Raw genomic sequence first — 461,373 nt, forward strand, 5'->3', positions numbered from 1 at the left:
ATATATTTTAATTTTGCATGACGGCATCTAATAAAACATCAGCACCAAAGCGGACGACATCAGTGCAGGGTAAACCAGTTTCTGCTATTGTGTGAGCGATCGCCTCTTTTGCTGCATACTCATCTAAGTGGGCAGTATTCAAAGCTATACCTACCACAGGCACAGTCCCAAACGCCCCGCCGCCACTGGCTACAGTTTCATACAGCCGAATTACTTCTGGTAAGGGCGGAATTGGTACATGAGGATTATTGCCGTTGTGAGTCTGTCCGGCGCGGTGTACCAATACTAGTTGGGTGGGTTGGGAACCACGAATCAGAGGTAAGGTAGCGGTAGAACCAGGATGTAGTAAGGAACCTTGCCCTTCAATGTGCAAAATATCGTAGTTTTTGCCATAGCGCATCACCATCTGTTCCACTGCACCAGCAGCAAAGTCTACCCGTACCGCATCCAAGGCGACACCATCCCCTTCCAACATCACACCAGTCTGCCCAGTAGCCAAAAACTTAGAACGCCAACCCCGCAATTTTGCCGCCCAATGTAGTTCTAAACTAGTGGACATTTTCCCGATTGCCATATCCGTTCCCACTGTCAGCACCCGCCGACAGGGTAAAGTCCGCGCTGCACCACTAGCCACATCTAAATTAGCTGGTTCTTTGCGGACATCCCAAATTAATTGTCCTGGTTGGAGGAGGGCATTTAAATCGGGGATATTTGCCAAGGGGGTGTGTAAGCCATTTACCAATGACATCCCCGCTTGCAGGGCAGTTTTCAGTTCTATCCAGTAATCATCTGGTATACCACCACCCTTGGGGGCAATACCAATCACTAAGACTTGGGGTTTATACTCTAAAGCTGCTTCTACCGACTTGACAATCGGGACATCTCGCTTAATCCCTGTGATTTCTCTCAAGGATTGGCCTGCACAGTTGCGGTCAATGACTGCGACAATAGGGGCTTCACTGTAGCGTAAAAGTGCTAGCCCTGTTTTGCCAATAGTTCCCGTAGTTCCTTCATGTAGCAGAATTGCTACTCGTTGATTAAGTGGCAGACGCACTATATTTTACCCCCAAGCCTGGTAAATCGTTTGGTAATACTCGCCCTTCTTTTAACAATGCACCTGTAAAAGGATCATCGCTTAAGTTGAGGTGACTGTCTAAGTCTAAATAATCAGCTAATGGCGCTAATTGTGCCGCCGCCGTATTGGATAATGTACTGTCAGAATAACAGCCAAACATGACTTGTAACCCACAAGCTTTGGCTGTGTGTACCATCCTTAGTGCCTCAGTTAAACCCCCAGATTTCATCAATTTAATATTGATGCCATCTACATAACTAGCTAAACGGGGAATATCTTTACTGTTAAAGCAACTTTCATCCACAAAAATCGGTAGGGGGGATTTTTCCTTGAGTTTGATTAAATCCTCTTCTCGTCCTCTAACTAGTGGCTGTTCAATATATTTGATCCCCAAATCAGCCAGCCAATTGCACATTTCCACCGCATCTGACAAACTCCAACCACCGTTGGCATCCACAAAAAACTCTTGTGCTGGTGCTTCTTGCTGCACAGCTAAAAGCATCTTCTTATCTGCTTCTATACCCTGCGGACTGCCCAACTTCACTTTCAACAAGCGAACATCTGTAAAATCTAACCAGTCTCTTGTCCGTATCCTGGCGGCTTCCGGTGTATCAATACCAATGGTAACAGAAGTTGGTACTATAGCCTGGCGATCGAGTCCCCAGATTTGCCACAAAGGTAAACCCACAGATTTACCCAGCCAGTCGTGCATCGCCATATCTAAAGCTGCCCTGACTGCGGAAGGAACCTGATATTTGATAAAGACTTGCTCTATTTCCTGTCGCTGCAACGGGCTAAATGGTTCTAAGAATGGCACAATTTGCTGCAAGTAGTCTTTGATGACATTAGTTGATTGTCCATAATTACCTACACCAAACGGTGAAGCCTCTCCCCAACCTTCGATGTCATTGTGTACAATCTTCACCCAGACATTTGTAGTCTTTGCCGTAGTGCCACGACTAATGGTCAAAGGAAATCTTTTATTGACCGTAAACAAAATGACTTCTACCTGCATAACAACGCTCAATCTTTGCTGAGAGCAAAAACAGTGTAAATACAAAGTCTAGCTTATTTGAGGTATCTGTTATACTTTTTTACATTCATTAGGGAACACCAAAAAATAAATTATTCCAAATTGATGGTTAGTAGGGTGCGTCAGTAGGAATTATTTCTTGGTACAGCTAGGTTCTGTTGCACTGACGCACCCTACATTTTGGATATCTTTTATCTGGAAATTCCTTAATGAGTGGATGTAAATTTAAATATTAATTCGTAAATAAATGAATCTATGAGTAAATTACAAGAATGGCAAATATTAAACTCCAAAATGGTTTTAGATCATCCCTGGTGTCAAGTCAGGCAAGATGAAGTTAAATTACCAAGCGGTACAATAATAGATGATTATTTTGTCAATGTCAGACCAGATATTGTCCTAGTTTTGCCGATTACCGATAATAGAGAAGTTATATTTGTACGTCAATACAGACATGGGGTGGGAGATTTCTTTTTAGAACTGCCAGCCGGGAGATTTGATCCAACACAAGAAAGTGCTGAAGATGCAGGGTTGAGAGAATTGCAAGAAGAAACTGGTTATATTGCTCAACAATTAATCAAAATTGCCATACTATACGATAATCCCAGCAAAGACACTAATCAAATACATTTATTTCTAGCAGAAAATGTGGTTAAAGTTGGGGAGCAAAATTTAGATATTACAGAGGAAATAGAAATTATTTTAATTCCTCTTGAATCAGTCTTAGAAAAAATTACTCAAGGTGAAATTTCGGTAGCGGGAACTATTGCAGCTTTATTTCTAGGGTTGAATTTTATTACTGATAAGTAATTAACGTAATACCAATTAAAAAATACGACAGATATATACGACTAGTATTTGATTTTTAAAATATAAGTAGGGTGGGCAATTCCCACCACAAACATGATAAGGTGGGCATTGCCCACCCTACAGATAATTAGAGAAATTTAATAATCAAATCTGATTCCTAAAGCTGATGAAAATACGATTATTTCACATACAAGATGCGGAACAGATAGCACTTTTATTCCACCAAACAGTACGTGAGGTTAATATCAGGGACTACTCGAATAATCAAGTAATAGCATGGGCCCCAGATAATATTCATTTTAGGGACTGGGCAAAAATTTGTTCAGAACGATTTACTTACGTTGCTGATGATCAAGGAGTGATTGCAGGTTTTGGCGAGTTAGAGTTAAACGGACATATAGACTGCTTCTACTGCCATAAAAATTATCTGGGTATGGGCGTAGGCAGGAAAATTTATTCGGCAATTGAGACTAAAGCTGATGAATTAGGAATTAGTCGCTTGTACACCGAAGCCAGCATTACTGCCAAGTCGTTTTTCCTGCGTATGGGTTTTTCCATTATCAGAGAACAGCAGGTGGAACGCAGAAGAGAATATTTTATAAATTTCGCAATGGAGAAGTTTTTAATCTCTAGCTGATTAACTAGTTATTCTTCCACCTCTTTACTAAAACTATAAATTTTCTGTGTTTCCAAATCGCTACCTACGGAGGAAGGTAATTTATCAGGTGAAATTGTTTGCCGGTCTAATTGGACTTGCAAGTTACTGAGGGGATCGCTACCGGAAGAAATCAGAAATTCAAGTTTCTGGACGTAAGGTAGGGTTGCGAGGTTATCGAGAATTGGCAAAATTGCTTGTAGGTAAGGATGACCGCTTTGGCTATACCAATCACAACTAGCGACTTTTTCTTGGTCGAAACCTAAGTGTACTATCAAGGATGGCTTATCGAAAAGAGCGATCGCCAATGGTCGGGCTTCTTCCTGTAACAATAAATCATAGCTTCTGACTAAATGCCGCAGTTTCTCTAAACGTTCATAGCGTTTTGTTACCAATTGTGGGTCATCTTGCCAGTGAATAGCTACAGTTACGAGGTAAGTCTGCAACAGCATATGACCGAGTTTTTTCGCCTTGGTCGCCAAGTAGTAAGAATTATAATCGTTGGCTTCAATGAGTAATGGCACGCGGTCAACTACTTCCAAGCCGTATCCCTTAACCCCGGCAATTTTCCGGGGATTGTTGGTAATCAGGCGGATCTTTTTCACACCCAAATCCATGAGCATTTGCGCTCCCATACCATAGTCACGCAAGTCTGCGGGGAAACCCAAGCGCTCGTTAGCTTCCACTGTATCCAGTCCCATATCCTGTAAGGAGTAGGCTTTGAGTTTGTTAATTAACCCAATCCCCCGTCCTTCTTGCCGTAGGTAGACAACCACACCTTGACCCGCAGTTTCAATCATTTTCAAGGCAGCTTGTAACTGCATCCGACAATCGCAGCGCAAAGAACCCAAAGCATCACCTGTTAAACATTCTGAGTGCATCCGCACCATCACAGGTTCATCTCGAAAATTTTCTGGATTGCCCTTGACGATAGCAACGTGTTCTGTATTGTCGAGGGTGTGACGATAGGCGTAGATGTCAAATTGACCGAATTGACTGGGTAGTTTGGTAATTACTTCACGATATACCAGGCGATCGTGTTGTAGGCGATAACTAATTAAATCGGCAATACTAATAATTTTCAGATCGTGGTGTTTGGCATATTCAATTAACTGCTGTAACCTTGCCATTGAACCATCGGGGTTTTGAATTTCACAAATCACCCCAGCCGGGTATAGTCCAGCCAAGCGAGATAAATCAACAGCAGCCTCTGTATGTCCAGCACGTTTCAGTACCCCGCCAGCTTTAGCCCGTAAAGGAAAAATATGACCAGGACGACGCAAATCTGAAGGTTTGGTGGCTGGGTTGAGTGTGATTTGAATTGTCCGCGCCCGGTCTTCGGCTGATATACCAGTAGATACGCCCAGATGGGGGCTAGCATCAACACTGACAGTAAAAGCTGTCTGGTTGGGGTCGGTGATATTTGTCACCATCAATGGTAGGTCGAGTTCATCGAGGCGATCGCCTGTCATTGCTAAACAAATCAACCCTCTTGCTTCCACTGCCATAAAATTAATCATGTCAGGTGTGGCGAATTGAGCAGCACAAATCAAATCGCCTTCATTTTCTCGATTTTCATCATCTACCACTACAATGGCACGACCGGCTTTTAAATCTGATAAGGCAGCATCAATAGAATCAAACATAAACTTTTCGGTTGAAGAGGCAAATATCTGAGGAACAACACCCGTGCCAAGGTTCTCCCCATTTAGGGGATGAGCGGAGGACTGCTGTGTATTTTTAGGTTGTGACACAGAGGATTTTGAGCCAGGGATAGTAAATTTTCTTAACAATTTCTTATTCTAAATTGTAGCTCGTTTATACGGCGGAGATATAGACTAGCAATGTTTTGATAACAAGGAGAAATTTCTGTCGCTAAAATGCCCTTGGTTTAACTTGTATATCTTTTCGTGTTGGCTGTTCACAGTTGACGGTTAACTGTGAACAAACCATACTTACTAGAGTCCCTGAGTGCTGAGTTCCGAGGGCAACACTAAAGATTAGAGGTTATGATTTTTGGCTCAAAACTCAAAATTCTGCACATGGCTCAACCTCAGCTACTGCTAACGGAACTCAGTATACATAACTCATCACTCACCATAAGTTCTATAGTTAATAGCTGATCACAGATTCACCAAAAGCGGATAAGGATTTGATAACATGGGCAATTTTGGGCGCGTACCCGTTGGGATTGTTGGCGCGTCAGGCTATGGTGGGGTACAGTTAGTCCGATTACTGATGGATCATCCAGAAGTTGAACTAGTTTATTTAGGTGGTGAGAGTAGTGTAGGTAAATCTTTTGCATCTCTCTACCCCCATTTAGCTCATGCAGTTAAATTATCAATTGAAGAAGTAGACCCAGAAGTTATTGCGCGTCGCTGCGAAGTGGTATTTCTCTCGATGCCGAATGGTCTAGCTTGTCAAATTGTGCCAACATTGTTGGAAAAAGGCTGTAAAGTACTGGATTTGAGTGCAGACTATCGATTCCGTAACTTGACAACTTACACCACTTGGTATGGTGTGGAAAGGAGCGATCGCCCGACAGCTGACACCGCCGTATATGGTTTACCGGAACTGTACCGCGATCGCATCTCTGAAGCCCAGTTAGTCGGTTGTCCCGGTTCCTACCCCACCGCTAGCCTCTTAGCATTATCACCACTGTTAAAACAAGGGTTAATCGTTCCGGAAACCGCTATTGTTGACGCTAAATCCGGCACATCTGGCGGCGGGAGGGAAGCCAAAACTTATTTATTACTAGCGGAAGCAGATAATTCTCTTGCCCCTTATAGTGTCGTTCGTCATCGTCACACACCAGAAATCGAGCAAATTTGTAGCGATTTGGCAGGACACGAAGTTACAGTCCAATTTACGCCACATCTGATCCCCATAGTGCGTGGAACCTTAGCAACTGTATACGCTACCCTCCGCGACCCCGGTTTAGTAGGAGATGATTTAACTACTATTTATACAGCATTTTACCGTAATTCCCCTTGGATAAAAGTCTGTGAAAGTGGCATTTATCCCCAAACCAAATGGGCTGCGGGCAGTAATCTTTGTTATATCGGTGTAGAAGTTGACCCGCGTACTGGCCGGGTAATTGTCATGTCAGCCATTGACAACCTGATTAAAGGCCAAGCGGGTCAAGCAATTCAGTGTCTCAACATTATGATGGGTTGGGATGAGACATTGGGTTTACCAAAGATGGGGTTTTATCCGTGATTGGGTATTGGGTATTGGGTATTGGGTAATGAAAGAGGATTTAATTTGTCCCCAGTCCCCAGTCCCCAGTCCCCAGTCCCCAGTCCCTATTTCGGCCCTAAACCCACAGCCCCAGCATAAACAGCGCGATCGCCTAATTCATCTTCGATACGTAGCAAGCGGTTGTATTTGGCTACCCGTTCACTACGACAGAGGGAACCAGTTTTGATTTGACCTGCACGGGTAGCAACGGCTAAATCAGCAATGGTGGTGTCTTCTGTTTCACCAGAACGATGGCTAATGACTGAACGGAAACCGTTACGAGTTCCTAAGTCGATGGTTTCTAGGGTTTCAGTCAAGGAACCAATTTGATTGAGTTTAATCAAAATGGCGTTACCTGCTTTTTCTTGGATGCCTTTTTGTAAGCGGGTAGCGTTTGTTACAAACAAGTCATCGCCCACTAACTGCACCCGTGAACCGACTTTTTGGGTGAGTAATTGCCAATTTTGCCAATCTTCTTCGTGTAAGCCATCTTCAATGGACACAATTGGGTATTGATCAACCAACTGCCCTAAGTAATCGATAAACTCGGTTGGTGCATGGGGTCTACCATCATAGACATACTGCCCTTCCTTATAAAATTCACTAGCCGCCACATCTAACGCTAGGGCTACTTGTTCCCCTGGCTTGTATCCTGCTTTTTCAATGGCTGCAACTAGCAATTCCAAGGCTACCTGATTGGATTCCAAGTTAGGTGCAAAACCACCTTCATCGCCTACACCTGTCAGCAAGCCCTTATCATGCAGCACTTCACTGAGGGTAGCAAATACCTCAGCACCCCAACGCAGGGCTTCCCGGAAGGAAGTTGCACCAACGGGAACGATCATAAATTCTTGGAAATCCACGTTATTAGCAGCGTGCGCCCCGCCGTTAATCACGTTCATCAAAGGCACAGGCAACAAATTCGCCAAAGGGCCGCCTAAGTAACGATATAGGGGAATCCCCAAAGATGCCGCCCCGGCTCTAGCAGCTGCCAAAGAAACGGCTAAAATCGCATTTGCACCCAAATTTGATTTGTTACCAGAACCATCAAGGGCAATCATCGTCCGGTCGATGAGTTCTTGGTTAATAGCATCCAAATCAATTAACTTTGGGGCTAGTACTTCATTCACGTTGTGTACAGCCTTGAGTACCCCTTTACCGCCGTAACGGCTTTTATCTTTGTCCCTGAGTTCATGGGCTTCAAATGTGCCTGTGGAAGCGCCGCTAGGAACTTGTGCCAAGCCGACAGCACCGCTTAATAAATGTACTTCCGCTTCTATTGTTGGTCTACCGCGTGAGTCGAGAATTTCGCGGGCGACAATTGCCTCAATGGCTGTATCGACAATATTACTCATTGATCTATTCGTCTCCTTCTTACCGTTGATCGCACACAATCGAATGCTTCAACCCCATCGCTAGCATAGGCGCTGAGGCGACTTATTGGCTGAGATTAAATGAAGATTTCCAAAGATTGGGTAAGTCTATGCCCAATGCACGGACTTTGGATTTTGAATTATTTTTTGGCCAATAGTCAATAGCCAACAGTTAATAGTCAATTTTTTTACTGGAGATAATTATTGCAGCGAGTAAAATCGATTACAGTCAAATGAGGAATACTCATGAAATTTACTTTAAAAGCGATCGCCTTTTTTACTGGTCTGGCTATGTTCGGGGAAGCGGCAAATGCTGTCCAATTACGTCTACCCCAGCAGCCTCTTAATCATGCCACCAGCATTAGTCAAGCTACAGAACCGTTAGATTTATCTTTGCTGGCGAAAAGTGTTACCAATCTCTTACAAAGCGATCGCCATCAAACTGATTCTCAGATAGAATTTAAAGTCGGTAGTAAAGGTACTGAGACGACAATTTACTTGCAAAGTAGAATGATTACCCAGTCAGGGAAAAAGTTTCGGGCTGAAGTTGCTTATACAAAGCCAGGAGAAGCTGCCAAAACTGGTAACTTAGTTATTTCTGACGGTAAACAAGTGTGGATTTATCGCTCCGATTTGCGACAATATTCCGTTACTTCCTATCAAGATTTTAAAGACTCTAGCGACTGGGTTTTAATTGGTATCTCCTCTTTTGTTTTTCTAGATTTCCCAGAGGAAGATAGAAAAGTTGTTGTTGATGGTAACTTATCAGACAAAAATGTTTTGACATACCTTGGCTTGGTTAGTAACGGCGAACTCAAGGGAGAAACACGTAAATTTGATGGTCAAACAGCTTACGTGTATGACTACAAAGACCCAAAAGACGGATTTACATTAAGCGCCTTCGTCAATCTGGAAACAGCTATTCTCCAGCAAGTACAATTAGCCGGCAAATCAGACGATTTAGATATTCTCTTAACCGAAAAAATCTTAAGTAAAACAGTAAATCCTACTATCAATGCCAATACTTTCCGATTTGTACCGCCTAAAGGTACTCAAAGAGTGAAAACCCTCTCTATTAGCCCTTTGTGAGATGACTGGGGATTGGGGATTGGGGACTGGGGACTGGGGATTAGGGACTGGGGACGAAATTTACTCCCTACACCCATATACCCCTACACCCCTACACCCCTTACCCATCATTTTGTAACAACTGAAAGAAATGCCCTACTGGCCCTTGTCCTTGCCCAATATTGAGGGAGTAAGTGAGTGCAGTAGTGACATATTCCTTTGCTTGAGTTACAGCTTGGTGCAAATTTTGACCCTTTGCTAGATTGGAGGCGATCGCAGCTGATAAAGTACAACCAGTACCGTGAGTATTTTTGGTATCTACCTGCTTTGTTGTCAGGGTTTCTAGATGTTGTCCATCAAACCAAATATCCACACCACGGGCATTTCCCTGCATCCCTCCACCCTTGACTAACACAGCCTTTGCTTTTAAATTGCGGTGAATTACTTGAGCTGCTGCCCTCATATCATCTAGGGTATTTATCGGTAAACCGCTTAAAATTTGGGCTTCGTACCTGTTGGGTGTAATTATCGCCGCCAGAGGGATTAGTTGCTGGCGCAGAGTCTTGATAGCATTATCATCAATTAATTGCGCCCCAGTCCGTGAAACCATTACCGGGTCAACTACTAAGTTATTTATTCCTAAAGTTTCCACTTGCTGGGCAACAGTAGCGATAATTCCTTGATTGAGCAACATACCAGTTTTCGCTGCCTGTACACCAATATCCTCCACAACGGCTTGTATTTGGGCTGCAACTGCCTCCGGCGACATAGCGTCAACTCTGGCTACTCCCAAGGTATTTTGTGCCGTGACGCAGGTTATAGCGCTAGTACCGTGGACACAATGAAAGGCAAAGGTGCGTAAATCAGCTTGAATTCCTGCACCGCCGCCACTATCGGAACCGGCAATGGTTAATGCAACAGGAACCCTGGATATTGTTTCAGCATTCATAAGCGAAGATTACTGACGAGATGGTAGTTGCTTGGCTACTGCTGCCAAAGGGTTTGGTTGAGGGTTTTGGGGTCTAGTTTGGGATATAACCGTGAGATAGGGTTTGAGTGCAGTATCATCTACCCAACCAGAGTAATATTTTACCTTGGTAGATTTTGTAGACAAATCGAGTAATTCTAAATCACCGCGCATTGTATTCCAATTGATGGGAACCTCCGGTTGCAGTTGACCAGAACCAATACCCCTTGGGCCGCCACCAGATAAATTCAGAGAAACTTCATCAAAACCGCGTACAAAACGTTCTCCATTCCAATTCCACTCAACACCAGGCCAATCAACGGATATTTTTCCTGGTGATAGAGAACGCGGAAACTGATAAGTACTCGCACCTTCTTCTAACTCCACAGTGAAGCCTGGGGAATATCTCACTTCATAACGTCCCTTTTGAGTCTGATAGTTGACGGGACTCCACCATAAAACCTCAATATCATCCCCGCTAGATAAAGAAGCGACTGGTGTTTTATTGGTTAGGGCGCTGTAGATTGGTAGTTGCTGGGGTAGTTTAGTCATTGTGGCAAATCGCCAACAATTCCAACTTTCAGGATTATCAGCAGTTTCCCACTTAACTTGACAAACACCGTTGGCAGTACTAACCCAAAGTTTGTCATTTTCTAATCTGAGTTTGTCAGGAATTGCCCCGACAATTGGGCTGTTATTGACAGTGTAAGCAGTTAAAGAACCTCTATTAGGATTTTGTGAATCTGGGCGATAAGCCACCAGTCCTTGAGATGGAATGTAGAGATTTCCTTCGCCACTAATATTAGTACCCACCCAAAATGTAGGGTTATTAGGGTTGCCAGTGATGGCTAAATCAGTAATTTGAGTAAACCACAGTGCTTCTGGTTGAATGATGTTAAATTTATCAGTTTTTGGGTCATAACTGATGATGGTAGCAATGCCGTTATTGCCTTCGCCTTGTTCAAAAGCCACTGACCACCAAACACGGTCATTGTAAACACTAGCAGATGTAATTTGAGGGAAGCCTAATTGATTTCCTGCCGCAGAATATCCCGCCTTGACTGCTATTTCTTGTAAATCTTTTAGTGTATATAAAGTTTGTCTTTGAGTATTTTGATTGTTGGGGTTAATTAACTCAAAAACAACTGCATCTTTCGCGGGGTCTGTTACATCCGGTCGAGAAATATTATTGTTTTCCCCCAAGGTGAACTGTGGTTGTCTAGCAACTCGATACTGATATGTTTTACCTTGGAAATCAATATTTTTAAATTTTGGATTTACCAATTCTTGTGCAAAGGTGGCGTAATTATTTTCTGGTTGCAGTTCCTTGGGTAAAGTCCCAGATTGGACTGTCCAATTATTATTACCACGACAGAAAACAAAATCCTGTTTTAAAGTCTGAAACTTAACTGTGTCACCATCAGCGACAATATTGCGGATGTGAAAATCAAACCTATCGTAGAAACCTTCATCTTTGTTGGGTGCGGGTAAGGAAACTACTTGTGCCTGGGGACAGTTTTCTATTTTAGCGTTAATATTATTTGCTGCTTGAGAGTTACTGTCAATATTAGTAGTGCAACCACTCAGAAAGAAAATAATACCAAAACCCAGAATATTGGCTCGCATAAATTATTACCCTGCAATTATATATCATTGCCGTGAATGAGCTTTAATATTAACTACGCGATCGCCTGATGATTTTTCTGAATTATGCTCAATGATTACTGATAAATTAGACCACAAAGATAGAAATATAAAAACTTATAATTTTCCCATTACATTCATGACTATATAATGATTAATTTTGTTCCTCTGGTAATTTTTGTAAGACCCCCCGCAAAAACTTACCCCATTCTGCGGCTAAAGGAATTTCTGTAAATGGAACTAATACCGAACTAGCAGACTCAGCAAAATTAAACTTGAGTTCGATAGAACGACCCTTCTCTGGTGGTGCATCTAAATTTACGACTTCATTATTTACCACAAGTTGAATTTCTTGTACATCAAGTAGAGAAAAAGTTTGCACTTCAATTAAACCCTTTGCTGTAGGTTTACCCCAGGTAATGTCGTTACCTTTTTGACCCAATACGGCGTAGATATCATATTTAGCCCGATCAAATTGCTCTGCCCAAATACGATAAGCTTCAACTTTTTGATATTCTTTTGAGCCTTGCCAAGCTAACCAGAAAAAAATGATTAACAGTGGCAACCAGAAAAGACCACGTTCCATTGTTTAAATATTCCTATGTGCAAGATTTAACTAAAAACATTTAAGTAGATGACAAAGTACACCAATCAGGGACGCAGATAGGTTATCGTAGTGAGCAATAACTGGCAAAAAGCGTGATGAATTGATATGAGAAGACTTATATTATTGTGCTTGTTTGTCATCGGGCTGATATCTGCTGTATTTGGTTTCCTGAGTTTTCAGGGACTAGCAGCTAAAGGCGAATTCGAGACAATTTTGTTAGATTTTCGAGAAGATATTCCAGCCGAGGTGATCAAACAGGATTTACAAGCGATCGCTCAACAATACAACGTTACACCCCAATTAGATAATAAATTTTCCGAGCAGGATCATGTTTATATTATCAAAGGCGATCGCCAGCGACTCAAAGCGTTACAAAAATCGTCCTTTGCTAAAGCCACAGAAATTATCGAGCCGAATTATATCTATAAGCTAACTCCACCAGCCAAACCAGTTTGGTTAGGAGAAATCTTAGGAAAAGAACAAAGGCAAGAGTTTAACTCCTCCTTAATTGGCCCCAACGATGAATATTACAGCAAACAGTGGAATCTCCACAAAATTGGTATAGAAGGTGCATGGACTCAAACCAAAGGTAGCGGCGTAACTGTAGCAGTCATCGACACTGGTGTTACCCAGGTACGTGACTTAAAAGAAACCAAATTTGTTCAAGGTTACGATTTCGTCAACGATAGAGTAGAAGCCACAGATGACAACGGACACGGTACTCACGTCGCCGGTACAGTCGCCCAAGCTACCAACAATAAATATGGGGTAGCTGGAGTTGCTTACGAAGCCAGCCTCATGCCCTTAAAAGTCCTGAGTGCTTACGGTGGCGGAACCGTTGCTGATATTGCCGAAGCCATTAAATTTGCTGCTGACAAAGGCGCAGATGTGATTAATATGAGCTTGGGTGGCGGTGGTGAAAGCCAATTACTCAAAGACGCTATCAACTATGCCCATAATAAAGGCGTAGTTATTATCGCGGCTGCGGGTAATGAAAACGATAGTTCCGCCTCCTACCCCGCCCGTTATCCCCATGTAATTGGTGTTTCCGCCTTTGGCCCCGATGGCGAAAAAGCCCCCTATTCTAACTTTGGTGCTGGCGTTGATATTTCTGCCCCTGGTGGAAGTGATGCAGGTGCAATTCTGCAAGAAACCATCAACGAAGAAGGCGAAGGCGTGTTCCTGGGACTCCAAGGAACAAGCATGGCTGCACCCCACGTTGCTGGTGTCGCTGCTTTAATTAAAGCTAGTGGCGTAAAAGAACCAGACGCAATTTTAGAAGTACTCAAACAGTCGGCGCGGGTAATTCAAGACGATGGCTTGAACTACTACGGTGCGGGACAACTCAACGCCGAAGCCGCAGTTAAATTAGCAGCCCAAGGACAAATCAGTTTCCAAGATTTCTTCCGTTGGTTGCGAGATAACGGCTATCTCAACCCCCGTTTCTGGTTTGATGGCGGTGCTGTAGCCCTATTACCCAAAATCTTAATGGTGGTTGGTTCTTACCTATTAGCTTGGTTTTTACGGGTTTACCTCCCCTTCCCTTGGAGTTGGTCTTTATCCAGTGGCTTGATTTTTGGTAGCTCTGGTCTATTCTTCCTCAAAGGAATCTATATTTTTGACCTACCCCAATGGCCATTCCGAGTTTTGGGTAGTTCCATTCCCGAATTGGGTAACACTTTACAGGGAAGCAATGCTTTAAACCCCGTGTTTGCCAGTGTGTTGATTCCGATTTTGTTAATAGCATTGCTATTAGGTCATCCCAGTTGGAAATGGTTTGCCATCGGTTCAACTTTAGGCGTAGCGGCTTGTTTAACCGTCAGTGCGGTTTTAGACCCAGCAGTTTGGGGACTAAATGATGTGAACTTAGCTCGTATATTCCTAATTATCAATGCTCTACTGTGTTATGCACTAGCTCGTTTAGCATTGAAAAACGAAGAGAAAACAGCGTAGAAGTGAGTGGGGTAAGAAAGTAGACAAGTATTATCTCTTCTCACCCTCCTCATTTCCCCTATTCCCCAATCCCCAACTTTTATGAGTATCACAGTCACAGGCAAAATCGAACGCCGTAATCTTGGCACTGGCGCATGGGCGTTAGTCTCAGATGACGGCGTTACTTACGAAATTCTCAGAGGCGCAGACAAAGAATTACTCAAGGCTGGACAAAAAGCCAAGGTAAAAGGACAGGTACGCGAAGATGTGATGACTATCGCCATGATTGGCCCTGTCCTAGAGGTAAAATCTTTTGAAGTTCTGAGTGATGAGTCATGAGTGCTGAGTAAATTATCTCCCTCACCCCTCTCATTTCCCCTACACCCTTACCCCCCTACACCCCTAATTACTACTAGAATCAAGAACCTGCTGTAAGCGAGTTCTGAATTCACCTTTGGGATGACCTCCTTTAACTTCACCAATAATATTGAATTCTCCTTCGGGAGACTCGCAGATAATATAAGTAGGCCATCCCATTTCGGATTTATCGGGATACTGAGTCAGCAAAATCTTGCGATACTTACGATAAGCCGCCGTATCCTGCATTTTGACATCAATAAATTGTAAACCCAGTTCTTCAGCCACTTTTTGGTCATAGAAAGCCATTTTGTGGCAGATGCCGCACTCTTCGGAGGAAAACTTAATGACAGCTAAACTCATGTAGCTCTGTGTCTCTTGTTGATCTAGCCAATATTATTCAGCATAGCGCTTAGGCTACAGACATTAAACTGTTACAGGTGTAAAAGTAAAATTTCTAGAGAAAAATTAAAATTTTGAGAGAATCTAGACATGAGTGCTGAGATATGCTCTCTCTGCACAAAAATCATCACTACTTGTGAACTAATATATAGAAATCAACTGGATTGATGGTAGAGTATACCAACGCATCACTCAAATAGGGTATTTTCTATCAAATTCCAGAGCGATCGCAGTCGCAAAATAAGTAATCAAAAGGGTAGCATTTTTTTAGATTACTTATTTAATTTAAAAATAACGAAAGTAAGTTATAATTCCTAAGACTCAAGAAATTCTAGTCAAAAGATGGTGACATTCATCGCAATAGTACTCCATCCGCGCTAGAATATAACTCCGATCTTGAGCTAAACTGTAGCCCTAAGCAACTACCAATCCATAGGGCAAGCAACCTAAAGGTTGATGAAAAAAGCTCCTACCTACTATTAACCAAACAGGGGAGTTAGTTATCAAGGTGCATCTACCAATCACCAGTTAGTATTAACCAAACTAGGGAGTTAGTTATTGAGGTGCATCTACCAATTAATTGTTCTATTTTGAATTACAGTCTTCCGGATAAATTGCATCAAAGGTGTGCTGTAGTTCATTTCCAATAAAAAACCCCTAGTGGTGGCAGCCAGCTAGGGGAGTTAGTTATCAGGGTGCATCTACCAATTAATTGTTCTCTGATTCAACAGGATGTTCCGGATGAAATTGTCACAAATGAAGTTGCTTTTTTTCACAAAAAAAGCCCTTACAAGTGGCAGCCACTGGGGAGAGTTATTTATTAGGGTACGTTCATCAAAATAATCGGTTTTGCATCAGCAATCAGTATATTTTCAACAATCTTATGATCAATGAAGTTACTGATTGCTACACATAAAAAAAGCCCCCAGTCGGTGTTAGCCAGCTAGGGGAGTTAGTTATCAGGGTGCATCTACCAATTAATTGTTCTACCCATATTCAACTAATTCCGGATGAATCTGCACAATGATGCTGGTTATTTATGAACATAAAAAAAGCCCCCAGTCGGTGTTAGCCAGCTAGGGGAGTTAGTTATCAGGGTGCATCTACCAATTAATTGTTCTACCCATATTCAACTAATTCCGGATGAATCTGCACAATGATGCTGGTTATTTATGAACATAAAAAAAGCCCCCAGTCGGTGTTAGCCAGCTAGGGGAGTTAGTTATCAGGGTGCATCTACCAATTGATTGTTCTACCCATATTCAACTAATTCCGGATGAATCTGCACAATGATGCTGGTTATTTATGAACATAAAAAAAGCCCCCAGTCGGTGTTAGCCAGCTAGGGGAGTTAGTTATCAGGGTGCATCTACCAATTAATTGTTCTACCCATATTCAGCTAATTCCGGATGAATCTGCACAATGATGCTGGCTATTTATGAACATAAAAAAAGCCCCCAGTCGGTGTTAGCCAGCTAGGGAGTTAGTTATCAGGGTGCACAATTAATTGTTCTACCCATATTCAACTAATTCCGGATGAATCTGCACAATGATGCTGGTTATTTATGAACATAAAAAAAGCCCCCAGTCGGTGTTAGCCAGCTAGGGGAGTTAGTTATCAGGGTGCATCTACCAATTAATTGTTCTACCCATATTCAACTAATTCCGGATGAATCTGCACAATGATGCTGGTTATTTATGAACATAAAAAAAGCCCCCAGTCGGTGTTAGCCAGCTAGGGGAGTTAGTTATCAGGGTGCATCTACCAATTAATTGTTCTACCCATATTCAACTAATTCCGGATGAATCTGCACAATGATGATTGTTACTGGGTAAATATCAAAGATGGCTATTCCATGTTTGCCAACTGGGAAATTAATGATGAAACTTTTTTAAAAGTTAGACAAAATACTTATTCGTTAAGGTCTGTCTTTGAGAATTGGTAAATTTTCCCTGCCTAAGACAGTAGAATAATCTAAGTATATGCTAGTTATAGAAAAAACCCCCAGTGGCTATCAACCAACTAGGGGAGTTAAAGATCAAGGTGCATCTACCGTTAAAGTGTTCTGGGCAGATGCTAACCAATCCGGATAAAGTTGTAGATGTAGAACCAGCAAAACCTTTGAGTGGAGAAACATTCAATGGCTTGCTGCATCTAGATTTACAGGAAAAGAAGGAAATCGAATTGAAACTTTGGCGTTTCAAACTAGATTTAGGAGGCAGATAGGAGAAGTTGTGTCCCAGGAATTTCACATTTCTGTAACCCCAGTAGGGCAGAATGACTACTTGGTGCGGACGGAAGAAGTCGCGCCTGGGGTACCTTTGGCAGAAGAACTGGTGACATGGCCTGTAGCTGATTGGTTGGCGGCGGCTGGGCATTTGATGAATGACCCATTGAAATCAGTTTTGCAGGGAGATGCGTTTCTTTCTATGGGGCGGGAAAGTGCGATCGCCCGCAACTCTGTTAATTTAGTAGCATTAGGTCAACAATTATATAACGCACTGTTTCAAGGTACTCTCAGAGATAGCTTGATTACAGCCCAAGGTATTGCTCAAAACCACCAACAAGTACTACGTTTACGGTTGGGTCTCAAGGATACTAGGTTAGCACGTCTGCCGTGGGAAGTGATGCACGCAGGCGATCGCCCCCTAGCCACAGGCCCTTATATTGCTTTCTCTCGCTACCAAAGTGGTATTTCCCCAACTTCCCGTGTACCTTCAGCCAACAGACTCAAGCTACCAGAAGATGGGGTTGTGAGAGTTTTAATGATCCTTGCATCACCCACAGATCAAGCGAGTTTGGATCTGCTGAAACAAGAATCTATTCGACTGCAAGCGGAACTACATCGTCAGCTACCGAGATCAATTGAAGGTGGTAATTATCTCCCAGAAATTGATCTCACCCTACTCAACCAGCCAGGGAGGGAAGAAGTAACCCAGGCTTTAGAACAAGGCAGATATCATGTTTTACACTACTCCGGTCATAGTAACTTGGGGCCGAATGGTGGGGAAATTTATTTGGTTAGTAGCCGGACTGGCTTAACAGAAACCCTATGTGGCGACGATTTAGCGGGTTTGTTGGTTAATAATAATATCCAAATGGCGGTGTTTAACTCCTGTTGGGGTACCTACACCGCTAGCTTTGATAATAGTGGCGACACAGGAGAACGCAACCTTACAGATAGTTTAGTTAAGCGGGGTATTCAAAGCGTCTTGGCCATGTCGGAACGTATTCCTGATGAAGTGGCGCTGACTCTCACGCAATTGTTTTATCGAAACTTGAGTCAAGGATATCCTGTAGATTTATGTGTGAGTCGGGTACGTCAGGGATTAATTTCTGCCTATGGTTCACACCAGCTTTACTGGGCATTACCAATTTTATATCTCCAACCGGAATTTGACGGTTTCCTTAGCCCCAAACTCTCTGCGGCTACAAGTGTTGGTTCCCTGGATGAATATAGTTCATCTTTAGCAGCAAATACCGCATCCACTTACTCTGGTGTGCTGGATGATGGGGAAATGTCTTTACCAATTGAGGATATGATGCCCTCTGGTTTAGTGCATGACTCTTCAGGAGTTGACTGGTTAGGGGAAGAAACTTGGGGTGATCTCGTGGATGAGATTGAGTATGATGACCCAAGTTATGCCGAAGATTCGGCTTTTGTTTCCGATATATTTCGCCAACTAGACCAGCAAATTATAGGGGATGAAGAAACTGAAGTACCTCCAGAAGTTAGACAACCTTTACCAGATAGTCATCTAGAACGACCGATTGCAACTGCACCCAGGGAAGATTTCTCCAGAATTGTACCTCCGGCAACTCATCATACTGCTCAAAACCTGAACCAAGACTTAGAAAATTTCCGCCTCCTGGCATCGAGAAATCGTGTCCGTCGCCAGCGTTGGCAGATTTTCGGGATGATTGGGGTGGGTGCGATCGCCATTATACTGATCTTTAGTTGGTGGCAAAGTCGCCAGACATCAGTAGTACGCGACATACCCCCCATTCCCACCCCATCTTTACCAGTTGAGACTCAGCCCCCAACGGATTTACGCCAAATGCCTACGGGAATGGTGACAGCCATTGCCACAGAAAAATTGAATCAAGGTGATTTGGAACCAGGATTGGCAGCTGTAGAAGAATTACTCAATCGCAACGCACTACAACCCGCCCAAACGGCATTACAATTAATTCCTGCCAACCAAGAAAAACAGGCATCAGTTAACTTCCTCAGAGGAAGATTAGCTTGGCAGTCTATCCAAACAGGAGATAAAAAATACAGTATTGATGATGCCCGTCGTTATTGGGAAAGAGCGGTGAAAGCTAACCCAAAATCGCTTTCATATATCAATGCTTTAGGATTTGCCTATTATGCTGAGGGTAATATCAATCGAGCCAATAACTCTTGGTTTCAAGCAATAAGTTTAGGACTTAAACAAGTGAATACTGCTGATGCTGCCGAAGTTTCCCCTAAAGCAGATGTACCGATTGAGGCTTTACCTGCCTATGCTGGTTTAGCATTGGGGATGTATAAAAATGCCCGTAACCGTAATTTCCCTCCCGATAAACAGGCGCAATATATAAATGAAGCCCTCAAATTACGACAAACAGTTTTAGAAAAAGATCCCATCAATTTTCAGCTAGACGAATTGAGCAAAAATTGGCTATGGACAGAAAATAGTCTCCGAGACTGGCGATCGCTTCTGCAACAAAAAAGCCCCAAGCAAAGTAGGGGAAGATGAGGAAATGGGGAGTAGGGACTAACTGACCGAACAAAAAAAGGATACAAGCCCCCGGATTTATCCGTGAGGTCTTTAATTTTGAATTTTGAATTTTGAATTTTGAATTTTGAATTGGAGCGTAAAGCCTGCGGCATAGCTTCGCTTAACGCGTAGCGTCTCGTAGAGAAGCGACTTGACGCATATAAAGATTTTGTGAAGTGCAGGCTAGATAGTCGCTATTGTGAAAATTTGTAAAAGTACTTTGGGAAAAATAAATATGGGGATACTGCTTTTTTAGTAATTGGCTGAACTGTAATTGTTCGGAGTGAAAAGTAGCAAAAATACTTAAGGCCCAAAGGAACAAAATTATGCTCGCCAGTCAAAGCGTAAAAAATGGTCATGATTTGAGCCTGAGATTAGATTCTACGTTACAAGAATTACCTGTGTGGGATGTTGAGGTGGAAATTCATCTTCCAGGTAACAAATTGATTAGATGTTTTGAGCATGAGCCTTTATTGCCAGGAGTTATCTTAACTGATCATCAACAAGTTGTAGGGATGATTTCACGACAGAGTTTTTTTGAGTGTATGAGTCGTCCTTATAGTTTTGGCTTGTTTTCGATGCGCCCGATTGAAAGTCTCTACAATTTTCTCAAACCACAGGTTTTTATCTTTCCTGCACATCAGTTAGTTACAGAAGCTACTCAGGAAGCATTGCAGCGATCGCCTAGACTTGTCTATGAACCAATTTTAGTGAAAAGTTCATCGGGAAAGTATAAGGTACTTGATTTTCATCAGTTGCTTTTAGCTAACTCCCAAATTCATGCTCTCACCCTAGAAAAACTACAACACGTCAAAAAACAATCACGAATAGCTAAGGCAGGATTTCGTGACCTGCAAAATAACTATACTCAACTATTGCAAAATGAGAAAATGGCGGCTTTAGGTCAGTTAGTCGCGGGTATTGCTCATGAAGTTAATAATCCCATCAACTTTATTGCTGGTAATCTTGTTCACACTATTGACTATACCCAGCAATTACTCAACCTCATCAATTTATACCAAAATAATTATCCCCATCCTGTGGAGGAAATTGCAACTGCGATCGCTGAAAGTGAACTGGGCTTCATTACCCATGATTTACCTAATCTACTAACTTCTATGCGGAGTGGGTGCGATCGGATCGTACAAATTATTCGCTCTTTACGCAATTTCTCTCGTCTGGATGAATCTGATAGAAAATTGGTGGATATTCATGAAGGTATTGATAGTACTCTGCTAATTTTACAAAGTCGGCTCAAAAACCCAAACATTACTCACCCTATTAACGTTATCAAAGAATATGAGAACCTGCCTCTAGTTGATTGCTATGCTGGTTTACTCAATCAAGTATTTATGAATCTTCTCAGCAATGCCATTGATGCTTTAGAAGAATCCACAGTCAAATATCCGGGAATGGTAACTAAGCCACAAATTATCATTCGGACAGAAATTATAGGTGATCAGCAAGTAGTAATTCGCATTGCTGACAATGGGATAGGAATTCCAGAAGAGGCAAAACAGCGATTGTTTGACCCGTTTTTCACTACTAAACCTGTAGGTAAAGGTACTGGCTTAGGGTTATCTATTTGCCATCAGATTATCGTTGAGAAACATGGTGGACAGATGGATTGTGTATCTAGTTTAGGACAAGGAGCCGAGTTCATTATTAAAATTCCGCTCAAATTTCAAGGAGTCGGCAAATGAATCAATATTTTTATACAAAATACTTGCGTATATTGACTGAATCGTGTCAGGATCAATCTGCATAAACCAATAAATTAATATCTTATGAGCAAAAAATGGGCATTTAGCCTCATACTGCTGACAACTTTGGGAAATTTAACGTCCTCAGGGAGTGCTAGGGCTAATTTTAATGGCAAGCTGACTGTAGAAATTGATGGGTTAAAAAACAAACAAGGACAAGTCTGCGTCAGCATATTTACTAGTAGCCAAGGATTCCCCGGCGATCGCAAACGGGTGTTTGATAGGCAGTGTACTCAGATTAACGAAACACCCTTGAAACTTACTTTTAACAACTTAAAAGCAGGAACTTACGCTGTAGCTGCTATTCAAGATTTGAATGGTGATGGTACTCTCAATCGCAATGACTTAGGTATGCCTGTGGAACCCTTTGGGTTTTCCCGTAACCCGGAAGTTCGCACCAGCGCCCCCAAGTTTGGAGATGCGGCTTTTATTTTGGCAGGCAGCAACACTACTATTCAAGTACAGATGAAAAAGTTATAATTAGCCTCTTATCAGTGACTAAATCCCCATCTTTTTGTGAGTCCAAAATGTAGGGTGCGTCAGTATGAATAATTTCTTGGTACAGCTAGGTTTTTTGCACTGACGCACCCTACTAACCGTCAATTTGGAATAATTTGTTTTTTGGTCTTCCCTAACTTTTTAGCGAGAATCTTCTGGAGTATTGTCTGCTAGGCTTGTTTTATCTACGTTCCGCATTCTATTCATCTGAGTTAGGGCATACCTTGCTGTTGCCTGGACTTCAGCATCAGGATCATCTAGGGCATGAGCTAACATCTGACTCATCTGAGCCATCATGTCATAGACGCGGGTCAAATCACGAATGGCGTTTTGTCTGACTTGTGGGCTTTCGTCCTGCATGGAGACGGCAAAAGCCTTGTTGATTGGTTTGAGTGAACGGACGTTAATTTCTGATAAAGCAGCCAAAATTAAATTACGTTGTTGTGAATCGGCATCAATCAACATATTAACGAGTGGTTGAATTGCGCGTGAATCGCCCTGCTGTCCTAAATCCCAAATAGCTTTGTGTCGTTTTTTAGGGTCGGTACTGCGTAAATCTTGAACTAACTCATCAACAATGTTGAGTTTAGCAAGACGGGAAGTTGTTTCAACAGGCATCACTGTTGCGGGGAATGATGCTGGCGCTGTTTGGGAAACGCTGGCTTGAGCAGTAGTTTCCTGATAATTAGATGTATGTGCTAACTCTTGTAAAACTGGGGCAATGGGATCTTGTTGATTGGCACTTAAAGCTTTTTGTGGTGCTGTTTTGAGTTGCTTTTGTGGTTTGTTGGGGTCGAACCGCCGTAATAAATATAGGATTGCGCCAATAGTTCCTAAAGTTCCTAAGCCCAATATTGACCACCAAAGAAAATCTCTAAAGGCTGAATTAGAGTTATTGGTAGTTGTGACGGGAGCTTCAGAAGATGAGGCGACAGCCAGTTTATTCTGATTATCTATCAAGGCTGTTTGTAAAACCCTTTTAGTGGCTAGATCCGCCACCCCATCAACTCTACTAAACACTTTAGCTTGCTGAAATTTTGCTACAGCCTGTTTTGTACTGTCACCGTATTTTCCATCAGTAATGCCACTGTAGTATCCTAGCTGCTTTAATTGCATTTGTAGTGTTTGCACATCCGGCCCTTGACTACCTGGCTTAAGAGCAACTTGCCCAGTCGCTGAAGTGGAACTGACTTGTGCGACTTCTAATTTTTTAGGTGCGAAGTTGGTTGTAGCTGTGCTGGCTTGAGTTGAGTAAAAACCCACACAAGAAACACAGGTAAGTATGACAATTGAGGGGTAGTTTAGCCTCATATTAAAAGTTAGAGCCTGAATGTGTTTTTAAAGTTATCGGGAAATTGATAACCTAAATCTATGTAAGTACTAATTTTTATTTTGACGCAAAAATCTAACCTTAGTTGCTAGTAATATACCTTATTTTGTCTAATTATTTTATTTTTTCTTCTGATTCAGGTAATCTCAAAACTCAGATTCTTGCGACTGTACTGGCTCTGCACACTCAGGGATTGATTATAGGACTTACGCACTCAGATTTTCTGTTGAGACCGGGTGTAAGGGTTTCAAACATTGATGGATAAGCCTTGATGATTTTTTATTGGCAAGTGTCTTATACCAATTCTCTCTGAAGTTGCGCCAAATAAATGATGTACAGACTTTGCGTGCAACGTCTCTACAGTACAGAATAAAGTGCATCTTTATCAAGAAACGGTATTAGGGTAGAGTTTCTGGCTCAGATTCTCTGACTTTTACAGCTAAGGGGTTGAGCTTTTTCGTAGTTGCTTCTGCGAGCATTGGTTGGGATTTTGCAGATATTTCTTCCATGACAGACTTTTTGTTTTGTCCTGCCAGGTTATCACGCTGATTTATGAGGTAGATGCTGATTAAAGTGAGGAATACTCCTACCCATTGCAAGGTAGAGAGAACTTCTGAAAGTAAGAGATGACCGAATAACAGAGCAAATATGGGAGTAAGGAAGGTGAGGGAACTGAGACTGGTAAGACTACCACTAGAAGCGAAGTAGAAAAATAATCCGTAGGCGATCGCACTGCCAAAGACGGTAGCATAAGCTAAAGCTAGCCATTCCGAACCTACCAGATTTTCCCATTGTTGAGATTCTACGACTGCGGAAATTCCCCACAATGGCAAACCACCGATAATCATGTGCCAGCCTGTAGCCGTTACAGGGTCTACATACCGCGTCACAAATCTAATTAACACCGTTCCTACGGCCATTGACAACGCCGCCAACAACATTAACCATTCACCACTGGCAAACAGGTTTTGCCAGTTGCCAATCGTCACCTCTGCACCTGTACCTAGTAAACTGAAAATCCACTCATCAGGTAAGCCAATTAAACTAATTCCTGTGACTCCCAGACCTAATCCCAGCCATCCCCATAAACCAATCCGTTCTTGAAATAGCCACAACGACAGCAACGCCACCGCTAAAGGTTGGGAGTCAATCATGACTGAACCTAACCCCGCACTGGTACGGACTAACCCCTCAGCTAAGAACCCTTGAAATAAGGTTCCATCCACTAGCCCAAATAAGGCAATCCACAACCACCCTTGCCAACTATTAGGCTGGGGTCTACCTGACAGTGCGGCGGCAATTAAAATTAACACTCCCGCCGGTAGCAGCCGCACTCCCGCCATGAAAAACGGTGTGGTGTGGGGTATGACTCCTTTCATTGCTACCATTGCCGTCCCCCATAGGAAAAATGGCGCAATTAACAGTAGAGGGGCTATGGGAAATTTGGATGCACTGAGTTTCAGTTGCATGGTGTTGGTGATGCCTTTGGTTTACGGGTGCAGAGATTACTTTAACCAATTCTACCCAATTGTGTCTTTTTGTGAAGGAAATAATACTTAGGGGCTTTGGTCATGGGTAACGGGTAATTGGTAATTGGGAGAAGATTTTTAGCTATTACCTATGACCAGTTACCTATTATCACTCCTGAATTGATCACCAGCAACGTAGATTGTTTAGGAGAAATTAGGAAGTAGATTTTTTTCTAAATGGGTGAGTAATTTCACGCCAAATTCTGCTTCAAAGACTGCTTTTTTGTAGTCTAAACTCCATAGTTCTAAAGCGCAATCGTCATCGGGTCGAGATGGATAGATGAGTAAGTTAAACTGCTGGAAGTGGTGATAATAATCACATTTGATTTGAGCGATCGCCCCAATTTGTCGCCTATCTAATGCTACTGCCAATCTTAACAGCGCACTTAATTGGCTCACGATTTGCCGATGCTCTTTACTCAATAGGTTTCGGTAATTTTCATGCTTTTTCTTGGGCGGTGATTTGCGGTGATAACGGGCTAAATTGGCAATGATTTCGATCTCGGTTTCGTTGTAACCGAGTAGTTCACTATTGCGAATGAGATAGTAGGAATGTTTGTGGTGGGATGAATGGCTGACATGATGGCCGCAGTTGTGTAAAATTGCTGCCGCCCAAAGTAATCGCCGTTCGTTGCTGCCCCAGTGGTGTAGTAGTCCTTGGGTTTGGTCAAATAAACTCAGGGCAAATGTGGCTACGCGATCGCTATACTCTAAGTTAACTTGATACTTGCTGGCCTGTTTGAGGACACTACGCTGGCGAATCGAACTTTGAAACCGCAATCTGTCTTCAATTAAGCCGTGGCTTAACATCCAGTCAACAATTACCCCTTCCCGTAATGCGCGACCACAAGCGGTTAATGACTCCACACCCAACAGGGTCATAGCTTCTTGCAAGATGACAGCGCCGGCGAGTATGACTTCAGAACGCTTTTCAGGCATTCCAGGGATAGCGGCTCTTTCGGCATTTGTCATTCTCCGCAGGCGATTTACCCACTCTCGCAAGTCTTTGAGGGTGAATTGATAGCCATTGAGGGTAGAAGGGACTGTACCCGTTTTTTCCCGCGCATGAATCATGGCAATGGTTTCAATTGTGCCGGAAGTGCCAATTAAACGGGGAGATTCGCCAGGATTCAGGTTAGCTAGCACTTCTTCCACAGAACGTTCTAACATCCCCCTGGCGTAGGCTTGCAGGTATTGAAACTCGATATTGCTGATGGGGTCTGTGGTGATTAACTCGCTCGTGAGTCGTACAGCACCAACTTTTGTGCTGGTGAGGGTGCGAGGTTCTTGAGTGTCGCCTAAAATCAATTCTGTAGAACCACCACCAATATCAATAATCAGGTGCGGTTGGTTATGAAATTCCATCCCCGACAAAACACCCAGGTAAATGCGTCGTGCTTCTTCTTGCCCAGAAATCAAGTCAACGCTTAAACCCAATTCTGTTTCGATCTGGTGTAAAAAATCTTTACCATTGGGAGCTTCTCGCACTGCACTAGTCGCTACAGCAATTAATGCTTCCGCGTTAGCAGTTTTAGCTGCTTCTTGAAAGCGCTTCAACGTAGCAATCGCTTTTGCCATAACCTGTGGTTTTAACTCCCCAGTGGTAATATTGCGATCGCCCAGTCGCACTGTTTCTTTTTCTCTGGAAACAATACTAAAAGCTGGTAGTGTCGGGTCAATCTTTACCACTACCATGTGCAGAGAATTGGTTCCCATGTCAATGGCAGCAATAATCCGGTGTTGCTGAACTGGTTGAGTGTTGACACTCTCCCAGCTAGATGAAACTAAATTCACCATCTAGTCTTCTCTCTGTATTCAGGATGGATGGTAATGAATGATGTGTCGGGGTAGTTGGCACTGATATTATGTTGCAACACACTTAATTTTCAGGTTGAGCGTAGTTGGAACTACCTGAACTTAAGTATATTCACCCTGCTACTGACAATTTTCGTGACTATTTAATTAAATTTAGTTAAAGTTGCCACTGAAGATTATGTCTTTACAAATATCAAATAACGCTATTCTATAGATGTAAAGATGTGTGAAGTAGGGACTGGGGACTGGGGACTAGGGACTGGGAAGAGTAGAAAGAAACAGGATAGTCATAGGTAATCTACATCGATACCCAATACCCAATCCCCAATACCCAATCCCCCATACCCGATCCCCAATCCCCATGCTAGAAACTAACCAAGAACCCATTTGGCTAACGATTTTCCGTCTTTTGCGGTGGCACAAACCAGAAGGACGATTGATTTTGATGATTCCGGCACTTTGGGCTGTGTTTTTGGCGGCGGCAGGCAAACCCCCTTTGCCTTTGGTGGGGGTAATTGTCTTGGGTACTCTGGCTACCAGTGCGGCTGGATGCGTGGTTAATGATTTATGGGATCGGGATATTGATCCAGAAGTGGAGAGAACACGCGATCGCCCCTTAGCATCTCGGACGCTTTCTATAAAAGTTGGTATTGCAGTTGGTATTATATCTTTATTTTGTGCAGCAATTCTCGCCTACTACCTTAACCCCTTGAGCTTTTGGTTATCTGTGGCTGCCGTGCCTGTAATTTTGCTTTATCCGGGTGCAAAGCGAGTGTTTCCTGTCCCGCAGTTGGTTTTGTCCATTGCTTGGGGTTTTGCGGTGTTAATTAGCTGGAGTGCGGTAACACAAAACATTTCTCAAGCAACGTGGTTACTGTGGGGGGCCACCTTACTCTGGACATTGGGATTTGATACAGTTTACGCCATGAGCGATCGCGAAGATGATCGACGCATTGGAGTTAATTCCAGTGCCTTATTTTTTGGTGATTATGCTCCTTTAGCTATTGGCATTTTCTTTTTAGGCACAATTATTTGCCTAACTTGGTTGGGTGTTGCCATCCACCTACATCTAGCATTCTGGATTACCTTAGGAATCGCTTCAGTTGGTTGGATTTGGCAGGTTTTACTTTTAAGACAGCCACAATTGCCTAATCCGGCTTACGGTGAGATGTTCCGGCAAAATGTCTGGATTGGTTTTATTGTACTGGCTGGGATGATATTCGGTTCTTTGTAAGGAAGGGTATAGGGGTGTAAGGGTGTAAGGCGTTTAAAATTGACATCCCCACTTAATACCTTGCACCGCTCTCTTATTGCGAAAATAACAAGGTAAAAGGCTAATTATTTCGTAGGGTGGGCAATGCCCACCACTTGCTGATTGAGAAGCTGCAAGATGTTAGCCTCACCCTTGTCCAAACCCTTGATTTTTCATTTTCATCCGTAAGTCCTAATAAATTCACACTCAGAGGGACAAAGCAATGCTGTGTCCTTATTTTTCTACGTATTCCTACTGAACAATCTTTACCTGAATTTTATAAAAAAGCAGTATTTTCCGTACTTTTAAAAAGTTTTTATCAAAATATCTGCGATCACCTCCGAAATATTACGAATATAGTTTAGTAGTTGGGTATATAGCTATAGAAGTTAGACTCACCCAACTCTATGAAGCGATCACTTATATTGGGTCAGAACCCATCGCACCTAGTCAAAATCACCATGATAGTTTTATTGTCTCTTGGCAGCGTTGGTGTTGTTGGGGGAAGTTTCTTTCTAAGAAAAGCTTTTATCACTAGTAGCCAGTCGGAAATAGTCACAGATACATCACGCTACAAAGAAATACGCCATCAACTTTGGTCTACTCAGGACGAAATTAAACACTTTCCTTCAGAAATACCTGCTGGAGTCGAAAATGAGCGTCTAGCCTATGCACCAGGAAGTTCACAAACTGGTAGTTACTTTCAAGTAAGGCTGAGAAAGTCACCAGAACAAATTCAACAATTACTCAACCAGTACCGCAAACTGGCTAAACATCAATACAGAGGCGGTGACACAAACGTTCACGCCAATTTACCTAATGGTGTACCGACTACGTTTTTCTACACCAGTGAATCTGCTGCCGAGTCTTTTCCACCTTCTTATGAAATACTTGTTTTAAATGCAAAGGATAAAGGTAGACCTGGTTTTAAGTGGAATCACGGTGATAGCTATGGCGTGGCCATTGATAGTTCAGCTTCAGAAATTATTTATTGGGCTGAAAAATGGTAATTGGTAGTTTAACTCATAAGATATGTAGTCATTATTCATTTGCTCCATTGGCTAATCATGGAAATTATTTGGGTTTAAATCAACAGGAAAAACAAAAAATTCTTTGTTTGCTTCAATTAGTGTTTTGTAATGAAGGTCAATTGCCTTTGATAAATTGCAATATTTAATCGGTACCCATAGTCCATCGCTGAAAAAATATATGACAACCCGATGATTTAGGTATTGATCCAACGGAAGTGGAATTTGCCAGTTTGAATTCAACATCTAATTCTTAAGGATTATATAACACATTATTCGCTTTATTCTTTCTCATACTATTGGTATACAACTAAGGCGTTAGACTATCTGTAGTTAGGTTACTTAGTATGACAAAAGTTAGAAATTTAGTTGATTAGGTTAAATATTTAGTGGTTATCTATCTATATCGGCAAATCATGATAAAAAACTAATTTTATGGTGGGCATTGCCCACCCTACGACTACGAGGATAAAAAATAATTATAAAAGTTTGGCGTAAAGTCTTCAGTAAACAAGTTTATGGAATAACTCAAGAAAAAACACTGTGACGATTCAATAACTTGATGGAAGTGCAGTTATATATTTTATTGGCACAAATTTCACTATAATTACTTTCTATGGTTCGCTGAGTCTTGACAACAATCGGCGACAACAGCAAAAGCCAAGAAAATAGTGTTTGTAGTCAGCACTTCAGTGCTGAGAGAAATTAGAAATAAAGTGCTGACTACAAACTAAAACATTTCTAGAATATTACTAAACAGAACAACTTAACTCACCAGCTTTTTGTGTAAAGCGGCGATTTTCTCGGTAATCTACAGGGCAATCAATCACGGCTGGTACATCTTGTGCTAGGGCTTCTTTGAGTACGGGAATTAAATCTAAAGCTGATTCAACTCTGTAACCTTTTAAGCCCATACTTTCGGCTAATTTGACAAAATCTGGATTACCGAAATGCACAAAAGATGATTGTCCTTTACCAAATTGATTTTCTTGTTTCCATTCAATTAAACCGTAGCCGCCATCATTGAAAATTAGAGTGACAAATGGTGTACCAACTCGTAAAGCTGTTTCTAATTCCTGGCAATTCATCATAAAACCACCGTCACCAGTAGCGGCGACAACTTTACGGTTAGGATAAACGAGTTTTGCAGCCAAAGCGCCAGGAATAGCAATACCCATTGCGGCAAAGCCATTAGAAATAATACAGGTATTAGGGCTATGGCAATGATAATGACGGGCTATCCACATTTTATGAGCGCCAACATCAGAAATTACGATATCATCAGGCCCCATTACTTGCCGTAAGTCATAGATCAACTTTTGTGGCTTAATCGGATAACCATCATCATTGGCATATTGTTCGTAATCTTCCCGAATATTGCCTCTTAAGCTGATAGCATAAGGATTAGGTTTACCTTGTCTATCTGCTACTTTTAATATTTCCACCAGAGAATCAGAAATATCACCAATAACGGATACATTGGGAATATAACTGCTGTCAATTTCCGCCGAATCTGCACCAATATGGACAATAGGAATTTTGCCTTCTGGGTTCCATTTTTTGGGTGAAAATTCGATCAAATCGTAACCAATAGCAATTACTAAATCTGTATTATCAAAGCCGCAAGTAATGAAATCTCTTTGTTGCAATCCTACCGACCATAGGGCTAAGGGATGAGTGTAAGGAATTACACCTTTACCCATGAAAGTATTAGCAACAGGGATATTCATTTGGGTAGCAAATTGGGTGACAGCATCACTAGCTTTAGCCCTAATTGCACCATTTCCTACTAATATTAAAGGATTAACGGCTTGAGAAATAGCGGCGGCGGCGGCACGAATACTGGCGAAAGATGCGTATGTTTTTTCGATATTGTCTTTCTGCAAAGGTTTGCCCTCTACGGGCATAGCGGCAATATTTTCTGGTAAATCTATGTGAACTGCGCCTGGTTTTTCGCTTTGCGATCGCTTGAAGGCTTTACGCACAACTTCGGGTGTAATACTCGGTCGGACAATCTGTTTATTCCACTTAGTTACAGGGGCAAACATCGCTACCAAATCTAAATATTGATGGGATTCGATGTGCATTCTATCGGTTCCCACTTGTCCAGTAATCGCCACCAAAGGCGCACCATCTAGGTTGGCATCAGCCACCCCAGTCATGAGATTTGTTGCCCCCGGCCCTAAGGTAGAAAGACATACGCCGGCTTTTCCTGTCAAACGTCCATAAACATCTGCCATGAAAGCTGCACCTTGTTCATGACGGGTTGTAATAAATTGAATCGAGGAATGTTTAAGTGCTTCTAAAACGTGTAAATTTTCTTCACCAGGAAGTCCAAAAACATATTGCACTCCTTCATTTTCTAAACACTGTACTAACAGTTCTGCTGTATTCATTTTGAATTAATTCCTTATTTGCGAAAGAGTCAATAGTCAGTTGTCAGTGGCAAAGAATAAACAACTAACAACTGACAAAAACAACTTATTTCACCCAAACGGTTTTAACATTAACGAACTCGTGTATGCCTTGAATGCTTAATTCTCGGCCATACCCAGAACGTTTTATGCCCCCAAATGGTAGTCTGGGGTCGGATTTTACTAAACCATTAATAAATACTGCGCCTGCTTCAATTTCGGAAATCAGGCGATCGCGTTCTTGGTCGTTATTTGTCCAAGCACTTGCACCTAAACCAAAGGGTGTAGCATTGGCCAGTTGAATTGCCGTATCGATATCTGGGACACGAAATAACAACGCCACTGGGCCAAAAAATTCTTCTTGGGCAATGGGCTGATCAACTGGGATATCTATGATAATTGTGGCCGGGTAAAAGTTGCCAGGACGATCGGCTAAAGGATAGCCACCGGTCAAGACTTTACCGCCACTTTTGACGGCAGTTTGTACTTGTTGGTCTAAATCTTGGAGAATATCGGGGGTTGCTAGTGGCCCTAAGTCTGTATCTGGATGTAAAGGGTCGCCAATTTTTAGCGCTGTGAATTTTTCTAACAGCAACTTTTCAAATTGATCGGCGATCGCTTCTGCCACAATGAAGCGTTTCGCGGCAATACAAGATTGTCCGTTATTTAACATCCGTGCTGATGTAGCTGTAGCGGCGGCTGCTTCTACATCAGCACTTTCTAACACAATAAATGGGTCACTTCCCCCCAATTCCAAGACTGTTTTTTTAATTTGTTTTCCCGCCGCCGCCGCTAGAGATGCGCCGGCTGGTTCGCTTCCGGTTAAGGTAGCAGCTTTTACTCGCTCATCAGCCATTAAATCGGCAACTTTCGCCGCACCGATTAACAGAGTTTGAAATACACCTCCAGGAAAACCTGCCCGATGGATAATATCTTCGATGGCTAAAGCGCACTGTGGTACATTCGATGCGTGTTTGAGTAAGCCGACATTACCTGCCATGAGTGCAGGTGCAGCAAAGCGGAACACTTGCCAGAAGGGGAAATTCCACGGCATGACTGCCAAAATTATCCCCAAGGGTTGGTAGCGGACAAAGCTATGACTGGCATCAGTTTTGACACTGACATCAGCCAGAAAATCGGCGGCATTTTCCGCATAGTAGCGGCAAACAGCAGCACATTTTTCGACTTCGGCAATGGCTGCTTTGTAAGGCTTGCCCATTTCCAAGGTCATTAACTTAGCAAAGTCAGCTTTTTCTTGCTCCAGTATATTGGCGGCTGCTTGCAAAGCTTGCGATCGCTCTGCAAAACTCGTATGTCGGTACTTTTCAAAAGCCTGGTCTGCCAAATCTAATTTAGCGGCAATTTCTGCATCGTTGAGTGGCTCAAAGGTTTTGAGCGTTTCCCCAGTGGCGGGATTGATGGTGGCGATCGCCATTGCCTAACCTCCCGTTTAAAAATAGCTTGAGGTAGCTTCTTAGTGTTACACATATTTTCCCAAGGAGGCTACCACCCAAATTTTAATCTTTTGGACAAAATTTAGTTCCTATATTTAAAAGCTTGCTCAACGAGTGATAATCGGTAAGGTGATGACAAATTCAGTCCCTGCACCGAGTTGAGAATTTACAAATAGTGAACCATTGTGTTTTTCTACGACAATTTGACGGGCGATCGCTAGTCCTAGACCTGTACCTTTACCAACGGCTTTCGTAGTAAATAAGTGGTCAAAGATTTTTTGTTTCACTTGTTCATCCATCCCAATGCCATTATCAGCAATGATAATTTTCACTTGGTCATTATTAACTGTAGTAGTAATTGTAATTTGGTGAGGATGAGCTTTTATTTCCTCAAGAGTTTGTCCTTTATTTGTTGCTTCTAATGCGTCAATAGCATTGGCTAGAATATTCATAAACACCTGGTTTAATTGCCCAGGAAAACATTCAATTTGAGGTAAATTACCATAATCAGTTATCACCTCAATGGCGGGACGTTGTTCATTAGCTTTGAGCCGATGCTTGAGAATAAGAATGGTACTGTCTATACCTTCGTGGACATTAAAGCTTACTTTATGGTCTGTATCGGCACGGGAGAAAGTTCTTAAGCTGGTGCTGATATTTTTTAGTCTGTCGCTAGCCATCACCATTGCATCTATCATCTTTGGCAAATCTTCTAAGCTATAATCTAAGTCAATTTCTTCAGCATGGTTAATAATTTCTGCACTTTTGTTGGGGAAATTTGCTTGGTATAATCTTAGATGTTCAGCAATATCGGCAATTGTGGGTTTAGCTTGTTTTAAAGTCGCGGTAATAAAACCCAAAGGATTATTCATTTCATGGGCTACTCCAGCCACTAAATTACCCAAGGCAGACATTTTCTCACTTTGGATAATTTGTAATTGGGCTGCTTGTAAATCTTGTAATGCTTGTTGAGCTTTTTGATACAGGCAAGCATTTTCTAGAGATATAGCTGCTTGAGAGGAAAGCAAGTTAATTACTTGCAAGCGTTCTAGGGTAAATACTCCAGAGGTAATTTGATTCTCCAAATATAAAATGCCTAATAAATTGCTTTGTTTAATAATTGGCTGACATAATACACTTTTCGGTTGATGTTTGAGGAGATATTGATCTATTAGCCCAGGAATATCTATTTGATAATTATCGATTACCAGAGTTTCCAGGGTGTTTTTAACATAATTAATGATTGTTCCAGGGATATGTTTACAAGTATCAATTGGTTGTAGAAGTAGAATGTTTTGAATTTTTCCTTCTGGTTTGTTTTCATAACTAATAAAAGTAATTGCTCGAACATACCAAGCATTGTCTTGGGGAAGGATTAAAACAATCTTTTTAGCTCCAGAAATTTCGAGGATAATTTTTGTCAAATTGACAATTAATTCTTCTAATTCGATGGTGCTGGATATTGCTTGAGCAGCTTTGAGAACAGAAGTAAAATCCAGGATATCAGAAATACTAGTGCTACTTGTGCCAGCAGTGTCAGTTGGGACGGCGATGGTGTTGCGGTTAATCGGTGCAATAGTTTCTAAGGGATTAAGGTTGAGTTGTCGCCGTTGCAAGATGGGTTTAAGCAGTTGAGGGTAGAGTTTTTCTAAGTTATCAATTTTAGCTTTTGCGCCCCAACGTGCGTAACAATAATATGCCTCCTGCATATATATCTGGGCAACTTTGTCTTTGCCCCAGTCCAAGTAAAATTTAGCTGCTAGCTCATTGCTGAGTGCTTCTTCTTGAATGTATTGGGATTTTTTGGCTCCGGAGATAGCGTGATCGTAATATTCAATTGCTGAGGTTTTTTCACCCAAAACTCGATATCTTTCTGCTGCCACTAAATCAAGTTTATGCTGGTGATTCATGGGGGCATATTGCGCCCATCGTTGTAACTTGGCTTGGTTTTCTGCAACGTACTGTAATGTGGCTGATACTTCTTCTGAATTTTGTCTTAACTGTGCTAAAGCAATCAGAGAATCATAGAGATAAAATATTGGTTCACAGAAAAGTCCAGCAGCAGCCATTAAATGATCTTTAATCTTAATAGTAATGCTTTTCGCTGTCTCAATTTCGCCAAACAAGTAGCACAGCATCAGCTTGTACAAATAGAAAATATACAACCCATACCCATCATTGGCAGCTATTAACAGAGGGATAAATTCTTGTTCTTGCAAGGCTTCCCCAGACAAGATGGTGGGATGGACAGCAAAACCAAGTAAATTTAGTGTAGATTGCCAATAAATGCGGACATAATTGGCTGTTGTTATTTGATTGAGTTGCTCCAACTCATTGCTGTAGGCGCGAGCATCTTCTTGTAAAGTGGCAAGGTGCTGACCACACCAAAAAGAATGGCTACAAAAATTGTGGGCATGATGACCGGCAAACTCTAGGTTGCCCACTTCTAGAGCGATCGCATAGCCTTTTTGCAAGAGTGGTAAAATCTCTTGGACATGAGATTTGCGTTGTAAAATATACAATGCCAAAACTAGCAAAACTTGGGGTTGAGTCGCCTTAGCGTCCACTTTTGACACTATTTGCAGTGCTAATTGACCAAACTCGGTTGCTGTATCCACATCTTGCAAAACATTACACAGCAGCACACCATAAGTACTATAGATATACCCTGTAGCTGGTGTATTTCCGTACTGGATGGATATTTTGACTAACAGCAAAGTGATTAATGGAAACAGGGGAGAGCCGGAGAGGTAAGCCACTGTCATGATGCTACTGGCAATCTGGACAATGGCAACTTTCTCCTCATCTGTGATGATGGGTAGGTGAACTAAATCTGCAATTGCTCTGTCACCAATCAGTTCCCTAATCTCTTGGATTTCCTGTTGAATAACTGCTGGTGTGGTTGCTTCAGCAAAGGTTACCCCCAACTGTTGTAAGATTTTTTGGGCGATGGCAATTGCTTCGGCAAATTTATTCTGGGAAATATAAGCTTGAATCCTAATACGGTAAACGTTAACCTGTTCAATTAAAGTGTGCGCTTGGGCGGTGACGATATTAATAAACTGTTCCATCTGTGCAAAGTCACCACGCAGAGAAGCGACTTCCGCCGCAAATTCATGTAGATGCAAGGTGATTTCATACTGGTGCTGCCAAGCTTTCTCGCCCAACAATAACAACCCCACGGTAATATATTCATGAGCCGCTTGATAAGCTGTGGCACTCCTGGCTTTACGACAGGCAGTGAGATTGAGTTGGGCTAATTCATCTCGTTCTGTTTGTTGGGTAATTAAAGCAACTCCGTAATTGAGTTGATTGACCAGTTCAAAAATTCGCTCTTCTCTAGCGACTGGAGAAATCTGTTTTAACAGCAGTTGTCCGATTTGGTAATGAGTCGCTTGTTTTTGGTCTTGGGGAATCAAAGAATAAGCAGCTTGTTGGACGCGATCGTGTAAAAATCGATATTCCACATTTTGGCTATTGTTAACATGGGCATCTTGGCGATCATGATCCAAATAAAATTTGTAGACTTCGCTTTGAGGCAGAATTAATCCTTCCTGTAAAGCTTTCCATAAAGCATCTGCCGTATCTGCTGCTGATTTTTCTAAAACAATTGCTAAGGTATTTAAATCAAAAGAGTTACCAATACAAGCTGCTAACTTGAGTACATCTTGTGTTTTACTAGGAAATTTCTGCAACTTTTGTGCCATAAACTTCACCACATCATCAGTGAGGGATAGTTCATTGATTTGGGTAATATCACATTCCCAATAACCTTGATGGCGATTAAAAGTAATCAGCTGATCTTCGTGTAACGCCTTGAGAAACTGGGTGATAAAAAAGGGATTACCTTTGGTTTTACGCTCAATTAATTCTGTCAGGGGATGCGATCGCTCTGCTTGACAATGCAGGGTATCAGCAACTAAATGATTCGTATCACACAAGGTCAGGGAGGCGAGAGTAATTTTATTAACAGTTTTTCCCGCTTTTTTCAATTCTTCTACTGTCAAAATCAACGGGTGGGCGGTGTGGACTTCATTATCTCGATAAGCCCCCAACAACAGGAGATAACTCTGATCCTCCATCAGCAGTTTGATCAACTGTAGGGAACCCGTATCTGCCCACTGTAAGTCATCTAAAAACATCACCAAGGGATGTTTTGGGGTGCTAAAAATTGCAATAAACTTTTGGAACAATAAGTTAAAGCGATTCTGGGCGGCTATTCCCGACAGTTCCGGCGCAGGGTGTTGTTTACCGATGATGATTTCTAGTTCGGGAATCACCTCAATTAGCACTTGTCCGTTATTGCCTACAGTATCTAGGATCTTGGTGCGCCACTTAGATAATTGCGAGTCTGATTCTGATAACAATTGCCCCATTAAATCTCGCAGGGCTTGCACAAAGGCTGATAAGGGAAGATTGCGATTGAACTGATCAAATTTACCTTTGATGAAATACCCTTGTTGACGGGTAATAGGCTTGTGAACTTCGTTAACGACGGCGGTTTTACCAATACCCGAAAATCCTGCCACTAACATCATTTCTGATTTGCCTTTGGTGACACGCTCAAAAGCTTGCAGTAAGACTTTAACTTCCGTTTCTCGCCCATAAAGCTTTTCGGGAATGAGAAAGCGATCGCACATATCCCGTTTACCAATTTCAAAAGCTGTAATTTTGCCGTTATTTTTGCATTGGTACAAACAAGTTTCTAAATCATGCTTTAATCCCAAAGCACTCTGATACCTATCTTCGGCATTTTTCGCCATCAGCTTCATGATGATATCAGATAACACTAGGGGAATATGTTGTTGGTGTCCCAAGGCGATCGGTGTTTTCGCTATGTGACAATACACCAACTCCATCGGATCATCAGAACTAAATGGTAACTCTCCCATCAATAGTTCATAAAGTGTTACACCCAATGAATAAAAATCGCTCCGGTAGTCGATTCCTCTGTTCATTCTGCCGGTTTGTTCGGGGGAAATATAAGCGAGAGTTCCTTCTAAAACATTGGGACTTCTGATTTCTTGCGTTTCTTTAGGTAATAATGAAGCGATGCTAAAGTCGATCAGGTGAACTTGTTTTGTTTGGGGATGAATCAGGATGTTTGCGGGTTTGATATCTTTGTGAATTACACGATTGAGGTGTAGTTCTTGCAGAATACTGGTTATTTGGATAGCGATCGCCAAAAATTCTACTAGGGGAAGGGGAGCAGTTTTGATGTATTCTCGTAAAGCAATACCTCCTGTGTCTTCCATCACCAAAATATAACCGTTACCATAGGTTTCTAATGATAAGGGGCGAATGATCCCAGTAACGTTGAGATTTTTGCTAATAGTGTATTGATTGCGAAACTGTAGTAATTCTTGGAAATTGGGATAATCGGAAGCTAGAACTTTAATGACTACTGGGAGCTGGTCTTGCTCGCGGATAGCTCGATATACTCTTGTTTTGGAACCGGCATATAGTTGAGAACTAATTTGATATCCGGTGATGATGGGGTTGGAATATTGTTGAGTTGCCATTTATACATACCTCATAATGCAAACTTGTGTTTACTTCTCTAGCCTTAAGTCGCAATTCGCTGACGAAAAGCCTCACAAATTGCATACACACTTCGTTATTATTCCCATCAACTAGATGTTGACTAACAATGATCAGTAATAATTGATGAGTAATTGGTACTGATTACTGAGTGATCAGTGATATTAGCACTGGTAGGGCGTGTAGCTGGTACTGAGTCAGATATTTTCCCTCTGCTCCCTCCCTTATCAAATCATAGCTAGGACTTACGCATGAAAACGAAAGATCAAGGTTTTGGACAAGGGTGTAGGGGTGTAGGGGTATAAGGGTATAAATGCTTGAAACCCTTACACCCCTGTACCCTTAAACCCTTACACCCGGACTCAACAGATAACCTGTTTGCGTCAGTCCTAATAAAAACACCTAAAGAACAATAATTATCCACATACTTATACCCAAAATAATAGCTGAGAGGTGTTGCCAAAGTAATGTTCTCAATGGTTGTCTGGCAATTTTTTGCGTCAATACTATCGTCAACAGCACGGAAAAAATGAGAGTTGCACCTTGTAAAAAGGCAATCACGGCTGGGTGCGCTACTAATATTGGTAATTGCTCACCACTCAGACCAAAGGTGGCAAAAGTAACGGGGAGAATCTTGCCACTTTCACCTAAACCTAAACGTAGATAGTGAGCGAAATTTCCCCCTAAAACTAATGGCAAATAACCATAAGCAAGTTCAATAAAGCGTCGAGGTTTACGGCGAGTATTGAAGATTTTAATTAAACCGTAGGTGGATAAAATAATAGCAGATGGCATTAATAATGCCAAAATTGATATTCCCAAATGTAGCCAAAATTGAGTTAAATCAAGTTGTAAACCTAGCCAATCTAACAACTCTGGTAAACGATGGAGATATATTCCCCCTAATAGCAAAAATAACAAAGCCACTTCATAATTGTGGGGTACATGAGTTGTCCAAAGTTCAATGCCAGGGGGACGCAAGTTAAACTCTACAGAGCGATGGGGACAAGCTTTAAGACAAGTCATACAAAGTACACAATCTCGGTTATCTTCCAACTGGGCTGGATGAGAATATAAAGGACAACCATCTGTTTCCATCCCTTCGCCTTTTTCGGGGCCGCCTTTATAACATTGATAGGTATTACAGGTAGCAGAACAAATACCTTGCTGCGCTCTTAGTTCAGTCATGGAAAGTTTAGCAAACAAACCATTCATTCCCCCGATGGGACAAAGATAGCGACACCAAAAACGTCGCTCAAACAGGGCAGAAAAAATCATTGCCCCAGAGGTAATTAATAATAGTAGACAAGCGGAAAGATAGGCTGTATTTTCTAAATGCCAAAGTTCTTCCCACAGGAAAATTAAGGTAAATAAACCAAATAGAAACCATCCACCCCATTTTTCTGCTTGTTCTCGCGGCCAGCGCTTGAGTTGGCGGGGGAATAGCCACAGAGAGAGTTTTTGGGTGATTTCGCCGTAAATCATGAAGGGACAGACAGCACACCACACACGCCCGAAGAAGGGAAAAATCAAGAGGATGAGAGGCCACCACCAAGCCCAAAATAAATTTAAAGCAAAATTGCGATCGCGTGTTTGCGGGCCGAGAAACAGAACGCATACAATAAATGCAAACGCTACAACTGTAAAACCATAGTTAATCTTGTCAGGCCACCAAGAACTGCGTAAGAACCGTCGCAATCCTGGATAAAGATTTAAAAGATTGACCCGAAATTGTTTTTTCTTAGGTTCAGCCGCCCAAAATATTTCTTCTGTTAATTCCCTGCGTTCCCCTGCTTGGACAATTGCCCTTTCTACAAGGTTTTTTAGCTCCTTGAGATTACCGGGGAAATCGTAAGATTGTAGGCGGCGTAAAGCTTCTGGGGTAATATGGGGTTTCTTCACTCCACGCGATCGCACATACAAACTAGTATAATATTCTACCTGGGCTTTAATATCAGCTTTCCTTACCCGTAGCGGTGGTACTTTAATAATATGTCCCACACAACGCTCAATCTTAGACTCGGTTTTTTCCGACACAAGTAGAATCCGGGCTTTACTGGTACGGGGTGTAGCAGCTGGTTCTCCTGGTCGAGAAACGGGAGTATATGTATTTGTTTGCAGTAACTGCGCTACAGGCTGTAATAACTCTGGGGGTAATTCTTGGATATTGTTGAGAATTAAACTACCTTCCCCCAACCACTCCAAAAGTCCAGGTTTACCGCCAGCGCGACCAAATAAATCTGCACCGCTTGTCTGCAAAATCCCACAATTGATTTTAATAATCGGTTCCCGTCGCTTGGGGGAACTAAAGTGAATGAGAGTAGCGATATTATCTTTTTCTAAACCTGGTTCGCCAAAGATTTCTACAGATTTGCGGTCAGCCGCCGCACCGCGAATTTGCTCTCGCAGACGCACAGCGTAGCGACTCGTACCCACAATTCCCCGTTGTGCTTTGGTAACTAAATAGGGACGCAACGCTACAGAACGTTCTTGTTCATAGGTTAACGCAGATGTCACCTGGGCTAATTCCTGGGCTAATTGTCGAGAAAAAGCCTGATTAATCTCCGGGTATTGGCTAATTAATTCCCGAAATTTAGCCGTAGGTATGGCCCACACATGAGATTCTGTCAAGGTGACAATTTTACATGGTGTTAATTCATCCAAAAGTAATTCTTGCAGATTGATGACTGCTCCAGGTAGAAACCCACGAGCTAAAACGGAACTATTTTGATTAGTAGTTTCACTTTCTAGTTGACCATCTTGGACAATATACAGTGCTTCTGGGTGAGTGGCTTCTAAAACTAGAGTACTGTTGGCTGGTACAACTTGCTCTTCTAGAGTTTGGGCGATCGCATCCAACACCATCGATGAGAGAATACCTAAAGTTGTCCGTTCTCGTAGCCATATAACTGTGTTTGGAGATGTCATCCTGGGTTCTCCGTGCAGGCTGCTTGCTGTATAAAAGGAATTATCCCTGAAAATAGCTATCTGATGAGTTTATCTGATTTACCTAATCTTGGTGTTCCTTTGGCGCTTTTGGGTTTGATTGTGCTGGCGGCGGTGTTTTTTAGTCGCAGCCGTTAATTTACAAAGCATTACATTTGTAATTTGTCACGAGAAATCCAGAGTAAATTTCCTTGCATAAGTTTTCAAGTTTCAGCTGATGTGTTAACAGAGATATTTTCTGCTCACAAAGCTAATCCTGAAAAACATATACAAGTAAACTGATATGCGCTTAAATTTTATAGATAGCAAACAAGCAATTTCTGTAAATTCTGCCGTTTCCAAATTTGCCAGAGGTACATTAAATTTAACTCTTGCAGCCGGACTCGCTTCTCTTCCTAGCATCAGTAATGCTCAGACAGTAGTACCTAATCAACTACAGGGCGAATGGTCTTATGGTCGGATTTCATCTATCCAATACCAAGACCGCTATACAGGACAGTCAGCACAACCAAATGGTTCTAGCGATCGCTTTAAGGTAGCACCTAATGGTAATTATGAGCGTGCTAGATTACTCCAAATTAACACTTATGGTTGCGCTTCGTACCTATTTATTCAAGAAAAGGGCAAAGTCAAAATAGATGGTCAACAATTGACTTTCAAGCCAAGTGAAAGTCTGGTCAAAGGTCAGCAATGTAGTGCATCAAACACCTATCAACGACGCAATACAGCCAAGACAGAAACCTATAGCTGGTCTTTAGAGAGAAACGAATATGGACAAGAAGTTATGGTACTTGAAACCCTGGATGGCAAGGGTAAAGCTCATTACGGCCGTCCCCAGTAGCATCATAAGGTCTGATTGGTAATTATTTTCCCAATTACCAATTACCAAACCCCACAGAAATTATAACCACACAAACATACTAAATATAATCTTCACCAAATAAGTGCTTTATTAACTCAAATAATTAAATTGGTGTCAACCAATAGCTAATGCCCCTAACAACTTTATTTTTTAAACCCAAGTTTGGCATATCATCTACATTAACACCAAGATAAGTCCAGTGTGGTATGTCATTTTCTACGGTTTGAAACCAACCATTATCATAAAGAGCTTGTCTTTGTTGAGCATTAGATACTCGTAAATCAATTGCTAAACCCCAAAGATGCTGTGATGCTCCTGGTGGTGCAACTACGCCAAGAATTGCTGTTTCTTTGCCTTCCCGGACTTTATCTAAAGTATATTTGTTAGCATATTTTCTCCAGAATCTTAAATTTGTGGCATAGTTACGAGTACAATCACTAGCACCATAGCCAGATTTGAGAGGAATATTTTGTTGAGAACGTGCTTTATTTAAAGCTGATGCGGCTGATTGTTGTAAGTAACAATTGCTAGTGCCTGTGATTTTCTCCATCGTTAAATTAGTTTGGAAGATTTGCGTCTCCCTCTCGTTGTTAAAAACTACCGTAGAAGGAAATTTAACTGTTGGGTCTGGGTCTACAAAAGCTGCACCATAAGCACGAAGCAATATATATTCATAGCTATTTGGCTGAGGAATTTCTGGTAAATTAGTAGCGATCACCGATAAAAAACGTTCTTGTTCAGTTTGCGGAATATTAGGAAGAGGTGTTGGTAATATCGGTTTTTTATATATTTCCAAACAAGATGTGGAATTATTGATTACACAGGCATTTAATGTTTGGTTTTCCTGGGAAATTTTGAAATGACTAATTTCATTACTAGCGACTAGTGTAAGCACCATAAAAGCGGTGACAAAAACAAATTTTAACCTTTTAATGAATCGCCGCATAAAATTACCAATAGTAGATAAATATAAAAAATCATATAATTATAGGACTTACGCAGTGTGACTAATTTTCTGGCTTTTTTGTCAATAGTCCATAGTCAATAGTATCTGTAGGGTGGGCATTGCCCACCATATCTGGGTTTTGCTGGGCAATGCTCACCCTATATATAATTCATAAATCAAATATTAGTCCTATAGATTAGGTTAGAATCAGGAATAAATCTCAGCTTGTTAATCCTGTACGTATGACCATGCACAATTCAGTGGAATTTCAAGACGCTTTTGATGTCATTGTCGTCGGTGCAGGTCACTCCGGTTGCGAAGCGGCGCTTGCTACTGCCCGCCTCGGCTGTCGTACCTTGTTACTGACGCTCAATTTGGATAAAATTGCGTGGCAACCCTGTAATCCGGCTGTGGGTGGGCCTGCTAAATCCCAGTTGACCCATGAGGTAGATGCTTTGGGCGGGGAAATTGGCAAGATGGCAGACCGCACATATCTACAAAAGCGCATCCTCAACTCTTCACGAGGGCCTGCGGTGTGGGCATTACGCGCCCAAACTGACAAGCGGGAATATGCGGCTATCATGAAAAATATTGTGGAGAATCAAGAGAACTTGAGCATCCGCGAGAGTATGGTGACGGACTTGGTTCTGGGTGCTAATGATGAAGTGATAGGTGTGGAAACCTACTTTGGCGTAGCTTTCCAGTGTAAAGCCGTAATTTTAACCACAGGTACATTTCTAGGTGGAAAAATTTGGGTAGGTAACAAATCCATGCCAGCCGGACGTGCTGGGGAGTTTGCGGCTGAGGGATTAACCGAAACCCTAAATCGTTTGGGATTTGAAACTGGTAGGTTAAAGACTGGTACACCCGCACGGGTAGATAAGCGGTCAGTAGATTACAGTAAGATGCAGCTCCAGCCAGGGGATGAGGAAGTGCGTTGGTTTAGTTTTGACCCGGATGTGTGGGTAGAACGGGAACAGCTACCTTGTCACATGACCCGCACCACCCCCGAAACTCATCGCCTGATTCGAGAAAACTTGCACCTATCACCTGTGTATGGTGGTTGGGTAGAAGCCAAAGGCCCTCGTTATTGCCCCAGTATTGAAGATAAGATTGTCCGCTTTGTGGATAAAGAAAGTCATCAAATCTTTATTGAGCCGGAGGGACGGGATATTCCTGAATTATATATCCAAGGGTTTTCTACAGGGTTGCCCGAAAATTTGCAACTACAGATGCTACGTAGTCTCCCTGGGTTGGAAAATTGCGTTATGTTACGTCCAGCTTATGCTGTGGAATATGACTACTTACCTGCAACTCAGTGTTACCCCACACTGATGACGAAGAAGGTTGCTGGCTTGTTTTGTGCGGGACAGGTGAATGGTACAACCGGTTATGAAGAAGCCGCAGCCCAAGGTATTGTAGCCGGAATTAATGCGGCGCGGTTTGTCCGGGATCAGGAAATGATAGTTTTTCCCCGTGAGCAAAGCTATTTAGGCACTTTAGTTGATGACCTATGTACAAAAGACCTCCGGGAACCTTATCGGATGCTTACCAGCCGTTCCGAATATCGCTTGCTGCTACGTTCTGATAACTCTGACCAGCGCCTAACTCCTCTAGGAAGGGAAATTGGCTTAATTGATGACCGTCGTTGGCAACTGTTTACCCGCAAACAGGAGCAGATTACAGGTGAGAAAGAACGGCTGTATGCTACCAGAGTAAAAGAAAATGATGAAGTAGGCAAAGCGATCGCCTCTAATACCCAACAAGCCATTAAAGGTTCAATCACCTTGGCTGACTTACTGCGTCGCCCTGGCTTCCATTATGTAGACCTCGATAGATACGGGTTAGGAAACCCCGAACTTACCCCAGCCGAAAGAGAAGGGGCAGAAATTGACATCAAATACTCTGGCTATCTTGCCAGACAACAAAGCCAAATCGAACAGATTGCCCGTCAAGCACAGCGCCAATTACCAAGGGATTTGGATTACACAACTGTGGAAACCCTCTCCAAAGAAGCGCGGGAAAAACTGAATAAGGTCAAACCCATGACCATTGGTCAAGCAGCCCGAATCGGTGGAGTCAATCCAGCCGACATTAACGCCTTATTAATTTATTTAGAATTGCGTCAAACCAAGCACCAGACAGGATTAGCCGCTTTACCTTAACTTCATCTTTATCAAGGGTGAGTATAGTAGAGGGAGGGATGGGTATGATAGATGACAAGAATTCAGAACTGGCATCATCAATTGATCCCCGCTTTTGAGTTGGATTTAATACAATTAGGGTTTTTGTATGAGAACAAAAATCAACTATTTGGAAAAGGGGTGCAGGGGTATAGGGGTATGGTGATTCCAAGTTTTTACACCTTCATACCCTCACACCCCACCAAAGCCAAGAGTCTCATTGCTTAAGTCCTCACATATTTTAAAAATCCTGATTCCCAGGCAGTAGGGGCGGTGTTGCCCCATCCTGGCAGCTACTACCCTAAAATGCTTATGTTACAAGAAGTTAGCACCCATCTCATTATTCCAGAACCCTCAGAAGACCTGATCGTTAACGAGCCTTGGTCGATAGAATTTTATGCTGATGGCTTGATGGATGAACTTTTTGCTGATATCGACGAGATTCTTGATGTGAACTTGCCGCACCTGACTAACACAAGAGGTAGACAAATGCGCCAAGCATCTCCAGTCAGTAGGATGAATGAAACTGCCGCCAGTGATTGGTTCCATAGTTCCAGCAACCCTTCCCATCATCAAACTTTAGAATATGAACATTTGCAAACCCTAGATGTGCCGCAAATTGTTTTACCCAACTCACTCAATCGAGGCGTACAGAGTGTATCTTCTGTCATTAGTAGACAGGGAGGGAAGGTTGTAGTTGAGTCTCAATCTGTCAAACAGATGACGAGAATCCGTCAGCAAACTCAACTAACTTTGGGCAAAATGCTGATTGTGGGGACAACCCTTGGTGTGGCGATCGCTGGTGTACTATATATATTGCAATCGGGTGTGTTAGTTCTACTCACTGCCAAACTCACCCAGCCAAATCTTAATGTACGACAAGCACAACTACTTCCTCAGCCAGATGTGCAGGGAGAGTTAGCTAACTATATGCTAGGAGCGCTGGCAGTTATCGATAAATCAGATATCCAAAATCGGCAACCAGCTACTTCGGAAATTGGCAGCAGGATGACTTATAGTCCCACAGCCTCAGCTTTCAACAACAGTCAGCCGCCACCAGGTAATCTACCATCCCCCCTCATTGCCAATAATACATCGCCAGCACCTAGCCGTTCTAACGTTGTTGAGCGCATTTACATTCCTGTTTATCAAGCGCCCTTACCGATGCGCTACGCACCACCAGTAATTCCTGGCTCACCTTTACCACCAGTTGCGAATAATTCGGCTACGGGTCAACCAAACATAGTGAAAAATACCTTAACTCAAGTGCAACCAGCAGGCAAACCTGCAAACGTTAATATATTAGCCTCGGCTGTGCGTTCAGAACTGAAGCCAGTAGCTGTACGTAACGCACCAATTAACATCCAACCAGCACCTAAATTACTCCCAAACCTGCCTGTCGTTCCATTCGGTGCGAGTCTACCGAAACAGCCTAACACTGGTGGGGAAGCAGTACCTGTGGCATCACTCACCGTGAATGCTCCTGCACCAGCCCCTATCCATACCCTAGAAGGCTTATTAGAATTGGGAAATAAATCTGTCGCCTTATTTCAAGTTAATGGTACTAGCCGCCGTGTTAGCATTGGTGAAACTATTGGTGCTAGTGGTTGGACTTTAGTTGATGTCAATAATGGTGAAGCTATAGTCCGGCGTAATGGTGAGGTGCGATCAATATATGCTGGGCAGAAACTATAATTGGTTAACCTGATTTGATGTCATGGGCAACGTAAACCAGAATGTAGCCCCTTTCTCTAAACCACTTTTTACCCCAATTTCACCGCCGTGAGCATTAATGATTTGCTTACATAGGTATAAACCCAAGCCTAAACCCAAGGAATTGCGAATACTACCACCCCGAAAATAAAGGTCAAATAACCGATCGCTCTGTTGTTGACTAATCCCTACACCGTTATCATTGACAGTGCAGTAAATCTCGTCATCTTGGGGAATAGCATTGATTGTTACGTGTAATCCAGGGGGATTATGCTTGATGGCATTGACGATTAAGTTGGAAAACACTCGCCATACTTGCGTAGGATCGGCATTTACTAATGGTAAATCTGCGGTGACTAAATTTATCAAAGTGGCTTGATTATCTACCAACATGGGTTCTAAATCTGCGATCGCTGCTTCTACCACCATCTGTAATTGTACAGGCTGACATTGCAAGCTCAAACCCTGCACCTCACCAATATGGGCTTCTAATAAAGAGTTAATCAGATTGAGTTGGCGATCGCTACTTTGCACCATCCGTTCTAAAATTGAGCGAGGTAAGGGGATTGGGGATTGGGTATTGGGGACTGGGAACTGGGGACTGGGGACTGGGGACTGGGGACTGGGTATTGGGGATTGGGGATTGGGGACTGGGGACTGGGGACTGGGCGAAAATCTTGCAGTCAGTTCTCCCCCTGCCTCCCCTGCTTCCCCTGCCCCCTGCCCCCTGCTCCCTGCCCCCTGCTCCCCTGCCTCATCATTAAGTAAATTCCTCAACACCATCAAAGTCCCTAAAACTGGGTTACGTAAGTCATGGGACACAGCATGGAAAAAGACTCTCAGTGATTCTTGGGCTTGTTTGCGTTGGGTAATATCTTCAACTAACCCTTCGTAGTAAAGGAGATTTCCTTGCTCGTCACGAACGGCGTAGGCTTTTTCGGAAATCCAGACAACGCTGCCATCTTGACGATAAATCTGTGACTCAAATTCCGGAGCTAATCCAGACTCTTCCATCAATCGGACAAATTCGGCTCGGCGTTTAGGGTCAACGTATAATTGATGCTCAATATCTGTAAAATTTTCTGTTACTTCTTCGGGAGAAGTGTAACCATAAATACGTGCTAACGCGGGGTTTGCCGTAATGTAACGTCCATCAGGGCTACTTTGAAAAATACCTTCAATGGCATTTTCAAAGATGCTGCGATATTTAGCTTCTGCTAGCCGTAATTTATTGTTGGCTGACTCTAGTTCTTTGCGGGCGTAAAATTCTGAGCGTTGCAGGCGATCGTATAAGTAAACCCCCAAATCACATATAATACAAAACCAAAAGATATAGAGAATAAACGTAACATTATATATTTCTGGATGGTACGGTGCAGGAGTACTGAGCCTCAAAGCTGTGTTCACACCAAAATAGTAAACTAAAATCCCTACCTGACAAACTAAATGCAGAGTCCAGCGCACAGGCATGAGTGTAGCTTGACTTAAAAATAGCAACGACCAGCCAAGGGTATCGGGTAAGGCAAAACCTTTGAGGGTGGCAAATAACTGTGATGCTAAACTCAGCGACCAAGATGAGCCTAAAAATAAGACACCTGGATGGCGATGACCGAACCGGGTTTTATGCAGAGTAAAACAAATTAGCAGGCTCAACAACATAGCTGCATTGATCATTAGCCCTTGAGTTCTCAAAACCTGGGGTAGTGCCTTCAACTCCCGGAGGGGAAAAAATAGGTCGTATACATTCCTGAGGGTAAATGTCAATAGACAACCTAGTACTAGCCATAACCACAGATGTAGCCTCTGCCATAGAAAACGTTGCCTATTTACCAGCCATTCCTGTTGTTGAGAGCGATTTTGGTAAACAGTGGTGATTTCATCTAACGTGAGTGCAGACAGAGTCTTTCTCCACAATCTCTGCAATTTGATCAAAAAGGTAGTCATGAGAGTCTTACCAACTTCACCTATACGATTGTAGGTGTTTCCTCTTTGCAGACTGTCATAATACCAATTCTGCTTTTAAGTTGAACAATTCATCGTGAGGGCTGTTGACAGTTGACAGTTGACAGTTAACCACTTGAAGGCAGTGTAAACCAGAAGGTTAGCCCTTGCCGAGGATTACTCATGGCACCAATGTTTCCGCCATGTGCTTGAATAAATTGCTGACACAGGTACATTTTTAAGCAAATTGCTGTGGAACAGGGGGCTTGGGGATCACGGATTTGTAGATCGAAAAGGCGATCGCACTCTGACTTACTCATTGTGATACCGTTATCTTGAATCAGAGTCCGAATCATGCCATCTTCTACTGTGGTTTTGACCGTAAATTCCAGCCCTGGGGGATTGTGTTGCAAACTATAACTAAACAAACTCATCACAACTTTCTCAAACCGGACTTGATCAACCATCACCAAAGGTAAGTCCTTAGGAAGTAAGTTCTTGCAAGTTGCCTGATTTTCTCTTAACAGTGGTTGTAAGTCTGTAATGATTTTTTCCAGTAGTCCGCCAAATGGAACAAGTTCCCGATGCAGGGTTAGTTCTTTTTCCTCACAGGAGTGGATTTCTAGCAACGAGTCTAGCATTCCCAATTGCCGATTATTACCTTGAATCATGCGATCGATAGTAGAACGTGGCACGGAAATGAGGGGTTGGGGATTGGGGATTGGGGATTGGGTACTGGGGACTGGGGATTGGGGATTGGGGACTGGGGATTGGGGATTGGGAATTGTACTTTCTTCTAGTTCATGTTCGCTGTTTCCCCTATTTTCCCTACTTCCTACGTTCCACTCGCCACTCCCCATTCCCAAATTCTCTAACACCATCAAATTACCAATCACCGAAGTACGTAAATCATGGGCTACGGTATGCAATACAACATTTTTGATGCGTTGAATTTCTTCTAGTTCCCGCATTTTCTGTTGTAATTCGGCGGTGCGTTCTTCTACCTGATGTTCTAAATTGGTGTTGAGGTCTGCGAGTTCTTGATATGTCAGCAGTAACTTGGCTTCTGTTTGTTTCCGTTCTGTGATATCTCGAACAATAGCTAAGACTTCATCCGTCCCACTCACTACCAAACGTGCCTCATAATCTCGTATTTCTAGAGGTGTTGGTAACTGATATTCGCAAGTCTGCAAAGTTCCTGTATCCAAAGTTTTAGTAATGATTCCTTGAATCATCGTGGCAATATCAGTTGGTAAGACATTTTGGATATTTTTACCAGTGAACTCTTCCCCAGGGCAAGGGAGATTTGCAACTTCTCCGTTCAAAGATAAAAAATTACCATCACGGCTGAGGCGAAAGATAAAATCAGGAATAGCGTTTAATATAGCTTGATATTGTGCTTCAGTAGCCTGCAAGCGATTAATTAGCTGTTGTTGATCTTGTTGATGTCGTGCTTTTACAGTTTCATCCACTCTCTGTGCCTTTGATGTACCAGCAAACGAATTACAGTTAACAATGATCATAGCTACTTTCACGGTTTTTGCAGAGTTTGGATGCCCTGGATCTGATTTTTAATCGCACTTTGGCTGCTTCTTACTTCAGGTTAATTCCTACTGGAGCGATCGCATTCACCCAATCGGGTGAACCATTGATTCTTCTGTCAATATTTTATTAAGTAATGTAGTACTTGTAAAACAATGTCTTATAATATAGCAGTCTTGATGAATTTAAATGCTAGATTTTCAAAAAAACTCAGCATTAAAACCGATTAAATCAAATGAAATAAAATGCTATTTCAATGCTAAATAATCAATTTAATTCTCTTCATCAACAAAAATATAGGAATCTGCTTTGATTATTGTTGGCATAGCCTGAGCTTGTGCATAAAAATCTAAGCATCTGTAGGGTGGGCATTGCCCACCAAAGTACCCATTATACCTATAATTCATAAATCAAATATTAGTCCTATATGAGATAATTTTATTTGTGTAAATTTGCTGTTTATAAGTAAGCGGAAGATAAAATAATGGCTCAAAAATTGCCTATTGATTCAAATATCAACTCTCCTAATCAAGTTTCTATATTTCGTACAGCCAAGCCTAGTTCTGAGTTCTACACAGTTTTTTCAGAAGCAGAAGTTTTAGGTATAGTTCAAGCCCTAGAATCCAGGTGGGAAATACCTCTGAAGTATTCATACAAAGGACAAGGTGCAAAAATATGGGATAGTTTTTATCTAAAATATATCGTCCCTACATGGTATCGAACATCAAATGTAGAGATTGATTTATTAAAAAGTAATTTTGCATATTTAAATGGTGATTATCAGCAGTGCGAGAAAGTTAATATTATAGATGTGGGTGCAGGTAACTCATATCCAGTGAAAGCATTTATTAGTAGACTTCAGAAAATAGATAAAATTGATAAATATATCGCCTTAGATATTAGTGATGAATTACTCAAGGTCTCTAGTAAGAATTTTAAAAAATGGTTTCCCTTAATTGACTATACAAATTATGCAATCGATATAGAAAATAATAAAATTCCAGAAAATATATTCAAAAATCAACTCGAAAATACAGCTAATATATTTTTACATCTAGGTGTCACAATCGCCAACCATCACGACAGACATCAAGTATTCCAAAATTTTCGAGACAGTATGGCACAAAATGATTTACTGGTCTTTACAAATGAGATTGGTTCTAATTCTCAATGGGATGGCATAGCTAGAGGTGGTTGTAAATATCATGCAGATCAAGTGTATGGATGGCTGACAAACAACCTGGGGATGGAAGCAGAAGATTGTGAACTGGTAAGAAGATATGATCCAGCAAAAGACAGTATAGTTGCTAACCTAAAATTACGGCAAAATTACACAATTAATTTTAGTTATTTAGGAATAGATAAGAGTTTAGAAATATCTGCGGGTGAGGAAATTACTATTTGGCGACATCATAAGTTTGAAATACCCACCCTCATACAAGAAATCGAACAAGCTGGGCTAAAACTCGTACATTACAGTACTAATAAATATTCATCACATCTCATGGTAATTTGTGAGACAGCCAGTAAATAACAATTCAAAATTCAAAAACAGGAATAAATAATACCAATTAACCATTTGTAGAGACGCGATGAATCGCGTCTTCTTCACTAAACCACCGCTTGTTTTGAAGATTTAGTTAAATCACAAGGAGCAAAAGCACCATTCTCAGTGATGATGGCTGTAATTAACTCGGCTGGGGTGACATCAAATGCAGGATTGTAGAATTCTACGCCTGGAGGTGTCAAAGTAGTATCGCCGACTTGATAAATTTCTACTGGGTTGCGTTCTTCAATGGGAATTTGACTACCATCAGTTAATTCAAAATCAATTGTAGAAACAGGCGCAGCCACAAAGAAAGGAACATTATGTGCTTTGGCTACTATAGCTAAACTATAAGTGCCGATTTTATTGGCAGCATCACCATTAGCCGCAATTCGATCCGCACCCACAACAACAGCATCAATTAAACCCTGCTTCATACAATGGGCTGCCATATTATCGGTAATTAGCGTTACGGGAATACCTTCTTGTACACATTCCCAGGTGGTGAGTTTTGCACCTTGCAGACGCGGACGGGTTTCATCAGCAAACAACCTTTCTAAACGCCCTTCTCGCCAAGCTGAACGGACAACCCCCAAGGCTGTACCATAACCAGCAGTAGCTAAAGCACCAGCATTACAATGGGTGAGCAATGTCAGCTTTGTTGGGGTTTTGGGTAAGATAGCCAAGCCATTGTCACCGATCACCTGACAAGTTTGCAAGTCTTCTGCATTGATGGCTTGGGCAGTTTGTAAGAGATTTTCTTTAATTTGGGCGACTGTTCCTAAAGTCTCATAGGCAGTTTTCAGCATCCGACTAATTGCCCAAAATAAATTTACCGCCGTAGGACGGGTAGCCCGTAATAACTGTGCCACTTTTTCTAATTTTTGCAGAAACTCCTGGCGTTCGCTTGTCTCAATTTCCCTCGCCCCCAAATACATCCCATAAGCCGCCGCCACACCAATCGCAGGCGCACCCCGAACAATCATAGTTTGAATTGCCCGCGCCATCTCTTCACTACGGTGAATCTCTACAACTGCATACTCATTGGGTAAACGAGTTTGGTCAATTAGTAAGACACAATTATTTTGCCAGATAACGGGGTAAATCATAGATGGGGACTGGGGATTGGGGACTGGGAATATAATATACCTTATCTCTCCTATCTCCCCAGTCCCTAGTTTCTACTGTGGAAAGTAGGCGATAATCATGGCTACTTTGGGATGATTACGGGCGATCGCTTCTGGTGCATTACCAAATAGGGCAAATAGTTGAGTTTTGTTCTCCACAGTCCCATTCAGTAGTAGTAAATCGTTGGTTTTGAGTAACCGAGAAACTTGGCGGACAAAGTTACCTCTTACTTTCTGAATTGGTGTGTCGGCTGGTAGTCCAGTATCAGCTATCTCAATGGCTTCTCCTCGCAGTGCTACTACTTGTAAAAGTTGGAGAGAGGCTTTCAATTCTGTGGCTAAAGCCTTGGCTAATTCAATGCTTTGTCCAAAGGTGCTGGCTTGGGCTTGTTGGGTGGTAAAAGCTAAAAATACTCGATTTGTGTGTTCAATTGGTAATGGGAAGCGGGATACTAAAACGGGGATAAAACTACGCTGAACAATTTTATCAATGACACCACCAAATAGATTTTCTTGATAGGTAGAGTAGCCTTTCCAACCGCAGATAATCGCACTCGCTTGCTTTTCTTCGGCTACACGGGCAATACCTTTGTCAATGGATTCGTCAATCCTGCCGATGGGGGTAACATTCACAACCGCCGCATGGGCGATCATTTCTGCGGTGGATAGGAGTTGGCTTTGTTTGGCTTTGGCATCTGGGGAAATGGGGTTATTTTCCTCTAGTAAAATATGGAGTGGTAACAAAGTACCAGAGGCAGATTTAGTCAGGATAATTGCCAACTGGAGTAGATTATCTTCGGTGTTGGGGTTAGCCACTGGGACTAAAACGCGATCGCCTATACTACCACCCGGACGCGTTTGGATACTATCGGCTTCTGGTTTGAGATTTCTACCCCATTTCGCTGTTACCCAAGGAGAAGCAATGCAGGTAACTAAAATCATGGCGATCGTGCCATTAACTGTTAATTGGTCTACGAGCTTGATATTATAAGCCACTGTGATGGCTGCTAAAGTTGAGGCAGCTTGCGCCACTGATAACCCAAACATCACCATGATGTTGTTAAAGTTCATGCCAAATAACTTACCAGAACCCCAAGCGGGAAGAAATTTGGCAACAATAGCCACAGACACCATCACAGCAGATACTACCAGCGATCGCGGTTCTTGCACCAAAATCAAAGGATTCACCAGCATCCCCACAGAAATGAGAAAGAAAGGGACAAACAGGGTATTACCGATAAATTGAATCCGGTTCATCAACGGGCTAAGTTGGGGTATCAGTTGAGTAATTGCCACTCCTGCCAAAAAAGCCCCAATAATTGGCTCAATTTGGACTAATTCTGCCCCATAAGAAACTACAAACAGGGTAGCCAAAACAAATGTAAACTCTGCCCCTTCATCATGTCCAAACCTTTGAAAAAACCAGCGTCCGATATGTGGCACACCCCACAAAGTAAGAAAGGTGTAAATAATTAACGCCGGAATCAGGAATAACCAAAAACTAAGAGTTAAATTCCCTTGATGCGCCCTGACTACCACCGCTAAAACCAAAAGCGCCAAAATATTTGTAATGAGCGTACCACCGAGAGTCGTCGTCAAAACTTGAGAACGCATAATGCCCAATTTGCTGGCAATGGGTAAGGCGAGTAAAGTATGAGAAGCGAAACAAGAAGCTACCAGAATTGCAGGTAAAAAAGTATAGCCAATTGCCATCATGGCTCCAGTTCCCAAAGCCATTGGGATTGCAAAGGTAGCTAGTCCAAAAATGACTGCCTTATCTGCGTTATATTTCAGATCATCCAGGCTAGTTTCCAGCCCAGCCATAAACATCAAAAATAGTAAACCCACAGTGCCTAAAAGCACAATAGTATTATCTCGTGCTAATAATCCCAATCCATTAGGGCCGACTACTACCCCTGCGAGAATTAATCCCACAATCCCAGGTAGACGAATCTTCTCAAATAGTAGGGGAGCGACTAACATAATCCCCAAAATCATCAAGAAAACTGGTACTGGGTCTTTAATAGGTGTGGATAATACGGAAGCTAATGAATAATTAATTACACTTTGCCAAGAAATAGCGATCGCATCTAATATCATGGATGTTTTTACAGCACTATATTTGCATTGACTCAAATATTAGTACCTTCTCAAAACTCCCATCAAATTGGCACTATTGTTAGATATAGATTTTCCTGCTTTGGTGAAATTACTCGGAAATTTCTTTAAAAAACCGGTAAAACCAAACCTTCACAAGCTAGTGAAGCGTTAGAAAAGGTAGACTGAACTTCCTTTTCCACCTGATCAAGAAAATCATCATGATCGTCTGGGTGATGGTGGGAGATAATTAACTTGCGTACCCCTGCCTTCTGAGCCATTTCTACAGCCGCTTGCCAGAGTAACTCAGCCGACTCATGTTCATGAGATGTTGGCGGCGTATAGGTAGCGTTAGCAATCAGCAAATCAACATCTTGAATAATTTGCAAAACTTGTTCTCTTTCACCTTGTTCAGCACTCATATTTAAATCCGTGACATAGGCGACGCTATATTCTTGCCATGTAACGCGATAGCCAATTGAACGCTGGGTTTGATTAATTAATGCTGTTCTAATAGTGACATCATCTAACTTCAATTCACTATCAGGAGTCAAGTGGTAAAACTGCAACTCCGACTGCATTACCTGTAACGGATAAGGAAAATGTGGTTGGAGCATTTGATCACACAAGGATTGTTTAATCGAAGCCCCATTAGATGCAGCCCCACCGTAAATGTGAAAGCAATTTCCGGCAATAAATGCAGGAGCAAAGAAGGGAAACCCTTGGATACGGTTTGATTGAGAATTGGTAAAAAATAAATGGGCTTCTAGCGGCTGTTGTAAGTGCTGCCAAGCTTTACCCAATATCCGTAAACCCGTACCACCATCAAAAATTAGGCGTTTACCAGCCACCTGCATTTCTACACAAGCAGTATTACCCCCATAACGGCTAGTATTACTGCTTGGGGTGGGAATTAATCCCCTAACCCCCCAGAACTGCACGATAAATTTACCAGCGAGACTACTTAGGTTAGCAGTAGACTCATCATTTAGGTAGCTTTGGGAACCTGACAGCTCAAGATTTGTCATTTTATTTGAATTTAGACCTGACTGAGCAGGTCATCGTAGCGCCGCACTTCTAAAGGTCGGTTTTTTTCATCTACAATGACTACCGTTGGAGTGTAACTTTTTAACTCCTCAGATGTAAACTGCCCGTAAGTCATTATAATCACGCGATCGCCTATAATGCCTAGACGGGCGGCAGCCCCATTTAATTCAATAATTCCCGAATGCGCTGGAGCCGGGATCGCATAAGTAATGAAGCGTTGTCCATTTGCATTATTCACTACTTGCACTTGTTCATAAGGCAAGATGCCAGATTTGTCCAATAAGATTTGATCGATGCTAATACTACCCACATAATTGATGTTCGCCCCAGTGAGGGTGCAATTATGAATTTTTGCCAAAAGGAGGGTACGTTGCATTTTGGTTAAAATTTCTCCAGCAATTGTTGCACTTAGTTAATTGAGTAGTAAGGGGTAGGAGAAGCAGCAGGGGGGCAGAGGGCAGGGGGAAAGCAGAAAAATCTTTAAGTAAGTTCTCGCCTCTGCTCCCTACTTCCTGCCCCAATTCCTAACTTTTCCCACACCCCACACCCCATTATTACTTGTAAGCTTTAATGGATTTGTCAACTAGAGCTTTCACTTGATCAACATCTTGCCAACCGAGGATTTGAGTTACTTTTTTTTCTAAATTTTTGTAACTACGGAAAAACTCAGCTATTTCATCCAAGCGATGTGGGGCTACGTCATTCAAAGATTTTACGTGAGCGTAGCGGGGGTCTTTGTCAGGTACTGCCAAAATTTTCTCATCGCGATCGCCACCGTCAATCATTTCCAAAAAGCCAATTGGTCTGGCCGCGATGACACAACCAGGAAAGGTTGGCTCATCAATAATTACCATACCATCCAGGGGATCGCCATCATCAGCTAAGGTATTTGGGACAAAGCCATAATCATAAGGATACTTAACCGAAGAATACAATACTCGGTCTAGAGCAAAGGCTTCCAAGTCTTTATCAAATTCGTATTTATTTTGACTACCACCAGCAATTTCAATCAGAATATTGATGACTCCTGGTTTGGGTTGTGCTGGAATACGGGATAAGTCCACAAAAAACTCCTGTCTTAACTATTAAGTGCATTGGGGACATACTCCCCGTGTAGAATTTTATGGCCAAGATGGACTTCTTCTCAAAGTATTTATCTAAGTGCTGAGTCAGATATTCTTCCCCCTGCCTCCTATGAAAAAAAGCGCTGTGGAAAAATATCACAACGCTGCTAGAGTTATTAAGGATATTTCTATCCACTGAAAAGAAGCTTTTCCTTAAATTTGAGTAATACATACTCAAATTTAAGCTTAGATCGCAGATTTGCTACAATCGGGCGGATGATACCCAAATTTGCGGCTCTTTGCTGATGAAACCTCATTATGCAGCAGTATCTAATCCTCCCCTTGTTGGGATTGATAAGTCATGGGTTGCTGATTATTTGAGACATCACCTGAATAGTGTCCAATCACGAACACAGGTAGGGTTAGAGTTACTAAAGCGATTATTGTTCCCACAATATCTGCCAAACGATGGGAGTACGTGTCGGAAGGACTGGCAGACTGGCTATCTGAATTCATACAAAGTTTAAAGTCAATCAAATTTCTGGTAAGTTTGCTCTCTTGGTGAGAGTTTCTATACTATTTTAGCTATTTTCTACTGTCAAATGTGTAGCTTTTGAAAACATGAGCTAATTTGGCAGGTATCATAATTGTCATTTTTAACTTGCTGATTTTGTTACAAAGTTGATAGTAAAGATTTTCCATTTATTCTAGTCGTTGATTTGTTATGGTTCCTAGATATAATTGGTTGTCATTGGTTAACTTCGGGTTAAGAGGCAAGTATTGAAAAATTTTTTTGACATCTATACATACTAATTATTAACCGCAATAATCTAAATTCGTCAATAATGTAACATCTTGAAATACTTTATTTAAGGTTTTTCTGGCAATTTATTCTGTTGGAAATAGCTATTAAAAATACGAAATATTACTGAAGATATAAATACATTTTTACCCACTGAATAAATACAAAGCTAAAGATATAAGAAAATCTAAGCAATTAGATGGATCATAATTTTGATTGCCAAAATTACATCCCGAAAAAATACACATAAATTGTGAATGTGCTGAGTGTGTCAGTTATTTTTTATTTTCATTACCTTTACTATAGGCACTCATTCTAATCAATATGACCTTAGATTCGTCAATCTATATATAGGTAGATATAAGGGACTTCCAGATAAAAAAATATCCAAAATGCAGGGTGAGTCAGTGCGAGAAAACCTAGCTGCACCAAGAAAATATTCATACTGACGCACCCTACTAACTTACACTGACCATGATGGTGTAACAAATGATCGCATAATACCAACGCCACCATCACTTCCATCATTGGAACTGCACGGGGTAAAACATAAGGATCACGTCTTCCCTTCGCCGCTAATAATGTTTCTTCACCCTCACGCGTCACCGTTTTTTGCTCTTTCCTAATGGTATCTGTAGGCTTAAATGCAACGCGCAAAATAATATTTTCCCCTGAAACAACCGATAACTTCAACATTCGCAACTTGACGGAGAATTTTTTTAGCGATCGCACCTGCTGCTACTATCCCTATGTTTCAGTCAAAATTAATTGCCAATAGTCTAAAAGAACGAATATCTCATATACATACAGTGATCATTTTGTAAATTGTAAAAATACTGATTATAATAGTTTATGTAACTTTATTAAAATAATTATGCCTACCCCTACCCCTGGTCTAAATTACTGGTATAACTCAGCACGAGATTTATTTGGTAAAGTATACCGAGACAAAGATAAATTGCATGAATCTGTTAACAGCCAAGATCATGAGAGAATAGCTGATGCCATATTCAATTTTGTAGTAACCGCGTATCATGTAAGAGATTGGTTAAAGCAGGAAGCGATAACAAGTTTTACTCCTCAAGATGTTGACAACTATGTGAATCATAATAAGGTTCTAAGTATCTGTGCTGACCTATGTAATGGTAGTAAACATCGAATTTTAACCAAAAGTCTAAAATCAACGGCAACCGGTACTAGAAATTCTCCACTAAAGGTAAGTATGACAAGCATTACTTGTTCTAGTAGTATTGCTGTGACAGGGTTTACACCTGTAATTGATACATTAGAAGGAAATCAATATGACATTTTAAGCTGGGCAGATCAGGTCGTATCAACATGGGAAGATTTCTTTACGAGACACGGTATCTAACCAACTACGGCTTCTCATAAAATAAAGAAAGCATCTTTTTTTTCAGAAGATGCTTTTTTATTACTTTAAATGAAGATTAATCAGAATGAGACTTATTTTGTTGATTGCCTATCGGATGCAGTCGAGGCAATAGTTATTTACAATATTTTATTCAGGTAAAGCATCTAAATCAGAGAACTTAGACTGCCAATTTGCTTGCTCAATCTTTTCTAAATACTCTTTGATTAATTTAAATTCTTCATAGCTAAAATTGACGTTATCTATGTAGCGGTTATCGTGATTAAATAATTCAGAATCACATTCTTCATTAACTATTGTTTCTTCTGGTTCTGAGCCTTTTTTTATACTTAAGTAATAACTATCTTTAGTGAAAGCAATCACTCCGAAATTTACGGTAAAATCTCCACTAGAAGCCGTTCCTTTTAGATTATAAAAATCAGAGCAATCTGTCCATTCCAACTCACCTTGGAATTTCCAAGTCTTTCTAATCACTCCATTGTGAATTTTTTCTAAAAGTTTTCGTATATATTCTATACGAGTGATTTTTCGCTCTGTTATAGTAAAAGTAATTTCTTCTGACATATTTTCTCTTGATTTATTATTTTTCAAGTTTAAAACGCTCTGTTTAGCTTGTGCCAAAATATCTTGGTTATTTATCTCAGCCAGTTTTGCCATTTCTAATGATTCTAATTTTTGAACCAAATAACTATAGAGTTCTAAACTTTTTTTATAATTCTCAGGCTGATTTAAAATATCATCACAAGCCTTCAAAGTATCAAAAGCAAATTGATAATTTCCCTGCTCACAATGATGATAAAAAGCCTCAATATAATCTGCTAAATCTTCTTCCCAATCCCAATTTTCTAGCCAATCACCTTCTATATCATCAACATAAAGATGAATATAATCAGCACCATAATTTTGTTTATCTAGCTGCAATTGTTGGGATGCTTCCAGATAATTACCATCTACCTCTGAACTGGATTGATTATAAATCTTTACATCTTTAGTCATAATGCTATCCAGGGAAGGTTATAATATCAAAAAAATTGGCAGGGCGATCGCTACTTTCTTTAAGCATAACATCTGCTAACTTGAGTAGATTGTCTGGAGTGTTCACTTGGGCATCATGAGCCACCAGTAAAGCCCGTTTAATATTCCAACATGATAAAGTATTACTCCATCGCTGCTGCTTATTCAAAAAGTCAGGGTTAAGCTGTCCATCCCGCAAGTTAGAAATACCTGTAAGCTGAACAAACACAGGCTCAAGTTTAGTCGGAAAATGACTAACCAGTAAATCTGTAGCCATAGATAAATCTAGAATGTAACGTTCTGAAGCACTACCGTCAGTTCTAGCATTAATGGTTTGAGTTATGGCTAAAATTAAATCTTCATCGCTGCCAATATACTCTTCTTGTATAAGCTTTTCCATCCAGTAAGAAAATTTTGGGTCTTCTTGACTCAACCAATTAGGGAATATGACAGTGTACCAGTAATACTCAGTTACGGATAGTTTCTTTTGCTGACAAAACTTTTCTATTTCTGCTTCAGAGAAATTTACAATTGGTTTAATCTCATATATATAAGCTTGAATATCGTAATAAAATTCATTGAGAAACTCTATTAAAAATCGTTTTTTATCAAGAAGCTCATTTTTATATTTAGATAGTGTAATTCCAATTTCTTTAATCCTAGATGCCAACTTAGGTTCTATCAATAAAGCTTTCTTTTTTAGAACTTGCAACCTGGGTTTAATCTCACTAGCCTGTAGTCGAGTCCTCTTTGCCGTCAAGAAACATCTCCATTAGGGTTGATTTCGTTAATTCTATACCATCTTCCATCTCAACTATCTCCTTGAACCAAACAAAAATACCCCCCATCTCTGGAGGGTATTTTTTATTTAACTAAGTTTATTAAACCTAGTTGAAAATTAACCGTTGATAGCAGGAGCGGTTAAAGCAACAGGAGCAACTTCACCAGCAGCCAAGTCTAAGGGGAAGTTGTGAGCGTTACGCTCGTGCATTACTTCCATACCCAAGTTAGCGCGGTTGATGATGTCAGCCCAGGTATTGATTACACGACCTTGTGAGTCGATGATGGATTGGTTGAAGTTGAAGCCGTTCAAGTTGAACGCCATTGTGCTTACACCCAACGCGGTAAACCAAATACCGATTACAGGCCATGCAGCTAGGAAGAAGTGCAATTGACGGCTGTTGTTGAAGGAAGCGTATTGGAAGATCAAGCGACCGAAGTAACCGTGTGCTGCAACGATGTTGTAGGTTTCTTCTTCTTGACCGAATTTGTAACCGTAGTTTTGTGATTCGTTCTCAGTTGTTTCACGAACTAAGGAGGAAGTTACCAAGGAACCGTGCATTGCGGAGAACAAGCTACCACCGAATACACCTGCTACACCTAACATATGGAAGGGGTGCATCAAGATGTTGTGTTCTGCTTGGAACACGATCATGAAGTTGAAGGTGCCGGAGATACCCAAGGGCATACCGTCGGAGAAGGAACCTTGTCCGATTGGGTAGATCAAGAATACTGCTGTTGCTGCTGCTACGGGAGCGGAGAATGCTAAGCAGATCCAAGGACGCATTCCTAAGCGGTAGGATAGTTCCCATTCACGACCGAGGTAGCAGAATACGCCGGTCAAGAAGTGGAAGATTACCAATTGGTAAGGACCACCGTTGTACAACCACTCGTCAAGAGATGCTGCTTCCCAAATTGGGTAGAAGTGCAAACCGATGGCGTTGGAGGAGGGAACAACTGCACCTGAGATGATGTTGTTTCCGTAGATTAAGGAACCTGCTACTGGTTCACGGATGCCGTCGATGTCTACTGGAGGTGCGGCGATGAAGGCGATGATGAAGCAGGTGGTTGCAGCTAGCAAGGTGGGGATCATTAGTACGCCGAACCAACCGATGTATAGGCGGTTGTTGGTGCTGGTAATCCACTCGCAGAACTGTTCCCATACGTTGGCGCTTTTGCGCTGTTGTAAGGTTGCGGTCATGTCTTTATGATTACGTTGGTTTTATGAATTAGGCAGGTGTTTTTTGCCTGTAACAATACTTTACACTGCTTTACAAAAATTGGGTGATTAATTAATATCAGTAAAATATATATGCTTTATAAGTTTTAATTATATAAAAAGGTAATACCAACTTGAAAACAGATGTACAGCCCCAAAAGCTTGTTCTTTCTTGATTTTGAATTTTGAATTGGTATTGTTAGCGATCGCCAGTAGTGTTAGGACATCAATAGATGATGCAACCTAGACAGAAAAAGACTTATGAATCTTCCATTCCCTTCAACATCTGTTACATTACGTTACAGACAGTGAAAGCTGTACAACGCAATACATTGGAGTTTTGTTTATGTCTGGTTTCAAAAATCCTAAGTCTACTGTTTCCGAAAGTCCTAATGCTGTGCGTTTTGGTTTCACTACTGAGAGTGAAAGCTGGAATGGTCGCTTTGCAATGATTGGGTTTCTATCTATCGTGTTGATTGAAGCTTTCTCAGGCCAAGGCTTTCTCCATTTTTGGGGCATTTTGTAAGTTGACATAAGCAAGCTCTGTTCCAAGCTTAGTAGGGTGCGTCAGTGTGAATAATTTCTAAGTATATTTAGGTTCTATCGCACTGACGCACCTTATTGGACTGAACAGCCTAAAAATGATTAACTTGAGCTTTTGAGTAAATACAACTGCAAATCCTGCTACAGCAACATCTTGATGAGCAGAATAGGCTAGATATTACCCTCCGATTGCTTAACCAGACCGCCCTAATCTAGTGGCGGTTTTTTTGGTTACTGTTTACCATAGGCACTCATGGGTTCTTTGATAAAGCGGATATAGAAGTGTTTAAAAGTGGACTTAATAACACGGGGCATAGCAAAATCAATGGGCATCAACTTATCGGGAAGTTGCCAATCATAAATTTTTAATAAATCAGGATGTAAGTTGGGAAACTCAACATCAGCAAGTTCTGGGCAAACCCTTAGCCTTTGGGATGCGGCAACGGTAGGCACTTGATGGGGTGGAACGTTCAGAATTTCTACCATTGCTCTATCTAGGGCAAATATATCTGATGCGGCTGCCAATATACCCAAGGCACGAGGTTCGCCGCCACTGGGGCCATTGCCTTCATGACCGATAATGCCGTCTAAAATAGTTAAATCTGGGTTAATTGCCCTGGCAGTTTCTACCAACATTTCCCCAAATCGGTCAGCATCCTTCCCAGCTTCCATGTGCCACCATGCTTTCATTTTGCCGGGAACACAACCAAAGAGGTTTTTTACGCCCAAAGTTAAAGTTAATTGAGCATGGGATTTGACTTTTGGTAAGTTAATCACCACATCTGCTTCTATGACTTCTTTACTCAGTAGCAAGTGATTAAAGTTTTCACTAACAGTTTCGTAACGTTTGCCATGAAAATCGATGATTGGCAGATTGAGTTCTTGAATAAGTGGCTGATAACCGTTGGCGATCGCTACACCCTTAGCACTACCAAAAGCTGGACTATCCCCCAGAAAGGGCTTACCACCTGCGGCGATTACCATTTGGGCAACAGCATACACTAGTTCGGCGCGGGTGGTACATTCTTTAGTGGGACGCGCACCCGTGAGTAAATTAGGTTTCAGTAAAACCCGTTGTCCTGGTTTAACAAAAGCAGCCATCCCCCCAAAAGGTTCTAGCAAGGTGACAAGAGAGTTCTTTAACGCTTCCCGTTCGTAGGAAGTAGCCCGGATCAGGCTGACAGATGGTTTTTGGTTCTGCATAGATGATTTTGTAAGTATGGCTATTGACTGTTGACTGTTGACTGTTGACTGTTGACAGTCCTTTTTAGTAGTTATGTAATTTATACACGTATTAGCTTAAAGACAAATCAATCCCCAGTCCCCAGTCCCCAGTCCCTTAATTACTCTGCCTGGAGTGGCAATATACTACTCATTTCTTCTAGATTTAGCACAGTGGCTAACTCTGCTTCGCTCATCAGTCCTTTTTCTAACACAATCTGCCGTAGAGATTTTCCTGTGTTTAAAGATTCTTTGGCAACATCTGCGGCATTTAAATAACCAATATGAGTGTTGAGGGCAGTAACTAAAGCTAAACTGCCTTCGGCGTAGGCTAAACACCGTTCTTTGTTGGCGGTAATTCCTTGAATACAGCGTTCTGTGAGGGCGGCGATAGTTGACCCCAGAATTTCGATGCTGTGAATTAAATCATAGGCAATCAACGGCATCATCACGTTTAATTCTAATTGTCCGGCTTGGGCTGCAAGAGCGATCGCCTGATCGTAACCCATCACCTGGAAACACACCATCGATGTCATCTCTGCCATGACGGGGTTATATTTGCCTGGCATGATTGAGGAACCGGGTTGTACTGGGGGTAATTGAATTTCTTTCAAGCCAGTTTTTGGCCCGGAGTCCATCAGCCGTAAATCGTGAGAGATTTTTGCTAAATCCTGGGCTAGGTTGCGTATTGCCCCGGAAACGTTCACAAATGGGGACATACTCTGCATAGCAGCCATGAGATGGGGTGCGGGTTGGAGTGGTAAGTTGAGTAGTTCTGCCAATACTTCAACCACACGGGCGCGGTATTGGGGATGGGTGTTTAAGCCTGTTCCCGCCGCACTACCACCTAAACCGAGTACCATCAAGTCTCCAGAGGCGGTGTAAATGCGGTTTTGATGTTCTGAGAGGATATGCGCCCAAGCGGCGAAATTATCACCCAAGCGGACGGGAACGGCATCCTGTAAATGGGTTCTGCCGGATTTGACAATATCTTGAAATTCTACAGCTTTGTGTTCTAAAGCAGCGATCGCTTTTTCTAATGCTGGCTGTAATGTTTTGGTCAGTGCCAATAAGCCGCCGATGCGAATTGCAGTAGGAATAACATCGTTGGTAGACTGCCCATAGTTCACATGATCATTAGGGCTAACTCGTTTGTAATTACCTTTTTCTTCACCCAGAATTTCCAAAGCCCGATTTGCTAAGACTTCGTTAATATTCATGTGGTGGGATGTCCCTGCACCGGCTTGATAAACATCCACGACAAACTGATCCCTTAACTTCCCTGCCAGAATTTCATCGGTTGCTTGCACAATCGCTTGGCTAATATCTTGGGGAATACAGCCTAGTTCTCCATTGACAATTGCTGTAGCTTTTTTAATTAGAAGACCAGCATCTACGTAAGTAGGTAAGGGCTTAAGACCGCTAATGGGGAAATTTTCAATGGCTCGGAGAGTTTGAATACCGTAATAAACATCACTAGCAATTTGGCGATCGCCCATCGAATCGCGTTCAATACGAAAATCTGTATTTGTAGTCATCTGATTGTGGAGATAATCTCAAAATACAGATCATGCCATGCAAACAGACTAAAAAGCTATTTGCCAATGATTCAGTCCAGGGGGTCGAACTTATTGACGATAAGTGCTACGGGAATCATGGGTAAACCAACAAGTAGGCAAGTTAACCATTGAGTTAAGTTCAATGGAGCAGTAGCAAACAACTGATTCATCAAGTTCCATTGACTGAAAATTATCTGCAAAATTATTGTAGTTACAATGCCGATAGCTATGGCTGATATATCGCTAAGTTTCTGCCTAACTCCTCGCAGGAAATTAATGGCAGCAATTCCTAATTGACTAATACTTAAAAGATAAACAATTCTTCCAGATACTAAAGCCTGAATTGCCATTGTTCTGGCTAAATCTATATTGCCTGTAGATTGTTTAATCCATTCAAATACACCAAAAATTAATATCCAGTTAAAGATAGAAATTGTGAAGATGCGCTTGACTAAACTTTTGGAGAGTAATGGTTCACGGGGGCTACGGGGTGGTAATTGCATTACCCGTGGGGACTTTGGTTCAAAGGCTAAGGGTACCGTCATAGCGATGGAATTAACCATATTTAACCAGAGGACTTGTAAAGATAAAATTGGTAATTCTCTGGCGAGTAATACACTAATTAAAATCGTCATGGATTCGCCGCCATTCACAGGTAAGATAAAGGCGATCGCTTTTAATAAATTGCGGTAAACAGTTCGTCCTTCCTCCACCGCCGCTTCTATGGAAGCAAAGTTATCATCAGTCAAAATCATGTCGGCGGCTTCTTTGGCTACTTCTGTACCCGCACCCCCCATTGCAATGCCAATATCTGCTTGTCTCAAGGCTGGTGCATCGTTCACACCATCTCCCGTCATCGCTACAACTTCGCCCTTTGATTGCAAGGCTTCTACGAGGCGGAGTTTCTGTTCTGGGGCAACACGGGCAAATACAGCCCCATCTTCTATAGCAGTAGCCAGTTGTGTTTGTGACATTTGGGCTAGTTGCGCGCCAGTAAAGGCGAGAACTTCCCCATTTTGATTAAAGCCCATGCGTTGAGCGATCGCTTGTGCTGTGGCAGCGTGGTCGCCTGTGATCATTTTGACTTGAATCCCCGCATTTTGACAGGCAGCTACGGCGGCGATCGCTTCTGCTCTTGGGGGATCGATCATTCCTTGCAATCCCAAGAAAACCAAATCTTTGTCGATATCTGCATGATCCAGGGAATCTTGACTAATAGATACAGATTTCCGTGCAAACGCCAACACCCGCAAACCCTGATGAGCCATTGCCTCAACTTCTTGATGTAGAGTCTGGGCATCCACGGAAACAAGATTACCTCCAGCGTCTAACATCTGCTGACAACGTTGCACAATTGCCTCAACGGAACCCTTTACATATATAGTCCTGACTTTTGTAGAATTTTCTCCACTCCCCCCTTCATGCAAAGTTGCCATGTATTGAAACTCAGACTCAAAGGGGATAACATCCAGCCTGGGCATTTCTGCTTCTAAGTTATTACTAGTCAGCCCCACTTTATTTGCCACAACTATCAACGCTCCTTCAGTAGGATCGCCGATAACTTGCCATTCTCCTTCCTTCTGCTCTAAGTGGGAGTCATTACATAACAATCCGGCTTGCAGACATTCTGCCAATACGGGAGAACTATGCCAATCTACTGGCTGTTCATCAAATAAGATTTCACCTCCGGGAATATAACCCGTCCCTGTAACTGTATAGTATTCACCACCTGCATAAATCGCCTGTACAGTCATCTGGTTTTCGGTAAGTGTACCCGTTTTATCCGAGCAGATAACTGTAGCACCGCCGAGGGTTTCCACGGCTGGTAATTTCCGGACGATCGCGTGTCGCTTCGCCATCCGGGAAACACCTATTGCCAATGTTACCGTCACTACAGCAGGTAATCCTTCAGGAATGGCACTAACAGCAAAAGCCACTGCCGCTTCAAACATACCTGCCCAGGAATTACCGTATCCCAGTCCGACGGCAAAGGTTAGGGCAGCGATGCCCAGAATTATGTATAGTAATGTGCGGCTAAATTTATCAAATTTCCGTGTTAGGGGAGTTTTGAGGCTTGTACCTTGCTCCATCAGTTGGGATATCCGCCCGGTTTCCGTAGCTTCCCCAATGGCTACAACAATCCCCTTACCAGTGCCAAAGGTCACAAAACTGCCAGCATAAGCCATGTTGCTGCGTTCTGCTAAAACTGCATCTGCATCCACAGGTTCGGTATTTTTCTCAATAGCAACTGACTCGCCAGTGAGGGCAGATTCATTCACTTGTAAATTGCGGGACTGAATCAGACGCAAATCGGCGGGTACTTTATCACCAGAAGTCAGTAGTACTAAATCCCCTGGGACTAACTCCTTTGAAGGAACTTGTACCTTTTGACCGTTGCGAAAGATAGTTGCATTAGTTTGGACTGAAGAAGCTAAAGCTGCGATCGCACTTTCAGCTTTTGATTCTTGCACAAAACCAATAATGGCATTAATTAAGGTGACACCCCAAATCACCCAAGCGTTTACCCACTGCCCAATTAAGGCTTTGATGGCACCCGCAATCAGCAAAATGTACAGCAACGGTTGATTAAATTGTAGAAGAAATCTGACTATGGGACTGCTTCCCTGTTTGCCTTTGAGTTCATTCGCACCAAAGCTTTCCTGCCGTTTTGCCACCTGATTTGATGTCAAACCTGTGTCTAGGTTTGCATCTAAATATTGAGCTACTTTTGATACAGATAAATTGTGCCATTGGTGTGACTGGATAATTTCTTTAACTGTTGCTGTCATTTTGTTGCCTCAATATTTCCCATAGGCAGGCTAAACGTAGAGCATTAGCTGTCTGGTCTTGGGCTAATCATGACAACTATGAAGAATAAATGTGATGGAAAAGTGATAGTAAATTAAGAAGGGTCAAGGGTTTTGCTTTCAAATTAAAATTTATTATGACAAAATCGGTCGATACAAAAAATATAACCAGTTCCAAATCACGTAATTTTAGGTAGCTTATGACGCAGAAATGGCTATCTATTATCGGTATTGGTGAAGATGGACTATCGGGGTTAAGTGCGATCGCTCTTTCTCTACTCAATCAAGCAGAAATCGTTGTAGGAGGCGATCGCCATTTAGCAATGTTACCTCCAAACGACCCACGCGAAAAAATTCTTTGGACTTCTCCTATTACTACCGCAGTAGCAGAAATTATCCAGCGTCGGGGTAAATCTGTATGTGTGTTAGCTAGTGGTGACCCCATGTATTACGGTATTGGTGTCACCTTGGCGCGACAAGTTCCCATATCGGAAATGACGATTATCCCTGCACCTTCATCTTTCAGCCTCGCTTGCGCCCGATTAGGATGGTCTTTAACAGAGGTAGAAACCTTAAGTTTATGCGGTCGTCCCTCTGCTTTGCTGCAATCTTATATATATCCTGGTGCGCGGTTATTAATTTTAAGTGAGGGGAAAAATACACCGAGCATTGTTGCCGAAATTCTTACACAGGGAGGTTTTGGGAATAGCCAACTCACAGTCTTGGAACGGATGGGTGGCATTCATGAAAGGATATTAACAGGGACAGCCGCAACCTGGCAGGAAACGAAACTGGCAGACTTAAATGCGATCGCCCTACATTGTATCGCTGATGCTGGTGTTGTTACCTTACCCAGATTACCAGGATTGCCAGATAACGCCTATCACCACGATGGACAACTTACCAAACGGGAAGTTAGAGCTGTTACCCTATCAACTTTAGCACCTACACCAGGACAGTTACTTTGGGATGTGGGGGCGGGTTGTGGTTCCATATCGATAGAATGGATGCGGACTAATCCCAGATGTCAGGCGATCGCTATTGAACAAAACTCATCTAGACTACAATACATTGCAGATAATGCGGCTGCTTTAGGTACTCCCAACCTGAAAATCATTGCGGGAAAAGCACCTCATGTCCTCCAAGATTTACCCACACCCGATGCCATTTTTATCGGTGGTGGAGTTACAGCCCCAGGATTATTTGATATTTGTTGGCAAGCATTACGCCCAGGCGGCAGGTTAATTGCTAATGTAGTCACCATAGAAGGCGAGCAGACCTTATTTCAATGGTACGAAAAAGTGGGTGGCAGTTTTACCCGTATTGCCATTCAACGAGCCGAACCAATTGGTAAATTTTTGGGTTGGCGAGCAATGGCTCCTGTAACACAATGGGTAGGGGTGAAAGATTAAAGAAGACAAGGACTTAGGCAACTTTAGACCGGGTGTAAGGGTGTAGGGGTGTGAGGGAAGAATTTAGTTTTACGCTTTCCCTTAAACCCCAATTACGGTTCAGTTAAGGAATTTCTTGGTTAAGCCAACATGAGTTCGATAAATTCGGAAGAACCCCTCTCCATAGCTTGCTTCCCGCAGGGTACCTCTCCCCGACGCGGGGAGAGGCTTAAAACCCTGATTATTTGGTACTCAGTTATAGATTTTCAGCCCCTTCCCTTGTAGGGAAGGGGTTGGGGTTAGGTTCCGTCGAATTCATGTTAAGCCAGGGTAAGACAAGAATTTTCAAAATAATCCTCTTTCTTCCCGTGCTTCCCCTGCTTATCTGAATTTTATTCCCCTACACCCCCATACCCCTAAAACCCTATCGTCATTTAGCAGAAAACTTGTAACATCCGCTAGACTCTCCACCTAACTAGAGAGATTAGGATAGTTCCAGGCAATTGCCTCAGTTGTCAAGCTGAGTCCTGATAGTTTCTTTTATTCACACCGTAAATCTATGACAATCCAACTCACAGTTCCCAACATGGCTTGTTCTGCTTGTGCAAACAACATTACCAATGCAGTAAAGACAGTTGATGTTGATGCGATCGTTCAGGCTGATCCACAGACTAAGCTGGTGAACGTAGAAACGCAAGCTTCAGAAACTTCCATTAAAGATGCTTTAGCTGCTGCTGGCTATCCGGCTGCATAAATTTCTGGAACCACGGGATACCTGAATGTATAGAAAAGTCGGGTATCCCGTATTCTTTCCACTCAACAGCATTAAGACTTACGCACCTAGATTTTCTTTTGAGACCGGGTGTAAGGGTGTAAGGGTATAGGGGTGTAAGGGTTTCAAACATTTATACCGCTACACCTCCAAACCCTTGATCTTTCCTTTTCATGCGTAAGTCCTAAGCATTACAGTACCAAACATTCTTAATTACGAATTACTCTTAAAATCTAATACCCAATTGCCCGTTAATCCCACGGACAGAATTATATCCAGCACCCACGAAAACATTATCAGTCGCACCAACCTGCACACCACCAGAAAAAGCTACGCCTTTATCCTCTGAATAATATCCCAACCCTACATAAGGTGAAATTACTGGTAAGCTGATAAACTTCAACACATCTACGCCAGTAGCGCCATCAGTTCCCACGCCTAACTCCACCCCCAAATTTAACGCTCTAGCCCCTACAGCATAAGTTACATCACCATCTTTGCCGCCCACAGAAACCCAAGGTTGTGGTATCAATTGTGCAGAGGCTTGAGTTGGGGTTAATAAAGCTAAAAATCCTAATGATGTTATGAGTGTTTTTGCGATCGTTCTTTTCTTCACGCTTTTCTCCTACACTACCTAAAAATGCTGAGTTCACTGTAACTGAGTTATAACCTTGAGTAATTCTGGCGAAAGAAATCTATTTCGTTCTAAAAAATCTACGTCTAGGGTTAGATTCACTTACTACAGAGGAATCACTCTAGAAATATCCATGACGGTTAACTGAACGAAAATGTTGCAACTGTTGTAGCTATTGCACTTAAGTCAAATTAGATATTCAGAGAATATTTCTCCCGCTTGCAGAGGGTAACAAGATTTATAGTTTCTACAGTGAGATTAGCTGACTATATTTTAAGGTTAAAATAATCAAGCCTTTGAGAATATCCAACACTCAACAGCCGCATTCCGCCTGTGACAGATAACATTTATATATGAACGCTACACAAGAACAACTAAAGGTAAAACTTGAGCAGGCTTTGATTGCTGCTTTTGGTGATGAGTACGCCGGAGTAGACCCGATTTTGGTTACTGCTAGCAATCCTAAGTTTGGTGATTATCAAGCCAACGTTGCTTTGTCGCTGAGTAAAAAGTTAGGACAGCCACCGCGAGCGATCGCCTCTGCTATTGTAGAAAAACTAGATGTATCAGAAATCTGCGAAACTCCAGAAATCGCTGGCCCTGGTTTTATTAACCTGAAGTTGAAAACCGCTTACCTAGAAGCGCAACTAAACGCTATTCAAGCAGATTCTAGACTAGGCGTTCCTACAGCCAAACACCCACAACGGGAAATCGTCGATTTTTCTAGTCCGAATATTGCCAAAGAGATGCACGTCGGACACCTACGTTCTACCATCATCGGTGATTCCATCGCCCGGATTCTCGAATTTCGCGGTCATGATGTATTGCGGTTAAATCATGTAGGTGATTGGGGAACGCAATTTGGGATGTTAATCACTTACCTACGGGAAGTTTCCCCAGAAGCCTTAACTACTGCAAATGCTTTAGATATCGGTGATTTAGTAAGTTTTTATCGCCAAGCCAAGCAACGGTTTGATGCTGATGAAGCCTTCCAAGAAACAGCACGCCAAGAAGTTGTGAGATTACAAGCAGGTGCAACAGATACCCTCCATGCTTGGAAGTTGTTGTGTGAACAATCACGCCAAGAGTTTCAGGTAATTTATGATTTACTTGATGTCAAATTAACTGAACGAGGCGAATCTTTTTATAACCCCTTACTCCCAACAGTTGTAGAAGGTTTAGAAGCATCCGGTTTATTGGTAGAAAACCAAGGTGCGAAATGTGTTTTCTTGGATGGCTTTACTAATAGAGAAGGTGAACCTCTACCCTTGATTGTGCAGAAATCTGATGGTGGTTATAACTACGCCACAACAGATTTAGCTGCGTTACGTTACCGGATTCAAAAAGATGAAGCCAAACGCATAGTTTATGTAACAGATGCAGGACAAGCCAACCACTTTGCCCAATTCTTCCAAGTAGCACGTAAAGCTGGATGGATTCCTAATGATGTGGAATTGGTTCATGTTCCCTTTGGTTTGGTGTTGGGTGAAGATGGTAAAAAATTCAAAACTCGTTCTGGCGATACTGTGCGGTTACGAGATTTATTAGATGAAGCAGTTTCTCGCGCCCATGCAGATTTAGAAGAGAGATTAAAAGCAGAAGAACGGGAAGAAACTCCAGAATTCATTGATAAAGTTGCGGAAGTAGTTGGTATTAGTGCAGTTAAGTACGCCGATTTAAGTCAAAATCGCACAAGTAACTACATTTTCAGCTATGACAAAATGCTGGATTTGAAAGGCAATACAGCACCATATATGTTGTATGCTTATGCCCGGATTCAAGGGATTAGCCGTAAGGGTGGAATTAACTTTGCAGATTTGGGAGATAATGCCAAAGTCATCTTGCAGCATGACACAGAATTTGCACTGGCTAAATATCTACTGCAATTAGGCGAAGTGATTAGTACTGTAGAAGCAGACTTATTACCTAATCGTTTATGTGAATATCTTTACGAATTAAGTAAGAAGTTTAATACGTTTTATGACCGTAATCAAGGGGTACAGGTTTTGAGTGCAGAAGAACCTCTGCGGACATCACGTTTAGTTCTGTGTGATTTGACAGCGAGAACTTTAAAACTCGGCTTATCTTTGTTGGGGATTCAGGTGTTAGAGAGAATGTAACTATCAACCTACCATTCTTAACAATATCTTTAAGGGAGGTAAATTCATGGTAATGAAACTGATCACAGCAAAAATTGAAAATTTTAAAAGCTTAGGCAATGTTGAACTAAGTTTTAGAAACCTAACGATTATAGTAGGTTCTAATTCTAGTGGTAAATCTAATTCGTTAGAGTCATTAAATTTTTTCAAAGAACTGCTTGTATCAGATTCATTATCAGCAGAAAGAATGCAGAGATTATTAAGATTTGGAAATCAGAATATCTGCTCTACTATTGTTGTGGAAGATGATGGACAAAAAGCAGAATATAGTGTATCAATAACATCAAATAAAAAACATATCCAGATTGCCAGTGAAAATCTCAAGGTTAATGGTAATGAAGTAATCAAAATTATCAATGGTGAGGGAGAGGTACGTGATGAAGATGGGCAAAATCCCCAAAAATATACATCTAATCCTGAAAGTATAGAAGATTTAGCATTAACTTCTGCTGGCAATTTCGGTAATAAACCTGTTACTAAAAAATTAGCGAGCTATATTAGAGAATGGAAATTCTATGATATAAATCCTAAAGATATCAAGAAATACTCAACATTTCTTGAAATGGTAAAAATTGTAAGAAATACAGCAGATAATGATATTGTTCCGAGTCTTGATAATGATGCTAGTGAAGTTCAAGAAATTCTAAATTATTGGGCTAAAAATGAAATAAATAAATTACGAGATGTCAGCGAAGAACTCAGTAATTGTCTTAATATCAGTTTAGATATAGGGGTAGAAAAAGATCCAATTGTAAAAGTTTTAGAAGGTGATGGTAAAAAAATGCCCCTGTCAAGTATGTCAGATGGTACTCTGCGCTTGATAGCTTATTTGATACTATTGTATCAATCAGAATCAGAGATGCCTACACTTATTGGTATTGAAGAACCTGAGCGTAATTTCCATCCGGGGATTCTTAAAGATGTGGCTTCTATAATGAAAAGACTATCTAAAAAAACACAAGTAGTTTTTACAACTCATAGTTCTCAATTACTAGATTGCTTTTCTCCAGAAGAAATTACATCTGATATATCGGTAATACTTTTGAGTAATAAGGGTGAGTTAGGAACGAAAGCTTGTTTACTTGATAAACTGGCGGAAAACCGCGATGACCTTTTAGAGTGGATGACTGATTTTGGATTAGGTAGCGCAATTTATCATAGTCACTTAATTGAAGAAATTTTAGCTATTTAATATGCCTAGTGTTCGCCTTTGGACTCCAGAGTCCGACTATGATAGGGATGCGGTCTGCTGTATTGCCAAAAAAATAGTTAATTTTTACAGCTATGATTTAACAATTGAATATGCAACTAAGCAAGCTTATAATGATGCTGCACGCAAGCCTGGTGGTTTAAAGAAAGCAGTTGATATTTACCTTAAGCATAACGACTTAGTAATTTTTCTCATAGATGCAGATGGTATACAATCACAAGCACAAAGGCTTAAGGAAAGAAATTCTCTATTTAACAAAATTCAAGAAGTAGTCAACATATCTAATGGCAAAGCTAAATTAATTCTCATACTTCAAGAAATTGAAGCATGGTTATTAGTAGATTGTTTAGGTATCTGTTGCTACTTTACCAAAAACCCTCAAAATAGAAATCATCAAGAGTGGATGAGTTTTGCTCATCGTAAACAACTTGGTAAAACCAATCTTATTACAGAAGCTACACCCGGAGGAAGAAATGCAAAAGAACACCTTGAGGAACTTTCAGAAGACATATTAATCAAAAATAATCCCAAATTGAGAAATAAACCGCAAAATTTGAAAGAGCTTAAATATCAGGAAGACCAAGCAGCTAAGATTGCTGAATTTATAGAAATTAATAATCAAACAATTAAGAGAAATGACTCTTTAGAAGAATTAGCGCAGCATCTAAAATTATTGTCCGAAAATAAGCTTTTTGATACATAAAATAACAAACTAAAGCCTTGAATGCTCAAGAAGAAAGCATATTTCAAGCGCAACTTGCTACTATTGAACCAAGGCAGGAGGAAAGAGTTATGCAAATTGTTACTAGTTGGATGAGACAAGGTGTGCAGCAGGGAGAATTGACGCTAATTCTACGTCAACTTAACCGCCGTTTCGGTGAAATTAATCCGCAATTGCAAGAACGGATTCAAGGTTTGTCAACTGCTGAGTTGGAAGATTTAGGTGAGGCTTTACTGGATTTTACAAGCAGTGCTGATTTAGAGGCTTGGTTTGCAAGTAGATAGTTTTCTATCAAGATACCCGACTTCTTTGAGAAGTCGGGTATCTGTAGTCGGGTATCTGTAGGGTTAAATTATTAATTGGGTGGATCTAAACGATTTACCAATGTCGCCCATAAAATCATCGGAGAACCGACACCCAAACAGAATAACCATTGTTGTAAGCTTAAGGGTGCTGTTTCAAATACATCATTAATCAATGGCACATGAGCAAAGACAATTTGTAGGAGAATTGCACCCAAAATACCAAATCCAATGGCGGGAATATCTACATTCTCTTTCATTGTGCCGTCCATTTTGGCAATGAGATTGGGGATTAATTGGCTAATACTCAACAGATAAAATATTCGTCCTGCAATCAGAGAGTTAATCGCCATTGTTCTGGCTAAATCTATATTGCCTGTGGTTTGGCGGATGTATTCAAAAACCCCGAAGATAACAATCCAGTTAAACAGAGAAATTGCGAGAATTCGTTGTATGCGACTACCTGATAGTAAGGGTTCGTTGGGGTGACGGGGTGCTTGCTGCATCACATTTTGTCCTTTGGGTTCAAATGCCAAAGGTACTGTCATGGTGATGGAGTTCAACATATTTAACCAGAGGACTTGTAGAGATAAAATTGGTAAGTCTCTAGCCAATAATGTACTAATTAAAATTGTCATTGATTCCCCACCGTTGACAGGGAGAATAAAGCAGATTGCTTTCAAGAGGTTTTTATAAACTGCTCGTCCTTCTTCTACAGCTGCTTCAATGGAGGCAAAATTATCATCGGTGAGTAGCATATCTGAGGCTTCTTTGGCGACTTCTGTACCTGCGCCACCCATTGCAATTCCGATGTCTGCTTGTTTTAAGGCGGGTGCATCGTTAACACCATCCCCAGTCATGGCGACGACTTCGCCTTTTGATTGTAAGGCTTCGACTAGACGCAGTTTTTGTTCTGGTGCAACGCGGGCAAAGACTACACCTTCTTCCGCGACTTGAGCGAGTTCGGTTTTATCCATTTTGGCGAGTTCTGCACCTGTGAAAGCGAGAACTGAGCCGTTTTTGTTGATGCCCATACGACGAGCGATCGCCTGGGCTGTGATAGCATGATCTCCTGTGATCATCTTCACCTGAATTCCGGCGGTTTGACAGGCTTGCACCGCTTTGATTGCACTCTCACGGGGAGGATCAATCATCCCCTGTAAGCCAATGAAAATTAACCCATCAGCGATATCTGCATGATCTACGTCATTTTGCTCATTTCCTACAAGCTTTTTGGCTAAGGCTAACACCCGTAAGCCTTGGCGCGCCATGATGTTGACTTCCCGTTCAATGGTGGTTTGTTTTAAGGTTTCTACACAATCCAAGGGACGGGGTTGTCCATCGGTATTTAACATCAGGCTACAGCGTTGGAGAATCGCTTCTACAGAACCTTTGACATAAATCACCTTGCCGGTGGGTGTGTTGTGCAAGGTTGCCATGTATTGATAATCTGATTCAAAGGGAATCCCATCTAGCCTGGGCATTTGCTTGAGTAAGGTGGGCTGGCTAAAATTGGCTTTATTCGCTGATGCAATTAACGCCCCTTCTGTGGGATCTCCCAGCACTACCCACCTACCATTTTTCGTTTCTAAGTGGGAATCGTTACAAAGTAATCCAGCTATTAAACATTCTTGTAGTCCCTTCTCTCTATTTAAATCTACAGGTTGCTCATCTCTGAGGATTTCCCCATCGGGCGCATAACCCACACCACTAACTGTATATTGATGTCCTCCCGCATAGATGGCTTGGACTGTCATCTGGTTTTCTGTCAATGTCCCGGTTTTATCGGAACAAATCACAGTTGCACTACCCAAGGTTTCCACCGCCGGTAATTTGCGAATAATGGCATTCCTTTTAGCCATGCGGGAAACACCAATCGCTAAAGTAACAGTTACTACTGCTGGTAATCCTTCCGGTATGGCGCTGACTGTTAAAGTTACGGCTGCTTCTAAGGCTTCGTTAAAGCCCCGAAAGCTTAACCCGACAACAAAGCAGAGTGTAGCTAGCCCTAAGACCATGTATAGCCAATTCTGGCTAAATTTGTTAAATTTCCGCGTTAATGGTGTGGAAATATCTGTATGCTGCTCCATTAACTGGGAAATCTTCCCTGTTTCCGTGTTATTTCCTGTAGCAACAACTACACCAGTCCCTTGTCCGAAGGTGACAAAGCCCCCTGCATAGGCCATGTTTTTCCGTTCGCCTAATCCTGTATCTGGCGTTAAAACCTGTGTATGTTTTTCTACCGCCACAGATTCCCCAGTCAAGCCAGACTCATCAATTTGCAAGTTCCGCACTTGAATGAGGCGTAAGTCGGCGGGGACTTTATCGCCGGAAGTCAACAGCACCACATCACCAGGAACTAATTCCCGTGAGGGGATGCGGATTTTCTGCCCATCGCGGATGATGGTGGCTTCTGTGGTGATGGCTTTGGCTAAAGCTGCGATCGCACTTTCGGCTTTTGCTTCTTGAATAAATCCGATAATGGCGTTGGTGGTGGTAACTCCCCAAATTACCCCAGCGTTGACAAGGCTACCACTCAACGCTTTGACCAAACCTGCACACAACAAAATAATTAATAGCGGCTGGTTAAATTGCAACAGAAACTTCAACCACCAAGGCTTACCTTTTTTTCCCGTTAGTTCATTCGCACCGCCACTAGTTAATAGGTGTTGTGCTTGGTTGCTACTTAAACCTATCTCTGCATCAGTTTGCAAACGGGCGATCGCTTCGGATATCTCTAAGGAATGCCAAACAGTAGGCTGTTTCTCTCCTGGTGCAACGGTAGCTACAGCTTGAACCATAATTATTAATTTCTTGTAAAAAGTGTTATGCTTAATTTAGCACGAATAATTAGTGCTAAAAAGTATTTATCACTAGTAAATTTTGATATTAACCATTATTTACCCCAATGGGTGACAAAAAATCGAGTATGCTTTCCCTTAGAGGTTGTTTGAAAAGTATTATTTTAAACATCAAAATCTTAATAACCTAACCCCCCTAGCCCCCCTTCCCTACAAGGGAATGGGGGTTTCAAAGCCTCTCTCCGCTTCGGGGAGAGGTTTGGAGAGGGGTCTTTATTATCATTCATAACTTTTCAAACATCCTCTTAGAGTTAGGATTAAACCTGAAGGTGTAAAACTTGTGAGTCTGGATTTGTCTACTCCATTGCAATTAATTGGGCGTTCAGTGGAGTTTCAGCGCGTTGTAGAAGTGCTGGCCCAGGATGGTGACTTGTTAATTACGGGAGTACCGGGTAGTGGTAGGCGTACTCTAGTGCGGTGGGGCGTGACAGAAGTGAGAGCGATCGCTCTAGATATTGACTGCATCCGCGCCACAGATGGAGAGCGATTTTTACAGTTACTCACAGAAGCAATTAACCAAAATTGGCAAGCAGAAAAAATCCAAAGTTGGTTAGATAAAAATGCCAAGGAATTTTTTACATTTCATCCAGAAACTAAACTTAAGCTATTACGTTCTCTCAGCCAAAAACAAATTTGGCAAGCCTTTGAACTATTGTTGGAATTGCCGCAAATTATGGCAGTAGATTTAAACAAACGTTTAGTCTTAATTCTGCAAAGTTTCCCCCACATTCGCTCTTGGGATCGTAACGGTTTATGGGAAATATCATTCCGGCGGAAAATCAAAGAACACACTCATGTAAGTTATGTGCTGATTGCCACGATCGCCGAGACGGGAAATTATTCAGACGAAAATAATTATCCTTTAGAAACCATCCAATTACCTCCCTTGAACCGAGATGTATTGGCAGTATGGGCGAGGGAAATATTACATGGTTCAAAACTCACATTTGATTCCCGTTCTAAAGCATTACAACTATTTTTAGATGCCGTACAAGGTCATATTGGCGATGCGATGGCAATAATTCGCCGTCTACAAACTTTATGTGTTCCTGATAGCTTAGTTACAGAAAATGATGTCCAGCAAGCCATTGAAGGATTACTCAAAGATTTATCAATGACCTATGAATCTTTATTGATGTTGCTACCAGCCAATCAGGTACATCTTTTGGAATGTTTAGCTTTAGACCCCACAGAAAAACCCCAAAGCAAAGACTATATTCAAAAACACGGTCTTTCTAGGGGTGGTAGTCTCCAAGGTGCGCTGACAGGGTTACATCACAAGGGTTTAATTTATGGTGCAGAACAAGGTTATTTATTAGCAATGCCATTGTTAGCTTTGTGGTTGCGCCAAAGATTGAGTTAGTGATTCCCAGATTAAGCTGATTGTAAACTCAAGGCCTCGAACTGTTGCCAACACAGATACAAAGCACGGGGTACATGAAAACATCCCTTCCATTTACCACCTTTGAGATTTAACAGCACTTCCCCACGGCGATTTAAGTAGCCAAACCACTCACCATATTCTGGGTCAGCAAAATGCTGCCAGGAATAATCGTGCATTTTTTGATACCATTCCCAACAGACTTCACGACCTGTCAAACGATAACCCATCGCCAAAGCCACCAAAGATTCTAAATGCACCCACCACAATTTTTGATCCCATTCCAATTGTTGTGGAGGATGACCTGCTGCATCCATAAAGTAATACAAGCCACCATACTCGTTATCCCAGGCGAAATTGAGGATATTTAACACCACATCAACTGCTTGGTTAATAGTCTTGCTGTCGTTTTTCCGTCGGGCGATGTCCATAATAAACCACATCGCTTCAATACCGTGACCGGGGTTAATCAGCCGACCTTCAAAACAATCAATGTGGGAACCATCGGGGGCAACATTTTCATACATCAATCCTCGTTCTTGGTCGAGAAAGTCACCCATAACTTCCTGAACGGTTGCAGCCAAGACATTTTCTAGAGTCTCCTGGGGAAGCAACCATTCCATTTCTAGAGTGAGGTTGGCTAAAATCATCGGCACAGCTAAAGCTTTCATGGGGCGTGTGCCGGGATAGGTTTTGGTATATTTGCCTTTGGGGTTATCTTTACGACGCAAAACATTATTATATGCTTGCATTGCCACATCTTTTGACCACTCTTCACCAGAGGCGAGAGCATATTGGCTAAAGGCCATCGCCGCAAAGCAATCAGAAAAAATATTGTAAGGCTGTACTAATGGTTCACCTCCACGGGTGAGGGCAAAATACCAGTTACCCTCGTCATCTCTACCATGTTGGGCAAGAAATTTAGCGCCGTTCCTCGCAATTTTGAGCCAGTTTTCCCGTTTTTCTAGCTGGTTACACAGCATAGAAAAAGTCCAGACTTGGCGATTTTGCAACCAAATAAATTTATCTGTGTCATACACCTTACCTTGGCGATCAAGACAAGTAAAGTAACCGCCTTCACTATCGAGGGAGTAGTTTTCCCAAAACGGGAGTACGTCGTTGAGGAGGGCATTTTTGTAAAGTTGCGCCAATGCTTGCAAGTTTTTCCCCATAATGCAATCCCCTGTTCAAAAACATCAGGGTCAATTATCGCCTTGTTGTGGATTGACTACAAGTATTCTGTTATTTGTTAGTTGTCAGTTGCTAATAGTTTTCCCCAGATCCCGATACCGTTGGCAAAATATTAATTAACAAAAAAACGGCGAATTTTTCGTGTATTACATGGATAGCAAGATACAGAGACAGGAAACTTTAAGCCTCAAAGGTGCAGTTTTGGACTTTGGAAAAAAAAGTCCAATAGATTTTATAGTTCTACCCCATTTACCCAGTCGGTTTTGTTGAAAGAGTAATGATTTTGAGCAATTACTCAAAAGCCAAACACAAAAATTAGACGATAATCATTGCAAAAGCGAAGCATTGGCAACAAATGTTCATCATAAAACTCAAGTATTTCCTCGCGGCTCACTCTACCGCGTGGTACAAAATCAGCTTCATTATATAAGCTGTCTCGCCATTCGGTAAAAGCAGCAAGATGTTGCTCTAATCCCCCTACCCAAAAGTCTTTTAAAGGGGTAACGCAAAAGTCTTCTAACTTGATTCGGGAGTATAGTAGTTGTTGTGTAGCCTCTGTTGACTGTACTCGTTTACCAAATCCAGGTATCAAGATGTCCGCAATTGGATCTGGCATTTTAGAGCAATATTCATACGGCGCATAATCTACTGTTTCCACGTTTTGAATGGCGGTGAGAATTGGGAGAGCAATTCTATCGGGTAGCTCACCCCCACTATTAATACTAGATGCAATTACAGTAGGTCTGTCAGTAGGTTCTGCTCTAGTGTACAAATCTACACCAGGTTTCATAAGAACTTCACGAATTTGTACATCATCAGCTAGCTCCGATTCCAGTTTATCAACGAGGCAATTGAGGATTTCGTCTGGATAATAGTCATCGTATTCCTTGGGAATAAGTTGCATAATACCGATGCCAAACCAAAAAGTCATAAGAGGATGTTTGAAAAGTTTTGAACGGTCAAATTTTAGGCTAATCGCCTTACCATAATACGGATCATGGCAAGATAGACAAAAGTCTCGGAGCTTCCTGTCTAACTGTAGCGAAGCAGCAAATTGGCATTGACGCAGAAACAGTGAGTATAAAACTGCTCAGAAGGTTCTCAATCAGTTCATTACTGAACTAATCGGTTCAGTTTAGCTGTTTGGGGAATTCGCCAACGGTATCGATCCCTTGCCCCCCTGCTTCTTTCCTCTGGCTACTTGCTGACTAAAACTTCCCGTGGTTGCATTATGGGTTTAAAGTTGTATTGTGGAACTAATTCATGGTAGACCGCTAGTGTTTCTTCGTTGACTCTAGTAGCACTAAATCTTTCTATATTTTGTTTGGCACGGCATTGCCACTTATATAGTTGTATGGGATCTTTGAGCAATTGAGTTAAAGCCTCTGCCAATGTGTGACTATCTTTTGGTGGTACTAATAGCCCAGCTTGACGATTATCTAAGGTTTCGGGGATACCATCCACATCACTGGCAACGATCGCACAACCGGCTTCTCGTGCTTCTGTGAGGACTAAACCGAAGGATTCACAATGGGAAGGGAGGACAAAAATATCGGTTGCTAGCATATACCGTTGCGGTTCTGCCTGGAAACCTTCAAAATGTATCCGTTCATTAAAAGGCGTATTTCTGGCCATAGCCTCGAAAATTGATTTATCTGGCCCGTTCCCTACCAAATATAGATGTGCTTGAGGAAAGTCCTGGGCAATTTTGCTAAAAGCTGCAATTAACTCAGCAATTCCTTTACGGGAATACATCCCCGCAACAGTAGTAATTGCAGGACGCTGTAAGGGTAATGGTTGGTAATCTTGAATTTGACGATGACGGGGGCTTCCTAATGTGCCATTGGATACCACTCGCAGTTTGTTGCGGGGAATACCACGCCGCACCATCGAAGTAGCTACCGCATGACTAACAGCGATGACTCTATCTGCTAATCCCATGAGTACTGCGCTACGCTGGAACTCATTGTGTACTGTAGACACTAAACTATAATCACAACTTGTTTTTAATATGCCTGCCAGTACAACTCCCGTCATCATATGTGCATGAACTATATCTGGCTGAAATTTTTGGATAATCTGCCGAAAACGCCAAATAGCTTGAATCATATTTAGCGGTTGTCTAGACTGATCTAAATGAAAGTGTCTAACACCATAACTACCAAGTAATGGTTCGTATCCTCCACCAGCAGACGCTACAGCCACTTGATGACCGTCTTTGGCTTGTAAGCAGGCTAAATCTACTGCAACATTGACTATTCCATTACCAATTTCTTGTACATGATTGGTAATATGTAATATTTTCATTTAAAACTTCTCCATATTATTTATTATTTTTTAATTTTGGATGAAAAACAAAATATGAATTTATTTAGTTATCCAAAATCATCAATACAGTGTGAATTGTCAGGATTTAAACCTATTTACAGTTCACTTTTAAAGAAAATTTCGTGAGAATTTAGGAATTGCTTGATAAATCCTCTAGGTAAATTTTCAATCTGAGAAGAATATGAGGCGATCGCTCTCTTTTTCTTATCTTGTACTGAAGTAATAGAAAAACGATAAGCAGCAGCAATATCCTGTATTTTCAATAGGATAAATAGCGGCGCTCTCCAAAATAACCATACAGGATATTGGAACACTTCCACAGGAATATTGGCTTCACGAATTACTGTTTTAACTAAGTTATAAGTAGCCTCATGATCCCTATGACAGTCTTTCCTATGTGGCACATAAATTTCCTCAGGCTGATAATGCTGAATTAGTTCAGATATCTCTCGAATTGTCTGCTGATGTTCTTCATTACTTAATTCTGGTAAACACCCATCTGGCTTAGATAAAAAGTGAATATGTGATGACTCTACACCCAATATTCCTAATGCACTAATTGCTTCTTGTTTCCGAGTTTGGACTATCTGATTTTGGCAATCTAGGTCGAGACTTCTTGAACCTTTCCCATCGGTGATAAATACTACTACCACTGGTATGCCATGCTCTCGTTTGTAAGCAATCATCCCGCCACAGCCAAAAGTTTCATCATCTTGATGTGGAGAAAATATCATGGCTGATTTTTGGTTAGATAACAATGGCTTGCTATTACAAAACAAAAGCCATTTTAATAGTAACCAAGAATGTATATACTGCACTTTCTCAAGCCATACAATAGGAATTAGTTTTCCTAGTTCTTTTAAATAGATTTTATGCGACAATTTTGGCTCCATCTTTATCAATAAAAATAAATGCTCATCATTTAAAATATCAATAATTAATCTGTATAACTATTTCGCCCTATGAGCATAAATCACATGATAAGCCACTCATAACAGATTAGGATAAAGATTGTGTATGAAAAGTGCTAGTTTTTTCTGGATTTTATGAAAAGAGTCATCAGGGGAATTTTATTAATTTGAAATATAAAATTATGGTCAGTCAAAGTTTGACTATAAAGTGCGTGACATTTGTTATAAAGTGTTTATTAAAACACTGATAATATGTATGGGAATGAGTAATTAATATAGGAATCCGATTTGATAATTGAAAATATCTAAATATTTGTAGGGTGGGCATTGCCCACCAAAACTATGATACGGTGGGCAATGCCCAACGCCACTTACTCCAAGCCGGGAAACCCATCCAACGCAGTGGCTCCCCTACGTATATTTCAGAAATCAAATACTAGTCCCATAGTTGTTTATTAGTAATAGGAAAACATAATTAGCATTCAGGTTTTCCTAAGAGGATGTTTTAAAAGTCTTATTGTTGGTAGCCAAAAGTTTTAGCTCCCCCTAAGAGGTTGTTTGAAAAGTGATTGGCTGTGATTTTAAGCACTCATTGATCCCCCCTAACCCCCCTTTTTAAGGGGGGAAATGAATCAAAGTCCCCCTTTTTAAGGGGGATTTAGGGGGATCTAAAATGTTTTGCTACCAAGCATAGGACTTTTCAAACATTCTCTAAGAGGTTATTTATAAAGCAAAATTGAATTTGAAGAATACATCCGTCAGAATACAATCAGTGGGGGATACCCTACGGGAAGCAAGCTACAGACCCGCCACTGATTGTAGCCTGTGGCAACCCGAAGGGTAGACCACCAAATTTTCAATTTGGCTCCGTGCTTAAACCCATTTATTCATCCACCCTACGGGTTCGGCAGTCGCACCCTTACGGGAAGGCTTACGCCAACATGGGGGAAACCCCCAAGACCGCGCTGCCTCACCAGTCGCCAGAATTCAGTATGAATTCTGGCGACTGACGCATGTATTCTGTTCGATAAATGGTCTTTAAATCATCTTTTTCAAGGGGAATTTTAAGAGGGGATTTTAATCTGGGACTGAGTGCGTAGACGCAGTAATAATTTCACGTTTACGGATGGTGTCGTTAGGAACTACAATTCGCCAACGGAGAATACGATTATCTTGACTCCAATTGTCAAAACGGGCAATTTCAGAGCCTGCGGCTAGGGGATCTACAAAGGTTGCTGGATTTTTAACTGTAAAGCCGGACAGATACATGGTGTCACTTTCAGGAAAGTATTTGATTCGCCGTAAATCTGTAAAAATGCGGGGAGTTGTTTCTTTTTGCATGGAACTATAGGTATAGATGGGATTACCGTTAGTGTCTAGTCCTTGCAAGAAATAATGGCGAATACCTTGTCGATCGCCCAGAGTTGTCCACACATCGCCTTTACTATCCACCCACCATCCTGTAACAGAGGAAGAATCTTCACTATGATCATATTCTTCTTTATCGAAAGCGCCGTTACCGTTGCGATCGCGCCAAATCCATTTTCCTGTTTTTGGTTGCTGAGGTGGCCAAGTCCCTGAGATTGCTGATTTACCTTCGTTATTTTTACCAACAAACATCCCTGCTGGAATAGCTATATTCCCATCTTTGCTGGGATTAAATCGATAAATCTCTAAGGCGTTACTGTACGGATCTAAGAGAAACAAAAATCTTTCACCATTGATTCGACGTACAAAGGTAGCATCGGGGGATATATGCAGTCGTGGATCTTGAGGATATTTAAAACCGTTTAAGGTGTAAGCTTTATAAGTCAATTGTTGACCCTTAGGCTTGCTACTATCTATCAAAAAGTGTTCATACTTGGTAAAAACTTCTCGTCCATCTGTAGTGGGGTCAACGTCGGCATTTTCGACTAAGGATAATCCTAATAATCGCCATAGTTGCTTTCCTGATGGCGAAAATTTTCTTAAATCTGTGCCGGAATTATTGAACCCATTATTATTGATATACAAATTCCCCTGAGTATCTGCGCCGACTCCTGTGAGTCCATAAAACTTTAAATCTTGGACTTCACCAGGAACACCTCCATAAATCCCCCCTGTGTGGCCAAAAGTGCCGACCTGGACTGGTTGATCCTGAATGTTATAAATCAATACTTGCTGAAGTGTCCCATTTTCCGCTACTAACAGTCTGCCTTGATTATCAAGTGCGATCGCTCCGGGTAAAACAACATTAGTTATTTTTTGCGGTAATTGTTTTCCTGATGAAGAATAACGCAAAATTTTAGCAGGATTATTGGCATCTTGCTTTTGAATAATCCACAAATTCCCCTGCTTATCAATAGTTATATCCCCTGGTCTCAGGAAACTAAAGTTGCGTAATTCTTTCATTGTCTCAGTGTTATGGACGCGAATTTTATTATTCGCTGCATCACTGACATATAAATTCTTATCTTTCGTTGCTAATCCAGTCACCTCACTTTTAGTATTGACGATTAACATACTCTTATCCCAACCACGTCCATTAGCAAAGGGCGCTGGTTTACCAGATAAGTTATAACGTCTCACACAATACCAAGTTGTTCCCTCTGGTGGATAATCTTTGTCTATTTTGCCGACAAATCCTTGGCTCATAGCAATGTAAATATACTTACTATTTGCTGTGACAGCTTTACCACCATGACGACTCCAACCATGAAGATCATTGAGAACCCCAATTACATTACCATCTTTATATATTGATGCTTCGGCTCCTGCTTTATCCTCATGACTATTTGTATAAACTGTGCCATTAGGCGCAACATACATTCCCTCAATATAGTTTTGTATAGATTTCTGACTGCCAGCAAAAATATCACTGATCAAATCTCTTTTATAGGTATCCTCTGGAACTTGACTGAATGTTAAATCTGTTGAAACAATAGTAATAAATAGAAATGAGATAGTAGCAATAAATAAATAAATCCATGATTTGAAAAATTTATAATTTAAATACTTAAATGTTTTATTGAATCGTCTTTTTATCCTCAATTGTAACTTTTGGATATCATCTGGTATTGCGTACTTCATTACACCAATAATTCATTTAATAGTTAGTTTTTTGTACTTCGAGATAATTCTTGACAGTGATTTTTAATATTACTCAGCGATATTGAATTAACAGGAAAACTGCAATTATTGAGTTATATATGTTTCTAAACACCATTCAGTAGAATGATTCAGAGAAACATTATTATCAAAAAAATATATGCCTATTTGAAAGTATGTTTATTCTGAATTACAAGAATTGAAAGACTCTTATTGTGAGGGTTTTACTTTGGTTTGATGTCCTAATCTATCTAGCTGTAGTTATAGTATGTAGAAGTCCTTCGTATTATCTTTAATTACGTAAGTGATAATACATAAATAGCAAATTAACGGACTTAAGAAATTAGTGTTTATCGAATATTCATCAAAAAAATATAACTTTCTATTTTTTTAAATTAGTTGTAAAAATATGAATTTAGTATATTGGTATACTCTTTTTCCCAGAAAATTATTCATTAACCTATTACCAATTACCAGATTCCTCATCTCCTTGTGGGTGAGGAATTGTAACCTCAATCTTATGAGTTATAAACAATACATTAACTACCGAAGCACGCTACATCACGAAAGAAATGTCTTTATAAAAGCTTAAATTAGACCAATCATATTTATTTAAAGATTTGGTAAATAAAAAAGCTCAAACGTAGGTAAATTTAAATAAAATCTATATTGAGTCAGATGGAATATTTACTGATAACTCCGAAAATTAGAGAAGATAAACAATAAGTAGTATGTCATTAACTGTATAGAATAAAACACATGAATAAAATCCCGCCTGTTTCTTTATCTCCTCCTGTATCTTCCTGATAATCTTGACAATCTTGCTAAATATATAAACGGAGTGATACTTCATATCGAAGCAAATCTCCTCAAGCTCCACACAGTACTAGGAGATAAGAGTGGAATATAAAAAAGAAAACTTCAATTTACTACCTGCTTCTATTCTGACCTTAGGTTCTGGTTGGTTTCCTACAAATCCTGGGGGTTTGGAAAGATATATTTATGAGTTGACTTATCAATTAGCAGCTAATCAAGATAGAGTAGAGTTATGTGGAGTTGGCTTACCAACTAATGAATTTCATTTGCCAATTAAATTAACTAATTTAGCATCTCCAGATAGTAAAATTTGGCAAAGATTTTGGTCTATTCGGACTAATTTCCAGAAAACAAGAATAAGCAAACCGGACGCAATCAATTTACATTTTGCTTTATATAGTTTTCCTATTTTAGATATTTTGCCTCAGGGTGTACCCATTACTTTTAATTTTCATGGGCCTTGGGCATCAGAAAGTAAACAGGAATTAGTAAAGAATAAAATCAGTATTTTTTTAAAGCGTCGGCTGATAGAACAAACCACATATAATCGTTGCGATCGCTTTATTGTTCTGAGTAAAGCATTCGGCAATATATTACACCAACAATATCAAATTCCTTGGCAAAAAATACATATTATTCCTGGTGGTGTGAACATTGATAAATTTCAGCCAAATTTATCGCGTCAACAAGCTCGCCAGCAGCTAAATTGGCCTGAAAGTCGTCCTATTTTATTTACATCCAGACGTTTAGTTCACCGTGTGGGAGTAGACAAACTATTACAAGCATTAGCCATCATTAAACCAAGAGTACCCGATATTTGGCTAGCGATCGCCGGTCGGGGACATCTGCAAGGGACATTGGCAAAACAAGCTCAAGAGTTGGGTTTAGAGAACAACGTAAAGTTTTTAGGTTTTCTCCCAGATGAGCAGTTACCTATCGCTTACCAAGCTGCTAATTTAACTGTTATGCCCAGTCAATCTTTTGAAGGTTTTGGGTTAGCAATTACTGAATCTTTGGCTTGTGGTACTCCTGTTTTATGCACTCCTATTGGAGGTATGCCAGAAATTTTAACTCCATTTTCACCAGAATTAATTACTACATCTGCGGAAGCTACTGCTATTGCGGAGAAAATAGTACATATATTGCTAGAACAAATACCAACACCTTCACGAGAAGAATGTCGCCAATATGCTGTAACTAACTTTGATTGGCAGAAAATTGCTCAACAAGTACGGCGAGTTATTTTAGCTTAAAAAAATTAAGAGAGTAGTTGACTAATGAAAATATTATTTTTAGACCAGAGTGGTAAACCCGGTGGTGCAGAGTTGTGTTTAATTGATATTGCGAAACCTTACAGCGATCGCGCCTTGGTTGGTTTATTTGCGGATGGAGCATTTAAAACCTTACTAGAGCAACATCATATCCCGGTTGAAGTATTCACCAATCAGCCAATTCAAGTCCGCAAGCAAAGTAATTTATTGCAAGCATTTAGTAGCTTGGGACAACTTGCGCCTCTGGTGGCTAAAGTTGTAGAGAAAGCCCGTGAATATGATGTAATCTACGCCAATACGCAAAAAGCCTTAGTTGTGGGGGCGATCGCTAGCTTTATCGCTCGTCGTCCTTTGGTTTATCATTTACATGACATTCTCTCCCCAGAACACTTTAGCCAAACTAACCTGCGGGTTGCAGTTAACTTAGCTAATCGTTTCGCCTCATTGGTAATCGCCAATTCCCAAGCCAGTCAAACAGCATTTATCCAAGCTGGAGGACGCGCAGAGCTAACGACAGTCATCTACAACGGTTTTGATATAAATTTATATCAAACTGCTGCATCAGATATTAGTAAATTACGGCAATATTTAGGCATAGCAAATAATTTTGTAGTTGGACATTTCAGCCGTCTTTCACCTTGGAAGGGACAACATATTCTAATTGATGCACTAGCTCAATGTCCGCCACAAGTAACGGCAATTTTGGTCGGTGATGCCCTATTTGGTGAGCAAGAATATGTCAAAGAATTACATCAACAAATTACCAGATTAGGGCTAGAAAACCGCGTTAGATTTTTAGGATTCCGGGCGGATATTCCTCAATTAATGGCGGCTTGTGATTTAGTGGCTCATACTTCCACAGCCCCAGAACCCTTTGGTAGAGTAATTGTTGAAGCCATGCTTTGTGGCAAACCTGTAGTTGCAGCCAAAGCCGGTGGTGCAATGGAATTAGTCGAACATGGAGTTAATGGCTTTTTAACCACACCAGGAGAATCCCAAGAACTAGCCGATATTATTAATACCTGTTTCCAAGAAAAACACACCACTGCAACTATTGCTAGTAATGCTAAAGCTATTGCTAGTCAGCGTTTTAGTGTCCAAAATATCAATCAACAGATTGCCCAAGTCTTACACACAATTTAAGTAAAAGCTTTTTCTCCCTACCTAATCTTTATTTAACTTTCTCGTCATCACCTAACATTTTTAATAGCTTCCTCCCTACTAAAACACTAACAATTCCGGCACCAACCACCTCCACTGCTTGTACAACTTTTTTACCTACATCGTGAGGGTCTAGGTGGTGATGAAAAATCTCTTCATCCACCCATTCCGTTGTGGCTTGAAAGTCATGAATTGGTGTTGGTAATAGTGTTAAATAAGTGCCTTGACGGATTAAGTGTGCGGGTTCGCCTACAACTTCAAAAACATTGAATAAGTTAGCAGCAGCATCATTTAACCCCAACTTCAATAGAGTTCCTCGAATGTTCACCTTAGCAGGTTCGAGTTCTTCTCCTAGTGCAAGTGCTTTCAAATTATGAGCTATATTTGCTCCTTGTTGATAAGCGACTTGGGCTGTAGGCGGTAGGAAACTATCCTGAACTGCTGCACAATCACCACCTGCAAAAACTTCTGGAAAATCGAGAAATTGCATAGTGGAAGTGACTAGGGGACGGCTGTGATGATCTCGATGTTCTTGGGGAATTGGTAACTCTTGAATTAGGGGATGGATAGAAGTACCAGCAGTCCAGATTGTGGTATGTGTTGTCAGTGTCTTAATTTCACCATGACTTTTATATTCAACTGCATTTGGATGCACAGCAGTAGCTTCTGCTTCTGTAATAATTTCTATTGCTACGCTACGTTTTTGTAATTCTTTTTCAGCAATTGGACGCAAAGGATCGTTAATATCGCCATCAAGAATTTTTTGACCATGATTGAGTAGAATCACACGGATTTCCTCAGAGTTACCACCCAAAGCAGCATACCAATGTGGGAGAAAATCAGCTAAAGTTGCTGCCATTTCCACACCAGAAGCGCCACCACCAACTACAACTACTGTTAATAGTTGGCGGCGTTGTTTTATATCTTCAGTTTGGATGGCTTTTTGTAAACAGTCACGTAAATGTCTGTCAAGTGCGATCGCATCTGCTTGCGTCCAGAAAGGAAAAGCATTAATATTCGCACCTTCAATATGATGATAGCCAGTAACACTACCTAAAGCTAATACTAAGTTGCTGTAACTGTAGGAATTACCCGACGCTAATTTAACTTCCCGTTGATGTAAGTCTATCGTCTGTACAGTATCTTGCACAAAGATGACACCACTACCTTTAAGCAATTCCGAAAAACGCGGTACTACTTGAAAGCTATCCATTTCGTTATCGAAATATTCATATAGTAGCGGCTTAAAGCAAAAGCGCTCATTTCTATCAATCAAAATCACAGAACGAGGATAATGTTCATGTGCTAGGTGTAACGCTGTAAATAGTCCGGTAAAACCACCGCCGACAATCACAGTTTGATATATTGGGCTGTTCATAAAAAAGTAGTAGGGAGTGTAAATAAATAAAAGTTAGGAGAGAACCGTTGACTAAATTTATCTTGGAGGTGTTAATTATTGTGATGAAAATTTCATAAAATTACTCCTGATTTATAAATACTTTTATGCCTGCCAAAGATAGAGAAGTGAGAATAAAAATACCCAAACTATATCAACAAAATGCCAAAACAATGTGGTAGCACTTACACCGAAGTGACCTTGATCATAGTTGCCTTGCCGGAAAGAAAAAACAAGCATGGTTATTTGCAAAATCACACCACTGAGAACGTGCAGGCCATGAAAACCTGTTAATACATAAAATGTAGAACCAACTAATCCTGTGCTTAACCTAAAATCAAGCTTACTCCACTCAATTCCTTGACCGATTAAGAAATAAGTTCCCATACAAATCGTCATCAACCATAGCCAACGGAATTTATTTAGCTGATGATGCTTGAGAGCATTTTCGGCTGGTTGAATAACGAAGCTACTAGACAGCAATACCACCGTATTAATAATCACAAGAGTAGACAATTCTGGGCCCGAAACACCAGGTGGAAGCCAATTTCCTAAGTGCGTTAACCGCAAAGCAATATATGTAAAGATAAAGCTCAAAAAAACTATGCTTTCCGACAACAGGAACACGGTAAACCCGAAAATTGCTTTGCCATGATGGTCTTCAGCACGTCCGCCACGAACTGGTAGGAAACGCTTTAGCCAATTGGGTAGGTATCGCCACCATCGTTCTAAAGGGATAGGACTTTCATCTACATGAATTACGCCACGGTTCATAGACTAAATTCCTAGTACAAGATTCCACAAGTTAGTTACGAATTAATTCAAACTTTTACTTAAGGGACGGACTTCCAGATAGAAAAATATCCCAAATGTAGGGTGCGTCAGTGCGAGAAAACTTAGCTGTACCAAAAAATTATTCATACTGACGCACCCTACTAACCGTCAATTTGGAATAATTTATTTTTTGGTGTTCCCTAATTTTCAGACTGATGATAATCGGGAGGTTCGATGACTGAGTATTTGGGATCACCATAGTCATATGGAGGTCTTTTGACGACTGGAATCTCTTTAAAGTTATCTCGCGGTGGTGGTGAGGTAGTTGTCCATTCCAGTCCAGTAGCGAGCCAGGGATTATCAGTTGCCTTCTGTCCATAAAGCAATGAACCCACCATATTGGCAATAAAAGGTAGTACAGATACCCCCAGCAAGAATCCTCCTAGACTGGCGACGATATTCCATCCTTGATAGCGTGGGTCGTAAGAGGAAATTCGGCGCACCATTCCCTGTAAACCCAATGGGAGCATAGGGAAGAAAGTCAGGTTAGCACCAAGAAAAGTTAACCAAAAATGCACCTTACCCCAGCCTTCAGCGTACATCCGCCCGGTGATCTTCGGAAACCAAAAGTAGATGGCAGCAAAAATTGCCATTGTGATGGTATTAAAGACAATGTAGTGGAAGTGTCCCACTATAAAATAAGTATTGTGGACGTGGATATCAAACGGTACTGCTGCCAGCATCACCCCAGTCACACCTCCGAGCAAAAACATAGTTGCGCCTCCCATAGCGAACAGCATGGGTGTCTCTAGGTGCAGTTTGCTCTTCCAAATTGTGGCAGTCCAACCAAATGCTTTGACACCAGTAGGTACGGCAACCAACATCGATGTCACCATAAATAACATCCGCATCCAGCCAGGGGTAGCACTGGTGAACATATGATGTACCCAGACAAAGATGCTGACTACAGCAATGCCTAAAGAAGCAATAGCCAGTGACCGATAGCCAAACAAGGGGTTACGGGAAAAGGCAGGCAGAACCTCAGCAAAAATACCGAAGGCTGGTAGCGCCATGATATAAACTGCGGGGTGGGAATAGAACCAAAATAAATGCTGGTAGATAATCGGGTCGCCATTCTCTAAGGGTTTGAAGAATTGCGTTCCCAAACTGAGATCAAATAATAGTAATATCAATGCACCTGTTAAGGAAGGCAAATTCACCAGCTGCAACAACTGGGCGCTGAGAACTGACCAAACAAACACAGGCATTCGGAAAAATGTCATTCCTGGGGCGCGCATCCAAAAAATAGTAGTCACAAAGTTCACAGCCCCCATAATGGAAGAGATGCCAATCAGGACTAGACTGACAATCCAAATAAATTCACCGTTAATTGGTTGACCTGGAGGAATTTGCAGACTAATTGGCGGATAAGACCACCAGCCAGACTGCGCCGTCCCATTGGGCAGCAAGAAGCTAGATATTAATAAAATCCCGCTTGGTGGAATCATCCAGAAAGAGATGGCGTTGAGTAGGGGAAACGCCATATCCCGTGCGCCAATCATTAGCGGTACTAAGTAGTTAGAGATACCTGCATTGAACGGGATAATCCACAGAAAAATCATAATTGTCCCGTGCAAAGTAAATAAGCCGTTGTACAGAGGGCGATCAACTACATTTGATGCTGGCGTAATCAGTTCGGCACGGATGAGCATCGCCAATAGTCCGCCAATCAAGAAGAAAATGAAAGTCATCACCATGTACTGAACGCCGATCACCTTATGGTCGGTGCTAAAGCTGAGGTATTGTCGCCAGTTATTCTCAGGCTCATTTTGAGATGTTGCATCTAGAGAATCATGTGTCATTCATTACTTTCCTTTCGTTGGCGTTAGCCCTTTGGGCGGCTCCGAAACAGCAATCTGGTGCGACAGTGTACCAGCCACTCTTAAACAAAGTTTTTGGCGGTTGGCTATACTCAGCAACAGCCTGATTTTTGATACTCATTGATTCGTGTTTTGCTTGGGTAAGCCACTGGTTATATTGCTCAAGGGATTCAACGTGTACATTGGCATCCATCAAAGCAAAGTAAGTACCGCTAAATAAAGAATCTTTGAGCTTGTATTTGCCCATGCGAATGGGTGTAACCACAAGGTCAATGTTGCGTCCTGGGACAATATACTGCTGTAAGCGAAACTCAGGGACGTAAAAACTGTGGAGTACGTCCTTAGCGTGCATATTCAGGCGAGTACGAAGATTTACAGGCAGGTGCAATTCCTGACTAGTAACATTATTGGGATAGCGGAAAGACCAGTCCCACTGCTGGACAAAAACCTCAATAGTTTCATCAGCTGGTTTAGGGATATCGCTGATTGATGCGGCATAGACTGGTTCTTCTACAGGTGTATGCAAATGTACAACTTGTTGCAAACCTAAAACATCTAATTGCTGATATATATTGAAGCCCTGCCAAGCAACCCACAAAACTAGTAAGGTTGGAGTTGCCGTCCATAAAATTTCTAGTCTTATATCGCCTCTAGATGGGTGTCCCTCGCTGTAGTCATTTTTGGGTGCGCGGAAGAAAAGTACCGAGTACACCATCATGCCTACAAGCCCAAGAATAATAAATGCACCCATTGAAACTAAAAAGCTAAATAAATCATCAACCTTTTGCGCTTCTGCTGTGGCTTCCAGAGGCATCCAAGAATAAGCTACCTGCCCCATCCCATGACTAACAACGAGTAGCACTGCTATACAACCGACTATTAATAAATATTCTAAAAATCTCAGCATAAACTCAGAGTGCTTGTCGTTTATTTGGGTAGTAAGTTTGAGTTTGCGCCTTCTGGGAGTAACTTAGCAGCAGTAACATGAATGCCAAATTCTGATCCCATTTGCCCTCCTAAAGTTCCGTGAACAAACAAGATGCCCAGCATTGCGATACCTGCTAACAAGTAATTCCACTGCACTTGTCTGGAAGCATCTTTGCGCCAGTAGTAGCGTTGTAAACCTCTCCACACAGTCATGGCAACAATCAGCCCCAACAAAAGAACACCACCCAAACCATGCAAAAGCATTGTCCAAGAGGCGTTTAACCCCCAATCACTCTTTTGATTAATTGGTGGGTTTGCCAGTAGTAGCTCGAAAAAACCAAATGCGACTGTGAAAAAAGTCACAGCAGCTGCGCCTAGCAGGTTGTACCAACCAACATCAAAGAAGTTGGCACGAATAGCAGTCAGTCCCAAGAATTTAAAGATGGATCTTTCTAGAGGAAAAATAGCTCCTGCTATGTCAAACAAGATGGCAATAATAAATAAGCCTAATGTTAGATGCACCAGTATTGGGTGCATAGGGATTTCGTAGGGCAGTCCGTTAACACCTAATTTCAATCTTAATTGGTCAATGAGTTGGGAGTTCATGGCGATATCCTCTGGTTCATCGCTTCAACAACTGGCTCAACGTGCAATCCGTATACCCAAAACAGCTTGCTTCCCAAGTACACTTGCAAGAACACTAAACAAATCAAAAATGTTGCCACACCAAGGTAAGCAGATGGAACTTTGAGGGGGTGGCGATTGCGAATCACCCAACGCCAAGCTGTAATAGCGGCAACGATCGCCCCAAGTGACCAACCCATGATTGTATGAAAGTTAAGTGTGGACTGGACTGCTGGATAAACTTGTGCCAAGCCTGCTTCAAACTGCCCAAAAATGATCGCGACAAAAATGGCGATCGCCGCAACAAACATATTCCAAAAACCGACCTCAAACAAACGTGGATTGCGGGTAAAATAGCCGACCACATCGCAAAAGAATGAGAAAAACACCATTGCAATCACGAAATGCACAACAATTGGGTGTATGGGGTCGGGGTAGGGGAGATTTTGGCTATTAAGAAGCAGAGCGAACATCGCTTTCTCCTGGCTATCTCCAGACGCTGTAATATCAGTTAACTCTGAGCAGCTGGAAAAATTGCTCTCCACCAAACCACTCTTAGTAACTCTTATCTAACAAATGGAATCAAGAATACTATCGGAAGGGTGATTTAGAAGCAAAACTATTAATTCACTTTTTTTACTGCACTGATAAATATTAAAAAATAAATATAAATCTTCGGAAATCTATCTTCTATTGGAAAAAACTAGGTACCCTACGGGTACTCTGCGAGAACGCCTTTGGCGAACGCGGTAGCGTTCCGCAGGAAAGGCTGCGCCGACAAAACCGTACTTCGTCCCGCTACGCTTGAATTTTGTAGCTTTAGCTTCCCGCAGGGTATTTTAAATTGATTCATTTCTCAACTGGTTGGAGGCGCTCGCTACTGCAAACTTTTAAATTAATATCAGGATCAGAACAAGAATTATCAAAGTACTAGATAGCTAATAGATGATTTTTGAGTCTGAAAGTGCGATCGCCTCCAAGTTATTAGCAGAAGAAATTATTTGTATCAAAATCTGCCGCTTGTTGCTATCTGAGTCAGGCAAAATTATAGTTATTGCGGTGTTTTAACAGGTTTTAAATTCCTAGCTTTATAGAATGTTTCTAGGCTATTGCGATCGCCTACAAAACGCCAGTGCCAAGGTTCATAACTTACTCCTTGAGAATTGTCCTTGGGAAAAGACATCTCAAAGCCAAAGCGAGCTGCATTAGCCTCTAACCATTTAAAAGCTCTGGTATTTTCAAAAATAGCTTGTAAATTGGTTGTGGGTGCTGCACCGTCCCCAATATCCACAGCGTAACCTGTGTGGTGTTCACTATGACCAGGAGGAGCGCTGAGAGCTGCTCTTTGGGCTGGGGTTTGATTACGTTGAGCGCCGATAGCAAAAAATAATTGCTCTTGCTCTTTTACAGAACGAAAACCCGAAATAGGCAATAGAATTACACCCGCACTCCGCGCTGCCTGTGCCATTTCTTGGAACCGTTGAGCAGCAGTTCTACGCATTCGGATGCGTCCATCCCTGCTGATTGGCACTAATTCTGACTCTGGAGCCTCTGGGTAAGCCAAATGACCTAATACAGCTTGCAGATCAGCCGGGTTGCTGGCTGTAGGTATTGGTGTAGCATCAGCAATAGCTGGCGAAGGCTGAGACTCAGTAGTTTTTCTAGGCGTGGTGATAAAAAAAACAAAACCACTAACAATCGCCAGTATCACAAACGCGCCTACTGCACCCATCACGAAAATCAGGCGTTGTAAGCGTTGTTTAGGTGTGATACCAGGAGTGTCGCGTAAGGCTACTGGGATATCATCACTAAGTTCATCAAATGGGTCGTGTGGCTCTCCAGAAAACCCAGCTTTATTCACAGGTCAACTCCTGGCTTTGTGGAACTCTCATAAAAATTGTAGACTTGATAAGAATAAGCTTATTGGGTAGCATTTTACATCTATAATTCTTAGGCGCAACATTGATAAATCTCCTAGAACTATACGTCAAACTTGTCAGCTTAGTCTTAGTAGGTTTTATTCTGGGACGCAAGCTACCTAGTACAGTTCCTACCCGTCTGGGTCAGTTTCTTTTCTGGGTGGGAGTACCGATAAGTATAGTATCTTTTCTCCGACAAACTGACTTATCAGGACAAATCTGGATTGCTCCGGCGATCGCATACTTGGCTATTCTACTAGGTGCGTTCTTCGCTTGGCTAGCAATCAAAGGACAGACATACTTCAGTAATACAACACCGGAAAAACCTACCCAGGGAAGCTTGTTACTAGCAGCCATGATAGGTAACACAGGTTACTTAGGCTTTCCCATTACCTTAGCAATGGTAGGTAAAGAATACTTTGCTTGGGCATTATTTTACGATTTACTGGGGTCTTTTCCTGGTGCTTATGCCTTGGGCGTAGCATTAGGCGCTCATTTCGGTACTAACTTACACAATCACAACCAATTTACGCAAGTAACAAGAGCTATTATTATTAATCCGGCTCTATGGAGTTTCGGATTTGGCTTACTATTTCGCCAAATAGCCATTCCTGAAATTTTGGAATATGGCTTAGATAAATTTGCCTGGAGTATGGTGGCTTTATCTCTAGTATTAATTGGAATGCGCTTAAGCAAACTAAATTCCTTAGCTAACCTACCGCAGGTAGGTATCAGCTTAGGAATCAAAATGCTGATAGTTCCCCTAATTTTAGGCTACACCTTACCGCTTTTTGGATTAACCGGGCCAGCCGCCAAAGTGATTATCCTGCAAACGGCCATGCCCCCAGCCTTTGCCTGTCTAGTAATCGCCGAAACTTTCAATTTAGACCACAACCTCGCAGTCACCACAATAGCCGTGGGAGCTATGTTACTACTCCTAACGCTCCCCATGTGGCTATGGTTGTTTTGAATTGGTTCAGTTGTCAGTTGCCAATGCTTTTCCTCTACCCCTTCTCATCTTCCCCATCAACAATACTGACCCACCCTAGCCGCCAAATCTGCGGGATTGATATGCTCATAATGTTCAAAGGGCTGATGAATCCAAGGATTGTCAGGTAAGTAATCGACGTAGTAATTAGGTGCTATTGCTGAACAAGCTTTATACCAAACTACAGCTGTGCGGATTTCCTCAATCGGGGAATCACTATATTGTTTTAGCCAAGGGATGGTTTCTTGGAGCGTGATTCCAGAGTCTACTAAGTCATCGATTAGGAGAATGTGTGAGCCTAAACTTTCGGTTGTCATTGTCAGATGACGAGAAACAGTTAAATAACCTCTTTCTTGCTTACCTGCGCCACTATAAGAAGATGTAGCTAAAATTGCTAGGGGTTTGTGATAGATACGGGAAATGATATCTCCCACTCGTAGTCCACCCCTGGCTAAACAGACAATCTGATTGAATTCCCAGCCAGATTGATAAATATGAGCAGCCAGTTGCTCAATTTTATAGTGATACTCTGACCAAGAAACGTAAAGGTCTGGCATAAGGTAAGTAGGTTTTAGGTGATACTAAAGGCGATCGCAATATTTTAATATGAGCGCAAGCCATTATGAAAAATAGTCAAAAATTAGATTTGAAAACCAAGCTGGCTTACGGTGCCGGTGATTTAGGCCCAGCAATTACCGCTAATATTTCTATATTCTTTCTATTAATTTTTTTTACCAACGTTGCTGGTATTCCGGCTGGTTTGGCGGGCAGTGTTTTAATGATTGGTAAAATCTGGGACGCTGTTAACGATCCTTTTGTGGGGGTATTGACGGATAAAACTAAGTCTCGGCGCTGGGGTCGTCGTTTGCCCTGGATGCTTTATGGGGCAATTCCCTTTGGAATTTTCTTTTTCTTACAGTGGATTGTACCGCGATTTAGTAGCGACCAGGGTAGTAATGTCTGGGCGTTGTTTTGGTATTACGTAGTGATTGGGTTGATTTCCCAGGTGTTTTACACCGTTGTAAATCTGCCTTATACAGCCCTGACTCCAGAACTTACCCAAGATTATGACGAACGCACTAGCCTCAATAGTTTTCGCTTCGCCTTTTCTATTGGTGGCAGCATTTTATCTTTAATTTTATCTAAAGTTGTTTTGTCGTTGATTAGCGATCGCCAACAACAGTATATAGTTTTAGCGGCAATTTGCACCGTCATCTCGGTTATATCATTATATTGGTGCGTGTTTGGGGTGCGCGATCGCGTATTGGCATTTGAAGCAAAACGTATTCAAATTGAGGACTCTGACTCTATTCCCTTTTTTGAGCAATTAAAAATTGTTTTCAGCAATCGCCCTTTTCTATTTGTGATTGGCATATATTTGTTTTCTTGGTTAGGAGTACAAATCACAGCCAGCATTATTCCCTACTTTGTGATCAATTGTATGTCTTTGCCTGAATCAGATATACCCACAACGATGATTGCAGTGCAAGGGACTGCTTTATTGATGTTATTTGTCTGGACAGCTTTAAGTAAAAAAATTGGGAAAAAACTTGTTTATTTCTTGGGAATGAGTCTGTGGATTATTGCAGCTGCTGGACTCTTTTTCTTACAACCCGGTCAAATCAGTTTAATGTATGTCATGGCTATCATGGCGGGTGTGGGTGTATCCACAGCTTACTTAGTCCCCTGGTCAATGATTCCCGATGTCATTGAATTGGACGAACTGCAAACTGGACAACGGCGAGAAGGGATTTTTTACGGCTTCATGGTTTTATTGCAGAAATTTGGTTTAGCGTTCGGCTTATTTCTGGTGGGTAACGCCTTGCAAGCATCTGGTTTTAAAGAAGCTGTTGCTGGACAAACTACTCTACCAATACAACCAGAATCGGCTCTTTTCGCTATCCGTATTGCCGTTGGGCCTTTACCCACCATCTGTTTAATTTTTGGCTTAGTCTTAACCTATTTCTACCCCATTACCCGTGAAATGCACGCGGAAATTCTGCTAAAACTCCAAGAACGTCAAAAGCAAAGAGAAACACATCCAGAGTGATAAGTATAGGACTTACCCATGAAAACGAAAGATCAAGGGTTTGGAGAAGGGTATAGGGGTTTAGGGGTTTAGGGGTATATAAGTAATTATTTTATTCCCATTACCCATTATCCATTCCCGATGATTTTTATAATCAATACAACCTTTTGAACATCTATTGAGCATAATAAAAATAGTACGTGGGGACTGACGAAATATGCTCAAAACCAGCAAATCAGCCATTGTGAAAAATTCTTGAGTGTCGAACATGAATTAGAGATTAAAAGCCTTGGTATACCGTTCTTCTGGGGTTCACTGCATAAATCCTGACTGTCAACGTCCCTACCCCCAGCCCTGGGGTAACAAATTTTGTAACAGCTGTGGCGCGGTGCTACAGTTGTTAGATCGTTATGTGCCACTACAGACCTTGGGTGCGGGGGGTTTTGCACAAATTTATACCGTTTGGGATGAAAAGACCCAAACGGAAAAAGTGCTAAAGGTGTTGATAGAAGATTCCCCAAAGGCGTTGGAATTATTTACGCAAGAGGCAGAAGTTTTAGTCAGGTTACGCCATCCTGGTGTCCCCAAAGTTGAGGCTGATGGTCATTTTCAAGTTAATTTATCCAATCCCAAGCCGCGCCAACTACCTTGTTTGGTAATGGAAAAAATTAACGGGCCGACTTTGGAGGAAATGTTGAACAAATATCCCCAGGGATGCCCAGAAAATTTGGTATTAAACTGGTTAACTCAAGGGATCAAGATTTTACAAGAATTACATAAGCATCAAATCATACATCGTGATATCAAACCTTCTAATTTGATGTTACGTACTCCCTCGCCCAGTGTCATCTCTCAAGGGGGAACAGGATGGGAACAATTAGTTTTAATTGATTTCGGTGGGGCAAAACAATTTAATACAGGAAGACAGCGCCAAGAATCTAGTTCCACAAGGTTATTTTCTTCGGGTTACAGTCCACCAGAACAAGTGACGGGTGGGCATATCGGGCCGAGTGTTGATTTTTATGCCCTCGGTCGTACGATGATTGAATTACTCACAGGTAAGTATCCACCAGAGTTGGAAGATCCCCAGACGGGGGTTTTGCATTGGCGTAATAGAGTTACTATCAGACCTGAGTTGGCAGATTTACTAGATGAGATGGTGCATGAGGATGTGCGATCGCGCCCGGCGAATGCTGCTATGATTCAAAAGCGGTTAACAAAAATTAACCAGCCCGCTTCAGGACAGAACAATTTTCAACAGTGGTTAACACAGCTTGCCAATCAACTAGCACTATTAAATCAATCTACAGAGCAAGTTTTCAGCAACTTGGGACAAACCTTAGGCAAAATCCTGCGGTGGATTGCACAGACAATAGTGAAAATCATCACAGCTTGTTTTTCCACCATTTGGGCAATGTTGTTAACTGGTCTTGGTGCGAGTGTAGGAACGATCGCTGGATTTATTTTGGCATATCGCACAAACTTAGGCGATCGCTTAATAGAATTTATTGCCAGTCAATTACCCGAATTAATACCTAACCCTGAATCAGGATTTGGTGCAGAAATCATCGTATTTGCGGCCGCAGGCTTAGGTACAGCCTGGGGACTGACAGCATCCGGATGTTTTGCCCAAAGACGGCGGTTTTTAGTCGCCTCATTCATGGGGATAATCAGCTACGCCTTTGGCTGGTTATTGTGGCAAATCATCACATCAACCGCAGATAGCGGTGAAGGTTTAGTAGGCGCAACCTCCATAGCCGTATTTTTACTAGCTCTAAGTATGAGTTTCCGTAGCCATCACATAGTTTATGCCATGATTGGCTCATTTGGAACAGCGATCGTTGTGGCAATTTTGATAGTTTTAGGTTTTCCCACTACCGTTTTACAATTTTCTAATCGTCACCTCTGGTCAGAATTATCCTTACCTATCATCTTCTTTAGCTCTATCGGTATTTTGATGAGCTTTTGGTTAGGCGTAAGCTACTACCTCATTGTGCCAGGATTGCGGTTTTTGGGTTGGCGTTGATTGTTAGGGGTTTAGAGGTTTAGGGGTGTAGGGGGAAATTTGACAACCGAAAATTGTACAGATGCGATTAATCGCGTCTCTAACAAACACAAATTAAGACCCCCTGACTGGTTATTTATATCTAGTCAGGGGGCTAATATAGGTGATAGACTATAATTGGTTCTGTATAGTTACTTACGACTCGATTCTAGAACCTTAATACATATTTGACTACTGTAATTCCTCCTATTAATAGTATTTTCATAGGTTCTTCATCGCCACTTCATTCTCGTTGATTTACCTAGACAAACACATAAATAAGGTAAGGCAGTCAGCTAAATCCTAAATTGTCATCCCCAACAACACCTAATACTAACTATTTCTCCCCAATCCCCAATCCAAGGCAAAAGTCAAAAGTCAAAAGTCAAAAGAAAAAATCTTTTACCTTTTTACTTTTTCGTCCCCAGTCCCCAGTCCCCAGTCCCCAGTCCCCAATCCCCAATCCCCAATCCCCAATCCCCTAACTTATGTTGCAATCCAGAACAGAAGTAACGCTCCTGGCCGTAGACTGACATCTAGATTGCATTCTCAAATAGAATATGTCACTTACTTCCATTCCCTCGCTACGTGAGCAACAACATCCCCTCATTCGCCAACTAGCTGACTGTATTGAAGAAGTTTGGCATCAGCACTTGGATTTGTCGCCTTACCATTTGCCTGCTGAGTTGGGGTATGTGGAAGGGAGACTAGAGGGTGAGAAACTGACGATTGAAAACCGTTGCTATCAAACACCCCAGTTTCGGAAGATGCACTTGGAATTAGCCAAGGTAGGAAATATGCTCGACATCCTGCACTGTGTGATGTTTCCCCGTCCAGAGTATGACCTACCGATGTTTGGCTGTGACTTGGTTGGGGGTAGGGGTCAAATTAGTGCAGCGATCGCTGACCTTTCTCCTGTACACTTAGACCGCACCCTACCTGCATCCTATAATTCGGCGCTGACAAATCTCGACACACTAAATTTCTCTCAACCCAGAGAATTGCCAGAATGGGGAAATATCTTCTCTGATTTCTGCATTTTTGTGCGTCCGAGTTCGCCAGAAGAAGAGGCGATGTTTTTAGGACGAGTGCGGGAGTTTTTGCAAGTTCATTGTCAAGGTGCGATCGCCGCTAGTCCTGTTTCAGCAGAACAAAAACAGCACATTTTGGCTGGACAACACAATTACTGTAGCAAACAGCAACAAAACGATAAAACTCGCCGGGTGCTAGAAAAAGCTTTTGGTACAGATTGGGCAGAAAATTACATGACCACAGTGTTGTTTGACCTCCCAGAATAACCTGACAAGTCATAGATCACCGACTTTTTTGAAACAGTCGGTGATCTGAACACCTGCAAAACTCTTCCGGTCAGCGATCGCCCCTCATTTGTACAGTCTGTTACCTTTACCTGAAACAGATGAATGTAGAATTTACAAAATAAGTATTTGAGGGAGTAAATAACAAAGTTTAGATAATAAAATACGTAGGTACAATTCTAGCCACAGACTATTAGGAATCACTAATTAGAAATTACGAATTAGTCTTGGAGAAATGTTATGTTATCGCACAAAATTTAACTGCATAAATCAGTTTTTGTGAAACTTTTGATAGAACCTCTTCAAAAAAACAAATAAAGTCATCTAAGTTGCAGAAAATCTTTAAAAGATTTGCCATAATGAAATCTATCTGCATACTCAGACTGACTAAATTCAGGAGTTATACCAATTCAAAATTAAGAAATCTGGATTTGGCAAGGGTTTCTAGGTTTAGATATGTTTCAAGATTTTGGTGAATTGGTATTCCCTACGGTGGGCGGAATGCCATTTCTATTTAGAAAAGCTACTGAGATAAATATTTATCAGGTATTCAAATTTAGTTAATACTTAACGTCAAGCCGATGTCGTTTTTCTTGAGAAACTATTACATTGTGGTGGAAAAATCTTTAATCGGCAAAGACTACAAAGTTTAACAGAAAAACTTTTATTTGCTTCTACCTCCTAACTTATTGTGATACCAATTCCCCAAAATTCAATAACATATTCAAATTGATAAACTCTGATAGATATCTAGAATTTTGAATTTTGAATTTTGCGAAAAGTTCTGTAGGCGGGTTTCCCGCCGTAGGAAACTTTTCAAGACGAATTTTGAATTGGTATTACTTTCATCAGCAAAATTCAGATAAACGGACAAAAAACCATGTCAAGGGTGACGGAAGAACGTAGGTCAAGAGAGCAGCCACTTGATCTAGAACAACCTAAGATTTGGTGGGGTCTTGCTGTAGCCCTACCAGTAGCCGTGGCTGCGGGGTTACTAGCTACAGCTAAATTTGAGCAATTAAAAAGGCTAGGCCCATCCGTACCTGTTAAACCAGTCGTTACAAGTGTTAGTGCTGTGGGACGTTTAGAACCGCAAGGGGAAGTAATTAAACTTTCGGCTCCCGTGGGAGGAATGCAATCCGCATCACGAGTTAAACAACTTTTTGTAAAAGAGGGAGAACGTGTTAGGAAGGGTCAAATCATAGCAATTTTGGATAATCACGATACCCAACTAGCGGCCGTGGAAGAAGCGAAAGCCAAATTACTGGAATCTCGCGCTAACTTGGCTCAAGTCCGGGTTGGTTCCCCCAGGGATATCCAAGCGCAAACCGCCGTAATTGCTCGCTTACAGGCGCAGTTAGTTGGTGAAAGGGATGCTCAACAAGCAACTATTACGCGTATCGCATCCCAATTGAGTGCGGAAAAAGTAGCGCAACAAGCATTAGTTAACCGCTTAGAAGCAGAACTCTTAGGACAGCAAGACAGTTTAAGAGCCACTCTGAACCGCATTAGAGCCGAGCAACGTAACGCTCAAGTGGATGCGGGGCGCTACGATTTTCTCTACCGGGAAGGTGCTATTTCCCAGCAAGAGCGAGATAGAAGGCGATTAACGGCGACTACTGCTAATCAACAGGTAATTGAAAGTCAAGCCACCTTGAGACAGGCGCTAGCCACTCTCAGACAGCAAGTTGCTGAGGCTAGAGCTAATCAGATGAAAACTCTAGCCAGTTTGCAACAGCAACTCATCGAAGCGAGAGTTACCCGTGACAAAACCGTAGCGACATTACAAAGACAAATTGACGAAGAAAAAGCCAGGCTGAAAAGATTGGTGGAAGTTAGTCCTACTGATGTGCAGATGGCTCAAGCTCAAGTTAGTAATGCGATCGCCAACGTCAGAAAAGCCGAAGCCGAATTAAAATTAAGCTACATTCAAGCACCCTCGGCGGGAGAAATCTTAAAAATTTATAGCAAGTCGGGAGAAGCCATCACCGCCGACGGTATCGCCGAAATGGGAGAAACCGAGCAAATGATGATTATTGCTGAGGTTCCTGAAGACAGTATTGGTCGGGTACGCATAGGCCAAAATGTCACAGCCAGCAGCGATAACGGAGCCTTTAGCGGGGAAATCAGAGGAACAGTCACCGAAATTGGCAGAAAAATTGGCAAAAAAGATGTCTTAAATACAGATCCAGCAGCTGATGTTGATGCCAGAGTTGTTGAAGTCAAAATTGCCTTATCACCGGAAGACAGCCAAAAAGTCTCTGGTTTAACCTACGCCAAGGTAGTGGTTGACATTAATAAATAATCAATTTTCCGTTGATGAGAAAATCCACATAATTACGGAAATGAATCGTAAAAGAATCCCTCTATCTTGGTTACAATTAACGCGAGAAAAAACTCGCCTAGCCGTTGCTCTTGCGGGAATTGCCTTTGCTGATATTCTCATGTTTATGCAAATCGGTTTCCGCGATGCTCTTTACTATAGTAACGTTCGCTTACATACAAGTTTGCAAGGCGATATTGTTTTAATTAATAAACAATCCAACGCCGTATTAGCAATGAAACCCTTCTCACAACGGCGCTTGTATAAGTCTTTAGAGCTACCATCAGTCCAATCAGTACATCCTATTTATTTAGATTACTCAATTTGGAAAAATCCCTACACTGGTCTAACTCGTAGTATTTTGGTTTTTGGAATTAATCCAGAAACTAATATATTGAACTTGGCAGGAGTTCAGGAGAATTTAGATAAGCTTAAACTACCTGATGCTGTTTTATTCGACCGTTCTTCTAGACCAGAATATGGACCGATCGCCAAGAATTTTGAGCAAGGCCAGAGTATTTCGGCTGAAGTGCGCCGTAGACGCATAAATGTTGTTGGTCTTTTTACCTTGGGTGCATCTTTTGGCGCAGATGGTAATTTAGTTACTAGCGATGTTAACTTTTTGCGGCTATTTCCTCTCCGTCGGCAAGGCTTAATTGATATTGGCTTAGTTAGATTAAAACCAGGGGTAAATCCGAATACTGCTGTTCAAGAATTACGGAGTTATTTACCTGACGATATCAACGTATTAACTAAACAAGAATTTATTGATTTTGAGCGTAATTATTGGGCAAGTAGTACAGCTATTGGTTTTATTTTTACCTTAGGAACAATCATGGGTTTTATTGTTGGTACGGTAATTGTTTATCAAATTCTCTATACAGAAGTTGCTGATCATTTATCTGAATACGCTACTTTAAAAGCAATAGGATATACCCAAAAATATCTATTAGGTGTAATTTTACAAGAAGCATTACTATTAGCTTGCTTGGGTTATTTACCTGGGTGGGTTTTTGCTATGGTTCTATATCAAACTGCTAGACAAGCTACATTGTTGCCTGTATTCATGAGCTATGATCGCGCTATTACAGTGCTGATTCTCACCATGATTATGTGTTTTGTTTCCGGCTCAATTGCTGTACGTAAACTACGTTCCGCCGACCCAGCAGATATTTTCTAGAAGTATAAATTAAAAATTAATCATGAAAAATATTTCAATACCAAATTTTATAACTCCAGTACTAAAAAATTTATATTATAATTTTGAATTTTGAATTTTAAATTATAAATTAGCCAACCCAAATATCATGAGACAAGAAGCTGTAATTGCCATTAAAAGCCTCAATCATTACTATGGTAAAGGCGCTCTCAAAAGGCAGATTTTATTTGATATAAACCTAGAGATTTACCCTGGGGAAATTGTGATTATGACCGGGCCATCAGGTTCAGGTAAAACTACATTACTAAGCTTGATTGGTGGTTTGCGGTCGGTACAAGAAGGAAATCTGCAATTTTTAGGTGTTGAGTTGTCAGGTGCTAGCCAGAATAAACTGGTGCAGATTCGCCGTAGTATTGGTTATATATTTCAGGCTCATAACTTGCTGGGGTTTTTAACTGCAAGGCAAAATGTGCAGATGGCGGTGGAATTGAACGAGCATATTTCCCAAGAAGAAGCGATCGCCAAAGCAGAAGCTATGCTGAAAGCCGTAGGTCTAGAAAACCGCGTTGATTACTACCCAGACAATCTTTCTGGGGGACAAAAACAAAGAGTAGCGATCGCCCGCGCCCTAGTGAATAATCCGCCCTTGGTACTAGCAGACGAACCAACCGCCGCCCTAGATAAACAATCGGGACGGGATGTCGTGGAAATTATGCAGCGTCTCGCTAAAGACCAAGGTACTTCCATTTTGTTAGTGACCCACGATAACCGCATTCTCGACATCGCCGATCGTATCGTCGAAATGGAAGATGGTATATTAGCTCGTGATTCCCAAACAGCGATCGTCAGTTATGATTCCGGCGCTTGGAGTGAAACCCCTTAAGTTATCAATTTTGCATTCATTTAACGCCAGGCTGCTTCTGTGGTGTGGAGGCGTTTGCTTGACGGCTGGTACGGAAAGTTACATTTACACCATCATTCGATTGCTCTAACACTAATAAGGGCGTTGGTTTAGCCTTTTGATCCCAGTGCATATGAGCAATCCGACCTTGAATAGTTGGTTGCCATGTATCTTCATCATCCATTGGACTGAGATAAGTTTCAATACAGTCGATAATTTGGCTAATAGTCGTAGAAGTTGCCTGTGTTGGTAACTTCATTAAGCGAATTTGGATGCGAAATAGTACTCGTTTGGCTGTGTTTGGGGGAGTACCAGTTTCATATTCCACATCAAAGGTTTCATCAACTTGTCGTCCAGTGGTGTTGGCAATACCCACAGTCCCTTGTTGCGATTGATTGGGACGCAAAGCTTGAGATATTTTATCTTTAATTCTAATTTTTACTTGATTGAGAATGGCAAAATGGAATACCTCTTCTGACATCCGCATCCGTAGATAATCGAGGTTAAAGTCCCGCGAGTTCACCAAGTCGGGATTGGTTTCCATTTTACGAATCGTTTCGAGAGCCAGTTTAAATTTTTTCTCTAGTTCTTTAGCACGAAATTTTTCAAACTTCAGTTTTTTCTCCAGTTGCTTCATCTGGAGCCTACCATAAACCACTAAAGCAATCACCGCTAAAAGTAATCCTCCAGAGGTAGCCAGCAAAACAGGTGACATTTGAGTCTCGGCTGCTGGTTTTGGGCGGATTTCTTTTTGTGTTTTTTTCGGTGGGGTTTGGGCGAGGAATATTGAAGTTCGCATAGTGAGTAAACAGAAAAGTTTGACTACCTAGTGTTAGGATGCCCAAATTTATGTTTGTACATTGCTGTATTATTGGTATTTTTTACAGCTTCTCTCAAACCGCATATGTACATAAATCCCCATGTTGGTGCTGGGCATTCTCCAAATCTGCAAAGAATTTCCCAAAATACTGTGGCTGAATTGAGCCATGTCCGCCTCATTGCCACAGATATGGATGGTACTCTGACTCAGCAAGGAAGATTTTCTGCGGCTTTGTTGCAAACCCTAGAAGATTTAAAGGCTGGGGGGTTGACGGTATTGATTGTTACCGGACGTTCAGCCGGTTGGATGAGTGGAATTAGTAGCTTAATGCCAGTTGCGGGGGCAATAGGGGAAAATGGGGGTTTGTTCTATCCTGCGGAAAGTGAGCATCCCTTACTATTAACACCCATTGCCGATGTAACTGAACATAGACAGAACTTAGCTTTGGTTTTTCAAGAATTAAAACTGAAATTTCCCCAAATTGAAGAATCAGGGGATAATCGCTTTCGCGTTACCGATTGGACATTTGATGTAGCTGGCTTGACTTTAGAGGAACTAAAAATTATAGCCAATCTCTGTCAAGATATGGGTTGGGGATTTACTTACAGCAACGTCCAGTGTCATATCAAACCACAAGGACAAGAAAAAGCGATCGCCTTATTACAAGTTTTACAAAAATATTTTCCCGATTATTCCCCGACTCAGGTTGTAACTGTTGGTGATAGCCCTAACGATGAAAGTTTATTTAATCAGCGTTATTTCCCCCTTTCTGTCGGTGTGGCGAATGTGTTGAAATATGCAGACCAGTTGCAGCATCAACCCAGTTACGTCACCACTGCGGCTGAGGGGGAAGGATTTTGTGAGTTATCTAGTTATATTTTGAGGAAGGGCAACTAAGGATTACCAATTACCAAATTATGCAAGACTCAGCATTTACCATTTTTATAGCTTTCGGCTGTATTTGGATACTCATAGGCGCAGTTGGTCTAATTGCTGTTGTGAAGTCGGAAGGTCAAAAACTTCGCTTTGATAAATGGGGACTGATAGTGTTAATCCCGATTATTGTGCCGATAGTGGTAGTTCTTCTGTATCAGGTGCTAAGACCGTTGTTTCGGTGAAGATGAGCAATTGTTCTTGAGCAAGGGATGATACTTGTTCGAGAGATAACCCGCTAGTTTGGGCAATTTTGCAACCATGAGGGTACAGCACTATCCTTGCTACCATTACGCCCTCATACCCTTCCCCAGCAAAAAGTCTCATACCGTCAATCCCATAAATATTGGGAAATATCTACTTAAAACAGTACGATTGTTCTACTATAACCATAGTAAAAATAGTATTATTAAAAACTGTTTCACGCTGCCTCACTTTATCACCCTGTCGATATGTCAGATAATAAGCTAGCCGCATCCCTGAATGGACATCTTCCCTACGCCAATCACAACAGCCAGAATACCATTAGAATTCGGGGTGCGCGACAGCATAATCTGAAGAATATTGACTTGGAATTGCCACGCGATCGCCTAATCGTGTTTACTGGCGTATCAGGTTCGGGTAAGTCTTCTTTGGCGTTTGATACCATCTTCGCCGAAGGTCAACGGCGCTATGTGGAATCTCTCAGCGCCTACGCCAGACAATTTTTAGGACAATTAGATAAACCGGATGTGGAAGCCATCGAAGGTTTAAGCCCAGCGATTTCCATTGACCAAAAATCTACATCTCACAACCCCCGTTCTACTGTGGGGACGGTAACAGAAATTTACGACTATTTGCGACTGTTGTTTGGTCGCGCTGGTGAACCCCATTGTCCCATCTGCGATCGCTGTATTGCACCCCAAACCATTGATGAGATGGTTGATAGGATTATGGAACTACCAGACAGGACTCGCTTCCAAATTCTCGCGCCTGTTGTTAGGGGTAAGAAAGGAACTCACCGCAAATTATTATCTAGTTTGGCTTCCCAAGGCTTTGTTCGGGTGCGGGTTGATGGCGAAGTCCGCGAACTTTCCGACTCGATTGAATTAGATAAAAATATTACTCATACCATTGAGGTTGTCATTGACCGACTGGTAAAAAAAGACGGTATTCAAGAACGTTTAGTAGATTCTTTGTCTACGTGTCTCAAACAAGCTGGTGGTATTGCTAACATATTAATCAGTAATTCATCAACAACGGACAACGGACAAGAGACAACTGACGATGAAGAATTAGTATTTTCGGAAAACTTTGCTTGTCCTGAACATGGCGCAGTTATGGAGGAGTTATCACCGCGTTTGTTCTCCTTTAACTCCCCCTATGGTGCTTGTCCCAACTGTCACGGTCTTGGCACTTTACGCAGATTTTCACCAGAGTTAGTCGTACCTGACCCTGAGGCTCCAGTATATGCAGCGATCGCTCCTTGGTCAGAAAAAGAAAATTCCTATTACCTGGAACTACTATATAGCTTGGGACAAACTCATAATTTTGAGTTGCAAATAAATTGGCATAAACTCACCCCAGAACAACAGCAAATTATTTTGTATGGGGAGAAACAGGAAGGTAAAGATAATCCTAAGACACCAAGTTTTAAAGGTGTATTGCCAATTTTACAACGCCAATATGAAGGCGGTTCCGAATTAATTAAGCAGAAATTAGAGCAGTATTTAATTGACCAACCATGTGAAGTTTGTCACGGCAAACGGTTAAAACCAGAAGCCTTGGCGGTGAAGTTGGGACAATATAATATCTTAGATTTAACTGGAGTTTCGATTCGGGATTGCCGAGAGAGAACAGAACAATTAAAATTAAGCGATCGGCAGATGCAAATTGCTGATTTAGTCTTGCGAGAAGTTAAAGCTAGATTACAATTTTTGTTAGATGTCGGCTTAGATTACCTCACCCTAGACCGTGCCGCCATGACCCTCTCTGGAGGGGAAGCCCAACGCATTCGCCTCGCTACACAAATTGGCTCTGGCTTAACAGGTGTTCTCTATGTTTTAGATGAACCAAGCATTGGTTTACACCAAAGAGATAACGCAAGATTACTCAAAACTTTAACTAAATTAAGGGATTTAGGTAATACCTTAATTGTAGTCGAACACGACGAAGAAACAATCCGCGCTGCGGACTATCTAGTTGATATTGGGCCAGGTGCGGGTATCCACGGCGGTAATATTATTTCTCAAGGCGATTTGCAAGCTTTATTAACAGCAGAAGAGTCTCTTACTGGTGCATATTTATCAGGACGTAAGGTCATTAATACACCAGGAGAACGCCGTGAAGGAAATGGTCGGAGTTTAACCATTAAAAATGCCCATCGCAATAATTTAAGAAATATTGATGTAGAAATTCCTTTAGGTAAATTAGTTGCTGTCACGGGAGTATCTGGTTCTGGTAAATCGACATTAATTAACGAATTACTTTACCCATCACTACAACATCATCTAACTAAAAAAGTTCCTTTACCTAAAGAGTTAGAAAAAATTCAGGGGTTGAGTGCAGTAGATAAAGCGATCGTCATCGACCAATCACCCATCGGACGCACACCACGTTCTAACCCCGCAACTTACACAGGAGTTTTTGACGTAATTCGGGACGTATTTTCACAAACAGTAGAAGCAAAAGCCAGAGGTTACAAACCCGGACAATTTTCTTTCAACGTTAAAGGTGGACGTTGTGAAGCCTGTAGCGGACAGGGTGTAAATGTCATTGAGATGAACTTTCTTCCTGATGTTTATGTGCAGTGTGAAATTTGCAAAGGTGCAAGATACAACCGCGAAACGTTGCAAGTGAAATATAAAGATAAATCTATTTCCGATGTTCTCAACATGACTGTTGAGGAGAGTTTAGATTTCTTCCAAAACATCCCCAAAGCTGCTACAAGATTGCAAACTTTAGTTGATGTTGGATTAGGCTATGTTCAACTAGGACAGCCTGCAACTACCTTATCTGGTGGTGAAGCGCAAAGAGTCAAATTAGCCACAGAATTATCTCGCCGCGCTACAGGTAAGACCCTGTATTTAATCGATGAACCCACCACCGGCTTATCTTTTTATGATGTCCACAAATTACTAGATGTGTTGCAAAGATTGGTCGATAAAGGTAATTCGATTTTGGTAATTGAACACAACTTAGATGTAATTCGTTGTGCTGATTGGGTCATTGATTTAGGGCCAGAAGGTGGCGACAAGGGGGGAGAAGTGATTGCTGTCGGGACACCAGAGGAAGTTGCTAAAAATACCAGTTCTTATACTGGGCAATATTTGCAGCAGGTATTGCAACAATATCCTGCATTAAAAGATTAATGATGCAGTAATGACAATATAGTGATTTTAGAGCTTATAACACTAAGAAAAATAAAAATTTATCGTAATATTAGAGGTTGTTTGAAAAGTGATTTGCTGTGATTTTAGATACTTATTGATCCCCCCTAGCCACCCTTAAAAAGGGGAAATAGAATCAAAGCCCCTCTTTTTAAGGGGGATTTAGGGGGAAATTAAACATTTTGCTGCCCACAATAAGACTTTTCAAACATTTTCTTAAAGCTAACGTTTTGTAAAACTAAAATAAATCATCCTTGACATTCCATTTTGCTAATCTTATAACTGGATTACAAAAATGGAATAAAGTTATGGAATCAGAGAATCAAGAATATCAAAATGAAGCAGACCTCCTAAGTAAGCAAGAAGAATGGTGTGATGAAGAATTTCAAGAAGAAGATTCATTCGATATAAAAGAATATGATATAACAACGTCACCCAATGACTTCAATACTAAGACGATGTTTGATTTTATTGAATCTGGTGCTGTAAAAATCCCGGGTTTTCAACGTAATTATGTTTGGGATATAAAAAGGGCATCAAAACTGATCGAATCAATAATAATTGGCTTACCTGTACCACAAATCTTCCTTTATGAAGAGGCTAGAAACAGGTTTCTTGTTATAGATGGTCAACAACGTTTGATGTCTATATATTATTTTGTTAAACAGCGATTTCCTATATATGAAAAAAGAATCGAATTAAGACATATTTTTGATGAGAACGGAAAAATACCAGGCGAGGTATTGCATAACGATAAGTATTTTACAAAATTTAATTTACAATTACCATCTAGGCTATCTAATCAAAGAAATAAACTACATAGTTTAAATTATTCAACATTAGATGAATATAAAATTACATTTGATTTACGTACTATTAGAAATATAATCATTAAACAAAATTTTCCTAGTGATGATAATTCATCCATATATGAAGTCTTTAATAGACTAAATTCTGGTGGAATGAATTTAAAACCACAAGAGATTAGAGCAAGTCTTTACCATTCAGACTTTTACACTATGCTATATAGAATTAATGCACTTCCTGAATGGCGTAAGATAGTTGGCGTTGAACCAGACCTACACATGAAAGATATTGAAATACTTTTGAGGGGGTTTGCTATGTTAGTAAAGGGAACAGAATACAAACCATCTATGGCAAAATTCCTTAATGAGTTTTCTAGCGGATGTAAAAAGCTAGAAGCTCAAAAAATTCAATATTTAGAAGAACTTTTTCATTCTTTTTTATCTAGCTGTTCTAACCTTCCTGAGAAAGCCTTTTATGGAAAGATTACAAATAAATTTAATTTATCTATGTTTGAATCTATTTTTTTTGCTCACTGTAAAAAATCATTTGCTCAAGAAATTTTTATAGAAGATAAGCTAGACTATACGCAGCTTGAAAGGCTAAAAAGCGATCCTGAATTTATTAATGCTATACAGAACAGAACCTCTAGTACAGCAAATGTAAAAGCAAGGCTTGAAAGAGCTGTGTCTATATTAGCTGAAGAGGTTTAATGTATTATGCTACAAGAAACTATTATTGATAAGATTTATAAGGATAATCAAGAATTACTTAACTATCTCGAAAGTCAACAAGAAATATCTTTAAAAATTCAATTTGATACAACTTTTAAGAAGGCTCTTTTGCTATCAGTTGCAAGTTATTTTGAAGAAGAAATTTGCAAGATGATTCAGGAGTTTGTTGAACAAGTATCTCAGAATAATCAATATGTAGTTTCCCTGGTCAAAAAAAAGGCTATTGAAAGACAATATCATACATATTTTCAATGGGACGGTAATAATGCAAATACCTTTTTTTCGCTGTTTGGTCAAGATTTTAAAGATAAATTAAAAAGAGAAATAGATAATGATGAGACATTAAAATCTTCTGTTAAGGCATTTCTTGAGTTAGGTGAGACACGGAACAAGTTGGTTCATCTTAATTTTGCAAGTTTTCCTCTTGAAAAAACCGCAGAAGAAATATATAAAATGTATCAAGACTCATTAGTATTCGTAAATTTCTTGAGTATAAGTTTCATCCATAAAAGTTTGAGTTGAGACACAAAAAAAGTTAGAGCATACTTGATATAAATGACCTGTCGTTCATAGTTAATACTGGTAATTAATCGGTATTTATTACCTTTTATATTGAATACTGTAAAGTTACCTACAGCCTCAGCTTTAAGATAAACAGTCTGAACCTCTAACAGATTTCCCCAGTTAGCTTTACTAGCAGTTATATAGAAATCATCAAACGCTTCACAAGAATCAGTGTGTGCTTGACAAAATTCTCTAAGCTTTTTACGACTGATGACGTGCATTATTCAAAATAGGATGAGATAAGACTAAGCATCATCAGCAGTCTCATCACTTTGCGGTTGTAATGTTTTCACTACAACCCTACCATTCTCCACCACAGTGCAAGTTTTACCCACACTTTTGCTGTGGTCAACAGGAGTATCCTCACCTTGGTTTTGATGAGAAGTATTTTGCATCTGTTGTTGGTTTAGGACGACTGCACAACTAGCGCAAGAAAAAGAAGACATATCCAGTAAATTGAGATATGTCTTTATTATCGCATATCTAAGTTCTAGCCTCTTCCTAAAGATGTTTGTTGGATAGTATTAGCTGATGTTCCATCTGGTGATTGTCCGCTAAACATATAGCGTTGTTCGGGAATTGGATAACCAGCTTGACCAAAAGTCTCCCTGATGGTTTTATTGGTATCAAAATAAACTTGCCAGTAATTTTCATTATGGCAATAAGGACGCACTGCTAATACTGGCCCTGCTAAATTGAATTCCAATATTTCTACATCTGGTGCAGGATTATTTAATACATGAGGAATTTGGCTAATTCTCTCTTTTAAACGCCTAATTGCATCCGTAGGATCAACTGCGTGATGCAGTTGTGCTTGTAAGTCAACACGACGGTAAGGATTGGCAGAAAAATTCTGGATATTATCAGCAAATATTTTATTATTACCAATAATTGTCTTTACATTATCGAGTGTATTGATAGTTGTAGTAAACAGTCCAATTTCTTCTACTGTTCCTGTAACTCCTGCTGCTTGAATAGTATCACCAACCATAAATGGGCGAAAAATAATTAAAAATGCACCAGCCGCAAAGTTAGCTAAAAGACCACTCCAAGCCGCGCCAATGGCTATACCAGCCGCCGCTAGTAATGCTGCAAAAGAAGTAGTTTCTATGCCGAAAAAGCCAAGAATTGCTACGATTAAAACAATTTTCAGGATTACATTAACTATATTCACAATATAGTTAACTAGTGTAGGCTCAACGTGTTTATTGCGAAAAGCACGGCGCAGTAACTTTAAGCCAAAATCAATCAACCATTGAGCAATAATCCAAAGAGCGATCGCTCCTAAAACTCTCAGTCCAAACTGTGTTAAAAGAGCTAGAGCAACTTGACTAATTTCAGCTATATTCATAAGAATTTATCTATTTTTGATGCTTTTTGAAAAGAACGGTAATTTAACGCTATATGCTGACTAAAAGTTATTAAATTTTTACAGCTTGCCATAATAGTGAGAATTAGTTGATGGCTTAACCTCTTTCTTAAGTTAGGTTTTATTTTTTACCCGGAAAAAGTGTTAATAATGAATGCTGAAACACAAGAAATAAGGGAATATAAACACAAAAAAGGTAAGCCAGAGAATGACCTACCTTGTAGTTAATCCTTATTCTGCTTGAGGAAAAATAAAGTACTTAAAACTCAGTAATTACCTTATGAAGATAATGCCGATGAGGGAATGACAGAACTAGTACCATTTTCGGGTGGCATACTAAAACCATAGCGTTGTTCAGGGATGGGATAACCTGCTTCACCAAATGTTTCGCGTATGGCTTTATTGGTATCAAAATAAACTTGCCAGTAATGGTCGTTATTGCAATAGGGACGTACTGCTAATACAGGGCCTGCTAGATTAAAGGTAAGAATTTCTACATCTGGTGCAGGGTTTTCTACCACATTGGGAATTTGACTAATTCTAGCTTTTAAAAGAGCGATCGCTTGATTATGATCAACATCATGATGAAGTTGCGCCAGTAAGTCAACGCGACGGAAGGGATTAGCTGAGAAATTCTGGATATTATCAGCGAATATTTTGTTATTGGCGACTATTGTCAACACATTGTCAGGAGTCGTGATATCTGTGGTGAACAGGCCGATTTCTGAGACTGTACCGGTTATCCCTGCGGCTGTAATAAAGTCGCCAACCTTGAATGGACGAAAAATAATTAAAAATGCACCTGCGGCAAAGTTCGCCAATAATCCACCCCAAGCTGCACCAATAGCCACACCTGCGGCTGCTAACAATGCGGCAAAGGACGTAGTTTCAATGCCAAAGAAACCGAGAATTGCCACAATTAGCACAATTCTCAATGTGACAGAAACAATATTCAGTAGGTAGCTAATGAGTGTCGGTTCAATATTCTGGGTGCGTAAACCACGACGCACTAGCTTGAGGGCAAACTCAATCAGCTTTTGAGCAACAATCCATAGTGCGATCGCCCCTACAACTTTCAGCCCAAATTGAGTTAACAGTGCAAGGGCTACCTGTCCAATTTGTGGGAAATTCATAATTTCTTCTTATTTTAGTGTTTATCAAAAAAGATACTAGAAATTCCGTAAAAACTGTCTATGGATACTTTTTTTTAATCTTTGGCATCAATAAGCATGATTGAAAACGTCTGTTACATTTCACAGAGTAGAAAACTCATCATCTATCTTCAGCTAGAGAAATAAGCTCTATGGAGAAAAATGTTGATACATGAAGCTGGATAACTGTACATAAATATGGGCATACTGGCTCATAGACAAGGTCTCTTACCATGAAACTCTTCGCTTGGGAGCATTGTGAAGGTGGCTACAAATTTGCCAAGCCGAGCGCTGACTACTCCTTTATAATCCTCCCTTGTCCGAAGGCTGATTATTAGTTTTCACACATAAGTCCTCAGAAAAATTGATATCCGCGTGGAGTCAGTCAAGATGAATACATATGTAGATTTGGCGATCGCAATTCCTGGTTATTTTGTATTAGAAGAAATTTATCATGGCTCCAAAACAGTTGTTTATCGGGCAGTAAGAGAAGTAGATCAGCAACCCGTGGTGATTAAACTGCTCAAGCGCGAGTATCCTACTTTTAGTGAACTGTTACAGTTTCGCAACCAGTATGCGATCGCTAAAAACTTAAAGATTCCCGGCATTGTCAAGTTATATAGCTTGGAAGCATACCGCAATAGTTATGCAATGGTAATGGAAGATTTTGGCGGCATTTCTTTACGAGATTATGCTCAGCAGCAATTGCTTTCCTTAACTGAAATTTTGACCATTACCATTCAACTAGCAGATATTCTGCATCATCTTTACCAACAAAGGATAATTCATAAGGATATCAAACCCGCAAATATTCTCATTAACCCAGAAACTAAACAAGTTAAATTAATCGATTTTAGTATCGCCTCCCTACTTCCTAGAGAAACCCAAAGTATTATTAGTCCTAATATTTTAGAAGGAACTCTTGCCTATTTATCACCGGAACAGACTGGAAGAATGAACCGAGGAATTGATTATCGTAGTGATTTTTATTCTTTGGGGGTTTCACTTTTTGAATTACTCACTGGACAATTACCATTTACTTCTGATGATCCAATGGAGTTGGTTCATTGTCATATTGCTAAACAACCAGACCAATTCAAACTACCCTCCTCCTTCCCTAAGGAAGACTATGGGAACGGGTTCCCCAACGGAATACAAACTGCAAAATTGCCAAATGGGGAAACCATTCCCCAAGTTGTTGGTGAGATCGTGATGAAGTTAATGGCAAAAAATGCCGAAGACCGTTATCAAAATGCCTTGGGTTTAAAATATGATTTAGAAAAATGTCTAGCAGAATTACAAGAGACTGGTAAAGTCGAATACTTTACAATTGGTAGTCGGGACGTATGCGATCGCTTTCTGATTCCTGACAAACTCTATGGTCGAGAAGCAGAAATAGAAACTTTACTAGCAGCCTTTACTAGAGTGAGTCTTGGTGCTACAGAATTGATGCTAGTAGCTGGTTTTTCTGGAATTGGTAAAACGGCGGTAATCAAAGAAGTTCATAAACCTATTGTTCGTCAACGGGGCTATTTTATTCAGGGTAAATTCGACCAATTTCAACGGAATCTTCCCTTCTCAGCATTTGTGCAAGCTTTCCGTAATTTAATGGGGCAATTACTTACAGAAAGTGATACTCAAATTCAGCGATGGCGAGGCAAGATACTAGAAGCTGTAGGTGACAATGGACAGGTAATTATCGAAGTCATACCAGAGTTGGAACGAATTATTGGTAAGCAACCACCAGCACCAAAACTATCAGGTACGGCTTTACAAAATAGATTTAATTTATTATTTAAAAAATTCACTCAAGTGTTTACTAGTGCTGAACATCCACTTGTAATTTTTCTTGATGATTTGCAATGGGCTGATTCTGGTTCATTGAAATTAATTCAGTTGTTAATGAATGATACAGGTTATCTGCTTTTAATTGGTGCATATCGGGATAACGAAGTGAATCCAGCACATCCACTAATGTTAACAGTGAATGAAATTGGCAAAGATAATTGCACCATCAAGAAGATTGATTTAGCACCATTAAATCAATCGCAGGTGAATACATTAGTGGCGGAAACACTTAAATGTTCGGAGGAAATAGCCCAGTCTTTGGCTTTATTAGTATTTCAAAAAACTCAGGGTAATCCTTTTTTTACTACACAATTTCTTAAGGCACTATACCACGATAATCTAATTCAATTTAACGGCGATTTAGGCTGTTGGCAGTGTGATATTGCCCAAGTTAATCACCAAGCTTTGACAGATGATGTGGTTGCCTTTATGGCATTTCAATTACAAAGACTGCCACGAGCAACTCAAGAAATATTGCAGTTAGCAGCTTGTATTGGCAATCAATTTGATTTAGAAACTTTAGCAATTGTTTGGGAATCATCGCCCACGAAAACGGCTGCTTGTTTATGGAAGGCATTAGAAGAAGGTTTGATTATACCCCAAAGTGAAGTTTATAAGTTTTTTGTTGGGCAAGAACAGGAAATAGATCATGCACAAACTACGGAGATTTTTACATATAAGTTTCTTCATGACAGGGTGCAACAAGCTGCCTATTGTTTGATTCCAGAAGCTGAACGCGCGATCGCTCATCACAACATAGGACAATTACTACTACAAAAAATCTCCCCCGCAGCGAGAGAGGAGCATATCTTTGAAATAGTTAATCAGTTAAACTACGGCATTACACTGATTACACAACAAAGCCAACGGGATGAACTCGCCCAACTCAACCTGAATGCGGCACAAAAAGCCAGAGCGGCAACAGCTTATCAAGCCAGTCGTGAATACGCTGACACAAGCATCATACTTTTAGGTGAAACTGCTTGGCAGCGACAATATCAATTGACTCTCACCATCCATGAATTAGCGGCGGAGATTGCCTTATTGTGTGGGGATGTTGAGCAGATGAACCAGTTAATTGAGACGGTGGTTAACCGTGCCAAATGCCCTTTGGATCGGGTGCAAGTTTACCAAGTTAAAATCCAAGCTCTCACCTCCCGCAATGAGTTGTTAGAAGCGATCGCCACAGGTACATCCCTCCTGCAAGAACTAGGAGTCAGCTTGCCTGATCATCCGACTCCAGAGGATGTACAGCAGGCTAGAGAAGAAATTAACAGATTAATTGGCGATCGCCACCTAGAGGAATTTATCAATCTGCCGAAGATGACAGATCCGGAAAAACTTGCCATCATGCAAATTTCCAGCAGCCTCATCCCCGCTTGTTACATGACTGGTTCACTGTTGTATCTGTTGATTGTTCCTCTACAGGTGAAACTTTCTGTGCAATTTGGTAACAGTCTGTTTTCTGCTCATGGTTACGTGAGTTATGCCTTCCAACTGAGTACAACATGGCAAGATATGGCGTTGGCGCAGCAGTTGGGACAAATAGCTTACCAACTAGCCTCCGAGCCAGAGGCGAAAAACGTTCGCGCCGCCACTTTCATTGTCTTGGGAGGATATTTTTATCACTGCACAGCTCATCTGCAAGACACACTGCCAATTATCCAAGAAGGATGTATTGCAGGATTAGAAACAGGTAATTGGGAATTTTTTGGCTACAACGTGCAGAATTTTGGGATGAACGCTTACTGGAGCGGTGAATCTTTGAGCGAATTTGCATCCCAAATTTCTACTTATTACCAGCAGTTACTCGAATTTAATTTGGTGACAAGTGCAAATCATTGTTTCGTTTATTGGGAATCAGCATTGACTTTACTAGGAAAACCAACTGATGAGATTTCATTACGCCAAGATGCCTATGGAGAGAAAATTGTCACTGAAGCAGTAGCTGCTAACGATTTGTGGCGATTATTCCAGTTTTACCTGTATCGCTTGGTGCTGAATTTTCTGCTAGCAGATCCTCGCGCCAAACAAGATGCAGAAACAGCCAGACAGTATTTAACTGGCTGTATGGGGAGTGTAGCCGAACCAATTTTTTACTTCTACGATTCCTTAATAGCACTGGCTGAACTTCACTCATCACCAGCCGACAGTGATAGTCAATGGCAACGAATCCGAGAAAATCAAGCCATTCTGGACAAATGGGCGAACCATGCGCCGATGAATTACTTACATAAATGGCAATTGGTAACAGCAGAAATACATCGTCTGCTGGAGCAGAAAACTGAGGCCATGGAATTTTATGAGATGGCAATTAAAGGTGCAAAAGAAAATAAATACCTCCGAGACGAAGCCCTAGCCAATGAACTTGCAGCAAAGTTTTATCTGGATTGGGAAAAAGAAAAAGTTGCCGCAGTTTATATGCAGGAGGCTTACTATTGCTATGCCCGTTGGGGTGCTAAAGCCAAAACTAACGACTTAGAAAAACGCTATCCCCAACTACTCCAACCCATTTTGCAAGAACGACAGTTTAAATTTAACGCCCAAGAAACTATAGCTGTTTCTGGCACATCTTCATCTACCCTCATTTCCGCAGTAGGCAGTGCTAGTATCTCCGACACCCTAGATTTTGCCTCTATCTTAAAGGCTGCTCAAGTTATTTCCACTTCCTTAGAATTAGACGAACTCATCACCAATCTCACTGAGATTATTTTAGAAAACTCTGGGGCAAAAAAATCTGCACTGCTGCTTCCCCAGGAAGATATTTGGCAAATCAAAGCCATGACTTTGAGCAACCTCCAACCAAATTCTTCCGAGTCTACCCAAACTATTCTGGAATCACAACCATTAGAAACTTGTGAAGATATCCCCAAAAACATTATTTACTATGTCAAAAATACTCAACAAACCGTTGTCATAGATAATCTACAAACAGATATTCCCGGACTGATTGGGGAATATATGTTACAAAATCAACCCCAGAGCGTATTTTGTACGCCAATGATGAATCAGGGGCATTTAGTGGGGATTCTCTATTTAGAAAATAGACTAACAAGGGGAGTATTTACTAGCGATCGCCTGGAAGTGATCCGCCTCTTATCTGCCCAAGCCGCAGTCTCTCTAGAAAAAGCTCGTCTTTATCAAGAATCTCAAACAACAGCTCAACAGCTAAAACAATCCCTCAAACAACAGAAAATCTTGTTTGATGTTGTTAATCAGATGCGCCAGTCTTTAGACTTGAATGCTATTTTCTGCGTAGTTACCCAAAATATTCGTCGTATTCTCGATGTTGATCGGGTGGGAATCTATCAGTTTCACCTAGATGTAAATTATGAATATGGTGAGTTTGTCGCCGAAGATGTATCACCTGCATTTCCTTCCGCTCTCGCAGTCAAAGTTCAAGATCACTGCTTTGGCGAAAACTATGCCAACCTCTATAAACAGGGACGCATCTGTGCAATAACCGATGTACAATCATCGGAGGTTTTAGATTGTCATCGGCAAATTTTGGCACAGTTCCATGTTAGAGCATCATTGGTAGTGCCAATTATGCAGGAAGAAGAACTGTGGGGACTACTTTGTATTCACCAATGCGATCGCCCTCGTCAATGGGAACCTTTGGAAATGCAGTTTGCCCAGCAAGTCGGCGCGCAAATGGGTATTGCCCTCAAGCAAACAGACTTATTAATCCAAACGCAAAAACAAGCCACCCAACTAGAACACACGCTGCAACATCTCCAGCAAACCCAACTTCAGTTAGTGCAGAATGAAAAAATGTCTGCATTGGGTAATTTAGTTGCAGGGGTAGCCCATGAAATGAATAATCCTTTGGGCTTTATTGCCGTCAGTCTGCAACATACTCAACCCACCTTTGCTGATATTGTGGAGCATTTGAAACTATATCAAGAAAGTCTGCCCCATCCTGGAGATAAAATTCTCCATCATGCCGCACAAATCGATTTAGATTACACTTTAGAAGACTTACCCAAGTTAATTGAGGCGATGGTAATGGCGTGCGATCGCCTCAAAAATATCAGCACCAGTCTTCGCACTTTTTCACGGGCAGATAAAGATTACAAAATACCTTTTAACATTCATAAAGGTATCGATAGTACCATTTTAATCTTGAAACATCGATTGAAATCTAACGACAAACGTCCAGCTATTGAGGTAATAACTAAGTACGGTAATTTACCCCACATTGAATGCTTTCCCGGACAATTGAACCAGGTCTTTATGAATATCTTAGCCAATGCTATTGATGCTTTAGAAGACGCAAATAATGGTTTGAGTTATGCGGAAATTGCAGCGAATACTAACCGCATTATCATTCGTACCACCCAAGTAAATAACCACGTCAAAATTTCTATTGCTGATAATGGTATCGGCATGAGTGAAGAGTTAAAGCAAAATATATTTGAGCATTTATTTACGACCAAAGGCGTAGAAAAAGGTACAGGATTAGGACTAGCGATCGCTCGTCAAATTGTTGTAGAAAAGCATGGTGGAACAATCGAGGTCAATTCTCAACTAGGTCAAGGTACTGAATTTGTGATTATTTTGCCTATAACAGCAGAAAGAGCCAATAAATATTGATAAGATAAAAAGACAAAAGGGCATCTAAAATAGATGCCCGTCATGCAGGGAAAACTTTTAATAGTTATCCCTACACCTTCCCAACAATCAGCAACAGTGGCTAGTTAGTGATTAGCCACACTCACAGTCACAAACGTGAATATAATTATCTTATTCACTACTAATTATAAAAGCCGCAGTGTAACCACTGAAAATTTATTTCTAATATCAATAAAATTATCATTACATTTACTACTAGTAAGGTGAGTTGCTAATCAACTTCAACGGAGGTAATGGGTAATGGATAATACGTACAGTTTCTTTTCTATCAGAAATTCCCCATTTCCACAGATACAATCAGTATTCAAGGAAACTGAATATCAATTGTCCTCTTTAACAATTTTTTGGTGTTGATTGTAATAATATATATTTCCAGCAATAGCAGCCATCACTACCCAAGAGAGAGTATTCAGCCTAAAATCAAAGAGAGTTACATCCACTGTATTGAATAATAGCCACTCTCCAAAAACAACAAGATAGCTGAAAAATATCAATTTATCTTGCTGATTTATATTGTTGGATTTCCATAAACTCTGCGAACCTGCAAACAATATCCAACTAAGCAATCCAAAAAATAAAAAAGTACTAGGTAATCCAGTTTCAGCAGAGAACATCAAAAACAAATTATGGGGATGTCCCAAATCAATGTTCATCTGAGCTTTGTAAAGGTCTGTAAAATTACGCAGTCCCCACCCTGTCCAAGGACGTTGCTGAGTCAAAGACCAAGCAAATTGCCATTGAGTTTTTCGCATCAATGCCAGTGGTCTATCTGGATACATCTGGTCGTTTAATCTCGCCCAAAAGAAAGCAGGAACAATCTGGCGCAAAACTTGAGCAAGAGGGGGAGGTGCAAAAGCTGACAGTAAGACTGTGGTGACGACAGCAGCAACGCCACCGACTAATAAGCGCCAACCTTGATAAAGTGCAAAAGCTAAACAAGCAATAATGGCGATCGCCCACCCGTTACGTGAGTTAGTTAAAATCAAGGCGGCAAAGTCGGCAATTACTGAGAGTGTTAGGAAAATAATCAAAGCTAGGGAATTATATTCTCCTTGCGCCCTGCGCCTTACTTGCCATTGTTCTAGGAGTAATCCTATACCTAATGTGAAGGCGATCGCTAAATAAGCAGCAAAAATATTGGCGTGCATAAATAGAGCAGCCATACGTCCTGGTGGACTACCTCCAGGTGCGATCGTCCAATCTAATAAAATCCACAAAACTTGTATTTGCAGGTTCCAGCCGAAAAATAACTGCCCAAAGCCCATAACTACGACTGGTACAGAACCAAAAACTAAAATCCAAGCTATGTGCCGTAATTGAGCAGTTGTCTGAATCAGGAAACCTAAACCTGTAAATAACAAAAAGAATGGCAGTAAATTAAACAACCCTACAAAAGCGGCTGTTTTGTCATTGGCAAAGCAGGCGGAAATAAACAGCAAAAAACTCAGCAGTGCAAATCCCCAGTTGATAGGACGGCGGATAATACTGCGGTATTGGCGTGTCCAAGTTACTAACACTGCTAGCATGATGCTCACAAATCCCACAAAGGGAGTGAGGGGAAAGATTAATAGTCCTAATTGAAAGCAATTCCAAGGAAATTGGCAGTTAGGTTTGGGATGATAAAAAGCTATCTTCAAACTAGAAACCCAGGTTAATAATCACACAATCAGCGCATGAGAAAGGGGATTTAAGAAGGTCAGGGAGCAGGGACAAAGGGAAGAAATTGAATTTTGAATTTTGTTGGCGCAGCCTACTCTTCTCCTCCGGAGACGCTAAAGCGAACGAGTTCTCCTTTAGAGTACACGTAGGAAATTTTGAATTTTGAATTTTGAGTTTTGAATTGATTTCATCCCAGTCCCCAATCCCCAATCCCCAGTCCCTATCTTCAAGCCAATTCCCAACATTCAGCACGGGTCAGACGAATTTGGGCCAAGGCAAAAATAGTGGGGATGATCCGACCGTAGTTTGTAGCAATGCTTCTCCAGCCTAAATCGGCGAAAAACCACGCCCACATTACCGGGCCAACAAAGGCAAACATAGTGCGGACTGCTCCATAACGGGCTGCACTCACAGTCATACCCTGACGCGCCATTTGCAATGTAACGTAGCTTTGAAACTGCGTTGTCGCTGCTTGAGAACCTTTAACTAAAGCATCTTTAGCCACTTGATAGGTAGCAAAATGGATAGCAAATTGACGGGCAATTTGTTGGAGTACGAACGGTTTAACCAGTGATGTGACAGCTAAAGCACTACCACCTTTTAACAGCAAGCCTAAGGGGTCGCTTTGCAATAACAAAGGTAAAGGTTCTTTTACCTCTGTTTTCACAAGCTGACGTTGTACCTGCATAGCCAATTTTTGTTTTTCTTTTTCTGGTAATTTTTTCCAAACTTGTCCCAGCAGATGTAAAAATACTTCCGCTTCTAAATCAATTGTTGTTAAATCTTGAGAGTAAGGAATTTTTAAATACTTACAGACTTGAATTAATGCTTGACGGTAAGTTACTTGGCTTGTCCGTCCTCGTAACACTGTCACTCCATCGGCGGCTAAAAATCGAAAGCGATTTTCTAGCGAATCTAGCCAAGCTTCTCTATTTTGGCTTTGAATTTCGATTGGTTCAGGTGTCTGAACATAATCTAGGGGATTGAACTTACGACTAAACAGAATTGCTGTTAAATCCTGTAATTCTTCATCCGTTGCTAACTCCAGCGCCGCCCTCAGTTCATCCAATTTCCCTTCCTCCCTTCCATGCAGCTTTCCTGTACCCTATTCTACTATTAGCTTTCAGCAGAAATTAGTATTGGGGAGTGCTGAGTCATTAGTCCATAGTCAACAGTTAATACTTCTTTCTTGCATTTCTTCCCAATCCTCAATCCCTAAAAATATGAATGACATTGTAATTATCGGTGCAGGTATCGCTGGCTTGGTTTGCGCCCAGCAATTAAGTCAGGCTGGGTATTCGGTGTTAGTTGTGGAAAAGTCCCGTGGTTTGGGGGGACGCTTGGCTACACGGCGCTTGCACGGAACTTGGGCAGATCATGGAGCCTGTTATTTAAAGCCCAAGGGTGAATTATTCACCGATTTTGTAGAGTTATTGCGCGATCGCCATATCCTAGAAATCTGGACAGATGAAGTTTACGAACTCCAACCCAACGCCGCACCCCGTTATGTTGCCCCTGGGGGAATGAGTGCGATCGCTAAATTTCTCGCCCAAAATTTAAATATTTTGCTCAATCAACGTGTTACAGAAGTTAACTTAACACCCGAAAATACCTGGCGTTTAACTTTAGAATCCAGTAACGAAGAATTAAGGGCTAAGGCCTTAGTTATTGCTATTCCTGCACCCCAGGCTGCGATGTTGTTGACACCATTGGGTGGAGGTGTTTTGGGTCAAGAATTTTTGACAAATTTGAGTGCTGTAGAATTTGCTCCCTGTATTAGTGCGATCGCTGGATATCCTACTTCATCTCATCCACTACCAAACTGGAAAGCTTTCAACTTTATCGATGATGCTGTTTTGGGGTGGATAGGTTTAGATAGCAGTAAGCGTCATCAACCCCAACAACCAGTATTTGTTTTACAAAGTAGCGCCAATTTTGCCCAACTTCATTTAGAGTCTTCAGATTTACAACCCATAGGACAGCAGATGTTACACCATGCAGCCCAAACGCTAGAACTCCCTTGGTTAGGTATTCCAGAGTGGTTACAAGTACATCGTTGGCGGTATGCCTTTCCTCATATTGTTTGGCACAATCAAGTTTTAGTAGCTCAAGCTAAACTCCCTTTAGTTTGCTGTGGTGATTGGTGTGGTGGCAATCTTGCTGAAGGTGCTATGCTCTCTGGACTGGCCGCATCTGTGGAAATTAACAATTATTTAAACCAGCTAATTCTACCTGATGTGAACTTTCTCAAAGTTTTTACCTAATATTTCCATCTATCGTTAGACTGGTTTCGCAATGTAGTAAACCTCATTTTTATGAATTAGTAAATTACCTTCTAAAAATGATGTTTCACGAAATACATAGATGATGAGAAAAGCCGTGCATCAGGCACATCCAATAATCTATAGGAATCCGATTTGATGATTCTTAGTGCAGGCTGCACTTGTGCATAAATATCTAAGTATCTGTAGGGTGGGCAATGCCCACCGTATCATATTTGTGGTGGGCATTGCCCACCCTAAGTATATTTTACGTTGATCCCTAATTTTATTTAATGCGTTTTGTGTAGATTTTCGTTAAAAACTCATAAATTTGAAAAAATTAAAATATAAATAGAAAAAATTAGGCTTAGTAGTCTCTTGAGTCCTGTTTTTTAACAGCTATACTGTCCATCAGACTCTATTTCAAAGAAAGGTGTAAAACCAAATTTCTGGAAACTCACCAAAATAAAAAGTTCGTTTATGGTCGGTGTGTATATATAAAGATAACTTCTAAATAGTTACCCGAAAAAGAGTGTTATTTAGGATCTTTCTGCTTTATACAAATCGAACCACCAAATAAATAAAAAAGGAGTTAAAAATGATTAAAACAGTAGTCAATTTAACACAACAATCAGTCTTGGGAGAGATTGAAAACGTTTTAGATACCTATCCATATCATCCTTATCAACAAGCATTTGCAATTCCTGATTTGCGCCAAGAGCTAATCGCTTTTGTTCTCAATCGTATCCCCTGCCTCTATAGCGCCATATCTGACGAACAGTTACTCATACCAAGCCGTGAGCAAGAAAGCTGGTGGAACAACAAATTACCTCGTAGTCCTTTAGAGCAGCAACAACACCTACAACGCTTGATTCACCAAGGCATTTATTCTATATTCCAAGAAAAATCAGACTGGATCAGTCACCACCTTTGTGAATCAGTACAAGTAGGCTGTGAGCCATCTCACTGGTTTGGTTAACTATTTAGTCAATAGTCATTAGTCAGTGGTCATTAGTCATTGGTGATTCAACAAAAATCTCAGACTATGGACTATTGACTATGGACTATTGACTAATTACAACTATTAGATGATTGCTGATGTAGGCAGATGCGATAGACTACGCCTTAGTGGAAGCGCACATACTCCTGCAAAGAAGCAAGCTATGCGTAGCGTCTCGAAGCGTTTGTTGATTCCCCGATGTACAAAACGCCAATTCTACATTTGAGATATCGGCAGTTGTGGAGTAGACGATATTCTAAAGAAAGCTACTCTACACACCCTGAGAAGTGAGATAAATATCAACTTCATCACCTAAGTTGGTGACGCTCTTCTTCTGATGTTAATTCAACACTGTCTTGTAGAGAACGCTCGTTTTCCTCGTACTCTTGTTGAATCATCTCAAAAACGTCAATAAGTTCACCACGAGCTTGATCCGGTGTTTTTCCCCAAGAGTGATAACCAGACATTGTTGAGATGTGTGCAACAAATGAGCCATTATCGCCAGGGCGGTTCACAGTGGTGTAGCCTTGTTGAGACTGCATGAGGATAGCCTAATGGTTGAAATTACATCTTCAGTGTAAAAGCAAAATCTCAAAAGTAGGTAAATTTAAGGGTAATATTCAACTATAGTAATCTTTTGCAGCACTTAACTAGTTTGTAATTCTGGTGTGGCCACTTGTAAAAACTCCCGTACCCGCCGCAGATAGGTAGGCGCATCTTCCAACATAGGGAAATGTGCTGTATTGGGAATCAAGACAAACTCCACTTTGTCATTTAAGGAAGCTGCTTGTCGTCCCATCTTCGCCGGGATAATTTGATCATATTCTCCAGCCACTAATAGAGTTGGTACTTGTAACTTAGCAAACTCCTGAGGCATGACTTCAGCTTGAGCTTTACTGACAGAAGTAAAAATTGTCCCTAATGCCGTGTCATAATCGGCTACTAGAAAATCCTCTAAGAAGGCCTTGCGCTCACTTTTAGGTATAGGACGATGTAAAAATCTCGCCATAAACATTCTGTCAACCAATGGTATTTTTCCTAACCACTTGGGACGGAACTTAACTACATAACCACCAAATTTATGAAAAGCGGCGAAAGCTTTTTCGTCATATTCAAAAATACCGCTACAGGTTAATATACCCCGTTCTACTCGTTGGGGATAGCGGTTAAAAAACATTGTGGCGACAGAAGCACCCATTGAGTGAGCGTTCACATAAACACGCTGAAGCTTTAATTCATCAAGGAGAACCACTAAATCCTCAGCGTATTCTTCTATCTCATAAGTTAACTCTTGAATGGCTTGAGATTTTTCCTGAGTTGAATCAGCCCCAACTACAGACTCACTGGCTTGAGCAACAGTTGGTTTACCCTGGGAACGCCCAAAACCCCGCAAATCGTACAGTAAACAATCAAATTGATCTGATAAAGCGTTAGCAGTGCTGATCCAGTATCTAGCTGAACCAGCCCAACCATGAATGAAAACCATCACAGGCTTAACTAAATCGCCCGATGGTTGTTTCACCCACTCGTAATAATGCTCAACGCCACGAACATTGATATAAGGCATTTGCTCAAAGTCAATAGTCAATAGTCCAAAGTCGATAGTCAATAGTCAACAGTCTATTAACTATTGACCATTGACTCATGACTACTAAGCTGATTCTGGTTTAGGCAATGAAGACGGGTGTACTAGCAATTCTGCTGTTGAGCGCTTCTCTACCATTTCCCTGGTGACTGTGCATCGCGTCACATCTTTACGGGATGGTAACTCGTACATCACATCTAGCATTAGTTCTTCCACAATACCCCGTAATGCTCTCGCGCCAGTTTTCCGGCGGTAGGCTTCTTGCGCGATCGCCTTGAGGGCATCTGGTTTAAAGTCTAATTGGACGTTGTCCATCTTCAGCAGTTTTTGGTACTGCTTGACTAGGGCGCTGCGTGGTTGAGTAAGAATCGCCATCAAGGCTTCTTCATCTAGAGGATCTACTACGGCTACCATTGGTACCCGGCCGATAAATTCGGGAATCATGCCAAATTTCACCAGGTCATCTGGTTCCAGGTGGCGTAGAACATCTGCTGCCCGTTTTTCTTTAGATTGACCTTCTCCAGGCTGCACAAAGCCTATTGACTTTTTGCCCCCTCTCTGGTCTACAACCTTCTCTAAACCAACGAAGGCTCCACCACAGATAAATAAAATATTGCTGGTATCAATTTGGATGCAGTCTTGGTAAGGGTGTTTCCGTCCTCCTTGGGGGGGAACATTGGCGATTGTACCTTCTAGCATTTTTAACAAAGCTTGTTGTACACCTTCGCCGGAAACGTCCCTGGTGATGGAGGGGTTTTCACTCTTGCGGGCAATTTTATCAATTTCATCGATGTAGATGATGCCGCGCTGGGCTTCTTCTACATCCAAATCAGCTACTTGTAATAATCGCAGTAAGATATTTTCTACATCTTCCCCTACATACCCTGCTTCTGTGAGCGTTGTCGCATCAGCCACAGCAAAGGGGACATCGAGAATTTTGGCTAGGGTTTGGGCTAGGAGAGTTTTGCCGCAACCGGTGGGGCCGATTAAGAGAATGTTGGACTTTTGCAGTTCTACGGCATCATCAGCGCCATTTTTGCTACTACCCTTAGACTGCAATATGGCCAAGCGTTTGTAGTGGTTGTAAACAGCTACAGATAAAACTTTCTTGGCTTCATCTTGACCGATAACGTGTTCGTCTAGGTACTTTTTAATCTCTCTAGGTTTGGGTATTTGGCTCAGGGAGAGATTAGAAGAACGGGCGCGGCGTTTCTGAGGGGGTTCTGATTTTGGTGCTGGTTGCGCCGCTGCACCGCTAGTATCTAGCAACTCCTCATCTAGTATTTCATTACACAAGTCTACACATTCATCGCAGATGTAGACTCCCGGCCCTGCGATCAATTTCCGCACCTGCTCTTGAGACTTGCCACAGAAAGAACATTTTAAATGGGAGTCGTACTTAGACATACCAGCCTCTTATTTCACGATGGTGACGTTTTCCCCTGCTGTGGGAAGATTTTGTCTGGAGATGACTTGATCGATCAAACCGTAATTTTTTGCTTCTTCTGCTGACATAAAGAAGTCGCGATCGGTATCTGCTTCAATTCTTTCTAGGGGTTGACCAGTATGATTAGCCAATAACTGGTTCAACTGAGCCTTAATGTAAAGAATTTCCCGTGCTTGAATTTCTATATCAATGGCTTGACCTTGAGCGCCACCCAGGGGTTGGTGAATCATAATGCGGGAATCAGGTAGGGACATACGTTTACCTTTAGTTCCTGCTGTTAACAAAAATGCCCCCATGCTTGCTGCTAACCCAAAACATATAGTAACAACATCGGGACGGATTTGCTGAATTGTATCATAGATTGCCATGCCTGCGTAGACAGATCCACCAGGGGAGTTGATGTAGAGTTGGATATCTTTTTCTGAGTCTTCCGCGTCCAAAAACAACAACTGGGCAACAATTGTGTTGGCTACAGCATCGTCAATGGGAGTTCCTAAGAAGATAATCCGCTCTCGCAGCAGGCGGGAGTAGATGTCGAAGGCTCTTTCTCCCATACCAGATTGTTCTACGACCATTGGCACGATGTTGCCTATGCCGTTGAGGTGTGAAGACATTCCAAATCGACTTAAACTGTTGATGGAGTGATTTGCCGACTGCGATACAAGCATACGAGGACAATTGGAGATAGTTGGGACAGAGATTTTGGCAACATATAGCTGCCTTTGGGTTAATAAATGAGATTTTGATTCACCTATGTGTTAACCATTATGCCTCATCTATATTCTTCTCGTGTTACCCCCAATTAGGTGAGGGAGAGTGCAAAACATTCCATTGACTACATTTTCCACATTTACGGTGAGTCTTGAGTAATAATTTTTCATACTCATGACTCAGCATTTATAACTTAAAAATTTCAATTTGGTGAGGGGGTGTTCTGGCGACAATGGCTGTTAACAGCTGGTAGGGTGTGTTGTGGTTTGAGTCTGACACACCCTACAAAATTGCCTTTTTATTCCCCTGTAGTCGATTCTGCTGTAACCTCTATGGTTTCTGCCTCAGTCTCAGGTGCAGTTATCTCAGACTCTTGGCTAGCTAATGAGCCTTCTGGTACCAGTTCAATGGTGGAATTTGCTAACAGCCAATCGATGATTTTTTCGGATAATAGCTCGTTTTCTACGATTGTATGCAATCTTTCTACGTCAATATCCTCGTCTGGGTATTGTTGCACCAATTCTGTCACCCTGGCTTGAATTTCTTCTGGGGTGACTGCAATTGATTCGCGTTTAGCAACTTCTTGCAAACCCAAAGACCGTTTAAGGCGTTCTACAGCCTCAGGGCGCGATCGCTCCCGTAACTGGGGGATAATATCCTGGGTGAATAATTTCTTCACATCCAGTCCCTGTTGGGATAGGCGCATAGCTGTTTGTGTCAGCATCGCGTCTACTTCTTTCTCAATCAAGGTTTCTGGCAAATCTACTTCTATGTGCTTAACTAGTTCGCCTAACAAAGCCTCTTGCTGATTATTCTTGGTTTTGTCTTCCGCTTCTTTCTGATAACGCTCTGCCAAAGATGCGCGCAATGCTTCTAGGGTATCGAAATCGCTGACTTCTTGAGCAAAGTCGTCATTTAATTCCGGTAGTTCTTTTTCTTTAATTTCTTTGAGAGTCACCGTAAAGATTGCCGGTTTCCCTGCCAATTCTTGGTTAACGTAAGGATCTGGGAATTGAGCTGACACTTCTTTGGTGTCCCCTGGATTCATGCCCACGATGCCAGTTACGAAACCAGGAATAAATTTATCTTCCTGTAATTCTACCTGGAAATCGCTAGCGTCACCGCCAGGAATGGGTTCTGGTTCGGCATTTTCGTCATCACCTTCAGCTTTGGCGATTACACCTTTAAAGTCCACTACAGCTACGTCACCAATTTGGGCGGCTCTTCCTTCTACGGGAATTAATGTCGCCAATTCTTGACGTTCTTTTTCTAAAACTTCATCAACCCGCGCTGGATCATACTTGATTTCTTCGGCTTTGGCTTCTAAACCTGTGTACTGTACTAGGTTAATTTCTGGCTCTACATCCACCGCCGCAGTAAAAGTCAGGGGTTGTCCTGGTTCGTAACTATTAATTAAATCATCGAAAGATGAGCGCAGGCGTGGTTGACCAATTGCGGCAATGGATTCTTGTTTGATTGCTTGCTCTATCCCATCTTGCAGCAATTCTTCCAGGGCTGCGGCTTTGATGTGAGTTTTACCTAGACGCTGTAATAATACTTGTCTCGGTACTTTGCCTTTACGAAACCCAGGAATGTTAACGGTTCTGGATAAATTTTTAATTACCTGTTCGTAAGTTTTTTGCGTAATTTCTGGTGTAATCTCTATTTCCAGACCAATTTGGCTGGCGGGAAGTTTTTCCTGGGTAACTTTCATGCTTCGTCTCTAAATTTTGGGGGTTTGTGACTCCAAGTACATACAAGATGCGATTAACTAAAGTGAGTGCTGGGTTTTGGGTTCTGAATTCTGAGCAAGATTTCTTATTCAGTCATCTTTACTGGGAACTTTTCCAGGAGAACTTGCTTGGCACTTGTAACTTTGCATCGCTTCTGTGATTTGATGTTTCTTGGTGATAAGTGGGAAGTGTCTACAAGGCAGATTTCTAGGCCTACAGTAGATATCCAGTTTACTGCTAATGGCAAAAAACTTGACGCTTTAGTGCTATAACTTTACCGAAAGAGTCATAGTTAACCTACCGCATCAGTTCTATAGGACTATTATCGTGATATCCTGGTTTTCACAAACAACAAACCAATAGCCTGTATCCTATAATAAAACGCCAAGTTTGTTTATTGTCCAAGCGTTAACGCCTTCACAGTAAACTAGTCTTGGGTTGTTAGATGGGCTATTTTAGATGAACTCTAGCCACAAGGACAAAGAGCTGGAGAACTTTACATTGGTACTTTTGGATTTTTTCTGTCTACAAAAGACAGGGTGTGTAGTAAAAAACCAGTTTACAATTCAAAGTTGTTTGGTTGGACTGACTTCGTTGACATTGAATCATAGTACATTACTCATCAAGCTAACCCACATCACAGACAGGTGTGATTGTTTCCCAGAGTGAATTTTGTATATCATCTTGAAAACATAACTCTTCTCTATATTTTTCTCTGCAATAGAGATTTATTGTATAATGGGGTTAATTTTTTAATTAAGCAGTGAATTTAAGCAAAAATTGCTGTGAGAACCTGCATTTATTAAAGTTATGTAAACTTTAAAATCAGATTACCTAATTTAAGAAATATCGCTAAAAATCAGGAAAGTTTGCACTCAATATTTGATTATTCTTATTTTCAAAGACTGGATAAATTATAAATCTGTAAGAAACCACCAAAAACTTAACCGTAACCTCTGAGGAAGGAGGATTTTAGTTTGTCTAAAACGTATCGTGTAGCTATTTTGGGAGCAACTGGTGCTGTCGGCACAGAGTTGCTGGAGTTGTTGGAAAGCCGTAATTTTCCGGTGGCGGAACTAAAATTATTGGCATCAGAAAGGAGCGTAGGCCGATCGCTCCCTTTTAAAGGTGAAAATATAATAGTCGAGGCAGTGAGCGATCGCGCCTTGGAAAATGTTGATATAGTTTTAGCCAGCGCTGGTGGTTCCACATCCAAAGCTTGGGCATCTGTAGCAGTGGAAAAAGGTGCCGTAGTTATCGATAACTCCAGTGCCTTCCGCATGAACCCAGATGTTCCCCTGATTGTGCCAGAGGTGAACCCCCAAGCCGCCGCCGACCACAAAGGCATCATTGCCAACCCCAACTGCACAACTATTTTGATGACCTTGGCTGTATGGCCACTACATCAAGTTAGACCAGTACAACGCATTGTGGCAGCAACTTACCAGTCTGCCAGTGGTGCAGGTGCTAAAGCAATGGCAGAAGTGAAAACCCAAAGCAGTGCCATCTTGAAAGGTGAGGAACCAGTCGCCGAAGTATTACCTTACCCCCTAGCATTTAATTTATTTCCCCATAACTCTCCCTTGACAGATTCGGGGTATTGTGAGGAAGAGTTGAAAATGGTCAACGAAACCCGCAAAATCTTTGGTACACAAGAAATTAGAATTACAGCTACTTGTGTACGGGTTCCCGTACTACGCGCCCACTCAGAAGCAATTAATCTAGAGTTCGCAGAACCATTTTCTCCAGACGAAGCGAGAGAAATTTTAAGTCACGCACCTGGAGTAAAATTATTGGAAGACTGGGGAAAAAATTACTTCCCCATGCCCATTGAAGCTAGTGGTCGTGATGAAGTTTTAGTGGGGAGAATCCGCCAAGATATTTCTCACCCTTGTGGTTTAGAACTCTGGCTTTGTGGCGACCAAATTCGTAAAGGCGCAGCATTGAACGCGGTACAAATAGCCGAGTTGTTGGTAGAAAAGAATTTACTCCAACCTACAAAAGCTTATGTTGCTAGGTAGTCAGTGGTCATTGGTCAGTGGTCAGTAGCCATCATGAACTGCATCAGGGATGGGGGATTAGGGGCTAGGAACTCAGCACAGGCTACACGCCCCAAAACCGCTCAAACGCAGCTATGCCCACAGGGCTTTACAGCACTTTTTCCAGTCAGTAGCTAGCAAGAAGCAACTGACCACCTTTGACCGAGGACTATTAGCAGTTAACTGGCAACTAACAACTAACAACTGACCACTGACAAACATAAAGGAGTAACAAAAGGGTGGGAGATTTTGGCACAGTTTTAACCGCTATGATTACACCGTTCAAAGCGGACGGGAGTGTTAACTATGCTGTAGCGGCAGAACTAGCAGCGCATTTAGTTGACAATGGTACAGACACATTGGTTGTGTGTGGTACAACTGGAGAATCACCCACCTTGAGTTGGGATGAAGAATACAATTTATTTGTAGAAGTTTTGCAGACAGTAGCAGGCAAAGCCAAGGTAATAGCTGGATGTGGTTCCAATTCCACCAAAGAAGCGATCGCAGCTACGCAAAAAGCAGCTAAAATAGGAGTACATGGTACTTTACAGGTTGTACCTTACTACAACAAACCGCCACAAGCCGGACTATATCAGCACTTTCAGGCGATAGCGCAAGCCTGTCCAGACTTACCGCTATTGTTATACAACGTTCCTGGTCGTACTGGTCAAAATCTCAGTCCAGAGACAGTTGTGCGGTTAGCCGAAATCGACAATATTATTGGTGTTAAAGAAGCTAGTGGCAATCTCGACCAAGCGGGTGAAATCCGTCGCTCGACACCAAAAGAATTCCAGATTTACGCTGGAGATGATTCGTTAACCTTGCCCTTGTTAGCGATAGGGGCAAAGGGCGTAGTTAGTGTAGCTTCCCATTTGGTAGGGAACCAACTACAACAGATGATTCAAGCTTTTAATTCCGGGCAAGTGACAGTCGCCAGTGATATTCATCTTCGACTCTTGCCGTTGTTTAAAGCTTTATTTATCACTACAAATCCGATTCCCATTAAACAAGCACTAAAACTTCAAGGTTGGGAGGTTGGTTCAACCCGTCCGCCCCTAAGTGATGCGGATGCGGAAGTCAGTCAAAAACTAGAAGCAGTAATGAAACATCTCAATTTAATCTAATCACCAATATCTCAGGACTAGTTAAATTCTATTTGTCAAAACTGTATATCTATAACTAATGGGGTTTATTAGAAAAATCTGATGATTAAAGTTTTATTACCGCCCAGCTTCTAATACTCTAAAAATTTGTGCTAAAACCTAATAAATATACAATGAATTTTTCAACTTAAAATTCCTTTTTATTGAATCAGAAACTGCACATTTAATCAAAATTTGGCTGCTTGTGAAAAGTAGGCTCATGTTTGTCATTCCTAAAAGAAGCTGAATTTGCAAATTTACTTAAAGTCTAAAACAACAAACAACAATCTCAGGAGAAAATGGCTAAAAACGAAACTAATGCTGGCCTAAAAATTATTCCCTTAGGCGGTTTACATGAAATTGGTAAAAACACCTGTGTTTTTGAATATGATGATGAAATCATTCTTTTAGATGCAGGGTTGGCTTTCCCCACAGAGGCGATGCACGGGGTAAATATCGTCCTGCCAGATATGACCTATCTACGGGAAAATCGCCACAAAATCAAAGGTATGGTTGTTACCCACGGCCATGAAGATCATATTGGTGGGATTGCTTTTCACCTCAAACAATTTGACATTCCAGTAATTTATGGGCCTAGACTAGCAATGGCAATGCTAGAGGGTAAATTAGAAGAAGCTGGAGTACGCGATCGCACAGAATTAAGAAAAGTTTTACCCCGTGATGTTGTACGCATTGGTAAATCATTTTTTGTCGAGTACATCCGCAACACCCACTCCATTGCTGATAGCTTCACCGTTGCCATTCACACCCCCTTAGGTGTGGTGATTCACACGGGAGACTTCAAATTTGACCACACCCCAGTTGATGGTGAAAAATTTGACCTGCAACGCCTGGCAGAACACGGCGAAAAAGGCGTACTTTGTCTGTTGAGTGATTCCACTAACTCGGAAGTCCCAGGCTTCACCCCTTCAGAAGCATCAGTTTTTCCCAATCTAGATAGAGTTTTTAGTCAAGCGGAAGGACGGCTATTCGTCACCACCTTTGCTTCCAGCGTCCATCGCATCAACATGATTTTGCAACTGGCGAAAAAGCATAACCGCGTTGTCACAGTTGTTGGGCGTTCCATGCTGAACTTGATTGCCCACGCCCGTAATTTGGGTTACATCAAGTGTGAAGATAATCTGTTGCAGCCCTTGCACATGGTACGTAATCTGCCAGACGATAATGTTCTGGTTCTCACCACTGGTTCTCAAGGTGAAACAATGGCAGCCATGACCAGGATTGCCAACAAAGAACACCCCCATATTAAAATCCGTCAAGGCGATACTGTTGTCTTCTCTGCTAACCCAATTCCGGGGAACACAATTGCTGTAGTCAATACCATCGACAAATTGATGCAGCAAGGGGCGAAAGTAGTTTATGGAAGAGACCAAGGGATTCACGTTTCGGGTCACGGCTGTCAAGAAGACCAAAAGCTGATGATTGCCTTAACTCGACCCAAGTTCTTTGTTCCAGTCCACGGTGAACATCGGATGTTGGTGAAACATTCCCAAACCGCCCAGAAGTCAGGCATTCCCGCCGAGAATATGGTGATTATTCAAAATGGGGATATCATCGAACTGACGGAAGACTCAATTCGTGTCGCGGGGAAAGTTCAATCTGGTATCGAGTTAGTCGATACTACAAGCTCTGGAATGGTCAGCGCCAAAGTACTGCAAGAACGTCAACGCATGGCAGAGGAAGGACTGGTGACTATTGCAGCTGCTATTGATTGGCAAGGTAAATTGTTGGCTAAACCAGAAATTCACCTGCGTGGTGTTGTTACTAGTGTAGAGCGATCGCTGTTACAAAAGTGGGTACAACAGCGTATTGAAGAAATTTTGAGCGTGCGTTGGTCAGAGTTTGCGACTTCTGAAGGTGAACAGCCTGAGATTGATTGGGGTGGTTTGCAAGGAACTTTAGAACGGGAGTTGCAACGTTCTATTCGTCGTGAGTTGCAATGTCAGCCATCGGTTACTTTGCTGATGCAAATTCCTGATGAGCCACCTGTGAAGGTTGCTGATGGTAGAAGGCGGCGGACTCGCACGGCTGCTCAAGTAGCTTCTTAGAGAGTATTAAGAGGTAAAGCTCACGCAAAGGCGCAAAGACGCAAAGGCTCGTAAGGTGTCTTTGCGTTTTGCTGTGGGATATTAGGCGTATACAAGTTCTCTGTAGAGCGAGACTATATCCAAAAAACCTGTCTTAGAGAATATTGGATTGTTGACCCTCTAAAAAATATAGTTACTGTCTGTTTACTAGAGAAAGGTAGTTATCCGCAAATTGTATTTATCGAAAATCAACAGATTATTTCTACCTTATTTCCAGCATTAACTTTTACTGTTCAGCAAACACTTTCAACCTAAGTTAACCCACAGATAGGTAATTATTAAAGTGCATATTGTTAGTGGTAAGCCAAAACGTAAATGCTCTAAAAATGTAAGCTTGTAACCTAAATCGGCAGCAGCTTCTACAGTAATGAGATTGGCAACTGCACCAAATAAAGTTAAATTACCTGCTAGAGTTGAACCTGCTGCTAGTAATAGCCAAGATTTGGTATCATCTGGGGAAATTAACGGTTGCAATAGCAGCACAGCCGGAACATTAGAAATCAAGTTAGATAAAACAACTGTCACACCCAATAAACTTGCAGCAGAGTTGATGACATGGGTAAATGGCTGTAATAAATTCAATTTTTGGGTGGCTTTCGTCAAAATAAACAGTCCCGAAAACATCACCAAAAGATTCCAATCTACCTTTTTTAAAACTCGTTGTGGTTTAATTCTTCTAGTAATTAAAAGTAAACTAGCTGCAACGAGGGCTGACTGTGCTAAAGGTAAGCCGATAGTAAAAGCAATAAGTAAGCCTGTAGTAATAACTAATGTTTTATTAAATAAGGGTTTAAATATTCGTTGGTTGTTGATGGCTACAACTTGGCAAGGTTTAGCTGAACGCACATCTGGGTAAAGTAGCCACAGTAATCCTACCTGAATTATTAAGCCGATAAAAGCAACGGGAGCTAAGATACGCAAAAATTCTAGGTAGGGAATCCCAGAAAAAGATCCTATCAAGATATTTTGGGGATTACCGCTTAGGGTAGCCACAGAGCCTATATTAGTTGCTCCGGCGATCGCTAGTAAATAGGGAATTGGATTTAAACTCAAGGCTTGAGCCAGACTCAAAGTCAAAGGCGTGAAGACTAGCGCCAAAGTATCATTCAGGAAAAAGGCGGAGAGAATACCGCTACCAAAGGTTAAAGCAATCAACAAACCTAAAGGACTACGGGTAAAACTCAACAACACAGCTAAAGCACGTCGGAAAAACCCTGCATAGGATAAGTTGGCGTTGACTACCATCATACTTAAAAGAAATACGATGGTATTTGGGTCAATTGCCTGCCAAGCTTCCTGTAAATTCAGTACACCAAAGGCAATTAAAAAGGTAGAGCCAACTAAGGCAATGGTGGCGCGGTTCATCCGTAAGCCTGGAATGTAGCCCAAGGCTAAACCCAGGTATGTCAGCCCTATTACGCCATAAATGGCAAATTGGATGAGAATCACTGTTTCTAATGTGTTATTGTCGGTTTTAGTACCTAAAGATATTGTCTACACTACCTAGCCAACAATAAAACTATTTCCGTATAAATATTCTTTTACTAGCAAAAATACTTGTGTTAACCTTTGTGAAGATTACCGCAAATTCCACCCTAGTACAGATGTCTTCACTAAAATTTAAACTGTGTCAAGTTATGAATAAGATCGGATGATCACACTACCACTTCCGAGAAAATTACGATTAACTTGACGTAGTAATAAGTTGTGTTCTGGCTTCAGTACTTTTCCCCAATTAACGTTATATCGCTTTTTATGAGCGTTTTTTCCCGACAAGCTAGTTATCACACTGTATAAGTTCATCGGAAAGGTGAATACCCTCATATAAAAAGAGGCATAACCATGAAGGTATTTGATAATACCACAAAAAAGTTTTTGGTTGCAAGTTGGGTTTGGATAAGTCACACAGAAGTTAACAATACTCGTTTAGGCCAGTTGCAGACTTCTCCGTCTCGGTCAGGTTGGGACATTCTCAGACCCTTAAGACGCTACTTAGATAGCATTGAAGTGAGCGATCGCTTATTAGCTCACCGCCTATGTCAACTAATTCCTGCTCAATGTCCGTTTGAACGCGACATCAATCTATTTGGCAAAACTCTGCTGCACATTCCGCCATTGTGTAAACTCAACCCTCTATATGAAGAAGTCGTTAGCTTGCGTTTTCGGGCGCTGTGCTATTTAGCTGATGAATGCGGCGAGGATGTATCGCAGTATTGTTAGTCAATAGTCAACGGTCAATAGTCAATAGTTAAAAGCTAAAAATGAAGGTTTTGAACTATTGACTATTGACTTTTTTTCCGCGCCTCCCATTTCTGGATGGCTTCTTGAGCATCTTCGTAGACAGTTGTTCCTTCGGGGACTAAGGTAGCGGTTGCAATTGCAGCACTAAAATTTTCTTGATCGGCGCGATTTTTAGCGAGGTCAAGAATTTTTTGACTCCATTGATTGATAGATATTTGTGCCAAATCAAAGCCTGGTTGCCCTTGGGGTACTCTTTTAGCTACTTCGATGGCACGGTTATAAGTGGAAGCTTGCCCTTGTTTAATTAAAGCGTTAGCGGCATCTATCAGAGTTTGATTAGCTAGAAACTGTTTGGCTTCTGAGCGCCACTGGGCAATTGTGGTTTGAGCTTGGGGATAGAGTGCTTCGTCTTTGGGAATTAATTTAGCAGCTGCGATCGCATTGGTATATTGTCTTTGTTTGGCGCGACCTTCTGCTAAATCGAGAATCATCCGACTCCAAATTTTAATATTTTCCTGGGCTTGTTCGTAGAGTGGTTCGCCGGGTTTGATTTTCTTTGCAGTGGCGATCGCCAAACTGAGATCGCTAGCTTGAGTCTGTCTCAAAGACATTTTGGCTAGGTCTAATACAGCTTGATTACGTTTTTTTGATTCAGAAATAGGCGCAATTTGGGCAGTTGATTGATTCTTGGGTCGATTGAGTGGAGCTAACTTGGCGACTGGACGAGGAGTTGAGGGAGTTTTGATGATTTGTGAATCACTGGTAGCGGTAGGTAGTTGCTGTCTCGCTCTTAAAACCCTGGCTTGATTACGCAGGAGAATAATAGAAATTAACGCTACAACCACCATAGTTCCGCCTCCCCACAGCAAAAACTGTCTCCATAATGGAGGCTCTGGCTTATTGCTTGGTAGCCGAGAGATATAGGCTTGGGGAGCATTGGGGATGAACCTCCCGCCTGTTTCTTCCTCGTCGGGGATTGGTGGTTGGTATGGTTGGGGAAAGTCAGTATTTATGGGAAATGGCTGTCTATCTAAAGTGATGGTGGGTGATTTGCCATTACCGTTAGTTTCAAACTTGGGAGAATCTTCCCATTTCCCAAATTTTGGGGGCTTAGAGGTTGTTCTAGGGGGTTCTCCCAAAGATGGTGCTGTTAAGGCTACAGCAAAACTTTCTTCTGAAAAAATAAGAGGTTCGGCTTCCGAAGGTTCTAAGGTACTAGGTACGGCGGCGCTCAGTTCTACTTCAGGATTGTTGGTTGTTGCTACTGGGGGTAAAATTTCCTGTTCATCAAAGGGGATAAAGGCTACAGGATTTTGTGTAGGTCGCCAGTAATGCTGAGATAATTCGGGAGTCAAAACACTTAAGTATTTTTCTAGTTCCCCTAAATTACTGCCGTAACCAGAACGCAAGGCTGATAATAATGCGCCTGTAAATATGCCGTGGCCTAGCTCTCTACTTTCCTGGGAAAACTGGTCTGGCTGACAAGAAAGAATGGTGGCTAGTTGTAGTTCTTCGGCTAGTTCGATGATTTCTTTACCTACGGGAGTATCCCCAAAGCTTGCAGAAGCACGGTTGATATCAAATAGCAGCAAAACATTGAGGTTAGCTAGCTGCAAACTTTGCATCAGCGATCGCACTTCTATGCCAGTTTCTTCTACTAGCTTGGGGTCGCCTTCTGTGGGCATTAAATAATCTCTGCCGTTGTAATTAACCCCATAACCGCTAAAGAAGAACCATAAATGGTCTTCTGGTTGCCAACAGGCTGCGGCTAAGTCTTCTAGCAACAGCAATATATTTTCTTTAGTTGGATAAGTATCTCTATCGTCAATTGGTGGCGATGTATCCGTCATGAGCAAGCAGCGTTGGTTGACAAAACCTGCTTGGTGAACCAAAAAGTCCTTTAGCGCCTCGGCATCGGCTTGGGCGCAGCGTAAAGGTTGAAATAATTGATATTGATTAACGCCTATGGCGATCGCCCAGTAGTTTGCCATCCCGCTCTTTGTAGGTTGTTGTGTGCTTGCCTAAAATTGCGGTTGGCTTTGCTGAAAAAACAAAGCTAACCTATGTCTAATAGTCTAGGAGATTCTCATTGAGTCATTAAAGATACGTATTTTTTATTACTTCCACTTTCGGGAAATTTTCTTGAGTTATTCAAATTACAGAACCTCAATTAAGGAGCTATCAGGTTATGACTAGGAGTAGTACTCACCCACTATCATCAATCATTCCCTTTAAAGTTATTAGCCAAATTGACAAAAAAATCCGGACATTTCCGTTAATCTTTTTGCTTTTATTTCCTGTTCCTGTATGGCTTGTAACAGAATTGGTTTTCCCGCAAATTGTCCGTGCTTACACTGCCAGAGTGGACTTGACTATCGACAGATTACCTGATGAAGCCTACGAAACCATACTACGCAGGGCAGAAATGAGTGCTAGGGCTGCCGCACAAAGGAGCTTTGATCAAGATATTTTGGTAACAGATATTTCCGTGATTATTTCCGTACAAAGTAATGGAGCGATCGCACCAGTGTTAGCCTTAGATGTCAGCCGTCAGCAATGGCGCACCCGCCCTGATCCGCAACGTTGGGCAACTTATTTCAAAAGCGCGCGATCGCTCTTATTTTTTGAACAGCCACAAAGCACTTCTAACCCAGCCGCCGCCGTCACTATTCCCTCAGCAACCCCTAATCCCTCCCCGTCCCCACAACCAACAGTAGAACCCGCCAATCAGCCACCAAAGTGAATATTAGGGGGTGTTAGGTAGTAAGAGGCAAGGGAGTAGGGAGCAGGAGAAAAAATAACTACTGACCACTGACCATTGACTATTGACAAATCCTGAAACTTTTCCATTTGACTTAGCCAAGCGATCGCTTAGAATAGAAAGGTTGTCAAGAATTGCGATATCGGCTATCATGGCGGTTCCTAAGAAGAAAACATCTAAATCAAAACGAGATAAACGTCGAGCTACCTGGAGACATAAGGCTGCTGTGGAAGCGCAAAAAGCTCTCTCTTTGGGCAAATCAATTTTGACTGGACGTTCTACATTTGTCTATCCTACTGCGGAAGAAGAAGACGAAGAAGAATAAAAAAATAGGTAATGAGTAATTGGCAGAACCTATTACCCATTACCTTTCACCCATGACTGATGATCAAATAATGATCTACAGCGTAAGTTATCTCTAGCTATTAATTTTTTAGTGTTTAACAAAATTAATATTTGTAAGTATTTGTAGGGTAAATATTAACTTAGTATTGCTTTCAATCAGTTTGTCATATTTTTAAGCTGAGTCGTCTCTCTATTTTTGATTGTTATATAAATATGCTAGGAAAATTTTTTCAGAAACCAGACCAAGAAAATAGCGATCGCGTTCCCCCAGGACAGCATTTAGCTAAGGGTTTTCCTGTATTGACTTATGGCGCAGCCCCTAAAGTTAGTTTGGAAGGTTGGGAGTTTCGGGTTTGGGGTTTGGTAAAACCAACTGTATTTACTTGGTCTGATTTCATGAATTTACCTCATCATGAATTTACAGCCGACTTTCACTGTGTAACCCGTTGGTCTAAGCTTGATGTCAAGTGGACGGGGATTAAGGTCACAGATTTTATGAGTCTGATTGAGGTAGATTCCAAGGCTGCTCATATTATGGAACATTGCTATGGCGGTTACACCACAAATATCGCAATAGCAGATTTTGTCAGGGAAGAGAATTTTTTCGCTTTTAAGTTATTTGGTGAAGACTTACCCTCAGAACATGGTGGGCCAATGCGTCTGGTTGTACCCCACCTCTACGCCTGGAAAAGCGCCAAGTGGATTAATGGGCTGGAGTTTCTTGACAAGGAAGAATTGGGTTTTTGGGAACGCAACGGCTACCACCGTCGTGGTGAACCTTGGGAAGAGGAAAGATACAGTTGATGGGATTGGTAATGGGTAATGGGAATATTAGCCGTTACCAGATTCCTCATCTTTTTGTGGGTGAGAAATTTTAATTTCTATTTCCTGATTTACCAATCCCTAGTTCAAGGTAAAAGTCAAAAGGAAAAATCTTTTACCTTTTAACTTTTAACTTTTAACTTTTAACTTTTAACCTTTTTCCCCAATCCTTTACTTCATCATTCGTTTGAGTAAAGATAATTTATCTTTGTAGGGTGCATAACGCCAATCTAGGTCTAGCCAGAAGGCGTTTTTTAAGACACTCTTGTAATGGGAAAATGTGTCAAAGCTGGCTTTACCATGATAGCTACCAATACCGCTATCGCCTACACCACCAAAGGGTAAGGATGAAACACCCACCTGCATAATGGTGTCGTTAATACACACTCCACCTGATGAGGTTTCTTGCAGAATTTGTTGTTGTAGGTCTTTATTTTGGGAAAATATGTATAAAGCCAGGGGTTTTGGCTGAGAATTAATGAGGGCGATCGCATCTTTTATCTCTGTGTATTCAATCACAGGTAAAATCGGCCCAAAAATTTCTTCCTGCATTACAGGATCTGTTACAGAGATGTTATCTAGTAATGTGGGAGCAATATATTTATCTTCGTAGTTTGTTTCCCCACCAACAATAACTTGACCATTGTTAAGGAATTTAGCTAAACGCTCAAAATGTCTATGGCTAATAATCCTCCCATAATCAGGACTATCTATTGGGTTATCGCCATAAAATTCTGTGAGACTTTTTTGTATGGCAGCGATTAAATCTTTTTTAATTTTCTGATTAACTAAAAGATAGTCGGGTGCGATGCAAGTTTGTCCGGCGTTAATGAATTTGCCCCAAGTAATGCGTTTAGCTGTATATTCGAGATGAATCTCACTATCAACAATGCAAGGACTTTTACCACCCAACTCTAAAGTAACTGGTGTCAGATGTTTGGCGGCGGCTTCCATAACAACTTTGCCTATGGCTGTACCACCAGTAAAAAATATATGATCGAACTTTTCGGCTAGTAACTCTTGGCTAGTTTCTGCGCCACCTTCTACTACTGTCAAATACTCACTGGAAAAATATTTACTAATCAGTTCTGCTACTAAATTAGATGTGTGAGGTGCAAGTTCTGAAGGTTTGATAATGGCACAATTTCCGGCGGCGATCGCCCCTACTAACGGTGAAATTATTAATCCGAATGGATAATTCCAAGGACAGATAATTAAAACGACTCCTAGCGGTTCTGGATAAATTCGCGCTGAATAAGAAAAGAAATCTAGGGGAACATCTGCTTTTTTAGGCTTAGACCAATTTTTCAGATTTTTTATGGCGTAATCAATTTCTTTAATTACACCAATCTCGGCAAAGTAAGCTTCGTATTCCGACTTGTTTAAATCCGCTTTTAATGCCTTAGTTATTGCTGTTTCATTATCAGTAACTAATTTTCTCAGTTTTTTGAGTTGTTCCAGCCGGAAGTTGATATTTTTAGTTTGTCCAGTCTGAAAAAAATTACGTTCTTGTTGAATTATTTCCCTAATCTTCGATGTTTCAATAGTAAGCATTTTTTCCAGCCTTTAATTTTTCTACTTTCTCAAACTCTAAAAATATTTTCATCTAGTCTGCTTTACCTACTATTTGAATAGGTAAACTAACGACAAAAACACTGCCTTTGCCTAACTCTGAATTAACCACTATTTTACCGTGATGAGCCTCAACAATGCGCCGAGAAAGATACAAGCCTAGACCACTACCAGAAATTTTATGACTACCTTGACGAAATCTTTCAAATAATGTGGCGTGTTCTTCTAATGGAATACCTGCGCCTGTATCTGCGATTTCAACCTGTACATAGTCGATGTTGCTAGAAAGTAAGGAAGGGTCGGAAAAATCTTGTTTAGCATTTAATATAATGCCTTTGAGGCGAATAGTCACTGAGCCAGAGGCTGTAAATTTGATGGCGTTACCTATAAGGTTGGTAAATAAGCGATGCAATTCTAAGCGATCGCCTACGGTGGGCGGAATGCCATCGCCTAGTTTATTTGGTGTTGATGTGTCGCCAAAATCGCTATTAATTGCCAAGTTTTTTTCTTGAGCCAAGGGTGTCAGTTCTGCAATCACCTCATTTAATAATTGACTGAGATTTACTGGTTGAAATGCTAAGGTTTTGCGACCAGCTTCAAAGCGATAAACTTCTAATAAAGTATTCACCATTGACAGCAGGTTAATATTACTCCGCGCCATGATGGTGATTACTTCCTGCATTTGCGGTGATAAATTTCCCAAAGCACCTTGTTGAAATAGTGCCAACATCCGATCAGCCGCCACTAAGGGAGTGCGTAAATCGTGGGTGAGACGAGAGACGAAATCTTCGCGCTGACGAGCTATTTCATCGCGTTCATCCATACTATGCTTCAAACGAAGAAGCGATCGCACTCTTGCCAGTAATTCATCCACTGTGACGGGTTTGCGGATAAAATCATCAGCACCCAAATCTAATCCATGCGCTACATTTGGGGCATCGTGGGCGGTAATCAGCAAGATGGGGATGTATTGCTGCAACTTCATCTCCCCACGCACCCGCCTAGTAACTTCATAACCATCCATCCCTGGCATCATTAAATCCAACAGCACCAAATCACAAGGGGATGCTTGCAGTTCTGCTAATGCTGAGATGCCATTTTCGGCGGTACTAACTGTATAACCTTCTTCCTCCAGAATGGTTTTAATCAAAAACACGTTATCTGGAGAATCATCAACCACCAGAATTTTTCCAGATTGAGCAGTTGGTAAACTCATAGGATGCCAAAGTATAGGGTAATAGGGATGTTGTTATTAGCAAGTATTTAGCTCAATATGCGCCTTGACTCTTCCGTAGAGTAGGATAGCTCCCTATAAACAATCTGGCAATTGAAAATTTGATGGAATTGCTCGGAATTATATAATTTGTACCGATTGCGTGTTAATTTCTGTTAATTTAGTTAGTTGTATATCATTTGTTAATAGTGTGGCATTTAGAGGTTATTTATCAAGAAAAAATAAAATTAAACGACCACCCAATAAATACAAGATTACATTTGTATCTAACAAAAATAAAGCTAGTGCCAAGTCCATTCATTCCTAATATTCTGCTGATACTCTAAAGGATCTAGCTTCAGTTTTATAACACCAGAATACGTGTTAATGTTGAAGTCTTGACTCTCCTGTAATTGATAAGTCTCTAGGATTTTTTCTATTTGTTGCCAATCTTGATAATCGATCAAAACAGCTACCGGATTCATTGCTTCATCTGTAACAATTTTTTTCTTAAAATGTCGCATTACTTTCGAGTTTAACTGTCGGTTTAACTCTTCGATCATAACTCCAAAACGAAATTTCAGCTAATAGTAAAGCTCTAAAAACATTAACGCTTTAAAATAAAAAATACCTCTGCGCCATTGGTAAAACCGTTGCAGGTTCACAAGTCAACAATTCCCCATCTGCTCTGACTTCATAGGTTTCGGGATCTACTTCTATATGGGGTAAAGCATCATTCAGTTTCATCTCCTGCTTAGTTAATTGGCGAGTTCCAGAAACTGCGACTGCTGATTTTCGTAAACCCAACTGCTGGGGAATGTCTCTTTCTAAAGCAGCTTGGGAAACAAAGGTTAAAGATGTGGCATTTCTCGCACCTGCAAAACTGCCAAACATGGGGCGCATATGGACAGGTTGCGGTGTGGGAATGCTGGCGTTGGCATCCCCCATCTGTGACCAAGCAATCATCCCGCCTTTAATGACTATCTCTGGCTTGACACCAAAAAATCCTGGTCGCCACAAACATAAATCGGCAAGTTTACCTGCTTCTACAGAACCTACATACTGAGAGATTCCGTGAGTAATTGCGGGGTTAATTGTGTATTTAGCAACGTATCTTTTGGCTCTTAAATTGTCTGCTTTGCCATCTCCAGCCAGGCTTCCCCGTTGTACTTTCATTTTGTGAGATGTCTGCCAAGTGCGAATTATTACTTCACCTACTCTACCCATAGCTTGGGAGTCGGAAGCAATCATACTAAATGCGCCTAAGTCGTGGAGGATATCTTCGGCGGCGATGGTTTCGCGGCGGATACGGGATTCGGCAAAAGCCACATCTTCAGCGATCGCCGGATCGAGGTGATGACATACCATTAACATATCTAGATGTTCGTCTAAGGTGTTGACGGTGTACGGACGGGTGGGGTTGGTGGAAGATGGGAGGACGTTGGCTTGTCCGCAGACTTTGATAATATCTGGTGCGTGTCCACCGCCTGCGCCTTCAGTGTGATAAGTGTGAATGGCACGATTTTTAAAGGCGGCGATGGTATCTTCAACAAATCCGGCTTCGTTGAGGGTGTCAGTGTGAATTGCCACTTGTACGTCGTATTCATCGGCTACACTCAAGCAAGTGTCAATGGTGGCGGGGGTGGTTCCCCAGTCTTCATGCAGCTTTAAACCAATTGCACCAGCGAAAATCTGTTCTGTCAGTCCTTGGGGTTGACTGGCGTTACCTTTACCTAAGAAACCTAAGTTCATAGGAAAAGCATCAGCCGCTTGCAGCATCCGGTACATATTCCAAGGGCCGGGGGTGCAGGTGGTGGCGTTGGTTCCTGTGGCTGGGCCTGTACCGCCGCCAATCATAGTAGTGATACCGGAGGCGATCGCTACTTCAATCTGCTGGGGACAAATAAAATGGATATGAGTATCAATACCGCCAGCCGTGAGAATCATTCCTTCTCCGGCTAAGGCTTCGGTTCCAGGGCCGATAATAATATCTACATGATCTTGAATATAGGGATTCCCGGCTTTCCCAATTTTAAATATCTTGCCATCTTTAATCCCAATATCTGCTTTAACTATTCCCCACCAATCGAGAATCAAAGCATTAGTAATCACTAAATCTACTGCACCATCGGCGTTAGCAATGGGAGATTGTCCCATACCATCTCGGATGACTTTACCACCACCGAATTTCACCTCATCGCCGTAGGTTGTGAAGTCTTGTTCTACTTGTATAAATAATTCTGTATCTGCCAGTCGGATGCGATCGCCTACTGTGGGGCCGTAGGTTTCTGCGTAGGCTTGGCGGGACATTCTGTAAGGCATTATACACTCCTGAGAAATGAGGTTATAGTTGAAACGCAGAGGGGAGGCAGCGCGTTGGGCGGCTTTGCCGACTTGAAGCGACTGCCGTCGCGCTGAGGTTAGCGCAGAGGGGAGAGGAGTATGGAGGAGAATGATTTAAGTGGGATGATAATTGGGTGTGGAATGAGGGTGCATACGGTGTTGGGTCCAGGGTTGTTGGAGTCGGCTTATGAGGAGTGTTTGTTTTATGAGTTGAGGCGGGAGGGATTGAGAGTGGGTAGGCAAATTCCCGTACCGCTTGTGTATAAGGAAGTGGAATTAGATTGTGTTTATCGATTGGATTTAATAGTAGAAAATAAAGTAATTGTTGAAATCAAATCTGTAGAATCTCTCAAACCCATTCACGCAGTACAACTTCTAACTTATTTAAAACTCACAAACTGCAAACTAGGACTCCTCCTTAACTTTAACGTCCTCCACCTCAAAGAAGGCATCAAACGCTTAGCCAACAACCTCTAACTCCGCGTTCCTCTCTCTTGAAAAGTTTCCTACGGAGGGAAACCCTCCTTCAGAACTTTTCGCTGCGCTAACCTCCGCGCCCCTCTGCGTTAATTTCCCCATTCACCCTCCCATTAAATCCATAAACCTCACGACTCCCAACCAAAGGAACCAACGTCACTTCCTTCTCATCCCCAGGTTCAAACCTAACCGCCGTCCCCGCAGGAATATCTAAACGCATTCCTAACGCCAATTCCCTATCAAAAATTAACCCATGATTAACTTCATAAAAATGAAAATGGGAACCAACTTGTATAGGGCGATCGCCTGCATTCGCAACACTTAATTTCACAGTATTACGACCAGCATTTAGTTCAATTTCGCCATCTGGTGTAATTATTTCCCCTGGAATCATAATTAATTAAATTAACGAATAGGATTATGCACAGTTACCAACTTTGTCCCATCAGGAAAGGTTGCTTCTACTTGTACCTCATGCACCATTTCCGCTATACCTTCCATGACATCATCTCGTGTTAAAAGAGTTGTGCCATAACTCATCAATTCTGCTACTGTATTGCCATCTCTTGCACCTTCTAAAATAGCCGCAGAAATATAAGCAACGGCTTCTGGATAATTAAGTTTTAAACCTCTATTTTTACGCCTTTCTGCTACTAAAGCGGCGGTAAAAATCAATAATTTATCTTTTTCTTGTGGTGTAAGCTGCATGATTAATTAAGAATTAAGTTTGCCACACTCTGGGTGTACATTTACTACGACTGAAAAACTCAACTCGCAGCAATTGCCAAACATCTGTAAACCAGTTTCTCACCTCAGATGTGGAAGCACCACGATATCGACATAAAAATCCATTTTCTAAACTTGTAACGCCTTTTTCGCCTTGAGTATTCCCTAAATTTCGGGCTTTGGCGATGATTTCTGTGGAAACCGCACTACCCAACCAAACTAGACTACCCACTATTGGTTGCCCAGCCAAACCATGAGGACTGTGAAAAACAGCTTCGTTCCCCGGTAGCCATTGACGGTCTATCCACAAAGGAACGCCTTGTCGCCAAATTTCTGTATGCGATCGCCATTCTCCTTGGTAGAATTTCTCTCCTCTAGCACTACGACCAAATCGCGTAATTTCCCAGCCTAAAAAATTAGCGCCAGTGGCTAATTCTACCCGTAAATCTTGGCGATAAATTGCCCCGTTAAATAAAATCGTTTCTTGCGGTAGCCATTCTAAACAAGCACCCGCATCAATTTTTATATCTATGGTTTGTCTGGCTTGTAAGCCTTCGCTGCGATATATTTTCCCTGCGGCGGCGGTGGTAATTAAAGCTTGTGCGTTGGGTTGGAGGTGGAGGTTATAAGATAAGCGATCGCCTCCCACCACACCCCCAGCCGTATGTAAAATCACGCTATGACAAACTTTTTCCCCTTCTGGATAAAAGGGACGCTGTACTTTTAGCGGTGCTTGCTGGTGATTGTAAATTAACTGGGTAGAATTTGAGCGATCGGCATAAACTAAATCAAGTTTGCCATGCCAGCCTTCTATTGGCTGTGAATTGAAAGCCATTTGTTTATATAGTTGGCAATTAATAACTAAGACGAATAATCAATCTTTAATATATGCGAATGGGAGTGTTGGCCATAGTCTCAAAGCGATCGGAGGTCATCACTAAAAAAAGTAACATAGAGTTAAACATACTTTTATACCGCACCTTGGCGAATCATCTCAAAACCATATACATATATATCCGCAACCTTATAACGTTTCTCTTTTTCGCGCCATTCAATAATGCCAATTTCACGTAAAAAAGAAGTAAATTCTTCAAAATCTGCTATGTCATGTGCAGACTCTTGCCATATAGTACGTAATTCATCTTGAGTTAAAAAGGCTGATTTATGCTTGAGAGATTCAAAAAATTTAGCCAAATCAGGATATTCCTCTCGGATCTCATCACAGCGTTTTTCTGATGCCTTCTTCAACCCTAATTCTAAAGATTTACTTCGCAGTAAACGGTCAGTAGGTGGTTGAATTGATGATTTTCCTTTATAGCTTAATTCTTGCTCTTTTGCTCCTTCTAATAATATGCTTAAACTTCGAGGAAAGGTAGTATCACTTGAGTCTGTTAATCTTTCATAAACCCATCTGGATACATATTTAGCTTTGTCTCCTGTTCTACGACGACTTCCCCAAAGTAATTCTAAGGCTTTATCAATCACTTCTTCACTAGCTTGATCAATACTTTCAACAGCAATAGGAGAGAATTTATCAACTAAGTTCTTGAAATCTTGAGATTGTATTACTTGACGCAGTGCTAATCGTAAAAAATCAACTCTAGTCCACTGTAGTAGAATATCGCGTCCATTGAAATGACTTCTGTTGTCAAAAATTAAGCGATTCCATATATCTTCTCTCAAGAAAACTTTAAATCTAATTGCTGTTAATCTGTTGGCATCACAAGACTGAATCAATTGAAATAAGCCCGTTATTGCTTGCTGTCTTACTTCTCCTGCTTGACGAAAATCTTCATCTAAATCATCGTAAAGAAACCACAGTTTTTGAGATTTATTTTTAGCTTCTTGATGAATTATGTTTATGAGATCTTTGACGATAAGCCGTAGATCAGAATGAGTAGACATTTGTAATAAAGCCTGGGTAGATTCATACTGCCATCCTTCTGTAGGTAACTTATTAATAATTTCTTTCAATCGGCTAAATTTATTATTTCTAGGGAATTTAAATAATTTTTCTTGATGACATCTCAGCAGTAAATAAGCTCTCCAAAAAGACTCCCATGTTCCATGATTTTGCTGCAAATGCCGATGGATAACTTGGAACTCATCACGAGAGGGACGGCTTTCTTTAAATCTACCATGTGCTGACAAAAATACAGTATTATCTAATCGTCCATGAGCCAGTTTCTGACCAACGCTTTTGTGTTTTAGAAAAAGCGAATACAGAGCGGTTTTACCTGTTCCCTTTCGTCCTCTTATCAAACAGGTAGTATCATCTAAGAATTTTTCAAAATCAGTGGTACGCTGAAATATTAGACCTAAATGTTCTGTATCAGCAGCATTTACTTCAGGAAATTGCAGGCTTTCAATAATAGTCCAGCGTTTTTCTGAGTTAGCTAAAACATTTTTGCGTTCGAGATCATCAGTTTCTTCATCAATCAAATTGGCAATTTTATTATAGTAATCTAGTAAAGCTGGGACAGGATAGTTGTCAGCCAAAGCAATTAGCTGTATGTAAGGAACTACTAAAGGTTCTTCTATTTTTGATTGATAATTATCTATATCTTCCTCGTTATTATTTTCATTAGTTACGATTTTTATCCTCTCAAACAAAGATTTGCAAATTTCTTTTACTTTAGATAAACCTATTTTAGTAATATCAGGTACAGGAGAAAAAACAAAATTAATTGATAATTTCTTCAGGCTTTGAAGCGATTGTAAAAGTAGTTCTATGCCCTGTTTATTTTGTTCGTTAGGGAAAAGGAAAATGATTGCTTCGTCAGCAGCTTGGATTAATGATAAAGCTCCCCATTGATTAATTCCGGTTCTCGAATCAATTAAGATAATATCTGGTTTTAATTGTTCGTAAATTTCAACCTTAAAAACAGACCAAAGACTTTGATCTCCATCAATAACAGTAGTAGCATGTAGATCATCAACCTTAGAAACATAATCAAGATTAAGAAAACCAGCAGGAACAACAAATAATCTCCCTGTAGCATTAGGTATTCTCACTTCACCAAATATTTCTGCAATTGAAATATTTGGCTTTATTCCTTCTGGTAAGTAGGAACGCTCATAAAAATAGTCAACAATTCCATATTTTGGTTGTGGTTTGAGGTTAAATGCTGTACTCAAACCTGGTGCTTCTAAATCTAAATCAACAGCTACAACTTTACGTCCCCGCTTTGCTAAAATCCAAGCAACATGAGTTAATGCTGTAGTACGTCCTACTCCTCCTTTAAAGGAATAAAAAGTTACGGTTCTGGGTAAACTAGGTTCACGCTGGAGAAGTTGAGGTTGATTTTGCGGATTTGCTGCTTGAATTGCTAAATCTTGCCACGTTTTTACTGAAGTTGTATTAAAAACCTGCGGTGCTGAAAGATTCAGTGAATCTGCTTCTTGAGGCGTATACAAGGAAATAAACCCAGCAGATAAATGAGGAACTTGTGATTTAAATAAGTTGTAAATCTGTTCTTTACGTTGAGGAATAGATAAATTAATAAATTCCTCGCTCACAACCGTCAAATTTAGTAAACCTGATGTAGAAATATTTAAATCAACCCATTCTTGTGAATTATGCACATACTGGTTTGTAATTTCTTGCTTTAGCAAAATTTGCCAATTTTCCTGCATTTGACTACCTCTTTAAAGTTGAGTAGTTTGCTTCTGTAACCACCCTTTGAGACTCTGATAGGATTTTAACCAGCGTTTGTAACTTTCATCATCAGGCTCAAGGCCAGAATAACGCATATCTATAAAATTTTGACTATTTGGATTTTCCACTTCATCAAGCCACTTTCGTACTTCAGGAAAATTAGCAATTCTAGATTTAAGTCGATTGTGCCGGTTTAATGCTTCTATGTAACTATGTCCAGGATTAGTAATAGTATGCCCAGGATTAGTAGAATCTGTCTTCCATTCCTGAGTTGCACCCCTTGGTAAGTTAGCAAAAATCATGGCTTTTAATAAACACTCAATGGTTACACCTCCAAAGTGCATAGCTGCTACTCTTCTTTCTGAGTCCTTTCTACATAATATTTCAGTATCAAGGTGACGCTGCATAAAAGCGGCTTGGTAATCTTCCATACTTAGTAAACTTAGAGTTCAAACTGTAACAGTATATTATTCACTAGAAATTCCCTTAACATAATCAATCGGTTATTTTATTTTTACAAAAACCTGAAATTTGACATAAAAAACACCAACCTCAGCTTAGGTTTTAGGTAAGTCAGTTACATAATGTTTTGAACAATCAAGAAATGATTTGTAATAATACGAATTACAGACTACTACAGTTAAAATCAACTAATTAATGAGCCAATTGTCTAACTGTAAATCTTTCACTCTAGTCAAATCGGAATCATGAGAGAATAAAATTAAATCATGAGTTATAGCGGTTGCAGCTATCAATATATCTGCATCCTGAATAATTTGACCTCGGCTGGCTAAATCAGCATGAATTTCTGAGGCTTTTTCAAAAATCTTGATATCATCTAAAAATAAAATAGGATAATCTTGGCAAAATTGTTGAAATAAAACTAGTTTCTTTGTAGCATTGCTTCTTAAAAGTCCTCTTTGAACTTCATAGTAAGTTATGCCACTAATGCTAATAAATTGACCTTGGCGACGTATTTATGTAATTTTTAATCCTATTTCAATATTTTGTTTCAGTGATGCGGAAACAATATTAGTATCTAATAAATAACCCATCTAACCTCGTCTTACAGATTCATCAAAGATTTGCATTTGCTCTGGAGTCAAATCATTTAGCATTCCTGAAACTAAATTCAAAGACAAAATACTTTTAATACGCTTCGTTAATTCCTCTTCAGAGATACTTTCCAGATCAGGAACAACAGATGGATCAAAAGTGCGATTAATCATTGCAATCATTTCCTGTTTATTTAAGTTTTCCTGATAAAGATGATTATTGTCAATTAAGGTTTTGACAATTTCAGTTAATCTTTGAGAATTAGATTGATGATTAATCAAACTCATAGTTAAATTTTCTCAGAAAATATATCTATTGGTTAAATCCTATGTTAACAGGTTCCATTCTTCTGGAAAGGTAAGAGTTAACAAAAAAATAGCCACTTCCACTAGGGAAGCAGCTATTTTTTTTAACTTATCTGACTACAGAATATTAGTAATCGAAGTCACCGCCGCCAGCACCAGCGCCAGCAGGAGCAGCATCCTTGGGTTCTGGTTTGTCAACAACGATGCACTCGGTTGTTAACACCATTCCAGCGATGGAAGCAGCGTTTTGCAGTGCAGAACGTGTTACCTTCGCGGGGTCAACGATACCAGCCTCGAACATATCTACAAATTCGTTGGTAGCCGCGTTGAAACCAACGTTGAATGCTTTTTCTTTGACGCGTTCAGCAATTACAGCGCCGTTTTGACCAGCGTTTTCCGCAATTCTCTTGAGAGGCGCGGGTAATGCACGAGCGACAATCAAAGCACCAGTCAACTCTTCATCTTTGAGGTTGCTGTTAGCCCAAACTTCCAATTCAGGAGTGAGGTGAGCTAGGGTTGTACCGCCACCAGGAACGATACCTTCTTCTACAGCCGCCTTGGTAGCGTTGATAGCGTCTTCTAGGCGAAGTTTCTTGTCTTTCATTTCGGTTTCGGTAGCTGCACCAACTTTAACTACAGCTACACCACCAGAAAGTTTAGCCAAACGTTCTTGTAGTTTTTCTTTGTCGTAGGAAGATTCAGTTTCTTCCATTTGACGACGAATTTGTTCTACACGACCTTTAACAGCAACGTCGTTACCTTCAGCAACAATTGTGGTGCTGTCTTTGGTGATGGTGATGCGGCGAGCTTTACCCAAGCTTTCCAGCTTGGTGTTTTCTAGCTTCAGACCAGCATCTTCGGTGATTAGTTGACCGCCGGTGAGGATAGCGATATCTTCTAGCATAGCCTTACGGCGATCGCCGAAGCCAGGAGCCTTCACAGCAGCTACGTTGAGTACACCGCGTAAACGGTTAACTACTAGGGTTGCTAGAGCTTCTTTTTCAATATCTTCAGCGATAATCACCAGAGGACGACCAGCACGAGCTACTTGCTCTAGAACTGGTACTAAATCTTGGACGAGAGCAATTTTCTTATCGGTCAACAACAAGAAAGGCTCATCGAAAATCGCTTCCATCCGCTCTGGGTCGGTAGCGAAGTAGGGGGAAATATAGCCTTTGTCAAAGCGCATCCCTTCGGTGATTTCCAATTCGGTAGTTACAGACTTACCTTCTTCTAGAGAGATAACGCCTTCCTTACCTACTTTGTCCATTGCTTCGGCAATCATCTGACCGACTTCATCGTCGTTACCAGCAGAGATTGACCCAACTTGAGCGATGGATTTAGAATCTTCTACAGGACGGGCGTGTTCTTTGATTCTGTCAACCAAGAAGCCGGTAGCTTTATCAATACCGCGCTTCAACAGAATTGCGTTAGCACCAGCCGCTACGTTCCGCAAACCTTCTTTCACAATGGCATGAGCCAAAACGGTTGCGGTGGTTGTACCGTCACCTGCTGCATCGTTGGTTTTGGAAGCTGCTTGGCGAATCAAAGCAACGCCAGTGTTTTCAATATGATCTTCTAATTCTATTTCTTTAGCGATGGTTACACCGTCATTAACGATTTGCGGCGCACCAAATTTTTTCTCTAATACTACGTTACGACCTTTGGGGCCAAGGGTAACAGCTACAGCCTCAGCCAGGATATCAATGCCTCGCTCTAGAGCGCGACGAGCGTTTTCGTTGTAGATAATGCGCTTTGCCATAGGTGTCTAAATCTCAGGAAGTTAAATCAAGTTTTGTGTCGTGAAATTTGATCATCAGTAAATAGGTATTGCGATTACCTATTACCTAATTACCCATTAGCCAACGACTGCTAGAATGTCTTTTTCAGACAGTAGGACGTATTCTTCGGTTCCCAGCTTGACATCGGTGCCAGCGTACTTGGAGTACAGCACTTTATCGCCAACTTTTACTTCCAATTCTTGACGGCTACCGTCGTCATTCCGTTTGCCTGCTCCAAGAGCAACTACTTCACCTACTTGGGGTTTTTCCTTAGCGGTGTCGGGCAAATACAAACCACCTGCGGTCTTTTCTTCAGAGGCGCTCACTTTTACGAAAACGCGATCGCCTAAAGGTTTAACGGTGGATACGCTTAGAGATACTGCTGCCATATTTAATTTCTCCAGAGTTAGCACTCTCAACTCCTGAGTGCTAATCTACCGAAGAATAGCCCCTAATGGCAATATTTACGTGTGTACGGGTTTCCGAACTAGAATAATTGGGGAGTGGGGAGTAGTGGTTTAGCAGGCTTTCCATTAAAAATTACAAATTAAGTAGCTAGCTTCTTGCTTTTGGTGAGTATTACGAATTACAACTAAGAAGTCATCATCTATACGTTCCTCGACAAGCCCGTAAGTACTAATACTCAATTATTCGTATTTTTCAGGTTCTTTTCTGTAAGTAATGAATATTTTTATATGGACAACTTTATTTGCAAACTGGGGAAATTGTTATAGAACAGTAATCAGGGAGACGCTCAATGAGTAACAATACAGTGATGTAGTGCAACAAAACTCAAGCTCATAGCTTGCTAGTTTGTTGTTCTAGATCGATAATAGTTGTCTAACCGGAAGTGTCTGGTATCGCCAAGCAAACCCGGAGGTTATTGAGCGGATCGTCCAAAAACACTTGGTAGGCATAATGGTGGCGCAAGAATCAGCATTTTTAACCCATCCTTTGCCAACAACTCCCTTACTTGCTTGTGAACATCTAAACAAAGGCTGAACATCAGAAGGGTATTGTAGAGCAGTAAGCCGATGAAAACGCGGGTTGTGTTGCAGCTAGGGTCATCTTAAGCCAATACTTACTTGTGAACTAGAAAGATTATTATTTAATCAGTGTATTTTCACCCGCCACTTTCAAAGGGATATATAATAGCGCATTATAATACTATTGCTCTGCGTATCCTTACTAGAATATTGCCAATGCACTGGTGTGTCATCGAAAGTGAAAACCACTTTTAAGACTCCAAGGAAGAAAGGGCAACTTAAGTGGGAAAAATGACAACATCTCAACAATCCACCATAAAGGATAACCATTCAAGACCTTGATGGATCGAAGCGCGACAAGTGCCACTGCTATGAAAGAGCCCAGCATGAAAGATCACAAACGACTTCTATTGATTGATGATGACCCTAACCTCATCTTGCTGGTGAAGGACTACTTGGAATTCAGAGGATATGAAGTCATCACGGCGGAAAACGGACGAGAAGCTCTGGAAATTCTCGAACATGATGTTCCAGATATGATCATCTGTGACGTGATGATGCCAGAAATGGACGGATATACCTTTGTTGAACAAGTCCGGCAAAACGAACGCACCAGTTGGATTCCTGTTTTGTTCCTATCAGCAAAAGGACAAAGTGCAGACCGAGTTAAAGGTCTCAACAAAGGTGCAGATGTTTATATGGTCAAGCCTTTTGAACCAGAAGAACTCGTAGCACAAGTAGAATCTTCACTGAAACAAACTATCCGTTGGAAGGAACACCAAGCCAAAGGCGGGGAAAACGGTTCTCGCATCCAGGTTCCCTTCGATGTGCAGTTAACCCCAACCGAATTGAAGGTAGTGCAGTTTGTAGCTAGAGGTCTAGCTAACCGGGAAATTGCTGAAGAATTAAATGTTAGTCAGCGCACCGTTGAAAGCCATGTGTCCAATATGTTGGGCAAAACCAATCTCCACAACCGCACCGAACTAGCACGGTGGGCGATTGAAAATCAAATGGCTTAAATAGCTATCAGCATTCAGCCGTCAGCTTTGAAAAATTAACTGACAGCTGACAGCTGATAGCTTAAATTATTTGTTTGGTAATGGGTAATGGCTCATAGGTAATTGTTTTAGCGGATGTTAAGATTTTCCACAAGGATATGAGAAGAATCCCTCATTCCCTATTTTAAGAATAATCAAACCACTACAAAATTGCTGACACTCAGTGAAGGTACACCATATAGTTGGGCAATTTGTACCTGATGGAATCCGCTACCGTTACCATCTTGGTCAAAGTAAAGCGCTCCATTACTTGTGTCGTAAATAAATCGTTGGTCATTTGTGGTAGCAACTGTGCCGAGGGTAAACTGACCAGCAGAGAGTGAATCTGGTGATAAGCCACCACCGAAACCCACGGCACATATTTGAATGCGGTCAAGATGATCGAAGTTGTAGATACGATCAATACCCTCGTTATAATTTTTGAAAACAAAGGTATCCTCATTTAAACCACCAATCAGGATATCATTACCTCCACCGCCGATTAGCTTATTCTTGGCACGGGCAGACCCAACATCTAAGATATCATTACCTGCACCGCCATCCAGAATGTGAGTATTGATGATAAAGCGGCTGCTGGAGCCTTTGGCAGATAGATAATCGTCTCCGTCACCACCATCTAGTGTATGGGGGCCAACTGAATAGTCTGCGTAAAGGGAATCATTACCTGCACCTCCATAAAGGAAGTTGTTACCATAGGAACCGCTAACATCCAAGGTATCATCACCTGCTCCACCAATTAGAGTCTGACTGGCGTTGAAGAAGTAGGAATAATTATTCGTAGCAGACAGATAATCATTGCCATCTCCACCATCTAATAAGTTCGTTCCAGCAGTATCGTTTGCATATAAAGAGTCGTTTCCTGCGCCACCATAGACAGTATTGTTATTACGTGAATTGCCTCTAATACTTAAGATGTCATTACCTGCACCGCCATTGAGGGTGTCATTACCTCCACTACCGCCATCAATGATATCGTCGCTGTTGCCCCCGACAATAATGTCATCATAGGCTGTACCTATGATTTTCAATTGTTCGATATTTTTGTAGCGGATTTGATTGGTGTCGGCGGTAATTAAACCTTGCTTGGTGGTAGTGTTGAAACTTGAGGTGATGCCAGCGATCGCACTACTATAGTCAATGCACAAGTAATCATAGCCTGTTCCGCCATCAACTGTTTGAGTTGCCAAGGGATGCACAACTGTGTTTGCATCTGGGCTACTAATATAGAAAGAGTCGTTACCACTACCACCATTGAGAGTGTTAGAACCCTGAACTCCATAGGCATAAAAAATATCATTTCCGTTTCCACCTGAAACTATATTTTTGCCTTTCCATTGATAACTAATATCAAGGATGTCATTTCCATCACCTCCATCGAGAATGTTATTCCCAGCAGACAAATCAACTCCGAGATAATCGTCTCCACTTCCACCCCGGAGGCTATTATTTCCTTGGGAATAGCGAGCATAAAGTTGATCATTTCCAGAACCACCATCTAAGATATTCTTTCCATAAGAAAAGCGAACATCTAAAATATCGTTTCCAGCTCCACCCTTGAGGGTGTTATCTCCACTGGAACTATAAACGTAAATTTCATCATTTCCCTCTCCACCATCTAAAAGGTTGTTCCCAGTGGAGTTACCTGCATCTAAGGTATCATCGCCTGCTTCACCGTAGAGGCTATTATTACCTTCTTCTCCGTTTAAATTGTCATTACCTTCACCACCATAGAGTTTGTCATTACCTAAGCCGCCATAGAGTTTGTCATTATCTAAGCCACCATAGAGATAGTCATCACCTAAGCCGCCATAGAGATAGTCGTATCCCGCAAATCCTTTGATAGTGTCGCTCTCATCACCACCGTAGAGATAGTCATTGCTATTTGTTCCACAAATAATTGTCATAAATTTGGCTCCCTGTAAATCAAATCTGTATGCTATTTTGAAGTTTTAAATTGGCAATTTAGTCCTGTTTTATGCACTCATAATTAGTTAAGAGTTGGCACAATCAGCACGCTTTATGTCATCTTTAGGTACGATAACTTATGTATGAATATCCACCCTGTTGATGGGCTTAACGGTAATACTTGTCTAGCTGTTTGGACAAATGTTTACAGCAGATTGCAACTAGAGTAAGTATGGAATTTATAACTCTCAGATAGAGAGTCAAAGTGTTTTAATTCTGTTAGATTGAGCTTGGTATTAGGGTGTTTTGACTGCTAATTTCTGAATTCTTTTGTATATCCGGCGAAGTGTATACTGACCATGAATGAATCAAGAATATTCAGTCATCTTAGGTTCTTAATTTATGACCTTCTGACGAAAGGTAACCCAATATTTACGTTGTTTTGTTAGGTGGTAATGCGCTGAACCAAACCCACTTTTCAATTTTGAGAACGCGCACTAGAAATTAGAGGTTAGGATATACCTCATGTAATTGGGAACTGTTATGAGAAGGTGATTAAGACTAAGCTGATTCGGTCAGAATTTAGCAAAACGAATACACAGAACACCTAATTAAGTTCATACCGTATATTTATTCATGAGTCTATAGTTGTATAGACATATTTACATATCATTCATAAAACTTATATTACGTGGTGTGCAACTTTCTCTCAAACCTAACCCCCAACCCCTTTTCTAGTAAGGAAGAGGAGCAAGATTAAAAGCCTCTATCTCTCCACTTGACTAACGGCAGGTTATGCTAACGCCAACGGGGAGAAGTAGGCTGCGTCTAGTGGAGAGAGGTCTAAGAATAAGTTGCACATCGCGTTATATTTCAATACAGTTCAGTTATCAGCCCTCCGATAATACTGACGGCTGATTCTACTAAAACTCAGCGTTTTGTGGTGTCCGGGGGAAGGGAATCACATCCCGAATATTGCCCATTCCGGTGATAAATTGCACGAGTCGTTCAAAACCCAAGCCGAAACCAGCGTGAGGAACAGTACCATAACGACGTAAGTCGAGATACCACCATAAATCTTCTGGCTGCATCCCTTGCGCTAATATTCGGCGTTCCAATACATCTAAACGTTCTTCTCTTTGGGAACCACCGATGATTTCGCCAATTTTTGGTGCAAGGACATCCATCGCGCGGACTGTTTTTTCATCGTCGCTCAACCGCATATAAAAGGCTTTAATCTGTGCGGGATAATCTGTAACGATGACTGGCTTTTTGAACAGTTGTTCTGCTAGGTAACGTTCGTGTTCTGATTGTAAATCTAAGCCCCAACTTACAGGATATTCAAATTTAACATCAGCTTTTTCTAAAAGTTTGATGGCATCGGTGTAAGTTAAACGCTCAAATTGATTATTAATAATATTTTCGGCTGTTGCTAAGACAGTATTATCAATGCGTTGATTGAAAAATTCCATGTCTTCTGGGCATTTTTCCAACACATGATTAAAAATGTGTTTGAGAAAAGCCTCAGCTAAATCCATATCGCCTTCTAAGTCGCAAAATGCCATTTCTGGCTCAACCATCCAAAATTCTGCTAGGTGGCGGGAAGTGTTGGAGTTTTCTGCACGGAAGGTAGGGCCGAAGGTGTAGACGTTGCTAAAAGCCATCGCCATAACTTCGGCTTCCAGTTGTCCACTCACTGTTAAGTAAGTGGGTTTAGCAAAAAAGTCTTGGCTGTAATCAATTCCTTGGTTTTCTGTGCGGGGAATCTGCTTTAAATCCAGGCTGGTGACGCTAAATAACTCCCCTGCGCCTTCACAATCGCTGGCTGTGATAATGGGGGTGTGTACCCACAAAAAGCCCCTTTCTTGGAAGAATTGGTGAATGGCGGCGGAACAAGCATTACGGACACGGAAGACTGCACCGAAGGAATTAGTACGCGATCGCAAATGTCCAATTGTGCGTAAAAATTCAAAAGAGTGGCGTTTCTTTTGCAATGGATAAGTTTCGGGGTCAGCTTCACCGTAGACTTTCACTGCTTCGGCTTTTAATTCAATACGCTGTCCTTTTCCTTGGGAAGCCACCAATACGCCATTAACTTCAACTGACGCACCTGTATTTAGTTGTTTGACAATTACTGCGTAGTCTGGCAAATCCTGATTGATGACAACTTGCAAATTACCTAGTGATGAGCCGTCATTAACTTCAATAAAAGCAAATCCCTTGAGTTCACGCTTCGTTCTTACCCAGCCTTGAACCACCAGAGATTCATCAGGTTGACCACTCCGCAATATTTCTGCAATTCGTCGGTTTACCATATTTACCCAGCACAGGACTTTAATATCCAGCCTATAATAACGCCCATTCCACCAAAGCGGACGGCTTGCCAGAAAGGTTTTTTCAGGCTCCGCCAAGAAAACAACTGGCTTTCTAAGTTTAGTTCTAGCATTTCCAGTTGCTGTTTGATTTGTCGTAACTCTGTTTTAATTTCTGGTGTTGGGTATTTATTGTGCTGTAATTCTTGACGGCGTTGTTGCCATTGTGCCTGTTGCTCACGATCGCCCTTTACTTGATCATACCTTTGTTTTAAGCTCAAGAGCGATCGCTCTACCTCCTCTAGCTCCTGTTCAAAGTGCGGTTCTTGATTTTCCCCTGACGATTGTGGTTGTTTTGGCGGCTTCATGGACAAGTAGTAAACTATGATTAACAGCGAGTCTGCCAATATTTAAGGAGTCATTAGACTCAGCACTCATTACTCAGCACTTGTCAATTATGTCTCAACCTAGCCAGCTTTCTAAAACCAGTCAACTCAATGAATTTAGTGATTTGGAACTAGCCCAAGCCCTCATGGAAAGACTGAGTATTTCACCTGACGATTGGCATCGCCTCAAGTCTAACCGCAATTCTCGCGCTAGTGAACAATTAGCCGCCGCTATGGTATTTCTGCTCAAAAACCAACCCCAGGAAGCTCTTGCTAGACTAGAACAAGCTGTTGGTTGGTTAAATCGTTCAATATCTGCCCCTCCCTGTCCTTCTCATGGAAATAAGGGACTAGGAACTGGAGAGTAGGGACTGGGATAATTTACCCAATACCTAGTTCCCAATACCCATTCCCTTAATTATCGCCGCAGAGATAGACGGGGGCGGCTTTCCATTTGTTTACATAATCTCAATTCTGTGCCTTTGCGATTCCACTCTACTTGGTCAAAAATTTGGTGCAGAAGACACATCCCTCTACCGTTTTCTGATTCATCGGGTGGTAAATAATCTGTGGGATCTTCTTCATGACTGGTTATGGGGCTAAAGCCTTGTCCTTGGTCTGATATTACCCACCAATACTGATTATCTATGAGGGAGAAACGGACTACAACTGTTTTACTTGGGTCAAGGTTGTTGCCGTGTTTAGCTGCATTAACTAAAGCTTCTTGTAGCCCTAATCGCAGTTCTGCTTGTAGTTTGGCGGGAATTTCCGCCAACAATAAATCTAATATAGGACAAAGATAGAGAGTTGAGGCGAAACTAATAGTACCCCAATAACGTCCAACTGGACGGAGCGAAATGGTTATCACGAGAGAAACCCCATAGCTTTCAGTTAGCTAGACATCAGTTTGCTTTTGCAGGCACTCTGATAAAAATGGAGGTGGTCATACTGCCTTCAAACTTGCGTCTTTATTACTAAGTTTTGAAAATGCTGGGGAGCATTGACTCTGTTTATGAGGTTTGATTGTTGATACATAAAGCGGCTGTGAGTGATATGCTAAGCGTTTTAGCAGGCTAAGAATGGGGCAAATTACAATAGATTTGTAATTGTCTTAATATTGCCGATTTGTACTTTAAACAATCTTATTCATGGGTTATTAGAGCCATGCAACTTTAATTTTTTTAACAAAATCATTGCTATGTTTAAGTTAATTCGATCTTAGCATTTTTACTATGCAATAGACTACAAATTTGAGATTTGAGTTTTTCTCAAGGACTAATTATCCTTACCAGACTGTGATAGCACAAGAAAAGCGGCAGCTTCCACATGAGATGTTTGGGGGAAAAAATCGGCGCTTTGGATACGTTGGATAGTATATATTCCATCTGCACACAGTAACTTGAGGTCACGAGCCAGGGTGGCTACTTTACAGCTGACGTAAACAATGCGGGCAGGTTTCGATGCTAATAAAGATTCGATGACAATGCGATCGCACCCTTTACGCGGCGGGTCTAGTAATACCACATCTGGTATTATTCCCATCTTGGGCAGCAATTTCTCAACAGCCCCCACTTGAAATTCCACATTATTAATCCCGTTGTGTTGGGCATTGATGATTGCCTGTTGTACAGCTTCTGGTTGCAATTCCAATCCTATAGCTTGGCGTACCTGTTTACTTAAAGGTAAGGTTAAGGTGCCAATGCCACAGTAGGCATCAATTAACGTCTCATGCCCTTGCAGATTTAGTTGTGACTCAATTACTTGTAATAATGCTTCGGCTGTTTCTGTAAATACCTGAAAAAATGTATCGGGGCGGACTTGAAACTCCATTCCAGCAAAAATCTCTCGCAAATAGGGAACCCCAGCAATACATCGAGTTTCTCTGCCAAAAATCGCATTGGTGCGTTCGGGATTACGATTTAAGGACACACCCACCAACTGGGGATAGCGCTGCAACCATTCCTGGGCTTGCTGTTCAATTCCTGGTAAGTTTCCATCTTTGACAACTAAAGTTAATAAAATTTCACCTGTGCGCCTACCGATACGTAAACCAAGATGGCGAATTTGTCCTTGGTGGCGTTTTTCATCGTAGATAGGCCAGCCACGCTGTTGGATATCTTGCTTAACTTGTGCCAGTAGAGGATTTAAGCGGGGATCTTGGACTGGGCATTGATTTAAGTTAACTACATGATGGCTACCTTTTTGATAGTAACCAGCTTGTACTTGACCTGTAGCAGAAACATCGAGGGGATAGGTAGCTTTATTGCGATAGCCTAAAGATGAGGCTGTCACCAGTAGGGGATCTACTGGTGGTTGAGCAAAACCACCAATGCGTTGTAAAGCTTGGATAACTTGGTGGCGTTTAGCAATTAACTGATATTCATAATCAATATGTTGCCACTGACAACCGCCACACTTGTCAGCCACAATACAACTGGGGCGAATGCGGTGAGGGGATGGTTCTAGTAGCTGGTGAACTTTGCCGTGGGCGTAATTGGGCTTGACGTGTACTAAGCGTACCAAAACGCGATCGCCTGGAACAGTATCTGGGACAAACACCACCCGTTCCATAAACCGTCCCACACCATCACCAGTATCGCTCAAGTCGGCGATCGCTACTTCAATTAATTCACCCTGATGCCAAGTAGATTTAGTCATTTGTCAGTTGTCAATTGTCCGTACTTCTTATGTTTGTCTCCCCATTCCACCAGCCCCTTCACTTCTGTACCTCCAACTCGTTAAACTAGCAAATAATATTTCGCGTGATTTAAATAATCATGACTGTAATTAGCCAAGTTATTCTCCAAGCCGACGACGAACTGCGTTATCCCAGCAGTGGCGAACTCAAGAGCATCAGTGATTTTTTACAAACTGGTGTCCAAAGAACAAGAATCGTCGCTACCTTAGCGGAAAACGAGAAGAAAATTGTTCAGGAAGCCACCAAACAACTTTGGCAGAAACGTCCTGATTTTATCGCACCTGGTGGCAACGCTTATGGCGAACGTCAGCGTGCGTTGTGTATCCGTGACTTTGGCTGGTACTTACGCCTAATTACCTATGGCGTACTAGCCGGAGACATAGAACCAATCGAAAAAATCGGTATCATTGGTGTGCGGGAAATGTACAATTCTTTGGGCGTTCCCGTACCCGGAATGGTAGAAGCCATCAATTCTCTAAAAAAAGCCTCTCTTGATTTATTAAGTTCAGAAGACGCAGCTGCTGCTGCACCTTACTTTGACTACATCATTCAGGCAATGTCCTAGTACAAAGCCTGTGCTAGTTTTAGGGGCGCTTCTGGTTTACTAAATTGAGTCTTAGGTAATAACCTCATCAATCCATAAGATTCTCATTTGATCATAACCTCCCCACATTTGGTAGTGGCTCTGGCAAGCTCTCTCTGTCAAGTTACCAACCAGATGTGGGGAAATTTTATTGCGCTTTGCGTGTCAGTTGTTAGAGACGCGATTAATCGCGTCTGTACAATTGTCAGTTTTTGAGAGGATCTGGTCTAATATCCCAACCCGCAAGTGAAGTGGTTTTACATATCTTTGCCACTAACTACTGACCACTGACTACTGACAAAACTCTATCCCCTTGTGGGTGGAGTTTTTATTTAATCATTGGTCAACAGTTCCCAAACAAAAAACCGACAACTTCTTGTAGAAGACTGTCGGCAATTAGTGTGTTCCCTATTAATGACTCGGCTAGAGTTCAGTAATACTTAAATGTTGTCATCTAGTAGATTATACGTAAGCGATCTTAATCATAGACCTATGTGATTGTTATCACATTATTTTTCTGAATAACCTGTATTTACGAGAATAAATTTATTCTTTTAATAAAAAAAATAGCGAAGCGGCGAGTCTGACGAATGTATTGACTTAACTATAGGAGCTTTGCGTTCATCCTAGATCCGGATAAATACTTTTGAAATCCTTCTATCGGTGGAGTTACGCCAAAACCAGAAAATTTTTATATGGAGAGAAAATTTAAAGTAGTTTCCCGACTCGCAGCACTCTGGGGTGTATAAATGTTTGAAACCCCTATACCCTTACACCCAGTCTCAACAGACAACCTGTGTGCGTAAGTCCTAGATTTATAAAAAAGCTTGGTCAATTCTCAGCAGCAAAAACTTATCCAGTAAAACAACTAACAACTGACACGCATAGCGCACTAAATCGATACAATAATGCTCTGTCCTGTTGGTGCATTATTTCCATGACCGCCACATCTCCTGCTCCCTTTTCCCCCCAAGAAATTGCTGCTGAAGGCATCAAACCAGAAGAATACGCAGAAATTGTCCGACGATTAGGCCGTCATCCCAATAAAGCTGAACTGGGAATGTTTGGGGTGATGTGGTCAGAACACTGCTGTTACAAAAATTCCCGCCCCTTACTCAAACAGTTCCCCACCACAGGCCCCCGCATTCTGGTAGGCCCAGGGGAAAATGCTGGAGTTGTAGATTTAGGTGAAGGATTGCAACTGGCATTTAAGATTGAATCTCACAACCACCCTTCAGCCGTTGAACCCTTTCAAGGAGCCGCCACTGGTGTGGGTGGCATCCTCAGAGATATTTTTACAATGGGTGCGCGTCCCATAGCTTTGTTAAATTCTCTCCGCTTTGGTTCTCTGGAAGACCCCAAAACCCAAAGATTATTCTCCGGCGTAGTTGCTGGAATTTCCCACTATGGTAACTGTGTCGGTGTTCCTACTGTCGGTGGCGAAGTTTATTTTGATCCCGCCTATTCAGGAAATCCCCTGGTAAATGTCATGGCGCTAGGATTAATGGAAACACCAGAAATTGTCAAATCTGGGGCATCTGGTATAGGTAATCCTGTGTTGTACGTGGGTTCCACTACGGGACGGGATGGTATGGGAGGGGCGAGTTTTGCCAGCGCGGAATTAAGTGATGAGTCCATTGATGACCGGCCAGCAGTGCAGGTGGGCGATCCTTTTTTGGAGAAATCACTAATTGAAGCCTGTTTAGAAGCATTTAAAACAGGTGCAGTGGTTGCAGCGCAAGATATGGGTGCGGCGGGAATCACTTGTTCTACATCCGAGATGGCGGCTAAAGGTGGCGTAGGGATTGAACTAGATTTAGATAAAATTCCTGTGCGGGAAACAGGGATGATTCCCTATGAATATCTCCTATCGGAGTCTCAAGAAAGAATGTTATTTGTTGCCCACAAAGGACGGGAACAAGAATTAATTGATATTTTCCATCGTTGGGGACTACAGGCGGTTGTTGCTGGTACAGTAATCGCCGAACCTATTGTGCGTATTCTCTTTCAAGGTGCAATTGCTGCGGAAATTCCGGCTGATGCCTTAGCTGAGAATACCCCACTGTACGAGCGTGAGTTACTGGCAGAACCCCCAGAATATGCCCGTCAAGCATGGGAATGGTCATCTGACTCTTTACCTACTTGTACAACTGCTGGTATTGAGATTCAAGGAAATCTGCAAAGTTGGCAGGAGATTTTGTTAACTTTGCTCAATACTCCCACGATCGCCTCGAAAAATTGGGTGTATCGTCAATATGACCACCAAGTCCAAAATAATACGGTTTTTCTCCCCGGTGGTGCAGATGCGGCAGTCGTGCGCTTACGTCCCCTAGAAGGGCAGGGGAAAATTACTAATACCCTCAGTGGTGTTGCGGCTACGGTGGACTGCAATCCTCGGTATGTTTACCTTGATCCCTATGAGGGAGCTAAGGCAGTGGTGGCAGAAGCAGCCCGGAATCTTAGCTGTGTAGGGGCAGAACCTCTGGCGGTGACAGATAACTTAAATTTTGGTAGCCCAGAAAAACCCATTGGTTATTGGCAATTGTCGGAGGCTTGTCGGGGTTTAGCGGAAGGTTGCCGAGAATTAGCAACCCCGGTCACTGGTGGTAATGTCTCTCTATATAACGAAACCCTTGATCCTCAAGGCAACCCCCAACCAATTTACCCAACGCCAGTTGTGGGGATGGTGGGATTGATTACTGATTTAACCAAGATTTGCGGTCAAGGTTGGCAAACCCCAGGTGATGTGATTTATCTTTTAGGCGCATCTATCACCACTTTAGGCGCATCTGAATATTTAGCGACGATTCACGACACTGTGGCAGGTAGACCCCCACGGGTAGATTTTGACTTAGAACGCCGTGTGCAGAAAGTTTGTCGTGAGGGGATTTATGCTGATTGGGTACGTTCAGCCCATGATTGTGCTGAGGGGGGTTTAGTCGTTGCGCTCGCAGAATCTTGTCTTGCTGGTAACCTGGGGGCAGAAATTCACCTAGACGCATCTGGAAGTCAGTTACAACGCCTGGATGAAGTGCTATTTGGTGAGGGTGGAGCCAGAATTTTAGTATCTGTAGCATCAACACAACAGGAAAATTGGGAATCCTATTTACAGGAGCATCTAGGACAAAATTGGCAAAAATTGGGCATAGTTGGAAATACCGATGCAGATTTGGCGGTTTTAACTACCGATAACCAAAGCTTAATCCGAGTTAGTATCGAAGAAATGAACGATCGCTATCAAAATGCGATCGCCAGAAGGTTAGCCCTGTGAATAAGTAGATAGTAGGGGGCGTAATTAACAACCCCTAACTAGTGACAACTAACCAATGACAACTGACAACTGACAAATTCCCCAAATCAATAGCATCTTTAATCACAATTAAGGTACTGTTTTAATAGATGGTTAAAGATATGTTAAGAAAATTCCGCAACTATCCCTAGACATAATCCCAGTGACCCAATAGTTACGAATTATTTTGACTTGACACCCCAACCAGGAGCAAAGCTAGCATGATTCCCATTGATTCCGTCACTCCGGATGAGTACCCCAATCAGACTAACAACCCCATCGATAGTCAAGAAAATCGTCCTGACAAGCCAGAAGAGGCTTGTGGAGTTTTCGGTATTTACGCCCCAGGAGAAAATGTTGCAAAACTAACCTACTTTGGATTGTATGCCCTGCAACATCGGGGTCAAGAATCAGCTGGTATTGCCACGTTTGAGGGGACAACAGTTCACCTACATAAAGACATGGGTTTGGTTTCTCAAGTCTTTAATGAGTCGATTCTAGAAGAGTTGCCTGGTGATATCGGTGTTGGTCATACCCGTTACTCTACTACCGGTTCCAGCCGCAAAGTTAATGCCCAACCTGCTGTCCTGGATACTCGTTTAGGTAAGTTAGCTTTAGCACACAATGGCAATTTAGTCAATACTGTGAAGTTGCGAGAAGAGCTAGTTAATAGTAACTGCAACCTCGTGACAACCACAGACTCAGAAATGATTGCCTTTGCGATCGCCCAAGCAGTCAACGCAGGTGCAGACTGGTTAGATGGGGCGATTCAAGCCTTTCATCGTTGCGAGGGAGCTTTTAGCTTAGTTATTGGCACTCCCGTTGGTGTGATGGGGGTGCGTGACACCAACGGCATTCGTCCTCTGGTCATTGGGACTTTGCCTGGTAATCCAGTGCGTTATGTTTTATCTTCGGAAACCTGTGGTTTAGATATTATTGGCGCTGATTATCTCCGCGACGTAGAACCAGGCGAAGTAGTTTGGATTACCGAAGAAGGTTTAGCTTCCTACCATTGGAGCCAAAAACCAGAGCGAAGATTGTGTATTTTCGAGATGATTTATTTTGCTCGTCCCGATAGCCAAATGCACAACGAGACTTTATACAGTTATCGGATGCGTTTAGGACGACAGCTAGCAGCCGAATCCTACGTAGATGCTGATATTGTCTTTGGTGTCCCTGACTCTGGAATTCCTGCTGCCATTGGATTTTCTCAGGCTTCTGGTGTAGCCTACGGTGAAGGGTTGATTAAAAATCGCTACGTTGGTCGTACCTTTATTCAGCCTACCCAATCCATGCGCGAGTCAGGGATTAAAATGAAACTTAACCCCCTCAAAGATGTACTGGCGGGTAAAAGAGTAATTATTGTCGATGACTCCATTGTCAGGGGAACTACTAGCCGTAAACTAGTTAAAGCCTTACGTGATGCTGGTGCGGCAGAAGTACATATGCGGATTTCTTCCCCACCAGTAACCCACCCTTGTTTCTACGGAATTGATACTGATACTCAGGATCAGTTAATTGCTGCTACTAAGTCAGTAGAAGAAATTGCCAAGCAATTAGAAGTAGAAAGCCTCGCCTATCTCAGTTGGGATGGGATGTTAGAAGCCACAAGAGAAGATAAAAATAGTTTCTGTTCTGCCTGTTTTACTGGTGATTACCCAGTTACTATTCCTGAGCAAGTGAAGCGGTCTAAGTTGATTTTAGAAAAGGTAGTAGTTTAGGGATTAGAAACAAATCAGTGCTGGGTTTTGAGAATTGACTCAGCACTGTCTTCAGATTACCCAAGCTAAAATGGCTTATGAACCAGCCTGTTACTTGGTTTTTTAAACGCAGAGGGACGCTAAGGAAAGCGCAGCGAAAAGTTCTGGAGGAGGGTTTCCCTCCGTAGGAAACTTTTCAAGAGAGAGGAACGCAGAGTATTGTTTAGTGCATTTTAGCGGCAATATCCATGTCGTCACTTTTTAGCTGACCATCTTCCATGTATATGATGCGATCAGCAATATCTAAGATACGGTTGTCGTGGGTAACTAGCAAAATGGTACAACCTTGTTCTTTAGCTAGTTTTTGCATCAGTTCCACAACATCACGCCCTGATTTTTTATCTAGAGCGGCTGTAGGTTCATCTGCTAAAACAATTTTAGGATGACTGACTAGGGCGCGGGCGATCGCTACCCGTTGTTTTTGACCTCCAGACAAATTTTCGGCGTAGTAATTGACGCGTTCTCCTAAACCAACAGTTTCTAACATAGCGATCGCTTTGGCGTTAATGTCTTCATGAAAAAACTCATCATGTAATTCTAAAGACATTCGCACGTTTTCTTTTGCTGTTAAAAAAGTCATCAGGTTATGAGCTTGGAAGATATAACCAATTTGACGGCGCAGTTTGGTTAATTGATTTTTGCTAGCTCCACATATTTCCTGCCCTAAAATCTTCAAGCTCCCTTCTTGAGCCGAACGCAAGCCACCCATCAAAGTTAATAAGGTAGTTTTCCCAGAGCCTGAAGGCCCCGTCATAATGACAATTTCCCCGGCATTAATAGTCAAATTAATATCAAACAACACCTGTTTTTGCAGCGAACCTGAACCAAAGTAATGATTGAGATTGCTAACAGAAATGACGGGTTCTAAATCAAAGGATTGTGAGTTAGTGGTTCCAGGTAAAAATTCTTGTAACATTTTTTTCAGGAGTAGAAGACAGCGACCAGGGAAAAACTAAGGACAACTGAACAAATGACCAATGACAAATGACTAAAACACATCCGCAGGATCAGCAGAACGGAGTTTTCGCATAGCGATCGCACCGGAAGCGGTACACATGATAATAGTGAGAATAAATACGGTGATTGCCCGTTCTAGCTTCATGGCTATGGGCAACATGGTTGCAGCGTAAGTAATTTGATATAGCCCAAAAGACAAGATATACGCTGGGAGATAACCAAGGAAAGCTAGTAACAATGCTTCTTGCAGTAGGACTACCAAAAGATAGCGGTCTGTATAACCCATTGCTTTGAGGGTGGCATATTCTGGTAAGTGATCAGAAACATCAGAGTAGAGAATCTGGTAAACAATCACAATACCCACAATAAAACCTACTCCCACACCTAACCCAAAAATGAAACCAATCCCAGTCCCGTTTGCCCAGTATTCTTTTTCAGTTTGGGCAAACCCTTCGGGAGTCAAGACTTTGACATCATTGGGTAGGCCTGCGGCTAGTTGCGATCGCACTTTTTCTTTATCTACCCCCGGTTTGAGGGTGATTAATCCCACTTCGATGCGCTCTGGTTTGCGTTCGGGAAATAGTCTTAAAAATGTGGAATCGCTAGCAATGACGTTACCATCAGCCGCAAAAGAAGCTCCGTTGCTAAACACACCGCTCACATTAACGCCAATATTATTTAGTTCAGTTTGAAAGCTGTTGGTTTTTTTGAAAATATCACCCACGGCTCCATATTCTGGGCGACCAGCTTGATCAAATAAGACTTGATTTAGCTGTTTAATCTGATCTTGATTTTTGCGGATTTCTGGAAATGTAAAAGCAGATGTAGCCGGATCTATACCCCATACTAAGATGGCTCTATCCTGACGAGTTTCTGGATTACGCCACTGTCCAGTACCTATATACAGGGGAGTTACTGACTGCACACCCTCATAACCTAAGGTTTGATATAGTCGTTCTCTAGAAAAGCTCTTGACTGAAAACAAAGTTTGAAATTGAGGGTTAATTAACACCAAATCCGCTTGTAAATTGCGGTGAGGTTTCACAGCCGCATCAAACAGCGCACTTTCAAACCCTAGCTGAATAAACATCAGCATATCGGCAAAGGTAATACCAGCAACTGCAACCGCTAACCGAGTCTTTTCCTTCATTAACTGCCGCCAAGCTAGCGGAGTTTTACGAAACATTTGAGACAACATAATATTATTTAGTCGTTAGTCAATAGTCATCAGTCAACAGTCAATAGTCAAGGGTTTTCTTGCTACTTCCCAATACTCAAAATTCTTTCATTTTGAATTTTGAATCGTTTCAATTGCTGCTTGTACTTGCAAGTTTGTGAAACCTGCAACTTTTTTGCTGTCTTCAGGGTTGAGGCGAATTTTGACTTCAACAACTCGGCTATCGAGGTTTTCTCCTGGCTGGTTGCTAAATACGTTTTGTCGTCGTACCTGCAAGCCGATTTGAGAAACTTTTCCTCGCAATTCGCCACCAAAGGCTTGACTGGTAATGGCTGCTTGCTGTCCCAGTTTCACTTTACCGATATCGGTTTGATAGACTTCGGCAACAGCTAACATTTGGTTAGTTTGTGCTAGGTCAGCAATGCCATTTTCACTGATTTTTTCGCCGACACGGGTATGAATTTTGAGAATCTGTCCCGCTTGTGGCGCTCTGATATAAGCTGCTTCTAAATCGGTTGTGGCGCGTTTTAGGGAAGCGATCGCATCTTCAACTTCTGTTTGTGCTGCTTGCACATCCACTGGTCTAACTTCGGCAATACTGGTGAGTGTGGCTTTGGCTTCGCTAATTTGCTTGTTACTGGTGGCGTTAATCCGGTTCAGTGCAACTTTGGCTTCCGCTAGTTCTTTGCTAGCAGTGGAGTTAATTCGGTTCAGCACTGCTTTGGCTTCGTCTAGTTGCTCTTTGGCAGTTTCCACACTCAAGCGTCTGGTATCAATTGCTGAACTAGAAATTGCCCCTTCTGAGTAAAGCTGCTGATAGCGTTGATATTCGGCTTCGGCATTTTTCAGTTCTGCCTCTAGCTTCCTAATTGTGGCTTCTTGGGCGATTCTGTCACCTTGCCATTGCGCTTCTATCCGCGCAATGGTTTGTTGTTGTCCTGTTCTATCGCCTTGGGATTGGGCTTGTAAGCGTTCCACGCTAGCTTGCTGGGCGCGGATATCGCCAGTTTTGGCTCCAGCCTTGACTTGATTGAGTTTGGCTTGGGCAACGCGTATTTGTTTTTCGGCTTGGAGTACGGCGGTTTGCAAGCGGGCGCGGGAGTCTAAAATTGCTACTACTTGTCCAGCTTGCACTTCGTCACCTTCTTCCACTAGGATTTGGGCGACGCGATCGCCATCTAAAGCCAATGGTGCAGATAAGCTGATCACTTCTGTTTCTGGCTCTAGTCTACCCAAAGCAGTTATCTTGGGAGCGATCGCCTCAGTTACTACAGCATCGGATGCACTGGTTTTACCTACTTGCCCAAACTGACTAACTGCATACAACACAATTCCCGATGTAACGGCGGTAGCTGCAATTACTAATGCAATTACCCCTTGATTGGCAGGCTTAAATAACAGTTTTTGACTCATCTTCTCCTCACAAAATAAGTTAATTTAACCAAGAAATAAAATCAATTAAGATGATAATTAGCCACTTGATTTGTTGGATTATTTTTTAAATAAAGTGTCAACATTTTTCCTAACAAAGTACATTGTTCTTGAAAATTAATTGTCTGGTTGCACCAGAGTTTTTCCAAAATCAAGCCATTAATCAAGCTCAAAACAAAGGTTGCTATCGCTGGATCTTGAATGCCTAAAAAATCACAAACAGCTTGCTGATAGCGTTGATTAACACGTTTGAATACAATATTTTTCTGTACTTCCTCTACATCTTGACTTTGGCAAAAATCCACCCAAACATACGTCCATTTAATGCAGTAATCTTCATGCTTAATCAAATATCGACCTAAGGCTGTCATCGCCTCTTCTATCGTTTTGCTTCCATCCATCTCAGCTAATGCTGCACTCACATCTTGTTGACTTATTTCTTCTACTAATTGCTCAAATAACGTTTGTTTACTGGGAAAGTAATGGTACAGCGTACCTGTAGAAACATTTAAACCTTGAGCAATTTGCCGCATGGTGATGGAACCGTAGCCTTTTTCAGCAAATAAATCAAAGCATTTACTGAGCAGTTCTTTCCGATATTGGTCATGGTCAACAATCTTAGGCATAATTACGGATTATTTATATCGAACGCTCGTTATTTAATAATATATGTTTTTATTCGGTCGTCAAGCGATGACGGTTTAGGGATTTATTTTTAGTCGCAGGATATTATTGTGACTTTGCATAAACCAGAATTTTTTCTGGTTGCACCAAAAAGCTTCTTGTTGCAAGAAGAAATATTAAATCAATATTAAATTGCTATATATTTCTTAATGTATTCTAACTTTTCAGTACTGTCAAGGCTACTGAAAATACCAACCGAGTAGAGGTAAATTTTACTGCGTGCAGAGAGTGCGATCGCTATATGTATAGCGATCTTCTTCAGAGATTGTTAAGATCATGAGTTAAATCAGCCCAAACTCAGCAACTACACAGGTACAACAAATTTCTCGGTACCTGCTAACTCAAAAGCGGTGTGAATAACTTGTAAAGCTTGTACACCTTGTTCTTGAGAGACAACACAGCTGATTTTAATTTCGGAAGTGGCAATCATTTGAATATTGATTTGGTGTTTAGCTAATGCTTCAAACATTTTGGCGGCTACACCTGGTTGACCTACCATTCCAGCACCGACAATACTAACTTTAGCGATCGCACTATCCAAAACCACATCACCCCAACCCAACTCTGGGGCTACTTGACACAGCAATTTTTGGGCAGTTTCCCCATCCATGCGGGGGACTGTAAAAGCAATATCCCGACGGGGAACACCATCAACAATGCGACAACGTTGAGACTGAATAATCATGTCTACGCTGATATTGTTCTGGGCGAGAATACCAAACAACTGCGCCGCCATCCCTGGACGGTCTGGGACTTGACGAATAGCTAGACGGGCTTGGTTTAAGTCTAAGGCGACACCGCGAACGGGAGGGGAGTTGTGAGTGGAGAGGGTAGGGGGAGTGGGGGAGTGGAGAGGGGTTTCGATTTCAAAGGCTTTGCGGAGGGCGATGATAGCGCGATCGCCGTCTTGGGCATCAATAACACAACTAACTTTGACTTCGCTGGTGGAAATCATTTGAATGTTTACGCCAGCTTCGGCTAAGGTGGTGAACATTTTGGCGGCTACCCCAGGACGGCCGATCATCCCTGCACCAGCAATACTGACTTTGGCAATGTTTTGTTCTACCATCACCTCAGCTTCGTCTGATTTGGGATGAGATGGACTGCGGAGGGATGGGGCGATCGCGGCGGCTACGGCTTCTGCTCGTTTTAATATAGGTGTGGTAACAGTAAAGGCGATGTCGTTACTGTTACCTTCATGGATTGATTGAATAATTAAATCTACGTCTACTTTTTGACGGGAAATTTCCCCAAATAATTTTGCTGCTACTCCTGGTTTATCGGGTACGCGTAACAGAGCGACTTTCGCTTGGTCTGTATCAAGTTCTACATCATCCACCGGCCGGGCTAGTTCTAAATTGATGAGCGATCGCCCTTGGGGTTTTGGTGTAGTTACCCAAGTACCAGGGTCATCCGTCCAGCTAGATTTGACTACTAAAGGCATCCCATAGTTACGGGCAATTTCCACCGCACGGGGATGTAACACTTTTGCCCCTAAACTTGCCAACTCCAGCATTTCATTACAGGTGATTTCACCCATTAACTGGGCTTCCGGCACTATGCGGGGGTCTGTAGTTAAAATTCCTGGTACGTCTGTATAAATTTCACAAAAATCTGCCTGTAATGCTGCTGCCAAAGCTACAGCTGATGTATCGGAACCACCACGTCCCAAAGTGGTGATTTCTAGTGAGCCATTGCTGGATATCCCTTGAAAACCAGCTACTACAACTACTTTACCTTCCTGAATATGGCCTTCTACTCGTTCAGTTTCGATGTGTAAAATTCTGGCGCGGGTGTGTTCAGCTTCTGTCACAATTCCTACTTGAGCGCCAGTCATGGAAATCGCTGGTTGTCCAAGTTCTTGCAATGCCATACTAAGTAGGGCAATGGTGACTTGTTCCCCTGTGGAGAGTAACATATCCATTTCCCGACGATTAGGGTTGCGAGAAATTTCATTGGCTAGTTTGACGAGTCCATCGGTGGTTTTGCCCATTGCAGAAACCACTACAACCAGCGAATTTCCTGCTTTCACTGTTTTGTAGACACGCTGTGCCACTGCTTGAATACGTTCTACTGAACCGACAGATGAACCACCGAACTTCTGAACTATAAGCGCCATAACTTTTATCTAACCAAGTTGCCTACTTGTTTCAATACTTCCGCCGTGTTAGGAAGGCTTGAAGGCTTGTTAGTAATCTAGTGTACTAAACATCGTGCAATATACAGGCAATAAGTTAACGCGATGTGCGACTTATTCTTAAAACCCCTCTCCATAGCGCGGAACGCTTCTCGTAGAGTACCTCTCCTCTGCAAGAAGGAGCCACCTGGTGCTAAATATGCCTAAATATTTTATGTTGAACAGAAAAATTGTGGGCGCGATCGCCTGCAATATCGACATATTAGGTTTAAAAATTAGGAATTAAGAAAACACGTAAATATCCAGAGGCTCAGATACCGGACTTCTTGAAATAGTCCGGTATCTTTTTTTTGTTTGTAACTTATGTAGGATTGCTGGATACATTTGTCTTGCCACAATAGGAAAAAGATGCGAGAATTTACCGGTAAAACTAATTAACCAAGATTTTTAAGGCTTTGCACTGCAAGGTCTCTACGCATTCGCACGATTTTCCAACCTAAAAAAGGACAGTAAAACTATGGATCCTATTTCAGGAACAAACGGCAACGATAATTTAAGCGGCACTTCTGGCGACGATATTATTCAAGGCTTCAATGGTAATGATACACTTTCTGGACTAGGTGGAAATGACCGTTTGGAAGGTGGTCGGGGTGATGATACCTTAACCGGTGGCGCTGGTAATGATGTCTTTAACTTTGAACAGTTGCAAGACAATGATGTAGTTACAGATTTTGTGCGTGGACAAGACAAAATAGATGTCAGAAACCTGAATATTAATGATTGGGCTACCCTACAATTACTCATTAGTAATGATGGTCAAGACAATGCCTTAATTACTACTTTTTCTAGTGGTTCTCAGTCGCGAATCAAACTACTGAATATCAATCCAAACCTACTACAAGCTAGTGATTTCATCTTCAACACCGTTAACCTGAATCAAACTATCGAGGGTACTAACTTCGCAGATCAGTTATTCGGTGGTTTAGGTAATGATACCCTCAGAGGATTTAATGGTAATGATGTCTTATTTGGTGAACAGGGTGATGACCGTTTTGAAGGTGGTCGGGGTGATGATACTTTCTATGGTGGTGCTGGTAATGATGTCTTTAACTTGGAACAGCTACAAGACAATGATGTAGTCATAGATTTTGTACGTGGACAAGACAAAATAGATGTCAGAAACCTGAATATTAATGATTGGACTACCCTGCAATTACTCATTAGTAATGATGGTCAAGACAATGCCTTAATTACTACCTTCTTCAATGGTTCTCAGTCGCGAATCAAACTACTGAATATCAACCCAAACCTACTCCAAGCTAGTGATTTCATCTTCAACACCGTTAACCTCAATCAAACTATCGAGGGTACTAACTTCGCAGATCAGTTATTCGGTGGTTTAGGTAATGATACCCTCAGAGGATTTAATGGTAATGATGTCTTATTTGGTGAACAGGGTGATGACCGTTTTGAAGGTGGTCGGGGTGATGATACTTTCTATGGTGGTGCTGGTAATGATGTCTTTAACTTGGAACAGCTACAAGACAATGATGTAGTCATAGATTTTGTACGTGGACAAGACAAAATAGATGTCAGAAACCTGAATATTAATGATTGGACTACCCTGCAATTACTCATTAGTAATGATGGTCAAGACAATGCCTTAATTACTACCTTCTTCAATGGTTCTCAGTCGCGAATCAAACTACTGAATATCAACCCAAACCTACTCCAAGCTAGTGATTTCATCTTCAACACCGTTAACCTCAATCAAACTATCGAGGGTACTAACTTCGCAGATCAGTTATTCGGTGGTTTAGGTAATGATACCCTCAGAGGATTTAATGGTAATGATGTCTTATTTGGTGAACAGGGTGATGACCGTTTTGAAGGTGGTCGGGGTGATGATACTTTCTATAGTGGTGCTGGTAATGATGTCTTTAACTTGGAACAGCTACAAGACAATGATGTAGTCATAGATTTTGTACGTGGACAAGACAAGATTGACCTCAGAAGCCTCAATATTAGTGATTGGTCAACATTACAAACACTCATTAGTAATGATGGTCAGAATAATGCCTTAATTACTACCTTCTTCAATGGTTCTCAATCACAAATCAAACTCAATAACATTAATCCCAATCTACTACAAGCTAGTGATTTCATCTTCAACACTAATACTGTTAACAACAATGAAACTATCGATGGTACTAACTTCGCAGATCAGTTATTCGGTGGTTTAGGTAATGATACCCTCAGAGGATTTAATGGTAATGATGTCTTATTTGGTGAACAAGGTGACGACCGTTTTGAAGGTGGTGCTGGTAATGACACATTCTATGGTGGCGCTGGTAATGATATCGCCGTTTACTCAGGTACTCGTTCTCAATATCAAGTAACCAGTAGTGGAGGTGTTTTTACAGTTACCGATACAGTGGCTAATCGTGATGGCGTAGATACATTACGTGAAGTTGAACAAATACAATTTTCAGATCAAACTATAACCATTGGTAATACCTCTCCAACTATCACCCTAGCCGTATCTCCAGCTAGCGTTACCGAAGACGGAACCCCAAATCTAATTTACACTTTCACCCGCACTGGCAGCACTACCAACGCCTTAACTGTTAACTATAGCGTTGCTGGGACAGCTACCCTCAACACTGACTATGCTCAAAGTGGCGCTACTAGTTTCACTGCTACCACGGGTACCATTACCTTTGCGGCGGGTGCAAGTACAGCCATCTTAACGATTAATCCTACCGCAGATACCACCGTCGAAAGTAACGAAACCGTTGCTTTAACTTTAGCAACCGGCACAGGTTATACAGTCGGGACAACAACAGCCGTCACTGGAACCATTACTAATGATGATACCTCACCTACTGGCATTACTATCAATCTCAGTGGTAGTCAAACCATAGTCGAAGGTAGTACCAGTCCTCAAAACGTTACATATACCGTTACTCTTTCCCAAGCCAGCAGTCAAATTATCACCGTGCAATATGCCACCGCTAATGGTACAGCTACAGCAGGTTCGGACTATACAAGCACAACAGGAACTCTGACTTTCAACCCAGGGGAAACCAGTAAAGTCATCAATATCCCCATTCTCAATGATTCAGTTAATGAGGCAAATGAAACCTTTACGCTGAGGTTGACTTCTCCCACCAATGCTACTCTTGGGACAACCAATACTGTTACCACAACTATCACCGATACCCTCAGTGCTTCTGTGACTACCACTTTGCCAACCAATGTGGAAAACCTCACCCTCACAGGAACAGCAGCAATTAACGGTACAGGTAATGCCGGAAATAATGTCCTTACTGGTAATAGTGGCAATAATATTCTTTCTGGTGGCGCTGGAAACGATACTTATGCCTTTGTAGCTAATGCTGCCTTGGGAACGGACACCATTACAGAAACCGCTACAGGTGGTATTGACACTATTGACTTCAGTGGTAGTACGGGTGCTGTCAGGGTGAATTTGGGTGTGACTACATCACAAACGGTGAATAGCAACCTCAAACTGATTCTCTCTGCTAATAACGTCATCGAAAATGCTACAGGTGGTACAGGTAATGACAGGCTCACTGGTAATGCTTTAAATAATATTCTGGCTGGTGGTAACGGAAACGACCAACTGCAAGGATTAGCTGGAAATGATACCCTCTGGGGTGGATTGGGGGATGATATTCTGACTGGTGGCGCTGGTCAGGATAAATATCTATTCCAAAGTAGTGGTGTTTTTAGTTCCAGCTTAGGGGTTGATTACATTAGCCAGTTTGATGTGGGACAAGACCAAATTGTGTTGAGTAAAGCTACATTTAATGCTGTTACTAATAGCGCAGGACAGGCTTTAACTGATTTTGCCGTTGTCAGTGATGATGAATTTGTTAATGCTAGTAGTGCGCGGATTGTCTATAGCCAAGGTAGTGGTAGCTTATTCTACAATCGAGACGGTAATGTTCTGGGTACAGGTACAGTGTTTGAGTTTGCTCGTTTAGGTAATCCTGATATTACTTTAAGTAGTAGCGATTTTAGTTTAATTGCCTAGCCATCATAGATACCCGACTTTTTTGAAAAGTCGGGTATCTTGTTTTTCACAAGGTAATTAAGAAAAGGCGATCGCTCCCATCAACCGAGTAAGATTCTATTGTGCAGGTTTAGCAATATCGCCTACTTTGAATTTACCGCCAGTAGTGATTTTCCCAACGCTAGACGTAGCATCCACATCAACTAGTTGAATCATGCCTAATGGTTGAGTAACACTGCGTATAACTTTACCTGTGGTCGGGTCTTTCACTTGTTTTGTCACTCGCTCAATGGAAAGTTTCATCCCGACTCGATAACCGTCTGATTGACCTTTGTTTAAAATCACAGTATTTCCTGTGACATCGGCTACAGTTGCGTTAACACTGGGTAAAGCTTTTGGTAAAGCGGCTAAATTGGTTGATTTTGTATTTAATTCAGTGATGACTTGATCGATCGCTTTTTCCGTGGCTTTGGTGAGTAATTTGCCTTCATTACTAGTAGAGGAACCTCCACCAATACCCAGTACGCTGACTTGAGTGTCTGACTGACTCTCATTCCCATTACCTTCAGCTACAAATAATATTTCGGCTGTAGTTGTATTGACTACGCGAATATTCAACTTGACTAAAGCATCAGTATCGGTACTTGCTGCACCAAATCCTAAAAAGCCGCCTCCAGAACGCCGTTGTTGAACGTCGAATTGAGTAACTGAGCCGATGACAACCGCCTCAACGCCTAAAATGCGGCCAATTTTTGCGGCTGTACTAGCATCAACTCGCCCAGAATCACCTAAATCTTGTTCTCTTAAAATAGCTTCTAATTGGCTACGTTCCACGACAACAAAATTACCGCTTTTCACTAACCTATTTACAAGGATGTCACTGACACCCTTACTACCTGCGGGAAAAAGTGATAGGTAACTGGGGTTGCTGACGCTACTAAAATCAAAATCGAGAATGGCAATTCTGACTTTTTCGGATGGGGAACTGCTTTGTTGTGCTAGTTGGAAAGATTGTGTTTGTTTGGCGTTAGCTGGTTGTAGAGAAAAGGTTCCGGTCTTTAGGGTGAAATATGCAGCGATCGCTGGTAAACATAAGCCCAAGATTATAGACTTATTTTGAGATAATTTGCTGTGATTCATCTGTTGAGCCTAATTAAGTAAATGTTATGACATTCCGCTTTTCTTTGAAATTACCTGCATAAAATAGGGAACACACAACAAGTCTTGTCTATTTGGAATTTTTCAGCGCCAACACAGACTACGCCAGTAAAAATCAAATAGGAGTTATATATATGCGGAAGAATGAAAAATTCACATATGAGAATTTTTCATGAAGTTAATTATCTTTATCGCTACAGCACCTAAACACATATTATAAATTATCAGGAATTATGATTTTGCACTTTTATGCCAATATTTTGGCATCGTTAGCAACTATTTTGATGATCAATAGTCCTAAGCTAAAAACTGCCAACTGACACGCACAGCGCAATAAAAAAGGGCAGGCATTATGCCCACCCTATAGTTAATGTAAGAGAATATTCTGTTGCTATTAACCCAACAATTGTTTAGCTTTAGCTAATACATTATCAACGGTAAAGCCAAATTTCTCCAAACAAATGCCGCCAGGAGCAGAAGCACCGAAGCGGTCTATAGTTACAACATCGCCTTCACTACCAATATATTTGTGCCAGCCGAAACTGCTAGCCGCTTCTACAGCTAAACGCTTGGTGACAGCTTTAGGTAGAACTGATTCTTTGTAAGCTGCATCTTGGGCATCAAATAAATCCCAAGCAGCCAAGGAAACTACACGAACTTTCTTGCCTTCAGCTTTAAGTTTCTCGGCTGCGGTGACACAGAGGCTCAATTCTGAACCAGTACCAATCAGGATTAAATCTGGTGTGCCATCGGTATCTACAACTATGTATCCGCCCTTAGCTACGTTATCAATCGATGTACCTGCCAAGTTGGGAACATTTTGACGAGTAAACGCCAACAAAGTGGGAGCATTGTTCTTAGCTCTCTCAATTGCTACTTTGTAAGCGCCGGAGGTTTCATTACCGTCGGCGGGACGAATTACTGTCAGGTTAGGAATAGCACGGAGTGAAGCCAGAGTTTCAATTGGTTGGTGGGTGGGGCCGTCTTCACCTTGACCGATGGAGTCGTGGGTCATGACCCAAATTGCACCGGCTTGAGACAGGGCAGACAAGCGGATGGGAGCGCGCATATAATCACTGAAGATTAAGAAAGTAGCGCCGTAGGGAATTAATCCCGAACCATGCAGTGCAATACCGTTACAGATTGCGCCCATACCATGTTCCCGGACACCAAAGTGGATGTTGGGATTTTGGTATTGTCCTTTTTGGAAGTCGCCTTTGCCCTTGATTTCGGTGAGGTTGGAATGGGTCAAGTCAGCCGAACCACCAATGAGTTCAGGTAGAACCGCCGCCAATTTGTTGAGGCAGGTTTCTGAATGCTTACGGGTGGGAAGTCCTTTATCTTCGGGGGTGTAGGATGGTAATACCTTATCCCAGCCGTCAGCCAGTTTGCCGCTTAAGTGACGCTCAAATTCAGCTGCTTCTTGGGGATATTTAGCTTTGTAGTCTGCGTAGGTTTTGTTCCAGTCAGATTCGTAGCCTGCACCGCGCTCTACTGCTTTACGGGTATAGTTGAGGACATCTTCGGGAACAACAAATGGGTCGTGTGACCAACCCAGATTTTGACGAGTTAAGGCTACTTCGTCTCCACCCAATGCTGCACCGTGAACACCAGCAGTATTAGATTTGTTGGGGGAACCGTAACCGATAATGGTTGTCACCTTAATCAAGGTGGGCTTATCGGTGACAGCTTTTGCCTCTTCAATGGCTTTATGAATTGCTTCTAAATCGGTGTTGCCATCTTTAACATGGATGACGTGCCAGCCATAAGATTCAAAACGCTGGGAAACATCTTCGGTAAAGGCTACATCTGTAGAACCATCGATAGAGATGTGGTTGTCGTCGTACAGGGCGATCAGTTTACCTAATCCCCAGTGTCCAGCCAGGGAGGCAGCTTCACCGGAAACGCCTTCCATGTTGCAACCATCACCTAAAATTACATAAGTATAATGGTCAACAATTTTGGCATCGGGTTTGTTGAACTTAGCTGCGAGGTGAGCTTCTGCGAGCGCTAAACCAACACCATTGGCAATACCTTGACCTAGTGGCCCGGTGGTGACTTCTACGCCTGCGGTCATGAAGTTTTCTGGGTGTCCGGGGGTTTTGGATTCCCACTGGCGGAATTGCTTGATATCTTCAATACTGACGCTATCGTAGCCTGTCAGGTAGAGCAGGGCATACTGCAACATGGAACCATGACCGGCAGACAAAACAAAGCGATCGCGGTTAAACCATTTGGGATTTTTCGGGTTATACCGCATAAAGCGGTTCCACAGCACAAAAGCCATTGGAGCCGCGCCCATCGGTAGTCCGGGGTGTCCCGATTTTGCTTTTTCTATGGCATCAACAGCCAAGAAACGAATTGCATTAATAGAAAGTTCTTCGAGGGATTGGGTTGCAACAGCCATAATCTCTTGTTCTTAACGACGGGTTAGCACTCTTCAAGCTACTTTTACTGGGGTTATTTTTCTCAGCTAGCAATTAACAGTTAACAATTATCAAGATAGGATTCACTACTGATGACTGATACTGAATAAATGACAACTGATTTTCATTCCCCTACGTTATCCTCATCATCCCATTCCCGATTGTCCGTGGACAAGCGGGATCTCCTGAGTTTGTGGTAATTTATCAAGCCAAGAATCTGGTCACGCTGAACCCTTGGCTGGGTCGGGAATGATATCTATGATACTTTTAGCTGGTTGATTTCAGGAGAGCCGACAAGTGGAGAGTGGGGAGATATGAAAGATATAAAATCAAAAGTTTTTCTCCCTACCTCTTGCCTTATTCACACGTACTTTTTGAAAGCTAGTGTGACATTATGACCACCAAATCCAAAAGAATTAGACAATGCTACCTGGACTTTGTGAGCGCGACTAGAGTCAGGCACGTAGTCTAGGTCACAATCTGGGTCAAGGTTTTGAATATTAATTGTAGGTGGAATTTGGTCGTGAGCAGTTGCCAACACTGTGGCTACAGCTTCAATACCTCCAGAACCACCCAAAAGATGACCTGTCATCGATTTGGTGGAGCTGACTGCTATTTTATAAGCGTGGTCTCCTAGCGCTCGTTTAATCGCTGCGGTTTCAGTGGTATCGTTTGCTGAAGTGCTGGTGCCGTGAGCATTAATGTAGCTAACTTGTTCTGGGGTGATGTTTGCGTCTTTGAGTGCCAGTTGGATGGCTCTGGAGGCTCCTTCGCCGCCCGGAACTGGGGATGTCATGTGGTAAGCATCGCAAGTCATACCATAACCAACAATTTCGGCATAAATGCGAGCGCCGCGACTTATGGCGTGTTGCAGCTCTTCCAGAATCAGAACTCCCGCACCTTCACCCATGACAAATCCATCGCGATCGCGGTCAAAGGGACGACAAGCATGAGCAGGGTCATCATTGCGAGTTGATAACGCCCGTGCAGCCGCAAACCCAGCTACACCTAATGGTGTAATTGCTGCCTCAGCCCCACCGCAAATCATGGCTTGGGCATAACCGCCTTGAACTAGGCGGAAAGCGTCGCCGATCGCATTAGAGCCTGCGGCGCAAGCGGTGACGGTACAGTTATTTGGACCCTTAGCACCAGTGTGAATTGCTGTCAGTCCAGCCGCCATGTTGGCGATCATCATGGGAATCATGAAGGGACTACAGCGATCGGGACCACGGTTGAGATAGATGGTTTGCTGGTCTTCCATGACCTTGAGTCCGCCTACCCCAGAACCAATAATAATCCCCACTTGTTCGGCGTTCAGTTCATTAATGACTAACTGGGAATCCGCAAGTGCTTGTTTGGCTGCTGCAACTGCAAATTGGGAAAACCGATCCATGCGCTTGGCTTCTTTGCGCTCCAAGTACTCATGGGGGTCGAAGTTTTTCACTTCACCAGCAATACGACAATCATGGCTAGACGCATCAAAGTGGGTGATGTAGTCAATGCCATTGCGTCCGCTTAACAATCCTTCCCAATATTCAGAGGCTGTGTTACCAATAGGTGTAATCGCGCCAACACCCGTGACAACAACGCGTTTACGATTATAATCTGTCATGACTCAGTTAAAGGTGGCGAGAAAGCTGCAAAAATTAGGGACTAGAGACTAGGGATTGGGAAGAGGCAGGGGGCAGGGGGCAGGAGGTAGGGGAGGCAGGAAGAGAAGTCGCAAGGAGGGTTTCCCTCCGGGCGAACTTCGGGGAGGCAGGGGGAGAAATTACTCCAAGATTTTCGCCCAACACCCAGTCCCTAGTACCCAATGCCCAGTCCCTAGTACCCAGTACCCAGTACCCAATACCCAGCACCCAGTCCCCAATCCCCAATCGCTGCTTAAGCTGATGCGGCAACTTGGTTATTGATGTAATCCACCGCCTCTTGAACGGTGGTGATTTTCTCTGCGGCTTCATCGGGAATTTCGATCTCAAATTCTTCTTCCAAAGCCATTACTAGTTCTACTGTATCGAGGGAATCAGCCTGTAAATCGTTGGCAAAACTAGCTTCTGGAGTTACTTTGTCAGGGTCTTCCACACTTAGTTGTTCGACAACAATGCTTTTGACTTTTTCAAAAGTTTCTGATTGGCTCATAGATAAAGGTCCTTAACCGGTTGCTATTGTCTGCGCTTTGTGGGCAACATTTTGAGCATATACATCTTATCGGAAAGCGCGATCGTCCGCATAGCGTCCCAGTTCCAAATATAGAATAGGGTGGGCAGTGCTGAGTTTTTAGTCCTGAGTGCTGAGTACGTGTTTTGACCCAGCCCTTGTTTCTTGCTACTTAGCTCTATTGATATAAGCTCGTGCTATGAGCGATTTTTTTGCTAGTCCAGATAAGACTTTGTACTTTGGGCTTTGACCGACTGTCGGTCATCACGCCTACGCTTTGTAAATGCTGTTGTTTACCAATTCTTACTAAATTTTTGGCAAATGTCCAAAAAAAATTACCATTCCTCTTAAGTATGGCCTGTGAGGGGTGATAGAAAAGTTATCATCGGGGCAGTTGCCCTAAAATAAACCTAATTTTATGCTATCTCAGACACTAAAATATGCTTACTTTCCTGGTTGTGTTGCCCAAGGTGCTTGTCGGGAACTGTATCAGTCTACTCAAGCTCTTACCCAAGCTTTAGGTATTCAACTGATTGAATTGAAAAAAGCTGCCTGCTGTGGTTCTGGCACTTTTAAGGAAGACTCCCAACTGCTAGAAGATACAGTCAATGCTCGTAATATTGCCCTAGCAGAAGAATTAAATTTACCTTTACTAACTCATTGCAGTACTTGTCAGGGTGTGATTGGTCATGTTAATGAGCGTTTGCAAGAATCTCAGACCAGTAACCCTGATTATCTAGAACAGGTGAATGGTCTGTTACACAAAGAAGGTTGTTCACCCTATCAGGGTAGTACAGAGGTGAAACATCTGCTTTACGCTTTAGTCACAGACTACGGCTTAGAGGAAATTACCAAACGTGTGACCCGTAAGCTATCTGGTTTGAAGTGTGCAGCTTTTTATGGCTGCTATCTACTCCGCGCCCAAAAGTTAATGCCTTACGATGATCCTTACAACCCACAAGCGATGGAAAATGTTTTTCAATCTGTGGGGGCAGAGCCAATTTATTATCGTGGACGGACACAATGTTGTGGTTGGCCTTTGTCTAGTTATGCCACTAATGAATCTTTTAAGATGGCGGGGATGCACCTTCAAGATGCCTTAACGGCAGGGGCGGATTGTTTAGTTACCCCTTGTCCTTTATGTCATCTCAATTTAGATTCTCGTCAACCAGAAGTGGAAAAAGTTATCGGTCATAAACTAGGTTTGCCAGTGCTGCACTTACCACAGTTAATTGCTTTGGCATTAGGTGTTAGTCCTGAAGAATTAGGATTAGATCGCCACATTGTTTCGACAAAGCCAGTGTTAGAGAAATTAGGTCTTTAATCGGGACTTTCGGGTTGGGAGGGTGTAGGGGTGTGAGGGTGTGAGGGTGTAAGGAAAAGAAAGATTTATCCCTAAACCCCTAAACCCCTAAACCCCTAAACCCTTGCCACATAATCTACCAAGAATTATACCTATCTGGATGCTGATAACTCCTAATATGGTGCTGCCAGCCCAGTAAAACCCTGCTGCTACTAAATTACGATCGCCTAAAAGGGTAAAGGTGTCTAAGGCATAAGTTGAAAATGTGGTGTATGCACCGAGAAAGCCAACTGCTATGAGTAATCGGATTTCGGGAGAAATTAAGGATACTCGCTCTAAAGCTAGGGCATAAAAGAAACCCATAGCTAAACAGCCGGTAATATTAATGAACAATGTGCCGTAGGGAAAAGTAATGCCGAAGCGTTGGGCAAACCACAAACTGAGATAATAGCGACTGAGCGCGCCGGCGATCGCACCTAAACTCACGGCAATGGGATGACGAATTGTCGGTTGTTGCAGCACTCCCGGTATTAACCTTGGTGCAACAGTCAACAATTGGATACTCTGCTCAACCAAAGTCTTCAGCCCAAATCCCATATTTATCCTACCTTTAGAGCCAAATTTGGATGACTCGACCTTGTAATTCTTGCCCTAACCAAGATGTGTTACTAGAAAGTGTACACAGATTTTTCTTCTCGACTTTCCAGATTTTCTGAGGATCAAATAAAGTTAGTTCTGCTTTGTGATGAGGGGCAAATGCACTCACTTTTTGTTGAATACATTGGGCTGGACGAGTACTCAAAGCCTGCCATAATTCTAAAGCCGTAAATTCTCCAGTTTCTACAAGATTTTGCCAAAGTAAGGGTAATGCTAACTCGAAACCGATCGCCCCTGGTGGTGCTTCGGCGAAGGCTTGGACTTTCTCCTCGTAGGTGTATGGCGCATGATCAATGGCGATCGCATCTATTACCCCTGTGCGGACTCCTGCACGTAATGCTTTGACATCGCTGGCGTTACCTAATGGTGGGTCTAAATGCAGGCTGGTATCATAACTTTTAACTGCTTTTGTGTCTAGTAACAGGTGTAGCCAAGTGGTACTGGCGGTGATGGGTAAACCTTTGGCTTTGGCGGCGGCGATTAGTTCCACACTACGGGCGGTGGAAACCCGCATAATGTGTACTTGAGTATTACCTGTAGCGGCAACCAACTCTAATAAAGCAGCGATCGCTGTTGTTTCTGCGCTGGGGGGTATGGGAGGTAAACCAAAGCGGAGGGCATCTGCGCCTTCCCGCATCACCCCATTAGCAGAGAGTTGGCGATCGCACGGCCAAAATGCTACAGGTTTCCCCAATGGTTGGACATATTCCAGCAAGCGCCGCACCAGGCTTAAATTGTCTAAAGGCAACCCATCAGTAAAACCAACCACCCCCGCCGCCGCTAAATCAGCCAATTCTGTCATCTGCTTCCCAGCCACATCCAGGGTAATAGCACCCCAAAGATGGAGCAGGGGTGCAGGGGTGCAGGGGTGCAGGGGAGAAGAATTGCTTCCCAGTCCCCAATCTCCTATCCCCAGTCCCCGCTTCTGCAACTGTGCCACCAGCCCTGGATTATCAATAGCCGGAGATGTATCGGGTAAAATACTGACTTTGGTAAAACCACCAGCCGCCGCCGCTTGTAAGAAAGATGCCAGCGTTTCCCGTTCTTCAAATCCTGGTTCTCCAGAGTGGCTGTATAAATCCACTAAACCGGGGCCAAGAACTAATCCTCGACAATCTCTAATTTGAGTATCAGGACTAGTATTAGGAATATTTGGGGCAATGGCTTGAATTACACCATCAGCAATTAACACATCTGTGATATTGTCAATACCCGAAACCGGGTCGATTACCCTTACTTGTTGCAGAAGTTCAGTTGTCATGTAACCTATCAGTGCTGGGACTGCTTGTCTATTGTGATCTATATTTTGCCTATAATGCTCCAGCTGCGGTTTTATCTAATACACCACCCAAATGGGTGGTAATATTCATGGCTTGCAGTACTGGTACACCATTTAATCCAGAGGGGTAATCAATGACACTAACAGCACCATTACCTTGACGAAAATTCCAGAAATTGTCTGTGGGTAAACCGAGAATATGACACAGTAAGGTTTTATTTGTGGCATCATGAGCCACGATTAACCCTGTTTGGCGTTGATTATCTAAGGCTGTTTGCACAATATTTTGCCAGGCTTCCGTGCTACGTTCCCACACTTGCTGTAAATTCTCACCTTCCGGCATTTGTACCTGGCCTGGTATAGTCCGCCAACGCTCTAATTCACCAGGAAATTCCTCTTCTATTTCGGCTTCTAGTTTTCCTTCCCAAAGTCCGTGACTGATTTCTCTTAAACCGTCTTGCAACTCCAAATTGATACTTGGATGGTGGCGCAAGATAATCTCGGCTGTTTCTTTGGGACGCAGCATAGAACTACTCACAGCAAAGTCAATTGCTACATTTTGCAGAAACACCCCGGCTTTTTGCGCTTGTTGCCTACCGTTATCATTGAGGGGAACGTCAATTTGTCCCTGAAACCTAGTTTGGCGATTCCATTCAGTTTCGCCGTGACGCACCAACAACAATCTCACTCCCTGATGACCAGGACGCAAGGAAGGTAGAGTCTCGCCTGTGTGTTGGGTTTGATTCATCGACTCTAGTTGCACTGGGTCACCCAATCCCCCAGCAAAATTTAATACACTGATTCCACAGTTAGATTGCTGTATGGAATGGTAACGACTGGGGTGAATGCCCAAGGCTGTGCTGATGAGGGCGCGATTAATGCCGTTGTGTCCAACGATGAGAATGGTTTCACCTCGATGATGGGGCAAAATGTTTTGCCAAAACTGCCGCGCCTGTTCGTACAAAGATAAAACTGGAAAATGTTCTCTTGTTACCCCATTGTCGTTAACTAACATTTGTAGTTCCTGGGGGTTTTCGTGCCAAATGCGGTAATCTTCAGGAAATTTCTGCTTGACCTCAGATGTCAGCATTTTTTCCCACAAAGGCAAGTCTATTTCTCGTAACAATTCGGAAATCTGCACATCAGCAGACTGGACAGCCTCATTTGCTAGTTCACCATGAATAATCTCTGCTGTTTGTTTTGCTCTCTGGAGCGGGCTGCTGTAAATTGCATTAAAGGAAATGTTAGTGAGGGCTTTGCCTACCTTACTAGCATCACTACGACCTCGATCCGTTAATGTTGATACGTCAGCACGTCCTTGAATACGCCGTTCGATATTATAAGTACTTTGGCCGTGACGCACAATAATGACACGAGTCATCCGTCTTGCCCTCCTCTATCTAAAGGACTAATTTTACTGCAAACTGCTTGCAGAATTATTCTTTAGATTGGTTTTTGGCAATTTAATTAAGGGTGTAGGGGTGTAAGAGAGAATTGCTATTGACTATTGACTATTGACTATTGACCGTTGACTATTGACAACTAACAATTTTTCACTGATTTCCTAAATCTAACTGTACCTGCACTCCATCATTACCATTAACTGACTCTTGTGCTGGCTGTAATAAAACTGGAGTATCTAATGAGGTTGATCGATTTGACCTCCATCCACTAAGATTCTGATTATCTTTTATATGGTTAGTGGGAATACTGGTGTTAAAGAATTGTGAGAAGTCATCCTGTGCTGACCTATTTCCAATTCCTTCTAGAGAGTCACCAGTTAACTTATAGTCTTGGGTACTTGGGTTTGGCGTTGCTGGTGTCTGGGCGCGAACCAGGCTTTCTAAGCTGGCAATAGATAGGGCGATCGCCAAAACAGCAATAATTCTAGCTTTCATTAGTTTGTTCCCAATTCTTCTTTATTGCTCGTAGCTATTTTTCCAAAAAACTATCTTTTTAACTTCTACTATCAGTTAGATTTGACAAACAAAGATTTGCATCAAAACTAACACTGAGGAAATTAGACATTCACAAAAGTAATATCGTTGTAAAATAAACCGAATAATATGTTACTTTAAGTGATCTCCTCGTAACTTTAAGGATTGCTTAATATTTTTGAGAAAAATAAATGGGTGTAAAGGCGATCGCTTATCCTCACATTCTGAATCAAAGAACAACCACATATCTCGTACCATTTCACTAAAATTCCGATACAAATCCGAACCCAGAAACCTTTGCAAAATATAGGTTTCTTAATTTTGAATTTTGAATTTTGAATTTTGAATTGGTATCACTAGTCGCCCCCTACCTTTTTGAGCAATGCCTCTAATTCTGACTTGATAGATAAAGGTTGATAACCTAAGGCAAACGCCTGAGAACTATCTAAGGAAACATCTGCTGGTCTGGGTGCTGCCATGTTTACATCTTGTTGAAGACAGGCTTTAATTCCTGCTGTTGGTAATTGAAAGACTTCGGCTAATATATGCCCAAAATCATAACGAGAAATTCGTTCTTTGCCTCCTAAATGAATTATGCCTTTAACTTTTTCTAATGCTAATAAAATCCCTTTAGCTGCTGTTGTACCACTGACAGGGGTACGAAATTCATCTATAAATAAAGTCAGTTCTTGACCAGATTTTAAGGTTTGAATGAATGGCTGAATAAAGCTTTTAGCTGTAGGTGTAGCATTACCAAACATTAAAGGCATTCGACACACTGTTGCTATGGGATAACGTTCTAATATACCCACTTCAGCCAAGACTTTCTGCTCACCATAAATATTCACAGGACATACGGTGTCAGTTTCTTTATAAGGAGATTTGATGCCATCAAAAACTAGTTCGCTGGATGTAAACGCATAAGGGATAGAAGCCGCCGCACAAAGTTCGGCAAGATTGCAAGAAGCAGTGACGTTAATTGTATATGATTCATCAGGATGGATTTGACAAAAATTTGGTTGTGATTGTGCAGCTGTATGTATGACTGCATCTGGTTTAATTTCATTAAATATTTGTTTAAGTTCTAAAAAATCTGTTAAATTGACCTTGAGTAATTTTATACCGGGAACAGATAACTCATGAGAGCAATAAGTTCCATAAACTTCCCATTCTTGTTGCGCTGCTTGGCAAAGGTGCCATCCTAAAAAACCGCTAGCACCAGTAATTAAAAGCTTCTTCATATCAAAACTAGTACGTGTATTGAGATGATGGACGCAAAAATTATACTCTTAATGGTTTCAACAACTTGAATATTTTCAATTACTGAATCATTACTTCCTGAGGCTATAAATAAATGTACTCACAAGCTAGGTATAAAACTTTTATCCAGCGCATAGCAGTAGTGTCCTACCAAAGGCTAACGCAGTTCTTTCCTTCTATATTTGGTATTTGTATCTTTTTGATATCCTGGCACTTTTTAAGCTTGCGTCCTGATACATCTTTGCCGTCGCCGCTTGCAGTTATTAACAATACTTGGGATTTGATTAAAGACCCGTTTTTTTATAAAGGCGGTAATAATAAAGGTTTTTTCTGGTTAATTCTCGCTAGTCTCAAGCGAGTAGTTGTTGGTTATTTGCTGGCTACATTAATAGGTATTCCCATCGGGTTTATTATTAGCTTAAATAGCTTTTGTAGAAAAGCCATCGACCCACTCATACAATTACTGCGTCCTGTTGCTCCTTTGGCTTGGCTACCGTTAGCCCAAGCGGTATTTCTCAAACCTAATCCCTCAGCTATTTTTGTAATTTGTATCACTGCTATTTGGCCGATTATTCTCAATACAGCATTAGGTGTCAAGCTTGTTCCCAAAGATTATAGAAATGTTTCTAAGTTATTGGGTTTATCACCATTAGAAAGTTTTTACAAAATCTTGTTACCAGCAACTTTACCCCATATATTTACCGGGTTGAGAATTGCTATTGGTCTATCATGGTTAGCAGTTGTCGCCGCCGAAATGTTGCTGTCTGATGATGGAATTGGCTTTTTCATTGTGGATGCTTACAACAATGCGAATATTCATGAAATGATTTTGGCAATTGTTTACTTGGGTGCTGTTGGTTTAGTGCTAGACAAAATCATGGCCTATATTTCCGAAAAAGTGACTCCTCAAGAGTAAGTTATAAGCGTGAGGTAGGAAGCAGGTAGGGAACGATGTAATCTTACTCTATTAACTTTAAATCCATCTACTGGTGATGGGTAATAGTTAAGAGTTTATTCCCGATTACCGATTACTTATTAGCAACTACCAAATCGAGAAACTATATCTATATAAATAGCACCTTGGGTTATTAGTCAGAACTTTTTCCAGTCATTAAAAGTAAGTATTATGTCTAATTTCGTAGAAATCAGGGAGATAAAAAAGGAATTTGTTCAGGATGGTAGTAAGAATATTGTTCTCAAAGATATCAACTTAGAAATTCAGCAGGGAAATTTTGTATCTCTGATTGGGCATTCTGGGTGTGGTAAATCTACGCTTTTAAATATCGTGGCGGGTTTAGAACAACCAACTCAAGGTCAGGTACGAGTCGATGGTCAATTAGTAAAAAGACCATTCCGCGATCGCATGGTAGTATTTCAGAATTATTCCCTATTACCCTGGCTCACTGCTTGGGAAAATGTGGCTTTGTTTGTCGATAAAGCCATGCCTCGGAAATCTAAAAATGAACGTCGTGAGATTATCGCCTCTCACCTAGAGATGGTTGGTTTAAAAGACGCAGCCCAGAAAAAGCCAGCGCAACTATCGGGAGGGATGAAACAGCGCGTGGCCTTAGCCCGTGCTTTGGCTGTGCAACCTAAGTTACTTTTACTCGATGAACCATTTGGCGCATTAGATGCCCTCACCCGTGGTTCTTTGCAAGTAGAGTTAATGCGTATATGTGACATTTACCACATCACAACCATCATGGTGACTCATGATGTAGATGAAGCATTATTACTCTCAGATCAAGTAGTAATGTTGAAAAATGGCCCAGCCGCAACCATCGGTCAAATATTAGATATCCCCTTTGAACATCCCCGTTCTCTAGAAATTCGAGATAGTCCCCAATATCATCACCTACGCCAACAACTAATGCAGTTTTTACAAGGTCAAGAACAAGCTAAACGCTTACAAGTCTAGACACTTCATTCCTAGCGAACTAACTTTAGCAAAACTCTGCGTACCTTTGCGTTGAAACATTGTCCTTTAAATTCTCTCAGAGTTAATATGCCAAAGTTGAACAGGCGACAATTTATCACAACTGCGGGTGCAGCTGCACTGACTCATGCCACTATTGCCAAAACTCAGTTACATTCCGGCGTTTATGCTGGCTATAGTGATACTCCAGAAGTAACCACAGCCACACTGGGATTTTTACCTGTTACTAGCTGCTGTCCTTTAATTATTGCCAAAGCCAAAGGCTTTTTTGCTAAACATGGAATGCCCGATATTAATGTTGTCAAACAACCTTCCTGGGCAGTCATGCGCGACAAACTCATGTTAGGTGCAGCCGATGAGGGGTTAGATGGTGGGCATTTGCTGTTTCCGATGGTGTACCTCATGGCTACCGGGGAAATTAGCTATGGGCGAAAAATCCCCATGTATATCTTGGCCAGAATGAATGTGAACGGACAAGGGATATCAGTTGCTAATAGCTACAAAAATTTAAACCTGAGTATAGATAGTTCTCCCTTAAAATCAGCCTTTGCCCAAAAAACGAAAGCTGGAGAAACTGTGCGTTGTGCAGTACCTTATCGTCGGGTAACGGGTGATTTTTTTATGCGTTGGTGGTTGGCTTATGGTGGAATAGATCCAGACCGTGATTTATCAGTAATTGTGATTGCACCTCCACAGATGGTTGCGAGTATGCGTAGTGGCAGCATGGAAGCCTTCTGTGTAGTTGACCCTTGGCATCACCGATTGATTAAACAAGGGCTTGGTTACTCAACTGTGACAACTGGTGAGTTGTGGCCTAATCACCCAGAGAAAGCCTTTACTGTACGTGCTGAGTGGGTGGATAAATATCCCAAGGCGGCAAAAGCGATGCTGGCGGCATTTTTAGAGGCGCAAATCTGGTGTGATAAGCCAGAAAATAAAGAGGAACTATTCCAAATAGTGTCACAACGGCAATGGATTGGCGTGAAAAGTGACTTGATCCGCGATCGCCTCTTAGGTAAATTTGATTATGGTAATGGGCGGATAGTGGAAAATAGCCCCCATGCCATCAAATACTGGCGGGAAAATGCTTCCTATCCTTTCAAGAGTCATGATTTATGGTTTCTCATTGAAGATATGCGCTGGGGTTATCGTTCCCCCGATTTTGATACCAAACCCCTAATTGATGCCGTCAATCGTGAAGATTTGTGGCGAGAAGCTGCTAAGTTCATAGGTCAAGAGTCAGCGATTCCCGCCAGTACATCACGGGGGGTAGAAAAATTCTTTAATGGCTTAGAATTTAATCCAGAAAATCCCCTAGCTTATCTCAATGCGCCCAAGATCAGGATAATGTGATGAAGGAGGGTTCGCCATTGGGTAAAAGTATCATGAAATCGAAATTAAGTAAATTAAGCGATCGTATATTGCATTACCTAGCCGACTTAACCAAAACTCTACTCGGTCTAGACCAGAAAAAATTTCAACAACTCAGCCTCAGCATACTTAGCTTATTACTTTGGGGACTATTCGGCATAATCACAATTGTCGGTTGCACACCCCCAGCTTTTGCACTGGAGTACAACAAAGAAATTTTAGTGGAAGCAGATTTTTCAGGACGAGATTTAACAGACTCTAGTTTCACCAAAGCTAACTTGCGTCAGAGTAACTTTAGTAAATCTAATTTAACTGGTGTTAGCTTCTTCGCCGCCAATTTAGAGTCAGCTAATTTAGAAGGAACAAACCTGACAAACGCCACCTTAGACTCAGCTCGTCTCATCAAAGCCAACTTAACAAATGCAGTATTAGAAGGAGCCTTCGCCGCCAGCACCAAATTTGATGGAGCCATCATTGACGGTGCAGACTTCACCGATGTACTCTTACGCCCAGATGAGCAGAAAAAATTATGTAAAGTTGCCAAAGGCACCAATCCCACTACGGGAAGAGAAACCCGCGACACATTATTCTGTCCCTAATTTATAAGTTCATAGCAAGCATTTTCGCTCAGTTATCCGACTTCTTGAAGAAGTCGGGTAACTAGTAACCCCACACATTACCAATTACCAATTACCTTTCTCATTTCATCCATATCCAAATAGTCATAAGCAAAAGCTTTTCGTAACAGTGGATGAGGAATAAACTCATCATATTTCTGCATCTCTGGCGCTTCCGCCGAACTTATCAAATCTTCGCTCATAATTCTTTGTTCACACAAAGAGACAATCTCTGGCTGAAGATTTTTAAATTTCCCCTTACCTAACTTAATTGTCAAATAATAGGGATTTACCCCACCAATACTACTAATTTCCAAAGACTCTCGACAAAAATTATTCAGTAACCTTTCCAAAGTGCGGTAAGCCACAGTACCCATCCAAGGAAAGATACAACATCTACCTTTTTCTAACTGCAAAATATACTGCTTATCCAAGCCAACTTCTTTTACCAATTCACGAACTTTTCGTAAACGTTGGAGAGCATTTTTTTGCAAATAGCTATATTCCTTATCTTCCAATAAAATAAGGCGCATCTTTTGCAAAACCTTAGTATGAATCGTCCCACTACCACCGCGCCAATAACTTGTAGCTTTACCTGCCACTTGCTTAACTATCACTACTCTTTTTTTGAAATCAATTTCTGTAACTTCCCATGTTACCCCTGCTAAGGCAAACTGTTTACCAACAACTGGCGGTGTAGCGATACTACCAATTTCCTTTGTACCTTGTTTAACAGTATATTCTTTGTTATCTGCAAACACAGCATAAAACTGGAACTTACCAACTATTCTTTCACCAGCTAAACCCAGAATTAATTTATTCTGTTCAGTATGTTGAATATGACCAATATCAATTAAATAACGCAACAGTAACTTAAAATCTTCCTGAGAAATCGCCGCAAATGGGGGCAAACTCAAAACCTGTTTAGCTAAATCAGCAGGGGAAATTTCCCCCACTGCAACTAAAATACTCATTGTTTGGTGATATAACAAACTCAAAGGATATTTAATTGGCTTAATCGGTTCAATCCAACGTTCTTCTAAATAAAGTTGAATAATCGCTATACACTGTAACAGTTGCCAAGGAATTTGCTCTGGTAAAGGTTCTTCTGCTGAAATTTCATCCTCAGCACAAATAAAGCGCATATCAGCAGCCTCACCCCTTCTACCCGCACGCCCCAAACGTTGTAAAAAACTCGCTACAGAAAGGGGTGATTCTAATTGAATAACTCGTTCTAAATGACCTATATCTATACCTAACTCTAAAGTCAGAGTCGCCGCAGTCACCGCCGGGTTATGGGGTTCGCGCATAGCATTTTCTGCCACTTGTCGTAAGCTAGCAGATATACTCCCATGATGTACATGATATATATCCGGCTGTGCTTGTTGGTTGGCAATTTGTCGCAAAGAAGCAATTATTGATTCAGTTTGTGTACGATTGTTTGCGAAAATTAAACATTTGCGAGATTGACTCAGATTAAAAATATATTTTTCGTAGGCTGTGGCTTCTGATTCATCTACATCATTCGCAATATAAAAGTGTTCTAAGGCTAATTTAATTTGGCGTTTTCCAGCTTCCACCTTTGGCGTAATTACTTGTTTATCAGTTCCCAAACGCAGCCACTCTTCCGCCATTGAATAATCACCCAAAGTTGCTGATAAACCAATGCGGCGGGGTTGGGTTTTGGTTAAGTTTGCCAAACGCTGTAATTGACAAATAATCTGACAACCACGTTCCGAACCCATAAAGGCGTGGATTTCATCAATAACTACAAATCTTAAATCGCCAAATAAACGTAATATTTCTTTATGTTTATTGACTAATAAACTTTCTAGAGATTCTGGTGTAATTTGGAGAATCCCTTGGGGATTTTGTAGAAGCTTATTCTTGCGACTTTGCGCCACATCACCGTGCCAATGGTAAACCGGGATATCTGCTAATCTTAGTAAATCATTGAGGCGTGCAAATTGGTCATTAATTAAAGCTTTGATAGGGCCTATATATAGTGCGCCTATGGTGCTGGCGGGATTGTTGTACAACAGAGTTAAAACTGGTAAAAAAGCCGCTTCTGTTTTCCCCGCAGCTGTGGCGGCGGCAATTAATAGATGAGCATCGGTGTCAAATACCACCTCACAAGCTGCCGTTTGAACAGGTCTTAATTCAGTCCACTGATGATGATAAATATATTCTTGAATAAAAGGTGCAAGTCTGTTGAAGGCGTTAGTCATTATTTGGAGACGCGATTCATCGCGTCTGTACAATTGTTTTTTGTTAGAGACGCGATTTATCGCGTCTGTTGTCTCCAATCCCAAATATAGACATGAAAAAACCCGGCTTGACCGGGCAGATGTACTGTTTGTCGAATTTGTGGTGAGAAATTTAAATTTTGATGTCACAAGTAAGAGGGCAGGAAGCATAGACTGTGCTTTCCATTTGTTCTTCTTCTCCGTGCAACCAGCTTAACCATTTGATTTCTGTGGGATGTACACCTTTAAAGGTCAGCACACCAGCAGCTATCAAAACTGCCATCACATTAAACATAATTAAGCTACCTGCTACGAATAAAACCGCACTGACAGGCATTACAGATTGCAACACAATTGACAACAGACATCCGACCGTAGCCATCAAAACTACCAATGGAAAACCCACAACCAACAAGCACACTGCCAGCGTAAAAGTCCATATCAAAAAGCTTTTGATAGCCAACAAGGAGTAGGTCTTTCCGAGATTAGAGCTCTGAGCCGAAACCATGACTTTTCCTCCTAAATACACAGTGAGTTTGGTATTCAGTAATATTTCGATTTGATGAAATAAACTGATTACTTTAATGAAGTTTCAGTATATAAAACCCATCTGAGAAAATGAGCATTTATTTATTAAACTTTACAATTAATTTTTTTCAATGATGAATGTAAAGCCGGATTTACATTTCATGATTAATCTAGCTTTCAGTATCTGTCTTGAGGAGTAGAACACAAAAGCCATGCCTGAAAAAGTCCACTACAAACCCTTGACTTAGATTTTGCTTAACATTTCTTATGCAAAATCGATTTGTCTCTCATAATTCTCTTGTGGCGCTAGACAAATTATCTACAGATGATTTTGCTGTGAATTGCTAGTAAGTTATGGCTAACTCAGTCGTAGCTTTCTCATTTACCCTGATTAAACTATTTATATAATTTTATCTGTACTAAAAAATACTAATACTTGTAAGCGTATTCGCTGATGTTGTTATTGAAACGCTTAGGTTAAACCAGTTTATATAGATGTAGCGTAGAATTTCTGTTTTTATTTGATGGTTATAAAAAATACAAAGTAGAAAGGGCTTTGTAATGAAGTGTTACTTAAAGGTTTTTAGCAATAAGGTATCTGTAATGCCGCTTGCCAACGCTATGAGAACCTTGACGAGAGTTTTTTGCTGTTTCTAGTTGATAACTACAAAATCATAAAGATATATGACGGAATCCCAGTCCCCATCAACTTCCCATCCCGTTGCTTCACGTAATATACAGCCTGTACCACCGCCACCATTACCACCGCCACCATCGTTAATTACCCAAAGGCAGCATACACAAACCTTGGATATGTCATCAGTTAATAGGAGTGCAAACCAACCTTCACCACCTCCACCACCTAGTGCGGCTCATCGTCCTGGGACACCGCCATCGGTTTCAAACCCATCTAATGATTCGCCTTTAACTTTGGCACAGATTATTAGAGAAGCTTTTGATAATGGCTATTCTGATATTCACTTGGGTGTCGGTGAAGTTCCCCGCTACCGCAACCGAGGTGAAATTAACCCAACTGACTATCCCGAAACCGATAAAGCAACTTTTATGAGTTGGTTACGGGAAATCATGACTGAGCCAGAAATTCAACGCTTCCAAGAGCATTTGGAATTTGATGGTGCAACTCAGTACGAATTTGCCCGTGTACGGATTAATGTCTTTGATTCTCTCAAAGGCTATTCGATGGTTTTGCGGTTGATTCCATTGAAGATACTCTCTATTGACCAGTTGAGATTACCACCAGTATTTCGGGATGTTTGTCACACTCACAAAGGTTTAATTTTGGTGACAGGCCCTACTGGTTCTGGTAAATCTACAACAATGGCGGCAATGATTGATTACATCAATCGAGAAATGCCTAAGCACATCATTACTATTGAAGACCCTGTAGAATTCGTTCACCAAAGCCGTAAGTCTTTGATTAAGCAACGGGAAGTGGGAATGCACACCCGTAAATTTGATAATGCTTTAAAAGCGGCTTTGCGGGAAGACCCAGACTTGATTCTGGTGGGGGAAATGCGGGATAAAGAAACCGTCAATACAGCACTGAAAGCGGCTCAAACTGGTCACTTGGTAATGGGAACCCTACACACCAATAGTGCAGTGAAAACTATTGAACGGATTCTTAATTTATATTCAGGTGAAGAACAGGATGCTATGCGAATAGCCATAGCAGAGTCTTTGGTAGCGGTGATTGCTCAAGGGTTGTGTCGCACAACTGATGGTAAGCGGGCAGCTTTCCACGATATTTTGATTAATACTGAAGCAATCAAGGAATGGATTAAGGATGGTAAATATGATGAAATTAGCGAACTGATGAAGCAAGCTAGTTTTGACGGGATGGTGACGATGAATCAATCTTTGCTCAATCTCTATCAAGAAGGCCGCATCACTGAAGAAACTGCGCTGGAAATGTCACCAACTCCTAACGAAATGGCTCAGTTCCTTCGAGGACGAGTTTAGATACGGTAAAAGGTAGAGGGTTAAGACTTACGCAACTGGTACACTCAAACACAAGTGGCTATTAGTCATTGGTCTATTGACTTTGGACTATTGACTATTGATACCCTTAATGAAAAATCCATAACACTTGTGTAAGTCCTAACCTAATTACCGTTCAGTTTTGGGAGCTTGTGACTAAATCGACTCCAGATAACTTACCTGTACCTCGGTTATACAAGGGTATCGCCTTGTTTACACCGGGAGGCGATTTAATTTATTGCATCGACCCTCATAAGCAAGGTCGATGGCATTCCCATTTGTGTGCTGCTTTGCAGGAAATTTTAGACTTACCGGAACCGCCTCATTTTTTAGTGCCTTGCTATACAGCGACGGTTGACCATTGGTTAGACCCTCAGACGCAGCAGGTGAAAACATTCGCCGAAGCTTCTCCTGGAATACTGAAACATCAAGCTGTGTTGAATGCTATTTTTAGCACGGGGGATTTGGTTTGGCAACCATCTCCTTGGCAAGAGGGTTTGTGCGATCGCCTGGTATTATCAACTTATCGCTCCTCATTTCCCCAACTATGGGAAGACCATGATTTAATCGTCAACTTAGACTTATCTGAACAGGCTCCCAAATATTATCCACCAGCTATCACAGTCCAAAAAGCGCCACTTAAAACCTATGTTTTACGGTTGTTTGTGGCTGGACATAGTGCGAATACAGAACGGATTTTGAAAAATCTGCATGAACTATTGGAGCGATCGCTAGGATATCCTTACACTATGAAGGTGATTGATGTCTTAACTAATCCTGAACAGGCAGAAATTGATCAGGTTTCCGCCACTCCCACCTTAGTGAAAGTTTGGCCTTTGCCGATTCGGCGCATGGTTGGTGACTTAGACAACGCCGACAAAATATTACAAATGTTAGGTGCTATAGATAATGGCTAAAGTTTTCGACAATATAACCAAAGAATTACTGTTCTTCAGTACATTTTATGGAACCCTCGATAAATTTTTCCCATCAGCTGACAGAAACGTTGTGGATGTGTAAAGTAATTGAGGAATGTTTAATATCTTTAACCTTTGACACATCCATCTATGGATAGGAAAACCAAACGCCTCTTGCTGCTCGTGGCTTCTTGTAGTGTAACGGGTGTAATTTTAGGGGGAACTACTAGTTGGGCAGAGAGTACTCTTTGCTTGCAAGCTGATAAAGTTACAAATGAGTGCCTGACTCAAAGCCCAATCCAAAAAACAATAGAAGGCATGAGTACAGGCTTATTAGCCGGAGCCGGAGCAGCTTTCGGTGTAGCATGGAATGTGCGTCATCACGAAGATTAAAAACGATAATTGCGATCGCGCACCCATAGACTCATCGGTACAGCATTACCCTGTGGGTCTACTTTGACTTTTACAGCTAGTGGTCGCAACTGTCCATTTCTAGTCTGACGAGCAGCCCGGAAAATGTCGTTATTTAACTGCTGGCGTTGCTCGTCTGGCACGTTGTATGATTCCACACCATAGTTAATAAAGCCATTCTGGTAAACCCCTCTCAACGCTACTTGATTATCTCGGAGGGACATAGGTAAATTGTTGCTCACACGCACAGGTCGCCAAGCTCTAGGAGTACCACGACCAAAAGATTGTTGTTCTTGCAAAATTACATATAAGTTAGTTCCCTCAAGTAGCTGTCTACTCCTTCCCCGATTTCTTCTAACTAACTCATCCCAACCAGGAAGTCGCCGCAAACTAGAAACGCGAGATATGTTGTAATCCAAATTGAGGGTATAGCCTCGCAACACATTATCAGGGTCAGCAGGTAAAGTTTGTAATATTACCTCTCTACCTGTGAGGTTGGTGTACATTGCTTGAGTGGGTACTGATAAGATTAGCCCTGTTTGCAAAATTAAGGGCAACAATAACCGCCAAAAAGGTAAAGGTTGGTTGCTTTTTTGTTCAGTAGCAGCCAAATAATCACGAAAAGTCAGCTTTTTAGAAAATTCTGCTTCGGGAGACAAAGTTTTACTTTTGCCCGATTCGGAGGATTCACTTGCCATAAGCCTAGTCCTACAAGTAATGGGGTTTTGGGAAAGCGGACATAGGACTTACGCAGAGTGGGGAGTAATCAATTCAAAATACCCTACGGGAAGCTAAAGCTACAAAATTCTTGAATTTTTGCTCCCTCATTTCCTGGCGATTCAATCAACTTGACTTCTTATTAGAAGAACCGGTGAGGCGATTTTCAAACCACATTCCGGTACTGATTAAGATGGAACCACACATCAAGAAAACCATTGACCTAAATAGTAAATCGGTGTCATACTCTAACATCCGACTAATCACTAGTAAAGTTAACAATAGCATACCGCCCCAAAAGGAGCGTCGGTCACTTAACTTCAGCCCCTCCTGAATGAATCCCCAGGACAGCACGGCTAAAAGCACGTTGAAAATAAAACTGCCGAGGTCGCCAATGCGATTAATGGCTTGATGCCAAAATGGTACTACGACGATAAAGCCCAAGAAAGTGGCAATCCAAGTAGTGTTAAAAACAACTTCCCGGCGGGGGGGGTTACTTCTTTGACGTAAGAGAAATAACCATTGCAATACTGCAAGACCACTGAGAATCCCCAAATCAATGACGGAGACAGAAGAAAAGTTGCTGTTACTCGTTGACCCAAAGGAGTTGTAAGACAATCCTTGCCATTGCCAACGAAAGGAAAGGGCATAAAAGACTAAGCCAAAAGCGATTAAGGCTAAGTTACGCGCTAGGGGTTGAAATAGTCGATAATTTATGGTCGGAAATAACAGATCGTCATAACTCCAGAATATGGCAGGAGGCAGTGCTAATGCAAAAGATGCCACCCAAGGAGCTACGTCAGAAAAGTTCAGCAATGGTAGAGGGTTGAGGTTGAATTGCAGGGAACTAGCAAAGAAGATGGCTGCTAAGAAGAAAATCCACCGCGAACGGCAAAAGTAAGCCAAGGGGACAAACAATAGCCATGATATCAATGGCATATGGCGGACTGCTAGCCGCGCCCAACCCCATTCCCCTGAAGAGTACCATAAATCTCCTAGTCCAGCCCAGTAGCCAATCTGTACTAGGATAATAGCCATAATTCCTAAGGAATTAAGGGATAGGCTGTAAGCCATGAAGGAAACGCCAAATCCCCAGGCGATAAATAGTTCCGGAGTAGAACCAGTGATATTAAAAATCTGCGCCATGAGGATGAGGTTTGCACCCAAGATAAAAGCCGCAAAAATTAATAACGCTTCACCTAAGAAGCGCTTACTCTGCTGGGGCTTTTTTCCTTCTTTGTTCTTAAGTGTCGGCTCTCTCCAGGTGTAAAAACCGGTGATACTCACAAAGAAAAATAAACTCATCATCAAGATGAATTTGACTTCCCGTGACCAAGAAAACCAGTTAGCGGCCGCGAAGGTAAAGACACCCACAACCAACAAGACACCGCCAATAGCGATCGCTACCATCATAAAGCGATCGCGTGCAGCAATCTCTAGATTCTTAAATTTATAGCGATCGGCAATTTGTTGATACTGCGAAGCACTAATTATTCCTTCATCACGCCACAATTCCGCATCTCGTCGCAATTTTCGCTGAAAATTGTCAAAAATCATAACCCTCTCCACTGCGCTAGGGTAATTTGCCCATCATTTCGGATTTACGCATGGAGTTATTTAGTCATTAGTCAGCAATCAACAGTTCTTCCCCGTCTCTATTCCCCATTCCCTAGTATTATGAAGCCAAGCCACTTCTAAGCGTTGTTCTCCTGTTACCGTTTTACTAATGGAAAAACCATCGAACTTACTGCTTAAACTTGCACGACGTTTGTTTGAAAATCCTGATAAACAAGAAAAATTTATCGATGCGTTAGTTGCTCCCCAGCCTTTTAATCCCTGTATTCTGTGGTGTCAAAATCAGCCTGATATTTCACCTTTTTCCGTAGAATCTCCGCTAAGTTGGCAACCGAAATTTGTTGACCGTCTGCACCTGGGAGAAAAACCCGGACAGCATACCTTACATCATCAAGGATATTTCTATTGTTTAGATTTTTCATCTGTATTTGCAGCGTCTATTTTATTAACAATTCCTCAATCAGTAAGCTTAGTTTTTGATATGTGCGCTGCTCCCGGCGGTAAAAGTGTTTTTGCCTGGCAAGCTTTACACCCAGATTTAATCATTTGTAATGAAGTGATTGGTAAACGTTTAGGAATGTTAATTTCTAATTTAAAACGTTGTCAAATTAGCCCTTCTATTATATTTAATAGAGATTCTAGTATTTTTGCGGAAAATATTCCTTTATCTAGTAATTTAGTTATAGTTGATGCCCCCTGTACTGGGCAATCTCTATTAGCAAAAGGAGAGAAAGCACCCGGATGTTTTCATCCTACTGCTATTAACAAGAGTGCAAATCGCCAAAAAAGAATCATCGCTAATTCTGCACAAATTGTTGCTCCACAAGGTTATCTTGCTTATATGACTTGTACTTATTCCCCTGAAGAGAATGAGCAGGTGTGTGAATGGTTTCTGTCACGTTTTCCCCAGTTTCAACCAGTAAGAATTAACCATTTACAAGAGTGTCAGTCCCACTTAACAAATATTCCTTGTTATCGGTTATTCCCCCAAGATAAACTAGGTGCTGGGGCGTTTACTGTACTTTTTCAAAATACTGAAGTTGGAGCAGTTAAAGAATTAGAGCCACAGATTTTAAATGATTTAGGTATTATTCAAAAATTCTCACCCCTTGTATCCTAATGAAGTCAGGATGATTAATGAATATACAAATTATCAAAGGACACAATATTTGCGTCCCTTGAGGTTGTATTAGAGGATAATTCGTCTATCGGTTATTATCTTGTAAGTCCTCAGCGCTCCTCTTAGCGGTGTCTGGGTAAACTGAACCGAATTGTTTTACTGCTTCTCCAGATTCTTTGGCAATTCTTTTCGCTCTTTCACCAGGAGCATCTTCTGTTTGACGCGCTTCTCTATTCCATTCTCCAGTGGTTTTGGGTCTATCAGCGTTATCTTGATGTACGACTTTATCAAGCCTTCTAGTTACCGCGTCGCTGCTACGTCCAGAATCAATGCTAGAGTTTAGGCTGGTGGTTAGTACTAAAAAACCAACCAAGGCGATCGCAAAAAAACGCTTTACTTGAAACTCTTGAAATAGAAACTTGATATGAGTGATTACCTGAGAAAATAAATTTGCCATCATCATACTCCATTAATTTGTGTCAAGATTCTTCACACTTGCAGTACTTCCTTGGTTGTATCTACAGTCTGAGTTAGCAGTGAATTTTAATGAAAGCTTTCACCGCAATTTCAAGTTAACGAGAAAACACTAGTTATTCATCTGACACAAGTTATAAATTATTTCTAGAGCAAGGAAGTTTTTTAAATTCCTGTTATGTATTATCAGTGGCCACATCCCCGACTTCTTCAAGAAGTCGGGGCTATAGTCGGGGATGTGACAAAGTGAAAATACTTACAGACACCTGAACTTATCGACAGATATTGCTCAACAGGCTACTATATCAAACTGTATATTAAGCAGGGTCTTTGTTTTATGGCTAGTGTAGAACGCGACGAAAACAGAGAGAATCGCATCGAAACAGAGATTGTTGTCGATGCTGAAGATAAAGAAGAAAGAGCGATGGGTTGGTACTACTATCTAGACGATACTTTGGAGTTTCCCTTTATGGGTAAGTGGAAGAAGAAGTCTCGCAAAACCTCGACTATTGAAGAGAAACCTGTTGAGGTATTGGGTATGGCTCCAGAGGATGATTGTTTGAAGGATATGTATGTAGAAGTTGCTTATATCGGCGGTAAGGAAGATGATATATATACCGCCAAGCTTTCGGATATAGAGGCTATTGATGTGGATGATGACACCCAAGAAGCGATCGCCGATTGGTTATATTGGTTAGCTAGGGGATATAAATTTTAGGTTAAATTGCGAATTATCCGACAAGGATTCCCAACCGCTACAACGTTAGCAGGGATATCTTTTACAACTACGCTCCCAGCCCCAATTGTTGTATTGTCCCCAATTGTTACCCCAGGACAAATAATTACACCACCACCAATCCAGACGTTATTACCAATTTTAATTGGGGCAGCTAATTCTCTTCCAGATAGGCGAATTTCCGGTTCTGTGGGATGGTAGGCAGTATAAATCTGCACGTAGGGCGCGAACAAGACATTATCCCCGATTTCTACCTTATTGCAATCTAAAATTACACAGCCATAGTTCATATATACTCCATTACCTACGTAGATATTGCTACCGTAATCACAATGAAGCGGCGGTACTATGGTGATTTTTTCGCCTATCTGGGCAAATAATTCTTGTAAAATTTGCCTGCGTTGTTCTGGTTGTTCCTCGGTTGTGGCGTTATACATTCGCAACAGGCGACTAGCTCGTTTACTCTCGGCTGCTAATTCTGGATCATCTGCTAGGTATAATTCACCTGCAAGCATTTTTTGTTTTTCGGTTTTTTCCATATATATAATTATTACCAATTACCAATTACCACCCTCACAGCAAACTAACAATTACTAGCTTTATTAAATACGCCATAACGGGCTTTACCTTGCTGTTTAGCACGGAACATAGCATGGTCTGCATCTCTTAATAGGTTTTCTGGCTCATCATAACTACCAGCGTTGAGAGTAATACCGATACTGGCTGTGGTAAATATTTGATGTCCATTTAAGTTTAGGGGTAATCCTAAGGTATCTTGGATGCGTTTGGCTACGTTGATAGCGTCGTTAACGTCTCTAATATCTTCTAACAACACGGCGAATTCATCACCACCAAATCGCCCTACAGTATCTCCACTACGTACACAGGATTCTAATCTATGAGCGATCGCTACTAAAAAATCATCTCCCATTCCGTGTCCAAAGCGATCGTTAATTCCCTGAAAACCATCTAAATCTAAAAACAACACAGCAAAACGATAATCATTGCGGCGTTTGCTACGTTCAATAGCTTGTTTGAGGCGGTCTAAAAATAAAATTCGATTGGGTAGCGTCGTCAGTCCATCATAAAAAGCATTGCGGAGTAATTGCACCTCCGACTGTTTGCGTTGAGTGATATCTTGAAAAACTAAAACTGCCCCAGTGATATTGCCCGTATTATCTCGGATAGGTGCAATCTTATCTCCTATTGGTATCTCTTTACCATCCTTAGAAATCAGCGTACAGTTTTCGGGTAAATTGACAATCTCACCAGTCTGCATCGCCTGTGTAGCCAAATTATCAATTACCTCGTCCATATCCTTATCAACTAGATTCACCACCTCGGCTAAATCTTTGCCAAAAGCTTCATGCTGCATCCAACCCGTAAGTCTTTCCGCCATTGGATTCATCATTTGAATCTGACCATTAGTAAAGGTAACAATTACCCCACAGCCCATACTATTAATAATGGCTGCTTTTTTTGCTGTTTCTTCCTGTAATCTTTCGTAAATTTGATACTGCTTTAAAGCCATTTCTACTGCAAGATGTAAATCTTTTTCTGCAAATGGCTTTAACAGATAAGCAAAGGACTCATCTAGTTGTTTATTGTGCAATTCTAAATGTTGTGAATACTCAATTATACATAACACTGGTATGTGAAAATTATCTTGAATAATATTTGCTACTTGTATCCCGTTAATTTCTCCAGATAAACGGATATCAAATAATACTAAATCTGGGTGCTTCTCTGCTACTTTTTTAATTGCTTCTTGAGGTGAATTTGTAATCTCCAGAACATTATATCCTAATGCTTGTAAACTATTTTTAATATTTAGCGCCAGGGCTGCTTCATCCTCAACAACTAGGATTTTGCGGGAGACCATGTTAAAATTACCTGTTTGCTAAGGTTCAGATATTGTTGTTAACATCAACTTAATCTGAAAGTTATTTATTCTATGATAATCAATCTCTAAAATATCGGTTACTTGCTTGAATAAACTCTTGATTTAAGATTAAAGATTGTGTTAATTGCTGGCAAATTTTCCTGATGTTCAGCAAATAAAAAAAATAATTACCATCATCTGATGTAGATGAAATCTTCATTTTCAATAAAATTATTTTTTGTATCTTATTTGTTACAAAAATGTGACCAATAGGCATATTGGATACCATAATCTTTGTAAATCCAACAATTCCCACAATATTTATGATTCCCCGTGTAAGAGCGCCAGAACTACCGCAAAATTATCCTTGGTTGAATACTGAACAACCTTTGTCTATTAAGCAACTTAGAGGTAGAGTTGTAATTTTAGATTTTTGGACTTATTGTTGTATAAACTGTCTCCACGTTCTGCCAGATTTGAAATATCTGGAACAAAAATACAAGGATAGCCTGACAGTTATTGGTGTCCATTCTGCCAAATTCGACAACGAACAGGAAACCGAAAACATCCGCCAAGCTATATTGCGCTACGATATTGAACACCCAGTATTAGTAGACAAAGGTTTTCGTGTATGGCAAGAGTATGCTGTACGTGCTTGGCCTACTTTAATGGTTATCGACCCCAAAGGTTATGTAATTGGCTACGTTTCTGGTGAAGGAAATCGAGATAAGTTAGACCAATTAATTACACAAGTCATTCAGGAACATCAAGGCGCAATTAATTTCCAACAACTCAGCCTCACTCTAGAAAAACAGCGTCAACCATTAATTACACCTCTAGCTTTTCCAGGTAAAGTTCTAGCCACCCCAGGCGGGTTATTCGTCGCCGACTCCGGACATCACCGCATAGTTGTGAGTGACTTCAACGGTGAGATTCTGCATTTAATCGGTAACGGAAAGTCAGGCTTAACTGATGGTAATTTTCAGGAAGCACAGTTTTCCGCACCCCAGGGAATGGCGTTTGATATGGAAAATCAAATTCTCTACGTCGCTGACACAGATAATCATGTTGTGAGACGGGCTGATATTCAGCAGCAAACAGTAGAAACCATTGCAGGGACAGGTGAACAAAGCCGCAATATTCAACCGCATGGGGGTGCTGGTTTAGAGACTGCTTTAAACTCCCCTTGGGATTTGGTAAAAGTTGGAAATAGTTTATACATTGCAATGGCAGGAACCCATCAAATTTGGCAAATGGATTTACCAAGCGGCTTTGTCAAAACCTATGCAGGTACAGGTGCAGAAGGTTGTTTTGATGGTTACCTGACAGAATCAGTTTTTGCCCAACCTAGTGGAATTACTAATAATGAACAAGAATTATACATTGCTGACAGTGAAATCAGTTCCATTCGTGGTGTAGGACTATTGGAACCTCAGGAAGTCAGAACCGTTTGCGGTAGTGGTGGTTTATTCGGTTTTGGTGATGTCGATGGACAGGGTGAAAATGTCCGTTTACAGCATTGTTTAGGGGTGGAATATTTTCAAAATTATTTGTGGGTAGCAGATACATACAACCACAAAATTAAATTAGTTAGTCCTCATACTGGTAATTGTCAAACTGTCCTGGGAGATGGTTCGGCTGGGTTACAAAATGGTCAAGGTAAAAATACGCGCTTTTTTGAACCTTCCGGCTTGAGTGCGATGGATTCATATCTGTATATTAGTGATACGAACAATCATGTAATTCGCCGTGTAGATTTGCGTACTTTGGAAGTGACGACGATGCAATTTAATGGTTTATGTGCGCCTGATGTTTGTATTCCAAATAACTTTTAAGTTCGTGCATACTGCTTCGCAGAACCCGCAGGGTAGACGCAAAGTTTTCTCTGTACCTCTGTCTTGAAAAGTTCTGGAGGAGGGTTTCTCTACGTAGACGACTGGTGAATCCGCAGAGAGATTGCCCAATTTTATTAGTTTGGTAGGGTGCGTCAGTGCCATATAACCTAACTATACTCAGAAATTATTCATACTGACGCACCCTAGATTTTAGAGATTTTTTTATCTGGAAATCCCTAAGAAACGCTATATATGTAAATTTTATTCTATGCAATTAGTAATTTTCGATATTGATGGTACATTAATTAATTCAAACAGTATTGATTCAGATTGCTTTCTCAGTGCTTTTAAATTAGAGTTTGGTTTTACTAATATTAGTTCCAATTGGGCTAAATACACCAACATCACAGATTCAGGAATTGCACAAGAAATTTTCATAGAAAAGTTAGGTCGATTACCAACACAAGTAGAATTGGAAAATATTAAAAAATGTTTTGTTAATTTATTGCAAGAATCATTTCATGAAAATCCAAATTTATTCAGTGAAATTCTTGGGTCTGGACAAATATTAGCTGAATTACGGGTAAATCAAGACTGGTGCGTGGCGATCGCAACGGGTGGCTGGTATGATTCTGCAATCTTGAAACTAGAAAAAGCAAACTTAAATATACAGGGTATTCCCCTTGCTTCATCGGATGATGGAATTGCAAGAGACGATATTGTCAATTGTGCCATTTCAAAATCTAAAGCAATTTATCAAGTCAGAGAATTTCAAAAAATCGTTTTTGTTGGTGATGGTGTGTGGGATGTGGCAACAGCTTACAATCTCAATATTGACTTTCTTGGCAGAGAAAATAAATTAGACAACATTTTACTTCATGCGGGTGTTGAAAATATAGTGGAAGATTTTAGCGATTCGACTAAATTTTTTCAATTATTAAAAATAGCAAAAATACCTAGATAGACTATGAATACTATTCTTCACATCACCAAACGTCAACAATGGGAACAAGCCAAAAATATCGGCATCTACCATGCTGATTCGCTGGATGCGGAAGGATTTATTCACTCTTCTCAAGCAACACAAATCCTCAAGGTTGCTAATAGGTTTTTTCATCACCAAACGGAATTAGTATTACTTTTTATCGACTCTGATAAAGTTAAACCAGAAATTCGTTATGAGGCGGCTGATGGTGATTTATTTCCCCATATTTATGGCGAGTTGAATCTTGATGCTGTGTATCAAGTGATTGATTTTGAGCCTGGGGAAAATGGGTTGTTTGAGTTGCCACCAGAGGTTGTAAGTTTAGGATAGATGAGTATGGAAATGAAAGATCAAGTGTTGGGTGTATATGTTGAACAAACGGCGTTGCTGTTGGATTTGCCGATAAAAAATGAGTATCGGGATGGAGTGGTGGCAAATTTTGAGAGAATAAGAGCGATCGCTCAACTTGTTAACTCATTTCCACTACCAGAAGCAATAGAACCCGCCCCTGTCTTTGAACCATGAATGATGCTGTTTCCATCGCCAAGGCTATAGGTGAAGGTAAAGTTACCGCCGTAGAGGTAACCCAGGCTGCTTTAGCGCGGATAGCAGCACAGGATGTAGAACTGAATTGTTTTACGGCTGTAACTAGAGAAACGGCTTTGGCGGATGCAGCACGTATTGATAGGGAAATAGCCGCAGGTAATGATTCTGGGTTACTGGCTGGTGTGCCTTTTGCTGTGAAAAACTTATTTGATCTTGTCGGTTTGACGACTCTGGCGGGGGCAAAAATCAATGCCGAAAATCCGCCAGCTAGTCGAGATGCAACCGCAGTAGCCAAGCTGAAACAAGCTGGTGCGGTGTTGGTAGGCGCTTTAAATATGGATGAGTACGCCTACGGATTTGTTACAGAAAATTCCCATTATGGTGTTACCCGCAACCCCCATGATTTACAGCGAGTGGCTGGGGGTTCCTCTGGCGGTTCGGCGGTGGCTGTGGCGGCTGGGTTGGTTCCTTTTACCTTGGGTTCTGATACTAACGGTTCCATTCGTGTCCCGGCGGCTTTGTGTGGTGTGTTTGGTTTCAAACCGACTTACGGGCGTTTGTCTCGTGGTGGGGTGACTTTATTTTCTAGTAGTTTTGACCACATCGGCCCCTTTGCCCGTTCGGTTGGGGATATCGCCACAATATTTGATATTTTGCAAGGAGGAGATGATCGCGATCCTATCTGCACTCAACGACCTGCAAACCCCACTTTACCGCAACTGCATCAAGATATCTCTCATATTAGAATAGCGATCGCTGACGATTATTTCCAAAAAGGGGCGACATCGGCAGCATTAGCAGCCGTACAGCAGGTAGCAGATGCTTTAAACGTAACCAATTACGTAACTTTACCAGAAGCCCACCGCGCCAGGGCAGCCGCATTTGTCATTACCGCCAGCGAAGGCGCAAATTTACACTTAGATAAATTAAGAACACGTTCCCAAGACTTTGACCCAGCAACACGCGATCGCTTTTTGGCAGGGGCATTAATTCCCAGTAATTGGTATATACAAGCACAACGCTTTCGGCAATGGTACCGCGATCGCATCCGTGAAGTTTTTCAGAATGTTGATGTAATTCTTGCCCCTACCACACCCATTACAGCACCCCTAATCGGTCAACAGACAATGATTTTAGATGGGGAGGAAATTCTAGTGCGTCCCCACTTAGGATTGTTCACTCAACCCTTATCTTTTATTGGTTTACCAGTTTTATCAGTACCAATTCAGCGTCCCAATACTTTACCTTTGGGTGTGCAGTTAATCGCCGCCCCATACAATGAAGCCTTCATTTTACAAGTGGCGGCTGTATTAGAAGCCCAAGGTGTAGTTTCAGCCGTGAGTCCGATAAATTATAACTCCTCTCCGTAGCTTGCTTGTCGATGCAAGGAGAGGCTTAAAACTCTAATTCTTTGATACTCAGTTATATGCTTTTGCCCCTTCCCTTGTAGGATACTGTTGGCGAATTATTGAGGGGTTAAGCCCCTCAAGAGTTTGGAACAGTGGAAAAAAGAGAATAAGTATATTGAGCGTAGCATCTACAAAGATTATGACCCTGCACCCGCGTGATATGTCGCAGATTCCTGAAACAACAGCGCAAGTAGCCCGGAATTCATTTCCCAAAGGGAACATATATATGAAGATGCGGGATGAAATAGGAGTGTTATATAAGGATGAGGATTTTGTCAAACTTTACCGCGCAGATTGTGGTCAAAGTGGAATATCAGCAGGACAACTGGCATTAGTGACAGTAATGCAATTTATCGAAGGTTTAACGGATAGACAAGCGGCGGATGCAGTGAGGGGTCATATTGATTGGAAATACGCACTATCGTTGGAATTAAATGACCCAGGGTTTGATTATTCAGTACTTTCAGAATTTCGTCAGCGATTAATCAAAGCAGGACGAGAGCGAGAGTTACTCAACCAAATGCTAGCTCGTTTCCAAGAACTAGGTTGGCTCAAAAATCGCGGCCGTGTCAGAACTGATTCAACTCACGTATTAGCCGCAGTACGACAGTTAAATCGTTTGGAATTAGTGGGAGAAACTTTACGTCATACCTTAAATGACTTGGCTTATTTTGCCCCTGATTGGCTCAAATCGAGAGTTGACGTTGATTGGTTTGAACGTTACTCCCTGAGATTTGAGCAATACCGCTTGCCCAAATCAAAAGCCGAACGTGAGAAATTGAGGCGAAAAATTGGTGAGGATGGTCATCATTTGCTATCCGCTTTGTATGCAGACTCAACTTGTAATTGGCTGTGGCAGATTCCATCAGTGGAAACATTACGTATAGTTTGGGTGCAACAATACTATATTCAATTGCAACAAGTCTATTGGCGAGAACAAGATAACTTACCACCAAATAGACTACAGATTGAATCTCCTTACGATGTTGATGCACGCAATTCCAGCAAGCGAGAAATCAACTGGACTGGTTATAATCTGCATCTGACAGAAATTTGTCACCCCATACTGCCAAACTTAATTATCAATGTGGAAACGTCCGTGGCCACAAGTGCGGATGTTGAGATGACACCAGTAATTCATTCTCGTTTAAACCAGAACAATCTTTTGCCACAAGAACATGTTGTCGATACTGGCTATGTCAATGCTCAAAACTTAGTCGATAGTCAATCCCATTTTCATGTTGATTTAGTAGGAAAAGTTCCCCCCGGAACTAGTTGGCAAGCAACAGCACAATCCGGCTTTGAGCAAAATTGCTTCACTATTCATTGGGATTTGATGCGTGTTGATTGCCCAATGGGTAAACAAAGTAAGTCCTGGCGTACAACTGTCGATAGCCATGACAATCCAGTAGTCAAAATACAATTTGACAAATCCGATTGTTCGCTTTGTTCAAGTCGCTCAAAATGCACTCGCTCCAAAAAACTACCGCGTCTTCTGACCCTCAAACCACAGGAACTACATCTTGCATTACATGATGCTCGCATTCGCCAAAAAACTGAATCTTTTCAACAAATTTATCACCAACGTGCTGGCGTTGAAGGCTTGATTTCCCAAGCTACTGGTCGCTACCAATTACGCCGTTGTCGCTACATTGGTCTTGCCAAAACTCTCTTGCAGCATGTCATTACTGCTGCTGCTATCAACTTCAGTCGGATGTGGGATTGGTGGCAACATGTCCCACGCAGTCAGACTCGCGTTTCTCACTTTGCTCGAATTGCTCCCACTGCCTCATAGTATTCCTGATTTTCTATTTTGTGATGATTGGTTTTGCCCTCTATCAATTCGCCAACAGTATCCTACAAGGGAAGGGGTTGGGGTTAGGTTCCGTCGAACTTATACCAATTCAATAATGATTGCAACACATCATTGGCTGAAGAAGACGCGACGCCAGTCGCTACAACGGGGGGAACCCCCGCAACGCGCTGGCTCATGAATCGCGTCTCTACAAATGGTTTATTTGTCGCCTTCTTTTTTAAACCTTGGTGCGATCGGTTAAAATTTCGTAACCGGTTTCTGTGACTAAAACTGTATGTTCAAATTGGGCGGATAGAGAATTATCTACAGTTACAGCCGTCCAGCGATCGGATAAAGTCCGGGTGTGTTTAGAACCTGCATTTAAAATGGGTTCAATTGCCAATGTCATTCCTGCACGCAGTTTCACATTGGGCATTTCTCTAGTGCGGTAGTTAAACACAGAAGGTTCTTCATGTAGGTTCCTTCCCACACCGTGTCCTGTGAATTCTTCTACCACAGTAAAGCCATTAACTTTCACATGATCCTCAATTGCCCCAGCTAAATCAAGGAGGTATGCACCTGCTTTAACTTGTTCAATGCCCTTATATAGCGCCTCTTCAGCTACGCGAATCAGTTTAGCGGCATCTGGAGTTACTTCACCAACAGCGATCGTAATACAGGAATCACCATGAAAGCCTTGAAAATAAGCACCTGTGTCTACTTTTAGTACATCGCCAGTCCGAATTACTTTCTTATGGCTGGGAATACCATGTACAACTTCGTTATTAATACTAGAGCAGATAGAACCGGTAAAGCCGTGATAGCCCTTAAAACTTGGTGTTGCACCCATTTCACGGATACGTTTTTCCGCATAAGCATCCAAGTCAGCCGTCGTCATTCCTGGTTTTACCAGCCCGGAAATCTCTTTAAGTACGGTGGCGACAATTTTCGCCGACTCTCGCATAATATCAATTTCGCGGGGTGATTTAATTTCAATACCCCGGCGTTGTTTTTTGGCAGGTGATGGCTTAGGTGTTTGAGAAAGCAAGTTGGTGAGAATATTCATGGGAAATCAATTATTACTTGCGCCTTGCCGCTAAGGTTGCAGGTTATTTCTAAACAATTGAGAAATAATATCTATACTTAAGTTAACTTATTTTTCGCTGCTAGATACGTATATAGATGATGGCTGACTGCTGACTAAGGACTGATCACGATTTCCCCTGTCATCCCTGCTTCTGTATGTCCTGGTATGGGACAGCGTAAGCCATATTTTCCTGGTTTGATGGCTAGAAGCACCCATTCAGCTTCAGCACCGGGCTTAAGTTCCAGTTCATGAATCGCCCCTTTAATTTCCACTTTACCTGCTTCCACTTTTTGCGTCCAAATCCCATCGGCAAAGTCTTTGGCAGTAAAATAATGTTTCAATTGGCTGGGGTTGTTGAGGTGTAGTAGATAACGTTTACCAGCTACTAATTCCAAGTTATTTGGTTCAAACTTGAGTTCGTTAGCAGAATTACCCAAAGAAACTGTAATTTCCGAAACAGGTTGTTTAAGTAAATCACTAGATTCTTTCGCCGCCAATGCAGAATTAGTGTTAATAAAAGTAAAACATAGCAGTATGGTAAAAACCACACAAATTTGACGAACTATTGGTAATAAAAATGAAATCATGGCGTATACAATTTTGCGAATTTCCTGGAATAAGTTATGTCAATTTGAAAAAAAGAATGCGACAAATAAACCATTTAAATAAACCATTTGTAGAGACGCGATTCATGAGCCAGCGCGTTGCGGGGGTTCCCCCCGTTGTAGCGACTGGCGTCGCGTCTTCTTCTAGTTATTAGTCCGTAGGGGCAGTATTTAAACGCACCTCTACAACGGTCAACCGTCAACAGTTAGCACTATTTACCTTACACCTTGTCTTGCGACCATAGAAGGCCCAGCCGTTACTACTACTACTTGATCTGGGTGGAGTAACTCACTAGCTGCTTGATTAACTTCGTTTAAGGTAACTTGCTGAATTTTTTGATTATAAGAATGTAGTTCGCTCGGTTCTAGTCCATAAACTTGATTCATCAGAATTTTATTGGTTAATTCCTCTGGGTCTGCCAAAGAAACGTTATAGTTACCAATCAAGGTACGTTTAGCTGTCTCTACTTCTGATGCTGTCACACCTTGTTGGTGAATTTGCTCAAGTACTTGCTGGGTACTAGCGATCGCTTTATTGGTATCTTCGGGACTGGTTTGCATTTCAATCCAGAATGTCCCAAAGTCTTTTTCGGCTTGGAAGTCGCTGTAAATGCCATAAGTTAAACCTTGGCGATCACGCACTTGCTCCCCTAATCTACTAGATAAAGTGTCTCCGCCCAAAATTTGGTTTAACACTAGCGCCGCGTAAAATCTCGGATCTTGACGCTTAATACCTGCATAACCAAGGTAAGTAATAGCTTGGGTCTTACCAGGTAATACTGGATTCTCTCGCGTGGTAGTTTTTGGTAAGGAAACTTGAGGATAGTTTATGCTTGGGGGTTCTCCACTAGCTGGCCAATCACCAAATTCTGATTGAATGAGCGATCGCACTTGCTGAGGTTCAAAATCCCCCATTAGCACCAGCACAGTAGTATCTGGACGATAATATTTCTGACTAAAAGCAATCACATCCTGACGGCGAATCTTCCGCAGACTTTCCACTGTAGGAAAGGTATGTAGGGGATGTTTCTTAGGATAGACCGATTGCAGAAAAATTCTTCTAGCAACTTCACCGGGATCATCTAATTCCATTTTCAGAGAAGTTACAGCTTGTTGCAGATTTAATTCCAGTTCTTTTTTAGGAAATATACTATTTTTCAGTCCGTCGGCTAATGTCCGAATTAGCACCGGAAAATCTTCCGCTAAACTATCGCCTTGGATACGCATACCATTGCGATACGCGGCAAAATCTAAGGTCACACCCCTATCATCCAAAACTTGAGCTAAAGTTGAAGCATTTTTAGTTTTCGTCCCACTCATTAAGCTATCTGCTACTAATGAGGCTAAACCTGCTTGTCCATCTGGATCAAATTCTGTACCTGCTTTAACATAACCGCTCAAGGTGACGGTAGGTGTACTTTTATCAGGTAGCAAAAATACTTGCAACCCATTAGCTAAAGTAAACTGCTGTGGTAAACGTGTTTGCGACTTCTGTTGAATATTATCGGTTGTGGTGTCTAAAGATGGTAGATACTTCATCACCTCCGATGATGTTACAGATGAGTCGCCAGTGAGATTTTCTTGTGTACGTTGTGTTGGCTTTTTGTTGCCAACTTCTTTGGTGCTGGTAGATATCGTTGGTTGAAAAATACCTACTTTCCGGTGAGATTTTGGTAAATATTTTTGAATTACCCGTACTACATCTGCTGAAGTTACTTGTCTAATTGCCGATAAATAATAATCTGTAAAGCGATAATCACCAACAGTTGTCTCATCATTGCCCAACTGCATGGCTTGATCAGTGATAGTCCGGTTACTCAAAATGATGGCAGCTTCTAACTGTCTTTTAGCTCTAGCTAATTCTTCTGCTTTTATACCTGTGCGGGCAAGATTAGCGATCGCTTTATTCAATACCGAGTCAACTTTACCTATATCTTGGTCTGGATCTGCCGTCACCAACAACTCATACCAACCAGCCCGTTGCAAACCACCAACAGAAGCTTCTACTTCACTGGCTAAACCCGATTCTATCAATGCTTTATATAGTCGAGAATTGCGCCCCTCCGTCAAGATGTAATCTACCACCTCTAAGGCAGGCATATCCGGGTGACTCGCTGGCGGTAGGGGGTAAATCACTTGTAAAAGTCCCGCCGCGCCTGGTTCTCGTAGAACTATAGGATTTTTGACTGTTGACTGTTGACTGTTGACTATTGACTGTTGACTATTGACTTTTGCCTGTTGACGCTGAGGAATACCGCCAAATATCTCTTTTACCGTTGCCAAGGTTTCTTCTGCTTGGCAATCGCCAACAATTACTAACACGGCATTTTCGGGACTGTAAAAGTTTTTATAGTATTTTTGTACTTGCTCAACTGGAAATTTTTCTACATCTGCCTTAGTCCCACCTACAGGTAACCCATAAGGATGATTAGGAAACACCGCCTGCATAACCGCTCGATTGAGGCGATATTCTGGACTATTTTCATAACCCTGTAATTCGGAAATGACTACACGCTTTTCACTGGCTAATTTGTCAGCATCGATGAGGGCGTTTTGCATTCTGTCTGCTTCCAAGACTAGCAACGCTTTGAGCTTATCTCGTTCTACTGTGCCGTAATATGCTGTTTGGTCATAACTGGTGAAGGCGTTGGAGTCACTACCTAAAGCACTAAATAAACGTCCAAATTGAATAGGACGGCTTTTTGTGCCTTTAAACATCATGTGTTCTAATTGATGGGCGATGCCGTTGACACCTGGTTCTTCATGACTTGAGCCAAACTTGTACCATACCTGTACACTTACAACAGGTACAGTCGGTACTTCCTTGATGAATACGGTCAAACCATTGTCCAAAACTGTTTTGTGGACGTTTTCTGTGACTCGGAATTGATGGTGATTGTTCGCCACTAATGTTGCTTGGGAATTGACTCGACTCAATGTAGTTTTGTATTGACTTTCAGCAGGGTTATTACTGAAAAATAATACTGTAACTAAAGAAACACTCAACAATAACACATAAAAACGGTATCGATACCAGATAGATAATGCAGACATTTATTTGGTAGATGTGTTGAGTTTATATACTTTTATGTACAGAACTAGTTTAATCCTTTTATGCGTATGTTAGTTGAGCTACATCACTTTGTATATAAAGTTACACTATAAAATCAGTTAAGTTTCGCTAAAACTCGAATAAATTCCAATGGCAATCCATCAGTGTCAGCTATAAAAGCCACTTCAAAAATGCGATCGCCTATTTGTTGTTGTGTCGGTTCTAAAAGTATCTGCAAGGGAGGTAATTCTGCTACCAGTGACACACGTTCTTGTAAAGCTGTCAACCAGTTAGGCAAGTCTGGGGTAGTCTCAGTTAAATCAAATGACAAGTGATAATAACCCACATAATGCTCATCTGCAAAAGCATCTGGGGCTGGTTTTGGTTCAGGAATTTGGATCAGTTCAATTCTGCCGCCCAGTCCTTCCATCCAGCAAGCTAGGGTATAGCCTGTAGTGAAGCGTTCACAGACCGTAAATCCTAGTATTTCATAAAAGGCGATCGCGCGATGGATATTCGCAGTCCGAATAGAGGCGTGGTGCATGAATCAATTCAAAATTCAAAATTCAAAATTCAAAATTAAATACAGCCACCCACAAGGGGGAGCCATTCTCATGGGCGGTGAGTGCAGCCATTCGCCCACCAGGGGTGAGGTTTTGTTTCCCGTAGGGTACATAGCTTTTTCCTATAAAGTTTTCGCTTGTAGTGGTCAGTAGTCAGTTGTGGATAACTACTGACCACTGACCACTGACTCTTATTCAAATAATCGGAAATAAGGGTAGCGCACAGGAACACCCGGTTCTTTATCCAAATCAAAATTAATCACTTCCCAACAAGGATCATCAGTTGATTCGGGACTGAATTCCACAGGTAAGCCGTATAGTCTCGCCGATGAGGTTTCCGGCTGTCCAGAACGCCAAGGTGTACTGCGTTCTAAATAACCACTCATCAATTCCTGATAACGCTTGGCGATAACTACCCTTGTAGCTCTGTAGCCTTGGGTATATAGCTTATCTAAAGCTTCGTGGATTTCAAAGCGAATGCCATCGGGATGAGTATGCTGTCGATACCATTCGTTATTCCATCTCCGCCAATGGCGACCAGACTGTAGATGAACTAGCTCTCCCGTTTTGGGATTAGCTTCAAAAGCGCCATGACGAGGACACAAATAGGTATCAGTCAGTGTCAGCGCCGGAATGGTTTGGCGACAATGGGGACACTGAATATCAGGGCCAAATATAGGGTACTGCAAGGCTGGATTCATCATGAAGTGCGTACAAACATAATTTCGTATTCACCAGCACCAGTGGGTTGAATTTTACACTTCGGCTCCACCATACTGGGGGAATTGTTCGTTGCTGCAAGTATACGGTATTGCAGCCAGAACAATTTTCACCGTTGTCTTCCTCAATTTGGAGGTGAGACTCTGTGATATTCTGGTTTTGCAACCAGCCTCCAAGGGTGGAGTTATTCCAGTGTTCCTGGGTACCATATTCATATTCTATCGTGTCTACCAATTCTTACTGGCCTTCTCCCGATTTTTCTCAAGCCGCCTTCATCGCCGCTAATGCTGTTGTTATGGGTTCAGTCAAAATAGCAGCAGGAGCAAGCATTTGGTACGGAGCAGTAGTGAGGGCAGATGTAGAAAGCATTGACATTGGTGAATGCACAAATATTCAAGATGGAGCCATTTTACACGGTGATCCTGGTTTGCCAACAGTACTAGAAGATCATGTCACTGTCGGACATCGAGCAGTCATTCACTCCGCCCATATTGAACGCGGTAGTTTGATTGGCATTGGCGCAGTAATTTTAGATGGAGTCCGAGTAGGTGCTGGTAGCATCATAGGTGCTGGATCGATAGTAACTAAGAATATACCCCCCTTATCTCTGGTTGTGGGTGTTCCCGGTAAAGTTTTACGTCCCATTACCCCAGAAGAAGCCGCAGACCTGATTCAACACGCCGAACGTTATAAAAAGTTAGCATTAGTCCATGCTGGCAAGGGTAGTGATATTGGGTTTTATCCGCAAGAGTAAAGCCGGGAGCAGGGAGCAGGGGAGGCAGGGGTGCAGGGGAGGCAAAGAGGAATAACTATGGACTATGGACTATGGACAAATTTAACCTTTCTTTACAAATTTATGTAGAAAAATTGCCCACTTCAGCTAAAAATAAAAATGAGGACAGTTGACAAAAATTTAATTTCTACGTGATAGAGGGGTTTAGATATGGATATTGATTTTCGTGTAGCGATCGTTTTAGCGCCAATTGCCGTTGCTGCTGGCTGGGCTGCTTTTAATATTGGTGCTGCTGCTATCAGACAAGTTCAAAACTTTTTGAACAGAGAAGCTTAAATCTCGGTTAAAAATTTTAACTTTGCACCGACTGTTCTCTTTACAGAGACAGTCGGTTTTAGTATGGGGATTAGAGAGATGAGTAAATAAATCAATAAAAACCTTATTCCCAATTACCTATTACCCATTCCGTGAATATCAATTCCCTACTGCAACCATTTCACCATTTCGGCGTTAACCTGGGACTTTCCCGGATTATCAAATTGCTGGACAACCTTGGCAATCCTCATGAGCGAGTTCCCATAATTCATGTTGCTGGTACAAATGGCAAAGGTTCTGTTTGTGCTTATTTGTCTTCCGTGCTGACTGAGGCTGGTTATCGTACAGGGCGCTATACTTCGCCCCATTTAGTTGATTGGCCAGAGCGTATTTGCCTGAATGAACAGCAAATTTCTCATAACGAATTGTGTCAATTACTTTTAAGAGTTCAAGCGGCTATTTGCCTTGATGATGAGTATCCGACTCTATTTGAAGTCATTACCGCCGCCGCTTGGTTATATTTTGCTCAGCAACAAGTTGATGTGGCGGTGGTAGAAGTAGGATTGGGTGGACGGTTGGATGCTACTAATGTAATTGCTGATCCTTTGGTGACAGTGATAACTTCCATCAGTCGGGAACATTGGCAACAATTGGGGCCGACTGTGGCTGATATTGCTGGGGAAAAAGCGGGGATTCTTAAGCCTGGATGTCCGGCTGTGGTGGGGATGTTGCCACCGGATGCAGAAAAAGTGGTGCGATCGCGCGCTCAAGAATTACAATGTCCTTTAATTCTGCCTCAACCTGCTCGTCAAATCTCTCCCCAACTAGCAGAATATCAAAGTATTCAAAATACAAAAACAATTACATATCCTCTACCTTTACAAGGACAAATTCAACTCAATAATTCTGCTTTGGCACTAGCAGCTTTAGAAATTTTGCAACAAAAAGGCTGGCAGATTTCTGAAGAAGAAATTATTAATGGCATGGCAAAAACTAAATGGCCAGGTCGAATGCAATGGATTAATTGGAAAAATCACAAATTACTAATTGATGGCGCTCATAATCCGGCATCTGCTCAAGTGTTACGAAACTATGTAGATACCCTAAATACCCCATCAGTAACTTGGGTTATGGGAATGTTATCTACAAAAGACCACGCCGATATTTTTCAAGTTTTATTACGACCAAATGACCAATTATATTTAGTTCCAGTACCAGATAATAATTCAGCCGATACAGAGTATTTAGGGAAATTAGCTTGTGATATTTGTCCAGAATTAAGTACTTATCAAACTTGTCCAGATTTAAAACTAGCCTTGGAGACTGCATTTAACTCAACAGATAATTTGGTAGTTTTGTGCGGTTCTTTATACTTAATTGGTTACTTTTTAAAGAGCTTGTAAGTTGCTATTAGAGACTAACTCTTCTATGATTATCAGGTTATTTATATCTGTTTATTCATATCAGTCATTTTACTAGCTTTTACAAGTACGCTTTAAAGAATTTCCATTTATTTTCTTATACATTGAAGTACACACACTATTTTATTTGTTGTTATACAAATTTAAAAAAGAATACGACGGATAAATACGGACGTACCCTGATTCTGTTTGGCATTCATAATTTTGAATTTGTATTATATTTACTCAGAAATCGTATATTTTCCGCAAGTGGATACTCCACAAAGATGTTTACCCTAAAACATTTTAAGTATTAATAATTATTATACTTAGTTGACTTGTACTGACAAATTTTTGTATGTAAAATGGGGTGAATTTAATTAATTCTATTTCCAAGGAATAAGAATGAAGCAAATTAAGAAGTTTGTTAAGAATGTTATTCAGCAAATTTTTCGTTTCATGGGTTTTTATCTAAGTCCATTGCATAATACTCCTTTTGGCGTAGAGTGGGGGCAAGATATTAACTATTTACTAGATGGCAAAAATTTGGAATTAGTAATAGATGTTGGGGCTAATATTGGGCAGACTGTGTATGAAGTTTTAAGGTATTTTCCACAGAGTCGTATTTATTGCTTTGAGCCTGTTCCTTCTACTTTCAACCGACTAAATGAAGAGGTAGGTGTATTTTCCAATGTATATCCTTATAATATGGCTCTTGGAGATAAGCCGTCTACACTTTCAATGATTGCAGAACCTTTTGCACAAAAAAATACTCTAGTTTTTGATGTTGAAAAGACCAAGAACAATAACATCGAAGTAGTTGATGTCAAAGTAGATACACTTGATCAATTCTGCTTAACCAATAATATCGACAAAATCAGCTTGTTAAAAGTTGATACAGAGGGCTACGAGATGAAAGTTTTAAAGGGGGCAGAACAGTTACTTTCCTCAGGTTGCATTGATTATATTCTTATAGAGTGTGACTTTTTGAAGCGAGCCGATCAACCCCACGGTGACTTTATTGAGATCCTGAAGTATCTACAATCTTTTCAATACAATGTAGTTTCTTTTTACACAGGTGGAGTTGATCATCTAGGCTGGATATGGGGAGATGTACTTTTCCGCAAAATAAGTAATGATGAGACGGTTTTTGCTATGTCACCATTTCCTAGACAACAAGTTTCAATTGGGTAGTTGTGAAGGTTAAATTTCCTGTTAAGGTGATGTTTTAAAAGTCATTATTTATAGATGGGTTAATTGGTATCAATAAATTCATAAATCATAACTAATCACTTTTAAAACAACCTTTAAGCCTCTTGGGGTTTACGGAGTAAACCCCAAATCATTACTTGACTTTTATGACTATTACTACAATGTAATACTAGGGAATAGGAGAAATTTAGCAATTAGCAATAATTACGAGTTGCGTCGTAAGCTATTACAAATTATTCATCTAATCCCTAACGATTATTCCACTCCTGCGACGCATCCTCTACAGCTTTATCTACCGTTTTTTCCCCTAACATTGCAGCTTGTAAGTTGTCATAAATCGCCTTTTGTAGCTTCTTAATATCCTTTAAAGCCGGGGTGAGAATTTCTGCTTGTTGTAATTGCTGCGCGCTGACAACTCGCGCTTTTTCTACTGTGGAAGCATCAGCCGGAATATCTTTAAAATAACTATCAGCTAGTGCTTTAGTTGTGGATGGTAAAACATTTGCAGCTTTAGCAAAAGCTAATTGATTTTCGTCATTGGTGACAAATAAAGCAAATTTCACCGCCGCATCTGGTTGTTTTGTATCGCGGGGAACGACGATATTCATCACAGCTACATTTTTCTTACCTGTATCGCCAGTGAGTTGGGGAGCGATCGCCGAAGCTTGAGCAATTTTTGGGGCGTTGGTGGCGATCGTTTTCAGAAATTCAGGCCCAGAAGCTAGAAAGGCCGTTTCTCCAGATTGATATAAATCAATTGCGTGGCGATGTCCTTGAGTTAGTGCTTCTTTTGGTAATAAGCCTTTTTTGTAAAGGTCTACCCAATACTGAAACGCGGCTTTTCCTTGGGGTGAATTAAAAGCAGCTTTGCCTTCAGTATCTACTAGGGTTGCTCCCATCTGTACAAAAGACTGTAAGACTTCACCGGAATCTTGCGGTACAAACGTCACAAAAAACGCGTATTTCCCTGTCTTATCTTTAATTTGTTGCGCCGCTTGTGCTAATTCTGCGTAAGTAGCAGGTGGTTTACTGATACCTGCCTGTTTTAATAAATCAGTGTTATAAATGGTTAGCCTCGTTGTGAGGTACCAAGGAACGCCAAAACTTTTGCCATTCAGAGTACTGGCTTTCCAAATGTTCGGAAGATAGGAGGAACGTGCTTCCTGCGGGACTTTTGTATTCAAATCTAACCAGGCATTTCGTCCTGCTAGTTGAGAAGCAAAATCTGGATTGAGGTTAACAACATCAGGTGGCGTTTTCGCGGAGACAGCTGTTAAAATTTTGTTCTCCATTGCCGCCCAGGGTACATCTACCCAGTTCACCTTTATACCCGGATTTTGGGTTTCAAAATTCGCAATCAGACTTTGGAAGTAGTTATTAAATTGAGGTTGGAGTTGCATAGTCCAAAACTCAATATTTGCTGTTCCCGAAGCAGTTTGCTGTGTATTTGTATTAACGTTTCCTGTGCTGCAACTGACCATCCAACTGGTGATTAAACCCAGCATTGCACAAGCAATAAATTTTTTTAATTTTTGCAATTGAATCATCTTACCAGTATTTTTACGCTTGATCAGGGACAAAAGCTTATGCAGAATTGTCGAGATTATAGGCTAAATAAAACCGCGTTGCGGAGTCATTAGTCTTTAGTCATTAGTCATTAGTAAACCATATCAACTTAGGCATTAGCCCTAAAGCAATATATATACTCAAAAAACTCATAACTAATGACCACTTAAGTCAATTTTAAATTTTCACTTTAGCAGTTTGGCGGGCATAAATGTGGTGAAAAGTTTCAGTAGTCTGTTTGGCAAATCTCATAGAGGGGTGGGTGTAGAAATTGCACCAGAACGGGTGAATGTAGTTCAAATACGCAAGCAGCGCCAAGGCTTGAAACTTGAATCTTTAACATCAGTTCCAGTTCCGGAGGGGATTGTCACTGATGGTCAAATCACCGATCCTCCAGCGATGGCGCAATTAATTCAGCAGGCGCTGGCTGAAAGCAAAATCAAAAAAGTATCTCGTGTGGCTACTGGTGTACCCGGACGAGATTCCATTGTCCGCATCATACCCGTACCATCAGAGTTGGATGACAAAGAATTACGGGATATGGTGTTAAATCACGAAGCCGGGTTGTATTTACCCTATCCTCGTGAAGAAGCTGATGTAGATTATCAGAAACTTGGGTACTTTGTGGATGAGGATGGCATTGAAAAAGTACGGGTGCTGTTAGTTGCTACCCGCAAGGAGGTGACAGATACATATATTAGTACTTTTGAGCAGGCAGGCTTACAAATTGGTGTTTTAGAAATTAACAGTTTTGCACTAATTCGGACAATTCGTGATCAACTGCGGCAATTTGGGCCAGAAGAAGCAACGGTACTAGTTGATATAGAGTTCGACAGTACAGAAATTGCGATCATCATTAATGGCGTACCACAATTTTCCCGTACTGTCCCCATTGGCACTTATCAAATGCAAATGGCATTTGCTAGAGCTATGAGTTTGCCCACTTCCAGAGATATGGAAATGTTACAGGGATTGGTGATTCCTGTAAATTCCGTAGAGAGCGATAAAACGGGAATGACGGAAACCGACCCCGGTATTGCTGGCGTATTGCGAATCCTGGGAGAACTAACAGATGAGCTACGCCGTTCTATTGATTTTTACTTAAATCAGAGTGAAAACGTAGAAATAGCCCAGATTTTATTGGGTGGGCCTGGTGGCGGACTAGAACAACTTCATGAGTTTTTTACTCAGCGTTTAAGTATTCCTACCAGTCAAATCGATCCTATAGGGTCTTTGTCCTTGCAAGTTGATGAAGAAAAATATCCCTCTACACAACGTTCTGGCTTAGGAATAGTCCTTGGTTTAGGAATGAGGGAGGTATGATACCAATTCAAAATTAGATCGGATTCCTATAGAAAAGTCGGGTTTGATGAGGATTTCCGGTTTTCAGTCTGTGTCCCTGTTTTGGAGAATTGGTATAAGAGAATGTATGGATTAGATATTAATTTTCTCAAAGACCGCCCAGCTTACCAGTCAAATAACAAGTCCGAGAAAAAACCGGGTATTAAATTGCCATCTGGGAGCTTATTACCCATGTATTTGGGCGTTGGCGTAGGTCTTTGTTTTCCGATATTTGTCGGTGGTGGGTTGTTATTTTTACAGGCGAAAACTGCGGAATTAGAGCAGGCGATCGCCCTACTGGATGAAGAAAGTAAGAAGCTGGATGCAGAAATCGCCAGCATTACCAAAATCAAGGAACAGACTGGCGCTGTCAAAGCCGACACCCAAAGTTTGGTGATGGTGTTTGACCAGATTCGTCCTTGGTCAGCAATGTTAGAAGATTTGCGCGATCGCATTCCCGCAAGTGTGCAGATTGAAACCGTTAGACAAACACCACCTACACCCCCAGCCGCAGGACAGCCTGCTGGTAATCCAGCCGGTGGGATAGAAATTACTGGCTTGGCTCGTTCCTTTAACGATGTCAATGACTTCTTATTACTCTTACAGCAATCCCGTTTTTTGAAGTCTGCTGACAGCAAAATTATCACAGCCAGCCTAGTAGATGCACCAGTACAAACTGGTGGTAGCAACAGTGCGGGAATTAAACCACCCCAAGTAGTTAAATACACTATTCAATCCAGCCTCAGTGATGTTCCAGCCTCTGAATTAATTCGGGAGTTAGAACAAAAAGGCACTGTCGGACTGGTGACTCGGATTCGAGCTATGCAACAAACAGGAGTCATTACAAGATGACGCTGAGCGAAGATTTAAATTTTGCCGAACAGGCTGCTGATGTAGAAGCGGCCGCATCAAATTATCCCGTTGTCTTTGGTATTAGTTTCACACCTAAAATCATTGGCATTCTCGTAGGTGTAGTGGGTCTAGCTGGTGCTTTGTATATGCTCCTGAATATGGTTATGCCAGCTTGGGATACCTATCAGCAGAAGCAAACTCAAAGTGCCGAATTAGAAGGTCAAGTATTGCAAAAGAAAACCACTGTTAAACAAAAGGGCAAAATCACAGAAGAACTAGCCCAAGCTCAACAGCAAAGACAACAGGTTCTAGCTTTATTTGCTGATGAAAAAACCTTAGATACCATGCTGCTGGATCTAAATCGCTTAGTAGAAGCCGGCAACGCTAAAACTCCTCTCAATGCGGTGAGAGCTAAACTACAAAAATTTGTGCCAGCTATCCAAAAACCAGAGCCTGTTAATGATGGGTCGCTAGGAACAGCAGTTGACGGTAAACTGAAACGCTCTAGCGTTAATGTCGAAATTATCGGCACTTATGAACAAACACAATCGATTATTCGTAATATAGAACGTTTACAGCCTTTATTAATAGTTAAAGACTATCAATCAACATTAGCTAATGTACAGGCTACTGATAGGTCAGGCAAACCCACACGCAGGTTAGGCCCAGCACCAATTACCACATCTTTTCAACTGCAAGCATTAATGCCCTTAAGTCCTGAAGAGGCTGCGGCTGCTCAGGCTCCGCCCAAGAAGTAGAGGGGCAGGGAGCAGGGGGCAGGGAGCAGGGGGAGAAATCTTATTCAATACTCTCTACTCAGCAGTTTTTACTTCGATATTTTTAGTTACAAGACTTTATTAGGTGAGGAATGAACTGTGAAACACGTTCATGGTAATGGATTAGTTTTAGGTGCTGCTGCTTTTGTATTTTTGGCAGCACAGCCTGTGTGGGCGCAAACCACACAAATTACAGAAGTCAAGCTAAATCCAGGCAATGGTGGACTTAGCGTTGTTTTAAAAACTTCTGCCGGTTCTCGTCCACAAGTTTTTACAACAAAAAGAGGTAAAGCTTTAGTTGCAGATGTTATTAATACGCAACTACGGCTTCCACAAGGTAATAACTTTCGCCAAGATAAACCTGCGGCGGGAATTGCCTCCGTTGAGGTGGTGCAACTAGATGCTAATAGTATCCGCGTCATCGTGACTGGTGATACTGATGCACCAGTTAGCCAACCTGTCACCCGTCAACAAGATGGCATCACCCTCAGCTTAACGCCATCATCAGGCACCACAGCATCAGCGCCAGTCACCCCCAGACCACCTGTATCTACAACACCGCCAGCTGCTACCCCAGCACAAACAGGAGCCGTCCCCAATGTGCTTGTACCTAATCCAGTAGTAACAATTGATGGCAAACCAGCCCAGCCTGCTGGCCCTGGTCAACCACTAAGCCAAGCGCCGCCGTTCTTACCTAGAGCCGTTGCCCCTCCTGTTGGGGATATTGCCATTTCTGCGACTGATGCTTCGCCCAGTACGATAGATTTAGGTACTCAGGAACGTGTGCCTCGTCTGGTGTTGCGGGATGCACCAGTTAGGGAAGTTTTATCATTACTGGCTCGTGCTGCCAATCTAAACTTAGCTTATATAAGTGATGGAGCTGGTGGGACACCTGGGGCTGGAGGTCAAGCCATTTCTCAAACAATTTCACTAGATATAGAAAATGAGCCAGTGCAAGATGTGTTTAACTATGTCTTGCGTCTGAGTGGTTTAGAAGCTAACCGGAGCAATAGAACGATTTTTGTTGGGCCGAAATTACCTAACTCTACTCGTGATGTGGTGATGCGTAACCTGCGGCTTAATCAGGTAACTGTAGGGGTTGCTTTAAATTTCTTGGTTGGCTTGGGGGCTGAAAGTGCCATTAGCCGTGAACGACTGGTTACTAGTGTTAATGCTGTACCTGTAGGCGGTGCAGCTAATGCCGCAGTCACACAAACTCAAACTACTACAGAAAGCAGAATAGAGACTCAAAGAGTTGATTTTCAAGATTCCAAGCCTTTATTAAGAGGTTTACAAGCATTAGGGGATGAGCGTACTAATTCTGTGACTTTGATTGGACCACCCAAGCAAATAGAGATGGCAATAGCTCAACTAACTCAACTGGATATCCGTCGTCGTCAAGTGGTAGTAAACGTCAAAATTGTTGATGTCAACCTTTTAAATCTTCAAGACACAAACGCGAGTTTTTCTTTTGGACTTGGTAACAACTACTTCACAAGTGATGGCGGTGCAGCAACTCTAAATTTTGGTGGTTCTAGACCAGCGACTAGTTCCGAAGTTGCAAACAGTTTGACTGGTACACCGACTATTGAAAATCCTATTACAGGAACGCCTTTTCTTAACCCCAACAGTAGCGTTTCTATTCCAGGAACTACTCCAGGTACAGTAGTAGTAGACGCAAACGGCAACATTACTAGAGTTGCAAATCCTGGAAGTGGCTCTTTTTATCAACCGATTGCTCCTAGTAATACAAACCCCCTACAACCAGGTTTCTCTGATATTACTCCGGCAACTGATAACATCATTACAAGGAATGCGGATGGTACAACAACCATCACACAAGGTACCCTTGGTACAGCCACTACATCTTTACCAACTATATACCAATTCCCTAAACGTCTTCTCGCTAGTTTGCAGGCTCAGGTACAAAATGGCAACGCCAAAGTTTTGACTGATCCGACTTTGATTGTACAGGAAGGTCAACAGGCTGTAGTAAAACTAACTACAGAAGTGTTTGGAGGGTTTGAAGAGTCAGGGCAAAGTTCATCCACAGGATCAAATACTCAATCTTCCTCTACCAAAAAACCTATTATCAAAGAAGCTGGTCTAAGCCTTAATGTGAAAGTTGAGCGTATTGATGATAATGGTTTTGTTTCTCTGTCCGTTGCACCAACCGTCTCTGCGCCTGGTGGTTCAACACAAACTAGTGATGGTCAGATTACCTTGTTATCAGCTAGAAGTCTTCAATCTGGTTTAATCCGTCTGCGAGATGGTCAAACATTAATTCTCAGTGGCATTATTCAAGAATCAGATAGATCAACTGTATCCAAGCTTCCTATCTTAGGTGATCTTCCGTTGATTGGTTCACTATTTAGAAAAACCAACAGAACCAATGAGCGTAGAGAGGTAATTGTACTTCTGACACCTCAGGTTATGGATGACTCTCAAAACTCTTCTTACGGCTACAACTACAGTCCTAGCCCAGAAGTACGTCAATTGCTTGAGCGTCGTGGTTTAAATACTCCCAGGCGGTAAGATAGTGTACCAATTCGTAATTTCCAATGCTACCTGAGGCTTTGGCGAATTGGTATTCGTAATATAATTTCAATTTCTAGACTAGCCACAAGCTTTTGAGCTCTGTGGTATCTTTTTTTGATTTGAACAAAGACTATAGGGATATCACGATTTCAGCAGCTTGGTCTGGTGCATGACGAGGGCGAAGATGTAAGGTGATTTCCGTATCGAGTCGCTTGAGGAAAATTAGGAGTTTGCCCTCGCTAAACCGTTGAAATTCTCCTTTCATTAGATGAGATACTTCTGACTGGGGAATACTAAGAATTTCACTGATTTCACGCTGTTTCAGATTGCGTTGTTTCAAGAGGCGGAGTACCTGAATCCCTATTTTGCCCCGCGTAAAAAGTTCCGAAGCATTCGACAAACCGAGGTCAGCGAATACGTTACCACTGCTTTCTTCAAAAACTGGTTCCTGTGTCATTCTTGCTTCTCTCTTGCTACTGCGTCTTTATAGCGTTGTTTGATCAGATCAACATCAGCTAGTGGAGTTTTAATCCCCTGCTTTGATTTCTTTTGAAAAGCGTGCAGGACATAAATTTTCTCCCCAATCTTTACTGCGTAGACTGCTCTGTAAGTATCGGTGTCGTATCGTTTGACGATTTCATACACGCCACTTCCAACCCCTTTAAAAGGCTTGGCATCCATTGGTGTTTCCCCTGCTTGCACCAATTGCAGAGCATAACCTACTGATGCACGCACCTCTTCAGGAAATGATCGGATATTTTTGAGAGAGTCTCCCATCCAAACGAGAGGCCGTAAAGGAATTTCTGTAATATCCTCATCATCCATTTTATATGAAATTTCCTATAAATAAAACAAGTCAGACAATAGCATGAAATGTCCACCACACTATTTTTCTTGACTGTAATATTTTCATATTCACATTGAGTTGAGGAATTTGGCTTTCTACTTTTGCAATGTTTCTCTTCAAGAACTAAATTTAGACATATTAACGTTTTCGTTCAGTCCGCGAATCAGACGAGATAGTTCACGAATAATATTTACGGCGATTTCGGGAGTCTCTTCAATGGCATCATATAGTTGCTCTTGGGTTAATTCCAAAAATTCGCAAGGTTCTATGGTCGTTACAGAGGCGGAACGGGGTTGAGTGTCAAATACTGCCATTTCCCCAAAGTATTTTCCCTGGTCTACTTCTGCTAGTTGTTTATCGCCAATATGAACTTTGACTCTACCAGACACAATAATATATAGCGATCGCCCCTCTTCCCCTTGTCTAAAAATTGTATGATTGGCGGGAAATTGCAATTCGTGCATTACTGAGGTTAGCCGCACAATAAAGTCATCCCGCAATTCTTTAAAAATCGGGACTCGTCGCACAAATAATAAACGGTCAACGCTACTAAGCATAGTTAATGGTCATTGGTCAGTTGTCAGTTGTCGTTTGTATGCAATATACTTTGACCTCTCTCCAAACCTCTCTCCTACAAGGCTACTGTGTATACACAAGTCTGATCAACCTTGCCCCATAACGTTTTGATCCCCCTAAATCCCCCTTTTTAAGGGGGACTTTGATTCTTGTTCCCCCTTTTTTAAGGGGAGCCAGCGCGGTCTTGGGGTCTCCCCAAGTGGAGCGACTGGCGTGGGCTAGGGGGGATCAAACCACATTTTGTACCCAGCACAAAGATGTGTGTACACCTTGGACTCAACTGCAAACCTTTATAGTCAATAGTTTTCTCCTACCCCCTCCTGCCTAAGCCAGTATAAGCTAAAGATTAATTTAAGCCAGCAGCATAATTACCAGGGAAATTCATAATAAAGAGGAAGGTAAAGGAAAAAGTCCTGATTACCTATGCCCAGAGTATTTAATTTAGCTGCCCAAGAATGTTTTGGAAATGGTGCTTTCGACTCTCAATAGTCTTTGTAGGACTTTGGCTACTCTTGGATTTGAGTTCCCGCTTGGGGGCAGAGATTTTTTGGTTTCAAGAGGTTGGCTATCTGCAAGTATTTCTCCTGCGGCTGGCGAGTCGTGGGGCTTTATGGGTGGTTGCTGTGGGTGTAACTGCTGTCTATCTGTGGGGAAATTTAACTTTGGCGCAACGGCTAAAGTATCCCCGGTCTTTGAAGATTGCGGAGGTTAGGCGAGAAGAAGCAGAGTTGAGTGTGGGTCTGAAAAACTTTCTCAGTCCTCAATATTCTCTGTTAAATGCGCCTAAAATTCATGATGCTGGCCACTTAAAACCTTTCAGATTGCGTTGGCTGCTACCCTTGACTGTGGTCTTCAGCTTATTGGCAGGGTTAATTTTAGTTCACTATGGAAAAATAGCTCTTGCTTACTGGTATCCAGCTTTTAACAAGAATAGTTTACCGATAATTACTCCATTTCGTTTAGAAACTATCTGGGAACTGGGCAGGCAGGTTTTTTCCCAAGTTTTATATCTGGGTCTCATTGTCGGCGTAGCGATCGCTATTCTTATTTACTCACAATTTTTCCTCAGGGCGATCGCTGTTATTCTCAGTGTTGTGTTTGGGACAATTCTTTTTCACAACTGGGCTAAGGTTTTACAGTATTTCTCCCCTACACCCTTCAACAGCACTGACCCTTTATTTGGGAAAGATATCAGCTTTTATATATTTTCCCTGCCATTGTGGGAATTGCTAGAACTGTGGTTAATGGGGATGTTTTTGTATGGCTTTATTGCTGTAACTCTTACCTATCTCCTCTCAGCTGACAGTCTCAGTCAAGGAATTTTCCCTGGTTTTTCACCCCAACAGCAACGCCATCTCTACGGTATGGCTGGCTTATTAATGTTGATGGTGGCTTTCAGTTATTGGCTGAGTCGTTATGAGTTGGTTTATTCGCCTCGCGGGGTGAGTTATGGCGCTAGTTACACGGATGTGGTCGTACAGTTACCCATTTATAACATCTTGTGTGTTCTGGGATTAGCGATCGCATTTTACCTGTTGTGGCGGACAATTTTCTGGCGCGCTAAATCTCAGTATCGCCAATTTGTCTTTTACGGATTGGGTGTTTATTTGTTTGTGGTCGTAGCGGCTGGGTCTGTTTTACCTACAGTAGTCCAGTATTTGATTGTTCAACCTAACGAATTACAACGGGAACAACCATACATTCAACGTACAATTGCCTTGACTAGGCAAGCATTTAGTTTAGAAACAATTGATGCTAGAACTTTTAACCCCCAAGGAAATTTAACTACAGCCGCTATCCAAGCTAATGATTTGACGATTCGTAACATTCGTCTGTGGGATAAGCGACCACTGTTAGAAACTAACCGCCAACTGCAACAATTCCGCCCTTACTATCGCTTCCCTGACGCAGATATCGACCGCTACACCTTAGAAGCGGAAGCAGCCGCAAATAGACCAGTAAACCCTAACCAGTTGCCAGCACCAACAGAACGACGACAGGTATTAATTGCACCCAGGGAACTAGATTACAGTGCAGTCCCAGAGCAGGCGCAAACATGGATCAACCAGCATTTAATTTATACTCACGGTTACGGGTTTACCATGAGTCCGGTCAATACGGCTGGGCCTGGTGGACTACCAGAATATTTTGTCAAAGATATTGCTGGAAGTAACGAAGGCGCACTTTCTACTTCCAGTGAAGCAGTTCGTGACAGCATTCCTATTGGGCAACCCCGACTTTATTACGGTGAAATTACCAATACTTATGTAATGACTGGTACAAAGGTGAGGGAGTTAGACTATCCCAGTGGTAGTGATAATGCGTACAATGCTTATGATGGTTTGGGTGGTGTCATTATAGGCAATGGTTGGCGACGGGGACTATTTGCCATGTATTTAAAAGATTGGCAAATGTTGTTTACGCAGGACTTTTTACCAGAGACAAAGGTATTATTTCGCCGGGATGTCAAGCAGAGAATTCAGGCGATCGCACCTTTTTTAAAATTTGATAGTGACCCCTATTTAGTTGCGGCTGATGGTAGTCCAGCATTTCCAGGGCAGAATAATTACTTGTATTGGATTGTCGATGCTTACACGACGAGCGATCGCTATCCCTACTCAGACCCCGATAATAATGGCATAAATTACATTCGTAACTCTGTCAAAGTAGTTATTGATGCTTACAACGGCAGTGTAAAATTTTACATTGCAGATGCGACAGATCCCATCATTGCTACTTGGTCAGCTATATTTCCCCAGATGTTTCAGCCATTGAGTGATATGCCAGTTACTCTCCGCAGCCATATCCGCTATCCATTAGATTACTTTGGCATCCAATCAGAGCGGTTAATGACCTATCACATGACTGACACCCAAGTATTTTACAACCGAGAAGACCAATGGCAAATCCCCAATGAAATTTATGGCAGTGAAAGCCGTCCAGTAGAACCTTATTATTTGATTACTAGTTTACCTACCGTCCCCTTTGAAGAATTTCTTCTCCTGCTACCTTATACCCCCAAACAACGGACTAACTTAATTGCTTGGTTAGCCGCGCGATCTGATGGTGAGAACTACGGTAAATTGTTACTGTATAACTTTCCTAAGGAACGGCTTGTATTCGGGCCAGAGCAAATAGAAGCACGTATTAACCAAGACCCAGTAATTTCCCAGCAAATTTCCTTATGGAATCGTCAGGGTTCGAGGGCAATTCAGGGGAATTTGTTAGTAATTCCCATCGAACAATCTCTGTTATATGTGGAGCCAATTTACCTGGAAGCAACACAAAATAGCTTACCAACTCTCGTGCGGGTAGTCGTAGCTTACGAAAACCGTATTGTCATGGCACAGACCTTGGAACAAGCTTTACAGGCTATCTTTCAGCCAGAAGTCACACCAGCACCAGCAATTATTCGTCCTTTCGAGGAAGTTACTCCACCAGGTTAAGTTGATTTTTCAAAATGCCAATTCTAAAGAAAACCTTAAGTATATGTACTCATATATCTTTTGAGAGAAGTTAAAGAATATTAACTTTTGTAAAAATCAAATGATTAGCCTCTTTCTACCTAAATCTACAAAATCAGCTCTTTAGAGTCTTCATGCTCATGCAAGGCAAATTTTTTATGTCACAGGAAGAAAAGGAGAAGCTATTTCACACCCAGTTAGTCAAGTACGGTGTGAGATATGAAAAAGCGGCAAGAGTGGCGAGCATTTTAGCTTCTGGGAAATCTGAGGAAGTTTTTTCCGAAGAAGAAAAACAACTCGTAACCGAAGTGTGTCAACAGTGGCTAATAGGACACAAACGCCATAAGCAGATCGTTTCTTCATTGACAAGAATCAAAAGTTAGTTATCGAACAATTAGGTTTAAAACCCCGGACTTCCAGAATCTGATAGAGAATATTGGACTGCCTTACCAACTTGGTAGCTCCGCCACCTTCAAGATGTGGGAGTGTCAAGAGCTGCACAGTTAGAAACGTGACACAATTAAAAATATGCTGCACCTTATTATTGGGCGGCTTTTACGATGCAGGGGGAGTGGAGGTGATAACTTGGGAACGGGGAAACAGTGTGGAGGCTGTTGACTGTTGACCGTTGACTACTGACTAATGACTAATGACTAACTTCACTTCTCGGATGCAGGCGGTACAGTCGCCGATTATTCCTGTGGTTGGGGAATTAATTCAAAATTCGCCAGGGACTATTTCTTTGGGACAGGGTGTGGTTTCTTATAGTCCGCCACCAGAAGCTATTGAGCTTTTGCCGAAATTTTTGGCTGACCCTGCTAATAATTTATATAAAGCTGTGGAGGGTATTCCTCCTTTGTTGAATGCGTTGACAGACAAATTGTCTACGTTCAACAAGATGGAAATCACGACAGATAACTGTATTGTGGTGACGGCGGGAAGCAATATGGCGTTTATGAACGCTATTTTGGCGATTACTTCTCCTGGTGATGAAATTATTCTCAATACGCCTTACTACTTCAACCACGAAATGGCGATCGCAATGGCTGGTTGTCGTGCAGTGTTGGTGGAAACCGATGAAAATTACCAACTGCGTCCAGAGGCGATCGCTCAAGCTATTACCCCAAAAACCCGCGCGGTGGTCACAATCTCCCCCAATAATCCGACAGGTGTTGTCTATTGTGAAGATTTATTACGTAATGTAAACCAAATTTGCGCTAATTGTGGCATCTATCACATTAGTGATGAGGCTTATGAATACTTTACTTACGATGGTGTAAAGCACGTTTCTCCAGCCTCATTTGCTGGGAGTAGTGAGTATACAATTTCCCTTTATAGTCTTTCTAAAGCTTACGGGTTTGCCAGTTGGCGAATTGGCTATATGGTGATTCCCAAACATCTGCTTGTCGCCATTAAAAAAGTCCAAGATACGATTTTGATTTGTCCGCCTGTGGTTTCTCAGTATGCAGCTTTGGGAGCATTGCAAGCAAAACCAGAATATTTACAAGATCATATTCAGGCGATCGCTCAAGTGAGGAAAATAGTATTCGACTACCTCAACCAACTCCAAGGCTTATGTACTATTACTCCCGCCGATGGTGCTTTCTATGTTTTCCTGAAAGTGCACACTCAAATAGATGCTTTTACACTAGTCAAACAACTAATTCAAGAATATAAAGTGGCTGTAATTCCCGGTACAACTTTTGGCATGGAAAGTGGTTGTTATCTGCGGGTTGCTTACGGTGCGTTGCAAAAAGATACAGTCCAAGAAGGTATTGAAAGGTTAGTACAAGGATTGAAAACAATTTTATATCCAGAAAAATGAGATAATAATTTTTAGAATCCATCAATCAGCAGTCAGAATCAATAAGACTTTGATATTACAGCTTATACCGTTTCTTGATGTAGCTTGCCTAGCGTAGCCATAGATGCACTTTATTCTGTACTGTAGAGACGTTGCATGCAACGTCTCTACATCATTTATTTGAGGCAGCTTCATATTAATTTGGTATTAGTGCTTTGAATAAAATTAAAGCTACTATGATTTGCTAATTTTTCAGTCATGATAAATTTGCACTACTGATTTTTGATTTTTTGCCAATAAATTGGGTATTTAATATTAAGTTTGTTATGTCCATATTCAATAAAATCATCGAAATAGAAACAGAACCAGGAATTAATATTTACAACATCACAAACTATCTCAAGGATTTTTTAGCTACTACTGCCATTCAAAATGGGCAAATTTTAGTATTTTCACAACATACAACTACAGCTTTAGCTATTAATGAAGATGAAGTGAGATTATTAGAAGATATAAAAGTATTCTTGCGAAAAATAGCACCTGAATCAGAACGTTACCTGCACAATGATTTACATTTAAGAGTTGTGCCAGAAGATGAACCAATGAATGCTCATTCTCATTTGATGGCAATGATGTTAACAACTAGCGAAGTTGTCCCCGTAATAGAGGGAAAATTAGCTTTAGGAACTTGGCAATCTGTATTGTTTTTCGATTTAGATGGCCCCCGTAAAAGAAATGTGTTGCTACAAATTTCTGGGGAATAACTCCACGGACAAATCATTTAATACATGGGTGAGAAATATACAAAAAAAATAGTACTTAAGTACTGTTTTTAGGGCTGTTGGTGTGGAAATACATGACTTAGCAGCAAAACTTAACACAGATGCAAGTAGATACTATTTTCCACAGGTATCCGCCCTTTGGTAGACTTGAAAACTGAAATGGCTAGAAAAAACGACGGAAAGTCAAGCAGTTGAGAGGGCGACTTTGTGGAAAATACACTTGGATTAGAGATTATTGAGGTAGTTGAGCAAGCCGCGATCGCATCCGCAAAGTGGATGGGTAAAGGCGAAAAGAATACTGCTGACCAAGTAGCAGTAGAAGCAATGCGGGAGCGCATGAACAAAATTTATATGCGCGGTCGCATCGTAATTGGGGAAGGGGAACGGGACGACGCGCCCATGTTGTATATCGGCGAAGAAGTTGGTATCTGTACCCAACCAAATGCTGACCAATTATGTAACCCCGATGAATTAGTAGAAATTGACATCGCTGTTGACCCCTGCGAAGGTACAAACCTCGTAGCTTATGGTCAACCCGGCTCAATGGCGGTTCTGGCTATTTCTGAGAAAGGTGGATTATTCGCTGCGCCTGACTTCTACATGAAGAAATTAGCAGCGCCTCCAGCAGCTAAAGGCAAAGTAGACATTAACAAGTCAGCTACGGAAAACCTCAAGATTCTTTCTGAGTGTCTAGACCGTGCTATTGACGAACTTGTAGTAGTCGTCATGAAACGCGATCGCCACCAGGGTTTAATCAAAGAAATCCGCGACGCAGGTGCAAGAGTACAGCTGATTTCTGACGGTGACGTAGGCGCAGCAATATCTTGTGGATTTGCTGGTACTAACATCCATGCACTCATGGGTATCGGTGCTGCACCTGAAGGTGTCATTTCCGCAGCTGCTATGCGTGCTTTGGGCGGACACTTCCAAGGTCAATTGATCTACGATCCAGAAGTAGTAAAAACAGGCTTGATTGGGGAAAGCAAGGAAGCCAACCTTGAGCGTTTAAGCTCTATGGGTATCAATGACCCTGATAAGGTTTACGACGCTCATGAACTCGCATCCGGAGAAACAGTTCTCTTCGCAGCTTGCGGTATCACCTCTGGTAATCTCATGCAAGGTGTACGCTTCTTCCACGGCGGTGCTAGAACTCAAAGTTTGGTTATTTCCAGCCAGTCACAAACTGCTCGTTTTGTGGACACAATTCACATGGCTGGACAGCCCAAGACTGTGCAACTGCACTAGTAATTAGGGAACGGGGATTAGGGACTGGGGAGCAGGGGAAGCAGGGGGAGCAGGGGAAGCAGGGGGAGCAGGGGGAGCAGGGGGAGCAGGGGGGAAATTTCATCCCCAGTACCCAATCCCCATTACCCAATCCCCAGTACCCAATCCCCAATCCCCAATCCCCAATCCCCAGTACCCAATCCCCAATCCCCAATCATTAAATAACCCATTACTAATTACCGATAAGAAATGAATATTGCAGTGGTGGGGTTAAGCCATAAAACAGCCCCAGTTGAAATTCGGGAAAAGCTGAGTATTCCAGAACCACAGACAGAAAGTGCGATCGCACAACTTACCAGCTATCCTCATATTGATGAAGTCGCCATTCTCAGCACCTGTAACCGTCTAGAAATTTACATCGTTGCTGGTGAAACAGATCACGGTATTCGAGAAGTAACTCAGTTTCTTTCCGAACACAGTAAATTGCCAGTGCATTCCTTACGTCAACACTTATTTGTGTTGCTACATGAAGACGCAGTTATGCACATCATGCGAGTGGCGGCTGGATTGGATAGCCTCGTATTAGGCGAAGGTCAAATTCTGGCTCAGGTGAAAAATACTCACAAACTGGGGCAGCAATATAACGGTATAAAAACAATTTTGAATCGATTATTTAAACAAGCACTAACAGCAGGTAAGCGAGTCCGCACGGAAACCAGCATTGGTACTGGTGCAGTTTCCATTAGTTCCGCAGCTGTGGAGTTAGCGCAGATAAAAGCCGAAAATTTAGCAGCTTGCCGAGTCACAATTCTTGGTGCTGGTAAAATGTCACGGCTGTTAGTACAACACCTTGTTTCTAAAGGTGCTACACAAATCAGTATTGTCAATCGTTCACGAGAACGCGCCCAAGAATTAGCGAAGCAATTTTCAGAACACCCCATTCGCACTCATTTGCTTCCAGAAATGATGACAGTCATTGCTGAAAGCCATTTGGTGTTTACAAGCACCTCTGCAACAGAGCCAATACTTGATCGGGCTAAGTTAGAAATGGTTCTAGCACCAAACCAGCCCCTCATGTTATTTGATATTTCCGTACCACGCAACGTCCATACAGACGTGAATGAACTGGCAAACGTCCAGGCTTTCAACGTGGATGATTTGAAGGCGGTGGTAGCCCAAAACTACGAAAGCCGTAGGAAGATGGCTCAAGAGGCGGAACGGCTTTTAGAAGAAGAAATTGAGGCTTTTGATATTTGGTGGCGCAGTTTAGAAACTGTGTCTACAATCAGCAGTCTGCGGAGTAAAATCGAAACTATCCGCGAACAGGAATTAGAGAAAGCCTTATCAAGATTGGGTTCAGAGTTCGGCGACAAACATCAAGAGGTGATTGAAGCCTTAACAAGAGGTATTGTTAATAAAATTTTACATGACCCGATGGTGCAATTGCGCGCGCAGCAAGATGTTGAAGCCAGAAGGCGTTGTATGCAAACCCTACAAATGTTGTTTAACCTAGATGTGGGTGAGCAGTTTAGTTAATTAGGGGTATAGGGGTATAGGGGTGTAAGGGTATAGGGGAAAGAGTAAAACTAAATTCTTCCCTCACACCCTCACACCCTTCTAAATCTCCTCTGGATTTATACCGTCTACCAAATGCTGCTAAAGTATCAGGTGCTTGCTTAATATTAGGATTACCTGCAACTGGATACCAAAATAAATCTCCGGCTATAAATACATCTGGTTGTGTTGCAAATAAAATTTCTAAATTTTCTTTTATTGTTACTATCCAGCGAAATTGCTTGGTATTATCCGCCATCGGTTGTCCGTCGCTTTCGGGGTAGATGACCTCAGATGCGGTATTGGGAGTAATCACCATAACGCTACACCTCCACTCTTGGTCTTTTTCATAGTTTAGTTGGTGGAGATGGTACTTTTCTCATTATTAATGGTATTTTTGTACTATAAATAAATGAGCGATCGCCACACGATATTATCATCTATGGCGATCGCTCAAACTTATTGCCTAAAAACTCACAAATACCGTGTTCTAGCTCGGTAATCTAATAGCGCACCCTGACTAACTACTGTGCGTCCATTGCTTTTGTGAGTGGGGATTTGTCCTTTTTGCAGAGCCATATACAGAGAACTTTGATCCATTCCTAAGAATCGAGCGGCTTGGACAAGCGAAGTACCTTGTCTAGCCATACTGCGATTCCTTCTTTTCCGGCGTGACAGAAATCTCAACATAGCAAAATGTAAAGAACAACTTAAGAAAACTCAACTTTTTGCAGAACGAATCGCAAAATTAACATTAATTCAAAAATCACCAAAGCAGAGCTTGCGCTGCATCAGACGAGGGCAGCATCAGTAATTCGATCTAGCTCTAATTAGATTGTGATCGAATTAAGTATAACAAATTATGAAACAAGAGCAATTTCAGACCCTACTGCAATTTTTTAAGGTGTTGGCTGACGAAAGCCGATTAAAGATTCTAGGGATTCTAGCAAATCAGGAATGCAGCGTCGAAGAATTAGCAGCGTTTATGCAGCTCAAAGAGCCAACAGTTTCCCACCATTTGGCGAGACTCAAGGAGCTAAACTTAGTAACAATGCGCCCAGAGGGTAATAGTCGCATATATCAGTTAGATAATGAAGTTTTGCAAAGCATCAGCAAGGAAATTCTTTCTCCAGAAAAGATAGCCTCCCTAATAGAGGACGTAGATACTGAAGCCTGGGAAAGCAAAATCTTAAAAAATTATTTAGAGATAAGCCCAAACAGCACTGAAGGAGCGCAACGGATTAAAGAAATTCCTGCTAGCCGTAAAAAGCGCCTAGTTATTCTCAAGTGGTTGGTAAACAAATTTGAGTTAGGCATCAATTATTCAGAAAATGAAGTGAATAATATTCTTAATCGCTACCATCCCGATTACGCCACTTTACGACGAGAGTTGGTTAGTTACAAATTAATGCAGCGAGAAAACGGGGTTTACTGGCGGTTAACAGAAATGTAGGTCAATATGGGTGAGATTGCAATTACTTAACTAAAGTAACCTATCGTATATCCTGTTAAACAGATCGAAATAGAGAACAGGGGTATTTTGACTATGGCAAATCCGAGTTGTTCGTTGTGGATTTTTGTGGCGCGGCCGGATACATCTTTCCTTTTACAGACAATTCCTCATTTAGTAAAAGTGCATAACTTTCCTTTTGATGAGAAGGTTTTAGCAGTTGATACAGCTCCACTGATGGGAGACAAAGTGACTCGTCCCCACATCGGTACAATGGAAGAACTCCGCGAGTGTACAGAGAAGTTATTACAAGCAGGTGTTGTGGATCGAGTCGTTGATATAAATTACGATGCAAATTACCACAATGAAGTTTATCGAAAACATTTTGGTACACCGATTCGCTTCACTCATAACTATAAAGGTTATCCCATTTTAGGTTCTATATTTAGTATCGAAGAATGTAAAAGTGACTATATGCTGCACTTCGATAGTGATATGTTGATGTTTCAACAACCCAATCACAATTGGATTGCAGAAGCTGTTAAATTAATGGAAGAAAATCCGAAAATGATGTTTGTGCGCCCACTTGCTGGCCCGCCCACAAATCAGCCAAAATCAGAGCCTTTTGATACTTTTAAAACCTTTGGTAGCAGAGTTTATTTAATAGATTGTAAGCGATTTGATAAATTTCTTCCCATCCCTGTGCTTTGGCGTTCATACAACACAAAATGGATGAACGACTTACCTACATCATTAAAAACTATTCTTAGCAATTTTACAGGTAAAGGTAAGTTAGATTCTTGGGAAATTATGGTGACTCAAAAACTAGAACAGACCGATTATTTCCGGGCTAACTTAACTAACCCTGCCGCTTGGACACTACACCCAAAAGATAGAAGCCAAGCATTTCTTCAAGCTTTACCTAACATGATCGCCAGAATTGAAGCAGGCGATTTTCCTCAGCAGCAAGCCGGGGAGTATGACTTGATTCCGCAAGCTTGGTATTAAGGGTAATGGGTAATGGGTAATGGGTAATGAGAAACTATTCATAAAGTAAATATTAAGTAGGGGAGGCAAAAAGCGGTGTAGATGTTCTTCCCGCTTTATTGCCGTTGTGTTACGGCTATGAAAGGATTTGAGACCCAGAGACAAGAAAATTCAGCCGTAACGCACCATCCATGAGGCGGTGCGTTAGGCGCGAGGATAGTTATTTTGTGACCAATCATTAGGGAAATCAGCGCCTAACACAACGCCAGTTGCTACAACGGAGGGAACCTCCGCAACGCACTGGCTCCCCTACAAAAATTTTATTTTTGCTTTATAAATAACCTCTGAGTAATGAGTAATGAAAAAGAATTTCATTGCTCCCCAATCCCCAATCCCCAATCCCCAATTTATAAACTATTTACCTAAATACGCCTCTAAAACTTGAGAATTAGTTTGGATTTCAGCTGGAGTTCCGTCAGCTAAATTCTGTCCTTCAGCAAGTACCCAAACACGATCGCACAAGGACATGATCACATCCATGTTATGTTCGATAATCAAGAAGGTCATCCCATCTTGACGGTTCCAGGTGAGGATGCGATCGCAAATATCATCAATTAGTCTGGGGTTGACTCCGGCTGCTGGTTCATCCAACAAAATCAATTTGGGATTTGTCATCAAAGCCCTACCCATTTCTAGCAGTTTGCGCTGTCCCCCAGACAAACAGCCTGCATAATCATAAGCTTTTTTAGCTAAACCCACGGATTCCAGCAAAAACATTGCTTGTTCTTGCAGTTGCTTCTCTTCCTTTGCTACTACCTGGGGTTGTAACTGTACCTGCCAAAAATTCTCCCCTGTTTGCTTTTGGGCGGCTAGCAGCATATTTTCTAACACCGATAGCTTGGAGAGAGTCCGGGCTACCTGAAAAGTCCGTACCATTCCCTGTTGGGCGATTTGGTGCGGTTGTAACTGTTGGATGGGTTCGCCATCAAAAATTACACGTCCTTTATCTGGGCGGATAAAGTTTGAAAGTAGGTTAAATAAGGTAGTTTTCCCAGCACCATTGGGGCCAATCAAGCCAGTGATGCTGCCTTGTGCAACTTCAATTCTCGCTTCTTGAACAGCTTTGATACCGCCAAAACTCTTGCAGAGTCCGCTAGCTGCTAATAGGGGGAGTGGGGGTGACTGGTTATTTACCAAGGGTGAGTTCCTCCTTTTTCCCTAAGATACCTTGAGGCCGCCAAATCATCAGCACCATCAAAATTAAACCAATACACATGATGCGGAATGCACCCAGACGCGCCTCATCAAGGGGGATAATTTTCGGTAAAACCTCACGAGTAATGGCATCGTAAGCGAAGTAAATTACAGCACCCAAAATTGTGCCGATATTATTACCAGAGCCGCCTAAAATTACCATAATCCAGGAGTCAAAAGTTAGCTGTGGTTGGAAGTTATCAGGATAAATGGCGCTGAGTTGCCAAGCGAAGAAAGCCCCAGCTACACCAGCGATCGCCCCACCCAACATGAGAGACTGGAGTTTATACCAAAAGACATTCTTACCCATCGCTTTAGGTATTTCTTCATCTTCGCGGATAGCTTTTAGCACACGACCCCAAGGCGATCGCACTAAATATTCCAAACGCCAAAAGACAAACGCCAATACCAACAGCGACACCAGCATTAAACCGGCTTTGGGGATGTAGTTATAGAGTGTGATTACCCCAGAAATATAAATGGCTGTTGCCAATAACCCTAAAATAATTCCTACACCGAAACGGGAAGCAATCTCTTGCTTACTACTTGTTTTATCAGTCGAATTAGTAAGCTGTAATTTCTGGGCGTTCCGAATCCAGCGCCATAACGAAAACACAGTCACAGCAAACAGCAGCGTTAAAATTCCAATCATCAACAGGCGGAAAAACAAATTTGGCTCTGTAGATAAAGGTATAGGATAACTCTGTACCCCAAAGGCTCCAGATACCCAGGTATTACCTACTGGTAAATCTTGGTTATTCACCACTAAGCGAATCAGTTCTCCCGTTCCAATGGTGACAATGGCTAAATAATCTTCCCGCAGACGCAAAGTAGCAAAACCAATCACCAATCCCAACAAAGCGGCGAAAATTGCTCCAAAAATAGCTGAAATAAATAACGGCACACCCTTGAGGCTTAACAATACAGTAGTGTAAGCCCCCAAAGTCATAAAAGCGATATGACCAAAGTTAATTAGCCCCGTAAAACCCCACTGTAAATTCAGTCCCAAGCTAAACAGGGCAAATGTTGCCGTAGAAATTGCTAAAAAAATTAAATATTCAATCATTCGTTAGTTGTCAGTTGTCAGTTGTCAGTTGTCAGTCGCTTTTCTCCTCTATTCGTCTCAATCTCAAGGAGTTCTTTAATTTTGAATTTTGTTGGCGTAGCCTTCCCGTAGGGTATTTTGAATTTTGAATTGATTTGTTCCCGACATTCTATCTCGACCCGACTGACTTATTGCCGTTCGCCCTGGGTCATTTTTGGGAACAATACCTTAGTGTTTTGGGTAATGCCAAGAATGTATGAACTTACTGAGAATTAGAATCCATCACTTAATTGAGCAGTTAAGCGATGAAGAACTGGAAAACGTTTGGCTGGATATGCACGCTTTGCATTGTGACTTTTATATGTTAAAAGCCATACAACAAGTTAAGCGATCGCAGCAACCGTGGGATATTTTAACTCAGGAAGAAGCAATACGGATGTTGATGTTTGTATAAAGGGTACTGGGGATTGGGGATTGGGGACTGGGGATGGAATTTACCCCCTACTTCCCCCGCTCCCCCTGCTTCCCCTACTTCCCCTGCTCCCCCATCTCTCTCAAGGTGACTTCAGTGAGTCTGGAAATGCGTTATGCTAGGTCGTTTTTAGTAGACCTGAAAAGTTTAGAGCCTGCTGCCTATCAGCGAGTGTATGATTTTATTTTTTCTGATTTTTCCCAAAAGTTGTCTTTGCATGGTCTTCCAGAATTGAGACAACTGGATGATGAAGGTATATTTCATCGGTTTACGATAGATAATTATTTAGTTGGTATAGAAATTAGGGGTGAAATTGTAAAATTTCTCCGGGTCATACCTATGCCGGATGTTTGAGGTGAAGAAATTTTCAACACTTAAAACTGTATAAGACTAAGCAGGGGTGGCTCTAACCTTACATTACACTTGTTTTTGAAGGACACTTTACTAGAGATTTCCCTATGGATGCGAAGGCACTTTGGCAACGATACCAAGAATGGTTATATTTCCACGAGGGATTAGGACTGTATCTAGATGTCAGTCGGATGCGTTTTGATGATGCCTTCGTGAAGTCGTTGCTGCCGAAATTTGACAAAGCATTTGCGGATATGGCGGAATTAGAAAAGGGTGCGATCGCCAATCCTGATGAGAACCGCATGGTGGGACACTATTGGCTACGGAACCCAGACTTAGCGCCCACGCCAGAAATAGCCCAAGAAATTGTTCAAACCTTGGAACAAATTGAAGCTTTTGCGGAAAAAATCCAAACAGGTGCTATTCATCCTCCCAAAGCCAACCGCTTCACAGATATTATTTCTATTGGGATTGGTGGTTCTGCCCTCGGCCCCCAGTTTGTCGCTGAAGCCCTCGCCCCAGAATTTCCACCCCTAAAAATTCACTTTATCGACAATACCGACCCCGCCGGCATTGACAAGATTCTCACCCACCTGCGGAATAATCTTGCCAGCACCCTGGTTTTAGTCATCTCCAAATCTGGAGGTACACCAGAACCCCGCAACGGCATGATAGAAGTTAAAAAAGCCTACGCTGGACAAAATTTAGATTTTGCCCAGTATGCAGTAGCTATTACTAGTACTGGTAGCAACCTAGACAAAGTAGCCCAAGCAGAAGGTTGGCTAGCAACATTTCCCATGTATGACTGGGTGGGTGGACGTACCTCGGAAATGTCTTCTGTAGGGCTAGTTCCTGCGGCATTACAAGGCATTGATGTCCGTGCCATGCTAGAAGGTGCAAAAGAAATGGATGACGCTACACGCGTCCCAGAAGTGAAAAACAACCCTGCGGCTTTACTGGCTTTGTCTTGGTACTACTCTGGTAACGGCAAGGGTGAAAAAGATATGGTTGTTTTACCCTATAAAGACAGCTTGCTGCTATTCAGCCGTTATTTGCAACAGCTAGTCATGGAATCTTTGGGTAAAGAAAAAGACTTAGACGGTAAAACTGTCTATCAGGGTATCGCCGTTTATGGTAACAAAGGCTCAACAGACCAACACGCTTACGTCCAGCAGTTACGTGAAGGTGTACCGAATTTCTTTGCTACCTTAATCGAAGTTTTGGAAGACCGTAACGGCGCATCTCCAGAAATAGACCCTGGTGTAACATCGGGTGATTATCTGTCTGGTTTTCTGCTAGGAACCCGCCAAGCTTTGTATGAAAATCAACGCGATTCCATTACAGTGACGATTCCCCAAGTTAACGCCCGTACCGTTGGGGCGTTAATTGCTTTGTATGAACGTACTGTTGGTTTATATGCGAGTTTGGTCAACATTAACGCCTACCATCAACCAGGGGTAGAAGCTGGTAAAAAAGCTGCTGCTGTGATTCTGGATCTACAAACAAAAGTAGTAGGATTACTCCAAAAGGAGAAAACAGCCCTTTCTTTAGAGCAAATTGCTGAGAAAATAGGTGCAGCCGACCAAGTTGAAGCAATTTACAAGATTTTGCGTCACCTCCAAGCTAATCAACGCGGCGTTGTCTTCCAAGGAAATTTGGGACAACCAAGCAGCTTGAAAGTGTCTATTAGCTGATAACTTTCCGTAAAATACCCAACTCTTTGGGGACTGGGGACTGGGGACTGGGGACTGGGGACTGGGTAATAGGCAAAAGTCAGAAGAAAAAATCTTTTACCTTTTGACTTTTGACTTTTTGTCCCCAATCCCCTACTTCATATCGTAACCAAACAAATTAGGGTCGACTTCCCCTAATTGCAAGTCGGCTAAACCATATTCAGCCCATCGTCTTTCTACCATCGCCGCTACATCTGCATCAGATTCTAAAGGTGCGCCCCATTCGTGGTCTGTTTCTGGGGGAATCTTGGTAGTTGCATCAATTCCCATCCGTCCACCCAAACCAATTTTTTCACTAGCAAAATCTAAGGTGTCAAATGGTGTATTGGGGAGAATAAATACATCTCGTGTGGGGTCAACTTTAGAACTAATTGCCCATACTACTTGACGGGGGTCACGAATATTTATGTCTTTATCAACGACAATAACAAATTTGGTGTAAGTGAATTGGGGTAAAGCACTCCAAAAGGCTAAGGCTGCCCTTCTTGCTTGTCCGGGGTATGCTTTATCAATGGAAATAATCGCCGCTTTGTAACTCAAGGCTTCCATTGGCAGGAAAAAATCAACAATTTCTGATACCTGTTGCCGTAGAATTGGAGTATAAATGCGATTGAGTGCGATCGCCATCATCGCTTCTTCTTTGGGTGGACGACCGCTAAATGTGGTCAAATAAATCGGGTCTTTGCGGTGGGTCATGCACTGGAAGCGAATCAAGGGAGAATCTTCTACACCACCGTAATAGCCCATGTGGTCGCCAAAGGGGCCGTCTGGTAACACTTCCCCTGGTGTAATAGTTCCTTCTAGGACAAATTCGGAATCTGCGGGAACTTCTAAATCTACAGTTTTACATTTGGCTAACTGCACACCAGAACCGCCATATAGTCCAGCAAACAGCCATTCAGATAAATCTACGGGAATGGGTGTGGCAGCTGCCATGATAATTAAAGGATCTACACCAAGGGCGATCGCAATCTCTAATTTTTTACCACGTTCAGCAGCTTTGCGTAAATGTCTCGCCCCACCCCGCACTGATAGCCAGTGTACGGTCATCGTATTCTTGGATTGTAGTTGTAAGCGATACACTCCTACATTTGGCGTGCCTGTCTCACAATCCTTTGTAATCACTAGTCCCAAGGTAATAATCTTCCCTGCATCACCAGGGTAAGGACGTATTAAAGGTAACGTATTTAAATTTAGCTCATCACCTTGAACTACTACTTGCTGACAAGCCGGAAAAAAATCCCGTCCCGGTTTCGCTTTCAACACATCAAACAGCACTTTACCAAAATCTATCGCCTGAGAAATTTTCTTAGGGGGTTTTGGTTGTTGCAACATACTCAGCTTTTTACCCAGAGTCTCTAATTCTTGGGGATGCTGCATATTCATCGCCCAGCATATCCTCTCCACCGTTCCCATCAAATTGACCGCTACCGGGAAGGATGCTCCTTTGACATTTTCAAATAATAAGCCCGGCCCACCTTTTTGCAGCATTCGGTTAGAAATTTCCGCAATTTCTAAATTTGGGTCAACTAAAGCAGAAATTCGCTGTAATTGTCCTCTTTCTTCTAAAATTTTAATGAATCCCCGTAAATCTCTGGCCATAGTAAAACTAAATAATTAAGAAATGTGAAGCGCCTTCTTATATTATTAGCCATTGCTGCCCTGTTGTATGGAAAATGGGAATTGGGGATTGGGGATTAGTTTACACTCCATTCAGCAACGCCAACCTCAAATCATCCCTCCATAATGCAACGCCGAAAATGAAAGTGAGAGCGATCGCTAAGATGATAAAAGATTCACTCGCTCTCTAATCCAACACCATGACTACAACAGCAGTCAATCCCTATCTAGAGGGTAATTTTGCACCTGTCCACGAAGAAATTACCACTGACACCTTAAAAGTTATCGGCGAACTTCCCCCTGATTTATCAGGGATGTTTATCCGCAACGGCCCGAACCCTCAATGGACACCCATCGGACAATATCACTGGTTTGATGGTGATGGGATGTTACACGGTGTCAGAATTAGTAATGGTAAAGCTACTTATCGCAATCGCTACGTCCGCACTCAAAGATGGCAAATTGAACATGAGGCGGGTCAAGCCATCTGGACAGGATTTATGGAACCACCCCAGCCAGAACTCCCCAGTAGAAACACTGGAAATACTGCCCTTATCTGGCACGCGGGACAACTATTAGCATTATGGGAAGGCGGCGCGCCCCATGCAATTCAAGTTCCTGATTTAGAAACTATTGGTGAGTACACCTACAATAACCAGCTAAGTTCTGCTTTTACCGCCCATCCTAAGGTAGACCCAGCAACAGGGGAAATGATGTTTTTCGGCTACTCATTTGCACCACCATATCTGCATTACAGCGTGGTTTCCGCCACCGGGGAATTGGTGAGAACAATACCTATAGATTTACCAATGGGGGTGATGATGCACGACTTTGCTATCACTGCCAACTACACAATTTTTATGGATTTGCCCTTGACCTTTAGTGTAGAACGGATGCAACGGGGAGAACCTATGCTAATGTTTGAGAGCGATCGCCCTAGTCGCTTTGGTATTCTACCTCGTCATGGTGACAATAGTCATATTCGCTGGTTTACAGCTCCATCTTGCTACGTTTTCCACACTCTCAACGCCTACGAGGACAAAGACGAAGTAGTACTTTTTGCCTGTCCCATGCGTTCCACCACCGTCCTAGCTTCCCCAGATTCCCAAACAGACCCAGAAGCAGACATTCCCCGTTTACATCGTTGGCGCTTTAACCTCAAAACTGGGAAAGTACATGAAGAAATGCTGGATGATGTCGCCTCAGAATTTCCCCGTATCAATGAAAATTTCTTAGGACAAGCAACGAAATATGGCTACACTAGTCGGTTAGCAAAAGGTTCTATACCTTTGTTTGAGGGTTTAATTAAATACGACCTCAGCAATGCTAAGTCCCAAAATTATGAATATGGACAAGGACGTTATGGGAGTGAAGCTGTTTTTGTACCTCGTCCTGGTGCAACAGTTGAAGATGATGGTTGGTTAATCACTTACGTTTATGATATTGGTGAGGATAGTTCTGAATTAGTTGTCATAAATGCCCAAGATATTAATAGTGAACCGATAGCGCGAGTGCTACTTCCCCAACGAGTACCTTACGGTTTTCATGGTATCTGGGTTACTGAAGAACAGTTGAATTTTGGAAGAATATAATTACAGGTAGCTTTGCTACCTTTAAAGCTTTTCATCTGTGCGCGCAACGAAAATAGGTAGACTCGATAATATTAAAACTAGGTGTTTAAATGACAATTACAACTACAGAAACTACTAGTTTAAAAGAGTTTTTAAAACTCCCATACATAGATGAGTCACCAGCATGGGAGTATATTAACAGTCAAGTGATTCAAAAACCTATGCCAGGGGGAAAACATAGCCTTTTGCAGAAACGTTTAGTTGCAGTAATTGATACAGCAGGGACTGATTATGAAGCTTTTCCGGAATTGCGTTGTACCTGTGATAATCGTTCAGTAGTTGCAGATGTGGCTGTAGTTGCTACAAATCAAATACCATTAGATGATAGTGGAGATATAATTAGCACTGGCATCAACTTCGCACCAAATTGGGTAATTGAAATCCTCTCCCCTGACCAAAGCCAAACTAGAGTAACTGGCAATATTTTACACTGTATAAAAAATGGTACTCAACTAGGATGGTTAATAGATCCTAGTGAACGTTCAATTATTGTTTATCAGCCGGCAAATCTGCCTGATTTATTATTTGGCGAAGATGTGTTACCTGTATTAGAAGGTATAAATCTGACGATTACTGTTAATCAAATATTTGCTTGGTTGCAACGAAGAGATAAATAAAAAGGCGTTGATTTAGTTGAGTAATGCGATTAATTTGACAACTCTTTCTTTAATCTCATCACGCACACGGCGAAAAGCTTCTATTGATTTTCCTTGAGGATCATCAAGTTGCCAATCTTCAAATATATCTCGTAATATCCAAGCTTCTGGTAAATTCACACCACAACCACATAAGGAAATTACGGCATCATACTCTTCTGGATGGAAATTTTCTAAAGGCTTAGAAGTCTGGCTACTAATATCAATCCCAATTTCTGACATGACTTCTACTGTAAATGGATCTATCTGACTAACTGCTAAACCTGCACTAGTCACAGCGATATTATCTTTACCTAATATTTTAGTAAAGCCCTCTGCCATTTGCGATCGCCGGGAATTATGCTTACATACAAACATGACTTTTTTCATGATTTCTCCCTCTTACAGAAGATAAACAGAAACCCTTTGACGCTATCTCAGTGAAAAGAAGTGATACAGCGTGGATCTCGTAATGTTGCCTTTTCCGGCTGGCGCGGGAACCAAGATGCTGTGCGTTTGCATAACTCGACTAACATCAACATAACGGGAACTTCAATTAAAACACCCACCACTGTGGCGAGTGCAGCGCCAGAGTTCAAACCAAACAGCATCACGGCTGTAGCGATCGCCACTTCAAAATGATTGCTAGCTCCAATTAAGGCGGCTGGCGCAGCGTCTTCGTAAGCAAGATTGAGCTTCAAAGCTGCTACATAAGTGATTAAAAAGATAAAATTAGTTTGAATAAATAGTGGTACAGCAATCAATAAAATATGTAGGGGATTCTTAACTATTAATTCGCCCTTAAAAGCAAATAGCAAGATTAAAGTTAGTAGTAAAGCCGTAATAGCAATGGGACTGAGATATTTAAGAAATCGACTTTCAAACCATTCTCTACCTTTGTATTTAAAAATCCAGTAACGGCTATATATGCCAGCGATTAATGGCAACCCGACGTAAATTAGCACCGACAAAACGATAGTTTGCCACGGTACGGTTAAATCATTTGCTGCTAATAACCACCTTCCCAAAGGTGCGTACAAAAATAGCATTGCTAGAGAATTAACAGCCACCATCACCAAAGTGTGACCTTGATTCCCATAGGAAAGATAACCCCACATCAAAACCATTGCTGTACAGGGGGCAATTCCTAGTAAAATCGTCCCAGCTATGTAAGAGTTGGCGATCGCTACTTCACCACCACGAATTAATTCTGTACCTGTAATTAAGGGACGAAACAACCAGCCTAAAAAGAACTGAGAAAAAGCCACCATCGTAAATGGTTTAATTAACCAGTTCACCACCAGAGTCAGAATTACAGGTTTTGGGGTGCGGATTGCATTCATCGCTTGCGTAAAGTCTATCTTCACCATGATGGGATACATCATGAAAAACAGACATACTGCAATGGGAATTGATACTTGATAAACACTGATAGCATCTAGTTTTACCGCTAACTCTGGGAATAATCTTCCTAAAGCTATGCCGACAAAGATGCACAAAAACACCCATAATGTGAGGTATTTTTCAAAAAAGCTGAGATTACTTTTGGTTTGTTGATTCAGGCTCATCGTTTTTAATCTCCATCTCCAGCTTTCCAGGCGATCGCTTTACTTGGTTGAGGATCTGGTAATCTCAGGGAAACTATGGCTGCACCTAGTACCAAAAACGCAGATGTCCACAGACAGCCAACTAAGCCTAGCCATTGATATACCAAACCAGATAAAACTGTACCTGCTAATCTACCGCCGGAGTTCGCCATATAGTAGAAGCCGACGTTTAGGGCTACTTTGTCATCGTCGGTGAACGCCAAAACTAAGTAAGAGTGAACCGCAGAATTGAACGCAAACACCACACCAAACACGAGCAGTCCCCCAACTATGGCAAAATTAGCAGGTATACCAAACTGCAAAGCTAGGGCGATCGCAGCTGGCACAGCAGTTAGTGTCAATGTCCAAAATTGGATAGTCTTTGATTGTGGCGGACGACCAGAACCAAACCGCCTAATCAGCGATGGTGCAGACGATTGAATAATTCCATAACCAATCACCCACACCGCCAAAAATCCACCCACTTGGTAAAACGACCAACCTAAAACCTCACGCAAGAACACTGGTAACGCCACTACAAACCAGACATCCCGCGAACCAAAAAGAAAGAATCGGGCGGCTGAGAGGATATTAATCTCTGGACTTTTAGAAAACAGTTGGCTAAATTTAACTTTCTTCTTAATTTTGCCCATGCCTTTAGGCAACATTAACCCAGTAAACATCAGCAGTAACAATCCCCCTGCCATAACTAACAGGGAATTGACAAAGCCAAACAAACCTAACAAGGCGCTACCAACAAAAAAGCCTACTCCCTTGAGAGCATTTTTAGAACCCGTTAATATAGCTACCCACTTAAATAAGGAAGACTGGTCATCTTGGGGAACCACCAAGCGAATCGCACTTTTAGAACTCATCTTGGTTAAATCTTTGGCAATTCCCGAAAACGCCTGAGCTACCATCACATACATCACAGCCAACCACTGCGCCCAACTAGGATTGAGATATGCCAGCATCACTAAAGAGAAAATCTGTAAACCAATGCCGGTGTAGAGAGTAACCTTCAATCCTAATTGTGAGCCAATCCAACCGCCTAAAAAGTTGGTGACAATACCGAATATTTCGTAAAACAGGAATAAAGAGGCGATTTCTAAGGGAGTGTAGCCGATTTTATTGAAATAAAGCAGCACCAGCATTCTTAGAGCGCCATCAGTGATAGTGAAACCCCAATAGGCTAGAGTTACGAGAATATAGTTTTTGAAATTGGCTTTAGAAGCTGTAGTTGTCATGGGGATTGGGGACTGGGGACTGGGGATTGGGGAATTTACTTTTGAGCTAATACCACGTGAGTTCGATAGATTCGGAAGAACCCCTCTCCATAGCTTGCTTCCCGCAGGGTACCTCTCCCCGACGCGGGGAGAGGCTTAAAACCCTGATTGTTTGGTACTCAGTTATAGATTTTCAGCCCCTTCCCTTGTAGGGAAGGGGTTGGGGTTAGGTTCCGTCGAATTCACGTTAATACCTGATACCCAATCCCTATTTGAGACTTAATGCAACCTTACGAGCGAGTTCAACCATACGGTTGACGTAACCCCATTCGTTGTCATACCAAGCCAGAATTTTTACTTGTGTTTCGTCTACAACCATTGTGGAAAGGGCATCAATGATGGAAGAACGAGGGTCGTCTTTGTAGTCGATGGAGACTAAAGGACGTTCTTCATAGCCCAGGATGCCTTGGAGTGGTGCTTGTTCAGATGCAGCTTTGAGGAGTGCGTTAATTTCTTCGACTGTGGTTGGTCGGTTAACTTCAAACACACAGTCTGTGAGGGAAGCGTTGAGCAGTGGTACTCGCACCGCGATACCGTTGAGTTTACCTTTGAGTTCTGGGTAAATTAAGGCGATCGCTGTTGCTGATCCTGTAGTGGTGGGAATTAGTGATAAACTGGTAGCCCGTGCGCGCCGTAAATCTTTGTGGGGCGCATCGACTAGGGTTTGAGTATTGGTGTTGTCATGGATGGTGGTAATAATGCCATGTTTAATCCCCAAGCCTTCGTGAATCACTTTCACCACTGGGGCTAAACAGTTGGTTGTACAGGAAGCCGCAGTTAAAAGGTGATGCTTTTCCGGCTCATATAAATAGTCATTCACTCCCATGACAATATTTAAGGCTTCTTCCTTCACAGGTGCAGCCACAATTACCTTCTGCACTCCACGTTTGAAATAAGGGTCGAGGGTTGCAGGAGTCCGAAATTTGCCAGAACATTCTAGGACTAAATCAACACCAAAGTCTTCCCAGGGTACATCTTCCGGTTTGCCATACTCACTAAAACTCAGAGGTGTACTATCAATCAGGACGCGTTCCCCCTCTGCTTCTACTTCTGGTGTCCAGCGTCCGTGAACAGAATCAAATTTGAGCAAATGGGCTGCTGCAACTGCACCACCTTTTATTTCATTAATATGCACAAATTCCAGTTCCGGCCAACCCCATGCAGCCCGTAAAGCCAGCCGCCCCATCCTACCAAATCCGTTGATACCAACACGAATTTTCATAATTTTTCCTATTGTTATTAGTCATTGGTCATTAGTCGATAGTCCAAAACAATAACTATTGACCATTGACTATTGACTATTGACTATTGACTATTAAAATTGCTTTTGCTTGCGTAATAATTCACCAAGCGTTAAATCAAACTGAGATTTACCAGCAAATACTGTTCCTGCTTTACCTTGATTTAAGTGAACATAATTAATTTGGTAAGCTTCGCTGGATAAGGGTACATAACCCACAGCTTTGGCAGTTTTTGGCGCTTGTTTAATGTAGTAATCTGCAAACTGATAAACTGCACTTTTATTTTGGGATGACCAAGGATTGACGTAGATAAATAAAGGTCGAGAAAGGGGCTGATATTTAGATTTTTCTACTGTTTCTCGTGATGGTGTAATTGCACCTTTACCATTATCAACTGCTAATACTTTTAAGCTTTTTTGGTTTTCTTCATAATAGGCATAGCCAAAATAACCTAAAGCATTCGGGTCTTTACTAATACCTGCTACTAAAACTTCATCATCTTCGCTAGCTGTGTAGTCGTTACGGCTGGCTTTCGCCTTACCTGTGATGGCTTCTGTAAAGTAATCAAATGTCCCAGACTGTTTACCAGCACCGTATAAATTTAATGGTCTATCTGGCCAAGATGCGCGTACTTGATTCCAACGGGTGATTTTCCCTTCTGCCCCAGGTTCCCAAATCTTTTTCAGTTCGGCAACGGTAATATCTTTTGCCCAATCATTTTGGGGATTCACGGCGATAGTTAAGGCATCAAAAGCCACTGGTAATTCTATATACCTGATGCCGTTGCGGTTACAATCTGCCATCTCTGCTTGCGTAATCGGTCGAGAGGCATTATTTATATCTGTTTGCCCTGCACAAAATTTGGTAAAACCGCCACCAGTACCGGAAATATTCACTTGAACTTGGAGATTATTTTTGGAGTTTGCTTGAAACTCTTTAGCGATCGCCTGGGTAATCGGATAAACTGTACTCGAACCGTCAACTGTCACACTCGCTACTTTCGTTGAATTAGCAACTTCGGTGACTTTTGCTGAATCCTGAGTTTGAGCCGAGTTATTAGATGTAGCTGTGCAACCACTGACGACAGCAAAAATCCCCAGCGTGAGAGCCAATTTCTCTGCTGTTGTTTTCATTTACCCCACCTTTATGGTGATATTTAGGTATGTCTATATCATTTCAAAAAAAATTGATATGTCAACCAAGGTGGGGCTACTGTACACAAAAATTCATCAAAAAAAGTTGATGTATCAGTAAAGGTTATTAATTTGGGGGATTGGGGACTGGGGATTGGGGATTGGGTGAAAAACCCCTACACCCCTACACCCCTACACCCTTACACCCCTACACCCAGTCTCAACAGAAAATCTGGGTGCGTAAGTCCTATATCAGTTCTATTTGCCAAAACCTTTACCTCGGCTGGTAGAAGGAAGACAGACACAGTTTTCTAATTGAGTGAGTAAGGTTTCACGATCTAAATTTTGACCAATCAATACTAATTGGTTTTTAGGTGTGCCTTTCCATTCCTCATCATCTAAAGTAAAGCGTTTACCACATAGGTGGAAAATGTGACGTTTGGGACTTTCATCAAACCACATAATCCCCTTGGCGCGGAAAATATTTGTGGGAAGTTGGTTATCTAGAAAATATTGAAACTTGCGAATCGAAAATGGTTGATCACTTTGGAAAGATATTGAGGTGAAACCATCGTTTTCTAAATGGTCTGAGTGGTGATGATGGTGTTCGTGGTCGTGATGGTCATGACCGCAAGCTGAATGATCATGATCGTGATGGTCGTGACTGCAAGCTGAATGATCATGCTCATGGTCATGATGATCATGCTCACAAGTTGAGTGATCATGGTCGTGGTCATGGTCGTGATGGTCGTGACTATGGTCATCGGCTGCATCATAATACTTATCCGACTCAAATAGACCCACACTTAAGATTAAGGGGAGGGGAACTTGCGATCGCTTCGTTCTTAAAATCCTCGCACCTTCTTTGACTTCATTGATTTTTCTTTCCAAATCATTCAAGCTGGCTTCATCAACCAAATCTGTCTTGTTCAACAGAATGACATCACCGTAAGCGATTTGGCTGTAAGCCGCTTGTGAGTTGAATAAATCTAAACTGTAATTGGCTGCATCCACTACGGTGATAATCGAATCCAACCGGGTTAAATCCCGCAGTTCTGTACCCAAAAAAGTCAGGGCTACTGGTAAAGGGTCGGCTAGTCCAGTTGTTTCCACAACTAAATAATCTAGCTTTTCTTCCTTTTCTAAAACTTTGTATACAGCATCGACTAAATCATTATTAATAGTGCAGCAAATACAACCGTTACTCAATTCCACCATGTTCTCATCGGTGGAAACAATTAACTCGTTGTCAATGCCGATTTCTCCAAACTCATTGACCAAAACGGCGGTTTTTAAACCCTGTTGATTGCTGAGAATATGATTGAGTAAAGTTGTCTTGCCACTACCAAGAAATCCAGTAATAATTGTGACTGGCATTCCTTGTTTGGGAGCATTCATTGGTTGAGAATTATCGGTGACTGCTGATTGCATAGCAATATGGGCGCAAAATTAGAAGATACGAGAGGACTTTCAGGGCAGCTTGTTTCGAGCAGAGTGGCAAAATGGTAGCGGAGATAGTCCAGAAAACACTAGCATAGGAATGCTGGAATATTTGTCCAGCTGCTTTATCCTATTATTGCCTATCTCTTCCAAGTTACCGTGTTATGACCCTAACGATTTACAATACCCTCACCCGCCGTCAAGAACCTTTGGAAACTGTAGAGCCAGGTAAGGTTAAGATGTATTGCTGCGGCGTGACAGTTTATGATTATTGCCATTTGGGTCATGCACGTTCCTATATAGTTTGGGATACGATTCGGCGTTATTTGATTTGGCGTGGTTTTGAAGTTAAATACATCCAAAATTTTACCGATATTGACGATAAGATTCTTAACCGTGCCAAAGAACAAGGTTCAACAATGGCGGAGGTGTCAAACCGCTTTATTGATGCCTATTTTGCAGATATCCGCCGTTTAAATGTCCTGGATGCGGATGAATATCCCCGCGTCACTGAGCATATTCCCGAAATTCATCAATTAATCCAAATTCTGGAAGAAAAAGGTCTAGCTTACGCCGTTGGTGGGGATGTTTATTATCGCGTAGAACGCTTTCCCAGTTATGGCAAACTCTCTGGCCGGGAGTTGGAACAAATGCAGGCTGGTGCTAGCGGTCGGGTAGATGTGGAAGACTCCGAACCAAAAAAGCAACATCCTTTTGATTTTGCCTTGTGGAAAGCAGCAAAACCAGGGGAACCAGCGTGGGATTCTCCTTGGGGTCAAGGTCGTCCGGGATGGCATATTGAATGCTCGGCGATGATTCGTTCTAAGCTAGGGGCAACTATTGATATTCATGGTGGTGGTGGAGATTTGATTTTTCCCCACCATGAAAATGAAATTGCTCAGTCTGAAGCAGCTATGAATCAGCCATTGGCGCGTTATTGGACACATAATGGCATGGTGATGGTGAATGGTCAGAAAATGTCAAAATCTCTGGGTAATTTCATCACCATTCGAGAATTATTAGATGGGGTGGGTAGTTGGAAAGGCGACCCAGTAAACCCAATGGCTGTAAGATTGTTTGTCTTGCAGGCACATTACCGCAAGCCTCTAGATTTTACAGAAGAAGCGATCGCCAACGCCGAAAATAGCTGGAAAACCCTCAAGGAAGGTTTGCTCTTTGGCTATCAATACGGTGAAAAGCTCGGTTGGGGTCAAGAATCCGCAATTATTCCCGAACTCGCCACCCGTTTTCAAGAATTAGGCGACGATGACTTTAACTTCTCCGGTGGCTTGGCGGTACTGTTTGAATTAGCCAAAGAACTCCGCCGCGAAGGTAATATCCTCGTCCACGAAGGAACCACCAAAACCCCCAGCGATGAACTCCAACGCCAATGGAATACCCTTGTCACATTAGGTAAAGTCTTGGGTTTAGAAGCAACACCAGATGATGAAACCCTGACACAACCAGGTCTAAGTGATACAGATATTGAAGCCCTAATTGAGCAAAGACAAGCAGCCAGAAAAAACAAGAACTTTAGCGAAAGCGATCGCATCCGTAATGAACTACAAGCACAAGGTGTAACCTTAATTGATAGCCCCCAAGGTACACGTTGGCATAGGAGTTAAAGGGGACTGGGGACTGGGGACTGGGAAAGAGAAAATTCACCCAATACCTAATCCCCAATACCCAATACCTAATCCCCAATACCCAATCCCTATTCCCTAATTTTGTTATGTGGTCAGAATTAACAAAAGCGATCGCTAGTTTTAAAATACCTGCCGATTGGATCGGTATTCGGGTAGTAAAGGAAATTGCTGCTAACCATTATGTCCGTGATGGTTTACCTCAAAGCAACGGTAAATCAACCACAGTCGGAGCCATGTTAGAAGTTTTGGTGAATGGTTCCTTGGGTTATGCAGCTACCAACTCCCTAGAATTACCATCGTTGCAAGCGGCGGCTGAAATCGCCTATAAACAAGCACTAGCAGCCAGTCAGTGGGGCATATATCCTTTCCGTGAAACTGAACGCCCCAAAGTTGTGGGTGAATATAACTCCCCATTTTTAGAACCATTGGATGCTCTCAGTCCTGGGGAAATTAATGATTTGTTGGTGCGAATTTGCCACACCTTAAAAGTTGACGAAAAAATTGTCCAAACCACCGCCAGCGCCTCCACCAGTGAAAAACAGAGTTGGTTTGTCAGCAGCAACGGTTCTCAGGTATATCAAAAATTCTTGTCCATAGGTACTCATTATGGCGCGATCGCTCAAGATGGGGCGATCGTTCAACAACGTAGCAATAACGGCTGGCAAGCACACTGTTACCAAGGTGGACTAGAACTGTTAAAACAAGACCACCTATGGCAAAGAGTACAGCAAATAGGCGAACAAGCCATAGAACTCTTAACCGCCGAAGAATGTCCAAGCACCCGCACCCATTTGGTTTTAGCCCCAGACCAAATGATGTTACAAATTCATGAAAGTGTAGGACATCCCTTAGAAATTGACAGAATTTTGGGCGATGAGCGTAACTATGCTGGTGGTAGCTTTGTCAACACCAGCGATTTTGGCAAACTAGTCTATGGTTCGCCATTAATGAATATCACCTTTGACCCCACCGTTGCCGGCGAATATGCCAGCTATGGTTTTGATGATACAGGAGTAGTTGCCACAAGAGAATATGTCATCAAAGAAGGTGTATTAAAAAGGGGTCTAGGCAGTTTAGAAAGCCAAGCCAGAGCCAAAGTTCCAGGGGTAGCCTGCGCCCGCGCTTCCTCATGGAATCGACCACCAATTGACCGCATGGCAAACTTAAACTTAGAACCAGGAAACGCTTCCTTTGATGAGATTATCAGGGATATAGAACACGGCGTGTATATGGAATCTAATCGTTCCTGGTCAATAGACGATCGCCGTTATAAATTTCAGTTTGGCTGTGAGTATGCCAAACTCATTGAAAATGGTAAGCTAACCAAAACCCTTCGTAATCCTAACTATCGAGCCACAACACCAGAATTTTGGCATAGCCTAGTACAAATCAGTGACGATGCTAACTGGCAAATTTACGGTACACCTTTCTGTGGTAAAGGCGAACCAAATCAATCTATTTGGGTAGGACATGGTTCACCTGTTTGTGTATTTGCTGATGTAGAAGTTTTTGGGGGAGGATAATCAATTCAAAATTCAAAATTCAAAATTCAAAATACCCTACGGGAAGCTAAAGCTACAAAATTCAAAATTTCATGTTGCCCTCTATTCCTTTTTGATATCCATGAAAATTGAGGAAGTATCTACTTTAGAATTTAGTTTTAATCAACTATTAGAAACTCTCCTAGTTAAAAAATTAGAAAATGAACAATTCACTGTGAAACTTAGCAGTGAACGTAGTCAATTTACTCGCTTTAATCAAGCCAAAGTTCGCCAAACTGGTTTTGTGGCTGATGGTTGGATTGAACTAACTCTGATGACAGACCAGCGCAGCAGTTTTCGTCAGTTTCCTTTTACTGGAAATTGGGAGAAAGACTGGCAATCAGCATATCAAGCTTTACAAGAACTGCGGGATGAATTGCCTTTATTACCAGTTGATCCTTATCTAGTTTTACCATCAGGAAATAATACTAGTCGGGAAACCCATATAGGTAATATATTGCCAGCAGAGGCAGTAGTAACGAATGTATTAGAACAAGTTAGGGAGTTAGATTTTACTGGTATCTATGCTGGGGGTTTAGTTATCAGAGCTTATGGCGATTCTAGTGGACAAAAACATTGGTTTGCTACTGATTCCTTCACTTTAGATTATTCCTTATTTATCAGTTCTGGACAAGCTGTTAAAGGTACATTTGCTGGAAGTAATTGGGATCAAGAAGCTTATTCTGTCAAAATCAACGAAGGGAAACAGCAATTAAAACTGCTAGCAAATCGAGCTAAAGAAGTACCAAAAGGACAATACAAAACTTATTTTGCCCCGGCGGCTGTTGCTGATTTATTAAGTATGCTTTCTTGGGGTGCAGTCAGTGAAGCAGATATCCAACAAGGTAATAGTGCATTAGCCATCTTGTCACGCCAAGATAAACAACTTTCCCCTAAATTTAGTTTGAGAGAAAACTTCCAACTGGGTTTAGTACCGCGATTTAATCAACTGGGGGAAATGGCTGCACCAGAATTATCAATAATTGACAAAGGAATTTTAGTAAATACCTTAGTTAATTCGCGGACTGCTAAAGAATATCAAAAAATTGCCAACGGTGCGAACAGTTCGGAAACCTTACGTGCGCCAGAGGTGATACCAGGGAATTTAACTTATGAGCAAATTCTCCCCAGTTTAGATACAGGCTTATATGTATCAAATTTGCATTACTTGAACTGGAGCGATCGCCCCACAGGTAGAATTACAGGTATGACCCGTTACGCCTGTTTTTGGATAGAAAACGGTGAGATTATCGCCCCCATTGAAAACTTACGCTTTGATGAAAGCCTCTATCGTTTTTGGGGAGAAAATTTAATAGACTTTACCAACATTCAAGAATTCATTCCTGAAGTAGGAACCTACGAGAGTCGTCAACTAGGAGGTAGTCTGGTTCCTGGAATGCTGGTCAATGATTTTACTTACACCTTGTAGCCATATTCATCTATCAAACTGAATCACTATATTTAGGCTGTTGTAACCATTGCCTATATATGATCATTTGTTTTAAATAGACGGCTCTTATGGTGGTAATAAGCTAATAGACGATATCAATTTACAATCAATTAGTTTGTATTAATCTTGTATGAAACTTGCTTAAATTGTTCTTTGGTAATAGAGTTTATCCCTTGTACTTGGGAAGAATGAGAGGAACGACGTGTCGTAATACCTACTCAATATTCAACCTATTGTCATGCTAACTCCACTTTCAAAAAAAACGGCGATTTCGTTACCCAATCAACCACTCCAGCAAGAAAATATTAACCTGAAACTGATTGTAGAAGGGATTGCATCTCAGGTTGGTGAAGCCTTCTTCCAAGCTTGCGCTCATTACTTGGCTGAGGTACTCCAGATTCAGTATGCTTTGATTGCAGAGTTTATTGATGATGAACAGCCACGAGCTAGAGTTTTGGCATTTTGGAAAGGAGAGGAATTTGGCCCCAATTTTGAATACGATCTGGCTGGAACTCCTTGCGGCGTTCTTTATCAAGAAGGTCTTCAGATTTACCCCGATTGTATCCAAAAAAAGTTTCCTGATGACCTAGATTTAGTTAACTTAAATGCGGAAAGCTATCTAGGCGTTCCAATTTTAGATCCTCAGGGTAAACCTCTTGGACATATTGCTGGCTTACATATTAAACCATTAGAACGCAGTTACGAAGAACAAGAGGCTATTTTAAAAATATTTGCTGCTCGATCCGCAGCAGAGATTGAGCGCCAATTAGCAGAAAAAGCACTTAAACAGCAAAATATTCACTTAGAACAAACTCTCAAAGAGCTACATAAAACCCAAATACAACTGATTCAGGCAGAAAGAATGTCTAGTTTAGGACATCTTGTCGCAGGTATTGCTCATGAGATCAATAATCCCATTGGATTCATTTATAGCAACATTACCCATACTAGAGAATTTATAAATATTCTTTTAGAACTGATTGTGGCATATCAATTAGAATATCCTAATCCTTCTATCTCCCTGCAACAGAAAATTAAAGAAGCCGACATAGAATTTTTACAAAAAGATGTTGCTAAAATGCTTAAGTCTATGGAAACGGGAAGCGATCGCATTCGGGATATCGTCCTGAGTTTACGCAATTTCTCTCGTCTTGATGAATCAAGCAAAAAATCAATTGATCTGCATGAAGGGATAGAAAGTACTTTGCTAATTCTGCAACATCGACTGCAAGCTAATGAGCTTTTACCACAGATCCAAATAATTAAAAAATACCAGCCACTTCCTAAAGTCAATTGCCATGCTAGCCAGATAAATCAGGTATTTATGAACATTTTGAGTAATGCAATCGATGCTTTACAGTCTGCCTCTAATACAATTACTCAGCCAAGAATTGAAATTAAAACAGAAGTAATTTTTCCAGAAAATACAGTCAGAATTTCTATTAGTGATAATGGAATTGGTATAGATGAGATATCAATATCCCACATTTTCGATCCTTTTTTCACCACTAAACCCGTTGGCTCTGGTACTGGTTTAGGACTTTCTATCGCCTATCAAATTGTAGTTGAGCAGCATCGCGGAAAATTAAACTGTATTTCTACCCCAGGACAGGACACGAAATTTGAAATAGAAATACCTATGTAAAGGAAATAAGATTCAGCGACTAGGTAGAACAGGGTAAATAATTAAAGTTTTGTAGTATGCTCTTGCGCTTAAGCGAGTCCTTGCTAATTTTATACAGAGTTTTACGCGCAACATTTTTATCGACACGCTATGGAAACGCAGAGAGAACTTTAGTTCTCAAAAAAGGACTAAAGTCCTTACTACAAAACTAATCCTAGTGTTTTTACATTACTTAATATAGGTTTTTCAAGTCGTTCTACTTATTAGACAACATCAAAGATAAGAAAAGAAAAACAGAGCTGTGGGCTACGGTGAGGGCTGGCTAATCGCCCGTTTGATAGTTTCTGCTGGCATAATTGTCTTTATAGCCTTTTTTATCCTAGTGAAGTATAAACGACAATAATTAAACGCAGATGGACACAGATAGACGCGGATAAATTTGTACCTCAGCAGACTAGGAAACGCTATATTGCATTGAGGGTTAAGTTAAATTGCAGCTTAAATTACAATTTTGCCAAACTGATTAGCTAATTTTTATAATGTATATTGTGTGAGAATATTGTTTGATAAATTTGCAAAAAAATTAGTCTTTTGGGTACAAGATATACAAAATAATATTGAGGAATTAGGCTATCTTCATATCTCTTACCTCAATCTTATTTCCTAAATCAGGTTCATAATTATATGAAGATAAATTCAAAATCTAGATTTATTGATTGAGGTAAAATCGACTTGTCTTGTGGTTACAAATGGAGTCTATAAGCAATAAGTAAGCCTCTTGAGGTGCATCTGTTTCACTAAAATTGTGTGTGTTGCTATATAATATTGGCAAATTTAGTACATCCTTTTACAGTAAATTAGTCAAAAACACTATGAATCAGCAAGTACAAGTTATTAAACTCAGTGGAATTATCAATACGGCAAATTCACAGGAACTGCGAGAAGAGATTACCCATCTCCTGAATAGCGGCACAAAAATTGTTTTAGTTGATTGTCAGGATGTGATTTTTATGGATAGTTCCGCCTTGGGAGCTTTAGTGTTAGCTTTTAAAACATTGAGAGCAGCAGGGACAAAATTATTTCTCTGTTCGATTAATGAACAGGTAAGAATATTATTTGAGTTGACTGGTATGGATAAGGTATTTGAAATATTTAATAATCAAGATGAATTTAATCAAATTATACTGGCGAATAGTTAGTCAAACTTAACTTGTAGGATTGATAAATCATCTTCAAACGTATCTTTGGGGTTCAAAGCGGTCAGGCAATTTAAGATTTGATCAAGTTGATAATCATCATTATGATGTACGCTAGCGAGTATCTGAATGAAAGCATCTAAACTCCAAATTTTGCCATCTGATTTAGTAATTTCATAAGCGCCATCACTGAAGATATACAAACTGCTCAATTTTTCGACATCGCAATAAGCATCAACATATTGTGCTTCTGGAAACATACCAACGGGCATTCCTGGGGTTCTTAAAATTTGCACTTCCGTACTAGCTGGTGATGTTCCAGATATCAAAATTGCAGGTGGATGACCAGCGCTAGCATAGGTTAGCTGTCGTTTGATGCGGTGATAAACACCATACCAGATAGTGAAGTATTTATCATTTTGATAATTCATCTGGAAGGTTTCATTAAGATTTTTCAGTACATCGCTGGGTTGATAATAATTGAGATTTTTCAGGGCGCGAGAACGCAGTAAATTAAGAACAGAAATTGAAGGGAGAGCAGCTTTTAATCCATGTCCGGCTGTATCTAGTAGATATAATGCCAAGCAATCGTCATCCAGCCAGTAATAGTCAAAACAATCACCACCGAGTTGACGAGAGGGGATGAATCGAGAATTGATGCTGATGGGTTCATTTAGAGGTTCTGGTAGAAGCGATCGCACATATTCGGCGGCTTCTGCTAGTTCTTCTTCTAATAGCAGCTTTTGAGTCCGCAAATCTCGACTTAATTGATGCAGTCGCAATCCGGCTCTTACCCTTGCTTGCAGTTCATTTTGCTCAATCGGCTTGGTGATAAAATCATCGGCACCAGCATCTAAACCTTTAACGCGATCGGCTACAGAGTCTAAAGAGGTGAGCAAGATAAAAAATGTAGTGGATAGATTCGGATTTGTCTTGATGCGATGGCAAACCTCCAAACCATTTAAGCCAGGCATGATCCAATCACAAATAATTAGTGCTGGGCGACTAGTTAATGCTTGAGTAATTCCTTCTTCACCATTACTCGCAGTAACTATTTGATAACCCTGTTTTTGTAAAATTCTTTTTAGTAATGTTTGAATTGATATATCATCATCAATTATCAAAATTTGAAACATAGTCAATAGTCATTGGTCATTGGTTATTGGTCATTGGTCGTGAGAGATATACTATAGTATTCCCTCCTTCCTTTTGCCTCCTACGGTGGTGAAAGAGGATTTAACCACAAGAGGATGGCACGATTTAGCTGATTTAAGTCACGATAGACTTCTTGTTTGAACCACTGCCCTAACGCATCAAAGGGGGTGAATGATGACCCTGTTTGCCATTTGACATCTTGACCTAAGGGTGTAGTGTGTGTTCCTGGTAAAGTCTGGGCTGTCACCATTTCTGGAAAGCGTACTTGTAAGATTTTGGTTAAAGCTGCTGATTGATCCAGGTTATCGTTATTAAATTTGATTAATAAGTTGCGCCGGATATTGTAACTTTCCTGCACGAGTTTGTTTGTTTCCAAAGGCGAGGGAGTAAATTCGATCGCCAAAGTAGTATTGAACTGTTCCACTAAGGGTATAGCATCCTTAGCGGCATAGTTGTTGAAAGAGATTAAAATATTACCCGCCCGTTCCACAGGGAAAAGACTGCCAATAAGTAAATGGAGTTTACACCCCATGCTATGCCCGATTCCGTAGGTAGGTAAGTAGAGCTTGCGTAATGCCCCAGAATCATGCAATCTCTCTATTGTGCGTTCAAAGTTTAATAGCACAGAGTTGGCGATCGCAATATGATCCAAAGTATTTACAAAGGGCGTGGCAATCACTACATACCCTTTATTACCCAACTGTTCTAGTAGCCAACGATATGTCAGATGGGGGGCTGTGGCAACAAACGCACCTCCCAAGAAATGAATGATCCCGACTGGATTACGGGGGACAAGCACCCAGTTACCTCTAATTTCTTTCCAATCCATCCCTGTAGGCGATCGCTTAATTTACACTTCTTTATGTTAGACCCTGGATTAGTCATTTTCCAACCAGAACCCCATCAGCAATTACCACAACAAGAATATTAATATTTCTCTCATTACTTCCAATACTGCTTGGATAAAACAATCTCAAGACTTTTGTCACATTTTATAGATTAGATTGACTTTGCAAGCTTTTCATTTCATATTGCACATCTAAAGCAATTTGTAATGCTTCATTTAGTAACCTGCCATGCTCAGTGGCTTGTTCTGTCACCTGCATAGCGGTTAAAGTAGCTAAATTATTGGTAAACAATTCTGTATTACCGAGAATAAAATTCTTATTTTCTCTTAATATTCTTTCTGTTCTTAAAGCTCTAATTAAATCGGCTCTTGTAAGTTTCAGGGCATCGATAACTTTTTCTCTTTCCTTGATGCTTACTCCTGTATTCCCTGCATCTTCTATCTGGTCATTAATATCTATAGCTTTAATCACTGCATTGTATCTATCAACATCATTTAAGAGTATTTCTAGAGAATTTGTCATATTTTTTCTCAGAATTTTTTGTTGGTTACGCCACCAGTAATATAAAAAAGTCTGTGTACTGACAACACCTAAAAAACTGAAAATTATTAATAATAACCAGGATGGCATCTCTATCCATGCGGCAAATACTTTGATAAAAATATCAAATATTAAGTATGCAAAAATAAATACAGAAAAACTCAGGAAAACTACTGTAGCCCCTTCAGAGCCTTTAATCTGAGTTATAATTTTTCTACAAATCTTTTTAAAAATGTTCCTGATAGTAATTAGTTCTGATTTCACAGGTAAGTTAGTCAAATTTTCTAGTTCTCTATGACTAATCTCCAAATCTTGTAAATCATTACGCACAGCTTTCCCCAGGTTGAAAAAAATAGTTATTTAGTACAATATAACAACCTATTTTAAGGATGTCTGAGGTTGCTGTGATTTTGTCTCAAAATTTTTATATTATTAATAACTAAGCTAATTAAAAAAGTAAATACCGATGAAGCAAGTTTCACAGACCTTGTATGAAAGTAGTCTTTCCCCACTCCCCACTTTCAAGCCAGAAGTGATGAGTCGGGTGGTGCGTTGGCTCTCCTTAACCGCAGGAGAAGTAAGGCAAGGGAAGGAATTGGCGCTTTTATACCGCATATTTCCAGCCACTAAACAATGGCTAGAGTTAGGGTATTTGGCGATCGCCGATGTGGTAGTCTTACCCTACGTGGCCTTAGCTGGCCATGGCGAAATTGACCTGACTAGCGGCTTAGGAGGGGATAATGACACGTAAATTTGGTGAAATTGCCTTCACTCCAGAAGTACAAGCAGCTCAAGAAGAGCGCGGCTCACGGCAGACCTATGATCGCTATATTGCCAATGGCCCTGCTAATGACACCATCACCCCCAACATTGCCAAATTTATCGCTCAACTGGAAGGTTTTTACCTGGGAACCGTCAGTTCTAATGGCTACCCCTACATCCAGTTTCGCGGGGGGTCACCTGGTTTCCTCAAGGTGCTGGATGAAAAGACGCTAGGCTTTGCTGATTTTTCGGGTAATTTGCAGTACATTACCGTCGGTAATTTATCCAGTAATGACAAAGCATTTCTGTTTTTGATGGATTATCGTCATCGCCAACGCATCAAGATTTGGGGTAGAGCCGAATACATTGAAGGCGAATCTAGTTTACTAGAGCAAGTAAGAGTTGCCGATTATCCCGCACAGGTGGAACGGGCGATTCTATTTCATGTCGAAGCCACAAGCGAGAATTGTCCCCAACACATTCCCGTCCGCTATTCCGAAAGAGAAGTTAAAGCAATGATGGCACCTTTAGAAAATCGGATTGCCGAATTGGAACAGCAGTTAAGTGAGCAAAATTCTTCTTCAAAGACTGGAAAGCAACTGCCAAGTAGAGACTGAAAAGCATTTTCATCTTTGGTGGTGCAACTTGTTTGATCGGGACTGACCTTTTAAATCGGATCTATTCGGTTACGAACTGTTGTAAATTGTGGATTATAACAATTAAATTTAAATCCACTCATGACATCTATCACCCCCTCAATTCAATTTTTCGCAGGTATTTTTGAAGAACTAAGTAATGTTAGTTTGCGGCGAGAAGTCCGTACTGGCAAACGCATCGTTATGATGAAGTTTAATCAACTCCAAGCGATAGAAGGATTCAACAGCTTTACTAAACAATCCTTGAATTCTCTATTGTTAACCGATGAAGAAGGGGAAATTAGCGTCACCCCTTCTGCTACAAGATTTATTTTTGGGGGTGATGAAGGTGATGAATTACAAGGAGTAGAGTGCAAATTTGAAGTTGAGCGTGATGATCATTGGGAACGGTTCATGCGCTTTATGAACCGTTACGCCGAGGCTAATGATATGGAATATGGAGAACGTTAGGTTGAGATATTTGTGAAAACAGCCTTGGTTTGCAAGTTTCCTGTAGATTCATCTGCTCATGAAGCGCTTTCCTTAAATAGCATCCATAAACTGCTTTACTTTGTCAAAGATTGTCTGATCTGAGATTTTTTCAGCTAGTGTTTGAGCATTGCGATAACACAATAGAGCTAACTTTTTGCGTTTTGTGGTGACGTATAGGTTACCCATATTCAACAAAGTCGAAATTTCTCCAAGAGAATCTTCTAGTTGTTGATAAATAACAAGTGCTTGTTTGTAGAATTTCAGTGCTTTGCGATGACTGCTCAATTTAGAGTAGGTAAAGCCAATGTTGTTGAGAGTAGTGGCTTCCCCTGGAAAATCGTTCATGGACTGGCGTGTTAACAAAACTTGATGGTAGAGTAACAGGGCTTGTTTGGGTTGTCCTAAGTCTAAATAGATCGAGGCGATGTTGTTCAGAGTTATGGCTTCACCCGCTAAGTTCTTGACTGCTTTTTGAATAGGTAATGCTTGTTGAAGATAGTCTAGTGCTTTCTCAAACTCACCTAAAACACTATAGGCGAATCCAATGCCATTGAGTGTGGTGGCTTCACCAGAAAGGTCTCCTAACAAACGCCGCATTGCTAAAATTTGATTTTGCAGCAAGAGCGATCGCTTGGGTTTACCCGATCTGATGTAAATTAGCGCCATATCATTGAGGGTGGAAACTTCACCCTGAGTATCTTGTAACTCTCTGAATATTTGTGCCGCTTTCTCAAAATACTCTAGGGCTTGGGTAAGTTTGCCGAGACGACTGCAAGTAGAACCTAGATTGCTTAAAGCCGTGGCTTCTGCTTGGATATTACCAATCTCTACAGCTACAGCCAAGGCCTGATGGAAACAATCTAATGCTTTTTGCGGTTGCCAACACCCAAGATATGCTAGACCAATATCGTTCAATGTATGACCTTCTCTAGCTCGGTCTGGAATTGCTCTAGCTAGTTGTAAATTTTCTGTTACCAAGTCAAGATATTCTGAAAATTTCCCCTGTTTGTAGTAAATATTAGCTTCGTTACGGCGTTCTTCCCAAACTTTGACTCGATTGCAAGATTGCGTCATTTGACCTCAGTTGTACTGCATATAGATTGGCAGGTTACTCTTGAGCAGATAGAACCTTCCTCAGGTTGCCCAACTTTAAGTTAACCTTTATTTTCTACCTTTAGATACAAGACGTAAAGAGATCAAGATGGTATGGTATCGGGATTATTCAAGCAATAATAAGATATCGAGTGAGCAAAGTATATCTTTATTAGCAAATATGTTCTATTTTTAAACCTGCATCTAGCTCAAGTAGTGAAGATATTTGATAACAATAAGCCGCCGATTCCAGTAGATGAACACAGACATTTATCAGCGTTCATTGGCGTGTATCGGCGGTGATTATTTTCGCTATTTTTGCTAGCAGTCTGTGATTTAAGCTGTCACAGTTGCTAATGCTTTTTCTAGTAACTTTAAGGCGGTGTTGATTTCTGCCTCTGTCACAATTAATGGTGGTACAAAACGGACGACTTTGGGCCCGGCTGGTACTAACAGTAAGCCTTCGTTGATGGCAGCTTTGACGACATCAGCAGCAGTTAATTGAATATCTGCGGCTAATTCCAAACCGTTAATTAAACCCCAACCGCGAACTTCTGTAAGATGATGGGGATATTTAGCAGCGAGCGCTCTTAAGCCTGCCCTTAATTGTTCTCCTCTATCTTCCACATTCTGCAAAATATTCTCCCTTTCCAAGGTTTGGCACACAGCCAACGCTACACCACAGGCAAAGGGATTACCACCAAAAGTGCTGGCGTGTTCTCCTGGTTGGAAGACATCGCAGAATTTCTTACTCATCATTGCCCCAATGGGGATACCACCACCCAAACCTTTGGCGCTGGTGAAAATATCTGGTTCTACACCCAGGTATTCATAACCCCACAATTTACCACTGCGTCCCATACCAACTTGCACTTCATCGAACATCAATAAAATGCCAGTGTCATCACAAATTTGCCGCAGCTTTTGGAAGTATTCCACATCACCAGGACGAACACCGCCTTCCCCTTGTAAAGGTTCAATGAGAATTGCCGCTACTCGGTAATCTCCCTCATCTAACTCACTAATAGCTGCTTCTACCGCACTGATATCGTTGTAATTTACATAGTGAAATCCGGGTACCAGGGGATCAAAATATTTTTGATACTTTGCTTGCCCAGTAGCGGTAATAGTTGCCAACGTCCGTCCGTGGAAACTGGCATTGGCGGTGAGAATAATAGGCTTTTCTATGTCTAAAACTGTGTGGGCATATTTACGAGCCAGTTTAATAGCGGCTTCGTTGGCTTCAGCACCAGAATTACAGAAAAATACCCGATCAGCGCAGGAGTGTTGAATAATCCATTGGGCTAATTCACCTTGTTCGGGAATGTAGTACAAATTAGATACATGGTGCAGCTTTTGGATTTGGCGCGTTACGGCTTCTACCATAGCTGGGTGGGCGTGTCCTAGTGTACAAGTGGCAATCCCCGCCACAAAGTCTAGGTATTCTCTGCCCTGGGTATCCCATACTCGGCAACCTGCACCCCGTTCTAAGGCGAGGGGGAAGCGTCCGTATGTGGACATAACAGATGCGTCAAAGCTATCTGTACTAAAGGGGCTAGATGCAGCAGAACCTGACTCTGGGGGGTTCGTGGCTTGCTCAATGAGAGTTTGTAGGCTCACTAACGCTCCTCCTGCGGATTTTTGATTGTATACTTACCTACTAGTTTCCTAGAGTTTCTTAAAAATAAATTTTTATTTATTGTGTTTCTTACTTTCTCTTGAGCTTAACATTATATATCCTCAAACCTGTGGCAATAGTGGAAAATAATTTTGTATTCAACTCTTGAACAGAAATACCAACGCATCCAAAAAGAGTTAATGGCCGGGGCGATCGCTCTCGGTGGTGTATTAATTCTCGGTACTTTGTGGTATCGGTTTGTCGAGGGTTGGTCATGGGAAGATGCAGCTTACATGACAGTTATTACCTTAGCTACCGTAGGATATGGTGAAACCAACCCCCTTGGTAGTCGTGGACGCTTATTTACTATTGCCTTAATTTTGCTAGGTGTAATCAATCTTGGCTACATTGTCAACAGGTTTACAGAAGCAGTTATTCAGGGTTACTTTCAACAAGGTATTCGGCTCAGACAACAGAGGCGCTTAATGGAATCCTTATCAGAACACTACATCATTTGTGGATTCAGTCGGACTGGTCGCCAAATTGCCAAGGAATTTCGGGCGGAAGGTGTAACATTTGTGGTGATCGATTCTGATGCTGATTCGATAGAAAGAGCGCAAGCCGAGGGGCATACAGCATTTCAAGGAGATGCTACACTTGATGATACTCTCCTGAGAGTTGGGATTGAGAGGGCAATTTGTTTAGTTGCGGCTCTCCCTTCTGATGCAGAGAATTTATACACGGTTTTATCAGCAAAAACTCTGAATCCCCGCATTAGAGCGATCGCACGAGCCAGCACAGAAGAAGCTCTGCAAAAATTACAGCGAGGCGGTGCAGATGCCGTCATTTCCCCATATATCACGGGTGGTAAGCGGATGGCGGCCGCCGCCCTCAGACCGCAAGTATTAGACTTTGTAGACGGGATTCTCACAGGTGCAGACCGTCAACTGTACATGGAAGAATTTTTACTCGACCCGGCCTTATGTCCCTTTGTTGGTCAAAGCTTGCAAAAAGCCAAACTGCGATCGCAAAGTGGGGCATTAGTCCTGGCTATTCGTCGCATAGATGGTATGCTCATCGGCGGCCCCACAGGAGATACAGTGTTAATGCCAGGAGACACGCTGATTTGCATGGGTACAGCCGACCAACTGCGTACCCTCAACCAAATTCTCGGCCCAATTGGTTCTCAGCAATTACGTAAACCTAAGAATATTTAAAAGGGTGTAAGGGAGAAGAAATTTATCTTTATTTTCTTCCCCTAAACCCCTATAGCGATTTCCAGTTAAGTGAGGTACAGATAATATTTTGAAACGCAGAGGGGCGCGGAGTAAAGCGCAGCGAAAAGTTCTGTAGGAGGGTCTCCCTCCGTAGGAAACTTTTCAAGACAGAGGTACACAGAGATTTGTACCTCAGCAGCAGACTAGGAAACGCTATAAACCCCTAAACCCCTTCACTCATTTTATTAGCAGCTCGGTGAGCGCGTGCTTCGGCTGAAGCCATGACTTCCTCGAAATTTTCTAACACTTCACCAGGGAAGTTTTCTAAAGCTCTGGTAGAGATAGCCACTCGACCTTTACCTTGATCTAAGTCGATAACTATGGCTTTAATTGTTTGACCAGGTTGAAAGACTTTTTCTAGGGATTCGATGAATTTTTGGCTAACTTGTTTGATATGTAGCAAGGCGCTGAGACCATTTAAATCAACAAACACGCCAAAAGGTTTAATTCCAGTTATTTTACCTTCTACTAACTGACCAATTTCTAACTGATTGAAGTTACTAGAACGAGTTACCAAACGCTGGGAAAGGACGAGTTTTTTGTTATTGCGGTCTACTTCTAAAAAGCCAGCCGTGAGAGTATGACCTTTAAGGGCTTCTAAATTATCACGCTCTGTGAGGTGCGATCGCGGAATAAATCCCCGCAAGCTTTGAACATCAACAGTGACACCACCTTTATTCACCCCTGTCACCTTCACATCCACAGGCTGGGAATTTTCCTTCATTTGCGCCAGTTTTTCCCAGATATGATTAATTTCTAACTGCCGTCGAGAAAGAGTTACTTGACCTTCTGCATCCTGTTCACGGATGATAATAAACTCAAGCTCCTCATGCAACGGCAATACTGCCGCTAAATCGTTAACTGCCCTCAAAGAAGCCTCATCGCGGGGAATATAAGCTGACGACTTGCCACCAATATCAACATAAGCGCCATCAGGATCAAGTTGGAAAACCTTGCCGTAAACAACTTGCCCCTTTTGGAACTGGTAGTCGTGATTTTCTAGTGCTTTGGCAAAGTCGTCCATTGTGAAAGACGAGTTGGCTTTTTGAGATAGTTTCGATTCGGAATTCATGACTATTGAACTTAAATTGTGGTTATTTTATTTGAAACCAAGGGAATTGATAATTCGTAATACCCTACGGTAAGCAAGCTACGTAATTCTTAATGAACAAGGCTCCGCTTAAGGTGGTATGGGAATTGAGAGTCTTTAAACCTATGTTGTTAACACAGTCTTAAATAGTTGTTGCACCTGCTCCCAAGCAGCAGCTGCTGCTTGAGGATTATAGCTGGCACGACGGTCACAGAAAAATCCGTGATCAGCTCCATCGTAGCGGAACACACGATGAGAAATGTTGTATTTTTCTAACTCTGTCTCGATTTGGTCTATTTGCTCTGGGGGAATACTGGCATCTTCCGTACCAAAAAAGCCATAGAGTGTGCCTTTGATTTCTGGTGTGCGGGTGACAGTAGGATTTCCGCCGCCAAATGTACGGGTAGCAATTCCCGCACCGTAAAAAGATGCCGTCGCTTTGATATCTGGTAAAGTGGCAGCAAGATAGGCTACATGACCCCCAAAGCAGAAGCCAATACAACCAAAGCCATTTTGTTTCACTTGGGGGAGAGTTTTCAGATAATCTATGGCTGCTTGAATATCGCTGAGTAATTCTGATGCTTTGGTTTGCATTGCATAACCTCTGCCAACTTCAATATCTTGGGGTGTGTATCCAGTTTCAAAGCCTGGTGCTTGACGTTGAAACAGCGCCGGAGCGATCGCCACATACCCCAATTTAGCAATCCGTTCTGTCACGTCCCGAATATGACCGTTAACGCCAAAAATCTCCTGTAAAACCACAATTCCTGGGTAGGAACCTGGTGCTTGTGGCTGTGCTAAGTACCCAGCTATTTGTAGATTATTTTGCGAAAAGTTAACGGTTTCTGTGGCAACTACTTGCTCAGTCATAATAATTTTTACCCGCGTTGTGTGGTGAATTTCTCTAATTATTTGATATAACTAGGCTACTTCTCTGAAAATATCAACTACCAATAGTCACCACATAAGAAATTTAAACCCGAAAGTACCCAACATAAAATCGCCAAAATGTTTGGGTTGTTTATTGTTATTCATGTTGAATTTTGAATTGCTTATTCAGGAGTTTGGGTGATGATTCAATTCCGTATTCAGCCAGATAGTGAGATTCCCGCATCAACCCAACTATTTAACCAACTCAGGTTTGCGATCGCTTCTCGGCAATATCCACCCGCATACAAATTGCCCAGCACCAGGGCTTTGGCAATGCAAACGGGGTTACACCGCAATACTATTAGTAAAGTTTATCGTCAGTTAGAGGAAGACGGTTTTGTTGAAAGTTTAGCAGGCTCAGGGATTTATGTCCGCGCTCAAGGTCATGAGGGTGGTAGCAGGCTACAATCGCCCATCCTCACACAACATCCTGAAGCATCAAAAGTTTTACAACAAGCACTGGATGAATTACTGGGACAAGGCTATTCACTCAGCCAAGCAAGAGAAATATTTTTGGCAGAAATTGACTGGCGCTTGCGTTGTAGTGCGCGGGTACTGGTAGCATCTCCGACTCAAGATATGGGTGTGGGGGAGTTAATGGCTTATGAGTTAGAAGAAGAACTAGAAATTCCCGTGCAGATAGTGGCGATAGATGAGTTAGCAGCCGTACTAGATAAAACCACTTCCGCTACAGTTGTCACCAGTCGCTATTTTATCAACGATGTGGAAGCGATCGCCGCCCCTAAAGCTATCCGTGTCATCCCTCTAGATATCTACGACTACAACAAAGAAATCAACCTGCTGAAAAACCTGCCCAAAGATAACTGTGTAGGAATAGTCAGCCTCAGTTCGGGAATTGGTCGCCAAGCAGAAGTCATCCTCCACGGCTTGCGGGGTGACGAGTTATTAGTCATGACCACCCAACCAAAAGATAATTACAAAATGCAGGCGATCGTCAAGCGCGCCGAAGTGATTATCTGTGACCAAGCCTGTTATGCAACCGTACAAGCCGCCGTCCAAGCCGCCTCCGAAGACATCATCCGTCCACCAAAATTAATCAAGGTAGATAATTACATCGGCGCAAACTCAATTAACTTACTCAAACGAGAACTAGGCTTAGGTTGACACTCTCCACCCTATAAGTCGTGTAGGGTGCGTCAGATATCAAAAATCTGTTCATGGAATGGATAGCATTTAAGTCTTCTGACGCACCCTACTAATATGTCTGTCCATGAACATAGGACTGATGCACTGAACCAAAAAACCCTTCTGAGGGTGGTCAATAGTCCACAGTCCAAAAACCTTGATTTTGACTATTGACTACTGACTACTGACTACTGACTATTTCTCCTGAAACGTCCACACCCCTTCGTCCCATTCTGAGTTGGTTGGCGGCGATTGTAGCCAATGCTGACAACGTAGCAGATGCAACATCGCTGCTTTGTCATGTTTATCAACTGCTAAAACATTGGCAAACTCGGCTCTTGCTAGGGGAAACTGGCGGTTTAAGTAATATTCCCGTCCCTTGTGATAATGCTCAATTACCTGCAATTTCTCACTAGGGATGGGATCAGAACGTAAACCAATTAACTCATATATAGATACTGGCTCATTTCTGCCTTTAACACGGATGAAATCTAGTTCTCTAGCCCAAATATTTTCTTGGCATGGTTTAAAAGTATTATCGCTCAGAATAATATCGCAACCATACTGCTTACTCACACTTTCTAAGCGGGAACCCAGATTTACACCATCACCAATGGCTGTAAATTCCATACGTTTACTAGAGCCAATGTTGCCACTAATTACGGTGTCGGAATTGATGCCGATACCAATGTTGATGCGGGGTTTATTGGCTGCATAACGCCGTTGATTAAATTCCTGTAAGCGATGACGCATTTCTATAGATGTTTTTACAGCCATCCAAGCGTGTTCTTCTAGGGGCAAAGGTGAACCAAACACTGCCATGATGGCATCACCGATGTATTTATCCAGAGTGCCTTTGTGTTTGAATACAGCCTCTACCATCGACTCAAAATATTCATTAAGCATACTTACCACTTCTTCTGCTTCCAGATTTTCCGTCAAAGTGGTGTAGCCGCGAATATCCGAAAAGAGGATGGAAACTTCTTTGCGATCGCCTCCCAGTTTAGCATCATCCAATTTCAGCAATTCTTCGGCTAATTCCTGGGTCATGTAGCGATACATCGTACTCTTGAGGCGTTTCTCATCGCTAATATCTTCCATTACCACCAACGCGCCGCAGACTTGCTGGGGATCGCTAGCATCGGCAATGGTATTAATCGATAAGTTAATGCTATTTTGTGCTGCTTCAGTGCTTACCAGTGTGCGGTCTGGGTAATATTGCTGGCGGCGTTTGAGGTCTGTCCCGTGTAAGGCATCTTGACACCATTTACTAAAATCGCCTTCTTTAATGGCGATCGCCTCACTTATGAGTTTACCTTCCAAACGGTCTTCCGAGTCCAACCCCAACAAACGTTGGGCGCTTTCATTGGCCGCAATAATTGTCCCGGCTTTATCTGTGGAAATCACGCCATTAGAAAGACTCCGCAGAATATCCCGTTGCATTTGCTCTTGTTGCTTAACTGTGGCAAACAACTGAGCATTTTGTAACGCTACCCCAGCTTGGATATTGAAAGCTTCCATAAATTCTTCGTCGTTGCGGTCAAAACTCGCTTGGAAGCATTCGGGTGCTGCTGGCCATGTATCTGGATTATAAGGCGGGAACTCTCCGGTTTTCTTTTTATTTACCAGTTGGGTCACACCGATTAATTCTTGGTCGCCATTAAATACGGGCATACATAATAAACTACAGGTGCGGTAGCCGTTTTGTTGGTCGATTTGTTTGGCAGTTTCCGAGTCTGGATGGTCGTATAAATCAAAAGGGATGTTGAGTTTTTGACCGGATGCAGCGACAATACCTGCAAAACCTTTACCTATAGGAACGCGCAATTCCCTAGTAGAACCATTATCTTGAGTAATTTTCGTCCATAATTCATGGCGATCGCGGTCTATCAGCCATAAGGTACTGCGATCGGCGTTCATCAGTTCCTTGGCTTCATCCATCACCCGTTTCAGGGTATCTTCCAAATCCAGACTACTCTGACTTAGGGACTTCACCGCTTTCATCATCGCCGCCGCCGCCCTTTGTTTTTGCGTCGCTATATAAAAGGAACGTGACGACTCTAGAATCAAGCGAATTGACGGCGCAAATTCCTGGAATAACTGCTCATCTGCACTGGTAAAACCTTGATTATCAATCCGTTCTGCCAGTACTGCATCAGGAGGGCTATAAGGTTTTAATTTGTTGAGTAACTGTACCACCGCCACTAATCGCCCTTGCTCACTCAATAGCGGCAAAGCCAGCATTGTATATGTGCGGTAGCCAGTGATTTTCTCTTGTTTTTGGGCAAATATCGACCGAGGATCGTGATAAAAGTCAAAAGGTATATTAACTACTTGTTTAAAAGTAGCGACTTCACCGGCAATCCCCTTGTCGGCGGGGATGCGAATTTCTAGGGAGCGATCGCCTTCTCCGGCGGCGACAATCGACCACAATTCTTGTTTTTCTTCATCTAGTAAAAATATAGTCGTCCTATCTGCCCCCAACAATTCCCCAGTTTTTAAAGTAATTGACTGCAACATCTCTTGCAGGATATTTTCAAACCCGTGAGAATCCAACATCGACAGGGTTTGATGCACAATTTGGAGTTTTTGCTCGACTTCTGTAACAACTTGTTTAAAAGTATCCTGAGTTAAGGGAGCAAGAAATGTCGAAATAGTACCTTTTCTGCGGGCTAGTGTGCCGACAGGAGCCGAAGTTGCTGGCAAGTTTTGCTCTTGGTTTTGCGTACCCAGGATCAAATCGCCAGTCTCCCCAAAATTACGCTGTTGCAATGACATAGGTAATTTTTGATATAGCAGGATTAAGACTTTTAAGAATTTATTTAAGTGTTGCTAAAAGCAACGAGCGATAGACATTACACACAGTGTAATCTGTAGTTCAGCCAGCGTCATCCGGCTCTATTCCTGGTTTAGCTTAATTTATAGTCCTCATCCACAAACTACTGTATTTCCAGTAAAAGTGTATAGATGATCACGCATAGGAGATCATTAAGTTAATAGTTATACCAAAAGATTAAGCTATTACTTGCTTGACCGACTCTACTTATAGGGGTAGTGTATAAATCATATTTCCCAGTTTTGTAGGTCAGGCAACACTTTTCAGTAAAAAATATCAACCTCTCATCCCTGTGTCTATTTCCTTTCTCATATTTGGTGGTGTAAGAAGCTCATAGAAACAGCCTGCTACTAAAAAATTGTGAAATTACTGCATAAAACTGGAAACCGTTACTGATATATACACAGATGGATTAGTTTTTTCAGAACTTCCAGATTAAGGAATATCCCTATATAGGGTACGTCAGTCAGATAAAATCTGGGAATACCACGAAGTTATTCGTATTGACTCACCTTATTGAAAGGTACTTTGGGATAATTTATTTTTTTGTGTTCCCTTACTTAACAGTTGTATTTTCCATTACTTGTGACGAAGTGTTTGTGACTTGGTTACAACGCTTCTGCCTTGTCAGATTCAATTCCTATGTTTTGCAAGGGGGTTACATCAATATGACAGCTTACACATTAAGACAAGCTAATTCTTGGTTCAATATTATTGGCGCAATATCAAAGTTGGGAACGATATTTGCCAGCCATGATCACGATGGGCGACCAATCAGCCCTGACCCCAGGGACATTACAGATGAATTCGACGAAATATTTAACCCACCAGCAAAGCCGAAAAAAAAGGTTGTGAGTCCCGATGCTGATCCGTCCACATCTCCCGCAATCGACCCTGATTCTGAATCATAAACCCACGTAGTCTGCGTCAATATCTTTAGTGAGGAGATAGAGGGAATAGGGGGAATCTTTCTGTAATTTTCTCCCTTCCCGTTCCTTTCCCTATTTTTCAGCTAGTCAAGACACTAAATAACTGAAATGACTCAAAACGGCAAAGGTAGTTCATGGCAATTGAACTTAGTAATTTCCTTAACATCTGCTGGTGTTATGAGCATCAGTATGCCTGCTTTGATTGTGCAATCTGCCTTTGCTCAGAGTGTGATTACGCCCGATCAAACCTTGGGTAATGAAAGGTCTGAGGTAAGTGAAAACTACGACAATACCCCTACAGAGTTAGTTAGAGGAGGGGCGATTCGGGGTAATAACCTCTTCCATAGTTTCCTAGAATTTAACGTTAATGAAGGACGTTCAACACTTTTTGTAGCTCCCAACAGTAGCATCCAGAACATTTTTGTCAGAGTTACAGGTAATAATCGCTCTGATATTTTCGGGAAGTTAGAGACCTCTGGTGTTAATGCCAATTTGTTTGTGATTAATCCCAATGGGATTTTTTTTGGGCCGAATGCCAGACTGAATATAGGTGGTTCTTTTGTGGCGAGTACAGCTAGTGGAATTCAGTTTGGCGATCGCACCATTTTTAGCGCTACTTCTCCCCAACCTTTACTGACAATGAGTGTACCTACGGGATTGCAATTTGGCAGAACAGGGGGAGAGATCAATTTACAAGGGGAATTAGTAGTTCCCACAGGCAAAACCCTGGCATTCGTAGGTGGCAATGTAACTCTAGATGGTGGTAATGTTAGCTTTCTCCGGCGTAGGACTCTCAAGGCGGAAAGTGGTCAAATTGCTATAGGTGGAATACTAGAAGTAGGTACAGTAGGTCTAAATTTGGCTGGTAATAACGACATTAACAACCAAATTTTAAGTTTTTCTGATGACGCAGTCTTAGGTAACGTATTCATCCAAAATCAAGCCAGGGTAGATGTCAGTGGTCAGGGTGCTGGTTATATCGAAATTAAAGGTAAGCAGATTGGACTCACTCGTGCATCGCAAGTGCTAGCAGAAACAGAAGGTAGTCAAAGCAGTCGCGGAATTTTTATCCAGGCAGAAAAATTAACCCTTGACGATGGCTCACAAGTAACAGCATCTGTGAATAATCCTCAATCTACCGTTTCCGGAGGCAATGTTACAGTCAAGGCAAGTGATTCGGTACGAGTAACGGGAATAGTACCGAATAATCTAGAACGTTCTGGGAATCCCAGTGGTCTGTTTACTAGAACTGCCGGTAAAAGACCTGGGGGAAATTTGACTATTACAACAGGTAAATTAATTGTTGAAGATGGGGGTAACATATCCGCTCGTACTAGTGGAAATGATAGTCAGAGTATTGGCGGAACGATCAAAATAACTGCATCAGAATTGGTCAAACTGATCGGCAATACTAAGGATTCTAGAGAATTTCCCAGTAGTGTGTTTGCTCAGACTTTGGGTGCTGGGAATGCAGGTTCTGTGACGATTGATACTCCAGCGTTATTTGTCCAAGATGGTGCAGTCATATCAGCTGGAACTCAGACAAATAGCCAGGGTAATGGGGGAAATATTACAATAAAAGCCTCTGATTTTATAGAAATAAGCGGAAGTTCGCCAATTGAGAAATTTCCTAGTGGCTTGTTTGCTCGCAGTCGAGGTAGTGGCAACGCAGGTTCTATATTAATTACTACAGGTCAACTTAATGTGCGCGATCTCGCTACAGTCACAGTAGAAACATTAGGCACAAGTAATGCTGGCGAAATAAAAATTAACGCCACAAGAATCAACCTTGATGGTAAAGCAAATTTGAACGCTACAACTCCATTAGGTAATGGTGGTAATATCAATTTACAAATAGATGACCAACTACTTTTACGCCGTGGTAGTTTCATCTCTACTAGAGCAGGCACTACAAGCGGTAGGGGTAATGGCGGTAATATAAATATTAATATTCCCAATGGCTTTATCGTTGCCGTTCCTGGTGAAAATAGTGACATTACAGCTAATGCTTTTCAAGGTCAAGGTGGTAACGTTAGCATCAATGCCTTTAGCGTTTTTGGCATAGAGTTTCGAGAAAAAGATAGTCCACTCACCAACGACATCACAGCTAGTTCTGAATTTGGGCTAAACGGTACAGTCGAAATCAATACCCCAGAAGTTCAACCGAACCAAGGACTAATTAATTTACCAACACAACCTGTTGAACCCCAGCTAGCCCAAGTTTGTCAAGCAGCCGCAGGACGAAATCAAGACAGTTTTACTATCACCGGGCGTGGTGGTTTGCCAAACAACCCTAATGAACTCCTTTATTCTGATGCTGTTCTTACAGATTGGGTAGCTGTGAGTAATGTAGAAAACATCCCCAATACTCCTATCAGCAAAAGCATCTCTACTCCAACCCAAACTAATATCGTGGAAGCTACGGGATGGGTAATCAGCCCTCAAGGTGAAGTTGTTCTCACAGTGAATACACCTAATACAAAATCCCCTAATTCTTGGCAAAAAACTAGTGCTTGTAATTCGTAATTTGTATTATCGCGTTACGTTTCGCAGGAAAGGCTTACGCCTACGTAATACAGAAAATCAGATTCCACCTTCGTGGGTTGAGACAATGGATCTCAACTGATAAATGACAACTGACCACCGACACACCATTGCAAAATATACTAATAGGTTAAAAAATATAACCCAAAGCTATGTCTATGGGATATTTGCCGTTTTGAAATTGTTGATATAAACTGAATTCTCGGTTTATATCAAGGATTTATCCAAAAATGACAACTACACAGACTATTTGCCCAAAACCAGCTAAAAAATCGGACAAAAAAAGACAACAATCTTTTATGAGTATGGATATCGGCACTCCTAGAGTACCTTTACGTAAAGCTAAAAAAATTAAACAGGAGTATGAGCTGTTAAGCGACTGGAACCACGCTAGTTAATTGATGATTTCACTTCCAGTGACATAGTTGAGATACAGGTGTCATCCGAGGGCGGTTGTATTGATAGAATCCCTCAAGATTTAGTAAAGCTTGGCGATAAATAATCCACTGCACAGCGTCCGCATGATTGGCAGTACTAATCAAATTACCTTGGCTTAATGTCAATCGCTCCTCTGAATCCCACTTAAATGCAGATGTAGATATATTATTTTGCTGCTCATCAGCCCATAATATAGATAACGCTTCACCTACAATCAAATTACCTTTGATATTTCCTCTAATACAAATAAAGTTGTCTGAGTGGGGATAGCCATAATAGCCATTAAAGTGATGTGCAGTTTTGTGAAAATTGGCACAAACACCTGCACCATCTCGCCAATCTTGAGGATCAGGTTGGCTACAAAACTGGTAGCTGCCATCTGCTAAATTTGCAATATTAACTTTCTTCTCTGATACCCACAAGTGGGAATTTAACTGAAATAGTCTTTGTGGTTCTTTAACTTGCTGATGAAAAACTAGCCCAATGCTTAACAAAGCGGTAAAGATTACCAGCTTTTGTGTGAGACTGCTTCTGTTTAGCATAATCTCATCCCAACTTCATAGAAATTGGGGCAATAGGGATAATTGAGATGGAATTAAGTTATTTCTAAATAGCTGGAGCTGCGGAAATTATCAACAATACAAGCAGCATTAAAACTAGCATACTGATTTTGAAAATCAGGTAAGTATTGGGGTCATATATCGGAAAATCGTGAGTCATTGTACACCTCTGTTTGTAGCTCTTATCAGGTCTGATGAGGTATGGAACAAATTCATAGAAGCAGAGTTTAATTGTGAATCTAGCCTCACTGCCTCTATATTTTTATTATCTCTCAAAGATATATACACGTCCGGGAAGTTAAAGTTTAGGTAACATTTTTTAGTAAGAGTTTAAACTTAGTCTTGCTCGACTGACTGTCTACGGCGAGCTTTGCTAAGGCTGTTGGTTGTGTTGATTTACCCGATTTTGCAAAATTAACAATTCAAAGTAAATGTTTTAAATCCATACACCCCTACACCCGGTCTCAACAGAAAATCTGGGTGCGTAAGTCCTAAGTTAATTACCTCCTGCTCTAACTCAAGATTTGAGTTGTTGACCAACGCAGCTTTGCACAAACTGCGGTTTGATTGGTGTTAGATTGATTTCTCCACTCTTTCAAAAGATTTTCCGGTAGCGTTCTCACCATTTCCACCATGACTCCTGCTACATCATTTTCGGAAAACTGACGGGGGATTTTAGCTTGCAGTTCTGGCGATCGCAGACAATCCAAAAACCCGTGAATTAAAATGCCAGCACTACCCGCAGGATCTGTGAAAATTAATGCTTCATTCTCGGCGACAGGCTGCGATCGAACCTGTTCTAAGTTTCCCCAACCGATATATTCACACTGTAACGAGTTACCAATCATGGTTGACTGCTGACTCCTTCAGTTGTTCGTCCGGTCATTTCACTGGGAGAAATACGATAAATGACAATGACATTTGCTCGTCCCCAAACGTCTATCCAAGTTCGATTTAGCGCAGGTGAAAGCTTTGGATTATGTGCTTTGATCAATTGCATCGCATGGTCAAACTCTTGCGGCTCAGTTAGGCGTTCTGCTCGACCCATGATGATGACACTGCGCCAATGGGATAAGTTATGAATTTCTTCTACCTGTAAACAAACCTCCGGATTCGCATCAATGTACTTCGTCTTCATTCCTTCGGTCGTAAAGATGTACAGGTTGGGATTCTCGAAATAATAGTGCATCGGCACCACGTAGGGATGTCCTTCTGATGCACAGCCTAAGTGTCCATACTCTATCCTTTGTAGAAGCTCATGAATTTCCTTCGATCCCATTTCATCAATATCTAACATAGTCCTTCTCCCTTGTAATTACTGGAAAAATGCGATCGCCTCCGGTGGGCGGAACGCCATCGCCAATGCCATAAAAGCTCTTGAGTAATGCTTTTATCTCTGCTTCTATACAAATCCATGAGGACAGGATCTCAATCCTCAAGAAGAGATACACCGACTGAGAGAGAAAAAATTTGCACAGTATTTAGCGATCGCACAATCCAGGTAATAGTACGTCTATCCTTAGTTAAATAAAATACATTTGCGTCACTCAACTATATTTATACTAAAGTAATAAAGATAAGAATTAAATTCTATTAGTAGCAGCGATCGTTGTTTTTTGGATTATATTTAAATACTCATACCAAATTAATATGAAGCTGCGCCAAATAAATGATGTAGAGACGTTGCTTGCAACGTCTCTACAGTACAGAATAAAGTGCATCTTCATCAAAAAACGGTATCAAATACTCAAGTATTTGAGTACACAAAAGTTTCATCACACTTGCAACAATACCCTTTGCGCCTTATGCACGTTGAACACCTGGGCGACCATTCTCAACAACAAACGAAGCAAAAGTGTATACAGGTGCATCTGGACGACTCACAGTCGTGACGATACGCAGATCAGTTTGCCAGCGATCATAGTTAAGATTAACTCGGAAATAGCCCCGGCGATCGCCGTCAAAAAATTTGATGTGTGGGTTTTCTGGAATCATCGGGCCGTAGTAGGGGCCGTAAACATTCCGATCACCATTGCTAGAAATTGACGGAGTCACAAATTCCGTAGCTACTGTAGGAGAGTTAGTAGCCTTAAAGTCCAGCTTGAGGTCATTGGCAAATATGGAGTGCCAATCCCCAGTAATCACCACTGGATTAGAAATTCTACGGTCAGCGATGTGATTTAAAACACGGTTACGTGCGAGAGGGTATCCATCCCACGAGTCGTTCCAAAAAATTTCACCTGACCCAATTTTATGATCTAGCTCTGCCATCAACACCTGTTGAGCAAGTATGTTCCAACGTGCTTGAGAACGGTCAAGACCATCCAGCAACCAACGTTCCTGCTGAGTACCGAGCATAGTTTTTGCAGGATCTAGCGCTGCTGGGCAACGGGGTGTTTCACCATCAGTACATGGCTGATCACTCCTGTACTGGCGGGTATCAAGGACGCTAAACTCAGCTAGATTACCAAAGGTCAAACGACGGTAAATCGGCATATCGGGGCCCTGTGGTATGGAAAATTCCCGCAGTGGCATATGCTCATAATAAGCCTGGTAAGCAGCTGCACGCCTTTGCAAAAACTTGGCCACTGGATCGTTGTTTTCCGAAAGGTTATCAGTGTAGTCATTCTCAACTTCGTGGTCGTCCCAGGTGACTGAAAAGGGAAATAAGGCGTGAGCTTTTTGTAAATCCGGGTCAGTTTTATAGAGAGCATATCGCAGGCGGTATTGCTCTAGCGTATTGGTTTCTTTTCTAAATTCACTGGGTAAAGATACATTACGCACACCGCCGTTGGCAGAGATGCCGTATTCGTAAATATAGTCACCCAAGTGAAAAACCAAATCTAAATCTTCTTCTGCTAGGCGACGATAAGCAGAATAGTAACCATCCTCCCATTTTTGGCAAGTAACAAACGCAAAGTTGAGCTGATTCAACCTAGAGCCAATTGCTGGAGCAGTGCGGGTACGACCAATGGGGCTATCTTCACTACCCACTGTAAACTGATACCAGTACCAACGGTCAGGCTGTAAGCCACGCACATTGACATGGACAGAATGCGCTAATTCGGGGGTTGCCAATGTCACGCCCCGTAGCACAACTTTTCTCATATTTTCATCCGTAGCAATTTGCCACCGTACTGGTACGTTTACGGGCGGCATTCCACCACCATTTAAAGGATCTGGAGCTAGCCTTGTCCATAAAATTACGCTATCTGGTAAAGGATCACCAGAAGCAACACCAAGGCTGAAGGGATAGGCTGAGAATCTTGACTTGGCGGCAACTTTATGAGTCCAAAGACTGGCTATGGCACTTGCAGTCAATGTTCCAGCACCGAGCAGAAAACGTCGCCGCTTTGCTTGGGAGGACAGCAAGCGATGTAAATGAACACGCTCCATAAAAATCCTTGTTGAGATTTATACAATAAAAAGGGAATAAAAAAGCTAGATAATGGTCATCTAGTTGTTAAGAAAATTGATTATCAACTTGCGTTTAATTAAGGCTTAAGAAGTTATTAATATTACAATAAGTATTTATTCACAATTACCTAACGAACAATTAATGGAAATAAAAATACCCCCATATTTTTGTGGGGGTAGGAAGGTTTTTAATGAGTTTGGTTTGTAAAATCTGATGATTCAGGTTTAATTTTTAAAAAATAGCTTGCGTACCCTGACTATAGCTATATCAGGATATTCAAGTATCCTTGTGTTATGAGATACTGCATATTAGTAGAGACTAGCGGATTATCACTGATATTATGGGTGAACCGTGTGGAAAGTTGAGTGCGCCCATCACACCCACAAACAAGACTGACACAGCCAATTGAATTTGCTTTGTAACTCTGCCTTAATCTATTCTGATCACAATATGAACAAACATTAAGACAAGTAACACGCGCAAAAACATGATACCGATATTGGCTGAAAGCTTAACTGAAATTTTGACGAGAGTAAAAATTGATGGAACCCTAGTAAATACCTGCTGGCAGTTTGCAATTTGGGGATTGCTCTCCCTACTGCTAGCAGAGATATTGAGGGACAGTTACCATGCCTTGTGTCACCAAGTCAATTGGCTCAGTAAATGGCACAACAAGCATCATGCAGCATATCGCCGGGATTTGTCGATAGTTTCCCTCAAAGCTTACCAAGAGTCCCAACTCTATCACGACATTTTAGAATCAAGCCTATTAGTAGTTCTATTAACGGTAATTGCCTTATTTGTCCAACAAATTGGGTTATGGCTGGGAGTAGCCTATGCTTGTAGCTTTCTGTTTGGCGCATCCCTGCGATATTTCCAAGGGACAATCGACACAGATTATAATCACCTACCAGGCCCATTAGAGGCAATTCCTTCTGTTTGGTGGGTAAATCGGTCGTACCATTGGCGACACCATTTTGATGATGTTGACGCTTATTATAGTGGTGTATTTTCCTTAGTAGATAAAATTTTGGGAACAGGACTATCTCTCAAGGGTAAAACTGTGGCGCTGACTGGTGCATCTGGTGCTTTAGGACAAGCATTGACGGCGCAATTGCTTCAGCAGAATGCCAAGGTTGTGGCTTTAACTACTAATCCAGATAAATTACCAAGCGATGGTAGTTTCAAGGTAATTGCTTGGGAGTTAGGTAATGAAGCCGCACTTAAAGCCAGTTTAGAAAAAGTAGATATTTTGATTATCAACCACGGAATTAATGTTTACACCAGTCGCACACCAGAAGCAATTAACTCTTCGTATGAAGTAAATACTTTTTCTGCATTGCGGCTGATGGATATATTTTTAACTACAGTCAAGGGGCCACAAGCAAAAGCAACCAAAGAAATTTGGGTGAATACTTCCGAGGCGGAAGCCTCTCCGGCGCTGAGTCCGCTTTATGAACTGAGCAAACGTACATTAGGAAATCTAGTGACTCTCAAGCGCTTGGATGGGGACTGTGTAATTCGCAAATTAATTCTAGGCCCCTTTAAAAGTCAACTCAATCCCTATGGAGTGATGTCACCACAGCAAGTAGCTTATGCGATTTTGTTTTTGGCACGCCGAGACTTCCGCAATATTATCGTGACGATTAATCCTCTTACTTATGTCTTTTTTCCATTGAAAGAAATTAGTACTTGGTTGTACTACAAAATTTTTAGTAAGACAGCTAAAAACCAAAACTTAGCATCTTAATTTTTAACTCATGAGAAACAGGAACCCCGAAGTTTTTAAATCGGGGTTTTGCATGAGTTTTAATCAAAAAATAAATTAAATTTAAACAATTTATTCAAAAATATAGTTGTACTCCCATGAGTTCATTGGATATATCTTTAGTGAATCACATTGACTTCATCAAAAACTATATGCGTTTATTTACTACTATTGGCTTGGGATTTCTTCTATCTTTGAGCGTGAATCTGCCAGCTATGTCTGAATCAATAGTGCAGATAGAACTATTATCAGCACGTCCCAACTTAAATTCAAGGCAATTAATTTTTAATCGCAGATTGTGGAATAGCAAAAATATTTCTAACTATCGATATACTTTGAGTAATAGCTGTTTTTGTATACCTGAAGCTAGAGGGCCAGTAGTCATTGAAGTCCGCAATGGTCAGACAACTTCCATTACTGCTGTGAATCCTGGGCAAGCAGTTAATCCACAATTTTTTCAAAAATACAATACAATTCCTAAACTTTTTAACGTGATTCAAAATGCTATTCAAAGTCAAGCATCTAGTTTAGATATCAGTTACAACCATAAATTTGGTTATCCCACTCAAATTAATATTGATTACAACAGTCAAATAGCTGATGAAGAATTATTTCTCACAATTGAGAATTTTGAAGTAATTCCATAAGTGTGAGGATTTGTGCGTATTTAGTCATCTTTTGGTATTTGGTGGAAATTTGTTGTAGATTAATGCAAGTATTCATCGCCATGAGTATATTGGTACAAAAATTTACTATAAAAATTTATGGCAGAACCAATTCGCATTCTTTTACAAACAACGATCGCCTCAACTGAAGATGACTGGAGTATCTTTCGTTTTTCTCTATTGCAGAATTATTTAAAATCTATTCAAGATGAATCAGGAAAACCATTATTTACAGTTTTATCACGCGATCGTTCCTCTGATGCCGACGGGAATGACCCTATTTTAGGGACACTAGACCAGTCAGATTTTGATGAACTCTGGCTATTTGCTCTAGATACTGGTGATGGTTTAACAGACAAAGATATTGCTGGAATTAACGCTTTTAGAAAACGGGGTGGTGGAATTCTCACAACACGAGACCATCAAGATATGGGCTGCTCTATGTGCGGTTTAATTGATATTGGTGATGTTCATTATTTTAATACCAAAAATCCCGACCCCGACGATTCGCGTTGGAGTCGTGATGATCCACATACAACCTATATTTCCTGGCCTAACTACCATTCTGGAGCTAATGGAGACTATCAAAAAATCATTCCTGTAGAACCAGTCCATGAACTCTTACATAACCCTAATTCACCTTCTGGGTTAATTGAATTTTTCCCGTCTCATCCCCATGAAGGTGGTATTGGAGTCAACCCAAATAATTTAAATTCCCAAGTAATTGCATTAGGAAAAAGTCTAGTTACTCATCGCAACTTTAACTTAATTGTTGCAACGGAACACCATACAGATACAGAAAAAAATCGACTGGGTAGGGCAATAGCTACTTCCAGTTTTCATCATTTTGTTGATTACAATTGGGACATAGAAAAAGGTTGTCCTTCTTTTGTTGATGAACCGCCAGGAAATGGCATGAAATTAGAACCTCGTGCTTTAGAAGATATTCAAGCTTTTGTGCGTAATGCAGCTTTGTGGCTAGCCAGATAAGTTTTTATTAAGCTCCGCGTGTCAGTTGTTGAAAGTATCTGGTCTAATACCCCAACCCCTTGTGGGTGGTTTCTACATATCTTTGCTACTGACTACTGACCACTGACTACTGACAAAACTCCATCCCCTTGTGGGTGGAGTTTTTATTTCTAGCTTTTTAGTCAGCACTTTAGTACTAAAAGAAATAAAGTGCTGACTACAAGCTATTTAATAATTATTCAACTTACTTACGACGGCGAAATAACCATCCTAACAGTGGCATAAAACCTAATCCAAAGATTGTACCGGGTTCGGGAACTAAGGTAGAGCGCACCGCAAAAGCTGTGTCTGGATTATCGCTAAATAAACCGTCTATACCTGTTTGATAAAATCGCTTATACTCTTCCTGGGGATTTCCTTGTAAGTTTGTTGGCAAGAAAACATCTTCATCGCGGAAAGTCCAAGCATGAACGATTAAGCCGGCTGCGTGAGCATCATCAACTAAGGTTGTGGGCGACAATAAATTACCTTGACTATCTCTAGGAATAATTAAGTTTTTATTGGCTCCTATGCCATTAGCGTAGGTAGCGATTTCTGCTAAACCTAAAGGTGTAATTAAATCCCTGTAAAGCCGAGAATCTGCATTAACTACAAAATCATAAGGTCTTCCACTAGGATTAATTAGTTGTACCAAAGAGACGTTAGTTAATTGATTGAGGTCTTTTAAATTGCTGACTTCAAATGATTGGATGTAAACTGGCGCAGTTTCATCAACATATCCATTGGCATTTAAAACGCTCACCAAAATTTCTTCCATTGATAAACCAATGGAATCAAAATAAGTCGGGTGCTTAGTTTCAGGATAAATGCCAATAGTCCGTCCCAAGGCTGCGCTTTGTGCTTTGGCTAAATCGATGACTTCTTGCAAAGTAGGAATTTCAAACTGTCTGTCATATTGAGTATTCTGGGGACGGATACCAGGAATTCTCTCTATGGCGCGGAGAGTTTTTAATTCTTCTAGGGTAAAGTCTTCTGTAAACCAGCCTGTAATGGAGCGTCCATCGATGACTTTAGTGGTTTTGCGGTCTGCAAACTGTAGACGCTCATAAACATCTGTGCTGGTATCTGTGAGATTGAGCGTACCATCAGCATTCAAAATTGCTAAAGCGTTTTCGTGACGCGCGACTAAAACACCATCTTTAGTGGCAACTAAATCAGGTTCAATATAGTCAGCACCCATTTGAATGGCTAGTTCATAAGCGGCTAAGGTATGTTCTGGACGATAACCGCTAGCTCCCCGGTGTCCAATAACAATAGGCGCTTGACCCGTCAAGGTTCCTGCTAGGACTTTTTCTGTTGGCATAACTGTTAGTGTAGCCATTCCTAGCAAAAATGCTCCAAAGAAATGTCGCATGATTTCTCCTCACAAGTATTTGGTTACAAAAAATTGCTGAAAATAACTCAAGCGCTTTGGGTTGGGACTTTGAGCTACTGAAGTTTTTTCTGTGAAAACACTTGTATTAAGGTAGAAACCAAGCATTAAAGCCTAGTTAAACACTGATTATGTCTGTTTTAAGGATGAGGACTTATGTCAGAGTTTGAGAGGATCAATAGCACAACAGGCGATCGCTGCTATTATTCTCAACAGAGGTAGCTCAGGATGGTAATCCCATGACGAATAACAGTACAGTATGATGCTATTTTGTCAAAAAATTTCCCAAAAACCACATAATTTGTGATTCAGCAATAGAGATTAAGATTCTTTAACTGGAATTTGGCATTAAAATTAGACGGACTACAAAAATTTATTCATAAATTAGTAACAATATTGACCGTACTCAAGTAGTCTCACTGCGAGATAGTAAACATTAACTCATACTAGGAGAAGACAGTGAACCTATTAAATGAGGCCCAAGAACAACAACTTAAGGAAATAAGTAAATATTTATTACAAGTAAGACAAGAGAAAGGTATACGTATAGAAGAAGTAGCTGCTAAAACAAATATTAGACTATATTTCTTACAATCTTTAGATGCAGGCAAGTTTGCTGAACTACCTGAGCCTGTTTACATCCAAGGATTTATCCGTCGCTATGCAGATATCTTGGGTTTGGATGGACAGGCGTTGGCGAAAAGTTTTAGTGTCAATGGTGAATCTGCAATTCAAGAATCCCATCGTGATGACAAAGAACAGATAAAAGAAAAACCAAAAATTCGTATTCCTTTGTTTGTCCCTTACGTTTTATTGCTAGCAGTTGCGGCGGTTGGACTGATTTATGTACTTAATCCCAAACTAATCACTCAATCTCTGGCCAATAAACAAGAATCAGAAACGACTACCCCAAAACAAGCCGAGCCTTCACCCTTGACAGTTGCACCCCAGGCTCAAACACCAGAATCACCAGAATCAATAGTTTCAGACTCGGAAAATTCCCCATCATCATCTACCCCAGCAGCTTTAGGCGATAGTTCTACGACCACACCATCAGCCACACCTGGTAATGAAAATAATGGTAATTCAGCCGTTGCAGTGACGTTAGAACTACAAGGTAATTCATGGTTACAAGTAAAAGCCGATGGTAAGACAGAATTTGTTGGCGAATTAACCAAAGGCGATCGCCGAACATGGACAGCAAAAAAACAGCTAACTGTACGTTCTGGTAATGCAGGGGCTGTACTAATTTCCGTCAACGAGAAGCCAGCAGAACCCCTGGGCAGTAATGGTATTGTCAAAGAAGTAACATATACTCCGGAAGTGGTGAGTCAGCAATAATAGGTCATGGGTCAATTGTCATTAGTTAGTAAAAAACTCAAGAACAACTGACCACTGACCACTGACCACCAAACATTTAAGAAATTTTTGGCTGACTTAGATGCCAACTAGTGGACTGTTCATAAGCGTAAGCTACTTGTAGTAGTTGGTCTTCTCGTAGTACTTTGCCAATTAGTTGTAGTCCAATTGGTAATCCCTGCTCATCAAAACCACAGGGGAGGCTTAAACCTGGAAGACCAGCCAAGTTAACGGGAATAGTCATCAAGTCGTTTAAGTACATACTGATGGGGTCAGCAGTTTTTTCTCCTGCTTTAAATGCTGTGGTGGGAGCAGTTGGAGAAACTAACACATCTACATTTTTGAAGGCATTTTCAAAGTCTTGCTTAATCAAAGTACGCACTTTTTGGGCTTTGAGATAATAAGCATCGTAATAGCCAGCCGAAAGAGCGTAAGTACCAATCATGATTCGTCGCTTGACTTCTGCACCGAAGCCAGTGGCGCGGGTACGCTTATACATAGACAGTAAATTGTCTCCTTCCGGCGCACGCCAGCCATATTTTACGCCATCGTAGCGGGCTAGGTTGGCTGATGCTTCTGATGGAGCAATGATGTAATAGCTAGGTACGCCATAACGGAAGTTAGGACAGGAAATTACATGAATTTCAGCCCCTAGACGTTGTAATTGTTCGATCGCTTTAGTAACAGCTTGTTCAACAACAGAATCTAAACCTTCGCCAAAAGTTTCTTTGATTACGCCAATCCTCAGTTTACCTCTGGCTTTGAGGTCTGGTTTTAAGCTAGCTACATAGTCAGGGATTTCCACTTTGAGACTGGTGGAATCTTTGGGATCATAACCTGCGATCGCCTTTAATAGTATCGCTGTATCTTCTACTGACTTGCCAAAGGGGCCAATTTGATCCAAGGATGAAGCGTAAGCTACCAAGCCATAACGGGAAACTAGACCATAGGTGGGTTTGAGTCCTACCACACCACAAAAAGAAGCTGGTTGACGAATGGAACCACCGGTATCCGAACCCAGCGCTACCACACATTCTTCCGCCGCCACAGCCGCAGCTGAACCACCAGAAGAACCGCCAGGAACTCTCGATAAATCCCAAGGATTAGCTGTCACTTGATAGGCAGAATTTTCAGTAGAACTGCCCATTGCAAATTCATCTAAATTGGTTTTACCAACCACTACAGCCCCTGCATCCAGAAGTTTTTGTGTCACAGTTGACTCATAAGGCGGCACAAAATTTTCCAGAATCCGCGAAGCGCAGGTGGTGGGGATTCCCTTGGTACACATATTGTCCTTAACACCGATAGGAATCCCCGCCAGTAGCCCAATTTCCTCGCCTGCTGCTATTTTGGCATCCACAGCACGAGCCTGTTCTAACGCCTGCTGTGCCGTGATGTGTAAGAAACTATGCAGCTTTGGCTCTAGCTCTTGAATGTGGTCTAAAGTTTCTTGGGTAATTTCAACGGCAGAACGTTCTTTTTTAACTAGCTGTTCGTGCAACTCGCGGATGGATGCCATGATTGCTCTCTTAGTGACTCAAGTCATTGATTTTAGTACATATTGTGCGGGATTGGTCAATGGTCAGTTGCCAATTGTCAGTGGTGAGGCAGTGCGTTGGGGAGACAGCGCTGTGGGCGGCTTTGCCGACTTGAAGCGACTGTCGTCGGGTTCCCCGACTTGTAGCAACTGCCGTTCCCCGGAGGGGTTAGTTGTCAATAGAAGAAACGTTGTATACAAAGTCTGTACATTAATTCCTCTCCTTGCTCCCTCCGAAGTTCCCTTTACCCAATTCTTAATGAAAGAAACAGCAAATAGGTGTGTAATAACCGTATTCTTAGTGTTTATTTAAAATTTAACAAAAAATAGTAAGAAATTGCTGAATAATTGGCTAATAATTTTAGCTATTGTGGTGTAAGGCTATAGCAGTGTTCACTCGCCAATAAATTATATAAGATGGATTTTAGTAAAAGTTAAATTTTAGCTAAATATAGAAATTAATTGCTTAACTAGCAAATTATTTTGAGGTATAAATAGATGATAAAAATAGCAAGCCGTAAGTTTTTGGGTGTAGAAAATGTCTATGACATTGGGGTTGGACGTGATCACAATTTTTTCGTCAAAAATGGATTAATAGCTTCTAATTGTTTCAATAAATCCCATTCCACAGCTTATGGATATGTTACTTATCAAACTGCATATCTAAAAGCTAATTATCCATTGGAATATATGGCGGCGTTGCTGACGGCTAACAGCAACGATACAGACAAGGTGCAGAAATATATTTCTACCTGTCTAAGCATGAATATTCAGATAGAACCGCCGGACATCAATCGCTCAGGTGTAGACTTTACCCCAGTCGCGGGTAAGATATTATTTGGATTTTCGGCTGTGAGAAACGTAGGACAGAATGCGATCGCCTCAGTTTTAGAAGCAAGAGAGACAACAGGAGAGTTTAAATCATTAGCTGATTTCTGCGATCGCGTAGACTTGCGTGCTGTTAATCGCCGCACCCTTGAATCACTAATTTACTGTGGAGCCTTTGACAAAATTGAAGCGAATCGTCACCAATTAATCCAAGATTTAGAATTAGTCTATGATTGGGCCCAATCCCGTGCTAGAGATCGTGCTAGTGGTCAAGGAAACCTGTTTGATTTATTAGGTGGATATTCTTCTACTAGTACCAAAACAGCTAATAATGCCTTTGAAACTGCTCCTAAAGCTAAACCTGTACTAGATTATCCCCCACAGGAAAAATTACGCTTAGAAAAAGAATTATTAGGATTTTATGTCTCCGACCATCCCTTAAAATCTTTAAGGTCAGTAGCACCACTTTTAACACCAATTAATCTTTCACAACTAGGAGAACAACGAGAAGACACAAGATTGTGTGTGATTGTCATGCTTAACGGTGTAAAAAAAGTCATGACAAAGAAAGGCGATGCAATGGCAATTCTGCAACTTGAAGACTTAACATCTCAATCAGAAGCAGTAGTTTTTCCGAAAACTTATGAGCGCATTAGTTTCTTACTTCAAGTAGATGCCAGATTAATTATTTGGGGTAAAGTAGACCGACGAGACGAACAAACTCAATTAATTGTAGAAGATGCAGAGCCAGTAGAAACTGTACAAATGGTGATGGTAGAACTTCAGCCTCAACAAGCAGCCAATATTGAAGAACTACACCGCTTAAAAACAATTTTGCAAGAACAATGTGGAGATAAAGAAAAAGCCAAAATGCCCATAATTGGAATTGTGCAATCTGAAAATTCTCGGCGATTAGTGCGCTTAGGTTGGCAATTTTGTGTTCAAGATGCTCGAATTACCGTGCAAGCATTACAAAATGCGAGATTTCCAGCACAACTTAAACCTCTGATTGGTGGTTCATGAGGAGATGAAATAGGAAGTGAGAAGAGGCAATACTTCTCTGCGTTCTTGAGTGTGTCGTAGGCTCAGTAACAAGGTGTAGGGGAAAGAATATCTTACTCAGTACTCAGTATTACTGAGAAATAATCATATTAGTTAAACTACTACGTCAACAGTATATTGACATAGTAATTCTTGGGCTTCACAGTTTTTTTCGTTACTTATGCGGATGATGTTTTCCTGTAGTAAGTGGTATCTTTTTATGCCATGAGGATTTGGGCAAGAGCTAGGGGAAGGAGTTAATATTTTGATGATTGCAAATGATTTGAGTAAGTTTGTTTCCTATTGTAAAAAAATTCAACCCCAAACTCAGGAGGACATCAAGCAGTTTTTTGAAGGGGTGATTGCCTTTCCTTATGATAAGGAACTTCTTTTGCAGGCTTATTTATTTTTAAATATTCAAAACTTGTTCCCTTCATGTTATGAATTGCTCTTATTTGAAAAGTCCCCAATTGCCGATTATACAGACCTGGGTAAATGTGATTTTGTTTACCTGACATTTCAAGGTAATCTGTTTTTAATTGAGACAAAATTTATTGATACAGAAGCAACAGGCGCAACAGAAAGAAAACGCAGAAATAAACATAGAAATAAGGTATTTGAACAAGTAATTACCTTAAAAAGTCGGTTTGGTGAATATTGGGACATACGCTCTGAACAGTTGGAATGTGGGGTTTTTACCACGGATTCGGATATTGATTGGCGAGGAAATAGTATAAATGTTACGACTAAATCTATATCGATAGATAGCCTAGAAAAGTGGCGTAGAACCTATAAGCAAATTAATCAAACTTAGTTTTTTAAGATTCTTAAATATTGTATGATTTTGGGCGATCGCTGATATTTTCTATAGTTCGGAATAGCATTCTATATCTTTAAAAATTTCCATTCAATAAACTTAATATATTAAAAGGATGTTAGGGACAGTATAGCAATCTGCCCCTATTTGTATGTAATTTTGTTTGTCGCCGACAACACCTTTTGATTAACACACAGAGGAGCGGAGGAGATCCTTGCACAGCGATTAGTGATTTTTTTAATTGCAAGTCCCCAAACTGATGAACTCAATTTACTATTTTATAGTACAATTGTACTTAATTTATAAAAATATCATGCAAACTCAGTAGGAGGGCGATAACATTTATGAAACAAATCGAACCTAGCTACAAGACTACTATTTCCCTGCCATTAATGTTGCCACAGGTAACAGTAAATAAAGCCATAGTGCCTCTACAACCCCAATCGGAAAGTCTGAGCAGTGGATGGGAGCGTTTGATTACCGTTGTGCAGCATATCAACCAGATGGCAATAGAGTTAGAGGCAAAGATATTAGAACTCAAGACAATAGCTAGTACGATTAATAGTCAAATTAATTATTTAACAGAAAATAGCGATCGCCCATATATCAGTATTTGCCAGTATTCATCGGTGAGTGTCCCTGTGGTGAAACAACAGCCAGATCAATCATTTATTCTGACAACCCGAAAAGTTGATTTATTTCGAGCCGAGCGAGAAGCGGCACAACTAGCGCAACAACTCCGCCAGCACACACAAAAGAAAAAATCTGCACCCATGAGGAATTGAAGGCAGGGGGAAAAGAAAATTATTAGCAACTGACTATTGACTAATTAGTATGTTTACCCGTTGGGCTGTAACAGTTATGCTGAAGGAAGTCATATCTTGAAACTCCCAGGCACTTCGTGTTGCTACGTGCAGGGATTCTTAGGCTAATCACGGGCATTAAACCAGATGAAAAGCAACTGACGAATGACAACTGACAACTGACACACGCAGTGCAACTAAAAAGAGGTTAAGAGAAGGTGTTAAGAACACTTTTAGTAATTGTCATTGGTTTCTTACCGTCTATGTTCTCCTTGTGGGTAATCCGTAAAACCCAATTACGGACACGCTCACGCCTCAGACAAGCAGCCACAAATATTGCTAGGGTGCGGATACAGCAAAATATTAGACCTTTAGAAAGCGATCGCTATTATTTAGAAGGGGTAGGCTACTTAATTGGTGACATCAGTTGCAAATTCAACGCACGTTCTGGCTATCTCCGTTGTGCTGTTAATCCCAGAGGCCCTTGTCAGGGTTGCCGCTATTATGAATGCCCTATGAGTGATGAAAACTCAACAGGGTATAAGGGTATAGGGGTATAGGGGTATAGGGGTTTATGGGTATAGGGGTATGGGGGTATAGAGGCTAAGAGAAGAACAGTATTTATAAGGTATCTTGATTTAATTATTAGTTGTTTCCCTCACACCCCTAAACCCTCACACCCTTACACCCCTAAATCCTCACACCCCCGCAGCTTCATTTAATTTGGTGCGTAAGTCTGTCCATGTCACCCCTGCAAGACTGGGGAGGACTACATGAGCTGCACCTACACGCTCGACGGGGCCAAGTCCTACTGCCCACATTCCCCCAGCTAAAGCGGCTTCCACACCTGCGGCGGCATCTTCCACGACTACACATTGTTTTGGTTCTAGTCCTAACTGATGGGCAGCGAAGAGAAATAAATCTGGTGCTGGCTTGGGTTTTTGGACACTGTAACCATCAGCGATCGCATCTACTTTATCAGCAAGCCCTAGCCTTTCGATCACTGTGTGAGCATTTTTACTAGCTGAACCGATACCTAGTTTAATTCCCGCTTGCCGTAGTTCATCTAAAAGAGCGATCGCTCCTGGTAATAAATCTTTAGGTGTAATGTGTTCAATTAGTTCTACATAGTAGCAATTTTTACGCTCCATCATCTCTTGAATTTGTGCTTCTGAATAAGGTCTATCCCCAATAATCCGCATCAAGGACTCACGACGAGACACCCCCCGCAAGGCTTCGTTAGCCTTTCTATTAAAAGGAATCCCTTCCTCATCAGCCAGCCTCTGCCACCCTAAATAATGATATTCTGCCGTATCAGTTAATACACCATCCAAATCAAAAATAAATCCTCGAATGTCTGGGGAATGGGTATGAGGGGTCGGGGATTGGGTACTCGTGACTCCCCCAGTCCCCAGTCCCCAGTCCCCAATCCCTACCCCCCCAGGCAAATCAAACGGATACCACTGCCCACGCCAATGTAGTTGAAACTTCAGACGTGTCCAATTTGGGGGTAAATGGGGGTTGGCGATGGGGCCTTGTTCTGTGAGTTGGATTCCACCAAAACCGAAAATTACTGCCTGCCAAATGCCACCAGCACTGGCTCCGTGAATACCGTCATTGGTGTTACCTCGGCTATCTTCTAAATCAACCATAAGTGCCTGCATAAACCGTTCGTAGGCGGTGGCTGATTTCCCCAAATCTGAGGCTAATATGCCATGAATTGCCGGGCCTAGTGATGAACCGTAGGTAATATCCGTCCGGGGTGCGTAATAATCCCAATTACTTTTTAAAGCTTTTTCGTTGTAGGGAAACTCTGCTGATAGGCGCATCAGGTACAGCAGCATCAAGACATCTGGTTGCTTGAGGACTTGGTGTTGGTTAGTGGTTTCTATACCCAAGATGGCTTGCATAGAACGCTGGCGTGGTTCGTAGTCTTCCAAGTTGATATCTTTTAATTGGAAAAATCCCTCAAATTGTTCGATTAATCCGGTTGAGGAGTCGTAAAAAATGCAAATTTTCTTGATGATGTCTTGCCAGTGAGTTTCTAACTCTGGAGTAAGTTGCAGTTTTTCTTCTAGTTCTTTGGCTCCTTCGGGGAAGGTATGACGCAACCAGTCAGCAACTTTCAGCGCCTTTTCTAGATGCCATTGCACCATTCGGTTCGTGAAGGTGTTGTTGTGTACAAACTCGTGGTATTCATCCGTACCAATCACCCCACGGATTTCATAGCGATCGCCTTGGGAGTTATACTCAACTCGGCTACTCCAAAAAATAGCGGCATCTAAGATAATTTCTGCACCATAATCGCGCATCCAAACATCATCACTAGTAGCTTGCCAGTATTGCCAGACAGCATAGGCAATATCTGCACTGTTATGAATTTCGCGATCGCGGCACCAAATACGCACATCTTCGCCATAATAATTATCAGGCAATGCCCAACGCGGCGTAACTTCATCCCCAGTATCACCACTTTCCCAGGCATACATCGCCCCTTTAAAGCCGTAATGGGTGGCTTTGCGTCGCGCCCCGTTGATGGTGTGGTGGCGGTAGCTGAGTAAGTTCCGGGCTAAAGCTGGTTGTGTGAAGGTGAAAAAGGGCAAGATAAAAATCTCTGTATCCCAGAAAATATGTCCACGATAACCAAAGCCGGAAAGGGTTTTAGCGGGAATACTGACTTTTTCATCATGGTATGGGGCAGCAATTAGCAACTGAAACAGGTTGTAGCGGACAGCAAAAGCGGCTGTAGGATCTCCTTCTATGTATATATCGCTTTTTTGCCATACTTCGTCCCAGGCTTGCTTATTCGCCGTGAGTAGAGTTGTGTAGTCTGGTAGTTGTGCCAGCTTTTCTTGAGCGGCGGTAACTGGTTTATTGACTTCCCTTGAGGTAAAAACTGTCACTAGCTTTTCCACAGTGATAGTTTGTTGAGATTTAGCTAAAAAACTGGCGCTGATAGTGGGATATCCAGGGACGATGCTCACTTGTAACGCGGCCTCTACTCCTGATATGGTCATCTTGGCTGCCATACCGATTTCAATCTGGGTTCCACGGGTACGACTTTGCAACCAGATACCCGGCTCGGTTTTACCTTGGTCTATTCCTTCCCAATGATTGAAACCTTGATTTTCAGCGTAGCCGTTGATACTAGCTTGAATTTCAACTAAGCAATCACCATCATGAGCTGTGATTTGGCAACGCTGCCCCAATATATGGTGATCTGCTAGACTAGCGAAACGTTCAAAGTGGATATCAATGATGCTACCACTGGGGCTACGCCAACGCAGAGAACGACTGAGCAGACCTTGACTGACATCAAGTTTACGTTCATATTGTAATATTTCTCCCTGATCCATGCGGAAGCGATCGCCATTAATCGCAATTATCATCGGCAACCAATCAGGACAGTTAGCAAGTTCCGTATAAACTACAGGTACATCATCATAGACACCATGAATAAAAGTGGCAGGTAAACCACGGGCGTGACCTTCCTCTAAGCTACCTCTAGTACCTAAGTAACCGTTACCGATGGTGAAAACGGTACTTCTAGAATGCAATTGCTCAGGGTTAAACCTAGTTTCGGTTAATATCCAATCTTGATAAGTAAAATCACGAGAAGGACATTTTGTGTTCATGGTGAATGACTAATAACGATTGACTAATGACAACTCATGTGCTTTGCTAAAATTTGCTCGGCTCTGGGTTTATAAATTAGGTGAAATAGGCTTTCCATATAACGAACTCTGGCTTCGCTGCTTTCTGGGCGGATAAAGTTCCAGAAGCTGTAGATTTTAGTCAGTGCTAGTAATTGACTGGTGTGTAACTGCCAGTTGTATTTTTGATGAATGCGTTGGCTCATCCATTGAGATACTTCTTGCCAATGTTCGGGATGGGTATCGCACTCTTGGAAGAATGCCAAAATTTTTTCGGCTGTTCCTTCTAAGTCTGTGGGATTAATCCGAAATCCATTATTTTGATCTTCTAGAATTTCTAAAGAACCACCAAATTTAGTAGCAAAGGTGGGTAAGCCAGAAATCATGGCTTCTAAAATACTGCGTCCAAAGGCTTCAAACCGGGCAAAGTGGAGATAAATTCCCCGATAATCTGCCACTAAGCGATAAGCTTCACCGACTTCTTGGTTAGGAAGTCGTAGCCCTAGCCAGCGAATATGGCCTTGTAGCTGATATTGGTTAATGATGTTGTGAAGTTTTTCAATTTCCCTGGCTTCTTCGGGATTGGTAGTTTCATCTATGTTTAACTTACTGGTGAGCAGAATCAGGTTAGAGTGTGCTTGTAATTCTTGACTTCTGCCGAAGCATTCAGCCAAGCCAGTCAGATTTTTGATGGAAGTAATAGGGGCAACTGCAAAGATGGGTGGCTTTTGGGGTTGCTCTAAATAACCGAAGATTTGGGAGTCTTGACGATGAAATAATAAGTCATGGACGCTTTGACTAAGATTTGGGTCTCTATCTGCTGTTTGGCTATAAGGGAAAAAGACTTGCTCATTTACCCCTGGCGGAACCATGTTGAATTTAGGACTAAACAGGTCTACACCATCGACTACATGATATAGATGGGGCATGGTAAAGAACTTGTAGGACTCATACTGTCCCACACTTTCGGGTGTGCCGAAAATTTCTTGGTAGGATGAGGTGATGATAAAGTCAGCCGCATTCATCGTAATTAAATCGGCGGTAAATTGTACTGAGAAGTGATATTTTTCCTCAGAGTTTTGCCAATATAAGTTACTAAATAAATTTTTCGGCTTTTCTAACGAGTGGGCAATGTTGCAATGGGTGACTTTGAGGCGACGGGCGAGGAGAAAAGCAACTAAGTTACCATCGCTGTAGTTACCTACAATTAAATTCGGTTTGCCTTGGAATTGGGCTAGTAGTTGTTTTTCGGCATCTAAAGCAAAGGTTTCTAGATAAGGCCAAATCTCAAATTTAGATATCCAGTTGTTGGTAATTGCTGGATTAAATTCCCCGAAAGGAACCCGCAAAATCCAAGCATTCTCTGTGTTATGTAACTTTTCTAAGCGCAGGTTACAGTATGTACCTTCACAGTGAGGAATCAGCCTGGTGAGAATAATGATGTGGGGTTGAATACCTAACACTTCCAGCCCAGCCAGCTTGATTTCCTGCTGTAGTTTGTTTTCTAAACTGCGTGCTTGCTCTAGAACATAGATAACTTGACCTAAGGTTTCATCCCGTCCCATAACATCTTCTTGAGCTACCCAACCGTGAATCGAAACTAGAACCACCCGAAAGACCGCAGGTACACGGGCTACAAATGCTTCTAAAACAGCAGGTTGGGGAGAATCAATCAATCTATCCAGCAGTGTAATAGTTTCCAGAATACGCTCGGCTGTATTACCCCATCCTGGCTCAAAGCCGAGTGCTTGTAGTTCAATGTAGAATTTTTCGTATGGTTCTTCCGGGGGTAAGTCCGAAAGAAATTTAATCGCTGCGTGAATTTGTTTAGCTAGGTGGATACCTGAGGGAATAGCATCCCCAATCATCAAGTTAATCCCATCGTATTGCAGTCCCCGTAAAGCTAAGTACACTAACTCGACCCAATATTGAGGGTCAGTCGCTATCTGACTGCATAGATAACGATTGAGGAAGGCTAAACCTTGACCAATATTTCTAGGGTCGCTAATACTGGGGGAAGCTTCGTAAAATGAACTGAGGTCAATTTCTAAGATGTTGGGTTCATAGGCATTAACTAGGCGATCGCTCACATCTAAAAAGGCATCAATTGGCATAGAATCAAACTTAGCTAGGTCTGATGTCAGTCGCCAAACTTCTTGGTTAGCAATCCTTGGACGCACCACAAACCATGTACTGTCCTCTGCTAAAACAATTTCATGGGTATATTGAATCAGTTTACCTACGGATGAGGAATAGTAAAAATATGTGGGCTTTTGGGCTTGCTGACAGTATTGGGAAAAAGTATGCAGAATCTCGTTTCTCAGGAAGTAACGTTTACCTGAGGAATCTAAGGCAATGATCAACTGTTGCAGGGCAGCTTTTTCCTCACCATTAGCAAAAATAGGGTGAAATAGTTCGTGCATGACGATTTCCAGAACTCTAGCCAGGTCACGACCTCATTTTTGTCTCCTCAACAAATGTAATTTTCGTATAAAGTTCGTTTAAATACGCGTAATTGGTAATTGGTGATTGGTAATGTAAAAATCATTACCAAAATTGGCTATTACGGATTAAGACCAACCATCTTCTGTGTAATTAAATAAACTTGATACTTAGTAATCGGCTTAGAGGTACATTGCCTTTGTTGACCTTTGTATAGTAGATAGTCCTTCAGTGTCTTGCCTTCTAGCTCTGGTATGACTTGTAAGGGTATAGGGGTATAGGGGTATAAAATAAATGTTTGCAACCCTTACACCCTTAAACCCTTACACCCCTACACCCAGCCTCAACAGACAACCTGGGTGCGTAGTTCTAAGTTATTAGTCGAGTCGCTACGTCAGTATATTTTAAATATTTAAATAAACTTCTTATTTCCAAAGGCATAATCCAGTAGTTTTTGTTATGCTGGACTAGACAATTTAAGTTTTTTTTAAGCGGTAATTATACCGCAATAAAATTTAATTTGCAAGTTGAATTTTCTATACAATTAGTCTTGTTTTGTACATAAAGATTAATTAGGCGATCGCTCTCAAAAGTTGATATTTTTTTTAATGTAGAGGGTCAACGAGCTGAGCAACTAATTGTCTAGCTGTGTTGGATCAAAACTTTGCTCATTTTCAATTTTTTTATGAGTCATCATCTACCCGACACCAAGATACCCGCTCCGTGCATTGTAAACACGGGCATTATTGTGAACAAGCTCGACATGAAGCGTTTATTGGCTGATTTAGGTCGAGTCCACTACATCTACACCCAAGAAGGCCAATTACAGAGCGAGGGTGAAGGGGATGTGATGGAAGTTTTTGCTAACTCACGAAGGTCTACCTTAGTGGCTAACAGCACTCTTTATCTCAATGTTGCTAGCTTTGATTATCTGGAATTGAAACAATCACCCCAAAAAGAAACTTTCTTTGATTTGATGCAGGAAGGCGCTTGCTTACGCTTGATTCCTTTATCGACACCTATTCAAGAACGTCGTGAACGGACTTGGAATGTCAGCGCTATCGAGGCGATGATGGAGGAAGTCCTAGCAGCTAGATGGGATGCAGAAATTGATGATGACTGTTGTGATGGCTTTTAAATAGTAACTAAATACCATATACTCATAAAATTTGAAAATTGGTAATAGATAAGCGGTAAAGGGTGATGACTAATCAGTTACTGTTTATTTATTACCAATTATTTTGGGTAAGTGCTGAGTCAGAATTTCTCCTTTATCTTCTTCCCCTGCTCCCTACCTATTTTTGTCCATATACTTAAACAAGCTGAATCTTACCTTGAGTGCTATATTTTCTTTTCAATCCCTAGCTCGTTGTAGCCAAACAAAAGCCAGAGCAGGGGTATTTTTAACTCCCCACGGTGTTGTAGAAACTCCGAGATTTATGCCGGTGGGAACCCTGGCCAATGTAAAGACTGTCACCCCAGCCCAACTGAAGGAGACTGGGGCGCAGATGGTTCTTTCTAATACTTATCATCTCCATCTCCAACCAGGGGAAGCCATTGTGGCTGGTGGTGGTGGATTGCATAAATTTATGGGCTGGAATGGGCCGATGCTCACCGATTCTGGTGGGTTTCAGGTTTTCAGCTTGAGCGAAATGAGAAAAATTACGGAAGAGGGTGTAACTTTTCGCTCACCCCACGACGGGCAAATTATTAAATTAACGCCGGAACGCTCTATAGAGATTCAAAATATTTTAGGGGCTGATGTTATCATGGCGTTCGATGAATGTCCCCCCTACCCAGCGACTCGCCAGGAAGTAGAAGCGGCGACTGAGCGGACTTATCGTTGGTTGGAACGTTGTATTACGGCGCATCAACGCCAGGATCAAGCGTTGTTTGGTATTGTTCAAGGTGGGGTATATCTGGATTTACGGGCTAAAGCTGCCAATACTTTAACTGAGCTAGATTTACCTGGTTATGCCATTGGTGGGGTGAGTGTGGGGGAACCACCAGAAATGATGGCGCAAATTGTCCAAGCTACAGCACCACTGTTACCAGCACACAAGCCCCGCTACTTGATGGGTGTGGGAACTTATCGAGAAATGGTAATTGCGATCGCCTCTGGTATAGACTTATTTGATTGCGTCATTCCCACCCGTTGGGCGAGACACGGTACAGCAATGGTAAAAGGCGAACGTTGGAACTTAAAAAATGCTAAGTTCCGTGAAGATTTTGCCCCCATAGATGAAACTTGCCCTTGTTATGCTTGTCAAAATTTCAGCCGTGCCTATATTTCTCATTTAGTGCGATCGCAAGAAATTTTAGCCTACACTTTACTGAGCATTCACAATATTACCGAACTCATTCGCTTTACCCAAAAAATTCGTGAAGCAATATTAAGCGATCGTTTTTTGGAAGAATTTGGTCACTGGTTAAACTCGCCGGAAACTGAAGTTGATAATGGGTAATGACGCGATGTGCGACTTATTTTTGAAACCCCTCTCCAAACCTCTCCCCGAAGCGGAGAGAGGCTTTGAATCTTGCTCCCCTTCCCTGCAAGGTAAGGGGTTGGGGGTTAGGTTTGAGAGAAAGTTGCACACGGCGTGTAATGGGTATTTTGAATTTTGAATTCCGCTTTGCGGTACTAGACCTTGAGGAACCAGCGTTGGCGGTACATAAGGACAGCGACAGCCCACCATAATAAAACGGTGACTAGGGCGAATAGTAGGGAACCGTTATAGGTTCCAGCCCAGGAAGCAAAGATATTTTGGTATATCCAGTTAAAGGTGCTGGGGGCTGTTTCTCCTGTGCCGATTTTAGTTCTGACTAAGATTTTAATGAGTAAAACTGATGGGACGAAAAGAGCGATCGCATTTAACCCCATAATTTCCCAAGGCTTACTCCAGCGTTTGATTAACCTCACCTCAATGAGTTCATAACAAGCGGCTAATAGTAATAAAGCCCAACCACTGGTAAACACCACATAAGAACTTGTCCACAGTTTTTTATTAATGGGAAATACCCAACCCCAACCCCAACCAACAATTAAGCAACCAATCCCAAATAATGCTAATCCTACACTTGTACGTGTTTGTACTGACTGTTTGCGTATCCATTCCCCAGTAAAATAACCAGCTAAAACACTTACAATCGCGGGAATTGTGCTGAAAAGTCCTTCTGGGTCGCCCAAATTTTTAAACCCATCCCCCGCATACAGATGAGCTTGAGGTATAATCAGGCGGTCAACATAAGCCCCGAAGTTGCCTTCCCTAGTTAACACCCCAGCACCATAGTCAGGTACAGGGACATACATCATCGTGAGCCAATAGCCGACGAGTAAAACCCCAGCTAGTATCCATTGTCCTTTGCGCGGTAAGTTGAGGACTGCCAAGGAAGCAAACAAGTAACTCAGGCTAATACGCTGCAATACTCCCATGATGCGGATATTACTCAAATCAAACGTCCATATACCCTTATTCCAAAAGCCATTGAGTAACAAACCCAAAACAAAGAGGATGGCGGCGCGGCGGAAGATACGCCAGTAAACAGCTGAGGTGGGTTTATTCTCCTGGGTGTATTTGGATAGAGAAAAGGACATTGCCACACCGACAATGAATAAAAAGAAAGGAAATACTAAATCAGTTGGTGTGCAACCATGCCATTCAGCATGAGCTAAGGGAGGATAGACATCATCTGCAACTCCCGCCATGTTGACGAGAATCATCCCTGCAATAGTAATACCGCGAAATACATCAAGCGAAGTCAGGCGCATGAACAGAATTTTGTACTTGATGAGTATCTAAGCTACCTCGCCTACTGCACGGAATTAATTAATTTTTACAAACCTTTGACAACCCCTATAGAACTACTGAATTTTGAAGTTCCATTGCTGTGGCGCTGACCGAGATGATGCGGCGGTTTCTGGTGCAAAATTAAATACTGCTCACTATGTCAACTACCTGCATATATAACTACAAATATAAATTTATTATCAAGCAACTAAGCTGTTATCAAGTGTTTTAATGATGGCTGTTAACTGTGTTAACTTTCCTTGCATTCTTCTGAAAATCGTGAAATATTAGAACCATAAAGTGCGCTGTCGATAAACTTCAAGCGGCTTCCACCAAAGTATTTGTCACGTTGGACATTAAAGCCAGCCACTATATGTGCTGCTGCAATAATATTCTGCCCAAGTCTCATGTCTTGAGGCGAACGCTATTGTGCGCCCGTTGTCTTTTACGTTGACAAAACCTGCACCTGTATCCCGATACATAAAAAATCTTTGTGGTAATTATCACATCATTTTTTATGCAGAATAAAGCTTGCTCATTTGTTATTTTTGTTTCACGGTAGGAGGAAGATATGTTTCTAACAAGACGATTATTCTTAGGTGCTTTGACATTATCTTTAATTAGTTCGACTAGTTATCCATCCAAAAGTTTAGCCAATTCTCAACTATCTACAAAGCCTGTACAAGAATTTTACACTGCAAGCCTATTAAATACTGTTCTAAATCCTCTTTTACACCCTTATAGATGCCCTACCAAATTAAGAGTTATTAACGCTGCGGTTCCTACTGCATCACCAGTTGATGTCATTGTCAACGGTCAAAGAGTTTTGGAGAATGTAAATTTTCGTCAAGCTAGTAGATATGTAAATGTAACACCAGGAAATATTCAGGTACTTTTTGTGACATCCGGCACTAACAGTACAATTGCTTCTAGAACCTTTACAGGAGCGCCTAATAGTGCTTATACAGTAGCAATAACAGGAACACTACAAGGCCCTTCAGGTCAACCATTATTTAATCAATCACCCTTTGTGATTCCAGAGGATTTAACACAGCCTAATCCAGGTAAATTTAAAGGACGTTGGTATCGCTTTTCGGAAACTAGTGCTGTTATAGATTTCCGTATTAGCAAATCCTCTAGCCCAAATTTGGATGAAACTCGTATCACAGACCTGACACCCAAAACTGCTATTCCTTACCCAGAACTTACGGCTGGTACATATAACTTTAATCCAGTTCTACCTGACCAATTTGACCCATTGATCAATAATGCCTTCAACCCACCAATCACAGTAGAAGTTGCCAATCAACAAGTCCCGGCCGGAGTCATTTTTGATGTAATTGCTACAGGTAATGGCTTAGGCCAAGCACCTAACTCATTGCTACTTACAACTGCCTCAACACAAACAGCGCCTCCTGATGCTAATGGGTGTTATCAGATTGTGCAGTAAGTAATATCAATTTAGTGAGGCATTTTTAGCCATAGGAATCTGATTTAATTTTTGAAAAAATCGTATAACTATTGAAGCGGAAGCGGCTGATTCAATCAGATCCGCTTCAATAGTTATTAATGTGACTGCCAACCAATGGCGGCGAGAAGAATAAATGACATAATTAAAGTACACCAAAAAACCAGTCCATCCGTTCTGCCCAGAGTAGCAGCAGAATTGCTTGTAATAATCCTGGGATAAGTTCTTGCAGTTCATTATCCACTGGTGTTTCGTCAGAGTCTGGTAGTTCGTCGGCTGAAGGTAAGTACCTTGGCAAGTTGAAGTTTAGCATGACGGGTTGCCCCAAAATCTTCTACACCAGTGTTTTCATCAGCATTATAGCGGTTTCTTTGGGGTGGAGTGTGGCTTCACCCCCACACCCTCACACCCCTACACCCTGACACCCTTAGAGGTTGTTTGAAAAGTGATTGGCTGTGATTTTAAGCACTCGTTGATCCCCCCTAACCCCCCTTAAAAAGGGGGGAAATGAATCAAAATCCCCCTTTTTAAGGGGGATTTTGGGGGATCTAAAATGTTTTGCTACCAAGCATAGGACTTTTCAAACATCCTCTTACACCCCTACACCCTTACACCCCCATACCCCCATACCCCCATACCCCTATACCCCCACACCTACACTCTGATATCCTCTAGTACATGGTGTGAGTGAAGGTTAAGTTGTTATTAAAACGCAGATTTTTTGCTGAGGTGTAACGAATAAAGTCTAAACTAAAAAGTCTTGTGCAGCAAAACTTGTCACTATAAATGATGTAATCATGTCTAAGGTTCTCGTCTCCGATCCTATTGACCAGGCTGGCATTGACATTCTCTCGCAAGTCGCTACTGTTGATGTCAATACAGGTCTCAAACCAGCAGAATTAATAGAAATTATTGGTCAGTATGACGCGTTAATGATTCGTTCGGGTACGCGCGTCACGCAAGAAATTATTGAAGCAGGTACACAGCTGAAAATCATCGGTCGTGCCGGTGTGGGTGTGGATAATGTAGATGTTCCGGCTGCTACTCGTCGAGGAATTGTTGTTGTCAATTCTCCTGAGGGGAACACCATCGCCGCCGCCGAACACGCCTTGGCAATGATGCTGTCATTATCTCGCCACATCCCCGATGCTAACGCTTCCGTGAAACGCGGTGAGTGGGATCGCAAAACTTTCGTGGGTGCGGAAGTTTACAAAAAAACTTTAGGGGTTGTGGGTTTAGGCAAAATTGGTTCCCATGTGGCTACTGTTGCGAAAGCAATGGGAATGAAATTGTTAGCTTACGATCCCTTCATTTCGACTGAACGGGCTGAACAACTTGGTTGTCAGTTAGTAGATTTAGATTTGCTGATGCAGCAATCTGACTATATCACCCTGCACATTCCCAAAACCCCAGAAACCACCCACATCATCAACGCCACCACTCTGGCGAAAATGAAGCCCACCGCCCGGATTATCAACTGCGCCCGTGGGGGAATCATCGATGAAGCAGCTTTAGCCGCAGCCGTTAAAGAGGGGAAAATTGCTGGGGCGGCGCTGGATGTGTTCGAGTCAGAACCACTGGGTGAATCAGACTTAAGGGCGATCGGTAAGGATATTATCCTTACTCCCCACTTGGGTGCATCCACCACAGAAGCCCAGGTGAATGTAGCTATTGACGTAGCGGAACAAATCCGCGATGTGTTGTTGGGTTTACCCGCACGTTCCGCCGTCAACATCCCCGGACTCGGCCCCGATGTGTTGGAAGAACTCAAACCCTATATGCAGCTAGCGGAAACTTTGGGTAAGTTGGTAGGACAGTTAGCCGGTGGGCGAGTAGAACTACTCACCGTCCGCTTACAAGGTGAACTCGCTACTAATAAGAGTCAGCCTTTAGTAATTGCTTCCCTGAAAGGATTACTACACCAAGCCCTACGGGAACGAGTAAACTACGTCAACGCCAACATAGAAGCCAAGGAACGGGGAATCCGAGTTATTGAAACCCGCGACGCTTCCGCCCGTGACTATGCTGGTTCCCTACGCTTGGAAGCAACAGGAACCTTAGGCACTCATTCTGTCACTGGTGCATTGCTAGGCGATAAGGAAATTCACCTCACCGACGTTGATGGCTTCCCGATTAACGTCCCACCAAGCAAATATATGTTGTTTACCTTGCACCGTGATATGCCAGGAATCATTGGCAAACTCGGTTCCTTACTGGGCAGCTTTAATGTCAATATTGCCAGTATGCAGGTAGGGCGCAAAATCGTCCGTGGTGATGCCGTTATGGCTCTCAGCATTGATGATCCCTTACCAGATGGCATTTTGGCGGAAATCACCAAAGTACCCGGCATCCGGGACGCGTACACAGTAACACTATAGGAGTCAGTAATCAGAACTCAGAAGTCAGCAGAAATAGTTTCTCCTGACTCCTGAATTCTGGATTCTCAATTTTCAACAATGGCAAACACTTGGTGGGAAATACAGATTTTATGTGAATCGGCGCTGGAAGACTCTGTTTCTTGGCGACTAGAAGATTTTGGTTGTCGTGGTACAGCTAGCGAAAGTAAGGGTGATTCTTGCTTGGTTAAGGGTTATTTGCCGATATTTCAAGCACAGTTATTAGATTTGGCGGCGCTGGGGTTATGGTTGCAGCAAGATGCCCTGTGTATAGGATTATCTTCTCCTACCTTGACTTGGCAACTCATTGATGAGGAAGATTGGGCGAGTAGTTGGAAACAATATTGGCATCCGCAAGAAATAGGCGATCGCTTCCTCATCAATCCCGCATGGCTACCATCACCAGAAAACTACGATAGGTTAGTCATCCGCCTCGACCCCGGTGTAGCATTTGGTACAGGAAACCATGCTACCACTCAATTATGTCTAGAATCTCTAGAAATGAGATTGAGTCAGGTTCCAAAATCATTTGTTAGTAAAGATGCAGGTCAAGAACCTGTGATAATTGCGGATATTGGTTGTGGTTCTGGTATCCTTTCGATTGGGGCAATTCTATTAGGCGCAGAGAAAGTCTATGCAGTAGATACCGACCCCTTAGCCGTGCAGTCAACCTTCAGCAATCGCGCCCTCAACGAGGTCAACCCAGAACGCCTCGTACCAGCAGAAGGTAGCGTAGATATCTTAAAGAAACTGATTGAACGCCCGGTAGATGGAATTGTCTGCAATATTCTCGCTGATGTAATTATTCAATTAGTCCCAGAAATCAGCGAGATATCTAAACCTAGTACTTGGGCTATTTTTAGCGGGATTTTAGTTGAACAATCTACTTCTGTTGTTGAGGCTTTAGAAAAACACGGTTGGGTAGTCGCTACTATGTGGAAACGCAAAGAATGGTGCTGCTTAAATGTCAGGCGTACTTAACTTATCAAGATTATGAATAGAGTGAGAGTGATGAGGTTCCGTCCACTATCGCTTTCTCTCATTTATAGCTGGGGACTGGGGACTAGGTGAAAAGTCCTGTTGTGTCTAGGTTGTATAATCTATTGATGTCCTAACACTACTGGCAACAGCTATAATGCCATGCTGTTTCCGTTAAAATATTTAAATATGTCTTTCCTCTGGGCTTGGCAATTTTATGACACTTCAGAAGTTAGAATCACAACTACTTGCCTTGACACCAAACGAGAAAGCACAGGCAATTCAGTTACTTGCTCAAAGTTTGGGCAACCCTTGGCGAGGGATTGAGAAAACTGCCTATGTGTGTGGTGGGGATGCGTGTATTACCGGAACCCGTATTCCTGTTTGGGTTTTAATTAATGCACGTAGGTTAGGTATTAGTGAAGCTCAACTTTTAAAAGACTATCCCACTTTATCTGCAACTGACTTAACTAACGCTTGGTTTTATGCCACAGTATACCCAGAAGAAATTGAAACAGCCATTCGGGAGAATGAAGAAGACTAATGGCTCGTTTATATGCAGATGAACAGTTTCCGTTAGAGGTTGTGGTGTACTTGCGTGAGTTAAAACATGACGTTCTGACTGTACAAGAAGCCGGAAAAGCTAATTCAAGAATTCCCGATGATGAAGTTCTCGCATTTGCAAGTAGTAACCAAAGAGTTGTTTTAACTCTCAATCGCAGGGACTTCAAACGCTTGCATAAATCCCACTCCGATCATGCTGGTATTATTATTTGTACAGACGATGCCGCAAGAAATGAGTTAGCAAAACGAATTAACGGTGCGATTTTAGCAGGAGAACCATTGTCAGGAAAATTAATTAGTGTCGTTAGACCTGCCAAATAAAATCAGTTCGGTAGATTGATTTGAGCATTCAACCTCTCTACCTAATAATAATTAATATGTAGAGATGCAAATATTTGCATCTCTAACTTAATATTTACTAAACAAAACTTTGCAGACGCTGTACTAAATCGGGCGTTTGCAATACACCTTCAATTCGATCAACTGGTTTACCTTGTTTGAACAATACTAGTGTTGGTAGAGCGTAGATTTGATACTGAGTTGCTAACTCTGTGTATTTTTCCGTGTCAATTTTGACAATTCGTATGCGGTCTTTAAGTTGATTGTTTACTTGTTGTAAAATTGTCGCCATCATCTGACAGGGGCCACACCAGTCAGCATAAAAGTCTACTAAAACAGGTAAATCAGAACCAGATAGCATCTCTTCAAAGCTGTTGAACTGTTTTTTCTCAGTCATGTGACACACACCATTTTTATTGATTGAATCTAATATTAATGTCTGCTTTCTAGAAATGGTGTAACGTTATTTTGTTTTTATTGTTGCTAAATTTAGCATCTCTTTCTTAAGGTATATGTACTGGGGATTAGGGATTGAGAGAGATGGTTATTTTGTAGTCAAATTCCTTTGTGCAATTTGCAGTTTTGTCACCAGAACCACTGGGTGCTAAGCGAATTTTTAATTTCTGATCAGACCAACGATAGATAAGGAGAAACTAGACACAGCAAGTAGTTCCTCAACGAAAATCTAAAATCCAAAATGGTATGAGCTGTAGGTACAAATCGCCATAAGATAATTAGCGCGGGAATTTTAAACCTAGAGGAATATTTTATGGCGATCTTAAGTGAAAATTTACGAGGACAAGTTGCCGTTGTTACAGGTGCTTCACGGGGTATTGGACGAGCGATCGCCTTAGAATTAGCTAATTATGGTGCTACTGTAGTGGTCAATTACGCTAGTTCTAGCACTGCTGCCGATGAAGTGGTAGCAGAAATTACAGGGGCTGGTGGTGAGGCTGTAGCTCTACAAGCCGATGTTTCCCAAGTTGATCAAGTAGATAATCTCATCGATGGGGCGATCGATAAATTCAAACACATTGATATTTTAGTAAATAATGCAGGTATTACCCGCGATACACTGCTACTAAGAATGAAGCCAGAAGACTGGCAAGCGGTCATTGACCTTAACTTAACTGGTGTATTTTTATGCACTCGTGCCGTCAGTAAACTCATGCTTAAGCAACGTTCTGGCAGAATTATTAACATTACCTCTGTGGCTGGACAAATGGGTAATCCCGGCCAGGCGAATTACAGCGCTGCCAAAGCAGGTGTGATTGGCTTTACGAAAACAGTTGCTAAAGAATTAGCTTCTCGCGGCATTACCGTTAACGCTGTCGCTCCTGGTTTCATCGCTACAGACATGACCAGCAACCTCAAATCTGAGGGTATTTTGCAATACATCCCTCTAGGTCGTTATGGTCAACCAGAGGAAATTGCTGGTATGGTACGCTTCCTAGCCGCCGATCCCGCCGCCGCTTATATCACTGGACAAGTCTTTAATGTCGATGGCGGGATGGTAATGGCTTAATGAGTGCAGACTGATGTTAGTAGTAGCGGGGAGTTCAGCCCGTGCTGACTGCTAAGTAAAATATTCTGCCCCCTGCTCCCTGCTCCCTGCTCCCAACCATCAGGACTGCTGACGGATTCTTTGCCAGACTGTAAAGCCAAGCAGCAGAATAATGCTAATGGCGGTGGTAACTATGACCATGATGCTCATCCCTTGGACTCTCATGGCTAGTAAGTTGCACACCAAAGTGATTGACCACAAGGTAAATGCCGCATGACGTTGGGACAACCCCCAAGCCAGTAAACGGTGGTGTAGGTGGTCTTTGCCGGGGGTACTCAAGGGGTTTTTACCTGCTAGCAGCCGTCTGATAAACACTTGGGTTGTATCCAGTACTGGCAACAGCAAAAACAAAACGGTAGGGCCAAGAGCAAATATAGTATTCCTTTGCAGGCTACCTAAAATACTAGTTGCAGCCAGGACATAACCAAAAAAGTATGCTCCAGCATCACCCATGATGATTTTTGAGGGATGGAAGTTATGACGCAGAAAGCCTAATGCCCCACCACCTAAGGCAGCCAAAACTAAGGTAGCCGCAGCCTTATTAGGGAATTGGGCAGATACGCCTAACAAACTCATGGCAGTGATAAAACTAATGCCCCCTGCCAATCCATCCATCCCATCCATCAAGTTGACGGCATTGGTAATACCCACAACCCACAGCACAGTCAGCAACATTGAGAGAACGGAGTCGATGGGTGTGCCGAAATCCACATCAACGACAATGCCATTAGCAACTAGTAATAAAGCTGTGATAATTTGCGTCCACAACCGTACAGAGGGGGGTAATCCGAACTGATCGTCAATAAAGCCGATCAAGACTAGGATCGAACCCCCTAGTAAAATAGTCAATACTTGAGCTAAAACGTTTTGTAGCTCAATGGGTCGCAAGAGGCTAGCTAACACCAATGCGGCAATTACTCCCGCGTAAATGGCTAAACCCCCTGCATTCGGCAACGGTTCTCGATTGAGTCGTCGGGCGTTTGGTTGGTCAGCCCAACCTACCCGCAAGGCAAATTTACGTACCGTGGGAATCAAACGCCACGTTACCAACCAAGCCAACATAAACGTGAATACTACTGCCAACCAGCCGGAACCGCTAGGGTCAGCAATGCCTATAGACCTAAGGGAGTTGTAGATATTCATCTCCCAATTCAACCATTACTGCCAGTATCCTACATGAGCATCAAGTGTATATTAATCAATTTTTTTTACTTCCACACATGATTTAAAGTTTTTCAGGTTCTTAGCACTCTGAGCCTGTGAGTGCTAAATTGTCTAATGGAAGCGCTAGAGAAAGGAAACATGGCAAAAATTATTTCGTTTGATGAAGAATCACGGCGTGCTTTAGAGCGGGGTGTCAATGCCCTGGCTGATGCTGTAAAAATTACCTTGGGTCCCAAGGGTCGCAACGTGCTTTTAGAAAAAAAATATGGCACACCCCAAATTGTGAACGATGGTATTACCGTTGCTAAAGAAATTGAATTAGAAGATCCTTTAGAAAATACTGGTGCCAGATTAATTCAAGAGGTAGCAGCTAAAACCAAGGATGTAGCTGGTGATGGCACAACTACGGCTACCGTTTTAGTGCAAGCCCTAATTAAAGAAGGTTTGAAGAACGTCGCGGCTGGTAGCAATCCAGTAAGCTTAAAGCGGGGTATCGATAAAACTACTGAGGCGCTAGTAGCGGAAATTGCTAAAGTCGCCAAGCCTGTAGAAGGTAGTGCGATCGCTCAAGTTGCCACTGTTTCAGCTGGTAACGATGAAGAAGTTGGTGCCATGATTGCTCAAGCAGTGGAAAAAGTCACCAAAGATGGTGTAATCACTGTGGAAGAATCTAAATCCCTGACAACTGAACTAGACGTAGTGGAAGGGATGCAGATTGACAGAGGTTATATTTCCCCCTACTTCATCACCAACAACGAGCGCCAAACGGTGGAGTTAGAAAATGTGCGGATTTTGATTACTGACAAAAAAATCAGCAGTATTCAAGAATTAGTCCCCGTTTTAGAAAAAGTAGCTCGTTTGGGTCAACCCCTACTGATCATTGCTGAAGATGTAGAAGGAGATGCCCTGGCTACTCTAGTTGTGAACAAAGCACGGGGTGTACTTTCTGTAGCGGCAATTAAAGCCCCAGGATTTGGCGAACGCCGCAAAGCATTGTTGCAAGACATCGCCATCCTCACAGACGGTCAACTAATTTCGGAAGAAATTGGCTTAAGCTTAGATACCGCTTCTCTAGAAGCTTTGGGTACGGCGCAGAAAATCACAATTGAAAAAGACAACACCACAATTGTTGCTGGTAACACCACCAAGCCAGAAATTCAAAAGCGGATTGCACAAATTCGCAGACAACTGGAAGAGACTGATTCTGAGTACGATAGCGAGAAATTACAAGAACGTATTGCCAAGTTAGCTGGTGGTATTGCAGTGATCAAAGTCGGTGCAGCAACTGAAACCGAACTCAAAGACCGCAAGCTCAGAATTGAAGACGCACTCAACGCCACCAAAGCGGCTGTTGCGGAAGGTATCGTTCCTGGTGGTGGCAAAACTCTGATTTACTTGGCGAGTAAGGTAGACGAGATTAAGAAAAACTTTGACGAAGAAGAAAAAATCGGCGCTGACATCGTTAAACGAGCTTTAGAAGCTCCTTTACGGCAGATTGCAGATAACGCTGGTGTAGAAGGTTCTGTCATCGTCTCCAGAGTCAAAGACAGCGATTTCAACACCGGTTACAACGCTGCTACCGGAGAATTTGAAGACCTGATTGCGGCTGGTATTATCGACCCCGCAAAAGTTGTCCGTTCAGCATTGCAAAACGCCGCTTCCATTGCCGGTCTAGTTTTAACCACCGAAGCGATCGTTGTGGAAAAACCAGAGAAAAAAGCTGCTGCTCCTGCTGATGCCGGTATGGGCGGCATGGGTGGCATGGGCGGTATGGGCGGTATGGGTGGCATGGGTGGCATGGGCGGTATGGGTATGTTCTAATCCTCCCTGAACCTATAGCGATGCAGTTGAGTTAAATAGACCTAACCCCCAACCCCTTCCCTTGCAGGGAAGGGGAGTAAGAATCAAAATAGCCAAACATTAGGGGCAACTTCACTGCGATCGCCTGCTGTTGTGCAGGTAAACCCAGGGAAGCTGCCCCTTTAAGTTACAAAGATTTACACTAATTGAACAAAATTCAAAAATCTTGAATTTTGCATTGGTATTACTCAGCCGTAGCTAGTTCGGTAGCGCCGCGTGTGCGCTTGCGAGTCAAGGTGTTGTAAAGCATCATGCCGATCGCCTTGATTAAGTTCCCTTCTAGTTCTTGGAACATTTTCATGTTCATCCCAAAGGCGGCGTTAGCTTCATCAACAATGCGATCGGCTGTCGCTTCATCAATTGCCAACTCATCTAAAGTTTGACGATATTTAGCTTTAAAAGCTTTCTCGTCAGTAATATCTGCGAACTCATAAAAGGCGGTTCCTTGCCCGTCATTCAAATTCATCGCTGTCACAGCAATGTTTTTGAGAATTTGTCCCCCGGATAAATCACCTAAATAACGGGTGTAAGAGTGGGCAATCAACAGTTCTGGTTCGGTTGCAGAGATTTCCCGAATGCGTTGTACGTAAGCTTCACCTGCTGGCGATAATTGGATTTGTTCGCGCCAGTTAGCGCCGTAATAGTAACTCAGGTCTTGCTCTAGAGTCTGCTTACGATTCAGTTGGGAAAAGTTGATTTTAGAAACAATTGGGTGCTGGCTATGCTTTTCCATCTCCTCTTCCATTGCCGAGTAGATGTAGTAGAAGTTAGCTACTAGCTTCCGATAAGAGTTCTTTTCTACCACTCCTTTTAAGAAGCATTTGACAAAACCTACATTTTCTGCCATTGTGTGGGCTTTTTTCGTACCTACACGTAGTTTGTTTGCTAAATTGCTGCTCATACTAAATTTCTCAACCTTAAAAGGTCAACTGCCAGAGTTTTAAATTACGGACGGCTAAAAAATGCCACTAAAACGTAACATTAGAACTATTTGATGAGAATTTATATTAATATTTTTTAAGTAACTAAAATTTGTACTTTTGTTAAGTAAACAGCAAATCAAGCCAGTAAAAATGCCAATACCAAGAAAAATTTTCGGGGAGAGCCGCATTCAGGGAAATGCGATCGCTGGAGTAAACCGTGGAATTTATGATACTTCTGTAAAGTTACCAAGTAGTACTGGCGACTATTGAAGTCAGGAGTTAAACTGAAGAGCATTAAAACTCAGTAAATAAAATCTTCATAAAATATTGACAATACCATCTTTTTTTTAAGTAATTTCACTTAAGCAAAACGTGAAAAATAAATTTGTTTTTCAGAAAAAAATAACTATTATAAAAGCAAATCAAAAAAGTCTTGACTCTTAGTTATTGAATCTGACTTTTCACGGGATCTGGGAAACACCTGTCCAAACCTCTCTCCTGTAAGGAGAAGCAACTGCGTTGGGTGGGTTTCCCGACAGTTACGCAAGTGGCGAAGAAGCTTTGATTATTGCTTCCCTTTCCTAGTAGGGAAGGGGTTGGGGGTTAGGCTTCACCTTAACTTTTCCACGTAGCTTGAAAAGTCAGAGTTATTGAATAGAGTGTAAATTTACGTGAGAGCGATAGAAACTGAGGACTGAGAACTGGGTTGTTTACTCAGCACTCAATACTTAAAATCTGTCGAACTGGCGTTAAAGTAATAATTCTTAGTGTGATGTGAGGGGTGTTTAAAATTATGGTTTCATCTATAACTCGGATTCAGAACTACGTAATAGATGGTGCAGCTACATCTGATGGATTAGCAACAGTCCTTGAGAGCAACTTTGCACCTAGTTTAATATCTCTACCAGCAACGCCTCTTTTTGGTACAGATGGTATTCGTGGCAAGGTGGGGGAATTACTTAGTGCGCCGTTAGCGTTGCAAATTGGTTTTTGGGCAGGCGTAGTTTTACGTAGTCACGCTGGTCAATTAAGACCAGTAATCTTAGGGCAGGATTCCCGTAACTCTAGCGATATGTTGGCGATGGCTTTAAGTGCAGGGTTAACCGCCGCCGGGCTAGAAGTTTGGTATTTAGGGTTATGTCCTACTCCTTGCGTGGCTTATTTAACTAGTGTGAGTGAAGCCATAGGTGGTGTGATGATTTCTGCTAGTCACAACCCTCCCGAAGATAACGGGATTAAAATTTTTGGTGCTAATGGTGGGAAGTTATCCCAGGCTTTGCAGGCAGAAATTGAAAAAGGTTTGCGGGGAAATCTGCCAATTACCAGTAATGTCAGTAATTGTGGACGGCATTACTCACGCCGGGAATTGGTGAAAGATTACGGCGAAGCTTTAAAACGACCCTGGCAAAATAAAGTGAATCTTCAGGGAATGAAGGTTGTACTGGATTTAGCTTGGGGTGCAGCCGTTGGGTTAGCACCGTCGGTATTTGCAGAGATGGGGGCAGAAGTTATTTCCCTGCATAATGCCGCAGATGGCGATCGCATCAACGTTAACTGCGGTTCCACCCACCTAGAAATGTTGCAAGCGGCTGTTCAAGAACATAACGCCGATTTAGGTTTTGCCTTTGATGGCGATGCCGATCGCGTTTTGGCTGTAGATCCTACCGGCCGTCCTGTAAATGGGGACTATATCTTGTACCTGTGGGGATTGCACCTCAAACAACAAAACCAACTCCCAGACAACTTGATTGTTTCCACCGTCATGGCAAACCTGGGCTTTGAGAAAGCTTGGCAGCAACAGGGTGGTAAATTAATTCGCACCGCCGTTGGTGATCAATATGTGCAAGCAGAAATGATCAAAACTGGGGCAATGTTGGGGGGTGAACAATCAGGACACATTCTTTGTAGTCATTATGGGATGACTGGGGATGGCTTGTTAACAGCCTTACACTTGGCAAGTTTGGTCAAACAATCTGGTGTTTCCTTAGCCGAATTGATAGACCAAAGCTTCCAGACCTATCCTCAATTATTGCGGAACGTGCGAGTTGTAGACCGCGATCGCCGCCTGAATTGGCAAAACTGCACACCAGTACAACAGGCGATCGCTCTTGCCGAGAAAGCAATGGGTGATACTGGTAGAATTTTAGTTAGGGCATCCGGTACAGAACCCGTCATCAGAGTCATGGTAGAAGCCGCCAACGCCGAACTAGCTAACTATTGGACAAATGAACTAGTAGCCCAGGTACAACAACACCTAGCGCCTTAACTGAGTTCGACACTTCCCATCCTTGAGGCAGAGGGGAAGGGAGCAGGGAGCAGGGGGCAGGGGGAGCAGGGGAGGCAGGGGGAGAAGTCCCCAATCCCCAATCCCCAATCCCCAATCCCCAATCCCCAGTCCCCAAAAATTTTGAATTGATTCATCGCCCAGACCACTGAGTATGATTGACATTGACGGTTCCTACGGCGAGGGAGGCGGGCAAGTCCTCCGCACTTCCCTGAGTTTAGCCGCCATCACTGGTGAACCCATACGTATTGCCGGTATTCGCGCCGGACGCAGGAAGCCAGGATTAGCAGCACAACACTTAACAGCAGTACGTGCAGCGGCGAGAATTTGTCATGGGGAATTGCAGGGTGATGCTTTAGGTTCCACGATGCTGGAATTTATCCCTGGTGGTGGGGTAAAAGCGGGAAATTATATTTTTGATGTCAGCGAAGTACAGCAAGGTGGTTCAGCTGGCGCGATTACTCTAGTTTTACAGACAATTCTCTTACCTTTAGCTTTAGCAGACGGTGATTCTCATATCACCTTACGGGGTGGGACTCATGTAATTTTTAGCCCCACAGTCACCTACATTGAGCGAGTATATCTGCCAATGTTATGTCGTATGGGAATCAAGGCACAAGTTAAGTTAGGTGCTTGGGGATGGTATCCCAGGGGTGGGGGAGAAGTAAATTTACAGGTGAAGGGAGGCTGTCAACTCTGCGGTCTTAACTTGCTAGAAAGGGGAGAATTAAAGCGGGTACAAGGATTAGCTGTGGCGACAGAATTACCCGCACATATACCCCAACGTATGGCAAATCGGGCTGAGAATCTATTACGCACGGCTGGTTTGCGGGTATCTATGCAGGCATTACGTGAAAAAGGTGTTGCACCAGGGGCGGGTATTTTTTTAACGGCTGAGTATTGTAATAGTTTGACGGGTTTTGGTGGCTTTGGACGTTTGCGGTTATCCTCTGAGAAAGTAGCCGAGATAGCTTGCGGACAACTATTACAGTTCCATGAAACTGGTGCGCCTGTGGATGAACATCTAGCAGATCAATTACTATTACCTGCTGCTTTAGCTTCCGAGTCCAGTCAGTATAGAGTGGCTGAGGTGAGTACACACTTGACTACTAATGCCGCAGTGATTGAAAAGTTTGGCTTAGGAAAGATTACAGTAAATCAAGCGGAAAGAGTGGTAGCGATCGCCTCTGATAAAACGTAGCTTGTTAATATAATCTCTAATTAATTAGCAGCTATGAGCTAGAGACAGGATAATTCTCAAGGTTAAAAATCTACTTTTCTCAATAAAAAATTTTCTATCTTTAGACGTATTCCTAATAGTACAACAATCAGTTACTATTCTGTGTTACTCAGTTATTAATTGCTGGGAGCAAGATTTTTCATAACTGGACAAGAGTCTTTTGACTCTCAAAGCTTTATTAGGCAAAACAAATCGAAAAAGTTTATTTAACCTGGATAAGATGATTCTTAACCGTTAATTCCTTCATATTAGTGAAGGTTACAAAAGTGGTAATAAACTTTAAATTGTGTTGCAATAAAAGAATCAATACCTTTATAAAATCTTGAAGAAAACTCATAAATATTTCCAAGAAATTGACGGGAAATCTATATAAAAGCATTAGAAAAATCCCCAAGATATTCATAACTCATTGATGAGATGAGTGTATTAAATATGAATCATGATGAGTATAATCAAGAGTCATTAAAAAACGTAAACAAACAAGCCCAAGAAGCACTACAACAGCAAATTGAACGGCAGCGATTGGTAATGGCGATCGCAGTACGTATTCGTGAGAGTTTACGTCTCAATGAAGTTTTAAACACCACTGTGGCGGAAGTACGCCAGTTCCTTCAGGCAGACCGAGTGTTTATTTACCGCTTTGCACCAAATTACAGTGGGTGTGTAGTGGTGGAATCTGTTGGTGATAATTGGCGTGCTGTATTGAATGCCCAAGTGGAAGATACTTACTTCATGGAAACTCACGGAGAAAAATATAGACAAGGAGGCTTACAGGCGATCGCAGACATTTATGCAGAAGATATCAGCGAATGTCACCGGGATTTACTAATTCAATTCCAGGTCAAAGCAAACTTGGTAGTCCCTATTTTGCAGGGGGAAAAGCTATGGGGGTTATTAGTTACCAACCAGTGTGGAACATCAAGACATTGGCAGTCTTGGGAAATCGATTTACTCCAACAATTAGCAACCCAAGTAGGTATCGCCATTCAGCAATCGGAACTATACGAGCAGGTACGTGCTGAACTCAAAGAGCGCAAGCAAGCAGAACAGAAAGTCCGTGAACAAGCAGCCCTATTGGATATTGCGACTGATGCAATTTTAGTCCGAGATTTTCATAGCCAAATCTTGTTTTGGAATAAGGCGGCGGAGCGTCTATATGGTTGGCAAGCTCATGAGGCTATAGGAAAAAATTCTGAGGAACTTTTATTCAAAGAAAGCTCCTCTCAACTGGAATTAGTTCGCAACCACGTCTTGGAGCATGGTTCATGGCAAGGTGAATTAAATAAAATCACAAAATCCGGTAAAGAAATCATTGTAGAAAGCCGTTGGAATCTGATGTTTGATGAATCAGGCCAACCTAAATCTATTTTGACTGTGGACACAGACATCACCGAAAAAAAACAACTGCAAGCTCAATTTCTCCGCGCTCAACGCATGGAAAGTCTGGGTACACTAGCTAGCGGTATTGCCCATGACCTCAACAACATCTTGACACCTATCATGGCTTCTATTCAGTTGTTGGCGCTCAAGTCTTCCAGTAACGATGCTCGTAACCATCAATTGCTGAAGATTCTGGAACATAACTCTAAACGTGCAGCCGATTTAGTCAAACAGATTTTAACATTTGCACGGGGTTCAGAAACCAGGGGTGTGACTTTGCAAATCGAACCTTTACTGTTAGAAATTGAACAGATTCTCAACAGCACATTTCCCAAATCTATCAAAATTACTAAGCATCTACCGCCTGAAAACCTATGGACTATTCAGGCAGATCCTACACAAATACATCAAGTGTTGATGAATCTGTGCGTTAATGCTCGTGATGCGATGCCGGGAAATGGTACCCTCTCCATATTTGCAGAAAATCTCCTGGTAGATAAGAATTTTGCCAAGATGAATTTAGACGCTGAGGTAGGCCCCTATGTAGTCATCACCATTGCGGATACTGGATTTGGCATTCCACCATTAATTTTAGAGCGAATTTTTGAACCCTTTTTCACTACCAAAGAATCAGGTAAAGGTACTGGGCTTGGTCTTTCCACTGTGATTGGTATTGTCAAGAACCACGGCGGTTTTGTGAATGTGAATAGCGAAATCGGCAAAGGTAGCCAGTTTCAGGTGTTTTTGCCGGCTGTCGAGGATAGAGCAAAACAGCAAGTAGAAGACCTTGATTTGCCTGCTGGTCAAGGAGAATTGATTCTGATTGTAGATGATGAAGCCGCTATTGTAGAAATTACCAAGACTTCTTTAGAAGACTACAACTACAAAACTCTAACTGCCAAAAATGGGATTGAGGCGATCGCTCTCTATGCCCAACATCAAGATAAAATCAGCATGGTGCTGATGGATATAATGATGCCCTCAATGGATGGGTTAACTGCCATTCGGATTCTGCAAGAAATGAATCCACAACTCAAAATTATTGCTATTAGTGGCATCACTGGCAATAACCAACTTGCGGAAGCTGCTAACGCTGGTGTCAATGCCTTTTTGCGAAAGCCTTACAACATCTATGATTTAGTCCACGCTATTCACAACATCTTCCATCAGGTGACACAATAGCCAAACCATCAATTGCCATAGTTATTGGTTTGTACCTTATCCTAAGGATACCAAACACTGAATGCTTGCGTTGCTTTTAGAGAATGCTTGGCTGCAAAGCCGCAAGTTGAAGACTGACAACTGGCACGCGCACCACAGTGAATATAAAATTTAACGGGAGATGAAATTATTCAGAACGGGTGTACGCTACCAAATGGGAGCGCGTCATCAGAGGAAATTACAAATGGGATATGTAATTGCTACAGCAAATATGAAAGGCGGTGTCGGGAAAACTACCCTCACCGTGAACTTAGCCACCTGTTTGGCGAAAAATTATGGCAAACGGGTGCTGGTGCTGGATTTAGATACGCAAATCAGCGCTACACTCAGCTTGATGTCACCTTTAGATTTTGCCAAGCGGCGCAAACAAAGATTAACTTTCAGATATCTAATCGATGATGTGATTAATCCAGACCCCAACGGCAAGTTGACAATCAACGATATTATTCAAACTAACGTCTGTAATCTCCCCGGACTGAATTTATTACCAGGAGATATCGACTTATATGATGAATTTGTCGTTTCAGAAATGCTGCATAGACAAACAGTAGCTCTGGGTGAACAAGACTTTGAAAATGTTTGGAACCGCTTTGAAAGAGTCTTGATTAATAACATCTTAAAACCCGTACGGGATGAATATGATTTTATTCTTTTAGATTGCGCCCCCGGTTATAATTTAATGACTCGTAGCGCCCTAGCTGCCAGTGATTTTTATCTATTACCCGCCAAGCCAGAACCCTTATCTGTGGTGGGTATTCAACTTTTAGAAAGACGCATTGGACAATTAAAAGATAGTCATGAACAAGAAGCGAAGATAAATATTAAAATGCTGGGAATTGTCTTTAGTATGTGCAACACTAATCTACTGACTGGTAGATATTACAAACAAGTAATGCACCGAGTTGTTGAAGATTTTGGTGTAGAACAAATTTGTAAGGCACAAATACCCGTCGATATTAATGTTGCGAAAGCAGTAGATAGTTTTATGCCGGCTGTGTTGAATGCACCCCAGTCAGCCGGTTCTAAGGCATTTTTGCAGTTGACTCAAGAGTTGTTGCAGAAGTTGTAATATTATGCTGGCTTAAACATTTCTCATAATCTTGGGAGTTGGTAATAGGTAATAGGTAATAGGTAGAAAAATCACCTATTTGCTATGACCTATTACCGACTCTAGCAACCATATCGGCAGCAACACATCATTGGGTGAAGAAGAAGACGCGATGAATCGCGTCTCTACAAATGCTTTATTTGTTGTATTTTTTTTTAAAGTTGGTATTATATTATTAATTATTTACCAAATTTGACTTAAATCTAAAACAAATCCTGGTAATATATCTTCGCCGCTTAATGTCGAAGGATTATCTAATTCTTTTATAGCTTGATCGGGACGATAAATAAATACCTTACGTTGTTTTCTATCTATTAACCAACCTAATTCTGTACCATTATCTATATATTCCTGCATCTTTTCTTGTAATGTTTGCAAACTATCTGTCTCTGAACGCAATTCCACTACAAATTCAGGACAAATAGGGGCAAATTTCTTTCTTTGTTCTACAGGTATTGCTTCCCATCTTGCTTTTTGAATCCAGGCTGCATCAGGAGAACGCACTGCACCGTTAGGTAAGGTAAAACCACCGCTAGAACCAAAACCTACACCTGTACCATTTTGCTTTGTCCAAATACCTAACTGGACAATTAAATTAAAATTGCGTTCATCTGTTTCTGCGCCTGTGGGTGGCATAATCAATAATTCTCCAAGGTGATTACGTTCAATGCGAAAATCACGATTTACTTGACAGAAATCAAATAATTGCTCGTCACTAATGATTATGTTTGGTTGCATTTTCAGCACCATTCCTAAGATGTCTGTGGCTACAGGTGATTGCGTGTTCATAATCTTGGAAAATATCAATTCCTACATAAACGTAGAGACGTTTAATCAAACGTCCCTACATTCATGTTAAACCTGTTCTAAAACTCGCCAGCTAAGGCAGGAACGCAGCGTTCACAGAGTAGGGGATGCTCTTGTGATTCTCCCACATGGGTGGAGTAGTTCCAACAGCGATCGCATTTTTGCCCTTCTGCATTCACTACCCCAATTCCCCAGTTATCAGACTGGGAGGTATATTTCCCATCTTGCAGTTTGTCAGCAGAATCTAATAATTCTACTTGGGATGTTAGGAATAAATAACGCAGTTCATCTACGCCGTTACCAACTTCAGGATTTAAAGTGGCGATGGCGTTGCGAGAGTTGGCATCTTTGACGTAAATCAAAGCTTTCGCCTCTAGGGAAGAACCAATCATTTTTTCTACCCTAGCTTGTTCTAACACCTTGTTAACATCGGTGCGTAACTGGCGTAATTGTTGCCAAAATTCCGCCAACTCTGGATTATGCCATTTTTTCTCTACCTGCACCCAACCAGCTTCAAATACTGATTTGTATGGTGTTTTGTAGGGGAGATATTGCCAGATATCTTCAGCAGTGTGACAGAGTACAGGGGCGATCGCTCGTGCTAAATTTTGTAGTGCAATGTGTATCACTGTCTGACAACTGCGGCGACGGAAAGCATCAGGGGCGCTGATGTATAGTCTATCCTTGGCAACATCTAAGTAGAAGTTGGATAAATCCACCACGCAGAAATTCTGTACCGTTTGGAAAAAGCGGAAGAATTGGAAACTTTCAAAAGCTTCCGTCACTTCTTGAAACACCTCACGGATGCGGTGCAGCATATATCTATCTAACTGCGGCATTTCCTCAAACTGTACAGCATTTTTTTCTGGGTCAAAGTCATGCAAACTACCCAGCAAGAACCGCGCCGTATTGCGAATTTTACCTCTGACATCGTTGAGTTGCTTGATGATATTGCCACCCAAACGCACATCACCAGTGTAATCTACAGAAGATGCCCACAACCGCATAACATCTGCACCATAGGGGGGTTCTTTCTTCTGGTCTTTACCCCCAGAAATGAGAATTTTTGGGTCAACTACATTTCCTTCTGATTTACTCATCTTCCGTCCTTGTTCATCCAAAACAAAGCCATGAGTTAATACAGTTTTGTAAGGTGCAATGCCATTTACCGCCACACTAGTCAACAAACTCGACTGGAACCAACCGCGATGTTGGTCGGAACCTTCCAAATACATATCAGCCGGGTAGCGTAACTCTGGACGCTGCTTCACTACGGAAGCCCAAGAAGAACCAGAATCAAACCATACGTCCATTGTGTCTGTACCTCTGCGGTAAGACCGACCATTATTTCTGTAGGACTCTGGTAATAATTCCTCTACCGACAACTCCCACCAAGCATCAGAACCTTTTTCGGCAATGATGGCTTGTACATAGTTGATAGTTTCCTCATTTAGCAGAGGTTCGCCGGTTTCCTCATCGTAGAATACCGGAATTGGCACACCCCAGGAACGCTGACGGGAAATACACCAATCAGAACGTTCCGCCACCATCGGCGTGATACGATTTTCACCTTGGGCTGGTATCCATTTTACAGTAGCGATCGCCTTTAGTGCCTCATCCCGGAAACCTTCCACCGAAGCAAACCACTGTTCAGTCGCCCGGAAAATTGTCGGCTTTTTCGTCCGCCAATCATAAGGATACTTGTGTGCATAAGCTTCTTCCTTCAGCAGGGAACCCGCGGCCGTCAACGCATCAATGACCGCCTGATTGCCATCACCCAACACATTCAACCCCGCAAACTCACCCGCCTCCTGGGTAAAATCGCCATTGTCGTCCACAGGTGCAAGAATTGGCAAACCATAACGCAGACCTACTACGTAGTCTTCTTGACCATGACCAGGGGCAGTATGTACCAACCCAGTACCCGACTCAGTTGTGATGTAATCACCACCCACAACCACCGGACTTTCCCGGTCAAATAAAGGATGACGGTAGGTAGTATGTTCTAATTCCTTACCCTTAAAAGTAGCCTTCACAGTCAACTGCGCCGAGATAGTCGCCGCCAACCGTTCCACCAACTCCGCCGCCACGATGAGATACTTGAAATTACTTTGCGTCTCTACATCTATCTGTGCAACTTCCACCACAGCATAATTCAAGTCGCCATTGACGGCCACAGCCAAATTCCCCGGAATTGTCCAAGGCGTAGTAGTCCAGATAGCCACACCCAAATCAGGCAAATACTCACCCAAAACAGACTTAACAGCCTCAGCCAGACCAGTTACCGGAAAAGCCGCATAGATACTCCGGGAAGTATGCCCTTCTGGATATTCTAATTCCGCCTCAGCCAAAGCTGTCTTAGAACTGGGACTCCAGTGAACAGGTTTTAACCCCCGATATATATATCCTTTTAAGACCATCTGCCCAAACACACCAATCTGCGCCGCCTCATATTCAGGCTTCAGGGTCAGATATGGATGATCCCAGTCACCCCAAACACCATAACGTTTAAAATTTTGGCGTTGGTCATCAACAGTAGCCAAGGCAAACTCTTTAGCCTTTTGCCGCAGTTGTAGTGGTGTTAAATTTTGCCGTTCTGCTGACTTGAGATTTTGCAAAACTTTCAACTCAATCGGTAAGCCGTGACAGTCCCAACCAGGCACATATCGCACCTTCCGACCTTGCAGCAGTTGGTAACGATTAATAATATCTTTGAGAATTTTATTTAAGGCATGACCAATATGGAGTGAGCCATTAGCGTAGGGAGGCCCATCGTGCAGTATAAATAATTCACCTGGATTATTTTGCGACAGGCGTTCAAAAATTTTATTTTCTTCCCAAAACTTTTGGATTTCTGGTTCGCGCTTGATGGCGTTCGCCCGCATATCAAAATTTGTCTTGGGTAAATTTACGGTATCTTTGTAGCTTCCAGTTTCTGTCACAGCTTCATGCCTAAGATTATGTATGCAGGTTCTATCAATTATAGAAGATGGCATGAATCCCAAAATTACCTCTTTTGCTCACCTCATCCTGGCTACTTAAGTAATATCACACCATTTAGATAGAATAAATACATTGATTTTCTCGGATACTGAGAAAATACCATCACGAATTTAGACAACAAATAAACAAATTTGTATTTGGAATGCAGCCAAAATTTACAAAGCTTGCTGGACGCATAAGTAAACTTATAGTTGGATACAAAAAGAGTATTTATTTGATATCCATATTTATTTGTAATAAAAGGCTGAAATTGTCATTTTTTGAAACAATTACCTCTTTATCATCACAATTGCGGAAATTTAACACTTTTCTCTGAGGGGAAAATCAGGAATTTTACGGATATACATTAAATTAAAAGTATCTAAAATGATAAGTTGATGAAGATTGATTTAGATATTGGAGTATTGAAATATAGCAATATTCTCTAGAATGAAAAAACAAGATTGAAGCCGTGGACTGGATGCAGAAGAAAATTCCATGAAATTATATTGCCAATAAATAATATCTTCTGTTACTTCTATCTATCACATTTTAGTTAATTAAGCTATAAGTCAAGAAACTATTATTTGACAAATAAGTTTTGTCAAAAATAAGTAGATTACTAGTTGGGGTTTTGAGAAGGCTGATTTTTAAATCACAGGTATCAAGCACAATTTCCCACGGTCTGATGGTATCAAATAACGTACTTAATGAATTTAAAACTTGTACCCAACTCCAATATAATGGACAGTTAATTATTAATAGTCCTAAAGGGCAGCAATGGACTTTCTATTATCGCTTGGGTAGGATAGTTTGGGCAACAGGAGGAACTCATCCTTTTCGTCGCTGGCGTAGACTCATGGCGCAACATTGCCCACAGATTGATGTTGATAAAATGCAGCTGCGCCCGCAAGATATCTCGATGAGTTACTGGGATTATCGCCTATTGGAAATTTTGTATAAAAAGCAGAAGATTCAACGGGAGCAAATTCATAACATTGTTGATAATACCATCAACGAACTTTTGTTTGAATTAGCCCAACAGAGTAATTTCGTCTCTATTAGTTGCGAACGTAACCAAAAAGTTATCCTAGAGACACCAATGAGTTTCACGAGTGCAGATGTGTCAATGAAACAGATGCTAGAATCGTGGAAAAATTGGTCAGAAGCAGGCTTGGTAAATATTTGTCCTGATTTAGCGCCAGTAATTTGCAGACCAGAACAACTCCAGCAACAGGTAAGTCCATCTGTCTATAAAAATTTTGTCACTTTAATTAATGGCAAATCCACATTGCGAGATTTGGCTGCCAAAATGAAGCAGAATGTTTTACCAGTCTCGCGTTCTTTGCTACCATACGTCCTTAAAGGAATCATCGAATTGGTGGAGTTGCCTGATTTACCTTTAGCTGTTGTAGAAACTCTCAATAAGGCGACCTCTGCACAACCTACAAAATCGAAGGTTCCGGTGATAGCCTGTGTAGATGATAGTCCACAGGTCTGTAAACTTCTGGAAGATATTATCACAGCCAATGGGATGAAATTCATCAAAATTCAAGATGCTGTACAGGCATTACCACTGCTGATTCAAGAGAAACCAGACTTGATCTTTTTAGATTTAATCATGCCAGTGGCTAGTGGTTATGAAATATGTACGCAATTGCGGCGAATTCCTACTTTTGCTAACACACCAGTAATTATCTTAACAGGTAATGATGGTCTTTTAGATCGAGTACGTGCTAAGGTCGTCGGTTCTACCGACTTTCTTACAAAACCAGTAGCAGCAGATAGGGTGATGAGTGTAGTCCGTAAATACTTACCTATGCAAACTACATCTCCTGCAAAAACCGGATCTCATTTAGAATTTTGCCAATAATCAGTGTCCATAATTGATGAATAAATCGAATATTTTGATGCTCTAGAGTAATTTACTTTTCAGGATAAATTATTGTTAAATCTGGTACATAATTATTTGCAATAAATAAGTAGATTTCAGTCAAGAAAATCTGAAGTATACGTATTTTTCCTGAGCCATATTTAACAGTAAGATATCAAAATTATAACAAACCGCTAGCCTGTAATTATCAGGATTAAATACACAACTTATCTTTGATATTTTAGCTAAAAACCTACAATTTTACAGAGAATTATCATGAATACTGTGTTAGTTATCGAGGATGGTCTCACCGACCGCGAAATTCTTATTCGTTACTTACAACAAGCTGGATATTCTGTTATTAGTGCCACAAGCAGTGAAGAAGCCCAAGAAAAATTAGATGTAACTCAACCAGATTTAATATTTCTGGATGTAATTTTACCAGGTAAAAGTGGGTTTGAAATTTGTCGAGAACTGAAAAATAACCCAAAGACTAGCAATATTCCTGTAGTTTTCTGCTCTACCAAAAATAGTGATGTAGATAAAACTTGGGGAAATATGCTAGGGGCAGAAGCTTATCTTTCTAAACCTATCAATCAGGAAGAGTTAACCTTAACTCTCAAGAGACTTTCTAGATAAAATTTTCTAGAAATTAACCAAATACTAAATAAATTAAAGGGTGAAAATTTGGAAAGTCAGCAGAAATTTTTAAGCTTTAATTTGGGAATCAAAGATACAGCAGTGATTTCCTTACAGCATATTACAGAAGTTTTACAAGTATCTTTGGTTGATATATGCGGCGTACCCCAAATGCCAGCTTGTGTTATGGGTGTATACAACTGGCGCGGTGAAATGTTGTGGTTAGTAGATTTAGAAGAAATGCTAGGTTACCCACCACTATCACATACAAGCAACTTTCTGGCAAAAATGATGGCAATTGTGTTGGAGGATGATGGTAAGCATTTAGGGATTATAGTCCGGCAAATGATGGATATTGAGTTTCTGGATAATAATCAAATGAAAGCACCTGCTGCTGAATTATTTTCATCATCCATTACTGATTTTTTGCAAGGATACTTCATTAATCATGATGAGAAAATGATGTTCAATTTAGATGCTAGTGCTATTATTCATTCTCCTATGTGGGTTACTCATAACTAATCATCAATCAAGCGCTATTGATTATAGTTTTTAAAACCTATAATCACCACAATAACTTAGATTTGCTAACAATTACATATCTATTAATACAAGTGTAACATTAATTAGCAAATATCAAATAATTAAACTAAAAAAAATTGAGGTTGATTCAGATGACGATCGCAAAATATAACAGCAAGGAAAATGAGAAAGTTGCTACAGCTTCTCAATTAGAAAATCCTAACTTAGCCAATAACGTCCAGAAAGAAGAAATCGGAGTCAATGAAAGCGCCCAACAAGTAAAAATGTGGCGACAGCAGTTGCAAGATATCATCATGCAGATGCGCCAAGTATCAGAGTGGGATGCAGTTTTAAAAATCACTGTGGTGAAAGTTAGAGAAAAAATTGCTTGCGATCGCGCGTTAATTTATCAGTTTACTTCACCTGAGTCTGGTAAAGTTTTAGCAGAATCAAGAACTCTTGGTTGGACACCAACTATGGGGGAATTTCTTCCAGGGATTACCTTTGGTTTAGACACGAATCAAGACTATATAGAGCCAATAACTATTAACAACGTTACACAAATCCAACTTACTCCCTATCAAAAACAGTTACTGGATAAATTCCAAATTAAAGCTAGTTTAAGTTTGCCAATAGTTGCAGACGGTAAAGTATGGGGTTTGCTGGTAGTCACTGGCTGCGTCAATCCTAGAAACTGGCAAGAAACAGAAATTACACTATTAACCCAAGTTAGTACAGAGTTAACCTATAGATTGCAGAATTTTGAATTTCAAACTCAATTACAACTGCAAAATCAGGCTAAACAAGCTGTATCTAAAGTGATGGAAAAAATCTTACGGCTATCAAATACCGATAAGATTTTCCAAAGCACCACTCAAGAAATCCGTCAATTGTTGAAGTGCGATCGCGTCGCTGTTTACCGTTTCAATCCTGATTGGAGTGGGGAATTTGTCGCGGAATCTGTAGGTAGTGGTTGGGTAAAACTAGTAGGCCCTGATATCAAGACTGTTTGGGAAGATACCCACTTACAAGAAACCCAAGGTGGACGTTATCGCCATCAAGAAAGTTTTGTCGTTAACGATATTTATCAAGCTGGTCATTTTTCTTGCCATCTAGAAATTTTAGAACAGTTTGAAATCAAAGCTTACATTATTGTTCCTGTCTTTGCTGCGGAAAAATTATGGGGTTTATTGGCAGCTTATCAAAACTCTGGTACCCGTGAGTGGTTAGAGTGGGAATCTAGTTTTTTGGCTCAAGTAGGGTTGCAATTTGGCATAGCTATTTCTCATGCAGAATATTTAGAACAAACGCGATTGCATTCTGAGCAAATGATGCAGATTGCTGAACAGGAAAAAATATTTTCCAGAATAGTTAACCGTATTCGCCAAGCTTCAGATGTAGAAACTATTTTTAGAACCACCACTCAAGATGTACGTCAATCATTACGCTGTGATCGCGTCGCCGTTTATCGTTTCAATTCTGATTGGGGTGGTGAGTTTGTCGCTGAGTCAGTTGCTTCTGGATGGACAAAAGTGGTGGGGCCAAATATTAAAACTGTTATAGATGATACCTACCTCCAAGATACTAAAGGTGGACGCTATACCAGAGGAGAACATCATATTGTCAATAATATCTATACAGCAGGTTTTGCACCCTGTCATATCGAGACATTAGAGCAGTTTGAAGCTAGAGCTTATATCATTGTGCCTATCTTTTTTGGAGATAAATTATGGGGCTTGCTGGCAGCATATCAAAACTCTAGCTCCCGCGAGTGGCAATCTTGGGAAGTCAACTTTTTAACTCAAATTGCGTTGCAATTTAGCCTTGCTAAATCCCAATTAGACTATCTAGAACAGGTACAAATAAAATCTGAGAAAATAGCTCAGATAGCAGAACAGGAAAAATCCTTTACTAAGATAGTTAACCGCATTCGTCAAGCGGTAGATATCGATGATATTTTCAAAATTACTACCCAAGAAGTCCGGCAATTATTAAGGAGCGATCGCGTCGCTGTTTATCGCTTCAATCCTAATTGGGGTGGTGAATTCGTAGCAGAATCAGTAGGTAATAATTGGGTCAAACTTGTAGGGAATGATATTAAAACTGTTTGGGAAGATACTTACATCCAAGAAACACAAGGCGGTAGATATGCCAAAGGGGAAACCTTTGTTGTCAATGATATTTCTCAAGCTGGTCATTCTCCCTGCCATTTGGAAATTCTAGAACAATTTGAAGTTAAAGCATATGTAATTGTTCCTGTTTTCTGTAATGAACAATTATGGGGATTGCTAGCAGCCTATCAAAATTCTGGCCTCCGTGATTGGGAACAATCCGAAGTCAGCCTATTAGCAAGGGTTGGTGACCAATTAGGATTAGCGCTGCAACAGACAGAATATCTGCAACAACTGCAAGCAAAATCGGCACAGTTAGCAGAAGCCGCAGCCAGAGAAAAAGCAGCCAAAGAGTTACTGCAACAGCGTTCTATTCAACTACTAATGGCTGTGCGACCAGCTTTAAATGGTGATTTGACAGTCCGCGCACCAATTACAGAAGACGAACTAGGCACAATCGCCGACGCTTACAATAACACCTTGCAAGCCTTGCGGCAAATTGTCTTACAAGTGCAAACATCTTCTCAACAAGTCGCCCAAACCTCCAGTGATAGCAATGCTTCACTTGCAGGCTTGAATAACTTAGCCAAACAACAATCCATAGAAATTACCACAGCCTTAGGTGAAATTCAACAGATGCTCGACTCTACCCAAGCTGTGGTAACTAGCGCCGAGTTGGTACAAGTGGCGGTACAACAAGCAAACAAAACCGTCGAATCGGGCGATGCAGCAATGAACTTAACAGTTCAAGCCATCCAAGGGATTCGAGAGACTGTAGCGCAAACAAGCAAAAAAATTAAACGCCTGAGTGAATCTTCGCAAAAAATCTCCAAAGTGGTGAACTTGATTAGTAGTTTTGCCACCCAAACAAACGTCTTGGCTTTGAACGCCGCTATTGAAGCCACCCGTGCAGGTGAATATGGTAAAGGTTTCGCAGTTGTAGCCGATGAAGTTCGTTCTTTATCTCGCCAGTCAGCCGCCGCCACAATTGAAATTGAAAAATTAGTCCAAGAAATTCAGGCGGAAACTGGAGAAGTAGCGGTGGCGATGGAAACCGGGATTCAGCAGGTAGTAGAAGGGACGAATTTTGTCAGTGAAACAAGGCACAACTTAAATGCGATCGTTTCTGCAACTGCCGAAATTAGCCAACTAATTCAACAAATTACTGATGCAACTCAAAAACAAATGGGGCAATCTGTATTAGTCACAAATTCGATGAAAGATGTGGCAGAAATCGCCAAAAAAACCTTTGCAGAATCACAAGATATTGCCACCGTTTTCCAAGACTTATCAGGTATGGCACAAGATTTGTTAACAACCGCTAGTAAGTTCAAAGTGAATTAATAATTCGGGACTGGGGACTGGAGACTGGGGGCTAGGAACTAGCTAGTAATGTGTCAATTTTTTAGTAAGGGTTTTAGTCCTAACTTGAGAATTACTACAGTCACGCGGTGTGCAACTTTCTCTCAAACCTAACCCCCAACCCCTTCCCTGCGTTCGCGCAGCGTGTCGGAGACAGGGAAGGGGAGTAAGATTCAAAGCCTCTCTCCGCTTCGGGGAAAGGTACCCTACGGAAAGCAAGCTATGGAGAGGGGTTTCAAAAATAAGTCGCACATCGCGTTACAGTCCTACCTGCCAACCTTCAAAACTATCTTGACAAAATAACCTACCCAATCGCCAGTATCCAATCCCCAGTACCCAAATTATGATGACTGATACCGAGATTCGTGAACAAGGCTATATTTATTTTTTAGCGGAAGCGCCAGATTTAATTCAAACTATCGAGCAAGAATTATTCAGTCTAGCTGAAAATCATAGTGTAGCTAGAGTTCATAATTTAATGCGGGCTACTCATACAATTAAGGGTGGTGCTGCTACTGTTGGGCTAAAAACAATTCAGATGATAGCTCATTCTTTGGAGGATGTGTTCAAGGCTTTATATAGCCCCAAGGTAGTAATAGATGCTGAGTTACAAACTTATTTGTTTCAGTCCTATGAATGTTTGCAATTGGCATTAACATCAGAATTAACAGGCAGCATTATTAACGAAGAAGAACTTTTACAAAGAGCTACTGATATATTTGCTAAACTCCAAGAAAAATTAGGTGATAATTTTGGTGATGATTCTCATATCCCTACATCTGAAGAGTTGGGATTCGATATTGTTCAATCTATATTTGAAGTAGGTGTACAGCAACGTTTAGGCAGTATTATTGAAGCTCTTAACAATATAGAAGATGATACAGAATTAATAGATTTTTTTAGTTCCCAATTAGAAGTATTTGTCGGATTGGCAGAATCTTTAAATTTACCTGGTTTTGGCGAAATTGCACAAACAGCTTTGACAGCCCTACAAGCTAATCCTTCTCAAGTGCGCCAAATTACTGAGATTGCCCATGCCGATTTAGAGCAGGCACAACGCAATATTTTAGCAGGCGATCGCACTCATGGTGGTACACCTTCTGCTGCTTTACAGCAATTAACATCAGTTGTGACAAATCAGGCATCTGGGGAAGTTAATTCAGAATTTTTAATTCGACAAGAAGAATTTTATCAGTTTTTAACTACATTAAACAATAATAAAAGCGAATGCCTTCAACCTGTAACTGCTCAATTATATTTGAAGGTAGTTCATTATATTTTTGGCTGGTTTAACCACGAAAGAGAAATACCAGAATCAGCTTTAAAATGGGATTTACTTATTACCAATAATGAGTTTTCCAGTTCTATTGAATATATTGAAAGTTGGCTAGGTAAGTTTTTGGAATTTGTGCAGCAGGAAGTAGATAGCAAAGGTCTTTGTCTTTATCGTCAAGGTATTATTTTAATAATACTTTTGGCAATTGTAAAATTCCAGTATTCAGTTAAAAAAACTGCCGATAGTATTCTCCTGATCCAAGCTATCCAAACTAAAATCGCTTTAGTCGCTCAAGAATATAAGCAATATCCTCCTATTACTGCTCAAGAAAAAAACTGGACTGATCACCCTAAATTACAACAACTTCTCGTTTTTAAAGATATATCAACTTCCTCATCCAACATCAATGATGGACTTTTAGAAGCAATTTGGGGAGGAGAAGCTAATGAAGATGATACTCAAGTTGAGCCACAAATAGAAGTGAACGATATTTCCGAATCTACAACATCTTTAGCTGTAGCCGAAAAATTAAGTACAGAAATTACAGAAACAGCTCTTGATGTTGTTAATGAGTCAACAATCGATAAAGTTAAAAATCATCAGGGTAAAAAGGTTCATAAAAGCTCATCTGTACGTGTAGAAGTTGAGGGATTAGAACGCATTAATTATTTAGCTAGTGAGCTGCTGATTAACCAAAAAAGACGCACTTTAAATGATGAACAAGTGCAAGAAATTATTGAGCAGTTATTACAACGTCTTAACAAACACCAAGAAACTTTAAATCAACTCCGTGATTTACCACTACAACGGCAAAGTTTAGCAACACAACATACACAAAGCTTTGCCTCGGTTAATTTTGATCCCTTAGAAATGGATGCTTATACAGAATTTCATCTGACATTACACGAAGCCATAGAAGAGACATCACAATTACAAGAAGCAACAGAGTCCATCGATTTCTTATTTAAGCAAGCTACTCAAATTAGTCATAAAAAACAAAATTTAGCTTTCAGTTTGATAGATAATTTAGTTGAAGCGAGGATGTTGCCTTTAGAAAATATCCTCAGCCGCTTCCCCCACATGGTAAAAAACCTCAGTACTGTTTACCACAAACGGGTGGATTTAAAATTTACTGGTACAAATGTGCTAGTAGATAAGGCGATCGCTGAAAAGCTGTATGATCCCCTGTTACACTTAGTCCGTAATGCTTTCGATCATGGTATTGAATCTCCAGAAGTTCGCCGAGAACGCGGTAAACCAGAACAAGGTGTGATTGAAATCTGGGCTTATCATCAAGGGAGTCAAACAATTATCGAAGTCAGAGATGATGGACAAGGCTTAAAGTTAGATAGCATTCGTAAAAAAGCTATTGAACTGAATTTCATCTCCAACAAAGATCAATCCAAAGGCCATTTATCTCAAATCAATGATTCTGAACTGTTAGAATTCATGTTCGCACCAGGATTTACTACTGCTGAAAAAGTTAGTGAACTTTCTGGACGCGGGATGGGACTAGATATTGTCCGTTCTCAACTGCAAGCACTCAACGGCTCAATTTCTGTGCAGACTTTGCCTAATCAAGGCACAAAATTTATCCTTAAAATACCCTTTTCTATGACTACCGATCAATTAATGCTAGTACAAGCTGGCGGTGTTGTTTATGCTCTACTATTGGATAGTATTGAAAAAATAGTTATCCCCTCAGCGCAACAAATTCAAGAATTTGAAGGTAAACGCGTTTTACACTGGGATAGTGGTAACGAAGATACTATGCTTAGTCTGCATCAACTCTCAGAGTTGATGTATTACAATGGTGGCTGCTTTAATAATTTGAATACGAGTAATTTATTGCCTGAGCATAATACAGAAGAGATAAATCATCCTGTGTTATTGCTGAGACGAAACCAAGGCATTTTCGCTTTACAAGTTGACCAAATTATTGGTGAACAAGAACTAGTAATTAGACCATTGGGGAATGCGATCGCTCCCCCCAAATATGTTTATGGTTCCAGTAGTTTAGCTAATGGTAACCTTATGCTAGTTATTGATGGTGCTTTACTATTAGAGTCTGTGGAGATGCAGGCAACCCTTGATACCTTGGCACTACCAGCAGATGAATATGCCAATCAAAAAGCCTTATCAATATCCCCATCTACTATTCCCTCTCTACCTTTATTATCCGCTACTGTAGAGACTCATCACAAATTATCAAAAGTAATTTTAGTAGTAGATGATGCCATTAGTTTGCGGCAAACTCTATCCTTAACTCTGCAAAAATCTGGTTATCAAGTAATCCAAGCGCAAAACGGGGCCGAAGCTTTAGAACAGTTACAACGACACCCAGAAATTCAACTTGTTGTTTCCGATTTAGAAATGCCCCGGATGAATGGCTTTGAATTCTTAAGCCATATGCAACACAATCCTAAATACACCAAACTTCCTGTAATCATTCTCACTTCTCGTAGTGCGGAAAAGCATCGTCAACTCGCCCAAGAATTAGGTGCGAAAGCTTATTTATCAAAACCTTATTTAGAGCATGAGTTGATTAATACTATTGAAAGTTTAATTAATTCAGCAAAAGACAATTTAAATCGATTACTCACAGTTTGAAGAAGGCGGATGATTTTCTGGGAGCGATCGCAGAGTGACTAACTTTGAGTTAATTGTTCTATAAGTTGCAGTAAATGTTTCTCAATTTGTCCAAGGGCTTCGGTTGCAGAGGTTTTATCGATGTCGTGAACTAGCCAGTATTCAATTGCATCAACCCATTGAGGAAAGCGCTCATTCATTAGTGGACGGTGTTCTGCTTCATCTAGGGCAATAACCCTAGTAGCTGACTGAAAATCTGGCTCACAGGCTGGCTTGGGAAACCGTTCATCATCAGATATATTCACTAAACGCGCTGCTAAAGCCTCAGTCGCGTATTGGGAAATTGCCCCCACATTGTTTACACCCCGTTCAAGTGCTAATCCTCTGGAATCAGCCTGCCAATTTAGCCCTTGTTTGGTAGCCAACTGATTAAATAGGTGTTCGGCAAAGCGACTGCGGTAGTAGTTACCTGTACACAAGAACAAGATTTTATTCATTTGACTACGCGATTTTGCTAAACCTAAGGGCTTTGTACTGGTAAATGGGTTTATTTGCAAGACATCTAGGCTACTTTTCAATAAATCGGATGGTTGCAATAAAGTGATTTTGTACCAATAAGGGAGGGCGATCGCCTAACTACAAAGGATTAGCCTCTGTCACCACTTCAGGCAGTGGAATCGACTCTGTTTCGCCTGGCACAGTAGCAAAGCGACAGTCTCGCCAATCGGCTTTAGCTTTCTCTATTCGCTCTGGTCGGCTAGAGACAAAATTCCACCATTTGTAACGTGTACCCAATGGCTCTCCACCAATCACGATACACCGAGCAGCGTCAGTAGCAGAAACTTTGACTTCGTGGCCTGACTCTAGGATAGCCAGGCGATATGCCTCTAGAGGTTCATCATTAATACTTATCCCTTCCGTAACACTGTATACGGCTCTCTCTGAATAATCAGTAGGAATAGTGAAGTGACCATTGGCAGATAGCACCCCATCTAAATAGAGGATGGGTGAAAAAACTTTCACAGGTGAGGTATGACCATGTGCTTCTCCAGCAATAAGCTTGATAGTAACATTGTTATCATTCCAGGTGGGAAGGGTTTCAGCTGGATAATGAGTGAACCAAGGATCAGTTTCTTCGTATTCAACAGGCAAAGCAATCCAGGTTTGGATACCATGAATGGTAGTTTCGTTGTGACGGTCAAAGTCGGGCGATCGCTCTGAATGTACAATCCCCTTTCCCGCCGTCATCCAGTTCACAGCACCCGGTTGAATCTCTTGTACGATACCTAAACTATCGCGGTGCATTATAGAACCATCGAATAAGTAAGTTAGGGTGGCAAGATTGATATGAGGATGTGGTCGTACATCAATGCCTTTGTTGGGTGGTAAAACAGATGGGCCAAGATGATCAAAAAAGATAAACGGCCCGACCATTTGACGATGAGGATATGGCAAACTGCGGCGGGCAACAAACCCACCCAAATCTTTAACTTCAGGTTCAATCAGTTGAACTATTGCCATGAGTAGCAGGGGTGTAATTGGTGGATGCTGCAATCATTATAAGTAGATTCACCTGACAAAAAGCTCATACCAATTCAAAATTCAAAATACCCTTCGGGAACGCCAAGGGCGAACAAAATTCAAAATTAAGAATCAAGAGAGGACAAGCGTTTGGGGTTGTACATCTGTCACATTCTTTTTTCAAATTGGTATCACCTTTATGAATTATCTATTTGTGCATAGATGAAGATGGAGTTAAAAAGTGGGAGTACAGAAACACCTATGGAGAAAGCAACATTTGGGGCTGGCTGTTTTTGGGGCGTGGAGGCGGCATTTCGCCAGGTAAAAGGAGTAGTATCAACCTCAGTCGGCTATATGGGAGGGCATTTCCCTAACCCTTGCTACCTTGATGTATTGTCGAGGATAACTGGTCATGCTGAGGTGGTGCAAATAGAATATGACCCTCAACTTGTTAGTTATGAAGATTTGTTAGCAGTTTTTTGGGATATTCATGACCCGACAACCCTAAACCGCCAGGGGCCAGATAAAGGAGAACAGTACAGGTCTGTGATCTTTTTTCACAATGAGCAGCAAGCAGAAGCAGCACGGCAGTCAAAAGCCAAGCTTCAGGTATCGGGCAGATTTGAACGTGATATTGTGACCGAGATTAAGCACAAGAGTGAATATTACTTAGCAACAGAAGAACATCAACAGTATTTTGAGAAGCAGGCAAAACGCTAATTGAAAAAGGCAGTCCTGATGAAGCAAGTTTCACAGTCAAATAAGGTGATACGCACCTAAATCAAATATTCTTGCGTCAGGGCTGTCCATAGTCAAGAGTCCAGAGTCAAGTCGCTTCGCTCCAATTCAAAATTCAAAATTCAAAATTCAAAATTAAAGACCCCACGGATTTATCCGGGGGCTTGAATTAATGTTGTTTCACTTCTTTTTTTCGCCATAAATAAATTTAGCGCGAAGTCAGAGCGCCGGTCTCCGGCGCTCTGAACTTCGTAAGAGAGGGGCTTGTATCCTTTTTTTGTTCGGTCAAAGGCTAGCTTGGAATGTGGAATGTGGACTGTGGACTTTTGACAACCTGAGTGCGAAATATACAATTTAAATGCGTAACAGCTTATGAAAGATGTCTTTTCCCTACACCCCTTTCAATTCATGAGGGCAAATATTTTTAGCAATAATAGTTAGTAAAGCGAGTTGAGATTTAGCTAAGTATGGATAACTCATCTGAAAGCAAGTCTAGCTACCCGGCTGGGGGTGGTTTACCAGTGATTCAGTATTGGGTAGAACAAACTCTCTCACCACAAGGATTACAATTATGGCAAACTCTCAATCATAAAAGTGCGTGCTTATCCTGTGCTTGGGGTACGGGCGGACAAAAAGGGGGATTTGTCAATGAAGCAGGAGAATATTTACAACGCTGTGCTAAAAGTGTAGAGGCGATCGCTGCGGAATTGCAACCAGGAATTAAACAAGATTTTTTCCAAGAACATAGCATCAGTGAGTTACAAAATCTAACTTCTCAAGAATGCGATCGCTTGGGTAGATTAAGTTATCCTCTGATTCTCAAATCAGGTTCATCCCATTATCAACGTATTAGCTGGGAAGAGGTTTACCAAATCGCTACACAAGCCTTTAATTTACCACCAGCGCGAATTGCTAGTTATAGTTCTGGACGTTCATCTAATGAAGCTGCCTATTTACTACAATTATTCATGCGATCGCTAGGTAGTAATAATCTAGCAGACTGCTCAGATTTGTGTCACGCTCCCTCAACAGTGGGGTTAAAAAAAGTTTTTGGCTCAGGTACATCAATGGTAAGCCTAGAGAGCCTAAAACATAGTGATTGTCTTGTTTTAATTGGTTCTAACGCACCAGCAAACCATCCGCGATTAATGAACGAATTAATTAAGTTGCGGGAAAGAGGCGGGAAAGTAATTATTATTAATCCACAAGTAGAAATCGGACTAGTTAAATTTGCCTCTCCTGCATTTCCCATTAAATCTTTACTCACAGGCGGTTCAGATATATCCTCCTTATATTTACAACCAATTCCTGGGAGTGATGCAGCATTATTTGTAGGGTTGCAGAAATCACTCATAGAACAAAATTTAATCCAAATAGAATATCTCAAAGCTTATACTCACAATTGGCAAAAAGTTGTAGATTATGCTAATCATATATCGTGGGACGACATTACTAATACCTGTGGCATATCCCAAGAAGAAATCACAGCCACAGCTTATATAATTGGGAAATCAGCGCGTGTAGTTTTTGCCTGGGCAATGGGCATAACTCAACAAGCTAACGGTGTAGATAATATTTTTAGTATTGCTAATACAGCTTTAATTACAGGTAACGCTGGTAAAATCGGGTCTGGAACTATGCCCATTCGAGGCCATTCCAATGTGCAAGGATTTGGTTCGATGGGAGTGACTGTAAATTTGCGAGAAGAAATCAAACAAGCATTATCTCAACTATTAGGAAAACCTCTGAACGAAACTCCTGGTTATCATACCCGTGACTTAATAGAAGCAGCAGAAACAGGAAAGATAGACACACTATTCTGTTTAGGGGGAAATCTGTATGCAGCCAACCCAGACTTACAGCAAGCACAACAGGCATTATCGCAAATAGATACCATTTTTTATGTGGCGACTAAACCGAACTTAGGACATTTTCACGGATTAGCTAAACAGCAAACTCTACTATTACCTGTATTCAATCGGTTTGAAAATCCTCATAAAACCACAACTGAATCAGGCAATAATTTTGTGAGGTTAAATGATGAAGGCAAGAGTCATTTACAACCATCTAATGCTGACCTAATTTCAGAAATCGAATTAATTACAGAAATTGCTCATCGTCTACATAGTGAAACGCCGATCAATTGGCGTAAACTGCAAGATACAGCTTATATCAGAGAATTAATTGCTAAAACTATTCCCGGTTATGAAAAAATTGCCACAATTGACCAAACTAAACAGGAATTTCTCATCGAAGGGCGGATTTTAGAAGAACCAAAATTTCCTACATCTGATGGTAAAGCGCAAATGTTTGTTACACCTTTACCACAATTATCATTACCAACTAAAGCCGAATTTGGTGTATCAGAGCATCAGCCGGGAATTGTGCTAATTTTGGGAACAGGACGCAGCTATGGTCAACATAATACTGTAGTTTATCGTAGTGAAGATAAATACAGAGGAATGCCTCATCGTCACTGTATTTTAATGAACTATTTTGATGTAAAAAAAGCGGGATTCCAGGAACATCAGCGAGTCATAGTCAAAGGAGATAAGGGAAAGTTAGACAATATTGAAATTATTTGTGGGGCAATTCGTGAGGGTGTAGGTTTTATGTTTTATCCAGAAGCTAATGTTTTATTTCAAGCAAAAATTGATCCACAAAGTGGTACACCTGCTTATAAAAGAGTTCCGGTTTGTATCATAGCTGCCTGATTTAATTAGGACTTACGCACCCAGGTTGTCTGTTGAGACTGGGTGTAAGGGGTTAAGGGAATACCAAAAAATAAATTATTCCAAATTGACAGTTAGTAGGGTGCGTCAGTGCGATAAAATCTAACTGTAACAGGAAATTATTCATACTGACGCACCCCACATTTGGGACATTTTTTTATCTGGAAGTTCCTAAGGGTATAAGGGTGTAAGAGTTTTAAATATTTACACACCTACACCCTTGTCCAGACCCTTGATTTTTCGTCTTCATGCGTAAGTTCTATGAATTAAGAAGTTGAGTATCTGGCAATTAATCATGATAAAGTTATGCAATAACAACTATTGGTTATTACTTGGGAAAAATAATAGTTGTTGTCGCAATAAAAACTAAGGGTAAGTATTTGACTGATAAATGGAGCTAAGCGGGTTCGAACCGCTGACCTCTGCAATGCCATTGCAGCGCTCTACCAACTGAGCTATAACCCCATAATCTTGACCCACTAAGCTTTTTTAATATTTTTAGTGATACATAAGATTATTTCGCTTTACTAGTATGCAGGTTTATGTAGGTTAAGTCAAGATACATATATTAAGTTATGTAAAGATGTGAGGTGATGGTATCGCTATATGGGACGCGAGAGTAGAGTAATTTGATTTTTGCTGTTCCCTAAAACATTTACTAAAAGCCAGGTAAAGTTAATGCTTCTTTTAACTTAATTAACGAGCTAAATGCTGAAATTCTGGTTGATTTTGTTTTTTATTTTTATGTATGAAATATTTCGTATAGTACACAAATACTAAAATGTACTATACTCTAGGGTTGTCTAGTATCGAAAAACAACTAATATCAATTCTCCAAAATTCAGTAATAGATCCATTCCTCAGAAACCCTTGTGATATCTGATTTCCTTACTGTTGAATTTGGAATTGTTTATGCCGAAACGCTTGCTAGTGGTTGAATCTCCGGGTAAAGTGAAAAAGCTCAGTCAGATTTTGGGTTCTGAGTGGATTGTCCGTGCTTCTTGTGGACACATTCGGGAACTGAGTGATGAGGGTGAGGATGCTTTGGGGTTCAGCATGGATGGTGGTAGTGTGCAGTGTCACTACGTACCGCGTGACCAACGTTCAAAAGAAACTATCCAGCAGTTAAAGAGTGCGGCGAAGCAGGTGAGTGAAGTTGTGTTAGCGACTGACCCGGATAGGGAAGGCGAAACCATTGCTTGGCATCTCAAGGAAGTACTGGGATTGAGAGAACCGAAACGAGTTGTCTATACAGAGATTACAGCCTCGGCGGTACAGAGTGCGATCGCTCATCCACGCAAACTGGACTTAAATTTAGTCGGGGCGGGATTGTGTCGAGATTGTTTAGATAAGTTGGTCGGGTATAAGGGTAGTCCTCTGGTTTGGGCGTTAAATAATGGGGCAAAGAGTGTGGGGAGAGTGCAGAGTTCTACACTCCACCTGATTTGTCAACGGGAGAGAGAAATTCAAAGTTTTGTACCTCAAGATTATTGGAGTGTTTGGGTTGATTATGTTGAAGGTTTCCGCGCTTTCTATAAAGGTGCAGTCAACACTCGCTCAGACTCTCCAGAAACAGAAGTAGAAATTCATGATGATGCGGCGGGAAATAGCACAACTGCGCCTGAGTCTACCCGCGTGCTGGCGGAAGCAGAAGCTAATCGTTTAGTAGAAGAAGCACGCCGTCATCCCCACCAAATTGTGCAGTATGAGGGAAAAATTGCCAACCGTCAACCACCCCCACCTTTTATTACTTCCACCTTGCAACAAGCGGCTGGTTCTAAGTTGAAGTTCGCGCCAGAGAAGACGATGCAGCTAGCCCAAAAGTTGTATGAGGCTGGGTTGATTACATATATGCGGACAGACTCGGTAATGTTGAGTCCAGAGTTTTGTGAAAGTGCGCGTCAGTGGTTGGAGCAAAATGACCCCCAGAATGTACCGAAGCAGGTTGCAAGACATCGCAGTAGTAAGACAGCCCAACAAGGACACGAAGCGATTCGCCCAACTGATGTGTTTCGTCCTTCCGCCCAGTTGCGAATAGAACTATCCACAGATGAGTTTAACTTGTATGTGATGATTTGGAAACGGGCGATCGCTTCCCAATGTCGTCCAGCCCAACTACGAAAAACGGTTGTAATTACCCAGTCTGGTCAAATTCTCTGGCAAGCAAGAGGACAAGTAGTAGAATTTCTCGGTTACACCCGTTACTGGCCTAACCTCAGCAAGGATACCCTCTTACCCACCTTGCAACAAGGGCAAATGGTCACTTTAGAAAATGCTGGTCACGAAAAGAAACAAACCCAACCCCCACCACGCTACAGCGAACCCAAGTTAGTGCAACTGATGGAACGTAAAGGTATTGGTCGTCCCAGTACCTATTCTCCCACCATTGCCACCCTGAAGAAACGGGGTTATGTGGAATTGACCAAAGACAACTTACACCCAACAAATCTAGGGTTAGAAGTTGATACTTTCTTACAAAAAGCCCTACCGGATTTACTAGAAGCGGAATTTACTGCCAAAATGGAGAATGCCCTAGATGCGATCGCTGAAGGTAAACAACCTTGGCAAATATACTTAACCACTTGGAATCAGAATTATTTTGCCCCTGCTTTAGCCAAAGCCAAAACCATAGCTGTCGATTCAGGTAATCCGACAAAAACCTTTCCCCCGCGTCAATACGATACTAGCCGGACTCGTTGCCCTGATTGTAATAACTTTCTCAGCAAAATTCCCAGCAGTAAACTGAAGAAAAAATACTTCCTCAAATGCACTAGCGGTTGTGAAAACACAGTCTTATTCTGGAGTGAATTTAGTAAGACTTGGCAAGCGCCCCGAACAAAAGATGACAAGATGGCAGAAAATGGGCAAAAGAATCATCTCTCACCTGCAACGAAACTTCCTACTCAGTTGACAGCATACCCCTGTCCAGTATGTAAAAGACCTTTGGAGGAGTATACTTACACCAAAGATGGACAGAAAAAAACTATGCTGCGTTGCTCTGCATCCTCATCTCGCACTGATAAAAAACATCAAGATGTGGCTTATTTCCACACTGCTAAAGGTTGGTGGAGTCCTAAGTTTGGGGAAATAAATAAATGAAAGACTATCCCTCTCAACGTAAATAGGGATAGTCTAGTTTTACCAATCGTGGGGGATAAATTTTGAATATACTAGAATTTTCTCTACTAGTTTGGCTTGGCTCATTTAGCGCTGGTTTTATAGGTGCGTTAACTGGGTTGGGGGGTGGGGTTGTTATTGTTCCCTTATTAACTTCAGTATTTGGTGTTGATATTAGATATGCTGTTGGCGCTTCCCTAGTATCTGTAATTGCGACATCCCTGGGGGCTGCATCTACTTATATTAAAAAAGGCTATACAAATCTGCGATTGGGAATGTTTTTAGAAGTTTCCACCACAATTGGGGCGATCGCTGGCGCGATTATTGCTACATTTGTATCTGTCAAAGCCTTGACGATTGTGCTGGCGATCGTACTAATGTATTCTGCGTATCTTTCACAACGACCCAGACTTGAGCAAGTAGAAGACGATATAGCAGACCCCATCGCCAACTACCTGCAACTCAATAGCACCTATCCTACTACTAATGGATTAATGCCTTATCACGTCCACGCAGTACCAGCCGGGTTTAGCATCATGTTAGTAGCTGGGGTGTTGTCCGGCTTGCTGGGTATTGGTTCGGGAGGATTCAAAGTTTTAGCAATGGATCAAGCCATGCGCCTACCCTTCAAGGTTTCAACCACCACCAGCAATTTTATGATTGGTGTCACAGCCGCCGCATCAGCCGGAGTGTATTTAGCCAGAGGTTACATTGATCCGGGTCTATCAATGCCTGTAATGTTAGGTGTATTACCCGGTGCTTTTTTGGGTGCGAGAGTTTTGATAGGTGCGAAAACGCAGATATTGAGGATTGTTTTCAGTCTGGTGTTAGTAGTAATGGCTTTGAAGATGGTCTACAACAGTCTAATAGGAGGGCTGTAAAATGTATGAATATAATTCTGGTATTTACTGGAACTCAACAGTACAGTCAGAAAGTGAAGTTGTGGTTACCTCGGTGCAGCTTCCAGAAGCGAATGAGAACCAAAAATTAGAAGAACCACCAATTAGCGCAGTCGGGCAAATTACTAGCATTTGTGAAATTGATGTTAGCAGGAATTTCGTCAAAACATCAACTGAACAGCAATTAGAATATTTACTCAGCAATCTTTTAAAATATGGTGTTTTAACAGCTAGTGCAGTTGTCCTACTAGGGGGCATACTCTACTTAATTCATCATGGTACTGAGCCTGCTGATTATCACATTTTTCACGGTACACCATCAGAGTTTCGTTCACCATCTGGTGTATTCCACGCAGTGTTATCAGGTAGCCGCCGTGGCATCATTCAACTGGGACTTTTATTATTAATTGCTATTCCCGTTTTACGCGTTGTTATATCTTTACTCACATTCCTCATAAAACGAGAATTTATTTACATTATTATTACCTCTTTAGTGTTAGCAAGTTTAACATATAGTCTAATAGGAGCTTATTATTAAAAGAAGCCTCAACCCAGTCCTGGTCAATTATCATTACTATGATGATTTTTGATTGCTTGAATATACACTGATCAAGCGATGTCTAACTAAATAATCAATCTGGTAGATTAGCGCTCCAGTGATTAACCAAAAAATTCCAAAGATTACTATAATCTGCCGTTCAAATTGTGTATATATTTCCAGGGGGTTTGTGTAACTCAGATTAAATATAGGCAAAATAAATGTGCAGAGTAAAGCAGCAACTAGCGTAGACAAGGCAATTACAACCCATCCATATAAACCTTCCCACCAACTCATTAATGTTGGAACTAATCCTTTAACATCACCTACTTCTGGTGCTTGAATTTCAGCAAAAAAGCGTCCAAGCAGCAAATGCAGGTAATGATGAGTGAAAGAAATAACTGCAATTGGAGAAAGCAAAGCTAATATGATAAATATAGCGAATAACTCTGGACTGCTGATAAATTTAGCAAAATTATATCCAAATCTAACTAAATTTTCGCCTACAAATGTAACTACCCGTACGAATAACATGAGAACAAATGATTTTAACCAACAACTAGGGTAAGGTAACCAATTAGGCCATCGAGACTTTTGACCTCTATCGTTCAAAATATTTCGTTTTGTCATGTTTTTAAGAGATACGAGACTATACAAGATTAGTTAATTATTGTTTGATTAACTTGATTGAGTAGCTGATTAATACTACGTACAATTAATGTATTAAGGTTAACCAGTAACTATAGGTTAGTCTGTGATCTAGATCAGCTACAGGAATCCGATTTGATTATTCAACAAACGTAAGTCTGTGTATCCATTGCCCACCGTATCATGGTTTTGGTGGGCAATGCCCACCCTACGTATATTTCAGAAATCAAATGGTAGTTCTATATATGTGCAAGTATTTTTTGCAACTAATTTCTGACTCTGCAATCTCAAAATAAGAAAGATAAGGGATTGCTCATATTTTCTGCAAAACCCAGGATACCGCGATCGCGGTGTTCATAAATTAATGTCCCTTGAGAATCAAATAGAAAAGTTCCTCCGCGCTGGGTCAAATAAGATGAATCTGGTACATAAGTACTCCAGTTGCTCAAAACTTCAGTCATATTTCGTAGGCGCAGGGTTGCTAGTTCAAAAGGACGCTGAAAGCCTGTTCCGCCAGCAGCTTGGAAAAATGAACCTTTCATGGGTGGTAAAGGTGTACCCCTCACAACTTCCTCATCAGCAATTAACTGGGGTGCTTTTTTATCACCCTTATAACCCCGGAAAACTTCCTTGAGTGTTCCGGGACTACCAATTCCCGCACACATCAGCATTAAATTCAGCCATGCTTTTTGTGAACTTGATAGGAGGGGTAATTGTAGAGATAAACCGCGATAAAGCCCCAAAATGCTGTGAATTTCAGCTTTTGTATCCACAAACAACCATTCTTGCGGGAAACCTGTATATTCGCAAAACTTGAGTCCAGAATTGCGATCGCCTATTCCAATAGCGCGAATTATAATTCCTCTGGCTGCGATTTGTTCTTTTTCTCTTTGTAGCCACCAAGCATATTCTAAATTGTCAAAATCCCCTAACTGTGACCAAATTAGTACAAGTAACTTGGAAGGGGAGATGCAGCCATCTAAAACGGGTTTAATCTCTCCGTCGCTAACTCGTAAGCGTTGAGTTTGACTCAAAATCGAATAAATATTTAAGGAATTAGAGCTGGCTTGAATATTCATGCAAGTGGGGGCGACAGTTTTTTAGTAAAATTCTAGCCGGATTCGGATATTTGGTTTTTTGTAGGGGATCTATAGCGCTTCTCGTTTGTATGCGATACACCCTGACCTCTCTCCTACAAGGATACTGTTGGCGAATTGATAGAGGGCAAAACCAATCATCACAAAATAGAAAATCAGGAATACTATGAGGCAGTGGGAGCAATTCGAGCAAAGTGAGAAACGCGAGTCTGACTGCGTGGGACATGTTGCCACCAATCCCACATCCGACTGAAGTTGATAGCAGCAGCAGTAATGACATGCTGCAAGAGAGTTTTGGCAAGACCAATGTAGCGACAACGGCGTAATTGGTAGCGACCAGTAGCTTGGGAAATCAAGCCTTCAACGCCAGCACGTTGGTGATAAATTTGTTGAAAAGATTCAGTTTTTTGGCGAATGCGAGCATCATGTAATGCAAGATGTAGTTCCTGTGGTTTGAGGGTCAGAAGACGCGGTAGTTTTTTGGAGCGAGTGCATTTTGAGCGACTTGAACAAAGCGAACAATCGGATTTGTCAAATTGTATTTTGACTACTGGATTGTCATGGCTATCGACAGTTGTACGCCAGGACTTACTTTGTTTACCCATTGGGCAATCAACACGCATCAAATCCCAATGAATAGTGAAGCAATTTTGCTCAAAGCCGGATTGTGCTGTTGCTTGCCAACTAGTTCCGGGGGGAACTTTTCCTACTAAATCAACATGAAAATGGGATTGACTATCGACTAAGTTTTGAGCATTGACATAGCCAGTATCGACAACATGTTCTTGTGGCAAAAGATTGTTCTGGTTTAAACGAGAATGAATTACTGGTGTCATCTCAACATCCGCACTTGTGGCCACGGACGTTTCCACATTGATAATTAAGTTTGGCAGTATGGGGTGACAAATTTCTGTCAGATGCAGATTATAACCAGTCCAGTTGATTTCTCGCTTGCTGGAATTGCGTGCATCAACATCGTAAGGAGATTCAATCTGTAGTCTATTTGGTGGTAAGTTATCTTGTTCTCGCCAATAGACTTGTTGCAATTGAATATAGTATTGTTGCACCCAAACTATACGTAATGTTTCCACTGATGGAATCTGCCACAGCCAATTACAAGTTGAGTCTGCATACAAAGCGGATAGCAAATGATGACCATCCTCACCAATTTTTCGCCTCAATTTCTCACGTTCGGCTTTTGATTTGGGCAAGCGGTATTGCTCAAATCTCAGGGAGTAACGTTCAAACCAATCAACGTCAACTCTCGATTTGAGCCAATCAGGGGCAAAATAAGCCAAGTCATTTAAGGTATGACGTAAAGTTTCTCCCACTAATTCCAAACGATTTAACTGTCGTACTGCGGCTAATACGTGAGTTGAATCAGTTCTGACACGGCCGCGATTTTTGAGCCAACCTAGTTCTTGGAAACGAGCTAGCATTTGGTTGAGTAACTCTCGCTCTCGTCCTGCTTTGATTAATCGCTGACGAAATTCTGAAAGTACTGAATAATCAAACCCTGGGTCATTTAATTCCAACGATAGTGCGTATTTCCAATCAATATGACCCCTCACTGCATCCGCCGCTTGTCTATCCGTTAAACCTTCGATAAATTGCATTACTGTCACTAATGCCAGTTGTCCTGCTGATATTCCACTTTGACCACAATCTGCGCGGTAAAGTTTGACAAAATCCTCATCCTTATATAACACTCCTATTTCATCCCGCATCTTCATATATATGTTCCCTTTGGGAAATGAATTCCGGGCTACTTGCGCTGTTGTTTCAGGAATCTGCGACATATCACGCGGGTGCAGGGTCATAATCTTTGTAGATGCTACGCTCAATATACTTATTCTCTTTTTTCCACTGTTCCAAACTCTTGAGGGGCTTAACCCTTCAATAATTCGCCAACAGTATCCTACAAGGAGAGAGGCTTTGATGCTTACTCCCCTTCCCTTGTAGGGAAGGGGTTGGGGGTTAGGTCTGTATTAAACTTAACTGCAAACCGCTATATTTACAACAATTCTGTTAGGGAAAATTGCCGTTGTCGGTCTAGTTCTTGTAGCTTGATTTTTTCGGTGTAGAATGCCTGATAATATGATTGCCATTTTTCTGGTTCAGTGTCAGGGTCAGTTTCTTGCCACAGTTCCAAAAAGTGACGATAGCGCTTTTCTGTTAACACTCGTTCCATACAGGCGATCGCTGCTTGTACAACTTGGGGAGTCCGCATGATCTCTTTCTTGGATTTCTCATTGAGATGAAACAGATGAGAAATTACCCCAAGTTCTTCAGCTAGTTCTAAATATATATCTTGCAGTCGGGAAACTAAATCAACTTGTTCGCCTGTGCATTCTAAAATCTGTTGCCACAAAAATCTATGATGGGATAGGCTAAACTCTAAACTTCTGGCCTCTAGTTCTTCTATAATCACTCGACGCTGTTCGGGACAATGGAGGTAAATCCGCAGTAGTAGCGCCTCAGCTAGTTCTAGGAGGCTGCGATCGCCTTTGAGGGGAGAATTAGGGCTGGGGACTAGGGAAAGGCTTCTATTCGTCCTGGTTGATAGGGGTTTGCTATAGGCGGCGGTGGTTGGGGTAATTTGCGTGAGGAGATTTTCCACTCGTAGGGGGATGAGTCTGGTGTCTCCTAAGCTGAGGATTTCTGCACAGTAAGAAACGTAATAGTTACGGGTATCGCTATTAACTATATTTTTGAGTAGTTTGACAAATTGCTGTGTAACTTGCTGAAAATCAGGGGCTTGTTTTAAATCCCGGTCTTTGATAATTTGTTGAATCTGCCAGTTTAACCATAATGGCGCATTAGCTAATAATTGTCCGTAATCTGCTGGTGTATGGCTACGCAGATATTCATCAGCATCTTTGCCATCGGGGATGTTGAGAATTTTCAGTTGCACTTCACCTTTGTAAGCTAAATCGGCAATTTCCCCGATCGCCCGTTCGGCGGCGTTGGTTCCGGCTTTATCTGCATCAAAGTTGAGTACCAACTGTTTTGAGTCGGTGTAGCGTAATATTAGCCGGACTTGTTCTAAACTTAGGGCAGTACCCAAAGAAGCAACAGCATTATTAATCCCAGCAGCGTGGAGAGCGATCGCATCAAAATATCCCTCCACTACCACGGCTTGATCAGACTGGGAAATCCCCGTCTTTGCTTGGTCGAGGGCAAATAAGGTTTTACCTTTATTAAATAGTTCGGTTTCTGGCGAATTTAAATATTTTGGCTGTTCATCCGTTAAAGTGCGTCCACCAAAACCAATCACTCGTCCTTGGATATCGCGGATGGGAATCATCAGGCGATCGCGGAATACATCATAATATCCAGCGCCTTCCTTGCGGGGTTTAATCAAACCTGCTTTTTCTACCAGATGGACTGGGTAATGCTTGTCTTCCACCAAATAACGATGGAGAGTTTCCCAGCCTGCGGGCGCGTAACCCAAGCCAAACTGTTGGATTGTTGCTTCCTTGAATTGGCGATCGCTGCGTAAATACTGCATCGCCCTTTGTCCTTGTGATTGTCTGAGGGCGTGTTGATAAAAACTCGCCGCCGAAGCCAGCACCTCATACAACTGTTCCCGCAACGATATCTGACGCTGTAATTCTTGCCGTTGTTCTGGTTCCAGGGTTTGGACTGGGACTTGGTAGCGCCTAGCTAAATCTAACACCACATCAGCAAACGATCGCTTGCCCAATTCCATCAAAAACTTAATCGAATTTCCACCAGCCTGACAACCAAAGCAATAATACATTTGCTTAGTTTGGCTGACAGTAAAACTAGGTGATTTTTCATCATGGAAAGGACACAAGCCGACAAAATCTTTACCCCGCTTGCGTAAAACCACATATTCCGATACCACATCGACAATATCAGCCCGATGTTTAACTTCATCAATCGTATCTGGATGGAGGCGCGGAATTTGCATTTTGGTTAGAGACGCGATTAATCGCGTCTGTACAATTGTCAGTTGTCATTACTCATTAATCATTAGTTTTCCCTGCTCCCCCTGCTCCCTGCTCCCTGCTCCCCCTGCTTCTTCTCCTCCCCCTCCTCATATAATTATTGTTGCCAAGCCCAAAATAGTGTATAGAATTGCTTACGCTTAATTTTATCAGAGGAAATACGGGAGATGGGGCGTATTTTTATTTCGGCAGCCCACGGAGGCAAAGAAGCGGGAGGAGTAGATCCAGGCTCAATTGCTGGGGGGACGACGGAAGCTAGAGAAATGATTCTGTTACGAGATTTGATTGTGACAGAATTGCGATCGCGGAGTTTTGAAGTTTTGTCTGTTCCTGATGATTTGAGTGCGGCTGATACTATCACCTGGATCAATGCTCGTGGTCGTCGAGGTGATGTATCCCTAGAAGTCCATGCTGATTCGGCGAGTAGCCCGGCTGTACGGGGCGCTAGTGTGTTCTATATTGCGAGTAATAATGAGCGTAAAAGCAACGGGGAATTGCTGTTAGTTGGATTGTTACGCCGTGTACCCCAGTTACCAAATCGGGGAGTTAAGCCAGATACAGACAGTGGTTTAGGTAGATTGGCCTTTTGTCGGCAGATTGCGATCGCTTCTTTACTCATGCAGGTGGCTTTTCTCAGCAGTCCTGAGGATCGAGCTTTGCTGCAAAATCGTCGGCGCGATTTCGCCTTGGGTATTGCTGATGGTTTGGCTTCATGGAGTCGAGTAATTGACCCTAACCCTGGAACCCCCGCAGACCCGAATTATCCACCCATCAATATTAATATTAATGGGCAGAATTATGCAGAGCAAGGAATCTTAGTTAATGGTAATGCTTACATTCCCATTGATTTAGTCGATCGCCTGCGGATTGATTTATCAAAAGCACCAAATGTCAATCGCCTTACCTATCGGCGAATTGTCTATGTCAAAGCGGTGGAACTGCGAGATTTTAATGTAGCCGTTAGCTGGGATGCAGCAACACGCACCGTCACCTTACGTTCCAATTTGGTAGTGTGTCCTGGTCAAATTGACAGGATCATCTCCAATGGAACTACCTCAGAAGTGCAAATGCAACTATTCTTGAGAAACAATAACGAAAATGCCTTAGCGCAATTTCCTGACTTACCTAAACTCTATCGAGAAGAAGCCAGCGCCGAGGGCGTAAATTATGACATTGCTTTCTGTCAAATGTGCGTAGAAACAGGCTTTTTACGCTTTGGTGGAGACATTAAAGCAGAACAAAATAACTTTGCCGGTTTAGGTTCCATTGGTGGCGGTACAGAAGCAGCAGCTTTTCCTAGTGCCAGAATCGGTGTCAGGGCGCACATCCAGCACCTCAAAGCCTACGCCAGTCTCGAACCCCTAGTCAATGAAGTAGTAGATCCCCGATTTCGCTTCGTCACCCGTGGCGTAGCCACAAAAATTGATGAACTTTCCGGACGCTGGTCAGCCGATTTAGATTATGGGTCAAAAATCACCGCTATGGTAAAACGTTTATACGAGTCCGCCGGCTTCTTTTAATAGTGAATCCGGTTTAAGCAAAGCCCAAAACTCTAACATTTTTGATACCTCATCCCTGGAAGTTGCGAAACTATACCCATCAATTCCAACTGTAATAAAGCACTGGAAACCGAACCAGCATTCATGCCTGTTTGCTGAATAATTAAATCGAAGGGTAAAGCATCAAAGCTAATAGTATCAAGTACCCGTTGCAGTTCTGGTGATAAAGTGGGTAAACTCAACTGCTCTGGTACTGATGATTTATCTACCACATCCAATTGTGGTATCGCTCCCAGCATTTTCAAGAGTTCGTCGATTTCTCTGATAATCAAAGAAGCCCCTTGGCTAAGTAATTTTAAACAGCCTTGGGATGGATGATCATCTACTCTGCCGGGGAGTGCATAAACATCCCTACCAAAATCATTGGCGTAGGTAGCCGTAATTAATGCGCCAGACTTGATTGGTGCTTCCATTACCAAAATGGCGCGACTTAACCCTGCAATAATTCTATTACGACGAGGAAAGTGAGTGCGATCGGGTGGGGTTTTGGCAGGATATTCACTCACAACCAATCCATTGGTCAGAATCTGCTTGTACAAATCCCGATTTTTATGAGGATAGACGACATCTACACCTGTACCCAAAACTGCAATAGTTCGTCCACCAGCTTTTATAGTTGCATTGTGGCTGACTGTGTCGATTCCTTCCGCCATACCAGAAACCACAGTGAAGCCATTTTTAGCTAAAGCAGTGCTAATTTGCCGAGTCCAGCGTATGCCATATTCTGAGGGTTGACGCGTCCCGACAATACCCACTAAGGGTTTGTTTCCCCAATTTTCTTGTAAATCTACCTCACCCTGATAGTACAACATGGGCGGTGGGCTGGGAGTTTCTAACAACAACCGGGGGTAGTTTGTATCGGCTGGTGTCCAGAAGTGGGGGTTTTCTTGCTCATGCTGGATGAGTAATTGTTCTGGGTAAAGACGCGATCGCTGTTTTACCACTTTTTCTAAAGTCTGTAAACCAAAGCCTTCAACTTCCCCTAACTGCGCCTGAGTAGCATTCCAAGCTGCTGCTAATGTACCGAAATGCTGCTGTAGTCGTCGCAGCAAAACAGGCCCAACCCCAGAAATTTGCGCCCAAGCTAACCAATAGGCTCGTTCTTCTCCCACATTCCCATCCTCACACCCACTGGGTTGAGTATTCCCAAATTTGGGGGGTTGGGTATCGGGGATTGGAGACTGGGGACTGGGGACTGGGGACTGGGGAAGTTTTTTATTCTGTCTCTTCAATTTTGACTGAGTTTTTATCTTTGAGGTAGGCAAATACAGATTTATCACCAATATCGGGGGGAATGGCTTGTATTACTTTACGCACAGCAAAGATTAAGAATAAAATTGCCCAAGTTCCTAATAAAATTTGTTCCCATTGAGTTGGTAAAACTCCTACCAAATGTCCTAATAAAAGTGTGGGTACGAGGAAAGTTAGGACTTTGGTTTCTAAACGATGAAAGCAAAACGCTTCTTTGAAATAAATCCCTGTTAACGCTGCGAAGGTAAAACCAATTCCCAATATGGTCAAAGGTTGATTGTATACAGTCACAGCAAAAGGTTGGCTGTCGGAATGTCCGAAGATAAACGCAGCAATGCTACCAATTATCCAAAAAACCTGTAATAGTCTGTGCAATGGTGCAAGATAAATATGAATTGTCAATAAACTCACTCCCAGGGCCAAACTGAAGCAAGTGTATAAGGGAGTTAGGGCTTGAATAGCAATAGGATTATTGGTGAATAATACTAAAGTAGTGCCAATGGCAAAACTCAAGGCTGCTACCATTAAACCAGAACGGTAAATAATCACACCCTTGCGATCGCTCTGATTAATCGTAAACTCCCCAAATTGACCTTGATAAACTTCCGGTGCAGATATTGTTGATGTAGTCATTCGTTACTAGTCCATAGTTATTGGTCAACAGTCAACGGTTCTCACCTTGCCTTTATGTACTAGTCTAATAACTAATGACTTCTAGAGGATCTAGCAAGTTAATCTGCAACTGTGAATGTGCATCACCGCTATTGATGGCAATTTCTACCCAGCCATGACTGCCGATTAAAGCTGTAGCCTCTCCCAGTTTCACATCACTATAGGTATCACACCCCGGAATCATCAAGCCACTAACTTGCACACACCATTTTTTGCCTTGTATGCAATCACCAGGAATATTACTAACTAAATTACCAAAGTAATCTATATATTGAATACAACCAGACCAGCCTGTTGCTGTCTGAGTGCAGTTTTTCATGTTCATCTGTACCAAAGTGGCTGGTGCAATTTCTTGTCCCAGATGTTGGAGAGATACGCCACTAGCCAGATGAGCGCCGACTGGGGCAAAAATATCTCTACCATGAAAAGTTTTGCTAGGTTCAGGAGTACGCCAATACTGGGGATTAGTTAGTTCTACAACTGCCATAGCTCGACTTTGAGCTAATACACCGCTAAATATGCCATTATCAGGCCCCACTAGAAACCCATCTGCAAATTCTACTGCGATCGCCCGTCTTCTACTACCCACCCCCGGATCTACCACAGCTATATGTACAGTACCCTCAGGGAAGTAGGGATAAGCATTCATCAAACAAAACCTAGCAGCAGCAATATTTTGCGGTGGTATTTGATGGGTTAAATCCACCATCTGTAATTTAGGGTTAATTTGGGCAATTACTCCTTTCATTACAGCTACATACACATCGCGATCGCCAAAATCACTCAGTAAAGTCAACAAAGGCTGATAAGACCAATTTTTTGGCATAACAAATAAACATATCTATATTAAATTAATTTTTTCTGTAACATACACTACGAAAACTGTGCTATGTTAGGAAGAACAGACATAAAGTAGAAAAATTAAGAGGTTAATCCTATGAGCCAAACTAGATTTAAGGCGAATAGCACTGCCAAGGAAGTACACAGACAAAATATTCAAAGAAACATACAGCACCGCCTAGAAGTAGCTAGAGCGAAAGGTGATGAAAGACTAATTCGGCAACTAGAAGCTGAATTAAGACAATTTGCCTAAATTTCAGTACTCATTGTTCATAGTTTTGTTGTGTTCATCCCGCTCAGGCGGGTTTTTTGTTGGAAACTTACATTAACTATTAATATTCCTCCTTCCCAACTCCTGCATAAAAACTAAAACCTCAACGTGTAACTCAGCAAGAGGTTGAAAGGCTAAGGCCAGACTTCCATACACGAAAAACGAGGTTTATTGTTTTTTCTACAGGGGATATAAAATAAAAAAGATTAATGCCACAAAGGCAATTAAAACAGTATTTCTCACTAGCTGCGCTATGTTTGGTTTGCTAGCGCCATTTAGTACACAGATGCAATATGGTTTAGAACAATCCAAGTGAAGCCAAAACTGGACTCATCTGGAATCCGTGGCGTGATATTTTCAATTGTTCAATCGAACATCCTCGTGGGTCGATGTGTTTCAAGAGCTACAGCACGACCTTAAACGCAAAATGGAACAATAGCTGCAACTAATCAGCTGTGATACTAAGTTTCTCAAATAAACATCAAAGAAAAATCCGAAAAGTCTCATAACTGATGGGTAGATATGAACATAGATTTTACTCCATAAGATTAGTATTTGATTTTTTTGAGCTATGTAGGCAATGCCCATCAAAACCTTGATGTGGCGAGTATTTCTCACCCTACAAATACCAAAAATTGTAACAATAATCAAATCGGATTTTTATATCTATTTTGATTCAATCTAAATCGTCCCGTGAAGTATAAATCTATCAAATTAATAGACTGAACATGAACATTTATCCTCAAAAACAAATGAAGTCTTTATTATTCATCTTAGCTACAACTTTTGGCACAGCCTTATCATTTACTGGTAGTGTTAATTCTGCTATTGCCTCAGAACTAACAGCTAATAAGAATTCAGCAGGAAATAGCGGAAATATAGCTAGTGTACGCACTTGTCCCAAATATGCAGGAGGGGGAAGATTATCAGCCAGAATTGAAACTCCTAATTTTATTATTCATCTTTGCGAGCGACGGAAAAAGCTGTTTTATACAGGCATTTCTAAGCATACAGGTAAAGGAATTTATTCTTTGCCAGCTTATGTGGAAGAAGGTACAGGATATGTCGCTAAAAATGGCAAATATGAATATATCGTTACTGGTGCCAGTCTAGATATTATCAAAAATGGCAAGGTTATACAGTCGGAAACTGTAACTAAATTTACCAGTGGTTATGTCAATTAAGCACATCTAAATATCTAAAAATATCTGTGGGGGTTGGTAATTGATAATGGCAAAGCGTAATTAACATTCAGCAACCCTAATATGGTGAGCAATTCTCACCTTAATTAACCCTAATATCTAAGTTTTTATCATCCCCATTGTCTGTCAATGGGGATTTTTAACACAATATTATTTTTTGGTGTTGCTGAATCCCGATATGATTGGACTCAACTGCAAACCGCTATATATTGAGAATGCAGAGAATCAACTCTACAACCCAACACTCAATATCAAGACCACCATGACCTATTTAGAAACAGCAGCACAATTTTATAGTGAAGTTGCCCAAACGCCGCAAGTGGGTCTGTGCTGTGTTCAAAGTACACCTCTACAACTACCAGGGCTAAAAATTCCTTTATCCATGCAGGAAATGAACTATGGTTGTGGAACCACCGTTCATCCTACGGAACTTGGCAAGCAACCTACCGTCTTGTATGTTGGTGTGGGTGGTGGGTTAGAAGCATTGCAATTTGCTTATTTTTCTCGTCGCCCTGGTGCTGTAATTGCAGTTGACCCAGTTGCAGCGATGCGAGAAGCAGCCGCACGTAACCTAGAAATGGCTTTAACAGACAACCCGTGGTTTGAAAGTAGTTTTGTAGAGATTCGTGAAGGTGATGCCTTTAATTTACCTGTGGCAGATGGGTCAGTTGATATCGTGGCTCAAAATTGTTTGTTTAACATTTTCGAGCCTGAAGACTTAACCCGCGCGCTCAAGGAAGCGTATCGGGTGTTAAAGTGTGGTGGACGGTTGCAAATGAGTGACCCTATTGCCACCAGTCCCATCCCGGCACACTTGCAACAAGATGAACGGTTACGCGCTATGTGTTTGTCTGGCGCACTGACCTACGAAGAGTACACCCAGCGTATTATCGATGCTGGCTTTGGTCAGATTGAAATCCGGGCGCGTCGTCCTTATCGTTTATTAGATTCCCAAACTTACAATTTAGAAACCCATTTACTTTTAGAAAGTCTTGATTCAGTCTCATTCAAAGTGCCTATCCCAGAAGATGGCGCTTGCATTTTTACTGGTAAAACGGCAATTTATGCTGGTTGCGAAGATTTTTTTGATGACAAAGCCGGACATATCCTACAACGTGGCATTCCGGCAACCGTATGCGATAAAACTGCTGCTAAACTAGCAACGGTAAAGCCAAAAGAAGTAATAATTACTGATTCTACTTGGCATTATAACGGTGGTGGTTGCTGTTAATTTATACTGCTCAAAATGTTGTTAATTAGTCTGTTTATTGCTACCCTGTTCCTGGCTTATGCTAATGGAGCTAATGACAACTTTAAGGGTGTAGCGACGCTGTTTGGTAGTCGGACAACAAGCTACCAAACAGCAATTTTGTGGGCAACTTTTACGACTTTTGCAGGTTCTTTAACTGCTACTTATTTAGGTAGAACAATAGTTAAAGAGTTTACTGGTAAGGGTATTTTACCAGATGCGATCGCCAATGCACCAGAGTTTCATTTAGCGGTGGCGATCGCCTCTGGCTTGACGGTACTACTGGCTACTACGATGGGATTTCCCATTTCCACATCCCACAGTTTAATCGGTGCAATGTTTGGTGCTGGACTGGTAGCGTTTGGACTCCAGGTAAATTTTGCCATTTTAGGAATCTATTTCATTTTCCCCCTATTATTAAGTCCTATTATTGCTATTGCCTTCAGTGCAGGAATTTACAGTTTAATTAATTACTTAAGTATTAGGCTGAATTGGCAGTTAAATCATAAAATAATTGATACCCTTCATTATATCAGTGCTGGTATATTCAGCTTTGCTAGAGGACTTAATGATACTAGCAAAATTGTCTCTATAGTCCTAATTATCGATTATTTCTCACTTTCTGGGGCAATGATTACCATCGCAATGGCTATGGGTCTTGGTGGTTTACTCAATTCTCAAAAAATTGCTGAAACCATGAGTACAAAAATTACCTCTATGAATCGTATCCAGGGAGTATCGGCCAATATCATTACTAGTATTCTAGTGATTCTTGCTAGTAATTTTGGGTTGCCTGTATCTACAACTCATGTCGCAGTATCTTCTATTTTTGGTGTAGGATTAGTTGGTAGTAAAGCCAATAAATATATTTTTTACCAAATTTTATTAGTCTGGTTGGTCAACTTACCTATTGCCACCATTATTGGTGGTATCACCTATAGACTATTACAAGGTTAGCAACATCTTCAATATCTTAACTTATTCCAGGAATAGTTATCAATGACAACTACACCAAGCACTACCATAAATACAAAAATAATTCCTTTTAATTCTCAGTTAAATGCTCCTTTAACCAAACAAGAAATCAATGTTTTACAAATTAATTTAGGTAAACGCTGTAATCTTGCTTGTACACACTGTCATGTTGAAGCTAGTCCCAAACGTACAGAAGAGTTATCAGCAGAAATCTGCGAACAATTAATCGAGGTAATTCATCGATTTCCGCAAATTAAAATTGTCGATTTAACTGGCGGCGCACCAGAGATGAACTATGGATTTCAGCCATTAGTAGCAGCCGCACGTCAACATAATAAACAGGTAATTGTCCGTTCTAATTTAACTATTTATTTTGTGGAGGGCTTTAAATATTTACCTGAATACTTTGCTGCCAACAAAATCAGAATTGTAGCATCCATGCCTTGTTACCTAGCGGATAATGTTGATAAAATGCGTGGTGTAGGTGTATTTGATGATTCAATTAAAGCTTTACAATGGCTAAATCAAGTTGGTTATGGAATAGACCCCAGTTTAGTTTTGGATTTGGTTTATAATCCCCAACTACCTACAAGTGAAAAATTTTCCCTAACTCCTGAACAAAGTAAATTAGAGCAAGATTACAAAACTTTCTTACAAAAACATTTCCGTATTGAATTTAACAATCTGTTCACTATTACTAACTTACCAGTTGGTAGAACTAAACTCTATTTAGAACGGAAAAAACTAGAGACCAGTTATTTGCACTTTTTAGAATTGCATTTCAATCCTCATACGGTAGGAAATTTAATGTGTCGCAATCAATTATCTGTAGACTATCTCGGTAATATATATGATTGTGATTTTAATCAGATGATGAATTTACCAGCGAAAACTCATAACGGTGAAACTCTGACTGTTGCTAAATTAATTGAGGCTGGTAGTTTGGATCTGATTAATGAAATTCAAACTGCAAACTATTGCTATGGTTGTACTGCTGGTTGTGGTTCTAGTTGCGGTGGCGCTTTGGTGTGACAGGTAAGACTAAGCCACAGATAATCGCTCTATGTCAGAGGCTATTTATAAAGTAAATCTAAAAGTGAGTATAAAAGTAAGCTTGGAGGTATAGGATACATGAAATATAGTGTATTTACATAGCTACTCATGGGACGAAAGTCTTACCCCACAGACTTAACTGATATGGAGTGGGAAATTCTGGCTCCATTGATTCCACCAGCCAAAGAAGGAGGGCATCCACGCACAACGGATATGCGTGAGATATGCAATGCTATCTACTATCACTTGAAAACGGGATGCCAATGGAATATGCTTCCGGGGGACTTTCCACCCAGTTCAACTGTTTACAGTTACTACCGCAAATGGCAGCGCAAAGGAGTCTGGGAAAAATTAAACCATACACTGCGCGGACAAGTTCGCACAAAACTAGGCAAATCAACGCAACCCACAGCGATCGCCGCAGACAGTCAGTCGGTCAAAACTGACCAAAAAAAGGGGAAGTGTACGGTTTTGACGGGTGTAAAAAGGTAAAAGGAAGAAAGCGGCAGACTCTAGTTGATAGCCTGGGACTGTTGTTGAAAGTTGTTGTCAGTGAAGCCAATGCGCCGGAACGGGTACTTGCTGCCTACGCATTAATGGAACTTTTAGAGGAGCGTCCGGAATTACTGGAAAAAGTTCAAGTCATGTGGGTTGATTCCGGTTACGACGGCGATAAATTTGCTCTTTCAGTTTGGTTGATGATCCAAGCACATGTTGAAGTCATACGGCGTACTGAGCAAGAATTCCGGATTTTGCCCAAACGTTGGGTAGTCGAAAGAACATTTGGCTGGTTGAACCAATATCATCGTCTCAGTAAGGATTATGAGCATCTTCCAGAGATGAGCGAAGCAGCTATATATGCTGTAATGACTAGGATTATGCTACGTCGTCTTGTATCCTAAAGATTTACTTTATAAATAATCTCTCAGCAAAGGTTAATTTTGTTACAAACAGTGTTATTTCGCCTTGAGAATAGCTGAGATTCGTTTATGATTGTATTTAGTTTAAATCTCCTCACACCACATTAAAAAAACCGTGGATTACTCAATGTTTCTACGGTTTTTATTTTTTGATTAAAGATAAAAATATTACTCTTGACAAAATATTTAGTCCAACGCACAACCTATCTAATACCAAATGGATATGAAGCTGCACCAAATAAATGATGTAGAGACGTTGTATGCAACGTCTCTACAGTAAAGAATAAAGTGCATCTATGGCTACGCCAGGCAAGCTACATCAAGAAACGGTATAAGCGCCAATTATTAATTTCTCCCCAAAAAATCCTGTTACCAAAATTGTTACAGGTGTATCACTACTGGGCGGTTGCCCTATGATGGTCTTTAGTTAAGCTCCTCACACCACACGAAAAGCCGCAAAACAAATAGTTTCGCGGCTTTTTCTATAGTTGTTCTATAGATGAGTGCTGAGTAAGATTTGGGACTTACACAACTGGCATATTTTTTATGTAGGGGAGGCAAAAAGCGGTGTGGATTTTCCTCCCGCTTTATTGCCGTTGTGTGACGCTGCGAAATTATTTGAACGTAGTCACAATACTTATAGCGTCACGCACTCAGCATCTATGGTGACGCTTGCGTAAGTCCTGAGATATTCTTCCTCCTACTTCATCTCTACCAAATGCAAACAACCGTTAAACTTCATTGCGAAGTAAGAAGCCAAGTGAAACAACGTGATAAGTTTTGATGATGTGACGCAATCGCACCAGAGGATAAGGAGAATACGGTGGCAATCGAATCAAACTTATTAAACGGCACAGTTCTACCAAAGGAAGAAATTAGCGAATATGTTGCCAACCTCCAGCTACACATGACTTTGCAAGCACGTAATTTAGTTCCACCTTTAAGGCAGACTCAGACTATAGAAGATAGTAGACAACAATTACTGCATCAAACCCAAGCTAATTTTGAGATGCAGGCTTCTCGGCAAAGATTATAATATAGAAAGACATAAAATAACAGAAAAACAAATAAAATAAAAGCAGATATTGTTGGTTCTACACCAAAAGTGTTACCCTCAAGTCTGCTTTTTCCATTTTTTGTAGTCTTCGGTTACGAAAATCACCCTTTGGGAGCAATAGCAAAGAGCGGAAAGCCGTTAAAATTATTGCAGCAGTTCCTCTGATCCAATCCGTTAAGGCTAAATGGCAGCTCAAATCAACATGACTTCATTACTTCCTCGAAATCTTAGCGTTGTCATCCGGCCAGTCTATTATCGGGACTTGGACGGAATTGAGCGAATATCTCAAGAATCCTTCGCAGCTCATACCCCCCAAGGAGCTAGTTCTATTGCTAATCGGATGCAATGGTTGCGTCGCTGGTATGGGTTACTCAAGTTTTTGAGTTGGTTCCCTAACCCGCTACAATACCGCTTTTGCGCCTATGTAGCCGAACAGGGGCGGATGCTCTTAGGGATGATTCAAGTTTCGCCGTTTAACCGGACACGCAGCACTTGGCGAGTTGACCGGGTGATTTTGGATCGGGCTGTCGATAAGCAGGGAATTGGTTCACAGCTACTACGCCACTGTTTTGAAGGGATTTTAGAAGCTCGTACTTGGTTGTTAGAAGTTAATGTCAATGATACAGATGCACTAGCGCTTTATCGGCAAAATGGATTTCAGCGTTTAGCAGAAATGACATATTGGGAAATAGATCCCGAATTATTAAGTGAATTAGCGCAAGCAGAGCCAGATTTACCCAATCTTTTACCAGTCAGCAATGCGGATGCTCAGTTGTTGTATCAATTGGATACAGCATCGATGCCACCGTTGGTACGTCAAGTATTCGATCGCAATACCCGCGATTTTAAAACCAGTTTGTTCGGCGCTTTAAGAGATGCAGTCAAACAATGGGTGACAAAAATTGAAGTTGTAAGCGGCTACGTGTTTGAACCACAACGCAAAGCAGCAATAGGTTATTTCCAGTTACAGCTAGACCGCAAAGGTGAAACTCCCCACGTTGCCACCTTGACAGTCCACCCTGCTTATACTTGGCTATACCCAGAATTATTATCTCAACTGGCGCGAATTGCCCAAGATTTTCCCCAACAAGGTTTACAACTAGCCTCCTCTGATTACCAACCAGAGCGAGAAGAATATTTAGAACGCATTGGTGCCAAGCGCATAGAACACACGCTGATCATGTCTCGTTCAGTCTGGCACAAACTGCGGGAGTCAAAATTTGTCTCTCTAGAAGGGATTCAATGGACTGATGTTCTCCAAGGACTGCAACCTGCGCGCAAACCCATCCCTGGGGGAATGTCCTGGGTACACACAAGACAGCAATCATCCCCAGATATCCCAGTACCCAGTTCATCAGAACCAATGGCCTTTGGGATTAAAGATGTACCCAATCAGCCAGATTCAGAAGAAGGGGAGATTGGGGAGTAGGAAATAGGGGAAGCAGGGGAAGCAGGGTAAAGAAAATTGGCAACTGACAACTGACTAATGACAACTGACTAATGACTAATGACTAAATACATTTCAGCCTTGGGATTGGATGTGGGGCGTAAGCGCGTTGGTGTGGCTGGATGCGATCGCACTGGGTTGATTGCTACGGGAATCACCACCGTTGAGCGTACATCTTTTGACCGGGATGTCCAGCAAATACAAAATATAGTGAATGAACGCCAGGTACAAGTTCTGGTTGTAGGTTTGCCATATTCAATGGATGGTTCCTTAGGATTTCAGGCTCGTCAAGTGCAGAAATTTACGTCAAGGCTGGCTAAAGCTTTGCAGTTACCTGTGGAATATGTTGATGAGCGACTGACTTCTTTTCAAGCTGAACAGATGCTCATCGCTGAAAATGTTTCCCCATCACGGAATAAAGGTTTAATCGATCGCAAGGCAGCAGCTTTGATTTTGCAGCAGTGGTTGGATATTAGACGAACTAATGCTCAGAGTTCAGTGGCAGTAGAGTATTGATACCTTTGAACATGATATTCTGAAAGCTGTTACACAGCAGTTGTATCTAAGATTAAAGCTATTTGCTTGACATAATTTGTCATTCAAGAGTAAAGCTTTGTTTACATCTGTTGGTACTTATAAAGTCTCACATCTTGGCTATGTTTTCCTCTCCATTTTCCGAAGATAACGACAATGCTCCTAATGGTTCCATCACCTTAACCGATGAAAAAGGGCGATCGCTTGAATGTTATGTAGAACATTCGCTTTCGGTAGATGGACAAGAATATGTTTTGCTACTTCCTGTCGATTCACCCATAGAAATTTTTGCTTGGGAAGGTGAAGACGAAGACGAAGAAGCAGTCCTAGTAGAATTTGATGATGCGATTATTGACGAAATCTTTGCCACTGCTCAGGCTGTCCTAGCAGAACAAAACTTGGTACTCAAACAGACTGCTTATGCTTTGACGGTGGCTGGTGATTTACCACCAGTGGAAGAATCAGAGCTATTTACTCTAGAAATTGAAGAAGAAGAAGCAGCAGATTTAGAACCAGAGCAACTCCAGCTACTTGCTAACTTCTATCACGATGAACAGGAGTACGCAATTTATACGCCTCTTGATCCCCTGCTATTTTTTGCCAAAATTACAAAGACTGGTCAGCCTGTGCTACTCTCCCCAGAAGAGTTTCGTAAAGTGCAACCCCTGTTAGAAGAACAACTTTTTAATGAAGTTGAATAATATCAAAAGTGTTCAGTTAAAAATTAAAAGATGACATTTTTAATTTTCAATTGAGGATTCCCAATCATAGTTAGTTGCACCATAGGAAAATTTGATCCCCAAGGTCAAGCCGCTTTAGTAGCTATCGGTTGGCTAACTTTGTTATTACGTCACCACGGTAATCAATATAAATCTACACAGAATGTCAAAATCTCAAGATATGTGGGTTTTGGCATTTTAAATTTTGTAGGTGTAGTATTGCCTTGGGCAATTTCACATTTTAAGTTAAGCGCAAGGATAGAGTATGACTTGGCACAAGTTTTTACAGCCTGATTTAATTTTGGCGGGTTCAGTGTTGAACCTCACACCAGATATTATTCAACACCACCAGCTCAAGGGGTTGGTTTTGGATGTAGATGAAACCTTAGTACCAATTACAGTAGGATCAGCTTCACCAGAACTGAGAGAGTGGGTAGAGCAGATTCGCAGCGTTACGGCGCTGTGGTTGGTGAGCAATAACATGAGTGAAGCCCGCATAGGGGGAATTGCCCGTTCTTTGAACTTACCTTATTATTTAGGTGCAGCCAAGCCCTCACGCCGCAAAATTAGGGCTGCACTGCAAGAAATGAATTTACCAGTTGAGCAGGTAGGGATGGTAGGCGATCGCTTATTTACTGATGTTTTAGCTGGTAATCGCTTGGGTATGTTTACCATTCTGGTAGAGCCAATTATCCATCCTGATGCAGCTTTGCGCTCTCATCCTATCCGCAATTTTGAAGTTTGGTTCTCAGAGATTTTAGGAGCTTCTATTAACCCTGAGCATACCAAAAGTTACAAAAATTGACATTTTGTTAAATAACTAAAATCTAAAGAAATAATTAAAGAAATCCATGAACAGCAAAAAATCGGGGATCATAAGTATTAATAACATCGGGTCAGCAATAAAAGACCCTAGTACATAACAAGTAACTATAAATCAGTAAAGCGTCAGCCTTCACTTATAGAGGGACTGGCGCTTTACTATTGAGTAGTGAGTCCATAGTAAAAACTGTTGACTGTTGACTGGAAGAGGCAGGGGGAAACCTTCTCCCCATCTCCCTGCCCCCCTGCCCCCTGCCCCTTTTCCTCTTCTTGACCAATGACCAAAACAATTGTCGTCAAAATCGGCACATCTAGCCTCACCCAACCAGAAACCGGACAACTAGCCCTCTCCACCATTGCAACTTTGGCGGAAACACTCTCTTATTTAAGACAGCAAGGTAATCAAGTGATTTTAGTCTCCTCTGGGGCTGTGGGAGTCGGTTGTGCGCGGTTGGGTTTAACGGAACGTCCCAAAGCGATCGCTCTCAAACAAGCAGTAGCCGCAGTGGGTCAAGGTAGATTAATGCGCGTATATGACGACTTATTTACCACCTTACAACAGCCGATCGCCCAAGTTTTGCTAACTCGCAGCGATTTGGTACAACGTAGCCGTTATCTCAACGTATACAACACCTTTCGGGAATTACTTGCCTTGGGGGTAATTCCTGTAGTCAACGAGAATGATACCGTTGCCGTGGATGAACTGAAATTTGGTGATAATGATACCCTTTCAGCTTTGGTTGCTAGTCTTGTAGAGGCAGACTGGCTATTTTTACTCACTGACGTAGACCGATTATACTCAGCCGATCCCCGTTCTGTCCCCGATGCCCGACCGATATCTTTGGTGACAAGCATCAAAGAATTAGCAGACTTACAAGTACAAACAGGTTCTCAAGGTTCTCAATGGGGTACTGGGGGAATGATGACAAAAATTTCGGCGGCGAGAATTGCGATCGCGGCGGGAGTGCGTACTGTGATTACTCAAGGGCGATATCCTCGCAATATCGAAAAAATTATCCAAGGGGAACTGATTGGAACTCATTTTCAACCCCAACCAGAACCAACCTCCGCCCGTAAACGTTGGATTGCTTACGGTTTAGTCCCGACAGGTAAATTATACTTAGATTCTGGTGCGATCGCCGCCATAGTTAAAGCAGGTAAATCGTTATTGCCAGCAGGAGTTAAAACCGTTGCAGGTGAATTTGAGCCTCAAGATGCAGTACAGCTATTAGATCCTCAAGGTAACGAAATTGCCAGAGGACTAGTTAACTATAGCAGCAAAGACTTACAGCAAATTTGTGGTCGTCACTCTAAAGAAATTTCGACTATTTTGGGTTATGTAGGTGCAGAAACCGTGATCCATCGAGATAACTTAGTATTGACGTAGGTGTGTACGGAAAAGAGATGTTCTCTTGATTAGCTGACTTAAAAGAGAAAAACCCCGATACCTAACGGGGTTAATGTTACTTTAGCCACAAAATTTACCATAAAAAAGTATTAACTAGCACCCTGAAAAATAGGTAAAAGGTAGGAGAACCCACCTTTGTACAGAGCTTATCTTTTAGCCTGGGTTTAATATTACATAAGCATTTGACAAAAATATTACAATCTTATGAAATTTGTGTGTAGATGAACAGAGCGATCGCCTAAGTAAACTTATCCTTGAATAATGTCGGTTAATTCAGTATGGTTGCGTCTTACTTCCGACCAAAAGGCTAGCCAAAAAATAACTAACATCAATATAGGCATTCCTATTAATAATGCAGCCATATGACTAGGCATAATATCCGTTACGGTTGTAGGAACGATCGCACTATACCAAAACCAAAGCCAAAACCCTAAAAATGCCATTGCACCAGTATTTACGCTCATCTGCACATGAATTAGGGTTTGCTGGGATTGCTCTTCAAAACGTCCTCGAATCACTGGGAAAAATGAGTGGCGGTAATTAATTATACGAATAATTTGAAAACCCTCTTCAGATATGCTCCCTTGATAGGTAGTGTGTTTCCTGGACAATCTCAACGCTTTTGGCGGTTCAATGTTTGCCTTCAGCCGTTGCAAAACTATCGGCAATGAGTCAGGTGTCACAATTGTCAAGGTCTCGTATGGTAATATTTTCATGGTGCTTTAAGCTACTTGCTGAAAATAAACCCTGATCATCTGCGGAAAACATCAGCATCAAATTTTTCATTACAGGGTCTTGTTTTGAGTTTTCCCTTAGTCAGGACTTCTCTAACAAGTTGTTAAATGCTATTATTTTGTTCGGAAAACTGAGATTTGTCATTTCCAATTGCTAGCGATGGGTTGCGCCCCGCCTAAGGCGATCGCTTCACCTAACGAGATGCTATCATGTCAAAAGGAAACTCTGTATCAACAGTTTTCTAATTGAATAAATATGTGGAGAGGTGTCCGAGTGGTTGATGGTGACGCACTCGAAATGCGTTTTGGGGAAACCCAACGGGGGTTCAAATCCCCCCCTCTCCGTCTTTTTTACATCATTCTCAATAAGTCAATTACCTCAGTTAGATGATTCTTAGCTTTCAAGCTATATTTACTTTTCTACATAAATGCCTAACCGCAAGGGTAATCCTGAAAATTTAGAACCGTTAAAACTAAAAGGGGATGAAGCCCTAGCAGCTAACCTTAGTTTTCGTGTCACCGAGTCAATGAAAGAAATGGTTAAGGCACAGGATGATCCTGCTCAATTCTGTAGAGACGCGATACAAGAGAAGCTAGATAAGCTTTCTAGTGAAGAATAGAGACAGTATTTGATTGCCCAGAAGCGATCGCCTTTAGGCATCGTAACCAAACATTTTATCTAAATTACTTAACTACTTGTATTTTGCTCAATCCAAGCAACTAAATCACATACATTTGAAAAACTTAAAAATTCTTCTCCCAATGCTTCTAATTCTTCAGTAGATAATGTTTTAATACGCTCCACTATTGATAAATCTATCTCACCAAAGCGTCGATTTAACTGTCGATTTAAAAAGCGAAAAGCTTCCTTCTGCTCACCCTTCTGCAAAATATCCTGATAAATAACTGATTCCTGCATAATATCCTCGCTTAATAACTGACGAATCAAACCCTTCTCAAACCGCAAACCTGCTAAAATTTCGGTGTAGGCTGCTGTATTTTGCCTTGTCTCTCTATCTGAAATTCTAGCGACTTCCTGAGCAATCTGCGATAATAAATCTCGTGGAGAATCAGTTTGACACAAAGGTGCTAACGGTAACAATGCCAAATTACCCAAAAATAAGCTGGAATCTTGCTCCCACATTCTGACTGCACGATAGCGATGTATAGTTGTCTCATTCACATACTCTTCAGTAAAAGCAATTTCATCATCTGTCTCCTGCAAAAATATTACTACCTGCACAATTCGACACTTATACTGACGTTTTAATCTCACAGAATAATCCAGCATTCGGAAAGGAATCGCGGGATTAGACTGTGTTAAAGTCTGAAATTCAATATGCAAAATCAGATTGCCAGTTTGTAAAAAAATCACAGAATCTGCGCGAATAGGCTCTAAACTTAATTCAGTTTTTAAAACCTTAACATTGGTAGATTCTTCACCAATTAACCACCGGATAAAATCTTTTGGATATTTCTCTGCAAGCGCCTTACAAACATTATCAAAACTCACAATAATAACCAAGTTAATATCATAATTATATTATTATTAAATGTGGATATATTGGTTCCTGACCTCGTGAAGTATATTTTCAACCCTACTAACCTTGTTTGATAAGATTGGGTGTACCTCAGTTGCTCTGTCTTAGAGGATGTTTGAAAAGTATCATTGCTAACGCCAAAATCTTAAAAACCTAACCCCCCAGCCCCCTTCCCTGCGAGGGAATGGGGGTTTCAAAGCCTCTCTCCGTTTCGGGGAGAGGTTTGGAGAGGGGTTTCTAGTATACTTTTCAACTTTTCAACTTTTCAAACACCCTCTTACTGAATCATAGTGTCAGGTTGCTGACAAAATCGAAGAGATGGTGAGCTAGTTGCAATTTAGAACAAGGTGGGATGGTCACTTGTCTATCTTGATTATCTAAGAAGATGGCTTGATTATTATCACTACCAAAACCGCTATCTGCTTTGTCGATGGGATTAGCAACGATCGCATCCAATTTCTTACTATATAATTTTTCCCTAGCTGGTGTAACTATATCCCCTGTCTGGGCAGCAAAACCAATTAAACGCTGATGGGGTTGTTTGAGTTTGCCTAATTGAGCAACAATATCGGGTACTGCTTCTAAAGGTAAAGACTGGGGGAGCGATCGCTTGGGTAATTTTTCTGTACTATAATCTTGAGGTTTGACATCAGCTACAGCCGCAGACATAACTATGATATCTGCATTGGGTAAATATTCCAACATCACCTGCTGCATTTCTTCGGCATTGATAATGGGAATTGCTTGCACACCCAAAGGTACATCCCAACTCGCCACGCCATGTACCAATGTCACCTTTGCCCCACGGTGTAAAGCCGCTTGGGCTAAAGCCAGTCCCATTTTACCCGTGGAGGGATTACCAATAAACCGTACCGGGTCAAGATACTCCCTTGTACCTCCCGCACTAATCAAAACTCGCTTCCCAGCTAAATCTCGCTGACCTTGAGTGTGTAATAGGGATTGAGTATAAGCCAAAATTTCTGGAGGTTCTGCCATTCTACCAGCACCGACGCGATCGCACGCCAATAATCCCGATGCTGTACCAATACCATGATATCTGCTATCTGTTAACAACTGCTGCCAATTACGCTGCACCGTTAACTGTTCCCACATATCAGTATTCATTGCCGGCGCTAACAACACAGGACAAGTGGAAGCTAACACAGTATTGGTGAGTAAATTATCAGCCAGCCCATAAGTTAATTTAGCTAAAGTATTAGCAGTGAGAGGAGCAATCACCAACAAATCAGCCCACTCACCCAACTCGATATGCAACGGCCGAGAGTGAGTAGGTTGCCAAAAATCATCATCTGTATAAGCAGGGTGACGGGAGAGGGTTGATAAAGTCAGAGGCGCAATAAATTCCTGTGCAGAACGAGTAAGAATCACTCGGACTTCCACCCCAGATTTAAACAAACTGGAAACGACCTCACAAACCTTATAAGCAGCGATACCGCCACCCACAGCCACAAGAACCCTACTTTTGCGATTTTCAGCTTGCGCTTGAGGATGAGCCATAACAAAAACTGAAGAGTAAGGAGTTAGAAATTCAATTCTTAATTACGAATTACGAATTACGAATTACGAATTACGAATTACGAATTACGAATTATTCCCTAACTCCTGATGATTAAATACCTAAGCTTCGTCGTAGGGTTCCAAATCTAACAGATGGATATAAGATTCTACCAACTCTGGACGCTGAAATGCGATCGCCCGCAGTAGATGCCAGTCATTTAAACCATCAAAAGCATTACTATAGTTGTCCATCTCTAGACGAGTAGCCAGTTCCTCCACCTCTGCTGCGGTCATGGCAGCAATTTCTTTTTTGGAAATGCTTAAAGTTTTCATAATGCTTGCCCCTCCCTTATGCAGCATTTGCACCCAGCACGGGTTGAGTGGCGCTATAAAGTGCCACTCAATCTATCTTACTCACTAGATGGCATGGAATTCCTAAAATTTTTCAGGATTTATACCATATTTTGTAAAAAAATTGTAACTCAAACTAAACAAGTGCATTGACAATGAAATTTCTGGCTACATTTAACATTTCCAAATTGATTTCGTGTCCAGCCTCAAATTCCTGATATTGGACAGGAACACCCAGTGATTCTACTGTTGTGCGTGCCTTAACAGCAGCTTGCAGGGGTACAACTTCATCCTTTGTACCATGCAGAATCAAAGTTGGGGGAATATTAGTATGATCTGGGCTAATGGCTTCAGGATGTAAATACCCACTCATCACCACCAAACCAGCCAACGGTAATTTTGAGCCGACATCAAAAGTCATCGCCCCACCTTGGGAAAATCCACTTAAGATAGTGCGGGATAAAGGCACACCAGTACTACTTTCTAAAGAAAGCACAAAATCTTTCAGCAGTTCGCGACTTTGCGCCAATCCCTCATACATATTTTCTTGTCTCAGGTCATACCATGACCTACCAAGGGGAGCATAGGGATATGGATAAGGTGCATTGGGAAAGACAAACTGGTAATCAGGTAAATTGAAATAGGGTAACAAAGATGCCACATCCTCAGCATTAGCACCCCAACCATGCAAAGTAACCACTAAGCCGGCGGGTGTTTGAGAGTTAGCTGGGGGAAAGGTAGTGAATTGCAAAGACAGAGATTTGCTCCTAAAATCTACTCTATTTAATAGTAATCCGCTTTGATTTTTAAACTTATAGGGTTTACGCAAGATGTAACCGAAAACCTGATGATTTCGTAGAGGGATTTCATGTAGCTAAGGGCTTCCCGGAGCGTATTATCGCTACTTCTGTTGTGTTTTGCGTAATTCCTAACTTATTGACTTCCATCAGGCTGTGGGGATAGGGAATTGGTATTTTGAATTAGCTAATTACCGATTTGTTACTTGATTTAACCAAGCTTCTAAATCAGCAACTGATGAGAAATCCAAAAACGCTTCTCCTAAGACCTCTAATTGTTCAGTAGATAATTCTCGAATCTGTTCAATTATGGAATTATCAATTTCACCAAAACGCCGATTTAGCTGACGATAAAAAAACTTAAATTCAGCACTTTGGACAATATCTTGATAAATAACAGACTCCTGCATAATTTCCTCCCGTAAAAATTGGCGAATTAAGTTCTTTCTAAATCTCAAACCAGCTAAAATTTCCGTACACCCAGCAATATTCTGTTTTTCAACTCTATCTCGAATTTTAGCTATTTTTTCAGCAATCTGTGCTAACAACCTTGAAGGTGAATCTGTTTGAGTCAAGGGTGCTAAAGGTAAAAGAGCAGGATTTTCGAGAAATAAAGCTGAATTCTGTTCCCATAGACGAACAACACGATAGCGGTGAATGGTTACTTCGTCTGTATATTCTTCAGTAAAAGCAATTTCATTATCTGTTTCCTGCAAGAAAATTACTACTTGTGTGATTGGTACACGGTATTGGCGTTTCAATCTCACATAGTAATCGAGTATCCGTAGGGGAACTGGTGGATAAGATTTTGTCAGAGTTTGAAATTCTATATGGATGATCCTGCTTTCTGTTTGCAGAAATATTACCGAATCCGCGCGAATTGGCTCAAGAGAAAGTTCAGTTTTTAGTACTTTAACTTCTTTTGGTTCATTTGAAAGTAACCATTTAGCAAATTCTCGTGGATATTGTTCTGCCAAATATTTCCCAACATTATCGAAACTCAAAACTTGCCGTCCATTTTAAATAAACTATTTAACGTGAGCCTTCAAGGAAGGCTTACCTGTGAGAAGTGCGAAAGAAACAAAAGTAAGGCTTGGGGATGAAGAAGTTGTAATCTAGGGAGTAAGGCAATTCTTGGAGACTCACGTCAAATTACTAAAAACTATGCACATGACTAAACTTATTTTTAATTAAACTTTGTTCATTTGTTAATGATTGCAAGTGTAATTACATTTACGAACTTGTGCCATCAATTCAATATAAGGCGAATTCCAACTAGATTTTGATAAAGGCTCTACTTTAAGTATTACTACCTTTTCTTCTGGTATAAGCTCATCAATTAACTCTGATCCTGAAAATTTTTCTTTTCTTAAATATACAATGTATTTAATGGTTACGATATCTCCTGGTGATGGAACAATAGGAGGCTCAATAGTAGGGTATTCTCTAATTTTTTCTTGTTTAATAATTAGTGGTTCTCTAGCGGAGAAACTACCTGAACTATTTTTAATTATACCTAACCATATCCATCCTTTATTATTTGAGTCTAGAGTAGAATTAGGTCTTGATAAAAAACTTCCTAATACATCTGATGAAAGAATTTTTGATATGTCTGATTGTTGAGAAATGAAGAGCATAAACATACCACCTACTAAAATTATAAGAAGTATTCGTATGGGAATCTTACTTACCCTATTTCGGCGACGATATCTTGATGTTCTAAAAAAATATGAATCGGTTGCTCTTGCTACATATATCAAAGTCTTTCCAGCAGCTTTTATAACAAGTATCGCAATTGCCCTAATCCAATACAGAATTTTCTTAATATGGAAGGTAGAGTCAGTAAGCTCCTCGACTACTTCTCGAATACCTGTAGCAATATCTGCAAAAGCTTTATCATAAGGTCTCCATTCAGTTATGGGTTTTCCACCCTTGGGTAAAACTTTGACATTGGGGAATGCAATCTTCCAATAATCATCGACTGGACGAAGCAGAATAGTAATAACACGGGATGTTTTAGCCTTATGTTGTTTCATAGCTTGTTTCGCCAAAACATTCCAGTGGTAATCTGAAGCAGTAAATTCTGAACTAATTAGCACTAAAATTATATCAGCCGTCTTTAAATTTGTATCAATCTCTTTTTCCCATTCCTTTCCTGGGCTAATCATTTTCCTGTGCCAGCTAGTACTTAAGCCCTCCCACTTTGAAGCACTGAGATGATTCTCAAGTTTTTGCAGCATTTCTTCATCTTTAGCGGAGTCAGAGCAGCAGTAAAAAATTTTGACAATCTTAGTTGTCCGCATTGACTTTATTACCTACTAATATCAATTAACAATTACGTTTATCTTGAAAAATACTTACTTTAAGTTGTTGATGATCTTTCTAATCGTAATAATTGAATTTTAATAGGTATATTTTTATAAATCTTCTAATAATTCTTTTGCCACTATCCGAATACCTTTAGCAACACTTAAAAATGCCTTGTTATAATTTCCCCATTCTTTTACAGGTCTAGCACCTTCGGGGAGAGCTTGAAGTCTTCCAAATGGTGCATTAATCCAATCAACAAATTCAATAATTACTGGTATAACTCTAGCTTCTTGAGCTTGATGCCTTTCCATAGCCCGTTTTAATTCAACATCCCAGCAATAGTTTGAAGACATAAAACTTGGGCTAATAAGTAGCAAAATTATGTGAGATGTATTTAGGTGAATATCTATCTCATTTTCCCATTCTTTTCCTGCTCCAATTTTTCGATCATGCCAGTCTGTAATGACACCTTCTCGTTTCAAACTGCTAAGATGTTTTTCTAGCTGAACTCGCATTTTTTCATCTTAGTGAGCATAGGAATAAAACACTTCTATAGCTTGATTTGGTTGCACTGACATAATTTTATTACTATCTATAGACGCATCATTGGGAAAACGCTGCATTTCAAGTTCTTTAGTTGGCAATTGTAATGGAGAGACAATAACAGGAGAAATAGGCAGGGAATTAAGTTCTGTTTGTCTATGAAAAATTTGCTGCTTGATTTCTGCGATATCATCATTCAACTTAAGTTTACGGCGCGGATCATCTTCAGAGCGTCGTCTGTTTTCTAGTTCTTTGAGAAGCTTAAAATCCTCAGTTAATTGTTCTTTAAGATGTTTATTGAAGTCCATTACTTACTTCTTTCGTAACTTTGCTTACTAAGATTTCCCAGGTCGCCACTACTGTATTTGAGAATTATTCCTCATGGTCTTGAAGTGAAGCCAGGGTTGTGTGAGAATTGGGGTCTTTGGCATCTGAGGAATTGAGACATGGCGCGTCTAGCACTGCTGAGTGTATCTAACAAGACTGGTTTAATTGACTTAGCTCGTCGCTTGGTAGAAGAATTTGAGTTTGATTTAATCAGCAGTGGGGGGACAGCCCAAGCCCTCAAGGATGCGGGTTTACCTGTGACGAAGGTTGCAGATTACACGGGTTCGCCAGAGATTTTGGGTGGACGGGTGAAAACTCTCCATCCCCGGATTCATGGGGGGATTTTGGCTAGGCGGGATGTACCTAGTGATTTGACGGATTTGGAAAATAACCAAATTCGCCCGATTGATTTGGTGGTGGTGAATCTTTACCCGTTTGAGGAGACTATTGCTAAACCAGGGGTGACGTTGGCGGAAGCTGTGGAACAAATTGATATTGGCGGCCCGGCGATGTTACGGGCATCATCAAAGAATTTTGCCCATCTAACAGTCTTATGTGATCCGGCGCAGTATGATGAATATCTGCAAGAATTACGACAAAATAACGGAGTAGCTTCCTTAGAATTTCGGCAAAAGGCAGCTTTGAAGGGGTTTTTGCATACGGCGAGTTATGATAGTGCCATTGCCTCTTACCTCTCAGGTACACAACAGCATACCCTCAACGGTACAGAATTACAATCTCTGCGTTACGGTGAGAATCCCCATCAGCCCGCAGCTTGGTATCAAACTGGAACTACGCCAACAGGGTGGACGGCAGCCAAGAAACTGCAAGGCAAGGAACTCAGCTACAATAATTTGGTTGACTTAGAAGCCGCCCGCCGCATTATTGCAGAGTTCACTGATACGCCAGCCGCCACGATTATTAAACATACTAATCCCTGCGGTACGGCATTGGCAGATACCATCGTGGAAGCTTATCAAAAAGCTTTTAATGCTGACGCTACTTCGGCATTTGGGGGGATTGTCGCCCTGAACCGCCCTATTGATGCAGCGACAGCCAGCGAGTTAACCAAGACGTTTTTAGAATGTGTAGTTGCGCCTGATTGCGATGCAGAAGCGCAAAAAATTCTGGCGAAGAAATCTAATGTGCGGGTGTTGACTTTAGCAGATTTGAGTACAGGCCCCAAAACTCTGGTAAAACAAATTGCTGGCGGTTTCCTGGTGCAGGCTGCGGATGATATTGCTGCTGACACAATTCAATGGCAAGTAGTTACAGAACGCCAACCTACTGCTGATGAATTAGCAGAATTGTTATTTGCATGGAAAGTCTGCAAACACGTTAAATCTAATGCTATTGTTGTGACAAGCGATCGCACTACTCTTGGTGTAGGTGCAGGACAAATGAACCGCATTGGTTCAACGAAAATTGCCCTAGAACAAGCAGGGGACAAAGCCAAAGGTGCAATCCTCGCCAGCGATGGATTTTTCCCCTTTGATGATACCGTGAGAACCGCCGCCGCCGCCGGTATTAGCGCCATTGTCCAGCCAGGGGGAAGCCTGCGCGATCAAGATTCTGTCAAGGCTGCCAATGAACTCGGTTTGTTAATGGTGCTGACTGGGGTGCGGCATTTTTTACATTAGGAGGTAGGGAGCAGGGGAGGCAGGGGAGGCGGGGGGAGAAATTACTCCAAGATTTTCCCCCAATCCCCATTACCCCAGTCCCCAATCCCTCACAATGGTGCAGTTAGGAAAGTGTCACTGATAACATTAGCTTTGGTTTCAAGGCGGTGTTATCTTCTAATAGTGTGAGGAGCAAGTTGAAATTAAGAGCGCTTAGAGTGGAAACACGGTAACACTTCTGGGCGCTTTTTAATTGAAATACTAGATGGCAAAATTACGAATAATACCAATTCAATTAATGATTGCAACACATCCTTGGGTGAAGACGCGATTCATCGCGTCTCTACAGATGGTTTATTTGTCGGATGCTTTTTTCAAATTGGTATTACTTTGAATTAGGTTGGCTATGACTGTGGCTAGTTCCGATGGTTCTACAGGCTTGGTTAGATGCCTTTGGAAGCCAGCAGACATAATCTTTTGAAAGTTGGTTTCGCCAGCAAAGGCGGTGAGGGCGATCGCTGGTAGTTTTGTGCCTAATGCTACTTCCATACTTCTGATTTGCTTAATCAGCATATAGCCGTCAACTTCTGGCATTCCAATATCACTTAATAATAAATCTGGTTTGCTTTGGGCGATCGCCTCCAATGCTTCATTTGCTGAATTGACTGCTTTAACTTCCACTCCATACTGTTCCAGAATAAAACTGAGCAATTCTAAAGTATCGGCATCATCATCTACAACTACCATTCGCAAGCCTTGCAGATTTGGGGTGGTGTCTGGGATAAAATGCTCTTCATATATCTGCGAAACAGCAACTAGGGGTAGTTTGACGGTAAATGTTGTGCCTAATCCTTCACCTGGGCTTGTTACCTGGACAGAACCGCCGTGGAGTTCTACAAGATGACGGACTATGGCTAACCCTAACCCTAATCCACCGAATTTTCTCGTTGTCACCTCGTCGGCTTGGCGGAAGCGTTCAAACACATAGGGGAGAAAGTCGAGACTAATACCTTTTCCTGTATCCCTGACTTGAATGTGGGCTAAAGAACCAACTCTTTCTAGCTTGACTTCTATCTCACCACCTTCCGGTGTAAATTTTACGGCGTTACTCAGTAGATTCCACACAACTTGTTGTAAACGGTTGGGATCGCCTTCAACTCTACACACACTGGCAGTCAAATCCGTTTGGATGTGAATCGATTTACTTTCAGCCGTTAAGCGTACAGTTTCCAATGCGGCTTCGATGGTGGTTACTAAGTCCACTGTGCAGACATTCAAACTCAGCTTACCGCGTAAAATTCGGGAAACATCTAGTAAATCGTCGATTAACCCGGCTTGTAATTTGGCATTACGTTCGATAACTTCTAGGGCTTGATTAGTCTTGAGTGCATCCAGTTTGCGGCTCTTGAGGAGTTTTGCCCAACCGAGAATGGGATTGAGAGGCGATCGCAACTCGTGAGAGACTATTGCCAAGAAATCATCTTTCATCCGGTTGGCTCGTTCTAATTCTATCCTGGCGGCACGTTCCTGTTCCCACGCCTGGGCGCGTTCTTCAATTGCTAGCTTTTGGTCATGAATATCTGTGCAGGAACCAAACCATTTCACCATTTGACCATTTTCATCTCTTAGTGGAAAGGCTCTACCTAAATGCCAACGATATTCCCCGTCAGCAGCACGACGCAAACGATACTCAATATCATAATCTTTGCCAGTATCGAGGCTATCTTGCCATTGTTCTATGGTGCGTTGCACATCATCGGGATGGAGAATCTTTTGCCACCCTTCGCCTTGGGTTTGTTCTAATGTCGTTCCTGTATAGTCATACCAACGTTGATTGAAATACTCATGGTAGCCATTAGGCTGGGTAATCCAAAACATTTGCGGCATGGTGTCCGCTAATGTGCGGAACATCAATTCACTTTGTTGTAATGCTGCTTCTGCTTGTTTGCGAGCAGTTAAATCTAGAATAAAGCAAACCCATGTTAAGGGGCTGGAACTCAATCGGGCAGCACCTAATAAAATAGGAACACGAGAGCCGTCTTTACGGATATATTCTTTCTCAAAGGGAATGCAGAACCCAGCGTTGATGACTTCTTGTACCTTGGCTTGATCCAGTTCACTGTATTCTAGTGGAGTCATGTCTTGCCAACGCAACTTTCCTGTGAGCAAGTCTTCCTGGGTATAGCCCACAATTTTCAGGAAGGCATCGTTAGCAAAATTAATTCGTTCTGAATCTGCCTCAATAATACCAATAATGCTCGATTGCAATAACTGTTTTAGTCGAGCCTCGCTTTGCTGTAGCGCTGCTTCTGCCTGTTTGCGCTCAGTCACATCGATATTTACTCCCACCATCCGTAATGGCTGACCATGATCATCATAGAAAACTCTGGCTCTCGACTGTAGCCAACAAAGGCTTCCATCCTGACGAATGATGCGAAAATCACTAAAAAATTCCTTCGAGCCTGTGTTCAACAATTCCTGTAATTCCACTTTTACCCTAGCTAAATCATCAGGATGAACACGTTTTGCCCAGTCTTCAAAAGTACCGCCAAACTCACCAGGCTGCAAACCATAAATTTCTTCTAACTCTTGTGACCAAATATTGATATTACTAGCCAATTTCCAGTCAAAACTGCCAATTTTTCCAGACTTCTGTGCTAAATCGAGCCATTCTTGTTTTTGTTGTAACAAAGACATTAACTGTTGGCGTTCAGTGACATCCAAAAATGCCCCAATCACTCCCCGGACATTACCATCTGGATCGCACAAGGGTGTAGCCTTACCGTAAATATGCCGTACATCCTCCGAGCTGAAGACAAATTCAACCTCCGCCTCCACCTCTTGCCCAGTCAGTCCGGCTTGCTGCATTGCCAACTCATTCAGAGGAACATCTTGACCATTTTTTTGGATTTTAAAAGGAAAGGGATATCCTCCACTGGCCGGGGTTGCGGTCATCACAGAACCTGCTGGTACTCGCATCATTTCATAAGCAGCACGATTGACACTCATGGAATGGCAATGAGGATCATGTGCAATCCAGACAGCAGCCGGCACAGTCTCCATAATCGTTTCGAGTTCTTCTGCCCGTGCTTTCGCTAGTGCTTCACTTTGCCTTAAAGCGGCTTCTACCCGTTTACGCTCAGTAATATCTACATTCACTGTGATTGCATTCACTATCGTTCCAGTGGCATCACAGATGGGTACGGCAGAGTTGAGGATGGTTTTCCGCTCGCCATTAAATGTTTCAATATCAATCTCTTCCCCAATTATCGCCTCACCCGTAGCTAGGGTACGGGCTAGAGTCCATTCTTCTGCTGTCAGGGGTTGACCTGTATCCGGCCACCATCCTTTATATTGATGATATTGGCTAGTATTGTCGAGCAACGGCGCATCTTCTCCCCAAATCGCTTTTGCCCCAGGATTAATTTCTAAAAGCTGTCCTTTAGCATCGGAAATCACTACTCCCATTGGCAGAATATCAAGGATGGCGCGTAGGCGTTGGCGTTCGAGGTCAGGTTTTGCTGGTTCCTGCTTATGCTCTGTAATATCTGTGAGCATGGCGATCGCACTAGAAAATTGTCCGTGCTTATCGAGTATGGAACTGAGAGAAACAATTACCCAAAGTGACGCGCCATCGTGGCGTTGTAAACGTAAATCAAACTGCTGTTTAGTTTGTTGATGGTACTTGTGCTGTTGCTCTAGCCATTGCTCAATTTCCACACGCGCCTGGGGTTCCAGAAAATTGAAAATTGAGCATTTGCTGATTTGTTCAACGCTGTAACCAAGCATTTGGGCTAGCTGATGGTTGACATATTCTGTCTTTCCTTCACTGTCAAATATCCAAATACCTTCATTGGCTGTCTCTAACAAGTGGCGATAATTCACCTTCAACTTAGCCAGTTGTACCTCAGACGCTTCCCTTGCAGTACGCACTTGCAAATTTAATGAACTAATTAATACTGCTACAGAAGCAAACACGATTAAATTGAGTAAATCATTACCTTGGCTAACTGCTATTGAGTTGAATGGTGTATTAAAAAAGTGATTCTTAACTAAAAGAGCCAAGACTGTAGCAACTAAACCTGGTACTAATCCGCCGTACCAACTACTAAAGACTACAGATGCAAAAAACAGTGGTGAAATCTCTATTAAATATCTTCCCAGCGTTAAACCTAGCAACAGCGACAATAATACCGACACAATAGAGATACAGTAACGCTGCAAATGAGAGCGCTGGATATTTGACATACTGCGATTAATCCTTGGCAGTAGAGTTTTTATGAGAAATCAAGTGTTTTTTTTGCAAGAGGCAACAATCTTGAGATATATATTGCAGATTGATTAGTCTAAAATTTTACTTTTGAAGTAGGGGACAGGGAAATAGGTAACTTTTATAACTTGGTGTTTTACAAAGTTCATACATACAACTTCATCTCTTCCAGAGCTTTGTTTGGCAGTTTAGTTAATGTTGCCTTTAAAATTATAGCTTTGTTGGATTCACATACTGTTTCGCTAAAATCAGCCTAGTCGGGCAACAAGTGAGCTATATGTTAAGAATCTTTACTCAGTTATTACCGATCCCAATATTTTGTTTAAAGAATTCATAAAGAGTCACACATTATACTTGTCTTCTCAAAGAATAAGTGATACCTTCTAGTTGTGTGTGAGGAGCAAGTTAAAAATAGAAAGCGCCTGGGGTGGAAACACGGCAACACTCCCAGGCGCTTTTTTATGGTGCTGTGCGTATCAGTTGTCCCCGTGGATAGGAATGTTCAAATTTCGGCAAAATACTCCTATTTTGTGCAGATAGCAAACTGTCACAGGATAGATTTACTATTGATGATCGCAAGTGCTATTGTTTATTTGTGTGTGAGGAGCAAGTTAAAAATAAAAAGCGCCTGGGGTGGAAACACGGCAACACTCCCAGGCGCTTTTTAATTGAGGCTACCCTGAGACTTTTCTGTGCAGTTGGCAAAGTGTCATGCAATATACTTGCTAAATAAAATAACAAGTGATATCTTCTAGTTGTGTGTGAGGAGCAAGTTAAAAATAAAAAGCATCTGGGGTGGAAACACGGCAACACTCCCAGGTGCTTTTTAGTTATTGGCAAATTGTTAATTTTTAACGAAAGTCCACTCTAGCACCTTGATGGGAGCGGTTTGTAGTGCTTGAGTTAGTTTGGCGTTACTGGCAAATTGAACCTTTTGTAAGTCGCAAGCTTCGACATTGACCGTAAACTTATCGTCTTCAAAGGGCCAGGGTTTAACTGTTACCAAATTATCGCTGCGTTGCATGATGTCATAGCGTTGACCATCAGGCCCTTGACTAATTTCTAAAAACCGTTCATCGGCAGGTAATTCTTTTTGACATAAGATGAGAGATAGGCGATCGCACCACTGCATGAACGCATACGCTCCATCTACCTCATCTTCTTCTATCCTCAGTTCTTCACGCCAACGCTGTTGATTTTCTAGCTGTTCATCTAAAAAAGCGTCTAACTCAGCCGACTGGCCGCGTTTTGGTTCCGTCAAGCGGCTAATGTGCATAGAAATTAATAAAGTTACCCATCGTCCCCGGTAACGCGCATTTTTAATGAGACTCGCCAATTTTTCCACAGAAGCTTCTTTGTTCATCATGAAATCCATTGGCGCGCCTGCTTCAGTCAAATTATCTTCCTCCCATTCTTTCTCTAAATCATCATGATGAGAAATTGCGGCTAAGGTTTCGTATATTCTGGTTGGAGCGTTTTTCCGTTGCCATTGTCCTGCTATTTGCGCTGCTAACAAGGCGTGGGAACGATGATAAATCACTTCCCATCCGGTTGGTGTTGCATTCACAATCACAAAATCATCTCCTAAAGTTTAAATTGTGATTTTTCAAATAAATTCAAATATATTTGGGAGGTAAAAAACCAGGATTTACAGGTTAGTGTGTGCATCGTTTAATTGGTAGCTACTATATTACCAGCCACCCTATTTAATAAATTAGTTACCCAACGTGGAAATACATCCGTCGGGTAACTCTATTAATAGACCTTTTTGCACCCCAAACCTAACTAAACTTTAACCACGACATATTGAATTAGGAATGTTTTTCTAGTGGGTTAGCAACATATTTGAATGTTGGCTCAGAGTTCCAAGGGCCACGTTCGTCATGACCGTTTCCATTGGATGATAGGTTATAGTAGAGCGCCACTGTTTCGTCGGGTTGGACATTACCAAAGAATGGATCTGTTAATTTACCCAGTGAATCTAAAGCTTTCATAAACATCTGGGTATGAGAGATTTCTCGTGTGAGGAGATGAACTAGAGTTTGCTTAGTTCCTTCATCTGGTGATAGTTTGATTAGCTCTTCATAGGTTTGACGCGCGCCAGCTTCAGCTGCAATGTTCGCTCTCAAATCCCGAACTACGTCTCCACCTTCATTGAGGTAACTTGCTGTCCAAGCATTACCTTGACTATCTAAGAAGTGAGGTCCAATACCCCTTACAGCAAAGAGAGTACTTTTATAAGCCTCTGTTTGATCCACGTTTTTCGTGTGAGCTTCGATGAGTTTGCCAACCATCTCTAAATGGCTAAATTCTTCGATGGCAATATCTTGCAGCATATCTTTAATTCCCGCGTTTTCAACGTGGAATGATTGCACCCAGTATTGTAAAGCTGCTGATAGTTCTCCTGTCGCTCCGCCAAATTGCTCTAAGAGTAATTGAGCAAAACGAGGATTTGCTTCACCGATATTTACAACGTGAATCGGTTCTTTCTTGTGAAAAAACATGAATTGCCCCTGTGATTATTTTCAACAAAGAGAAGACTAACCAAACATTCAGTTGCTAGCCACGTATTTAAACTATTCTAGGAAGGCAAAAGTATTTAACTATTCAGAGTCAGTCAAATCAGAAACTTAATATTTAAGTAAATCTTGATTTCCCCTTTTGCCTATTAAAGTTATACACTTCTGCTTCTGCTAAGTAGTCCCCACAAATAAATAGCAACCATTGCACCAAGGACTGCAATTAACAGGCCAGGAAAACTCAGACTAGTGGCTGTCAACTGTAAAGTTCCCGTTGCGAATAGGCTATATAAACTACCGCCGATAAACGCACCGATGATACCCAAAATCATTGTGGAGAGAATACCACCGCCTTGTGTACCTGGATAAATGGCTTTGGCGATCGCACCAGCTAATAAACCTAATACTACCCATGCAATAATATTCATAGTTACCTCAAAAAATTAACTCGCATCTGTATTAAGATTACTAAGTCTGCTTTATAATTGTTTCTCCCAAATGAGATAAATACAAAATCCAGAAGGTAGATATAAAATCTTTAAAGTAATGGAATACAGACATATTTATATTCCAGCTTCTTACCACTAATTATTTAATAAATAGACTTTCTCAAAAGACTTTTATTAAAAAGATAATCCACGAAAACAAAACTATAAAACAGAAATATTGGCTATCTTTCTAGAGAAAGATATTTAATTACTAGTTTGTCGGGCTACGCCCCGCTAACGCTAACACGCATACCGCAAGCGGAACCCGCAGGTAGACGCATTCGCGTCTCCGAAGGGGAAGGGTAGAATCAACATTTGGTTTTGTATAAAAGTCTCAATTCATCTCGCATTTATGCAATGCCATCGAGATTAGTCTATTGCGGCCTGTTTCGCCTCTGTTCGTATAAGCGCATCCTCAGTTCTGAAGTCACCCCAACGCCGCAGCCCAAAATAAGCTAAAATTCAAGCAGATTAAGCATTTCGCCCTCAGTAATCCCCCATGCTAGAGACTCTGCAAACCCAAATTTACCAACTAGAAAAATTTGCTAACACCCTTGTCTCTTACCAACTGACACACCTGAGTTTGCTGAGTATTGGGATCATTTTTGCCGCAGGGTTACTCACTAGCCTCACACCCTGTATGCTGTCCATGTTGCCAATTACTATTGGCTACATCGGTGGTTATGAAGCCAAAAGTCGTTGGCAAGCAGCAGCCCAATCAACTTGGTTTGCCTTGGGATTGGCGACTACCCTAGCAGGACTAGGCGTGGTAGCTGCTTTGGTTGGCAAAGTCTACGGTCAGATAGGTATTGGTTTACCGATTATTGTCAGTATCATTGCTATCTTGATGGGGCTAAACTTACTAGAAGCTTTACCTCTGCAACTTCCATCTTTTGGTGATACTAATTGGATTCCCCAAGACTTGCCTTCAGGGGTGCGTTCCTACGGTATTGGCTTAACTTTCGGCTTGGTCGCCTCCCCTTGTAGTACTCCTGTGTTAGCCAGTCTACTAGGTTGGGTTGCCAACACACAAGATTTAATTTTAGGCGCTGTTTTGTTGATTTCTTATACAGCAGGCTATGTAACTCCCTTGATTTTGGCGGGTACTTTCACAGCATCAATTAAAAAGTTGCTGGAACTGCGTCGCTGGTCTGGTTGGATAAATCCAGTTAGCGGTGCATTATTGGTAGGATTTGGCGTATTTTCTCTAATTTCTCGGATTCCTCTAGGCAGTTTTTAAGCAATGACTACAGACAATTCAGCCCCCACAGCATCCCCTTGGTGGTCGCTACCAGGAAAATTTTTGCGACGAGAGTTTTTACCTGTACTGACAGATTTACGTTTAGCGATCGCTCTATTATTAATCATTGCTCTATTCAGTATCTCTGGTACTGTGATTGAGCAAGGGCAATCACCAGCATTTTATCAGGCTAACTACCCAGAACACCCGGCTTTATTTGGTTTCCTCACTTGGAAGGTGATCCAAGTGGTGGGGTTAGATCATGTTTATCGGACTTGGTGGTTTCTCTCCTTATTAGTTTTATTCGGGACTAGTCTCACTGCTTGTACTTTTACCCGTCAGTTACCAGCCTTAAAAACTGCCCAACGCTGGAAATATTACGAAGAACCACGCCAATTTCAAAAACTCGCTTTAAGTGCAGAACTAGACGCTGGTTCTGTTAATTCCTTAAGCCAAATATTACAAAATCGCCGTTATAAAATTTTTCAAGAAAAAGACGATATTCTCTACGCCCGTAAGGGAATAGTCGGGCGCATCGGCCCTATCATTGTCCATATAGGTATCGTCACCATCCTCTTAGGGTCAATTTGGGGCGCAATGACGGGATTTATTGCCCAAGAAATGGTTCCTAGTGGCGAAACCTTCCAGGTGAAAAATATTATCGATGCAGGGCCATTAGCAGCCGGACAATTTCCCCAAGACTGGTCTGTACGTGTTAATCGTTTTTGGATTGACTACACCCCGAAAGGTGGCATTGACCAATTTTACTCAGATATGTCTGTCTTGGATAATCAGGGAAAGGAAGTTGACCACAAAAAGATTTTTGTCAACCAACCTCTGCGTTATCATGGCGTAACTTTCTACCAAACTGATTGGGGCATTTCCGGTGTGCGTGTCCGCCTCAACAAAAGCCCCATCTTTCAGTTACCAATGGCACTTTTGAATACCAACGGACAAGGGCGAATTTGGGGAACATGGATTCCCACCAAACCAGATTTAAGTGAGGGTGTTTCCCTGTTGGCGAAAGACTTGCAAGGTATGGTGTTAATTTATGATGCCCAGGGTAAGTTGGTTGATACTGTACGTGCGGGAATGTCTACCCAGGTAAATGGCGTGACACTCAAAGTTTTAGATGTAGTTGGTAGTACTGGCTTACAAATTAAAGCTGATCCTGGTATTCCAATTGTTTACACTGGCTTTGGTATCCTGATGCTGGGTGTGGTGATGAGTTACTTTTCGCACTCACAAATCTGGGCATTACAAAAAGGCGATCGCTTATATGTTGGTGGTAAAACCAATCGCGCCCAGGTGGCTTTTGAACAAGAGGTTCTGGAAATTTTAGAACGCTTGAGTTCACAATCTGCGACAGCAAGTAATCAGCAGTCCTAAATACGATGGGGAAGGAGGCAATTATTATTCTTTCCCCATTTCTTCTATCTCTGATACAACCTGCATAAATTATACTTAGCTTAGGCGACACCGTAATCTGTATACTGACGTTTATAAGGAGCTTGCAAACCCAGGACAATATCTTCCCGCGGTACTCCCATCATCACTAATTCCTCTGCTGGATTGCGATCAGTTAAATTCTGTTGTAGCCATATTTTTCCATCTTTAATATCAAAATGAATCACGCATCGATAAATACGATTCAATCCTTGCCAACCTACATTCATCCATTGATAATGATTACGTTCTGTGTCTAAAATTAGTTGAACCTCAACATCTTGGTCTGAGACATCATCACTGGCGTAGTTAGTCAACAATTTTTTAACTAATTCTTGATATTTTACTAATTTATCCATTGTACAATAGCCTCCTTTTCCGGATCATAAATAATTAACAACACCTGATACTGTTTAATTGCTGTTTTCGTAAATTCAAGTTGAAAAAATATTTTGTAAGTATCTAACGGAACTGCTAAATATAATACTCGCTCTGCTTCATATCCTGCTAATGCTAGACGGTAACTCAGGAATTGTCCTAAAGCAGAGTAAAAATCTGTAATAGGAGAAGGGTTTAAAAAGCTTTTGATTTCAATTGCTATTTTTTTATTTCCTTTTTCTGCGGCAATTATCTTCTCCGCTCCTAAATCAATTTGGAAATTGACTTCTCCGAATTTAAATTTTAACGGATCGCTTGTAATAATCCATTCTTCTTTTTGTAAGGCTTTTTTAACTGATTCATGAAAAATATCTTTTGCAGACACAAGTAAAAATAAATATCTTTTTTATAAATTTTAACGCACTGGAAGTGATTCTCTGACAGCTAGACTTTCACTATTAGTTTTTATCGTCAATAGACCTTTCAAAGTGGTATGGATATTTTAGTCTAGAAAATACTGTATCCATGTGGCAATGAGTAATTCTTTTAACTAATGCAATACTGAGATACATAGAGAAGATCAAAAATTTTGTTGCCAGAATTGATGCTTTTATTAACCACCTTGAAAGTGCTGAGTCGCAATTTCCTCCTGTTGTCTGCAGTTCATGATGCGTATTTACTTTATTACGTGAGATTAAGGGAAATATAAAAAAATATTAATAGCCATATAGTTATACAATCATTAATAGTTAAATGATTTTGGGGCTAAAAATAGTCTGGATCTATCTGGGCAGTGGTAATTGCCAGACAGATGAATGCACAGCCTCTCTAAACCTAGAATAACAATCCTCACAACTCTGGCAGCCAACCAAAGTTGATGAATTTGACTGCCTAAAAATCTGGCGTTTGAATAACAAGGAAGCAAAAATGAGTAGCAATCTAGCTGTTAAACTGCGCGCTGGCACTCAACAAGCTCACACAGCAGCAGAAAACGTGGGGTTCATGAAATGTTTTTTGAAAGGCGTTGTCGATAGAGAAAGCTTCGCCAAATTTTTAAGCAACTTGTATTTTGTCTACAGTGAACTAGAAGCTGCGATTCAAAGCCATGCCAACAATCCAGCGATCGCCCCGATTTACTTCCCAGAACTAAATCGCCTAGCCTCTTTAGAAAAAGACATGGTATTTTACTATGGCAGTGAATGGCGTAGTCTCATCGCCCCTTCAGCTAGCGCTCAATCTTATATCAAGCATATTCGAGAGCTTTCTGCCACTGCACCCGCTTTATTAATTGGTCATAGCTACACCCGCTATATGGGCGACCTTTCCGGCGGTCAGATGTTGCAAAAAATTGCTCAGTCAACCTTAAAGCTGTCTGGCTACGAAGGTACATCCTTCTATAACTTTGAGCAAATCCCTGACAAAAAAGCCTTCAAAGACCAGTATCGTCAGGCATTGGACTCTGTACCCGTTGACGATGCCACAGCAGATAAAATTGTTGCAGAAGCCAATCGGGCCTTCCAGTTCAATATGCAAATGGCTACAGACCTAGAAGGTAATTTAATTAAAGCTCTCGGTCAAGTAGTATTTAATAGCTTGACTAGTACCCGTAACCCAGGTAGCACCGAAGCAGCAGTATCTTGAATCAGCCAAGAAATGGGGGAGAAAGTTAGAGAAAAATTTCCCCCAACCCCTAATCCCTTCATTTAGTTCAATTAACACATCATGGTCTAGCGTTGATATCTAAACTAAGAAGCAGCTAGAGCATAAAGCTTTTATTAGCAATTTGCTGTGCGTCGAAAAACAAATTGCTTGTCCCCTATACCCATATAACCGACCACTAGTCAGTTATGACGGAAATCAAAATATCATTAGGCAAAATTCCCATGACTCAGTCGATAGGTGTTATTGAATTTTGTAGCCCTTGGGCTTTCCGTAGGGTATTTTGACTTCCACGTAGCGGCATGGTGTGGTTGCAGTACCTTGGAGGTTTTGATGGTTTTTGTCTTACCTGGTGTCAAGTTTGATCTAGACATGATCAAAAAATATGACACTCCTGCACCTAGATATACCAGTTATCCACCCGCTACACAGTTAACTGAAGAATTTAGCGCCACCGATTATCAAAGTGCGATCGCCGCCTCAAATCACAGAAAATCGCCCATATCGTTGTATTTCCACATTCCTTTTTGTCAAAGTTCCTGTTACTTTTGCGGTTGTAATACGGTTATTTCCAACAACAAAAATATTGCTAAACCATACTTAGAACATCTGGTAAAAGAAATCAAGCATACAAGTAACTTGATTGATCCAGACAGAAAAGTATTACAAGTTCACTGGGGTGGTGGGACACCGAATTACTTAGATTGTGATCAAGTAGAATTTTTGTGGAAACATATTCATCGCCACTTCAATATTGATCCACAGGCAGAAATATCCATTGAGATTAATCCCCGCTACGTTGATCAAAACTACATCTCCTTTTTGCGTGAGATTGGTTTTAACCGGATTAGTTTTGGCATTCAGGATTTTAATAGCCAAGTACAAAAAGCTGTCAACCGTATCCAACCGGAAGAATTGCTAGTTAATGTCATGAGTTGGATTAAAGCCGCTAAGTTTGACAGTGTAAATGTAGACCTAATTTATGGTTTACCTCATCAAACCTTGCAAACATTTCGGGAGACGGTGAAAAAAACCGTGGCATTAGACCCCGATCGCATTGTAGTCTTTAACTTTGCTTATGTTCCTTGGTTGAAGCCAGCCCAGAAAAATATTCCCTTGGAGGCGTTACCCCAACCGCAGGAAAAGCTGGAAATTTTAAAAATGACTATTGAGGAACTGACTAATAGCCAGTACCTATTTATTGGGATGGATCATTTTGCCAAGCATAACGATGAGTTAGCGATCGCCCAACGTAACCACACCCTCCAGCGCAACTTCCAGGGCTACACCACCCATGCAGGTACAGAACTTTTTGGCTTTGGTGCGACATCTATTAGTATGCTGCATGATGCTTATGTGCAGAATCACAAGCAGTTAAAAGAATATTATCAAGCTGTTGCTGGTGATGCTTTACCTGTGAGCAAAGGTATCAAACTCACAACCGATGATATTCTCAGACGGGATGTGATTATGTGTATCATGTCTAACTTTTATCTGCATAAGCAAGAGATTGAGGAGAAATATCAGATCAATTTTGATGAATATTTCTCTCAAGAAATTGCAGCTTTAAAACCATTAGCGGCTGATGGATTAGTTAGTCTCTCTAGCAAACACATTCAAGTAACAGAAATCGGTAGATTACTCGTGAGGAATATCGCTGTTGTCTTTGATATTTATCACCACAATCAAGACAAGCAATTCTCTCGTACTATTTAATTCACAGGGGTGCGGGGCTGAGGTATGGGAGAAAAATTTACCTAGTCTCCAATCCTCAGTTTTTTATAGTCCCCTGATTGGCGCTAGTTTCTGGCTTGATGAACTTCAGGGTCATGCGATCGCAACTGATTAATTTACTGAGTCAGATCCAAAGGCTTCCTTTAGTTCGCTCCAAGTGAATTGTTATACGACTATTCACCTCCACAGCCTCCACCTCCACAGCCTCCGCAACCTCCCCCTCCGCAATCACTGCCGCCATCATTGCCATCAGACTCACCAGAACTATGACCACTAGAATCGCCCCATCCCCATCCACTACCCCAACCCCCGCAGCCAGCAGATCCACAACCACTGCCGCCCCAACCTCCTCTGATACGAGGGGGTGAAGGATTTTTCATCAAATCTACTATCCCTACAAGAAATCGTATAACGCCAAATGCTGCCGTAACACAAATAACGGCGAGTATAGCCCCTGTAAATGGATCGATATTGTTTTCAAAATTGCCTATATAACAACCGCTTAATATCAAAGTGAAAAGAATAGCGGTACTTGTTGTTGCTGCTTTTTGAACTTGCAGCTTTGGCAATACCCAATTTTGTTGAGTGTTGACTCGCACAAAATATAAATCGCGTCCAAAACGATCCTTTGGTGTAGACCAAATCTCTAATGGAGGTTTTACTTCAAAAAATCGTTCGTAGCTCTCCAAAGTCTTGCTATACCAATCATCAAATTTTTGATTTTCAGCCTCTCCGCCAAGAGTTGGATCATGATACAAGGGTGTTTGCAAAACCTGTGAGCAGAACTCTTCCCAATACGATCGCGTATAAGTCAAATGCAGATGCCAAACTTGGTCTACTTGGTCTGAAGGGGTAACTGGATGCCCTGCTGCTACAGCCAAAAAAGCGAACTTCTTGTACTCCTCAATGGTTTGCCGAGCGTACTGCAATGACCAGCCATTATCTCTTGCCAGTCGTTTGCTAAATGATAACGGAGCATCTGGTTTGTCTAACGAAAATGCTTGAATTCGCTCATACAACTCTATTTGCTCAGTATTCATTGCTTGAACACCCGTGCTAGCTAACCCTTCAGAGTTCACCATCTTTTTTACTGAATTTAGATAAACTTTACTCAGAATTTAACATCGCCTTTAACATTCGTCGAAAGCTGACATAGTTCTGAAGTCTAATGAATAGCACTACAACTGTTTCCCCACAGAGGACTCAAGCCGTATAACAGTGAAGTTGTGCGGCGACAGACAAGCTTGAACTCTCACCGACGATTTCTGCTCCGTCCGCACCAACGCAGTGTTAGCTGGCTACTGCGATCGCGGAAGACGCTGATCCATACAGATGTATCAACCAGCAACATAACGAGTTTCACGTAGGGCTTTATAATCAAAATCCGGGGCAAATTGAATCTGTCCTGCAAGGTCGAGAAGGTTTTTCTTACGGCGCGATCTCACGAATTCTTGTAGAGCAAGATTCATCAATTCTTCTTGGGTGGTGAGGTTAGTCAGTTGAAAAGCTTCGTTGAGAAGCGATTCATCAAGGTTAAGGGTAATTTGCATAGATATGGATATTGGATTGAAGTAGGCATGATTATTCTTTTTGCATTTTAACCAAATAGATGACGAACCCACCTCTGGATTTATCGCCAGTGGGGCTGGAAATGAAATTCTGTAACCCTTGGCAACTGTAGTTTTGGGCGGTTTATTTACATCTACGTCGAATTCTATTGCGCCAATGGTAAAATATGGGTAAATTACCAGAATTTTGGCTTATGTCTGACTCAATTAACTCCCTACGCACTTTGAGTCAGACAATTTGTCATGATTGTGCTTTTCATACCAAAGTAGAAGGAGCGATCGCCTGTGTTCACCCGGAAGAATTAGGGGTAAACTTTGCTGTTGTCACTTTCTGCAATTCCTTTCAACCATCCCAAGAAATTGATAGTCCTTGCGTGACTTTCGGTAGCGATGACGCAGAATAGCCCGCTTATTAGCGGAGGGTAGGGCGCAGTGAGAGGAATCACTGACAACTAACAACTGACAGTTAAATCTTGAACTTACCTTGAGCAAAATCAAGTTTAAACTGCTCCAAACAGCCTTCTAATCGGGATAACATTTCTTCAATCCGAGCATCGCTGCTCAGGTGAGGTTTGGCTATTTTGACTAAACTAGACAGTTCCTTTGCGGTTTTTTGCTGTCGTAGCCAGTCCTGCAACTTTCGAGCTGGAGTTAGGAGATTATCTAACTTATTAGTAGTCTTGTTCTTAGCCCATCCACCTGTGGAAGAACGGGGTTGATAAAAGTGACTCAGGGAGTAAGACTCATACTCAAGTTTCATCGAAGCACACCAATCTTGCCACTTCAGGGGCAGAATCGAAGGATGGGTGCTTACCGGAATCCACGGTACTCGTAGGGTATCTGCAACAATCGCTCCGTGCATGGCTTCACAAATCAGAACTTCTGTTTGACGAATGCGTGTCAAAATATCTTCAATTTCCCAAGCTGGACTGATGTAGCCAAAACCCAATTGATCACAAACTCTCTGCCAACCATCTCCCGCAAAATTATAGTGAGGCATATAGGAGAATTTATATTTTTTGGGGATGGAACTGTGATCTATTAATTTACGTAGCAAGAGTGCGCCATCTGTAACCGCTAAATCGCTACTCAAACCCAGTTTTTCTGCTGAGATTGGCCCCCGTACACAGTAGATATGGTAAGATTCATCAATTACAGGGGTAGCTTTTTCATAACCTGCGCCTGTGCTAAAAATCACTCGCAATTTGGCCTGAGGGGTACGGCGTGGGAGTGCGTCGTTAATGAGAGTGCCAATTCCCACAAAAGCGCAATTGGGATCATCATCTAAGATTCCAGGAATTAGCTTCTCCCACAACCAAGGATTCAGCGCATCTCCAAAATTTTGCCTACCTTCTGGATACTTGCAATAGTAAAGTTTCATAGTTAACTAAATATAACTTTCATGAGCATAGGGACTAGAAATTATATCGTGTCCGGTTGAACACCTATCATACCCGTGACCTTGGTAATTAGTAACCAGTAATAAGCTGTTACGCATTTAAATTGTATATTTCGCACTCAGGTTGTCAAAAGTCTAAAGTCCACAGTCTAAGCTAGCCTTTGACTCTGGACAGCCCTGACGCAAGAATATTTGATTTAGGTGCGTATCCGCTAGTTACCCATGACAATTTAAACCAACCATATTGTAAGTAATTAACCGGACTTGAATAGTATTTTTTTCACAGATCAGTAAAGATTTATAAACCTGGCAAGATAGCCAAATTTGCGAAATATATCAATGAAAAACCCGTTTCTAACCTTTAAGTAGCTGTCTAGCAAAGGCGATCGCAGCTTCTGTTGTTGTGACTTTACCTTCAATTCTGGCGATCGCAATCTCTGTTAGGAGTTCTCCCACCAGTGGCGAGGGGGGAATATCGAGTGCTATCATTAGATTTTTACCACTTACTAGCTGAGTGGGATGAGCGACCAGATCATCAGGGTTAAGGTAGCGGGTGATCAATGGAGAATAAGCGGATAGCCGATTGTCGCCAGACATCGCCTCTACCAGAGTATCTTGTACTAAAGCTAAAACAGCGATCGCTGCAAATACCATACCTGCTTCTTGGAACACAAAGTACTGTTCTCGCTGGGTATTAGCTGTTTTTAGCTGGGGAAATAGTTTCAGAGCCGTAGTGACAGCGCGAATCTCGGCGCGACTGTAGGTGAGTTTTTGCAGCTCGATTTCGGCAACACGTGGATCTGGGTGGACTAGACAAGCGAGTTTGGCAATACCTAGCCAAGTAGTCTTCACTGTTTCCCGGACGTATCCTTGCAGTTCCGCACCTAGTTGCGGCCAATGTTTTGTCAGTAAATCAGCGACTTCATCAACTACCGCTAATTTACGAAAGCTTTCAGGTGTGGTATTTGGAAAGAACTGCTTGAGTAAACCATCATTTTCAGCTATTGCCATCCAAGTATGACCTTGAGGACTAGCAAGTAAATAGCCAATTTCTACTCGCACTCGTTCGGCGGCGACTTGACACAGTTGTGATGCTAAATCACGAATAGCGGCTTGGGTGGCTGGTTCAATAGTAAAGCCTAGTTGAGCAGCTTGGCGATAAGCTCGTAATAGACGTAAAGGATCATCTTTGAGGTTGGCTTTGGCTATCATCCGCAACACACCCGCCTGTAAATCAGCACAGCCGTTGAGGGGGTCGATGATTTCTTGGGTGTGGGGATTGTAGGCGATCGCATTCACTGTAAAATCCCTTCTATGGAGGTCAGTCTCTAAACTATCCCCTTCCTGTTGGGCAAAGTCGGCTGTAGCCTGGGGAAATACCACCCGCGCAATTCGCCGCACCGGATCGAGTAAAACAAAACCAGCTTGATAACGATGAGCGATCGTTCTAGCTACTTTCACAGCGTCCGATGGTATCACGAAATCTAAATCCAGATATTCTCGACTTCTACCCAACATCGCATCCCGCACCGCACCACCAACCATATAAGCAGGTTGTGGCAACCATTCCAGGCTAAAAGGCCAATTTTCAGGCGCTAGGGTAGAAGGAATAAATCCAGACATTGTAATAAAACTCTAACCAGTAACTGGTGCTGAATGCTGTGGCTTAAGTTAGATTAACAATAAAGGACTTGGAGTTGGTTCTATTATGTGTATTTGCGTAAACTGCCACTATGTAGACCGTTGTGTAACTTATAATGCCGTAGAAACACAACACCAACAACCACATTTAACTGAAACCCCAGATTTCGACCCCAATGAACCCTCCATCAACGTTAATATTCGCACCAAAGATGATGTGATTGAAATGGAATGGGATGTTGTTGGTTGTCTCAGCTTTAAGCGAGAAATGGGCAAGTGGTCGAAGTTGCGTCCGGGTGAATTAGTCCCGACTTGATTAATTTGTCATTCGTAATATCACTATGCGGAAGTATTCGTAAGCAATACCCACCAAAATCATGATACGGTGGGCATTGCCCACCCTACAGAGACTCAGATTTGTTCAATAATCAAATCGGATTTCTATAGTAGCTCTATATCAATTTACTTTGACTACGCCAATAGCAGACCCCAAATCCACAAAATACGGTTTATCCCTCCACACTACTACCCCAGAATTGGGACTAGCAATTAGTAATTTGGCTGGCGAAACTCGCTCCCAAGTGTGGAATTTAGGGCGAGATTTATCTAGTTATATACATCAATATTTAGTAGAATTTATCGCCCCCCAAACTTGGGCAGACTTGGCTTTTATTGCAGTTGCCAAAGGGCCTGGAGGTTATACGGGAACTCGTATTGGTGTTGTCCTGGCTCGCACTTTAGGGCAACAGTTAAATATTCCTGTGTTTGGGATTTCCACCTTAGCCGCAGTGGCTTGGACAGAAGTCGGTAAAAATCAACAAACAAAAGCTATTGCAGTGGAAATGCCGGCTCAAAGAGGTCAGATTTTTGGGGCGATTTATCAGCCTTCTCCGCATGGTAATGAATTAACAACTTTATTACCTGATACAGTATTTACACCAGAAGCATGGCAGGAGACTTTAGCTAACTGGCAAAGTGATTACCAGTTAGTAGAAGCCAAAGTCGATTTAGCAGCAACGGTGACAAGTATTTTGGAGCTTGCTAATTTAGAATGGCAACAAGGTAAGCGCCCTAACTGGTCGGAAGCTTTACCGTATTATGGACAACATCCTGTAGATGTATAAAGAAGGCAGGGAGCAGGGAGGTTATAAAAGTAATGACTGTTAACTGTTGACTGTTGACTAATCATTAATTTTGAATTTTGAATTTTGAATTTTGAATTGATTCATGACCATAATCTTAACTAACGATGACGGTATTGATGCGCCAGGCATTAAAGCCTTAGCTCAAGCCGTCAGTGGCAAAAACTTTATTGTTGCTGCACCAAGAGACCATCAATCAGGTTGTGGTCATCAAGTTACTACTACTCGCCCAATTAATCTCCACAGACGTTCTGATAGTGAATATGCGATCGCTGGTACTCCTGCCGATTGTGTCAGAATTGCAATCACACAAATTTCACGGGATGTCAAGTTTGTTTTGTCAGGTATCAACGCTGGTGGTAACTTGGGTGTTGATGCTTACATTTCTGGCACTGTTGCGGCTGTGCGAGAAGCTGCTATGCACGGTATTGCCGGAGTTGCTATTTCCCATTATCGTAAAGCCAAGCAAAATTTTGATTGGGAACTAGCTGCTAAATGGACGGCAGAAGTTTTAGAGGAATTACTGCACCGTCCTTTAGAACCGGGATACTTTTGGAATGTCAATTTACCCCATTTACAGCCAGGGGAAACCCAACCAAAGTTGGTGTTTTGTCAGCCTTGCACTAAACCTCTACCAGCCAACTATCGCATTGATGGCAACGATTTTTATTATGTGGGTGAATATGGCAAGCGTGAACGCACCCCAGGAAGTGATGTGGATGTTTGTTTTACCGGTAACATTGCAATTACACAATTAAGAGTGTGAACTCAATCCCAATACCTTTGTGACAGGTATAAAGGTAAAACTTACAAATCATCGTCACAATCTGGTTGTATCCCCGTCATATCCGACTGCTAAGTTAAAAATACACAGCCGACACCTTCACTACGGAGGCTTTGTAGATAGTTGGTATGTTTACTTTTGTTCTGGCTACATTTTTGGTGAGTTTACTCACTGCATCTGGTTGGGCGGCGATCGCCTACCTGTTTCCTCAGAATCATTCCCAAGATTAATGATCATCCATAACTCTTTTACCCAAGCGTCAGTACATGACGCTTGCTTTTTTTTGATTTTAAGTCCGAATGAGCGTTAAATTGCATTTAACTTGCATTTTTTCTGGTGTAGGTGGTAGATTTCGTGAAGTTCAAGGCTAGTACTTTAGGGTTAGTATTTTTACCCAGCGCTCATTTCAGATTTTAACCGAATCCATTTCGTGAATAGGTATTTATATTTGCTGTTAATTTTTGATTTTTTTGCTATTAAATCCGTTGTGTAATTAATTCGACCAAGTTATTTTGGAGGAATAATTAAATTTGTTTTTCAGAGGCTTGATTATGAATCAAATACAATTAACTCTATTGATTAGTTATTTACTCATGACTTGCTATTTCTTTAGCAATTGGGTAAGATTTTCTCTGCGCCATCCTACTTCTTCCCCAGAAGATAAGTTTTTAACTCTTGTTATGTGTTTAATTACAACTGTTTTCTGGCCTTTAATTGTACCAGTGTCATTAATGGAAATCATTAAGCACAGAAAAATAGAGGTTAGCACTATCATTCCTGTTTTGTTAGTGATATTCGCTGTAACTATTTCTTACCTTATATCAGAGTTATCTGCCTAATCCAAGAATTTATCTGTAATTTGCAACGCTATTAAATTTAAATTTCTTAACACAGTTAGAAATATGAGCGTTATCCTATGTATAAAATTTTGACTCAGTGATTAAAAATAAAATTAGAGGCGCTGAATGTGACAATTTTGTCACAATTTAGGGAAATTTAGGCAAAGTTTTTCAAAGTTACCCCTAGTTATAAATTAAACCTGAGATAATAGGGAGCTAGAGCCAGGATTGGCTGTTTAACTTCTGGTGCTGGATGTGTCATTTATTTTTGAGCTAGTTTAATGCCATCCTTGTGGGTGGATATTCTTCACAATTAATGACATCTCCTACCTGTAAATAAGCTTATGCCAGATGCAACTCCCAAAAATCCAGTTGTTATGCTCCACGGTTACTCTGATACGGGGAAATCTTTTCAAGCGTGGATAAAAAAGTTTGAAGAAAACAATTATGATGTCAAAATTATTCATATTTGTAAATATGTATCCCTATCTAATGAGATTAACATTGAGGATATTGCTGAAGGATTAGATCAAGCTTTAGCGGAGAAATTAGGTAATAACAGAACCTTCGATGCGATCGTTCACTCAACTGGAATGTTGGTGATTCGTGCTTGGTTGGCGAAATACTCTAGCCAAGGTTATTATCGACTCCAGCACTTGATTGGATTAGCACCAGCCACTTTTGGTTCTCCTATCGCCCACAAAGGCCGCAGTTTTTTAGGTGCGCTGTTTAAAGGAAACAGAGAGTGGGGGCCAGACTTTCTAGAAGCAGGAACTCGCATATTAGATGCGTTGGAATTAGGAAGTAAGTTTAGTTGGGATTTGGCACATAAAGATTTACTAGGCGAAACCACATTTTACGGTTCAGGTAGTGATACACCTTTTGTATTTACCTTCTGTGGAACACAACAGTTTTTTCAATCACCATTACTAAATAACTTTGTCGGAAGAATCACAAATAGAGTTGGTGTACCGCTTGATGGTACAGATGGTGTTGTCAGGTGGGCTGGATGTGAACTGAGAACACGTAAAATAACTATAGATTTTACTAAACAGCAACCTGAAGATAAATTATCTATTTCACCCTGGAAAAATAGTGGTATTGCTCATGCAGTCAGAGTTAAGGATCATAACCACGGCAAAATTATGGGTGATCCTAGTTTAGACTTGGTAGAGTCGGTATTTCAGGCATTAAAATTTACATCTGAACAAGATATTAATCTTTGGCATCAGACAGCCTTAAAGAGGCTATCACCAAATGATTCTGAGAATGCAGAATGGCAACAGTTTATTATTCGGGCGATAGATGATAATGATGAGCCAATTCCTGATTACTATATTGAATTGGCAACATCACAAAACAATCAGTGGAAACGAATTGAAGATTTTGGTGTAGATGTTCACGTCTATGCACAAGATAAAAGTCTACGCTGTTTTCATGTAGATATCACTAAGACTAAAAATTTGCAAAATTTGCAAATACGCATTGTTGCGTCATCAAATTCCGAGTATGTGCGTTATGTTGGGTATGCTTCTAGTGCAGAAAATTCTGATTCTATTACCGATTTAGAGCTAGATATTTCTCATATTTTGCAGCAGAAAGATATCAAATTTTTCTATCCATTCACCACAACTCTAGTGGAAATAAGACTTAAGCGGCAAACAAGAAAACAATTATTGCAGTTTATGGCTTTCGCTGAATCAAAATTTTGATTTTCTGGGGATTGGGTACTGGGTACTGGGGATTGGGGATTGGGGATTAGGCAAGAAAATTTTGGAGTAAGTTCTCCCCCTGCTTCCCCTGCTCCTCTACTCCCCTGTTTCATCTATGACTAGTCGAGGGAATTTTGTCATCACGGGTAGAATCTAGTGGTATGTGTGGGGGTTTTGGTCTAAAGCGATCGCGGATTTTACTAATTACGATGTAGAGAATGGGGACAACAAATAGACTCAACACAGTTGAGACAATCATTCCCCCTGCCACGGCTGTACCGAGAGATTTTCTACTCGCTGCACCTGCTCCTATAGGATTAATCAATGGCCAGACACCAAGAATAAAAGATAGGGAAGTCATGAGAATAGGTCGCAACCTTTCTTGTGATGCTTGCACTGTGGCTTTGATAATGGGCAAGCCCCGTTCGCGCAATTGATTGGCAAATTCCACAATCAAAATGGCGTTTTTACTAGCCAAGCCAATCAACATGACTAAACCTACTTGGCAAAAGACATCATTACTCAGACCCCGCAGCCACTGAGCTGATAAGGCTCCTAAAATAGCTAGGGGAACTGACAGCATAATAATTAATGGGTCAACGTAGTTCTCATATTGAGCTGCCAACACGAGAAAAACAAAGACTAACCCTAATCCAAAAATTACAGGTGCTTGACCTCCTGATTCTTGTTCTTCCGCAGTTATCCCCGACCATTCGTAACCCATACTGGCGGGTAAAACTTCTTTTGCTAATTTCTCCATCGCTGTAGTTGCTTGACCAGAACTATAACCAGGCGCAGCCGCACCGTTGATGGTAATTGAGCGGAATAGGTTGTAGTGGTTGATTGTTTGCGCTCCAGTCGCCGGAGTAATTTTCACTAGGTTACTCAGGGAAATCATTTGATCGTTGGCAGAGCGGACATATAACTTACCGATATCCTCAGGGTTAGAGCGAAATGGCGCATCTGCTTGCACGTAAACCCGGTAAGTTCTTTGTTGGAAATTAAAATCGTTGACGTACCTGGAACCCAAGTAAGATTGCAGGGTGTTGAACACGTCATCTACATTAACTTGTAAGGCTTTGACTTTGTTGCGGTCGATGTCTATTAACATCTGGGGTGTGTTAGCACTAAAAGTACTAAATACACCTTGCAAACCAGGAGTCTGATTCCCCTTCATCATGATCTGACCCATGACTTGCAGCAGATTATCTAAGCCACTGTTACCTGCTCTATCTTGCAGTTCAAATTGAAAACCGCCGAAGTTGCCTAAACCATTGATTGGTGGAGGACTAACGGGGAAAATTCTGGCTTCGGTGATGTTGGCGAAGACTCCTGCCAACTTGCCAATAATTTCTGGTGCTGATTGTCCTGGTTGTTGGCGCTCATCCCAAGGCTGGAGGGTAGTAAAAATTACCCCACTGTTGGCACTGTTACCACTAAAACTAAAGCCACCAATGGCAAAGGTTCCTGTAACTTCCGGTAATTTGAGGATTTCTTTTTCCACCTGAGCCATGACATTGCTGGTGTAGTTGAGGGAAACTCCTTCTGGCCCTTGGATGATGGTGATGAAATAGCCTTGATCTTCGTCAGGGATAAATGCTGTGGGTACGCTGAGATAAACCCAGCCTGTCAAGGCGATGGAAGCTAGGAATAATAAGACAACGATCGCCCTAACCTTCACAAGAATATTGAGCGATCGCTCATATCCCCGGCGCATCCAATCCAAAAACCTATTAATCTGGTGAAAAATTTTGCCTAACCAACCACGGGGGCGCTGTCCCCGACGTAATAATAAGGCTGAAAGGGAGGGTGTGAGTGTCAGAGCCAAAAAGGTGGAAATAGCCATCGAAAAGGCGATGGTCAGGGCAAACTGTTTATAAATCTGTCCTGTAGTACCTGGGAAAAAGGCAACAGGAACAAATACCGCCATCAACACTAAGGAAGTGGCAATTACAGCCCCAAACAGTTCCCGCATGGACTCGGATGCAGCCTGACGGGGCGACATTCCCTCTTCCTCAATTAACCGGGAGATGTTTTCCACCACGATAATCGCATCGTCTACCACTAACCCCGTAGCTAATGTCAAACCAAACAAAGTTAAGGTGTTAATGGAAAATCCAAAGACTTTGATAAAGGCAAAAGTCCCAATTAAAGTTAAGGGAATGGTAATTACCGGAATCAGGGTTGTACGCCAGTCTTGCAAGAAGAGAAAAATCACCAAGACAACCAGAATCAGGGCTTCTATCAGTGTCTTGACCACTTCCGCGAGGGATTCTTCCACAAACAGGGTCGTATCAAACGCCACTTGATATTTCAACCCTGGGGGAAAGCTTTGTGCTAACCGAGCCATTTCGGCTTTTACTGCCTTGGATACTTCCAAAGCATTACTACCAGGGGTAGGAAATATCCCTATACCCACACCCTCATTACCTCGGAATCGCAGAAACGAACTATAATTTTCTGCCCCTAATTCTGCCCGACCCACATCTTTGAGCTTGATAAGTGTGCCATCGGTTCCAGTCTTAATTACCATGTCGGCAAATTCCGTTGCTTCGGAAAGTCTGCCGCGAGCCTGTAAGTCTATTTGATACATCTGGTCTGGCAGGGACGGCTGCTGACCAATTTGCCCCACCCCTACCTGTATGTTTTGTTCGTTGATGGCATCAATTACATCTTGAGCAGTCAGCTTGCGACTGGTTAGACGATTCGGGTCAAGCCACAATCGCATAGCATAGCGCCGTTCACCAAAAATCCGCGCCTCGCCCACACCATCAAGCCTTTTCAGGGCATCTACTATATATTGGTCGGCGTAGTTACTTAAAAATACGGTGTCATATTCCTGTTGTTCGCTATACAGCCCCATCGCTAACAGGATATTGTTAGACTGTTTGCTGACTGTGACTCCAGTACGTTGTACAGCCTCTGGTAACTGGGGCTGGGCAATAGATACGCGGTTTTGGACATCAACGGCGGCAATATCTTTGTCCCGTGATGGGTCAAAGGTGACGGTAATGGTGCTAGTACCATCGTTACTACTGCTAGATGTCATGTACTTCATACCTTGAACGCCGTTGATTTGGCGCTCCAAGATACTTGTCACCGTATTTTCCACGACTTCCGCGCTAGCCCCAGTGTAGTTAGCATTAACAACAATTTGTGTAGGGCTAATTTCTGGATAGCGATCAGTAGGTAGGGTGGGTATACTGATTGCGCCTACCAGCAAAATGATAATGGCGCAGACACTTGTAAATACAGGTCGCCTGATAAAGAAGTCAACAAACATTGGGGATTGGGGATTGGGGATTAGGGATTGGGGATTGGGGATTGGGGATTAGGGATTGGGGATCGGGGTTTAGGGATTAGGAGATTGGGGTTTATTCTCCCAGTACCCAGTACCTAGTACCCAGTACCTAGTACCCAGCCCCCAACCCTAAGATTCAGGAACAATAGGAACACCATCACGGAGATTCAGCAGTCCTGAGGTGACAATTGTGTCTGTTGGCTGCAATCCCTTGATGATTTGGTAATTATTACCTCTGATATCACCCAACTGCACCCGTTTTTGCCGTGCAACTAGTTGGGAGGTTCCTTGGGGTGTTTTTTCCGTTTGGGTTACATAGACAAAAGTTTCCCCGGCGATGCGTGTGACTGCTGTAATCGGAATTAAAACGCCTGTGCGTTGATTCCAAATCACTCTAGCTCTCACTAGCTGATCTGCCCTTAATTGACCATTTGTGTTGTTATATAAGGCTTTCACCAGAATTGATTGGGTTTCATTACTGGCATTAGGAGCAATGAAAAATACCCTACTAGTACCCAGTGTTTGACCTTGGGTGTTCATAATCTCTACTGGCATTCCCTGACGTAATTGGGAACCTCGTTCTAGAGGTACAGAGATATTGACCTCCAAGGGTCGGTTTTGAGTAATGGTTAATAGTGGTGTGGAACTATTGACAAAATCACCAATTTTAATAGGGATATTGCCGACAGTGCCTTCAAAGGGGGCGGTAATTCGATAGAACTGGAGTTGGACTTGTTGTTCGTCAGTGTTAGCCTGGGCTTGCTGCACTGATTTTTGTGCTTGGGCGACGCTAGCTTTTTGGGCTTGAATCCTAGATTCTATCGCGTTGAGATTAGCTCGTGCTGTAGCTAGTCTGTTGGCATACTGATCCTTAGTTTGCCGAGATACAGCGCCTTGGTCAGCTAAAGTTGTATACCTGTCGTACTCTTGCTGATTCAATCGCACATCAGCAACATTAGATAATCTTTCCGCTTCTAAGGATTTGAGGGTAGCATTAGCGTTTTCTAGTTGTGCTTTGCTGGCTTGGGTTGCTGCATCGTTACTGATGACGGCTGCTTGCTGCTGTCTGGGGTCGATTTGAATTACGGCTGCACCAGAGGCGATCGCATCTCCTGATCGCACAAATATTTGGGTCACTTGACCCTGTACTCTCGGTTGGAGAGTGACGGAACGTCGAGACTCTAAGCTAGCCACAAAATCTGTGCTTTCTTCAATAGTTCCGACTTGTACTGGTGATGTTTTTACTCTTACGCCTGGAGGTTGAGCCTCAGCCGTGGCGGGTGGGCGATCGCTCGGAGTCAGTAACCGCCAAACTATAGCTGTTCCACCCCCTAATAATAGGATGGCAGCCAACAATAACCTGAGCCACCGCCTTTGTTTTGGTGGTGGCTCAGGGGGTTCCTGGGGAAGATTATCTCTAAAATCAGTTTGAGGCTCAGAGGATGACATGGTTTACAGCGAACCTAAGAACTAATTAACTAAACATTGTCACAACGATAAATATGTAGGCGATGGAATTTACTTATTTAGCATGAGTCTCCATAAATAGCTTTGTGTTAGCTCACCCAAAATATACTGTTTTTATATTTTCGCCAATCTACCTAAAGGTGAATGATAAAGTCTAGTTTACAAATCAAGAGTATATCTTGTCTTTTCAATTATTGCTGAAATTTTTCTAATCTTGCTTTCGAGATTCGATATTTTTCTGTAATTGGTAATTGGTAATATAGAAGTTTCCTGATATTGGTTACTGAAGTTTGATTCATATAGATTAGTTTTTAATTGTTATTTTTACCTGTAAAACTAAATCTAGGTTATAAGATTAACCAAGAAAATTACTTATCATAATGATTTGAATTAATGAGTATCGATAATTACAAAATATCATATCTCCCTAGCACAACCAAGTTGCTTTTTTCGATGTAGTCTGCGCTTAAAAATATTTAATAGGATTCTTATCGTAAGTAAAAGGGTTTAAGACCCCTACCTCTCTACTTAGTATCATTTACCCTACGGGATATTGCTACAGTCGGGGTTTAAATCCCCGTCTGAAGGCGAACAGCGTGCTGTAGGCAAAATGTTTTGAATTTTAAATTTCCCCTACACCCTTGATTTTTCGTTTTCATGGGTAAGTTCGATTGATTTTATAAATAGCCTCTTATTGCTTGATGTAGCTAATAAAAATTATTCGACTGCTGCCAAATCATCAGACTTTTTACCTAATGAATCACTTGCAAGAAAACCAGAAATAGCAAAGAGCATCCAACCGAAACATACTTGCTTCCTTGTTTGCCAATCTTGTCTATTATTGATAGTAGGAATTGGTTGACTATTCATCTCTAATTGCCAACAAATCATGCCACCTATACCGAACAATACAGCACTAACGATAGAGGAAATTGTCACAGTTCTAAATATCCAGGAAGCAAAATTTTGTTCCATCCGTAAACGCCTGACAGCGCGGCGATTACGAATCATACTTAATTCATCTTTGTTCAGACTGAGTGGAGCTAGTGGATAGGTTATTTGTTGATTTCCCATCATTTTTGTCACCTAATATCTCCTTCTACGTCATATATGATATCCATAACTGTGGTTATATATAAACTTTCGTCGGAGATAATTTATTAAATAAATTTCAAGATAAAAAGTTTAAACAAGTGCTGGTTCTGCAAGCAAATACCCAAAGATATAAGTAGGACAGCATAAATATTTGCTGTCGGGAATAGTCAGCTATGCTGAAAGAATGAGGATGGAGGATTTTAGTTCATACTTCTTAACTAAGATAGTTTTGTTTTTTGACGGCCGACTTACTTAAGAAAGAGATTTGATTATTACAAAAATATAAGTATCTGTAGGAATACTGGAACAATAGTTTTGTTTTTTTTACGAATCTTGAAGACATGGTGTGAGAAACCAAAATCTATTTTTTTTTGCTATGGTGATCCCAAAGGAATTATTAAGCACACAACGAAGTATAAACAGTATTGATCGTGTTTATGGTGCTGCGATGGATTTCTGTCCACCGTAGGCGAGCGATCGCCAAATAACGAAAATAAATGCAACAAAAAACTAATTCTCCATAACCAGAGCATTAATTAAGGGAGGTAATACTGATGGTGACAGTATCTCAAAACACTTTAGCAAAATGTTCTCAAGAGGAATCGCTGGTTCTCTGGCTTGATAAAGTTGGCATTAAAGATATTGCCTTAGTGGGGGGTAAAAATGCCTCATTGGGGGAAATGATTCAACAACTGACACCCAAAGGTGTGAACGTACCGACAGGATTTGCTACTACTGCTTACGCTTATCGTTATTTCATCCAATCGGCTGGGTTAGAAGCCAAGTTACGGGAACTGTTTGCAGATTTGGATGTGGAGGATGTGAGAAATTTACAAGAAAGGGGACTAAAAGCGCGATCGCTCCTCATGCACACCCCATTTCCTGTAGAATTACAACAGGCGATCGCCTCTGCTTATGAAAGTTTGTGTAAGCAGTACAACCCTGATACAGATGTCGCCGTCCGTTCCAGCGCTACCGCCGAAGACTTACCAGATGCGAGTTTTGCTGGACAACAAGAAACTTATCTCAATGTAGTTGGCGCAGAAGAAGTATTAGCAGCTTGTCATAAATGCTTTGCTTCCCTATTTACAGACCGCGCCATTTCCTATCGCCATACTAAAGGATTTGATCACTTTAGCGTCGCCTTGGCTGTGGGTGTGCAGAAAATGGTACGTTCTGACCTAGCCACCTCTGGGGTGATGTTCTCTATTGACACAGAAACGGGTTTTAAAGATGCAGCCTTAATTACAGCCGCCTATGGTTTAGGTGAAAATGTTGTTCAAGGCGCAGTTAATCCAGATGAATATTGTGTATTTAAGCCGACATTAAAAGCAGGATTTAAACCAATTATTGATAAAAAATTGGGCAGTAAAGAATTAAGAATGGTCTATGATGAAGGCTCCCAATCTACTAAAAATGAAGCAGTATCAATAGTAGAACAAAATCAATTTGCTCTCAATGACGCAGACATTTTACAACTGGCTCATTGGGCTTGTTTAATTGAAGACCATTATTCTCAAGCCCACGGTAGTTACACCCCAATGGATATTGAATGGGCGAAAGATGGCATCACCAACCAACTTTTTGTAGTGCAAGCACGGCCAGAAACGGTGCAGTCCCAGAAGAATGGTAACGTGTTGCGGAGTTACCGCTTGGGGCTGGGGACTGGGGAGAAAACACAAAATATATCACTCCTCCCTCTTGTTACTGGACGCGCTATTGGTGAAGCCATTAGCCAGGGGAAAGCGCGGGTAATTTTAGATGCCAAACAAATAGAAGAATTTCAGGCTGGGGAAGTGTTGGTGACGGAGAGAACTGACCCTGACTGGGAACCAATTATGAAACGTGCCAGTGCAATTATTACCAATTCTGGTGGTCGTACTTGTCATGCGGCAATTATCGCACGGGAATTGGGTGTGCCGGCGATCGTTGGCTGTGGTAATGCCACGCAAGTTTTAACAACTGGTCAAGAGGTGACGGTTTCTTGTGCGGAGGGTGAAGAAGGTAAAGTTTATCCTGGGTTATTACCTTTTGAAGTTAAAGAAGTTCCCTTAGAAAACTTACCCCGCACCCATACCCAAATCTTGATGAATGTGGGTAATCCCCAAGAAGCGTTTAGTTTATCGGCAATTCCCAATGACGGTGTTGGTTTAGCCAGGACAGAGTTTATTATTGCTAACCAAATTCAAGTTCATCCCTTGGCATTGATTCACTACGACAAATTAGCGGATGCAGAACAAAAAGCTAAAGTTGCGGCTATCACCGCCACGTATGAGGATAAACCCCAATATTTCGTCGATAAATTAGCCCAAGGTGTGGGCAGAATTGCCGCCGCCTTTTATCCCAAACCTGTAATTGTGCGAATGTCCGATTTTAAGAGTAATGAATATCGCAACCTTGCAGGGGGTTCCCAATTTGAACCAGATGAAGAAAACCCGATGCTGGGTTGGCGGGGGGCTGCACGTTATTATGATCCAGGGTACAGAGAAGGTTTTGCTTTAGAATGCCATGCTATCAAGCGGGTGCGGGATGAGATGGGGTTAACTAACGTTATTCCCATGATTCCTTTCTGTCGCACACCAGAGGAGGGACGCTTGGTTTTAGCAGAGATGGCGAAACATGATTTAAAACAAGGTGTGAACGACTTGCAGGTTTATGTAATGTGTGAGTTACCAAGTAACGTCATCTTGGCCGAACAGTTTGCAGAGGTGTTCGACGGTTTCTCCATCGGTTCCAACGACTTGACTCAGCTGACACTAGGATTAGATAGAGATTCAGCTTTAGTCGCTCGACTATTTGACGAACGTAGCCCAGCTGTGAAACAAATGGTGAAAATGGCGATCGCCTCTGCAAAAAAACAACGCCGCAAAATCGGCATCTGTGGGCAGGCACCAAGCGATTACCCGGAATTTGCCCAGTTTTTGGTAGAAGAGGGAATTGATTCCATTAGTCTCAATCCCGACTCTGTATTAAAAACGATGCTGGAAATAGCTAAGGTGGAACAGCAAAGCTGAGGCAAGAGGTAAATCAATTCAAAATTCAAAATACCCTTCGGGAACGCCAAGGGCGAACAAAATTCAAAATTAGAGAATTGCTTACTCAGCAAAATTTACATCCTAGCCAAGGCAGACACTTTAGAAAGCTTGTCTTTAGATAAACCTTCCAGTTCGTTGACATGAAGCCAGCCATCTTTGACTAACCCAGCAAAGACAAACAACAGAGCCGAGTATTGGTAATCATACTTGCCCTCGATTTCATGCCTTCTAGCACTTAAGAAATCGTGTAATTGCCAAAGCCCGTCCAACTCTACAAGTGTGCTGGCTTCCTTTTGAACCTGTTTCAGCAAAGCCTCAATCTCTCGCTTGTAGGCTTGATCAAAGGCTGTTCTAGCTATCTTTTTCTCAATATCAGTCCACTCGGCTTCACTCACGTGCATGACTCAATCTTAAACTGGTGTATTAATTGCGTTTGCTCAGAATAATTGAGCGCCCTTGGTTAAGAGAGCGCTCACCGCGATAATCAATTTTTTAGTTTTTTGTTATTTTCCCTTAGCGAACCAAGTTCAAAAGTTCCTTGGGAGAGGCTAACAAGTCAATAGCGACAAAAAAGATTTTACCTTGGGGGTTGAGCAAGAAGCGCCAAGCCATGTTCATCCCTACTGCTGCACCAAACCAAGGGGTCTGAACTTTACCTGTCACTTTCACCTGAGTGTAACCATCCTCTGCGGGTTCAGCTACACCGCGCTCTGGGAGCAAGTTGAGGTTCTGGCATTCTTCACGGAAGAACCGCAGAATCGCATCCTTACCAACGATTGGTCTTTGGAAGGGAGGCTGTAAAGCTCCATCCTCCACGAACAACTTGATCAGTTCATCAAAGTCATTGGCGTTCAAGTTGTTCATGTAATTCAACACAGTGGGATTGTTAATTCCCTCAATGGAGACTTGAACACGCTGGGAAATATCTTTAGGTGCAACTACTGGTTCAGAAACTCTTGTATAGCCGCCTAGTTTAGCTGCATCAAATCCCATGTCTACAACAGAACTGCGGAGGACGGTAATCTGTTGTCCTTGATCCAGACTTTTCAGGGTTTCCAATACGGCATTAGCATTGGCTGAAAGCTGATAGCCAGCAGGAATTGGTGCAACAACACCTTGCTCCATCCATTCTCCCAGTTGATTCCAAAAACCTAGCTTGATATTAGGTGACCAAGTAGCATAGGTGCGGCAAATGGGCGTATCTGTGTGGTTTGCCAGATCGCACATAACCTGAGTTTGTTCTTCAAAGGTCATTTCTTTGATTTGCTTGAGAATGCCTTCTGCAAACTGCATACTAGCTGCACCAGGGGCTGCAACAGTAATGGTTTTGCCCATCTCTAAGAAAGCGAACCATGTCCATGCCAGTTGATCTTCTGCACTAAGTTGGTTGAATCGTGCAGTCAGCGCTGGCACTGCATCAGCCTGTAATGTGTTGGGGAAGATACGACGGGCGGAATCGATAGTAATTGCCATACAGAGAGCTACCTAGCGAAGTTTTAACCTGACAAGAGGCGAAGCAAAAAGTTTCAGAGGATACAATTTTGCTCCTGTGTCTAAAAGTATCACAAAAGTTTGCATAAATTAAAAAAACTTTACATTTTTCTCAAGGGCTTGGTTTGAAAAAAACTGTAACTATCGCCTAGTCTACTTTTTCGCGCTCAATCCTTGTTTACAAAAAATGCTTATCTATAGGACTCATAGTTGATTTTTGAAATATACGTAGGGTGGGCAATGCCCACCAAAACCATGAGCCGGTGGGCATTGTCCACCCTACAGGTACTACAGATACTGAGAATTTTATGCCCAAGCGCAGGCTACGCCAACAGGAATCAAATCAGATTCCTATATAAGTTATTTAATTTGGTAGGATGCGTCAGTGCGATAGAGTCTCTATGAATCAATTCAAAATTCAAAATAAAAAAAGTGTTTGTGGTGTAGGTATCTTCCCTGTACTAGACGGGCTAGAAGTTCAGAACAGTCAAAAGTCAACGGTCAAGACAGTTTTATACTAATGACTATTGACTAATGACTATTGACTAATGACTAAAAATTGGTATCGAATTGGCTTGGTCGGTATATTCTTACTGTCCCTGTCCTTACGGTTTTGGGGACTAGATAGATTTAATACTTTGGTATTTGATGAAATTTACTACGCTAAATTTGGTCATAACTATCTCAACCACATACCATTTTTCGATGGTCATCCACCCTTAGGCAAATACATGATTGCTGTGGGAATGTGGCTGAGTAGCTATATTCCTTTTTGGCAAGAGGGCGTAAATGGATTAACTGGTGCATTGCGCTCTCCTGGGAGTTATCGTTGGGTTAATGCTCTATCTGGCTCATTTATTCCGTTAATTATTGCCAATATCGCCTATCAAATAAGTTATCGACGCAGCTTTGCTTTACTTGCTGGTTTATTCACGGCTTGCGATGGTTTGTTTATTGTAGAATCTCGTTACGCACTCATCAATATTTATATCGTCATATTTGGCTTATTAGGGCAATGGTTATTTTTATTAGCATTAGATAGTCAAAAGCAGAGACGTAATTTATATTTAGTCCTAGCTGGCATAGCTTTTGGTTGTTCAATTGCCACAAAATGGAATGGTTTATTTTATTTAGTAGGTATTTATTTAATTTGGAGTATAGGTTGGATTTGGCAGTTCATTACATCCAAAAATCAACCAAAAGATAATTCTACTGCTGATGGGGAGTCTGTTATTCATCGGAAATCACTCTATAAAATAACACAAATAAATATTGGACAAATTTTATTTTTTTTAGGGATTATCCCCACTGTAATTTATAGTTTGATTTGGATACCACATTTACAAATAAATCCTAAATATGGATTTATTAAAGTACATCAAGAAATATTAGGCTTTCACGAACGTCTTGGAGGTAATACGGCTCAAGTACATCCTTACTGCGCTGCTTGGTATAAATGGCCGTTGATGATTCGGCCGATGGCATATTATTATCAAACGGCGCAAAGAGTTAATGATCCATTACCTGTTTTAGGGCCGCCTTTGCCTAGTGGTGCAGGGAAAGTGATTTATGATGTTCATGCAATGGGTAATCCTTTCTTATGGTGGTTTGGCGTTGCTGCATTATTATTTTTGCTGGGGATGCTGATAGCAAAAGTGATGATTCCTTTAGTAAAAGAAAAGCGCTTATCTTTGCCAGCAAAACTTTCTGTTGATACTTGGATTGCTTTATATATAGTCTGGAATTACGCTGTCAATTTATTACCTTGGACGAGGGTGTCACGGTGCGTTTTTATCTATCATTACATGACAGGTGTAGTGTTTGCATTTTTAGCGATCGCCTGGTTTGTTGATCAATGTCTGCGTAGTTATTATCGCCCATTGCGGATTGTCGGTGTGACGATTTCCTTTGTAATTATTGCTGCGCTTATTTTTTGGCTCCCCGTTTATTTAGGTTTACCCCTTTCTCCTGAGGGTTATAAAATGCGGATGTGGTTTAAATCTTGGGTGTAGAAGGAAAAATTCCCAGTTTGTCCAAGCAACTAGGGAATTTTCAACTATTACAGAGGATTTATGCTGGCTTTAACTCATCCAAGGCTAGATTCAATTGCAAAACATTAACCCCTGGTTCACCAAAAATGCCCAGAAATCGGCTATCAGTATTTTGAGTAATTAAAGTTTCTAGCTGTTGGGGTGGGAGTCCGCGCATTTTGGCTATACGGGAAACTTGCGCTCTGGCAGCTTCAGGGGTAATGTGGGGGTCAAGGCTGGAACCAGAAGTATAGACTAAATCGGCAGTTGGTTGGATACCAGCTGTTTGCAGTCGATTTAAGTCTTCATCTTTGATGCGTTTGATTAATTGGGGGTTACTAGGAGCCAAATTACTAGCACCAGAAATTCCTGTTTGTAAAACTAGATTATCATCTTTGTTTGGGTTAGCCGTACTGTAGACAGTGGTACTAGGACGAGAGTTAAAATAGCGATCGCTAGTAAAAGGTTGACCAATTAAAGTCGAACCCAAAACTTGACCCCGGCTATCCCTAACTAAACTACCGTTTGCCTGATAGGGAAATACAAACTGTCCAACAGCAATCATCAAAAAAGGATAAATCACAGCAGCAATTACCCAGAGTACAAAACTAGAACGAATTGCCCTGCTAGCTTCGCGTGCAAAACTCATTAGAACTTCTCCGGTATAAACATCACAAAAAATAGATAAATAGACAGACTCAACGTCACTACTCCTAAAAGCCCCAAAGCCCAAGCCTGTGTACGGGAAAACTCATCACCAGTAGCCCCATAAACAACAGGTGCAACCACAAGGTTAAAACACATCCCCAAAAAGATAGACAAAGGCAACCTACGCCCACCAAAAATCAAAGACCTTCTCATAGCAATTCAAAATTCAAAATTAGGAAAACCAAACAGAATATTAGGTGTATGTATCCGTCCCATTCTTTTGTCACATTGGTCTCATATCTCCATTCCTCATTCCTCAAAAAAACTCCGCGCCCCTCCGCGCAACGGCAGTCGCTACAACGGGGGAAACCCCCGCAACGCGCTGCCTCCCCTCTGCGTTTCCCCTACTAAGAAAAAGGCAAAATCACATCAATTAATTTGATGGCAATAAAAGGCGCAATAATACCACCAAGACCATAAATAAAGATGTTACGTCTTAATAATTGGTCTGCCGTTAGTGATCTAAACTTCACACCTTGAAGCGCCAAAGGAATCAACGCCGGAATAATCAGAGCGTTATAAATCAGCGCCGAAATAATTGCCGATTGGGCGCTTTTTAAACCCATAATATTCAGCGCACCAATACCAGCCGCCCCAAAGATAGTAGGCAGAATGGCAAAATATTTAGCGATGTCATTAGCAATTGAGAAAGTTGTCAAAGCGCCACGAGTAATCAACAACTGTTTACCAATAGTGACTAAATCAATTAATTTAGTGGGGTCAGAATCCAAATCCACCATATTAGCGGCTTCTTTGGCTGCTTGTGTCCCAGAGTTCATTGCCAAACCCACGTTAGCTTGCGCCAAGGCTGGGGCATCATTAGTACCATCCCCAGTCATAGCGACTAACTTACCCTGAGATTGTTCGTTGCGAATTACATCAATCTTGTCTTCTGGTGTTGCTTCGGCAATGAAATCATCAACCCCTGCTTCTTGAGCAATTACACTAGCAGTAATGTGATTGTCCCCTGTGAGCATAATTGTCTTGACACCCATCCGCCGCAATTGCTCAAACCTTTCTCTTAAACCGGATTTGACAATATCTTTAAGATAGATAACTCCAAAAATTTGGTCATCTTGACAGACAGCTAAAGGTGTACCCCCCAACAAAGAAACCCGCTCATAGGCTGCATCAAGGTCAGGAGGAACAGAACCACCACGAGAACGGATAAAGCCCTTAATCGCATCTACTGCACCTTTACGGACTTGCTTCCCGTTGGGTAAATTAGTGCCACTCATCCGAGTTTTGGCAGAAAATTCCACACCTTCGGCTTGGCTAAGATTAACATCTGCCAGAATTTTGTATTTTTCTGCAAGTTTGACAATTGATTTGCCTTCTGGAGTTTCATCAAACAGACTGGCTAATTTCGCAATTCTCGCCACATCTTCAACTGTGTAGTTATTCACAGGGATAAACTCATCAGCCATGCGGTTTCCGAAGGTGATAGTACCTGTTTTATCTAACACTAAACTATTGATATCACCGCAGGCTTCTACTGCTCGTCCAGAGGTAGCAATGACGTTAAATTGAGCTACCCTATCCATCCCGGCGATACCAATGGCACTGAGCAAACCGCCTATAGTTGTGGGAATCAAAGCTACTAATAGAGAAATCAGAATAGCGATACTTGCACCTGCGCGTAAACTGTTTGCTGCCTCTGCCCCAAATGCAGTGCTGATAAAGTTAGCAATATAGTTCACAAAAGAGGGCATGGTTGCTACTACGATTAAGAAAACCTGTGTTAATACAGCTAACAATACTGTCAAAGCAATCTCATTCGGAGTTTTAGAACGTTCTGCCCCTTCTACAAGGGAAATCATCCGGTCAATAAAACCCTGACCAGGATCAGCAGTAATCCGAATTATCAATTCATCTGAGAGTAAGCGTGTTCCTCCAGTGACAGAACTGGCAATATCTGTACCTGGTTGCTTAAGGACAGGGGCAGATTCGCCTGTAATGGCTGACTCATCCACTGAACCAATACCCTGTATGACTTCCCCATCGCCGGGAATCATATCATTGGCCACTACCTTGATTACATCGCCTCGTCGCAGTTGTGTAGAACCAATTTTTTCTAGAGAACCATTGGGTAAGACTTTCCAGGCGATGGTATCGGAACGGGTAGCTTTTAAGCTATCTGCTTGTGCTTTACCTCGTCCTTCCGCTACGGCTTCAGCAAAGTTGGCAAATAAGACTGTGAAAAACAAAATTAAGGTAATCAACCCGTTGAGTAGACGTTGTTGGTTGATATTTGCCTGTACTGTTCCGAAGAGGTTGGGGTTAAGAGTGACGAGAAATGTCACAATTGTCCCCACCCAAACAATAAACATTACAGGGTTTCTAGCAGCTACTTTGGGGTGGAGTTTAACAAATGATTCTTTAATAGCTCTTTGGTAGAGTCCTCGCATATCTGTTTTAGGAGTACGTTGGCGCGAGTCACGAGTTTCATGAGGGAGACGAGATGGCGATCGCATAAAGTTGGGTGAGAGTTGACAAATTACGAATTACCAATCCAAAACGCTTCACCAATGGGGCCGAATGCTAGTAAAGGAAAGAATGTCAGTGCGCCGAGGATTAAAATGACACCGGCTGTTACCCCTGTGAATAGTCCTGTGTCGGTTCGCAATGTCCCAGCTGTGAAGGGGACTTGTTGTTTACGGCAGATACTATCGGCTAGGAATAGTAAGCCGATGATGGGGATATAACGCCCTGCTAGGAGACTAAAAGAAGTGCTGAGGTTCCACCATAAGCCTGTGATTGTTGGTTGTGCGCCAGAGGCGATCGCCAATGGTGATGGTTGACTATCTCCTAGTCCTTCAAATCCTGAACCGTTGTTAGCGGCGGCGGAAGCGTATTCATAAATCACTTGAGCGAAGCCGTGAAAACCTGGGTTGCTGATGCCTGCTAACTGTTCGCTGAAAGCCAAGGTGATGGCTGATGGAATCATGATGGCTATGGGGTGGACTAAGAGAATGAGAAAGCTTGCCAGCACTACTTCGCGCTTTTCGATTTTGCGTCCGAGAAATTCGGGTGTACGTCCTACCATCAAACCTGTAACAAATACTGCCAAAATTAGGTAAGCGAACAAGTAAGCTGTTCCGGTTCCTTGCCCACCCCAGATAATTTGTAGGAACATATTTGACAGGGTGACAAAACCCCCGTTGGGCATGAATGAATCGTGCAAACTGTTGACAGCACCGCACATGGTGGCGGTTGTACTCACGGCAAATAGTGCAGACTGCGCCCAACCAAACCGGACTTCTTTACCTTCTAAGTTTGGTTGTATACTCCCCAATAGTGGGTTTACATCTGGGTTGCCGTTATATTCACCAATGGCAGTGATGATAATAAAAGCTAGATAAATTACACCTACCATGCCATAGACTAACCAAGCTTGTTTAATGTTGTTGGCAAATAAGCCGTAGGTGTAAATCAAGGCAGTGGGAATCGATAACATCGCCACAATCTCAATTAAGTTGGAAAACCCGTTGGGATTCTCAAATGGATGTGCCGAGTTGATGGCGAAAAAGCCGCCGCCGTTCTCTCCCAGTTCTTTGATAATTTCATAGTGGGCAACAGGGCCACGAGCGATCGCCTGACTAATGTTAGGATTTTCTACGGTGGGTAATACAATCGGCCCCGCCAATGTTTCCGGCACGCCCGCAGCCATGAGCGCAATACCACCGACAATACAAATAGGTAGCAAAATCCTGGTGATGGTGCGGGTTAGGTCTACGTAAAAATTACCCAATGGTCTACCTGTCAACCCGCGAATAAAGGCAATGGCTACAGCCAGTCCTGTTGCGGCTGAGGTGAACATATGATAACCCAGCCCAAACATTTGACTACCATAGCTGAGGTAGGTTTCCCCTGAGTAGTGCTGTTGATTGGTATTGGTAATAAAGGATATAGCTGTATGCAGTGCTGTATCCCAAGTTGGCGCACCTATATTTGTGGGATTGAGGGGTAGCCATCCCTGATTCATCATCAGCAAAAACACAAACAATCCCATCATGAAATTGCTATACAAAATGGCTCGTGCATATTGCCAACCAGTCATATTTTCTCTAGTTTGAACACCAATTAAGACGTAAATTAATCGCTCAACTGGATTCAGAAGCGTGTCAAGGACAGTATGTTGTTCTTGATAAACACGCGCCATGTATCGCCCGAAAACATGAGTAATTACTACTACAATCAGTAGCGTTAAGGCGATTTGTAACCAACCTTGTAACATTGGTATTTTGAATTAGTAAAACGTAATATTAATTACATAATTGTTTTGTTTGTTGTAGAAATCAAGGGATAGAAAAGTATAAAATTTATTTATTTTTTATATATAGTGTTTAGTCGTAAATATATATCAGTGTTTATATATCTTCTAAACGCAAAATTTTGTATAATTAATTGATATATAGTAATCTGATTTGATTATTGAGAATACCTAAGTATCTGTAGGGTGGGCAATGCCCACCCTACGTATATCTTATAAATCAAATATGAGTTTTATAGCCAAATCACAAGTTAATATAAATGCTAGCCCGGCGAACTAAATTACTATCCCAAAACTCATTTTTGGTAAAAGCCTCAGTCATCTTAGGGCTATTGATCACAGTGATTTCTATGGAGTTTTCTACGCCCACAGAATATGTATTTGGGTATCTTTATACTGGGCCAATTCTGTTAGCTAATCACTGGTTTGGACGTATAGCAACTTTATTGACGACATTTATTGCTGTATTTTTAACGATTGTGAATCTTTGGCTTCCAGATCATGAAGTGATTAGGTTTCCTACAGTCGCTAGTCGGACGATCGCCTGTATGTCCTTGATTGTAACAGGAATTTTAAGCGATCGCCTGCGTCATTCTCAAGAGGCGATCGCCCTCACCCGTGCCAAATTAGAATCACAGGAAGAATTAGTCAGACTGCGGGAAGATTTTGCTTCTACTCTCACCCACGATTTGAAAACACCACTTTTGGGTGCTATTGAAACTCTCAAAGCTGTTCAACAAGAAAAATTTGGTGCGGTATCATCAGCACAGCAGCCGGTGTTAGCCACAATTATCCGCAGCCATCAAACTTCTCTACAACTCCTAGAAACTTTATTAGATATCTATCGCAATGATACAGAAGGTTTACAGCTAAATTTAATTCCTGTGGATTTAACCACCTTGGCCGAGGAAGCAGCGAGTACACTAATTGATTTGGCTGCCAGTCGGCGAGTTCATATATCGTTTAATTATGGTGACTCTGATTGGCGGCGATCGCTGTGGGTAAACGGTGACCCTCTGCAATTGCAACGGGTGTTGTATAATCTCCTAGTCAATGCTATCAATCATTCTCGGCGGGGCGATCGTGTAGAGGTTATATTAGAAACCCAAGCTTCCTATCAAGTAGTAAAAATTTCCGATACTGGCCCAGGTATTCAAGCAGAACAGTTTCCCCATTTATTTGAACGATTTTATCAAGGACATAGTGAACGCCAAGCCAAAGGTTCAGGTTTAGGACTTTATTTATCTCGACAAATTATTGCAGCTCATAACGGTATAATTTGGGCAGAGAATAGAGTTCCTACGGGTGCTATGTTTGCATTCAAATTGCCTGTTCTCCCATTTCAGCCCTCCTTATCTGCGTCAGATGGCTTCTAACCCGGTAAAAATTCTGTTGGTTGAAGATGATGAACTCTTTCGCTTAGGCTTGCGCGTGCGATTACAACAAGAAGCAGGTTTAGAAATTATTGCTGAGGCTGAAGATGGTGAAACAGCTCTTGATTTAATCAAGCAAAACTCTCTGGATGTGGTGTTATTAGATGTAGGATTACCAGGGCTGGGGGGAATAGAAGCTTGTAAACAAATTAAGCAGCAAAATCCTCAATTACCAATTTTAGTTTTGACTTCCCATTCCCAAAAACCGTTAATTTCTAAATTAATTGAAGCAGGCGCTCAAGGATATTGTCTCAAAGGAATTATCGCCGAAAAATTAGTATTGGCACTGCGTTCTGTAGCGGCTGGGGCTTCTTGGTGGGATGAAACTGCAACTAGGGAAATTCGCTCTTCAATTGAGTCTAGCCAGTCTCAATCGCCAGAACAAAATTTCACAAAATCTGATCACCCTTTAACTGGACGTGAATTAGAAATTTTATCTTTATTAGCCAAGGGTAAAACGAATCAGGAAATTGCTACAGCACTCTACATTACCCCTGGAACAGTTAGAGTTCATGTTCATGCTATTCTACACAAACTAGAGGTTAGCGATCGCCATCAAGCTGTAGTTGTTGCTTTACAAAAACGTTTGATTCAAAATAGTGCGATCGCAGATTAATAGTCAAGTCACTTCACTCCAATTCAAAATTAAAAATTTGGATAAATTTTTTATTCCTGATATGAGGGGCTTGCAGAGTAAAAAATATCTAAGTGTAGGGTGCGTCAGTATGAATAAGTTCTGAGTATAGTTAGGTTATATCGCTCTGACGCACCCTACCAAACTGAACAATAACTATAATTCAGATTTTGTTTACATCACTAAATATATACGGTTTAATCAATCACCGCTTTTTTACATTTCTTATCTCTATGTATCTTTTCCGACTGTTAGACTGTTAGCGCAAGCAGTAAGTAATTTGTAGTTAGTAATTAGTAATGGCTTAAATTAAGGAATGTAAATAATTAATTACTTAGCTTAAAAAATATATCGACTCTAATTTTGATGATTCCAGGGAATCAAAGAGGATTGTTATGAGAATAGACTTAGAATCACCCAATATTAATGTTACTAGTTTAAAAGAAGCGCCAATTCATCTTTCCGGACAGATTCAACCACATGGTGTGCTTTTGGTTTTAGAAGAACCTGATCTGAAAATATTACAAGTGAGCAACAATACTTGGAGTATTTTGGGTATCAAGACTGAAGATATATTACAGAAAAAATTAGAAGACTTACTCGATTCATTCCAAATAGAACGAATTCAAGCAGGCTTATCTTCTGGGAATCTGGAATTTATTAACCCTACGAAAATTTGGATTAGAAAAAAGGGGGATGATTACGCAGTATTTGATGCCGTTTTTCATCGCAATACGGAAGGCTTTTTGATTCTGGAGTTAGAACCGGCAATTACTCAAGAAAATATCCCGTTTTTAAGCTTCTATCATCTGGCTAAAGCTTCAATTAATCAGTTGCAGAAAACAGCTAATCTGCGGGATTTTTGTCAGATAATTGTCCAAGAAGTCCGCAAAGTCACCGATTTTGATCGGGTAATGTTATATAAGTTCGATGATGATGGACATGGTTCAGTCATCGCGGAAGAAAAACTAGACAGCCTAGAACCATACTTAGGACTGCACTATCCAGAATCTGATATACCTAAACCAGCCAGAAAATTATTTATTTCTAATTCTATTCGGGTGATTCCCAATGCTCAGGCTCAAGCTATACAGATGATACCATCTGTAAATCCAGTGAGCGATCGCCCGGTTGATTTAACTAACTCAATTCTCAGAAGTGCGGCGAACTGTCACCTGGAATATTTACACAATATGGGTGTCGGTGCTTCCTTAACTATTTCCTTAATTAAAGACAATAAGCTTTGGGGATTAATTGCTTGTCACCATCTGTCAGCCAAGTATGTTTCCTATGAATTGCGGAAAGCCTGCGAATTTTTGGGACGGGTGATATTTGCGGAAATTTCCGCCAGGGAAGAAACAGAAGATTACGATTATCGGATGAATCTGACCCATATTCAATCTCTGTTGGTTGAATATATGTCCCAAGAAGATAACTTTGTTGATGGTTTAGTTAAACATCAGCCGAATCTTTTAGATTTAACCAGCGCCCAAGGTGCGGCGGTATGTTTTGGCGACCATTGTACATTAATCGGTGAGACTCCCAAAGCAGAAGATTTAGTTTTCTTAGTCCAGTGGTTGAAGAATAACGTTGAGGAAGAAGTTTTCTACACTGATTCTCTACCGCAAGTTTATCCAGATGCGGAAAGATATAAAAACGTCGCCAGTGGTTTGTTAGCGATTCCTATTTCCCAACGTAATTACGTTTTGTGGTTTCGACCGGAAGTAATTCAAACTGTAAACTGGGGTGGTGACCCTAATCAGCCTTTTGAAGTGAATAAGTTAGATGGGAATGTGCGTCTGTGTCCGCGCAAATCCTTTGAGTTGTGGAAAGAAACAGTCCGCCTCACTTCTTTACCTTGGCGATATGTGGAAATTAAAGCGGCTTTAGAATTGCGGAAAGCGATTGTGAACATCGTTCTGCGCCAAGCCGATGAACTGGCGCAGTTAGCACAAGATTTAGAACGTTCCAACGCCGAACTGAAAAAGTTTGCTTATGTTGCATCCCATGACTTACAAGAACCACTCAATCAAGTAGCGAATTATGTACAGTTGTTGGAGATGCGCTATCAAGATGAACTAGATGCCGATGCCAATGAGTTTATCACCTTTGCAGTTGAAGGGGTGAGCTTGATGCAAACCTTAATTGATGACGTTTTGGCGTATTCTAAAGTAGATACACAAGCGATCGCTTTTCAACTAACAGAAGTAGAAAAAGCCTTAGATAAGGCTTTGGGTAATTTGCGCCAACGCATCGCCGAAACAGGCGCAACCATTACTCACGACCCCTTACCAACGGTAATGGCTGGTAGTACCCAACTTATGCAGCTATTCCAGAATTTGATAGCCAACGCCATTAAATTCCACAGTCAGGAAGCGCCGCAAATTCATATAGGTGCAGAAAGGCTAGAAGACGAATGGCTATTCTCCGTCAGAGATAATGGGATTGGTATTGACCCCCAATTTAGCGATCGGATTTTCGTAATTTTCCAACGCTTACACACGCGAGACGAGTATCATGGTACAGGTATGGGCCTAGCAATCTGTAAGAAAATTATCGAATGTCACCGGGGACGAATCTGGGTAGAGTCACAACTTGGTGAAGGTGCTACCTTCTACTTTACGATACCAGTTGGAGGTCGAGAGCGTGAGCGTAGAAACGGAAGAAAAACACAAAACAATCTTTTTAGTTGAGGACAATAAAGCCGATATCCGCCTTATCCAAGAAGCCTTTAAAAATAGCCAATTACCCCACGAAGTGGTAACAGTGAGAGATGGTATGGACGCAATGGCCTATCTGCGCCGGGAAGGAGAGTATACCCATGCACCCCGTCCAGACCTCATTCTCTTGGATTTGAACCTACCCAGAAAAGATGGTAGAGAAGTACTGGCGGAAATCAAAGCCGACCCAGTACTTAAACGGATACCAGTAGTAGTTTTAACAACATCCAGAAACGAAGACGACATTTTTCACAGCTACGACCTACACGTAAACTGCTACATCACCAAATCCCGCAACCTCACCCAGCTCTTCCAAATCGTCAAAGGAATAGAAGAGTTTTGGCTCTCTACCGTCACTCTACCACCGGAGTAAGATAAACAATTCAAAATTCAAAATTCAAAAATAAAGAACTCTGGGAAAAAGAAGACAAAGTAGATGGAAATTCTTCTCTCTCCCCAGTCCCCAATCCCCAATCCCCAATCCCCAATCACTACTTTCAAGGGGGTAAAACCAGAAAATTATGGTTGGACACTCAGTCAGGATTTTATTAATTGAGGATAGCCTCGCAGAAGCTAGGTTATTACAGGAATATTTGCATCAAGCTGAGTCCAAACAATTTGTTCTGGTTCATGTGACGCGATTACAGGAAGCACTCAATGAACTCAAACAGACCAGCTACGATGTGATTTTGTTAGACCTCACCCTACCGGATAGCCAAGGATTATCATCTTTACCCAGATTAATAGGACTCGCTCCCAGCGTACCAATTGTTGTCTTAACAAATACTAACGATGAAGACTTAGCAATTGAAGCAGTCAGACAGGGAGCGCAAGATTATTTAGTTAAGCGACAGGTAAATGTTCATGTTTTGGTTCGTGCTGTATGTTATGCAATCGAGCGTAAGCAAGCATTAGAAACATTACGCACCATGAATACAACCTTAGAAAACCGGGTGGAAGAACGCACGGCTGAATTGGTAAAAGCGCAGGAAATTAACCAGTTTAAATCTGAGTTTGTTTCTATGCTCTCCCATGACATTCGTAATCCCTTGAATACTATTTTGCTAGCTGCTGGGTTGTTGCAAAACAATGAAGACAAATTAACCCAAGAGAAAAAACGTTCTCATTTACAAATGATTCGTTCCGCCATTAAAAATATGGCACAGCTATTAGATGAAGTATCATTAATAGGTAAAGCTGAATCAGGTAAACTCCAGTGTGAACTTATCGCTATAGATTTGGAAGCATTCTGTCGTCAGTTATTAGCAGAAGCGCAATTAACTATAGGCGAGAAGCAGCTGACTGTAATTTTTACCTGTAATAAAAAATTTGATGAAGCCTTATTAGATGAAACCTTGTTGCGTCACATTTTAGGTAATGTATTAGGCAACGCTATTAAATATTCCCTTCCCGGTGGTATGATCCACTTTGAATTGACTGCTAACAATAATGCAGTCATGTTTAAAATTCAAGATTGCGGCATTGGTATTTCTCCCCAAGATCAAAAGAATTTATTTCAATCATTCCATCGTGGGGAAAATGTAGGAGGAATAGCAGGTACTGGTTTAGGGCTAGCTATTGTTAAAAAATGTGTTGATGCTCACGGTGGTGAAATTATCGTTAATAGTGAGGTTGGGGTTGGTACAACCTTTACTATCATCTTGCCATTAATCAACTTTTAAATGTGTGATATGTTCTCTATATTTCTGTGGTAAAAAGTTGTTGTCTAGGGAGACTTTTTATAAAATAAATGTTAAGAAAAATTAAACGCAGATGCACGCAGATACACGCGGATGAATTATCCGCAATTGATGGTTTGGTAGGGTGCGTCAGTATGCAGGATTTCTGAGTATAGTTAGATTCTATCGCACTGACGCACCCTACATTTTGGATATTTTTTGATTTGGAAATATCTACATAACCTCTGACTATGAATTATGAATTATTTTCCAGACAATCTTGTAAACGCTGTGCTAAAACCTGTACATGGGGTTCTAGAACAAACGAATAATGGTTTCCAGGGACATCAATAATCTTAATTTCTTGAGCCGCCATTACAGAAAATAATTCTACCCAAACTAAGGTCGGGTCAGGAGCCATAATATGTTTTTCCCTGGCTCGAAATACAGTGACTTTTCCTGGATATGGTTGTCTTATATAGGAATAAGTTGCTTTTAAAGTTCCCACCAAAACATCAAGAATACGGCGATTATTTTGACGTTCTACACCAGGCGGGAATATTCTAGCGCTCCGTGCTTTATCAATGATGTAATTAATTTTTTCTTCTACAGTTAAATTTTCTATTTCTTCAGGTGTGACTAGATTATCTTGACCAAACATACCGCCAAAAACTCTGGAGAGAACACCAACTAAATAAACGTCATCAATGGGTTTTTGTTTATCCAGCAGAATCGGTACGTAAGAATCTAATATTGCTAGTAAAGATACTTCTTGTCCTTGTCTATGTAACTGCTGTGCTACTTCATAAGCTACGACTCCACCAAATGACCACCCCCCGACACGATAAGGCCCTTGGGGTTGAAATTCTCTAATAGTTTTGACGTAGAGACTAGCCATATCTTCAACTCGCGTCAAGGGTGCTTCATCTCCATAAAATCCTTGAGCTTGTAAGCCATAAAATGGTTGGTCAGTTCCTATATATTGTGCGAGTTTAAAATAGCATAAAACATGACCACCAGCAGGATGTATACAAAAGAAAGGCTGCTGCTTACCTTGTGGTTGAATTGGAACTAGGGGTGAATTATGGATTTGGTTGTTTGCTTGAATAACCTTGGCTAAATCTGCAATTACTGGATTTGTTAAAAGTGTTGCTAAGGATATCTCTTTAGCAAATAACTCTTCAATTTGAGAAATTAAATGTAGAGCTTTGAGGGAATTACCACCAATAGCGAAAAAGTTTTCTGTCACACCTACTTTAGGTAAATGCAGAATATTCGACCAGATTTGTACTAATTTTTCTTCAACTTCATTCCGAGGCGCTACATAGGAATTATGTTCACTATAATTAAATAAATCAGGCTTAGGTAATGCCTTACGGTCTACTTTACCACTGGGAGTTAAAGGAAGATGCTCCAGCATCACAAAAGCGGCTGGAATCATAAAATCAGGTAGCCTTGCTTTTAGGAAATCACGCAGATTATCAAGCTGAGGTTTGATGGAGTTATAGGTAATATAAGCGATGATTTGTTTTTCTTGAGCGTTATCATCCCGCGCTATGACTACAGCTTCTCTGACTTGTGGGTGTGAAGATAAAACATTTTCAATCTCGCCAATTTCAATTCTATAACCCCGAATTTTTACTTGATAATCTGTTCTACCAAGATATTCAATATTTCCATCGGGTAAATAACGAGCTAAATCACCTGTTTTATAAAGTCGCTTAAACTCAGAATTGGGAAAGGGATTAATAATAAATTTTTCTTTGGTCAATTCTTCTTTATTCAAATAACCACGAGCAACCCCTACACCACCAATATAAATTTCACCAGTGACACCAATATTTACTGGTTGTAAATCGGCATCAAGAATATAAATTTGAGTATTAGCAATGGGACGACCAATAGGTACACTCTTTAAATTACTATCTTTTCTACATTGCCAAAATGTGACATCAATTGCTGCTTCTGTCGGGCCATAGAGGTTATGTAATTCACATTGCAAATGCTGGAAAAATCTATTTTGTAAATCTATAGATAAAGCTTCACCGCTACAAATAACTCTTTTTAGAGAGCTGCATTTGCTTACATGGCGATTTTGTAAAAACACTTGCAGCATTGAGGGGACAAAATGCAACGTAGTGATTTGTTCTTGAGTAATTAAATCGATGAGGTAAGCACTATCTTTATGTCCGCCTGGTTTGGCTATTACCAAACGTGCGCCAGTTAATAAAGTCCAAAAGAACTCCCAAACGGAAACATCAAAACTAAAGGGGGTTTTTTGTAAAATGCTATCTGTGGAATCGATTTGATAAGCTTCCTGCATCCACAATAAGCGATTACAGATACCTTTGTGGGTGTTCATTGCACCTTTTGGTTTACCAGTGGAACCAGAGGTGTAAATTACATAAGCAAGATTATCCGTTTTTATATTACTTTTGGGATTGGTATTAGCTTGTGTGGAAATTTTCTCCCATTCCCTATCTACACAGATAGTTTGTGCTTGATGGTGGGGAATTTGATTGAGTAATTTTTCTTGAGTTAGTAGTACCTTCACCTGAGAATCTTCTAGCATATAAGCTATGCGTTCTTGAGGATATTCAGGGTCAATAGGAACATAAGCACCCCCAGCTTTGAGGATTCCTAAAAGACAGATAACCATTTCTAAGGAACGTTCTAAACAAACGCCTACCAGGGTTTCTGGCTGGACTCCTAATGTTTGTAAATAATGTCCTAGCTGGTTTGCTTTATGATTTAGTTCTTGATAAGTTAGTTGTTGCTTGTCAAAGGTGACAGCGATCGCCTCAGGTGTTCGTTCTACTTGAGCTACAATTAGTTCATGTAAACTCTGGGAAAGATCATAATCTCTGTGGGTCGCGTTCCACTCTACAAGTAACTTACGAATATTAAAATCTATAGTCTGCATATCTTCTAACTTTGCTCAATAATAAAAAATTTCTCACGCAGAGACGCAGAGAAAACACACTCCGCGTCCCTCTCTCTTGAAAAGTTTCCTACGGAGGGAAACCCTCCTCCAGAACTTTTCGCTGCGCTAACCTCAGCGTCCCTCTGCGTTTAAAAACTAATCTCCCCCCAATTCCACCAACTTCCCAATATTGAAATCTATCCGCGTCCAACCTTTAAGACGACGCAAATTATTCAATAACAGTAGGGGAATTTGCCAATGATGTACCATCAAAAACGGTAAGGGGTCATCTGGCTGATAAATCGCATCAGTCCCGCGCCAAATATTCCCCAGCCATCTTTGCAACTGGGTGAAAGAACGGATACCAGTTAAACGCCAAACTTCGTGATAAGTCCAATAGGTAGGCTTGCTTGTCGTTAGTGGTTGTATGGTTTCAGTCGTCGGTGCTTGACTCAAGTACGCTTCTGCTACCTGGGGGTGGTCGTAAAATGTGGTAATTGCTGAATGTGTGCGGGGGTTACACTCGATGGCGTAAACTGTTCCGTCTTCGGCTTGGATAAAGTCAAAGGAAATCTGTCCTGTCAGTTTCAGTTCCTTGACAAAATGCTGTACCCATTCGGTAATTTGCGGGTTATTTACATTCTCATAATTAACTTGGAAGGCTGAAGATTCGCAACAGCAATGCAGTCTGAGTTCCCCATTCCGAACGGTGCTATGGGTGCAGAATTCCTTACCGGGGATAAATTCCTGCATAATCCACGGTTTTTCGGGAGTAATTGGCAAACTTCTGACGAATGCTGCTGTTTCCTCTGGAGTAGCACAGGGGAGTTTGGTTAAGTCCAACCGCCGCACTGAGTCGTAGGGAATGCTTTTGAGGATGTATTTACGTGTCTCTCCAGAAAAATCGAAGTTGATGACTTGTTCTGGTGAGGTAATTTTAAAGGATTTGGGTACTGATAAACCAAGCGATCGCGCTTTTTGTGTCAACGCAAATTTATCATCCAACATTTGGGTAATATCTGCGTCAAAGTGAAACACTTCGCAATAATGGGATAACTCTGGTTTGGCTAATGAGTCGTAGTAGCTACCCACTGGACTGGTGACGGGAATATAAACATCGATGTTTTCTTGTTTGACGATATCTACCAAAGCCTGAATGTAAGCTTGGGGATTGTCCTGGGGTGCGGGGACTGTGTAAAACTTATCCACTGCTTGGGAAAAACGATGACCAGTCAACCAGTATTTATGGGTTTCCACCAAGACAACTCTATGTCCAGCCGCGTGGAATGACCTTGCTAGTTGTAAAGCTTTGGTCATCTTACCGCCACTGATAAGAATGGTTTGGGGGTTTGCTGCTTTGACCTTTTGCGGTCGGAAGACTAACAAGGATATAAAAACAATGGTGGCATTAATGGGCAATGCTAGTAATAACAAAGCCAAAGTGCAGATATTTTGGATAATTGCGGCTATTTTCGTCTGGGAAGGAAGAGACGGTGTAGCAGGTGCGGAAGAAAGGGGAAGGGATTGTGCCATAGTCGATTGGACAATTAAGGTTGTATTCTGCGGATAATTGTTAAACCATCTCGCAACGGCAACAAAACCTGTTCTACACGGGGGTCTATAGCTACTGTATGATTAAATTGCGCGATCGCTTCACCATTGACGCTACGTTCCTCTGCTGGTAGATAAACTTCCCCTTGTAATAAGGTGTTATCTACACAAATAAAGCCATCTGGTGCTAACAAACTGCTACCTAGCAACTTGTGAAAATAGGCTACATACTCTTTTTTATCTGCGTCGATAAATACCAAGTCAAAAGACTCCCCAGCTTCTGCTAACTTATCAAGAGTTGCTAAGGCTGCATCCAATTCCACACGAATCTTTCCACCGTGGGGAGATTGTTGAAAGGCTTTCTGTCCAATTTCCGCCGCGTAAGGGTCAACTTCACAAGCCACAAGCAGTCCATCCTCTGGTAATGCTTCCGCCATCGCCAGCGCCGAATAACCGGTAAACATCCCAATTTCTAAGACTTTTTTAGCTTTGGTCATGTGAACAAACATCTTTAAGGTTTGTCCTTCGATATGACCAGAAAGCATCTCTTGTTCTAGAGGACGGACGGTTGTACCTCCGTGGAAGTGTTCTCCCCAGGCTTCGGTGGCTGTGGTTTTTGCCAATGCAGCGAGTTCAGGAGATTCTGGAGTGGTGCATTCTTCCAAATAAGGGTCTATACCTGCGGCTAAACGCCAAGCCTGATGGATGTTTGCTATCAATTCCCCAGGTAAATCTGGATGTTGCTTAACCTCTTGGACTATGGCTTCTAACTGCTTGGTTAAAATTCCCAATGGTGTAACAGGTCTAGCTGTTGGTTGGACAATCACATTTGTCAAGTCGCTTCGCTCCAATTCAAAATTCAAAATTCAAAATTCAAAATTAAAGACAATTAGTGTCCGATTATTTGCGTAGCCTTCTCTTTCCCTACGGGACGCTCCGCGAACAGAAATGCTACCGCGCTCGCGCAGTGTATCCGTGGAGTATTTTGCATTTTGAATTCAAAAAAGTCATTATTTAACACTCCCGATTAATTCTTTTTGATAAACGGGATACACATCCACACCTTCACCACCACGGGGATAACTGGTACAAAGTTCTTTGTGGTCAGCTAATGCGGCTGCTAATTCTTCTCTTGTCAGGTCATTGACGAAGACACAATCACCAATGGGTTTTGGCATAGCAGCTCTTAACAAACCATCACGAGTTAATGTGATAGATTCAGTACCACGCCACAAAATATCTATATCCAACATGGGATGGTCGAGGGATAGACCAACGCGACTCATTAATCCTAAAATACGATCGCGTTCTGCAATTGTAATATATCCTCTACGGGCGGCGATCGTTGCCGAGAAAGCCATATCTACATTAACGGCGTGTCCGTGGAACATGGGTAGACGAGGCGCAAGTTCCAAGGTGGGACTCCAAGTGTGACCGTAAGCAATCACCCTATCTAGGTCTAACTCATGCAGGTTGGGAACTTCCAATTCCAACATCTTATGGATAGCTTTGTAAGTCAAACGATGGGCTATTTCTTTAATCTCTGGAGTTGCATCTATATTGCCAAAATGAGTACGTAGTAATTCTTCGCCGTACTTCTCCAACAATTCAAAAACTTCTTGATGCGCTACTACAGCGATTTTTACCAATTCCGCCATCCCGTTACGTACTTGGTCTGTAGGGAGAGTACGCAACAAGGAGAAATCTAAAAATACTTTGCGAGAAGCATGATAAGCACCCAAACGGTTTTTCAGTTTGCGATGATTAACTGCTACCTTAATTGCTACACTGGCATCAATTAATCCAATCAATGTAGTAGGAATGCGGATGTAATTGCTGCTGCGACGATATGTAGAACAAGCAAAGCCGACAACATCTGTAATTAAACCGCCACCCACGACTAATACTGGTTCTTTGCGGACTAATTTGAAATCTGCAAAGACATCTATAACTCTCTCGAAAGTTTGAATAGTCTTATCTGGTTCAGTAATGGTAATAGGAAATAGCCTCAGTTCTATACCATAATACTGGAAATATGCCTGAATTTGATTACCATACAACCGACTGACGTTAGCATCTACAATCGCCAAGCATCGTCCAAAACCTTGATATACATCTGCTAGTGCAGAATTCTGGATTTCAAAAATACCATCTACATACACCAAATCATACTCAATCTTTTCGTAACCTTCTACATGAAAAGATGTTTCCTTAGCTTCAAACTTTGCTTGGACGATACTCATAGTTTCTTGTCTCTTAATTGCAGTACATGAATGTCAGGAGTTGAATTGAAGTTGCAAAGGAAATTGAACTTCTATTCAAGGGAAAATGCAGCAAGAATAACTCCAATTTTCTTTGTGAAAAAAGAGGTATTACATCGCAAATTTTGTTAACACCAAAGTTTATCTATGGCAAATGAGAGCGCTGAAAATTTTTCAACACACCTATATTTCGGTCATACAAGAGGATTAATTAGCTTTGCTGCAATCTTAGAAATAAATCAGTTGCCAGCAAGAAAAGGATAATCTTTTCAGACTAGATGACCGATAATTCTAAGTATGTTAATAATTTACAGATTATTTACAGACAGGAATGATGCACAACTAACTAACAGTAGTAATTTGACTTGTTGAAGTTGCTTAGAATTCACTTAACGTTTCTAAACATATCATCATTCATTGATTATTGCACATCTTTTTTACAAGAATTTTCGGAAATTTTTATTAAACACTTCATAATCTTTACTTAAAATAGTCTTATAGTTACTCACGTCAGCACAAAGTTCAGCAGTTGTATTCGCTTACTAAATGAATAGTAATCAAATCTAATTGCTGTCAAATAGGCACAAATTAGGAAAATCCTCAGGACAAACCAGCCTCTAATCTTAATAGAAAATTAGGGCTTAATTGAGAAAGGTAGCCGCTAGGTGTGGTGACAAAATAGCAGTCCAAATTCTTGAACATCTCTACTTTTGTCAGGTCGGCAGAAATATTTTTAGTAAGCTAATATGCCTCTAAATTGCATAACTAACAATTAAGTGCTGTTAACTGTCAACGGCCCTCACGATGGATTATGCAACTTAAAAACAAAATAGCTTAGTCACTGAATCTTAAAGTTCTACAAAATCATGTAATAAAGCTTCATACAATAACTCTCATTTTTTATTTAGCGGTATTCAGGTAAATCCGCAAAAAGAACGAATTTACGAGCATTAAGAGCAAATATTGAGCTAGGGCAGCCATTTCTACTCCCCGGATAGCTTAATCTATGCTTTACATTTCTCAATGTAACATCGTTTATAAAATAATGCACTTAGTCAAAAGATACATTTTGCTAAACAAGGGATTAATATAAAAAATTTCCCAGGAAGATCATATTTTTTTAAGCAAAAGTACTTATTGACAAAGTGACTTGATAAGTAATGTTAGAAGTTGAAATTAATTTTTCTTCAATTACTTCAGTAATCGTAAACCACTCAGGGTAACTAACACAGTGGAACCTTCATGGCCAATAACGCCGATGGGTAAGTTAATATTGCCGAGAAAATTACCAATTAACAATAGACCAATAAAACCCAGAGCTACAACTATATTTTGCTGGATAATGCTATGCGATCGCCTACCCAATTTCATAGCTACATCAATCTTCTCTAATTTATCAGCCATCAATACAATATCTGCCGTTTCCAAAGCCACATCACTCCCAGCCACACCCATTGCAATCCCTACAGATGCTTGAGCCAAAGCTGGTGCATCATTAATCCCATCCCCCACCATCGCCACTGTTTGATACTTTTGCTGCAAACTGCGAATGACATCTAATTTATCTTCAGGTAAAAGTTCGGCAAATACTTGATCAATCCCCACCGCTTGAGCTACACTCTCAGCCGTGCGTTGATTATCTCCCGTAATCATCACAATTTGTTCTATACCCAATTTCCGCAACCTAGCAATAGTCGCAGCCGCTTCTGGTCTAATCATATCTGCAATGGCAATTATACCCATTACCTGATACTCATCCCCATGACTTTCCCCTTGGGCTATCCAAACCACCGTTTTCCCCTCATCTTCCAAAGATGGCGCGACCTCCAGTAATTCCTGTGGTAACTTGTCTACATACTTCTGGACAAAAGCTATATTCCCCACAATTACTTGTTGCTCATGAGCAGTACCCACAATTCCTTGCCCTGGTATCGCTTGTACCTCCGTTGCACGTACCCACTCTAAACCGCTAGCTGCTTGGACAATGGCTTGAGCAATGGGATGTTCTGAGGATGACTCTAGGGATGCCGCTACTTTTAAAACACTTGTCTCTGTGTAATTACTAGCAGCAATCACCTGAGATACCTGCACTTGTCCTGTAGTGAGAGTACCAGTTTTATCAAAGGCGATCGCTCTGACTTTACCAATATTCTCCAACTGCGCCCCATTTTTAAACAAAATCCCCTGTCTTGCGCCATTGGCAATACCCGATAATAATGTAGGCATAATTGCCGCCATCAGCGCACAGGGAGAAGCCACAACCAAAAAAGTTAAGGCGCGATAAATTGTTGTTTCCCAGTCCCAACCCCAAATAAATGGCGGTAAAGTTGCCAATAATATCCCCGCAATCACAATTACCTTTGCATATCCCCTCTCAAACACTTCGATAAACTGTTGGGAGGGAGGCGCTTGTGTTTGTGCTTGTTCCACCAGACGAATTACCCGTTGAATTAAACTACTGGCGGCTGGTTTGTGTACCCTTAATTTCAACGCCCCATAACCATTCAGTGTCCCAGCAAAAACTTCCTCGCCTACCGTCTTTTCTACGGGTAAAGACTCCCCCGTAATCGCCGCTTGATTGATGGTGCTGTAACCAGACACAATCACAGCATCAGTAGGAATCAACTCACCCGGCTTAACAACAATCTCATCCCCTACTTGCAATTGACTGATAGCAATAGTTTCTTCCCCAGCTTGATTGACAATCGTGGCTGTATCTGGTGTCAAGCTCATCAAACTGCGGATACTCCTCTCAGTGTGGCGCATGGCGTAACCTTCCAATGCACCACTGATAGCAAAGATGAGAATCAAAATTGCCCCATCAATAATTAGATGATATTCTCTCCGCCACAAGCCCAAACTTGCTGCACCAAGGGCGGCGACAATCATCAGCAAATCGACATCTAGTTCTTTTTCCTTGATTAGCGTCGTTAGTCCCTCACGGGCGCTTTCATAACCACCAATCACATAAGCCGCAGGTAAGAACAACAACGCGAAACCCAACCAACCCAAATGCAAAGCGAACCATCCGAAAAATAACAGCACTCCACAAAGCAAAGCAGCTAAGGTGTCGGTGTGTTCTTTGGTGAATTGGTGGATACGTTGGGGGTAAAGCATAGAGTTGCCTGAGTCAGGAATACCATTACCCTAAACCTTGACATTGATGTTAATGTCAAGAGTAGGGGAAACATAATTCTTGTACACTGCTGCATAAAGGGTAAAACTTATGTTGAAGCGGATTTATATTGATAACTTTAGATGCTTGGTAAATTTTGAACTTAACATTGATGCAATTAACTTAATTCTCGGCGGTAATGGTTCAGGTAAATCAACTGTTTTTGACGCTTTGCGTAGACTGCAAAGTTTCATAATTGGTAGTCATCCAATAGAGATGGTGTTTCCTATTTTTGAATGTACTCGCTGGCAGAATTTATCAATTCAGCGTTTTGAAATAGAATTATCGGGAAATCAAGGTAATTATAAATACGAACTAGCTGTTGAACATTATCAAAGTAAAAGCCGCATTCACTATGAACGTTTATGGTTTGAGCAGCAACCTTTAATAAAATATGAAAAGGGTGAAGTGGAAATTTTTGATGATTATCACTCACCTAGCCCCAAATATCCATTTGATTTTTCACAGTCGGTATTATCATTATTACAGCCAAGAAATGATAATACTAAATTAACTTGGTTTAAATATCGCATGGAGCGATTTATCATTGTCCAAATCATTCCTATTCTGATGAATAATAGTAGTGAAAATGAAGAGAAAATTCTCTATTCTAAAATGGAAAATTTTGTTTCTTGGTATCGCTATATTTCCCAAGACCAAGGTAAGACGGCTGAATTAATCAGTATTTTAAAAAATGTTTTGGATGGATTTTCTAGTTTTATAATTGAAAGATTTAGCGAAAAATTATATACATTAAAACTAAGATTCATCTCCAGTGAAAATCATAAAAATGAGTACTACTTTAGTGAACTATCTGATGGGCAGAAAGCTTTATTATCTCTGTACACCCTACTATATTGTACTGAAGATGAAGACTATACATTATGTATAGATGAACCAGAGAATTTTTTAGCATTACCAGAAATTCAGCCTTGGTTGACTCAGCTTTATGATTTTTGTAGTGAACAAAAAATGCAGGCTTTGCTCATATCCCATCATCCAGAATTAATTAATTATCTTTTAGCATCACCCATTGGTTATTGGTTTGAACGTCAAAGTAATGCTCCTGTACGCGTGAAAAAAATTAGTAGTGAAGTTGCCGAAAATACAGGACTACCTATTTCAGAATTAATCGCACGGGGATGGCTGCATGAGTCAGCGTAGAGTACAGATTGTTATCTTGTGCGAGGATAGACAACAAGAGGTTTTTGCCCGTCATTTCTTAAAAAAAAGAGGTTTTACTGGCACTATTAGAACTAAAATTTGTCCAAGAGGTGCTGGAGAACAGTTTGTTAGAGAAAGCTATGCCGCAGAGGTGAAAGCATTCCGTAGTAGAAATTATCTTTCTGGAATGTTAATTGTTTTAATTGATGCAGATACAAAAACGGTAGAAGAAAGGCTAAAGCAATTAAATGATTCACTAATCGAAGACTCTCAAGAATCTTGTAAATCTGATGAATCCATCGCCATATTCGTACCTAAAAGAAATATTGAAACTTGGATTCATTATCTACAAGGTGAAACTGTAGACGAGGAAATAGTATATGCGAAATTTACTAATAATGAATCAGCTTGTAAACCTTACGTAGAAAAATTAGTAAATCAATGTAGCCAAGGAAGTTTAGCAGTAAATGTGCCGCTATCTCTTCAGGTAGCTTGTAGAGAATTTCCCCGGATTTTGAGATTATTGGAATAATATTATCTGAAATTGAACAGCAGATACAAATGCAGACAATCAAAATACATCAAGTATTGATAAATTATGAATTCTGGTTGTTTAACGATTAAAGAACTTACCCAAGCCGTAGGTGGTGGGATTACTCCCCGGATGGTGCGACATTACCATGAACTAGGTTTGTTACCGCAGCCCGTGCGATCGCCTAGCAATTACCGCCTCTACACCCAACAGGATGTCATCCGGTTGCAGCGAATTGTCGCCTTGAAACAGCAAGGATTCCAACTTAACCACATCCGTCACATTTTGGAGATGGAACCAGAAGCAGTCACCAACGCCAATTTCATGGCACAGTTACAACAACAATATCGCTCAGTCATGCAGCAAATCGCCCAGCTGCGACAAACAGCATCAGCCTTAGAGGGATTATTAGGACGCGATCGCCATTGTCAAATTATGCAGGCGGAAGTATTGGCACAAGTCAAGTTATTAGAGGTGGAAACGCAAGTTGGATTAGGAGGATTGGAAAAACTTTGGCATGGTTTAGACGCAGAGGTACATACCCACCCAGAAGTATTTGCCGAATCTTTGCAACATATCTTACCTGATTTATCCGGGCGATCAGAAATTGAACAACACCTAATTTCTCAGTTAGTTTTGGCTTGTGGTGATGTGAGTTTGGTATCTTTTATCAGGGTAGATAAAAGAGCGATCGCCGCCAGCCGTCAAGCCCTTTCCTCTGCTTGCGAGATTGTCGTCGATATCCCCACCATTGCAGCAGCGATAGATCAAACAAGATTAATTCATTTAGGCTGTAAAGTCACCACCTTAATTGATAACCCCCATATCACCACAGCCATCGAGGCAGAAAAGGAATTTTGGCAGCATCAAGAGTGGCGCGAGAGATTAGCCAAAGCAAGTCAAGGCTGCATATTGGTGATTGGTTACGCACCTTCTGTACTTTTAGAAGTCTGCACCCTGATTAACCAGCAAAAAATTCAACCTTCATTAGTTATTGGAATGCCCATTGGCTTTAGTCATACTCCCGCCGCCAAAAGACAATTAATGCAACAAACATCACCTTTTATCACTATTGAGGGAACCATCGGCGGAGGATTGCTGGCTGCTACTGCCCTCAATGCTTTGGTTGAATCATTAATTGAAAAGCCAAATTGTCATTGTTATTTGAGTTAAGCGTTGCAATTCCCATTTCACGCAGATTGCCTACTCAAAAAGCTTTCAATAAAGATTAGAGGAATTACTTGGTTGCCACTCATCCAAAATATCATTAAATAACACCTCTTGTATCCAAGTCTTGGCCACGACGGCTAGAGGTAAAGCCAACAGTAATCCTAACGCACCAAAAAGAGTAACAAAGACAATTTGTGCTGTTAAGGTGACAGCAGGTAACAGCGCTACTTGTTTTGCCATGATTGTTGGCGTGAGCCAATAACTTTCAACATTTTGAATCACGAGATATAAAATTAAAACTGCCACAGCTTTCCAAGGCGCATCCAGAAAAGCGATCGCCATTGGCAAAAATACGCTCAAAGTTGGGCCAATATTGGGAATAAAGTTGAGTAAGCCTGCTAAAACTGCGTGAGCTAATGCTAATGGTACTTGTAAAATCCATAGCCCTAGTCCACTGAGGGTACCAATAAATAACATTTCAATCAAAGCGCCAATTGTCCAATCACCCAAACCTGTCGCGCAACGCGTGAGAATTTCATCCACCCTATGGCGATAAAAGTTAGGAAAAAACCGGATAAAAACTCTGCGGTATGGCTGGGGATTAGCTAGCAGCATTAAAGTTAGTACTATGACGAGTAAGGTTTCTAACAATGCCGTTACCGAAGTAGAAAATAGAGCGATCGCCTGCTGTGTTAACCTCGTAACCCAAGGCTGTATCTGTTCCAGTAGCCTATCGATATCGGGAATTTCTGGTAAATAACTATCTACAAGACGTTCTTCTAACCAGTTGATACCCTGTTGAATTTGATTTATCCCAGTTGGTAAAAGTACCAATAATTGCCGGAACTGCTCGATAAATGGAGGCAAAATCAATAATAAAGCGCCAACTAAAAATGTAACGACAATACCCACACTTAAAAGAACTGCCCAAATACGTTTAATTCCAGACAACTGCAACCGCAAAACCAGTTGATTAATTGCTACTGCCAATACTACAGAAGTAAACAACAGCAGCACTAACTGACGAATTTCCCAAAGGATATAAAGTGAAATAACCAGTGCCAATAATCCTAACCATTGCCCTAGTTTCATTTTGTCTATCTCCTATGCTGTTTAGAATTTCGTCTCAAGTAGACTCCTACAAAACCTATAACAACCGCAATAGTAAGTAAAATCCAAGGATTAAAAACAATCACAAAACTAGTACTCTGTTCATACTGCCAACGCAATAACCATAATGGCTCATTCCCAATATTGAAAGAAGGCACTCTCAAAACAGACAACAATACAAGCAGCAACAATGCCAACGCATTCAAACCCAGGAATGTTGATAAAGTAATTTTGAACCAAAGCCAGAAAAGCTTATATGTTTTTTCTGTTGACATATTTTCCTTAATTGAAAATTAATACAAGATTTATTTATTTACGCCGTTATACTGACAAATATAATGTTTTTAGTTTGCGGTGGAAATGTGAATATAAAATGACAAATTGCTCCGCGATGGTACAAACACCCAGATTCATCTGTGGGGTTAATCCAATATCCAATAGCCAAAATTGTTTGATAGTCAGTTTCATTTGGCTAGATGCGTCACTTTCTAGTCACATTTTTTTATCATGCTAGAAAGTAACCATAATAAGGCTATGAACTAGCGACAAAAAACCAATATTTATATCTTGGGAAAACCACTGGCGATCGCTTTGCGGAAAATACTTCACAGTTTATAAAAAAATTACATTGTTTGCTAACTCACGACAACCAAAATCACGCAGAAGAGTTTAATATTAGGGGGTATTAAATGAGTCTATCAATTGGACGTACTTGCTGGGCGATCGCTGAAGGTTACATTCCCCCATACAGTAACGGGCCGGAACCTCAGTTTATCAGCCATGAGACCGTGTGCATCCTCAATGCTGGCGACGAAGATGCTCATGTAGAAATCACAATTTACTATAGCGACAAAGAGCCAGTAGGAGCTTATCGGTTGACAGTACCTGCACGCCGCACTAAACACGTCCGCTTTAATGACCTGAATGACCCAGCACCGATTCCTCATGACACTGATTTTGCCAGTGTCATTCAATCAAATGTGCCGATTGTTGTTCAACATACTCGCCTAGACTCACGACAGGCGGAAAATGCTCTGCTTAGTACTATTGCTTACGCTAATACTTGATAACTCTATTTCAGAGGTAATAAAACTTGAAAAGTTGTACCTTTATTTACTACACTGTGAACATTAATTTTACCGCCATGAGATTGGATAATTTGTTGGGTAATAGCTAATCCCAAACCGAATCCACCAGTCTTACGAGAACGCTTTTTATCTACACGATAAAATCGTTCAAAAATATATGGCACATCATTTTGAGGAATGCCAATACCATTATCTATAACTTGGAGTGCAGCCCAATTTGACTGAGTAAATAGCTGTAACTCAACCTGACCACCTTCAGGAGTATATTTACAAGCATTACTCAGTAAATTAATGACTGCTTGACGGAGTAGATTAGCATCACCAAGGACGCTGATACGATGATTTGGCAGCGTGAAAAGTAACTTGATATGTTGTGTTTCTGGATGGGTAAGAAAATCATCTTTGATTTGCAAAAGTAAAATTTTTAGGTCAACGGTTTGCAAAGATTCGATGGGTATGCGCCCTTGATAACGTGCTAAAAATAACAAATCATTGACTAGGATACTCATTGATTGGGCAATATCAAAAATCTTTTGTAGGCGCTGACGTTGGGTTTCTGGGTCAGTAGATTTTGTTAGTAAGCCATACTGGGCATTACTGACAATAGCAGATAGAGGCGATCGCAATTCATGGGAAGCATCAGCCGTAAACCGTTGCAGATAATCGTAACTTTGGCGAATTGGCTGCATCGCCACTCCCCCCAGCCACCAACCAGTCAAAGCAATAATTCCTAAAGTAATGGGGACTGAAATAGCCAAAACAAGCCGAAACTCCGCTAAAGCACCTTCCGTATCTGTCAATGGCATGGCAGCCTGCATATAGCCAATTAATAAACCATCCTGGTAAACAGGCAAAGTTACCTGACGCAACCATAACTCGCTATTAATTTTGATAGTATTAAATCCACTAGCAACTAACAGGCGATCGCTCGGAGTCTCACCAAAAAACTGCACTAGTCGCTTCTGCTCATCATACCAACCTGCATACACTAATTGACTATCTGGCAGTGGTTCTACCTTCGTTCCCAACAGAGGTACTTTGTCCAAATCTACCCTGCGCTGACGATTGTGCAGTTCTGACTTCACACTTGCCGCCATTACGGTGGTTTTTTTATACAGTAATCGATCTACCCCCTCTAACTCATCTACAACCTTCACATAGTAGACCGCCGCCGCAAACACAACTAAAATACCACCCATTGCCAGGCTGAACCAACTGGCAAGATTGCGACGACTGCGATTAAACATAATTGGTCAGTTGTTAGTTGTCTGTTGTCATTGGTTACTCTCCCCACTATAGAACCACCAGCATTATCTACACTCTTCCCCCATTCCCTAATTTCACTCGTGTTACAGGTCTGTGTAATAAATTACCTATTCCACATCAACGAAACCCTCACCATATATTCATTTTGAATTTTGTTGGCGCAGCCTTGCCGTAGGCTATTTTGGATTTTTAATTCCCCCTTGCGGTACTAGTTTGGTCAACTGGTAAGGTATTGAGTTAAAATAAGCGATCGCAAACTTAATTAACTTAGTACCCGGATATTGGCCGGAGGTGTGATTGTCCAAGTTTATTTTAAAAATTCTTTGGCTAGACGAGAACGTAGCTCTGGCTGTTGATCAGGTGGTAGGCAAAGGTACTAGTCCTCTGACGAAGTATTTCTTCTGGCCTCGTAATGATGCTTGGGAAGAGTTGAAAAAAGAACTCGAATCCAAACACTGGATCAGTGATTTAGATCGCGTCGAATTGCTCAATAAGGCAACAGAAGTGATTAACTACTGGCAAGAGGAAGGCAGAAACCGTCCAATGGCAGAGGCTCAGTTAAAATTTCCTGAAGTTACCTTTACAGGTAGCGCTTGATTTAATGATGCTAGTGCAGGAAGGCGTTAAGCCTTCATACACTAACCATCATAAAAAACTTTAGGGTAAAGGGTAGTATTGTTACTGAGTACTTAGTACTCAGCACTCCTTACTCTTGCAATTCAATTTTGCTGTATTACAAGTTGCCACAATTTGATGGTCTTGTCCCTGCTGCTACTAGCAATCATTTGGGCAACAGGGTTAACAGCAATAGCACACACTGAGTCTAAATGACTGGCAAGAGTCACAATTTCTTCTGTTGTGCTTACCTTCCACAACTTGATGGTTTTATCCCAACTGGCACTAATCAGTGTTTTGTTATCGGCGGTGAAAGTCACTGCAACTACAGACCAGGAATGGACTAAAAGAGTGTCGATTAGCTGACCAGTGTTGATATCCCACAATTTTATAGTATTGTCATCGCTGCCTGTTGCCAAAATTTTGCCATCTGGACTAAAAGCGATCGCCAAAACCGCCCTTGTATGACCTGAAAGTGTTTTGAGTAAGGTATATCTTGGGTGGTTTTGTGTTATCTGCCATAGGCGAATTGTTCTGTCAAAACTGGCGCTGGCTAGAATCTCTTCCTGGGGACTAAATGCTACTGCACTCACTTGTAATTGGTGCGCTTTGAGGGCAGAAATTTCTTTACCAGTGGTGACATCCCACAGTTTGACTTGCTTGTCCCAACTCCCACTGGCGAGAATTTGCCCATTAGGGCTAAAACTTACAGATTTGACAGGCTTTGTATGTCCATTTAAGGTGAAAACTTCTCTTGATGTTGGCAGATGCCACAATTTGACAGTTTTATCGTCGCTAGCCGTGGCTAAAATCTCTCCCTGGGGACTAAAAGTTACTGAGGTGACAGCTTGAGAATGTCCTGAGAAACTGGCGACTAATTTTTGTGTGTTTAATTCCCACAATCTGATGATTTTGTCATCACCACCACTAGCCAGCGTATTCCCGTCAGGGCTAATCGCTAGGGAGTTAGTACAATAATCTCCTGTGAGGGTATTTAGGCATTGCCACGGGGATAGTGGGGGTGGGTAATGTAGTATTTTACCTTCTATACCCATTACCTGCATCACTGCATCTGCTGATTGAAAGCGTTGATCAACTGATTTTTGGATAAGTTTGTTGAGTATTTTGCTTAGGCGATCGCTTATCTTAGTTGTCAGATATTGTTGCCACACCCAACAATCGTTAGGAATATCGAATAAATCAAAGGGCGACACCATGGTAAGTAAGTGGATGCAGGTCACCCCCAAACTATAAAGGTCGCTGGCGAATACTGCTTTACCTTTGATTTGTTCTGGTGCAGCATACTCAGCACTACCAACACCCTGTAAATCACTTACTTGGTCAGTCCTGGAGACAATCTGCACATGACCAAAATCCACCAATACCAAATTTGTAGAAGTTGGTGTCGGTCGTCGGATAATGTTGGCTGGTTTCACATTACCGTGGATCAATTGGCGATCGCTCATCCATTTCAGGATTGGCAATAAATTAGTTAAAAGTTGCCAAATTTGAGTTTCAGGGAAAGCGCCTTCTTCCTGAACCACCTGCGCTAAACTAGCACCAGCAATAAATTCCTGTACTAAATAATAGTTATCTTGATCCTGAAAATAAGCTAATAAAGTTGGTAGCTGTGGATTTTGACCCAAGTTTTTAATATATTTAGCTTTTTGCCCAAAAATGTCAGATATTTTTCCATTACCAGAGAATTTCTGCACAACACAATAAACTGGTGGAGATATACCTTCATCCACAGCAAAATAGGTTTGGCAAAATCCCCCTCGACTCATTAAATTTATTAAACGATAACGATTTTGTAAGAGATTTAAAATAGTCAATTCCTATTCCCTATGACTTTGCTAGTTTTGAGGTTGTGTAGTTAGCACTCTAGTGCTGAAGAAATTATGACTCAAGTCCTGACAACGAAATGGCTTACCCATCCAGTAATGTACTGCTTGGGAAAAATCCCACCCTGGGTTTTTAGCTCATATTTTTAAAGAAATGTTACAGTTATATGTGAAGTTTCAGTAAAAAATATGACTGCATCTATCAAAAGGAGTAACATTAACAATAGTTTAATAATTTGCTTTGACAATTAAAAATTTAGTGTTCAGCAATCACTGTATAGTTAGCACCAAATAACTATGTAGCTTTTAGTTTCGCATAGATTATCAAGGATTATTTCTCAGTAAAAACATTTAATCGTTTGCAGAAATAATTGTATTTTATACAAAAATGAATAAGCAATTACCGCTATTCTAGATCGCTGGCGTACAAGCGTACAAACACTATCAAATAAAGCGTCAGAGCCTTTTACAGAAGTGGCATTTTTAATTAAACTTCCTCAGCAATTTACAAAAATCTGACAATGGTTTTTACGCGTGGCAAAGTGTACAAAAATCATCTTGATCTTCAGAAAAACAAAGGTTTTCCAACGCCAACAAAAGATTCTATCAGTGAATGCGAGGCTGGGAATTCAGACTTTACACCAGAATTTCAGTCTTATGAAAAGTCCATATTAGACTTGCAAGAAATAATTAATTTATTAGCTGAAATCAACCCATTTCCTGTAGCAATTATTGGTTTAGAAAGCCATCAAATTTTATTTAAAAATAAGCTGGTTGATAACCCGGTATTGCAGCAACTAATTCCCGATTTTTTAGCTGATTCAGATTTATGGACTCAGTTAAATAGCAAATTAGTAAATGGCAATTTTATTAGAAAATTGGCGCTAGAAATCAAAAGCAGCAATGAAAACCGTTTTTTAGCTATAATTTCTGGAAAATTGGTTAATTATGAGCATGAACGGGCAGCATTCTTGGTATTTACAGATGTAAATACCGTCATAGGAGCCAGTGAGGAACAACAAAAAGATACATTAGAAAAACCAGAACTTAGCAATTTAATCACTGATACGAGTGATAGCCAGCGACTACCTACGATAAAACATAGTCCATGGCCGGCTCCCTCACATTTGATGGAACAGGCGTTAGCTGCTATCAGTAATGGCATTGTGTTGACAGATGCCAATCAACCAGACAATCCAATTATCTATGTAAATCAAGCTTTTGAAGCCATGACTGGCTACTCGGCTGGTGAAGTTATTGGACAAAACTGCCGATTTTTACAAGCTAATGAAACAGACCAGCTCAGCCTTAGCGAGTTACGTTCTGCCCTCCAAGAAAAAAAAGAATGCCATGTCGTCATCAAAAATTTCCGCAAAGATGGCACCGAATTTTGGAATGAACTTTATATTGCACCTGTATTTGATAGTTGTGGGCAGTTAACTCATTTTATCGGTGTTCAAAATGATATAACTCATCACCTACAGGCATTAGAGACATTACAAGAGCAAAAAGAACAGTATCGTCGCATTGTAGAAACGGCCAGTGAGGGAATTTGGCTACTCAATGAAAATAACGAAACTACCTTCGTCAATCAACAGATGGCGAGTATGTTGGGTTACACCATTGAAGAAATGCTCGGTGCCAGCTTGTTTTCCTTTATGGATGCCGAAGGTTTGGATATAGCTCAAGACTTACTATTAGGCCGTCAGCAAGACATTCAGGAGAAACACAACTTTAAATTCCGTTGCAAAGATGGCTCAGACTTATGGGCAATTCTTTCCTGTACGCCATTCTTAGATGAGCAAGGAAACTATACTGGCGCGTTGGGAATGTTAACTAATATTAGCGATGTCTACGACGAACTGCGCTTACGCAAACAAGCAGAAGCTTCATTGCAAGAAAGCAAAGAACGTTTAGACGGAATTTTAAATTCCCTGGAAGTTGTAATCTGGTCAATTGCCGCCGATACTTTTGAGATGCTTTATCTCAATTCTGCCGTAGTTCAAGTTTACGGTCGTTCTGTTTGTGAATTTTACGATAATTCAAAGCTGTGGTTTGAGTTAATTCACCCAGAAGACCAGCAAAGGGTGAGTCAATCAATTAAACCATTACTGGCAAATGGTAGCCACGAATTAGAATACAGAATCCTCCGGCAAGATGGACAGGTACGCTGGCTTTATAACCACAGTCATGTGATTTATGACGCTGTTGGTCAGCCAATTCGTATTGAAGGTGTTGCTACGGATATTACTGAGCGGAAAAACATGGAAGAGCGGCTAGTCTACCATGCTTTTTACGATGATCTGACTGGATTGCCCAACCGAGTTTTATTTATGGATCGGTTAGCGCAAACCATCAACCAAGCCAAAGAATCCCCGAATGATCTATTTGCCGTACTATTTTTGGATCTTGACCGTTTTAAAGTTGTGAATGATAGTTTGAGTCACTTAGTGGGTGACCAGCTACTAGTGAGTTTTGCCCAACGCTTACAAAGTTGCTTACAGCCAGAAGATACTCTGGCTCGTTTGGGTGGAGATGAGTTCACAATTTTACTATCTCACATTCAATCTATCGACGATGCAACCCGTATAGCCGAAAAGATTCATCAGGCACTCAAGTTACCATTTAACTTGAGCGGATATGAAGTATTTACAACTGTCAGCATTGGCATTGCTTTAAGCTCAAATGATTATGTCCAAGCCGCAGATTTGCTGCGAGACGCTGATACTGCGCTTTACTGCGCTAAGGAGCAAGGTAAAGCTTGGCACATAGTATTTGATTCTACTATGTATGACCGAGCTGTAGCTCTGTTGCAGTTAGAAACTGATTTGCGTTGGGCGATCGCCAGGCAAGAGTTGTATGTTGTTTACCAACCCATTGTCTCAGTAGCCACAGGTAAAATTACCGGATTTGAAGCACTAGTTCGCTGGGAACACCCAGAAAGAGGACTAATTTCACCAGTCGAGTTTATTCCTGTAGCCGAAGAAACAGGACTGATTATTCAGATTGGTCAGTTTGTTTTGCGGGAATCTTGCCAACAATTAAAACAATGGCATTTAGAGTTTCCTGAGTTTCAGCATTTGAGTATCAACGTCAATCTTTCCGGTAAACAGTTTTCCCAACCATATTTAGTTGAAGAGATTGAGCAACTGTTACAAGAATTTGAGCTAGACGCTAACAGCATCAAGTTAGAAATTACCGAAAGCGCCATTATGGCTAGTCCTGAACAAGCTGCTACCATTCTTCAACAACTAAAAACTTTAGGGATTCAGTTGTGTATTGATGACTTTGGTACAGGTTATTCATCTTTAGCTTATTTACATTGTTTCCCCATTGATATTTTAAAAATTGACCGTTCTTTTACGAAGCGAATTGATAGCGATAGTGAGCAATTGGCAATTATCCGTGCTATTGTCACACTTGCCAGTAACTTGGAAATGAGTGTAGTGGCTGAAGGTGTAGAAACAGTCAACCAGTTGGTACAATTACAGTTATTAAAATGTGACCAAGCCCAAGGGTATTTGTTCTCAAAACCCTTAAGTAGCGACAAAGTTAGCTTGTTATTAGCTGCAAAAACACAATATTAGAACACAAAATCTTGGCTTATCCGCCATATTCAGTTTGGAATCAGAAAATTTTACGGAAACAACGAGCGATCGCGTCAACCTATAGGTGTTTTCCCGTTAATCTCAATTTTTATAGCTTAATGCCTTATCCTCTATACATTTGAACGCAGTTGACCTCTTTCCTGGGTTGACGCAACTCCTGAAAGCCTTGCTATGACTAATTTCTAGTATTTATTCTTATTGTTCCTCTTGACAACCCAATGTCTGAAAAGTTATCTTTGCCACAGATTAACGCAACTGAACCTTGAAAACCAAATACAGCAATACTTCGGCAACTAGTCGTTGCAACACCACATAATCCCTATTAGGGATTGAAACTTGTGCGTCTTTTAAGTGGGGGATATAAGCGAATGTTGCAACACCACATAATCCCTATTAGGGATTGAAACACGGTCAAGGCGAAACCATACTGCACGCCCCTAGTGGGTTGCAACACCACATAATCCCTATTAGGGATTGAAACTAGCGATATCACAATAACTTTACCAGTGGTAACTATTGGTTGCAACACCACATAATCCCTATTAGGGATTGAAACTTTGCTAAAGCAAAGACTCAACAAGAAAGTGCTGTTGCAACACCACATAATCCCTATTAGGGATTGAAACTGAATGGCAAGAACTAAAAACTTATGTTTTTGATAAGTTGCAACACCACATAATCCCTATTAGGGATTGAAACTAAAAACACTTCTCCAACTGGAGGAAGAACCATTAGTTGCAACACCACATAATCCCTATTAGGGATTGAAACATTAACTGAAGCCGTCCCCAGAGATTTTGTTTAAGCGTTGCAACACCACATAATCCCTATTAGGGATTGAAACTGCGATCGCGTCTCTTAAGACTTCGGACTGGTTTGTTGCAACACCACATAATCCCTATTAGGGATTGAAACCTTCATCACCTCCTTAGCGGTCGATACGTTCTTGTTAAGTTGCAACACCACATAATCCCTATTAGGGATTGAAACCAATAAAAAGACAGGTGTACTTATGACGTTTAGAAGTTGCAACACCACATAATCCCTATTAGGGATTGAAACATTCTTTGTATTCTCTCAGGATGAATCAGCCTCACCACGTTGCAACACCACATAATCCCTATTAGGGATTGAAACCTCAGGTATCTTTCCTGAGCGAATCTACGGCGTATAGTTGCAACACCACATAATCCCTATTAGGGATTGAAACAAAAATAGCTGAAGCCGCCAAACGGGGGAATGATGCAGTTGCAACACCACATAATCCCTATTAGGGATTGAAACAACGACCCAGATAAAGCCAGCACAACAACCGCATGTTGCAACACCACATAATCCCTATTAGGGATTGAAACGAATGGATGATGCTTCTTTGTACCATTTAATGGCGTTGCAACACCACATAATCCCTATTAGGGATTGAAACCTCAGTTGCCACCAAAGAGGCGGGTTTAATTTTGTTGCAACACCACATAATCACTATTAGGGATTGAAACTATCGTATTTTTACTATTAATTCTATGCTTTGTTCTGGTTGCAACACCACATAATCCCTATTAGGGATTGAAACTTTGTATACACCCGCCTTCTCTGCCTGTAATCTGGTTGCAACACCACATAATCCCTATTAGGGATTGAAACGTTTTTTTTGTACGAATCCTAGATAAATATTTATTGTTGCAACACCACATAATCCCTATTAGGGATTGAAACTACCCCCTGGCATCCCCCACTGGTTCT

The 461,373-nt window shown here is 41.5% G+C and carries 364 protein-coding genes, 2 tRNA genes, 4 pseudogenes and 1 CRISPR repeat array (1 of these 371 cut by a window edge); of the genes and pseudogenes, 177 read left to right on the plus strand and 193 right to left on the minus strand.

The window, feature by feature from the left end:
* Window positions 1-7: 7 nt before the first annotated feature.
* Window positions 8-1,054, minus strand: a complete 1,047-nt coding sequence (locus GSQ19_RS23430; protein WP_011320228.1) for an N-acetyltransferase DgcN family protein — start codon at window positions 1,052-1,054, stop codon at window positions 8-10.
* A complete protein-coding gene (locus GSQ19_RS23435) occupies window positions 1,038-2,090 on the minus strand; it encodes a dipeptide epimerase (protein WP_011320229.1) in 1,053 nt (350 codons plus the stop codon). The genes GSQ19_RS23430 and GSQ19_RS23435 overlap by 17 nt, the downstream gene beginning before the upstream one ends.
* Before the next feature lie 273 nt (window positions 2,091-2,363).
* On the opposite strand from GSQ19_RS23435, the gene GSQ19_RS23440 reads away from it, so the two are divergent.
* Together GSQ19_RS23440 and GSQ19_RS23445 are read left to right on the plus strand one after the other, a co-directional pair.
* Entirely contained in the window at window positions 2,364-2,918 is a 555-nt protein-coding gene (locus tag GSQ19_RS23440) for an NUDIX hydrolase (protein WP_011320230.1), read from the plus strand.
* Window positions 2,919-3,084: 166 nt separating this feature from the next.
* Window positions 3,085-3,555, plus strand: coding sequence for a GNAT family N-acetyltransferase (locus tag GSQ19_RS23445; RefSeq protein ID WP_011320231.1), 471 nt, complete (start codon window positions 3,085-3,087; stop codon window positions 3,553-3,555).
* A gap of 8 nt (window positions 3,556-3,563) precedes the next feature.
* On the opposite strand, the gene ribBA is transcribed toward GSQ19_RS23445, so the two are convergent.
* Window positions 3,564-5,219 (minus strand): bifunctional 3,4-dihydroxy-2-butanone-4-phosphate synthase/GTP cyclohydrolase II, encoded by a 1,656-nt coding sequence (gene ribBA / locus GSQ19_RS23450; RefSeq protein WP_011320232.1) that lies wholly within the window; start codon window positions 5,217-5,219, stop codon window positions 3,564-3,566.
* Between the two features lie 514 nt (window positions 5,220-5,733).
* On the opposite strand from ribBA, the gene argC reads away from it, so the two are divergent.
* Complete coding sequence (gene argC, locus GSQ19_RS23455) at window positions 5,734-6,792, plus strand: N-acetyl-gamma-glutamyl-phosphate reductase (RefSeq protein WP_011320233.1); 1,059 nt, start codon at window positions 5,734-5,736, stop codon at window positions 6,790-6,792.
* Between the two features lie 86 nt (window positions 6,793-6,878).
* Here the strand turns inward: argC and eno are convergent, their stop codons facing one another.
* On the minus strand, window positions 6,879-8,168 hold the full coding sequence (gene eno / locus GSQ19_RS23460; RefSeq protein ID WP_011320234.1) for a phosphopyruvate hydratase: 1,290 nt from the start codon (window positions 8,166-8,168) through the stop codon (window positions 6,879-6,881).
* Window positions 8,169-8,432: 264 nt separating this feature from the next.
* Here eno and GSQ19_RS23465 point away from each other — a divergent pair, with 264 nt between their 5' ends.
* The gene (locus GSQ19_RS23465) at window positions 8,433-9,275 is read left to right on the plus strand and encodes a LolA family protein (RefSeq protein WP_011320235.1); all 843 of its coding nucleotides are present in this window, start codon (window positions 8,433-8,435) and stop codon (window positions 9,273-9,275) included.
* Window positions 9,276-9,375: 100 nt separating this feature from the next.
* On the opposite strand, the gene thiD is transcribed toward GSQ19_RS23465, so the two are convergent.
* The 3 genes from thiD to GSQ19_RS23480 form a co-directional block, all read right to left on the minus strand.
* Window positions 9,376-10,203, minus strand: a complete 828-nt coding sequence (thiD, locus tag GSQ19_RS23470; RefSeq protein ID WP_011320236.1) for a bifunctional hydroxymethylpyrimidine kinase/phosphomethylpyrimidine kinase — start codon at window positions 10,201-10,203, stop codon at window positions 9,376-9,378.
* 9 nt (window positions 10,204-10,212) lie between these two features.
* The gene (locus GSQ19_RS23475; protein WP_011320237.1) at window positions 10,213-11,847 is read right to left on the minus strand and encodes a hypothetical protein; all 1,635 of its coding nucleotides are present in this window, start codon (window positions 11,845-11,847) and stop codon (window positions 10,213-10,215) included.
* Between the two features lie 172 nt (window positions 11,848-12,019).
* Window positions 12,020-12,451 carry a hypothetical protein gene (locus GSQ19_RS23480; protein ID WP_011320238.1) on the minus strand — a complete coding sequence of 144 codons (432 nt, stop codon included), beginning with the start codon at window positions 12,449-12,451 and terminating at the stop codon, window positions 12,020-12,022.
* Between the two features lie 126 nt (window positions 12,452-12,577).
* Between GSQ19_RS23480 and GSQ19_RS23485 the strand changes: the two genes are divergently transcribed.
* Together GSQ19_RS23485 and GSQ19_RS23490 are read left to right on the plus strand one after the other, a co-directional pair.
* Window positions 12,578-14,425: a S8 family peptidase gene (locus GSQ19_RS23485; RefSeq protein WP_011320239.1), complete on the plus strand. Its 1,848-nt coding sequence runs from the start codon at window positions 12,578-12,580 to the stop codon at window positions 14,423-14,425.
* An 81-nt stretch (window positions 14,426-14,506) separates the two neighbouring features.
* The gene (locus GSQ19_RS23490) at window positions 14,507-14,743 is read left to right on the plus strand and encodes a hypothetical protein (RefSeq protein ID WP_011320240.1); all 237 of its coding nucleotides are present in this window, start codon (window positions 14,507-14,509) and stop codon (window positions 14,741-14,743) included.
* A gap of 63 nt (window positions 14,744-14,806) precedes the next feature.
* On the opposite strand, the gene GSQ19_RS23495 is transcribed toward GSQ19_RS23490, so the two are convergent.
* On the minus strand, window positions 14,807-15,124 hold the full coding sequence (locus GSQ19_RS23495; RefSeq protein ID WP_011320241.1) for a hypothetical protein: 318 nt from the start codon (window positions 15,122-15,124) through the stop codon (window positions 14,807-14,809).
* 1,841 nt (window positions 15,125-16,965) lie between these two features.
* Here GSQ19_RS23495 and GSQ19_RS23500 point away from each other — a divergent pair.
* The 5 genes from GSQ19_RS23500 to GSQ19_RS23520 all read left to right on the plus strand — a co-directional run bounded on the left by GSQ19_RS23500 (window position 16,966) and on the right by GSQ19_RS23520 (window position 22,170).
* Window positions 16,966-17,109 (plus strand): hypothetical protein, encoded by a 144-nt coding sequence (locus GSQ19_RS23500; RefSeq protein WP_153228430.1) that lies wholly within the window; start codon window positions 16,966-16,968, stop codon window positions 17,107-17,109.
* A 128-nt stretch (window positions 17,110-17,237) separates the two neighbouring features.
* Window positions 17,238-17,390, plus strand: coding sequence for a hypothetical protein (locus tag GSQ19_RS23505; RefSeq protein ID WP_153228431.1), 153 nt, complete (start codon window positions 17,238-17,240; stop codon window positions 17,388-17,390).
* 8 nt (window positions 17,391-17,398) lie between these two features.
* Complete coding sequence (gene hetF / locus GSQ19_RS23510) at window positions 17,399-19,906, plus strand: cell division protein HetF (protein ID WP_011320242.1); 2,508 nt, start codon at window positions 17,399-17,401, stop codon at window positions 19,904-19,906.
* A 347-nt stretch (window positions 19,907-20,253) separates the two neighbouring features.
* On the plus strand, window positions 20,254-21,630 hold the full coding sequence (locus GSQ19_RS23515) for a sensor histidine kinase (RefSeq protein WP_011320243.1): 1,377 nt from the start codon (window positions 20,254-20,256) through the stop codon (window positions 21,628-21,630).
* A gap of 84 nt (window positions 21,631-21,714) precedes the next feature.
* A complete protein-coding gene (locus GSQ19_RS23520; RefSeq protein WP_011320244.1) occupies window positions 21,715-22,170 on the plus strand; it encodes a DUF2141 domain-containing protein in 456 nt (151 codons plus the stop codon).
* Window positions 22,171-22,329: 159 nt separating this feature from the next.
* Here GSQ19_RS23520 and GSQ19_RS23525 read toward each other — a convergent pair whose 3' ends face one another.
* The 3 genes from GSQ19_RS23525 to GSQ19_RS23535 form a co-directional block, all read right to left on the minus strand.
* The gene (locus tag GSQ19_RS23525; protein WP_011320245.1) at window positions 22,330-23,499 is read right to left on the minus strand and encodes a peptidoglycan-binding protein; all 1,170 of its coding nucleotides are present in this window, start codon (window positions 23,497-23,499) and stop codon (window positions 22,330-22,332) included.
* A 417-nt stretch (window positions 23,500-23,916) separates the two neighbouring features.
* On the minus strand, window positions 23,917-24,987 hold the full coding sequence (locus tag GSQ19_RS23530) for a DMT family transporter (RefSeq protein WP_011320246.1): 1,071 nt from the start codon (window positions 24,985-24,987) through the stop codon (window positions 23,917-23,919).
* Window positions 24,988-25,191: 204 nt separating this feature from the next.
* On the minus strand, window positions 25,192-26,844 hold the full coding sequence (locus tag GSQ19_RS23535; RefSeq protein WP_011320247.1) for a Ppx/GppA phosphatase family protein: 1,653 nt from the start codon (window positions 26,842-26,844) through the stop codon (window positions 25,192-25,194).
* A 379-nt stretch (window positions 26,845-27,223) separates the two neighbouring features.
* On the opposite strand from GSQ19_RS23535, the gene GSQ19_RS23540 reads away from it, so the two are divergent.
* Window positions 27,224-28,096 carry a 4-hydroxybenzoate solanesyltransferase gene (locus GSQ19_RS23540; protein WP_011320248.1) on the plus strand — a complete coding sequence of 291 codons (873 nt, stop codon included), beginning with the start codon at window positions 27,224-27,226 and terminating at the stop codon, window positions 28,094-28,096.
* 425 nt (window positions 28,097-28,521) lie between these two features.
* On the plus strand, window positions 28,522-29,124 hold the full coding sequence (locus GSQ19_RS23545) for a hypothetical protein (RefSeq protein ID WP_011320249.1): 603 nt from the start codon (window positions 28,522-28,524) through the stop codon (window positions 29,122-29,124).
* A gap of 770 nt (window positions 29,125-29,894) precedes the next feature.
* On the opposite strand, the gene GSQ19_RS23550 is transcribed toward GSQ19_RS23545, so the two are convergent.
* The 4 genes from GSQ19_RS23550 to GSQ19_RS23565 all read right to left on the minus strand — a co-directional run bounded on the left by GSQ19_RS23550 (window position 29,895) and on the right by GSQ19_RS23565 (window position 41,479).
* Window positions 29,895-31,538, minus strand: coding sequence for an acetolactate synthase large subunit (locus GSQ19_RS23550; RefSeq protein WP_010997705.1), 1,644 nt, complete (start codon window positions 31,536-31,538; stop codon window positions 29,895-29,897).
* Window positions 31,539-31,623: 85 nt separating this feature from the next.
* Entirely contained in the window at window positions 31,624-32,991 is a 1,368-nt protein-coding gene (locus GSQ19_RS23555; protein ID WP_011320250.1) for an NAD-dependent succinate-semialdehyde dehydrogenase, read from the minus strand.
* Window positions 32,992-33,117: 126 nt separating this feature from the next.
* On the minus strand, window positions 33,118-38,532 hold the full coding sequence (locus tag GSQ19_RS23560) for an ATP-binding sensor histidine kinase (protein WP_011320251.1): 5,415 nt from the start codon (window positions 38,530-38,532) through the stop codon (window positions 33,118-33,120).
* Window positions 38,533-38,953: 421 nt separating this feature from the next.
* On the minus strand, window positions 38,954-41,479 hold the full coding sequence (locus GSQ19_RS23565; protein WP_011320252.1) for an AAA-type ATPase lid domain-containing protein: 2,526 nt from the start codon (window positions 41,477-41,479) through the stop codon (window positions 38,954-38,956).
* Between the two features lie 301 nt (window positions 41,480-41,780).
* Between GSQ19_RS23565 and GSQ19_RS23570 the strand changes: the two genes are divergently transcribed.
* Window positions 41,781-42,338, plus strand: coding sequence for a hypothetical protein (locus tag GSQ19_RS23570; protein WP_011320253.1), 558 nt, complete (start codon window positions 41,781-41,783; stop codon window positions 42,336-42,338).
* A 124-nt stretch (window positions 42,339-42,462) separates the two neighbouring features.
* Here GSQ19_RS23570 and GSQ19_RS23575 read toward each other — a convergent pair whose 3' ends face one another.
* Window positions 42,463-43,305: a M15 family metallopeptidase gene (locus GSQ19_RS23575; protein WP_011320254.1), complete on the minus strand. Its 843-nt coding sequence runs from the start codon at window positions 43,303-43,305 to the stop codon at window positions 42,463-42,465.
* A 242-nt stretch (window positions 43,306-43,547) separates the two neighbouring features.
* On the opposite strand from GSQ19_RS23575, the gene mnmG reads away from it, so the two are divergent.
* Both mnmG and GSQ19_RS23585 read left to right on the plus strand, forming a co-directional pair.
* The gene (mnmG, locus tag GSQ19_RS23580) at window positions 43,548-45,470 is read left to right on the plus strand and encodes a tRNA uridine-5-carboxymethylaminomethyl(34) synthesis enzyme MnmG (RefSeq protein ID WP_011320255.1); all 1,923 of its coding nucleotides are present in this window, start codon (window positions 43,548-43,550) and stop codon (window positions 45,468-45,470) included.
* Window positions 45,471-45,800: 330 nt separating this feature from the next.
* Window positions 45,801-47,183: a hypothetical protein gene (locus GSQ19_RS23585; RefSeq protein WP_041456302.1), complete on the plus strand. Its 1,383-nt coding sequence runs from the start codon at window positions 45,801-45,803 to the stop codon at window positions 47,181-47,183.
* Here the strand turns inward: GSQ19_RS23585 and GSQ19_RS23590 are convergent.
* Window positions 47,178-49,145 (minus strand): PAS domain-containing sensor histidine kinase, encoded by a 1,968-nt coding sequence (locus tag GSQ19_RS23590; protein ID WP_011320257.1) that lies wholly within the window; start codon window positions 49,143-49,145, stop codon window positions 47,178-47,180. The genes GSQ19_RS23585 and GSQ19_RS23590 overlap by 6 nt on opposite strands.
* A 125-nt stretch (window positions 49,146-49,270) precedes the next feature.
* The gene (locus tag GSQ19_RS23595) at window positions 49,271-50,677 is read right to left on the minus strand and encodes a PAS domain-containing sensor histidine kinase (RefSeq protein WP_104009960.1); all 1,407 of its coding nucleotides are present in this window, start codon (window positions 50,675-50,677) and stop codon (window positions 49,271-49,273) included.
* 491 nt (window positions 50,678-51,168) lie between these two features.
* Here GSQ19_RS23595 and GSQ19_RS23600 point away from each other — a divergent pair, with 491 nt between their 5' ends.
* On the plus strand, window positions 51,169-52,218 hold the full coding sequence (locus tag GSQ19_RS23600) for an L-histidine N(alpha)-methyltransferase (protein ID WP_011320259.1): 1,050 nt from the start codon (window positions 51,169-51,171) through the stop codon (window positions 52,216-52,218).
* Between the two features lie 77 nt (window positions 52,219-52,295).
* On the opposite strand, the gene mtnA is transcribed toward GSQ19_RS23600, so the two are convergent.
* From mtnA to GSQ19_RS23635, 7 genes and pseudogenes are all read right to left on the minus strand, one after another.
* Window positions 52,296-53,339 (minus strand): S-methyl-5-thioribose-1-phosphate isomerase, encoded by a 1,044-nt coding sequence (gene mtnA / locus GSQ19_RS23605; protein ID WP_011320260.1) that lies wholly within the window; start codon window positions 53,337-53,339, stop codon window positions 52,296-52,298.
* A 72-nt stretch (window positions 53,340-53,411) separates the two neighbouring features.
* Window positions 53,412-55,457, minus strand: a complete 2,046-nt coding sequence (locus GSQ19_RS23610; protein ID WP_011320261.1) for a cation:proton antiporter domain-containing protein — start codon at window positions 55,455-55,457, stop codon at window positions 53,412-53,414.
* A gap of 125 nt (window positions 55,458-55,582) precedes the next feature.
* Complete coding sequence (locus tag GSQ19_RS23615) at window positions 55,583-56,482, minus strand: MBL fold metallo-hydrolase (protein WP_011320262.1); 900 nt, start codon at window positions 56,480-56,482, stop codon at window positions 55,583-55,585.
* Window positions 56,483-56,493: 11 nt separating this feature from the next.
* Window positions 56,494-56,877 (minus strand): aspartate 1-decarboxylase, encoded by a 384-nt coding sequence (gene panD / locus GSQ19_RS23620; RefSeq protein ID WP_010997719.1) that lies wholly within the window; start codon window positions 56,875-56,877, stop codon window positions 56,494-56,496.
* A 178-nt stretch (window positions 56,878-57,055) separates the two neighbouring features.
* Complete coding sequence (locus GSQ19_RS23625; protein ID WP_011320263.1) at window positions 57,056-57,565, minus strand: inorganic diphosphatase; 510 nt, start codon at window positions 57,563-57,565, stop codon at window positions 57,056-57,058.
* A 330-nt stretch (window positions 57,566-57,895) separates the two neighbouring features.
* Window positions 57,896-58,081 (minus strand): TLTLP motif-containing protein, encoded by a 186-nt coding sequence (locus GSQ19_RS23630; protein WP_041456303.1) that lies wholly within the window; start codon window positions 58,079-58,081, stop codon window positions 57,896-57,898.
* A gap of 742 nt (window positions 58,082-58,823) precedes the next feature.
* Window positions 58,824-59,048 (minus strand): annotated as a pseudogene (locus GSQ19_RS23635) (chorismate synthase); the annotation flags it as partial.
* Window positions 59,049-59,241: 193 nt separating this feature from the next.
* Here GSQ19_RS23635 and GSQ19_RS23640 point away from each other — a divergent pair.
* Entirely contained in the window at window positions 59,242-59,739 is a 498-nt protein-coding gene (locus tag GSQ19_RS23640; RefSeq protein WP_011320264.1) for a hypothetical protein, read from the plus strand.
* A 147-nt stretch (window positions 59,740-59,886) separates the two neighbouring features.
* Here the strand turns inward: GSQ19_RS23640 and GSQ19_RS23645 are convergent, their stop codons facing one another.
* The 3 genes from GSQ19_RS23645 to psbA form a co-directional block, all read right to left on the minus strand.
* Complete coding sequence (locus GSQ19_RS23645) at window positions 59,887-60,753, minus strand: hypothetical protein (protein WP_011320265.1); 867 nt, start codon at window positions 60,751-60,753, stop codon at window positions 59,887-59,889.
* 4 nt (window positions 60,754-60,757) lie between these two features.
* A complete protein-coding gene (locus GSQ19_RS23650; protein WP_224311839.1) occupies window positions 60,758-61,483 on the minus strand; it encodes a hypothetical protein in 726 nt (241 codons plus the stop codon).
* 186 nt (window positions 61,484-61,669) lie between these two features.
* Window positions 61,670-62,752 (minus strand): photosystem II q(b) protein, encoded by a 1,083-nt coding sequence (psbA, locus tag GSQ19_RS23655; protein ID WP_011318412.1) that lies wholly within the window; start codon window positions 62,750-62,752, stop codon window positions 61,670-61,672.
* A gap of 364 nt (window positions 62,753-63,116) precedes the next feature.
* Between psbA and GSQ19_RS23660 the strand changes: the two genes are divergently transcribed.
* Window positions 63,117-63,296, plus strand: coding sequence for a chlorophyll a/b-binding protein (locus GSQ19_RS23660; RefSeq protein WP_011320267.1), 180 nt, complete (start codon window positions 63,117-63,119; stop codon window positions 63,294-63,296).
* Window positions 63,297-63,544: 248 nt separating this feature from the next.
* Here GSQ19_RS23660 and GSQ19_RS23665 read toward each other — a convergent pair whose 3' ends face one another.
* The 3 genes from GSQ19_RS23665 to GSQ19_RS23675 all read right to left on the minus strand — a co-directional run bounded on the left by GSQ19_RS23665 (window position 63,545) and on the right by GSQ19_RS23675 (window position 68,882).
* On the minus strand, window positions 63,545-64,516 hold the full coding sequence (locus tag GSQ19_RS23665; RefSeq protein WP_011320268.1) for an Npun_F2552 family protein: 972 nt from the start codon (window positions 64,514-64,516) through the stop codon (window positions 63,545-63,547).
* A 140-nt stretch (window positions 64,517-64,656) separates the two neighbouring features.
* Window positions 64,657-66,072 (minus strand): aspartate ammonia-lyase, encoded by a 1,416-nt coding sequence (locus GSQ19_RS23670; protein WP_011320269.1) that lies wholly within the window; start codon window positions 66,070-66,072, stop codon window positions 64,657-64,659.
* Window positions 66,073-66,143: 71 nt separating this feature from the next.
* Complete coding sequence (locus GSQ19_RS23675; protein WP_011320270.1) at window positions 66,144-68,882, minus strand: cation-translocating P-type ATPase; 2,739 nt, start codon at window positions 68,880-68,882, stop codon at window positions 66,144-66,146.
* A gap of 218 nt (window positions 68,883-69,100) precedes the next feature.
* Between GSQ19_RS23675 and GSQ19_RS23680 the strand changes: the two genes are divergently transcribed.
* Entirely contained in the window at window positions 69,101-70,312 is a 1,212-nt protein-coding gene (locus GSQ19_RS23680) for a bifunctional cobalt-precorrin-7 (C(5))-methyltransferase/cobalt-precorrin-6B (C(15))-methyltransferase (RefSeq protein WP_011320271.1), read from the plus strand.
* Between the two features lie 538 nt (window positions 70,313-70,850).
* Window positions 70,851-71,045, plus strand: coding sequence for a heavy-metal-associated domain-containing protein (locus GSQ19_RS23685; protein WP_010997864.1), 195 nt, complete (start codon window positions 70,851-70,853; stop codon window positions 71,043-71,045).
* 244 nt (window positions 71,046-71,289) lie between these two features.
* Here GSQ19_RS23685 and GSQ19_RS23690 read toward each other — a convergent pair whose 3' ends face one another.
* Window positions 71,290-71,679, minus strand: coding sequence for a hypothetical protein (locus GSQ19_RS23690; protein ID WP_011320272.1), 390 nt, complete (start codon window positions 71,677-71,679; stop codon window positions 71,290-71,292).
* Window positions 71,680-72,050: 371 nt separating this feature from the next.
* Here GSQ19_RS23690 and argS point away from each other — a divergent pair, with 371 nt between their 5' ends.
* The 4 genes from argS (at window position 72,051) to GSQ19_RS23710 (ending at window position 76,071) form a co-directional block, all read left to right on the plus strand.
* On the plus strand, window positions 72,051-73,817 hold the full coding sequence (argS, locus tag GSQ19_RS23695) for an arginine--tRNA ligase (RefSeq protein ID WP_011320273.1): 1,767 nt from the start codon (window positions 72,051-72,053) through the stop codon (window positions 73,815-73,817).
* A 46-nt stretch (window positions 73,818-73,863) separates the two neighbouring features.
* Entirely contained in the window at window positions 73,864-75,048 is a 1,185-nt protein-coding gene (locus GSQ19_RS23700) for an AAA family ATPase (protein ID WP_011320274.1), read from the plus strand.
* 1 nt (window position 75,049) lies between these two features.
* Window positions 75,050-75,769: a hypothetical protein gene (locus GSQ19_RS23705; protein WP_011320275.1), complete on the plus strand. Its 720-nt coding sequence runs from the start codon at window positions 75,050-75,052 to the stop codon at window positions 75,767-75,769.
* Window positions 75,770-75,858: 89 nt separating this feature from the next.
* Window positions 75,859-76,071, plus strand: coding sequence for a DUF4351 domain-containing protein (locus GSQ19_RS23710; RefSeq protein WP_197992836.1), 213 nt, complete (start codon window positions 75,859-75,861; stop codon window positions 76,069-76,071).
* A 71-nt stretch (window positions 76,072-76,142) separates the two neighbouring features.
* Here the strand turns inward: GSQ19_RS23710 and GSQ19_RS23715 are convergent, their stop codons facing one another.
* Window positions 76,143-78,890, minus strand: a complete 2,748-nt coding sequence (locus tag GSQ19_RS23715) for an HAD-IC family P-type ATPase (RefSeq protein ID WP_011320277.1) — start codon at window positions 78,888-78,890, stop codon at window positions 76,143-76,145.
* A 340-nt stretch (window positions 78,891-79,230) separates the two neighbouring features.
* On the opposite strand from GSQ19_RS23715, the gene GSQ19_RS23720 reads away from it, so the two are divergent.
* Window positions 79,231-80,313, plus strand: a complete 1,083-nt coding sequence (locus GSQ19_RS23720; RefSeq protein WP_011320278.1) for a DNA polymerase III subunit delta — start codon at window positions 79,231-79,233, stop codon at window positions 80,311-80,313.
* 11 nt (window positions 80,314-80,324) lie between these two features.
* Here GSQ19_RS23720 and GSQ19_RS23725 read toward each other — a convergent pair whose 3' ends face one another.
* From GSQ19_RS23725 to GSQ19_RS23745, 5 genes are all read right to left on the minus strand, one after another.
* Window positions 80,325-81,503 (minus strand): n-acyl-d-glucosamine 2-epimerase, encoded by a 1,179-nt coding sequence (locus tag GSQ19_RS23725; RefSeq protein WP_011320279.1) that lies wholly within the window; start codon window positions 81,501-81,503, stop codon window positions 80,325-80,327.
* A gap of 314 nt (window positions 81,504-81,817) precedes the next feature.
* Window positions 81,818-82,453, minus strand: a complete 636-nt coding sequence (locus GSQ19_RS23730; protein WP_011320280.1) for a hypothetical protein — start codon at window positions 82,451-82,453, stop codon at window positions 81,818-81,820.
* A 266-nt stretch (window positions 82,454-82,719) separates the two neighbouring features.
* Window positions 82,720-83,829 (minus strand): glycosyltransferase family 4 protein, encoded by a 1,110-nt coding sequence (locus tag GSQ19_RS23735; protein WP_011320281.1) that lies wholly within the window; start codon window positions 83,827-83,829, stop codon window positions 82,720-82,722.
* A 116-nt stretch (window positions 83,830-83,945) separates the two neighbouring features.
* Window positions 83,946-84,743, minus strand: coding sequence for a PIG-L deacetylase family protein (locus GSQ19_RS23740; protein WP_011320282.1), 798 nt, complete (start codon window positions 84,741-84,743; stop codon window positions 83,946-83,948).
* A 1,095-nt stretch (window positions 84,744-85,838) separates the two neighbouring features.
* Window positions 85,839-87,830: an NHL repeat-containing protein gene (locus GSQ19_RS23745; RefSeq protein WP_011320283.1), complete on the minus strand. Its 1,992-nt coding sequence runs from the start codon at window positions 87,828-87,830 to the stop codon at window positions 85,839-85,841.
* 917 nt (window positions 87,831-88,747) lie between these two features.
* Between GSQ19_RS23745 and GSQ19_RS23750 the strand changes: the two genes are divergently transcribed.
* Complete coding sequence (locus tag GSQ19_RS23750; protein ID WP_011320284.1) at window positions 88,748-89,917, plus strand: glycosyltransferase family 4 protein; 1,170 nt, start codon at window positions 88,748-88,750, stop codon at window positions 89,915-89,917.
* Between the two features lie 24 nt (window positions 89,918-89,941).
* The gene (locus GSQ19_RS23755; protein WP_011320285.1) at window positions 89,942-91,078 is read left to right on the plus strand and encodes a glycosyltransferase; all 1,137 of its coding nucleotides are present in this window, start codon (window positions 89,942-89,944) and stop codon (window positions 91,076-91,078) included.
* Window positions 91,079-91,106: 28 nt separating this feature from the next.
* Here the strand turns inward: GSQ19_RS23755 and GSQ19_RS23760 are convergent, their stop codons facing one another.
* From GSQ19_RS23760 to GSQ19_RS23785, 6 genes are all read right to left on the minus strand, one after another.
* The gene (locus GSQ19_RS23760; protein WP_011320286.1) at window positions 91,107-92,474 is read right to left on the minus strand and encodes an NAD(P)/FAD-dependent oxidoreductase; all 1,368 of its coding nucleotides are present in this window, start codon (window positions 92,472-92,474) and stop codon (window positions 91,107-91,109) included.
* Window positions 92,475-92,597: 123 nt separating this feature from the next.
* On the minus strand, window positions 92,598-93,266 hold the full coding sequence (locus tag GSQ19_RS23765; protein WP_011320287.1) for a cytochrome c oxidase subunit 3: 669 nt from the start codon (window positions 93,264-93,266) through the stop codon (window positions 92,598-92,600).
* A gap of 200 nt (window positions 93,267-93,466) precedes the next feature.
* Window positions 93,467-95,128 carry a cytochrome c oxidase subunit I gene (locus GSQ19_RS23770; protein WP_011320288.1) on the minus strand — a complete coding sequence of 554 codons (1,662 nt, stop codon included), beginning with the start codon at window positions 95,126-95,128 and terminating at the stop codon, window positions 93,467-93,469.
* A complete protein-coding gene (locus tag GSQ19_RS23775; RefSeq protein WP_011320289.1) occupies window positions 95,118-96,053 on the minus strand; it encodes a cytochrome c oxidase subunit II in 936 nt (311 codons plus the stop codon). The genes GSQ19_RS23770 and GSQ19_RS23775 overlap by 11 nt, the downstream gene beginning before the upstream one ends.
* Window positions 96,054-96,073: 20 nt before the next feature.
* Window positions 96,074-96,679: a DUF2231 domain-containing protein gene (locus tag GSQ19_RS23780; RefSeq protein WP_011320290.1), complete on the minus strand. Its 606-nt coding sequence runs from the start codon at window positions 96,677-96,679 to the stop codon at window positions 96,074-96,076.
* Complete coding sequence (locus tag GSQ19_RS23785) at window positions 96,676-97,170, minus strand: DUF2231 domain-containing protein (RefSeq protein WP_011320291.1); 495 nt, start codon at window positions 97,168-97,170, stop codon at window positions 96,676-96,678. Before GSQ19_RS23785 ends, GSQ19_RS23780 begins: the two co-directional genes overlap by 4 nt.
* A 472-nt stretch (window positions 97,171-97,642) precedes the next feature.
* On the opposite strand from GSQ19_RS23785, the gene GSQ19_RS30325 reads away from it, so the two are divergent.
* Complete coding sequence (locus tag GSQ19_RS30325) at window positions 97,643-97,765, plus strand: hypothetical protein (protein ID WP_255449087.1); 123 nt, start codon at window positions 97,643-97,645, stop codon at window positions 97,763-97,765.
* Here the strand turns inward: GSQ19_RS30325 and GSQ19_RS23790 are convergent.
* Window positions 97,749-98,558, minus strand: a complete 810-nt coding sequence (locus tag GSQ19_RS23790; RefSeq protein WP_011320292.1) for a M15 family metallopeptidase — start codon at window positions 98,556-98,558, stop codon at window positions 97,749-97,751. The genes GSQ19_RS30325 and GSQ19_RS23790 overlap by 17 nt on opposite strands.
* Before the next feature lie 101 nt (window positions 98,559-98,659).
* On the opposite strand from GSQ19_RS23790, the gene GSQ19_RS23795 reads away from it, so the two are divergent.
* Window positions 98,660-99,586 carry an AEC family transporter gene (locus tag GSQ19_RS23795; RefSeq protein WP_011320293.1) on the plus strand — a complete coding sequence of 309 codons (927 nt, stop codon included), beginning with the start codon at window positions 98,660-98,662 and terminating at the stop codon, window positions 99,584-99,586.
* A gap of 56 nt (window positions 99,587-99,642) precedes the next feature.
* On the opposite strand, the gene GSQ19_RS23800 is transcribed toward GSQ19_RS23795, so the two are convergent.
* Window positions 99,643-100,161, minus strand: coding sequence for a phosphoribosyltransferase (locus GSQ19_RS23800; protein WP_011320294.1), 519 nt, complete (start codon window positions 100,159-100,161; stop codon window positions 99,643-99,645).
* A gap of 65 nt (window positions 100,162-100,226) precedes the next feature.
* On the opposite strand from GSQ19_RS23800, the gene GSQ19_RS23805 reads away from it, so the two are divergent.
* The 6 genes from GSQ19_RS23805 (at window position 100,227) to GSQ19_RS23830 (ending at window position 109,358) form a co-directional block, all read left to right on the plus strand.
* A complete protein-coding gene (locus tag GSQ19_RS23805; protein WP_011320295.1) occupies window positions 100,227-101,654 on the plus strand; it encodes an MFS transporter in 1,428 nt (475 codons plus the stop codon).
* Between the two features lie 268 nt (window positions 101,655-101,922).
* Window positions 101,923-103,659 (plus strand): serine/threonine-protein kinase, encoded by a 1,737-nt coding sequence (locus GSQ19_RS23810; RefSeq protein WP_185478891.1) that lies wholly within the window; start codon window positions 101,923-101,925, stop codon window positions 103,657-103,659.
* 578 nt (window positions 103,660-104,237) lie between these two features.
* On the plus strand, window positions 104,238-104,975 hold the full coding sequence (locus GSQ19_RS23815) for a phycocyanobilin:ferredoxin oxidoreductase (RefSeq protein ID WP_011320297.1): 738 nt from the start codon (window positions 104,238-104,240) through the stop codon (window positions 104,973-104,975).
* 898 nt (window positions 104,976-105,873) lie between these two features.
* Complete coding sequence (locus tag GSQ19_RS23820; protein WP_011320298.1) at window positions 105,874-107,298, plus strand: HlyD family efflux transporter periplasmic adaptor subunit; 1,425 nt, start codon at window positions 105,874-105,876, stop codon at window positions 107,296-107,298.
* A gap of 40 nt (window positions 107,299-107,338) precedes the next feature.
* On the plus strand, window positions 107,339-108,496 hold the full coding sequence (devC, locus tag GSQ19_RS23825) for an ABC transporter permease DevC (RefSeq protein WP_011320299.1): 1,158 nt from the start codon (window positions 107,339-107,341) through the stop codon (window positions 108,494-108,496).
* Window positions 108,497-108,623: 127 nt separating this feature from the next.
* Window positions 108,624-109,358, plus strand: a complete 735-nt coding sequence (locus tag GSQ19_RS23830; RefSeq protein ID WP_011320300.1) for a DevA family ABC transporter ATP-binding protein — start codon at window positions 108,624-108,626, stop codon at window positions 109,356-109,358.
* A gap of 16 nt (window positions 109,359-109,374) precedes the next feature.
* Here the strand turns inward: GSQ19_RS23830 and GSQ19_RS23835 are convergent, their stop codons facing one another.
* Complete coding sequence (locus GSQ19_RS23835) at window positions 109,375-110,175, minus strand: hypothetical protein (protein ID WP_011320301.1); 801 nt, start codon at window positions 110,173-110,175, stop codon at window positions 109,375-109,377.
* Between the two features lie 105 nt (window positions 110,176-110,280).
* Between GSQ19_RS23835 and GSQ19_RS23840 the strand changes: the two genes are divergently transcribed.
* On the plus strand, window positions 110,281-111,093 hold the full coding sequence (locus tag GSQ19_RS23840) for an HAD family hydrolase (protein WP_011320302.1): 813 nt from the start codon (window positions 110,281-110,283) through the stop codon (window positions 111,091-111,093).
* 162 nt (window positions 111,094-111,255) lie between these two features.
* Here GSQ19_RS23840 and GSQ19_RS23845 read toward each other — a convergent pair whose 3' ends face one another.
* On the minus strand, window positions 111,256-111,456 hold the full coding sequence (locus tag GSQ19_RS23845) for a hypothetical protein (protein WP_153228387.1): 201 nt from the start codon (window positions 111,454-111,456) through the stop codon (window positions 111,256-111,258).
* Between the two features lie 125 nt (window positions 111,457-111,581).
* Between GSQ19_RS23845 and uvrA the strand changes: the two genes are divergently transcribed.
* From uvrA to GSQ19_RS23860, 3 genes are all read left to right on the plus strand, one after another.
* Complete coding sequence (uvrA, locus tag GSQ19_RS23850) at window positions 111,582-114,479, plus strand: excinuclease ABC subunit UvrA (protein WP_011320303.1); 2,898 nt, start codon at window positions 111,582-111,584, stop codon at window positions 114,477-114,479.
* Window positions 114,480-114,751: 272 nt separating this feature from the next.
* The gene (locus tag GSQ19_RS23855) at window positions 114,752-116,014 is read left to right on the plus strand and encodes a DUF262 domain-containing protein (protein WP_224311634.1); all 1,263 of its coding nucleotides are present in this window, start codon (window positions 114,752-114,754) and stop codon (window positions 116,012-116,014) included.
* Window positions 116,015-116,020: 6 nt separating this feature from the next.
* A complete protein-coding gene (locus GSQ19_RS23860) occupies window positions 116,021-116,557 on the plus strand; it encodes a HEPN domain-containing protein (protein ID WP_011320305.1) in 537 nt (178 codons plus the stop codon).
* Here the strand turns inward: GSQ19_RS23860 and GSQ19_RS23865 are convergent.
* The 4 genes from GSQ19_RS23865 to GSQ19_RS23880 form a co-directional block, all read right to left on the minus strand.
* On the minus strand, window positions 116,494-116,820 hold the full coding sequence (locus tag GSQ19_RS23865) for a type II toxin-antitoxin system HigB family toxin (RefSeq protein WP_104009961.1): 327 nt from the start codon (window positions 116,818-116,820) through the stop codon (window positions 116,494-116,496). The two genes, GSQ19_RS23860 and GSQ19_RS23865, sit on opposite strands and share 64 nt — an antisense overlap.
* Window positions 116,821-116,844: 24 nt before the next feature.
* On the minus strand, window positions 116,845-117,045 hold the full coding sequence (locus tag GSQ19_RS23870) for a hypothetical protein (protein WP_041456306.1): 201 nt from the start codon (window positions 117,043-117,045) through the stop codon (window positions 116,845-116,847).
* Window positions 117,046-117,089: 44 nt separating this feature from the next.
* Window positions 117,090-117,950 carry a mechanosensitive ion channel family protein gene (locus GSQ19_RS23875; RefSeq protein ID WP_011320306.1) on the minus strand — a complete coding sequence of 287 codons (861 nt, stop codon included), beginning with the start codon at window positions 117,948-117,950 and terminating at the stop codon, window positions 117,090-117,092.
* Between the two features lie 296 nt (window positions 117,951-118,246).
* Complete coding sequence (locus GSQ19_RS23880; RefSeq protein ID WP_011320307.1) at window positions 118,247-119,101, minus strand: mechanosensitive ion channel family protein; 855 nt, start codon at window positions 119,099-119,101, stop codon at window positions 118,247-118,249.
* A 408-nt stretch (window positions 119,102-119,509) separates the two neighbouring features.
* On the opposite strand from GSQ19_RS23880, the gene GSQ19_RS23885 reads away from it, so the two are divergent.
* On the plus strand, window positions 119,510-125,563 hold the full coding sequence (locus tag GSQ19_RS23885; protein ID WP_011320308.1) for an AAA family ATPase: 6,054 nt from the start codon (window positions 119,510-119,512) through the stop codon (window positions 125,561-125,563).
* Window positions 125,564-125,922: 359 nt separating this feature from the next.
* On the opposite strand, the gene GSQ19_RS23890 is transcribed toward GSQ19_RS23885, so the two are convergent.
* Window positions 125,923-127,239, minus strand: a complete 1,317-nt coding sequence (locus GSQ19_RS23890) for an O-antigen ligase family protein (RefSeq protein ID WP_011320309.1) — start codon at window positions 127,237-127,239, stop codon at window positions 125,923-125,925.
* 248 nt (window positions 127,240-127,487) lie between these two features.
* On the minus strand, window positions 127,488-128,330 hold the full coding sequence (locus GSQ19_RS23895) for a YaaW family protein (protein WP_011320310.1): 843 nt from the start codon (window positions 128,328-128,330) through the stop codon (window positions 127,488-127,490).
* Window positions 128,331-128,484: 154 nt separating this feature from the next.
* Between GSQ19_RS23895 and GSQ19_RS23900 the strand changes: the two genes are divergently transcribed.
* Window positions 128,485-129,525: an NAD(P)/FAD-dependent oxidoreductase gene (locus tag GSQ19_RS23900; RefSeq protein WP_011320311.1), complete on the plus strand. Its 1,041-nt coding sequence runs from the start codon at window positions 128,485-128,487 to the stop codon at window positions 129,523-129,525.
* Window positions 129,526-130,123: 598 nt separating this feature from the next.
* On the plus strand, window positions 130,124-130,501 hold the full coding sequence (locus GSQ19_RS23905; RefSeq protein WP_185478777.1) for a hypothetical protein: 378 nt from the start codon (window positions 130,124-130,126) through the stop codon (window positions 130,499-130,501).
* Between the two features lie 329 nt (window positions 130,502-130,830).
* On the opposite strand, the gene GSQ19_RS23910 is transcribed toward GSQ19_RS23905, so the two are convergent.
* From GSQ19_RS23910 to tig, 5 genes are all read right to left on the minus strand, one after another.
* Entirely contained in the window at window positions 130,831-131,064 is a 234-nt protein-coding gene (locus GSQ19_RS23910; RefSeq protein ID WP_011320313.1) for a type II toxin-antitoxin system HicB family antitoxin, read from the minus strand.
* 104 nt (window positions 131,065-131,168) lie between these two features.
* Window positions 131,169-132,089 carry an alpha/beta fold hydrolase gene (locus tag GSQ19_RS23915; RefSeq protein ID WP_011320314.1) on the minus strand — a complete coding sequence of 307 codons (921 nt, stop codon included), beginning with the start codon at window positions 132,087-132,089 and terminating at the stop codon, window positions 131,169-131,171.
* An 84-nt stretch (window positions 132,090-132,173) separates the two neighbouring features.
* Window positions 132,174-133,514 carry an ATP-dependent protease ATP-binding subunit ClpX gene (gene clpX, locus GSQ19_RS23920; protein ID WP_011320315.1) on the minus strand — a complete coding sequence of 447 codons (1,341 nt, stop codon included), beginning with the start codon at window positions 133,512-133,514 and terminating at the stop codon, window positions 132,174-132,176.
* A gap of 9 nt (window positions 133,515-133,523) precedes the next feature.
* Entirely contained in the window at window positions 133,524-134,222 is a 699-nt protein-coding gene (clpP, locus tag GSQ19_RS23925; RefSeq protein ID WP_010997826.1) for an ATP-dependent Clp endopeptidase proteolytic subunit ClpP, read from the minus strand.
* 341 nt (window positions 134,223-134,563) lie between these two features.
* On the minus strand, window positions 134,564-135,979 hold the full coding sequence (gene tig, locus GSQ19_RS23930; protein WP_011320316.1) for a trigger factor: 1,416 nt from the start codon (window positions 135,977-135,979) through the stop codon (window positions 134,564-134,566).
* A 996-nt stretch (window positions 135,980-136,975) separates the two neighbouring features.
* On the opposite strand from tig, the gene GSQ19_RS23935 reads away from it, so the two are divergent.
* The 3 genes from GSQ19_RS23935 (at window position 136,976) to GSQ19_RS23945 (ending at window position 141,248) form a co-directional block, all read left to right on the plus strand.
* A complete protein-coding gene (locus tag GSQ19_RS23935) occupies window positions 136,976-138,019 on the plus strand; it encodes an aspartate-semialdehyde dehydrogenase (protein WP_011320317.1) in 1,044 nt (347 codons plus the stop codon).
* A 257-nt stretch (window positions 138,020-138,276) separates the two neighbouring features.
* Window positions 138,277-139,161 (plus strand): 4-hydroxy-tetrahydrodipicolinate synthase, encoded by an 885-nt coding sequence (gene dapA / locus GSQ19_RS23940; protein WP_011320318.1) that lies wholly within the window; start codon window positions 138,277-138,279, stop codon window positions 139,159-139,161.
* 317 nt (window positions 139,162-139,478) lie between these two features.
* Window positions 139,479-141,248 carry a ribonuclease J gene (locus GSQ19_RS23945; RefSeq protein ID WP_011320319.1) on the plus strand — a complete coding sequence of 590 codons (1,770 nt, stop codon included), beginning with the start codon at window positions 139,479-139,481 and terminating at the stop codon, window positions 141,246-141,248.
* 285 nt (window positions 141,249-141,533) lie between these two features.
* On the opposite strand, the gene GSQ19_RS23955 is transcribed toward GSQ19_RS23945, so the two are convergent.
* On the minus strand, window positions 141,534-142,736 hold the full coding sequence (locus GSQ19_RS23955; protein WP_011320320.1) for an anion transporter: 1,203 nt from the start codon (window positions 142,734-142,736) through the stop codon (window positions 141,534-141,536).
* Window positions 142,737-143,129: 393 nt separating this feature from the next.
* On the opposite strand from GSQ19_RS23955, the gene GSQ19_RS23960 reads away from it, so the two are divergent.
* Window positions 143,130-143,507: a Mo-dependent nitrogenase C-terminal domain-containing protein gene (locus GSQ19_RS23960; protein ID WP_011320321.1), complete on the plus strand. Its 378-nt coding sequence runs from the start codon at window positions 143,130-143,132 to the stop codon at window positions 143,505-143,507.
* A gap of 62 nt (window positions 143,508-143,569) precedes the next feature.
* On the opposite strand, the gene GSQ19_RS23965 is transcribed toward GSQ19_RS23960, so the two are convergent.
* On the minus strand, window positions 143,570-145,519 hold the full coding sequence (locus GSQ19_RS23965) for a caspase family protein (protein WP_011320322.1): 1,950 nt from the start codon (window positions 145,517-145,519) through the stop codon (window positions 143,570-143,572).
* Between the two features lie 197 nt (window positions 145,520-145,716).
* On the opposite strand from GSQ19_RS23965, the gene GSQ19_RS23970 reads away from it, so the two are divergent.
* The 3 genes from GSQ19_RS23970 (at window position 145,717) to GSQ19_RS23980 (ending at window position 147,438) form a co-directional block, all read left to right on the plus strand.
* Window positions 145,717-146,271: a hypothetical protein gene (locus GSQ19_RS23970; protein WP_011320323.1), complete on the plus strand. Its 555-nt coding sequence runs from the start codon at window positions 145,717-145,719 to the stop codon at window positions 146,269-146,271.
* Window positions 146,272-146,440: 169 nt separating this feature from the next.
* Complete coding sequence (gene rpmF, locus GSQ19_RS23975; protein WP_011320324.1) at window positions 146,441-146,614, plus strand: 50S ribosomal protein L32; 174 nt, start codon at window positions 146,441-146,443, stop codon at window positions 146,612-146,614.
* Between the two features lie 233 nt (window positions 146,615-146,847).
* On the plus strand, window positions 146,848-147,438 hold the full coding sequence (locus GSQ19_RS23980; protein WP_011320325.1) for a sulfite oxidase-like oxidoreductase: 591 nt from the start codon (window positions 146,848-146,850) through the stop codon (window positions 147,436-147,438).
* 189 nt (window positions 147,439-147,627) lie between these two features.
* Here the strand turns inward: GSQ19_RS23980 and GSQ19_RS23985 are convergent, their stop codons facing one another.
* The 4 genes from GSQ19_RS23985 to ureC all read right to left on the minus strand — a co-directional run bounded on the left by GSQ19_RS23985 (window position 147,628) and on the right by ureC (window position 152,563).
* Complete coding sequence (locus GSQ19_RS23985; RefSeq protein WP_011320326.1) at window positions 147,628-149,010, minus strand: aldehyde dehydrogenase family protein; 1,383 nt, start codon at window positions 149,008-149,010, stop codon at window positions 147,628-147,630.
* Window positions 149,011-149,062: 52 nt separating this feature from the next.
* Window positions 149,063-150,244, minus strand: a complete 1,182-nt coding sequence (locus GSQ19_RS23990) for a hybrid sensor histidine kinase/response regulator (protein WP_011320327.1) — start codon at window positions 150,242-150,244, stop codon at window positions 149,063-149,065.
* 299 nt (window positions 150,245-150,543) lie between these two features.
* Window positions 150,544-150,765 carry a hypothetical protein gene (locus GSQ19_RS23995; RefSeq protein WP_041456906.1) on the minus strand — a complete coding sequence of 74 codons (222 nt, stop codon included), beginning with the start codon at window positions 150,763-150,765 and terminating at the stop codon, window positions 150,544-150,546.
* Between the two features lie 91 nt (window positions 150,766-150,856).
* Window positions 150,857-152,563 carry an urease subunit alpha gene (gene ureC, locus GSQ19_RS24000; RefSeq protein ID WP_011320329.1) on the minus strand — a complete coding sequence of 569 codons (1,707 nt, stop codon included), beginning with the start codon at window positions 152,561-152,563 and terminating at the stop codon, window positions 150,857-150,859.
* 120 nt (window positions 152,564-152,683) lie between these two features.
* Between ureC and GSQ19_RS24005 the strand changes: the two genes are divergently transcribed.
* Entirely contained in the window at window positions 152,684-153,061 is a 378-nt protein-coding gene (locus tag GSQ19_RS24005) for a GxxExxY protein (RefSeq protein WP_011320330.1), read from the plus strand.
* Window positions 153,062-153,128: 67 nt separating this feature from the next.
* Here the strand turns inward: GSQ19_RS24005 and GSQ19_RS24010 are convergent, their stop codons facing one another.
* The 9 genes and pseudogenes from GSQ19_RS24010 to groES form a co-directional block, all read right to left on the minus strand.
* Window positions 153,129-153,455: an urease subunit beta gene (locus tag GSQ19_RS24010; protein ID WP_011320331.1), complete on the minus strand. Its 327-nt coding sequence runs from the start codon at window positions 153,453-153,455 to the stop codon at window positions 153,129-153,131.
* Window positions 153,456-153,466: 11 nt separating this feature from the next.
* Window positions 153,467-153,769: an urease subunit gamma gene (gene ureA, locus GSQ19_RS24015; protein ID WP_011320332.1), complete on the minus strand. Its 303-nt coding sequence runs from the start codon at window positions 153,767-153,769 to the stop codon at window positions 153,467-153,469.
* A 13-nt stretch (window positions 153,770-153,782) separates the two neighbouring features.
* On the minus strand, window positions 153,783-154,622 hold the full coding sequence (locus tag GSQ19_RS24020) for an urease accessory protein UreD (protein WP_011320333.1): 840 nt from the start codon (window positions 154,620-154,622) through the stop codon (window positions 153,783-153,785).
* Between the two features lie 134 nt (window positions 154,623-154,756).
* Complete coding sequence (locus GSQ19_RS24025) at window positions 154,757-157,423, minus strand: MinD/ParA family ATP-binding protein (RefSeq protein WP_011320334.1); 2,667 nt, start codon at window positions 157,421-157,423, stop codon at window positions 154,757-154,759.
* A 12-nt stretch (window positions 157,424-157,435) separates the two neighbouring features.
* Window positions 157,436-157,876: a hypothetical protein gene (locus tag GSQ19_RS24030; RefSeq protein ID WP_011320335.1), complete on the minus strand. Its 441-nt coding sequence runs from the start codon at window positions 157,874-157,876 to the stop codon at window positions 157,436-157,438.
* A 219-nt stretch (window positions 157,877-158,095) separates the two neighbouring features.
* Window positions 158,096-158,500: pseudogene (locus GSQ19_RS24035) on the minus strand (PIN domain-containing protein).
* Window positions 158,501-158,788 carry a hypothetical protein gene (locus tag GSQ19_RS24040; protein ID WP_011320336.1) on the minus strand — a complete coding sequence of 96 codons (288 nt, stop codon included), beginning with the start codon at window positions 158,786-158,788 and terminating at the stop codon, window positions 158,501-158,503.
* Window positions 158,789-158,933: 145 nt separating this feature from the next.
* Entirely contained in the window at window positions 158,934-160,568 is a 1,635-nt protein-coding gene (groL, locus tag GSQ19_RS24045; RefSeq protein ID WP_011320337.1) for a chaperonin GroEL, read from the minus strand.
* Between the two features lie 96 nt (window positions 160,569-160,664).
* On the minus strand, window positions 160,665-160,976 hold the full coding sequence (gene groES / locus GSQ19_RS24050) for a co-chaperone GroES (RefSeq protein WP_010997805.1): 312 nt from the start codon (window positions 160,974-160,976) through the stop codon (window positions 160,665-160,667).
* 938 nt (window positions 160,977-161,914) lie between these two features.
* Here groES and GSQ19_RS24055 point away from each other — a divergent pair.
* Window positions 161,915-162,592: a response regulator transcription factor gene (locus GSQ19_RS24055; RefSeq protein WP_010997804.1), complete on the plus strand. Its 678-nt coding sequence runs from the start codon at window positions 161,915-161,917 to the stop codon at window positions 162,590-162,592.
* A 173-nt stretch (window positions 162,593-162,765) separates the two neighbouring features.
* Here the strand turns inward: GSQ19_RS24055 and GSQ19_RS24060 are convergent, their stop codons facing one another.
* The 3 genes from GSQ19_RS24060 to GSQ19_RS24070 form a co-directional block, all read right to left on the minus strand.
* Window positions 162,766-164,535 carry a calcium-binding protein gene (locus GSQ19_RS24060; protein ID WP_011320338.1) on the minus strand — a complete coding sequence of 590 codons (1,770 nt, stop codon included), beginning with the start codon at window positions 164,533-164,535 and terminating at the stop codon, window positions 162,766-162,768.
* A gap of 924 nt (window positions 164,536-165,459) precedes the next feature.
* On the minus strand, window positions 165,460-166,851 hold the full coding sequence (asnS, locus tag GSQ19_RS24065) for an asparagine--tRNA ligase (RefSeq protein WP_011320339.1): 1,392 nt from the start codon (window positions 166,849-166,851) through the stop codon (window positions 165,460-165,462).
* A gap of 2 nt (window positions 166,852-166,853) precedes the next feature.
* Window positions 166,854-167,216: a sll0565 family protein gene (locus GSQ19_RS24070; RefSeq protein WP_011320340.1), complete on the minus strand. Its 363-nt coding sequence runs from the start codon at window positions 167,214-167,216 to the stop codon at window positions 166,854-166,856.
* Between the two features lie 89 nt (window positions 167,217-167,305).
* Between GSQ19_RS24070 and GSQ19_RS24075 the strand changes: the two genes are divergently transcribed.
* Complete coding sequence (locus GSQ19_RS24075; protein WP_011320341.1) at window positions 167,306-167,602, plus strand: DUF6439 family protein; 297 nt, start codon at window positions 167,306-167,308, stop codon at window positions 167,600-167,602.
* Between the two features lie 50 nt (window positions 167,603-167,652).
* Here GSQ19_RS24075 and GSQ19_RS24080 read toward each other — a convergent pair whose 3' ends face one another.
* Window positions 167,653-168,102, minus strand: a complete 450-nt coding sequence (locus tag GSQ19_RS24080; RefSeq protein ID WP_010997799.1) for an ATP-binding protein — start codon at window positions 168,100-168,102, stop codon at window positions 167,653-167,655.
* A 407-nt stretch (window positions 168,103-168,509) separates the two neighbouring features.
* Window positions 168,510-169,892: a 23S rRNA (uracil(1939)-C(5))-methyltransferase RlmD gene (gene rlmD, locus GSQ19_RS24085; protein WP_011320342.1), complete on the minus strand. Its 1,383-nt coding sequence runs from the start codon at window positions 169,890-169,892 to the stop codon at window positions 168,510-168,512.
* A 119-nt stretch (window positions 169,893-170,011) separates the two neighbouring features.
* Here rlmD and GSQ19_RS24090 point away from each other — a divergent pair, with 119 nt between their 5' ends.
* The 3 genes from GSQ19_RS24090 (at window position 170,012) to purF (ending at window position 175,525) form a co-directional block, all read left to right on the plus strand.
* Window positions 170,012-170,497 (plus strand): allophycocyanin subunit alpha-B, encoded by a 486-nt coding sequence (locus tag GSQ19_RS24090; RefSeq protein WP_010997797.1) that lies wholly within the window; start codon window positions 170,012-170,014, stop codon window positions 170,495-170,497.
* A 955-nt stretch (window positions 170,498-171,452) separates the two neighbouring features.
* Window positions 171,453-173,786, plus strand: coding sequence for a phosphoribosylformylglycinamidine synthase subunit PurL (gene purL, locus GSQ19_RS24095; RefSeq protein WP_011320343.1), 2,334 nt, complete (start codon window positions 171,453-171,455; stop codon window positions 173,784-173,786).
* A gap of 239 nt (window positions 173,787-174,025) precedes the next feature.
* Complete coding sequence (gene purF / locus GSQ19_RS24100; protein ID WP_011320344.1) at window positions 174,026-175,525, plus strand: amidophosphoribosyltransferase; 1,500 nt, start codon at window positions 174,026-174,028, stop codon at window positions 175,523-175,525.
* Window positions 175,526-175,727: 202 nt separating this feature from the next.
* On the opposite strand, the gene GSQ19_RS24105 is transcribed toward purF, so the two are convergent.
* The 5 genes from GSQ19_RS24105 to GSQ19_RS24125 form a co-directional block, all read right to left on the minus strand.
* A complete protein-coding gene (locus tag GSQ19_RS24105) occupies window positions 175,728-176,480 on the minus strand; it encodes a DevA family ABC transporter ATP-binding protein (RefSeq protein ID WP_011320345.1) in 753 nt (250 codons plus the stop codon).
* A gap of 72 nt (window positions 176,481-176,552) precedes the next feature.
* Window positions 176,553-177,719, minus strand: coding sequence for an ABC transporter permease DevC (devC, locus tag GSQ19_RS24110; protein ID WP_011320346.1), 1,167 nt, complete (start codon window positions 177,717-177,719; stop codon window positions 176,553-176,555).
* A gap of 87 nt (window positions 177,720-177,806) precedes the next feature.
* Window positions 177,807-179,111, minus strand: a complete 1,305-nt coding sequence (locus GSQ19_RS24115; protein WP_011320347.1) for an ABC exporter membrane fusion protein — start codon at window positions 179,109-179,111, stop codon at window positions 177,807-177,809.
* 41 nt (window positions 179,112-179,152) lie between these two features.
* Window positions 179,153-179,755, minus strand: a complete 603-nt coding sequence (locus GSQ19_RS24120) for a TetR/AcrR family transcriptional regulator (RefSeq protein ID WP_011320348.1) — start codon at window positions 179,753-179,755, stop codon at window positions 179,153-179,155.
* Between the two features lie 362 nt (window positions 179,756-180,117).
* Window positions 180,118-181,932 (minus strand): aspartate kinase, encoded by a 1,815-nt coding sequence (locus GSQ19_RS24125; protein WP_011320349.1) that lies wholly within the window; start codon window positions 181,930-181,932, stop codon window positions 180,118-180,120.
* A gap of 535 nt (window positions 181,933-182,467) precedes the next feature.
* Here GSQ19_RS24125 and GSQ19_RS24130 point away from each other — a divergent pair.
* Window positions 182,468-186,010 carry a M10 family metallopeptidase C-terminal domain-containing protein gene (locus GSQ19_RS24130; RefSeq protein WP_159368359.1) on the plus strand — a complete coding sequence of 1,181 codons (3,543 nt, stop codon included), beginning with the start codon at window positions 182,468-182,470 and terminating at the stop codon, window positions 186,008-186,010.
* A gap of 96 nt (window positions 186,011-186,106) precedes the next feature.
* Here the strand turns inward: GSQ19_RS24130 and GSQ19_RS24135 are convergent, their stop codons facing one another.
* The 4 genes from GSQ19_RS24135 to acpP all read right to left on the minus strand — a co-directional run bounded on the left by GSQ19_RS24135 (window position 186,107) and on the right by acpP (window position 191,712).
* Complete coding sequence (locus tag GSQ19_RS24135; RefSeq protein WP_011320351.1) at window positions 186,107-187,129, minus strand: CsgG/HfaB family protein; 1,023 nt, start codon at window positions 187,127-187,129, stop codon at window positions 186,107-186,109.
* Between the two features lie 412 nt (window positions 187,130-187,541).
* The gene (gene tkt, locus GSQ19_RS24140) at window positions 187,542-189,554 is read right to left on the minus strand and encodes a transketolase (protein ID WP_011320352.1); all 2,013 of its coding nucleotides are present in this window, start codon (window positions 189,552-189,554) and stop codon (window positions 187,542-187,544) included.
* 380 nt (window positions 189,555-189,934) lie between these two features.
* Complete coding sequence (fabF, locus tag GSQ19_RS24145) at window positions 189,935-191,185, minus strand: beta-ketoacyl-ACP synthase II (protein WP_011320353.1); 1,251 nt, start codon at window positions 191,183-191,185, stop codon at window positions 189,935-189,937.
* Window positions 191,186-191,457: 272 nt separating this feature from the next.
* A complete protein-coding gene (acpP, locus tag GSQ19_RS24150) occupies window positions 191,458-191,712 on the minus strand; it encodes an acyl carrier protein (protein WP_011320354.1) in 255 nt (84 codons plus the stop codon).
* A 436-nt stretch (window positions 191,713-192,148) separates the two neighbouring features.
* Here acpP and GSQ19_RS24155 point away from each other — a divergent pair, with 436 nt between their 5' ends.
* Window positions 192,149-193,054: a CoB--CoM heterodisulfide reductase iron-sulfur subunit B family protein gene (locus GSQ19_RS24155; RefSeq protein WP_011320355.1), complete on the plus strand. Its 906-nt coding sequence runs from the start codon at window positions 192,149-192,151 to the stop codon at window positions 193,052-193,054.
* An 87-nt stretch (window positions 193,055-193,141) separates the two neighbouring features.
* Here the strand turns inward: GSQ19_RS24155 and crcB are convergent, their stop codons facing one another.
* From crcB to GSQ19_RS24180, 6 genes are all read right to left on the minus strand, one after another.
* A complete protein-coding gene (gene crcB / locus GSQ19_RS24160) occupies window positions 193,142-193,630 on the minus strand; it encodes a fluoride efflux transporter CrcB (protein WP_011320356.1) in 489 nt (162 codons plus the stop codon).
* Window positions 193,631-193,643: 13 nt separating this feature from the next.
* Window positions 193,644-194,951, minus strand: a complete 1,308-nt coding sequence (locus tag GSQ19_RS24165; protein WP_011320357.1) for a dihydroorotase — start codon at window positions 194,949-194,951, stop codon at window positions 193,644-193,646.
* 49 nt (window positions 194,952-195,000) lie between these two features.
* The gene (locus GSQ19_RS24170; protein ID WP_011320358.1) at window positions 195,001-196,350 is read right to left on the minus strand and encodes a histidine phosphatase family protein; all 1,350 of its coding nucleotides are present in this window, start codon (window positions 196,348-196,350) and stop codon (window positions 195,001-195,003) included.
* A 172-nt stretch (window positions 196,351-196,522) separates the two neighbouring features.
* Entirely contained in the window at window positions 196,523-196,867 is a 345-nt protein-coding gene (locus tag GSQ19_RS24175) for a hypothetical protein (protein ID WP_011320359.1), read from the minus strand.
* Window positions 196,868-197,038: 171 nt separating this feature from the next.
* The gene (locus GSQ19_RS30330; RefSeq protein WP_255449090.1) at window positions 197,039-197,164 is read right to left on the minus strand and encodes a hypothetical protein; all 126 of its coding nucleotides are present in this window, start codon (window positions 197,162-197,164) and stop codon (window positions 197,039-197,041) included.
* 98 nt (window positions 197,165-197,262) lie between these two features.
* Window positions 197,263-198,147 carry an SDR family oxidoreductase gene (locus tag GSQ19_RS24180; RefSeq protein WP_011320360.1) on the minus strand — a complete coding sequence of 295 codons (885 nt, stop codon included), beginning with the start codon at window positions 198,145-198,147 and terminating at the stop codon, window positions 197,263-197,265.
* A 113-nt stretch (window positions 198,148-198,260) separates the two neighbouring features.
* Here GSQ19_RS24180 and ntrB point away from each other — a divergent pair, with 113 nt between their 5' ends.
* The 4 genes from ntrB (at window position 198,261) to GSQ19_RS24200 (ending at window position 202,072) form a co-directional block, all read left to right on the plus strand.
* Window positions 198,261-199,082, plus strand: coding sequence for a nitrate ABC transporter permease (gene ntrB, locus GSQ19_RS24185; protein WP_011320361.1), 822 nt, complete (start codon window positions 198,261-198,263; stop codon window positions 199,080-199,082).
* A gap of 210 nt (window positions 199,083-199,292) precedes the next feature.
* On the plus strand, window positions 199,293-200,084 hold the full coding sequence (locus GSQ19_RS24190; RefSeq protein WP_011320362.1) for an ABC transporter ATP-binding protein: 792 nt from the start codon (window positions 199,293-199,295) through the stop codon (window positions 200,082-200,084).
* 87 nt (window positions 200,085-200,171) lie between these two features.
* Window positions 200,172-201,455: a CmpA/NrtA family ABC transporter substrate-binding protein gene (locus GSQ19_RS24195; RefSeq protein WP_011320363.1), complete on the plus strand. Its 1,284-nt coding sequence runs from the start codon at window positions 200,172-200,174 to the stop codon at window positions 201,453-201,455.
* A 32-nt stretch (window positions 201,456-201,487) separates the two neighbouring features.
* Window positions 201,488-202,072 (plus strand): pentapeptide repeat-containing protein, encoded by a 585-nt coding sequence (locus GSQ19_RS24200; protein ID WP_011320364.1) that lies wholly within the window; start codon window positions 201,488-201,490, stop codon window positions 202,070-202,072.
* Between the two features lie 77 nt (window positions 202,073-202,149).
* Here GSQ19_RS24200 and GSQ19_RS24205 read toward each other — a convergent pair whose 3' ends face one another.
* Window positions 202,150-204,318, minus strand: coding sequence for a DEAD/DEAH box helicase (locus GSQ19_RS24205; RefSeq protein ID WP_011320365.1), 2,169 nt, complete (start codon window positions 204,316-204,318; stop codon window positions 202,150-202,152).
* Window positions 204,319-204,469: 151 nt separating this feature from the next.
* Window positions 204,470-204,844 (minus strand): hypothetical protein, encoded by a 375-nt coding sequence (locus tag GSQ19_RS24210; RefSeq protein WP_011320366.1) that lies wholly within the window; start codon window positions 204,842-204,844, stop codon window positions 204,470-204,472.
* 704 nt (window positions 204,845-205,548) lie between these two features.
* On the opposite strand from GSQ19_RS24210, the gene GSQ19_RS24215 reads away from it, so the two are divergent.
* The 3 genes from GSQ19_RS24215 (at window position 205,549) to GSQ19_RS24225 (ending at window position 208,172) form a co-directional block, all read left to right on the plus strand.
* Entirely contained in the window at window positions 205,549-206,844 is a 1,296-nt protein-coding gene (locus GSQ19_RS24215) for a type IV pilus twitching motility protein PilT (RefSeq protein ID WP_011320367.1), read from the plus strand.
* 170 nt (window positions 206,845-207,014) lie between these two features.
* Window positions 207,015-207,779, plus strand: a complete 765-nt coding sequence (locus GSQ19_RS24220; RefSeq protein ID WP_011320368.1) for a circadian clock KaiB family protein — start codon at window positions 207,015-207,017, stop codon at window positions 207,777-207,779.
* A 150-nt stretch (window positions 207,780-207,929) separates the two neighbouring features.
* The gene (locus tag GSQ19_RS24225; protein WP_011320369.1) at window positions 207,930-208,172 is read left to right on the plus strand and encodes a hypothetical protein; all 243 of its coding nucleotides are present in this window, start codon (window positions 207,930-207,932) and stop codon (window positions 208,170-208,172) included.
* On the opposite strand, the gene GSQ19_RS24230 is transcribed toward GSQ19_RS24225, so the two are convergent.
* A complete protein-coding gene (locus tag GSQ19_RS24230) occupies window positions 208,169-208,888 on the minus strand; it encodes a GDYXXLXY domain-containing protein (RefSeq protein WP_011320370.1) in 720 nt (239 codons plus the stop codon). The two genes, GSQ19_RS24225 and GSQ19_RS24230, sit on opposite strands and share 4 nt — an antisense overlap.
* A gap of 145 nt (window positions 208,889-209,033) precedes the next feature.
* On the minus strand, window positions 209,034-210,464 hold the full coding sequence (locus tag GSQ19_RS24235) for a DUF2157 domain-containing protein (protein ID WP_011320371.1): 1,431 nt from the start codon (window positions 210,462-210,464) through the stop codon (window positions 209,034-209,036).
* Between the two features lie 169 nt (window positions 210,465-210,633).
* Between GSQ19_RS24235 and GSQ19_RS24240 the strand changes: the two genes are divergently transcribed.
* Window positions 210,634-211,602, plus strand: a complete 969-nt coding sequence (locus tag GSQ19_RS24240; RefSeq protein WP_011320372.1) for an RsmB/NOP family class I SAM-dependent RNA methyltransferase — start codon at window positions 210,634-210,636, stop codon at window positions 211,600-211,602.
* Window positions 211,603-211,687: 85 nt separating this feature from the next.
* Here GSQ19_RS24240 and GSQ19_RS24245 read toward each other — a convergent pair whose 3' ends face one another.
* A complete protein-coding gene (locus tag GSQ19_RS24245) occupies window positions 211,688-212,059 on the minus strand; it encodes a hypothetical protein (RefSeq protein WP_041456308.1) in 372 nt (123 codons plus the stop codon).
* Between the two features lie 354 nt (window positions 212,060-212,413).
* On the opposite strand from GSQ19_RS24245, the gene GSQ19_RS24250 reads away from it, so the two are divergent.
* Complete coding sequence (locus tag GSQ19_RS24250) at window positions 212,414-212,794, plus strand: calcium-binding protein (protein ID WP_011320374.1); 381 nt, start codon at window positions 212,414-212,416, stop codon at window positions 212,792-212,794.
* On the opposite strand, the gene GSQ19_RS24255 is transcribed toward GSQ19_RS24250, so the two are convergent.
* Together GSQ19_RS24255 and GSQ19_RS24260 are read right to left on the minus strand one after the other, a co-directional pair.
* Window positions 212,791-213,351, minus strand: a complete 561-nt coding sequence (locus GSQ19_RS24255; protein WP_011320375.1) for a sugar O-acetyltransferase — start codon at window positions 213,349-213,351, stop codon at window positions 212,791-212,793. The genes GSQ19_RS24250 and GSQ19_RS24255 overlap by 4 nt on opposite strands.
* A gap of 44 nt (window positions 213,352-213,395) precedes the next feature.
* Complete coding sequence (locus GSQ19_RS24260; protein WP_011320376.1) at window positions 213,396-214,694, minus strand: GGDEF domain-containing response regulator; 1,299 nt, start codon at window positions 214,692-214,694, stop codon at window positions 213,396-213,398.
* A gap of 323 nt (window positions 214,695-215,017) precedes the next feature.
* Between GSQ19_RS24260 and GSQ19_RS24265 the strand changes: the two genes are divergently transcribed.
* From GSQ19_RS24265 to GSQ19_RS24290, 6 genes are all read left to right on the plus strand, one after another.
* A complete protein-coding gene (locus GSQ19_RS24265; protein WP_011320377.1) occupies window positions 215,018-216,529 on the plus strand; it encodes a thioredoxin-like domain-containing protein in 1,512 nt (503 codons plus the stop codon).
* Window positions 216,530-216,797: 268 nt separating this feature from the next.
* Window positions 216,798-217,493, plus strand: a complete 696-nt coding sequence (locus GSQ19_RS24270; RefSeq protein ID WP_011320378.1) for an HAD family hydrolase — start codon at window positions 216,798-216,800, stop codon at window positions 217,491-217,493.
* Between the two features lie 3 nt (window positions 217,494-217,496).
* Window positions 217,497-217,844 carry a DUF952 domain-containing protein gene (locus GSQ19_RS24275; protein WP_011320379.1) on the plus strand — a complete coding sequence of 116 codons (348 nt, stop codon included), beginning with the start codon at window positions 217,497-217,499 and terminating at the stop codon, window positions 217,842-217,844.
* A gap of 6 nt (window positions 217,845-217,850) precedes the next feature.
* The gene (locus GSQ19_RS24280) at window positions 217,851-218,039 is read left to right on the plus strand and encodes a DUF4089 domain-containing protein (RefSeq protein WP_041456912.1); all 189 of its coding nucleotides are present in this window, start codon (window positions 217,851-217,853) and stop codon (window positions 218,037-218,039) included.
* Window positions 218,036-219,430: an AtzE family amidohydrolase gene (locus tag GSQ19_RS24285; protein ID WP_011320381.1), complete on the plus strand. Its 1,395-nt coding sequence runs from the start codon at window positions 218,036-218,038 to the stop codon at window positions 219,428-219,430. Before GSQ19_RS24280 ends, GSQ19_RS24285 begins: the two co-directional genes overlap by 4 nt.
* 178 nt (window positions 219,431-219,608) lie before the next feature.
* The gene (locus tag GSQ19_RS24290) at window positions 219,609-221,264 is read left to right on the plus strand and encodes an IS5-like element ISAva5 family transposase (protein WP_041455935.1); all 1,656 of its coding nucleotides are present in this window, start codon (window positions 219,609-219,611) and stop codon (window positions 221,262-221,264) included.
* Between the two features lie 238 nt (window positions 221,265-221,502).
* On the opposite strand, the gene map is transcribed toward GSQ19_RS24290, so the two are convergent.
* From map to GSQ19_RS24315, 5 genes are all read right to left on the minus strand, one after another.
* Complete coding sequence (map, locus tag GSQ19_RS24295; protein WP_010995193.1) at window positions 221,503-222,330, minus strand: type I methionyl aminopeptidase; 828 nt, start codon at window positions 222,328-222,330, stop codon at window positions 221,503-221,505.
* 134 nt (window positions 222,331-222,464) lie between these two features.
* Window positions 222,465-222,938, minus strand: a complete 474-nt coding sequence (locus GSQ19_RS24300) for a plastocyanin/azurin family copper-binding protein (protein ID WP_011320382.1) — start codon at window positions 222,936-222,938, stop codon at window positions 222,465-222,467.
* Window positions 222,939-223,172: 234 nt separating this feature from the next.
* A complete protein-coding gene (locus tag GSQ19_RS24305; protein WP_011320383.1) occupies window positions 223,173-226,010 on the minus strand; it encodes a M16 family metallopeptidase in 2,838 nt (945 codons plus the stop codon).
* A 113-nt stretch (window positions 226,011-226,123) separates the two neighbouring features.
* Complete coding sequence (locus GSQ19_RS24310) at window positions 226,124-226,552, minus strand: VOC family protein (RefSeq protein ID WP_011320384.1); 429 nt, start codon at window positions 226,550-226,552, stop codon at window positions 226,124-226,126.
* A gap of 210 nt (window positions 226,553-226,762) precedes the next feature.
* On the minus strand, window positions 226,763-227,272 hold the full coding sequence (locus GSQ19_RS24315) for a TIGR02652 family protein (RefSeq protein ID WP_430382016.1): 510 nt from the start codon (window positions 227,270-227,272) through the stop codon (window positions 226,763-226,765).
* 242 nt (window positions 227,273-227,514) lie between these two features.
* On the opposite strand from GSQ19_RS24315, the gene GSQ19_RS24320 reads away from it, so the two are divergent.
* From GSQ19_RS24320 to GSQ19_RS24335, 4 genes are all read left to right on the plus strand, one after another.
* A complete protein-coding gene (locus tag GSQ19_RS24320) occupies window positions 227,515-228,045 on the plus strand; it encodes a gamma carbonic anhydrase family protein (protein ID WP_041456310.1) in 531 nt (176 codons plus the stop codon).
* A gap of 189 nt (window positions 228,046-228,234) precedes the next feature.
* Window positions 228,235-228,360, plus strand: a complete 126-nt coding sequence (locus tag GSQ19_RS24325; RefSeq protein ID WP_010995199.1) for a photosystem II protein Y — start codon at window positions 228,235-228,237, stop codon at window positions 228,358-228,360.
* Between the two features lie 131 nt (window positions 228,361-228,491).
* Window positions 228,492-229,742: a bifunctional folylpolyglutamate synthase/dihydrofolate synthase gene (locus GSQ19_RS24330; RefSeq protein WP_011320387.1), complete on the plus strand. Its 1,251-nt coding sequence runs from the start codon at window positions 228,492-228,494 to the stop codon at window positions 229,740-229,742.
* A 402-nt stretch (window positions 229,743-230,144) separates the two neighbouring features.
* Window positions 230,145-230,933: an FkbM family methyltransferase gene (locus GSQ19_RS24335; RefSeq protein ID WP_011320388.1), complete on the plus strand. Its 789-nt coding sequence runs from the start codon at window positions 230,145-230,147 to the stop codon at window positions 230,931-230,933.
* Window positions 230,934-231,199: 266 nt separating this feature from the next.
* On the opposite strand, the gene GSQ19_RS24340 is transcribed toward GSQ19_RS24335, so the two are convergent.
* Complete coding sequence (locus GSQ19_RS24340) at window positions 231,200-232,498, minus strand: ABC transporter substrate-binding protein (RefSeq protein WP_011320389.1); 1,299 nt, start codon at window positions 232,496-232,498, stop codon at window positions 231,200-231,202.
* Window positions 232,499-232,730: 232 nt separating this feature from the next.
* Between GSQ19_RS24340 and pilM the strand changes: the two genes are divergently transcribed.
* From pilM to GSQ19_RS24360, 4 genes are all read left to right on the plus strand, one after another.
* Window positions 232,731-233,840 carry a type IV pilus assembly protein PilM gene (gene pilM, locus GSQ19_RS24345; RefSeq protein WP_011320390.1) on the plus strand — a complete coding sequence of 370 codons (1,110 nt, stop codon included), beginning with the start codon at window positions 232,731-232,733 and terminating at the stop codon, window positions 233,838-233,840.
* Window positions 233,841-233,942: 102 nt separating this feature from the next.
* Entirely contained in the window at window positions 233,943-234,710 is a 768-nt protein-coding gene (locus GSQ19_RS24350; RefSeq protein WP_011320391.1) for a PilN domain-containing protein, read from the plus strand.
* Window positions 234,707-235,468 (plus strand): pilus assembly protein PilO, encoded by a 762-nt coding sequence (locus GSQ19_RS24355; RefSeq protein WP_011320392.1) that lies wholly within the window; start codon window positions 234,707-234,709, stop codon window positions 235,466-235,468. Before GSQ19_RS24350 ends, GSQ19_RS24355 begins: the two co-directional genes overlap by 4 nt.
* A gap of 117 nt (window positions 235,469-235,585) precedes the next feature.
* Window positions 235,586-238,021 (plus strand): type IV pilus secretin family protein, encoded by a 2,436-nt coding sequence (locus tag GSQ19_RS24360; RefSeq protein ID WP_011320393.1) that lies wholly within the window; start codon window positions 235,586-235,588, stop codon window positions 238,019-238,021.
* A 133-nt stretch (window positions 238,022-238,154) separates the two neighbouring features.
* On the opposite strand, the gene GSQ19_RS24365 is transcribed toward GSQ19_RS24360, so the two are convergent.
* The 3 genes from GSQ19_RS24365 to GSQ19_RS24375 all read right to left on the minus strand — a co-directional run bounded on the left by GSQ19_RS24365 (window position 238,155) and on the right by GSQ19_RS24375 (window position 239,428).
* Window positions 238,155-238,481, minus strand: coding sequence for a helix-turn-helix domain-containing protein (locus GSQ19_RS24365; RefSeq protein ID WP_011320394.1), 327 nt, complete (start codon window positions 238,479-238,481; stop codon window positions 238,155-238,157).
* Window positions 238,478-238,849, minus strand: a complete 372-nt coding sequence (locus GSQ19_RS24370) for a type II toxin-antitoxin system RelE/ParE family toxin (RefSeq protein ID WP_010995208.1) — start codon at window positions 238,847-238,849, stop codon at window positions 238,478-238,480. The genes GSQ19_RS24365 and GSQ19_RS24370 overlap by 4 nt, the downstream gene beginning before the upstream one ends.
* Before the next feature lie 138 nt (window positions 238,850-238,987).
* Window positions 238,988-239,428 carry a cyclic nucleotide-binding domain-containing protein gene (locus GSQ19_RS24375; RefSeq protein WP_010995209.1) on the minus strand — a complete coding sequence of 147 codons (441 nt, stop codon included), beginning with the start codon at window positions 239,426-239,428 and terminating at the stop codon, window positions 238,988-238,990.
* Between the two features lie 474 nt (window positions 239,429-239,902).
* Here GSQ19_RS24375 and GSQ19_RS24380 point away from each other — a divergent pair, with 474 nt between their 5' ends.
* From GSQ19_RS24380 to GSQ19_RS24405, 6 genes are all read left to right on the plus strand, one after another.
* On the plus strand, window positions 239,903-242,893 hold the full coding sequence (locus GSQ19_RS24380) for a UPF0182 family protein (RefSeq protein ID WP_011320395.1): 2,991 nt from the start codon (window positions 239,903-239,905) through the stop codon (window positions 242,891-242,893).
* Between the two features lie 176 nt (window positions 242,894-243,069).
* Window positions 243,070-243,294: a hypothetical protein gene (locus tag GSQ19_RS24385; RefSeq protein ID WP_041456916.1), complete on the plus strand. Its 225-nt coding sequence runs from the start codon at window positions 243,070-243,072 to the stop codon at window positions 243,292-243,294.
* 266 nt (window positions 243,295-243,560) lie between these two features.
* The gene (locus GSQ19_RS24390; protein ID WP_011320397.1) at window positions 243,561-244,736 is read left to right on the plus strand and encodes a pyridoxal phosphate-dependent aminotransferase; all 1,176 of its coding nucleotides are present in this window, start codon (window positions 243,561-243,563) and stop codon (window positions 244,734-244,736) included.
* Between the two features lie 305 nt (window positions 244,737-245,041).
* Window positions 245,042-245,479, plus strand: a complete 438-nt coding sequence (locus tag GSQ19_RS24395; RefSeq protein ID WP_011320398.1) for a secondary thiamine-phosphate synthase enzyme YjbQ — start codon at window positions 245,042-245,044, stop codon at window positions 245,477-245,479.
* Window positions 245,480-245,704: 225 nt separating this feature from the next.
* Window positions 245,705-246,742 carry a class II fructose-bisphosphatase gene (glpX, locus tag GSQ19_RS24400; RefSeq protein WP_011320399.1) on the plus strand — a complete coding sequence of 346 codons (1,038 nt, stop codon included), beginning with the start codon at window positions 245,705-245,707 and terminating at the stop codon, window positions 246,740-246,742.
* Window positions 246,743-246,970: 228 nt separating this feature from the next.
* Window positions 246,971-248,257 (plus strand): glutamyl-tRNA reductase, encoded by a 1,287-nt coding sequence (locus GSQ19_RS24405; RefSeq protein WP_011320400.1) that lies wholly within the window; start codon window positions 246,971-246,973, stop codon window positions 248,255-248,257.
* Between the two features lie 88 nt (window positions 248,258-248,345).
* Here GSQ19_RS24405 and GSQ19_RS24410 read toward each other — a convergent pair.
* Window positions 248,346-248,594 (minus strand): annotated as a pseudogene (locus tag GSQ19_RS24410) (Uma2 family endonuclease); the annotation flags it as partial.
* 155 nt (window positions 248,595-248,749) lie between these two features.
* Complete coding sequence (locus GSQ19_RS24415) at window positions 248,750-248,923, minus strand: MerR family transcriptional regulator (RefSeq protein ID WP_011320402.1); 174 nt, start codon at window positions 248,921-248,923, stop codon at window positions 248,750-248,752.
* Window positions 248,924-249,137: 214 nt separating this feature from the next.
* Between GSQ19_RS24415 and GSQ19_RS24420 the strand changes: the two genes are divergently transcribed.
* Complete coding sequence (locus tag GSQ19_RS24420; protein ID WP_011320403.1) at window positions 249,138-249,728, plus strand: DUF2087 domain-containing protein; 591 nt, start codon at window positions 249,138-249,140, stop codon at window positions 249,726-249,728.
* A 93-nt stretch (window positions 249,729-249,821) separates the two neighbouring features.
* A complete protein-coding gene (locus GSQ19_RS24425; protein ID WP_011320404.1) occupies window positions 249,822-250,733 on the plus strand; it encodes a hypothetical protein in 912 nt (303 codons plus the stop codon).
* A gap of 393 nt (window positions 250,734-251,126) precedes the next feature.
* Here GSQ19_RS24425 and GSQ19_RS24430 read toward each other — a convergent pair whose 3' ends face one another.
* Window positions 251,127-251,909, minus strand: coding sequence for an ABC transporter ATP-binding protein (locus tag GSQ19_RS24430; protein ID WP_011320405.1), 783 nt, complete (start codon window positions 251,907-251,909; stop codon window positions 251,127-251,129).
* Window positions 251,899-253,032, minus strand: a complete 1,134-nt coding sequence (locus GSQ19_RS24435; protein ID WP_011320406.1) for a branched-chain amino acid ABC transporter permease — start codon at window positions 253,030-253,032, stop codon at window positions 251,899-251,901. Before GSQ19_RS24435 ends, GSQ19_RS24430 begins: the two co-directional genes overlap by 11 nt.
* 235 nt (window positions 253,033-253,267) lie before the next feature.
* Between GSQ19_RS24435 and GSQ19_RS24440 the strand changes: the two genes are divergently transcribed.
* The 3 genes from GSQ19_RS24440 (at window position 253,268) to GSQ19_RS24450 (ending at window position 255,528) form a co-directional block, all read left to right on the plus strand.
* A complete protein-coding gene (locus GSQ19_RS24440; protein ID WP_010995222.1) occupies window positions 253,268-253,465 on the plus strand; it encodes a hypothetical protein in 198 nt (65 codons plus the stop codon).
* 114 nt (window positions 253,466-253,579) lie between these two features.
* On the plus strand, window positions 253,580-253,837 hold the full coding sequence (locus tag GSQ19_RS24445; protein WP_041456312.1) for a hypothetical protein: 258 nt from the start codon (window positions 253,580-253,582) through the stop codon (window positions 253,835-253,837).
* A gap of 104 nt (window positions 253,838-253,941) precedes the next feature.
* The gene (locus GSQ19_RS24450; protein ID WP_011320408.1) at window positions 253,942-255,528 is read left to right on the plus strand and encodes a glucose-6-phosphate isomerase; all 1,587 of its coding nucleotides are present in this window, start codon (window positions 253,942-253,944) and stop codon (window positions 255,526-255,528) included.
* A gap of 132 nt (window positions 255,529-255,660) precedes the next feature.
* On the opposite strand, the gene GSQ19_RS24455 is transcribed toward GSQ19_RS24450, so the two are convergent.
* A complete protein-coding gene (locus GSQ19_RS24455) occupies window positions 255,661-257,169 on the minus strand; it encodes a UbiD family decarboxylase (RefSeq protein ID WP_011320409.1) in 1,509 nt (502 codons plus the stop codon).
* A 218-nt stretch (window positions 257,170-257,387) separates the two neighbouring features.
* On the opposite strand from GSQ19_RS24455, the gene GSQ19_RS24460 reads away from it, so the two are divergent.
* Together GSQ19_RS24460 and GSQ19_RS24465 are read left to right on the plus strand one after the other, a co-directional pair.
* The gene (locus GSQ19_RS24460; protein ID WP_011320410.1) at window positions 257,388-258,779 is read left to right on the plus strand and encodes a carotenoid oxygenase family protein; all 1,392 of its coding nucleotides are present in this window, start codon (window positions 257,388-257,390) and stop codon (window positions 258,777-258,779) included.
* Window positions 258,780-258,868: 89 nt separating this feature from the next.
* Window positions 258,869-259,435 carry a Uma2 family endonuclease gene (locus tag GSQ19_RS24465; RefSeq protein ID WP_011320411.1) on the plus strand — a complete coding sequence of 189 codons (567 nt, stop codon included), beginning with the start codon at window positions 258,869-258,871 and terminating at the stop codon, window positions 259,433-259,435.
* 12 nt (window positions 259,436-259,447) lie between these two features.
* Here the strand turns inward: GSQ19_RS24465 and arsC are convergent, their stop codons facing one another.
* The 6 genes from arsC to GSQ19_RS24495 all read right to left on the minus strand — a co-directional run bounded on the left by arsC (window position 259,448) and on the right by GSQ19_RS24495 (window position 266,130).
* Complete coding sequence (gene arsC, locus GSQ19_RS24470; protein WP_011320412.1) at window positions 259,448-259,843, minus strand: arsenate reductase, glutathione/glutaredoxin type; 396 nt, start codon at window positions 259,841-259,843, stop codon at window positions 259,448-259,450.
* Between the two features lie 47 nt (window positions 259,844-259,890).
* Complete coding sequence (arsB, locus tag GSQ19_RS24475) at window positions 259,891-261,021, minus strand: ACR3 family arsenite efflux transporter (protein ID WP_011320413.1); 1,131 nt, start codon at window positions 261,019-261,021, stop codon at window positions 259,891-259,893.
* A gap of 5 nt (window positions 261,022-261,026) precedes the next feature.
* Entirely contained in the window at window positions 261,027-262,286 is a 1,260-nt protein-coding gene (gene arsJ / locus GSQ19_RS24480) for an organoarsenical effux MFS transporter ArsJ (protein WP_011320414.1), read from the minus strand.
* A 247-nt stretch (window positions 262,287-262,533) separates the two neighbouring features.
* Window positions 262,534-263,547 carry an ArsJ-associated glyceraldehyde-3-phosphate dehydrogenase gene (locus GSQ19_RS24485; RefSeq protein WP_011320415.1) on the minus strand — a complete coding sequence of 338 codons (1,014 nt, stop codon included), beginning with the start codon at window positions 263,545-263,547 and terminating at the stop codon, window positions 262,534-262,536.
* A 93-nt stretch (window positions 263,548-263,640) separates the two neighbouring features.
* A complete protein-coding gene (locus GSQ19_RS24490) occupies window positions 263,641-264,699 on the minus strand; it encodes a PstS family phosphate ABC transporter substrate-binding protein (protein ID WP_011320416.1) in 1,059 nt (352 codons plus the stop codon).
* Between the two features lie 258 nt (window positions 264,700-264,957).
* Complete coding sequence (locus GSQ19_RS24495; RefSeq protein ID WP_041456313.1) at window positions 264,958-266,130, minus strand: CobW family GTP-binding protein; 1,173 nt, start codon at window positions 266,128-266,130, stop codon at window positions 264,958-264,960.
* Between the two features lie 173 nt (window positions 266,131-266,303).
* On the opposite strand from GSQ19_RS24495, the gene cysS reads away from it, so the two are divergent.
* The 5 genes from cysS (at window position 266,304) to GSQ19_RS24520 (ending at window position 273,599) form a co-directional block, all read left to right on the plus strand.
* On the plus strand, window positions 266,304-267,764 hold the full coding sequence (gene cysS / locus GSQ19_RS24500; protein WP_011320418.1) for a cysteine--tRNA ligase: 1,461 nt from the start codon (window positions 266,304-266,306) through the stop codon (window positions 267,762-267,764).
* A gap of 107 nt (window positions 267,765-267,871) precedes the next feature.
* On the plus strand, window positions 267,872-269,308 hold the full coding sequence (locus GSQ19_RS24505) for a TldD/PmbA family protein (RefSeq protein ID WP_011320419.1): 1,437 nt from the start codon (window positions 267,872-267,874) through the stop codon (window positions 269,306-269,308).
* Window positions 269,309-269,408: 100 nt separating this feature from the next.
* Window positions 269,409-270,755 (plus strand): TldD/PmbA family protein, encoded by a 1,347-nt coding sequence (locus tag GSQ19_RS24510; protein WP_011320420.1) that lies wholly within the window; start codon window positions 269,409-269,411, stop codon window positions 270,753-270,755.
* A 259-nt stretch (window positions 270,756-271,014) separates the two neighbouring features.
* Entirely contained in the window at window positions 271,015-272,421 is a 1,407-nt protein-coding gene (locus tag GSQ19_RS24515) for a sensor histidine kinase (RefSeq protein WP_011320421.1), read from the plus strand.
* 851 nt (window positions 272,422-273,272) lie between these two features.
* Window positions 273,273-273,599, plus strand: coding sequence for an STAS domain-containing protein (locus GSQ19_RS24520; RefSeq protein ID WP_041456314.1), 327 nt, complete (start codon window positions 273,273-273,275; stop codon window positions 273,597-273,599).
* Here the strand turns inward: GSQ19_RS24520 and GSQ19_RS24525 are convergent.
* From GSQ19_RS24525 to GSQ19_RS24535, 3 genes are all read right to left on the minus strand, one after another.
* Window positions 273,596-274,732 carry a SpoIIE family protein phosphatase gene (locus GSQ19_RS24525; RefSeq protein WP_011320423.1) on the minus strand — a complete coding sequence of 379 codons (1,137 nt, stop codon included), beginning with the start codon at window positions 274,730-274,732 and terminating at the stop codon, window positions 273,596-273,598. The genes GSQ19_RS24520 and GSQ19_RS24525 overlap by 4 nt on opposite strands.
* Before the next feature lie 80 nt (window positions 274,733-274,812).
* Window positions 274,813-275,580 carry a DUF1350 family protein gene (locus tag GSQ19_RS24530; RefSeq protein ID WP_011320424.1) on the minus strand — a complete coding sequence of 256 codons (768 nt, stop codon included), beginning with the start codon at window positions 275,578-275,580 and terminating at the stop codon, window positions 274,813-274,815.
* A gap of 163 nt (window positions 275,581-275,743) precedes the next feature.
* Window positions 275,744-276,469 carry a hypothetical protein gene (locus GSQ19_RS24535; RefSeq protein ID WP_011320425.1) on the minus strand — a complete coding sequence of 242 codons (726 nt, stop codon included), beginning with the start codon at window positions 276,467-276,469 and terminating at the stop codon, window positions 275,744-275,746.
* Between the two features lie 136 nt (window positions 276,470-276,605).
* On the opposite strand from GSQ19_RS24535, the gene GSQ19_RS24540 reads away from it, so the two are divergent.
* The 3 genes from GSQ19_RS24540 (at window position 276,606) to psb28 (ending at window position 278,007) form a co-directional block, all read left to right on the plus strand.
* Window positions 276,606-276,890, plus strand: a complete 285-nt coding sequence (locus GSQ19_RS24540; protein ID WP_011320426.1) for a glutathione S-transferase family protein — start codon at window positions 276,606-276,608, stop codon at window positions 276,888-276,890.
* Window positions 276,880-277,518 (plus strand): pyridoxamine 5'-phosphate oxidase family protein, encoded by a 639-nt coding sequence (locus tag GSQ19_RS24545; RefSeq protein WP_011320427.1) that lies wholly within the window; start codon window positions 276,880-276,882, stop codon window positions 277,516-277,518. The genes GSQ19_RS24540 and GSQ19_RS24545 overlap by 11 nt, the downstream gene beginning before the upstream one ends.
* 120 nt (window positions 277,519-277,638) lie before the next feature.
* Window positions 277,639-278,007, plus strand: a complete 369-nt coding sequence (gene psb28, locus GSQ19_RS24550; protein WP_010995256.1) for a photosystem II reaction center protein Psb28 — start codon at window positions 277,639-277,641, stop codon at window positions 278,005-278,007.
* Window positions 278,008-278,079: 72 nt separating this feature from the next.
* On the opposite strand, the gene GSQ19_RS24555 is transcribed toward psb28, so the two are convergent.
* Both GSQ19_RS24555 and GSQ19_RS24560 read right to left on the minus strand, forming a co-directional pair.
* Window positions 278,080-279,102, minus strand: coding sequence for a tetratricopeptide repeat protein (locus GSQ19_RS24555; protein WP_011320428.1), 1,023 nt, complete (start codon window positions 279,100-279,102; stop codon window positions 278,080-278,082).
* A 354-nt stretch (window positions 279,103-279,456) separates the two neighbouring features.
* Entirely contained in the window at window positions 279,457-280,740 is a 1,284-nt protein-coding gene (locus GSQ19_RS24560) for an aspartate aminotransferase family protein (protein ID WP_011320429.1), read from the minus strand.
* A gap of 150 nt (window positions 280,741-280,890) precedes the next feature.
* On the opposite strand from GSQ19_RS24560, the gene GSQ19_RS24565 reads away from it, so the two are divergent.
* Window positions 280,891-281,955: a potassium channel family protein gene (locus GSQ19_RS24565; protein WP_041456315.1), complete on the plus strand. Its 1,065-nt coding sequence runs from the start codon at window positions 280,891-280,893 to the stop codon at window positions 281,953-281,955.
* A 223-nt stretch (window positions 281,956-282,178) separates the two neighbouring features.
* On the opposite strand, the gene GSQ19_RS24570 is transcribed toward GSQ19_RS24565, so the two are convergent.
* Both GSQ19_RS24570 and GSQ19_RS24575 read right to left on the minus strand, forming a co-directional pair.
* A complete protein-coding gene (locus GSQ19_RS24570; RefSeq protein ID WP_011320431.1) occupies window positions 282,179-283,087 on the minus strand; it encodes a S1 RNA-binding domain-containing protein in 909 nt (302 codons plus the stop codon).
* Between the two features lie 141 nt (window positions 283,088-283,228).
* Window positions 283,229-283,975 (minus strand): dienelactone hydrolase family protein, encoded by a 747-nt coding sequence (locus GSQ19_RS24575; protein WP_011320432.1) that lies wholly within the window; start codon window positions 283,973-283,975, stop codon window positions 283,229-283,231.
* Between the two features lie 201 nt (window positions 283,976-284,176).
* On the opposite strand from GSQ19_RS24575, the gene GSQ19_RS24580 reads away from it, so the two are divergent.
* Complete coding sequence (locus GSQ19_RS24580) at window positions 284,177-285,160, plus strand: GntR family transcriptional regulator (RefSeq protein ID WP_011320433.1); 984 nt, start codon at window positions 284,177-284,179, stop codon at window positions 285,158-285,160.
* Window positions 285,161-285,376: 216 nt separating this feature from the next.
* On the opposite strand, the gene GSQ19_RS24585 is transcribed toward GSQ19_RS24580, so the two are convergent.
* Complete coding sequence (locus GSQ19_RS24585; protein ID WP_011320434.1) at window positions 285,377-287,959, minus strand: GAF domain-containing protein; 2,583 nt, start codon at window positions 287,957-287,959, stop codon at window positions 285,377-285,379.
* A 657-nt stretch (window positions 287,960-288,616) separates the two neighbouring features.
* Between GSQ19_RS24585 and GSQ19_RS24590 the strand changes: the two genes are divergently transcribed.
* The 3 genes from GSQ19_RS24590 (at window position 288,617) to GSQ19_RS29820 (ending at window position 291,888) form a co-directional block, all read left to right on the plus strand.
* Window positions 288,617-288,928 (plus strand): hypothetical protein, encoded by a 312-nt coding sequence (locus GSQ19_RS24590; RefSeq protein WP_236577843.1) that lies wholly within the window; start codon window positions 288,617-288,619, stop codon window positions 288,926-288,928.
* Between the two features lie 126 nt (window positions 288,929-289,054).
* Window positions 289,055-291,472: a two-partner secretion domain-containing protein gene (locus GSQ19_RS24595; protein WP_153228443.1), complete on the plus strand. Its 2,418-nt coding sequence runs from the start codon at window positions 289,055-289,057 to the stop codon at window positions 291,470-291,472.
* 248 nt (window positions 291,473-291,720) lie between these two features.
* Window positions 291,721-291,888, plus strand: a complete 168-nt coding sequence (locus GSQ19_RS29820) for a hypothetical protein (RefSeq protein WP_185478741.1) — start codon at window positions 291,721-291,723, stop codon at window positions 291,886-291,888.
* 9 nt (window positions 291,889-291,897) lie between these two features.
* Here the strand turns inward: GSQ19_RS29820 and GSQ19_RS24600 are convergent, their stop codons facing one another.
* The 5 genes from GSQ19_RS24600 to GSQ19_RS24620 all read right to left on the minus strand — a co-directional run bounded on the left by GSQ19_RS24600 (window position 291,898) and on the right by GSQ19_RS24620 (window position 295,884).
* Entirely contained in the window at window positions 291,898-292,470 is a 573-nt protein-coding gene (locus GSQ19_RS24600) for a hypothetical protein (RefSeq protein ID WP_011320437.1), read from the minus strand.
* 530 nt (window positions 292,471-293,000) lie between these two features.
* Window positions 293,001-293,336 (minus strand): hypothetical protein, encoded by a 336-nt coding sequence (locus GSQ19_RS24605; RefSeq protein ID WP_011320438.1) that lies wholly within the window; start codon window positions 293,334-293,336, stop codon window positions 293,001-293,003.
* Window positions 293,333-293,767 (minus strand): pyridoxamine 5'-phosphate oxidase family protein, encoded by a 435-nt coding sequence (locus tag GSQ19_RS24610; protein WP_224311914.1) that lies wholly within the window; start codon window positions 293,765-293,767, stop codon window positions 293,333-293,335. The genes GSQ19_RS24605 and GSQ19_RS24610 overlap by 4 nt, the downstream gene beginning before the upstream one ends.
* A gap of 4 nt (window positions 293,768-293,771) precedes the next feature.
* Window positions 293,772-293,927, minus strand: a complete 156-nt coding sequence (locus tag GSQ19_RS24615) for a hypothetical protein (RefSeq protein ID WP_153228444.1) — start codon at window positions 293,925-293,927, stop codon at window positions 293,772-293,774.
* A gap of 364 nt (window positions 293,928-294,291) precedes the next feature.
* Window positions 294,292-295,884 carry an alkaline phosphatase D family protein gene (locus GSQ19_RS24620; protein ID WP_011320440.1) on the minus strand — a complete coding sequence of 531 codons (1,593 nt, stop codon included), beginning with the start codon at window positions 295,882-295,884 and terminating at the stop codon, window positions 294,292-294,294.
* Window positions 295,885-296,393: 509 nt separating this feature from the next.
* On the opposite strand from GSQ19_RS24620, the gene GSQ19_RS24625 reads away from it, so the two are divergent.
* From GSQ19_RS24625 to GSQ19_RS24635, 3 genes are all read left to right on the plus strand, one after another.
* Entirely contained in the window at window positions 296,394-297,656 is a 1,263-nt protein-coding gene (locus tag GSQ19_RS24625) for a bifunctional sterol desaturase/short chain dehydrogenase (protein ID WP_011320441.1), read from the plus strand.
* A gap of 116 nt (window positions 297,657-297,772) precedes the next feature.
* Window positions 297,773-298,321, plus strand: coding sequence for a DUF6174 domain-containing protein (locus tag GSQ19_RS24630; RefSeq protein WP_011320442.1), 549 nt, complete (start codon window positions 297,773-297,775; stop codon window positions 298,319-298,321).
* A 117-nt stretch (window positions 298,322-298,438) separates the two neighbouring features.
* Window positions 298,439-299,329 carry a hypothetical protein gene (locus GSQ19_RS24635; RefSeq protein WP_011320443.1) on the plus strand — a complete coding sequence of 297 codons (891 nt, stop codon included), beginning with the start codon at window positions 298,439-298,441 and terminating at the stop codon, window positions 299,327-299,329.
* Window positions 299,330-299,552: 223 nt separating this feature from the next.
* On the opposite strand, the gene GSQ19_RS24640 is transcribed toward GSQ19_RS24635, so the two are convergent.
* Entirely contained in the window at window positions 299,553-300,722 is a 1,170-nt protein-coding gene (locus GSQ19_RS24640) for a glycerophosphodiester phosphodiesterase family protein (RefSeq protein ID WP_011320444.1), read from the minus strand.
* A 477-nt stretch (window positions 300,723-301,199) separates the two neighbouring features.
* Here GSQ19_RS24640 and GSQ19_RS24645 point away from each other — a divergent pair, with 477 nt between their 5' ends.
* The gene (locus tag GSQ19_RS24645) at window positions 301,200-302,081 is read left to right on the plus strand and encodes a helix-turn-helix domain-containing protein (protein WP_011320445.1); all 882 of its coding nucleotides are present in this window, start codon (window positions 301,200-301,202) and stop codon (window positions 302,079-302,081) included.
* Window positions 302,082-302,157: 76 nt separating this feature from the next.
* Here GSQ19_RS24645 and gatA read toward each other — a convergent pair whose 3' ends face one another.
* Window positions 302,158-303,618, minus strand: a complete 1,461-nt coding sequence (gatA, locus tag GSQ19_RS24650; protein ID WP_011320446.1) for an Asp-tRNA(Asn)/Glu-tRNA(Gln) amidotransferase subunit GatA — start codon at window positions 303,616-303,618, stop codon at window positions 302,158-302,160.
* Between gatA and GSQ19_RS24655 the strand changes: the two genes are divergently transcribed.
* The 5 genes from GSQ19_RS24655 (at window position 303,617) to GSQ19_RS24675 (ending at window position 307,685) form a co-directional block, all read left to right on the plus strand.
* Window positions 303,617-303,949 (plus strand): hypothetical protein, encoded by a 333-nt coding sequence (locus GSQ19_RS24655; protein WP_153228445.1) that lies wholly within the window; start codon window positions 303,617-303,619, stop codon window positions 303,947-303,949. The two genes, gatA and GSQ19_RS24655, sit on opposite strands and share 2 nt — an antisense overlap.
* A 185-nt stretch (window positions 303,950-304,134) precedes the next feature.
* Window positions 304,135-305,487, plus strand: a complete 1,353-nt coding sequence (locus tag GSQ19_RS24660) for a helix-hairpin-helix domain-containing protein (RefSeq protein WP_011320447.1) — start codon at window positions 304,135-304,137, stop codon at window positions 305,485-305,487.
* 286 nt (window positions 305,488-305,773) lie between these two features.
* Complete coding sequence (locus GSQ19_RS24665) at window positions 305,774-306,319, plus strand: hypothetical protein (protein WP_011320448.1); 546 nt, start codon at window positions 305,774-305,776, stop codon at window positions 306,317-306,319.
* 347 nt (window positions 306,320-306,666) lie between these two features.
* Window positions 306,667-307,107 (plus strand): hypothetical protein, encoded by a 441-nt coding sequence (locus GSQ19_RS24670; RefSeq protein ID WP_011320449.1) that lies wholly within the window; start codon window positions 306,667-306,669, stop codon window positions 307,105-307,107.
* Between the two features lie 236 nt (window positions 307,108-307,343).
* Window positions 307,344-307,685 (plus strand): DUF6464 family protein, encoded by a 342-nt coding sequence (locus GSQ19_RS24675; RefSeq protein ID WP_011320450.1) that lies wholly within the window; start codon window positions 307,344-307,346, stop codon window positions 307,683-307,685.
* 138 nt (window positions 307,686-307,823) lie between these two features.
* Here GSQ19_RS24675 and pgmB read toward each other — a convergent pair whose 3' ends face one another.
* Together pgmB and GSQ19_RS24685 are read right to left on the minus strand one after the other, a co-directional pair.
* Complete coding sequence (pgmB, locus tag GSQ19_RS24680) at window positions 307,824-310,760, minus strand: beta-phosphoglucomutase (protein ID WP_011320451.1); 2,937 nt, start codon at window positions 310,758-310,760, stop codon at window positions 307,824-307,826.
* Between the two features lie 23 nt (window positions 310,761-310,783).
* On the minus strand, window positions 310,784-313,201 hold the full coding sequence (locus GSQ19_RS24685) for a sucrose synthase (RefSeq protein WP_011320452.1): 2,418 nt from the start codon (window positions 313,199-313,201) through the stop codon (window positions 310,784-310,786).
* Window positions 313,202-313,905: 704 nt separating this feature from the next.
* Between GSQ19_RS24685 and GSQ19_RS24690 the strand changes: the two genes are divergently transcribed.
* Window positions 313,906-314,358: a hypothetical protein gene (locus tag GSQ19_RS24690; protein ID WP_011320453.1), complete on the plus strand. Its 453-nt coding sequence runs from the start codon at window positions 313,906-313,908 to the stop codon at window positions 314,356-314,358.
* Between the two features lie 196 nt (window positions 314,359-314,554).
* The gene (gene tgt / locus GSQ19_RS24695; RefSeq protein WP_041456317.1) at window positions 314,555-315,685 is read left to right on the plus strand and encodes a tRNA guanosine(34) transglycosylase Tgt; all 1,131 of its coding nucleotides are present in this window, start codon (window positions 314,555-314,557) and stop codon (window positions 315,683-315,685) included.
* Window positions 315,686-315,861: 176 nt separating this feature from the next.
* Here the strand turns inward: tgt and GSQ19_RS24700 are convergent, their stop codons facing one another.
* Together GSQ19_RS24700 and GSQ19_RS24705 are read right to left on the minus strand one after the other, a co-directional pair.
* A complete protein-coding gene (locus tag GSQ19_RS24700; RefSeq protein ID WP_011320455.1) occupies window positions 315,862-316,989 on the minus strand; it encodes an acyltransferase family protein in 1,128 nt (375 codons plus the stop codon).
* Window positions 316,990-317,258: 269 nt separating this feature from the next.
* A complete protein-coding gene (locus GSQ19_RS24705) occupies window positions 317,259-317,417 on the minus strand; it encodes a hypothetical protein (protein ID WP_158647772.1) in 159 nt (52 codons plus the stop codon).
* Between the two features lie 162 nt (window positions 317,418-317,579).
* Here GSQ19_RS24705 and GSQ19_RS24710 point away from each other — a divergent pair, with 162 nt between their 5' ends.
* A complete protein-coding gene (locus GSQ19_RS24710; protein WP_011320456.1) occupies window positions 317,580-318,458 on the plus strand; it encodes a DUF4397 domain-containing protein in 879 nt (292 codons plus the stop codon).
* A 163-nt stretch (window positions 318,459-318,621) separates the two neighbouring features.
* Here GSQ19_RS24710 and GSQ19_RS24715 read toward each other — a convergent pair whose 3' ends face one another.
* Window positions 318,622-318,789 (minus strand): hypothetical protein, encoded by a 168-nt coding sequence (locus tag GSQ19_RS24715; RefSeq protein WP_011320457.1) that lies wholly within the window; start codon window positions 318,787-318,789, stop codon window positions 318,622-318,624.
* Window positions 318,790-319,273: 484 nt separating this feature from the next.
* On the opposite strand from GSQ19_RS24715, the gene serA reads away from it, so the two are divergent.
* The 4 genes from serA to GSQ19_RS24735 all read left to right on the plus strand — a co-directional run bounded on the left by serA (window position 319,274) and on the right by GSQ19_RS24735 (window position 322,735).
* Window positions 319,274-320,854, plus strand: coding sequence for a phosphoglycerate dehydrogenase (serA, locus tag GSQ19_RS24720; protein WP_011320458.1), 1,581 nt, complete (start codon window positions 319,274-319,276; stop codon window positions 320,852-320,854).
* A 78-nt stretch (window positions 320,855-320,932) separates the two neighbouring features.
* Window positions 320,933-321,853: a 50S ribosomal protein L11 methyltransferase gene (gene prmA / locus GSQ19_RS24725; RefSeq protein ID WP_011320459.1), complete on the plus strand. Its 921-nt coding sequence runs from the start codon at window positions 320,933-320,935 to the stop codon at window positions 321,851-321,853.
* A gap of 214 nt (window positions 321,854-322,067) precedes the next feature.
* Window positions 322,068-322,394 carry a DUF433 domain-containing protein gene (locus tag GSQ19_RS24730; RefSeq protein WP_011320460.1) on the plus strand — a complete coding sequence of 109 codons (327 nt, stop codon included), beginning with the start codon at window positions 322,068-322,070 and terminating at the stop codon, window positions 322,392-322,394.
* Window positions 322,394-322,735, plus strand: a complete 342-nt coding sequence (locus tag GSQ19_RS24735; RefSeq protein WP_011320461.1) for a DUF5615 family PIN-like protein — start codon at window positions 322,394-322,396, stop codon at window positions 322,733-322,735. The genes GSQ19_RS24730 and GSQ19_RS24735 overlap by 1 nt, the downstream gene beginning before the upstream one ends.
* Before the next feature lie 97 nt (window positions 322,736-322,832).
* Here GSQ19_RS24735 and trxA read toward each other — a convergent pair whose 3' ends face one another.
* On the minus strand, window positions 322,833-323,150 hold the full coding sequence (gene trxA / locus GSQ19_RS24740) for a thioredoxin (RefSeq protein ID WP_011320462.1): 318 nt from the start codon (window positions 323,148-323,150) through the stop codon (window positions 322,833-322,835).
* 372 nt (window positions 323,151-323,522) lie between these two features.
* On the opposite strand from trxA, the gene fabG reads away from it, so the two are divergent.
* Window positions 323,523-324,278, plus strand: a complete 756-nt coding sequence (gene fabG / locus GSQ19_RS24745) for a 3-oxoacyl-[acyl-carrier-protein] reductase (protein ID WP_011320463.1) — start codon at window positions 323,523-323,525, stop codon at window positions 324,276-324,278.
* Between the two features lie 99 nt (window positions 324,279-324,377).
* On the opposite strand, the gene GSQ19_RS24750 is transcribed toward fabG, so the two are convergent.
* Window positions 324,378-325,460 (minus strand): MraY family glycosyltransferase, encoded by a 1,083-nt coding sequence (locus GSQ19_RS24750; protein ID WP_011320464.1) that lies wholly within the window; start codon window positions 325,458-325,460, stop codon window positions 324,378-324,380.
* Window positions 325,461-325,619: 159 nt separating this feature from the next.
* Here GSQ19_RS24750 and groL (GSQ19_RS24755) point away from each other — a divergent pair, with 159 nt between their 5' ends.
* On the plus strand, window positions 325,620-327,302 hold the full coding sequence (gene groL, locus GSQ19_RS24755; protein WP_011320465.1) for a chaperonin GroEL: 1,683 nt from the start codon (window positions 325,620-325,622) through the stop codon (window positions 327,300-327,302).
* A 223-nt stretch (window positions 327,303-327,525) separates the two neighbouring features.
* On the opposite strand, the gene GSQ19_RS24760 is transcribed toward groL (GSQ19_RS24755), so the two are convergent.
* On the minus strand, window positions 327,526-328,242 hold the full coding sequence (locus GSQ19_RS24760) for a biliverdin-producing heme oxygenase (protein ID WP_011320466.1): 717 nt from the start codon (window positions 328,240-328,242) through the stop codon (window positions 327,526-327,528).
* Window positions 328,243-329,057: 815 nt separating this feature from the next.
* Here GSQ19_RS24760 and glmM point away from each other — a divergent pair.
* The 4 genes from glmM (at window position 329,058) to GSQ19_RS24780 (ending at window position 335,458) form a co-directional block, all read left to right on the plus strand.
* Window positions 329,058-330,530 carry a phosphoglucosamine mutase gene (gene glmM / locus GSQ19_RS24765; protein WP_011320468.1) on the plus strand — a complete coding sequence of 491 codons (1,473 nt, stop codon included), beginning with the start codon at window positions 329,058-329,060 and terminating at the stop codon, window positions 330,528-330,530.
* Window positions 330,531-330,702: 172 nt separating this feature from the next.
* On the plus strand, window positions 330,703-331,749 hold the full coding sequence (rtcA, locus tag GSQ19_RS24770) for an RNA 3'-terminal phosphate cyclase (RefSeq protein ID WP_011320469.1): 1,047 nt from the start codon (window positions 330,703-330,705) through the stop codon (window positions 331,747-331,749).
* A gap of 456 nt (window positions 331,750-332,205) precedes the next feature.
* On the plus strand, window positions 332,206-334,350 hold the full coding sequence (locus GSQ19_RS24775; protein ID WP_011320470.1) for a hybrid sensor histidine kinase/response regulator: 2,145 nt from the start codon (window positions 332,206-332,208) through the stop codon (window positions 334,348-334,350).
* Window positions 334,351-334,573: 223 nt separating this feature from the next.
* A complete protein-coding gene (locus GSQ19_RS24780; protein WP_041456924.1) occupies window positions 334,574-335,458 on the plus strand; it encodes a ParA family protein in 885 nt (294 codons plus the stop codon).
* Window positions 335,459-335,680: 222 nt separating this feature from the next.
* Here the strand turns inward: GSQ19_RS24780 and GSQ19_RS24785 are convergent, their stop codons facing one another.
* Window positions 335,681-336,286: a Uma2 family endonuclease gene (locus tag GSQ19_RS24785; protein WP_011320472.1), complete on the minus strand. Its 606-nt coding sequence runs from the start codon at window positions 336,284-336,286 to the stop codon at window positions 335,681-335,683.
* Window positions 336,287-336,363: 77 nt separating this feature from the next.
* Window positions 336,364-339,246, minus strand: coding sequence for an isoleucine--tRNA ligase (gene ileS, locus GSQ19_RS24790; RefSeq protein ID WP_041456925.1), 2,883 nt, complete (start codon window positions 339,244-339,246; stop codon window positions 336,364-336,366).
* A 728-nt stretch (window positions 339,247-339,974) separates the two neighbouring features.
* Between ileS and GSQ19_RS24795 the strand changes: the two genes are divergently transcribed.
* From GSQ19_RS24795 to GSQ19_RS24815, 5 genes are all read left to right on the plus strand, one after another.
* Window positions 339,975-341,159, plus strand: coding sequence for a response regulator (locus tag GSQ19_RS24795; protein ID WP_011320474.1), 1,185 nt, complete (start codon window positions 339,975-339,977; stop codon window positions 341,157-341,159).
* Window positions 341,160-341,435: 276 nt separating this feature from the next.
* Complete coding sequence (locus GSQ19_RS24800; RefSeq protein WP_011320475.1) at window positions 341,436-341,798, plus strand: response regulator transcription factor; 363 nt, start codon at window positions 341,436-341,438, stop codon at window positions 341,796-341,798.
* A gap of 48 nt (window positions 341,799-341,846) precedes the next feature.
* A complete protein-coding gene (locus GSQ19_RS24805) occupies window positions 341,847-342,320 on the plus strand; it encodes a chemotaxis protein CheW (RefSeq protein ID WP_011320476.1) in 474 nt (157 codons plus the stop codon).
* Between the two features lie 152 nt (window positions 342,321-342,472).
* The gene (locus tag GSQ19_RS24810; RefSeq protein WP_011320477.1) at window positions 342,473-345,775 is read left to right on the plus strand and encodes a GAF domain-containing protein; all 3,303 of its coding nucleotides are present in this window, start codon (window positions 342,473-342,475) and stop codon (window positions 345,773-345,775) included.
* Between the two features lie 361 nt (window positions 345,776-346,136).
* Window positions 346,137-349,679, plus strand: a complete 3,543-nt coding sequence (locus tag GSQ19_RS24815) for a hybrid sensor histidine kinase/response regulator (protein WP_011320478.1) — start codon at window positions 346,137-346,139, stop codon at window positions 349,677-349,679.
* A 38-nt stretch (window positions 349,680-349,717) separates the two neighbouring features.
* Here the strand turns inward: GSQ19_RS24815 and GSQ19_RS24820 are convergent, their stop codons facing one another.
* Together GSQ19_RS24820 and GSQ19_RS24825 are read right to left on the minus strand one after the other, a co-directional pair.
* A complete protein-coding gene (locus GSQ19_RS24820) occupies window positions 349,718-350,155 on the minus strand; it encodes an arsenate-mycothiol transferase ArsC (protein WP_011320479.1) in 438 nt (145 codons plus the stop codon).
* Between the two features lie 139 nt (window positions 350,156-350,294).
* Window positions 350,295-351,179: a pirin family protein gene (locus GSQ19_RS24825; RefSeq protein WP_011320480.1), complete on the minus strand. Its 885-nt coding sequence runs from the start codon at window positions 351,177-351,179 to the stop codon at window positions 350,295-350,297.
* A 261-nt stretch (window positions 351,180-351,440) separates the two neighbouring features.
* On the opposite strand from GSQ19_RS24825, the gene msrA reads away from it, so the two are divergent.
* Window positions 351,441-351,899 carry a peptide-methionine (S)-S-oxide reductase MsrA gene (msrA, locus tag GSQ19_RS24830; protein WP_041456926.1) on the plus strand — a complete coding sequence of 153 codons (459 nt, stop codon included), beginning with the start codon at window positions 351,441-351,443 and terminating at the stop codon, window positions 351,897-351,899.
* Window positions 351,900-352,384: 485 nt separating this feature from the next.
* Window positions 352,385-354,631 (plus strand): FdhF/YdeP family oxidoreductase, encoded by a 2,247-nt coding sequence (locus tag GSQ19_RS24835; RefSeq protein WP_011320482.1) that lies wholly within the window; start codon window positions 352,385-352,387, stop codon window positions 354,629-354,631.
* 410 nt (window positions 354,632-355,041) lie between these two features.
* Here GSQ19_RS24835 and GSQ19_RS24840 read toward each other — a convergent pair.
* Window positions 355,042-355,114, minus strand: a tRNA-Ala gene (locus GSQ19_RS24840).
* Window positions 355,115-355,561: 447 nt separating this feature from the next.
* Here GSQ19_RS24840 and topA point away from each other — a divergent pair.
* The 3 genes from topA to GSQ19_RS24855 all read left to right on the plus strand — a co-directional run bounded on the left by topA (window position 355,562) and on the right by GSQ19_RS24855 (window position 359,203).
* Entirely contained in the window at window positions 355,562-357,748 is a 2,187-nt protein-coding gene (gene topA / locus GSQ19_RS24845) for a type I DNA topoisomerase (protein WP_011320483.1), read from the plus strand.
* Between the two features lie 62 nt (window positions 357,749-357,810).
* A complete protein-coding gene (locus tag GSQ19_RS24850; RefSeq protein WP_011320484.1) occupies window positions 357,811-358,647 on the plus strand; it encodes a sulfite exporter TauE/SafE family protein in 837 nt (278 codons plus the stop codon).
* A gap of 1 nt (window position 358,648) precedes the next feature.
* The gene (locus GSQ19_RS24855) at window positions 358,649-359,203 is read left to right on the plus strand and encodes a DUF1634 domain-containing protein (protein ID WP_011320485.1); all 555 of its coding nucleotides are present in this window, start codon (window positions 358,649-358,651) and stop codon (window positions 359,201-359,203) included.
* Window positions 359,204-359,239: 36 nt separating this feature from the next.
* On the opposite strand, the gene GSQ19_RS24860 is transcribed toward GSQ19_RS24855, so the two are convergent.
* From GSQ19_RS24860 to dnaG, 4 genes are all read right to left on the minus strand, one after another.
* Window positions 359,240-359,833, minus strand: a complete 594-nt coding sequence (locus GSQ19_RS24860) for a hypothetical protein (protein ID WP_011320486.1) — start codon at window positions 359,831-359,833, stop codon at window positions 359,240-359,242.
* Window positions 359,834-360,138: 305 nt separating this feature from the next.
* Window positions 360,139-360,930 carry a peroxiredoxin-like family protein gene (locus GSQ19_RS24865; protein WP_011320487.1) on the minus strand — a complete coding sequence of 264 codons (792 nt, stop codon included), beginning with the start codon at window positions 360,928-360,930 and terminating at the stop codon, window positions 360,139-360,141.
* Window positions 360,931-361,112: 182 nt separating this feature from the next.
* A complete protein-coding gene (locus GSQ19_RS24870) occupies window positions 361,113-362,768 on the minus strand; it encodes an IS5-like element ISAva5 family transposase (protein ID WP_041455935.1) in 1,656 nt (551 codons plus the stop codon).
* A gap of 194 nt (window positions 362,769-362,962) precedes the next feature.
* Window positions 362,963-364,885, minus strand: coding sequence for a DNA primase (gene dnaG, locus GSQ19_RS24875; protein ID WP_011320488.1), 1,923 nt, complete (start codon window positions 364,883-364,885; stop codon window positions 362,963-362,965).
* Between the two features lie 204 nt (window positions 364,886-365,089).
* On the opposite strand from dnaG, the gene tftA reads away from it, so the two are divergent.
* Entirely contained in the window at window positions 365,090-366,442 is a 1,353-nt protein-coding gene (tftA, locus tag GSQ19_RS24880) for a hormogonium tapered terminus morphoprotein TftA (RefSeq protein ID WP_011320489.1), read from the plus strand.
* A 32-nt stretch (window positions 366,443-366,474) separates the two neighbouring features.
* On the opposite strand, the gene dprA is transcribed toward tftA, so the two are convergent.
* From dprA to GSQ19_RS24895, 3 genes are all read right to left on the minus strand, one after another.
* Window positions 366,475-367,593: a DNA-processing protein DprA gene (dprA, locus tag GSQ19_RS24885; protein WP_011320490.1), complete on the minus strand. Its 1,119-nt coding sequence runs from the start codon at window positions 367,591-367,593 to the stop codon at window positions 366,475-366,477.
* A gap of 103 nt (window positions 367,594-367,696) precedes the next feature.
* A complete protein-coding gene (locus GSQ19_RS24890) occupies window positions 367,697-368,365 on the minus strand; it encodes a DUF2301 domain-containing membrane protein (RefSeq protein ID WP_011320491.1) in 669 nt (222 codons plus the stop codon).
* A gap of 64 nt (window positions 368,366-368,429) precedes the next feature.
* The gene (locus GSQ19_RS24895) at window positions 368,430-369,230 is read right to left on the minus strand and encodes an SAM hydrolase/SAM-dependent halogenase family protein (RefSeq protein WP_011320492.1); all 801 of its coding nucleotides are present in this window, start codon (window positions 369,228-369,230) and stop codon (window positions 368,430-368,432) included.
* 111 nt (window positions 369,231-369,341) lie between these two features.
* On the opposite strand from GSQ19_RS24895, the gene pirA reads away from it, so the two are divergent.
* From pirA to proB, 12 genes are all read left to right on the plus strand, one after another.
* On the plus strand, window positions 369,342-369,497 hold the full coding sequence (gene pirA / locus GSQ19_RS29825) for an arginine synthesis PII-interacting regulator PirA (protein ID WP_011320493.1): 156 nt from the start codon (window positions 369,342-369,344) through the stop codon (window positions 369,495-369,497).
* A 746-nt stretch (window positions 369,498-370,243) separates the two neighbouring features.
* Window positions 370,244-370,699 (plus strand): hypothetical protein, encoded by a 456-nt coding sequence (locus GSQ19_RS24900; protein WP_011320494.1) that lies wholly within the window; start codon window positions 370,244-370,246, stop codon window positions 370,697-370,699.
* A 280-nt stretch (window positions 370,700-370,979) separates the two neighbouring features.
* On the plus strand, window positions 370,980-371,948 hold the full coding sequence (gene arsM / locus GSQ19_RS24905; protein WP_041456928.1) for an arsenosugar biosynthesis arsenite methyltransferase ArsM: 969 nt from the start codon (window positions 370,980-370,982) through the stop codon (window positions 371,946-371,948).
* Between the two features lie 15 nt (window positions 371,949-371,963).
* Complete coding sequence (locus tag GSQ19_RS24910; RefSeq protein ID WP_011320496.1) at window positions 371,964-372,923, plus strand: inorganic phosphate transporter; 960 nt, start codon at window positions 371,964-371,966, stop codon at window positions 372,921-372,923.
* A 42-nt stretch (window positions 372,924-372,965) separates the two neighbouring features.
* Entirely contained in the window at window positions 372,966-373,973 is a 1,008-nt protein-coding gene (gene arsS / locus GSQ19_RS24915; protein WP_011320497.1) for an arsenosugar biosynthesis radical SAM (seleno)protein ArsS, read from the plus strand.
* Window positions 373,974-374,102: 129 nt separating this feature from the next.
* Window positions 374,103-374,896, plus strand: a protein-coding gene (locus GSQ19_RS24920; protein WP_104009889.1) for an IS5-like element ISAva7 family transposase whose coding sequence is annotated in 2 segments (ribosomal slippage) — window positions 374,103-374,442 and window positions 374,442-374,896 — 795 coding nt in all. Because the reading frame shifts where the segments join, the coding sequence is not laid out codon by codon here.
* A gap of 847 nt (window positions 374,897-375,743) precedes the next feature.
* Entirely contained in the window at window positions 375,744-375,950 is a 207-nt protein-coding gene (locus GSQ19_RS24925; RefSeq protein ID WP_041456929.1) for a hypothetical protein, read from the plus strand.
* 205 nt (window positions 375,951-376,155) lie between these two features.
* Window positions 376,156-377,400, plus strand: coding sequence for a GNAT family N-acetyltransferase (locus GSQ19_RS24930; protein ID WP_011320499.1), 1,245 nt, complete (start codon window positions 376,156-376,158; stop codon window positions 377,398-377,400).
* Between the two features lie 78 nt (window positions 377,401-377,478).
* Window positions 377,479-377,934, plus strand: coding sequence for a Holliday junction resolvase RuvX (gene ruvX, locus GSQ19_RS24935; RefSeq protein WP_010997251.1), 456 nt, complete (start codon window positions 377,479-377,481; stop codon window positions 377,932-377,934).
* 140 nt (window positions 377,935-378,074) lie between these two features.
* The gene (locus tag GSQ19_RS24940) at window positions 378,075-378,653 is read left to right on the plus strand and encodes a DUF3727 domain-containing protein (RefSeq protein ID WP_011320500.1); all 579 of its coding nucleotides are present in this window, start codon (window positions 378,075-378,077) and stop codon (window positions 378,651-378,653) included.
* A 283-nt stretch (window positions 378,654-378,936) separates the two neighbouring features.
* Complete coding sequence (locus tag GSQ19_RS24945) at window positions 378,937-379,476, plus strand: YqeG family HAD IIIA-type phosphatase (RefSeq protein ID WP_011320501.1); 540 nt, start codon at window positions 378,937-378,939, stop codon at window positions 379,474-379,476.
* A gap of 294 nt (window positions 379,477-379,770) precedes the next feature.
* Complete coding sequence (gene proB / locus GSQ19_RS24950) at window positions 379,771-380,880, plus strand: glutamate 5-kinase (protein ID WP_011320502.1); 1,110 nt, start codon at window positions 379,771-379,773, stop codon at window positions 380,878-380,880.
* Window positions 380,881-381,149: 269 nt separating this feature from the next.
* On the opposite strand, the gene GSQ19_RS24955 is transcribed toward proB, so the two are convergent.
* The gene (locus GSQ19_RS24955; RefSeq protein ID WP_011320503.1) at window positions 381,150-381,617 is read right to left on the minus strand and encodes a hypothetical protein; all 468 of its coding nucleotides are present in this window, start codon (window positions 381,615-381,617) and stop codon (window positions 381,150-381,152) included.
* A 278-nt stretch (window positions 381,618-381,895) separates the two neighbouring features.
* On the opposite strand from GSQ19_RS24955, the gene GSQ19_RS24960 reads away from it, so the two are divergent.
* Together GSQ19_RS24960 and GSQ19_RS24965 are read left to right on the plus strand one after the other, a co-directional pair.
* A tRNA-Ser gene (locus tag GSQ19_RS24960) sits at window positions 381,896-381,980 on the plus strand.
* A gap of 83 nt (window positions 381,981-382,063) precedes the next feature.
* Window positions 382,064-382,255: a hypothetical protein gene (locus GSQ19_RS24965; RefSeq protein ID WP_011320504.1), complete on the plus strand. Its 192-nt coding sequence runs from the start codon at window positions 382,064-382,066 to the stop codon at window positions 382,253-382,255.
* A gap of 68 nt (window positions 382,256-382,323) precedes the next feature.
* Here the strand turns inward: GSQ19_RS24965 and GSQ19_RS24970 are convergent, their stop codons facing one another.
* The 8 genes from GSQ19_RS24970 to GSQ19_RS25005 all read right to left on the minus strand — a co-directional run bounded on the left by GSQ19_RS24970 (window position 382,324) and on the right by GSQ19_RS25005 (window position 389,003).
* Entirely contained in the window at window positions 382,324-383,148 is an 825-nt protein-coding gene (locus tag GSQ19_RS24970) for a DUF4351 domain-containing protein (RefSeq protein WP_011320505.1), read from the minus strand.
* Window positions 383,149-383,461: 313 nt separating this feature from the next.
* Window positions 383,462-384,694 carry a bifunctional phosphopantothenoylcysteine decarboxylase/phosphopantothenate--cysteine ligase CoaBC gene (coaBC, locus tag GSQ19_RS24975; protein WP_011320506.1) on the minus strand — a complete coding sequence of 411 codons (1,233 nt, stop codon included), beginning with the start codon at window positions 384,692-384,694 and terminating at the stop codon, window positions 383,462-383,464.
* Between the two features lie 120 nt (window positions 384,695-384,814).
* Window positions 384,815-385,027 carry a protein IsiD gene (gene isiD, locus GSQ19_RS24980; protein WP_011320507.1) on the minus strand — a complete coding sequence of 71 codons (213 nt, stop codon included), beginning with the start codon at window positions 385,025-385,027 and terminating at the stop codon, window positions 384,815-384,817.
* A 154-nt stretch (window positions 385,028-385,181) separates the two neighbouring features.
* Window positions 385,182-385,796 carry an alpha/beta hydrolase gene (locus tag GSQ19_RS24985; RefSeq protein WP_041456320.1) on the minus strand — a complete coding sequence of 205 codons (615 nt, stop codon included), beginning with the start codon at window positions 385,794-385,796 and terminating at the stop codon, window positions 385,182-385,184.
* Window positions 385,797-386,033: 237 nt separating this feature from the next.
* The gene (locus GSQ19_RS24990) at window positions 386,034-386,846 is read right to left on the minus strand and encodes a DUF4351 domain-containing protein (RefSeq protein WP_041456321.1); all 813 of its coding nucleotides are present in this window, start codon (window positions 386,844-386,846) and stop codon (window positions 386,034-386,036) included.
* A 204-nt stretch (window positions 386,847-387,050) separates the two neighbouring features.
* Window positions 387,051-388,145 carry a toll/interleukin-1 receptor domain-containing protein gene (locus GSQ19_RS24995; protein WP_011320510.1) on the minus strand — a complete coding sequence of 365 codons (1,095 nt, stop codon included), beginning with the start codon at window positions 388,143-388,145 and terminating at the stop codon, window positions 387,051-387,053.
* 114 nt (window positions 388,146-388,259) lie between these two features.
* Complete coding sequence (locus tag GSQ19_RS25000; RefSeq protein WP_011320511.1) at window positions 388,260-388,667, minus strand: toll/interleukin-1 receptor domain-containing protein; 408 nt, start codon at window positions 388,665-388,667, stop codon at window positions 388,260-388,262.
* Window positions 388,668-388,676: 9 nt separating this feature from the next.
* Window positions 388,677-389,003 carry a hypothetical protein gene (locus tag GSQ19_RS25005; protein WP_011320512.1) on the minus strand — a complete coding sequence of 109 codons (327 nt, stop codon included), beginning with the start codon at window positions 389,001-389,003 and terminating at the stop codon, window positions 388,677-388,679.
* 138 nt (window positions 389,004-389,141) lie between these two features.
* Between GSQ19_RS25005 and purH the strand changes: the two genes are divergently transcribed.
* The gene (gene purH, locus GSQ19_RS25010) at window positions 389,142-390,662 is read left to right on the plus strand and encodes a bifunctional phosphoribosylaminoimidazolecarboxamide formyltransferase/IMP cyclohydrolase (protein ID WP_011320513.1); all 1,521 of its coding nucleotides are present in this window, start codon (window positions 389,142-389,144) and stop codon (window positions 390,660-390,662) included.
* A gap of 333 nt (window positions 390,663-390,995) precedes the next feature.
* Here the strand turns inward: purH and GSQ19_RS25015 are convergent, their stop codons facing one another.
* The 4 genes from GSQ19_RS25015 to GSQ19_RS25030 form a co-directional block, all read right to left on the minus strand.
* Complete coding sequence (locus GSQ19_RS25015) at window positions 390,996-394,889, minus strand: PAS domain S-box protein (RefSeq protein WP_011320514.1); 3,894 nt, start codon at window positions 394,887-394,889, stop codon at window positions 390,996-390,998.
* Between the two features lie 866 nt (window positions 394,890-395,755).
* Complete coding sequence (locus GSQ19_RS25020) at window positions 395,756-396,484, minus strand: DUF3891 family protein (protein WP_011320515.1); 729 nt, start codon at window positions 396,482-396,484, stop codon at window positions 395,756-395,758.
* Window positions 396,485-396,722: 238 nt separating this feature from the next.
* A complete protein-coding gene (locus tag GSQ19_RS25025; protein WP_011320516.1) occupies window positions 396,723-397,415 on the minus strand; it encodes a manganese catalase family protein in 693 nt (230 codons plus the stop codon).
* A gap of 170 nt (window positions 397,416-397,585) precedes the next feature.
* Entirely contained in the window at window positions 397,586-397,858 is a 273-nt protein-coding gene (locus tag GSQ19_RS25030) for a GlsB/YeaQ/YmgE family stress response membrane protein (RefSeq protein ID WP_011320517.1), read from the minus strand.
* A gap of 559 nt (window positions 397,859-398,417) precedes the next feature.
* On the opposite strand from GSQ19_RS25030, the gene GSQ19_RS25035 reads away from it, so the two are divergent.
* Both GSQ19_RS25035 and GSQ19_RS25040 read left to right on the plus strand, forming a co-directional pair.
* On the plus strand, window positions 398,418-399,158 hold the full coding sequence (locus GSQ19_RS25035) for a cytochrome c biogenesis protein CcdA (RefSeq protein ID WP_011320518.1): 741 nt from the start codon (window positions 398,418-398,420) through the stop codon (window positions 399,156-399,158).
* A 3-nt stretch (window positions 399,159-399,161) separates the two neighbouring features.
* Window positions 399,162-400,547, plus strand: a complete 1,386-nt coding sequence (locus tag GSQ19_RS25040; RefSeq protein ID WP_011320519.1) for a cytochrome c biogenesis protein — start codon at window positions 399,162-399,164, stop codon at window positions 400,545-400,547.
* 80 nt (window positions 400,548-400,627) lie between these two features.
* On the opposite strand, the gene GSQ19_RS25045 is transcribed toward GSQ19_RS25040, so the two are convergent.
* Window positions 400,628-400,963 carry a XisI protein gene (locus GSQ19_RS25045; RefSeq protein WP_011320520.1) on the minus strand — a complete coding sequence of 112 codons (336 nt, stop codon included), beginning with the start codon at window positions 400,961-400,963 and terminating at the stop codon, window positions 400,628-400,630.
* Window positions 400,951-401,367, minus strand: coding sequence for a XisH family protein (locus tag GSQ19_RS25050; protein ID WP_011320521.1), 417 nt, complete (start codon window positions 401,365-401,367; stop codon window positions 400,951-400,953). The genes GSQ19_RS25045 and GSQ19_RS25050 overlap by 13 nt, the downstream gene beginning before the upstream one ends.
* A gap of 542 nt (window positions 401,368-401,909) precedes the next feature.
* Here GSQ19_RS25050 and GSQ19_RS25055 point away from each other — a divergent pair.
* Both GSQ19_RS25055 and hemN read left to right on the plus strand, forming a co-directional pair.
* Window positions 401,910-402,623: a biliverdin-producing heme oxygenase gene (locus GSQ19_RS25055; protein WP_011320522.1), complete on the plus strand. Its 714-nt coding sequence runs from the start codon at window positions 401,910-401,912 to the stop codon at window positions 402,621-402,623.
* Between the two features lie 351 nt (window positions 402,624-402,974).
* The gene (gene hemN / locus GSQ19_RS25060) at window positions 402,975-404,357 is read left to right on the plus strand and encodes an oxygen-independent coproporphyrinogen III oxidase (protein ID WP_011320523.1); all 1,383 of its coding nucleotides are present in this window, start codon (window positions 402,975-402,977) and stop codon (window positions 404,355-404,357) included.
* Window positions 404,358-404,548: 191 nt separating this feature from the next.
* Here the strand turns inward: hemN and GSQ19_RS25065 are convergent, their stop codons facing one another.
* On the minus strand, window positions 404,549-405,457 hold the full coding sequence (locus GSQ19_RS25065; protein WP_011320524.1) for a glycine-rich domain-containing protein: 909 nt from the start codon (window positions 405,455-405,457) through the stop codon (window positions 404,549-404,551).
* Window positions 405,458-405,712: 255 nt separating this feature from the next.
* Window positions 405,713-405,925 (minus strand): type II toxin-antitoxin system VapB family antitoxin, encoded by a 213-nt coding sequence (locus GSQ19_RS25070; RefSeq protein ID WP_011320525.1) that lies wholly within the window; start codon window positions 405,923-405,925, stop codon window positions 405,713-405,715.
* Window positions 405,926-406,137: 212 nt separating this feature from the next.
* Between GSQ19_RS25070 and GSQ19_RS25075 the strand changes: the two genes are divergently transcribed.
* A complete protein-coding gene (locus GSQ19_RS25075; protein WP_041456930.1) occupies window positions 406,138-406,347 on the plus strand; it encodes a hypothetical protein in 210 nt (69 codons plus the stop codon).
* 62 nt (window positions 406,348-406,409) lie between these two features.
* On the opposite strand, the gene GSQ19_RS25080 is transcribed toward GSQ19_RS25075, so the two are convergent.
* Both GSQ19_RS25080 and GSQ19_RS25085 read right to left on the minus strand, forming a co-directional pair.
* A complete protein-coding gene (locus tag GSQ19_RS25080; RefSeq protein ID WP_011320527.1) occupies window positions 406,410-407,324 on the minus strand; it encodes a polysaccharide pyruvyl transferase family protein in 915 nt (304 codons plus the stop codon).
* A gap of 372 nt (window positions 407,325-407,696) precedes the next feature.
* Complete coding sequence (locus GSQ19_RS25085) at window positions 407,697-408,965, minus strand: tRNA nucleotidyltransferase/poly(A) polymerase-related protein (RefSeq protein ID WP_011320528.1); 1,269 nt, start codon at window positions 408,963-408,965, stop codon at window positions 407,697-407,699.
* Window positions 408,966-409,050: 85 nt separating this feature from the next.
* Here GSQ19_RS25085 and GSQ19_RS25090 point away from each other — a divergent pair, with 85 nt between their 5' ends.
* From GSQ19_RS25090 to GSQ19_RS25105, 4 genes are all read left to right on the plus strand, one after another.
* Entirely contained in the window at window positions 409,051-409,299 is a 249-nt protein-coding gene (locus tag GSQ19_RS25090) for a Ycf34 family protein (RefSeq protein ID WP_011320529.1), read from the plus strand.
* A 151-nt stretch (window positions 409,300-409,450) separates the two neighbouring features.
* Window positions 409,451-410,107, plus strand: coding sequence for a tRNA (adenosine(37)-N6)-threonylcarbamoyltransferase complex dimerization subunit type 1 TsaB (tsaB, locus tag GSQ19_RS25095; RefSeq protein WP_011320530.1), 657 nt, complete (start codon window positions 409,451-409,453; stop codon window positions 410,105-410,107).
* Window positions 410,108-410,210: 103 nt separating this feature from the next.
* Window positions 410,211-410,891: a 5'/3'-nucleotidase SurE gene (surE, locus tag GSQ19_RS25100; RefSeq protein ID WP_011320531.1), complete on the plus strand. Its 681-nt coding sequence runs from the start codon at window positions 410,211-410,213 to the stop codon at window positions 410,889-410,891.
* Window positions 410,892-412,092: 1,201 nt separating this feature from the next.
* Window positions 412,093-413,460 carry an esterase/lipase family protein gene (locus tag GSQ19_RS25105; RefSeq protein ID WP_011320532.1) on the plus strand — a complete coding sequence of 456 codons (1,368 nt, stop codon included), beginning with the start codon at window positions 412,093-412,095 and terminating at the stop codon, window positions 413,458-413,460.
* Between the two features lie 109 nt (window positions 413,461-413,569).
* Here the strand turns inward: GSQ19_RS25105 and GSQ19_RS25110 are convergent, their stop codons facing one another.
* The 3 genes from GSQ19_RS25110 to GSQ19_RS25120 form a co-directional block, all read right to left on the minus strand.
* Window positions 413,570-416,743: an efflux RND transporter permease subunit gene (locus GSQ19_RS25110; protein WP_011320533.1), complete on the minus strand. Its 3,174-nt coding sequence runs from the start codon at window positions 416,741-416,743 to the stop codon at window positions 413,570-413,572.
* Window positions 416,744-416,890: 147 nt separating this feature from the next.
* Window positions 416,891-418,210 (minus strand): efflux RND transporter periplasmic adaptor subunit, encoded by a 1,320-nt coding sequence (locus tag GSQ19_RS25115; protein ID WP_011320534.1) that lies wholly within the window; start codon window positions 418,208-418,210, stop codon window positions 416,891-416,893.
* Window positions 418,211-418,945: 735 nt separating this feature from the next.
* Window positions 418,946-419,305, minus strand: a complete 360-nt coding sequence (locus tag GSQ19_RS25120) for a hypothetical protein (RefSeq protein ID WP_011320535.1) — start codon at window positions 419,303-419,305, stop codon at window positions 418,946-418,948.
* A 572-nt stretch (window positions 419,306-419,877) separates the two neighbouring features.
* Here GSQ19_RS25120 and ppsA point away from each other — a divergent pair.
* Window positions 419,878-422,337, plus strand: a complete 2,460-nt coding sequence (ppsA, locus tag GSQ19_RS25125; RefSeq protein ID WP_011320536.1) for a phosphoenolpyruvate synthase — start codon at window positions 419,878-419,880, stop codon at window positions 422,335-422,337.
* 95 nt (window positions 422,338-422,432) lie between these two features.
* Here ppsA and GSQ19_RS25130 read toward each other — a convergent pair whose 3' ends face one another.
* Both GSQ19_RS25130 and GSQ19_RS25135 read right to left on the minus strand, forming a co-directional pair.
* A complete protein-coding gene (locus GSQ19_RS25130) occupies window positions 422,433-422,759 on the minus strand; it encodes a hypothetical protein (protein ID WP_011320537.1) in 327 nt (108 codons plus the stop codon).
* Window positions 422,760-422,871: 112 nt separating this feature from the next.
* The gene (locus GSQ19_RS25135; protein WP_011320538.1) at window positions 422,872-423,831 is read right to left on the minus strand and encodes an orange carotenoid-binding protein; all 960 of its coding nucleotides are present in this window, start codon (window positions 423,829-423,831) and stop codon (window positions 422,872-422,874) included.
* Between the two features lie 566 nt (window positions 423,832-424,397).
* Between GSQ19_RS25135 and GSQ19_RS25140 the strand changes: the two genes are divergently transcribed.
* Window positions 424,398-425,861, plus strand: a complete 1,464-nt coding sequence (locus GSQ19_RS25140; protein WP_011320540.1) for a dolichyl-phosphate-mannose--protein mannosyltransferase — start codon at window positions 424,398-424,400, stop codon at window positions 425,859-425,861.
* Window positions 425,862-425,919: 58 nt separating this feature from the next.
* Here the strand turns inward: GSQ19_RS25140 and kdpC are convergent, their stop codons facing one another.
* The 4 genes from kdpC to kdpA all read right to left on the minus strand — a co-directional run bounded on the left by kdpC (window position 425,920) and on the right by kdpA (window position 430,824).
* Entirely contained in the window at window positions 425,920-426,528 is a 609-nt protein-coding gene (kdpC, locus tag GSQ19_RS25145) for a K(+)-transporting ATPase subunit C (protein WP_011320541.1), read from the minus strand.
* Complete coding sequence (locus tag GSQ19_RS25150) at window positions 426,528-426,740, minus strand: potassium-transporting ATPase subunit F (RefSeq protein WP_011320542.1); 213 nt, start codon at window positions 426,738-426,740, stop codon at window positions 426,528-426,530. Before GSQ19_RS25150 ends, kdpC begins: the two co-directional genes overlap by 1 nt.
* 194 nt (window positions 426,741-426,934) lie before the next feature.
* Complete coding sequence (kdpB, locus tag GSQ19_RS25155) at window positions 426,935-429,061, minus strand: potassium-transporting ATPase subunit KdpB (protein WP_011320543.1); 2,127 nt, start codon at window positions 429,059-429,061, stop codon at window positions 426,935-426,937.
* A 23-nt stretch (window positions 429,062-429,084) separates the two neighbouring features.
* Window positions 429,085-430,824 carry a potassium-transporting ATPase subunit KdpA gene (kdpA, locus tag GSQ19_RS25160; protein WP_011320544.1) on the minus strand — a complete coding sequence of 580 codons (1,740 nt, stop codon included), beginning with the start codon at window positions 430,822-430,824 and terminating at the stop codon, window positions 429,085-429,087.
* Window positions 430,825-431,120: 296 nt separating this feature from the next.
* On the opposite strand from kdpA, the gene GSQ19_RS25165 reads away from it, so the two are divergent.
* The 5 genes from GSQ19_RS25165 (at window position 431,121) to GSQ19_RS25185 (ending at window position 437,329) form a co-directional block, all read left to right on the plus strand.
* Window positions 431,121-432,236, plus strand: a complete 1,116-nt coding sequence (locus tag GSQ19_RS25165; protein WP_011320545.1) for a sensor histidine kinase — start codon at window positions 431,121-431,123, stop codon at window positions 432,234-432,236.
* Window positions 432,226-432,909, plus strand: a complete 684-nt coding sequence (locus GSQ19_RS25170) for a response regulator transcription factor (RefSeq protein WP_011320546.1) — start codon at window positions 432,226-432,228, stop codon at window positions 432,907-432,909. Before GSQ19_RS25165 ends, GSQ19_RS25170 begins: the two co-directional genes overlap by 11 nt.
* A 413-nt stretch (window positions 432,910-433,322) precedes the next feature.
* Window positions 433,323-435,620: a sensor histidine kinase gene (locus GSQ19_RS25175; protein ID WP_011320547.1), complete on the plus strand. Its 2,298-nt coding sequence runs from the start codon at window positions 433,323-433,325 to the stop codon at window positions 435,618-435,620.
* Entirely contained in the window at window positions 435,574-436,020 is a 447-nt protein-coding gene (locus GSQ19_RS25180) for a response regulator (RefSeq protein WP_011320548.1), read from the plus strand. Before GSQ19_RS25175 ends, GSQ19_RS25180 begins: the two co-directional genes overlap by 47 nt.
* Window positions 436,021-436,168: 148 nt before the next feature.
* Window positions 436,169-437,329, plus strand: coding sequence for a hybrid sensor histidine kinase/response regulator (locus GSQ19_RS25185; RefSeq protein ID WP_011320549.1), 1,161 nt, complete (start codon window positions 436,169-436,171; stop codon window positions 437,327-437,329).
* Between the two features lie 253 nt (window positions 437,330-437,582).
* On the opposite strand, the pseudogene GSQ19_RS25190 reads toward GSQ19_RS25185, so the two are convergent.
* The 5 genes and pseudogenes from GSQ19_RS25190 to GSQ19_RS25210 form a co-directional block, all read right to left on the minus strand.
* Window positions 437,583-440,225: pseudogene (locus GSQ19_RS25190) on the minus strand (amino acid adenylation domain-containing protein); the annotation flags it as partial.
* A gap of 180 nt (window positions 440,226-440,405) precedes the next feature.
* The gene (locus GSQ19_RS25195) at window positions 440,406-441,782 is read right to left on the minus strand and encodes an ATP-grasp domain-containing protein (RefSeq protein ID WP_011320551.1); all 1,377 of its coding nucleotides are present in this window, start codon (window positions 441,780-441,782) and stop codon (window positions 440,406-440,408) included.
* Window positions 441,783-441,796: 14 nt separating this feature from the next.
* A complete protein-coding gene (locus GSQ19_RS25200) occupies window positions 441,797-442,636 on the minus strand; it encodes an O-methyltransferase (RefSeq protein ID WP_011320552.1) in 840 nt (279 codons plus the stop codon).
* 174 nt (window positions 442,637-442,810) lie between these two features.
* The gene (locus tag GSQ19_RS25205; protein WP_011320553.1) at window positions 442,811-444,043 is read right to left on the minus strand and encodes a sedoheptulose 7-phosphate cyclase; all 1,233 of its coding nucleotides are present in this window, start codon (window positions 444,041-444,043) and stop codon (window positions 442,811-442,813) included.
* 1,209 nt (window positions 444,044-445,252) lie between these two features.
* Window positions 445,253-447,178 carry a heavy metal translocating P-type ATPase gene (locus GSQ19_RS25210; protein ID WP_011320554.1) on the minus strand — a complete coding sequence of 642 codons (1,926 nt, stop codon included), beginning with the start codon at window positions 447,176-447,178 and terminating at the stop codon, window positions 445,253-445,255.
* A gap of 109 nt (window positions 447,179-447,287) precedes the next feature.
* Here GSQ19_RS25210 and GSQ19_RS25215 point away from each other — a divergent pair, with 109 nt between their 5' ends.
* The 3 genes from GSQ19_RS25215 to GSQ19_RS25225 all read left to right on the plus strand — a co-directional run bounded on the left by GSQ19_RS25215 (window position 447,288) and on the right by GSQ19_RS25225 (window position 450,105).
* Window positions 447,288-448,400, plus strand: coding sequence for an AAA family ATPase (locus GSQ19_RS25215; protein ID WP_011320555.1), 1,113 nt, complete (start codon window positions 447,288-447,290; stop codon window positions 448,398-448,400).
* A complete protein-coding gene (locus GSQ19_RS25220) occupies window positions 448,387-448,932 on the plus strand; it encodes a hypothetical protein (protein ID WP_041456324.1) in 546 nt (181 codons plus the stop codon). The genes GSQ19_RS25215 and GSQ19_RS25220 overlap by 14 nt, the downstream gene beginning before the upstream one ends.
* A gap of 66 nt (window positions 448,933-448,998) precedes the next feature.
* The gene (locus GSQ19_RS25225; protein WP_011320557.1) at window positions 448,999-450,105 is read left to right on the plus strand and encodes a precorrin-8X methylmutase; all 1,107 of its coding nucleotides are present in this window, start codon (window positions 448,999-449,001) and stop codon (window positions 450,103-450,105) included.
* 45 nt (window positions 450,106-450,150) lie between these two features.
* Here the strand turns inward: GSQ19_RS25225 and GSQ19_RS25230 are convergent, their stop codons facing one another.
* The gene (locus GSQ19_RS25230; protein WP_011320558.1) at window positions 450,151-451,194 is read right to left on the minus strand and encodes an AI-2E family transporter; all 1,044 of its coding nucleotides are present in this window, start codon (window positions 451,192-451,194) and stop codon (window positions 450,151-450,153) included.
* 5 nt (window positions 451,195-451,199) lie between these two features.
* The gene (locus GSQ19_RS25235) at window positions 451,200-451,487 is read right to left on the minus strand and encodes a hypothetical protein (RefSeq protein ID WP_104009965.1); all 288 of its coding nucleotides are present in this window, start codon (window positions 451,485-451,487) and stop codon (window positions 451,200-451,202) included.
* 414 nt (window positions 451,488-451,901) lie between these two features.
* On the opposite strand from GSQ19_RS25235, the gene GSQ19_RS25240 reads away from it, so the two are divergent.
* Window positions 451,902-452,279: a sensory rhodopsin transducer gene (locus tag GSQ19_RS25240; RefSeq protein ID WP_011320559.1), complete on the plus strand. Its 378-nt coding sequence runs from the start codon at window positions 451,902-451,904 to the stop codon at window positions 452,277-452,279.
* 5 nt (window positions 452,280-452,284) lie between these two features.
* Here the strand turns inward: GSQ19_RS25240 and GSQ19_RS25245 are convergent, their stop codons facing one another.
* A complete protein-coding gene (locus tag GSQ19_RS25245; RefSeq protein ID WP_011320560.1) occupies window positions 452,285-453,547 on the minus strand; it encodes a sensor histidine kinase in 1,263 nt (420 codons plus the stop codon).
* A gap of 316 nt (window positions 453,548-453,863) precedes the next feature.
* Between GSQ19_RS25245 and GSQ19_RS25250 the strand changes: the two genes are divergently transcribed.
* Entirely contained in the window at window positions 453,864-454,163 is a 300-nt protein-coding gene (locus tag GSQ19_RS25250) for a 30S ribosomal protein PSRP-3 (protein ID WP_011320561.1), read from the plus strand.
* Window positions 454,164-454,285: 122 nt separating this feature from the next.
* Here the strand turns inward: GSQ19_RS25250 and GSQ19_RS25255 are convergent, their stop codons facing one another.
* Window positions 454,286-455,968, minus strand: coding sequence for a serine/threonine-protein kinase (locus GSQ19_RS25255; protein WP_104010052.1), 1,683 nt, complete (start codon window positions 455,966-455,968; stop codon window positions 454,286-454,288).
* A 578-nt stretch (window positions 455,969-456,546) separates the two neighbouring features.
* Here GSQ19_RS25255 and GSQ19_RS25260 point away from each other — a divergent pair.
* Window positions 456,547-459,612, plus strand: coding sequence for a sensor domain-containing protein (locus tag GSQ19_RS25260; RefSeq protein WP_011320563.1), 3,066 nt, complete (start codon window positions 456,547-456,549; stop codon window positions 459,610-459,612).
* A 320-nt stretch (window positions 459,613-459,932) separates the two neighbouring features.
* Window positions 459,933-461,373: direct repeats of the CRISPR family, unit length 37 nt; unit sequence GTTGCAACACCACATAATCCCTATTAGGGATTGAAAC (it continues 1,063 nt past the right edge of the window).

It is taken from the genome of Trichormus variabilis 0441 (genome assembly GCF_009856605.1).
Classification (GTDB): Bacteria; Cyanobacteriota; Cyanobacteriia; order Cyanobacteriales; family Nostocaceae; genus Trichormus; species Trichormus variabilis.

Bases quoted from the DNA above. Each gene is read 5' to 3' on its own strand.
- GSQ19_RS23435 (WP_011320229.1), bottom strand. From the start codon at position 2,090: ATGCAGGTAGAAGTCATTTTGTTTACGGTCAATAAAAGATTTCCTTTG.
- GSQ19_RS23440 (WP_011320230.1), top strand. From the start codon at position 2,364: ATGAGTAAATTACAAGAATGGCAAATATTAAACTCCAAAATGGTTTTA.
- GSQ19_RS23445 (WP_011320231.1), top strand. From the start codon at position 3,085: ATGAAAATACGATTATTTCACATACAAGATGCGGAACAGATAGCACTT.
- ribBA (WP_011320232.1), bottom strand. From the start codon at position 5,219: ATGTTTGATTCTATTGATGCTGCCTTATCAGATTTAAAAGCCGGTCGT.
- argC (WP_011320233.1), top strand. From the start codon at position 5,734: ATGGGCAATTTTGGGCGCGTACCCGTTGGGATTGTTGGCGCGTCAGGC.
- eno (WP_011320234.1), bottom strand. From the start codon at position 8,168: ATGAGTAATATTGTCGATACAGCCATTGAGGCAATTGTCGCCCGCGAA.
- GSQ19_RS23465 (WP_011320235.1), top strand. From the start codon at position 8,433: ATGAAATTTACTTTAAAAGCGATCGCCTTTTTTACTGGTCTGGCTATG.
- thiD (WP_011320236.1), bottom strand. From the start codon at position 10,203: ATGAATGCTGAAACAATATCCAGGGTTCCTGTTGCATTAACCATTGCC.
- GSQ19_RS23475 (WP_011320237.1), bottom strand. From the start codon at position 11,847: ATGCGAGCCAATATTCTGGGTTTTGGTATTATTTTCTTTCTGAGTGGT.
- GSQ19_RS23480 (WP_011320238.1), bottom strand. From the start codon at position 12,451: ATGGAACGTGGTCTTTTCTGGTTGCCACTGTTAATCATTTTTTTCTGG.
- GSQ19_RS23485 (WP_011320239.1), top strand. From the start codon at position 12,578: ATGAGAAGACTTATATTATTGTGCTTGTTTGTCATCGGGCTGATATCT.
- GSQ19_RS23490 (WP_011320240.1), top strand. From the start codon at position 14,507: ATGAGTATCACAGTCACAGGCAAAATCGAACGCCGTAATCTTGGCACT.
- GSQ19_RS23495 (WP_011320241.1), bottom strand. From the start codon at position 15,124: ATGAGTTTAGCTGTCATTAAGTTTTCCTCCGAAGAGTGCGGCATCTGC.
- GSQ19_RS23500 (WP_153228430.1), top strand. From the start codon at position 16,966: ATGAATCTGCACAATGATGATTGTTACTGGGTAAATATCAAAGATGGC.
- GSQ19_RS23505 (WP_153228431.1), top strand. From the start codon at position 17,238: ATGCTAACCAATCCGGATAAAGTTGTAGATGTAGAACCAGCAAAACCT.
- GSQ19_RS23515 (WP_011320243.1), top strand. From the start codon at position 20,254: ATGCTCGCCAGTCAAAGCGTAAAAAATGGTCATGATTTGAGCCTGAGA.
- GSQ19_RS23520 (WP_011320244.1), top strand. From the start codon at position 21,715: ATGAGCAAAAAATGGGCATTTAGCCTCATACTGCTGACAACTTTGGGA.
- GSQ19_RS23525 (WP_011320245.1), bottom strand. From the start codon at position 23,499: ATGAGGCTAAACTACCCCTCAATTGTCATACTTACCTGTGTTTCTTGT.
- GSQ19_RS23530 (WP_011320246.1), bottom strand. From the start codon at position 24,987: ATGCAACTGAAACTCAGTGCATCCAAATTTCCCATAGCCCCTCTACTG.
- GSQ19_RS23535 (WP_011320247.1), bottom strand. From the start codon at position 26,844: ATGGTGAATTTAGTTTCATCTAGCTGGGAGAGTGTCAACACTCAACCA.
- GSQ19_RS23540 (WP_011320248.1), top strand. From the start codon at position 27,224: ATGCTAGAAACTAACCAAGAACCCATTTGGCTAACGATTTTCCGTCTT.
- GSQ19_RS23545 (WP_011320249.1), top strand. From the start codon at position 28,522: ATGAAGCGATCACTTATATTGGGTCAGAACCCATCGCACCTAGTCAAA.
- GSQ19_RS23550 (WP_010997705.1), bottom strand. From the start codon at position 31,538: ATGAATACAGCAGAACTGTTAGTACAGTGTTTAGAAAATGAAGGAGTG.
- GSQ19_RS23555 (WP_011320250.1), bottom strand. From the start codon at position 32,991: ATGGCGATCGCCACCATCAATCCCGCCACTGGGGAAACGCTCAAAACC.
- GSQ19_RS23560 (WP_011320251.1), bottom strand. From the start codon at position 38,532: ATGGCAACTCAACAATATTCCAACCCCATCATCACCGGATATCAAATT.
- GSQ19_RS23565 (WP_011320252.1), bottom strand. From the start codon at position 41,479: ATGACATCTCCAAACACAGTTATATGGCTACGAGAACGGACAACTTTA.
- GSQ19_RS23570 (WP_011320253.1), top strand. From the start codon at position 41,781: ATGCGCTTAAATTTTATAGATAGCAAACAAGCAATTTCTGTAAATTCT.
- GSQ19_RS23575 (WP_011320254.1), bottom strand. From the start codon at position 43,305: ATGCGGCGATTCATTAAAAGGTTAAAATTTGTTTTTGTCACCGCTTTT.
- mnmG (WP_011320255.1), top strand. From the start codon at position 43,548: ATGACCATGCACAATTCAGTGGAATTTCAAGACGCTTTTGATGTCATT.
- GSQ19_RS23585 (WP_041456302.1), top strand. From the start codon at position 45,801: ATGTTACAAGAAGTTAGCACCCATCTCATTATTCCAGAACCCTCAGAA.
- GSQ19_RS23590 (WP_011320257.1), bottom strand. From the start codon at position 49,145: ATGACTACCTTTTTGATCAAATTGCAGAGATTGTGGAGAAAGACTCTG.
- GSQ19_RS23600 (WP_011320259.1), top strand. From the start codon at position 51,169: ATGGCTCAAAAATTGCCTATTGATTCAAATATCAACTCTCCTAATCAA.
- mtnA (WP_011320260.1), bottom strand. From the start codon at position 53,339: ATGATTTACCCCGTTATCTGGCAAAATAATTGTGTCTTACTAATTGAC.
- GSQ19_RS23610 (WP_011320261.1), bottom strand. From the start codon at position 55,457: ATGATATTAGATGCGATCGCTATTTCTTGGCAAAGTGTAATTAATTAT.
- GSQ19_RS23615 (WP_011320262.1), bottom strand. From the start codon at position 56,482: ATGACAAATCTTGAGCTGTCAGGTTCCCAAAGCTACCTAAATGATGAG.
- panD (WP_010997719.1), bottom strand. From the start codon at position 56,877: ATGCAACGTACCCTCCTTTTGGCAAAAATTCATAATTGCACCCTCACT.
- GSQ19_RS23630 (WP_041456303.1), bottom strand. From the start codon at position 58,081: ATGAATTCAGATAGCCAGTCTGCCAGTCCTTCCGACACGTACTCCCAT.
- GSQ19_RS23640 (WP_011320264.1), top strand. From the start codon at position 59,242: ATGCCTACCCCTACCCCTGGTCTAAATTACTGGTATAACTCAGCACGA.
- GSQ19_RS23645 (WP_011320265.1), bottom strand. From the start codon at position 60,753: ATGACTAAAGATGTAAAGATTTATAATCAATCCAGTTCAGAGGTAGAT.
- psbA (WP_011318412.1), bottom strand. From the start codon at position 62,752: ATGACCGCAACCTTACAACAGCGCAAAAGCGCCAACGTATGGGAACAG.
- GSQ19_RS23660 (WP_011320267.1), top strand. From the start codon at position 63,117: ATGTCTGGTTTCAAAAATCCTAAGTCTACTGTTTCCGAAAGTCCTAAT.
- GSQ19_RS23665 (WP_011320268.1), bottom strand. From the start codon at position 64,516: ATGCAGAACCAAAAACCATCTGTCAGCCTGATCCGGGCTACTTCCTAC.
- GSQ19_RS23670 (WP_011320269.1), bottom strand. From the start codon at position 66,072: ATGACTACAAATACAGATTTTCGTATTGAACGCGATTCGATGGGCGAT.
- GSQ19_RS23675 (WP_011320270.1), bottom strand. From the start codon at position 68,882: ATGACAGCAACAGTTAAAGAAATTATCCAGTCACACCAATGGCACAAT.
- GSQ19_RS23680 (WP_011320271.1), top strand. From the start codon at position 69,101: ATGACGCAGAAATGGCTATCTATTATCGGTATTGGTGAAGATGGACTA.
- GSQ19_RS23685 (WP_010997864.1), top strand. From the start codon at position 70,851: ATGACAATCCAACTCACAGTTCCCAACATGGCTTGTTCTGCTTGTGCA.
- argS (WP_011320273.1), top strand. From the start codon at position 72,051: ATGAACGCTACACAAGAACAACTAAAGGTAAAACTTGAGCAGGCTTTG.
- GSQ19_RS23700 (WP_011320274.1), top strand. From the start codon at position 73,864: ATGGTAATGAAACTGATCACAGCAAAAATTGAAAATTTTAAAAGCTTA.
- GSQ19_RS23705 (WP_011320275.1), top strand. From the start codon at position 75,050: ATGCCTAGTGTTCGCCTTTGGACTCCAGAGTCCGACTATGATAGGGAT.
- GSQ19_RS23710 (WP_197992836.1), top strand. From the start codon at position 75,859: ATGCAAATTGTTACTAGTTGGATGAGACAAGGTGTGCAGCAGGGAGAA.
- GSQ19_RS23715 (WP_011320277.1), bottom strand. From the start codon at position 78,890: ATGGTTCAAGCTGTAGCTACCGTTGCACCAGGAGAGAAACAGCCTACT.
- GSQ19_RS23725 (WP_011320279.1), bottom strand. From the start codon at position 81,503: ATGGGGAAAAACTTGCAAGCATTGGCGCAACTTTACAAAAATGCCCTC.
- GSQ19_RS23730 (WP_011320280.1), bottom strand. From the start codon at position 82,453: ATGACTTTTTGGTTTGGCATCGGTATTATGCAACTTATTCCCAAGGAA.
- GSQ19_RS23735 (WP_011320281.1), bottom strand. From the start codon at position 83,829: ATGAAAATATTACATATTACCAATCATGTACAAGAAATTGGTAATGGA.
- GSQ19_RS23740 (WP_011320282.1), bottom strand. From the start codon at position 84,743: ATGGAGCCAAAATTGTCGCATAAAATCTATTTAAAAGAACTAGGAAAA.
- GSQ19_RS23745 (WP_011320283.1), bottom strand. From the start codon at position 87,830: ATGAAGTACGCAATACCAGATGATATCCAAAAGTTACAATTGAGGATA.
- GSQ19_RS23755 (WP_011320285.1), top strand. From the start codon at position 89,942: ATGAAAATATTATTTTTAGACCAGAGTGGTAAACCCGGTGGTGCAGAG.
- GSQ19_RS23760 (WP_011320286.1), bottom strand. From the start codon at position 92,474: ATGAACAGCCCAATATATCAAACTGTGATTGTCGGCGGTGGTTTTACC.
- GSQ19_RS23765 (WP_011320287.1), bottom strand. From the start codon at position 93,266: ATGAACCGTGGCGTAATTCATGTAGATGAAAGTCCTATCCCTTTAGAA.
- GSQ19_RS23770 (WP_011320288.1), bottom strand. From the start codon at position 95,128: ATGACACATGATTCTCTAGATGCAACATCTCAAAATGAGCCTGAGAAT.
- GSQ19_RS23775 (WP_011320289.1), bottom strand. From the start codon at position 96,053: ATGCTGAGATTTTTAGAATATTTATTAATAGTCGGTTGTATAGCAGTG.
- GSQ19_RS23780 (WP_011320290.1), bottom strand. From the start codon at position 96,679: ATGAACTCCCAACTCATTGACCAATTAAGATTGAAATTAGGTGTTAAC.
- GSQ19_RS23785 (WP_011320291.1), bottom strand. From the start codon at position 97,170: ATGTTCGCTCTGCTTCTTAATAGCCAAAATCTCCCCTACCCCGACCCC.
- GSQ19_RS30325 (WP_255449087.1), top strand. From the start codon at position 97,643: ATGATTTTTGAGTCTGAAAGTGCGATCGCCTCCAAGTTATTAGCAGAA.
- GSQ19_RS23800 (WP_011320294.1), bottom strand. From the start codon at position 100,161: ATGCCAGACCTTTACGTTTCTTGGTCAGAGTATCACTATAAAATTGAG.
- GSQ19_RS23805 (WP_011320295.1), top strand. From the start codon at position 100,227: ATGAAAAATAGTCAAAAATTAGATTTGAAAACCAAGCTGGCTTACGGT.
- GSQ19_RS23815 (WP_011320297.1), top strand. From the start codon at position 104,238: ATGTCACTTACTTCCATTCCCTCGCTACGTGAGCAACAACATCCCCTC.
- GSQ19_RS23820 (WP_011320298.1), top strand. From the start codon at position 105,874: ATGTCAAGGGTGACGGAAGAACGTAGGTCAAGAGAGCAGCCACTTGAT.
- devC (WP_011320299.1), top strand. From the start codon at position 107,339: ATGAATCGTAAAAGAATCCCTCTATCTTGGTTACAATTAACGCGAGAA.
- GSQ19_RS23830 (WP_011320300.1), top strand. From the start codon at position 108,624: ATGAGACAAGAAGCTGTAATTGCCATTAAAAGCCTCAATCATTACTAT.
- GSQ19_RS23835 (WP_011320301.1), bottom strand. From the start codon at position 110,175: ATGCGAACTTCAATATTCCTCGCCCAAACCCCACCGAAAAAAACACAA.
- GSQ19_RS23840 (WP_011320302.1), top strand. From the start codon at position 110,281: ATGTACATAAATCCCCATGTTGGTGCTGGGCATTCTCCAAATCTGCAA.
- GSQ19_RS23845 (WP_153228387.1), bottom strand. From the start codon at position 111,456: ATGAGACTTTTTGCTGGGGAAGGGTATGAGGGCGTAATGGTAGCAAGG.
- uvrA (WP_011320303.1), top strand. From the start codon at position 111,582: ATGTCAGATAATAAGCTAGCCGCATCCCTGAATGGACATCTTCCCTAC.
- GSQ19_RS23860 (WP_011320305.1), top strand. From the start codon at position 116,021: ATGCTACAAGAAACTATTATTGATAAGATTTATAAGGATAATCAAGAA.
- GSQ19_RS23865 (WP_104009961.1), bottom strand. From the start codon at position 116,820: ATGCACGTCATCAGTCGTAAAAAGCTTAGAGAATTTTGTCAAGCACAC.
- GSQ19_RS23870 (WP_041456306.1), bottom strand. From the start codon at position 117,045: ATGTCTTCTTTTTCTTGCGCTAGTTGTGCAGTCGTCCTAAACCAACAA.
- GSQ19_RS23875 (WP_011320306.1), bottom strand. From the start codon at position 117,950: ATGAATATAGCTGAAATTAGTCAAGTTGCTCTAGCTCTTTTAACACAG.
- GSQ19_RS23880 (WP_011320307.1), bottom strand. From the start codon at position 119,101: ATGAATTTCCCACAAATTGGACAGGTAGCCCTTGCACTGTTAACTCAA.
- GSQ19_RS23885 (WP_011320308.1), top strand. From the start codon at position 119,510: ATGAATACATATGTAGATTTGGCGATCGCAATTCCTGGTTATTTTGTA.
- GSQ19_RS23900 (WP_011320311.1), top strand. From the start codon at position 128,485: ATGAATGACATTGTAATTATCGGTGCAGGTATCGCTGGCTTGGTTTGC.
- GSQ19_RS23910 (WP_011320313.1), bottom strand. From the start codon at position 131,064: ATGCAGTCTCAACAAGGCTACACCACTGTGAACCGCCCTGGCGATAAT.
- GSQ19_RS23915 (WP_011320314.1), bottom strand. From the start codon at position 132,089: ATGCCTTATATCAATGTTCGTGGCGTTGAGCATTATTACGAGTGGGTG.
- clpX (WP_011320315.1), bottom strand. From the start codon at position 133,514: ATGTCTAAGTACGACTCCCATTTAAAATGTTCTTTCTGTGGCAAGTCT.
- clpP (WP_010997826.1), bottom strand. From the start codon at position 134,222: ATGCTTGTATCGCAGTCGGCAAATCACTCCATCAACAGTTTAAGTCGA.
- tig (WP_011320316.1), bottom strand. From the start codon at position 135,979: ATGAAAGTTACCCAGGAAAAACTTCCCGCCAGCCAAATTGGTCTGGAA.
- GSQ19_RS23945 (WP_011320319.1), top strand. From the start codon at position 139,479: ATGGCTAAAAACGAAACTAATGCTGGCCTAAAAATTATTCCCTTAGGC.
- GSQ19_RS23960 (WP_011320321.1), top strand. From the start codon at position 143,130: ATGAAGGTATTTGATAATACCACAAAAAAGTTTTTGGTTGCAAGTTGG.
- GSQ19_RS23965 (WP_011320322.1), bottom strand. From the start codon at position 145,519: ATGGCAAACTACTGGGCGATCGCCATAGGCGTTAATCAATATCAATTA.
- GSQ19_RS23970 (WP_011320323.1), top strand. From the start codon at position 145,717: ATGACTAGGAGTAGTACTCACCCACTATCATCAATCATTCCCTTTAAA.
- rpmF (WP_011320324.1), top strand. From the start codon at position 146,441: ATGGCGGTTCCTAAGAAGAAAACATCTAAATCAAAACGAGATAAACGT.
- GSQ19_RS23980 (WP_011320325.1), top strand. From the start codon at position 146,848: ATGCTAGGAAAATTTTTTCAGAAACCAGACCAAGAAAATAGCGATCGC.
- GSQ19_RS23985 (WP_011320326.1), bottom strand. From the start codon at position 149,010: ATGCTTACTATTGAAACATCGAAGATTAGGGAAATAATTCAACAAGAA.
- GSQ19_RS23990 (WP_011320327.1), bottom strand. From the start codon at position 150,244: ATGAGTTTACCAACTGCTCAATCTGGAAAAATTCTGGTGGTTGATGAT.
- GSQ19_RS23995 (WP_041456906.1), bottom strand. From the start codon at position 150,765: ATGCGACATTTTAAGAAAAAAATTGTTACAGATGAAGCAATGAATCCG.
- ureC (WP_011320329.1), bottom strand. From the start codon at position 152,563: ATGCCTTACAGAATGTCCCGCCAAGCCTACGCAGAAACCTACGGCCCC.
- GSQ19_RS24005 (WP_011320330.1), top strand. From the start codon at position 152,684: ATGGAGGAGAATGATTTAAGTGGGATGATAATTGGGTGTGGAATGAGG.
- GSQ19_RS24010 (WP_011320331.1), bottom strand. From the start codon at position 153,455: ATGATTCCAGGGGAAATAATTACACCAGATGGCGAAATTGAACTAAAT.
- ureA (WP_011320332.1), bottom strand. From the start codon at position 153,769: ATGCAGCTTACACCACAAGAAAAAGATAAATTATTGATTTTTACCGCC.
- GSQ19_RS24020 (WP_011320333.1), bottom strand. From the start codon at position 154,622: ATGGCTTTCAATTCACAGCCAATAGAAGGCTGGCATGGCAAACTTGAT.
- GSQ19_RS24025 (WP_011320334.1), bottom strand. From the start codon at position 157,423: ATGCAGGAAAATTGGCAAATTTTGCTAAAGCAAGAAATTACAAACCAG.
- GSQ19_RS24030 (WP_011320335.1), bottom strand. From the start codon at position 157,876: ATGGAAGATTACCAAGCCGCTTTTATGCAGCGTCACCTTGATACTGAA.
- GSQ19_RS24040 (WP_011320336.1), bottom strand. From the start codon at position 158,788: ATGAGTTTGATTAATCATCAATCTAATTCTCAAAGATTAACTGAAATT.
- groL (WP_011320337.1), bottom strand. From the start codon at position 160,568: ATGGCAAAGCGCATTATCTACAACGAAAACGCTCGTCGCGCTCTAGAG.
- groES (WP_010997805.1), bottom strand. From the start codon at position 160,976: ATGGCAGCAGTATCTCTAAGCGTATCCACCGTTAAACCTTTAGGCGAT.
- GSQ19_RS24055 (WP_010997804.1), top strand. From the start codon at position 161,915: ATGGATCGAAGCGCGACAAGTGCCACTGCTATGAAAGAGCCCAGCATG.
- GSQ19_RS24060 (WP_011320338.1), bottom strand. From the start codon at position 164,535: ATGACAATTATTTGTGGAACAAATAGCAATGACTATCTCTACGGTGGT.
- asnS (WP_011320339.1), bottom strand. From the start codon at position 166,851: ATGGTAAACCGACGAATTGCAGAAATATTGCGGAGTGGTCAACCTGAT.
- GSQ19_RS24070 (WP_011320340.1), bottom strand. From the start codon at position 167,216: ATGAAGCCGCCAAAACAACCACAATCGTCAGGGGAAAATCAAGAACCG.
- GSQ19_RS24075 (WP_011320341.1), top strand. From the start codon at position 167,306: ATGTCTCAACCTAGCCAGCTTTCTAAAACCAGTCAACTCAATGAATTT.
- rlmD (WP_011320342.1), bottom strand. From the start codon at position 169,892: ATGACTAAATCTACTTGGCATCAGGGTGAATTAATTGAAGTAGCGATC.
- GSQ19_RS24090 (WP_010997797.1), top strand. From the start codon at position 170,012: ATGACTGTAATTAGCCAAGTTATTCTCCAAGCCGACGACGAACTGCGT.
- purL (WP_011320343.1), top strand. From the start codon at position 171,453: ATGACCGCCACATCTCCTGCTCCCTTTTCCCCCCAAGAAATTGCTGCT.
- purF (WP_011320344.1), top strand. From the start codon at position 174,026: ATGATTCCCATTGATTCCGTCACTCCGGATGAGTACCCCAATCAGACT.
- GSQ19_RS24105 (WP_011320345.1), bottom strand. From the start codon at position 176,480: ATGTTACAAGAATTTTTACCTGGAACCACTAACTCACAATCCTTTGAT.
- devC (WP_011320346.1), bottom strand. From the start codon at position 177,719: ATGTTGTCTCAAATGTTTCGTAAAACTCCGCTAGCTTGGCGGCAGTTA.
- GSQ19_RS24115 (WP_011320347.1), bottom strand. From the start codon at position 179,111: ATGAGTCAAAAACTGTTATTTAAGCCTGCCAATCAAGGGGTAATTGCA.
- GSQ19_RS24120 (WP_011320348.1), bottom strand. From the start codon at position 179,755: ATGCCTAAGATTGTTGACCATGACCAATATCGGAAAGAACTGCTCAGT.
- GSQ19_RS24125 (WP_011320349.1), bottom strand. From the start codon at position 181,932: ATGGCGCTTATAGTTCAGAAGTTCGGTGGTTCATCTGTCGGTTCAGTA.
- GSQ19_RS24130 (WP_159368359.1), top strand. From the start codon at position 182,468: ATGGATCCTATTTCAGGAACAAACGGCAACGATAATTTAAGCGGCACT.
- GSQ19_RS24135 (WP_011320351.1), bottom strand. From the start codon at position 187,129: ATGAATCACAGCAAATTATCTCAAAATAAGTCTATAATCTTGGGCTTA.
- tkt (WP_011320352.1), bottom strand. From the start codon at position 189,554: ATGGCTGTTGCAACCCAATCCCTCGAAGAACTTTCTATTAATGCAATT.
- fabF (WP_011320353.1), bottom strand. From the start codon at position 191,185: ATGACAGATTATAATCGTAAACGCGTTGTTGTCACGGGTGTTGGCGCG.
- acpP (WP_011320354.1), bottom strand. From the start codon at position 191,712: ATGAGCCAATCAGAAACTTTTGAAAAAGTCAAAAGCATTGTTGTCGAA.
- GSQ19_RS24155 (WP_011320355.1), top strand. From the start codon at position 192,149: ATGCTATCTCAGACACTAAAATATGCTTACTTTCCTGGTTGTGTTGCC.
- crcB (WP_011320356.1), bottom strand. From the start codon at position 193,630: ATGGGATTTGGGCTGAAGACTTTGGTTGAGCAGAGTATCCAATTGTTG.
- GSQ19_RS24165 (WP_011320357.1), bottom strand. From the start codon at position 194,951: ATGACAACTGAACTTCTGCAACAAGTAAGGGTAATCGACCCGGTTTCG.
- GSQ19_RS24170 (WP_011320358.1), bottom strand. From the start codon at position 196,350: ATGACTCGTGTCATTATTGTGCGTCACGGCCAAAGTACTTATAATATC.
- GSQ19_RS24175 (WP_011320359.1), bottom strand. From the start codon at position 196,867: ATGAAAGCTAGAATTATTGCTGTTTTGGCGATCGCCCTATCTATTGCC.
- GSQ19_RS30330 (WP_255449090.1), bottom strand. From the start codon at position 197,164: ATGGTACGAGATATGTGGTTGTTCTTTGATTCAGAATGTGAGGATAAG.
- GSQ19_RS24180 (WP_011320360.1), bottom strand. From the start codon at position 198,147: ATGAAGAAGCTTTTAATTACTGGTGCTAGCGGTTTTTTAGGATGGCAC.
- ntrB (WP_011320361.1), top strand. From the start codon at position 198,261: ATGTACTCACAAGCTAGGTATAAAACTTTTATCCAGCGCATAGCAGTA.
- GSQ19_RS24190 (WP_011320362.1), top strand. From the start codon at position 199,293: ATGTCTAATTTCGTAGAAATCAGGGAGATAAAAAAGGAATTTGTTCAG.
- GSQ19_RS24195 (WP_011320363.1), top strand. From the start codon at position 200,172: ATGCCAAAGTTGAACAGGCGACAATTTATCACAACTGCGGGTGCAGCT.
- GSQ19_RS24200 (WP_011320364.1), top strand. From the start codon at position 201,488: ATGAAATCGAAATTAAGTAAATTAAGCGATCGTATATTGCATTACCTA.
- GSQ19_RS24205 (WP_011320365.1), bottom strand. From the start codon at position 204,318: ATGACTAACGCCTTCAACAGACTTGCACCTTTTATTCAAGAATATATT.
- GSQ19_RS24210 (WP_011320366.1), bottom strand. From the start codon at position 204,844: ATGGTTTCGGCTCAGAGCTCTAATCTCGGAAAGACCTACTCCTTGTTG.
- GSQ19_RS24215 (WP_011320367.1), top strand. From the start codon at position 205,549: ATGACGGAATCCCAGTCCCCATCAACTTCCCATCCCGTTGCTTCACGT.
- GSQ19_RS24225 (WP_011320369.1), top strand. From the start codon at position 207,930: ATGGATAGGAAAACCAAACGCCTCTTGCTGCTCGTGGCTTCTTGTAGT.
- GSQ19_RS24230 (WP_011320370.1), bottom strand. From the start codon at position 208,888: ATGGCAAGTGAATCCTCCGAATCGGGCAAAAGTAAAACTTTGTCTCCC.
- GSQ19_RS24235 (WP_011320371.1), bottom strand. From the start codon at position 210,464: ATGATTTTTGACAATTTTCAGCGAAAATTGCGACGAGATGCGGAATTG.
- GSQ19_RS24240 (WP_011320372.1), top strand. From the start codon at position 210,634: ATGGAAAAACCATCGAACTTACTGCTTAAACTTGCACGACGTTTGTTT.
- GSQ19_RS24245 (WP_041456308.1), bottom strand. From the start codon at position 212,059: ATGGCAAATTTATTTTCTCAGGTAATCACTCATATCAAGTTTCTATTT.
- GSQ19_RS24250 (WP_011320374.1), top strand. From the start codon at position 212,414: ATGGCTAGTGTAGAACGCGACGAAAACAGAGAGAATCGCATCGAAACA.
- GSQ19_RS24255 (WP_011320375.1), bottom strand. From the start codon at position 213,351: ATGGAAAAAACCGAAAAACAAAAAATGCTTGCAGGTGAATTATACCTA.
- GSQ19_RS24260 (WP_011320376.1), bottom strand. From the start codon at position 214,694: ATGGTCTCCCGCAAAATCCTAGTTGTTGAGGATGAAGCAGCCCTGGCG.
- GSQ19_RS24265 (WP_011320377.1), top strand. From the start codon at position 215,018: ATGATTCCCCGTGTAAGAGCGCCAGAACTACCGCAAAATTATCCTTGG.
- GSQ19_RS24270 (WP_011320378.1), top strand. From the start codon at position 216,798: ATGCAATTAGTAATTTTCGATATTGATGGTACATTAATTAATTCAAAC.
- GSQ19_RS24275 (WP_011320379.1), top strand. From the start codon at position 217,497: ATGAATACTATTCTTCACATCACCAAACGTCAACAATGGGAACAAGCC.
- GSQ19_RS24280 (WP_041456912.1), top strand. From the start codon at position 217,851: ATGGAAATGAAAGATCAAGTGTTGGGTGTATATGTTGAACAAACGGCG.
- GSQ19_RS24285 (WP_011320381.1), top strand. From the start codon at position 218,036: ATGAATGATGCTGTTTCCATCGCCAAGGCTATAGGTGAAGGTAAAGTT.
- GSQ19_RS24290 (WP_041455935.1), top strand. From the start codon at position 219,609: ATGACCCTGCACCCGCGTGATATGTCGCAGATTCCTGAAACAACAGCG.
- map (WP_010995193.1), bottom strand. From the start codon at position 222,330: ATGAATATTCTCACCAACTTGCTTTCTCAAACACCTAAGCCATCACCT.
- GSQ19_RS24300 (WP_011320382.1), bottom strand. From the start codon at position 222,938: ATGATTTCATTTTTATTACCAATAGTTCGTCAAATTTGTGTGGTTTTT.
- GSQ19_RS24305 (WP_011320383.1), bottom strand. From the start codon at position 226,010: ATGTCTGCATTATCTATCTGGTATCGATACCGTTTTTATGTGTTATTG.
- GSQ19_RS24310 (WP_011320384.1), bottom strand. From the start codon at position 226,552: ATGCACCACGCCTCTATTCGGACTGCGAATATCCATCGCGCGATCGCC.
- GSQ19_RS24315 (WP_430382016.1), bottom strand. From the start codon at position 227,272: ATGAATCCAGCCTTGCAGTACCCTATATTTGGCCCTGATATTCAGTGT.
- GSQ19_RS24325 (WP_010995199.1), top strand. From the start codon at position 228,235: ATGGATATTGATTTTCGTGTAGCGATCGTTTTAGCGCCAATTGCCGTT.
- GSQ19_RS24335 (WP_011320388.1), top strand. From the start codon at position 230,145: ATGAAGCAAATTAAGAAGTTTGTTAAGAATGTTATTCAGCAAATTTTT.
- GSQ19_RS24340 (WP_011320389.1), bottom strand. From the start codon at position 232,498: ATGATTCAATTGCAAAAATTAAAAAAATTTATTGCTTGTGCAATGCTG.
- GSQ19_RS24350 (WP_011320391.1), top strand. From the start codon at position 233,943: ATGTATGGATTAGATATTAATTTTCTCAAAGACCGCCCAGCTTACCAG.
- GSQ19_RS24355 (WP_011320392.1), top strand. From the start codon at position 234,707: ATGACGCTGAGCGAAGATTTAAATTTTGCCGAACAGGCTGCTGATGTA.
- GSQ19_RS24365 (WP_011320394.1), bottom strand. From the start codon at position 238,481: ATGACACAGGAACCAGTTTTTGAAGAAAGCAGTGGTAACGTATTCGCT.
- GSQ19_RS24370 (WP_010995208.1), bottom strand. From the start codon at position 238,849: ATGGATGATGAGGATATTACAGAAATTCCTTTACGGCCTCTCGTTTGG.
- GSQ19_RS24375 (WP_010995209.1), bottom strand. From the start codon at position 239,428: ATGCTTAGTAGCGTTGACCGTTTATTATTTGTGCGACGAGTCCCGATT.
- GSQ19_RS24380 (WP_011320395.1), top strand. From the start codon at position 239,903: ATGTTTTGGAAATGGTGCTTTCGACTCTCAATAGTCTTTGTAGGACTT.
- GSQ19_RS24385 (WP_041456916.1), top strand. From the start codon at position 243,070: ATGTCACAGGAAGAAAAGGAGAAGCTATTTCACACCCAGTTAGTCAAG.
- GSQ19_RS24390 (WP_011320397.1), top strand. From the start codon at position 243,561: ATGACTAACTTCACTTCTCGGATGCAGGCGGTACAGTCGCCGATTATT.
- GSQ19_RS24395 (WP_011320398.1), top strand. From the start codon at position 245,042: ATGTCCATATTCAATAAAATCATCGAAATAGAAACAGAACCAGGAATT.
- GSQ19_RS24405 (WP_011320400.1), top strand. From the start codon at position 246,971: ATGAATATTGCAGTGGTGGGGTTAAGCCATAAAACAGCCCCAGTTGAA.
- GSQ19_RS24415 (WP_011320402.1), bottom strand. From the start codon at position 248,923: ATGGCTAGACAAGGTACTTCGCTTGTCCAAGCCGCTCGATTCTTAGGA.
- GSQ19_RS24420 (WP_011320403.1), top strand. From the start codon at position 249,138: ATGAAACAAGAGCAATTTCAGACCCTACTGCAATTTTTTAAGGTGTTG.
- GSQ19_RS24425 (WP_011320404.1), top strand. From the start codon at position 249,822: ATGGCAAATCCGAGTTGTTCGTTGTGGATTTTTGTGGCGCGGCCGGAT.
- GSQ19_RS24435 (WP_011320406.1), bottom strand. From the start codon at position 253,032: ATGATTGAATATTTAATTTTTTTAGCAATTTCTACGGCAACATTTGCC.
- GSQ19_RS24440 (WP_010995222.1), top strand. From the start codon at position 253,268: ATGAACTTACTGAGAATTAGAATCCATCACTTAATTGAGCAGTTAAGC.
- GSQ19_RS24450 (WP_011320408.1), top strand. From the start codon at position 253,942: ATGGATGCGAAGGCACTTTGGCAACGATACCAAGAATGGTTATATTTC.
- GSQ19_RS24455 (WP_011320409.1), bottom strand. From the start codon at position 257,169: ATGGCCAGAGATTTACGGGGATTCATTAAAATTTTAGAAGAAAGAGGA.
- GSQ19_RS24460 (WP_011320410.1), top strand. From the start codon at position 257,388: ATGACTACAACAGCAGTCAATCCCTATCTAGAGGGTAATTTTGCACCT.
- GSQ19_RS24465 (WP_011320411.1), top strand. From the start codon at position 258,869: ATGACAATTACAACTACAGAAACTACTAGTTTAAAAGAGTTTTTAAAA.
- arsC (WP_011320412.1), bottom strand. From the start codon at position 259,843: ATGAAAAAAGTCATGTTTGTATGTAAGCATAATTCCCGGCGATCGCAA.
- arsB (WP_011320413.1), bottom strand. From the start codon at position 261,021: ATGAGCCTGAATCAACAAACCAAAAGTAATCTCAGCTTTTTTGAAAAA.
- arsJ (WP_011320414.1), bottom strand. From the start codon at position 262,286: ATGACAACTACAGCTTCTAAAGCCAATTTCAAAAACTATATTCTCGTA.
- GSQ19_RS24485 (WP_011320415.1), bottom strand. From the start codon at position 263,547: ATGAAAATTCGTGTTGGTATCAACGGATTTGGTAGGATGGGGCGGCTG.
- GSQ19_RS24490 (WP_011320416.1), bottom strand. From the start codon at position 264,699: ATGAAAACAACAGCAGAGAAATTGGCTCTCACGCTGGGGATTTTTGCT.
- GSQ19_RS24495 (WP_041456313.1), bottom strand. From the start codon at position 266,130: ATGCAATCAGCAGTCACCGATAATTCTCAACCAATGAATGCTCCCAAA.
- cysS (WP_011320418.1), top strand. From the start codon at position 266,304: ATGACCCTAACGATTTACAATACCCTCACCCGCCGTCAAGAACCTTTG.
- GSQ19_RS24505 (WP_011320419.1), top strand. From the start codon at position 267,872: ATGTGGTCAGAATTAACAAAAGCGATCGCTAGTTTTAAAATACCTGCC.
- GSQ19_RS24510 (WP_011320420.1), top strand. From the start codon at position 269,409: ATGAAAATTGAGGAAGTATCTACTTTAGAATTTAGTTTTAATCAACTA.
- GSQ19_RS24515 (WP_011320421.1), top strand. From the start codon at position 271,015: ATGCTAACTCCACTTTCAAAAAAAACGGCGATTTCGTTACCCAATCAA.
- GSQ19_RS24520 (WP_041456314.1), top strand. From the start codon at position 273,273: ATGAATCAGCAAGTACAAGTTATTAAACTCAGTGGAATTATCAATACG.
- GSQ19_RS24525 (WP_011320423.1), bottom strand. From the start codon at position 274,732: ATGTTTCAAATTTTGATAATTGATGATGATATATCAATTCAAACATTA.
- GSQ19_RS24530 (WP_011320424.1), bottom strand. From the start codon at position 275,580: ATGGATTGGAAAGAAATTAGAGGTAACTGGGTGCTTGTCCCCCGTAAT.
- GSQ19_RS24540 (WP_011320426.1), top strand. From the start codon at position 276,606: ATGAAGCAAGTTTCACAGACCTTGTATGAAAGTAGTCTTTCCCCACTC.
- GSQ19_RS24545 (WP_011320427.1), top strand. From the start codon at position 276,880: ATGACACGTAAATTTGGTGAAATTGCCTTCACTCCAGAAGTACAAGCA.
- psb28 (WP_010995256.1), top strand. From the start codon at position 277,639: ATGACATCTATCACCCCCTCAATTCAATTTTTCGCAGGTATTTTTGAA.
- GSQ19_RS24555 (WP_011320428.1), bottom strand. From the start codon at position 279,102: ATGACGCAATCTTGCAATCGAGTCAAAGTTTGGGAAGAACGCCGTAAC.
- GSQ19_RS24570 (WP_011320431.1), bottom strand. From the start codon at position 283,087: ATGAATTCCGAATCGAAACTATCTCAAAAAGCCAACTCGTCTTTCACA.
- GSQ19_RS24575 (WP_011320432.1), bottom strand. From the start codon at position 283,975: ATGACTGAGCAAGTAGTTGCCACAGAAACCGTTAACTTTTCGCAAAAT.
- GSQ19_RS24580 (WP_011320433.1), top strand. From the start codon at position 284,177: ATGATTCAATTCCGTATTCAGCCAGATAGTGAGATTCCCGCATCAACC.
- GSQ19_RS24585 (WP_011320434.1), bottom strand. From the start codon at position 287,959: ATGTCATTGCAACAGCGTAATTTTGGGGAGACTGGCGATTTGATCCTG.
- GSQ19_RS24595 (WP_153228443.1), top strand. From the start codon at position 289,055: ATGACTCAAAACGGCAAAGGTAGTTCATGGCAATTGAACTTAGTAATT.
- GSQ19_RS29820 (WP_185478741.1), top strand. From the start codon at position 291,721: ATGACAACTACACAGACTATTTGCCCAAAACCAGCTAAAAAATCGGAC.
- GSQ19_RS24600 (WP_011320437.1), bottom strand. From the start codon at position 292,470: ATGCTAAACAGAAGCAGTCTCACACAAAAGCTGGTAATCTTTACCGCT.
- GSQ19_RS24605 (WP_011320438.1), bottom strand. From the start codon at position 293,336: ATGATTGGTAACTCGTTACAGTGTGAATATATCGGTTGGGGAAACTTA.
- GSQ19_RS24610 (WP_224311914.1), bottom strand. From the start codon at position 293,767: ATGGGATCGAAGGAAATTCATGAGCTTCTACAAAGGATAGAGTATGGA.
- GSQ19_RS24620 (WP_011320440.1), bottom strand. From the start codon at position 295,884: ATGGAGCGTGTTCATTTACATCGCTTGCTGTCCTCCCAAGCAAAGCGG.
- GSQ19_RS24625 (WP_011320441.1), top strand. From the start codon at position 296,394: ATGATACCGATATTGGCTGAAAGCTTAACTGAAATTTTGACGAGAGTA.
- GSQ19_RS24630 (WP_011320442.1), top strand. From the start codon at position 297,773: ATGAGTTCATTGGATATATCTTTAGTGAATCACATTGACTTCATCAAA.
- GSQ19_RS24635 (WP_011320443.1), top strand. From the start codon at position 298,439: ATGGCAGAACCAATTCGCATTCTTTTACAAACAACGATCGCCTCAACT.
- GSQ19_RS24640 (WP_011320444.1), bottom strand. From the start codon at position 300,722: ATGCGACATTTCTTTGGAGCATTTTTGCTAGGAATGGCTACACTAACA.
- GSQ19_RS24655 (WP_153228445.1), top strand. From the start codon at position 303,617: ATGATTGCTCTCTTAGTGACTCAAGTCATTGATTTTAGTACATATTGT.
- gatA (WP_011320446.1), bottom strand. From the start codon at position 303,618: ATGGCATCCATCCGCGAGTTGCACGAACAGCTAGTTAAAAAAGAACGT.
- GSQ19_RS24660 (WP_011320447.1), top strand. From the start codon at position 304,135: ATGATAAAAATAGCAAGCCGTAAGTTTTTGGGTGTAGAAAATGTCTAT.
- GSQ19_RS24665 (WP_011320448.1), top strand. From the start codon at position 305,774: ATGATTGCAAATGATTTGAGTAAGTTTGTTTCCTATTGTAAAAAAATT.
- GSQ19_RS24670 (WP_011320449.1), top strand. From the start codon at position 306,667: ATGAAACAAATCGAACCTAGCTACAAGACTACTATTTCCCTGCCATTA.
- pgmB (WP_011320451.1), bottom strand. From the start codon at position 310,760: ATGAACACAAAATGTCCTTCTCGTGATTTTACTTATCAAGATTGGATA.
- GSQ19_RS24685 (WP_011320452.1), bottom strand. From the start codon at position 313,201: ATGCACGAACTATTTCACCCTATTTTTGCTAATGGTGAGGAAAAAGCT.
- GSQ19_RS24690 (WP_011320453.1), top strand. From the start codon at position 313,906: ATGAGTCATCATCTACCCGACACCAAGATACCCGCTCCGTGCATTGTA.
- GSQ19_RS24700 (WP_011320455.1), bottom strand. From the start codon at position 316,989: ATGCGCCTGACTTCGCTTGATGTATTTCGCGGTATTACTATTGCAGGG.
- GSQ19_RS24705 (WP_158647772.1), bottom strand. From the start codon at position 317,417: ATGAGACTTGGGCAGAATATTATTGCAGCAGCACATATAGTGGCTGGC.
- GSQ19_RS24710 (WP_011320456.1), top strand. From the start codon at position 317,580: ATGTTTCTAACAAGACGATTATTCTTAGGTGCTTTGACATTATCTTTA.
- GSQ19_RS24715 (WP_011320457.1), bottom strand. From the start codon at position 318,789: ATGCTAAACTTCAACTTGCCAAGGTACTTACCTTCAGCCGACGAACTA.
- serA (WP_011320458.1), top strand. From the start codon at position 319,274: ATGTCTAAGGTTCTCGTCTCCGATCCTATTGACCAGGCTGGCATTGAC.
- prmA (WP_011320459.1), top strand. From the start codon at position 320,933: ATGGCAAACACTTGGTGGGAAATACAGATTTTATGTGAATCGGCGCTG.
- GSQ19_RS24730 (WP_011320460.1), top strand. From the start codon at position 322,068: ATGACACTTCAGAAGTTAGAATCACAACTACTTGCCTTGACACCAAAC.
- GSQ19_RS24735 (WP_011320461.1), top strand. From the start codon at position 322,394: ATGGCTCGTTTATATGCAGATGAACAGTTTCCGTTAGAGGTTGTGGTG.
- trxA (WP_011320462.1), bottom strand. From the start codon at position 323,150: ATGACTGAGAAAAAACAGTTCAACAGCTTTGAAGAGATGCTATCTGGT.
- fabG (WP_011320463.1), top strand. From the start codon at position 323,523: ATGGCGATCTTAAGTGAAAATTTACGAGGACAAGTTGCCGTTGTTACA.
- GSQ19_RS24750 (WP_011320464.1), bottom strand. From the start codon at position 325,460: ATGAATATCTACAACTCCCTTAGGTCTATAGGCATTGCTGACCCTAGC.
- groL (WP_011320465.1), top strand. From the start codon at position 325,620: ATGGCAAAAATTATTTCGTTTGATGAAGAATCACGGCGTGCTTTAGAG.
- GSQ19_RS24760 (WP_011320466.1), bottom strand. From the start codon at position 328,242: ATGAGCAGCAATTTAGCAAACAAACTACGTGTAGGTACGAAAAAAGCC.
- glmM (WP_011320468.1), top strand. From the start codon at position 329,058: ATGGTTTCATCTATAACTCGGATTCAGAACTACGTAATAGATGGTGCA.
- rtcA (WP_011320469.1), top strand. From the start codon at position 330,703: ATGATTGACATTGACGGTTCCTACGGCGAGGGAGGCGGGCAAGTCCTC.
- GSQ19_RS24775 (WP_011320470.1), top strand. From the start codon at position 332,206: ATGAGTGTATTAAATATGAATCATGATGAGTATAATCAAGAGTCATTA.
- GSQ19_RS24780 (WP_041456924.1), top strand. From the start codon at position 334,574: ATGGGATATGTAATTGCTACAGCAAATATGAAAGGCGGTGTCGGGAAA.
- GSQ19_RS24785 (WP_011320472.1), bottom strand. From the start codon at position 336,286: ATGAACACGCAATCACCTGTAGCCACAGACATCTTAGGAATGGTGCTG.
- GSQ19_RS24795 (WP_011320474.1), top strand. From the start codon at position 339,975: ATGGTATCAAATAACGTACTTAATGAATTTAAAACTTGTACCCAACTC.
- GSQ19_RS24800 (WP_011320475.1), top strand. From the start codon at position 341,436: ATGAATACTGTGTTAGTTATCGAGGATGGTCTCACCGACCGCGAAATT.
- GSQ19_RS24810 (WP_011320477.1), top strand. From the start codon at position 342,473: ATGACGATCGCAAAATATAACAGCAAGGAAAATGAGAAAGTTGCTACA.
- GSQ19_RS24815 (WP_011320478.1), top strand. From the start codon at position 346,137: ATGATGACTGATACCGAGATTCGTGAACAAGGCTATATTTATTTTTTA.
- GSQ19_RS24820 (WP_011320479.1), bottom strand. From the start codon at position 350,155: ATGAATAAAATCTTGTTCTTGTGTACAGGTAACTACTACCGCAGTCGC.
- GSQ19_RS24825 (WP_011320480.1), bottom strand. From the start codon at position 351,179: ATGGCAATAGTTCAACTGATTGAACCTGAAGTTAAAGATTTGGGTGGG.
- msrA (WP_041456926.1), top strand. From the start codon at position 351,441: ATGGAGAAAGCAACATTTGGGGCTGGCTGTTTTTGGGGCGTGGAGGCG.
- GSQ19_RS24835 (WP_011320482.1), top strand. From the start codon at position 352,385: ATGGATAACTCATCTGAAAGCAAGTCTAGCTACCCGGCTGGGGGTGGT.
- topA (WP_011320483.1), top strand. From the start codon at position 355,562: ATGCCGAAACGCTTGCTAGTGGTTGAATCTCCGGGTAAAGTGAAAAAG.
- GSQ19_RS24855 (WP_011320485.1), top strand. From the start codon at position 358,649: ATGTATGAATATAATTCTGGTATTTACTGGAACTCAACAGTACAGTCA.
- GSQ19_RS24860 (WP_011320486.1), bottom strand. From the start codon at position 359,833: ATGACAAAACGAAATATTTTGAACGATAGAGGTCAAAAGTCTCGATGG.
- GSQ19_RS24865 (WP_011320487.1), bottom strand. From the start codon at position 360,930: ATGAATATTCAAGCCAGCTCTAATTCCTTAAATATTTATTCGATTTTG.
- GSQ19_RS24870 (WP_041455935.1), bottom strand. From the start codon at position 362,768: ATGACCCTGCACCCGCGTGATATGTCGCAGATTCCTGAAACAACAGCG.
- dnaG (WP_011320488.1), bottom strand. From the start codon at position 364,885: ATGCAAATTCCGCGCCTCCATCCAGATACGATTGATGAAGTTAAACAT.
- tftA (WP_011320489.1), top strand. From the start codon at position 365,090: ATGGGGCGTATTTTTATTTCGGCAGCCCACGGAGGCAAAGAAGCGGGA.
- GSQ19_RS24890 (WP_011320491.1), bottom strand. From the start codon at position 368,365: ATGACTACATCAACAATATCTGCACCGGAAGTTTATCAAGGTCAATTT.
- GSQ19_RS24895 (WP_011320492.1), bottom strand. From the start codon at position 369,230: ATGCCAAAAAATTGGTCTTATCAGCCTTTGTTGACTTTACTGAGTGAT.
- pirA (WP_011320493.1), top strand. From the start codon at position 369,342: ATGAGCCAAACTAGATTTAAGGCGAATAGCACTGCCAAGGAAGTACAC.
- GSQ19_RS24900 (WP_011320494.1), top strand. From the start codon at position 370,244: ATGAACATTTATCCTCAAAAACAAATGAAGTCTTTATTATTCATCTTA.
- arsM (WP_041456928.1), top strand. From the start codon at position 370,980: ATGACCTATTTAGAAACAGCAGCACAATTTTATAGTGAAGTTGCCCAA.
- GSQ19_RS24910 (WP_011320496.1), top strand. From the start codon at position 371,964: ATGTTGTTAATTAGTCTGTTTATTGCTACCCTGTTCCTGGCTTATGCT.
- arsS (WP_011320497.1), top strand. From the start codon at position 372,966: ATGACAACTACACCAAGCACTACCATAAATACAAAAATAATTCCTTTT.
- GSQ19_RS24930 (WP_011320499.1), top strand. From the start codon at position 376,156: ATGGCAGCTCAAATCAACATGACTTCATTACTTCCTCGAAATCTTAGC.
- ruvX (WP_010997251.1), top strand. From the start codon at position 377,479: ATGACTAAATACATTTCAGCCTTGGGATTGGATGTGGGGCGTAAGCGC.
- GSQ19_RS24940 (WP_011320500.1), top strand. From the start codon at position 378,075: ATGTTTTCCTCTCCATTTTCCGAAGATAACGACAATGCTCCTAATGGT.
- GSQ19_RS24945 (WP_011320501.1), top strand. From the start codon at position 378,937: ATGACTTGGCACAAGTTTTTACAGCCTGATTTAATTTTGGCGGGTTCA.
- proB (WP_011320502.1), top strand. From the start codon at position 379,771: ATGACCAAAACAATTGTCGTCAAAATCGGCACATCTAGCCTCACCCAA.
- GSQ19_RS24955 (WP_011320503.1), bottom strand. From the start codon at position 381,617: ATGAAAATATTACCATACGAGACCTTGACAATTGTGACACCTGACTCA.
- GSQ19_RS24965 (WP_011320504.1), top strand. From the start codon at position 382,064: ATGCCTAACCGCAAGGGTAATCCTGAAAATTTAGAACCGTTAAAACTA.
- coaBC (WP_011320506.1), bottom strand. From the start codon at position 384,694: ATGGCTCATCCTCAAGCGCAAGCTGAAAATCGCAAAAGTAGGGTTCTT.
- isiD (WP_011320507.1), bottom strand. From the start codon at position 385,027: ATGAAAACTTTAAGCATTTCCAAAAAAGAAATTGCTGCCATGACCGCA.
- GSQ19_RS24995 (WP_011320510.1), bottom strand. From the start codon at position 388,145: ATGCGGACAACTAAGATTGTCAAAATTTTTTACTGCTGCTCTGACTCC.
- GSQ19_RS25000 (WP_011320511.1), bottom strand. From the start codon at position 388,667: ATGCGAGTTCAGCTAGAAAAACATCTTAGCAGTTTGAAACGAGAAGGT.
- GSQ19_RS25005 (WP_011320512.1), bottom strand. From the start codon at position 389,003: ATGGACTTCAATAAACATCTTAAAGAACAATTAACTGAGGATTTTAAG.
- purH (WP_011320513.1), top strand. From the start codon at position 389,142: ATGGCGCGTCTAGCACTGCTGAGTGTATCTAACAAGACTGGTTTAATT.
- GSQ19_RS25015 (WP_011320514.1), bottom strand. From the start codon at position 394,889: ATGTCAAATATCCAGCGCTCTCATTTGCAGCGTTACTGTATCTCTATT.
- GSQ19_RS25025 (WP_011320516.1), bottom strand. From the start codon at position 397,415: ATGTTTTTTCACAAGAAAGAACCGATTCACGTTGTAAATATCGGTGAA.
- GSQ19_RS25030 (WP_011320517.1), bottom strand. From the start codon at position 397,858: ATGAATATTATTGCATGGGTAGTATTAGGTTTATTAGCTGGTGCGATC.
- GSQ19_RS25035 (WP_011320518.1), top strand. From the start codon at position 398,418: ATGCTAGAGACTCTGCAAACCCAAATTTACCAACTAGAAAAATTTGCT.
- GSQ19_RS25040 (WP_011320519.1), top strand. From the start codon at position 399,162: ATGACTACAGACAATTCAGCCCCCACAGCATCCCCTTGGTGGTCGCTA.
- GSQ19_RS25045 (WP_011320520.1), bottom strand. From the start codon at position 400,963: ATGGATAAATTAGTAAAATATCAAGAATTAGTTAAAAAATTGTTGACT.
- GSQ19_RS25055 (WP_011320522.1), top strand. From the start codon at position 401,910: ATGAGTAGCAATCTAGCTGTTAAACTGCGCGCTGGCACTCAACAAGCT.
- hemN (WP_011320523.1), top strand. From the start codon at position 402,975: ATGGTTTTTGTCTTACCTGGTGTCAAGTTTGATCTAGACATGATCAAA.
- GSQ19_RS25065 (WP_011320524.1), bottom strand. From the start codon at position 405,457: ATGGTGAACTCTGAAGGGTTAGCTAGCACGGGTGTTCAAGCAATGAAT.
- GSQ19_RS25070 (WP_011320525.1), bottom strand. From the start codon at position 405,925: ATGCAAATTACCCTTAACCTTGATGAATCGCTTCTCAACGAAGCTTTT.
- GSQ19_RS25075 (WP_041456930.1), top strand. From the start codon at position 406,138: ATGTCTGACTCAATTAACTCCCTACGCACTTTGAGTCAGACAATTTGT.
- GSQ19_RS25080 (WP_011320527.1), bottom strand. From the start codon at position 407,324: ATGAAACTTTACTATTGCAAGTATCCAGAAGGTAGGCAAAATTTTGGA.
- GSQ19_RS25085 (WP_011320528.1), bottom strand. From the start codon at position 408,965: ATGTCTGGATTTATTCCTTCTACCCTAGCGCCTGAAAATTGGCCTTTT.
- GSQ19_RS25090 (WP_011320529.1), top strand. From the start codon at position 409,051: ATGTGTATTTGCGTAAACTGCCACTATGTAGACCGTTGTGTAACTTAT.
- surE (WP_011320531.1), top strand. From the start codon at position 410,211: ATGACCATAATCTTAACTAACGATGACGGTATTGATGCGCCAGGCATT.
- GSQ19_RS25105 (WP_011320532.1), top strand. From the start codon at position 412,093: ATGCCAGATGCAACTCCCAAAAATCCAGTTGTTATGCTCCACGGTTAC.
- GSQ19_RS25110 (WP_011320533.1), bottom strand. From the start codon at position 416,743: ATGTTTGTTGACTTCTTTATCAGGCGACCTGTATTTACAAGTGTCTGC.
- GSQ19_RS25115 (WP_011320534.1), bottom strand. From the start codon at position 418,210: ATGTCATCCTCTGAGCCTCAAACTGATTTTAGAGATAATCTTCCCCAG.
- GSQ19_RS25120 (WP_011320535.1), bottom strand. From the start codon at position 419,305: ATGATGGGAAATCAACAAATAACCTATCCACTAGCTCCACTCAGTCTG.
- ppsA (WP_011320536.1), top strand. From the start codon at position 419,878: ATGGTGACAGTATCTCAAAACACTTTAGCAAAATGTTCTCAAGAGGAA.
- GSQ19_RS25130 (WP_011320537.1), bottom strand. From the start codon at position 422,759: ATGCACGTGAGTGAAGCCGAGTGGACTGATATTGAGAAAAAGATAGCT.
- GSQ19_RS25135 (WP_011320538.1), bottom strand. From the start codon at position 423,831: ATGGCAATTACTATCGATTCCGCCCGTCGTATCTTCCCCAACACATTA.
- GSQ19_RS25140 (WP_011320540.1), top strand. From the start codon at position 424,398: ATGACTAAAAATTGGTATCGAATTGGCTTGGTCGGTATATTCTTACTG.
- kdpC (WP_011320541.1), bottom strand. From the start codon at position 426,528: ATGAGTTTTGCACGCGAAGCTAGCAGGGCAATTCGTTCTAGTTTTGTA.
- GSQ19_RS25150 (WP_011320542.1), bottom strand. From the start codon at position 426,740: ATGAGAAGGTCTTTGATTTTTGGTGGGCGTAGGTTGCCTTTGTCTATC.
- kdpB (WP_011320543.1), bottom strand. From the start codon at position 429,061: ATGCGATCGCCATCTCGTCTCCCTCATGAAACTCGTGACTCGCGCCAA.
- kdpA (WP_011320544.1), bottom strand. From the start codon at position 430,824: ATGTTACAAGGTTGGTTACAAATCGCCTTAACGCTACTGATTGTAGTA.
- GSQ19_RS25165 (WP_011320545.1), top strand. From the start codon at position 431,121: ATGCTAGCCCGGCGAACTAAATTACTATCCCAAAACTCATTTTTGGTA.
- GSQ19_RS25170 (WP_011320546.1), top strand. From the start codon at position 432,226: ATGGCTTCTAACCCGGTAAAAATTCTGTTGGTTGAAGATGATGAACTC.
- GSQ19_RS25175 (WP_011320547.1), top strand. From the start codon at position 433,323: ATGAGAATAGACTTAGAATCACCCAATATTAATGTTACTAGTTTAAAA.
- GSQ19_RS25185 (WP_011320549.1), top strand. From the start codon at position 436,169: ATGGTTGGACACTCAGTCAGGATTTTATTAATTGAGGATAGCCTCGCA.
- GSQ19_RS25195 (WP_011320551.1), bottom strand. From the start codon at position 441,782: ATGGCACAATCCCTTCCCCTTTCTTCCGCACCTGCTACACCGTCTCTT.
- GSQ19_RS25205 (WP_011320553.1), bottom strand. From the start codon at position 444,043: ATGAGTATCGTCCAAGCAAAGTTTGAAGCTAAGGAAACATCTTTTCAT.
- GSQ19_RS25210 (WP_011320554.1), bottom strand. From the start codon at position 447,178: ATGCTTTACCCCCAACGTATCCACCAATTCACCAAAGAACACACCGAC.
- GSQ19_RS25215 (WP_011320555.1), top strand. From the start codon at position 447,288: ATGTTGAAGCGGATTTATATTGATAACTTTAGATGCTTGGTAAATTTT.
- GSQ19_RS25220 (WP_041456324.1), top strand. From the start codon at position 448,387: ATGAGTCAGCGTAGAGTACAGATTGTTATCTTGTGCGAGGATAGACAA.
- GSQ19_RS25225 (WP_011320557.1), top strand. From the start codon at position 448,999: ATGAATTCTGGTTGTTTAACGATTAAAGAACTTACCCAAGCCGTAGGT.
- GSQ19_RS25230 (WP_011320558.1), bottom strand. From the start codon at position 451,194: ATGAAACTAGGGCAATGGTTAGGATTATTGGCACTGGTTATTTCACTT.
- GSQ19_RS25235 (WP_104009965.1), bottom strand. From the start codon at position 451,487: ATGTCAACAGAAAAAACATATAAGCTTTTCTGGCTTTGGTTCAAAATT.
- GSQ19_RS25240 (WP_011320559.1), top strand. From the start codon at position 451,902: ATGAGTCTATCAATTGGACGTACTTGCTGGGCGATCGCTGAAGGTTAC.
- GSQ19_RS25245 (WP_011320560.1), bottom strand. From the start codon at position 453,547: ATGTTTAATCGCAGTCGTCGCAATCTTGCCAGTTGGTTCAGCCTGGCA.
- GSQ19_RS25255 (WP_104010052.1), bottom strand. From the start codon at position 455,968: ATGAGTCGAGGGGGATTTTGCCAAACCTATTTTGCTGTGGATGAAGGT.
- GSQ19_RS25260 (WP_011320563.1), top strand. From the start codon at position 456,547: ATGGTTTTTACGCGTGGCAAAGTGTACAAAAATCATCTTGATCTTCAG.